Genomic DNA, 448,644 nt, shown 5'->3' with positions numbered 1-448,644 from the left:
CGACTGCGCCTTGATCACCTGACCGGTGGGCAATTCAACGTGATAGGTGCTGAGGTTGCCCAGATAGGCGATGTCCAGAACCTTACCCTGCACTGCGTTTGCCGCATCGGCAGGGCGTTCGGCGCTGATCGCGATTTTCTCGGGGCGGATCGCCAGATGCGCCTTTTGCCCATCGCTGAACGGGCGGGCACTGGTGGCGGTCGCAGGTTCGGTACTGCCCCAGTCGATGGCATAGCTTTCGGGGCCGTTGGCCTTGGCCGTGCCTTCCAGGATGTTCACGTCACCGATGAAATCCGCCACGTAGACACTGTTTGGCGCTTCGTAGATCTTTTCGGGCGTCGCCACCTGAATGATGCGCCCCTCGTCCATCACCGCGACGCGGCTGGCGACGGTCATCGCCTCTTCCTGATCGTGTGTCACGATGACGAATGTGGTGCCGGTGGTTTCCTGAATGTCCATCAGCTCGAACTGCGTGTCCTGCCGCAGCTTTTTGTCCAGCGCGCCCAGCGGTTCGTCCAGCAGCAGCAGCTTGGGCGCCTTGGCCAGCGACCGGGCCAAGGCCACACGCTGACGCTGACCACCGGAAATCTGGTGCGGCTTGCGACGGCCGAACTTGGACAGGCGAGTCAGTTTCAGCATTTCCTCGACGCGGGCGGCGATGGCGTCCTTGGGCATGTCGGACCGGCGCAGGCCGAACGCGATGTTGTCCCAAACGGTCAGGTGCGGGAACAGCGCGTAGGACTGAAACATCATGTTCACCGCGCGTTTGTTCGGCGGCACACCCGCAATGTCCTGCCCCGACAGCAGGATCGACCCCTCGGACGGCGCCTCGAACCCGGCCAGCATCCGCATCATCGTGGTCTTGCCACAGCCCGACGGCCCCAGCAGCGCAAAGAATTCACGCTCGTAAATGTCCTGCGTCAGGTCATCAATGGCCACAAAGTCACCAAATCGCTTGGTCACATTCACGAACTGGATCAACGGCTTTTGCTGCGGATCATCCCAAGGGGCAAATACGGTCTGTGCCAAAATATTTCCTCACAGAAATCACGGGGGAAAAAGACGCGCGACCCCAATGGCCGCGCGCCGGATCAGAGGCTTCAGGTGCCCGATTTGACCTTGGTCCACAGACGCGTCACGACACGCTGCGTTTTCGCGTCATAAGGCGACGTGGTGTACAGTTTTTCCAGCGTTTCGGCGTCGGGATAGATCGCCGTGTCGCCAATCACATCCTCGACCAGAAACTCCTGGCTGGCGAGGTTGCCGTTGGCGTAATAGACATAGTTCGACGCCGCCGCCATGTTCTGCGCGTCCATGATAAAGTTCAGGAACTTGTGCGCCCCGTCAGGGTTCGGTGCGTCCACCGGGATGGCCATGTTGTCGAACCACATCAGCGCGCCCTCTTTCGGCGCATTGAATTCGATGGTCACGCCGTTGTCAGCCTCGGCTGCGCGGTCGCGCGCTTGCAGAATGTCACCGGACCAGCCCACCGCCACACAGATGTCGCCGTTGGCCAATGCGTTGATATATTCCGAACTGTGGAATTTCTGCACATAGGGCGCGATGGCGGTCAGGACCGGCTCGGCCTTCTGGATGGTTTCAGCGTCTTGCGCGTCGGGGTTTTCGCCGATGTAGTTCAGCGCCGCGGGGATAATCTCTGCCGGTGCATCCAGGAAATGAACGCCGCAAGCCGACAGTTTTTCCATGTTGGCAGGGTCAAAAACCAGCGCCAGCGATCCAATGGGGGCATCGTCGCCCAGCACTTCCTTGACCTTGTCGACGTTCACGCCAATGCCGGTGGTGCCCCACATATAGTTGATCGCATATTCGTTGCCGGGGTCATATTTGCCGACCCGTGTGTTGATCACGTCCCACATGTTTTCCAGGTTCGGCAGCTTGGATTTGTCCAGCTTCTGAAAGGCACCGGCGCTGATCTGGCGTTGCAGGAATGTGCCCGACGGCACAACGACGTCATAGCCGGACGATCCGGCCAGCATTTTGGTTTCCAACACTTCGTTGCTGTCAAAAACGTCATAAATCAGGTCAATGCCTGTTTCTTCCTCGAATTTGGTCAGCAGGCTTTCGTCGATATAGTCGGACCAGTTGTAAACGCGCACTTCTTCGGCCATTGCCGATGAGGCGATTACCGCCAGTGCCGCAACTGTGCTAAGCATCGTCTTGGTCATGTTATTCTCCCGTTCATCAGACCGGGTTGATCCCGGCTTGGTTTAATTTGATCAAGTTTTGCCCTTTGCGGCAAGATGATTTATGGTTTCACGGCAGGTTGGCCCGCGCAAGCGGTTCACCATGGAGGTGCCCGGAAGATATGCCCATGTTGAATGCATCGCTGAAAAAAGAGGCGCCCCAGACAGGCGGCGACCGGCAGGATTTGCTGCCCAAGACACCGGCGCATCAGGCCGTCTATGCCAGGATGCGCGACGCCATCCTGTTCGGCGATCTGGCCCCCGGTCAACCGATCACAATTCAGGGTCTGACAACCATGCTGAACGCCGGCATGACCCCCGTCCGCGAGGCGATCCGCAAACTGACAGCCGAAGGCGCGTTGGAAATGCAGGGCAACCGCCGGGCGTCGGTGCCGGTTCTGGACCTGCATACGTTGGAACAGCTTGAATTCATGCGCTTAAATCTGGAACCCGAGCTGGCATTTCGCGCCACCGCGCACATCGACAGCGCCGATATTGACCGGCTGACTCAGATCGACGACAGCCTGAACGACGCCATTGATGCGGGGGATGTCAGCGGGTATTTGCGGCTGAACCACGCCTTTCACATCACCCTTTATGCAGTTGCACAGGCCCCGATTCTGGCCCAATCCGCCGATGCGCTTTGGCTGCGGTTCGGGCCGTCTCTGCGGGTGGTCTGCGGCCGGTTTGGCACGTCGAACCTGCCCGACAAACACGCCGAGCTTCTGGATGCCCTGAAACACGGCAACGCCGACGCCGCCCGCGCCGCCACCGCCGAAGACATTCTTCAGGGCGTGATACAGGTGCGCGCCGCCCTGTCAGAAGAGTCGGCAACACGGTGATTCGGCCCTTGTCTGATTGACAGTTCGGAATTTGATCATATTCTGTGTTGAACTTCATTTCTGATGAAAAGGACACCGTCATGGCCGCCATCACCAACCATTTGCCCACTGCCGAGTTGCAGGCGCTGGACGCCGCGCACCACATGCACCCCTTTACCACCAACAACGAACTGGCGGCCAAAGGTGCACGCATCATCACCCGCGCAGATGGCGTTTACCTGACCGACAGCGAAGGCAACCACATTCTGGACGGGATGGCCGGGCTGTGGTGCGTCAACATCGGCTATGGCCGTGGCGAGCTGGCCGATGTGGCGGCACGGCAAATGCGCGAACTGCCGTTCTACAACACCTTCTTCATGACATCGCATGCGCCGGTCATCGCACTGGCCGCCAAGATCGCTGAACTGGCGCCTGCGCATCTGAACCACGTGTTCTTTGCCGGGTCCGGGTCCGAGGCGAACGACACCAACATTCGCATGGTCCGCACCTATTGGGCGCAAAAGGGCAAGCCGTCAAAATCCATCATCATCAGCCGCAAGAATGCCTACCACGGGTCCTCCGTCGGGTCGGGCAGCCTGGGCGGCATGACCCCGATGCACGAACAGGGCGGCCTGCCGATCCCTGACATTCACCACATCAACCAGCCGAACTGGTGGGCCGAGGGCGGCACATCCACACCCGAAGATTTCGGCCTGCAACGTGCGCAGGAACTGGAACAGGCGATTCTGGAAATGGGCGAAGACCGCGTTGCTGCCTTTATCGCGGAACCGATCCAGGGTGCCGGCGGTGTGATTGTGCCACCGTCGACCTACTGGCCCGAAATCCAGCGGATTTGCGACAAATACGAAATTCTGTTGATCGCCGATGAGGTCATCTGTGGCTTTGGCCGCACCGGCGAATGGTTCGGGTCGACCACCGTGGGGATCAAACCCGACATCATGACCATCGCCAAGGGCTTGTCGTCCGGTTACCAGCCCATCGGCGGGTCGATTGTGTCGGACGAGGTGGCCGAGGTGATGAACGCCTGTGAATTCAATCACGGCTACACCTATTCCGGTCACCCCGTTGCCAGTGCCGTCGCGCTGGAAAACCTGCGGATCATGGAAGACGAAAACATTCTGGACCACGTCCGCAACGTCGCCGCCCCTGCACTTGCCGAGATGTGGCACGGTCTGGGCGATCATCCGATGGTGGGCGAAACCAAGATTGTCGGCATGATGGCGTCGCTGGCGCTGACACCCGACAAGGACAGCCGCGCCAAATTTGCAGCCGACGCAGGCACCGCCGGTTTCATGACGCGCGAGCGTTCCTTTGCGAACAACCTGATCATGCGCCACGTCTACGACCGCATGGTCATCTCGCCGCCGCTGGTCATCACGCCCGAAGAGATCACCGAAATGGGCAAACGTGCCCGCACCGCGCTGGACGAATCCCATGCGCTGATGAAAGACCAAGGGCTGTTCAAAGCCGCGTCGTAAGGCGTCAGGTGCCGCTCATCAGCGGTTCCAGCATCGCCAGACAGGCTTTCATCTGGTCGATCTCGACGAACTCATCCGGTTTGTGGGCCTGGGCAATATGTCCCGGCCCGCACACCACCACATCCATCCCCATTTCCTGAAACAACCCCGCCTCGGTTCCGAAGGGGACCAGTTCGGCGCTGTTGGTGCCCAAAAGGCCCGCCAGCAGATCGCGGGCGGTGTTCACTTCCATGGGTTCCAGCCCCGCGACCTCGCCAATCGTTTCGGTGCGAATGTCGGCCTGCGGATAGATCGCGCGCATCATCGGCAGCATCTCGTCCTCGACAAAGGCCGCGATGCTTTGTTGTACGAAACGGGCGTCATCTTGTACAACAGGGCGCATTTCCCATTCGACCTCGGCCTTGCCCGCGATCACGTTGTGCGCCACGCCACCTGACACACGACCGATGTTGATCGTGGTCCACGGCGGTTCGAACCGGCTGGTCACTGGCGCGCGCGCCATCAGATCGGAGCGCAGTTCCAGCAGGCGATTGACATAGCGCACAGCGTATTCGGCAGCGTTCACACCGCGCCCCGGATCGCTGCCGTGTCCTTCAAGACCGGTAAAGTGGGTGGTGTATTCGCAACAGCCCTTGTGCCCTTCGATCACCCGCATACCCGTGGGTTCCCCGATCACCGCCATAGCGGGCTGCAACCCGCGCGCCTGCAATTCAGGCACCAAAGCCCGCGCACCCAGACAGCCGACCTCTTCGTCATAGGTAAAAGCGAAATGCACCGGCTTTTTCGGCGTCACCTTGCCCGCCATCACCACGGCGGCGGCGATAAACCCCTTCATGTCACAGGTGCCGCGGCCGTAAAGCCGCCCATCGCCCTCGCGCATCTCGAAGGGGTCGGATGACCAGTCCTGATCCGCGACCGGCACAACATCGGTGTGCCCGCTTAGCATCAGACCACCCGGCGCGTCGGGGCCGATGCTGGCCCACAGGTTCGCCTTGGCACCGCAAGGGGACAACAGCACATCGGTGCGTGCGCCCGCGTCTTCCAGACGGGTGGCCAGTTCGGCGATCATCGCCATATTGCTGTCCGCCGACACGGTGGGCATCGCGATCAACTGCCCAAGCAAATCAACGGTTTTGCGCAGACTCATGGTTTGACGAACATCTTGCGGGGACGGTCGCAGAAACATTCCGCCGGACCGTTTTCGGTGATGCGGATGCTTTCGGTGATCTCAAGACCCCAGTCCGCCATCCACAGCCCGGGCATGAAGTGAAAGGTCATGTTCGGTTCCAGCACGGTTTCGTCGCTGACCCGCAGGGAAATCGTGCGCTCGCCCCAGTCGGGCGGATAGCTTAGCCCGATGGGATAGCCGCAGCGTTCGCCGCGTTCGATCCCCGCCGCTTCCAGCGGTGCGGCCAGGGCATTGGCGATGTCACAGGCGCGGTTGCCTGCGCGGGCCGCGTTCAGGCCGGCCTCAAGCCCTTCGACCAATGCCGCCTCGGCCCGTTTCAGGAAATCGGGCGGCGTGCCCAGAAACAGCGAACGGCAGAACGGCGCGTGATAGCGGCGATAGCAGCCCGAGATTTCAAAGAATGTGGCCTCGCCCGTTTCAAAGGGACGGCCATCCCATGTCAGGTGCGGCGCGGCGGCGTCCGATCCCGACGGCAACAGCGGCACAATCGCCGGATAATCGCCCCACGCGCCATCCACACCCCGCACCGCGTCGCGGTAAATCTCGGCCACGACTTCATTCTTGGGCACGCCGGGTTCGACCCGTTCCAGCAGGCCATCAATGATCTTTTCCGAAATCCGGGCGGCATTGCGCATGTATTCAAGCTCGGGCTCGGATTTCACACCGCGTTTCCAGTTTACCATGGCCGTGGCATCGGTGAACTGCGCGTCAGGCAGGCTGGATTGCATCACGGCAAAGGCCTTGGCCGAGAAGTAATAGTTGTCCATCTCGACGCCGATGCGTTCCGCACCCAGATCTTGCAGGATGCCCGCCAGTTCCTGCATCGGATGGCGTTCGGTGGATTGCACGAAATGATCGTCGTATCCGCGCACGTGGTCGTCATCCATCCAGACCGTGCGCCGCGCGCCGGCGGCATCCTGACGCCGCCCCCACCAGATCGGATCGCCTTCGCCGCGCAGGATCACGCCCTGGTGCACATAAAATGACCATCCATCATATCCGGTCAGCCACGCTTGGTTGCTGGGGTCGGTGACAAACAGCGTGTCGATCCCCGCGGCATCCATCGCGCCGCGCACAAGAGCGATGCGCCGATCATATTCGTCAGCGGTAAAAGGCAAGTTTTTTATGATCATGGGCGTGCTCCGTTTTCAGAAACTTGCGTTTTGTCGTCTCGGGACGCAACACCTATCGGTGAGGGGCGATTCCCGATGTCGCAGACGGCATCGCACAGGTCGTGTTAGGCAGGCTATTGTCCTGATATTCGGGATTTAACGAAAAATAAGCCTGTATTGAGGGCACAACCAACTGTTTTTCAGCAATCCGGTTGCAATACTGGACCATGGTCGTTTTACTTAGATCCAACAAGGCGGGTTCACCGTCGTCATAAATTCAGGGAGCCTGATTTGGCTAACACATCGACCGATGCGGCGTTCGTTGAATTCGAACGCGTGCAAAAAAGCTATGACGGCGTAAACCTCGTCGTCAAAGATTTGAACCTTTCCATGCCACGGGGTGAGTTTCTGACGATGCTCGGCCCATCCGGTTCGGGCAAGACAACTTGCCTGATGATGCTGGCAGGATTTGAAACCGCAACCCATGGTGACATCCGTCTGGGCGGAACGTCGATCAACAACATTCCACCGCACAAGCGCGGCATTGGCATGGTGTTCCAGAACTATGCGCTGTTCCCGCATATGACGGTTGCCGAAAACCTGGCCTTTCCGCTGGAAGTCCGCAAAATCGGCAAGTCCGAGCGCGAAGAGAAAATTCACCGCGCCCTTGGCATGGTGCAGATGAACGATTTCGCCGGCCGCCGCCCCACGCAATTGTCGGGTGGCCAACAACAACGGATCGCCCTGGCCCGCGCGCTGGTGTTCGAACCCGAACTGGTTCTGATGGACGAACCGCTGGGCGCGCTGGACAAGCAACTGCGCGAAACCCTGCAATTCGAGATCACCAAGCTGGCACACGATCTGGGCATTACCGTGGTCTACGTGACCCACGACCAGACCGAAGCGCTGACCATGTCCGACCGCGTTGCCGTGTTCGAAAACGGCCGCATTCAGCAATTGGCGCCGCCCGACCAACTGTACGAAAAGCCTGAAAACAGCTTTGTTGCCCAGTTCATCGGTGAAAACAACACGCTGATGGGCGAGATCAAAGAGATCAGCAATGGCACGGCTGTTGTGCAACTGGACGGCGGCGATCTGATCGACGCAGTTCCGGTGAACGTCAGCGAAGTGGGCGAACGCACGCGCGTGTCGATCCGCCCCGAACGGGTCGAGATGAACAAGGGCCGCCTGATGCCCGGCGCACGGACGCTGAAGGCCGAAGTGCTTGAGTTCATCTATATGGGCGATATTTTCCGCACCCGTCTGCGTGTGGCCGGCTCTGATGACTTTGTCATCAAAACCCGGAACGCACCGGATCAGGCGCGCCTGACACCTGGCACCCAGATCGAAATCGGCTGGTTGCCCGAAGATTGCCGCGCCTTGGACGCGTAAAGTCCCGGACACGGCTGGCGCATCCCTGCGGGGAGGCGCCCGATACGAGGCTGTGATCAAGCCCAATCATGGCCTCCAAACCCAAGTGGGCATACAAACGGGAGAACTATCAATGAACTTGATGAAAACGCTACTTGCGTCTTCTGCACTTACAGCCGCTGCTACAGTTGCTTATGCACAAGAAATGTCCAACGAAATGACCATCGTTTCATGGGGCGGCGCATACCAAAACAGCCAGCTCAAAGCATATGTTGAACCCTATGTTGAGATGCACCCCGAAGTGACCGTTGTTTGGGACGAAAGCTCGAACGAAGCGGTCGCCAAACTGCGCGCCATGAACGAAGCCGACAACATCACCTGGGATCTGGTCGACGTTGTGGCCGCTGACGCCATCCGCCTGTGCGACGAAGGTCTGGCGATGGAATATGATCCCGACGAACTGCTGGCCGAAGGCGATGACGGTTCCTCGGCTTCGGATGACTTCGGTGATCTGATCGTGTCCGACTGCTACATTCCGCAGATCGTCTATTCGACAACATTCGGTTACCGCACGGACATGGTGCCCGAAGGTGTCGATGCCCCCAGCAGCATCTGCGACGTGTTCGACCTGGAAACATATCCTGGCAAGCGTGCGCTGGAAAAACGCCCGATCAACAACATGGAATGGGCTTTGCTGTGTGACGGCGTCGCCAAAGACGAAGTCTATGACGTGCTGGCAACCGGCGAAGGCCAGGACCAGGCTCTGGCCAAACTCGACACCATCAAAGACAGCGTTGTCTGGTGGTCGGCTGGTGCGGACACGCCCCAACTGCTGGCAGATGGCGAAATCTTCATGGGTTCGACCTATAACGGTCGCCTGTATTCGGTCATCGAAGAGCAGGACCAGCCCGTTGGCATGATGTGGGACGCTCAGGTGTTCGACCTTGACGGCTGGATCATTCCCGCCGGTCTGCCGGACGACAAACTGGCCCGTGTCAAAGACTTTGTTAAATTCGCAACAGACACACAGCGTCTGGCGGATCAGGCCAAGTACATCTCTTACGGTCCCGCACGTGCGTCTTCCGCACCCAAGGTTCCCGAGGACATGAAACAGCACATGCCGACCGATCCCGCGAACTCCGCGAACACGTTCCTGTACAACTACACGTTCTGGGCGGACTACCGCGACGACATCGACGCGAAATTCCAAGCGTGGCTGGCCCAATAAGCCCCGCTTGATCGCATGACTTCGGTGGGGGCCACATCCGGCCCCCACCACCCCCTCACCACCCTCCAAAGCGAGACCGATGATGAGCAACGTACCAAATCAAAACGCCGAAGACGGCCCGGTTATGGCCGCTGACGGCACACCGCTGAAACGCAGCCTTGCGCGCGCCCTGCGCCGCCAAAAGGGCCGCGCCCTGCTGCTGATTGCGCCGTTGCTGATCTTTGTCCTCGTGACCTTTATCATCCCCATCGGGTCGATGTTGTTCCGGTCGGTTGAAAACGACATCGTCGCCAACACGCTGCCGGACACGGTCCAGCGGCTGGCCAGTTGGGACGCCACGTCGGGCGACCTGCCTGCCGAGGGCGTCTATGAAGCGATGTATTACGACCTGTTCGTCGCCGCCGAAGCCAAGCGCCACACGCGCCTTGGGTCGCGCCTGAACTACGAAGAATCGGGTATATCCTCGCTGTTCCGCCAGTCGGGCCGCAGTGTCGACGATCTGGCCAAGGATGCCACCAAAGCACTGGAAGCGGCCGTGCCCGCCTTCAAAGATGGCGAAGCATGGTACGCCCTGATGAACGCAGGCAATGACGAGGCCAACACCGGCCTGCTGTCGGCCATGCGCGGCCGCGTCGGTCGGCTGAACGATAACAGCGCCGCGGGTGACATGGAATTCGCCCCCAACGCGCAGATGGCCGATGTTCTGCCCCTGACAACGCGCAGCTACACTGAATGGGCCGTCTACGAGGCCACCGAAGAAGAACGCGATCCGGCCACACGCGACCCGTGGGAGCTGGTGCCGCTGGCGCTGCTGCAAGAGTTGAAAACCGCAGACCTGTCCGGCCTGACCGGCACCCGCGCCGACCTGCTGAAACAGGCGCAGGCGGTCAATTTCGACATTCCGCCCTATTCCGAAGTTCTGGCCGACATCGACCCCGAATGGGGCACGGTTCTGCCGTGGGAAACCATCCAGACGCATTCGTCCAAATACACGGCCGGCTACTTCCTGAATGCCGTAGACGCGCAGAAAACGCCCGAAGGCTATGCGTGGCAGCCTGAAGACAAGCAGATCCTGCTGACGCTGTTCGGACGCACCCTGTTCATGTCGATGGTCATCACCTGCTCGTGCATCATGCTGGGCTATCCGGTGGCGTGGCTGCTGGCCAACCTGCCCACGGCCAAGGCCAATCTGCTGATGATCCTGGTGCTGCTGCCCTTCTGGACCTCGTTGTTGGTGCGGACATCGGCATGGAAGGTCATGCTGCAACAACAGGGTGTGATCAACGACGTTCTGGTCTGGCTGGGGCTGGTCGATGACGCCAACCGCCTGATCATGATCAACAACCAGTTCGGCACGATTGTGGCCATGACGCACATCCTGCTGCCGTTCATGATCCTGCCGATGTATTCCGTGATGCAAACCGTGCCACCCACCTATCTGCGTGCGGCCAAATCGCTGGGTGCAACGAACTGGACCGCCTTCTGGCGCGTCTACTTCCCACAGTCCATTCCGGGCATCGGCGCGGGCTCGATTCTGGTCTTCATCCTGTCCATCGGCTACTACATCACCCCCGAAATCGTCGGCGGGACCAAGGGCGTGTTCATCTCGAACCGCATCGCCTACCACATTTCGTCCTCGCTGAACTGGGGCCTCGCGGCTGCACTGGGGTCAATCCTGCTGGCGGTCGTTCTGCTCCTTTACTGGTGCTACGACCGGATCGTCGGCATCGACAACGTGAAACTGGGATAACTGATTATGGGCTTGCCTCCTTATGCAACGACGCCACAGCGGATCTGGTATTATTCCTTCCGCTTCATCTGTGCGCTGATCTTCATCTTTCTGATCACGCCGATCATCGTGGTGATGCCGCTCAGCTTCAACGCCGAGAACTTCTTTACCTTCACGCCGGAAATGCTGCGGCTGGACCCTGACGGTTATTCGCTGAAGCACTATCAGGACTTCTTTACCAACAACGAATGGCAACGCAGCCTGAAAAACTCGTTGATCATCGCGCCCTTTGCCACGTTTATCTCGGTGTCTCTGGGCACGCTGGCGGCCATCGGCCTGTCGCAATCCCACGTGCCGTTCAAGGGCACCATCATGGCGATCCTGATCTCGCCGATGATCGTGCCGCTGATCATCTCGGCCACCGGCATGTTCTTCTTCTACTCGACACTGGGCAACTGGCTGGAAACGACGCTTGGCCTGGACAAGAACTTTGTCGGCTACATCAAGGTGATCCTGGCCCACGCGGTGCTGGGCATTCCGTTCGTCATCATCACAGTCACCGCCACACTTGTCGGTTTCGACAATTCACTGACCCGCGCGGCGGCGAACATGGGTGCAAACCCGGTCACCACCTTCTTCCGCGTGCAAATGCCGCTGATCCTGCCCGGCGTCATCTCGGGCGGCCTGTTCGCCTTTATCACCTCCTTCGACGAAGTCGTCGTGGTCCTGTTCGTGGGTTCCGCCGGCCAGAAAACCCTGCCCTGGCAGATGTTCACCGGCCTGCGCGAACAGATCAGCCCGACGATCCTTGCGGTCGCCACGCTTCTGGTCGGCATCTCGATCATCCTGCTGACCGTGGTCGAACTGCTGCGCCGCCGCTCGGAACGTCTGCGCGGTATCGTCGAAAGCTAAGCTTCTTTTGGCACCAAATATCCCGGGGTCCGGGGCAGGGCCCCGGTCCTGCCCCTACCCACCGCGCAAACGCTCAAGCAACCGCAGCGACGCGTAGCCATCCGGCACCAATCCTTTGGACAATTGAAACCGACGCACCGCATCCACTGTCAGCGGGCCGATCTTGGCGTCGATCTTCTGTGTATCAAACCCCTGCGCCGTCAGCCGTTGCTGCAACTCGATCCGCTCGTCAAAGGTCAGCACCCTGTCGCCTCGTGGCCAGTCGGCGCGGAGTGCAGGGTCGCCACGCAGCCGGTCCGCCAGATAGCCCACACCGATCACATATGCATCAGCGGTGTTATAGGCCTCGATCGCTTCGAAATTGTCGAACACCAGAAACGCGGCCCCTTTGGCCCCCGCAGGCAGCAACACGGCCGCCGGTCCGTGGTCCGGCACCGCACCGCCAACACCGGTCACGCCCATGCCCGCCCAGACGGACGGCAGCTTGGTGATCTCGCGGTTGGCTTGGGTATAGTCGAACCCCTTGGGCAGCGTCACCTCGACGCCCCAGGGCATGCCTGTCTGCCAGCCGTGGTGCTTCAGATAGGCAGCCGTCGAGGCCAGCGCATCTGTGGGGTCGTCCGACCAGATGTCACGCTTGCCATCGCCGGTGAAGTCGACCGCATGGGCCAGAAACGACGTGGGCATAAACTGGGTATGCCCCATCGCGCCCGCCCAACTGCCGTTCATGCGGCTGGCGGACACATCCCCGTTTTCCAGAATCGTCAGCGCCGCCATCAGTTGTTCTTCAAAGAACGCCGACCGTCGTGTGTCATAGGCCAGCGAGGCCAGGCTTTGCACCGTGCTGTTTGACCCGCGAAACCCGCCATAGGCGCTTTCCAGTCCCCAGATCGCCGTGACCACATATTTATCAACACCGTATTTCGCTTCGATCCTGTCCAGCGTCGCGCCGTATTTGCGCATCGCGGCCTGACCGTTGGCGATGCGGGCGTCCGACACGGCGGTGTCCAGATAGTCCCAGATCGTTTTGGTAAACTCTGACTGGTTGCGGTCGCGGCGCACCACGTCGGCGTCAAAGGTCACATCGGCAAAGGCCGCGTCCAGCGTCGCCTGCCGGATGCCTTGCCCCATGGCGCGCGGGTAGAACCCCTTGATCCAGTCCTGAAAGCCCGCGTTTGTCAGCGTTTCAGTCTCTGCCACAGGGGTTTCGCCCACTGTCGTGTCATTGGCCGAGGCCGCCGGTTGCGGGCGCAGGACGGGGCGGATGGATGTTTCAGCCAGCAAATCGCCGCCAAGTCCGACGCCCAGCGCCGCTGCTGCTGTCAGGGAAAGATACCGCATGATGCCTCGATTCTCGCTGGTGTGGTCCGCGTGATTGGACGCAGGTTAGCGGCAAAACCCGGCTGCCGAAAGCGGTCAGGGGCCGTAGGGGTGGTCCTGTTCGGCCCTGATCCGCTCAAGATGCTGGCGCAGCAGTGATACGCGGTGCGGGCGAAAGCTGATGTCGGTGCGTTCCAGCGCGGACATCCGGTCCAGCCGGAACGACCGGAAATCCTGGCGCAGCAGGCACCACGCCAACAGCACGTTGTTCTGATCCAGATAGACAATCCCCAAGGGGCGCACGGTGCGCTGGGTCGCGCGGTTTTCGGCGTCGGAATAGTCGAACCGCACGCAGATTTCTTCCCAGGTCGCCGCGCGCAGGGCGCCGACGTCGATGGCCGGGTCGGTGCGCCTGCGAAACCGTTTGGCGTCCAGAACCGCGTGTTTCAGCCGGTGCGCCTGACGGGGCGGGACGCGGGCCTGTATCTTGACCAGCGCCGATTCCGCGGCCTTGGACAACGCCGGATCACCGATCACCGCCACGTCGCGCAGGCCCAGCACCAGCGCCTCAAGCTCGTCATCCTCGAACCCAAGCGGGGGCAGGGTCGCGTCCTCGATCAGGGTAAAGCCAAAGCCGGCCTCGCCGTCGATCACGGCACCCAAGCCGCGCAGCGCATCCATGTCGCGGTAAACAGTGCGCAACGACACATCCATGTCATCCGCCAACTGCTGTGCCGTGACCGGCGGAGGCAGGCGGCGCAGGTGTTGCATCAGTTGGAACAGGCGGTGGGTGCGACTCATGCTTGCGGTTATAGCACAACTCCTGTCAGATTTTGACAGGAGCCGGTATTAGCTGCGTTTCCGGCTGACCTTGCGTTTGATCTTGTCGGTTTTGCGTTTGCCCTTGGCCGCCTTGCGCCGTGGTGCACGGCCTGCGGGGGAACGGCTGCCGCCCTGGGGCATCTTTTCCCCGTCGATCGACAGCAGTTCCAGCGCCACGCCCCCTGTGACCGGCGTGGCTTCGGTCAGACGCGCGGTGACGCGTTGGCCGATGCTGATGGTCAGGCCGGTGTCGGCCCCCATCAACGTGCCTGCCTCGCGGTCGAAATGGAAAAACTCGCGCCCCAGCGTGCGGATCGGCACCAGACCGTCGGCCCCGCTGTCGTCCAGCTTTACAAACGCGCCGAACTTGGCCACGCCGCTGATGCGTCCGGTGAATTCATCGCCCACGCGTTCCGACAGGTAGGACGCCAGATAACGGTCGGTCGTGTCGCGTTCAGCGACCATCGACCGGCGTTCGGTGTCCGAAATATGCTGGCCTGTCTCTTCCAGCCGCTCGATGTCTTCGGGCTTCAGCCCGTCCTTGCCCCAGCCATGGGCCGTGACCAGTGCGCGGTGCACGATCAGGTCGGCATAGCGGCGAATGGGCGAGGTGAAGTGCGCATAGTTGCGCAGCGCCAGACCAAAGTGGCCAAAGTTCTGCGGCCCGTAATAGGCCTGCATCATCGACCGCAGGGTCGAGATGTTGATCAACTCGGCGTCTTCGGAGCCCGCAGCGGCATTCAACAGGTTGTTCAGGTGCGCGGTTTTCAACACTTGCCCCTTGGCCAGCGGAAACCCTGCCTCGAGCGCGGTTTCACGTAGCGCATTCAGCTTTTCGGGGCTGGGTTCTTCGTGCACGCGGAACAACAACGGCTGTTTCTTGGCGATCAGGGTTTCGGCGGCGGCGACGTTGGCCAGCACCATGAATTCCTCGATCAGACGGTGCGCATCCAGCCGTTCCTTGAAGTTGACCGAGCTGACGGTGCCGTCGTCTTCCAGCACGATCTGGCGTTCCGGCAGGTCCAGTTCCAGCGGCTGACGCAAATGGCGCGCTTTGACCAGCGCGGCATAGGCATCGTAGAGGGGCTGCAAAACAGGCTCTAACAAGGGGCCACAGCGGTCATTGGGATTGCCGTCAATGGCCGCCTGCACTTCTTCATAGTTCAGCGACGCGGGCGACCGCATCAGGCCGCGCACGAATTTGTGGCTTAGCTTTTCGCCCTGCGCGTCGATCTGCATCCGCACGGCGATACAAGCGCGTGGCACGCCCTCGTGCAGGCTGCACAGATCGCCGGACAGACGGTCGGGCAGCATCGGCACCACGCGGTCGGGGAAATAGGTCGAGTTGCCGCGCTTGCGCGCCTCGCGGTCCAGCGCCGAACCGGGGGTGACATAGGCCGCCACATCCGCAATCGCGACCCAGATGATATGTCCGCCTTCGTTCTTGGGGTCGTCGTCCGCATGGGCATAGCAGGCGTCGTCGTGGTCGCGCGCATCCCAGGGGTCGATGGTGACCAGTGGCATGTCGCGCAGGTCTTCGCGGCCTTTCAGGCCCATCGGCTTCATCGCGTCGGCCTCGGCGATCACCTCGTCGGGGAAATCGTCTGGAATGCCGTGCTGGCGGATGGCGATCAGGGACACGGCCTTGGGCGCAGAAGGATCACCCAGACGTTCCACGATGCGCGCGCGCGGCAGGCCCATGCGGGCGGGGCCGGCCAGTTCAGCCTCGACCAGCTCGCCGTCCTTGGCGCCACCCGTGGCATCAGACGGCACCTGCCATTCCTTGTCGGCGCCCTTGTCCACCGGCAGGATACGCCCGCCTTCGGCTGTCTTGCGGAATACGCCAAGGATCTTCTTGGGGTTGGTGCCAACCCGCCGGATCATCCGCGCCTCGTAATTGTGGTCCTCTGCCGTGACCACGGTCAGACGCGCCAGAATACGGTCGCCTTCGCCCAGCGCCGGATCGGACGCGCGGGTGATCATCAGCACCACGGGTTCAACGCCCTCGCCATGCCATTCCAGCGGACGCGCGAACAGGTCGCCGTTGCTGTCGGGGGGCAATACCTGCAAAATGCTGACGGGCGGCAGGCGGTCGGGGTCCTGATAGGTCTTTTTGCGCTTTTCCAGATGACCTTCGTCTTCCAGCTCGCGCAGCAGGCGTTTCAGGTCGATCCGGGCCGCGCCTTTGATCCCGAAGGCCTTGGCGATGTCACGCTTGGCGGTCAGGGTCGGATTGGCGGCAATCCAGTCGAGGATCTCGGGTTTTGAAGGTATACGGCTCATACCTCCGAGGTAGCACGGGCATGGGGCAGCGTCATGGGCTATTTATCATGTCACGAACGGGGCAGATCGGCGGCGGTGTCCACATCGTGCAGGGTCGCGATCCGGGCGATGCGCAGGCCGGACAGCGTGGCGCGGGTGTCGGCCAGCGCGTGCTCGGTCGACCAGCGGACGCCGTGGAACAGCCCACGCGGCAAGGGACGCGCGCGGCGCAGGCCGATCAGCCAGTAGCCGCCATCGTGGGCAGGGCCAAAGACGGCGTCGTGATCGCCCAGCGCCTTGAACGCTTGGGCGATGTGCGCGCGGGTGATGCCCGGCACGTCAGCCCCGATCACACAGACCGGCCCGCCCGCCTGTGCCATCATCCGCGCCATCCGGTCGCCCAGATCACCCTGCCCCTGCGGCCAGCGTGGCAGATGCGCAGGCCAGACGCGGCTGGCCATGCCCGCACGGTCGGGGGCAACGGCCAGAACCGTGGTCCAGCGCGGGTCGTCGATGGTGCGCAGCAGGCGGCGGACCTGATGGCGGAACCACCATGCGGCGGCGGTCATGCCGATGTCGCGGCCAAGCCGGGTTTTCACACGACCCGCCCGCGGCTCTTTGAGCATGACCACCAGAGTCGGCTTCACAAGGTCAGTTCCATGTCGCGGTGACGAATGCCTGCATCCAGGTAGACAGGTCCATAGGCGGAAAAACCCAGCTTTTCATAGAAGGGAATCGCATATTCCTGCGATCCCAGCTTGGCCCGCGTCACGCCCGCCTGATCCCGCGCCACCTCCAGCGCCGCGCGGATCAGCGCGGCCCCAAGGCCCGTACCGCGCTGGTCTTTCAACACGCAGACGCGGCCGATCTTGGCCGTGTCGTCCAACAGGATGATCCGCGCCGACCCGACGGGACGGCCCGCGTCGGTGGCCAGGATGTGCAGAGCGTCGTCGTCCAGATCGTCGATCTCGTCCGCCTCGGGCACCTGCTGTTCCTCGATGAACACCGTGCGCCGCAGCGCATGACAGGCGTCGATGTCGCGGGTCAGCGCAATCTGGACCGTCATGCGAAATAGTCGCGCAGGATGCGGCCATAGATCGCCTTGAGCTGGTGGATATGTTCGACACGCACGTGTTCGTCCACCTGGTGCATCGACTGGCCGACAAGGCCGAATTCGACCACCGGGCAGTGATCTTTCACAAACCGCGCATCGGACGTGCCGCCGGTGGTGGACAAAACGGGTTTCACCCCGGTTTCCGCCTGAACCGCTGTGCTGACCAGCGTTGACAGATCGCCGGGGGGTGTCAGGAACGCCTCGCCCGAGACCTTGATGCGCATGTCGATTTTCACGCCGAACTCTTCGATCACCTGTGCGACGTTCTCTTGCAGCCACAGGCTGAGGCTGTCGCCCGAGTGGATGTCGTTGAACCGGATGTTCACACAGGCCGAACAGGCGGCGGGGATCACGTTGGTGGCGGGGTTGCCCGTGTCCACCGTAACCACGGCCAGCGTCGAGGGGTCGAAATGGTCGGTGCCCTCGTCCAGCGGATAGCTGGCCAGCCGGTCCATCAGCCGCACCATCGCGGGCAGCGGGTTCAGCGCGCGGTGGGGATAGGCAGAGTGGCCCTGTTTGCCGGTCACCTCGAACCAGGCGGTCATCGACCCGCGTCGGCCGATCTTCATCATGTCACCCATGTTTTCGGGGCAGGTCGGTTCGCCCACCAGACAGACGGACATCGCCTCGCCCTGTTTGTCCATATAGTCCAGCAATGCGGTCGTCCCGTCCTCGGCGTCGGCTTCTTCGTCGCCGGTGATCGCCAGAATGATTGCGCCATCGGGGGGCGTGTCCTGCACCAGATCAATCGCGGCCGCGGCAAAGGCGGCGACGCCCGATTTCATGTCCGTGGTGCCGCGCCCGTACATCACGCCATCAACCACATCGGCGGAAAACGGCGGATGGGTCCACGCGGCGGTATCGCCCACAGGCACCACATCGGTGTGACCGTTAAAGCCAAAGGTGCGCGCGTGGCCCTTGTCGCCCCAGCGGGCAAACAGGTTGCGAATGCCGCCGCGATCCGCCCAGGACACGGCAAAACCGGCCTGTGTCAGAGCATCGGACAGCACATCCAGCGCACCGTCGTCCGCAGGTGTGACAGAAGCGCATTTGACCAGATCGGCGGTCAGTCGGGCGGGATCAATGGGGGGCATTTGGTTTCCTTGGGTCAGTTGTGCTGCGCGGCCATCACAGGATTGTGGCGAAATCGGCACGAAACCGCGCTCTTTACATGGCGTTTTTGTTAACAAACTCCAAAAATACATGCTAGGCTTGCCGCAATAACATGACCCGAGGCAGGGCATTCAGCAGTACCGCCATCAACGTATGGCACAAACATGCAAAAATCGCATGGTGTAATGGGCACAGGATAACTGTGCGCTGCTGGCTGATCTGTCTCGTCTAAGGGCAAGAGGCAGACATGGCATCAGCAAGAGAACTTCCCATCCAGACGATGCGCGAAGGCGTCGACGCGACAGATATGGCGAACACCATCTTTGGCGATGGCGTGCAGGTCGTTGACGCAACCTATCACGGGGACCGTGATTCCGCCGGTATCTATACCAATGGCGACAATGTATCGCCGGGCGCCACCCCCAGCGACACCGGCGTGATCCTGTCGACCGGCAACGCAGAGGACTACACCTCGGGAAGCTGGTGGGGGGGCTCGAACACGAACACGTCGGGGGACACTTCGACCAACACGTCGGGCGTGAACAACAACCGCGATTTTAACGATGCTGCCGGCACCAAGACCTATGACGCCGCGTGGCTTGATGTCGATTTCATCCCCACCGGCGACGTGATGACGATGCAATTCGTGTTCTCGTCCGAGGAATACCCCGAATTCCAGAACTCGGTCTATCAGGACTTTGTCGGCGTCTGGATCAACGGACAGTTTGTTGAAATGTCGATTGGCGATGGCGATACCGACCCTGGTAACGTCAATGAAACCAATAACTTCAACATGTATCTGGACAACACCAACGACACCTACAACACCGAGATGGACGGGCTGACCATCACCATGACCCTGACGATCCCGGTGATCTCGGGTGTGATCAACTCGATCCGCATCGGCATCGCGGATGTGTCCGACCAGAATTATGATTCGAACCTGCTGATCGCCGCGGATTCGGTGCAGACACAACTGGTGGCCAACACCGATGACGCGCACGTGGCACCCGATGGCACCAAGGTTGTCGATGTGCTGGCAAACGACGTGAACAATGGCAGCGGCACGCTGACCATCACGCACATCAACAATGTGGCCGTGGTTGCCGGGCAAACGATCACCCTGCCGACCGGCCAGCAGGTGATGCTGAACGCCGATGGCACGCTGACGCTGATCGGCGATGGCGATGCCGAGGATTTCAACTTTACCTACAAGGTCAGCAACGGCGACAACACCGACGTCGGTTACGTCAACGTCAGCTCGATCCCCTGTTTCGTGGCCGGCACGATGATCGCCACGCCCAACGGCGAAGCGCGCGTCGAACAGTTGGTGCCGGGTGATCTGGTGATGACCCAGGACGACGGCCCCCAGCCGCTGCGCTGGATCGGTCAGCGCACCGTGGCGGCGGCGGGAAAGTTCGCACCGATCTGCGTGCGCGCCAACACCTTTGGCAGCCACCGCGAACTGCTGGTGTCGCCCGAACACCGCATCCTGATCCGCGACAGTCTGGCCGAACTGCTGTTCGGCGAGGCCGAAGTGCTGGTTGCCGCCAAGGATCTGGTGAACGACCGTTCCGTGCGCGCCCGTGCAGGGGGCGAGGTGACCTATGTCCACCTGATGTTCGACAAGCATCAGGTGGTGTTTTCGGAAGGGCTTGCGACAGAGTCCTTCCTGCCGGGACCGCAGACCGAGAAGAGCTTTGAAAAAGACATTCTCGATGAGATTTGCGCCCTGTTCCCCGAACTCGACCCGTCAACCGGCGAGGGCTATTCCCCCGCCGCGCGCCGGACATTGAAACATTACGAAGCGGACCTGTGGCGCCGCGCACAGAAGGTGGCCTGAAGAATGGCTTGGATTGCACTGCTTGATACCCGCGAAGGTCGCTTTTGCGCCAACGGGCTTGGACTTGATCACCACGACGCACCCCAATGCGACATGACCGATGGCGCCATGATGGCGCGCGGCAGCCTGATGCTGGAAACCCGGATGTCGCCCGACGGCCGTCCGCAGGAACTGTTCGGCTTTTCCGCAGGGCACCCGTGGCCGCGCAGCCTGACGTTTCAGGCGATTCCCGGTGGCGGGATTTCGATGGTGCACAGCCATGACGGCACGGTTGTGCATGGTGCGATCCGCCGCAAGACATTTGCCCGCACCGACGTGCTGCGCGTGACCTATGCATGGGACACCGCGGCCAACTGGGCGCGGCTGTCGATCGAAGAACCCGAACAGGGCGAAGTATTGGCGGTGCCGATCAAGGACCCCAAACCGTTTCTGGTGTCGGACCTGCGCGACCTGATACTGGGGCAGACCGACCGGGTGCTGGCGCAGGACGTGATCTTTGCCGCTGTCTCCACCCAAGTGGAACCCATCGGCCCGATGCCGTCGCTGGACCCGTCGGTTATGGCGGCCACGCCGCACGGCTATCGCCCTGTCGGTGAATTGCAGCGTGGCGACACGGTGATGACCGGCAAATCGGGCGTTGTGCCCGTGTTGCACCGCATCGACCGCACCGTGCCTGCGCGCGGCAGCTTTTCCCCTGTGCGGTTGCGCGCGCCCTATTTCGACCTGCAACAGGACATCGTTGTGGCCCCCGATCAACGGCTGATGCTCAGCGGGTCGGACGTGGAATATTTGTTCAACCAAGAGGCGGTTCTGGTCCCTGCGCGTCACCTGATGAACGGCCACGCGGCGCATCCCGCGCCCTGCGGGCCGGTGATCACCTATACCCAACTGCTGTTGCCGGGCCATGAAACCTTGCTGACTGCGGGCACCTGGGCCGAAAGCCTGTACATCGGGCGGCTGCGTCGCAAGACCGACCTGCTGGAAAACAGCGCCCTGCGCGATCTGGAACGCAGCGCCCTGCCCGAACACGGGAAACCGGCCTATTCAGTGCTGAAATGGTTCGAAGCGATCACTTTGACCGACCAACGCGCCGCCTGAAGCCATCGCACCCTTGCGAGGTCAACTTCCTTGCGCTACCCCCGTAGGAAACGACGGGGTTGGCGAATGATCCGTAATTTTCTAGCGATCCTTTTCGCCTGCTGCCTCTTGTCAGAGGCAGCGGCACAGGATCTGACCATCGCAACCGTCACGCGTCCGCCTTTTTCCATGGTCGAGAACGGCGATGACACCGGATTTTCCATAGAACTGTGGCACGAGATCGCGGCCAAGCTGAACCGCCCCTATCAGGTTGTGCGCTACGACAGCTTTGGCGACATGTTGGGCAGTGTCAAAGACGGCACCGCCGATGCTGCCATTGCCAACATCTCGATCACCGCGGGGCGCGAGCTGGAGATGGATTTTTCACAGCCGATCTTTGCATCAGGCCTGCAAATCATGGTGCACCCCCAAGGCGGCAGCGCCGGGTCAATCTGGTCTGCGCTGCTGTCATGGGATCTGTTGGTGGCCATCCTGGGCGCTTTTGCGCTGTTGCTGGCCGGTGGGATGCTGATGTGGCATTTTGAAAAACGGTCCCAAGACTATTTCGACCGGCCCCTGCGGCAGGCGATTTTCCCGTCCTTCTGGTGGGCGCTGAACCTGGTGGTGAACGGCGGGTTCGAAGAACGGATGCCACGCAGCGCCTTTGGCCGGGTGTTCGGCGTGCTGCTGGTGATCTCGTCGCTGTTCATCGTGTCGTTGTTCGTGGCCCATATCACCGCGGCCATGACGGTCGAGGCGATCAACGGGTCGGTCGGGTCGATCAACGATCTGTATGGCAAACGCGTCGGCACCATCGAAGGCAGCACAGCGCAGGTGTTCATGGAGGCGCGGGAGCTGCGGTCCGAAGGGTCGCCCGATCTGGCGGCGCTGATCGAGAAATTCGAGACAAACCAACTGGACGCCGTCGTTTTTGACGCGCCGGTGCTGGCCTATTACGTCAACACGGCGGGGGCCGGATTGGCCGAGCTGACCGGATCGGTGTTCAAAGGTGAAAACTATGGCGTCGCGTTGCCCACCAACAGCGAGTTGCGCGAGGACATCAACCAGGTGCTGCTGAGCCTGCGCGAGGACGGCACCTATGCCGAAATTTACCGCAAGTGGTTTGGCGAAAGCCCCTAAAGCTTGTCGTAGAAGGGCGTGACCTGCGCCACGATCACCGCATTTTCGTCCAGCGCCTGCTGCATCAATGCGCGCTCTTCATCGTCGATTTCGTGGCCTTCTTCTTCGCGTTCCGCCAGCGTGCCGTAGCCGGTCACGTCCAGCGGCGCGGTGTCGGCCTGTTTCAGGATCGCCACGGTTTCGCGCACGGCTTCGGCCTCGTCCACGCCGCTGGCAAAACACATCAGCGCGGCACCGGTTGCCTTGTCGGGCAAGCCGTCGCCCTTTTTGCGGCCGATCTGGACCAACAGGGTATAGACCTGCTGGCGCGAGGGTTTCTTGGGTTTTTTGGGTTCAGACATGAAAAAGGCCGCCGCATTAAGATGCGGCAGCCCTATCGTGTTCTTGTCGTCCTGAAAAGGGTTCAGGCGCGGCCGCGGATCAGCCGCGCGATCCAGATCAGCAAACAGGCACCGATGACGCCCACGATCAGTTGACCGATCCAGCTGCCCAGCGTGGCACCGACGATGGCCACCAGCAGAAAGTTGGCGACGATGGCACCCACGATGCCCAGACCGATGTTTGCCAGCAGTCCCATGTTGGAATGCATGATTTTTTCGGCAATCCAACCCGCAAGGGCACCCACGATGATGGCGGCGAACCAACCCAAACCTGTCATGATGTCTCTCCAATTCAATTAAATTTGCTACGTTGAAGAGACAACAGATTTGAGGGGCTTTCGGTTCCCTTAGTCGCGCAGCAGCTCGTTGATCGACGTTTTCGAGCGTGTCTTGGCGTCGACTTTTTTCACGATCACGGCGCAGTACAGGTTCACGTTGTTTTTCGACGGCAAGGAACCCGCCACAACAACCGATCCCGCGGGCACTTCGCCATAGGTGATTTCGCCGGTTTCGCGGTCCACGATCTTGGTCGACTGGCCGATGAAGACGCCCATGCCCAGAACCGAGCCTTCGCGCACGATGCACCCTTCGACAACCTCGGAACGGGCACCGATAAAGCAGTTGTCTTCGATGATGGTCGGACCCGCCTGCATCGGCTCAAGCACGCCGCCGATGCCGACGCCACCCGACAGGTGCACGTTCTTGCCGATTTGTGCGCAGCTTCCAACGGTGGCCCATGCGTCAACCATCGTGCCTTCGTCAACGTAAGCGCCCAGGTTCACAAACGACGGCATCAGCACCACACCGGGCGCGATGAACGCGGATTTGCGCACCACACAGTTCGGTACAGCGCGGAAACCGGCGGCGCGCCACTGGTTGTCGCCCCAGCCTTTGAACTTGCTGTCGACCTTGTCCCACCAGCCGCCGGCCTGCGGGCCGCCGTCGTGTTGTTCCATGTCCTTGATGCGAAAGCCCAGCAGGACCGCTTTTTTGGCCCACTGGTTCACATGCCACGACCCGTCGGCCTGTTTCTCGGCAACGCGCAGCTTGCCACTGTCCAATGCGTTCAGCGTGTCTTCGATCGCCTCGCGGGTTTCGCCGGTGGTTGCCGGGGTGATGCTGTCGCGTTCTTCCCATGCGGCTTCGATGGCGGATTCAAGTTGAGCGTTGGACATGGCGTAAATTCCAGAGTTAGGACGTTTCAGCCCCTTTACCGTCTGAGCCGCTTTCGCGCAATGCACGCGGGCGACGCTTTGGCGGTCAATATCGCGTGGCCAATGCGGGCAAACCCATGCATGTTGCCCCTAACACCACACCGGAGACATTCATGACCGAAACTGCCCGCCACCCGCTGCGCCACGCAGGCGCCGACCGTTCCAAGGCGAAAGAAGTACCCGACACACCGCAAACCCGTTCATCCGCCTATCATCTGGCCTTTACCGATGACGATTTCATGTGCCGCGAAGAACTGCGGCCCGTGCGGTTGCAGCTTGAGCTGATGAAGCCCGCGTTGATGCTGGACGAACAGGGGATCAAATCCACGATCGTCCTGTTCGGCGGCGCACGCATTCCGGCCCCGGCGAAAAAGGACACCGCGCGCACCCAGACGCTGGCCGATCTGTCGCATTTCTATGATGTCGCCCAGGAATTCGCGCACCAGATGACGCTGAAGTCGATGGATGGCAGCGGGCAGGAGAATGTCATCGTCACCGGCGGCGGCCCCGGCGTGATGGAGGCGGGCAACCGTGGCGCGATGGAGGCGGGTGGCAAATCTATCGGTCTGAACATCGTTCTGCCGCACGAGCAGGCCCCCAACGAATACGTCACGCCCGAGCTGTGTTTCAACTTTCACTACTTTGCCATTCGCAAGATGCATTTCCTGATGCGCGCCCGCGCGATCTGTGTGTTTCCCGGTGGCTTTGGCACACTCGACGAGATGTTCGAGGCGCTGACCCTGATCCAGACCGGGCGCATGGAGCGCGTGCCCTTCCTGTTGTTCGGACGGGCGTTCTGGGAAAAGATCATCAACTGGGACGCGCTGGCCGATGCGGGTACGATCTCGGCCGAGGATCTGGACCTGTTCCGCTTTGTCGAAACCGCAGACGAGGCAGTCGAAGTGATCGACAACTGGTCAACCACAAAAGCCCGCGATTCAATTCCCGGACGATAATGGAACCTGCCGATGGGGGGATGCGTTGTACTGATGAAATTAGAATTCAGGAGGCCAATATGGCTAACATCGCATCCACCAAAGACAAAGATTCATCAGACGTTTCCGCACAGCTTGAGCTGATCAAAACGGACATGGCGCAACTGACGTCGCTGCTGGGTCAATTGACTGCCCAGAAGAAAGACGAGGCATCGGCCCGTGTGCGTCAAACCGTGTCCGATCTGAAAAACACGGCATCCGAGCAAGCAACCTATGCCCGTGTGCGTGCTTCCGAGACCGGCGACCACGTTCAGCAACTGGCCGAGGAATATTACGGTCAGGCAGAAGATGCCGTTCGCAAACAGCCTGTCATGGCCGTGGGCATCGCCGCTGGCGTCGGCTTTCTTGTGGGCTTGATGACATCGCGCCGGTCGTAAATCATGTTTTTGGGACTGCGATACCGCATCCACAAGGCCGTCCAGCGCTATGCGTTGGGCGGTTTGGGTGGTTTGATGGCCTTTGTTGGCCTGGGTTTTCTGTGCGCGTCCGGCTTTATGCTGCTGCTGACGGTCACCGATCCCATCACCGCCTGCGCGATCATCGGCTGTGCCTTTCTGGGCATCGGCCTGATACTGCTGTTCGCCGCCCGCAGACCGCGCGTGCCGGTGTCCGAAGCGTCGCTGGCCGCAACGCCGGGCGTTCAGGCAGGCGCACCGGGAACAGCACCGGGCACAAATGTGATGGCGCCGCTGGCTGTCGCTTTCGCACAAGGGATCGCCCAAGGCATGGCTGCGGGGCGTCGCCGCTAAGACCGGGTGGCTTAGGCCACCAGGTCCGCAGGCAGGGTACACACCGGAACGTGGTGCGGCAGGGTTTCGACAATCTGACCGTGCTGCGTGTCACGGACACAATAGCCATAGCCCGCGATGCGATGCTGCCATTCGCGTGTGGACAACGCCTTGGTGCGTTCGCGTGTGATCAAATCGACGACCTGCGCCACAACCGTGGGGTCTGTTTTTACAAATACCGACATTTCAAATCTCCTGTTTGTGCTTAAGTGCACGAACAGGATGCAAATGCTTGATGGCACAAATGGTGCACAATCAGCATTTCTTAAGGGCAACTGTGTCAGTCAGCGACACAATTGCCCGCGAAAGTTTAATTCAAGCCGGTTTCTGCCGCAATTTCACGGCGCGACTTGCGCGCGCGTTCGGTCGCGGATTTCAACTGACCACAGGCCGCCATGATGTCCTCGCCGCGCGGTTTACGCACGGGGCTGGCGTAACCGGCCTTGTAGACGATCTCGGAAAAGGCACGGATGCGGTTGTTGGATGACCGCTTGTAGGGGGCACCGGGCCATTCGTTGAACGGGATCAGGTTGATCTTGGCCGGGATGCCCTTGATCAGGTCGACCAGACGGTGCGCGTCCTCGTCGCTGTCGTTCACCCCGTCCAGCATGACGTATTCAAAGGTGATGCGTTCGGAATTGCTGACCTTGGGATAGGTGCGCAGCACGTCCAGCAGTTCGGCAATGTTCCAGCGTTTGTTGATCGGCACCAGCTTGTTGCGCACCTCGTCCGTGGTCGCGTGGAACGACACGGCCAACTGGCAGCCGATTTCTTCGGCTGTGCGCGCAATCTCTGGCACGACCCCAGACGTGGACAAGGTGATGCGGCGGCGCGACAACTGGATGCCCTCGGGGTCCATGGCGATCTTCATCGCGTCGCGCACGTTTTCAAAGTTGTACAGCGGTTCGCCCATGCCCATCAGAACGATGTTCGACAACAAACGCGCGTCTTCGGTGCGTTTGCCATGTTCGGGCCATTCGTCCAGATCGTCGCGCGCCATCATCACCTGACCGACGATTTCGCCTGCGGTCAGGTTGCGCACCAGCTTTTGCGTGCCGGTGTGGCAGAACGAACAGGTCAGCGTGCAACCGACCTGAGACGAGATGCACAGCGTGCCGCGCCCCTCTTCGGGGATATAGACGACCTCGACCTCGTGACCGCCCGCGATGCGCACCAGCCATTTGCGGGTGCCGTCGGTGCTGACTTGTTTGGACACGACTTCGGGGATTTCGATCACAAACGCGTCGGCCAGTTCGGCGCGGAACGCTTTGCTCAGGTTGGTCATCGCATCGAAATCGCGGACGCCCCATTGGTAAATCCACTGCCAGATCTGCCCGACGCGCATCTTGGCCTGCTTTTCCGGCGTGCCCATGGCGATCAGGGCTGCACGCATGGCGTCCCTCGTCATCCCGACAAGGTTCACGGGCCCTTCGGGCACTTTGCGGGGGATCGTCATAACGTCTTGGGTGATCGGCGCATCGGCTGACATCGGGCAACTCCGGGGTTCGGGTGATGCGCCTCTATATAGGAATGCGGGGCAGGATCAAAAGGATTCGCCCCGCAAACCGGGCGCGGTCAACCGCCGCAGCGGCTTTCGGCTTCTTCCACCGCTGCGGTGAAGCCCAGCAGCGAGAATGTATCTTTGGTCTGTGTGCCACGACCCGACACACCGGTGACGACCGCATCGGCACCACGTTTCATCGCGGTCACGATCTTGGTGTCGTCGGCGGCCGTTGCGGGCCACGCCCATTCACCGTCGGTGAACAGCTCAAACTCGGTGCCGCTGATATTGACGTTAACCGTGCTGCCGCTGGCAAAGGGATAGCCGCCGGTAAAGGCAACCTGCCCCTTGGCTTCGGCGCTGGGACGGTAGAACACCATGAACAGGATCTGGCTGCGGGTTGCGGCCACGACACGCCCGTCACGGGTGTTCACGGTTTCCTTTGGCGTCGACACGCTCCAGCATTCGGTCGGGTTGTCTTCGACAAAGACGCTCCAGTCGGTTTTCGCGGCGACGCGGTTGGTGCTTTGGTCTTGTGCAGCGGCGGTGTTCACGCTCAAAGCCAGTGCCAGTCCGGCCATGCTCAGCAAACCTGCCGTTGTTTTCAGTAATACCATCTGTCCAGCCTCCAGACTGTCCTTAACCTCAATACGCAGGGCATTGCCGGTGGCCCTTTGTTCAGAGCCTTCTCTTGCAACTGCCTGATTTCTTCTCGACAAGAAACATATTAGCGCGAAAGGCGCGACCGGCGAAACCTAAATTGGCAGGTTTTCGCCAAGTTGTGAGGTGAACTATGTCGAATTCCGTTGCATTGGCCGAAGTCTGGCGCGGCCCTTTTATGGAAAGCGTCCATCGCGGCCATGCTGTGGTCTGCGATGACAGCGGTCAGATCGTACACGCATGGGGTGATCCGCATGCCGTGGTGCTGCCGCGATCGTCGTCAAAGATGATCCAGGCGCTTCCGCTGATCGAAAGCGGTGCAGCGGATGCATTTGGCCTTGGGACAGAACAGCTTGCGCTGGCGTGCGCCTCGCACAACGGGGCGGCGATCCACACGGATAGGGTGACCAAATGGCTGGATCATCTGGGCCTGAGCGACGACGATTTCCGCTGCGGCCCGCAGGAACCAGACGACCGCGAGGCGCGCAATGCGCTGATCCGCGCCCATGAATGCCCCTGCCAGATGCACAACAACTGCTCGGGCAAGCACAGCGGTTTTCTGACGTTGAACAAACATCTGGGTGCCGGACCCGACTATGTCGAGCCTGACCATGCCGTGCAACGCGCCTGTCTTGAGGCGTTCGAGCGTGTCACAGGCGAATCAAGCCCCGGTTTCGGCATCGACGGATGCAGCGCGCCCAACTATGCCACCAGCCTGCACGGCATGGCCCGCGCGATGTCGCATTTTGCCGCCGCCCCCACAGGCAGCGCCGAAGAACGGCTGCGCACCGCGATGACCCTGCACCCCGATCTGGTGGCCGGCGAAGGCCGCGCCTGCACCAACCTGATGCGGGCGATGGGCGGCAAGGTGGCGATCAAGACCGGCGCCGAGGCGTTTTTCATCGCCATCATCCCCGAACTGAAAATGGGTGTGGCGCTGAAAATCGAAGACGGCGGCACCCGTGCAGCGGAATGCGCGATTGCCGCGATTCTGGTCAAGCTGGGTGTACTAGAGGCTGATCACCCCGAAACGCTGAAGTATTTGAACGCGCCGATCCGCAACCGGCGCGATCTGATTACGGGCTATGTGCGGGCGGCCCCTGCGCTTATCTAGACGAAGTCGCTGCGCGCGTAGCCCTGGATGAACAACAGCGCCGACAGGTCGCCGTGGTTGATCCGCACATCGCATTCGGCGGCCACCACCGGCTTGGCGTGCAGCGCCACGCCGGTGCCTGCGCGGTGCAACATGCCCAGATCGTTGGCCCCGTCGCCCACGGCAATCACATCCGCCTGCGAAATCCCCAGCCGCGCGGTGATCTGCTCCAGCGCGTCGACCTTGGCCTGTTTGCCAAGAATCGGATCGCCCACCGCGCCCGTCAACTTGCCGTCTTCGACGATCAGCGTGTTGGCGCGGTTCTCGTCAAAGCCCAGATGCGCAGCCACCGCGCCGGTAAAGGCCGTGAACCCGCCCGACACCAATGCCGCGTGGCCGCCGTTTGCCTTCATCGTGGCCAACAGGGTGGCACCGCCGGGCATATAGGTGATGCGCTGCGCCAGAACCTGATCAATCACGGAAGCGTCCAGACCTTTCAGCAAGCCGACACGCTCGCGCAGGGCAGCTTCGAAATCCAGTTCGCCGTTCATCGCGCGCGCGGTGATGTCTTTGACAAAATCCCCCACGCCCGCGGCATCGGCCAGTTCGTCAATGCATTCCTGCTGGATCATGGTGCTGTCCATGTCGGCCAGCAGCATCTTCTTGCGGCGTCCCTCGGCGGGCTGGATCACCAGATCGACGCCCAGCTTTTGCACATCGGCCCAGACATCCCAGCGGTTGTCGGGCATCTGCGTCAGCGTGAAATCCGCCGCCTCGTCCGGTGCCAGCCAGTCCACCGCGCCGCCGCCCCAGGCATTGCGCAGCGCCTCGGCCAGTTCGGGTTGCAGCGCGCCGGGGGCTGCGATCAGCGTACAGATAAAATTGTCCATGTTTCCGATCCGCTCCATTCATGTCGCAAAAAGCTGTTCAAGCGGCGCTATAGTCGCGTTTTCCCCATTGCGCCACCCATTGAAGGGCCGTAGATGCGGCGGTGGGACACCCTTCCCCAACGAAGGGCGATTATCTGTGAGGATACCAGCAATGGCTATTGACCAACCGGCAACGCGGCCGGCCAACCCGCGTTTTTCTTCCGGCCCCTGTGCCAAACCCCCCGTATTCAATCTGAACAACCTGTCCGACGCGCCCTTGGGCCGTTCGCACCGTGCAGCCGTTGGCAAGGCCAAGCTGCTGAAGGCGATCGAGGACACCCGCGAGATCCTTGGCGTGCCTGCTGACTACCGCATCGGCATCGTTCCCGCATCCGACACCGGCGCCTTTGAAATGGCGATGTGGTCGCTGCTGGGTGAACGCCCTGCCGAAATGGTCGCCTGGGAAAGCTTTGGCGCAGGCTGGGTCACAGATGTGGTCAAGCAACTGAAAATCGACGCCACCACCCACACCGCCGAGTATGGCGAGATCGTGGATATGGCCGCGCTGAACTATGACAACGACGTCTGCTTTACCTGGAACGGCACCACCTCGGGCGTGCGTATGCCCAACGGCGACGCCATTCCTGCCGACCGCGCGGGCCTGACCCTGTGCGACGCCACCAGCGCCGCATTTGCGATGGACCTGCCGTGGGACAAGCTGGATGTCACCACGTTCAGCTGGCAAAAAGTGCTGGGCGGCGAAGCGGCCCACGGGATGCTGATCCTGTCACCGCGCGCCGTGGAGCGTCTGGAAAGCTATACGCCCGCTTGGCCCCTGCCAAAGATCTTCCGCATGACCAAGGGCGGCAAGCTGATCGAGGGCATCTTCAAGGGTGAAACCATCAACACCCCGTCGATGCTGTGCGTCGAGGATTACCTGCAAGCGCTGGAGTGGGCACGTTCCGTCGGCGGGCTGAAAGGTCTGATCGCGCGGGCCGATGCCAACACCAAGGCCATCGCCGATTTCGTGGACGCGCACGACTGGATCGAGTTTCTGGCCGCTGACCCTGCCATCCGCTCGAACACATCCGTCTGCCTGAAGTTCAACGATGCGCGCATCACCGACGGCGCCGCCTTTGCCAAGGCCGTGGCCAAACGGCTGGCCGATGCCGACGTGGCGCTGGACATCGGTGCCTATCGTGACGCCCCTGCGGGCCTGCGCATCTGGTGCGGCGGAACCATCGAAACATCGGACATCGAGGCGATGCTGCCGTGGCTTGCATGGGCCTTCGAGACTGAAATCAACGCATAATCCAGACGGGGTGAGCGCCACGCCTAAAGCGCCGCTCGCCCCGTCCCACCCCCCGTTTATTCAATGAAGGACCACTGACATGGCTCCCAAGGTACTTATCTCCGACAGCCTCAGCGACGCGGCTGTTCAAATCTTCAAAGATCGCGGCATCGAAGTCGACTTCCAGCCCAACCTGGGCAAGGACAAGGACAAGCTGGCCGAAGTGATCGGCAAATATGACGGTCTGGCGATCCGCTCGGCCACCAAGGTCACCGAAAAAATCCTGGCCGCTGCCGAAAATCTCAAGGTCGTCGGGCGCGCCGGTATCGGCACCGACAACATCGACAAGGACGCCGCATCGAAAAAGGGCGTGATTGTCATGAACACGCCTTTTGGCAACATGATCACCACCGCCGAACACGCGATTGCGATGATGTTCGCCGTGGCGCGTCAGATCCCCGAGGCCAGCGCATCGACACACGCGGGCAAATGGGAAAAGTCCAAGTTCATGGGCGTCGAGCTGACCGGCAAGACGCTGGGCGTGATCGGCGCGGGCAACATCGGTGGCATCGTCTGTGACCGTGCGCGCGGCCTGAAAATGAAGGTCGTGGCCTACGACCCCTACCTGAGCAACAAAAAAGCCGACCGTATGGGTGTGGAAAAGGTCGAGCTGGACGAACTGCTGGCGCGTGCCGATTTCATCACGCTGCACGTGCCCTACACCGAAACCACCGCCAACATCCTGTCCAAGGAAAACATCGCCAAGACCAAGAAGGGCGTGCGCATTATCAACTGTGCCCGCGGTGGTCTGGTGGACGAAGAAGCGCTGGCCGAAGCCCTGAAATCGGGCCACGTCGCCGGTGCGGCATTTGACGTGTTCAAGGAAGAACCGGCGACCGAGAACCCGCTGTTCAACCTGCCCAACGTGGTTTGCACGCCGCACCTGGGCGCGGCCACCACCGAAGCGCAGGAAAACGTGGCGCTGCAAGTGGCCGAGCAGATGGCAAACTATCTGCTGACCGGTGCCGTTGAAAACGCGCTGAACATGCCGTCGGTCACGGCGGAAGAGGCCAAGGTGATGGGCCCATGGCTGACGCTGGCCGGGCATCTGGGGTCGTTCATCGGCCAGATGACCGACGAGCCGATCCGCGCGATCAACATCCTGTATGACGGCTCTGTCGGGGCGATGAACCTGGATGCGCTGAACTGTGGCGTTGTCGCGGGCATCATGAAACGTGCCAACCCCGATGTGAACATGGTGTCGGCCCCCGTGGTTGCCCGTGAAAAAGGCATTCAGATCAGCACCACCAATCAGGACAAATCGGGCGTCTTTGACGGCTATGTCAAGGTGACCGTGGTAACGGCCAAGCGCGAGCGTTCGGTGGCCGGCACAGTGTTCAGCGACGGCAAGCCGCGCTTTATCCAGATCAAAGGCATCAACATCGACGCCGAGATCGGGCAGCACATGCTGTACACCACCAACAACGACGTTCCGGGCATCATCGGCCTGCTGGGCAACACCATGGGCAAAGGCGGCGTGAACATCGCCAACTTTACCCTTGGCCGCGACGAAGCAGGCGGCGAAGCCATCGCGCTGCTTTATGTCGACGAAGCGATCCCCGCCGATGTCCTGAAGACATTGGAAGGCACCGGCCTGTTCAATCAGGTCAAGCCGCTGGAATTCGTGATCGCCTGACCTGCGTTCAAATCAACTCTGGCGACCTTGGATAACCACGGTCGCCAGAAAGATCAGCATACTGGCCATGCTGACCAATGATCCGGCAATGGCCACACCGGGCGACCCGCCCGCATTTGCCATCGCAATCCCCGGCACCATCAGAACGACACCGACAACGGCGACACCCAGATGGACCCGCGCCAGCGGGCGCGCGCCTGCCTCTGGCACCAGGTGGTAATAGACAGCGAACAGGGCCATCGTGACCCACCCCACAAGGTTCAGGTGCGCATGGGCGCTGCGCATGGCGTGGTTTTCACTGGCGGCCATCTGCATTCCCCAGATCATTCCCAAGCTTACCGAAACCACGGCCACCAACATGAAATAATGTGCAATTCCCCGCATACCGAATTCTCCCTTTGCTAAAATCATTGGCATGTTTGCCTGCCAACCTGACTATATATATGGCCGATCTGGTCCTATTCGTGTCAAGGCCTACGATCCCTTGCACCGATGGGCTGCTGCGCCTATTCCCCCTGTGAACGCATGTCACAGCCATCAGGATTTCCCATGACCAAGCCGATCTACGCCGTAGGCGACATTCACGGACAACTGGGCGAACTGACCCGCATCCTTGCCCTGATCGAAGCTGATGGTGGGCCGGATGCAAGCGTTGTGTTTGTGGGTGACTATATCGACCGGGGCGCAGACAGCTGCGTGGTGCTGGACACGCTGATTGCCGGCCGCGATGCTGGGCGCGACTGGACCTTTTTGCTGGGCAATCACGACCGGATGTTCGATTGGTGGATGCAGGACTATCCCCGTCAGGAATCCTATTTGCCGGTCGAACTGTACTGGCTGCACCCGCGTCTGGGCGGCGACACCACGCTGGCATCCTATGGTATTGAATTCACGGTCAAAAGCCGCCAGATAGACGTGCACGCCGAGGCGCTGAAAACCGTGCCACAGGCGCATATGGATTTCATCGCCCAATGCAAACTTAGCCACGAAACCGACGCGCTGTTCTTTTGCCACGCAGGCATCCGTCCGGGTGTGCCGCTGGACCAGCAGACCGAACATGATCTGATCTGGATCCGGCAAGAGTTTCACGAAGCGACCACACCGCACCCCAAGCTGATCGTGCACGGGCACACGCCGGTGGATGAGGCCACGCATTACGGCAACCGCGTCAATCTGGACACGGGTGCGGGATATGGCAAACCGATGACGGTTGCCGTGTTCGAAGGGCGCGATTGCTGGACGCTGACCGACAAGGGCCGCGTGCCACTGAAACCTGCAAGCTAAGCACAAAGCATCGTGGCAAGGCTGTGTGGGGACAGGCTCCTATGTCCAGTCCAGTACAACCTTGCCGCTTTGCCCTGACTTCATCGCTGCAAATCCTGCCTCGAAATCGTCCACGTGGAACTGGTGGGTGATCACCCGCGACACGTCCAGACCGTTTTCCAGCATCGCAATCATCTTGTACCAGGTCTCGAAAATCTCGCGGCCATAGACGCCCTTGATCGTGATCGCCTTGAACACGATCCGGCTCCAGTCGACGGGGCTTTGGCCCGGGGGGATACCCAGCATCGCAATGCGCCCGCCCATGGTCATCGCCTCGACCATCTGGTCCAGCGCCTGCTGGTTGCCCGACATTTCCATGCCCACGTCGAAACCCTGCTTCATCTTCAGCCGTGCAATCACGTCAGGCAGCGCCTCTTGCGTCACATTCACCGGCACCACATCCGCGACCTGTGCTGCCAGCGCCAGCCGGTCGGGGTTCACATCCGTAATCACCACATGCCGCGCGCCCGCGTGACGGGCGACGGCAGCAGCCATGATGCCAATGGGGCCGGCCCCCGTGACCAACACATCCTCGCCGATCAGATCGAAACTCAGCGCGGTGTGCACCGCGTTGCCCAAGGGATCGAGGATCGCGCCGATGTCGTCGCTGATCTCGTCGGGCAGCGGCACGACGTTGAACGCAGGCAGACGCAGGTATTGGGCAAAGGCGCCCTGTTCATTCACCCCGATGCCCCGCGTCGCGGGATCAAGGTGGAACTTGCCCGCGCGGCTTTGACGGCTTTGGGTGCCGATCAGATGCCCCTCGCCGCTGCACCGCTGGCCCAGTTCCAGCCCTTGCACATCGCGGCCAATCTCGACGATTTCGCCCGCAAACTCGTGGCCGGTGATCATCGGCACCGGCACGGTTTTCTGCGCCCAGTCGTCCCAGTTCCAGATGTGGATGTCGGTGCCGCAAATGCCGGTCTTGTTGATCTTGATCAGCACGTCGTCGGGCCCGATCTCGGGCACCGGCGCGTTGACCATCCACAGCCCCGCGCGGGGGTGCAGTTTGGACAGGGCTTTCATTTCGTTCGTTGTCATCAGATCACCCCACAGGCTTTGCCTGCCTTCTCGAATGCGGCCAGCGCGCGGTCCAGATCGTCGCGGGTCAGGGCGGCGTTCATCTGGGTGCGAATACGCGCCTGACCACGCGGCACCACGGGGAAGAAAAAGCCCGAGACATAGACGCCTTCGTCGTACAGCTTGGTCGCCATATCCTGCGCCAATTGCGCGTCGCCCAGCATCACGGGGATGATCGGGTGTTCGCCCGGAAGCAGGTCAAAACCCAGCGTTTCCAGGCCCTTGCGCCAGTATTTCGCATTTTCGAACAACTGCGAGCGCAGGGCGTCGCCCTGTTCGACCAGCCGCAGCGCCTCGATCCCCGCCGCGACAATCGCGGGAGGCAGGGCGTTCGAGAACAGGTAGGGCCGCGCGCGCTGGCGCAGCAGGTCGATCACCGGCTGCGGGCCTGCGATATAGCCGCCGATGGCCCCGCCCAGCGCCTTGCCCAGCGTGCCGGTCAGAATGTCCACGTCGACGCCGAAATGTGACGGAGTGCCGGCCCCCTTTGGCCCCATAAAGCCAGTGGCGTGGCAATCATCGACCATGACCAGCGCGCCATAAGCTTCGGCCAGCCGGGTGATGTCGGGCAGGTTTGCCAGATACCCATCCATGCTGAACACGCCATCGGTGGCGATCATGATGAACCGGGCACCATCCGCCTGCGCCTGTTTCAACTGCGCTTCAAGGTCACCCATATCACTGTTGGCATAGCGATAGCGTTTGGCCTTGCACAGGCGGATGCCGTCGATGATCGAAGCGTGGTTCAGCGCGTCGGAGATGATTGCGTCCTCGGGGCCGAGCAGCGGCTCGAACAGCCCGCCATTGGCGTCAAAACAGGCGGCAAACAGGATCGAATCGTCCTTGCCCAGAAAGGTGGCCAGCTTTTGCTCCAGCTCGCGGTGCATGTCCTGCGTGCCACAGATGAAGCGGACCGAGGCCATGCCGAACCCCTTCGGGTCCATCGTATCCCGCGCCACGCGGATCAGATCGGGATGATCAGCCAGCCCCAGATAGTTGTTGGCGCACAGGTTGATCATCTCGCGGCCCGCGACACGGATCTTGCCGCCTTGGGGCGAGGTGATCAGGCGTTCGACCTTGGTCAGGCCCTCGGCGTCGATTTCGGCCAGCGTTTCGGTGATATGGGATAGGAATGCTTGGGTCATGACGGCTCCTCTTTGCCGTCACATCTAGCATATCGGAAATGATTCCGGAATAGAGGATTTCCGTATCACGGATTTTTGTCCGATATATCGGATAATCCGGTCAGGCGTTCTGTACCACCAGAAAGGCGCGCGCGGCACTGGTTGCGGTGATGCGGTGCGGCACGTCGGCGGCATAACGGGCGGTGTCGCCCGCGCTGATCGACTGCGTGGCATCGGCGCTGGTCACGTCCAGCGTGCCGTCGATCACTGTCAGATGTTCACGCGCGCCACGGGTGTGCGGCTGGCTGTCCAGCACGCCGCCCTCGGCAAAGCGCAACTCGTAGACCTCGTGGTGGCCCGCCTCTTCGGGCGGGGACAGAATGCGGATGCGGCAACCGCTGCCGCGATTTTCGATGGTGGGCACATCGGCGCTGCGCAACACTTCGATGCGGGCGGTTTCGGCGTCGCCGTCCAGAAGCCCCGCGAAATCGACCTGCAAGGCGCGGGTCAGGTTCCACAGTGTTGCGATGGTCGGGCTGCTTTCGCCGCGCTCGATCTGGCTGACCATCGACCGGCTGACGCCCGACAGTTTCGCCACGGCGTCCAGCGACAGCCCTTGGGCGCGCCGCGCCTCTTTCAGGCGGCTGGGCAGGCGGGTCAATATTGCGTCAGTGTCATCCGTCATGACGGAAGATATGCGCGGCGGGCCGCCCGCTGTCAACTGACGGCACGTTGCGGCTGACATATTGCGCGGCGGGCTTCATAAGTTTGGCAAAACGGAAGGAAGAGCCATGAAAGATATCGTAATCCTTGACGGTGCGCGCACCGCAATCGGCACATTCGGTGGATCGCTGGCAGGCACGCCCCCGATCGAGCTGGGCACCGTGGCAGCCAAGGCTGCGCTGGAGCGTTCTGGCGTAGAAGGCGGCCAGATCGGGCACGTAGCCTTCGGTCACGTGATCAACACCGAACCGCGTGATATGTACCTAAGCCGCGTGGCGGCGATGCAGGCGGGCATTCCCGAATCGACCCCTGCAATGAACGTGAACCGCCTGTGCGGGTCTGGCGTGCAGGCCATCGTGTCGGTGGTGCAATCGCTGATGCTGGGCGATGCCGAGTTCGGTCTGGCGGGCGGCGCCGAGAACATGTCGCGCAGCCCTTACATTTCGCAGGTGACCCGCTGGGGCGCCAAGATGGGCGATGTGAAAACGCTGGACATGATGCTGGGCGCGCTGAGCTGCCCGTTCGGCACCGGCCACATGGGGGTGACGGCGGAAAACGTCGCCTCTGAGCATCAGATCACCCGCGCCGATCAGGATGCCTTTGCCCTGCAATCCCAGGAACGTGCGGCGGCGGCGATTGCGGATGGCCGGTTCGACAGCCAGATCGTGCCGGTCGAGGTCAAGGTCAAGCGGGACACCGTGGCCTTTGACAAGGATGAACACCCCAAGGCCACAAGCCTTGAGGCGCTGGGCGGTTTGCGGCCTGTGTTCCAGAAAGACGGCAGCGTGACAGCAGGCAACGCCAGCGGCATCAACGACGGTGCGGCGGCCATGGTTCTGGCCACGGCAGAGGCGGCGGAAAAGGCCGGGCTGAAACCCAAGGCGCGCATTCTGGGCTATGCCCACGCCGGTGTGCGCCCCGAGGTGATGGGCATTGGCCCGATCCCCGCCGTGCGCAAACTGCTGGAAAAAACCGGACTGTCGGCCTCGGACTTTGACGTGATCGAAAGCAACGAGGCCTTTGCCTCGCAGGCGCTGGCGGTCAGCAAAGATTTGGGTTTCGACCCCGCCCGCGTGAACCCGAACGGCGGCGCGATTGCGCTGGGCCATCCGGTTGGGGCCACGGGTGCGATCATCACCATCAAGGCGCTGCACGAGCTGGAGCGCACAGGCGGCAAGCGCGCGCTGATCACCATGTGTATCGGTGGCGGTCAAGGCATTGCGCTGGCCATCGAACGCATCGCGTGATGTGACCCCGGGGGCTTTGCGCCCCCGGACCCCCGCAGGATTTTTTGAACCAGAGAAAAGGCGTCAGCCCAGATGTTGGGCCAGCGCGAACAGGACACCACCGAACGCCATGCCGCCCAAGCCCGCCAGTATGATCCAGCGCCAGAACGGGCGGTGCGGCGGTGTTTCGTCCTTGGCCTGACGAACCAGCGCGGCTTCGACCAGTGCGGGCAGGCGCGGGCCGAAGCGGGCCAGAACCATTGCGGTTTTGCCCAGATCACGAAGGGCGGCGCGCGGGCCGATGGATGTTTTGATATAGTCGGTGACGATGGGGCTGGCGACTTCCCAGATGTTCATGCGCGGGTTCAGCGACCGCGCCACGCCTTCGACCACGACCATGGTGCGTTGCAGCAGGATCAGCTCGGTGCGGGTTTCCATGCCGAACCGTTCGGTCACCTCGAACAGATAGCTCAGCAGGCGGGCCATCGAAATGCGGGTGGCGTCCATGCCAAAGATCGGCTCGCCCACGGCGCGCAGGGCGCGGGCGAATTCGTCGACATCTTTGTCGGCGGGCACATAGCCTGCCTCGAAATGCACTTCGGCGACGCGTTTGTAATCCTTGCGGATGAACCCGAACAGGATCTCGGCATAGACACGACGGGTGTATTCGTCGATGTGGCCCATGATCCCGAAATCATAGGCGATGATGTCCCCGTTCGCCGCGACCTTCAGGTTGCCCTGATGCATGTCGGCGTGAAAGAACCCATCGCGCAGGGCGTGGTTCAGGAACAGTTGCAACACCCGTTCCGACAGTTCGACCCGGTCCACACCCAGCGCGTCGATGGCGTCATTGTCGCCCATCGACACACCGTCGGCCCAGCTCATGGTCATCACCCGACGCGCGGAATGATCCCATTTGATGTCAGGAAGCCGAAATCCTGCGTCGTCTGCGGTATTGGCTGCAAATTCCGACGCCGACGCGCTTTCCAACCGCAGGTCCAGTTCGCCGCGCACCACGCCGTCGAAATGTTCGATCACGTCCAACGGTTTCAGGCGACGGGCACCGGGGGCAAAGAAATCGACCATGCTGGCGGCAAAATAAAAGGCGTCCACGTCCTTGCGAAAGGCCGCTTCGATGCCCGGGCGCAGCACCTTGACCGCGACCGCTTCACCGGTTTCGCGCAGGGTCGCCTTGTGCACTTGCGCAATGGATGCGGCGGCCACTGGTTCGCTGAAGTCGGAAAAGATCGTGTCGACAGGCTGGCCCAGCTCTTTTTCAACTTCGCGCTTGGCCACGGCGACGTCAAAGGGCGGCAGCTTGTCCTGCAAAACGCGCAGTTGCACGGCCAGGTCGTCGCCCACCACATCGGGGCGCGTTGACAAAACCTGACCGAACTTGATGTAGGCCGGGCCCAGCGCCGTCAGCGCGCGGGTCGCGGGGGGCATGGTCGGGTCGCCGTAATAGCCCAGCCACATGAACGGCTTGCCCAGCAGTTTGGCCACAAAGCGCACCGGTTTGGGCGCATCGAATGCGTCCAGAACCACGTTCATCGCGCCGGTGCGTTCCAGCGTGGCGCCGGTGCGGATCAACCGCCAGATGTTGTGAGGTCCGCGCACGCTAGATCTTCCATCCCGAATGCAGGGCGGCGACGCCCATTGTCATGTTGCGGTATTTGGCATTCTCGAACCCGGCGGCACGCACCATGCCCAGGAACGTGTCCTGATCAGGAAAGTTGCGGATCGATTCAACCAGGTACTGATAGCTGTCGCGGTCGTTTGCGATCATCTTGCCCATCTGCGGGATCACGTTGAACGAATAGAGGTCATAGGCCTTTTGCATCGCGGCATTGGGCAACTGGCTGAACTCCAGAACCATCAGGCGGCCACCGGGGCGCAGCACGCGGAACGCTTCGTTCAGCGCCTGTTGGGGGCGGGTCACGTTACGGATGCCAAAGCTGATTGTGTAGACGTCAAAGGTGTTGTCGGCAAAGGGCAACGCCATCGCATCGCCCACGACCCAGTCCAGACTGTCGTGCATCTGTTCGGCCTCGGCGCGCTTGCGGCCTTCGATCAGCATCGGTTCGGTCAGATCCAGCACCGTGGCGTGACCGCTGCCTGCGCGTTTCAGGAACCGGAACGATATATCGCCAGTGCCGCCGGCCACATCCAGCAGCTTTTGACCGGCCCGCGGCGCCAGCCAGTCCATCATCGCATCCTTCCAGACCCGGTGGATGCCCATGCTCATCACATCGTTCATGATGTCGTATTTGCTGGCGACCGAATTGAACACGCCTTGGACCCGACCGGCCTTGTCGGCCTCGGGGACGGTTTCAAATCCGAAATGGGTGGTCTTGTTGGTATCGTCGGTCATCGTGTCAATGTCGCCTTTGTCAGTCTGCCTTGTTATAGGGCGCTGGGGCCTGCGCACAATGCGCACCTTTTGTCACAGGAAACCATTCGATGCCCGAATTACCAGAGGTCGAGACAGTACGCCGCGGATTGGCCCCGGTGATGGAGGGCGCGGTGATCGCCCAGGCGGACGTGAACCGCCCCGATCTGCGCTGGCCCTTTCCACCCGATATGGCCGCGCGGCTGACAGGTCGGCAGGTGCTGGGTCTGCGACGGCGGTCCAAATACATCCTTGCCGATCTGGACAGTGGCGAGACACTGTTGATCCATCTGGGCATGTCGGGGCGCATGCTGATCTCGGGCGATCCGCTGGGGCAGTTCGTGCACGACCACCCTGCCCCCGAAAAACACGATCACGTGGTGCTGCACATGGACAACGGTGCGCGCGTCACGTTCAACGATCCGCGCCGGTTCGGCGCGATGGACCTGTTGGACACCGCCACGGCCGATCAACACAAGCTGCTGGCGGTGCTGGGCCCCGAGCCACTGGGCAATGCATTCAACGAGGACGTGCTGGTGCAGGCGTTCAAAGGCAAGGCGTCGCCGGTGAAATCGGCGCTGCTGGATCAGCGGATCGTCGCGGGATTGGGCAATATATACGTCTGCGAAGCCCTTTTTCGCGCCGGTGTGTCGCCACGTCGCAAGGCGGGAAATATCTCACAAGCGCGTGTGCGTGCCCTTGTTCCGATCATCCGCGAGGTGCTGAGCGACGCCATTGCCGCGGGTGGATCGTCGCTGCGTGATTTCCGTCAAGCCGATGGAGAACTTGGGTATTTCCAGCACAGCTTTGACGTATATGGCCGCGAGGGGCAGCCCTGTCGCACCCCCGGTTGCACCGGCACCGTGCAAAGAATTGTACAATCGGGGCGGTCATCGTTCTTCTGTGCACTATGTCAAACTTAGCTTGAAACGCGCACCGCCCATGGTAAGGAACGCCCTCAGACGGCAACAAATGAAAGCATTCAAATGGCCTATGAGACGATCATCGTCGACGTAGACGACCACGTCGCCCGCATCACGCTGAACCGCCCGGACGCGCTGAACGCGCTGAGCGACGAGCTGTTGGGCGAACTGGCTGACGCCGTCACCGACGCGCAAAAGGATGACAAGGTGCGCTGCATCGTCATCACCGGATCGGAAAAAGCATTCGCTGCGGGCGCAGACATCGCGATGATGGCCGAAAAGGGCTTTGTCGACACGTTCATGGGCAACCTGTTCACCGATTCGACCGACGCCATCTGCCGCGCGCGCAAGCCGATCATCGCGGCGGTGTCCGGCTATGCGCTGGGCGGGGGCTGCGAACTGGCGATGATGTGCGATTTCATCATCGCATCGGAAAGCGCCAAGTTCGGCCAGCCCGAAGTGAACCTTGGCGTGATGGCCGGGATCGGTGGCACCCAGCGCCTGGCGCGTTTCGTGGGCAAGTCCAAAGCCATGGACATGAACCTGACGGGCCGCTTCATGGACGCAGAAGAGGCCGAGCGGTGCGGGCTGGTCAGCCGGGTCGTTCCGACCAAAAAGCTGATGGAAGAAGCGATGGGCGCGGCCAACAAGATTGCGTCGAAGTCGATGATTTCGGTGATGGCAATCAAGGAATCGGTCAATCAGGCATTCGAAGTGCCGCTGCGCGACGGGTTGCTGTTTGAACGCCGCATGTTCCATTCGCTGTTCGCCACCGAAGACCAATCCGAGGGCATGGCCGCGTTTCTGGAAAAACGCGAACCGCAGTTCCGCGACAAATAAAGAACACGGCTCTTGTGCTGACGCGCAGGGGCCTCACACGACAGGCGTTGACTCGGACGTGCCGCGCGCCTAAAGACGCGGCTTCACCGCAGCATATCGCTGTTTTTACACTACCGCACCAATCATTGGGACGAGATAATCATGGCAAATACGCCTCAGGCCAAGAAACGGGCCCGTCAAAACGAAAAACGTTTCGCAATCAACAAAGCACGCCGTTCGCGGATTCGTACATACCTGCGCAAAGTCGAGGAAGCGATTGCTTCCGGTGACAAGGCCGCAGCCGAATCTGCACTGCGCGTTGCACAGCCCGAACTGATGCGTGGCGTCACCAAAGGTGTCTACCACAAAAACACCGCATCGCGGAAAATGTCACGGTTGTCGTCGCGCGTTAAATCGCTCGGCTAAGGCCAGACACAGAATTATGACGGTTTTGCAACGGCATCGCTCAGGCGGTGCCGTTTCTTTTTTGAGCCTTCAAAATAAGGGCCATAGATTCTTTTCCACAAAAGCCCGAGTCAACATTTAAGTTCTGTTGCCGCGTCGCAGACGAAGTTGCTACCAAGGGTCCAGCGATTCACATCGCCTGGGGGGACAGAACAACCAGACCCGCGTGCTGCCGCACAAAAAAGGGTATGATTGTGGGCCGGACAGTTGCATCGCAACTGAATGGATCAGTGGCATTGCCGTATTTCCGGCGCCACCTGTCGCATCAACATTTGGAATGACGAACGTCGTTCAGGGGGTCCAATCGGGCACTCGCTGACGAGGTGTGTCTTCCGATCAAAAACGACGCAAGTCGCGCCTTGTCCCGTCGGGACACAGGACAGGCCGATTGTTTCGTGGGCAGTAATAGGCGGCCGGGTGCAATTCTTGTATCCGGTGGGGACAGCGGAAAGGCTTGGGGAATACCAGAATGACACAAGAAAAATGGGGACAGCTGAGACAACGGCTGCTCAAAACTGTCGGACAGAACAATTTCACAACCTGGATCGAGCCGCTGGAATTCCAGCAACTTGAAGATGGCATTGCCACCTTCAACGTGCCGACCAATTTCATGGGCAACTACGTCAGCCAGAACTTTGCCGACCTGATTCTGCACGAGCTGCGGTCGGAAAATGCCACCATCAACCGGCTGAACTTTACCGTTGCTGCCAATATGTCGGAAAAGCCGCGCTCGATGCCCGCCAAGCCGTTGGCCGCCCCTGCCAAAGTTGCCCCCTCGTCGGCGTTGAACACCGCATCGCTGGACCGTCGTTTTACCTTTGACAGCTTTGTCGTGGGCAAACCCAACGAACTGGCCCATGCCGCCGCCAAGCGCGTGGCCGAAGGTGGCCCCGTTACCTTCAACCCGCTGTTTCTGTATGGCGGCGTCGGTTTGGGCAAAACCCACCTGATGCACGCCATTGCATGGGAATTGCAGCAGTCGCGCCCCGACCTGTCTGTGCTGTACCTGTCCGCCGAACAGTTCATGTACCGGTTCGTGCAGGCGCTGCGTGACCGCAAGATGATGGATTTCAAGGAAATCTTCCGCAATGTCGACGTGCTGATGGTGGATGACGTGCAATTCATCGCCGGCAAGGATTCGACGCAGGAAGAGTTCTTTCACACCTTCAATGCACTGGTCGATCAGAACCGCCAGATCATCATCTCGGCCGACCGCGCCCCCGGCGAGATCAAGGACCTTGAGGATCGCGTGAAATCGCGCCTGCAATGTGGTCTGGTCGTCGATCTGCACCCCACGGATTACGAACTGCGTCTGGGCATCCTGCAAAGCAAAGTGGAACTGCAAAGCCAGAACTACCCCGGCCTGACCATCGCGCCCGGCGTTCTGGAATTCCTGGCCCACCGTATTTCGACCAACGTGCGTGTGCTTGAAGGGGCGCTGACCCGTCTGTTCGCCTTTGCATCGCTGGTTGGCCGCGAAATCGACATGGACCTGACCCAGGACTGTCTGGCCGATGTGCTGCGCGCGTCCGAACGCAAGATCACCATCGAAGAAATCCAGCGCCGCGTGTCCGAACACTACAACATCCGCCTGTCGGACATGATCGGCCCCAAGCGCCTGCGCAGCTATGCGCGTCCGCGTCAGGTGGCCATGTACCTGTCCAAACACATGACCAGCCGGTCGCTGCCCGAGATTGGCCGCCGTTTCGGGGGCCGTGACCACACCACCGTAATGCACGGTGTCCGTCGCATCGAAGAGCTGAAAGTGCAGGACGGCCAGATCGCCGAAGATCTGGAACTGCTGCGCCGCGCGCTCGAAGCGTAAACCTGCGTCACCTGTACCACACGGCACCCTTTTCGGGTGCCGTTTGCGTTTGCAGGGGGCGCAATCGGTCTGCCGCGCTTGACCCTTCCGTTAATCCAGCCGACAACAGATAAAAAGGTTGAGAATACGCCGGTATAGGGTAGTTTGCCCGTCCCGGTGGTCCGATTGGAGAGGGACAGATGAAAATCAGTATTGAACGGGCCGCGTTGCTCAAAGCCGTGAGCCAGGCACAGTCCGTGGTCGAACGCCGCAACACCATTCCGATCCTCGCCAACGTGCTGATCGAGGCCGAAGGGTCCGACGTGATGTTCCGCGCCACCGATCTGGACATCGAGGTTGTGGACAAGGCCCCCGCACAGGTCGAACGCGCAGGCGCCACCACCGTGTCGGCCACCACGCTGCATGAAATCGTGCGCAAGCTGCCCGACGGCGCGCTGGTCACCCTGACCGCCGACGCCGCAGCGGGCCGCCTGACGGTCGAAGCGGGCCGGTCAAACTTTTCGCTCGCGACCCTGCCCAAGGAAGATTTTCCTGTCATGGCGTCGTCGGAATATGCCTCGAACTTCTCGATCGACGCGGCCAAGCTGCGCCGTCTGTTCGACAAATCGAAATTCGCCATTTCGACCGAAGAAACGCGGTATTACCTGAATGGCGTCTACATGCACGTGTCGACCGGCGAAGACGGCAAGGTGCTGCGCTGTGTGGCCACCGATGGCCACCGTCTGGCGCGGATCGACACAGATCTGCCCGCAGGTGCCGAAGAGATGCCCGGCGTGATCGTGCCCCGCAAGACCGTGGGCGAACTGCGCAAGCTGCTGGACGATGACGAGATGAAGATCGCCGTATCGGTGTCGGAAACCAAGGTGCGCTTTGCCACGCCGGAAATCACGCTGACATCCAAGGTGATCGACGGGACATTCCCCGACTACACCCGCGTTATTCCGCAGGGCAACACCCGCAAACTGGAAGTCGACGCCAGCGACTTTGCCCGCGCCGTGGACCGTGTGGCAACCGTGTCGTCCGAGCGTTCGCGTGCCGTCAAACTGCAACTGGACGAAGACCGGCTGATCTTGTCGGTCAACGCGCCCGACAGCGGCGCCGCCGAGGAAGAGCTGGCCGTGTCGTACAATGACGAACGGCTGGAGATCGGGTTCAACGCCAAATACCTGCTGGAAATCGCCAGTCAGGTGGACCGTGAAAACGCCGTGTTCATGTTCAATTCGTCGGGCGACCCGACCTTGATGCGTGAAGGCAATGACATGTCGGCGGTCTACGTCGTCATGCCGATGCGCGTTTAAGAGTTTTCTTGCCTCCGGCGGGGATATTTAAGGCCAAAAGAAAGGGACAGTTGTGAAGCTGTCCCTTTCTGCATTGACGATTTCGCATTTCAGATCGCACCGGATGGCGCGGATCACTGTCGATCCGCGCCCCGTGGCGCTGTTTGGCCCCAATGGCGCGGGCAAGACCAACATTCTGGAAGCGGTGTCGCTGTTTTCGCCCGGACGCGGTTTGCGCCGGTCCAGCGCCGAGGACATGACCCGCAGGCCCGAGGCGCTGGGGTGGAAGATCAGCGGCGTTCTGACATCGCTGCGGCAGGTGCACGAGATTGATATTGTCTCCGAGGCCGGTGCTGCGCGGCAGGTGCGGATCGACGGCAAGGCGGCAGCACAGGTGGCGCTGGGGCGGGTCGCACGGGTGCTGTGGCTGATCCCCGCGATGGACCGGCTGTGGATCGAGGGCGCGGAAGGCCGGCGGCGGTTCCTGGACCGGATGACGCTGAGCTTCGAGCCCGGCCATGCGGATCTGTCGCTGGCCTATGAAAAGGCAATGCGCGAACGCAACCGGCTGTTGAAGGACATGGTGCGCGATCCGGCGTGGTACGGCGCGCTTGAGGCGCAGATGGCGCAGGCGGGGGCTGGAATTCATGCCAACCGGCTGGCCACGCTGGCCGAACTGCACAGCGCCCAGAAGGACGCGCAGACGGCCTTTCCCACGGCGGATCTGGAGTTGATCCATGCGGATGCGCCCTTGCCCGCCTCCGAGGACGACTTGCGCACCGCGCTGGCCGAAGGGCGCAAACGCGATCTGGCGGCGGGGCGCACGCTGATCGGTCCGCACCGCGCCGATCTGATCGGCACCTATGCGGCCAAGGACGTGCCCGCCCGCGACTGTTCCACCGGCGAGCAAAAGGCGCTGCTGGTGTCGCTGATCCTTGCCAATGCGCGCGCACTGGCCCAGAGCTTTGGCGCGCCGCCGCTGTTGTTGCTGGACGAGGTTGCCGCCCATCTGGACGCCGACCGCCGCGCCGCCCTGTACGACGAGATCGTGGCACTGGGCGCTCAGGCGTGGATGACAGGCACCGACCGCAACCTGTTCGACGCATTGGGCGCGCGGGCGCAATATTTGAACGTGACCGAGGCGAATGGCGTCTCGAAGGTAGAGGCCGTGACATGACGCTGAGCTGGGCCGATCTGATGCTGTACTGCGGCGCGCTGGTGATCCTGTTCCTGACCCCGGGGCCGGTGTGGCTGGCGCTGATGGCGCGCGGGCTGTCGGGCGGGTTTCGTGCCGCGTGGCCGCTGGCCCTGGGCGTGGCGATTGGCGACATCGTCTGGCCGCTGGTCGCGGTGCTGGGGATTTCGTGGATCTTGTCGGTCTTCGACACCTTCATGCTGGTGCTGCGATGGGTGGCCTGCGGTGTGTTCATCGTGATGGGCGCGATGCTGATCCGCCACGCAGGGGCCGCCATCAGCGCCGACAGCCGCCTGACCCGCCCCGGCATGATGGCAGGGTTTCTGGCGGGTATTCTGGCCATTCTGGGCAACCCCAAAGCCGTTCTGTTCTATATGGGCGTGCTGCCCGGCTTTTTCGATTTGCGCACGGTGACGTGGATCGACGTGGCGCTGATCATCGGCGCATCGGTTCTGATCCCGCTGACAGGCAACCTGATCATGGCCGCTTTTGTCGGACGCGTGCGGGCCTTTGTCACCACGTCAGGCGCGCTGCGGCGGATCAATATCGGGGCCGGTGTGCTGCTGATTCTCGTGGGGCTTGTGCTGCCGTTCGTCTAGGGCAGAAACTTGTCTCGATCGCGTGACATCCCCCCGTAAAAACCCTATAAAATAACAAAAAATATAGGGTGAATAGGCATGTCCGAAAACGAGCAGCCGCCACAAGAGTATGGCGCGGATTCCATCAAGGTTCTCAAGGGCTTGGATGCTGTCCGCAAACGGCCTGGCATGTACATCGGTGACACCGACGACGGGTCGGGTCTGCACCATATGGTTTACGAAGTCGTGGACAACGGCATTGACGAGGCGCTGGCCGGTCATGCCGACGCTGTCACCGTCACGATCCACGAGGATTCCTCGGTTTCGGTCAGCGACAACGGGCGCGGGATTCCGGTTGGCATCCACGAAGAAGAAGGCGTATCCGCCGCCGAGGTCATCATGACCCAACTGCACGCGGGCGGTAAATTCGACAGCAACAGCTACAAGGTGTCGGGCGGTTTGCACGGCGTGGGCGTTTCGGTTGTGAACGCACTGAGCGACTGGCTGGAACTGCGCATCTGGCGCGAGGGCAAAGAGCACATCGCACGGTTCGAGCGTGGCGACACCGCCAAGCACCTTGAGGTTGTCGGCCCTTCAAACGGCAAGACCGGCACCGAGGTGCGCTTTCTGGCGTCGACCACGACATTCTCGAACCTCGAATATTCGTTCGAGACGTTGGAAAAACGTCTGCGCGAACTGGCTTTCCTGAACTCGGGCGTGCGGATCATTCTGACCGATGAACGCCCGGCCGAGCATCTGCGATCGGAACTGTTCTACGAGGGCGGCGTCAAGGAATTCGTCAAATACCTCGACCGGTCGAAATCCTCGATCATGGCCGACCCGATTTTCATCACCGGCGAACGGGACGAAATTGGCGTCGAAGTGGCGATGTGGTGGAACGACAGCTATCACGAGAACGTCCTGCCCTTTACCAACAACATCCCTCAGCGCGATGGCGGCACCCACATGGCGGGCTTTCGCGGCGCGCTGACGCGGACCATCAACAACTATGCGCAGTCCAGCGGGATCGCGAAAAAGGAAAAGGTATCGTTCACCGGCGACGACGCGCGCGAGGGTCTGACCTGTGTGCTGTCGGTCAAGGTGCCCGATCCGAAATTCTCGTCCCAGACCAAGGACAAGCTGGTCAGCTCAGAAGTGCGCCCCGCTGTCGAAGGGTTGGTGAACGAAAAGCTGGCCGAGTGGTTCGAGGAAAACCCGCTGCAAGCCAAGATCATCGTCGGCAAGATCATCGAAGCCGCCGTCGCCCGCGAGGCCGCCCGCAAGGCGCGCGACCTGACGCGGCGCAAGACGGCGATGGACGTGAACTTTCTTGCCGGCAAGCTTAAGGATTGCTCGGAAAAAGACCCGTCCAAAACCGAAGTCTTCCTGGTCGAGGGTGACAGCGCCGGCGGCTCGGCCCAGACGGGCCGTGACCGGCAGACACAGGCGATCCTGCCGCTGAAGGGCAAGATCCTGAACGTGGAACGCGCACGGTTCGACCGGATGCTGGGCAGTCAGGAGATTGGCAACCTGGTGATGGCGCTTGGCACCGGCATTGGCCGCGATGAATTCAACATCGACAAGCTGCGCTACCACAAGATCGTCATCATGACCGACGCGGACGTGGACGGGGCGCACATCCGCACCCTGTTGCTGACGTTCTTCTATCGTCAGATGCCCGAGCTGATCGAACGCGGATACCTGTATATCGCGCAGCCGCCGCTGTACAAAGTGTCGCGCGGCAAGTCCGAGGTGTACCTGAAGGATCAGGCCGCCATGGAAGATTACCTGATCAACCAAGGCATCGACGGCGCCATGCTGCGCCAGGGCAACGGCGAGGAAATCAGCGGCGCCGATCTGGCCCGTGTGGTCGATCACGCCCGTCAGTTGCGCCGCGTTCTGGAAGCGTTTCCAACGCATTACCCGCGGCACATCCTGGAACAGGCTGCCATCGCCGGTGCATTTTCCGAAGGCGCGGTTGAACGCGACCTGCAAGGCGTGGCCGATAAGGTGGCCGAACGTCTGAACCTGATTGCGCTGGAATACGAAAAAGGCTGGAGCGGTCGCATCACGCAGGATCACGGCGTGCGACTGGCCCGTATCCTGCGCGGCGTCGAAGAGGTGCGCACGCTGGACGGCCGCATCCTGCGCGGCGGCGAGGCCCGCAAAACCGGCACGTTCACACAGCATTTGCAGGACGTGTACAACATGCCCGCAAAACTGGTGCGCAAGGACCGCAGCCAAATGATCTATGGCCCCATGGACCTGCTGGACGCCATCCTGGGCGAAGGCGAAAAGGGTCTATCGCTGCAACGGTACAAGGGTCTGGGCGAAATGAACCCCGACCAGCTATGGGAAACCACGCTGGACCCCGATGCGCGGACCCTGCTGCAAGTGCGGGTCGAGGATATGGCCGAGGCCGACGACCTGTTCACCAAGCTGATGGGCGACGTGGTCGAACCGCGCCGCGAGTTCATCCAGCAGAACGCGCTGAACGTGGAAAATCTGGATTTCTGATCGCCCCAAGAGCCCGCCATTGAAAGCCCGCCCGACACACAGTGGGCGGGCTTTTTGCTGCGGCGATACCTGCAATCCTTATTGCTCTGTCCGGTCGGTGAAACTGGCAAGAAAACTTGTAGCCGTCAGCGAAACGTGGGCTTCCAATGGCGGACGCAATTCGAACGCGCGTGGGGTGCGGGCGAAATCGTACAGCCGGAACAAGCACCAATCCTCACGGCGCTCCTGTGCCACTTCAAGTTCGTTCTGCGAGATGTGAAAGGGGGTGCGCTCCCAACCGTTTGTCGTCTTAACCTCGATCAGCCGTTCGCGGCCTTCAAGGGTAAAGCTTCTAATATCATAGCCTGCGCCGTCGCCGTCCTCTTTGGACACCCAACGCACTTCTTTCACCAGATCGCTGCGCCCATGCTGGGCCAGATGCGCCCGCTCGTGATGATAAACACGTTCTTCGCCCGCATAGCCCAACGCGCGGTTGCGGGCGTCGCGGCCCACCACATCAAAACGGCGCGCCACGCGTTGCATCTGTTCCAGCTCGTCCGGCGGGGGCGCGTTGCGCAAGGTCGGGGCGATGCCGACGAACAGGGGTTGCGGCTCGGCGATCTCGCGAGGTCGAGAGCGATACAGCGCCTGTTCCCACTCGGGGTGCTGCGCCAACCAGCGCGCGGCGGCCTCGGCCAAGGACATCTGGAAATTGAACCTTGGCTTATAGCCGCGAATTTCGGGCAGCGCCAAACCCTGAACCGCAGCCGAGACATTGCAAAGCTTGAATTCGATCGAACCGCGGCTGCGTCCCGTTCGTTCTTGCAGCAGGCGGTTCTGGGCGGCTTTGTTATAGGCACGGCCCGAAAGTTCGTCGCTGAGCATGGAAAAGTAGGATGCGACAACCGCATCGTTTTCCATATCTGACCAATCGCCCGTGCTCATGTTGCCAAGCTAGGCATCGGCGTTGGGATTGTCATGTCCTACTTCCCCACGATCCCGCGCGCCGATCCTGCGATCAGGCGGGCGGCGTCGGTCAAGGGTCCAACGGGCGGCAGGGCCGAGCGGCAGCAGAAATAGCGCGGTTGCCATGACGGGTCGAACTTGGATTTGAACCGGCGCAATCCTTCAAAGCTGTAGAAACGGTCGCCGTGGCTGTAAACAAGGCTGCCGAACCGCGACCACAGGGTCGCGCCCCGCCGTCCTGCCAGTCCGGCAAAGGGGACCATGCCAAGGCCGAAGCTTTCGCGCCCTTCGGCTTTCAGTTGCAGCATCAACTCGGTGAACAGAAATTCCATCGTCGCGGCGGGCACCTCGGCGCGGTGGCGCATCATGTCGACGGCGCTGCTGCGGGTGGCTTCCATCAGATTGGCAAAGGCGCAAATCTCGCCGTTCAGGGACACCAGCGCGATGCGGGTGCGGTTCAGCCATGCGGCGTCGAACCGCCCGACCGAGAACCGCTTTTCCCGCGCGGCGTGCTGGGCCATCCAGTCGTCTGAAATGCCTTGCAGCGTGGCGATCAGCTCGGGCGTGTGGGGCGGCGACACGATCTGGACGCTCAGCCCGTCGCGTTGGGCGCGGTTCCAACTGGTGCGCAGCTTCTTGCGCTGGGGGCCTTCCAGCGTGAAGGCGGGCAAGGACACAATCGCCTCTTCGCCCATCTTGTGCAGCGTCAGGCCCATGTCGATGGCCTGTTCGGTGAAATCTGCCGAGGTCTCGTAAAACACCGGCCGCGCACCGGCGGCCCGGGCCGCGTCGTGGAACGCCCACGACAGGTCTTCGACATCGGCATCGGCTCCGACTGGCGCGCCCATGACAATCCACGATCCGCCCTTGATCCCGAAGGACAGCACCGATTGCTGCGCGGGTCCGAACATCAGCATCTTGTCACCGGTCAGCGCAATCGCATCCGATCCCTGCCCGTGCGCGTCGATGATCGCCTGCGCCGCCGCGAACGCCGCATCGTCGGGCAGCGGTGCCTTGACCCGTGCGACGCGAAACCCCGAATACAGCAATGCCGCGCTTAGGATCACACCCGCCGACAGGGCCGCCCGCCACGCGGCCACCGCAGGGCCATCGCCCGCCACCTGCCACCACATCAGATCGCGCGCGGCGCTGTCAGTGTGGACCAGATACCACAGCAGCCCCAACGACGTCAGCGTGGACAGGGTGAACACCACCCAGCGGGCGGACAGAACCCCCTGCGTCAGACGGGCGTGACGGTAAAATTCGCGGCGACAGGGCCACAGGATCAGCGCCATCACGGTCAGAATGGCGGCCCGTTCCAGATCCTGCGTTTTGAACGTGGCCACGACGATCCCGACCACCAGCGCCACCAGAACCGCCCAAAAGGCTTGGCGTGAGCGCCGAAACACCGACACGGACAACACCGCCAGCAACGACCCGATGATCGACGACACCAACGGCCCGCCTTCGATCATCGTCAGCGGCAACAATGTCTCAAGCTCTTCGGCACGGCCCGCGGGGTTGGGGATCAGCCCCGCGAACATCATGAACAAGCCCGAGCCCAGCACCAGAACCCCGGTGGCCATCGGAATCAGCGACCGGCCTGCCGATACCATCGGCGCAAGGCCCGGAACGGTTGGCAGCCGCCCACCGGCAGCGCCCCACACCTCGGTCAGGGACAGCACCAGCAGCGCCAGCACAAAGGGCAGCAAAAAGTAGATCAGCCGGAACAACAGCAGCGCCGTCACCGCGTCGTTCACCGGAACCGACGCCGGAAGTGCCGCAATCACCACGCTTTCGAACACGCCGATGCCGCCCGGAACATGGCTGGCCACACCCACCATGGTGGCCACTGCAAAGACCGCCAGCATGTTGGCAAAGGGCAGCGCGCCGGTGGGCAACAACAGGTGCAGAACCAGCGCCGCCATCACCATATCAGCGCCCGTAATCAGCAACTGGCGCACCAGGTCCCTGCCCCGTGGCGCCGACATCTTGAACCGGCCCCATGCAATCGTGCCGCCCCAATGCGACACCGCTGCAAGTGCGACCAATGCCAGCACCAACACGCTGACCGCCGCAAGCCGCAAGATATGCGGCGGGATGGCCACGAATTCCTGCAACGCTGCCGGATGCACCGCCAGTGCGCCCAGCCCGATCAGCGATGAACCAATGCCAAAGGACATCGCAGCAAAGGTGGAAATCGCTGCAACATCATAGGCATCCATCCCCAGCGCCGAATAAATGCGATAGCGCACGGCCCCGCCCGACACGACACTTAGCCCGATGGTGTTGCCCAGCGCATAGCCCAGGAATCCGCCCAGCGCGATTGAACTGGCCGGGGCGGTTTTGCCGATATAGCGCAGCGCCGACCAGTCGTATCCGATCAGCGCGACATAACCCGCCGCCGTCGCAGCCAGCGCGCCAAATATCAGATGCAGCGGTGTGGCGCGCAGTTGCGCCAGCACCACGCGCATGTCCAGCGGGGCCAGCAGATGATACAGCGCATAGACACCCGCGATAAACAGCAGCCCCGTCAGGATCAGCGGCCCGTGCTGGCGCAACACTGCCCGCAGCCGGTTGCCTGTGTCCGGTTCTGTCATGGCGGGCGCGTCGGTTTGCTGGCTCATGGTATGGTCTGCTATTCTGCTCCGGTGTCCGTGACCCGTCTATAGACGCCGGAACGCCGCAGTGCAGGTGTTATCTTTGTAGCGCGCATGCAAATGACGGATGCGCCGCAGCGGGCGGCGGGGAACTTTGTTAAAAATTTTCCTTTGTGGTGGCCCCGATTATCCTTAGTCTTTGCCCCAAGGCCAAGTTTTACGGCCAAGTCCAAACTGGGAGACTGTAATGGGCAAACGTGACGACCTGATCGCGCAATACGCGGACGATCTGAAAAACAAATGTGGTATGACGCCGGATATGGACCTTTTGACAAAGGTGACCATCGGGTGCGGCCCCGCGATTTATAACGCCGATGCGTCGACCGTTGCCGGTTCGCAGCCGTCCGAGCTGGAAACCGTCAAGGAAAACTTCCTGATCAAGAAACTGGGTCTGGCCGATGGCCCGCAGTTGATGGACGCGATCAACAGCGTCATCGAAACCTACGGCAAATCCGAGCGCAACAAATACCGCGCCGTGGTCTATTACATGCTGACCAAACATTTTGGCAAAGACAGCGTTTACGGCTGAATTCGCTTTGTCAGAGACTGTTTCAGGCCCGCATCACGCGGGCCTTTTTCGTTTCAGGCAAACAGGCTCAGGACGCCGCCGATAATCGCGCAGCCAAAGGTGGCATAGCCGCCGTCGATCAACGTCAGTTTGAAAGGTCGTCCCGGATAAGCGTTGTTGATCATGATCCATGGGCTGATGAAAAACAGCCCTACGCCCAGACCAGACACCAACCCCTTGTCCAGCGTATCAATTCCCGACAGGGCAAAGACATGGCGCATCATGCCTGCCACCACGATCATGGCTATGGCCGACAGGATAAATGGAAGCGCCGAGCCATTGCCCTGCGGCTTGCCATCCGGCCCCACCGCGATCTCGGCGGCGGCCATCCACGGTTTTGACAGCGCCATGTACCACACCGCGCCAAAAATCCACGCCGCAGCACCGGCGACAATCACGGAAAGAACACCCATTTCACGCTCCTAGGAGTTTCTGTCCGAAAGTGTAGCAGAAAAATACGAAATCAGGGATCAATTCCACCAAGCCCGCAAACGATCTGCCATTCGGTATCCGTCACCGGCTGCACCGACAGCCGCGAATTGCGCACCAGCATCATGTCGTCCAGACGGCCATCGGCCTTGATCATGTCCAGCGTCACGGGCGTTTTCACCGATTTGACCGCCTTGATGTCCACGCATTCCCAACGGTCGTCGTCTGTGCTGCTGTCTTGGTGCGCCTCGGCAATCACCTCGACCACGCCGACAACCGCCTTTTCCGTCTGCGAATGATAAAAGAACCCAAGATCGCCCTGCTTCATCTCGCGCATGAAATTGCGGGCCTGATAGTTGCGCACGCCATCCCATTCCTCGCCCGCGTCACCCTTGGCCTGCTGGTCGTCCCACCCCCAGGTCGACGGCTCCGATTTGAACAGCCAGTATGCCATCAGCCGATGACCTTTTTCCATTCGATCAGCTTGACGTCGGCAAACAGACCGGCCAGCGCATAGGGATCGTTGTCCGCCCACATTTGCGCATCGGCCATGCTGTCCACCGACAGGATCACCAGCGAACCCGCCATCTCACCATTGCCATCCAGCAGCGGGCCGGCCTGGGCGACAACGCCGGTTTTTTCGATATAGGCCAGATGGTTATCACGGTTGGCCTTGCGCACGTCCAGCGCGCCGTCTTTGTCTGTGGCAATCAAAGCAATCAGCATTTTATTCTTCCTTCAGTGGGCGCGACAACAGGGCCGCCATGGATGTGGGAACGTCGGCCGCACCATCCAACAGGCGGGCAACGGTCTGCGTGATAGGCATATCAACGCCGCTGGTCTGCGTCATCTGCACAATCGCGCGGGCGGTGGCGGCGCCTTCGACCGTGGTGGTGGGGTCAAAACTGTCTCCGGCCCCCAGCGACAGGCCCAGACGGTAATTGCGCGATTGCTCTGACGTGCAGGTCAACACCAGGTCGCCAAAGCCGGACAGGCCGGCCAGCGTCGCGGTTTCCGCGCCCATGTGGCGGGCAAGACGGGTCATTTCCGAAAACCCGCGCGTCATCAGCGCGGCCCGCGCGCTTTGCCCCAGCCCCGCACCGATGGCGACACCGCAGGCGATGGCAATGACGTTCTTCAGCGCCCCGCCCAGCTCGGCCCCTTGGGTGTCCGTGGTCCGATATAGACGCAGATTTGGCGTTGTTAGAGCCTGTTGAAGCATCTCACCCGCCTCCACGTCTGCACAGGCCAGCGTCAGCGCGGTGGGCAGGCCGCGCGCGATGTCAGCGGCAAAGCTGGGTCCGGTCAGGATGGCGGCGGTGGCGTGCGGGGCCGCATCGCGGATCACGCTGACCGGGCCGCGTCCGGTCGACACCTCGAACCCCTTGCAGCAAGCAACCAGATTGGCGGTGCTGTCATGCGGGATGTGATCGGTCACAAACCCCGCAAGCCGCTGCATCGGAACCGCCAGCAGGATGACATCAGCGGCCAAAGCCTGCGCAATATCGCTTGTTAGAGACAGATTTGGCGGCAAATCAACCCCCGGCAGCCGCGTTCCATTGGTGCGGCTTGATTGCATGTCCGCCACATGATCGGGGTTGCGCGCCCATAGCGTCACATTGCCCTTTTGCGCCAAAGAGATCGCCAATGCCGTGCCAAAGGCACCTGCACCCAGGACAGAAACGCTCATGCCTTGGCCCCCTTCTTGCCACTGCCCAGCATCGCCTGGCTGGTCGTGTCCAGCGGCATGCGGGGCCGCGCCGACAGGTCCATGCCGTCAGCGTCGCGGGTTTGCATCTGCTCGATGGCAGCATAGGCGATCATCGCCGCGTTGTCCGTACACAGCGCCAACGGCGGCGCGACGAAGGGGATGTTTGCAGCATCCGAAACAGTCCCTAACGCGGCACGAATGGTTTGATTTGCGGCCACGCCACCGGCCACGCACAGCGCAGTCACCGGACCGCTGGCAGCCAAGGCACGGCGGCATTTCTCTTGCAGCACATCCGCAACGGCGGCCTGAAATCCGGCGGACAGGTCGGCCTGGTCCTGCTCGGTCAGCCCACCCTTGTCCGCAATCACCTTGTCACGAACCCGCAAGGTTGCGGTTTTCAACCCCGAGAACGACATATCGCACCCCTCGCGGTCCAGCAGCGGACGCGGCAGGGCAAAGCGTTTGGGGTTGCCCCGTTTGGCCGCCGCTTCGATGGAGGGGCCACCGGGTTGCGGCAAGCCGATCAGGCGGGCCACTTTGTCGAATGCCTCTCCCGGAGCATCGTCGATGGTGCCGCCAAGTCGGCGAAACGCATCCGGCCCGGACACCAGCAGAAACTGGCAATGCCCGCCCGACACCAGCAGCATCAGGTAAGGATAGGCCACCGCATCGGTCAGGCGCGGCGTCAGCGCGTGTCCGGCAAGGTGGTTCACACCATACAGCGGCACATCCAGCGCCGCCGCCATCCCTTTGGCCAGCATCACACCCGACACCACACCACCGATCAGACCCGGCCCCGCAGTGACGGCAATTGCGTCTATATCGCCCGTGTCAGAGCCTGCTTCAGCCAGCGCCTGCCGCACCACGCCATCCAGCTTTTCCGCATGGGCGCGCGCCGCGATCTCGGGCACGACGCCGCCGAAATCCGCGTGCAGGCTGGTCTGTCCCAGCACCACCGACGACAGCACCTGCCGTCCCCGCAACACCGCCGCTGCCGTGTCGTCGCAACTGCTTTCGATGCCCAGCACCGTCAGTTCGTTTGTCATGATGCGTGTCCGTTGCGCATTGTTCCGCTCCGAGGTAACACCTGAACATCCTTCAAACAACCAGAGCACAGCATGTCACGGCACCGGATCACGCTTTTGATGACCCGCCCTGCGGCCGGATCGCGCGCCTTTGTCGCCGCCCTGCCCGATGCTGTTACGGAACGTTGCGACGTCGTCATATCACCGCTGATCGACATTCAACCGGTTGCGGCGGACCTGCCCGATTGCGATGCGGCAATCTTTACGTCCACCCACGGCGTCGCGCACGGGCCGCAGGCGCTGGGGCGGGTTGCGTTCTGTCTTGGGCAGGCCACCACAAACGCCGCGACCATGGCAGGTTGGAAGGCGCAGCAAATGGGTCAGGACGCCAAAACGCTGGTTGCCGCGCTGACGGCACAGCGCCCCACGGGGCACCTGGTGCATTTTTCAGGCACCCACACGCGCGGCGATGTTGCGGGCCATTTACAGGCCGCCGGATTGGCCGCCAACAGTGTCGCGGTGTACGATCAGGTGCTGTTGCCGCTGTCTGACGTTGCGCAAAACCGGTTAAAAGGGTCCGATCCTGTCATTGTGCCTCTTTTTTCTCCACGCAGCGCGCTACATTTCAGTGAGGATGCACTTTGCAAGGCTCCGCTGTATCTGGGTGCGATCAGCCCTGCTGCCGCTGCAAACTGTGCCGGTGTCGATCATCTGGCCCTGCAAATAGCAGGGAACCCCGACAGGGGTGGGATGATTGAGGTGGTGCAAAAACTGCTTGCGCAGGCGCTATCGGCTTGAAGCACGCCAAGGCTGGCGGCTAAGTTTGAACGGGCGTGCGTGATAACGTTCGAGAATCGGAAGGTAATATTGTGGCGAAACCCAAGTCTCCTAAATCCGGCGGTCCAACGGAAGACGAAGATAAGGTCGCTGTCGATGTGACCCCCGAGGATCAGAGCGCAGAGTTTGATAAAACGCCTCCGGAGCCTGAGTCCGACGAGCTGGTTTTGCCCGAACCTGATGCGAAACCTGACACTCCGATTGCAGACACCCCGCAACCGGACGTGCCGCAAGACGATGACTCGGTTGCGGACAGCTCTGTCGTGGACAGCGACGCGACCGAAATGCCTGCGGCTGAAGATGACCATGCGCAGGAACCGCCGGTAGAAGAAGAGCCGACCGCCCCGGACAACGACAGGTTCGTGCCCGCCGTGCAGCCCCAACAGAACAGCAATCCCTTTTGGCCGCTGGTGCTGGGCGGTGTGGTTGCCGCCTGCCTTGGCTTAGTCGCCGGTAAATCGCAGGTCATCGACCCGATCCTGCCACAAAGCTGGCGCAGCGCCGGGGAAAGCGCGGACACCACCGCCAGCATCGAGGCGATGGGCCAGACCGTCAGCCAGTTGCAGGCAGAGGTTGACACGTTGCGGGGACAGATCCCTGACGCACCTGCGGACAATTCCGAAACACTGAACGCCCTTAACGCATCCGTGGAAGATCTGGTCGCGCGGATCGACGGGTTGGAACAGCGCCCGCAAGCATCGTCTGATGCCAGCTCTGATGCAGATGTGGCAGCGTTGACCCAACAGATGGAAGCGCAGCAGGAACAGATCGACAAGTTGCTGGAAGATGCGCAATTGATGCAGGAAACAGCCACGGCAGCAGCGGGCAATACGTTGGCCCGCGCGGCGGCCACCCGGGTTTTGTCAGCCATCGACAGCGGTGCACCCTTTGCCACGGCGCTGGCCGATGTGGATGCGAACAGTGACATCGAAATTCCCGCCGAACTGCAACGGGTTGCCGACGACGGCGTGACACCGCTGTCCGAGCTGCAACAAACCCTGCCCGATGCCGCCCGTGCCGCGCTGGCTGCGGCGCGGACCAATGCCACAGATGCCGATGGCGGCTTTGGCGGGTTTCTGAAACGCCAGCTTGGCGCGCGGTCGGTCCAGCCCCGCGAGGGCACTGACCCCGACGCCATCCTGTCGCGCGTCGAGAACGCCACGCGGCAGGGCCGCTTGGCCGATGCGCTGGCCGAAGCCGACGCCTTGCCCGAACCGGCCAAGGCCGAACTGCAATCCTGGATGGACGCCGCACAGGCCCGTCTTGAGGCTATGAATGCCGCCGAAACGCTGATCCAGCGTTTGGCCGCGAACTGAGGGGACCCGCATGATCTGGTCACTGGTAAAAATCATTCTGTTCGTCTGCGCCGTTGCAGCCATTGCCTTGGGTGCAGGCTATTTGTTGGAAAGTCAGGGCGGCATTCAGGTTGTTGTCGCAGGCACCGAATTTACGCTGGGGCCGCTTGAATCGGTCATGGCGCTGGTGGTGCTGGTGTTTGCTGTCTGGGTGCTGATCAAGGTGATCGGCGCGCTGATCGCGGTCTGGCATTTCCTGAACGGCGACGAGACAGCGATCACCCGCTATTTCGCCCGCAACCGTCAGGCCAAGGGCTTTGACGCGCTGGCCGAGGGCATGATGGCGCTGGCATCGGGCGAAGGCCGGATGGCGATGACCAAGGCGGCGAAAGCTGAAAAATACCTGAAACGTCCCGAGCTGACCGACCTGCTGACCGCGCAAGCCGCTGAAATGTCAGGCGACCGGCGCAAGGCAGAGCAAAGCTATCGCAAGCTGATCCAGAACGAACAGACCCGATTTGTCGGGGTGCGCGGCATCATGAAACAGAAGCTGGCCGAGGGCGACACGGCCACCGCGATGGAGCTGGCCAAAAAGGCGTTCGCGCTGAAACCGCGCCACACGGAAACCGGCGATGTGTTGCTGAAATTGCAAGCGCAGTCGTCCGATTGGGCCGGTGCGCGCAACACGTTGCACACCAAGTTGAAGGCGGGCGCGTTGCCCAGAGATGTACATAAACGGCGCGATGCTGTACTTGCTTTGTCCGAGGCGAAGCAGGTGTTCGAGGCCGATCAGACCATCGAAGCCCGCGAAGCGGCGATCGAGGCGAACCGTTTGTCGCCCGACCTGATCCCCGCCGCCGTGATGGCCGCGCAAAGCTATATCGAGCAGGGCAACAAGAAATACGCCACCCGCGTGATCAAAAAGGCATGGGAGGCGATGCCGCATCCCGATCTGGCCGCGACCTTTGCCGCGATTGAGCCAGAAGAAGACGCCGCCGCGCGGATGAAACGGTTTCAGACGCTGACCAAACTGCACCGCGACCATGCCGAAACGCGGATGCTGCTGGCTGAACTGCACATCGCCAACGAGGATTTCCCGCAGGCGCGGCGCGATCTGGGTGATCTGTTCGAAACCGATCCGACCGCGCGCGTCGCAACCCTGCTGGCCGCAATCGAACGTGGCGAAGGGGCGCCGGACAACGTGGTCAAGGGTTGGCTGACCCGCGCCCTGACGGTGCCGCGTGGCCCGCAATGGGTCTGCGAGAACTGCCTGCACATTCATGCCAATTGGCAGCCGGTTTGCGAAAACTGCGAAAGCTTTGACACGCTGGCGTGGATCAAACCACCCATGGCCGAGGTTGCGATGCCCGGCAGCATCGGCATGTTGCCGATGATCGTGGGAAATCCCGAACCCCAGCCCGCGCCCGATCTGTCGATGATCGAGGATGCCGAGCTGTTGGACCCGGACGCACCGGATGATCCGACAGAGAACCAGCGCACCTGATTGCAAAGGCCACAGGGGAAACTTTGTGGCCTTTTGTCTGTCCGCAGTTTCATACCATTCCCGCCGTATTCCTGTCGCAGTTTCGCGTCATCTTTAGGATAAGCGCTGGCCACGGCCATCCCTGACAACTTGCGACGGATACTGATTATGACGACTTCAAATAGCTTTCAGGAACGCATTAAGCGGCTAGAAGCAAAGCACGGGCAGACCGTTCGTGCAGCCACACCCAGAAGAACCGCCCCGATGCCTCGACCGGATACAGGTGGAGTACTAAGCCTGACCTCGCCAAAGGCGTTGATGCTCGGCTTTGGCGGGCTGGTGTCACTGGTGGTCTTGGGATCGGTTCTGACCGTTTTGATGACGATGCCGCTGTAAAGACGGACCAAGCCAACGAAAAAAGCCGCCCCATGACAGGGCGGCTTTCGCATTTCCAAAACGGCAGGGCCGGTCAGTAACGGTAATGTTCCGGCTTGAACGGACCCTCGGGCGTGACGCCGATATAGGCGGCTTGCTCGGCGTTCAGTTCGGTCAGTTTGACACCGATTTTTGCCAGATGCAGACGGGCGACTTTTTCGTCCAGATGCTTGGGCAGGATGTAGACATCGTTTTCGTAGTTGTCGCCACGTGTCCACAGTTCGATCTGCGCCAGAACCTGATTGGTAAAGCTGGCGGACATCACGAACGACGGGTGACCGGTGGCGTTGCCAAGGTTCAGCAAGCGGCCCTCGGACAGCAGGATCAGACGGTGCCCGTTGGGCATCTCGATCATGTCCACCTGTTCCTTGATGTTGGTCCACTTGTGGTTTTTCAGGGCAGCGACCTGAATTTCATTGTCAAAGTGGCCGATGTTGCCAACGATGGCCATGTCCTTCATCTCGCGCATGTGCTCGATGCGGATCACGTCCTTGTTGCCGGTGGTGGTGATGAAAATGTCGGCGTCGGCAACCACGTCTTCCAGCAGCACGACCTCGAACCCGTCCATTGCCGCTTGAAGCGCGCAGATCGGATCAACCTCGGTCACCTTCACGCGGGCACCGGCACCGCGCAGCGATGCGGCCGAACCCTTGCCGACGTCGCCATAGCCCATGACGACAGCAACCTTGCCGGCCATCATGGTGTCAGTGGCGCGGCGGATGCCGTCAACCAGCGATTCCTTGCAACCGTATTTGTTGTCGAACTTGGACTTGGTGACCGAGTCGTTCACGTTGATCGCGGGGAAGGGCAGTTGACCCTGCTTTTTCAGATCATACAGACGGTGCACGCCCGTGGTGGTTTCTTCGGAAACGCCAACGATCTGGGTGCGCATCTTGGTGAACCAACCGGGGCTGGCGGCCATGCGTTTCTTGATCTGGGCGAAAATCGCCTCTTCCTCTTCCGATTTCGGAATGGCGATCAACTCGTCCTCGCCCTGTTCGACGCGCGCGCCCAGCAGGATGTACAGCGTGGCGTCGCCGCCATCATCCAGGATCAGGTTGGGGCCGTCTTCGAACATGAACGACTTGTCCAGATAATCCCAATGCTCGACCAGCGACTGGCCCTTGATCGCAAAGACCGGCACGCCGCTGGCCGCGATGGCCGCCGCTGCGTGGTCCTGAGTGGAGAAGATGTTGCACGATGCCCAACGCACGTCAGCGCCCAGCGCCACAAGCGTTTCGATCAGAACAGCGGTCTGGATCGTCATGTGCAGCGACCCGACAATGCGCGAGCCCTTGAGCGGTTTGCTTTCGCCGTATTCCTCGCGCAGGGCTATCAGACCCGGCATTTCGGTTTCAGCAATATCCAGTTCCTTGCGGCCATAATCGGCCAGCGCGATGTCCTTGACGATATAGTCGTTTGCCATGAGGGCCCTCTTGGGTGTTGTGAAATTTGACCAGCGCATAGCAGTCTGACCCTTTCTAAACAATGGATAACCCCGCACATGTAACGCCAATGCGATGGGATCGACCGTCCAGACATGACAAAACCGGCCTGACGGATGTCGGGCCGGTCGGTTTGGGTCCACCGATTTGTAATCAGTCGGTCAGCATGGCCAGCACTTCGCCAGCATCCTTGCCGCCATTCCAATCTTCGCCGGTTTCCAGCACACAACTGTTGCCGTCGGGCAGATATTGAACCAGCGACCATGTTCCGTTGCGCTCGGACGCCCACAATTGGGTGTCTTTGGCTTCTTGACCGGCAACGGGTGTTTCACCGTACCAATCCACCAGCGATGCTTCCATTTCGGCGCTGGACATGCAGACGCTGTCGGCCATTGCGGTCGATGCGGACAAAATCAGTGCTGTGATGGTCAAAACGGGTTTCATGATGTGCTCCTTCAAGGATAGAACACACACAGGGCAAAAATGGTTCCGTTCTTTTGCAAGAGGTTACATGGCACGCGCATCGAAAACCGCACCCAGAGCATGGCAAAGGATGCTGTCGGGGCGGCGATTGGACCTGCTGGACCCGACGCCTGTGGACATCGAGATCGAGGACATTGCGCACGGATTGGCGTTCGTTGCGCGGTGGAACGGACAGACGCGGGGCGACTATGCCTATTCGGTCGCCGAGCATTCCTTGCTGGTCGAAACCATCTATGGTCGCATCGCGCCCAACGCCCCCGCCAAGTGGCGGCTTGCGGCGCTGCTGCATGATGCACCGGAATATGTGATCGGCGATATGATCTCGCCGGTGAAGGCGGCCATCGGGCCAAGCTACGGCGTGCTGGATGAACGGCTGGAGGCGGCGGTGCATCTGCGCTTTGGCCTGCCGGCCAAGGTTCCGGTGGCGGTGAAGAAACAGATCAAGCGGGCCGACACGGTCAGCGCATGGATGGAAGCAACCGAGATTGCGGGGTTTTCCATTGCCGAGGCGGACAAGATTTTCGGCAAGCCCGACGCTGCGCTGATGGACGGCCTGTCGATCGTGTTGCGCCCGCCGGTTGAGACCCGCGCAGACTTTACCGCCCGTCATGCCGCGTTGTTGGGGATGTTGCCATGATCTATGTGCGCCATGCCTCGGCTCTGGATGCATCTTCCATGGCCGAATTGTTGAATGCGATCATCGAAAAGGGCGGGACCACGGCACTGACCCGTCCGGTGACGGCAAGGGACATCAAGGACTGGATGGCCGTCGATCCCGACCGGTCGTCGTGGCAGGTGGCGGTGGACGACGCTGAGAGGGTTGTCGGCTTCCAGTGGATTGCGCCCCATGCGAAACTGCCGCCCGAGGCCTGCGACATCGCCAGTTTCGTGCAACTTGGCCGCACGGGGCTGGGCATCGGGTCGGCGTTGTTTGACGCCACGCGCCGGGCGGCGGCGGATTTGGGCTATGACTGGATCAACGCCACGATCCGCGCCGACAACGCGGGCGGGCTGACGTATTATCAAAGCCGGGGCTTTCGCGACTGGGCGTTTGATCAGGGCGTGACGCTGGACAGCGGTCAGGTGGTCAACAAGATCAGCAAGCGGTTTGACCTGAAATAATCAGCGCGGCGACCGTTTTGCCAGAATGCGCTGCAAGGTCCGGCGGTGCATGTTCAGACGCCGCGCGGTTTCGCTGACATTGCGGTCGCACAGCTCGTACACCCGCTGAATGTGTTCCCAACGCACACGGTCCGCGCTCATCGGGTTTTCGGGGGGCGGGGGCAGGTCGTCGCCGCGCGCCAGCAGGGCATTGGTGATGTCGGTGGCATCCGCAGGTTTCGACAGATAGTCGGTGGCGCCGATCTTGACCGCCGCCACGGCGGTCGCAATCGCACCATAGCCGGTCAGCACCACAACCCGCGCATCGGGGCGGCGTTCGCGCAGCACCTCGACAATGTCCAGACCGTTGCCATCCTCGAGCCGCAGATCGACAACCGCATAGGCAGGCGGTCGGGCGGTTGCAATCGCACGGCCGCCCGCCACGGAATCCGCAGTTTCGACATCAAAGCCGCGCTTTTCCATGGCTTTGGCCAACCGGCGCAGAAACGGCTCGTCGTCGTCCACCAGCAGCAGCGACTTGTCTTCACCGATATCCTCGGGGGTCACCTCGGTCATGCCGTCTCTCCTGCACGAAAATCACTGTCTGCAACTATGTAGTGCTGCGCACGCCGCGTCAAACGCCCGCTAGGAATGATCAACAAAGCATTGGACCCGCTCGGCCATCTGTTCCGGCGTCACCTCGCGGCGGAAAAAGTCGACAAAACCGACCTCTGGCAACACCAGGTAGGTGAATGTCGAATGGTCGACAAGGTACAGGTCATCGTCGGACGGGTGCGCCTTGTAGTAGGTTTTATAGGCCTGGCTTGCCGCCTTGATCTGTTCGGGCGATCCGGTCAGGCCGATCATTTTCTCGTGCATCGCATCGGCATATTCGCCTACGACTTCGGGCGTGTCCCGTTGGGGGTCGACCGAGATAAAGACGCCGGTGGTCGCGGTGCCGTTGTCTTGCAGAATGTCGATGGCGTCGGCGTTGCGCGCCACGTCAAAGGGGCAGACATCGGGGCAGAAGGTATAGCCGAAATAGACCAGCGACGGTTCGGTGATCACATCCGCGTCGGTCACGGTTTCGCCCTTGCTGTTCAGCAACTCGAACGGGCCGCCGATCTGACCTGCGCCGCCGGCAACCGCGCTGCCGCGGCACTGGGCAAACTGGTCGTCATCGCCTGTGCGGGTGAACAGATAGGTGCCACCGACGACGGCAATGGCAACAACAGCGGCAAGAATGGCAACAAGACGGGTCATAACGGCCTCGGGCTAAGGATTGCGCCGGTTGGCGCTGCGTGGAACACTGGTATGCAGCCCTAATGTGAATTTCAATCAACTGCATCGTGACATAATGGCCCAGCCCGACCTTGACCTGATGACACGCGCCCAGCGATCAAGCTGGATACGTCTGCGCACGCTGATCCTGCTGCGCTGGGTGGCCATCATCGGCCAGTTGACGGCGATTACCGTGGCACAGCGGCTGTACGGGCTGCAACTGGAGCTGGGCCTATGTTATCTGGCGATTGGCGTGTCGGTCATAGGCAACCTGATCGCGATCTTTGTCTTTCCCGAGAACAAACGCCTTAGCGAATTCGAAAACCTGATGATGGTCATGTTCGACCTGTTGCAACTGGCGTTTCTGTTGTTTCTGACTGGCGGGCTGAACAATCCTTTTGCTTTGCTGATGCTGGGTCCGGTGACGATTTCCGCCGCCGTGCTGACCGCGCGGTCGGCGATCATGACCGGGGGAACGGCGATTGTTCTGGTCACGGTGCTGTCGGAATACCACTTTCCGCTGCGCACCGATCAGGGGCTGATCCTGCGCATTCCCGACATTTTCGTGTTCGGCCAGTGGACGGCGCTGGTCATCGCTATCGTGTTCATCGGCGCCTATTCGCGGCGGGTGACGTCAGAGATGGATTCGATGTCCGATGCGCTGTCAGCCACGCAGATGGCGCTGTCGCGCGAACAGAAGCTGACCGATCTGGGGGGCGTGGTGGCCGCAGCGGCGCATGAACTGGGCACACCGCTGGCCACCATCAAGCTGGCCAGTGCCGAGTTGATCGAAGAATTGCGCGACGCGCCGGACCTGCGCGAGGATGCCGAGCTGATCCGCGATCAGGCGGACAGGTGCCGCGATATTCTGCGTGACATGGGGCGGGCGGGCAAGGATGACCTGCACCTGCGGCAGGCCCCGCTGATGGCCGTGATTTCCGAGGCCGCCGAACCGCACAGCCATCGCGGCAAGCACATCCATTACACCCACGACCCCGAATCCGGAGACGAGATTGACCAACCGTCGATCCTGCGCAAACCCGAGATCATCCACGGGCTGCGCAACCTGATCCAGAACGCGGTGGATTTCGCCAAGGCGAACGTCTGGGTCGAGGCGCACTGGGACGACAGCACCATATCGCTGCGCATCATGGACGACGGCCCGGGTTATCCACCGCAAATGCTGGGCCGGATCGGCGACCCTTTCGTGACCCGCCGCCGGTCGATCACCGACAAGCAGGTGCGGCCGGCTTATGACGGGATGGGGCTGGGCCTGTTCATTGCCAAAACGCTGCTGGAACGATCCGGGGCCGAACTGAATTTCGAAAACGGATCAGACCCTTATGCGCCGCCAAGCCGTGTGCGCCAAGCCCGTTTGGGGGCCATCGTCGAGGTCGTTTGGGTTCGTCGCAAAATTGAAGCAAGCACAGCCGAGCTGGGGCCGAACCAACGGTTTTCACTGTAAGTTTTCCATCGGTTAACGTTCTGTTAACCTTTTGATGTTTGTTTTGTTCAGGTTCTTTTCGAACTTGGGCGTATCATGCCGTTAATTGACATCATCACATTCGTCATCGTTGCACTGACCTCGGCCGCTGCCGCCTTGGGGTTGTTTGTCTGGCTGGACGTGCTCCAGAAAAACGCCGCTGCCCAATTCGATTCAGAAATCAGCATCCTGTTTGAAGGTAACCTTGCCTTACACTCCAACGCCGCAGCGCTTGTCGCCCTGGATTGCACCCTGGAAACGCTGACCTGGGATTTGCTGTACGAACAGCTGCGCCACCGGTTCAAGTCACTGCCGCCCGACCCCGCGCAATTGTCCGAGGGGATGCATTACATTCAAGCCCATATGGCCGGCGATACCGGCCTGCTGACGCTGGAAAAACGCGGGCCCGTGGTCGAGCTGTGCCTGCCCGGCGTATCGGATCTGAGTTTGGGTCAAAGCGAACGGTTGCTTGCACTGCAATCCAAGATCGAGACGCTGGAACGCTCTTGCGGATCGGCGCCCTATCCGATGTGGCAAAAGGACGAACAGGGCAAGCTGGTCTGGTCAAATGCCGCCTACGAGGAATTGCAACGCCGCATTGGACACGACAGAAACGCGCCAAATGCATTGTTTGATGATGTTATGGGGTCCGCGCCCGCACCGGTTCAGCACCGCGCATCGGTGACCACCCAACCTGACGGACTGGTCCGTTGGTACGACGCATCCCAACAGGTTATCGACGGGCTGGTTGTCGCGCATGCCGTCAACATCGACGCCGTTATCGACGCCGAGGTGGCCCAGCGCAATTTCGTGCAGACGCTGGCCAAAACATTCGCGCAATTGTCCATTGGTCTGGCGATTTTCGACCGCAAGGGCCAGTTGGCGCTGTTCAATCCGGCGCTGATTGATCTGACCCGCCTGCCTGCCGAATTCCTAAGCGCGCGGCCCGACATGCTGTCTTTCTTTGACAGGTTGCGCGAAAGCCGGATGATGCCCGAACCCAAGAACTACGGGTCTTGGCGTCAGGAAATCGCGGACCTGATCAAGGCCGCCGCCGATGGCCGTTACCTTGAAACCTGGACCCTGGAATCGGGGCAGACCTATCGCGTCAGCGGCAAACCACACCCGGATCGCGCCGTGGCCTTCCTGATCGAGGACATCACCACCCAGGTCAACATAACCCGCAATTTCCGCGCCGAGCTGGACATGGGGCAATCCATGATGGACGCCCTGTCCGAGGGGCTTGCCGTGTTTTCGCCGGCGGGGGTTCTGTCGCTGTGCAACCGGGTCTATTCTGACCTGTGGGGTTTTGACCCTGACCGCAGTTTCGCCGACATCACCATCGCCGACTCGGTCGACGTGTGGCAGGCCAGATGCCTGCCAACGACGGCGTGGCGTGACATATCCGATTTCATCAAAACATCTGGCCCGCGCAAGGAATGGAGCGTCGAGGTGCAGACCACCGACGGAAACGCGATCAGGTGCACGATCACACCTGTCACGGGCGGGGCCACGATGGTGCAGTTCCATTTGCTGGATGGCGCGGTTTCCAGGGCACCCGAAACGTTGAAAGTGGCGCGAACCGGCTGATCCTGTGCAGCCATTTTGCTTGCGGCTGGTGCCACGCACGGTAGGTTGCAGCAATGGCCGCACAGCACTTTGACATCCTGTTCCAGACACCCGATGCAACCGCCGCATTCGGCGCGGCACTGGCCGTGCGCCTGTTGCCCGGCGATGTGATCCTGTTGGAAGGTCCGGTGGGTGCAGGCAAAACCCATCTGGCCCGCGCCCTTATCCGCGCCGTACTGTTGCAGGACGAGGACGTGCCATCACCCACCTTCACGCTGGTTCAGACCTATGACACGCAAAACGGCGCGCTTTGGCACAGCGATCTGTACCGGCTGACGTCGACCTTCGAGATCGAGGAGCTGGGGTTGATCGACGCTTTTGACGATGCGATCTGCCTGATCGAATGGCCCGACCGTCTGGGCGAGCTGACCCCCGAAACCGCGCTGCATCTGACGCTGGCGAACACACCGGACGACAGCGCACGTATCCTGCGCGCCACGTGGAGCGATCCCAAATGGCAGGACCGATTGACAGGACTGACCACATGACCGACCGCGCGACCCATCTGGCGCAGTTCATCGCCGCCGCCGGCTGGCAGGATGCTGCCCGCACCACCGTTGCCGGCGATGCGTCGAACCGCCGTTATGACAGGCTGAAGATGCCCGCGGGCGACACCGCGATCCTGATGGATGCGCCCCCCGACAAGGGCGAGGACGTGCGCCCCTTTGTCCGCATCGCCACTTTCCTACGCGCGCAGGGGTTAAGCGCGCCCGCCATTCTGGCGCAGGATGAAACGCACGGGTTTCTGCTGCTGGAAGACTTGGGCGACGACCTGTTCGCCCGCGTCATTCCCCGCGACGCGGCACTGGAATTGCCGCTGTACAAGGCCGCGACCGATGTTCTGGTCACGCTGCACAATGCCACGCCGCCGTCGCTGGCCCCTTATGATGCTGACACCATGACACCGCTGGCTGCGCTGGCCTTTGACTGGTATCAGGCGGGTGCGACAGGGGGCGTTCAGACGGCAGAGAAATCTGCGTTCAGCGCCGCCTTTCACGCCGCTTTAAAGCCGCTCGACGCTACGCCACCTGTGCTGATCCAGCGCGACTATCACGCCGAAAACCTGCTGTGGTTGCCCGACCGCGACGGCATCGCCCGCGTTGGCCTGCTGGATTTTCAAGACGCGATGGCGGGGCATCCGGCCTATGACCTGGTGTCGATCCTGCAAGACGCGCGGCGCGATGTGCCCCCCGCGATCGAGGCGCAGATGATCGCGCGCTATATCGCCGCCAGCCCGCAGGACGCCCCCGAATTCGCCCGCGCCTATGCGCTGCTGGGCCTGCAACGCAACCTGCGCATCCTTGGCGTTTTTGCCCGCCTGTGCATTCGTGACGGCAAGGCGCATTATGTCGATCTGATCCCGCGCGTCTGGGGACATATCCAGACCAACCTGAAGCACCCCGACGTGGCCCCGCTGGCCAACATGCTGGCCGGACTGCCCGCGCCGGATGCTGAAACCCTGAACCGGATCAAAAGCCAATGCGCGACACCGCCGTCATGATCTTTGCGGCCGGGTTCGGGACGCGGATGCGCCACCTGACCCAGGACCGCCCCAAGCCGATGGTGCCCGTCGCGGGGCGTCCGCTGATCGACCATGCGCTGGACATGGTGCAGGCGATTGCACCCGACCGCATTGTCGCCAACCTGCATTACCTGCCGCATGTGTTGCAGGCGCATCTGGCCGATACCGGCGTGCAAACCGTGACCGAGACAGGCGCGATCCTTGAGACAGGCGGCGGGCTGCGCAATGCGCTGCCGCTGCTGGGCGATGGGCCGGTGTTCACCGTGAACCCCGATGCAATCTGGACGGGTGCGAACCCGTTGCAAGCCTTGCGCGCGGCATGGAAGCCCGCGCAGATGGACGCGCTGTTGATGTGTGTGCCCGTGGCGCAGGCTGTCGGCTATGCGGGGCAGGGCGACTTTGCCGTGGGCGACGACGGGCGGCTGCAACGGGGGCAGGGCGCTGTTTATGGCGGGGTTCAGATCATCAAGACCGACAGGCTGACCGAGATTGCGGAAGACAGCTTTTCGCTGAATGTGCTGTGGGACATGATGCTACAAGACAACCGGCTGTTCGGGATCACCCACACGGGCCGCTGGTGCGATGTCGGCCACCCCGAGGGGATCGCATTGGCCGAAGAGATGTTGGCCGCCGATGTTTGAACCATCTGACACCCCGCGCCTGTTCGGCCTGCCGCCCGGCGTGGATTTCCCCGCTGCGTTGATCGACGGGCTGCGCACGCGGTTGCCCGCGACCGATCCTACGGCCATCGCCCGTGTTGATCTGATCGTGAACACCACGCGGATGCAGCGCCGTTTGCGCACGCTGTTTGATGCCGGTCCCGCCGGCCTGTTGCCGCGCGTGCATCTGGTGACGGGGCTGGACGGGCTGCTGACCGGCCCCGTGCCGCCGCCCGCCGTGCCACCGTTGCGCCGCCGGTTGGAGCTGATCCAGTTGGTCTCGGGCTTGTTGGATCGCCAGACCGAGCTGGCCCCGCGTGCGTCGCTGTTCGATCTGTCGGACAGTCTGGCCGCGTTGCTGGACGAGATGCAGGGCGAGGGTGTGCCGATTGACAAGGTCACCGGGCTGGATGTGTCGGACCAGTCGGGCCATTGGGAACGGGCCAAGACCTTTATCCAGATCGCCGAAACCTATCTGGGGCCGCGCACCGACCAGATGGACGGGCAGGCGCGGCACCGTGCGGTTGTGACCGCGCTGATTGACCAATGGGAGCGCGAGCCACCGCAGCACCCGGTGATCGTGGCAGGCTCGACCGGATCGCGCGGCACCGTGCAAATGCTGATGCAGGCTGTGGCGCGGCTCCCGCAGGGGGCTGTGGTGTTGCCCGGCTTCGATTTCGACATGCCGCCCGAGGTGTGGTCGAACCTGTCCGACGGGCTGCTGGCCGAGGATCATCCACAGTACCGGTTCCAAAGCATCGCGCGGGCGCTAGACATGCACGCGACCCAAGTCGCCCGATGGACGCAGACCCCGCCGCCCGATCCCGTGCGCAACAAGCTGGTGTCGCTGGCGCTGCGCCCGGCCCCTGTCACCGACGCGTGGCTGGTCGAGGGGCCAAAGCTGAACGGGCTGGCCGGCGCGCTGGACGGCGTCACCATGGTGAACGCCGAAACCCCGCGCGCCGAGGCGCTGGCGATTGCCATGCGCCTGCGTGAGGCCGCCGAGCGGGGCGAGACGGCGGCGCTGATCACCCCCGACCGGATGCTGGGGCGGCAGGTGACGGCGGCGCTGGACCGGTGGGACATCCTGCCCGACGACAGCGCAGGCGTGCCGCTGCACCTGTCGCCGCCGGGACGGCTGTTGCGGCACACCGCGTCGCTGCTGCGCGACACGCTGGACGCCGAGGCCCTGCTGACCTTGCTGAAACACCCGCTGGTGCACAGCAGTGCCACCCGCAACCTGCACCAACTGAACACGCAACGGCTGGAATTGCAGATCCGCAAGGACGGCTTGCCCTATCCCACACCCGACACGCTGGTCGCCACCGCTGCCCGCGCGGTGCGGGGCGATGACGAGGTGGCGCAGATCACCGCATGGGCCAACTGGCTGGCCGCGACCGTGTGCGACCGTGACACCGGCGAAGATCACGAATTGTCAGATTGGGTCACCTTGCACCGCGCTTTGACCGAGGCGCTGGCAGGCGGGCAAGACGGCGCAGACAGCGGCGGATTGTGGGCGAAAAAGGCCGGTGCCGAAGCACGGCGCATCATGGATGCCCTGGCGGACGAGGCCGCGCTGGGCGGGGCCATGTCGGCGGCGGACTATGCCGACCTGATCGGCGCTCTGTTGGCAGCGGGCGAAGTACGCGACCGCGACGCGCCTTTTGCCGGCGTGATGATCTGGGGCACGCTCGAGGCGCGGGTGCAGGGGGCCGATCTGGTCATTCTGGGCGGCATGAACGACGGCACATGGCCCGAAGCGCCCGCACCCGATCCGTGGCTGAACCGTGTGATGCGTCACAAGGCGGGGCTGCTGCTGCCCGAACGGCGCATCGGGCTGGCCGCGCATGATTTTCAACAGGCCGTGGCCGCGCCCGAGGTGTGGATCACCCGTGCCGTGCGCTCGGACGACGCCGAAACCATCCCGTCGCGCTGGATCAACCGGATGCAGAACCTGCTGCTGGGCTTGCCGGCGCAGGGCGGACCCGAAGCGTTGAAGGCGGCGCAAGACCGCGGCGATGTCTGGTTGGCGCGCGCGGGTGCTTTGGAACAGGCGGCACCCGTGGCCCCCGCACCCCGCCCGTCGCCGCGCCCGCCTGTCGCCGCGCGGCCCCGCACGCTGTATGTGACCGACATTCAGCGGCTGATCCGCGATCCCTATGCGGTGTACGCCAAACATTGCCTGAAACTGCGCCCGCTGAACCCGCTGGTGCAGGACGCCGATGCGCGGCTGCGCGGCATTGTCCTGCACGAGATCATGGAACGGTTCCTGCCGATGACGCTGGCCGATCCGACCACGCTGACCGCGGCCCATCTGGTGCAGACCGCCGACGCGGTTCTGGCCGATGTGGTGCCGTGGCCCACGTTCCGCACCCTGTGGCAGGCGCGCATTGCCCGCGTGGCTGATTGGTTCGTGACGCAGGAACTGGAACGGCGCAAAACCGCGACGCCGCTGGCGCTGGAAAAGGACGCGCAGGGCACACTGATACTGGACGACATCGGCATGACCATCGCCTGCCGTGCTGACCGGATTGATGAAACCTCGGACGGGTCTGCGATTTTGTACGATTACAAAACCGGATCGGCCCCTAAGCCTGCGATGCAAAAGCATTTCGACAAACAATTGCTGATCGAGGCCGCGATACTGGAAGAAGGCGGGTTCAAATCCGTCGGAATGCGCCCCGTGCGCGGTGCCGTGTATATCGGTCTGGGATCAACCCCCGAAGAGGTCGCGGCACCCTTGCTGGACGAGCCGCCCGAGAAAACGCTGGAAGACCTGCGCGCCTTGCTTTCAGCCTATCTGGACCCCGAAAAGGGGTTCACCGCCCGTCGCGCGCCGCGTTCCGAGGCGAGCGAAGAAGACTATGACCAGCTGGCCCGCTACGGCGAATGGGATACCGGCACCAAAGCCACGCCCGAGGATGTGACATGACGGTTCTGGACGAAGCCACCCGCCGCCAGCTTGAGGCGGCGCGGCCCGATGCGTCGACATGGCTGTCGGCCAATGCGGGGTCGGGCAAGACGCGGGTGCTGACCGACCGGGTGGCGCGGCTGTTGCTGGACGGGGTCGAACCGCAGCACATCCTGTGCCTGACCTATACCAAGGCGGCGGCGTCCGAGATGCAGAACCGGCTGTTCAAGCGGCTGGGGGCCTGGGCGATGCTGCCCGACGCGGAACTGGCGCAATCGCTGGTCGATCTGGGCGCGGGCCATGCCACTGCGACCGAGGCACTGCGCCGCGCGCGCACGCTGTTTGCCAGTGCCATCGAAACGCCCGGCGGGCTGAAAATTCAGACGATCCACTCGTTCTGTGCCGCCCTGTTGCGGCGCTTTCCGCTTGAGGCGCAGGTCAGCCCGCAGTTCACCGAGATCGAAGACCGCGCCGCCGACATGCTGCGCGCCGACATCGTGGACCGCATGGCGCTGGGTGGTGAACGCGACATCGTGCGGGCGCTGGCCGCGCAATTCACCGGCGAGGATTTCGGAAACCTGACCCGCCAGATTGTCAGCCAGCAGGCGGGCTTTGCCCCGGCGCTGGACTGGGCCGGTTGTCTGAACCTGTTCGACCTGCCGCCCGATCTGACCGCCGATGCCGTCGCCGCCCGCGTGTTGCTGGGCAACGAGGCGGACATGCTGGCCACGTTGATCCCCCATTTGCTGGCCAAGGGCGGTTTGGACGCCAAGGCAGGATACAAGCTGCAACAGATCGACCGGATGGACCTGTCGGCGCTGGCGGTGATGGAAGATGTGTTTCTGACCGGTGCCAGCGCCAAGGAACCGTTCACCGCCAAGCTGGGCAGTTTCCCCACCAAGCCGACGCAGGCCAAAGTGGCCGACATGATGCCCGCGCTAGAGGACCTGATGCGCCGGGTCGAGGACACGCGGGCGCTGCGCCTTGGCTTTGCCGCCGCGCGCAAGACCCACAGCCTGCACCGGTTTGCGGCACCGTTTCTGGCGCATTATGCGCAGGCCAAACAATTGCGCGGCTGGCTGGACTTTGACGATCTGATCAACAAGGCGCGCAGCCTGCTGTATGACAAGAAGGTCGCGGCCTGGGTGCTGTACCGGATCGACGGCGGCATTGACCATATACTGGTGGACGAGGCGCAGGACACCAGCCCGGCGCAATGGGACGTGGTGCGCAAGCTGACCGAGGAATTCGCCAGCGGCGAAGGCGCGCGCCCCGAGGACAAACGCACGGTGTTCGTGGTGGGCGACACCAAACAGTCGATCTATTCCTTCCAAGGGGCCGATCCGCGCGAATTCCACCGGATGCAGGCGGAATTTCAGCAGCGGATCGAAGGGGCAGGGCAGTTGTTTCAGGAACGCACGCTGGACTTTTCGTTCCGTTCGTCGCCTGCGGTTTTGCGGCTGGTCGATACGTGTTTTTCCGAGGACGCCCAGCCCGGGTTTGCCAAACAGGCACAGCATATCGCGTTCAAATCCGACCTGCCGGGGCGCGTGGACCTGTGGCCGTTCCGCGAAAAGGCCGAGAAACAGGAAGAAAACGTCTGGTACGATCCGGTAGACCGGCTCAGCCCGACGCACCACGATCTGCTGCTGGCGCGCGATGTGGCCGAACACATCAAACATCTGATGGACACCGAGACAATTCCCGACGACGGCGATACCCCCGGCACCTATGTGCGGCGGCGGGTGCAGGCGGGCGATTTCCTGATCCTTGTGCAGCGGCGGTCCACCCTGTTTTCCGAGATCATCCGTGCCTGCAAGGCGCTGGACCTGCCGATTGCGGGGGCCGACCGGCTGAAGGTCGGCGGCGAGCTTGCGGTCAAGGATCTGGCGGCGTTGCTGTCGTTTCTGGCCACGCCCGAGGACAGCCTGTCGCTGGCCACGGTGCTGCGGTCGCCGCTGTTCGGCTGGACCGAGCAGAAGTTGTTCAGTCTGGCCAACGGACGCACTGAAACCCATCTGTGGCCGGCGCTGCGCCAACGGAAAGAAGAATTTCCGCAGACCCACGCCGTGCTGCGCGACCTGCGCGACAACGTCGATTACCTGCGCCCCTATGACCTGATCGAACGGGTGCTGACGCGTCACGACGGGCGGCGCAAGCTGTTGGGGCGGCTGGGGGTCGAGGCCGAGGACGGCATTGACGCGATGCTGTCGCAGGCGCTGGCATACGAGCGCACGGATGTGCCCAGCCTGACCGGATTTCTGGTGTGGATGCGCACCGACCAGTTGGAAATCAAACGCCAGATCGACAGTGCATCGGACCAGATCCGCGTGATGACGGTGCATGGCTCCAAGGGGTTGGAAGCGCCGATTGTGATCCTGCCCGACACCGCCAAACGCGACATCCGCATTCTGGACGAGGTGTTTGATGTGGGCGGTCATCCGGTGTGGAAGCCCAAGGCGGCAGAAATGCCGCAGGCCGTTGCCGATGCGATGGACCAGAAGAAACAAGACATCGCAGAGGAACGCTTGCGCCTGCTGTATGTGGCTCTGACACGGGCGGAAAAGTGGTTGATCATCGCGGGTGCCGGCGAGCCGGGCAAGAATGGCGACAGTTGGTACGAGATCGCGCAGACCGCGCTGGATCAGATGGGTGCGGTCGATACGCTGACCGATCAGGGGACGATCAAACGGTTCAGCCACGGCGATTGGTCAGCACCGCCGTTGAAAGAACAGACGGCGCCCGCAGCTCTCAGGGCCGAGGTTGATCCGATGTTCCACACCCCTGCCCAGCGCCCGCCCGAGCCACCCAAAACGCTGTCGCCGTCCGACCTTGGCGGGGCCAAGGCGCTGCCGGGGGATCTGGGCGCGGATGAGGACACGGCGAAATCCTTTGGCTCGGCGGTGCACCTGCTGCTGGAACGCATGTCGGGGCGTTATGCCGCCCATTGGCCCACGATCATCGACGTGTGCCGCGGCAATTTTGCCGAAATGCCCGACGCGATGTGGGACATGGCGGTGCAAGACGCCCGCGCGGTCCTGCAAGCGCCACATCTGGCACATCTGTTCCACGATCAGGCATTGGCCGAGGTGCCTGTTACCGCCGCCTTTGGTCCTGCGCGACTGCACGGCATCATCGACCGTTTGATCCTCCACGACGATCACGTCCTTGCGATAGATTACAAAACCAACCGTGTCGTGCCGGACACGCCCGAGGCCGTCCCCGACGGGCTGTTGTTGCAGATGGGGGCCTATGCGCAGGCCCTGTCACAGGTGTTTGCGGGCAAGCGCATCGACGTGGCGATCCTGTGGACCACGGACCAGACGTTGATGCCCCTGTCTGAAACATTGGTCACATCTGTCCTGCGACGGGCGGGGTACCTTGACGATCCTATGGGTGCTACATAGGTTCACAGTCCACATTCAAGCTGGCAGGAGACACCCCTATGGCCACCGTTGCAGTTACAGACGCTACCTTTGACGCCGAAGTCAAAAACTCGGACATCCCCGTTGTCGTGGACTTCTGGGCAGAATGGTGCGGCCCGTGCAAGCAGATCGGCCCGTCGCTTGAGGAGCTGTCCGCCGAGATGGAAGGCAAAGTGAAGATCGTCAAAGTGAACGTTGACGAGAACCCGAATTCCCCCGCCCAGATGGGTGTGCGCGGCATTCCTGCCCTGTTCATCTTCAAGAACGGCGAAGTCGTGTCGAACATGGCCGGCGCCAAGCCCAAAGCGGCGCTGCAAAACTGGATCAACGATTCGATCTAAGTCGCATCACCGCCAGTGAACGAAAGGGGCGCCCTGTCGGGGTGCCCTTTTTTATTGCGGAACGGGCCAGCCGAAGCGTGCCAGACGCGCGGCAATTTTCGCCTGGGCCGACGGGTGGCCCGCGTTGATCGACTGGTCTTGCCAGAACCACCAGATGTATCTGGCATAGTCGGGGCGGTGATCGGCAATGCGCTGAAAGCTGGCTGGATCGTCGCCGCGCAGGGCGATGTGGTGAAAGTCGATCTTGGCGAACAGGATGGCAGGTTTGCCAAAGAAATACCCGTTGAACGCCGCCGATGAATTCTGTGTGACCACGCAATCGCAAGCGGGCAGCAATCGCTCCATTTCTCCCATGCGGACCTCTAACAGCGGATCACGGTCGGCGATGGCCTCAAGGGCCGCAATCTCGGCGCTGGAATAGACCTCTTTGGGGTGCAAGGTGACGATGATGCGTTTGTCGGGCCATGCGGCGCGGGTGCGGTGGATCATGTCCAGCGGGCTGCACGTCTGGAACGAACGATGTTCGGTCAGGCGGCCCTGAAGCGGGATATAGACGAAACCGCCCGTACTGGCGGTGGCATCGCCGAACAGCCGTTTTTTCCAGAAGCCGTAGAACCGCTGTGCCTCTTTCGGTGCGATGTCGTCCACCGGAAACGCGCTGCGCGCCACATCCCAGTCCCAGCGCTGGTCGGTCTGGTCGATCTGCCAGAACGGATAGTGATAAACGCGACGGAACGTCAGCCCCTGCGCGCCAACTGGCGGCTTCATGTGCGTCAGCGTCGGCCCGCCCAGCGCCGCACCCGCCAGCCGCGCAGTTTTGGTGCCTTCGAGATAGGCAGCTTCCAGCCCCGCATCGCCCAGCACTGCCGCGATCTTGCCAATGAAATTATGCGCGCCCTTGGCCGCGCTGTCGCGCAAGCCTGCCTCTAGGTAAAACCGGACCGTGTTCGGGGTGCTCATGGGCCATTGCTAGCCGCCTGCATCGGCACAGACAAGCCGCTGCCCTTGTGCGCGGATGCCCCCGCCGCCATATAGGCCATCAAGACACAGGAGCGCGACAATGGATAAATCCGACTTTCCCGGATGGCACGGGACCACGATCATCGGCGTCAAGAAGGACGGCAAAGTGGTGATTGCAGGCGACGGCCAGGTGTCGCTGGGCCAGACCGTCATCAAAGGCACCGCACGCAAGGTGCGCCGCCTGTCGCCCGGCGGGTTTGACGTGGTGGCAGGCTTTGCCGGATCGACCGCCGATGCCTTTGCCCTGCTGGAACGGCTTGAGGCAAAGCTGGAAGCGACGCCGGGGCAACTGGCCCGCGCCAGTGTGGAACTGGCCAAGGACTGGCGCACAGACAAATATCTGCAAAAGCTCGAGGCGATGCTGATCGTGTCGGACGGGTCCGAAATGTTCGTGATCACCGGCGCGGGCGACGTGCTGGAGCCTGAACATGACGTGGCGGCCATCGGGTCGGGCGGCAACTATGCGCTGGCGGCGGCACGCGGCATGATGGACAGCGACCGTGACGCCGAAGCCGTGGCGCGGGCCGCCATGGCGATTGCATCAGACATTTGCGTGTATACCAACGGCAACCTGACGGTCGAAACCATATCGGCCAGCGGCGATGCAAAACCGGCGTCATGACCGAATTTGACCGCAACGACCTGCGCGCCGCTGTTGGCGCCGGCCTGCTGAGCGAAGCGCAGGCGGCATCGCTGCTGGCATTGGCCCAAAGCCGTCGTGGCGCGCGCGAAAGCCTGCCTGCGGGCGATGAACCCTTTGAGCTGTTCAAAGGCTTTAACGAGATTTTCATCGTCATTGGCCTGATCATTCTGTCGGTGGGCTGGGCGGCTGTCACCGGTCTGTCTGTGGCGACATCGCTGGGCGGATTTCAGGGCAAGATCGTTCTGGCCGCTGTCGTCGGTGCGCTGGTCCTGTGGGGCCTGTCCGAATATTTCGTGCGCCGTCGTCGTATGGTGGCGCCGGCGATTGCCCTGTCGATCCTGTGGGCGATGAACGCCAGCGCGGGTCTAAGCGCGCAATTGGCCGAACCGTTCATGGTGGCACAGGCGGATTATTCCAGCCTGCTGCTGCCCATTGGTCTGACCACGGTGGCCATCGCACTGTATTGGCTGCGGTTTCGCGTGCCCTTTGCCATGGCGCTGATTGCGCTGGGTGTTTTCGCCCTGTCGCTGATGATGGGCGCGATCCGCATGGGCACGCCCGCCAACGTCAGCGACTTTTTCCTGCTGTCGGCCAGCGGCCCCTTTGCGTGGATCACGCTGCTGGTGGGGCTGGTGGTGTTCGCCGTCGCCATGTTCTTTGACATGAGCGACCCGCACCGCGTCACCCGCCGGTCGGCGCAAGGGTTCTGGCTGCATGTGGTCGCCGCGCCTGCGCTGGTCAACACGCTTGCGCTGAGCCTGCTGGAAAGCGGCACCGGCAATGCCTATCTGCTGTTGCTGGCGGTGCTGCTATTGTTTGCCGCCGTTGCCATCATCATCGACCGCCGGTCGTTCCTGATTGCCGCCATCGCCTATAGCGTCACGCTGGCCGGCACGGTGTTCGGCGGCGACGGGGCCGCGACAACCGTGCTGGTTCTGGGCATCTTTCTTGTCACACTTGGCGCGTTCTGGACACCGATCCGCGCCGCCCTTCTTTCACCTTTGGCCAGGGTTCTGCCGCTTGACCGGCTGCCACCCTCGCACTGAATACGGGACATCTTATGACCGACCTTACCCCCCGCGAAATCGTTTCCGAACTCGACCGGTTCATCATCGGCCAGAACGACGCCAAGCGCGCCGTGGCTGTCGCCCTGCGCAACCGCTGGCGGCGCAAGCAACTGTCCGATGACCTGCGCGACGAGGTTTACCCCAAGAACATCCTGATGATCGGACCCACCGGTGTCGGCAAAACCGAGATCAGCCGCCGTCTGGCAAAACTGGCCCGCGCGCCGTTCCTGAAGGTCGAGGCGACCAAGTTCACCGAAGTCGGCTATGTCGGCCGCGACGTGGAACAAATCATCCGTGATCTGGTGGATTCTGCCATCGTGATGACCCGCGAACACATGCGCGACGACGTCAAGGCCAAGGCCCGCGCCGCCGCCGAGGAACGTGTGATCGACGCCATCGCCGGCACCGACGCGCGTGACGGCACCCGCGAAATGTTCCGCAAAAAGCTGAAGTCGGGCGAACTGGACGACACCGTGATCGAGCTTGAGGTGGCGGACACCTCGAACCCCCTTGGCGGCATGGAGATTCCCGGCCAGCCCGGCGGGGCCAGCATGATCAATCTGGGTGACATATTCGGCAAGGCCATGGGCGGGCGCACGGTGCGCAAAAAGCTGACCGTCGCCCAAAGCTATGACGTGCTGATCGGCGAAGAGGCCGACAAACTGCTGGACGACGAAACGGTAAACAAGGCCGCGGTGGCGTCGGTGGAAAACAGCGGCATCGTGTTCCTGGACGAAATCGACAAGGTCTGCGCCCGTTCCGATGCACGTGGCGCCGATGTCAGCCGCGAGGGCGTGCAGCGCGACCTGCTGCCGCTGATCGAGGGCACGACCGTCAGCACCAAGCACGGGCCGGTGAAAACCGACCACATCCTGTTCATCGCCTCGGGTGCGTTCCATGTGTCCAAACCGTCGGATCTGTTGCCGGAATTGCAGGGGCGTCTGCCGATCCGCGTGGAACTGCGCGCCCTGACTGAAGGGGATTTTGTCCGTATCCTGACCGAAACCGACAACGCCCTGACACGTCAGTACACCGCGCTGATGGGCACCGAGGATCTGACCGTCAGCTTTACCGAAGACGGCATTGCCGCACTGGCCAAGATCGCCGCCGAAGTGAATGCGTCGGTCGAGAACATCGGCGCGCGGCGGCTGTATACCGTGCTGGAACGTGTTTTCGAGGAACTGTCGTTCACAGCACCTGATCGTGGCGGTGAAGAGGTGGTGGTGAACGCCGAATTCGTCGACAAGAACCTGGGCGAACTCATGGCCTCGCCCGACATCAGCCGTTACGTTCTGTGATCGCCTGATTGCAGCACTTCCCACCCTTTTGGTTTCAGCCTAGGTTGGACCGAAGGGTGGGCATCGGATGCTGCGTTTTCTGATCATTTCCGTATTTCTGCTGTCTGCCTGTGCGGATCGCGTGGCGTCGCCCGTGGTGCCTGCTGCGCTGGACATCGGCACCATCCGCAGCGTCTTTGTCGGCACCACCCGTCTGGAATACCCGCCCGGCACATTCAGCATTGGACGGTCCCCCAACCTGAGCCTGCTTCAGGTCAAAGTGTCGATCCCGCCTGACCACACCTTTGGCGAAATCTCGGACGGTCAGGACAACCCGCAGCCCGAACGGGATTTTGTCATCGCGCAGCGCAACAACTTTGCCACGCCCCATGCCTTTCGCAACGCGCTGAACCTTGAGATTGAAAAGAAGAACGCGCCGGGGCGCGAGGTGACGGTGTTTGTCCACGGGTTCAACAACAGCTTTGCCGACGGGGTGTTTCGTATCGCGCAAATGGCCAACGACCTGAAATTGCCCGGGTCATTCGTGTCCTATGCCTGGCCCAGTCGCGGCAATCCATTGGGCTATCAATACGATTCCGACAGCGCCCTGTTTGCACGCGATGGCCTGCAAGAGTTGCTGTACAACATTCAAGGCGCGGGCACCGATCAGATCATTCTGGTGGCCCATTCGATGGGTGGCATGTTGTTGATGGAAACCCTGCGCCAGATCGAGATTGCCCGGCCCGGCTGGACGTCGAAGAACATCGCAGGTGTTATCCTGATCTCGCCCGATTTGAATGTGGATGTGTTCCGGTCACAGGTGCGCAGCTTTGAAAAACTGCCGCAGCCGTTTCTTATTTTTGTCTCGCAGCGCGACATCGTTTTGAAGCTGTCCGCACAGTTGCGCGGGGAAGCGTCTCAATTGGGCAATATCAGCTCTGCCGCCGATCTGGATGACATGCCGGTACAGGTGATTGACGTAAGCGCCTTTGAAGACCGCAAAAGCGGCGACCACTTTGTCGCTGCGGGATCGCCTGCGTTGGGTGCGCTGTTGGCGAACCTTGCAAGGCTGGACGAGGGGTTCGTGCGCGGACGCAGCGGTGGAGGCATCTTGTTGCCCGGCACGCGGCGGGTTTACGGCAATGCGTCGGAGCTGACGGTGCAAGCCCCGGTGACCCAAGACAGATAAGGTCTGTCGGATTTTTGATGCGTTAAATTCGACCTAACGCCGTTTGCGAAGGTAAACGTAGTAAGCACCCGTGCCGCCATGCCGAATGTTCGCGGGGGTGATTTGCAACACCGCCTGTGCCAGCGGGGCCATCGACAGCCATTGCGGCACCTGATGGCGCAACACACCAAAGCGCACGGGGATCGGGCCGCCTTCGTCGCGGGCCTTGCCTTTGCCGGTGATTACCAGAACCAGCCGTCTGCCCGATGCCTGCGACGACAGGATAAACCGCGTCAGTGCGGGGTGGGCGTGGTCCAGCGTCATGCCGTGCAGGTCGATGCGGCCTTCGGGTTTCAGCTTGCCACGGCGCATCTGGTCGAACGCTTTGCGGTCCATCTGAACCTGCGCCTTTGACAGCCGTTCGGCCACGGGGCGCAGCACATCGCGGGTGATGGTGGGCTGGCCCTTGGACGTCGCAGGTTTGGGTAGCGTTTCAAACCGGGGGACCACACGGGGTTTGGGCGGGTCGACCTGTGTGACCTCAAGAGCCTGTTTCATCGCCGCACCGCTGTCCAGCCTTTCGGCCTTTTCCGTCACCTTGCGCCACAGCTCAAGCTCGTCCGGTCGCAGACGCCGCCGGGTCATATCGCGCTTTCTGGTAGCATCGCATAGGCGCGCTGGATCGGCAGCAGCACATACATGCGCCCCGGATCACGCAGCCTGCCAGCCGCACGGCCCGCCGCATCGCCCGTGCCAAAGAACACGTCGGCCCGCTGTGCGCCCTTGATGGCAGACCCCGTGTCCTGGGCGATCATCAGACGGCGCAGGGGCCCCTTGCCATCTTTTTCAATCCACACCGGCGCGCCCAGTGGCACAAAGGACGGATCGACCGCAATCGACCGCATCGTGGTGATCGACCGGTTCATCGCACCCAACGGGCCGCGGTCGGCGGGCACTTCGCTGACCTCGCGGAAAAACACATAGGACGGATTGTGGTACAGCAGTTCGCGCCCGTCGTCGGGATTGCGGCGCACCCAGTTCTTGATCACATCGGCGCTGACCTGATGGGCGTCGTAGGTTCCGCGCCGCACCAGTTCGGCCCCGATCGACCGGTAATCCTGACCGTTCGACCCTTCGTAGCCGACACGCAGGAACGTGCCATCGGGCAGGCGAATGCGGCCAGACCCCTGAATTTGCAGAAAGAACAGCTCGACCGGGTCATCGACCCAGGCAATTTCCAGCCCCCGCCCGGCCATGGTGTCCCCGTCCAGAATATCGCGACGGCTGAGCCACGGGCGTGTCACCCGCGCCTCGGGCGGCATGGCATAGACAGGATAGCGAAAGCGCGGCGTTTGCTGGCGTGACCCGTCAAGTTCGGGTTCGAAATAGCCGGTGAACAGCCCGTCCTTGCCGTCTTCGATCAGCACGGGCCGGAAGAACAATTCGAAAAACGCACGCGGTTCAGGGTTTTGCGCGGCCAGCGCGCACAAGGCGCGCCAATCCGGGTCGCGCAGATCCTGACAGGTGTTTTTGAACGTGGACAGGGCGGCGGCGTGGTCATCGTTGGCCCAGCCGTCAAGCTGGTCAAAGTTGGCCACCTGCACCCGAGTTTCGGACTGAACCGGCTGCGTCATCGCCGCCCCCATAAGGATCGCGGCGACGGCACGCCGCCAGATCACGCGTCTGTCGAAACCAGCAGCCAATTTGGATCATCCGAACCCATTGTCCGCGCAAAGGCCCACGTGTCCTTCTGGCGTTTGATTTCGGTTGTGCTGCCTTCGACGATATCGCCGCCCTTGTCGCGCACGGCAGAGGTCAGTTCGGCAACAAAGCGCAGGGTCAGTTCGGCCTCGTTCGTGGTGGGATCAAAGGTGGCGTCGGTCAGCTTGATCTCGCTGACGCCGATAAAGTTCACGTCGATGGTCAGGCCCTGATCTTCGCGTGCGGCCACGCCGTCAACAAAGCTTTCGTACACCTCTTCGGACAGGAACGGCTGAATTTGCGCCAACTCGCCTTTGTCGTAGCCCAGAATGATCATTTCATAGGCCCCGCGTGCACCGCCCAAAAAGTCGGACACGTTGAACGACGGCTCGACCCGTTTCATCGCGGCCAATGCCTTGGCGGCTTCGCTGTCTTCGGGGACGTGATCGGTGATGTCCAGATCGGGGCCGCCTTCGATCACTTCGAATTCGGGGCGCGCTGCGCCTGACGGCTCTTTGGTCACGGGGGGCTTTTCAAAGCCTTCGCGCGTGCCCAGAACGCTTTTCAGGCGCAGGATCAGGAAAATGGCGATGCCAGCCAGAACCAACAGTTGGATAAGGGGCGCTTGCATTGAAATAAACCTCATTCAGGCGGAAAAGTGGTAACCCGCGTTGTTGAACATTATGTAGGGGCTGGGGCGCACCAAGTCCACCGCGCCCACAGGAAAGGATCGTTTGTATGTGGTTGTTTTTGGCATTTCTCGCTGTGCCATTGATCGAGATTACACTTTTTATCCAGATCGGTGGTGCCATCGGGTTGGGATGGACGCTGTTCATTGTCATCACCACCGCCATTCTGGGCACATATCTGATGCGTCAGCAGGGGTTGCGGACCATTGAAAAGCTGCGGTCGTCAATGAACGAGCTGACCGACCCGACCGAACCGCTGGTGCACGGGGCGATGATCCTGTTTGCCGGCGCATTGTTGCTGACGCCCGGGTTTTTCACCGACACCATCGGGCTGGCGCTGATGGTCCCGCAGGTGCGGTCGTGGATGTTCCAGACCATGCGCAGCCGGATCAACGTGGCCAGTTTTGCCACCAGCGGCCAGCGGCCGCAGCAGCACCCGCGCCGTCCCGATGTGATCGACGCCGATTATCAGGATGTGACGCCGGAAACGGACGAGCCCCAAGGCCCCTCGGGCTGGACCAAGCCATAAGGCATGGCATTGAGCAGGCCCCGCCAACCTGCTAAAGCGGAAAAAACGCATATCAACAGGAGACTTCAATGGCTGAAACCGACGGTCAGGCACCGCAGCAACAGGTACAACCGCAAATGCGGATTCTGGGCCAGTTCATTCGCGACATTTCGTTCGAAAACATCATGGCGCAAAAAGGCGCACCACAGGATGTGCAGCCCGATGTGCAGGTTCAGGTCAACCTTGATGCCAAAAAGCGCGCCGCTGACAACCAGTACGAGTCAGCGATCAAACTGAACGTCACATCCAAGGTCAAAGACGGCGACGCGACGCTGTTCGTGCTGGAAATCGACTATGTCGGTATTTTCCACATCGAAAACGTGCCCGAAGACCAGATGCATCCGTTTTTGCTGATTGAGTGCCCGCGCATGATCTTCCCGTTCCTGCGCCGTGTTGTCAGCGACATCACCCGCGACGGTGGCTTCCCGCCGCTGAACCTGGAAAACATTGATTTCATTGCCATGTACCGCAACGAAATCGCACGTCGTCAGGCGGAAAACCCGCCCAAAGCCGACGCATGATCTGACGAATGCTGAGGGCCGTCCAGCGGCCTTCAGCCTTTTGCCCACAAGGCGGCGTCGCCCATTTTCTCGACAAATGTGGCGTGGGCCTGGGCCTCTTGCTCTGTGATACGTGACGGCAACGGATTTGGCCGCGGCTTGGGTGTCCAGTCGGGCAGGTCGGTGTCTGTCTTTTGCGAACCCGCGGTCGACAGGCCGAAATCGGGCTGCCGTCCACCGATCAGTTCCAGATAGACCTCGGCCAGAATTTCACTGTCCAGCAAGGCCCCGTGCAACGTCCGCGCGTCATTGTTGATGCCAAACCGGCGGCACAGCGCGTCCAGCGACGCGGGCGAGCCGGGAAAGCGTTTGCGCGCGATCTCCAGCGTGTCGATGGCCCGGTCATAGGGGATTTCCGGCAGGTTCATCCATTTCAGTTCGGCATTCAGAAACTTCATGTCGAAGGCCGCGTTGTGGATCACCAGTTTGGCGTCGCCGATAAAGTCCAGAAATGCCTGACCGACGGCCGCGAACTTGGGTTTGTCGCGCAGGAAATCGTCACCCAACCCGTGCACCTGAAATGCCTCGTCCGGCATCCCGCGTTCGGGGTTGATGTATTGGTGATAGGTTTTTCCCGTCGCCATATGCCCCATCAGCTCGACCGCGCCAATCTCGACGATACGATCGCCGCTGAACGGGTCAAAGCCGGTGGTTTCGGTGTCCAGAACGATCTCACGCATGGGGTAAGCCTGCCTTGATGGTGTTTACGATGGCCTGCACCTGTTCGCGGGCGTGGTCCATCGTGTCGGTGATCACAACATAGTCGGACAGCGCGACCTTGTCATCGTTGGGCATTTGTTTCGCCTTGATCTGCTCGAACTGCTCCAGCGTCATCGTGCCCCGCTCCATCACCCGCTTTTGTTGCAATTCCGCCGGAATAGAGACACATACAACCGCATCCATCCGCGCGTTGCCGCCGGTTTCAAACAGCAGCGGAATGTCGAACACCAGAATGTCCGACTGCGCTGTATCTATAAATTGTTGTCGGTCCTGGCCCACCAGCGGATGCACGATTTTCTCGATCCGCACCAGCAAGGTGGGGTCCTCGGCGATCAATGCACGCAGGGACGGGCGCGACACCGTGTCGTCGATCACCGCACGCGGTTCCAATGCGCGCATCGGTTCGACCGCACTGCCGCCCTTGCTGTAAATCCGGTGCACGGCGGCGTCTGCATCCCACACGTCACAGCCCGCTTCGGCGAACAATTTGGCCGTGGTTGATTTGCCCATGCCAATGGACCCTGTCAGCCCCAGAAGAAAGGTCATCGCAGGGCTGCCGCGCGGGCTGCGCTGTCCACGGTGGGGCGCTGGCCAAACCAGCGTTCAAAGCCCGGAACTGCCTGATGCAACAGCATCCCCAGACCGTCGACCACGACACAGCCCTGTTCTTCGGCGGTTGCCAGAAACCTGGTTTTCAGCGGCGTATACACCAGATCGGTCACCACGGTGCCACGCCGCAATCCGTCCAGGGGAATGCGCATCTCGGGCTTGCCGATCATGCCCAGCGACGATGTGTTCACCGTCAACACCGCATCATCCAGCATATTGCCGGCCTGAACCCAGTCATAAACCTGCACGCGATGGCCAAAGTCTGCGGCCAGTTGATCGGCCCGCACACGGGTGCGGTTGGTCAGCATGATCTCAGGCACACCGGCATCCAGCAGCGACGCCACGACCGCGCGCGACGCACCGCCCGCGCCGATGATGGCTGCGGGGCCAGATTGCGGCACCCAATTCGGCGCGCCGGTTTTCAGGTTTTCCAGAAACCCGTAACCGTCTGTATTATCAGCCTGAATTTTACCATCCTTGCGGAAGATAATGGTGTTTGCCGCCCCGATCAGCGTGGCGCGATCGGTCACCATATCCGCGATCTTTAGCACAGCTTCCTTATGGGGTATCGTGATGTTCACCCCCACAAACCCCATCTGCGGCAGCGTGCGCAGCACCTGCTCAAGATCTTCGGATTCGACATGCATGGGGATGTAGTGCCCCTTTAGCCCCAGCGCTTTCAGCCAATGGTGCTGTAGCTGCGGTGATTTGGAATGGGCAACGGGGGCGCCGATCACGCCCGCCAGTGGTATCTTTGTCTGGGTCACGCCTGCACTACTCCTCGGACGGTCAGAAAGGCCAGAAGCTGCAAAAGTGGCATACCCAGCACGCTAAAGTAATCCCCTTCGATGCTGGCCATCAGCCGCACGCCTTCCTCTTCTATCTTGTACCCGCCAACGCTGTGGCGGATGCTGTCCCAATTGCGGTCGACATAATCCTGAATATAGGCGTCGGATGCATCGCGCATCCGCACGCGGACCTGCCCGATGTGCCGCCAGATCGGTTCGCCGTTTTCGCAAATGACTGCTGCCGACAACAGACTGTGCGTGTCGCCGCGCAGGGCGGTCAGTTGGGTTACCGCATCTTCGGGCGTTTCAGGTTTCGACAGCAACGTGCCGCGATGATCCAGCACCTGATCACAGCCCAGAACAAAGACGCCGGGCATCTTGTCGCTGATCTTGCGCGCCTTGATCTCGGCCAGCGTGTCGGCAATGTCGCGCGGTTTGGCCTGCTCGGCCAGCATCCCCACCTTAACACTTTCTTCATCAACGCGTGGTTTCATCACCTCGAAGGCGATGCCGGCCTGTGTCAGCATATCCGCCCGTATAGACGACCCCGAGGCGAGGATGATGGACTGTGGCATGTGGATAACCTTGTGTGAAAACCATGTGCAGCGCGTTGGTCCTTTTGTGGGAATTCTACGCTGCGGGTTCAATCCCGAATTTCGCCGGCTTTTTGCCCGCCTTCAGGGCGGTTGTACCCCCATGCACAAGGATAAAAAAGCGGCTGTTGATGACGCGGCTGTTCAGAGGATGTCCACAAAGTTATCCACGCCGTTTCACGATTTCTTTGTCTTTAACACTTTGGAATAAATAGGATATTACAGATTACACCCAAACACTGGATTCCGGGTGAAAGGTTGTCCCTATGTGTATAACCCGGTGTACGAACAGATAATCCACAGATTTTGACGACCCTACTTAATCATCATCCTTTCTTTTCTCTTATATATATTATTAGTAAGGGGCCGAGCGCAGGAGGCCCCATGTCCGATATTCTGAGCAACTGGTATCCCTACATCAAAGCGTTGCACATCATGTCGGTGATCGCGTGGATGGCGGGGCTGTTCTATCTGCCGCGCTTGTTCGTCCATCATGTCGAAACAGCGGGCCTGAGCGGGCCAAGCCATGATTTGTTTATCGTCATGGAAGAAAAGCTGCTGCGTGTGATCATGAACCCCGCCATGATCGCGACCTGGCTGTTTGGCATCCTGCTGGTGATGACACCGGGGATTGTCGGCTGGGACATGGTTTGGCCGTGGACCAAGGGGCTGTCGGTGCTGGCAATGACCGGGTTTCACATGTGGCTGTCGCGCCAGCGGCGGAACTTTGTCGCGGGCGAGGGGCTGAAAACCGGCCGCACGTATCGCATGATGAACGAACTGCCGACGCTGCTGATGGTCGTGATCGTGCTGTCGGTGGTGGTGAAGTTCTGATTTTATTGACTCTGGCGGTGCTTTTGCCTATCTGAGCCTAAGCACCCCGTTCGGGGACCGCATCTAGCGATATATTTTGATTTAGGACAGCCAGGTTCGCGCCGGCTGCGACGTGTTTGCATGACAACTGAAACAACCGAAGCACCTGAGACAGTTGAATGTCTGACGCTGGCCGAGCTTAAGGCCAACAGCCCCAAAGACCTGCTTGCCATGGCCGAAGAGCTTGAGATCGAGAACGCCTCGACCATGCGCAAGGGCGAGATGATGTTCCAGATTCTGCGCGAACGCGCGGACGAAGGTTGGGACGTGTCCGGCGACGGCGTGCTGGAAGTGTTGCAAGACGGTTTCGGTTTCCTGCGCTCGCCCGAGGCAAACTATCTGTCCGGCCCCGACGACATCTATGTGTCGCCCGAGATGATCCGCAAATATTCGCTGCGCACCGGTGACACCATCGACGGCGGCATTCGCGCGCCCGACAATGACGAACGCTATTTCGCGCTGACCGATGTGGCGAACATCAACTTTGAAGACCCCGAGAAGGCGCGTCACAAGATCGCCTTTGACAACCTGACGCCGCTGTACCCCGACGAGCGCCTGACCATGGAAACGGACGAGCCCGCGACCAAGGACCGGTCGGCGCGGATCATCGACCTGGTGTCGCCCATCGGCAAGGGCCAGCGGTCGCTGATCGTGGCCCCGCCGCGCACGGGTAAAACCGTTCTGTTGCAGAACATTGCCAACAGCATCGAACGCAACCACCCCGAATGCTACCTGATCGTCCTGCTGATCGACGAGCGGCCCGAAGAGGTCACCGACATGCAGCGGTCGGTCAAGGGCGAGGTCATCAGCTCGACCTTTGACGAGCCGGCAACGCGCCACGTGGCCGTATCGGAAATGGTCATCGAAAAGGCCAAGCGCCTGGTCGAACACAAGCGCGATGTTGTGATCCTGCTGGATTCGATCACCCGTCTGGGCCGTGCGTTCAACACCGTTGTGCCGTCGTCGGGCAAGGTTCTGACCGGTGGTGTGGACGCCAACGCCCTGCAACGCCCCAAACGTTTCTTTGGTGCGGCGCGGAACATCGAAGAGGGCGGCAGCCTGACCATCATCGCAACCGCGCTGATCGACACCGGTAGCCGGATGGACGAGGTGATCTTTGAAGAATTCAAAGGCACCGGTAACTCGGAAATCGTTCTGGATCGCAAAATTGCGGACAAACGCGTGTTCCCGGCCATCGACATCCTGAAATCCGGCACCCGGAAAGAGGAACTGCTGGTCGACAAGAACGATCTGGCCAAAACCTTTGTCCTGCGTCGCATCCTGAACCCGATGGGCACCACCGACGCGATCGAGTTCCTGATTTCCAAATTGAAGCAGACCAAGACAAATTCGGATTTCTTCGATTCCATGAACACCTGACCCTTGGGGGCGTGACCGATGGATACGATTTTCGCCCTTGCGACGGCGCAGGGCCGCGCAGGCGTGGCCGTTGTGCGCGTGTCTGGTCCGTCGTCCCACGCGGCGGGCAGGCTGTTGTGCGGCACGCTGCCTGAACCGGGGTGCTTTGCGGTTCGTGGTTTGCATGCCGACGGTGAATTGTTGGATCGCGCGCTGGTTCTGACCTTTGCCGCGCCGCACAGCTTTACCGGCGAGGACGTGATCGAGCTGCACTTGCACGGCAGCATTGCGATCCTTCAGCGCGTGTTGACGGTATTGGGCCAGATCGACGGGCTGCGATTGGCAGAACCCGGTGAGTTCACCCGCCGTGCCCTGGAAAACGGTAAGATGGATCTTGCGCAGGTTGAAGGGCTGGCCGATCTGATCGACGCCGAAACGGAATTCCAACGCGCCCAAGCGATGCAGACCGTTGAGGGTGCGCTGAGCAAGGTCGTTGAGGATTGGCGCACGCGCCTGATCCACGCCGCGTCTTTGCTGGAAGTCACCATTGATTTTGCCGACGAGGACGTTCCGGTAGATGTGGCGCCAGAGGTGACTGATCTGCTGGATGCGGTGATTTTGCAGGCCACGGACGAGGTTTCGCGGTCCTACGTGGCTGAACGCGTGCGCAGCGGCTTTGAAGTGGCCATTGTGGGTCTGCCAAACGCTGGAAAATCCACTCTTCTCAATGCGTTAGCGGGACGTGACGCGGCCATCACCTCGGAATTTGCAGGAACCACCCGCGATGTGATCGAAGTGCGCATGGATTTGGATGGTTTGCCCGTGACCTTTCTGGATACCGCAGGGTTGCGCGACAGCGATGACCATGTCGAAGCTATTGGCATCGAACGTGCTATCGCGCGGGCCAAAACAGCGGATCTGCGGGTGTTCCTGACCGAGGATGCTTCGGATTTGCCGATCGTGCCGCTGCCACAGGACATCGTCGTGGCGCCCAAGGCTGATTTGCGCACCGATGGGTCAGGTGTTTCGGGCGTCACCGGGGCAGGGGTTAACGACCTGGTCCAGGCGGTGAAAGCCGTGTTTTCCGATCAGGTCGCGCACGCGGGGCTGACCTCGCGCGAACGGCATCGGACCTCGCTACAATCCGCCGTTGACGCGTTGGAACAAGCGCAAGACCTCGTCAAACAGGGGCCAGAGGTTTATGACTTGGCAGCAGAAGAACTGCGCGTCGCGATTCGCAGCCTTGAATTTCTTGTGGGTCGCATTGATGTAGAAAACCTGCTGGACGAAATCTTTTCCAGCTTCTGCTTGGGCAAATGACAGGAGTGTTTCACGTGAAACATTTTGACGTTCTGGTGATCGGTGGTGGCCATGCGGGTGCAGAGGCCGCCCACGCGGCTGCGCGGATGGGCGCGAATACAGCGCTTGTCACGATGACGCTGTCCGGCATTGGCGTGATGTCCTGTAATCCTGCCATTGGCGGATTGGGCAAGGGGCACCTGGTACGCGAAATTGATGCGATGGACGGCGTGATGGGCAAAGTTGCCGACAAGGCCGGCATCCAGTTCCGCTTGCTGAACCGCCGCAAAGGCCCCGCCGTGCAAGGCCCGCGCGCACAGGCAGACCGCGCAATTTACCAGCGCGAGATGTTGGCTGCGACGATGGCCCAAAACAATTTGACAGTGATCGAAGGTGAAGTTGTTGATCTGAAAATGGCCGATCAGCGTGTCACCGGGGTAGAATTGGCGGATGGGTCGCTGATTGATTGTACCACTGTTGTGCTGACCACGGGCACGTTCCTGCGCGGCATTATCCATATTGGCGAAGAAAAGCTGTCAGGCGGGCGGATGGGCGACAAGGCGTCGGTGCGTTTGGCCGAGCGGATCGACAGTTTCGGGCTACCGCTGGGGCGGCTCAAGACGGGAACACCGCCGCGTCTGGACACCCGGACAATCAACTGGTCGATTCTAGAGGAACAGCAGGGCGACGACGAACCGGCGTTCTTTTCGTTTGAAACAACCAAACTGTCCGCGCTGCAGGTGTCCTGCGGCATCACGCACACCAATGAGCGCACGCACGAGATTATTTCGAAAAACCTGTCGCGATCCGCGATGTACGGTGGACATATCGACGGAACCGGCCCGCGCTATTGCCCGTCAATCGAGGATAAAGTCGTGCGCTTTGCCGACAAATCCTCGCATCAAGTGTTTCTTGAGCCGGAAAGTCTGACAGGAAATACGGTTTATCCCAACGGGATTTCAACTTCGCTTCCGGTTGATGTTCAGCACGACTACATCCATTCCATAGTGGGGCTGGAAGAAGCCGTTATTCTGCAACCGGGATATGCGATCGAGTATGACTATGTCGATCCGCGCGCACTGGACGCAACGCTGCAACTGCGCGCAACATCGCATCTGTTCCTGGCGGGGCAGATCAATGGCACCACCGGTTATGAAGAAGCCGCCGCCCAAGGGCTTGTGGCAGGTCTGAATGCGGCTTGCGTCGCTTTGGGCCGCGATACCGTACAATTCGGACGGTCGAACAGCTATATCGGCGTAATGATCGACGATCTGACGACGCGCGGCGTGACAGAGCCCTATCGCATGTTCACTTCGCGCGCCGAATTTCGTTTGTCCCTGCGCGCAGACAACGCTGACCAACGTCTGACGCCGATCGCGATTGAATTGGGGATCGTCTCAGAGCGTCGGCAGAGGGTATTTGATGCCAAACGGAACGCGCTTGAAGCGGGCTATCAAGCCATGACGCGCGAAAAATACTCTCCGAAACAAATTACCGCCGCTGGTATTTCTGTTAAAGAGGATGGCACGCGCCGCACACCATACCAACTTTTGGCGTTTCCGGACGTTCAGTTTGCGGATGTTATGCGTGTTCAACCAGATCTAGACAGCATTGACGCGCCGATTCAAATCCAGCTGGCGCGTGATGCGCTGTACGCAAATTACATTGACCGGCAGCAAAAGGATATTGATCGGCTTCAAAAGGACGAAGCACACATGATTCCTGAAGGGTTTAGTTACCTTGGAATCAGTGGTCTGTCGAACGAGCTGACAAGCAAGCTGGAGAAAACCCGCCCAAGTAATTTGGCGCAGGCGGCCCGGGTTGAGGGGATGACTCCGGCAGCCTTGGCATTGCTGCTGGCCAAACTTCGGCAGCACAAGAAGATGTCAGCATGACGATCGTACCCGATTGGTTGGAGGGTAATGTTTCACGTGAAACATTGCAGGATCTCGAGCGATTTCATGATTTGTTTTTAAAGTGGAACGCCAAGATAAATCTGGTGTCCCGTTCCAGCGCGCCCGAGCTGTGGAACAGGCACATCTGGGATTCGGCGCAGGTCTGGCAATTGGCACCAAAAGCCGCCCATTGGGCTGATTTTGGCAGTGGGGGCGGCTTTCCAGCCTTGATTTGTGCGGTTTTTGCCAAACACGAAGCATCGGAAACGGAATTTACCCTGGTGGAAAGTGATCAGCGCAAGTCGACGTTCTTGCGCACCGCAATTCGTGAATTGGGGTTAAACGCGACCGTTCTGTCGCGCCGGATTGAACAGCTTGAGCCATTGAACGCAGATGTGATTTCCGCGCGGGCCTTGTCGCAGCTTACCGATTTGCTTGCATTTGCCGCGCAACATATGTCTGTCGACGGTCAGGCGCTGTTCCCAAAGGGCGAAATCTGGCAATCAGAGCTTGATGACGCACGAAAAGCGTGGACATTCGAATGTACGGCCCATCCCAGCCAGACCGACGCACAAGCGGCTGTTTTGCAGATCAAGGAGTTGAAACGTGTCTGATCCAACGCGCCCCATCGGACCCAAGATCGTGGCCGTCGCCAACCAGAAGGGTGGGGTTGGAAAAACCACGACGTCGATCAACCTTGCCGCGGCGCTGGCCGAGCAGGGGCGCAAAGTGTTGCTGGTGGATCTTGATCCGCAGGGAAACGCATCAACCGGGCTTGGGATCGAAGTTGATGACCGGATCTTGACCGCATACGAGCTGCTTTTGGAAGATGTTGATCTGAACGAGGCGGTTTTATCCACGGCAGTCGAAAATCTGTTCATCATTCCAGCGACCGTGGATCTGAGCTCTGCTGATCTTGAATTGATTTCCAACGAAAAACGCAGCTTTTTGCTGCACGACGCGTTGCGGCAGGTTCAGATGGACCCGTTTGGTTTTGATTATGTGCTGATCGACTGTCCGCCTTCGCTGAACTTGCTGACCGTAAACGCGATGATTGCCGCGCATTCTGTGCTGGTGCCGTTGCAGTCGGAATTTTTTGCGCTAGAGGGGCTGTCGCAACTGATGCTGACCATTCGCGAAGTGCGTCAGTCCGGGAACAAGGACTTGCGGATCGAAGGTGTTGTGTTGACCATGTATGATCAACGCAACAATTTGAGTTTGCAAGTGGAACAGGACGCACGCGACAATCTGGGCGAGTTGGTGTTCAAGACGGTGATTCCACGCAATGTGCGCGTGTCAGAAGCGCCGTCTTTTGCGATGCCAGTGCTCAGCTACGACCCGGCCTCGCGGGGGGCCAAAGCCTATCGCGATTTGGCGGTGGAATTTATTCGGAACAATGCACGACAGAAAGTAGAGGCCTGATATGGTTCCCAAAGATAAAAAACGTGGTCTGGGCCGTGGGCTTTCAGCGCTGATGGCAGACGTGAACGAGGCCGAGAAGGTCGCGGTGGAAAGTGTTGCATCGGGTGTGCGAAACGTTCCGATTGAACAGGTTAAACCGAACCCGGACCAACCACGTAAACGGTTTACGCAGGATGATCTGGATGATTTGGCTGCGTCGATTGCTGAAAAGGGCGTGATTCAGCCGTTGATCGTGCGTGAAAAGGACGGCGGTTTCGAGATTGTCGCTGGTGAACGCCGTTGGCGTGCCGCGCAGATGGCAAAGCTGCATGAACTGCCCGTGATCGTACGCGACTTTGACGACATCGAAGTGTTGGAAGTCGCGATCATCGAGAACATCCAGCGCGCTGATCTGAACCCAATTGAAGAGGCAGCGGGCTATCGTCAGTTGATGGACAAGTTTGGCCATACTCAGGAAAAGATGGCCGAGGCTTTGGGCAAAAGCCGGAGCCACATTGCGAACCTGCTGCGGTTGCTGCAATTGCCCGACGATGTGGTCGAGATGGTGCGCAAGGGGGATTTGTCGTCCGGTCACGCGCGCGCGCTGATCACCGCGAATGATCCATCAGCCTTGGCGCGCCGCGTTGTGGCCGAGGGGTTGAGCGTGCGTGCGACCGAAGCATTGGTGAAATCCATGCAAGACCGTGGCGACGATGCGACACCAAGAAGCAGCGCGAAGAAATCGAGCGAGGCCAAGGATGCGGACACCAAGGCGCTTGAGGGCGATCTTTCAGCGGCTTTGGGGATGACGGTTCAGTTGTCGCACAAACCAGGGGCCGAGGCGGGTCAGATGTCAATTTCGTATAAAACGTTGGAAGAACTGGACGAATTGTGCCGGATTCTTAGCGGAAGCTAGTCTGCCAGCAATTCGCGTAAAACCCCGTTCAAAACGCTAACGCCTTGTTCTGTAACGGAAATCCTTTGATCTCTCTGATCGAGCAAACCAAGATCAGAGAGGTTTTTCAGCGTATCAGGGGCCACAGGGCGCCCCGAAAGTGCCTGAAAACGCGATAAATCCACGCCTTCGGTCAGACGTAGGCCCATCAAAAGGAACTCGTTGGCCTGATCTTCGCCGGTCAGGGCAACATTTGGCAGTTGCCGCAGCTCTTCCAGCCAGCGTTTCGGATTGCTGGGCGCCTCGGTGGCAAAACGCTGACCGTCAATTGTCAGACGTCCGTGCGCGCCGGGGCCAATGCCGACGTAGTCGCCGTATCGCCAGTAAATCAGATTGTGCCGCGATTGCGCCCCGTCGCGGGCGTGATTGCTGACCTCGTAGGCGGGCATACCAAAGTCGGCGCAGATGTCGCGGGTCAGGGTGAACATATCGGCAGCGCGATCTTCGTCCGGCAGGCCGGCAAGTTTGCCAGCGTTATAGCGATCGCCAAAAGCCGTGCCTTGTTCGATGGTCAACTGATACAGGGAAAGATGGTCTATCGCCATGTTCAGAGCCTGTTTCAGCTCGGCTTCCCATTCCGCCAAAGTCTGTTTCTGCCGGCCGTAAATCAGATCGAAACTGACCCGATCAAAGGTTTTGCGTGCGATGTCAAAGGCCGCGCGTGCTTCGTCGGCCGAATGAATGCGCCCCAACCGGCGCAAATCCGCGTCGTTCAATGCCTGAATGCCCATCGAAATGCGGTTGACGCCGCCAGATCGAAAATCGGCAAACCGCTGTGCCTCGACCGACCCGGGGTTCGCCTCTAGCGTGATTTCCATGTCGTTGGCGGTGGGCCAGTGTTTGCGGATCGCGTCGATGATGTCCGCAACGACCCAAGGTTCCATCAAACTGGGCGTGCCGCCGCCGAAGAACACGGTGTGCACCACGCGCCCCGGTGTTTGTTCCGCAGCTTTGCGGATCTCGTCCAGGTAAGCATCACGCCATGCGGCGTGGTCGATGGAGCGCACAACATGGCTGTTGAAGTCACAATAGGGACATTTGGCAGCGCAAAACGGCCAGTGGATATAAATACCGAACCCGCCGTTTTGCCAATCGTCAGTCAAAGCAGCCGTCGATCAGTTTTTGGAACGCATTGGCGCGGTGGCTAATGGCGTTTTTGGCGTCGGCGGACATTTCGGCAAAGGTTACGTCGTGCCCAAGCGGTTGGAACATCGGGTCATATCCGTGGCCCAATTCACCGCGCAGGGGCCAGACCAATGTGCCCTCGACGGTGCCTTCGAACACTTCGTCGTGCCCGTCGGGCCATGCCAGAACCAGGGTCGAACAGAACCGCGCAGTGCGGGGTTCGGGGGCGTTACGTTCTTCCAGAAGACTGCGGGTTTTGGTCATGGCCATCAGGAAATCGCGGCCATTCGGGGTTTCGGCCCAGTCGGCGGTATAGACGCCGGGCGCGCCATCCAGCGCATCCACCTGAATACCGGAATCGTCGGACAGCGCGGGCAGGCCGGTCGCCTGCGCGGCTGCATGTGCCTTGATCCGGGCATTGCCGACAAAAGTGGTTTCGGTTTCGTCTGGTTCGGCCAGTTTCATCTCGGCTGCGCCGACGACCTGCACGCCCAGCGGCTGAAAAAGCGCAACCATCTCTTGCAGCTTGCCCGCGTTGTGCGTGGCCACCAACAGCCGGTCGCCTGCGAATTTGCGTGTCATGCGGTGGCTGCCTTTTGTGCTGCGACCAGTTCGGACACACCTTTTTCCGCCAGATCCATCAACTGGTTCATCTGATCGCGCGAGAATGTCTGGCCCTCGGCGCTCATCTGCACCTCGATCAGGCGGCCGGTGCCGGTCAGGATAAAGTTGCCGTCAACGCCGGCTTCGCTGTCTTCGGGATAGTCCAGATCCAGAACCGGCTGACCTGCGTAAATGCCGCAACTTACTGCCGAAACAGGGTCTACCAAGGGATCAGAGACGATATCGCCTGCTTTCATCAGCTTGTTGACCGCCAGTTTCAACGCGACCCAGCCGCCGGTGATCGACGCGCATCGGGTGCCGCCGTCGGCTTGCAGCACGTCACAGTCGATGGTGATCTGGCGTTCGCCCAGTGCAGAACGATCCACGCCTGCGCGCAGCGAACGGCCGATCAGGCGCTGAATTTCGACGGTGCGCCCGCCCTGTTTGCCCATCGCGGCCTCGCGGCGCATCCGGGTGTTGGTGGCACGGGGCAGCATACCGTATTCGGCGGTGACCCAGCCCAAACCCGACCCCTTGATAAAGGGCGGCACGCGGTCTTCGATGGTGGCGGTGCACAGCACGTGGGTGTGGCCGATCTTGATCAACGCGGACCCTTCGGCATGTTTGGTAAAGCCGGTTTCGATGGACACGGCGCGCATTTCGTCCAGTTTTCTTCCCGAGGGTCGCATGATACATCCTTTGTGTCTGTTGGGGCGGGGATAACGCCCCACGGGCCTGTGACGCAAGTGCGATTGACCTTTTGTGACCCAGCCCGTCTAGTGGCGACGTCGAGGCAAAATATGACAGATACACCGAATATCCTTGAAGAGTTGAACGACCGGTCGCGCGAAGTGTTTCGCCGCGTGGTCGAAGGTTACCTTGCGAACGGCGATCCGGTGGGGTCGCGCACGCTGACACGGGATTTCAGCGAAAAGGTCAGCGCCGCAACGATCCGCAATGTGATGCAGGATCTTGAGTTTATGGGGTTGCTGGACAGCCCGCATGTGTCTGCGGGTCGTATTCCGACGCAGCGCGGATTGCGGATGTTCGTGGACGGGCTGATGGAAGTGGGCCTGCCGGACAGCGCCGACCGCGAAAAGATCGACGCGACGCGCGGTGCCGGCGAACGCGATGTAGCAGGATTGCTGGACCGCGTCGGGTCTGCGCTGTCCGGTGTGACGCAGGGCGCATCGCTGGTGCTGGCACCCAAGCACGAGGCGCCGATCAAACATATCGAGTTTGTGTCGCTGGGTCATGACCGCGCCTTGGGCGTTCTGGTGCTGGCCGACGGGCATGTGGAAAACCGTCTGTTTACACCGCCGCCCGGTCAAACCCCCAGTTCTATGCGCGAGGCGGCGAATTTTCTGAATGCGCTGATCGAGGGCAAGACGCTAAGCGAAGTGCAGTCGGTGATCGAAACCGAGATCAAGAAACGCCGCCGCGAGATTGACAGCCTGGCCGCCGAACTGGTGCAACAGGGGCTGGCGGTTTGGGACGGGGATGACGACCGCAACCAGCGGCTGATCGTGCGCGGACGGTCGAATCTGCTGGGGGTCGCGGGCGAGGGCGAGGATCTGGACCGCATCCGGTCGCTGTTCGACGACCTGGAACGCAAGCGTGACATCGCCGAATTCCTTGAACTGACCGACGAAGGCCATGGTGTGCGCATTTTTATCGGTTCCGAAAACAAACTTTTTTCACTTTCGGGTTCCTCTCTGGTCGTTTCCCCATATATGAACGCAGATCGAAAGATCATCGGAGCGGTCGGGGTCATCGGGCCCACGCGGCTGAACTATGGACGCATCGTTCCGATTGTGGATTACACGGCGCAGTTGGTGGGCAAATTGCTGACCGATAAAAGTTAGAGGTGAAGAATGGCGGAGCCGAAAGACAACGATTTCCTGGACGATATCGACGCGGCAGAAGCGGACGAATACGCGGATGATATGGCCGAGATTGACGACGAGGCGTTGGAGCTGGACCAGCTTCGCGCCGAACGGGATCAACTGAAAGACCGGTTCATGCGGGCGTTGGCGGATGCGGAAAACGCACGCAAGCGGTCGGACAAGGACCGGCGCGAGGCCGAGAATTACGGCGGGTCCAAGCTGGCCCGCGATATGCTGCCGGTGTACGACAACATGAAGCGCGCGCTTGAGGCCGCAACAGAGGACCAGCGCAGCGTCGCGGGCCCCTTGCTGGAAGGCATCGAGCTGACGATGCGCGAACTGCTGAGCGTGTTCAAGAAACACGGCATCGACATGATCGCGCCCGAAGTGGGCGACAAATTCGATCCGCAGCATCATCAGGCAATGTTCGAGGCACCCGTGCCCGGCACCAAGGCAGGCGAGATCATTCAGGTCGCCGCCGAAGGTTTCATGCTGCATGACCGTTTGCTGCGCCCGGCGCAGGTCGGCGTGTCTTCGATGCCCGCGTCCTAAGGGCAGCTGGATTTAAGTTTTGAGGAGGCGGTCAGGTTTTGGCCGCCTCTTTCAGTTTGTACAGCGCTTCCAGCGCCTGTTTCGGTGTCATTTCGTCTGGATGCAGGTCACCCATCATCTCTAACACAGGGCTTTTTGCAGCTTTTGGCGCGGGCGGGGCGGCTTGCATACTGAACAGCGGCAGATCGTCGATGATCGCCTTTTGCGTGGCACCGCCCTCGCGTTCACCCTTTTCCAACGCTTCCAGAACCGTGCGGGCACGGGCGATGACCGACGCGGGAAGCCCCGCCAATTGCGCGACCTGCACGCCATAGGACCGGTCGGCCGCGCCCTTTTGAACCTCATGCAGGAACACGACTTCGCCGTCGAATTCCTTGACCGCGACGGTGGCGTTGTCGACGTGGTCCAGCTTGCCGGCCAGCGCGGTCAGTTCGTGATAGTGCGTGGCGAACAGCGCACGGCTTTTGTTGCCGTCGTGCAGGTGTTCCAGTGTCGCCCAAGCGATGGACAGGCCGTCATAGGTGGCCGTGCCGCGGCCGATTTCGTCCAGGATCACCAGCGCGCGGTCGTCGGCCTGATTCAGGATCGCCGCGGTTTCGACCATTTCCACCATGAACGTGGACCGTCCGCGTGCCAGATCATCCGCAGCACCGACGCGGCTGAACAACTGGCTGATCACGCCAATCCGCGCCGAAGATGCGGGCACGTAGCTGCCCATTTGCGCCAGCAGGGCGATCAGGGCGTTTTGCCGCAGGAAGGTTGATTTACCGGCCATGTTCGGACCGGTCAGCAGCCAGATGTTAGATCCGTCCTCGGCGGTCAGGTTGCAGTCGTTGGCGATGAACGGCGCACCTGATCCATCGCGCAGGGATTTTTCCACGACCGGATGCCGCCCGCCGACGATGTCAAACGCGCGGCTGTCGTCCACCTGCGGGCGACACCAGTTTTCGGCACGTGCCAGACGGGCAAGGGCGCATGACACATCCAGTTCGGCCAGCGCGGTGGCGGTCTGGAAAATCTCGGCGGCTTTGGTCAAAACAGTCTCGGAAAGCATTTGATAGAGACGCTTTTCCGTCTCGATTGCTCGGTTGCCCGCATTCAGAATTTTCGTTTCCATCTCGGACAGCTCAACCGTGGTGAACCGCACTTGGTTCGCGGTGGTCTGCCGGTGGATGAAGGTTTCGGACAGCGGTGGCGACAGCATCTTTTCGGCGTGGGTGGCCGTGGTTTCGATGAAATAGCCCAGCACGTTGTTGTGCTTGATCTTCAGCGACGAAATTCCGGTGACCTTGGCGAACTCCTGTTGCATCGCGGCAATCACCGACCGGCCCTCGTCCCGCAGGGTGCGGGCTTCGTCCAGGTCGGCGTCATACCCCGGCGCAATGAAACCACCGTCGCGGGCCAAAAGGGGCGGTTCGGCCACCAGCGCGTCGTCCAGCAGGTCAATCAGATCATCCATACCGCCCATGCGGTTCAGCGCATCGACGACACCGTGTGGCGCATCCGGTCCCAGACCGTCCTGCGCGATGGATGCGGCTTGGGTCAGGCCATCGCGGATGGCGGTCAAATCACGGGGACCGCCCCGGTCCAGCGACAGACGCGACAGGGCGCGATCCAGATCGGGCACATGGCGCAGACGCTCGGTTAGTCCTTGCGAGAGACTGTTATCAAGGAAAAAGCCGACCGCATCCAGCCGGTCCTGAATGATCCGCACATTGCGCGAGGGGCTGGACAGACGCCTCTCTAACAAACGCGCGCCGCCTGCGGTCAGGGTTTTATCAATCGTCGCCAATAGCGATCCGGCGCGGCCACCGGACAGGGCGTGGGTCAGCTCCAGATTGCGCCGTGTGGCGGCGTCGATCTGGACCTGTCCCAACTGGTCCTCTTGCTGCGGCGGACGCACCAGCGGCAGTTTGCCCTTTTGCGTAATGTTCAGATATTCGACTATCGCGCCCATTGCGGAAATCTGCGCACGGTCAAAGGTGCCGAAGGCATCCAGCGTCTGCACCGAAAACAATTCGCACAGCCGCTTTTCGCCGCCGGTGCTGTCGAATGTCGCGCGCGACAGGGGTGTCATCGCAATCCCGAAATCAGAGACTAATTCGGCCAATTCAGGCTCGGATGCATCCATAACGATCAATTCCGACGGTGCCAGCCGCGCCAGCTCCGGCCCCAGCCGCATCTGGTCCAGCGGCATCACCCGGAACGCACCCGTGGACATATCCAGCCACGCCAGCGCCGCCGTATCGCGGACCTGGGCAAAGGCGGCCAGATAGTTGTGTTGCCGCGCGTTCAGCAGCGAATCTTCGGTCAGCGTGCCGGGTGTCACCAGCCGCACAACGCCGCGTTTCACCACAGATTTGTTGCCGCGTTTTTTCGCCTCGGCGGGGTTTTCCAACTGTTCGCAAACGGCCACGCGAAACCCCTTGCGGATCAACGTCAGCAGATAACCTTCGGCCGAATGCACGGGCACGCCGCACATGGGGATGTCGTCGCCGTCATGTTTGCCACGTTTGGTCAGGGCAATGTCCAACGCCTCGGCGGCGGCGACCGCGTCGTCAAAGAACATTTCGTAAAAATCGCCCATCCGATAGAACAGCAGCGACCCGGGGTGCGCCTGCTTGATCTCCAGAAATTGCGCCATCATCGGCGTGACCGTCATACCTGCCCCCATGCAAACCAGCGCGACCTTACAAACGCCAGCGGCGGAGCGAAAGCCAAAGCTGATTGAGCGCGGAAGATCGCTCGGTTATGAGGGGTCAACACATTGGAGGAATGTTGCACATGTCGAAGACCAAAGTCACAGCAGAAGAGGCGCTGGCCTTCCATCTTGAGCCCACGCCGGGCAAGTTTGAGATCACTGCAACGGTCCCGATGACCACCCAGCGCGATCTAAGCCTGGCCTATTCGCCGGGCGTTGCCGTGCCGTGCGAGGCGATCGCCGCAAACCCCGAGACGGCCTATGATTATACGAACAAGGGCAACCTTGTGGCGGTGATTTCCAACGGGACGGCGGTTCTGGGCCTGGGCAACCTGGGTGCGCTGGCGTCCAAGCCGGTGATGGAGGGCAAGGCGGTTCTGTTCAAACGCTTTGCCGACGTGAACAGCATCGACATCGAACTGGACACCGAAGACCCCGACGAGTTTTGCCGCGCCGTGCGGCTGATGGGGCCGACGTTTGGTGGGATTAACCTTGAGGACATCAAGGCGCCGGAATGCTTTATCATCGAACAGCGTCTGAAAGAGGAAATGGACATTCCCGTTTTCCACGACGACCAGCACGGCACCGCCGTGATCTGCGCCGCCGGTCTGATCAACGCGCTGCATCTGTCGAACAAGAAAATCGAAGACGTCAAGATTGTGCTGAATGGGGCAGGGGCGGCGGGCATTGCCTGTCTTGAACTGCTGAAATCCATGGGCGCGCGCCATGAAAATTGCATCATGTGCGACACCAAGGGTGTGATTTATCAGGGCCGCACCGAGGGCATGAACCAGTGGAAATCGGCCCACGCCGTCAAAACCGAAACGCGCACGCTGGAAGAGGCGATGGTGGGTTGCGATGTGTTCCTGGGTGTGTCGGCCAAAGGTGCCGTGACACCGCAGATGGTCGCGTCGATGGCGGACAATCCGGTGATTTTCGCCATGGCCAACCCCGACCCCGAGATCACGCCCGAAGAAGCCCACGAGGTTCGCATGGACGCCATCGTGGCCACGGGGCGCAGCGATTACCCCAATCAGGTGAACAACGTGTTGGGCTTTCCCTATCTGTTTCGCGGGGCACTGGACATCAACGCACGCGCCATCAACGACGAGATGAAGATCGCCTGTGCCCACGCGCTGGCGCAACTCGCGCGCGAGGATGTGCCGGACGAGGTGGCGCTGGCCTATGGCAAGAACCTGACATTTGGTCGGGATTATATCATTCCCACGCCCTTTGACCCGCGTCTGATCCACCGCATCCCGACGGCTGTGGCCAAGGCAGGGATGGACACCGGTGCCGCGCGCCGCCCGATCATCGACATGGAAGCTTACGAGCTGTCGCTGAAATCGCGGATGGACCCCACGGCGAACATCCTGCGCGGTATCAACGCGCGGGCCCGTGCGGCGCAGGCGCGGATGATCTTTGCCGAGGGCGACGATCCCCGCGTGTTGCGCGCGGCGGTGATGTATCAACGCTCGGGTCTGGGCAAGGCGCTGGTCGTCGGCCGCGACGTCGACGTCAAGGCCAAGCTTGAGGCGGCAGGTCTGGGCGATGCGGTGCGCGAGATCGAGGTGGTCAATGCGGCCAACACCCAGCATTTGGACACTTACAAAACCTTCCTCTACGACCGTTTGAACCGACGCGGCTTTGACCGGGCGGACATTCACCGTCTGGCGGCACGGGATCGGCACGTGTTTTCGGCGCTGATGCTGGCGCATGGACATGGTGACGGTCTGGTGACCGGCGCCACGCGCAAGTCGGCGCATGTGCTGGAACGGATCAACAAGGTGTTTGACGCCGATGCCGAACACGGGGCGGCGGGGATCACCGCGCTTCTGCATAAGGGGCGTATCGTTCTGATTGCGGACACATTGGTGCACGAATGGCCGGACGAGGAAGACCTGGCCAACATTGCCGAACGCGGGGCCGTCGTGGCGCGGCATCTGGGGATTGAACCGCGTGTCGCTTTTGTCAGCTTTTCGACCTTCGGCTATCCGGTGTCCGAGCGGGCCGAGAAAATGGCGGCAGCACCCAAGGTTCTGGACCGGCGCGGCGTTGATTTCGAATACGAGGGCGAAATGACCGTCGATGTGGCGATGAACGCCAAGTCGCAACAGGCCTATCCGTTCTCGCGGTTGACGGGGCCCGCGAACATTCTGGTGGTGCCGGCGCGGCATTCGGCCAGCATTTCGGTCAAGCTGATGCAGGAAATGGGTGGTGCCACGGTGATCGGGCCGATCCTGTCCGGCGTGGACCGGTCGATTCAGATCTGTTCGACGGTATCAACTGCCAACGACATCCTGAACATGGCTGTTCTGGCCGCCTGCAAGGTCGGCTGATGGCGATCTGGAACCTTGGGTCGATCAACATCGACGTGGTGTACCGAGTGTCGCATTTGCCGGCGCCCGGTGAAACACTCGCCGCGACCGAGGTGACGCGTGGGCTGGGCGGCAAGGGGGCGAATATGTCCGTTGCCGCCGCCCGTGCTGCGGGACGGGTGGTGCATGTTGGCGCGGTCGGGGCCGATGGTGGCTGGACTGTGGACCGGCTGATGGAATACGGCGTCGATGTGCGCCACATCGCGCGGCTGTCGGGTGAAACGGGCCATGCGATCATCGCCGTGGATGGCGCGGGCGAGAACAATATCATTCTCTACACCGGCGCAAACCGTCATCTGGCCAACGATATGATCGGTGCGGCATTGTCGTCGGCGGACCGTGGCGACACGCTGTTGATGCAGAACGAAACCAACGGACAGGCCGAGGCGGCGCAGATGGCCAGCCAGTTGGGACTAAAGGTTGTTTATGCCGCTGCCCCCTTTGACGCCGATGCGGTGCGCAGGGTCATGCCCTATCTGGACATGCTGGTGCTGAACGCGGTCGAGGCGGCGCAGCTGAGCGATGCGCTGGGCGCCGAGCTGGCCGATTTGCACATTTCGCAGATCGTGGTGACACGCGGTGCGGATGGGTGCGACCATTACGACAACATCCGCAAAACCAAACAGCATTACCCGTCGATCAAGGTTGACGCGGTTGACACCACGGGTGCCGGCGACACGTTCACCGGCTATCTGGTGGCGGGGCTGGACCGTGATCTGCCGATTGCTCAGGCGATCGACCTGGCCATGACCGCCGGGGCGATCATGGTCACGCGACACGGCACGGCGGATGTGATCCCCGACCTGAAAGACATCGAAGACTTCAAGCTGCGTTAACTGCCTGGCACAAACGCGGCATCGCTGCCCCAAAGCTGTTTCACCCGCGCATCGCGGCCACAGGCCTTGCGGTAGGCTTTGTAAGCGTTGGCCTTGGATTTCGGGCCAAAGCGGGTCAGGATCAGGCTGGATTGTTTGTAGTAATCCTGATGATATGCGTCAGCGGGGTAAAACTCTGATGCGGGTAGAATGGGCGTGACCACGGGTTTGCCCAATGCGGCCTGTGCTGACGCCTTGGCCTGTTCCGCGGCCTGTTTCTGTGCGGGGTCCGCTGCAAAGATCGCCGTGCGATAGCTGTCGCCCCGATCACAGAACTGTCCGCCCGCGTCCAGCGGATCGACGGACCGGAAGAACAGGTTCAGCAAGGTGTCAGCCTTGACCACATCGGCGTCATAGGTGATCTGCACCGCCTCGTAATGGCCCGTGCCGCCGGCCACGACCTGTTTGTAGGTCGGGTTGGCGACAGTGCCACCGGCAAAGCCTGAAACGGCTTCTTTCACGCCTTTGACCTTTTCAAAATCGGCCTCGACGCACCAGAAACAACCGCCCGCGACGGTCAGTTTTTTCATATCTGCGGCCTGCGCAGTGGTGGACAGGCCGGCACAGGTGGCGGCGATCAAAAACAAACGTTGAATAATCATGACAAACTCCCTTTGGTTCAGCATGTAGGGGAATGGTCGTTTCGCTCAAGCAATTGCGCGACTGGTCACGCCAAGGTGAAGCGGCATCAAAAGGAGCAGCACATGAAAACCAAACGCATCGCAATGTGGTCGGGGCCGCGCAACCTGTCGACGGCGATGATGTACAGCTTTGGCGCGCGGGCCGATTGCAAGGTTGTGGACGAGCCGTTTTATGCGGCCTACCTGAAGGCATCGGGCATCGACCACCCGATGCGTGACGAGATTTTGGCAGCGCAGCCGACGGATGGGCAAAGCGTGGCGGATACACTGATTTCCCCTGTGTCAGAGCCTGTTTTTTACCAAAAACACATGGCCCACCACATGATCGACGGCATTCCGCGCGACTGGATGGATCAGATGACCAACGTGTTTTTAATCCGTCATCCGGCCCGCGTTCTGGCCAGCTATGCGCAAAAGCGCGAGGGGCCAAGTCTGAGTGATATTGGATTTGTTCAGCAGGCGGCGCTGTTCGACGCGGCGGAGGCGCCCGTTGTCATCGATTCCGCCGACATTCGTGACAACCCCGAGGGGATGTTGCGCGCATTGTGCGATGCTGTCGGGATTGATTGGGATGCGGGCATGCTGAACTGGCCTGCCGGTGGCCACGCCGACGACGGCGTGTGGGCGTCGCATTGGTACAACGCGGTGCACCGGTCAACAGGGTTCGCAGGGGCCGAAGGGCCGTTGCCGGATTTGCCGCCCGCGTATCAGGACATCGCCGATGCAGCGATGCCCTATTATACGCGGATGGCAGAGAGAAAGCTTAGCCTTTAAGGCGACGGTCGCGCGCGGCCAGCAGTTTCAGGCGCAGGGCGTTCAACTGAATGAACCCTGCGGCGTCTTTCTGGTCGTAAGCGCCTGCGTCGTCTTCAAAGGTCACATGCGCTTCGGAATACAGCGAATGATCCGACCAACGGCCCACGGTGCGCGCCAGACCCTTATACAGTTTCAGACGCACGGTGCCTGTCACATGTTCCTGGCTGCGGTCAATCAACGCTTGCAGCATCTCGCGCTCGGGCGAGAACCAGAAGCCGTTGTAGATCAGCTCGGCGTATTTCGGCATCAGCTCGTCCTTGAGGTGCGCGGCACCCCGGTCCAGCGTGATCTGTTCAATGCCGCGGTGCGCTTCCAACAGGATGGTGCCTCCGGGCGTTTCATAGATGCCGCGTGATTTCATGCCGACAAAACGGCCCTCGACCAGATCAAGACGACCAATGCCGTGCTTGCCGCCCAGTTCGTTCAGCTTGGTCAGAACGGTCGCAGGCGACATCGCTTCGCCGTTGATAGAGACTGCATCGCCCTTTTCAAACCCGACTTCAATGTATTCGGGCGTGTTGGGCGCATCCTCGGGGGCGACGGTGCGCTGATAGACGTAATCGGGCGCGTCCTGCGCGGGGTCTTCCAGCACCTTGCCCTCGGACGAGGTGTGCAGCAAGTTCGCATCGACCGAGAACGGCGCTTCGCCGCGTTTGTCCTTGGCCACGGGAATCTGGTTCTTTTCGGCAAATTCCAACAGCTTGGTACGGCTGGACAGGTCCCATTCACGCCAGGGCGCGATCACCTTGATGTCGGGGTTCAGCGCATAGGCGGCCAGTTCGAACCGCACCTGATCGTTGCCCTTGCCGGTCGCACCGTGGGCGACGGCATCGGCGCCTTCGATGGCGGCGATTTCCACCAGACGTTTCGAAATCAGTGGGCGCGCGATCGAGGTGCCCAACAGGTACAGCCCCTCGTACAGCGCGTTGGCGCGGAACATTGGGAACACGAAATCGCGCACGAACTCTTCGCGGACATCTTCGATATAGATCGACGACGCGCCCATCATTTCGGCCTTGGCCCGCGCGGGCTCAAGCTCTTCGCCCTGACCCAGGTCAGCGGTAAATGTGACGACTTCGCAACCGTATTCGGTTTGCAGCCATTTCAGGATAATCGAGGTGTCGAGGCCGCCGGAATAGGCCAGCACTACTTTCTTTGGCGCGCTCATTTGTACTTTCCACATTATGGTTTTGCAGGTGGCGATATAAGGTTTCGGCCCTCGGGGCAAGATTGACCCTTGCACACAGGGCGCTTAGGGCTGGATCGACCTGAAAGGACTGCCATGACGTTCAAAGATGATGCACAGGCTGCCACCACCGAAATGCGCAGCGTTTTCCCTGCGACCCCGCTGTTGCGCAACGACCTGCTGTCGGCGCGCTATGACGCCGACATCTGGCTGAAGCGCGAAGACCTGAGCCCCGTGCGGTCCTACAAGTTGCGCGGCGCGTTCAATGCCATGCGCAAGGTCATTCCCGGCCAGTCGGTTTTTGTCTGCGCCTCGGCGGGAAACCACGCGCAGGGCGTGGCGTTCATGTGCCGCCATTTCGGCGTGCGTGGCGTGATTTTCATGCCGGTGACGACGCCGCAGCAAAAGGTGCAGAAAACGCGGATGTTCGGCGGCGATGCGGTCGAGGTGAAGCTGATCGGTGACTATTTCGACAACACGCTGGCGTCGGCTCAGGCGTTTTGTGCCCAAGAGGGTGCGCATTTCCTGTCGCCCTTTGACGACGAGGACGTGATCGAAGGGCAGGCGTCGGTCGCGGTCGAGATTGAACAGCAGTTGGGCCGCGTGCCGGATCGGATCGTGCTGCCTGTGGGCGGCGGCGGGCTGTCGTCGGGTGTCTACAGCTATTTCGGGGGTGCGACGCAGTACACATTTGTCGAACCTTCCGGCGCCAAAAGCCTGGCCGCAGCGGTCGAGGCGGGCCAGCCGACCGAGGTGAAGCCGGTCAACACCTTCGTCGATGGCGCGGCCGTGGCGACCATTGGCGTGCGCACCTTTGACCGTTTGCGCGGGATCGCCCGCCGCGACGTGATCGACCTGTCCGAGGACCGCATTTGCACCACCATTCTGGAAATGCTGAACGTCGAAGGGATTGTTCTGGAACCTGCCGGCGCGCTGAGCATCGAGGCGCTGGGCGATTTGCGCGACGACATCCGGGGCAAGACCGTGGTGTGCGTCGCCTCGGGCGGAAACTTTGATTTCGAACGTTTGCCCGAGGTCAAGGAACGCGCGCTGCGCTATTCCGGGGTCAAAAAGTATTTCATCCTGCGGTTGCCCCAACGGCCCGGTGCGCTGAAGGATTTCCTGTCGTTGCTGGGACCGGAAGACGACATTGCGCGGTTTGAATACCTCAAGAAATCGGCGCGCAACTTTGGTTCGGTCCTGATCGGGATCGAAACCAGCGCGCCCGAGAATTTCACCGGTTTCTTTGCGCGTCTGGATGCGGGCGGATTCGCCTATACGGACATCACCAACAATGAAACCGTCGCGCAATTTGTCATCTAGGGGGAAAGACATGGATTTTCAGGACAAGGTTATCGTCGTCACGGGCGGGGCCAGCGGCATCGGTGCGGCGATGGTGCGCAAGTTTGCGGCTTTGGGCGCGCGGGTCTGCGTGGCCGATCTGAATATGGACGCGGCACAGGGGCTGGCCGATCAGGTGGGCGGCATGGCGATGCGCTGTGACGTGACGAACGAGGGTGACATCGTGGCACTGTGCAACGGCGTCACCGCCACCATGGGGCCGGTGGATGTGTTTGTGTCGAACGCCGGTTTGGGCCGCGGACAGCCCAGCCATGCGGCGTCAGCGTCGAACGACACGTGGTTGCTGAACTGGAACGTGCATGTGATGGCGCATGTCTATGCGGCGCGGGCGTTGTTGCCGCAAATGATCGAACGCGGGTCGGGCTATTTCGTCAACGTGGCATCGGCTGCGGGTCTGCTGAACCAGATTGGCGATGCGGCCTATTCCGCGACCAAACACGCCGCCGTCAGCTTTGCCGAATCGCTGGCGATCAGCCATGGCGGCGACGGCATAGGCGTGTCGGTGCTGTGCCCGCAGTACGTGGCGACGCCGCTGATTGAACTGTCGGATGCCGATGCGGCGGGCCATGCGTCATTGATGACAGCCGACGACGTGGCGCAGGCCACCATCGACGGGATCAACGGCAAACAGTTCCGCATTCTGTCGCATCCCGTGGTTAGCGAATACGTCAAGGTCCGCGCGATCGACCCCGACGGTTGGCTGGAAGGGATGCGCAGGCTGAAAGCCAAGGCCGAGCGCGAGCTGGGTCAGGCAGGGATCAAGGATTTTTACAAGCTGGTCTAGGCCGCCAGCTTTTCGTTCTTTTCCGCCAGAAAGCACTGTTTCGAGATGTCATAGCTGTGCAGCAACAGCGCGACGTCCACTTGGTCGGCCCGGCCTTGCCGCGCCATCACCTCGCCCTGCTGGCACAGGTCCGCGAAATCGGCAAAGCCCAGATTAAGCGCGCAGCTTTTCAGGAAATGCAGGTCGTGTTCCAGATTTTCGGCCTGTGCCGAGTGGCGGATGCGGGCGGTGACCTCTTCCACCTCTTCGATGAACAATTCGATCACTTCGTCCATTTCGCCCGCGCCGACCTGATCGCGCAGCGCGGTCACCTGAGCCCAGTCAATCATTGCAATTCCTTTGGGTTACTCGCCTAAAAGATGTGCCGGAGAAGTAAACATCCGGTGAGTGATCTCAATTTTAGGTATCTTTCGGGGGATGATGACACGTCGTTAATTCTGTTCGTTCACTACATCAGGCAGACTGTTCTGATCTGGATCGAGCCGAATGCACCTGACCGCCCCGAACCCCCTGCCGGAGCGCGCCGATGACGCACCCAAGGGCGCGCGGCGGCGTTTGGCGTTGATCGTGGACGACAGCCGCCTGCAACGGCGCATCCTGTGTAAATCGGTGCGCGCGTGGGGGTTCGACGTGATCGAGGCGGCTTCGGGCGACGCGGCGCTTGAATTGTGCCGCAACGTGACCCCCGATCTGGTGCTAAGCGACTGGATGATGCCGGGGATGAACGGGCTGGAATTTTGCCACGCTTTTCGCCAGCTCGAGGGTGAGGATTATGGCTATTTCATCCTGTTGACCTCGAAGTCGGAGAAAGACGAAGTTGCCCGCGGGCTTGAGGCAGGGGCGGATGATTTTGTCAGCAAGCCGGTGGACCTGAACGAACTGCGTGCGCGGATCACGGCGGGGGACCGCATCTTGCAGATGCAGCGGGATCTGACCGGCAAGAACCACCTGATTTCGCAGACATTGCAAGAGCTTCAGCGCCTGTACGACAGCATCGACAAGGACCTGCTTGAGGCGAAAAAGCTGCAACAATCGCTGGTGCGTGAACGGTCGGTTGTGCTGGACCAGGGGCACGTGTCGCTGTTGTTGCGGCCCAGCGGACATGTGGGTGGTGATCTGGTCGGGTTTTTCCGGTCGGGTGACGGGCACTTGGGGCTGTATGCCATCGACGTGTCGGGCCACGGGATCAGTTCGGCGCTGATGACGGCGCGGCTGGCGGGCTATCTGTCCTCCACCGCACCCGAACAGAACGTGGCGCTGATGCCCAACCCCGATGGCACCTATCGCATCCGCGCGCCGCTGGCTGTGATGGGGGCGATCAACAATCTGGTGCTGAATGAAATGGACACCGAACATTACTTTACGATGATCCTGGCCGATGTGGATCTGAACACCGGCAGGGTCGCGCTGGCACAGGCGGGGCATCCGCATCCGGTGGTGCAGCGCAGCGATGGCCGGATTGAACTGGCCGGTCCGGGCGGCTTTCCCGTGGGGCTGATCCATGACGCCGAGTTTTCGCAGATCGACCTGCAATTGCAGCCCGGCGACCGGCTGCTGTTGTGTTCGGACGGGGTGACCGAATGCCCGAACGGGTCCGGCGAGCTGCTGGACGAGGACGGGTTAGAGACGATCATGCGCGATCTGCACGGGATCACCGGCCCCGCATTTTTTGAAGCACTGGTCTGGAAGCTAAGCGAATTTTCCGGCCATCAGGACTTTCCCGACGATGTGTCGGGCGCGCTGTTCGAATATCAGCCCGTAGCTGACGCATAGCGTTGCAGGAACATCCGGTCGCCATCGTTGCCAAGGCTGTCGATCGCCTGATCCCATGGCAGCACCAGCGTCACGTGGTCGGGTTCAATCGGATCGGCCACGCGCCGCGTCGGGCGGGCGACAAACACCGTGCACAGTTTTTCGGCCCATAGGTCATATTCGGGCATATAGACAAACCGCCGGAACGCGCCCAGCCGCAGCGGTTGCGCGATGGCCCAGCCGGTTTCCTCCAGCACTTCGCGGTGTAACGTCTGCAATGGCGATTCGCCGGGATCAATGCCGCCGCCGGGCAACTGAATGTCCAGCCATTCGCCCTGCTGACCGGTCAAAAGCACACCGCCCGGCACCGGCAAAATCGCATAAGCGCCCGACCGCTGGGTGTATTTCTGACCTTTGACCGGGGGTGTCCCCATGCGACGGATCATGGTTTGCCTCTTTTACTGCGGATTGCGTCACCTATATTGACGCGATATGCCAACGACCGGCGCATAAGGAAACCCCAATGACTCTTGGAAACCAACTCGTGTGGGACGATACGGTCCTGCCTTTTCAGCTTGATGCCTCGGACATTCGTGGCCGCGTGGCGCGGCTTGACGGTGTGTTGGGCGGCATTCTCAAACAGCATGACTATCCCCCGCAGGTCGAAGCACTGGTCGCCGAGATGGCGTTGCTGACCGCCTTGATCGGCCAGACCATTAAACTGCGCTGGAAACTATCGCTGCAAGTGCAATCCAAAGGTCCGGTGCGGATGATCGCGACCGATTACTACGGACCAACGGAAGAGGGCGAACCGGCCCGCATCCGCGCCTATGCCAGCTATGACGCTGACCGGCTGACCGATGGCGCGCCGTTTGAAAACATCGGCGAAGGCTATTTTGCGATCATCATCGACCAGGGTCAGGACATGGCCCCCTATCAGGGTATTTCGCCGCTGGTGGGCCCCACACTGTCCGCCAGCGCCGAGGCGTATTTCGCCCAGTCCGAGCAGTTGCCGACGCGGTTCCAGCTGAGCTTTGGCCAAAGCACCGAAGGCAGTGGTGATGCGCATTGGCGTGCCGGTGGCGTGATGCTGCAACACATGCCCGAGGCGTCGCCGCTGATGGCCAAGGCCCCCGGTGAAGGCGATATTCTGAAGCCGACCGACCTGCTGCACGGGGACAAGCAAGAGAACTGGAACCGGGTGAATATCCTGTTGGACACCGTGGAAGAGCTTGAGCTGATCGGCCCGCATGTGCCGCCGAACGACCTGCTGACACGTCTGTTCCACGAGGAACTGCCGCGCGTCTTCGACCCGCAAGCGGTGCGTTTTGGCTGTACCTGTTCGGAAGATCGCGTGCGTCAAAGTCTGTCGATCTATTCGGCGCGCGATATTGAAACGATGACCACCGACGATGGCCGCGTGACCGCCGACTGCCAGTTCTGCGGCGCGCATTACGATCTGGACCCGAAAACGGTTGGTTTTGACGCAGAACAGGCGCCCAGTGACGATTGATCTGAACGCCATCAAGGCCGCGCTGGACCGTCCGGGGCGGCCGTCGTCCGATTTTGACCTGAACCCCGACGCGGTGCTGCCCGAGGGGCGCAAGCTGCGCCCGGCGGGTGTGCTGGCCGCCGTGGTCGAGGGTAAGACCGAGCTTGAGCTGATCCTGACCACGCGGTCGTCTGCGCTGAAGCATCATCCGGGGCAGATTGCCTTTCCGGGTGGCAAGCAGGAAGAGTCTGACGCCGATGTCACTGCCGCGGCCCTGCGCGAGGCGCACGAGGAGATTGGCCTGCCGCCGGATCTGGTGCAGGTGCTGGGCAATCTGCCGCCGCATGAAACTGGCACCGGTTTTCTGGTCACACCGGTTCTGGCCTATGTCGGTGCGCCATTTCAGGTTCTGCCCGAAACCGGCGAAGTGGCCGAAGTGTTCCAGGTGCCGCTAAGCCACGTTTTGAACCCCGACAACTACATCACCCAATCACGCCGCTGGCGCGGGGTGATGCGCACCTATTACACGGTGCCTTACGGACCCTATTACATCTGGGGCGCAACCGCGCGTATGTTGCGGGCATGGACCGACCGGATGACATGAAACTGCCCGCCGATGTGCCCTGGCTGAACGATGCCGGTGCCTTGGGGCTGTGCGCCGCGCTTGAGCGTGCGGGGTTTCAGGCGTTGTTCGTGGGCGGCTGTGTGCGCAACGCAGTGCTGGGCGTTCAGGCCAGTGACATCGACATTGCCACCGATGCGACACCGGATCAGGTGCAATCCGTGAGCAAGGCGGCAGGGTTCAGGACGATCCCGACGGGTATTGACCACGGCACGCTGACGGTCGTGATCGACGGCGACCCCTACGAGGTCACCACGTTTCGCAACGACGTTGAAACCGATGGCCGTCACGCCGTTGTCGCCTTTTCCACCGATGTGGCCGACGACGCGCGGCGGCGTGATTTTACCATGAATGCGCTTTATGCCCGCGCGGATGGCACAGTGGTCGATCCGCTGGGCGGTTTGCCTGATGCGCTGGCGCGGCGGGTGGTGTTCATCGACGATGCCGCCGCCCGCATCCGCGAGGATTACCTGCGCATCCTGCGGTTCTTCCGGTTTTCCGCGTGGTACGCCGACCCTGCGCACGGATTTGACGCCGATGCGCTGGCCGCCATTGCCACGCATCTGGACGGGCTGGCGCATCTGTCTGCCGAACGGGTTGGCGCCGAAATGACCAAGCTGCTGGGCGCGCCAGATCCCGCGCCTGCTGTGGCGGTGATGGAACGTGTCGGCGTGCTGATGCAATTGTTGAGTGGGGCGCAAGCGCGCTGGCTGGCACCGTTGATCCACGCCGAATCCATGCTTGACCTGTCACCAGATCCGATGCGCCGTCTGGCTGTTCTGGGTGGTGAAGATGTGGCGGACCGGCTGCGTTTGTCCAAGGCGGACGCCCGTTCAGTCGAGTTGCTGCGCGAACAGGCAGGCACGGCTGCTGGTGCCGCCGAACTGGGATACCGCCATGGGCTGAACACTGCGCTGGGCGTGATCGCAATGCGCGCTGCTTTGTTCGAAAGCCCTGTAAACATGGGTGATGCGACCGCCGCCGCACATGGCGCTAAGGCACAATTCCCTGTCGCTGCGCGGGATCTGATGCCTGCGTTAAACGGCCCCGAACTGGGTGCGAAACTGAAAGAGCTTGAGACGCGCTGGATCGCTTCCAACTTTACCCTGACACGGGCGCAGCTTTTGGGCTGACATTCTCCGGCGTTCGGGCTATCTGGTTTACAGACAAGGAGAGTGCGACATGTACCGCGGGATTTGGTTTTCATAACCACAGCTGATTGAACGGTCTGCAAGCGTGCGCAGACCCCAGTTGAATTCCGTCTTTCCTACAGGTCCCACATGTTCAAATATTTCGAAAACCTCGTCGATCCCTATGCGCCTTTTGCTGAAACCAACACACCGCCCACGCGGTTGTGGCCGTTCATGCGCGAGTACGCCAAGCCGTTCAAAACCGTGTTTATTCTGGCGGGCATTCTGTCCATCGTCATCGCCGCGATTGAAATCGGGCTGATCTATTACATGGGGCGGGTTGTTGACCTGCTCCAAGGCACGCCGTCCGAGGTCTGGGCGGCGCACAAGGTCGAGCTGATCGCGGTGGCCATCTTTATCCTGACTTTGCGGCCGCTGATTCAGTTGCTGGACGTGATGCTGCTGAACAACACGATCATCGTGAACTTTGGCACGTTGATCCGCTGGCGGTCGCACAAGCATGTGCTGCGTCAGTCGGTCGGCTGGTTTGAAAACGACTTTGCCGGGCGCATCGCCAACCGCATCATGCAAACACCCCCCGCCGCCGGCGAGGTGGTGTTTCAGGTGTTTGACGCGATTTCCTATTCGCTGGCCTATATGGTTGGTGCGGCCATCCTGCTGTCTACATCTGACCCGCGGCTGCTGCTGCCGTTGCTGATCTGGATGGTGCTGTATGGTCTGCTGATCAACTGGACGACGCGGCGGGTCGGCCCCGCGTCCAAGGCGGCGTCGGATGCGCGCAGCGCGGTCACGGGCCGTGTGGTCGATGCCTATACCAACATTCATTCGGTCAAGATGTTCGCCCATCACGACAGCGAACTGAACTATGCCAAGGATGCGATCGAACACACGCGCAAGACGTTCCAGACCGAAATGCGGATTTTCACCACGATGGATTTCTCGTTGGTGGTGCTGAACGGCCTGCTGATTGTCGGCGTTGTCGGCTGGGCGATTGCGCTGTGGGTTCAGGGGCAGGCGTCGGTCGGCACGGTAGCGGCGGCCACGGCGCTGGCGCTGCGGCTGAACGCGATGACCGGCTGGATCATGTGGGCGCTGACCACGTTCTTCCGCGAACTGGGTGTCGTGGCCGAAGGGATGGAAACGATTGCCCAGCCTGTGACACTGGTAGACGCGCCCAAAGCGAAGCCACTGGCGCTGACCGACGGGCGGATCGAGTTGAAGGCGTTGACGCATCACTATGGCCGCGCTTCGGGTGGGCTTGACGGGATTGATCTGACGATCCAACCCGGCGAAAAGGTCGGCCTGATCGGACGGTCGGGCGCGGGCAAGTCCACGCTGGTCAAGCTGCTGCTGCGGTTCTACGACCCCGAAAGCGGGCGGATCGAGATTGACGGTCAGGACATCACCAAGGTGACGCAGGACAGTCTGCGGCTCAGCGTTGGCATGGTGCAGCAAGAAAGCAGCCTGTTGCACCGGTCGGTGCGCGAAAACATCCTGTACGGTAGACCGGACGCGACCGAGGCCGAAATGATCGCTGCCGCGAGACAGGCCGAGGCGCATGATTTCATCATGACGCTGACCGATCCGGCCGGCAACGTGGGCTATGACGCGCAGGTCGGTGAACGCGGCGTGAAGCTGTCGGGCGGGCAACGCCAGCGGGTGACGCTGGCGCGGGTGATCCTGAAAAACGCGCCGATCCTTTTGCTGGACGAGGCGACAAGCGCGCTGGACAGCGAGGTCGAGGAAGCGATCCAAGGCACGCTGTACAAGATGATGGAGGGCAAAACCGTGATTGCCATCGCGCACCGTTTGTCCACCATTGCCGAAATGGACCGGATTCTGGTGCTGGACGGCGGAAAGATCATCGAAGACGGCAGCCATGACGCGCTTTTGGCCAAGGGCGGCCTATATAGCCAGTTCTGGACCCGCCAGTCGGGCGGATTTCTGAACCCCGAGGATGCGGCATGAACATCGCCAAATGGATACACGCCTTTCGCCCTGCTGACGGGCCGCCGCCGCAAACACTGGCCCCGTTCATGCGCTGGGCGCTGTCGGGGGCCTGGCCTGCGCTGTGGATGGCTGCGGTTTTCTCGGCGGCGGCGGGCACCGTCGAGGCGGGGACCGCGTGGCTGTTGGGCAAGGTGATCGACGCCAGTTCCGCGCTGGGGCCTGATGGGTTTTTCGCGGTCGGGAACCTGGCGCTGATCCTCGGTGCGATTGCATTTTTCCTGCTGGCACGGCCCGTGCTGTTTGGTCTGTCGTCGTCGGCCAACGCGATCATCGTGCAGCCAAACCTGAACCCGCTGGTGCTGTCGCGCCTGCACCGCTGGACGCTGGGCCAGTCGGTGCGGTTCTTTGACAACGATTTCGCAGGCCGCATCGCGCAAAAGCAGATGCAGACTGCGCGCGCGGTGACAGATGTTGTTGTGGAAATGATCAACGTCGTCGCCTTTGCGTTGGCGTCGCTGGCGGGGTCAGTGGTGTTGCTGGTGGCGATTGACTGGAAAATCGGGCTTGGCTTTATGGTCTGGCTGATGGGGTATTTCCTGATGATCCGGTGGTTCTTGCCCCGCATCCGCGCACGCTCGGCGGCGCGGGCAGGCGCGCGGGCGATGGTGTCGGGGCAGATTGTCGATACGATCACCAACATCAAGACGGTCAAGCTGTTCGCCCATGACGACCACGAAGACCGCGCGGCGCTGGGCGCGATGGGCAACTTTCGCCGTACTGCGCTGGACTTTGGCTATTTGGCGGCGGGGTTCCGGTTTTGTCTGATGACGCTGGCGGGGCTGTTGCCGGTGATCCTGTTGGGCTGGACCTTGATCCTGTGGAAACAGGGCATCGCCACGCAAGGGGACATTGTCGCCGCCGGCGCTGTGGCCATCCGCATTGCGCAGATGACCGGTTGGGTCAGTTTTACGCTGATGGCGATCTATTCCAGCATCGGCGAGATCGAGGACGGCATTCACACGCTGACGCCGCGCAACCGGACTGAAAACAACCCCGACGCCCGCGATCTGGACGTGGGACAGGGCGGAATTGTTCTGAAAAATGTGAACTTTGCCTACGGGCGCGATGTGGGCGGGATTTCCGGCGTGAACCTGCACATCGAACCGGGGCAAAAAATCGGCATCGTCGGCGCATCGGGCGCGGGGAAATCGACCCTCGTGGCGTTGCTGTTGCGGCTGTACGAGACCGAAGGCGGCACAATCAGCATTGATGGCACCGACACCAGCACCGTGACACAGGAAAGCCTGCGCCGCAGCATCAGCATGGTCACGCAGGAAACGGCGATGTTCAACCGCTCGGCCATGGACAACATCCGATACGGCCGCCCCGAAGCGACCGACGAAGAGGTGTTTCAAGCCGCCCGCGAGGCCGAGGCGCATACGTTTATTCAGGATCTGGAAGACCACAAGGGCCGCACCGGCTATCACGCCCATCTGGGCGAGCGTGGCGTGAAACTGTCCGGCGGCCAACGCCAACGGATTGCACTGGCCCGCGCCATCCTGAAAAACGCGCCGATCCTGATTTTGGACGAAGCGACCAGCGCGCTGGACAGCGAGGTCGAGGCGGCGATTCAGTCGGCGCTGGACCGAGTGATGGAAGGCAAGACCGTGCTGGCCATCGCCCACCGTCTGTCGACGCTGACCGAAATGGACCGGATTATCGTGATGGATCAGGGTCGCATCGTCGAGGACGGCAGTCACGAAGCCTTGCTGAAAGAGGGCGGATTGTACGCGCAATACTGGCATCTTCAGTCGGGCGGGTTCCTGCGCACCGAAGCGGCGGAATAAGACCCTAAAATGTGAAAAAGCCGCCCGGTGACAGGGCGGCTTTGCTGTTTCTGGCGCTGCTATCAGGCCTGTTTCGGATCCAGTTCGACCGACCACAGCTCGACATCGGCGCTGTCCATCAGGCGCACGGTCATCACGCCGGTGTCGGCGGCAATGTCGACCTTGCCAAAGAACTGCATACCGTCGCTGGGCGGCAGGTTGGCCTGACCCGGCTCGGGGTGCTTGGCAAAGCGGACCTCGGGGCCAAAGGTGTTGTCGTAATCGCTGGGGCCGAAGGTGCCCGCGTGCAGCGGACCCGACACGAATTCCCAGAAGGGGTCAAATTCCTGAAACACGGCGCGGTCGGGTGAATAGTGATGCGCCGCAGTATAGTGCACGTCGGCGGTCAGCCAGACGGTGTTGGTGATTTCAGCGGCCTTGATGAACGACAGAACCGCCGCGATGTCCTTTTCGCGGCCCAGCACCGGACCGTCGCCGTTCGACGAGTTTTCCATGTTGTCGCCGTCGCGCACCATCATACCGATCGGCATGTCGGATGCGATCACCTTCCACGTGGCGGTCGAGTTCACCATTTCCCGTTTCAGCCAGGCCAGTTGGTCGGCCCCAAGGAATGGCGTGCCTTCGGCTTCGGTATTGGCGGTGTTGTCGCCGCGATAGGTGCGCATGTCGATGACAAAGATGTCCAGCAGGGGGCCATAAGACACCTTGCGATAGACGCGCATCGGCTCGGCCAGCGATTGCCGCGTTGGCATCATTTCGTGAAACGCGCGATGCGCCCGCGCCGACAGCGTTTGCATGGATTTGACGGTATAACGGTCGTCTTCGGCCAGAACTTCATCGGGATACCAGTTGTTCGTGACTTCATGGTCGTCCCACTGGGCAATGATCGGAACGGCGGCGTTCAGCGCCTTCACGTTCTTGTCCATGTAATTGTACAGGTGCTGTCCGCGGAATTCGTCCAGCGTTTCGGCCACCTTGGACTTGGCGGGGGTGACGATGTTTTTCCAGATGGTGCCGTCGGCCAGCTCGACCTGTTCTTTCAGCGGACCGTCGGCATAGACGGTGTCGCCCGAATGCAGGAAAAAGTCGGGGTTGTGGTTCAGCATGGTGGCATAGGTGGTCATGCCGCCGCGGTCCTCGTCGATGCCCCACCCTTGGCCAGCGGTGTCACCCGACCAGACAAAGCTGATGTCACGGTTGCCCATGGGCGCGGTGCGGAAGGTGCCGGTGGTGGGTTCCGACAGAGTGCCATCAGCCAGATCGGCCATGGTCACACGGTAAAAAATGTCCTGATCGCTGGGCAGGCCGGTCAGGGCCATCTTGCCCGTGTAGTCGGTGGGCGTGCCCACGGCCAGCGCAGGCACGGCGCGCGCGTCGGCCATGTTTTCGGTGGTGGCCCATTCGACCAGCATCTTGGCCTCGCGGTCGGCGCGGCTCCAGATCACTGCGCCGTCGTGCGCGACATCGCCGGACATCACGCCGTGGGTGATCATCGGGCGCGATTGCGCGCGCGACAGGGACGGCATGGACATGGACACGCCAAGGGCGGCAGTGCCCAGCAGGGTCTGGCGGCGGGTGAAAGTAATGCGTGGCATCGGGAAGCTCCGTGGATGAATAATATCCCGGAGCGATGCGGTGTTTTGGTAACAGGCAGGTGATGGTCAGGCGACAGAAATGCGAAACCTGACCTTTCGGCAAGGGATGTGCTGGCAAATGAAAAGGCGCACCGCTTTCTGGGTCATACCGGAAATCCAACCCTCGGGGTTGGTCCGGCATCACCAAGAAAGCGGTGCGCCTGTCAACTTGACTGCATCGAGATCGCGGGGCTTAGCCAAAGTTGTTCCGCCCGTTGTCGCGCACTTGCCCGAATTTTTCCGACCTGTCGTAGGACGAAGATTGCCGTTCTCCACTGCGCCGACCTGTTGTGGCGTAGATGATAACTGCAACCAAAATAAGGGCAAGAAGTCCGAAAATGAACATGTCCAGACTCATGCTTGGCTCCTTTCATTGGTGTTTCCGATTACGTCGTCTTGTTGACCCAACACCTGGATTTGGGTCGGGTTCCATCGAGGGAACTTTGAATCAGATTCAATCTGTCACAGTTGCGTTAACGCATCGCTAACATGGGCAGTGTCAGACCAATTCTTCAGGTACCGCTGGCAGGTTGCGACCAAAGCGGCGGGCGGGGGCAATGGGAAAGGGCAGCACAAAGCCCGCGCGTTGTTCCGGTTCCAGCTTGGCATTGCGCACGGCCAATTTGCGCCACGCAGACACAGCCGTTTGCAAGTCGTGGTAATCGGGTGTCGCATCCTGGGGCAGCCAGTGGTCAAAACTGCGCTGTTTCAACGTGGCAACTGTCTGCGGATCGGTCAGGTGCATACCCACCTCGGTGTCCCAGCGCATGCTGCGTCCGTTCAGGTTGGCGGATGATATGATGGCGTCGGTGTCGTCAAAGATTGAAACCTTGGCATGCAAATATATCATCGGTGCCTTGAAATGCGCAGCCCGTCCGCTGTCATTGTCCAGCGTGACAGGACGGGCGGGCGACATCACCAGGCAGCGTTTGCCAAAGGCGCGCGTCACTTTTCTCACGGCTTTCGCTTGCAGGTATTCCCCAAAACGCGCGTCGCTCTTGGTTGAATGTTCAAAAGCCACGTCGTCGGGCGCCGCGGGCAGGACCAGGATCAGTTTCAGGTCTGGCTTTTCACGCGCCGCGCGTGCCAGCGCCTTGGCAATCACACGGCTGCGGAAATACTGGCTTTCCAGATAGATCAGATGCTGTGCCTTGGCGATCATGTCCAGATGGGCCACTTCAATCTTGTTCAGCACTGTGTGGGGCGACATATGGAACGCCGCATTGTTGCGTTTGCGCGACAGGGTGCGCAGCATCAGCGGCAGCGATTGCGGCGCTTGGGTTCCGTTGGTCACAGCCAGCATTTCGGTCAGATGCCGCTGCGCCTGTTCCACGATCGGACCCTCGCACATGATCTGGGCGTCGTGCCATGTTTGCGGGCCGTCGCGGCGATGTTCCGGCGTGTCATAGCGGCGTTCGTTCAAATCCAGCCCACCCAGCATCAACCGCGTGCCGTCGGCAATCGCCAGTTTTTGATGGTGCGTGGTCGGGATCAGCGCGGGGAACTGCCGCAGGCTGACTTTCAGGTCGGGGTGGTCACCCGAGATATACTGGCACAGCCCCGGCGCGTGTTTCAGTTGAATGGCCGCTTCCTGTTCGGGCAGTGCGTTCAGCCGTTTCACCTCGGTGCGGATTTCCGAGATGATCTTGGGCCACAGAAAGATGCGCGGCAGCCAGCCGACCCGCGCCGGATGCATGGCGGGCACGATGTCCAGCAGGTGCGGATTGCCCGACGCTTCGGCGGCCAGGATCATCCGGCGTTTCGACAACCATGTGGCGCGGTGCATGTCCGGGCGGATGATCGGGTCAAAATCCGTCAGCAACATCCGAAACCGCACACCGCGCCGCAGAGTGTGTTCGATCAGGTCAAACCAAGTGTCGCCAATGTCGCGCCCCCGGTCGGAATACAGCGGCGTCGCGGGATCAAACACGCGAAAGCCTGCCAAGATCTCTTCCTTGGCATCCAGAAACAGGGTTTCAAGCGCAGGGTAGGCCTCGGATGCCGTCAGGAAAATCCGAGCCTGCGCCGGGATTTGCGCGGTCATGTTTCGGCATCAATGGTCGGCGGGTTCGTGGAACACATCTTCGACATCAAAAGTCACCTCGGTGCGGTACAGACGGTCTGTCGAGGTGGTTTCGACCTTGCCGTTCAATTGCGTTGCAAAGGCCCGGATCAGTTGCGCACCCAACCCAGCTTCGTTGGGTTTCATGTCGTTGATGTCTGCACCGACCGAGTTTTCGCAAACCAAACGCGCAGACCCCGCATCCAGTTGCTTGAGGGATACAAAAAGATGCGGTTTCTCGCCTTCGGGTGCGCCCATGAAGGTCAGGGCGTTGGTCCCCAGCTCGGATGCCAGCAGCGTCAGCGGCACAGCTTGATCGGGGAACAGCTCGACCTCGTCGAAATCGTGGCGATATTCCAGCCCTTGCGGGCCTTCCGCCGCGACAAGCCGTTCAAACAAGTCGGGCAATAAGGTGCCCGCGTTGGTGCGGCTCAGGTTTTCGGTCTGGTAAATGCTTTTGTGGACCGATGACAGGCTCATCACCCTTTCCTGCAAGCGGCGCAGAATATCGCGGGTTTCGGGTTCGGTCGCCTTGCGGATCTGCATGTTCATGATCGACGAGATCAGTTGCAGGTTGTTGCGCACCCGGTGGTGGACTTCCTTCAACAGCACATTCTTTTCGCGCAGGGCGTCTTCCATCTGCGCCTCGTCGTCCAGCAGGTGAAAGGCCATTTCGGCCAGCGCGTCCTCAAGATCCTGCAATTCAGCCGACAGGGAAAACTGGTCGGATGTGGTGGGCAGGCGGCGCGTGCGCGAAAACGCCTGCACCTTGTTGCGCAGGTTTTTCACGTGGCGCACGACCAGCCGGTCAACGGCGTAATAGGCCACCGCAAGGCTGGCCACGAACATCAGGAACGGAAACAGCATCGGCGCACTGGAAAAGCGACCGATGGCGGGTTTGCGATATTCGACAGGCCACGCGGCCAGCGCATAGACCAGCCCCGGCATCACCGGCACCACGGCAAAGGCCTGTTCCTGATCGAACTGGTTTTTCGCAACAAAGGTCTGGGTCCAGTCGCCGTCCAACCGTTCGAATTTGAAATCCTGCGGCAGATAGATTGTCTGGTCCGCCGTGGAGGACACGGTGGTCAGCACGTCGCCACGGTCGTTGTAGGTGGTCAGACTAAGGGGCCTGCGTGTGGTCGATGGCTGCCATGGCACACCAAGGCCGATGCGGGGCAGTGACATTGCGATGTAGCCGCGAAACGTCTCGTCCTGATAGGATGGGTACAGCACGTCGATCGCGCCATTGCTGTCCGCGCTGTCATCCCGAGTGGGGTCGATCCACATGCGTGGGGATTCGAAACGTTGCGTCAGGTTTGACCAGTTGTTTATGTCAAAGTCTGTGCCGCCCGACGAACACACCATATTGCCGTCGGGGTCCAGAAATCCGACAAACGAATAGCTGCCGGTTTGCTTGATATACTGGGCCAGATAGTTGCCGCAGCGTTCCGGTTCGACCAGCATCAGTTGCAGAACGGCCGTCAGCGCCTCGGCAGCGCCAAAGGCGCGCTCGAACACCTGGCGTTCCGATACAGCGGCGGTGTTGGTCAGCGCCAACAGCGCCAGCTCTGACCGGTTGTCCACCTCGCGCGACAGGTCGCGGGTTTGCAAGACACCCATGACACCAATCGGCAACAAGGCCAGCGCAAGAAAAGCCGCGACGCGAATCCGAAGGCCGCGCGAAAGCGCCCGGGTCGACGAGGTGTCGCGTCCCGGGTCTGACATCAGAATGCGGAAGAGCCGTTCGCCGCTACCACTGCGACCGTTGCCCTGTCGGTCATGATCATCGAATCCTCGTCATCAAGGTGCATCAGTTCCGCCAGACGCTTGCGCCCCCGGTTGGCACGGCTTTTGATCGTCCCAACGGCAACGCCGCACATCTCGGCTGCCTCTTCGTAGGAAAATCCTGACGCGCCCACAAGCACAAGTGTCTCGCGCTGCTCATCTGGCAGTTGCGCAAAGGCCTTGCGAAAATCGTTCATCTGCAAGCGGCCGTCGTGGGCGGGCTTTTCGGCCATGTTGCCAGTGTGGATGCCATCAACATCCGCGACCTCGCGTTTCACTTTGCGACGGCTGGAATAATAGGTGTTGCGCAGGATGGTGAACAGCCAGGCACGCATGTTGGTGCCCTGCTGAAATTTGTCGATATTTGTCCATGCTTTGACAACGGTGTCTTGCACCATGTCATCGGCCACGGCCCCATTGCGCGTCAAACTCAGCGCGAACGCCCGCAGTGCCGGCAGATGGTCTACCAGCTCGTTTCTCGGATCTGAATCGCTCATTTTTGGTCACCTGACCCTTTTTGGCTGTCCTTCTCCTGCAATTGCGCCAGCAACTGCTTGAAGCGATCGGGAACCTCTTCCTCGACCTTTTCCTGGAACACGCGCCGCAGGTTGTCGTCGATCTGCTTGCGTGTCCCGGAATTTGGTTCGGTATTTGACATTGTGGATTTCGCCTAATTTCAGAAATGTACTTTTGCGCACTTAGTTGGGAACTAAACACGGGATGCTGCGTTTGGTTCCCAAGAAATTCGAAATTCGGGGAAATAATATGACTTCTGAAAATACTGGCACAGACCGTACCGCTGAAATTGGTTCGGTGTTGCCATACCTGCGCCGCTACGCACGGGCGCTCACCGGCTCGCAGACGGGCGGTGACCGCTATGCTGTTGCGACACTCGAGGCGATTTTGGCCGACGACAGCGCGCTGGACCCGTCCCTGCATATCAAGACAGCCCTGTTCAAGGTGTTGCACGTGATCTGGCAGGCCAGCAAGGTCGACTCGATGGACAGTTCAGATGACATCATGGAAGGCGCCGCGCAGAAACACCTGTCGAAACTGACCGACAACACGCGTGAGGCGCTGTTGCTGCACACCATCGAAGAATTCGACTTTGGCGGGGTGGCCGACATCATGGGCGTGGACCGCGCCGAGGCCGAACATCTGGTCAGCGTGGCGCACCGCGAGATGGCCGACAGTATCGCGGGCCGTGTCCTGATCATCGAGGATGAACCGATCATCGCGATGGACTTGGAAAACCTTGTGGGCGATCTGGGCCACCGTATCACCGGCATCGCGCGCACCCGCGACGAGGCCGTGAAGCTGGGCAGCGCCGACAAGCCCGATCTGATCCTGGCCGACATCCGTCTGGCCGACAACTCGTCCGGTATCGACGCGGTGAACGATCTGCTGAAGCAGTTCGGCAACCTGCCGGTGATCTTCATCACCGCCTACCCCGAACGTCTGCTGACCGGCGAGCGCCCCGAACCGGCGTTCCTGATTTCAAAACCGTACAAGGAAGATCAGGTGAAATCGGCTGTCAGCCAAGCGATGTTCTTTTCGACAACGGCATCGCTTCAGGTCTGATATTCGATCGAAGGCACGCAAGTTGGAATTGGCCCGTCGCAGAAATGCGGCGGGCCTTTGTGTGTCTGACACGTTGAAACACAAGGCAGGGACGCGCATGTTGAACCCATAGAAGGGCGTTCGATATGAAGCACACCGATGTTCTGATCGTCGGAGCCGGTCCGACCGGTTTGGTTCTGGCATTGTGGTTGCAGGCCCAAGGGGTCGCAGTCAGGATTATCGACAAGGCCAGCGGGCCGGGGACCACATCGCGGGCGATGCTGGTTCACGCCCGCACGCTGGAACTGTACCGACAGATGGGCATGGCCGACGCGGTGGCCGCTGCGGGGCACCCCAGCCGTGTCGTCAACATGTGGGCCCGTGGCAAGCGCCGCGCGCAGATCGACGTGCGCGACTTCGGCGCTGACATCACCCCCTATCCCTATCTGCTGATCTTTCCGCAGGACCAGCACGAGGCTTATCTGTGCGACCAGCTTGCTGAACGCGGCCTGACCATTGAACGCGACACCGAATTGCTGGAAGCCGAAGACGCGGGCGATTATGTCACAGCCGTGCTGCGCAGCCCTGACGGCAAGGTGGAAACCTGCACAAGCCGTTTCATGGTCGGGGCCGATGGCGCTGCATCAACAGTGCGCAAGGGTCTGGGCGGCAGCTTCAGGGGCGGGACCTACAGCGCGTTGCTGTATGTGGCCGACGTCGAAGTGGCGCAGGACACGTTCAACGGCAACGTCCACCTGTCCTTTGACGAGTCAGACTTCTTGCTGGTCTTCCCCTATGGCGCCGAGGGCAAGATGCGACTGGTGGGCAGCGTTCGGTCCGAACGGGTGGCATCCAGCGCTGATCTGAACTTTGAGGACGTCGGCCACGAAAGTCTGCACGCCATGGGCATCACGGTGACGCACCTGAACTGGTTTTCGACCTACAAATCACACCACCGCATGACCGATCATTTCCGGCGCGGGAACATCTTTCTGGCCGGGGATGCGGCGCATATTCACAGCCCCGCGGGCGGGCAGGGCATGAACACCGGGATTGGCGATGCGATCAATCTGGCATGGAAGCTGGCCGCGGTGGTGAACGGGCGCGGCAATGACGCGCTGCTGGACAGCTACCACGCCGAACGCGCGGCCTTTGCAAAAACCCTGATCAAGACCACGGATCAGGCGTTCAACCTGGCCTCGCGCAAGGGCAGCGTTTTCGGGTTCATGCGCACCTATGTGGTGCCGAATGTGGCCAAGCTGGCCTTTGGCCTTGCGACAGCCCGTGCGGCGATGTTCCGCGCGATTTCGCAGGTTGCGATCAGCTATTCCAACGGGCCGTTGGGCGCGGGCAGGGCGGGGACCGTTTCGGGCGGGGACCGGTTGCCTTTCGTGCATCTGGAAACGGGCGACAACTATGGCCCGCTGGCGGACATTACGTGGCAGGTGCATGTATACGGACAGCCCGCAGACGCGCTGCGGACGTGGTGCGCAGACAAGGATATTCCGCTGCATGTGTTCGATTGGACCGCAGGCTGCGACGCGGCGGGGTTTGCGCGTGACGCGGCCTATTTGCTGCGCCCCGATACTTACATCGGATGCGCGTCCCCGGCAGGTGATGTGGTTCCGCTTCAGGATTACTTGAAAGGGTTGGGGCTGTAGCGTTCAGTCTTGGTCTATTGGCTTCAGGCCGATGTTGCCCAGCACGCGTTCGATGTCGCCGGTGCTGAACGGCACGGCAACGCGGTAGCCGTCATAAAGAACCTCGGTAAAGCTGGGGTTTTCAACACCAACACGCACAGCCGTAACCGCGCGTTCGGCCAACATGTCCATCAAGGCAGGGTCGGTGCTGCTGGCTGCGGACCCCAACAGAAACACGACATCCTGCGATCCCTCGTGTTGCAACGTGTCAATCGCCTCGGGCACGTCTTTGACACGACGAATGGTCGACGCTGGAATGCAGTCCGACAGAATCTGGGTCAGATCCTCAGTCACCAGTATATCGCCCTGCACCAGCAGGAATTTCGTCGTCATTATCTGTCCCCAGGTTCTTTGACAGAGGGCCAACATGGAACATTTTGAACTGCGGCGCATTAAACTATGACATAGCTTAACAAGGTTTTACGAATTATGGCGACGAAGTGCTCGAACTGTCCATTGCAACGCAGTGATGTGTTCGTTGACCTCACGGAAGATGAAATCCGGTTTATGCAGAAGTTCAAGGTGGGTGAGCTTGAGGTAAATCCCGGCACACCCCTGCTGATGGAAGGGTCGAACAGCCCACAGCTTTATACTGCGCTGCGCGGCATGGGGCTGCGTTACAAGACATTGGAAAACGGCAACCGCCAGGTGATCAATTTCGTCTTTCCGGGCGATTTTATCGGCCTGCAAGCCGGCATTATGGGCGAGATGCAGCATTCGGTCGAGGCCACGTCACCGATGACCCTGTGCGTCTTCGACCGCAGCGAATTCTGGCACTTTTTCAAATCCCACCCCGAGCGCGCCTTTGACCTGACATGGATGGCCGCCGCAGAAGAGCATTTTCTGGGCGAAGCGCTGGCCTCTGTCGGACAGCGCACGGCCTACGAGGCCATTGCATGGGCGTTGTGCAAGATCATGATGCGCGGGCAAGCACTGGGGTTGGCTCGGGACCGGGTGATGCCGCTGCCGTTCCGTCAGCAGGACCTGGCAGATGCGCTGGGCCTGTCGCTGGTCCACACCAACAAGACGCTAAGCAAGCTGCGCACGCGCCAGTTGGCGAACTGGAGCGACGATGCGCTGATTGTGAATGATCTGGGTGCGCTGGCCAAAGCGGCCGGTATGACACTGGAACCGCTGATGAAGCGCCCGATTATGTAAAAACAGTCTGCGATTTGAAAAATAAACACCCTCTGCCGTGAAAGCAGAGGGTGTTTTTGTTACTGCCGCTGTTACTGCCGGTCCATCAGGACGTCATCCTTGACCTGACCCCACGCGATCAGCGCAAAGACTGCCGTGCCGCCGACGATGTTGCCCGCCAGCACCGGAATGAAGAACCCAAAGATGGCCTCGGTCGGACCAAGCAGACCCTGCACCGCCAGATAGGCCATTTCGACCGACCCCGCGACAATGTGGGTAAAGTCACCGGCCGCGATCAGCCATGTGAACGTCAGAATAATGAAAAAGCCGGATTCATCCGCCTGTGGCAGCATCCAGACAATGGCCGCCACCAGAATCCCCGCAGGGATCGCGCGGAAAAAGCTTTCGCCGGCAGGCATGTGGATTGCGTGTTCCGACAGTGACAGCAGCGCGGGCGCAAGGTTGTCGGGGATCGCGGGCGTATAGGCGTACAGCGTCGCAATACAGAATGCACCAATCACGTTGGCGCCCAGAACGATCACCCACAACCGCGCCACGCAGGCAAAATTATGTGCGGACGGTTTGACCATCAGCGGCAGTACCGTGGTAATCGTGTTCTCGGTGAACAATTGCATCCGGCCCATGATCACCAGCAAAAAGCCCAGCGAATATCCGAAATTCTCGATCAGGAACGACCACGGCGCATCCGGCAGATAGGTGCGCAAAATCGCCTCGCCCAGCACCGAAAAGCTGATCATGATGCCCGCCGCCGTACCGGACCAGAACAGCGACCGCTTGGTGCGCGCCAGCTCTTCCTCGCCATCGCGGCGGATGACCTCGTAGATCAGCTTTGACGACAGTTTGGCTGCGGCTTCGACCGACTCGCGTTCTGTCTCTTCTTCCAGCGGCGCTGCGCCGGGGTCGTTTTCGTGGATAGATACCATTGTGTGTTCGTTCCAGTTGGCCATCGGACTTTAACCCCCTGACATCCCGTTTGGTTCCCCGTTATTCTCAGACCATTGCCGTGTTGGGGTTCTGCACCACATTGCAGCCTGACCCTTTGGAGAGATGTATGTTCGGATCGCGCGCCTATATTCTGAAATTCGTACAAGACGTGCGCTCCAGCTATTGGTTCATTCCGTCCACCCTGGTGGTTGTGGCGCTTTTGCTGTCGGAACTGACCCAGTGGATCGACCACAATCCTGACATCCTGCCCATCGCGTTGCCGGACTATTTTCTGAACACGCAGGTTGACGGCGCGCGGCAGACGCTGGCGGTGATTGCGCAGTCGATCATCGGTGTGACGGGGGTGATGTTTTCGATCACCATGGTCGCGGTGTCCTTTGCCTCGGGCAACTTCGGGCCGCGTCTGATCGGTAACTTTATGCGCGACCGGGGCAACCAAATCAGCCTGGGCTTGCTGATTTCGTCCTTTGTCTACACGCTGATGATCCTGCGCGCGGTGCAAAGTTCCGGTGCGGACGGGCTGGAATCCTTCGTGCCGCAATATTCCATGGTCGCGGCGATCCTGTTGACGCTGATGTCGGTGGGCACGTTGATCTATTTCCTGCACCACATTCCCGAAACCATCAACGTGTCGAATATTTCCGCCGCGCTGGGCCGCAGGCTGGCGTCAGCGATCGAGCGGATTATCGAAACCCATGCCGACCGTGAACCGGAACCGGCCACGACGCCGGCCAAGGATGCCGTCGTAACCGAGCTGAGGCTGGGGCGTGCAGGGTACATCCAGCAGCTTGATCTCGACTCGCTGGCCGAAACCGCCGAGGAACACGATTGGGTGTTGGCGGTGCACGTCGAAATCGGCAGCTTTGTCAGCGCCTACGAGACGGTTCTGACGGTCCATTCCGCCAGCGCGCCCACGCCCGAGATCTGTAACAAGGTGTGTTCGAATTTCGCCGTCGGCGAAGAGCAGACCGAGGCGCAGGATGTGACCTTTATGATCGACCAACTGGTCGAAATGGCCGCGCGGGCCCTGTCGCCCGGTGTGAATGACCCGTTCACTGCGCTGAACTGCCTGAACTGGATGCGCAACGGCATCGACACGGCGCTTCAGTACAAAGGGGGGCTGCATCCGGTGCAACGCGCGCGTATCCAGTATCGCAGCCTGACGCTCGAACATCTGCTGAACATCAGTTTCCGCGCATCGGCGCCTTATTGTATGGCCGACAAGATGGCGCGCGATCATTGGATGTTCTGCATGCGCAGCCTGCTGGACGCCGCATCGGGGGACCATAGAAAGACCGTTGCGAAGCTGTTGAAGGACTTTGAAAGCACCTAAGACGGGCATTTGCCAATCGCTTCGACTTGGCTCACAACGGTGCTGAAATCTTCGAAAGGTCCCGTCATGAGCTTTGTGTTTCCCCCGGCCCCGCAAGCCGCTTTGGCCGTTGCAGGCAGTGCCGACCGGTTTCCGGTGCGCCGCGTTTTTTGTGTCGGGCGCAACTACGCCGCCCACGCCCGCGAGTTTGGCAACGACCCCGACCGTGATCCACCGTTCTTTTTCACCAAGCCCGCAGATGCGGTAGTGGACACGCCCTGTACCGTCCCCTATCCGCCGCTGACCGAAGACTTTCATTACGAGATCGAGCTGGTCATTGCCATCGGCAAGGGCGGTGCCGACATCGCGGTTGCCGACGTGCCGGACCACATCTGGGGCGCATCGGTCGGCATCGACCTGACGCGCCGCGACTTGCAGAATGTCGCCAAGAAAATGGGCCGGCCATGGGACTGGAGCAAGGCGTTCGACCAATCCGCCCCGATTGCACCCATCGTGCCGATGGCCGATGTCGCCAGCCTGACGCAAGGGCGCATCTGGCTGGCGGTGAACGGCGAGATCAAGCAAGACGCGGACATTGCCGATCTGATCTGGCCGGTGGCCGACCACATCGCCACACTCAGCCAGTCGATGACACTGGCCCCCGGCGACATCATCATGACCGGCACCCCAGCGGGTGTGGGCGCGGTGACGCCCGGTGACGTGATGACCGGCGGTGTAGACGGCATTGCAACGCTAGAAGTGACAGTGGGCGCGCGCGCGTGACCCTTGTTTTGCACAACTATTTCCGGTCCTCTACCTCGGCCCGGGTGCGGGCGGCGCTGAACCTCAAGGGGTTGGATTATGACTATGTGTCCTATGCGCTGCTCAAGGACGAACAGCGCGGGGCGGCGCATCTGGCGCTGAATCCGCAAGGGCTGGTGCCGACGCTGGTGACCGAAGACGGCGCGCTGCCGCAATCGCTGGCGATCATCGAATGGCTGGACGAGGTTCATCCCGAACCGCCGCTTCTGCCCGCCGATGCATGGGGCCGTGCGCGGGTGCGCAGTCTTGCACATATTATCGCGTTAGATGTACATCCTTTGAACAACCTGCGCATCCTCAAGCACCTTGAAACGGAATACGGCGTTGATGCCGACGGCAAGGCCGCCTGGTTCCGCAAATGGGCGCAGGCGGGCATGGACAGCCTTGAGGCGCGGCTTTCTTCCGAGGCTGAAACAGGCAGTTTCTGCCATGGCGACACCCCCGGTCTGGCCGATCTGTGTCTGTTTGCCCAGGTGCTGAACAACGGACGGTTCGGCGTGGGGCTGGACCCCTATCCGACCATCGCGCGCATCCATGATGCCTGCATGGCGCTGCCCGCGTTCGAACGCGCGGCCCCCGCAAACCAGCCTGACGCCACCTGATGCGACACCATGGCACGCGGCCTTCGTTTGGCTGCGTGCTACCTTGGGGGCAGCCAATCCTGAAGCCAGTTGATCGGAGTGACCCATGAAATCCATGTTCCGCGTTGTTGCCATTCTTGCCCTTGCCACCCCAGCCTTTGCCGACAGCCACGAGGCGGGTGATGCCGATGCAGGGGCCAAGACATTTAACAGATGCAAAAGCTGCCACATGATCGCCAATGGCGACGAAGTGATCGAAAAGGGCGGGCGCACCGGGCCGAACCTGTACGGCGTCATCGGGCGTCAGGCGGGCACCGCCGAAGGCTATAGCTATCAAAATTCCATCGTTGCGGCGGGCGAGGCTGGCCTGGTCTGGGACGAGGAATCGCTGACCAAATATGTCGCCGATCCGCGTGAATTCCTGCGCGAATTTCTGGACGATTCCAAGGCCAAGTCGGGCATGTCGTTCAAGCTGAAAAAAGGCGGCGCTGATGTGGCGGCCTATCTGGCGCGTGTCGGTCCCGAGGTTGCACCGGCTGACGCGGACGCCACCGAAGCACCGGCCGACAGCGACAGCTAAGGATACTAACGGGCGGTGCGGGCCTGTGCCTGTTCCGCCAGTTCCGGCAGGCCGTTGCGGGTATAGACCTCGGCCAGCATCCGGTTCAGCGGCACGCCGTCAGGATCATAGGTGCGCCGCATTTCCAGCACTTGCTGTGCCCGCGCCACGTCGCCGTTTTCCATCAACGCATCCAGATGGATCTGATCGAACAGGTCGCGCTGGGCGTGGCTGCCGCCGCATTCGGCCAGACGGGGCAGGGCGATGCCCAGCAGCCGCGCGGCTTCGGCCCAGTCGCGGTTGGCATGTGCCACGATCCCCTGGGCCGCGGGCAGGGCCACTTCGGCCCATGCGCGGCAATCGTGTCGTGTGGTGTCAGCGGCGCGGTCCTTGATCGCGTCCATCAACACATCCATCGCCGCACGATCATCGGTGCGCCCCAGCCCGTACAGGTATTGCAGCGTCAGGAAGGGGCTGACCGTATCGGCCCCGCGCTGCGCCACATGGGCCACCACATCGGCCCAGCGGTCACCCACGTCGATCCCCGCAAAGTCCAGCCGCGCCAGCAGGGACACCGCCCCGACCTGATCCTGGCTGTAATCCTTGGCCAGCCCCCACACGTGTTCATCATAGGCTTGCAACACATCCTCGTGCCGCCCCTGGCTGATGTAGAACAACGCCAGATGCCACCAGTTGTGACTGCGCATAAAGCTGTTCAGATCACGCCAAGTGTCCGAAACGCTTTCCAGAAAGACGATGCCACCGGTCACGTCGCCACGCGTCAGATAGATATGCGCCAGCGCGTGATGCGCCCACGGATCGTCGTGCCGCAGCCGCATCGACCGGCGCGCGGCGGCTTCGGCCTGTTTCAGCAGGTGGCATTCCTCGTATCCGAACGCCAGCATCCCGTGGGCATAGGCGATGTCATCGGCCCCCGGAAAGGCGCGTGTGGCGATCCGCAGCATCGCGGGAAAATCACCGATGTTGAACGTGTGGTACTGGCCCAGTTTCAGCATCACCATGTCGCGCGGATGGCGGCGGATGGTTTCCTCGCACAGGGCAATCAGTTCGGGGATCTTGCCGTCGTGAAACAGGCGCGCGGCGTGCACGGTCGCCTGCTCGCGGGGCGTGGCATCGGGCGCGGCCGCTTCGGCGGCTTGCAGATAGGGCGCGGCCAGCTGCGGGGCAACGGGGGCTTCCAGCAGCATGTACAGGATCGCGGCATAGGCGTTGACCAGCGCACAGTCAGGTGCTGCCTCGGCGGCCTTCAGCACATTGGCCGCCTTGGTCTGAAAGCTGATGAACCCGTGCACGAAATCGTCGATGCCTTGCAGGGCGGCATCATCGGCACCGGTGACGGGCAGGCCATAAAGGTCGGTCATCTCAGGCATTCAGGTCCCTCCAGCAGGGCAACAGATCGTCCGGTTCAGCCTGCGCCAGATAGACGCCCCGTGCAATGGCGCGCGACAGGCAAACGGCGGCGGCATGGCCGATGATCGACAGGTCGCGGTGATCGTCCTGCATGGGGCGCGCGCCGGTGGACAGGGCAAAGACCAGATCGCCGTCGCCGGGGCTGTGCGCGGGCACACAGGCGCGCCCGATGCCGTCGTGCGCTGCCCATGCAACGCGCTGGCACTGCGCCTTGGTCAGGTTGGCATCGGTGGCGACGATGGCGATGGTGGTGTTGGCGCGTTCGATCACCGCGCTGACCTTGCGGCTGTCCAGCGTGCGGCCCAGCCCGCTGGCGGGGTCGGGACCAAGGCCGCCGAATTCATTGTCTATTTCAAAGGGTGCCGCCCAAAAGTGCCGGTCGCCGGGTGTGGTCACGGCCCCCATCGGGTTCGCCGCCACCAGCGCCGCGACGGTCGTGCCATCTGGCAGCACCAGCGAAGCCGAGCCAAGTCCGCCTTTCATCATCGCCGTCATCGCACCGGTGCCCGCACCGACGCTGCCCAGATCAAAGCCGTCGCTGGCGGCATCCAGCGCCGCACGCCCCAGCTTGCGATAGGGGTTTTCGTCCCAATCCTTGTCACCGCCGGACAGCAGGTCAAAGATGATCGCGCCCGGCACCAGCGGGATCACCGCATCGGCAATCCGGTAACCGCGCCCCATCGCCCGCAGCCCGTCAACCACACCCGAACAGGCATCCAGCCCATAGGCAGAGCCACCCGACAGCACCAGCGCATCGACCGCCGCCACCGATTTGTCCGGTTGCAGCAGATCGGTTTCACGCGTGCCGGGCGCGCCGCCCATGACGGCCACCGAAGCGGTGAACGGCGCATCGGCCGTGACAACGGTCGCCCCCGATTTCAAAGCTTGGTCGGTGGCGTTGCCGACACGCAGGCCGGGCACGTCGGTCAGCAGGTTGCGGGGGCCAGGTGTCATCATGTCAGATCCGTGGTTTCGGGGCGGCTGTGGCCGGATCGCCGGTGTTCGGCACGCCCTTGGGTTCGATCAGCAGCACCTTGCATTCGGCTGCGGCGCGGGGCCGGTGGGTGACGCCGCGCGGGACGATAAACAATTCCCCCGCGCCGACACGGTGCTGGGCATCTTCCAGCTCCATCACCATCTCGCCTTCGAGCACCAGAAAGAAATCATCGGTGTCCTCGTGCAGGTGAAAGGGAAATTCGCCCTGAAATTTGACCACCATCACGTCGTTGTCGTTGTAATCAGCAACCACATGCGGGTCCCAGTGGGTGCTGAATTGCGCCAGTTTCGATGCCAGATTGACCGTTTTCATATGCAGCGGCCCCCGTCCACTTCCATGGCAACGCCGGTGATCATGCTGGCCTCGTCCGAGCATAGGAACAGCGCGGCATTCGCCAGATCTTCGGGTTGGGAAAAGCGGCCCAGCGGGATCGTCGCCAGAAACTTGGCACGCATTTCCGGCGTGTCCTCGCCCATGAACGATTTCAGCAGCGGCGTTTCCCCGGCAACGGGGTTCAGCGCGTTGACGCGCACGCCGCTGGGGGCCAGCTCAACCGCCATGGTGCGGGTCGCGGTGATCATCCAGCCCTTTGATGCGTTGTACCAGTTCAGGTTCGGGCGGGGCGACACGCCTGCGGTGGACGCGATGTTCAGGATCGCGCCGGTGCCGCGTTCTTTCATGTGGGGAACAAGGCTGCGGGCGGTCAGATAGACCGACTTCATGTTGACGTTGAACACGCGGTCAAAGTCGTCTTCGGTCACGTATTCCATCGCCTGCGGCAGGTGGGTGATGCCCGCGTTGTTCACCAGAATATCCACATGGCCCAGCGTTTTCAGCGCCACATCGGCCATGGCCTGCACCGAGGCACCCTTGCCCACGTCGACCTGACAGTATTCCGTGCCCAGATCGGCGGCCACTTTCGCGGCCCCGTCGCCGTTGATGTCGGCCACCAGAACGCGGGCGCCTTCGGCGGCGAACCGGCGCACGATACCTTCGCCAAAGCCAGACGCCGCGCCGGTTACGATCGCTGTTTTTCCGTCCAGTCGCATGTCATTCCTCCCTGTGAATACGCCCTAGCCGTGATGGGCCGCGACGGTTTTGAGCGTGGAAAAGCCGTAGAGCGCTTCGAAGCCTTTTTCGCGGCCATGGCCGGACTTGCCGCTGCCGCCGAACGGCAGTTCGACCCCGCCCCCCGCCCCATAGTTGTTGATGAACACCTGACCGGCGCGCAGTGCCTTGGCCAGACGCATCTGGCGCGCGCCGTTGGCGGTCCAGATGGCGGCGACCAGTCCATAGTCGGTGCTGTTGGCGATCTGCACCGCTTCTTCTTCGGTGTCGAAGGGGATCAACACCTGAACCGGGCCGAAAATCTCGTCGCGGGCCAGTGTGTGATCGGGTGGCACGTCGGCGAACAGCGTCGGCAGCACGTAGGCCCCGTCGTCATGGGCGTTCTGCAACTGTCCGGTGGCGGCGACGGTCAGGTCCGCGCCCTTGTCCAGAAAGCCCTGCACGATGTCGCGCTGGCGGTTGGAAATCACCGGGCCGACGCGCAGGTCGTCCATGGCCGGGCCGACAGTCAGCGCGCGATAGGCTTCGGCCATACGGTCGCGCACGGCGTCGTAGACCCCGCGCTGCACCAGAATGCGCGAGGACGCCGAACAGGTCTGGCCCGCGTTCTGGATGCCCGCGTTGACCAGAAACGGCAGGGCCGCATCCAGATCGGCATCGTCAAACACCAGTTGCGGCGACTTGCCGCCCAGTTCCAGCGTCACGGGCACCACGTTGGCCCCCGCTGCCTGTTGCACCAGCGCGCCGGTGCGCACCGATCCGGTAAAGCTGATGTGGTGAATGCCGGTGTGGCTGGTCAGGGCGGCCCCCGCCTCGACGCCAATGCCGGTCACCACGTTCAGCGCGCCATCGGGCAGGCCCGCGTCCTGACAGATGCGGGCAAAGGCCAGCGCGGTCAGACATGCCTCTTCCGCCGGTTTCAGCACACAGGCGTTGCCCATGGTTAGGGCCGCGCCAACACTGCGCCCGATGATCTGCATCGGATAGTTCCACGGCACGATGTGCCCCGTGACCCCATGCGGTTCGCGCATCGTATAGACGGTGTAGCCGTCCAGATAGGGAATGGTCGCGCCATGCACCTTGTCGGCGGCCCCGCCGTAGAATTCCATGTAACGGGCCAGTGCGACGGCATCGGCGCGCGCCTGTCCCAGCGGTTTGCCCACGTCGCAGGCCTCAAGCTCGGCCAATGCGTCCACGTGGTCCAGCACGCGACGGCCAATCTCGGTCAGGATGCGGCCCCGTTCCAGCGCGGTCATGCGGCCCCATGCGCCGTCCAATGCGGCTTGCGCAGCCGTGACGGCGGCGTCGATATCGGCACCGGTGCCGCGCGCGATCTGCGCCAGTTCGCTGCCGTCCGACGGGTTGACCAGCGGGATCGTTTCACCGCTGGCGCAGGGCTGCCATTGGCCGCCGATCAGAATTTCGGTGGGGTCAAACCAAAGGGGGTTGGGCATGGGTACTGGCCTTGTCTGTAAGGTCGGGCAGCATGGGCGCCGCCGCGAGCAAAGTTTGCGTGTAGGGGTGTTGCGGGTCGGAAAAGACCTGTTCGGTCGGTCCGTGTTCGACAATCTGGCCCGACTGCATCACCATCACACGGTCGGTCACCGTGCGCACCACGCTTAGGTCGTGGCTGATGAACAGATAGGTCAGGTCGTATTGGCGGCACAGGTCGGCCAGCAGATCAAGAATTTGCGCGCGGACAGAGACATCCAGCGCGCTGACCGCCTCGTCAAAGACGATGATTTCGGGGCGGATGATCAGCGCCCGCGCGATGGCGATGCGTTGGCGTTGCCCGCCCGAAAACTGGTGCGGGAATTTGTCGGCATCTGCCGCCGACAGGCCGACAGCTTCCAGCGTTTCGGCGATCAGATCGGTGCGTTCCTGCCCCTTGGGCGGGTTGTCCAACAGAAAGAACGGTTCGGTGATCAGCCGCGATACGCGGTGGCGCGGGTTGAAGCTGCCGTAGGGGTCCTGGAACACCACCTGCATGTTGCGGCGCACGGCAAGGTTTGCCTTGCCCGCTGAAAACACCGGCGCACCGTTCAGGGTGATTGTGCCGCTTTGCACGTCTTCCAGCCCCAGAATCGCCCGTGTCAGGGTCGATTTTCCGCATCCGCTTTCCCCGACCAGCCCAAGGCGTTCACCCTTCTTGATGTCAAAGCTGACGTTGTTCACGGCGCGGAAGGTGCCCGGCGCGCCAAACACGGATTTGCGCGGGGTGCGATAATCACGGCTGACGCCATCGACCCGCAGCAGTGGGGCGTCGGACTTGAGCGGTGGCAGATCCACCTGATGGGTCGAGGCGGCAAACAAAAGTTTGGTATAAGGGTGCTGCATGTTGTGCAGAAGGTGCGCGGTGTCGCCCTGTTCGACGATCCTGCCGTGTTGCATCACCACGATGCGGTCGGCCATTTCGGACACCACCGCCAGATCATGGGTGATCATCAGCAGGCCCATGTCATCCTCGCGCGCCAGTTTGGCCAGCAGTTGCAGGATCTGCGCCTGTGTCGTGACATCCAGCGCCGTCGTCGGTTCGTCCGCGATCAGCAGCGCGGGACGCAGGGCTATGGCCATGGCGATGACCACCCGCTGGCGCTGGCCACCGGACAGTTCATGCGGGAACCGTCCCAGCGGAAAGCGGTCCTGGGGCAGGCCGACGCGGCTCAGGGTGTCGGCGGCGATCTGCATCGCCTCGGCGCGGGTGCCAGCGCCGTGGATCAGGATGGTTTCGGCCACCTGGTCGCCGATGGTTTTCACCGGGTTCAGCGCGGTCATCGGTTCCTGAAACACCATGCCGATGGCATTGCCGCGCAGGGCGCACATCTGCGCCTCGGTCTGCGTCAGCAGGTCGGTGTCCTTCAACATGATCCGGCCCGTGGCGTGCGCCCCGTCAGGGGTCAGGCCCATCACCGAAAAGGCGGTCATCGACTTGCCCGAGCCGCTTTCGCCGGTGATCGCCACGATTTCGCCTTTGGCCACCTCGAAGGTGACATCGTGCAACACGGGGTGGTCGTGAATGCCCATCGACAGGTTCTGAACGCTAAGCAAGCTCATACCCGTGACACCCGCAGTTTCGGGTCCAGCCTGTCGCGCAGCCCGTCGCCCAGCAGGTTCAGACCCAGAACGGTGATGATGATCGCACAGCCCGGGATCAGCGCCATATGCGGCGCAATGCTGACCAGCGTTTGCGCGTCGGCCAGCATCCGGCCCCAGCTTGGCGTGGGCGGTTGCGCGCCCAAGCCCACATAGGACAGCGCGGCCTCGGCCAGAATGCCCAGACTGAACTGAATCGTGGCCTGCACGATCAACAGGTTGGCGACGTTGCCCAGCACGTGTTCAAACGCGATCCGCGCGTCGCCCTTGCCCGAAACGCGGGCGGCCATGATGAATTCGCGCGCCAGAATGGGCAGTGCACCGCCACGGGTGACGCGGGCAAAGACGGGAATGTTGAAGATGCCGATGGCGATGATGGCATTGATCGCACCGGCGCCGAAGATGGCGGTGATCAGGATGGCGATGACAAGGCTGGGAAAGGCAAACACCAGATCATTGCCGCGCATGATCAGCTCGTCGATCCAGCCGCCGTTGCGCGCGGCGGCCCACAGGCCCAGCGGCACACCGATTAGCATACCAACCCCCACCGCGACAAAGGCCACGGCGATGGACGTGCGTGCGCCGACCATGATCAACGACAGAATATCCCGCCCGAAATGGTCGGTGCCCAGCCAGTGCGTGCCATTCGGCGGTTGCAGCTTGTTGGGGATGTCCATCGCGGTGTGCGCGTAGGGCGTCCAGACAAAGCTGAGCAATGCGGCCAGCACCACAAGCGCCGTCAGCAGCCCGCCGATGATCAGGTTGCGGCTCATGTGCGGCTCCTTAGGCGGGGATCGACAAGGGCATAGGCCAGATCGACGGCAAAGTTCACCATGATCACGGTGAACACCAGCAGCATGACCACGCTTTCCACCACGATCAGATCGCGGGCGTTGATCGACTGGAACACCAGCCGCCCCAGACCGGGCAGGTAGAACACCTGTTCGATGATGATGGCGCCGGCCAGAAGGAACGAGAATTGCAGCCCGATGATGGTCAGAACGGGGATCATCGCATTGCGCAGCCCGTGCCGCCACAGCGCCTGTTTGCGTGTCAGCCCCTTGGCGCGTGCGGTGCGCATGAAATCCTCGCCCAGCACGTCCAGCAGGGCCGACCGCATGACCCGCGACAGGATCGCCGCCTGTGGCAACGCCAGCGAAATCGCGGGCAGGGTCAGCGACCACAGCCCCGCGCCCAACCCCTTGTCCCAGCCGACAAAGCCACCGGCGCTGAACCAGCGCAGGTTGATGGCGAACAACAAGACCAGCATCATCGCAAACCAGAAGTTCGGGATTGCCACGCCCAGTTGCGTGGCCCCCATCACGGCGGTGTCACCTGCCTTGCCCCGGCGGGACGCGGCATAGATGCCGGTGGGAAAGGCAATCAGGGTGCTCAGCGTCAGCGCATAGATCGCCAACGGCAAAGACACCCACAACCGTTCGGAAATCATTTGCGCCACAGGGGTGCGATAGGTGTACGAGGTGCCAAAATCACCGGTCAGCAGCCCGCCGACCCAATTCAGGTAGCGCTGCCATTGTGGCACGTCCAGCCCCAGCTCGACCCGCAGGGCGGCGATGGTGTCGGGTTGCGAATTGATCCCCAACATGAAGGTCGCCGGATCGCCCGGAGCGATCTCGATCACGAAGAAAATCACCAGCGAGGCAACGGCCAGGCTGATGGCAAGGGACAGCAGACGTTTGAGGATATATCGCAGCATCGCGCGCACGTTAGGCCCGGATCGCAGCAGGGTCTAGCGCAGACCGCACACAAATGACGCAACGGTGCGAAAATCAGCGGGCGGGTGATTTGGCGGCGGATGGCATTGCGGATCAAAGGTCGAACAGACGCCCGCGGTTCAGGATCGTTTTGGGGTCAAAGCTGCGCTTTAGCTGCCGCATAACGGTCAGTTCCTGCGGGCTGCGCGACAATCCCAGCCACGGCTTCTTGTCCACGCCGATGCCGTGTTCCGCCGAGATTGATCCGCCGTGTTCGGCGGTCAGCGCATAGAGCTTTTCCAATGCCGCGGGCTTGTCTTGGGTGGTAAAGACGTAATGCAGGTTGCCGTCGCCCAGATGGCCGAACATGTAAAACCCCGCATCGGGATCAATCCGGCGCAGCGCGGTCTGGCTGGCCTGGGCAAAGGCCTCGATCCGGTTTATCGGCACGCTGATGTCGCCGTTGGCCACCCCGTCAAGGCCGCGCACAAAGTCGGCAGCGCCGTCACGGATGTCCCACAGGGTGTCGAATTCACGGTTCGATTGGCTCACGATGGCGTCCAGCGCCAGATCATCCTCAAGTGCGCGCATCAGAACATCGGTGAACCGTTCGGCCACTGCGGGGCCTGCGTCCGCAGACTGGCATTCGATCAGCACGTAAAAGGGGGCCTCGGTGCCCAGCGGGGGCTGGCGGTTCTGGTGGGCGCAGATGCCGAAATAGGTGTCTTTCCACATCACCTCGAAGGCGGACAGTACGTCGCCCAGCCCCTGACGCGCGCGCTGAAGCAACGCCAGCGCCGCAGGCAGCGACGGCATCGCCAGCAGCGCGTTCAGTTCGGTTTGCGGGCGGGGGTGCAGGTGCAGCAAGGCGCGGGTGACGACGCCCAGCGTGCCCTCGGCGCCGATGAAAAGCTGGTTCAGGTCATAGCCGGTGTTGTCCTTGGCCAGACCGCGCAGCGATGACAGCACCGTGCCGTCGGCCAGCACGGTTTCCAGCCCGGCGACCTGCGCGCGGAACATGCCATAGCGCAGCACGCGGATGCCGCCTGCATTGGTGGCGATGTTGCCGCCGATGGTCGCGGTCCCGCGCGAACCGATGTCGACGCCAAAGAACAGACCGGCGTCCTGCGCGGCCGTTTGCACCATCTGCAAGGGCGCACCGGCCCCGGCCAGCACGGTGGCGCTGTCCATGTCCACCTTGCCGACGTCGGTCATCCGTTCCAGTGACAGAACGGCCTCGCCATTTGCAATGCGATGGGCACCGGACAGCCCGGTGCGTCCGCCCTGGACCACCAGCGGCTGCCCCGCCTCGTGACACAGCGCCAGCGCGGTTGCGGTCTGGGCGGTGTCGGCAGGGCGCAGAACAAACTGCGGGCGGGCGGAAAACCGGTCGCGCCGGTCCTCCTGATAGCGCGGGCCAATGGCGTCGCCTGTCAGCAAGGCTTCGGGTGGCAGGGCCGATGCCAGACGGTCCACAAGGCCGGTGTCGGGCAGCGTAGGGGTGTCTTGCATCGGTGTCTCCTTTTGCGGGGCGCGCCTAGCCGGCCAGCGCCTGTTCTGCCAACAGCTTGGCGCGTTCACGCAGGACAAACTTTTGCACCTTGCCGGTCGATGTCTTGGGCAATTCGTCGAACACCACTTTTGCGGGGCATTTGAAATGCGCAAGGGTCGCGCGGCAATGGTCAAGCAACGCGCGTTCGCTGGTCGTCTGTCCCGTGCGCAGTTCGACAAAGGCCACAGGCCGTTCGCCCCATTTGGCGTCGGGCATCGCTACGACCGCACACAAGGCAACAGCCGGATGGGCAAAGATCGCGTCCTCGACCTCGATAGACGAGATGTTTTCGCCGCCCGAGATGATGATGTCCTTTGACCGGTCCTTAAGCTGGATATACCCGTCGGGATGGATCACACCCAGATCGCCGGTGTGAAACCAGCCGCCGGCAAAGGCTTCGGATGTGGCGGTGGGGTTTTTCAGGTATCCTTTCATCACGACATTGCCGCGCAACATGACCTCGCCCAGCGTTTCGCCGTCGCGCGGGACCGCTGCCAGCGTTTGCGGGTCGCGCACATCCGCTTGGGACAGCGACAAAAAGCGGACGCCCTGACGTGCCTTGTAAGCGGCCTGATCGGCCAGCGGCAGGTCGTCCCATGTATCCTGCCATGCGTTCATCACCACGGGGCCATAGGTTTCGGTCAGCCCGTACATATGCTGCATCTCGAACCCGGCAGCCTTCATCGCTTCCAGCACCGCAGCGGGCGGGGGTGCGGCGGCGGTGATAAAGGTTGCCGTATGCGCAAAGGGCGTCTTGTCGGCATCGGCGGCGTTCAGCAGCGTCGTCATGACAATCGGCGCGCCGCACAGGTGGGTGACACCGTGGTCGGCAATCATGTCATAGATCGGTTTGGCACGGACCCAGCGCAGGCAGACATGGGTGCCCGCCTGAACCGCGACACTCCACGAAAAGCTCCAGCCGTTGCAGTGGAACAGCGGCAGCGTCCACAGGTAGACAGGGTGCCGCCCCATTTCGCCGTGAATCACCATGTTCAACGCCATCAGCGCCGCACCCCGATGGTGGCAAACGACCCCCTTTGGGTTGCCGGTGGTGCCCGAGGTATAGTTCAGCGAAATCGCATCCCATTCGTCACGCGGGGGCGGCGCTGCATAGTCGGGCGACCCCGTGGCCAGCAGTGCGGCATAATCCATCGTTCCGATCAGCGGTCCCTTGGGATAGGGGGCATCGTCGGGATAGGCCGCGTCGTCATAGTCGATCACGATGGGCCGCGATGGCGATGTCATCAGCGTCAGCGCTTCGGCGGCCAGATCCGAAAACTCGCGGTCGACGATCAGCACCTTGGATTCGGCGTGGTCCAGTTGAAAGGCGATGGCGCGTGCGTCCAGACGGTAGTTCAACGAATGCAGAACCGCGCCATTGGCCATTGAAACGCCATAATGCGCCTCGATCATCGGCGGCGTGTTCGACAACAGCACCGAGACCGTGTCGCCGTGGTCAATCCCCAGCCCCGCAAGCCCCGAGCCCAGCCGTCGGCAGTTTTCCCACAGTTGGCGATAGCTGATCCGGTCCGGCCCGTGGATCACCGCGACGCGGTCGGGATAGGTCAGCGCTGCGCGTTCCAGATAGGAAACCGGCGACATCGGTTGGTGGTTGGCCGGACAGCGGTCCAGGTCGGTGTCATACATGCTCATGCGCGGTGGTCCTTGATCTGGGCGCGCATCAGCGCGCCCGCTTTTGCAGTTCGCCAACGGGGTGGCCGTCGGATTTCCAGCCGCCAAAACCGCCGCGCAGGCTGCGGGCGTCCAGCCCCATGTCCTGCGCCACTTTCGCAGCCAGCAGCGACCGCCAGCCCGAGGCGCAATAGAAGACATAGGTTTTGCCCTCGGCAAAGCGCGGCTTGTGATAGGGGCTGGCCGGATCAATCCAGAACTCTAGCATCCCGCGCGGGGCGTGAAAGGCGTCGGGGATCATGCCTTCGCGTTCCAGTTCACGCGGGTCGCGGATGTCGACCATCACGATGTCCTCCGCGCCCAGGTGTGCGGCCATATCCGCCGCTTCGACCGAAGTCACTTTGGCGTCGGCGTCATCCAGCATCTGTTGGTATCCAATGGCCATGTCCTAGCGCCCCATGTTGTAGAATTCGGCGTTGGGTTTCATGCTGGTCAGGTTCGCCAGCCGGTTGGACATGCCAAAAAACGCGGTGATCGCGCCAATGTCCCAAATGTCTTCCTCGCTGAACCCGTGCGATTTCAGCGTTTCGACATCGCTTTCGTCAACCTCGTAGGCGCGGGCCGAAACCTTCATGGCGAAATCCAGCATGGCGCGCTGGCGCGGGGTGATGTCCGCCTTGCGGTAGTTGATCGCCACCTGATCGGCAATCTGCGGGTCCTTGGCGCGGATGCGCAGGATCGCGCCGTGGGCAACCACGCAATACTGGCACTGGTTGGCGTTCGAGGTGGCCACCACGATCATTTCACGCTCGGCCTTGGTGATGTCGCCGGGCTTGTCCATCAGGGCGTCGTGATAGGCAAAAAAGGCGCGGAATTCTTCCGGTCTGTGGGCCAGCGTCAGAAAAACGTTCGGCACGAAACCCGATTTCTCCTGAACCGCCAGAATGCGGTCGCGCAGGTCTTCGGGCAGGTCCTTGATGTCGGGCACCGGAAAGCGGCTGATGGATGTGTTGGTCATGGAAGTCCTTCCTTAGGTCAAAAGCGCGGTCAGTTGCGCCTGATAGATTTCGATGGCATCGCCCGGATTGTCGTCATGCGGAGCGATCCGAACCAGACAGGTCTGCGCCGAACAGCCCTGCCCGAATTGCGAGGTGCCGACATCCAGTGTCAGCACGTTGGGGTTGCCGGCCAGTTCGGGGCCGTCTGCCTGTTCGGTCAGCCATGCGCCGGTGGGCAGCACCGCGACGCCGGGGCGCTGGTCAGCGGTCAGTCTGGCGGTGGCCAGACAGGCACCGCGATCATTCCACAGGCGCACGGTCTGCCCGTCGGCGATGCCGCGCGCAGCGGCGTCATCGGGGTTCAGGCGCACCTGTTCGCGGCCGTTGCGTTTGTCCTCGCGGCTGGATGGGCCGGTTTCCAACTGGCTGTGCAGCCGCCCTTTGGGTTGATGGGACAGCAGGTGCAGCGCGTCGGTTGCACCAGCGGCCCCCAGCCATTCGGCGGGCGGAATCCACGCGGGATGGGCGCGGCAATCGTCATAGCCAAGCTTTGCCAGCGCGGCGCTGCCCAACACGATCCTGCCGCTTTCCGTGGCCAGCGGCGCGGCCTGCGGATCGGCGCGGAATTCGGCCAGATAGGTGTGATCGCGCTGGACCGGGCAGGCGGCAAATCCCTGATCCCAAAAGGTGTCAAAGTCGGGCATGTCAAAACCCAGCCGCTCCCGCGCATCGCTGCGGCTAAGGTCGTACAAATGCCGCACCCAGCCCATTTCGTCGCGGCCCTCGTCAAAGGCGGCCCTGACGCCCAGCTTGTCCGAAAGCCGTGTGAAAATCTCGAAGTCCGACAGCGCCTGACCCATGGGATCAACGGCCCGGTGCATCGCAAGGATGTAATCCGACCGCCGGTTTCCAGCCAGATCGTTACGCTCGAGCGAGGTCGAGGCTGGCAGGATAATATCAGCACGCCGCGCGGTTGCGGTCATCATCGGGTCTTGAACGATGATGGTTTCGGGACGGGTCCATGCCTTGGTCAGCCGGTTCAAATCCTGATGGTGGTGAAACGGGTTGCCGCCCGCCCAATAGACCAGCCGGACGTCGGGATAGCTGCGGGTTTCGCCCTGATAGGTGAACGGCGTGCCGGGGTTCAGCAGCATGTCCGACACCCGCGCCACGGGGATAAAGCTGCGGATCGCATCCTTACCCCTGTTCATCGCGGGGGATTTGCCGGTCTGGATCGGCGCACCGACCCCGCCAAGCGATCCATAGCCATAGCCGACGCCGCCACCGGGCAGGCCGATCTGGCCGATGATCGCGGCCAGCCCCAGCGCGGCCCAGAACGGTTGCTCGCCATGGTGGGCGCGTTGCAGGCTCCAACTGACGGTCAGCATACTGCGGCTGTTGACCAGTTGTGCAGCAAGGGCGCGGATCGTCGTGGCATCCAGTCCGGTGATCTGGGCGGCCCAGTCGGCGTCTTTGACAACGCCGTCGTCGGCCCCGGTCAGATAAGACAGCAGCGTGTCCGCACCGCTGGTGCAACGGTCCAGAAAGTCGCGGGCGTGCCGTCCGGCGGCGACGATTTCACCCGCCAGCCCCAGCATCAGCGCGGCGTCGGTGTTGGGCCGGATCGGCATCCAGTCGGCGTTCAGCCAGTCGGGCAGGTCGTCGCGCAGGGGTGACACCAGCACGACCCTGACCCCGCGTTCAGCGATCCGGCGCAGGTGGGTTTCCAACTGGTGCGTGCCGATGCCCCCCGCCTCGCTTTGCGAGGTGCGTGGCGACATCGCCCCGAACACGACCAGCGTTTCGGTGTGCTCGGCGATGTTGTCCAGCGTGTTCGAACCACCCCCGCAGGCGCGCTCGTCGCCCAGCGTGTGCCGCAGGATCACCGGGCCTGCGGCAATCGAATAGGTGTCGACGTGGCCGGTATAGCCACCCACCAGATTCAACATGCGCTTGAGCAGGGTCGAGGCATGGTGAAAGCGCCCGCAACTGGTCCAGCCGTATGACCCCGCAAAGATCGACGCGTTGCCATGGTCGCGCGCCACGCGCGAAATCTCGTCCGATACCAGCGTTGTCGCCTCGTCCCAGCTGACCGGCACGAACCGGTCCGATCCGCGCTTGCGCCCGTCACTTGCGCCGCGGTTTTCCAACCAGCCTTGGCGCACCATGGGTTGCAACACGCGCCGGTCGCTTTTGGTCCACTCGGCCACCGAATGGATGATCGGCGACGGGGCAGGGTCGGGGCCGAACGGCTCGACCCCCACGATCCGGTTGTCATCGACAAGGACCGTATAGGCGCCCCAATGGCTGCAATGCGGCACGCGGCGGATGTTGGACATGGCGGCAGGCCCTTTCATATCAAGGCTTCGATCAGGAACGGCCCACGGCGCTGGCAGGCCGCGCGCAGCAGATCGCTGAAGTCTTCGACGGTGCTGGCGCTGGCGGCCTCGACACCCATGCCCCGCGCAAGGCTGACCCAGTCCAGCGCCGGGTTGTCCAGATCCAGCATCCGGCTGGCGTTGCGCCCGGCGGTGCCTGCGCCCACGTCTTTCAGCTCGCCGTGCAGGATCTGGTAGCGGCGGTTGGCAAAGACGATGGTGACCACATCCAGTTCCTCGCGCGCCTGCGTCCACAGCGCCTGCACCGTGTACATGCCGGACCCGTCCGCTTGCAGCGTGATCACCTTGCGGTCCGGGCAGGCGACGGCGGCACCGGTGGCCAGCGGCATACCCACACCGATGGCCCCACCGGTCAGTTGCAGGAAATCATGCGGGGCCGCGCCATAGGTGTGGCGGAAAAAGTCGCGGCCCGAGGTCACGGATTCGTCGCAAACAATGGCATTGTCGGGCATGTGATGCGCCAGTGCGACGGCGATGGCATCCGGCGTCAGCGTGCCGCTGGGCATGTCGGGCTTGGCGCGGGACGCATGGCGCGCGGCGGGGCTGTTCGCCACGCCGAATTCATCCGCAAGCGCGGCGATGGCCGCTGGCAGGTCGCTGCCTGCGTCGGCCATGTCGATCACCTCGCACCCTTCGGGCAGCATCTTGCCGGGCTTTCCGGGGTAGGCAAAAAAGCCGACCGGTGCCTTTGCGCCGATCAGGATGACCTGTTCGGTGTCGGCAAAGGTCGCAAGCGCCTGATCAACCTTGTAAGGCACCCGATCCAAAGCAACGCGCCCCGCGCCGCGCATCATGCGCCCGCTCGATTGCTGCGCCATCAGCCGCGCGCCGCTGCTTTGAGCAATCCTGTCCAGCGTGTCCAGTTCGGCATCGCGCAGGGCCTTGCCCGAGATCAGGATCGTGGTGGTGCGCCCGTTGCGCAGGGCGGCGGCGGCCTGTGTGATCCGCGCGGCATCCGGTGCCGTGGGGTGCGGCGGCGTAATGGCCACCGGATCACCGGCAGGCGCGGCCCCCCACGAGGCATCGGCGGGCAGGATCAGCGTGGCGATCTGGCCCGGTGCGGTACGCGCGGCGGTGATGGCCTGTTCGGCGGTAGAGCCCAGCGTTTCGGGGCTGTCCGCGCGTCCGACCCAATGCGACATCGGCCGCGCCAGGCTTTCGATATCCGAGGTCAGCGGCGCATCAAGCGCCAGATGATAGGTCGCGTGATCGCCGACGACGTTGACCATCGGGCTGCCGGCGCGCCGCGCGTTGTGCAGGTTGGCCAGCCCGTTCGCCAGCCCCGGCCCCAGGTGCAGCAGGGTCGCGGCGGGCTTTTCCGCCATACGGGCGTAACCGTCAGCGGCCCCCGTGACCACACCCTCGAACAGCCCCAGCACGCAGCGCATCGCAGGCTGGCGGTCCAGTGCCGCGACAAAGTGCATTTCAGAGGTGCCCGGATTGGCAAAGCAGGTGTCAATTCCGTTGGCCAGCAGGGTATCGCAAAGCAGGTCGGCGCCGATTTTCATATTGTGTCCTCGTTCAGATGTGCAGCGGCGTCCGCGATGTCGGACAATGCCGCCCAATGGGGTGATGTTGTGTCGACCAGATTGCGGAAGGTTGCAAATTTTGCATCCGCATAGCGCGCGACCGGGCCGGTTTGGGGGGGAATGCTGTCTTCGGGCGGGCCGATCCATTGGGCCGCGATTTCGGCAGGGGAAGCGCCCAGAAGATGTGTTGCCGCAATCGCGGCCAGCCCGCGCGGCCCAGCGTGCGCCGTGGGGCTGCGCACCACCGGTGTGCCAAGGCAGGTGGCCAGAAACCGCGCGAAATCCGTATCCCGCGCCAGCCCGCCACCCAGCGACAATGCGCCCTGGGCGGCACCCATCATCGTGTGGCTGGTGCGCGCGACAAAGGCCAGCGCCTCGCGTCCGGCCCATGCAATCTGCTGCGGCGTGGTGGCGGCACTCAGCCCGAACAGGGCGGCGCTGGCTTGCGGGTCGGTCCAGGGCGCACGTTCGCCGCCCGGCTCGAAAAAGGGATGCATCACCAACCCCGAATAGGCGGGCGGCACGGGCGATGGCAGATCGCGGAACTGCCCGTGCAAATGCTGCAACAGGGTCGCGCCGTTAAAGCAGGGGTGAAAGCACAGGAACCCGTCGCCCAGCACGAATTGCTGCACCATCGCCCCGCGGGGCTTTTGCGGCATCGTGTCGGGGTCGTTCAACAGACAGGCGTGGATCGCACTGGTGCCAAACACCGACGCCCGCGTGACCTCGGGCCGGGTACCAAGCCCCAGACCGATCAGCGTCGCCTGCACATCACCCGGCCCCATCAGCACCGGCAGACCGGCGGGCAGGCCGCAAGACTGCGCTGCGGACGCAGACAATGGCGCGCGGCATTGGCCCACGGGGGCGAATTCGGGCAGAACGTCGAGGCCACGGGTCAGGCCCAGCGCCTGCCCGATCTCTGCCGACATCCGGCCATCGCGCCAGTTGCCCCAGACCGGCAAGGCGGCGCTGGGCTCGGCCAGCAGGGTGCCGGTGAAGGCATAGAACAACCAGTCTTTCAGCCTCAGGATTTTTGCGATCCTCTGGAAACGGTCGGGGTCGTGGCGTTGCAGCCACAGCAATTGCAGGCTTTGCGCGGCGGCGGTGGGGCGCGACCCGGTGATCGCTTCGATCCGGTGCAGCGCATCGCCCAGTTCGCTGACCAGCCCCCGCGCCCGACCGTCCAGCCATGTCATCGCAGGACCAACCGGCCGACCGTCGGCATCCACCGGCCACAGCCCGTCGCCCTGTCCGGTCACGACCAGCCCAAGGGGGGTATGACCGTCCGTACGGGCCGCGCAGTCGCGCAGCGCGCGTATCGCCAGATCAGCCGAGGCCGCCATGTCCTGTTCAACCCGCACGCCCGCACGCATCAGCGCGGTGTTGGGCAGCTCGACATGCGCCAACACCTGCCCCGAGGCATCAAAGGCGGCAGCCTTGACCGCCGTCGTGCCGCTGTCCAGACACAGGATCACAGGGGCAACGCGTTACGACGCATGTTGCAGACCCTTCTGCACGTCGGGGGTTTGCTGGCCGTAAGTCTTGAATTTCTCCAGCACCACCGCGATTTGCGCCTCGGACAGAACTGGCGGTTCACCCATGGGCAGCAGGGCCAGCAATTGCGTCGCCAGCTCTTCCACGGTCACGGCCAGCGCCAGCGCGCGGGCAATGGACACATGTGCCGCGATCACGCCGTGGTGCGCCATCAGGCAGGCGCGGCGGCCCTCAAGCGCCTTGACCACTTCGTGGGCCAGTTCCTGCGTGCCGAACAGCTCATAGGGCGCGCAGCGGATGCTGTCCCCGCCGGCGGCCGCGATCGAATAGTGGATGGCCGGGATGTCACGGCCCAGTACGGACACGCTGGTCGCCTTGGTCGAATGGGTGTGCACCACGGCGTTCAACTCGGGGCGCGCTTGCAGGATGTCGCGGTGAAACCGCCATTCGCTGGACGGCAGCACGTCGCCGGTAAACGAGGCGTCCCAGTTCATCGCCACCACATGCTCGGGGCGCAGCTTGTCATAGGGAATGCCGGTGGGCGAAATCAGAAACCCGTCGCCATGGCGGACGCTGATGTTGCCCGCCGTGCCCTTGTTGATGCCCAGCCCGTTCATCGCGCGGCACGCTTCGATCAGTTCGGTTCGCAAGGTCAGTTCTTGGTCGGTCATGGGTCTATCCTCAGGTGCACAGGTTGTGGGGCGTGTCGCCGGCCAGAAACCGCGCGATGTCTTCGGCGATCACGGTGGCGGCCTTTTTCGCAGAAAGCTTCGAGGCACCGGCGATATGCGGCGACAGGGTGACATTGGGCAGTTGCAGCAACGGCATGTCCGCGGGCGGCGGTTCGGGGGTGAACGTGTCCAGCGCCGCGCCGCGCAAATGTCCCGACACCAACGCATCATACAGTGCGTCATAGTCCAGAACCTGCCCGCGCGTGGTGTTCACGATATAGCCGCCGGGTTTCATCGCCGCGATCCGTGCGCGGCTGATCATGCCGATGGTTTCGGGCGTCACGCGCGGGTGCAGCGTGACCACATCCGCCTCGGCCAGCAGCGCGTCCAGCTCGGCCTTGCGAAAGCCTGCGGCGGTTTCTTCGTCGGTCAGTGGTTTGAACGGATCGTAGATCACAATCTGGCAGCCGAACGGTTGCAACAGCCGCGCCACGCGGGTGCCGATGTCGCCATAACCGACGATGCCAACGGTCAGTTCGCCCAGCTCCGGCCCTGCATTGTCATAGTGATAGTAATCGCGGTTGAACGCCCCGCTTTTCACCGCCAGATGCCCCCGGATCAGGTTGCGCGTTTCCGCCAGCAACGAGGCCACGGTAAATTCCGCCACCGCCGATGCGTTGCGGCCCGGCGTGTTGACCACGCTAAGGCCACGGTCGCGGGCGGCCGGCATTTCGATGTTCACCGGCCCGCCGCGCGACACTGCGATCAGCTTCAGCGCGGGGGCATGGTCCATGCTGTGGGCCGTGATCGGCGCCAGATGGGTCACCAGCACGTCAAGATCGGACAGGAAGTCAAAATAATCCTCGGGCCTGCCGACGAATTCCCCCACGGGCAGATCAGGGTCAACCTTGGTCGATTTGACGTGTAGCGGCCAATCCAGTTCCATTTCGCGGAAGGTGATCCTGCGGTCCCCCAGCCGCGACTCAAGCGCCTTGCGGAACAGGGCGGGCTGCATAAACCCGTCACCGATGATGCCGATGGTCAGGGGCGTTGTGTCATGCGTCGTCATGGGGGTGTCCTACGCTTTCTCGGGTGTGGCCACGGGGTCCAGCCCCGGCAGCACGTCGCGGTAAGTTTCCAGATCCAGCCCGCGTTCTGCCAACACCTCGGCCGTGTGCTGGGCAAATCGGGGGGGTGCGCTGTGATAGCTGACCGGCGTGCGCGACAGTTTGATCGGGCTGCCGGTGCCGCGGTAGGCGCCGATGTCCACGATCATTTCACGGTGGGTGGTGTGCGGGTCGGCCACCACTTCGTCGATGGTGCGCACGGCACCGCAGGGCACGCCCATGCGGATCAGCTTTTCCGACAGGGGGTCGCAGTCGAACGCCGCCATCGCGGTTTCCAGTTCCACCTTGAGCGCATCCGCGTTGTTCAGCCGGTCGGCATTGCTGGCAAAGCGGGGGTCGGTCGCCAGCGCGGGGTTGCCGATGCCTTCGCACAGTTTGGCAAACTGGCGGTTGTTGCCGACGGTCAGGAACAGCGGCGCGGTTTTGGTCTGGTAGGTGTCATAGGGGCAGATGTTGGGATGCGCGTTGCCGGTGGTGCCTGCGACCTTGCCCGACAGGTAATAGTTGGGCAGGTGCGGGTGCAGCAGGGACACGCCGCAATCGTACAGGGTTGTTTCGATGAACTGCCCGCGCCCGCTGGTGGCGCGTTCGTTCAGCGCCATGCACACACCCAGCGCCGCGTTCAGGCCGGTGACCATGTCGACCACAGGCAGACCCACGCGCGTGGCATCGCCGCCGCGTTCGCCGTTCACGCTCATGATGCCACAGACCGCCTGAATGGCTGCGTCATAGCCGGGCAGACCACCTTTCGGGCCATCGGCGCCAAAGCCGGACACGCGGCAGTGGACCAGCTTGGGAAACCGCGCTTGCAGCTCGTCCGTGCCCAGACCCCAGCGTTCCAGCGTGCCGGTTTTGAAGTTCTCAAGAAACACGTCGGCATCGGCCAGCAACTCCAGCAACAGCGTGCGCCCCGCCGGTTGCGAGATGTCCACCGCAATGCCGCGCTTGTTACGGTTCAGACCCTGAAAATAGCTGGCCGCCCCGTCCAGAAAGGGCGGGCCCCAGCCACGGGTTTCGTCGCCTGCGGGCGGTTCCAGCTTGATCACATCCGCACCGTGATCGGCCAGGATCTGGCCGCAATAGGGCCCACCAAGGACTCGGCTGGCGTCGATGACCTTGAGGTTGGAAAGGGAGCCGGTGGGCGTCATGCAGTTCTCCGTTCAATCGGTGATGTGCGGCCCTGTCGGGCCAGTGTTTCAGCAGTGTTGCGTTTGGGCGGCCAGGTCACGGCGCCAGTTTTCGGCAAAGGCGGGATAGGTTTCTTGCAGCTTGTCCAGAACCGGACCGCGCAACAAGGCAAGCGTGGCGGCATCGGGCGCGGGGGTTTGCGGCACCTCGTCGGGGTGGTCAAAGTCAAAGCCGGTCGCGGCGCGGATGGTTTCAAGCGTTTCGCCGGGGTGGACCGATTCCAGCGTAAAACCGGGCCGCGTCTTGTCGAAGGAAAACAACGCCTTGCCCGTCAGCAGCGCCACCGGCCCGCCGGGCCGGTACACATCCGGCGGGCTGACACCGGGGGCCGAGATGAAATCGACCTGCTCGACCATCACACGCGGGCTGTGTTCCTCGCGGAACAGGATCACGCGGGGCACGACGAAATACAAATAGGCCGACCCGAAAGAGCCGGGCCAGCGGACCTTGCTTTGCGGATAGTCCCCCGCGCCGACAAGGTTCACGTTCGCTTGCCCGTCGATCTGCCCGCCGCCCAGGAAAAACGCGTCGATGCGCCCCTGACCTGCGCAATCGAACAATTCGCCCGATCCGTTGGTGAAAAAGTTGTGCGCGACAGAGCCAAGGATCGACAGCCGCACGTGGCGGGTCTGTTCATCCAGCGCCTGCCGCAGCATGGCACCGGCGGCGGGCATCGGCGACGATGCGCCAACCGCCACGTGCCGCACGTCGGCCAGCAGGGCGGCGATGGCGGTGATCAGCGTTTCGCTGGGCAGTGCAGGGGGCTGGGGCGTCATGTGCGGGCCTCGTTCTCGGTGGCGGCCATATACGCGTCAAAGCCTTCTTGCGTGCGGGCGGCGGCGGCATAGCGTTTCAGCGCGTCGGTGTCCGCCGGGTAAACACCCCACAGCCCATAGGGCCACGCACCGTTCGGCACATGCGCGATGCCCGACACGTACAGGGCCGGCAGCACCCCCGCGGCGGTGGTTTCATCCGCCAGCAGGTTGTCGTCCACGATGCGGTCAACGGTGACATAGGTTTCGGTCGCGGCATAGGCCATCGGGGCCAGTTCGCGCCGCCGCCCGATCCATACGTTGCCCGCGCGGTCGGCCATTGGTGCGTGAAAAATGGCAACATCGGGTTTGATGGCCGGGATCAGCACCACAGGGTCGCCAGCGTCGGCAAAGGGGTTGTCGATGACCATCCAGTCGGGGCGGTTGCGCAGCACGTCGGTGCCGATCAGCCCACGCATCGGGAAAAACGGCGATCCTTTCTGCGCGGCAATCAGGCCCGCGTGAACGGCGGGGCAGGTGGCGTCAATCACGCGGATGCGCCCCTCTTTCACCGCCGCGTTGAAACGGGGTGCGCCACCGGCCTCGCCCAGGCTGACGGCGCTGGTTTCAACCGAACGGACGCACCCCGCGCCGATAAGCTGATCGACCTGCAAGCCACCGGTCGGGACACAGACAAGGTCAAGATCACGCAGCCCGCGCGCGATCATCGGGCGGGTAAAGGCCATCGCAACACCGGCATAATCAACGGGCACGGCGATGCGCATTCCGGTCTCAAGCCGGTCCACCAGCTGTTCCACTGTGGTCAACATTTCATTTCGCCGCCATTCATTGGCTATTGTTCCATATTGTAGAACATAGGTTCGCATAACAAGGTATTCGGGCGGGGTCAAAGTTGTCAATTGCCCAAATTTGCCGCAATGCAGCAATATTTCAAGGGTGACGCTAGGGGATTGACAGGTGAATTTTTCGATACAATGATCATATACGGAATAGCGTTCTATAATATGGAACACTAGGGAGGACAAGATGACGTTGAAGCTGGCAGATCCAGTTGTTGTACCCGGCGGTGCTGATGGCCGTCACGATGACGCGCCGCGTGCGGGCATCGGTTCGGGGATCACGATCGAAAACGTGACGAAACGATACGGCGCATTCGTCGCCGCAGACCGCATCAGCCTGGACATCCAGCCGGGCGAATTTGTCACGCTTCTGGGGCCGTCTGGCAGCGGCAAAACGACCTTGCTGAACCTGCTGGCCGGTTTCCAGCGCGTCGATGGCGGTGAAATCCGTGTTGATGGCAAGCCGGTACAAAACGTGCCGGTTCACAAGCGCGGGTTCGGCATGGTGTTTCAAAGCTATGCGTTGTTTCCGAACATGACGGTCGCGCAGAACGTCGGCTTTCCCATGCGCATGGCGGGGATCAACCGCGCAGATACCGACCGGCGCGTGGCGGAAACGCTTGGGATGATGCAGCTTTCGGAGTCAGCGGCCAAGATGCCATCCGAGATGTCGGGCGGTCAGCAACAGCGTGTCGCCATCGCGCGGTCCATCGTCATGCGGCCAAAGGTTGTGCTGATGGACGAACCGCTAAGCGCGCTGGACCGGCGGCTGCGCGAATCGATCCAGATGGAAATACGCGACCTGCACCGGACCATCGGCAGCACGTTCCTGTTTGTCACCCATGACCAAAGCGAGGCGCTGACCATGTCGGACCGCATTGCCGTCATGGACGCCGGGCGCATCATTCAGGTGGATCGCCCCGAAACCATCTATCGCCAGCCCTGCAACCGTTTCGTCGCGGGCTTTGTCGGTGAAAGCAACCTGATCGAAGCCGAGATCGTGCGCCGCGATGGTGCCATGCTGGCCTTGCGCACCAAGACCGGCCATCTGTTCCGCAGTCCTGCACCTGACGAGGTCTCGGGGCGCAATGTCACCGTTCTGGTCCGTCCCGAGCGGCTGCTTTTGTCAGACAAACCCGGTCAGGACACGATTCCGGCGCGCGTCCAGTCGGCGCTGTTCCTGGGTGAAATCCTGCGGATCGAGGTGACGCTGGACAGCGGCGAGACGCTGTTGGTGCGGTGTTCGGACAGCGCCGGTCAGAAGCTGCCCACCCCCGGCAGCACAGTGCACGTCAGTTGGGGCGTGACCGACGGGTGGGTTCTGCCATGACCCAGACGGATGCGCACCAAGGTAACCCGGGGGTTACCCCGACCCGCAGCCTGTCGGACCGGCTGAAAGATCCGGCGCTGCTGCTGATCCCGGCGTTCGCCTTTCTGGGGTTCATGTACCTGTTGCCGCTGGTCGACCTGATGCAGACCAGCGTCGAAGGCGACCCATGGTGGGCCGATCTGAAACGGGTGCTGTCCGTGCCGCTGTATTTCGATTCGCTGGTGCGGACGATGAACATCGCGCTGACGGTTGCCCTGTTGTGCGCGCTGATCGGCTACCCTGCGGCGCTGCTGATCCAGCGCACCAAGGGGATCACGCAGGTGCTGGTGGCGATGGCGATCATCCTGCCGTATTTCATCGCGATCCTGATCCGCACCTATGCCTGGATGGTGCTGTTGGGCCGCAACGGGCCGATCAACAAATTTGCGGTCTGGATCGGGGCATTCGACGAACCCATCGGCCTGTTGTTCAACCGGGGCAGCGTCTTGCTGGGCATGACGGCGGTGCTTTTGCCGATCATGGTGCTGAGCATCTATTCAAGCCTGTCGCGGCTGGACCCGGCGCTGTTGCGTGCGGCGATGGCGAACGGCGCGGGGCCGCTGGCAGCCTTCTGGCGCGTGCTGCTGCCGCTGACCCTGCCCGGTGTTGGTGCCGGTTTCCTTCTGGTCTTTGTTCAGGCGCTGGGGTTCTTCATCACGCCCAGCCTGTTGGGCGGGCCGGGTGACATGATGTTTGCCATGCACATCACCCAACAGGCGGATTCGATCACCGGCGAGGGCTTCTTGCAGGCTTTGGCGGTGGTGCTGCTGGTGCTGACGCTGGTGGTTGTGGCTGTCGCAGGCCGCTTTCTGGGGTTTGAATTCATCTGGGGCGGCGAGCGCAAGGCGCCGATGCCAAAGGCGCGCGAGACCGTGGACCGTCCCAAACCAGCCCGAGGCGGAATCAAGGAAACCCTTGCCGACAGGATCGGCTGGCCAATGCTGCGCGGGCTGGGTGCGCTGAATGCCCGTTGGGGCGAATGGACGGTGCGGGTTCTGGCCATTTGCGTGATTGCCACGCTGGTTCTGCCCATCATCGTCGTCATGATCATCTCGTTCAGCAAGGCCAGCTATCTGACCTTTCCGCCGACCGAATATTCCCTGCGCTGGTACGAAAAGTTCTTTTCCGACCGCAACTGGATGTCGGCATTCTGGAATTCATTGTTCATCGCCATCATGTCCGCCGGCATTTCCGTCACGCTGGGGGCCACGGCGGCGATGGGGATCGTGCGCAGTTCGATCCGGGGCAAGTCCACGCTGATGCTGTTGCTGGTCAGCCCGATCATCGTGCCGCCCGTTGTGCTGGGCCTGTCACTGTACAGCCTGTTTCTGAAATTCGACATGGTGGGCACCTATTGGGGGCTGGCGGCGGCGCATTCCATCGGTGGCATTCCCATCGTTGTGGTGATCGTCGCGGCGGCCCTGCAAGGTGTTGACCGCAGGCTGGAACAAGGGGCCGCCGTGCACGGCGCGTCACCGTTGACGGTGTTTCGCAAGGTGACCCTGCCCGCGATTGCGCCTGGTCTGGGGGCGGCGGTGTTCTTTGCCTTTTTGCATTCCTTTGACGAGCTGGTGCTGACGCTGTTCCTGTCCAGCCCGCGCATGAAGACCCTGCCGCTGATGCTGTGGGGCGACATCAATTATCAACTGAACCCAGTTCTGGCCGTCGTGTCCACGCTCGAGGTTCTGCTGGTCGTTGGTGGCATCATATTGGCGCGTCCGGTCTTTGCCCGGGCCCGCGCCGACACGTGAACGACCCAAAGACAACACAGGAGGAGGAGAAGAAAATGTTTACAACCAAATTCAGAAAAGCGGGCCTGTCGGTGCTTGCCGCCGCAGCCTTGCTCGCAGGGGGCGCGCAACTGGCGTCGGCCGAGGGCGAAGTGATCATGCAAGATCCGGGCGGCAGCTATGGCGATGCCCTGCGGTCGGTGATGTACGACAGCTTCGAGGACGAGACCGGCATTGACGTGATCACCGTGCAAGAGGCCCGGTCCGGCCCCCGGATCAAGGCGCAGGTGGATGCGGGCAAGACCGAATGGGACCTGACGTTCATCTTCGATCAAGAGGTCGGACTGCTGGGCGATTGCTGCCTTGCCGACATCGACTATGGCAAGCTGTCGGACAGCGCCAAGGAAACGCTGGCCACCATGCCCGACAACCTGAAACGCCCCAAAGGCGTCGCCTTGCAGGTGATCGGCGTGGGTTTGGTGTATAACACCGATGTCTACAAGGACGGCAATGTGCCACAAAGCTGGGCGGATTTCTGGGATGTCGAAAAGTTCCCCGGCGAACGCTGCCTGCCTGCATGGCCGCGCTTTACGATGGAGGCTGCTTTGATGGCCGACGGTGTCGCCAAACAGGACCTGTATCCGCTGGACATGGACCGCGCGTTGGCAAAACTGGAAAAGATCAAGCCGCACGTGACCAAGTGGTGGACCACATCCGCGCAGCCGCCGCAGCTTTTGCTGGATGGCGAGGCGGACATGTGCATGGCCTATACCGGTTCAACGTCTTTGCTGGCGCTCGAGGGTGCACCGATCGAAGTCGAGTGGAACCAGGGCTTTGTCTACTATGACTTCTTCTCGATCCCCAAGGATGCGCCGAACTACGACAACGCGCTGAAGCTGCTGTCGTGGCGTCTGGATGCCGATCTGGCGGCAGAGCTGACCTCGGCCTATCCGGTGGCGTTGCCGTCGCCGTTGGTGTTCGAGAAGGCCGATCCCGAGATCAGCAAATATTGGGCGAACAACCCCGACAACGTGGCAAAGGCCATCGAATGGAGCCCTGAATTCTGGGGTGCGCAGGCCGCAGCGGGCAACATGACCAACGAAGAGTACGGTCAAGAGCAACTGAACAGCTTGCTGGCGAAGTAACCGGCAGATGACAGGATCGGCGGCTGCGGGGCTATGTCCTGTGGCTGCCGTTTCGTTGCGGAACGCTGTTGCGCGATGCACTGTTCACAGCGTGATATTCAAGGTAACAGGTCTGTCATGGACAAGGCATTTATCAAGGGGTTGCGCCTGATCGAGGCGCTTGCGCACAGCGAAAAACCGCGCGGCGTTACCGAGCTTGCCGCCGAGCTGGGCCTGACCAAAAGCAACGTGCACCGGCTGTTGGCGACCTTGGTGGCACAGGGCTATGTCCATCAGGACCCGCAATACAGCACCTATGCGCTGGGCACCAAGATCTGGGAACTGGGCAGCCACGTGATCCGGCGGCTGGACCTGACCAAGGTCGCGCGCCCGGCGATGGAACGTCTGGCGGCGCTGACCGGTGAAACGGTGCACCTGTCGGTTCTGGACGACATGGACGTTGTCTATCTGGACAAGATCGAAAGCAGCCACCACATCCGCGCCCACACCCACGTGGGCCAGCGCGCCCCGGCCTATACGATGGCCACCGGCAAGGCGATGTTGGCCCAGATGCCCGACGCCTATCTGGAACGGTATCACAACCGATTTCAAAGCTTTACCCCCGCCACCATCACCACCATGGACCAGCTTCACCGTGCCATCGAACAGGTGCGGGCAATCGGCTTTGCCGTGGTGCCACACGGGGAATGGCGCGCGGGTATCGCGGCCTGTGCCTGTGCAATCCTCGGGCCCAACGGTGATCTGGCCGGCGCGATTGGCGTGTCCGGTCCCGACACCCGCGTCAAACGCGAAGAACTGGACGCCTTCAGCCCGCACCTGGTTGCGGCGGCTTCTGCGATTTCGTCCGCCTTGGGATACACCGGCGAACATTAGACCGGACGTGCGTCCCTTGCCTTTTCAATGATTTTAAACGCGCCATGCGGCCTTGTTGCGTGCGCGTGTTTCTTTTTTAGGCAGATGCGCGGGGATTCTCTGTCGCTTTGAAAAAATCAGAACAAATAGTTTGACCGATTGGTATGAAGATATCTAGGCTGCCTGAAAACAGGGGGGCCTATGACCTTTATCAGTCTGAAAAAGATGTTCCGCACGGTGCCGGCATGAAACGGTATTGGGCCGATCACAGCCAACGCGAATTTGCCGCGCTGGACCACGACCGTCTGATCGCGGTGCTGCCCATCGGGGCGATCGAACAGCACGGGCCGCACTTGCCCATGTCTGTCGACACCTGCACCGTGACCGGCGTGGCGCGCCGTCTGGCCGATGCGCTGCCCGATGACAGTCCGGTCATCTTCCTGCCCGCACAGGCGGTCTGCAAAAGCGATGAACACATCGACTTTCCCGGCACCCTGACCCTGTCGGCGGAAACCCTGATCCGGGTGCTGACCGAAATCGGGGCCAGCGTGGCGCGGGCAGGGGTGCACAAGCTGGTGCTGCTGAACGGGCACGGCGGCAACATTCCGGTGATGGACATCGTCGCGCGGCAATTGCGCATCTCGCATGACATGCTGGCGTTTTCGGTCAACTGGTTCGGCTTTGGAACGCCCGAGGGGATGTATTCCGAAACGGAACGCACCCACGGCATTCACGCGGGCGATATGGAAACATCCGTCATGCTGGCGCTGGACGCGGGCAACGTGGACATGCGCCACGCCCGCGATTTCCGGTCACGCGGGCAGGATCTGTTCGAGGGCACAACCCATCTGGGCCTTGGCCGTGCCGGCAAACCTGCATGGAAAACCCAAGACCTGAGCCCCTCAGGCGCCTGCGGCGAGGCGCATCTGGCCACCGCCGCCAAGGGCGAGGCGACGCTGGATCACGCGGTTGCGCGGCTGGTCGAAGCGATGGCCGAGATTGACGCCATGCCCGCCGACTGGCTGCACAGAAAACCAAAGGTCTGATAGATGGCACACACCCCCGAAACCGCAACGCCGCTGATCGACATGCAAGGTGTCGACAAACAGTTCGGCAATGGCACCGTCGCCGTGCGGGATATGTCGCTGAAAATCCAGCAAGGCGAATTCGTCAGCTTCCTTGGCCCCTCGGGCTGCGGCAAAAGCACGGCGTTGAAGATGATCTCGGGGCTGCTGTCCGTCTCGGCGGGGTCGATCACCGTCAACGGCCACCGTCCGGGCGAAGGCAACGCGGGCAGCGACATCGGCTACGTGTTCCAAGAGGCGACGCTGATGCCGTGGGCCACGGTTTACGAAAACGTCTATCTGCCCCTGAAACTGCAAGGCGTCGGCAAGGTCGAAGGCCGCGCCCGCGTCGAAGAGGCGCTGTCGATGGTGGGGCTGGCGAATTTTGCCAAATCCTATCCGCGCGAACTGTCCGGCGGCATGAAAATGCGCGTCTCCATCGCCCGCGCAATGGTGACCAAACCCAAGCTGTTGCTGATGGACGAACCCTTTGCCGCGCTGGACGAGATGTCGCGCACCAAGCTGAACGACGAGGTGCTGTCGCTGTGGAAGTCGCTGGGGCTGACGGTGATTTTCGTCACCCATTCGGTGTTTGAATCCGTCTACCTGTCCAGCCGTGTCGTGGTCATGGCCGCCCGTCCGGGGCGCGTGGTGCACGATATTGCCCTGACCGGAGGCTATCCGCGCAACGCTGCCTACCGGATGTCACCGGAATACGCCGAAAGCTGCCGCACCGTCAGCAAAGCTTTGGAAGGGACCATGGATCATGTCGAACTTAACCACTGATACCCCCGCCGCCGCGCAGCTAGACCCGCGTGTCATCCGCGAACGCCGCGAGCGCCGGTTGCAGTATATCCTGCCGATTGCCGCCATCGCCTTTGCGCTGGGCCTGTGGGAATTTCTGGTCTGGTACAACGAGGTGCCGCATTACCTGATCCCCGCCCCCAGCCTGATCGCCAAGACCCTGGTGACCGATTGGTCCAGCCTGATGCAAAGCGCGATGTTCACCGTGAAACTGACGCTGATGGCGCTGGCGCTGGCAATCGTCGGGGGCGTGGCCTTGGGCATGTTGTTTGCCCTGTCCCGTCCCATCGAGATGAGCCTGTTTCCCTTTGCCGTCATCCTTCAGGTCACGCCGGTGGTCGCCATCGCGCCGCTGATCCTGATCTATGTCAGCAACACCTTTGCCGCCCTGCTGATCTGTGCGTGGATCGTGGCGTTTTTCCCGATCCTGTCGAACACCGCCATCGGCTTGCGCAGCGCCGACCACAACCTGCGTGACCTGTTCCGCCTGTATCAGGCGACCCCGTGGCAGCGCCTGCGCTATCTGCTGATCCCCTCGGCGTTGCCCTATTTCATGGCGGCGCTGAAAATCGCGGGCGGGCTGGCGCTGATTGGCGCGGTGGTGGCCGAGTTTGTGGCAGGCACCGCAGGGCAGAACACCGGCCTTGCCTCGCGTATCCTCGAGTCCAGCTTTCGCAACGAAATCCCGCGCATGTTTGCGGCACTGTTCCTGGTGTCGGTGCTGGGCGTCGGCATTTTCCTGATCACCGCGTGGTTGTCGCGCGCCGTTCTTGGCCATTGGCACGAGAGCGAGATCAAGCGCGAGAAATAGGCAGATGACGGACAGGATGCACCTAAAAGGGATCACTTTGGCCGGACACAGCGGCTTTTGGGATCTGGAACAGGACGCGGGGCGCATCACCGCGCTGCGCCCCGCGACGACGGGCGGCGGCGGCTACGTGATGCCGCTGCTGGCCGACATCCACACCCATCTGGACAAGACGATGACCGCGCCGCGTATGCCGCACCGCGCGCAGTCGCTGTTCGATGCGATCGAGATGATGGGGCAGGACGCAGCCCGTTGGACCGACGACGACCTGCGCCGCCGCGCGTCGCTGGGTCTGGCCAAGGCCTATCACCACGGCACCGCGCTGATGCGCAGTCATGTGGATTGGTCCTATGCCGATGCGCCGCGCGGCTGGCATGTGCTGACCGAACTGGCGCAGGACTGGCGCGGGCGGGTTGACCTGCAATTGTCGTCACTGACCCGTCTGGACGATCTGGCCCGGATCGGTCCCACCATCGCGCCGGCGCTGCGCCGCGAGGGTGGTATTCTGGGCGCATTCGTCTACCGCAACGACGATCTGGCGGCACATATCGCCACCCTGTTCAACCTGGCCGAGGCGCACGATCTGCCCTTGGATTTCCATGTCGACGAAGGGCTGGACGTAGACGCGCGCGGCATCGACGCGATCATCGACGAAACGGCCAAACGCGGCATGGCCGGCCGTGTGCTGTGCGGGCACGGCTGTTCGCTGTCGGTGCGCGACGTGTCGCAGGTTGAAACCCTTCTGGGCCGCGCTGCCGAGGCAGGCATTGGTCTGACCGTCCTGCCCGGTGCCAACAGCTATCTTCAGGATGCAGGCACGGGCCGCACCCCCCGCTTGCGCGGTCTTGCGCCCCTGCAAGAGGCTGATGCCGCCGGCGTTCCGGTCATGCTGGGATCGGACAATGTGCGCGACGGGTTCTTTCCCTATGGCGACTATGACCTGATCGAGGTTTTGCGCATGGGCGTGCTGATGGGCCATTTGCCGCCCGAGGACTGGCTGGATGCCATCAGCGCACGGCCCGCCGCTTGGATGGGCCATGACCTTAGCCTGCGCACCGGTGGCCCTGCCGACTTTATCCACTTTGACGCAACCGACCTGAACGACGTGATCAGCCGCGCCACTGCGGTGCGACGTGTCTGGCGCAACGGCGCGGTTCTGCCCCCCTTTCAAGGAGACAAATGATGTCCCGTACTTCCGATCTGACCGCATTCAAGGCCGCACTGGGCGACATCCGCTTTCACGATGGCCAAAAGCATCTGGAAGCGCGGTCGCGCGATTATTTCTGGTACAGCCCGATCCTGAACGACCAGCTCAAGGACAAGATCGGCGATGTGCTGGTGATCCCGCAGTCGGTCGACGAGGTGATGCAGGTGGCATCGCTGATTGCAAAGCACAAACTGCCCCTGACCCTGCGCGGCGGTGGCACCGGCAACTATGGTCAGTGCGTGCCGATGGAGGGCGGGGTGATCATGGACCTGACCCGTCTGGACAAGGTGCTGGAGATCACGCCGGGCCACGTGCGCGTGCAGGCCGGTGCGCGGATTTCGCGGCTGGACGATGCGGCGCATGAAACCGGGCAAGAGCTGTTGATGTACCCGTCAACCCGCCAGATGGCGACGATTGGCGGATTCCTGGCCGGGGGCTCGGGCGGCATCGGGTCGCTGCGCCACGGGATGCTGCGCGATCCGGGCAACGTCAGCTACGTCAAGGTTATCACGGTCGAGGAAGAGCCGCAGGTGATCGAACTGCACGGCGACGAGATCCAGAAAGTGCAGCACGCATTCGGCACCAACGGGATCATGGTGGAACTGGGTCTGGCCTTAACGCCCCGGACCGACTGGATTCATACAGCCGCCTTGTTCGACGGCTATGACCACGCCCTGAACTTTGCCACCCAGGCGCAAAAGGACGGGATGGACTGTTATCTGCTGACCGCGGTCGAGCGGCGCTTTGCCCCCTATTACACCAAGTTCGGTGACCTGTTTCCCGCCGACCGCGATGCGATCTTTGCGATGGTCGCACCGGACGAAATGGACCGTTTCACGGCGCAGGCCGAGGCGCAGGGCGGGCGCGTGTCCTTTGCCATGACCAAGGACCAGATCCGCGCGGAAGGTCTGCAACCGGCTTACGAATGCGGCTGGAACCACACCACCTTGCAGGCGCTCAAGGTCGATCCGGGCTGGACGTACCTGCAAGTCGCCTATCCGCGCCCGTTCGATGTTGATCTGGTGATGCGCCAGATGGCGCGCCACGGCGACGATATGTTCTGGCACCACGAAATGGCGCGTCAGGACGGCGACATCCAGATCTTTGCCCTGCCGTTGGTGCGCTATCGTGGCAAGGACGAGATGTACCGTCTGATTGCGGAACTGGAAGAAACAGACGGCTGCACGATTTTCGACCCCCATGTCGTCACCATCGAAGACGGCGGCATGAAGGAAATCGACACCACGCAGATTGATTTCAAAAAACGGGCAGACCCCTACGGCCTGATGAACCCGGGAAAAACACGCGGATGGACCAAGGATATGGTCCGCCGTGACGACCAACACCAACACGGAGAAACAGCATGAAAAAGACACTTACGGCATTCGGCGCAGTCTGCGCCCTGCTTTCCGCGACGACCGCATGGGCCAACGACAAGGTCGTGATGGGCACCAACTGGCTGGCCCAGGGCGGGCACGGCGGGTTCTATCAGGCGCTGGCCGATGGCACCTATGAAGCATACGGGCTGGACGTTGAAATCAGCCCCGGCGGCCCGCAGGTCAACAACCGCCCGATGCTGTCGGCGGGGCGGCTGGACTTTTTGATGGCGGGCAACCTGTTGCTGTCCTTTGACAACGTGCGCAACGGCATCCCCACCACCGTCGTCGCCGCCTTCTACCAAAAAGACCCGCAGGCGTTGATGACCCACAAGGGGCAATACGCCGACTTTGCCGCGCTGTCCGGCGCGCCCACGGTGCTGGTGTCCAAGGACGGGCAATTCAGCTTTTGGGAATGGATGGTGCAGGCGCAAGGGTTCAAGAATGAACAACTGCGCCCCTACGGTTACAACCTGGCCCAGTTTCTGGCCGACGACAAAATGGTCCAACAGGCCTATGGCACCGCCGAGCCGATCTATGCCCGCGAGCAAGGGGCCGATGTGGACGTGTTCCTGTTGGCCGACAACGGCTGGAACACCTATGCCGCCACGCTGGAAACCCGCCAGCAGTTGATCGACGAGAACCCCGAACTGGTACAGCGGTTCGTTGATGCGACCATCGAAGGCTGGGTGAATTTCCTGTATGGCGACCACAAGCCCGCATACGACGCGATCATGGCGGCCAACCCGGAAATGACCGTGGAAAAGCTGGACAAGGAAGTGGCCCAGCTCAAGGCGCTTGAGATCATCGACAGCGGCGACGCGCTGGAGCAGGGGATCGGGGCGATGTCCCAGGAGCGGATCGAAGCGTTTCATGATCTGGCCGTGTCCAGCGGCATCGTTGAAACGGGGTCTGTCGACCTGTCCAAAGTGGCAACCAGCCAGTTCGTCAACCAGGGTCACGGTCTGGACCTGAAGGCCAAGCTGACCGGCCAATAAACCGGTGGGGGCGGCGACGCCCCTTCCGTTCTGGTGCGGGGCGACGCTTGTGCTAATCTTGCAGCGCCGCCCCCTACCGTGACCCATCAAGGACCGCCCATGACCACTGCAAAAATCCGGCGCAGCGCCATAAACGAAGCGATCCGCGACGCGGCCATCCGCGAGTTCGCGCGCAACGGGCTGGCGGGCACCTCGACGCAGGCGATTGCCAGCTCGGCGGGCATCTCCAAGGCACAACTGCATTACTACATCACGTCCAAAGAAGACCTGTATCAGGACGTTCTGGGCTATATCGTCTCGCACTGGCGCGAGCTGTTTTCGCTGTCGTCTTCGCTGGAAGACCCCGCCGAGGCGATCCGCAACTATATCAGGAACAAGATCGAACATGCGCTTGAGCATCCCGACGTGTCGCGCTTTTTCGCCAATGAAATGGCCCGCGGCGCGCCCGAAATGGGGGATTACTGGGAACCGCTGCGCGCCTCTGTGGAAGAGGCAAACGATACCATCCGCGCCTGGATCGACGCGGGCAAAATCGCGCCCGTCGATCCGCTGCTGTTCCAGATCAACATCTGGGCGGTCACCCAACACTATGCCGAATACGAGGCACAGGCCCGCAAGCTGATGGGGGTCACGGACGGCCAGCCGATGGACGCCGAACGCATCATAACAGAGGCCAGCGCGCTGTTTTTGCGCCGCTGCGGTCTGGACGAGGAAGGACACCGCATATGAAGGCGCTGACACCCGATACCTTGCCCGCCCCCTTTGGCGCCTACGCGCATGGCGTTCAGGCCGGGCGGCTGATTGCCACGTCGGGGCAGTTGGGTCTGGCGACCGATGGCAGCATCCCCGCCGGTGTGACCGCGCAGGCCGAACTGTGTTTTGAGAACATCCGCGCCATTCTGGCCGAAGCAGGCGCGGATTTCTCGCATGTGATCCGCTTTACCGGCTACGTCACCCGCCGCGAGGATTTTGCCCCCTATATGGCGGTGCGCGATGCGCTGGTGCGTGATTTTGCGGTGAAACCTGCCTCGACCCTGCTGATCGTCACGGGCTTTACCCGCCCCGAATTTCTGGTCGAGGTCGAAGCCCTGGCCTTAACCCAGCCGCGCCTGCCCTGATTTCACCCGCCGCAACGGGATCGAGCTTTCGATGGACGCGACGCCGGGGATCTTGGTGAAGGTTCCCACCAGAAACCGCTCGAATTCCTCCAGCCCGCTGGTTGCGATGCGCAGCAGGTAGTCGCGGTTTCCGGTCATCAGCCAGCAATCGACCACCTCGGGGTGGCCCGCAATCGCCTGCTCGAACCGCGCCAGCGCATCGTCCACCTGCTTTTCCAGCTTGACCGACAGGAACACAGAAAAGCCAAAGCCAAGGGATGCCTCGTCAATCAGCGCGGAATAGCCTGTGACAATGCCCGCCTCTTCCATAAGGCGCAGCCGGCGCGCCACGGGCGAAGGGCTAAGGCCGACGGTCGCGGCAATGTCTTGAATCGAGGCGCGGCCGTTGACCTGAAGGGCGCGCAGAATGGCCAGATCGAAAGTGTCCAGATTGGTTGAAATCATCATGAATTCCGCCTTTGTTGGCTGATATAGCCAATAATTCAGAAACCAAGGCAAAGAAAGACGAAACTCGCGCCTGTTACCGCGATATACTGCGCCAAACTCAAACGTACTGGAATTTCGATGTCGCACGCCTCCCACCTGAAAACGATTGAGCAACGGCTGCTGTGGCTGTCGCATTGGATGATCCATAACGCCAACCACATCCGTCCCAAGGCGGACGAGATCAAGGTGGGCGGCCATCAGGCGTCGTCTGCGTCGATGGTGTCGATCATGTCGGCCCTGTATTTCAGCGCCCTGCGCCCCGAAGACCGCGTTGCCGTCAAACCCCACGCATCGCCGGTGTTTCACGCGATGCAATATATGATGGGCGAACAGACGCTGGAGAAAATGCAGAACTTTCGCGGGCTGCATGGCGTGCAATCCTATCCGTCGCGGACCAAGGACATCGACGATGTGGATTTTTCGACCGGATCGGTGGGCTTGGGCGTGGCGATCACGTCTTTTGCGTCGTTGGTGCAGGATTACATTCACGCGAAACGCTGGGGCAATGACATACCGCTGGGCCGCATGGTGGCGCTGGTGGGCGATGCGGAACTGGACGAAGGCAACATTTACGAATGCCTGCAAGAGGGCTGGAAAAACGATCTGCGCAATGCGTGGTGGATCATCGACTATAACCGCCAGTCGCTGGACGGCGTCGTGCGCGAGGGACTGTTCCAGCGCGTCGAGAAGATATTCGAAGCCTTCGGCTGGGACGTGGTGCGGGTCAAATACGGCCATTTGCAACGTGCCGCGTTCAAGGAACCGGGCGGCGACACGCTGCGTGACTGGATCGACAACTGTCCCAACCAGCTTTATTCGGCGCTGACCTTCATGGGCGGGGCTGCGTGGCGTGAACGGCTGATGGACAGTCTGGGCGATCAGGGTGACGTGACCCAACTGATCGACAGTCGCAGCGATGACGAGCTGGCCGAACTGATGGAAAATCTGGGCGGCAACTGCGTGCAGACCATGGCAGACACCTTTGCCGCCATCGACCACGACCGCCCCGTCTGTTTTCTGGCCTACACGATCAAGGGCTGGGGCACGCCGATTGCGGGTCACAAGGACAATCACGGCGGTCTGATGAACAAGACCCAGATGGACGCCTGGCAAAAGGTGATGGGCGTGCCGCAAGGGCAGGAATGGGACCCCTTCGCCACGGTCGAGGACCCCGATGGCTTGCGCGATTTCCTGGGGCAGGTCCCGTTCTTTGCCAAGGGGCCGCGCCGCTATACCGATGACGTGCTGGACGTGCCAAAGGTCGAGATCGCGACCGACCGCGAGCTGTCCACGCAGATGGGCTTTGGCAAGATCCTGGACGATCTGTCCAAGGGCGACAGCGATCTGGCATCGCGCATTGTCACCACCTCGCCCGATGTGACGGGCACCACCAACCTTGGCCCGTGGGTGAACCGCCGCAAGCTGTTCGCGCGCACCGAACAGCAAGACACGTTCATCAACGAAAAAATCCCCTCGACCGCGAAATGGGAATTCACGCCCGAAGGGCAGCACATCGAACTGGGCATCGCCGAGATGAACCTGTTTCTGCTGCTGGCGGCGGCGGGCCTGTCGCATTCGCTGTTCGGCAAGCGGCTGATCCCCATCGGCACGGTCTACGACCCCTTTGTCGCGCGTGGTCTGGATGCGTTGAATTACGCCTGCTACCAAGACGCGCGTTTCATGATCGTCGGCACCCCGTCCGGCATCACCCTGTCGCCCGAGGGCGGCGCGCACCAGTCCATCGGCACCCCGTTGATCGGGATGAGCCAGGACGGCCTGGCCGCGTTCGAACCCGCCTTTGTCGACGAGCTGTCGGTGATCATGCAGTGGGCGTTCGAATACCTGCAACGCAGCGGCGACGGCGACCCCGACGAACGCACATGGCTGCGCGACGAAACCGGCGGGTCGGTCTATCTGCGGCTGTCCACCAATCCCATCGAACAGCCCGGCAAGCGCGTCGATGATGATTTCCGTCAAGGCGCGATTGACGGGGCGTACTGGCTGCGCAAACCCGGCCCGAATTGCGAGGTGGTGATCGCCTATCAGGGGGTTGTCGCGCCCGAAGCGATCCGTGCGGCGGGCATCATCGCCGAAGGCCGCCGCGATGTTGCGGTGCTGGCTGTCACCTCGGCCGACCGGCTGAACGCGGGCTGGACAGCGGCGCAGCGGGCGCGGGCACGTGGCAACGGGGCGGCACGGTCGCATATCGAAACCCTGCTGGGCGGGCTGTCGCGCGATTGCAAGATCGTCACGGTGATCGACGGCCATCCCGCCACTCTGGCGTGGCTGGGATCGGTGATCGGGCATCAGACGGTGTCATTGGGGGTCGAACACTTTGGCCAGACCGGCACGATTGCCGATCTGTACCGGCATTTCGGCATCGACGCCGAAGGGATCGTGGAAAAGGTGAACGGCCTGACGCTGGGCCGTCCGGTGACCGCACCGCTTCGGATGTAGCGTGGCGCGTGTGGTTGCGTTTGCGGGCTGATCCTTGCAACTGTGGCGTCGTAAAGGATGCCGAGATGACATTTTGAACGCCCCGCTGCCGTCGCCGCTGTTCATCGGCCACGAGATTTACCGTGCCTCGACCTATGGGCGCTGGCACCCGTTGCGGGTGCCGCGTGTGTCGACGGTGATGGACCTGTCGCGGGCGCTGGGGTGGCTGCCACGGTCGGTTTACCTCACCAGCCCGCGCGCCAAGCCCGCCGCGCTGACCGGATGGCATACGCCGGATTATGTTGCGGCGTTGGTGCAGGCCGAGGCAGAGCAGGCTGTGACCGACGCCGTGCGCGCACGGCACCATCTTGGCACCCCGTCCAACCCCGTGTTCCCCGAAATGTACCGCCGTCCGGCCACGGCAGCGGGCGGGTCGTTGCTGGCGGGTGAGCTGCTGGCGGGGGGCGGTGTGGTCTTTCACCCCGCAGGGGGCACCCATCACGGGATGCCGGATCGCGCCAGCGGGTTTTGCTTTCTCAACGATCCGGTGCTGGCGATCCGGTCGCTGCGGGCCAACGGCGCGGCGCGCATCGCTTATATCGACATCGACGCGCATCATGGCGACGGGGTCGAGCGTGCCTTTGCCGATGATCCCGACACGCTGGTGCTGTCGGTGCACGAATCCGGCCTGTGGCCGCGCACCGGGGCGCTGGAGGACGAAGGCGCGGGCAACGTGTTCAACCTGCCGGTGCCACGGTTGTTGAACGACGATGAAATGGCGCTGATCCGCGACGGGCTGATCCTGCCTGCGGTCGCCGCGTTCCAACCCGATGCGCTTGTGCTGCAATGCGGGGCCGATGCGGTGGCCGATGATCCGCAGTCGCATCTGTCGCTGTCGAACAATGCCCACTGGCAGATCGTGGCGGGGCTGATGGGCATGGCACCGCGCCTGCTGGTGCTGGGTGGCGGTGGCTATAACCCGTGGTCTGCGGGGCGGCTGTGGACGGGCGTCTGGGCCACGCTGAACCGCCACGCGATCCCGCCTGTGTTGCCCGAAGCCGCGCAACAGGTGCTGCGCGGGCTGGTGTTTCAGGGCAACGCGCGCGGGCGCAATCCCGATCCGGCGTGGTTCACCACCCTGCGCGATGCGCCGCGCGGCGGGCCGGTGCGCGACAGCGTGCGGGCCGATGTGGCACGGCTGGCCGCGCGGTTTTAACCTGCGGGCGCGATGGCATAGTCCGCATCACTAACTTGTTCCAGCCAGTCGGCGGCGGTGCCATCCAGCGCCTCTTGCATCGCCATATGCACCATCTCGCTGTCAGGTGCTGCGCCGTGCCAATGTTCCTCGTGCGGGGGGATCCAGACCGTATCGCCGGCCGAAATGACGCGCGGCGGCTGGCCGCGCAGGGCAATGCGCCCTTCGCCCGACATCACGTGCAGGGTCTGGCCCAGCGGATGCGTGTGCCACGCGGTGCGCGCGCCGGCGGCAAAAGTCACGATCAGCGCCCGCAGGCGTGCAGGCTCGGGCGCGGTGACAACCGGATCTTGCCAAACGTCGCCGGTAAAGTAATCCGCCGGTGCCTGCGTGCGGGGCCGTGCGCCCTGTTTGTGGATGTCCATTGGGTGTCTCCTGTGAGCGGAAAAGGAAAAGGGCGACGTAATCGCCGCCCTTTGTCACAGTGTAAGGGTCGCTTAGTCCGCCCAGCTTACGCCGGTCAGATCGGTGGCCTGGGTCGGCGCGTTGGTCCACAGACCTTGCAGACCTGCCTTGGCAACCGACAGCATGGCCAACTGGAACAGGTAGCCGTTCACATAATCCTCGGAAATCATGCGCTGGGCGTCGCCCAACATCTGGGTCCGCATGTCGGGATCGGTGGTGCCGTTCAGCTTGGTCATCAGCGCCTGGAAATCCGGGTTGTTGTATTGGAAATAGTAATCCGGGTTGGCGTAAATGCCGATGTCCATCGGTTCGGTGTGCGAAATGATGGTCAGGCCAAAGTTCTTGCCCTTGAACACGGTTTCCAGCCACTGCGCCCATTCGACGTTGATGATCTCGGCCTTGATGCCGACCTCGGCCAGTTGTGCCGCGACAATCTCGCCGCCGCGACGGGCATAGGACGGGGGCGGCAGGTGCAGCGTGGTTTCAAACCCGTCGGCAAAGCCTGCCTCGGCCAGCAGCGCGCGGGATTTCTCGGGGTCATATTCGCTCAGGCCGGTCAGATCGACATAGGCGGGGTTGTGCGGCGCAAAGAACGTGCCGATGGGCGTGCCATAACCGAACATCGCCCCGTCAATGATCGCCTGCCGGTCGATGGCATGGGCAATCGCCTCGCGGACCTTGACGTTGTCAAAGGGCGGCAGCGCGTTGTTGGTGGACAGGATCGTTTCACCCTCGGTGCTGCCGATCAGCACCTGAAACCGCGGGTCAGCCTCGAATTGGGGCAGGTTTTCGGGGGCGGGGAAACCGGCAAAAGCATCCACATCCTCGGCCATCACAGCGGCAAAGGCGGCGGTCGGGTCCGAGATGAACTTGAACGTCGCCTTGGCCAGCGCGGGCGCGTCCCCCCAATAGGCGTCGTTGCGTTCCAGTTCGATCTTGTCGCCCTGCACCCAGTTCACGAATTTGAACGCGCCGGTGCCGATGGGCGTCTGTTTGATGTTCTCGATGCTTTCGGGTGCCACGATCACAGCGTCGCCCCATGCCAGGTTGAACAGCAGGCTGCCGTTCGGTTCCGACAGGGTCAGCTTGACCGTCAGCGGGTCGATCACCTCGACATCCGCGATGCCGGTGTACAGCGCCTTTTGCGCGTTCACGCTGTCTTCGGCGCGGGCACGGTCCAGGCTGAATTTGACGTCTTCGGCGTCCATCGTGGTGCCGTCATGGAACGTCACGCCGTCGTGCAGCTTGAACGTATATGTCAGGCCGTCGTCGGAAATTTCCCAGCTTTCGGCCAGACCGGGCACGATCGACCCGTCGCCCATAAAGCGCGTCAAACCCTCGAACACGTTGGAATACAGCACCGAATCGATGGCGCCGGCGGCGGCGCTGGTGGGATCAAGGTGCGGTGGCTCAAGCTGCATGGCGACGGTGATGTCGTCCTTGGCCAAGGCCGATCCGGCGATCAGCGCAGCGGACGCGACCCCCAGCAAAAGCGAACGGATGTGAAACATTTTCAGACTCCCGGTTGGTTTTTTTGAAAGGCTAGCCAGTTCCTTTGGCTTTGACCAGCGTCCCCGTGTTGCGCCCGCTGAACCAAGACGCTATGGCGGCGCCTTTCTTCTGTTTTCAGGCGGTGACGACATGGCGACCCTTGGCATCGACTTTGGCACTTCGAACTCGGCGGCGGGCTATGCGGTGGATGGTCAGACGCATCTGGTCGCGCTGGAGCCGGGCGAACAGACCCTGCCCACAGCCGTGTTCTTCGACTTTGACGCGCGCAAGGTGGTGTACGGCCGCCCCGCAAACGATGCCCTGATCGCAGGCGACGAGGGGCGCTATATGCGCGCGCTCAAAAGCCTGCTGGGCACGTCGTTGATGCGCGAAAGCCGGATGCTGCTGAACGAACGTCAGGATTTCATCACCATCGTCGCGCGGTTTCTGGCAACGCTGAAACAGCGGGCCGAAGCGGAAAGCGGGCTGACGTTCAACACCGCGCTGTCGGGGCGTCCGGTGCTGTTTCACAGTGCCAACGCCGAACGCAACGCGCAGGCGCTGGTGGACCTGACGGACTGTTACCACGCGGCGGGGTTTGACGCGGTCAAATTCATGCCCGAACCCGAAGCCGCGGCGCTGGCCAGCCGTGCGGCCTTGCAGGACGGCGATCTGGGGCTGGTGGTCGACATCGGCGGGGGTACGTCGGATTTTACCGTGTTCCGACATGGCGAAAACGCGGGCATTGATATTCTGGCCAGCCACGGCGTGCGTCTGGGCGGCACCGATTTTGATCGGCGGCTGTCGCTGGATCATGTGATGCCGCATCTGGGTCTGGGCAGCGACATTCGCCATGCCTTTGGCGATCAGGTGCACAGCGCCCCGCGCGCCCTGTTTGCCGATCTGGCCACGTGGCAGAAGATCCCGTTTCTGTACTCGCCCGACAGCCGCCGCGCCGCGCAGGATCTGGCGAAACACGCGGTGCAGCCGGAATTGTTGGACCGGTTGGTGCGCGTGCTTGAGGATGAGCTGGGCCACGACCTGGCCTTTGCCGTCGAGGCGGGCAAGATCGCCGCGAACGATCCCGCCGGAACGGCACTGCCCGAGATCAAATTGGGCCTGTTAGAGACGGGTTTGACCGTTCCGCTGCCCGCCGCGATGATGTGGGCGGGGCTGGCTGATATGGCCGATCAGGTCGGCGATGCCGCGTTGCAGGCCGTGGAACAGGCGCAGGTCGCGCCCGAGGCCATCGACCGGCTGATCTTTGTCGGCGGTTCCAGCCTGATGGCGGTGATTCAAGGCGCACTGACACAGCGGTTTCCGCAGGCAGATGTGCATCGCGGTGCGGCACTGACCGGCATCGTCGAAGGTTTGGCGCTGGCGTCGGAAACTGCGTTCTAGCCGCGCGCGCCAAACGCTTTATGTAGATGGCAGGCTGGCACATGCGCACGAAATCAGTCATGCGATCCGTGCATCAAAAAGGCACCCTCTATGTTGAATGCATTTATTGCCCTTGTGACCGTCGGCGCGGGGGCATTGCTGTTGTACCCAAGACTGGCACAGGCCCGTTTGTGGCGGGCGGCGATCACGCCGCTGGCGTCGATCATCGGCAGCGGTTTTCTGGTGCTGGGGCCGATCCTGGATACGTCTTACGGCAAATACGCGCCGCTGGTCATGCTGGTTTTGTGCCTGATGGCCTACTGCTTTGGCGCGGCAATCCGGTTCAACATCGCGCGCCGGTCCGATGACACAACCACGCGCAACGGCACGGAAAACAGCCTTGAAACGGTCGCATCCTGGGCGCTGGCCTTTGCCTATGTGATTTCCGTCGCCTACTATTTGAACCTGCTGGGCGCGTTTGCCGTCAGCATGACACCCTTCGATTCGACCATCGACGCCAAGCTGGTGACCAGTGCCGTTTTCGTGCTGATCCTGGTCATCGGCTGGACCAAAGGGTTCCATGCGCTTGAGCGTGTCGAACAGGTGTCGGTCGGGGTCAAGCTGGCCATCATCGCGGGGCTGCTGTTCGGCCTGGCTTGGTATTTTGTCGAAACCGCTGTCGCCGGCGATCTGGTGGTGATGCCTGCACAGGTGGGCGGGATACATGCGCTGATGATTTTCGCCGGGCTTCTGGTGACCGTTCAGGGGTTTGAAACCTCGCGCTATCTGGGGGCGGACTACAGCGCCAGCGAACGGATACGGTCGATGAAGCTGGCACAATGGCTGGCGACGGCGATTTACATGATCTACATTCTGCTGCTGACCTATTCGATTGAACCCGATGCGCGACACCTAAGCGAAACCGCGATCATTGACCTGATGGCGGTTGTCGCCCCCATCCTGCCGCTGTTGCTGATTGCCGCGGCGATCAGCGCGCAGTTCAGTGCCGCGGTGGCAGACACCGGCGGCTCGGGCGGGCTGATTGCGGAACTGACCGGCGGGCGTGTGTCGACGCGCAAGGGCTATGCCGTTCTGGTGGCCATCGGTCTGGCGCTGACATGGGTCGCCAGCATTTTCGAAATCATCAGCTACGCCTCGCGCGCCTTTGCGCTGTATTACGCGATCCAGTCCGCAATTGCGGCGATTGGCGCATGGCAGAACGCAGGCGGGCGGCCCAAGGCCCTGGGCTTTGCAGCCCTTGCCGTGCTGGGCATCGCCATCGCGATCTTCGGGGTATCGGCCGAAGGTTAGGCCTTGGGCAGCAAAAGCGTCTCTAACGCGGCGCCCATCACCTTGGCGCTGTCCACCATGTCGTCGATTCCGATGTATTCGTCGGGCTTGTGCGCCAGCTCCAGCAGGCCGGGGCCATAGGCAATGCAGTTCTTCAGCTTGCCGATGCGGTCGATGTGTTTTTGGTCGTACGATCCGGGGGATGCCACATAGGTCGGCGGCTTGCCCATGACGTCTTCGATCGCCTTGGCTACGGTTTCGACCACGGGCGCTGTTTTCTCGGTCATCGACGGGATCACGCTGTTCAGCTCGGTCAGTTCGTATTCAAAGTCGGGGCGCGTTTCGCGCAGCCCTTCCAGCAGCGCGGTCACCTCGTCGCGGACCTGATCCAGCGTTTCCTCGACCAGATAGCGCCGGTCGATCACGATGCGGCAACTGTCAGGCACGCAATGCGCGGGCAGGCCGGTGAAATCGTCGGTCTGCTCCTTCTGCCCGCCGTGGATCGAATTGATGTTCATCGTCGATTGCCGCGCGCCTTCGGGCACCACGGGCATTTCGGTGAACCGTGCCGCCATCGCCGGATACAGTTTGGTTTCAAATTCCGACAGCACGGCCCCCATGTGGCGCACGGCGCAATCGCCCAGAAACGGCATCGACCCGTGGGCAATCTCGCCCTTTGTCTCGATCTCGGCCCACCAGCCACCGCGATGGCCCAGACAGATGCGATCCTTTTGCAAAGGTTCGGGGATAATGACGTGTTGCACCTTGTTAGGGTCGAAAAACCCCTGTTCCGCCAGATAGGCAACGCCGCCATAGCCGCCCGATTCCTCGTCCGCCGTGCCCGAGATTTCGATGGCGCCCTGAAAATTCGGATGCTCTTCGATGAACGCTTCAGCCGCGATGATCGACGCGGCCAGCCCGCCTTTCATGTCGCAGGCACCGCGCCCGTAGATCTTGCCGTCGGACACCGCGCCGCCAAAGGGATCAAAGGTCCAGCCCTGTCCCACCTCGACCACATCGGTGTGGCTGTTGAAATGCACGCATTCGCCCGTCTGCGCCCCGTCGCGCCGCGCGACGATGTTCCAGCGGGGGTATTTCTCGCTGTCGCCGGGGGTGCCATGGGCGCGGATCAGTTGTGTCTGGAACCCGTGTTGCGACAGGCGTTTGTCCAGAAAATCGCAGATCTCGCGATAGTTCTCGCCCGGGGGGTTCAGCGTGGGGATGCGGATCAGGTCCTGGGTCAGCCGGATCAGATCATCGCGTTTGTCGGTGATGCGGTGGGAAAGTGTCATGGCGATACCTTCAAAGCTTGGTGGACGAATGGCAAGAGCCTAGGCCCAGGATTTCAGCACATCCGCCACGGTCGTCATGCCGGCATCGCCGTGCGTCGGCGCATCGGACGGGGTGGCGGAAAACCGTGGGGCGGGGCCGGGTTGCACGATGCCGTCGGTCGTCACAAAGGTGCCGCGCGCGACATTGTGGGGGTATTGCGGTGCCTCGGACATGGGCAGCACGGGGGCGAAACAGGCATCGACACGTTCCAGTATGTCCTGCCAGTGGTTGCGGGGTTTGCTGCGAAAAAGCGTCTCTAACACGGCGTGCATCTCATCCTGCGGCCCGTATTGATCGGCAAAGCGCGGATCGTCCGACAGCCCCAGTTGCGCCAGCATTTCCGCATAGAACTGCGGCTCCAACGGGCCAAGGGCGACATAGCCGCCGCAAGCGGTTTCATAGCAGCGATAGCTGGCGACCCCACCGTTCAACGTGTTGCCGCCGCGCAGCTGATCGTTGTGCACACCGGCGGCCATCAGCCCGTATTGCATCACCATCATCAACGCCGCACCGTCAGACATGCAGGCATCGACAACCTGCCCCTGACCGGTGCCGCGTGCGTGCAACACAGCCGCCAGCACACCCGCCAGCAGCATCATGCCGCCGCCCGCCAGATCGGCGATGATGTTCTGCGGCGGGGGCGGGGGCGCGTCGGCCGGACCGATGGACCACAGCGCGCCCGAGATTGCCATATAGTTCAGGTCGTGACCCGCGCGGTCGCGCAGCGGTCCATCCTGCCCCCAGCCGGTCATGCGCCCGAACACCAGTGCAGGGTTCGCGGCCATCATCGGTTCGGGGCCAAGGCCAAGCCGCTCCATCACACCGGGGCGAAACCCTTCGATCACCACTTCGGCGCGGGCAATCAGGGTCTGCGCCTGCGCCAGATCGTCAGGATCGCGCAAATCCAACGTCACGCTTTGGCGCGAGCGGTCGTACAGGTTGTGCTTTTGGTCGATCCCGAACATCGGCTTTTGCCCGGGGCGGGCAATGCGAACCACCTCGGCCCCCATATCGGCCAGCATCATGCAGGCAAAGGGCGCAGGCCCCAGCCCCGCCATTTCGACAACGCGCAGCCCGCGCAGGGGGCCGTTGCGATCAAGCATCGTCAGACATCCTTTTCATGGCGGACAGAAATGCGGTCACTTCGGCCTCGGAATTATAGTGGCACAGCGACACCCGCACCGCAGCGGGCAGGTCCAGTGGGTCCAGCACGTTGCCGGAATAATGGTCGGCCTTGCGCACATGGGTGCGGATGCCTTGGGCGTTCAGACGGGCGACGATGTCGGCAGCGGGCAGGCTGTCCATGGCAAAGCAAACCAGCCCCTCGCGCGCCGGATTGTCGTCGCCGCCAATGATCCGGACGCCGGGCAAATCGGTCAGACCGGGCAGGTTGCCGGTGCCGTTCAGCATGGTGTCGGTCAGGTGTTTCTCGTGGGCGTGGATGGCATGGCCTGCCGCCTCGATCCGCGCGCGGCGGTCGGTGGCGTCGGACACCTGTCCGCCCAGCCAGTCGAAATAGGCCACGACGTCCGAAAACGTCGCATATGCACCTGTGTCGCGCGTGCCCATTTCCCAGTTCTCCGACGGTCCGCCCATCAGCGCCTCAAGCGGCATCTTGCTAAGCCGGTCGGACGCCCAGGCCACGCCGTAGCCATGGCGCGAAAACACCTTGTAGGGGCTGACCACATAGCCGTCGATGCCCGCCGCTGCGATGTCGATGCCGCCGTGGCTGGCGTGCTGGATGCCATCCACGATGATCAGGCAATCGGGCGACACGGCGCGGATCGCCTGCGAAATGGCGTCAATGTCCATGCCCATGCCGGTCACGGGCGAGGTGTGCAGGATCGTGGCCACACGCACATCCGGCGTCATCGCCGCGGCGTAGTCCTGTGCTGTCACCAGCCCGCGCGCGGCGTCATGGGGCACGCTGATATAGTCTGCACCGGCGTTTTTCGCCCAAATCTGCGCGGCACTGCGCGATGCCGGGTGTTCGATGGTGGACCCGATCACCGTGCCCTTGGCCCCCATCACGGCGGTGCGGATCAGGCGGAACAACAGCTCGGTCCCGCTTTCCCCGACAAAGAACTGGCCCGAAGGCGCGTTAAAGAATGTGGCCATATCCGCCTTGGCCGTCCGGATGATGTCCATCAGCGCCTTGGCCGCCGGGTTGTCGCGCCCCTGGTTGTCGGGGATCGCTGCAAACTTTGCCGAGGTCTCCACAGCCGCCTTCAGCGTCAGCGCGCCGCCTGCGTTTTCGAAAAAGATGCGCGGCCCGGCGAACGGGCATTCATCGACATGCGCAAAACGGGCGCGGATGTCTTCCAGCAGGGGGGCAAGCGGTGACGGCATTTTGGTGTCCTTCGGATGTGTTGCATATTCGTCTGCGAAATCCACGACAGGTGCAACTGTTCGATGGGGCTTCTGTGTGGCGACGCTTCGCGCTAAGGAACGCGCTATGACACAACATACAATCATCCGTCTTGGACATCAGGGCGACGGCATTGCCGAAGGCCCGGTTTTTGCCCCCCGCACATTGCCCGGCGAAGTGGTCAGTGGCACGCTGAACGACACGCAACTGACCGACGTGCGCATCGAAGCGCCGTCGGACGACCGCGTGGCAGCGCCCTGCCGCCATTACAAAAGCTGCGGCGGCTGCCAGTTGCAACACGCCAGCGATGCGCTGGTGGCCGATTTCAAGGCGGACGTGGTCAAGGCAGCCCTGTCCGCCCACCGTCTGGAAACCGACGTGCGCCCCACGCTGACCTCCCCCGCACAGTCGCGCAGACGGGCGACGTTTTCGGTGAAACGCACCAAAAAGGGCGCAACCGCAGGGTTTCATGGCCGCGCGTCTGGTACGATTGTCGAGGTGACAGATTGCCTGCTGGTCGACCCCGCGCTGTTGCCCGCGCTTGAGGTGGCCAAGGCGCTGGCGCTGGTCGGCTCCAGCCGCAAGGCCGAGATGTCGGTGGCCGCGACCCTGTCGGGCGAGGGGCTGGATATTTCGGTGCAGGGCGGCAAGCCGCTGGACGGGCCGTTGCGCGTGCAACTGGCGCAGGCGACTGAAACGCACGGGCTGTGCCGTCTGGCGTGGGACGGCGAAGTGATCGCGGCGCGCGGGCAGGCGTTCCAGACCTTTGGCGCGGCGCGGGTCGTGCCGCCGCCGGGCACGTTCTTGCAGGCCACCGTGCACGGCGAACATACCTTGCAGGCGCTGGTGATGGAAATTTGTGCAGGCGCCAGATCGGTGGCCGACCTGTTCGCGGGCTGCGGCACTTTCAGCTTTCCGTTGCTGACCCATGCCGAAGTGCACGCGGTCGAGGGCGATGCCGAAATGACGGCAGCACTGGCTGCTGGCTGGCGCGCTGCGGGCGGATTGCGCCCCCTGACAGCGCAGGCACGCGACCTGTTCCGCCGCCCCCTGTTGCCGGACGAGCTCAAGCGGTTTGACACCGTGGTCATTGACCCGCCGCGCGCAGGCGCTGCCGCTCAGGTCGCGCAGATCATCGAAAGCAACGTGAAAACCGTGGCCTATGTTTCGTGCAATCCGGTGACCTTTGCACGCGACACTGCGCAACTGGTTTCGGCGGGCTTTACGCTGGAATGGGTGCAGCCGGTGGACCAGTTCCGTTGGTCGTCTCACGTTGAACTGGTCGGCAAGTTGACGCGCCTGTGACCGTCTTTCCTGCGATAACGGCTTGGTGAACGCCCGGATTCAGTGTACCGATAAAACGCAGTAAATGGTAGCCTGACAACAGGCACACAAGGCAGGACGATTACGATGAAACGCAGGGCATTGATCCTTGGCGGCGTTGCGGCGGCGATTGTGCCCGCATGTACCCCCAGCAAATTCAAACGCTATAACGGCCCTGCCGTGACCTTTGTCGTGGTGAACAAATCACAACGCCAGATGTTCCTGTTGCACAAGGATCGCGTGCTGAAAGCCTATACCATTGATCTGGGTTTTGCCCCCATCGGCCACAAGTTCTTCGAAGGTGACGGCCGCACGCCCGAGGGCGTGTATCTGATCGACCGGCGCAACCCGAACAGCAAATTCCACCTGTCGGTTGGCATTTCCTATCCCAACGAAGTCGACCGCGCGGCCGCCGCGGCGCTGGGCAAGTCACCGGGCGGCGACATCTTTATTCACGGGAATTCCGAAAAGCGGAAAAAGGGCCAGAACGACTGGACCTGGGGCTGTATCGCGGTGACCGACAAGGAAATCGAAGACATTTACGCGATGGTCGGCGACGGCACGCCGATTCAGATCAACCCGTAAAACGGGCCACAGTGCGGCCGCGACGGGCCGTCAGGCCCGCCGCCGGTTTGGTTGATTATTCGCTGGTTTCCACAATCCCAGCCGCATCGTCAGACGATGCTGTGGTTTGATCCACACGCGCAGGCACGCGACGCGATGCTGCCGGGTTGGCCAGCGGCACGATTGCGGTGCTGTTGGGGTTGGCCATGACCATCGTCCACCAGATCTTGCCGTTGCTTTCCTGATACCAGGAAAATCCCATCTGGCTGGCGTCACGCGACAGGATGGTGCGGCGGGTGTCGGGCTGTTCCATCCAGGCGGCCAGTGTTTCCAGCTCTGATTCGTAGGTTTCCGAGATGTTTTCACCCACAAGACGCCCCGGGTAGCCCACGCGCTGCAAGCGGTCGATGGGCGACGAGCCGTCCGACCCAAAGTGCCAGGGGCGGTTTTGCGCCGACATGTCGCGCGAATGGGTCGCGGCGGCAGCATTCAGTTGCGGGTTCAGTTCGACAGCCGCAGCGCCTTGGGCCTGGCGCAGGGCGTTGACCGAATCAAGCATCCGGTATTGCAGCTTCGATGTGTCGCCCGCGCGGATGCGGTACATTTTCGGTGCCGGACTGCCGTCCGAGGTCAACGTCGGGGTTGACGGCGGAACGGCGCAGGCGCTTAGAACAAGGAAACCTGCCATAAGCAGGGTAAAGATACGGATCATGACAGGCTCCAGTCGATTGGTTTTGTGGTGAGATACAGTGCCACGCGTGGCAATTCAAACGCACATCGGCGTGAGCTTGCCGGATGACAGTTGTTTGAATTGCGACTGCGTCTTTCGCGCCATATATAAAAGGGCAAATGCAGTATCCGCACAACAGGAGGACATATAATGTCCAGCAAGCGTTTTGAATTCAACAACCGTCGCGCCTTTTTGGCAGGCTCTGCCGCGTTGCTTGCGACGCCCGCGCTTGCACAGGTTCCCGCCGGCCAGGCCGAGCGTGACCCGACACAATCGGTGCGCCGCAACATTTCCAGCTTTCGCACGCTGGACTGGCAGCCCTATTTTGACAACCTGAAAAACGGTGCGATTCTGGTCGATATCGACAGCCGCGCCGTGCACTTCTGGAACCAAGACCAATCGGTGTACAAATTGTACCCGTCCAGCGTTCCGCTGACCGATGACCTGACGCGTCGTGGTCGCACCAGTGTCGTGCAAAAAGTTGTCGGGCCAAGCTGGCGTCCGACACCGTCGATGTTGCAGCGCAACCCCGAATGGCCCGACTTTATCGGCCCCGGCCCCGATAACCCCTTGGGAACGCACGCTTTGTACCTGAGCTGGACGTATTACCGTATTCACGGAACGCACGACACGCGCAAAATTGGCCGTCGTTCGTCCAACGGATGCATCGGCCTGTACAACGAACATATTCAGGAATTGTTCGGCATGGCCAATGTGGGCACACAAGTGTTGCTAATTTGACGACATCCGATTGATTAGCGGCCTTTGTGCGGCAATGTGGGTTTGCAATCGACCTTATTTGCTGTTTACAACGGGATACGAGGTAAGTCTTGGGTGCGCGTCCGCACAATTGCTGGCGCGCTTTTTCTGGAGGTTAACATGAAAAAACTCGTTCTCGCCGCCGCTCTGACAGCTGCTGCAACTACCGCATTCGCCGGCGCTCCTGCCGATCCGATCATCGAAGCACCCGTCGTGGTTGAAGAAGCTACTTCTTCTTCTTCCGGCATCCTGCTGCCCCTGCTGCTTCTGGCACTGGTCGCTGCAGCTGTGTCCAACTAAGCGACGCTTCATACCAATAGAAAAGGCGGTGCTTCGGTACCGCCTTTTTTTATGTCCAACGCTATGTCAAAACCGGGATCACCCCCGGGTGGTGCCGGCCGGGCGGCTGACCTTAATCCAGCCAGCCGCGCAGGTTTTCCGCGATCACGTTAGACAGCGCCTGAATGTGCGCAGGCTCGTCATTCAGACATGGGATATAGGTGAAGCTTTCGCCGCCCGCGTGTTCAAAGCTTTCGTTGATCTCTTCGTTGATCTCTTCCAGCGTTTCGATGCAATCCGCCGAAAACGCAGGCGCGCAAACGGCGATGCGTTTCTTGCCCGCTTTGGCCTGCCGTGCGACCTCTTCCACGGTATAGGGTTGCAGCCATTCCTCGGGGCCGAATTTCGACTGGAAGGTGGTCATGATCTGGCTGTCGTCCCAGCCCAGCCGTTCCTTCAGCAGGCGCGTCGTTTTCTGGCATTGGCAGTGATATGGATCGCCTTGCATCAGATAGCGTTGCGGCACCCCGTGATAGGAACACAGCAGAATATCGGGCCGCTGGTCCGCCTGCGCATAGCCGCGTTCGATGGACTGGGCCAGCGCGTCGATGTAATCGGTGCGGTCGAAATAGGGCGGCACCGTGCGCGCGACCGGCTGCCAGGTTTCTTTCTGCAAGGCGCTGAAAAACGCATCGTTGGCGGTGGCCGACGTGGCGCCGGCATAGTGCGGATACAGCGGGAAAAACAGGATCTTGCGACAGCCCGCTTCGATCAACGCGCGCACCTTCGATTCGGTGGACGGATTGCCGTAGCGCATACAGTAATCGACCATGACCGCATCACCGTACCGCGCCTGCATCGCGTCCGCGATCTTGGCCGTCTGCGCCTTGGTGATGGTCAGCAGCGGGCTTTCGTTCGCATCCTCGTTCCAGATGGATTTATAGGCGGCGCCGGACGTGAAGGGCCGTTTTGTCAAAATCACCGTCTGCAACAGCGGTTGCCACAGCCACGGCGAATAGTCGATCACGCGGCGGTCGGACAGGAATTCGCCCAGGTAGCGGCGCATCGACCAATAGTCATAGCCATCCGGCGTGCCCAGATTGGCCAGCAGAATCCCGACACGCTCGGACGGGACGGCCGGGTGATCGGGTGCGGCGTGGGCAGGGCGTTGGGCGTTGGCTTTTGTATCGGGCATGACTGTTTCCGCTGTTCAGGTGTCCGAGACATAGAGGGTTTTGGCCCGAGTTCAATCAGGCAAGGGCCGCTCTGCGACATTGAGCGCATCCGCAAGCCGCTGTTGCGCCGACCCGGGGCGCAGGGCTTTGGGCTGGCTGGCGTCCGGTGCCCATCCGGCCAGAAACACCAGGTCGAATGTTGTACGTATTCGGCCCGTATCTGTACCAAACGCGGATTGATAGCGTGCGACCGCATCCATCATCACCGCCTTGCGGGTGGGTTTGCGCAGCCGTCCGGTCAGCGCGTTGGTTTCGCCCATGGCGCGCAGGTCGTGCATCAGGTGCAGGGGGGATTTATATTCCACCCGTTGCGTCAGCACATCCGCCACCGGCAGGGCAAAGCCTGCGCGTTGCAGCAACGCCCCCAGATCGCGCACCTCGCCCATCGGGGCGATGCGGGGGCTTAGCCCGCCGGTTTGCGCAACTTCGGCCTCGGCCAGACAGGCGCGCAATTCGTTCAGGGTTTGCCCGCCAAAGCACACGCCCAGAAACAGCCCGTCGGGTTTCAGCGCGCGCTGGCATTGGATCAACTGGCCCACCGGATCATTGGCCCAGTGCAGGCCCATCGCGTGAATCACCAGATCATGTGTGGCGGGTTGCAGGTCCAATGTTTCGCTATCGGAAACAATCGTGAGGCCTGGCGCAATGTTGTCCCAGAATTGGGGAAAACCAGTCACCACGGCAGCCTGCGTAAATGTCCTGTTAACCAGTTCCAGCCGATCCTGAATTTCGTCCCGCGCCGTCTGGTGCAGGAACATCGCATCGGCCCGCACGCGTTTGCGGTGTGCGGTCAGGGCGGCGGTGTCGGTCAAAGGAGCATGTGCGTTCATGGAGCTTAGATAGAATGGTTGCGACGCGGTTACAAACGGCCCTTTCCCTGATCTATCCGGCGCGGTGTCTGGGCTGCGGCGTGGTGGTGAATGACGACTTTGGCCTGTGCGGGATCTGCTGGCGGGACACGCCTTTTGTCGGCGGGGCGATCTGCGATTCGTGCGGGGGACCATTGCCGGGGCAACAGGGCGTGGATGTCGCGCATTGTGACGATTGTCTGCGCGATCCACCGCCGTGGGATCAGGGACGCGCGGCGCTGGTCTATCGCGATCGGGCGCGGGTTCTGGTGCTGAGCCTGAAACACGCGGACCGGCAAGAGGTCGTGGTGCCCGCATCGGGGTGGATGGCCCACGCGGTGCGCGACATCGTGACCCCGGATACATTGGTCGCCCCCATCCCGCTGCATTGGACGCGCATGTTGGCGCGGCGGTACAATCAGTCTGCCTTGTTGGCCGATGCGATGGCGAAGCGGTTAGAGCTGTCCTATTGTCCCGACCTTCTGGTTCGGATTCGCCGCACCCGAAGTCTGGACAAGCTGGACCGTACGCAGCGGCGCGCCGTGCTTGATGGGGTTTTGAAGCTTAACCCGAAGCGAGGGCACCGTATCGCGGCAGGTCGGCCGGTGATTTTGGTCGATGACGTGATGACCTCAGGCGCGACACTGGCCGAGGCGACGCGCGCCATTCGTGCGTCTGGTGCAGGGCGGGTGTGCGTGGTGACACTGGCGCGGGTGACCAAAGACACCTAGATATGGGGCAACTGACCCATATCGAGGATGCAACGATGAAACCTGTTGAAATTTACACCACGCCGATCTGCGGCTTTTGCCACCGCGCCAAGCAGTTGTTGAACCAGAAGGGCGTCGATTTTACCGAAGTCGACGTGATGGCCAACCCCGAGCGCAAGGCCGAGATGATGCAGCGTGCCAACGGGGGCCGCACCGTGCCGCAGATTTTTGTCGGCGACATGCATGTGGGTGGCTGTGACGACCTGTATGCGCTGGAGCGTCTGGGCAAGCTGGACGCGTTGCTGGCCGCCTGATGCAGGCCGCGCTGCTGCAACTGAACGTCGGGGATGATCCGGCGGCCAATCTGGCGCAGACCACAGCATTGCTGGGCGATGCTGTGGCTGCGGGCGCGCAGTTTGTGCTGACGCCCGAGGTGACCAACTGCATTTCGACGCGCCGCGCACACCAGCAAGAGGTGCTGCAAGACGAGGCGTCGGACATCACCTTGGCCGGGTTGCAGGCACAGGCGGCGGCGCATGGCATCTGGCTGTTGATCGGATCGCTTGCGGTCAAGACGGATGATGCCGACGGGCGCTTTGCCAACCGGCAGTTTCTGATCGGGCCGGATGGCGGAATTCGCGCGCGCTACGACAAGATCCATATGTTCGATGTGCAGATTGGCGAAGGCGAGACCTATCGCGAATCAGCGGGCTATCGGCCCGGCACGACGGCAGTTGTGGCCGACATGCCCGAATTTCGGCTGGGCATGGCCACCTGTTACGACATGCGCTTTGGCCATCTGTCGCGGGCATTGGTGCAGGCTGGGGCGCAGGTGTTGGTCTATCCGTCGGCATTTTCGCCGGTCACGGGGGCGGCACATTGGCACAGCCTGTTGCGGGCGCGTGCAATTGAAAGCGGCGCGTGGGTTCTGGCCCCTGCGCAGACCGGCACGCATCCGGCGACGTCGGGGCCGCAGCGCAGCACTTATGGGCATTCCCTTGTGATTGACCCGTGGGGCGATGTAGTAGTGGATGCAGGGACGGAGCCGGGTTTTTCGGTGTTCGATCTGGACATTAGCAAGGTCACGGACGCCCGCCGCCGCATTCCGGCGCTGGAAAACGCCCGTGAATTCGACGGACCATGAACAAAATGAACGCATGACCCAGGACAAGGACGCATTGGCCATCGCGCTGTTCAGCGAGGTTCTGGCGGCTGACCAGACGGTGCGCAATCGGCTGGGGCGGGTGCTGCCCAAGGGCATGGAAATTTCGCATTTCTCGGTGCTGAACAATCTGGCGTGGCACCACGGTGAACGCACGCCTGCACAACTGGCCGAGACGTTCAACGTGACGCGCGGGGCCATGACCAACACCCTGCGCAAGCTGCAATGGCAGGGATATGTGCACATCCGTCCCGACTGGGACGACGCACGGCGCAAGCTGGTGGCGATCAGCCCCGCCGGTGCACAGGCCCGCGATGCGGCGGTGTCGGCCATTGCGCCGCTGTTTCGCGATCTGGTCGACAAGGTCGGCGAGGAACAGGTGCGCGCGGCGATCCCGACGCTGCGCGAGTTGCGCAACCAGTTGGCGGATAAGGCTTAACGCGGTTTCAGGCTGGCCGTGACATAGTTCACGCTGAGATCACGATCCGACAGACGCCAGGCCCAGGTCAGCGGATTGAACACGAACCCCTGCCGGTCCACAGGGTCCAGCCCCGCGCGTTTCAGCAGATCGAACAATTCGTCCGGTGTAATGAACTTGGACCACTCATGGGTGCCCTTGGGCAGCCAGCGCATGATGTGTTCGGCCCCGATGATCGCCATCGCAAAGGATTTGGGATTGCGGTTCAGGGTCGAGCAGATGTGCAGCCCGCCCGGTTTCAGCAGTTCGCGGCAGGCGGTCAGATAGGCCAGCGGGTCGGACACGTGTTCGACGACCTCCATGTTCAGCACCGCGTCGAACTGTTCGCCCGCGGCGGCCATATCTTCGGCGGTGGTGTGGCGATAGTCGATGTCCAGCCCCGATTGTTGCGCATGAACCTGTGCCACGGGAATGTTGCCCGCCGCGGCATCGGCGCCCACCACGTCGGCCCCCAGCCGCGCCATCGGTTCGGCCAGCAGCCCACCGCCACAGCCGATGTCCAGAATACGCAGGCCTGCAAAGGCGTCGGGTGCGTTCAGGTCGCGGTCGAATTCGGCGGCGATCTGGCTGGTGATATAGTCCAGACGGCAGGGGTTCAGCATGTGCAGCGGCTTGAATTTGCCCGTCGGGTCCCACCATTCAGCGGCCATCGCCTCGAATTTGGCGACTTCTGCGGGGTCTACGGTGCCCTGATGCGCTTGCATTCTGCTCTCCATATGCTCAATTGTTCCTTGCACCCTATATAGGACGGTCATGGACAAGTACCCGGATCAAAAGCGCGCAGTGCAATATCTTTACCCGCCGGTCGATCCGTTCGACCAGCGGATGATGGATGTGGGCGACGGGCACAAGATTTATGTCGAACAGTGCGGCAATCCGTCAGGGATTCCTGTCGTGGTGCTGCACGGTGGCCCCGGTGGCGGATGCAGTCCCGCGATGCGGCGGTATTTCGATCCTGCGGTGTTCCGCGTGGTGTTGTTTGACCAGCGCGGCTGCGGGCGGTCGCGGCCCCATGCGGTGATCGAGAACAACACGACATGGCATCTGGTCCACGACATCGAGATGATCCGCGAGGCGCTGGGCATCGACGCGTGGATCGCCTTTGGCGGCAGTTGGGGGGCGACGCTGGCGCTGATCTATGCGCAGACCCACCCCGACCGCGTGCGCGAACTGGTGTTGCGTGGCGTGTTCACCATGACCAAGGCCGAGATCGACTGGTTCTATGGCGGAGGTGCCGGCAAGTTCTGGCCCGAGGTCTGGGCGCGTTTTGTCGGCCTGATCCCCGAGGACGAGCGCGGCGATCTGGTGGCGGCCTATCACAAGCGGCTGTTCAGCGGCGACCGGATCGAAGAAACCAAATACGGGCGCGCCTGGGCGTCGTGGGAAAACGCGCTGGCGTCGATCCACAGCAACGGTATGGGTGGCGAAGCACCGGGCGAATATGCGCGGGCGTTCTCGCGGCTTGAGAATCACTATTTCATCAATGGGGGGTTTTTAGAGTTTGACGGGCAGATTCTGGCGAACATGGACCGGATTGCCGATATTCCGGGCACCGTGGTGCAGGGCCGCTATGACATGATCTGCCCGCCCGACAGCGCCTATGCCATTGTGCAACGCTGGCCGCGTGGCACGTTGAAGATGGTACGCAATGCGGGCCATGCGCTGTCTGAACCGGGGATCAGTTCGGAGCTGGTGCGGACGATGGACCGGATCGCCATGACGGAGCAGCGGCGATGAAACGGATGGACCGTCGTGCCTTGTTTGCGTCGGGTGCTGCTGCGGCTTTGCTGGCGGCGACCGGCGTTCAGGCGCAGGTTTTGCCGCGTTCGGGCGGGCGCTTGCGGGCGGCCTTGTCCGGTGCGTCGCGTGACGACGGGTGGGATCTGGCCCCCGGCGGGCTGTTCATGCTGGCGGCCCAGCACACGGTGTTCGAGGCGCTGACCGAAGTGGCCGCCGATGGCAGCCTGCGCGGGGCGTTGGCGACAGGTTGGCAAGGGGCCGATGGTGGCCGCGTCTGGGGTTTCGATCTGCGGGCGGGTGTCCGGTTTCACGATGGCACACCGCTGCGCGCGCAGGATGTTGTGGCCAGTCTGGCCGATCAGGTGGACGGCACGGTGCGGGCCGAAGGTGCGGGGCGCGTTGTTGTGCACCTGAACCACGCGCAGGCCGATCTGCCCTATGTGCTGTCCGGCGCGTTGATCCGCCCCGCTGACCCTGACGCGCGGGCGCAGGGTGTGGGCACCGGCCTGTACCGCGTTCAGAAATTCGACGCGGGTCGCCAGTTTATCGGTGCGCGGGTCAGCGATCATTACAAGAACAACCGTGCCGGTTGGTTCGATACGGTCGAGTTCGTGTCGATCCCGGCGCAAGAGGTCCGCGCCGAGGCATTGCGCGCAGGTCTGGTGGATGCCGCCGACGTGACCAGCCGCGATGCGCTGGCCGATGACCGTGCGTTCATGCACCTGCCCGACGCCGCCCGATGCCAGCAGATCGTGCACCGCGACATCGGCGTTCCGGCGGAAATCGGCACACGGCACGCGCTGGACGATCTGCGTATGGCGGAACGGTGGTGGCGGGTGTAGGCCAAGGGGGCTTGTAGTTGCAGGCCCGTCGGCGTATATGCCCTGTAACAGCGGCGCGCTGGGGTCCAAACCCGACGCTCCACCGAGAAAGAGCAACGGGCCGCGCGCCCGTTTTTTTTGTGTCTGCTAGAATCTGCTTGGAAGTAACCACGTGACTGTAAATGACCTGATTGCCAAAGCCGCCATCGACCGCCGCATGGCCGAGATCATCACTCCGGTGATCGAGGATCTGGGGTTCGAGTTGGTGCGCGTCCGCCTGATGAGCGGCAAGGAATCGATTTTGCAGATCATGGCCGAACGTCCCGATGGCGGGATCGAGGTGGATGATCTGGCCGAAATCTCGACCGCCGTCAGCGCCACGCTGGACGTCGAAGACCCGATTCTGGATGCCTATACGCTGGAAGTGTCCAGCCCCGGCATCGACCGTCCGCTGACCCGTCTTAAGGACTTTGCGACCTTCGAGGGTTACGAGGCGAAGCTGGAAACAGACGAGCTGATCGACGGCCGTCGCCGGTTCAAGGGCGAGCTGGCCGGTGTCGAGGATGACGAGGTGTTGATCAACATCGAAGAGGGCACGATCGGCCTGAAGTTCGAATGGCTCAGCGATGCCAAACTGGTGCTGACCGACGACCTGATCAAAGAGATGCTGCGCCAGCGCAAACAGGCCGGTGTTCTGAACGAAGACGCATTTGACGATATTGAGACCGAAGGGTCCGATGAGGAGAAAGACTGATGGCAATTACATCTGCAAACCAGCTTGAGCTGCTGCAAACCGCCGAGGCTGTTGCGCGCGAAAAGATGATCGACCCCGGTCTGGTGATCGAGGCGATGGAAGAGAGCCTCGCCCGGGCCGCCAAAAGCCGCTATGGCGCAGAGATGGACATTCGTGTCGCCATCGACCGCAAGACCGGTCGCGCCACGTTCACCCGCGTGCGCACCGTGGTTTCCGAGGACGAGCTGGAAAACTATCAGGCCGAGTTCACCGTCGAGCAGGCCAAGCAGTATATGGCCGACCCCAAGATCGGTGACACATTCGTCGAAGAAGTGCCGCCCGTGGAAATGGGCCGGATCGCCGCGCAGTCGGCCAAGCAGGTGATCCTGCAAAAGGTCCGCGAAGCCGAGCGTGACCGCCAGTACGAAGAGTTCAAGGACCGCGCAGGCACGATCATCAACGGTCTGGTCAAGCGCGAGGAATACGGCAACGTCATCGTCGATGTAGGCGCGGGCGAAGCAATTCTGCGTCGCAACGAGAAGATCGGCCGCGAAAGCTATCGCCCGAACGACCGTATCCGCGTTTACATCAAGGACGTGCGCCGCGAACAGCGCGGCCCGCAGATTTTCCTGTCGCGCACAGCGCCGGAATTCATGGCCGAGCTGTTCAAGATGGAAGTGCCCGAGATTTATGACGGCATCATCGAGATCAAGGCCGTGGCCCGTGACCCCGGTTCGCGCGCCAAGATTGCCGTGATCAGCTATGACAACTCGATCGACCCTGTCGGTGCCTGCGTCGGTATGCGCGGCAGCCGGGTTCAGGCCGTCGTGAACGAGCTTCAGGGCGAAAAGATCGACATTATCCCGTGGAACGACGACCAGCCCACGTTCCTGGTGAACGCGCTGCAACCGGCCGAAGTGACCAAGGTTGTTCTGGACGAAGAAGCGGGCAAGATCGAAGTGGTTGTTCCCGAGGAACAACTGTCGCTGGCGATTGGCCGTCGTGGTCAGAACGTGCGTCTGGCGTCGCAGCTGACCGGTCTGGACATCGACATCATGACCGAAGCCGAAGAATCGGCGCGTCGTCAGGCCGAATTCGAAGTCCGCACCAAGCTGTTCATGGACAATCTGGATCTGGACGAATTCTTTGCCCAGCTTCTGGTTGCCGAAGGGTTCACCAGCCTGGAAGAAGTCGCCTATGTCGAGCAGGACGAACTGCTGGTCATCGACGGTGTCGATTCCGATACGGCCAAGGAACTGCAAGCCCGTGCCCAAGACGTGCTGGCCGAGCAGAACAAAGCAGCCCTTGCCGCCGCCCGCGAACTGGGCGTCGAGGACAGCCTGGTTGAATTCGAGGGTCTGACACCCCAAATGATCGAGGCACTGGCCAAGGACGACGTCAAAACGCTGGAAGACTTTGCAACCTGCGCTGACTGGGAACTGGCCGGCGGCTGGACCACGGTGAACGGCGAGCGCGTCAAGGACGACGGCGTGCTGGAGCCCTTCGACATCAGCCTGGAAGAAGCGCAGACCATGATCATGACCGCGCGCGTTCTGCTGGGCTGGGTTGACCCGACCGAGTTGGAAACAGATGAAGATCTGGAAGACGACGAGGACGGCGAAGCGACGGAGGAGGCCGAGGCCTGATCGCGGGCTTCGGGGAACGCTGATGGCACGCGGTGGCGCCACCAAAGACCGGGAAGACGGTCCAGAACGCAAGTGCATTGCCACGGGCGAGGTTCAGCCTAAGTATGGGCTGGTCCGGTTCGTGGTGGGCCCGGACATGCAGATTTTCCCTGATATTGCGGGAAAACTGCCGGGCCGGGGCATTTATGTCGCGGCTGACCGGGATGCGATACAAAAGGCCGTGACCAAAAAGCTGTTTTCGCGTGGTGCGAAGATGCAGGTCACGGTGCAAGAAGATCTGGCAGACGAGGTGGAGCGCCAGTTGGCACGCCGCGTTGTCGACCTGATTGCCCTGTCTCGCAAGTCCGGTCGGGCCGTGGCGGGTTATGAAAAGGTGAAAACCTGGCTTCAGACCGAAGAGGCCGAAGTGTTGATCCAGGCTGTGGACGGATCGGCGCGTGGCAAGACAAAATTGAGCACTCCGCACTACGGCAGCTACATTGGCTGGCTTAGTGCGGATGAATTGGGTTTGGCTTTCGGACGTCAAACTGTGATACATGGGGCGCTCGCCTCTGGTGGACTCACGCAACGTGTTGTAGAGGAAGCCCGAAGGCTGAAGGGTTTGCGCCCAAACGCATAGATGGCAGGGGCCATCTGGAAGGATAGACGAGCTAGATGAGCGATACAGACGGTAAGAAGACATTGGGACTGCGCGGAGGCGCGCGTCCGGGGAATGTGAAACAAAGTTTCAGCCACGGGCGGACCAAGAACGTCGTCGTCGAAACCAAACGCAAACGCGTTGTGGTGCCCAAGACAGGTGCGGCCAAAGGTGGCACCAGCAACCCGTCGCTGGGTGATCCGGCGAAGCGTCCCGCAGGGATTACCGATGCGGAGATGGAACGCCGCCTGAAGGCCGTTCAGGCCGCCCGGTCGCGCGAGGTCGAAGAGGCCGCCGCACGGGAAGCGGAAGAAAAAGCACGCGCCGAAGATCGCGAGCGTCGCCGCGCCGAGCAGGAAGCCAAAGAGCAAGAAGAGCGCGAGCGCGAGGAAAGCCTGAAGGCGAAGGCCGAAGAGGAAGAGCGCAAGGCGAAAGAAGCCGCTGCTGCTGCCGCACAGGCTGCTGCTGCTCCGGCCCCCACGGACGTGGACCAACCACAGCGCGCCGCGCCGTCGCGCCCTGCGCCGCAGGATGCCAACGCCGCCCGCAAAAAAGACCGCGATGCCGACCAGCGCAATGCCCGCAACAAGGGTGCTGACGATGGCCGCCGTTCGGGCAAACTGACGCTGAACCAGGCACTGTCCGGTGGCGAAGGTGGCCGTCAGCGGTCGATGGCAGCGATGAAGCGCAAGCAAGAGCGTGCGCGTCAAAAAGCGATGGGTGGTTCGGTTGAACGTGAAAAGGTCACGCGCACCGTCAACCTGCCCGAAGCGATCGTCGTGTCCGAGCTGGCCAACCGTATGGCCGAGCGCGTGGGCGATGTCGTGAAATCGCTGATGCAAATGGGCATGATGGTGACGCAAAACCAAACCATTGACGCTGACACAGCTGAGCTGATCATCGAAGAATTCGGCCACACCGTGAACCGCGTGTCCGACGCCGACGTCGAACAGGTGATCAACGAGGTCGAAGACAAGCCCGAAGATCTGCAACCGCGTCCTCCGGTCATCACGATCATGGGCCACGTCGACCACGGCAAGACATCGCTGCTGGACGCGATCCGCAACGCCAAGGTTGTCGCGGGCGAGGCCGGTGGCATCACCCAGCACATCGGTGCCTATCAGGTGACGACCGACAGCGGTCAGCTTCTGTCGTTCCTCGACACTCCGGGCCACGCGGCGTTTACGTCGATGCGGTCGCGCGGTGCTCAGGTGACGGACATCGTGGTGCTGGTGGTCGCGGCGGATGACGCCGTGATGCCGCAGACGGTCGAGGCGATCAACCACGCCAAGGCCGCTAAGGTTCCGATGATCGTTGCGATCAACAAGATCGACAAACCGGGTGCAAACCCCGACAAAGTGCGCACCGACCTGTTGCAGCACGAAGTCATCGTCGAGAAAATGTCGGGCGAAGTGCAGGACGTGGAAGTGTCGGCCATCAATGGCGACGGTCTGGACGATCTGCTGGAAGCCATCGCGCTGCAATCCGAATTGCTGGAACTGAAAGCCAACCCAAATCGCGCCGCCCAGGGTGCCGTGATCGAGGCGCAGCTTGACGTGGGCCGCGGCCCCGTGGCCACGGTTCTGATCCAGAACGGCACATTGCGTCAGGGCGACATCTTTGTTGTGGGCGAGCAGTACGGCAAGGTCCGTGCGCTGATCAACGACAAGGGCGAGCGTATCAAGGAAGCCGGTCCTTCGGTTCCGGTCGAGGTTCTGGGCCTGAACGGCACACCCGAAGCGGGCGACGTTCTGAACGTGACATCGACCGAAGCGCAGGCGCGCGAAATCGCTGAGTATCGCGAAAAAGCCGCCAAGGACAAACGCGCTGCTGCCGGTGCCGCCACGACGCTGGAACAGCTGATGGCGAACGCCAAGGAAAACGAAAACGTCAGCGAATTGCCGATTCTGGTCAAAGCCGACGTTCAGGGTTCTGCGGAAGCGATCGTTCAGGCGATGGAAAAAATCGGCAACGACGAGGTGCGCGTGCGCGTGCTGCACTCGGGTGTTGGTGCCATCACCGAAACCGACGTGGGTCTGGCCGAAGCATCGGGCGCGCCCATCATGGGCTTTAACGTTCGTGCCAACGCCTCGGCGCGCAACACTGCCAACCAGAAGGGCGTCGAAATCCGGTATTATTCCGTGATCTACGACCTTGTTGACGACGTGAAAGCGGCCGCATCCGGCCTGCTGAGCAACGAGATCAAAGAGAACTTCATTGGCTATGCCAACATCAAGGAAGTCTTCAAGGTCACGGGCATCGGCAAGGTCGCGGGCTGTCTGGTCACCGAAGGCGTCGCCCGTCGCAGCGCCGGTGTGCGTCTGCTGCGCGACAACGTCGTGGTCCACGAGGGCACGCTGAAAACGCTGAAACGCTTCAAGGACGAAGTGTCGGACGTGCAGTCGGGTCAGGAATGCGGCATGGCGTTCGAGAACTATGATGACATCCGCGAAGGCGATGTGATCGAGATTTTCGAGCGCGAAGAAGTGACACGCACACTGGCGTGATCCTTCAGGTCAAACAAAAAAAGGGACGGCACCGCAAGGCGCCGTCCCTTTTTCTTTTCCGTGAGTTAACGTCAGGCTGCTTTGACGGGTGCGCCTGAATAAATACGACCGTCGAGATTAACACTCATACGACCGTCTGGCAGCATCCGCACAAAAGTGCCCTGTACGAATACGCAACTGCCCAACAAGATTGTTTTTAGCATATTTATCCCTCCCCAAAGACGCTCATGGCTTCATTAAGAGGCATAAATCTGAATCTGTCATGAAAAAATTACAAAACTCGAAAAAAAGGATGATTTTTTCGAAAACGATGACAAGCGCACACGAAAATTACAGCCAATCGCGCAAAATAGGGATCAAAGGCACATCTGCGGCGGGCATGGGATAGGTTTTCAGGTCATTGGGCCTGACCCATTTCAGCGCCTGATTTTCCTTGGACATCGGTGTGCCGCCCCATTTCCGGCAGGCAAACAGCGGCATCAGCAGGTGGAAATCGTCATAGCTGTGGCTGGCAAAGGTCAGCGGGGCCAGACAGCTTTGCCATGTCTCGATCCCCAGTTCCTCGTGCAATTCCCGGATCAGGGCCGCCTCGGGTGTTTCGCCCGGTTCGACCTTGCCGCCGGGAAACTCCCACAGTCCTGCCATCGACTTGCCTTCGGGACGCTGTGCCAGCAACACGCGCCCGTCCACGTCGATCAAGGCGACGGCAGAGACCAGAACAACTTTCATCTTACGACCGGTAGTCGGCGTTGATGTCGATATAGGCGTGGGTCAGGTCGCAGGTCCAGACCGTGGCCACAGCCTCGCCCAGTCCCAGATCAACGGTGATGTTGATCTCGTCACCCTTCATATGTGCGGCGGCGTCTGTTTCGGAATACTGCGGGCTGACCCAACCGTTTTCGGCCACCATCACGTCGCCAAAGCGGATGCTCAGCAGGTCGCGATCGGCAGGCGCGCTGGATTTGCCGATGGCCATGACAACACGGCCCCAGTTGGGGTCTTGTCCGGCGATGGCGGTTTTGACCAGCGGCGAATTGGCGATGGCCATGGCGTGCACCTTGGCGTTGGCGGCGGTGTCAGCGCCCGACACGGTGATTTCGACGAACTTGGTGGCCCCTTCGCCATCCCGCACGACCTGAAACGCCAGATCCTGCATCAGCCGGTGCACGGCGTCGGCAAAGGTGGCGTCGCCGGTCACGTCCACATCAGACGCACCCGTGGCGGCCATCAGCACGCTGTCCGAGGTCGAGGTGTCGCTGTCCACGGTGATGCAGTTGAACGTCAGATCGGCTGCGGTCGATACGATGGCTTGCAGGTTGTCCTGCGCGATGCGCGCGTCGGTAAAGATATAGACCAGCATCGTCGCCATGTCGGGCGCGATCATGCCCGACCCTTTGGCGATGCCGGCGATGGTGATGGTCTTGCCGTTCACCTCGACCGTTTCGACGGCCCCCTTGGGATAGGTGTCGGTCGTCATGATGGCGCGGGCGGCGTCTGCGATGCCGTCATCGCGCAGGGCGTCGTTCAGATCTGGCATTTTGGCCACCACACGATCGTGCGGCAGCGGTTCGCCAATGACGCCTGTGGACGAGGTAAAGACACGTGCCGAGGGCACACCACAGTTGATCGAAACGGCCTCGACGATCTCGTGGACGGATTCGGCCCCCTTTTTGCCGGTAAACGCATTGGCGTTGCCCGAGTTCACCAGGAACGCAGCGCCGCCGGCCTGATCACCGCCCAGCTTGGCCTGACAGTCCAGCACCGGTGCCGCGCGGGTCGACGAGCGTGTGAACACGCCCGCGATGGCCGTGCCCGGCACCAGTTTGGCCAGCATCACATCGGTGCGCCCGGCGTACCGGACGCCGGCGGCGATGGTGGCAAAAGTCACACCGTCCACCACCGGCAGATCGGGAAAGCGTTCGGGCGCCAGCGGGGAGAGTGCGATTTTGCCAGCCATGATTATTCGCCCAGTGTCACAGTGCTGAGCACCGAGGGGTCGATGCCTTCGGCGCCGTCACGGTTTACGTCGGCGTCGGCCACCAGCGCGTCAACGGCGGCGGTCACGGCTTCGGAACGGACTTGCTGCTCAAGCTCTTCGCGCACGTCTTCCAGCGCGGGGGCTTCGGCGTTGCGCACTTCGTTCAGCTTGATCACATGCCAGCCGAACTGGGTTTGCACGGGGTCGGAAATGTCGCCTGCTTCCATTGCCGCAACGGCAGTTTCAAATTCGGGGACCATGGCGCCCGCACCGAACCAACCCAGCGAGCCGCCACCGGGGCCCGACGGGCCTGTGGATTTTTCGCGGGCCGTGGCTGCGAAATCTGCGCCGCCTTTCAGCTCTTCGACGATGGCTTTGGCTTCGTCCTCGGTTTCGACCAGAATGTGGCTGGCGTTGAATTCCTTGGTGGGTTCGGCGTTGGCATAGGTCGCGTCATAGGCGGCCTGTAGCGCTTCGTCGGTCACGGCGGTGGCCAGGATCTTTTCGATGGCCTCACCAGCGATCAGCGAACGACGCTCGTTTTCCATCGACAATTCAACGCGTTTGGGCACATCGCCTTCATAGCTTTTTTCCAGCGCGGTTTGCTGGATCAACTGGTCAAGAATGCCGGGGAACAGCACTTCGTCGGGCAGTTGCTGGTATTGCTGGGGCAGGGTCGCCTTGGCGACCAGCATGTGACCCAGGGTGATTTCGGTGCCGTCAACGGTGGCGACGACAGTGGACAGGTCGGGCGTTTCATCCTGTGCGTGCAGCGGCTGCGACAAGGTCAGGGCAACCGCGACGGCGGGAAGAATGGCAAAGCGTTTCAGCATGGAATGGTCCTGTTCAGTTGTTGGCGCGTCATCTGCGGCCCCTCGTGGCCGGACGCGACATTGACACGGTTTCATGTGACCCTTACATCGCCCTATGGGCGCGGCCAGGATCGGCTTGACCCTGTATCTATGGGCTGCACGTGGCGCCGACAAGCAGATGCTGCGCAACCTGACACAAGATCGGCTGGAGAACGCATGCTCGGTATCGGAACACTTGCCAAAAAGGTCTTTGGGACCCCCAATGATCGACTGATCAAATCGGTGCGACCGCTGGTCGAACAGATCAACGCGCTGGAGCCTGAATTCGAGGCGCTGAGCGACGCGGGCCTGAAGGACAAGACCGAGGAGCTGGCCAAGCGGGCGATGGAAGGCGAAAGCCTGGACGATCTGCTGCCCGAAGCCTTTGCCAACTGCCGAGAGGCCGCCCGCCGTGCGCTGGGTTTGCGGGCATTTGACACCCAGTTGATGGGCGCGATTTTCCTGCATCGGGGCAATATTGCCGAACAAAAGACGGGCGAGGGCAAAACCCTGACCGCCAGTTTCGCCGCCTATCTGAATGCCTTGACCGGCAAGGGTGTGCACGTGGTGACCGTCAACGAATACCTGGCGCGCCGCGATGCCGAATGGATGGGCAAGGTGTTTGCCCACCTTGGTCTGACCAGCGACTGTGCCTGGGGCGGTATGGGCGAAGACAACAAGCGCGCGGCCTATGCCTGTGACGTGACCTATGCCACCAACAACGAGCTTGGGTTCGACTATCTGCGCGACAATATGAAAAGCGAGCTGAGCCAAATGGTGCAGCGCGGTCACAATTTTGCGATTGTGGACGAAGTTGACAGTATTCTGGTCGACGAAGCGCGCACGCCGCTGATTATCTCGGGGCCACTGGATGACCGGTCCGAGCTGTATCAGACCATTGATGCGGTGATTCCGCTGCTGGACGAAACCCACTATTCCGTCGACGAGAAAACCCGCAACGTGTCCTTTACCGAAGAGGGCAACGAGTTTCTGGAACAGCAATTGCTGGCGCGCGGTCTGATCGAAGAGGGCATGACCCTGTACGATCCCGAAAGCACGTCGATCGTGCACCACGTCAACCAGGGTTTGCGGGCGCACACACTGTTCCACAAAGACAAAGACTATATCGTGCGCAACGACGAGGTTGTGCTGATCGACGAATTCACCGGCCGCATGATGGCCGGTCGCCGTCTGTCCGAAGGTCTGCACCAGGCCATCGAGGCCAAGGAAGGCGTCAAGATCCAGCCCGAGAACGTGACGCTGGCCAGCGTGACATTCCAGAACTATTTCCGGCTGTACGACAAGCTGGCGGGCATGACCGGCACGGCATTGACCGAAGCCGAGGAATTCAGCGAAATCTACGGTCTGGGCGTGATCGAAGTGCCCACCAACCGGCCCATCGCCCGCGTTGACGAAGACGACCGCGTTTATCGCACCGCCGCCGAGAAATACGCGGCGATGATCGACGAGATCAAGGAAGCCCACGAAAAAGGCCAGCCTGTGCTGGTCGGCACCACGTCGATTGAAAAATCCGAGATGTTCGCGGCGATCCTGACCGAAAAGGGCATTCCGCATAACGTCCTGAACGCGCGCCAGCACGAACAGGAAGCGCAGATTATCGCGGACGCGGGCAAATTCGGCGCAGTGACCATTGCGACCAACATGGCCGGTCGCGGCACCGACATCCAGTTGGGCGGCAACGTCGATCTGAAGGTCCTTGAGGCGCTGACCGCCGATCCCGATGCCGACCCCGAAGCGATCCGCGCGCGGATCGAGGCCGAGCACGAGGAAGAAAAGCAAAAAGTGCTGGCGGCGGGCGGTCTGTTCGTTCTGGCATCGGAACGCCACGAAAGCCGCCGCATCGACAACCAGCTGCGTGGCCGTTCGGGCCGTCAGGGTGACCCCGGGCGCACGTCGTTCTATCTGTCGCTCGAAGACGACCTGATGCGCATTTTCGGCTCGGACCGTTTGGACAAGGTTCTGAAAACCCTGGGCATGGAAGAGGGCGAGGCGATCATTCACCCGTGGGTGAACAAATCGCTGGAACGCGCGCAGGCCAAGGTCGAAGGCCGCAACTTTGACATGCGCAAGCAGTTGCTGAAATTCGATGACGTGATGAACGACCAGCGTAAGGTTGTGTTCAGCCAGCGCCGCGACATCATGGAAGCCGAGGATCTGTCGGAAATCGCGTCTGACATGCGCGAACAGGTGATCGACGATCTGATCGACCAGTACATGCCCCAAGGGACCTATGCCGATCAGTGGAACACCGAAGGGCTGTATGCCGCTGTGATCGAAAACCTGGGCATCGACGTGCCGGTGATGGCATGGGCCGAAGAGGATGGCGTGGACGACGAACAGGTCCGCGAACGTCTGATCGAAGCCACCGACAAACTGATGGTGGAAAAGGCCGAAGTGTTCGGCCCCGAGAACATGCGGATGATCGAAAAGCAGGTCTTGCTGCAAGCCATCGACGGCAAGTGGCGCGAACACCTGCTGACGCTGGACCACCTGCGGTCGGTCGTTGGGTTCCGCGGCTATGCGCAGCGCGATCCGCTGAACGAATACAAGAACGAAGCCTTCCAGTTGTTCGAGGTGATGCTGGATTCGCTGCGTGAAGACGTGACGCAAAAACTGGCGCAGATCCGTCCCATGACCGAGGAAGAGCGCGCCGAGATGCTGGAACAAGCGGCGGCCCAACAGGCCGAGTTGCAGCAGGCCGCCAAGGATTCGCGCGATGCACAAACGCCCGCGCCATCCGCCGAAGCGGTTGCGACCGGCTTTGACGAAAACGATCCGACCACATGGGGCAACCCGGGCCGGAACGAGGCGTGCCCTTGCGGGTCGGGCAAGAAGTTCAAGCATTGCCACGGCACGCTAAGCTAAAACGCATTGTCGCGCGGCGCGACACAATCGCGCCGCATTGCCCCCAAATAGGGCCATAACTTGGCCCCGTTTATTTGCGATCTTTGATTCTGACCCAATTTTCAGAGGGCAAGGATCAATGGCGTATTACAAACAGATTGCGACGGCTGGCGGCACACTTGTGTGTGCGGTTGGTATCGGATTCATCATGCAAAACAGCGACACCGCCGAAAGCCGTTATGGCGCGGCCAAGGCGGTTCAGGCGCCGGTTGCGGTGCAGGCTCCGGTCGATACCGCGGCCTTGGATGGTCCGGTGCTGGACGTGCACGACATCATTCTGACGTCGGCGCTGGATCAGGATGCGCCGGACGCAGGCCGCCGCGACACGGTGGTGGCCCTGGGGCCTGTTGATACGCTGGTTTCTCCCGATACCTCTGACGTGGCGCCCGGCCAGTCGTGCAGCGTGACGGCCGTGGCAAAGCCATCGGGCCTTGGGCTGGTTGATCTGACAGTCATCGCGCCCTGCTTTGCCAATGAACGCCTGACCGTGCACCACAGCGGCATGCGGTTCACCGAAACCACCGATGCCACCGGCGCGCTGGACCTGTCCATGCCGGTGTTGGCGGACCCTGCGGTGATTGTTGTGGCGTTTGCCAATGGCGACGGGGCCGTGGCGCAAACCGATGTGCCCAGCCTGAACCAGTTTGACCGTGCCGTCCTGCAATGGAAAGGCGACGCCGGTTTCCAGATCCATGCGCGGGAGTTCGGGGCGGACTATGGCACCCAAGGGGACATCTGGGCCGAATCCCCCGGCGATCCGGTGCAGGCCATCAGCGGCGAGGGCGGCTTTCTGATGCGGCTGGGCGACCAGACGGCGTCGGATGCGATGGTGGCCGACATTTACACCTACCCCTCGGGCGCATCCCGCCAAGCGGGCGTGGTTGACCTGAGCGCCGAGATCGAAGTCAGCCTGTTCAACTGCGGTCTGGACATCGAAGCGCAGTCGCTGGAAGTGCGCGATGGCGACATCACCACCCGCAATCTGGACCTGACCATGCCGGGTTGTGACACCATCGGCAGCTTTCTGGTATTGAACAATTTGATCCAAGACCTGAAAGTCGCGCAAAAGTAATTCGCGTCAGGGGTTTCACCATGGTTTTGAAACGTGCGGCGGCTTTCGCCGCACTTTTCCTTTTTGGCTTCACGGTTCCGGCGCTGGCGCAGGATGTCACGCTGACATCGCGCGACGGCGGGATTGAGCTGAGCGGGACGCTGTTGGGATTCGACGGCGAGTTCTACAGGCTTGAAACCGACTATGGCGAGCTGACCGTCGACAGTTCCGGCGTGCTGTGCGACGGACCGGCCTGTCCGAACCTGCAAGACTACGTGGCCGACCTGTCTGTGTCCGGCTCGACGACCATGGGCGCGGTTTTGATGCCCGCGCTGGTCGAGGGGTTTGCCCAACGCGCCGGTTACGAAGCCGTGCGCGAGGCCGTGGACGACACCCGTTTTCGCTATCTTCTGACCAACACCGAAACCGGCAAACTGGCGGCGCGGTTTCATTTCCGGGTGACCACCACGGACGAGGGATTTGCCGACCTTCTGGCCAACGAGGCCGACATCGTTATGGCCCTGCGCGAGATACGACCCGGCGAGCGGCAGCGCGCGCGCGAGGCGGGGATGGGCGATATGACCGGCCTGCACCGCAGCCGCGTTCTGGCGCTGGATGCGGTTGTGCCGGTGGTGGCCCCGGGCAATCCGGTGCGCAGCATTTCGCCGCAGGATCTGGCACGCGTGTTTTCGGGGCAGGTGACGAACTGGCAAGAGCTGGGCGGCGTCGATGCGCCGATTTCTCTGCATCTGCCGCAAGCTGCAACAGGTCTGGGGCAGGCGGTGGCCGATCAGGTGATGCAGCCCGTGCGGCTGGAGATTGCAGAAAGCGTGGTGCGGCATCCGCTGGGCACAGCGCTGTCGGCGGCGGTGATGGACGACCCGTTTGCCATTGGTATCGCCAGCTATGCCGAGGTGGGGAATACGGTGCCGCTGGTGCTGACCGGCGACTGCGGCTTTGCGCTTGAGGCCGGGCGGCGCACGATCAAGACCGAAGATTATCCGCTGACCGCGCCGATGTTCCTGTATCTGCCCGCACGCCGTCTGCCCCAGATTGCGCGTGAGTTTCTGGCCTTTACCCGCGGCCCGACGGCACAGGTGGTGATCCGCCGCGCCGGTTTTGTCGATCAGTCCCCCGAAGAGGTGTCGATTGATATGCAAGGCAACCGTTTTGCCAACGCCATCAGCACCGCAGGCCCCGAGATTTCGCTGGACGAGCTGCAACGCATGGTGCGCACGCTGGACGGTATGGCGCGGCTGACCACGTCGTTCCGGTTCGAGGCAGGGTCGATCCGGCTGGACGCGCAATCGCGCAGCAACGTGCAGCAACTTGCCCGTGCGATGGAGGTCGGCACCTATGACGCGCGCCGTATCCTGTTCGTGGGCTTCAGCGATGGCGACGGCCCGTCAGCGGCCAACCGCAACATCGCCCTGCGTCGCGCAGATGCGGTGCGCCGTGCGATCACCGAGGCGGCCCAGACCGAGGACACCAAACGCGTAACGCTGGACGTAGATGCCTTTGGCGAGGCGCTGCCGATGGCCTGCGACGACAGCGCGTGGGGCAGGCAGGCGAATCGCCGGGTCGAGGTCTGGGTGCGTTAAAGATACCCCTCTGACTTAAAGCTAAGCTCGCGGGATTTGCCCACGATCAGATGGTCGTGCAGCGACAGGCCCAATGCAACGCAGGCTGCCTCGATCTGCTGGGTCATGGAGATGTCCGACTGGCTGGGGGTCGGGTCGCCTGACGGGTGGTTGTGTACCAATATCAGCGCCGAGGCGTTCAGCTCCAGTGCCCGCTTGGCCACCTCGCGCGGGTAAACGGGCACGTGATCCACGGTGCCCTTGGCCTGTTCCTCGTCTGCGATCAGGACGTTCTTGCGATCCAGATACAGCACGCGGAACTGTTCGGTCTCGCGGTGCGCCATTGTGGTGTGGCAGTAATCCACCAGCGCATCCCAGCTTGAAATGGCGTGTTGGTTCAGCACCTTGGCGCGGGCCATCCGGTGCGCTGCCGCCTCGACGATCTTCAACTCGACGATCACCGCATCCCCTACGCCGCTGACCTCGCGCAGGCGGGGTTCGGGGGCGGTGATGACGCGGTTAAAGTCACCGAATTTTTGCAACAGATCATAGGCCAACGGCTTCACGTCGCGGCGCGGGATGGCGCGGAACAGGACCAGTTCCAGCAGTTCGTAATCGGGCATCGCCTGCGCGCCGCCTGCCATGAACCGCGCCCGCAGACGCGCACGGTGGTCGACAATATACGACGGGCGCGGCCCGGCGGGCAGGGACACGGGCGTCGCTTCGTCAAAGTCGAAGGGCAGGGGTTGTTCGGCAAAACTGGACATGCCGCCAGCTTGCGGTGTCGTTGGTTACCACGGGGTTAACGTGTCAGGAGGGACGCTGCCCCGACACCACGATGCTGGGCATTGGCATATGAAATTCGTCGCCGACGCGGAACGCTTGCGCACGGGCGTCGATTTCGGCGCGCACGGTGGCCTGCACCTGTTCGGATTGCCGCTGCATGATCAGCGGAATGCGCACGCCGAATTGCATGAAAAAGTCGTAAAAGCTGTCGGCGCCGGTGCGCAGCACGTTCGGCACGTGGGCCGTGGCGGTATCGGTAAATCCCGCATCCTCCAGCACCGATTTGGCATGGTCGGGCTGCGACAGGTCGAACGCATTGGGCGCGGGGCTGGCCAGTGTCATATCGGCATGGGCGGCGATCACATCATAGATCATCTTGTAGCATTCCGACCGGTCCGGCCCGCACCACTGGCTGAACGCAAACCGCCCGCCGGGGCGCAGCACGCGAAACGCTTCGGCGATGGATTTGCGCGGGTCGGTCACGTGAAACAGCACGATATTGGCCGCCACGATGTCAAAGCTGTGGTCGGGGAAATCCAGCGCCTCGATGTCGCCTGTCTTGAATTCGCTTCCGGGATAGCGCGTGTGCGCGGCGTCGATCATCGCGGGTGCGTTGTCTACGCCCACACAGGACGCCCCCAGCGCCATCGCGGCCCCTGCGGCATAACCGGGGCCACAGCCCGCATCCAGCATGCGCGCACCGGGGTACAGGCGCACAGCGGCCAGCAGGGTGGGGATGGTCTGAACCGTGGCAAGCGCCGTTGCCTTACCATAGCCGCCCGCACGCTGCGACCAGCCGTTGATTTCGTCCTGCCGGAATTCGGAATAGTCCATCTGCGCCCCCGTAAACTTTGTGCGGGTATAACACGCCCCACCAGATGTGCGAGGGCTGCGCGGCGGGGGATCGCCCGCCGCGCAAGTCTTAGCCTTTCATCGAATCCCAGAAGGATTTGACAGACGAGAAAAAGCTGCTGGATTCGGGGTTGTTCTCTTCCGAGAGGTCTTCGAATTCGCGCAGCAGTTCCTTTTGGCGGCTGGTCAGGTTCACCGGCGTTTCCACCGCCAGTTCGATGAACATATCGCCCGGACCACCGCCGCGCAGGGCGGGCATGCCCTTGGCGCGCAGGCGCATCTGGCGGCCCGATTGCGACCCTGCGGGGATCTGCACGCGGCCACGGCCACCGTCGATGGTCGGCACTTCGATGCTGCCACCCAGGGCGGCGGTTCCCATGCTGACCGGCACGCGGCAATACAGGTTGTTGCCGTCGCGTTCGAACAGTTTGTGTTCGGTCACCTCGATAAAGATGTACAGATCGCCGGTTGGCCCGCCGCGCATGCCGGCCTCGCCTTCGCCGGCCAGACGGATGCGGGTGCCGGTTTCGACGCCGGCGGGGATGTTCACCGACAACGCGCGGTCTTTTTCCACGCGGCCGGCGCCCTGACAGGCGCTACAGGGGTTCTTGATGATCTGGCCCAGGCCCGAGCAGGTCGGGCAGGTGCGTTCTACGGTGAAAAAGCCCTGCTGTGCGCGGACCTTGCCCATGCCGGAACAGGTCGGACAGGTCGTGGGTTCGGCGCCGTTTTCGGCACCCGATCCGTTACAGACCGAGCACGAGACCGCGGTGGGCACGTTGATCGTTTTTTGCAGGCCGGCATAGGCGTCTTCCAGCGACACCCGCAGGTTATAGCGCAGGTCCGAGCCGCGCGCGGCACGGCGTCCGCCGCCGCGCTGGCCGCCCATGAAGTCGCCAAACAGATCGTCGAAGACATCGGAGAAAGCCGATCCGAAATCGCCCTGACCGCCGCCGCCAAAGCCGCCGCCGGGTCGTCCGCCGCCGCCCATGCCGCCTTCGAATGCGGCGTGGCCGTAGCGGTCATAGGCCGCTTTTTTGTCGGCGTCCTTAAGCACTTCGTAGGCTTCGTTGGCCTCTTTGAACTGTGCTTCGGCCTTGGGGTTGTCGGCGTTGCGGTCGGGGTGCAGTTCTTTGGCTTTGGTGCGGTAGCCTTTTTTGATCTCGTCTGCTGACGCGCCTTTTGCGACCCCAAGGACCTCGTAATAGTCACGTTTTGCCATGTGTCATGTCCTTGTCTGGAACGTCGAGGGCCGGCCCGGAGATCGGACCGGCCCTCTGAGTGGTTCCGTACGAATGCTTAAGCGCGCTTGTCGTCGTCGAGATCTTCGAACTCGGCGTCAACGATGTCGTCATCGTCGCCGCGTGGCTCGTCGGCGGCGTGCGGTGCATCGTCACCTTGGTCTTGTGCCGCTTTGTAGATCGCTTCGCCCAGTTTCATGGCCGCTTCGGTCACGTTCTGGATGCCCGATTTGATCTTGTCGACGTTGTCTGTTTCCAGCTCGTCTTTCAACGCGGCGATGGCCAGTTCGATCGCTTCGACCGTGGTCGGATCGACCTTGTCCGAATGCTCTTCCACCGACTTCTCGGTCGAGTGGATCAGGCTTTCGGCCTGGTTCTTCGCTTCGATCAGGCTGCGGCGCTCTTTGTCCGCCTCGGCGTTCTCTTCGGCATCCTTGACCATTTTCTCGATGTCGTCATCGGACAGACCGCCCGACGCCTGGATCGTGATCTTCTGCTCTTTGCCGGTGCCCTTGTCCAAGGCGCCAACCGACACGATGCCGTTGGCGTCGATGTCGAAGGTCACTTCGATCTGGGGCATACCGCGCGGAGCAGGCGGGATGTTTTCAAGGTTGAAGGCGCCGAGGATCTTGTTGTCGGCAGCCATTTCACGCTCACCCTGGAACACCCGGATGGTCACGGCGTTCTGGTTGTCTTCGGCGGTCGAGAACACCTGCGACTTTTTCGTCGGGATCGTGGTGTTGCGGTCGATCAGGCGGGTGAACACGCCACCCAGTGTTTCGATACCCAAGCTCAGCGGTGTCACGTCCAGCAGAACCACGTCCTTGACGTCGCCTTGCAGAACACCGGCCTGAATGGCGGCGCCCAGGGCCACGACTTCGTCAGGGTTCACACCCTTGTGCGGCTCTTTGCCAAAGAACTTGGTCACTTCTTCGATGACGCGCGGCATACGGGTCATACCGCCGACCAACACGACTTCGTCGATGTCGGATGCGGACAGGCCCGCGTCTTTCAACGCAGCGGCGCAGGGTTTCATCGACGCCTTGATCAGGTCGCTGACCAGCGATTCCAGCTTGGCACGGGTCAGTTTCATGACCATGTGCAGCGGCTGGCCGTTCGACCCCATCGAGATAAACGGCTGGTTGATCTCGGTTTGCGAGGACGAGGACAGTTCGATCTTGGCTTTTTCGGCAGCTTCTTTCAGACGCTGCAACGCCATCTTGTCCTGTGTCAGGTCGACGTTGTGTTCTTTTTTGAACTCGCCCGCCAGATAGTTGACGATGCGCATGTCAAAGTCTTCACCACCCAGGAAGGTGTCGCCGTTGGTCGATTTCACTTCGAACAGACCGTCGTCGATTTCCAGAATGGTCACGTCGAATGTACCGCCGCCAAGGTCATAGACCGCGATGGTTTGCGTGTTCTCTTTGTCCAGACCATAAGCCAGCGCGGCGGCTGTCGGTTCGTTGATGATCCGCAGCACTTCCAGACCGGCGATCTTGCCTGCGTCCTTAGTGGCCTGACGCTGGGCGTCGTTGAAGTATGCCGGAACGGTGATGACCGCCTGGGTCACTTCCTCACCAAGATAGCTCTCGGCGGTTTCTTTCATCTTGCCCAGAATAAAGGCCGAGATCTGGCTGGGCGAATATTTCTCGCCTTTGGCCTGAACCCATGCGTCGCCGTTGCCGCCGTCGATGACGGTGAACGGCAGGTTCTTTTTGTCCTTGGCCAGATCCGCGTCGTCATTGCGACGGCCGATCAGGCGCTTGACGCCAAAGATTGTGTTGTCGGGGTTGGTCACGGCCTGCCGTTTGGCGGGCTGGCCGACCAGACGCTCGTCGTCTGTGAACGCAACGATGGATGGTGTTGTGCGTGCGCCTTCGGCGTTTTCGATGACGCGCGGTTGGCTGCCATCCATGATGGCGATGCAGCTGTTTGTTGTTCCAAGGTCAATACCAATGACTTTAGCCATATTTTCGATCCCTTTTTCTACTCAAGGCGATGACACGAGACGTGGGCCCGTTTCGGCACCCAAGCCCCGAATGATATGTCACGAAGCGGAGTGCCCCGTGCGGTTCGATGGGTATATAAGGAGGGTAAAAGCACCCTGCAACCGCTGTTGCGGGGGCTTTAAGGCGAATTTTCATGGTTTGATGCGGATATGACCAAATTGATCCTGCGGGATGTCGAAATTCACAAAGATTTTCTGGATCGCGCCGCGCAGGCCGATCTGCTGGAGGCCGTGCGCGGTGTTGCGGCCCAGGCGCCGTTGTTCCGGCCCGACACGCCTTATGGCAAACCGATGTCGGTGCGCATGACCTCGGCGGGGCGCTATGGCTGGTTTTCGGACCGCAGCGGTTACCGTTATGCGGACCGGCATCCGTCCGGGGTGGCATGGCCGCCGGTGCCCGATGCGGTTCTGGCGATCTGGGACAGGCTGACCGGACTGGAACGGCGGCCCGATTGCTGCCTGATCAACTATTACGGCGAAGGCGCGCGGATGGGATTGCATCAGGATCGGGACGAGGCGGACTTTGCCTGGCCCGTCGTATCGGTGTCGCTGGGCGATCCGGGGTTGTTTCGGGTCGGCAACCAAACACGCGGCGGCAAGACCGAATCGGTCTGGCTGGACAGTGGCGACGTTGTGGTGCTGGGCGGGCCGGCGCGGCTGGTGTACCACGGGGTTGACCGGATCAAGTTCGGCGCAGGCACGTTGTTGCCCAAGGGCGGGCGGATCAACCTGACGCTGCGGGTGGTGGATTAAGGGGCGAGCGAACAGCAGCCGGTCAGATAGCGCGGGCCGTCATTTCCGGTCAGCACCAGTCCGATGGACAGGCCATAGGCACGGTCAGACATGCCGTCGGAACAGGCCCGGGCATCTATCGTGGCGACCATCTGGCCGCCGGGGCCATTGCCCAGAACCGCGATGCTGTTGGTCGTGTTGGGTGATGACAGTTCGACCATGTGCCGGTAAGGCTGCGATCCGGTCTCGGGGTCGCGGAACACATGGGTGGCGTCCAGCGACAGGCTCCAGAACGGCTCTGTCCCGCCGCATTCGGCGTGCAACGGGCCGCTTGGCGCACCGCTGCGTTGTAAAAACCGGATTGCGGCCCAGCCCGCGGTTTCACCCACGTTGACCAGACCCCATTTGCCGTCGTCGGACAGGGCCATCACCTCGACGCCCGCTTCGTTGTGCAGAAGCGTACCGATGATGCGGCTTTGCACGGTGGGCTGTGCGCGCACGTTCAGCACATCGTCGTCAGCCACGTCGATCACGTGGTAAAGCGCCGGAAGGTCAAAGGCCCAACTGGCCTGCGCGCCCCAACACAGCAATGCCACTGTTAACAGCGCCCGGATCACCGCCGCGCGCCCCAGCTAAGCGAGGCATGGCGGCGGGTGTAGAATTCGCCCATCAGCCCCAGCATGATCAGTACGATCCCGACATAGATCGGATAGGTGATCGACGAATGGTGCGGCGCATAGTTGATAAAGGCAAAGCCGCGCGCCTGATCGATGCAATGGAACAACGGGTTCCAGTCGAACATCGCCAGCATATAGCCGGGCAGCGTGTTGGCCACGAACATCTTGCCCGAGGCGATCATGTTGGCGCGCTGGTAGATCGTGGTGAAAATGTTCACAAACGTCGGAAACCACGGCTTGATCGACAGCAGCACCAGACCCAGCGACAGGCCGGTGAACCACGCCACCAGCAACATGCCAAAGGCGGCAATCGGGCGGTCGATTTCAAGCGGCACAAAGGCCACGTGGTAGATGAACAGGATCATGAACAGCGAAAGAACCTGAATATACAGCGTCCCCACGGCCGCGGAGGCGATCGAGATGATGGTGTTCATCGGTGCGTGCTGCATCATCGGGCTGGCGGGACCTTCTGATCCCACGACCGCGCCCAGCGTTTTGGTGTGGGTCATGTACAGGAAAATGCCCGACATGATGTAGACCAGAAAATCCCCCCTCAGCGCCGCACCGCGCAGGCCCAGCACCGAAAACATGACATAGAACGCCAACACGAAAATTGCGGCCTGCAGCATGTTCATGCCAATGGCCATAAAGGCATTGTTGTGGGTTTTTCGCACATTGCGCACGACCGAATGATAGACCAGTTCAGCGATCAGGATCGCGGTCCCGATGCCCGATTGTGGCTTGCGCGTTGATTGGAACATGTGCGGTCGTGCCTCTGGTGGTGCGAAAGTCGCAGGGAAATCTTGCCGTTCCGTTACTGCGGCATCATAAGGTGAACCTGCACGCATTTCAATCTAGGCCGAGCAAGGGGATTATTTCATGAATTACGAGACTTTGGTGCCTGTCATGCGCCGTTTGGCGCTGGAAGCCGGGGACAGGATCATGGAGATCTATGACGCCGACGATTTCGAGGTAAAGACCAAGTCAGACGACAGCCCCGTAACCGCCGCCGACGAAGCCGCCGATGCGATCATCTCGGAGGGTCTGCGCGAGGCGTTTCCCGATATGATGCTGGTAACAGAGGAACAATCGGACACGCACGACACCACGGGTGACACGTTCCTGATCGTCGATCCGCTGGATGGCACCAAGGAATTCGTGCACCGTCGCGGCGATTTCACCGTGAACATCGCACTGGTCGAAGGCGGCAAACCGACGCGCGGGGTGGTCTATGCCCCTGCCAAGAACCGCATGTTCTTCACGCAGGCCAACGGTCAGACCGTGGAAGAGGCCGGACCCTTTCAAAAAGATTTGATCGGTTCGCTGACGCCTTTGCAGGTGTCCCAGCCGGACAATGATGCGCTGATGGTGGTCGCGTCGAAATCGCACCGCGATCAGGCGACCGATGATTACATCAATAAATATGCGGTCAAGGATATGACATCCGCCGGGTCGTCGCTGAAATTCTGCCTGATCGCCACCGGCGAGGCGGACCTGTACCCGCGTCTGGGGCGCACGATGGAATGGGACACCGCCGCAGGTCATGCCGTGCTGCTGGGCGCGGGTGGCAAGGTCGTGCGCTTTGATGATCACAGCGATCTGACCTATGGCAAGGACGACTATGCCAACCCGTTCTTCATCGCCTATTCGCCCGATGTGGCGCTGAAGCCCGCCTGATGTCGGTACTGGTTGTCATCCCGGCCCGCTACGCCTCGACCCGCTATCCCGGCAAGCCGTTGGTGGCATTGACCGGGGCCAGCGGTGTGGCGTCGACATTGATCGAACGCAGTTGGCGCGCGGCCATGTCGGTGCAGGGGGTCGACCGTGTGGTTGTGGCCACCGATGACGACCGGATCGCCGATGCAGCGCAGGCGTTCGGGGCCGAGGTTGTGATGACCTCGACCCAATGCGCCAATGGCACCGAACGCTGCGCCGAGGCACATGCGGCGCTGGGCGGGGGGTATGATGTGGTCGTGAACCTGCAAGGCGACGCGCCCTTGACGCCGCCGTGGTTCGTCGAGGCATTGATCGAAGCTATGCAGGCGTCGCAGGATGCCGACATTGCCACGCCGGTGTTGCGCTGTGACGGGGCCACGTTGAACGGCTTTCTGGCCGACCGCAAAGCGGGCCGTGTCGGCGGCACAACGGCGGTCTTTGATGGCAACCGCAAGGCGCTGTATTTCAGCAAGGAAGTGATCCCCTACATCGGCACAACCTATGCGGACGACGTGACCGAGACGCCTGTTTTCCATCATGTCGGGGTCTACGCCTACCGGCCTGCGGCGCTGGCGGCCTATCCCGGTTGGGCCGTGGGTCCGCTGGAACAGCTCGAAGGGCTGGAGCAGTTGCGGTTCATGGAAAGCGGCGGCGCGGTTCTATGTGTCGAGGTGGACGCGCGCGGGCGTCAGTTCTGGGAACTGAACAACCCCGAAGACGTGCCCCGGATCGAGACGATGATGTCCCAGATGGGTCTGGAATGACCCATCCTTCGGTCAGCGTGGTGATTGTCAGCCGCGGTCGACCGGAGGCGTTGAGTGTGTGCCTGACAGGGTGCATGCAACTGCATTATGACCCGTTCGAGATCGTGGTGGTGGCCGACCCGGCGGGTGTCGCCGCGGCCCAGGCGCTGCCCTTTGCCAGGCAGATCAAGATCATCGGGTTCGATGATGCAAACATATCTGCCGCGCGCAACGTCGGGATCAATGCGGCGGCGGGCGAAATCGTGGCCTTTGTTGACGATGACGCGGTGCCGGAACCCACCTGGCTGACCCATCTGACGCAGGCGATGCAGCAGCACAACGTCGTGGTGGCGGGCGGCTATGTGCGGGGCCGCAACGGTATTTCCTATCAGTGGAAAGGGCGCACGCTGGACGCCATGGGCCATGCGGTCGATCTGCCGATATCGGGGTTGGATACGGTCGTGGTTCAGCCCACGCCCGAGCAATGCGCCAAGACCGAAGGCACCAATATGGCGGTGCGCCGCGATGTGTTGGTGGACATCGGCGGGTTTGACCCTGCCTATCACTATTTTCTGGATGAAACCGACCTGAACATGCGGCTGGCCAAGGCCGGATATGCCTGTGCCATCGTGCCCCGCGCGCAGGTGCATCACGGTTTTGCCGCGAACAGGCTGCGCCGCGCCGACCGTGTGCCGACAGACCTGTTCGACATCGGCGCAAGCTGGGCGGTGTTTCAACGCAAGTTCATCCCGCAGGACAAGCGCCGCGACCATTGGCGCGCCATTCGCCGGTCCGAACGCAGACGCGCTGAGCGCCTTATGGTCAGTGGTCACATTGAACCACGTGCGGTGACGGGTCTGATCTCGCGGCTGGATCAGGGGTATGGTCAGGGCATCGCACGCCGAATGGGCGACGGGCATGTCGACAAGACCCCCAATTCGCCCTTTAAAAAGATCGCCCCACTGACCAAAAACGTGGCCTATATGACCGCGCGCCGTGCGGGCGTTGCCAGGGCACGCGCAGAAGCCCGCCGTAGGGTGAAAAATGGCGAGGTCATGACCTTGATCATTCTGTTACCGAATGCTTTGTACCATCAAGCAAGATTCCATCCGGACGGTTATTGGGAGCAACGCGGTGGTCTGTTTGGAAAAAGCAGCCGCAATCAGATGTTGATAAAGTTTTGGCGTTTCGCTGATCGTTTTTGCGCCGAGATACAAAGAATAGCTGTTATTCGCGGCGGATCGGTTTGAAGACCTGGAGTTTTAGGGACAAAGACATTGGAAGAGCGTTTGTATTGGTTCAAATACGTAGCAAGCTGAAAAATGTGCCATCATAATGGCGAAGTTTTTTTGATTATGTCCGCTTAGCAATCGGCAGGCGCGGCAAATAGAATAACAAGGACAAGAATATGCCCAAAAAAGTAACAAAAGCCATTTTTCCGGTGGCGGGTCTGGGAACGCGGTTTTTGCCTGCGACCAAATCGGTGCCGAAAGAGATCATGACCTTGGTCGACCGCCCGTTGATCCAGTACGCCATCGACGAGGCGCGGGCGGCAGGGATCAAGGAATTTATCTTTGTCACCTCGCGCGGCAAAGGTGCGCTTGAGGATTATTTCGACCACGCGCCGCAGCTGGAACAAGAGCTGCGCAAAAAGAACAAGACCGAGCTGTTGGAGGTCCTCAAGGACACCAACATGGACTCGGGCGCGATTGCCTATATCCGTCAGCACAAGGCGCTGGGTCTGGGCCACGCGGTCTGGTGTGCCCGTCGTCTGATCGGCAACGAACCCTTTGCCGTGATCCTGCCGGACGATGTGATTGCCGCAGAAAAGCCGTGCTTGCAGCAGATGGTCGAGGCCTATGCAGAAACCGGCGGCAGCATGGTTGCCGCGATGGAAGTGCCGCCCGAAAAGGCGTCGTCCTACGGTGTTCTGGAAGTCAGCGAAGACATGGGCGATATGGTCAAAGTCAAGAGCATGGTCGAGAAACCCGAACCCGGCACAGCGCCGTCGAACCTTGCTGTGATCGGCCGTTACATCCTGTCGCCCAACGTTCTAAGCAACCTCAACCGCATGAAATCCGGGGCCGGTGGCGAAATCCAGTTGACCGACGCCATTGCCGACGAGATTGCGCAGGACAATCCCGTTTACGGTTACCGCTTTCGCGGTCAGCGTTTTGATTGTGGGTCCAAGTCGGGTTTTCTTCAGGCCACGGTGTCCTTTGGTCTGGCGCGCGAAGAGTTGCGGGACGATCTGGCCGCCTATATCCGTGATATTGTGAATATGGAAAAGGCCGCGGAATAACGCGGACCGGGGGCTGCAAGTGGATAATCATGTATTGGTAACAGGTGGTGCGGGCTATATCGGCGCGCACGCCTGCAAGGCATTGCGCCGCGCGGGCTATGTGCCCGTGACTTTCGACAACCTTGTCACCGGCTGGCAGGACGCGGTGAAATTTGGACCGTTCGAACAGGGCGACCTGATGGACCGGTCCCGACTGGACGAGGTGTTCGCCAAATATGCGCCGGTGGCCGTGATGCATTTCGCGGCGCTCAGCCAGGTTGGGGAAAGCATGTCGCAACCGGGCCGCTACTGGCACAACAACGTCGGCGGATCGCTGAACCTGATCGAGGCGGCGGTTGATGCGGCCTGCATGAACTTTGTGTTCTCGTCCACCTGTGCGACCTATGGCGATCAGGACAATGTGGTGCTGGACGAAAACAGTTCACAGTATCCGATCAACGCCTATGGTGCGTCCAAGCGTGCCATCGAGGACATCCTGCGCGATTTCGAAGCGGCGCACGGGCTGCGCAATGTGATCTTTCGCTATTTCAACGTGGCCGGTGCCGACCCCGAGGCCGAGGTGGGCGAGTTCCACCAGCCCGAGACGCATCTGATCCCGCTGATGCTGGACGCCATCGACGGCAAGCGTGATGCGCTGACCATCTTTGGCACCGACTACGACACACCCGACGGCACCTGTATCCGCGATTACGTGCATGTCTGCGATCTAGTGGACGCGCATGTGTTGGGCCTGAAATGGCTGCAAGACGGCAAGGGCAGCCGTGTGTTCAATCTGGGCACCGGCACCGGTTTTTCCGTGCGGGAGGTCATCGACCAGTCGCGCGCTGTCACCAATCGCGCCGTGCCGTTCAACGAGGGCGCGCGCCGGGCCGGGGACGCAACCAAGCTGGTGTCGGGGTCTACGCGTGCGGTGGCCGAACTGGGCTGGCAGCCGGACCGGTCGAACCTGAACACCATGATCGCTGACGCCTGGAGATGGCACCAAACTGGCCACTTTGACAAATAACCCGCCCGCGCGGCTGTTGGACCTGACGCGGCTTGTGCGTCGGGCTGGCCGCGTTCTGACGGGGGTGGACCGGGTCGAGATGGCCTATTTGCGCAGGCTGGTGGCGGATGATGTGCCCGCCTTTGGTCTTGTACGTACTTCGCTGGGATATGTACTATTTGACCGCGCAGGCATGGGCGCGCTGGCGCAGCGGCTGGATGGCTCTGTGTCGTGGTCCACGCCCGATCTGCGGTCGCGGTTGGCGCGCGGGCAGACGGCGGTGCAGCGGGCGGCGCAGACCGATGTGCGCAAGCTGGCCATCGCCCGGACGCTGCCGCGCGGGCTGGGCGCAATGTTGCGTCGGCACCTGCCGCAAGGCACCACCTATCTGAACACCGGACATTCCAACCTGACCGACCGTGTCTTGCAGGCGGCACAGGGTTTGGGCGGGCGTATCGGCGTGTTTGTCCATGACGTGATCCCGCTGGAGTATCCGCAGTTCCAGCGCCCCGAAACGGTCGAACCGTTTCGCGCCAAGATGCGCCGCGTGCAGGCTTGCGCCGATGTGATCATTTGCAATTCCGCCGACACGCTGGACCGCGCGGGGCGGCTGATGGCGCAGTGGGGGCCGGTGCCCGAGGGGATTGTCGCCCATCTGGGAACAGACCTGAGCATACCACAGCCCGACTTGTTGCCCGATGACCTGCCGCCTGCCGGTCCGTATTTCGTCAGCGTCGGCACCATCGAGCCGCGCAAGAACCACGCGCTGTTGCTGGACGTCTGGGACGCGATGGGCGCAGAGGCCCCGACGCTGGTGATCTGTGGCGCGCGCGGGTGGAACAACGCGGCGGTTTTTGCCCGGCTGGACAGTCGCACCGACACGCGGGTGATCGAACGCGCGGGCCTGTCCGATGGCGCTGTCGCGGCGCTGTTGGCGGGGTCGTGCGGGCTGCTGTTTCCCAGTTTCGCCGAAGGCTATGGCCTGCCCCCGGTCGAGGCGGCGGCGCTGGGCGTGCCCGTGGTTGCGAATGATTTGCCAGTGATACGCGAAATCCTTGGAAATATTCCCGTTTACGTGCCCGCCGATGATCGGTATCTGTGGGAAAAGACGATAAAAGACATGGCAGAAGCAGGGTCACAGGGCCGGGAAAAAAGTCAATTTCAGGCTCCGGGCTGGTCCCAACACTTCAACACCGTGTTAAGGTCGCTTTGATAAGCGCATTGGGGCCGGATATTTTCCGGCGGGGAAGGGGCAAGAAGTTTGGGCGTCTGGCTGTCATACAGACTCAGGTTGCAGCGCAAGCGTTGGCGCATCCGTGCCTTTCGCAAACGTCGTGAACTGACCCGTATTGCCGACCGCACAGGCACGATCCGCCCCAACGATATCCTGTTGTTCTCGACCCAGCGGAACGAGAAAATCCGGCTGCCCTATTTCCTGGATTACTATCGGGAACAAGGTGTTAACCATTTCTTTATCGTGGACAATGACAGCACCGATGGCTCGGCTGATTATCTGGCTGACCAGCCCGATGTCTCGGTCTGGCGCACCAAGGCCAGCTACAAGAAATCCCGCTTTGGCGTCGACTGGCTGAACTGGTTGATGATCAAACACGCCCACGGTCACTGGTGCCTGACGGTCGATCCCGACGAATTTCTGATCTATCCGTTCTGCGACACCCGTCCGCTGCGCGCGCTGACCGACTGGCTGGACGCGTCGTCGATCAAATCGTTCAGCGCGATGTTGCTGGATATGTACCCCAAGGGACGGCTGGATGCGCATCCCTATCAGCAGGGACAGAACCCGATCGAGATTGCAGGCTGGTTTGACAGCGGCAACTATACGATGTCGCGCAACCGTCTGTTTGGAAACCTGTGGATTCAGGGTGGCCCGAGGGCGCGCGTTTTCTTTGCTGACCAGCCCGAGAATGCCCCCGCGCTGAACAAGGTGCCCTTGGTCAAGTGGGACAAAAGATACGCCTACGTCAGTTCGACCCACATGCTGCTGCCGCGCGGGTTGAATCAGGTCTATGACGAATGGGGCGGTGAAAAAGCCAGCGGCGTGTTGCTGCATGCCAAGTTTCTGGACACGTTCACGTCGAAGGCGGCAGAAGAGCTGAGCCGTGGCCAGCACTACAGCGCGTCGGTCGAATACAAGGCCTATGCCGAAAGCCTGAAAGACGATCCCGACCTGTGGTGCAAATGGTCCGAGAAATACATCAACTGGCGGCAGCTTGAGATTCTGGGCCTGATGTCGAAAGGCAACTGGGCGTGACCGTCGGGATCATCATGCTGGTGCACACCGCCCTTGGCCGTGCCGAACAGGCGGCGCGGCACTGGGCGGCGGCGGGCTGTCCGGTGGTGATCCATGTGGACAAGGGCGTGGCGCGCGCCACCTATGAACGGTTCGTGGCGTCGCTGTCCGATGTCAAAAGCGTCGAGTTCAGCAAACGATACCGTTGTGAATGGGGCACCTGGGGCATCGTCGCCGCGTCGCAGTCCGCGTCCGAGCTGATGCTGGAAAGGTTCCGGCAGGTGCGCCATGTCTATCTGGCGTCGGGGTCCTGTCTGCCGCTGCGGCCGGTCGAAGAGCTGATCGAATACCTGGAAGCGCGCCCGCAGACCGATTTCATCGAAAGCGCCACAACCGCCGATGTGCCGTGGACGGTGGGCGGGCTGGACCATGAACGGTTCACCCTGCGGTTCCCGTTTTCGTGGAAGCGCAATCGGTTCCTGTTCGACAAATACGTCGAGTTGCAGCGCAGGCTGCGGCTGCGGCGCAAGATCCCCAACGGGCTGACGCCGCATATGGGGTCGCAATGGTGGTGTTTGACCCGTCAGACCCTGTCGGCGATCCTGCAAGACCCGGATCGCGCCGAATACGACCGCTATTTCCGCCAGGTCTGGATCCCTGACGAAAGCTATTTCCAGACCCTTGCGCGGCAATATGCGATCAAGATCGAAAGCCGGTCGCTGACCCTGTCCAAGTTCGACTTTCAGGGCAAACCGCACATTTTCTACGATGACCACCTGCAATTGCTGCGCCGGTCCGACTGTTTCGTGGCGCGCAAGATCTGGCCCTATGCTGATCGTCTGTACGAGGCGTTTCTGACCGACCCTGCCGGTGCGATGAAACGGACCGAACCCAACCCCGGCAAGATCGACCGTATCTTTGCCAAGGCTGTAGACCGGCGGACTCGCGGGCGGCCGGGCCTGTATATGCAAAGCCGTTTCCCCAACGAGGACTGGGAAAACGGCGTGACGGCTGCGCCCTATTCGGTGTTCTGCGGCTTTTCCGAAGTGTTTGAAAACTTTGATCCGTGGCTGGCCAAGGCCACTGGCGCGCGGGTGCATGGCCACCTGTTTGCACCGGACCGTGCCCATTTTGCCGAAGGCCAGACAACGATCCACGGCGCGCTGAGCGAAGCGCCCAAGTTGCGCGACTATAACGCGGCGGCGTTCTTGACCAACCTGATCTGGAACACACGCGGCGAACGGCAGTGTTTTCAGTTTGGACCGGCGGACAACCAGACGATCAACTGGCGCATGGCCAAAGACCCCAACGCCCAGATTTCGGTGATCAGTGGCGCATGGGCGGTGCCGCTGTTCCGGTCGAACCGCAACTTTCTGGACATCCGCAAAGAGGCGGCGGCGATGCAGAAGATCGAAAGCGATTTTCTGAACGTGCTGCGGTCGCCCTATACCAAGGCGCGGGTGCGTATCTGGATGATGGCCGAATTCATCGAGGCCCCGATGGAGCCGCTTCAGGGCATTCTGGACGAGATCGGGCCAACCCAGCAACGCCGCCTGTCCGAAGTGCCGAAGATGGTTGACCTAAGCGGGTTTGGCCAGTTCTTGCAAAACCTGAAGAATCAGGGAATGCACCCCTATCTGATGGGGGATTTCCCTGTCGAACGCGGCTTTGAAACGCAGGTCGAAGCGCCGCGAAAACCCTATTTGGTAAGATAAACGATGGCGCAGAAATTCGACTGTTTCGTGGTGTTTGCGGAAATGCGCACCGGATCAAACTTTCTGGAAACCAATCTGAATGCCTTTGACGGGATCACCTGCCACGGCGAGGCGTTCAATCCGCATTTCATCGGCTACCCCAACGTGACCGAAATACTGGGCGTGACCCAGGCCACGCGCGACGCGGACCCCGAGGGGTTTTTGAAAGTCATCCGCAAGCAGACCGACGGTTTGGGTGGCTTTCGCTATTTTCACGATCACGACCCGCGCGTGTTCGACACCATCGTGAACGATCCCAAATGCGCCAAGATCGTGCTGACGCGCAATCCGGTGGACAGCTACGTGTCGTGGAAGATCGCGCAGGCGACGGGGCAGTGGAAGCTGACGGACGTCAAGCGCCGCAAGGAGGGGGCCGCTGATTTCGACGCCACCGAATTCGAAGCGCACCTGGAGGCGTTGCAAAGCTTTCAGGTGATGCTGATGAACCGTTTGCAGGTGACGGGGCAAACCGCGTTCTACGTGGCCTACGAGGACCTGCAAAGCGTCGAGGTGATGAACGGGCTTGCGGCCTACCTTGGCGTGGACAGTCGGCTTGAGGCGTTGGACAAAAGCCTGAAAAAGCAGAACCCCAGCCCGATCACCGAAAAGGTGACCAATGCCGACGAAATGGCGCAGGCGCTGAACCGGCTGGATCGTTTCAACCTGACCCGCACGCCCAGCTTCGAGCCGCGCCGTGGGCCGGTTATTCCGACCTATGTGGCCGCCGCCAAGTCCCCGTTGCTGTACCTGCCGATGCGCAGCGGGCCAGAGGATCAGATTTACGACTGGATGGCCGCGTTGGACGGGGTGACGGACGACGCGTTGCTGCGCAAGATGAGCCAGAAGGACCTGCGCCAGTGGAAGCGCCGCAATCGCGGGCACCGCAGCTTTACCGTGCTGCGCCATCCGGCGGCGCGGGCGCATCATGCGTTTTGCCACCGTATCCTGAACCCGGGGCCGGACTGTTATGACGCCCTGCGCCAGACGCTGATCCGCCGCTATGCGCTGCCCATCCCGCAAGAAGCGCCCGACGCCAGCTATGACCGGGCGGCCCACCATCGGGCGTTCACGGCGTTTCTGACGTTTCTCAAGGGCAACCTTGCAGGTCAGACCGCCATTCGTGTCGATCCGGCGTGGTGCACACAGACGCAGGCGGTGCAGGGCTTTGGTGAGTTCGTCTTGCCCGACCGGATCATCCGCGAGGACGATCTACAGACCGAGCTGGGCGAGATTGCCGCGCAGATTGGTGTGAAGAAGGCCCCACAGGTCGCCGCAGTGTCCGAGCCGGGGCCGTTCACGTTGAAAGACATCTACGACGACAGCATCGAATCGCTGGTCAGTGATGTCTACCAGCGCGATTACATGATGTTCGGGTTTTCGCGCTGGGCCTAGCGTCAGGCCGCTTGGGCTGACTGCGCCTCGGACAGGATGGTGTACAGCGTGCTGGCGTCATGGTTGGCCCGCAGCTTGGTGCAGATCGACGTGTCGCGCAGGGTGCGCGATACCAGTGCCAGCGCCTTGAGGTGTTCAACACCCGCATCTTCGGGGGCAAACAGCGCAAAGGCGATGTCGACGGGCAAACGGTCAACCGAGCTGAAGTCGATGGGTTTGTCCAGCACCACAAAGACGCCGATCACTTCGTTCACACCGTCCAGCCGTGCATGGGGCAGGGCCACGCCGCGGCCAACGCCTGTGGGGCCCAGAGCCTCGCGGGCCATCAGTGCCTCGTTCACGTGGCTTGCGTTCAAGCCATAGGCGCTGTGCGCGAGATCAGAGATCTCGTGCAACAGGCGTTTTTTGCTGGAGGCCGAGGTTAACACCTTCACGGCCTCCGGCTTGAGAAGCTTTGCAAATTCCATTGTGGCTCGCACTGCTCTGACGCCTCGGCGCCGTTAAATCCTTATGGATCAATCCAGCCGATATTGCCGTCTTCGCGGCGATACACGACGTTCAACCCATCTTGTCCTTCTTTCCGAAACACAAGAACCGGCGCACCCGCCAACTCCATCTGCATCACGGCCTCGCCAACGCTTAGCGATTGTATCTTGGTTTCCATCTCCGCCACGATGATCGGTTGCAGCGAATCCGGCTCGGGTGATGTGTCATCTACCTCGGAGGCGAGGATATAGGAGGAAGCGCCAAAGAGTTCAACCGGCTGGGGACGTTCCTTGTGATGGTCTTTCAAACGGCGCTTGTAACGGCGCAACTGTTTTTCCATCTTTTCGCAGCAAGCTTCAAAAGCGGCGTAAATTTCAGTGCCGCGTGCCTTGGCTGTGGCAGTCAGTCCGGTGGACAGGTGAACGGTCGCCTCGCAGACAAATTCGTGACCGGATTTCGAGAACACCACCTGTGCATCGGTCGGACGGTCGGCGTATTTTCCAACTGCCGCGCCCAGTTCCGTCTGAACATGTGTTTGCAGTGCTGCGCCGATGTCGATCTGTTTGCCACTGATTTGGTACCGCATTGTCTCTCCTCACGGTTAGGGACCCGGACTGGGGGCGACAGGCCGCAGTGGGCCCGTCACGGGGCCTAGTTCTGGGTCTCGGGAAAAGGCAAAGCCATGAGATGCAGTATCGTCGCTTGATTGCTCAAGGCGCAGGTCACAGCAGTCTCAAAAAGTGCTTTTGCCATGCCCTATTGAGCGCGCAAACAGGTCATGCTGTCAATCAAAAGCACCGTGATGTGGGTCAAGTTTTGCCGACAAGTCATTTTAATCGGCTAAGAAACGCGGAAATTCTCACCCAGGTAGACACGGCGCACATTCTGGTTCTCGACAACTTCAGCGGGTGTGCCGGACATCAGAACCTTGCCCTCGTGCAGGATATAGGCGCGGTCGACAATTTCCAGTGTTTCCCGGACGTTGTGGTCGGTGATCAGCACGCCGATGCCGCGCTTTTTCAGGTCTGCGACCAGATGACGGATGTCGCCCACGCTGATCGGATCAACCCCCGCGAACGGTTCGTCCAGCAGCAGAAACTTGGGGTTTGCGGCCAGACAGCGGGCGATTTCCACGCGGCGGCGTTCGCCCCCCGACAGGGCAAGTGCCGGCGCGCGGCGCAGGTGTTCGATCGAGAATTCGGACAGCAGTTCTTCCAGGCGTTCGCGCCGTTTGTGGCGGTGCTTTTCCGCGATGTCGAGGATGGCCGAAATGTTGTCCTGCACGCTGAGACCGCGAAAAATGCTCATCTCTTGCGGCAGGTATCCGATGCCCATTTGGGCGCGGCGATACATCGGCAGGGTGGTCACGTCGGTGCCGTCCACTTTGACGGTGCCGCCCTCGGGGGTGACAAGGCCTGCGATGGCGTAGAACGTCGTGGTTTTGCCCGAGCCGTTGGGGCCCAGCAGGGCGACGACTTCGCCGCGATCCAGATGCATGGAAAAGTCGCGAATGACGACTTTCTTGCGGTAGGATTTCCGCAAATGCGAGATGTGCAGCCCGTCATTGGCGGCTGCGATGGACAGATCAGGGGCAGACATTTGTTAGTCGTTTCCGGTTTGCAGGATCGTCTTGACCCGGCCCGACATGCGCGCGGTGCCATCACGCAGATTGACGAACATTTTTTCTGCGGTCAGGGCGCTGCTGCCTTGGGTCAGCAACACGTTGCCCGACATTTCGATCTCGCCCGAATCAATGTTGTAGTCTGCGCGCTCGGACTCGGCTGCATCTGCGCCGGTGACAAGGGTCACGCCGCCGGTCGCCTCAAGTTTGGCGATGCCTGCGTTTTGCGATCTGTAGGTGACCAGAACACGGGCCGCCGTCAGACGCATCTCGCCCTGACCGATCATCACATTGCCGGTAAAAACCGCCGTGCCCGAGGATTGATCGACCGCCAGATTGTCGGCGGTCACCTCGACCGGCAGCGACGTGTCTTGGGTGATGGCGCCAAAGGCGACGTTCGTGCCTTGGGCCAGAACAGGCGCGGCACAGCACAGCAACAGGGCGGTCGTCAGAGCACGGAAAGCATTCACGATAAATTACTCATCTGTTTGTTTGGGATCGTATACCAGCTTCACGCCGTTTGTGAAAACCAATTGGGAGGGGCCGCCCGCACGGCTGCCCGACAGTATCATCTGCCCCGCCGTCAGGTCACCAAAGCCGCTTTGGGCCTGCACCTGTCCGGGCGAGGTCAGCGTGGCGGTTTCTAGGTTGGCCATCAGCACATCCGAGGCAATCTTGAATCCGGTCGACGTGGTGATGACCACATTTCCCGACAGGTCCATTTTGGATGCGATCAGGTCCAGACGCGCGGTGTCTGCCACAAGGTCGATATGCGTGCCGCCGACCATATCGACCTTGGCGGTGACATCAGTGGCCTCGTTGCGGTTGTCGGCGCTGGTGGTCAGCTTGGCGGCCGCAAAGGACAGGCTGTCGCCTGCCTCGGTCGCGCCGGAAAAGAACGGGCCGGTGATTTGCTGTTGTTCCATCCGGTCGCGCACGTCTTCCTCGGCAAACGGGATGGTGCTGACCGGGTCAATGGTGCGCGACAGCAGGAACAGCGTCGGCAGCAGGGCCAAAGCGATCAGGGGCAAAAGCACCTTCAGCGTGGCGACCAGTTTTGAATACCAGTCCATCGCCCCGCCTTAACCCAGACCGACGCGCAAACAGTCGTGGATGTGCAGCAGACCCAGCGGCGTCGGCGCGGGCTTTTGATCGGTGACGAACAGGCAGGTGATCTTGCGGCTGTTCATCATGCCCACCGCTTGTTCGGCCAGCGCATCGGGGCCGATGGTGGTGGGGGCTGCGGTCATCACGTCGCGGGCGGTCAGGGACATCAGCCCGTCCAGATGGCGGCGCAGGTCGCCGTCGGTGATGATCCCGACCAGCGCGCCGCTGGCATCGGTCACGCCGACCACGCCAAAGCTTTTCTGGCTGATCTCGATCAGCGCGTCGCCCATGCCTGTGTCTTCGGACACCAACGGCAACGCGTCGCCGCTGTGCATCAGGTCGGCCACGCGGCTGAGTTGTGCGCCCAGCTTGCCGCCGGGGTGAAAGCCGCGGAAATCCTCGGCGGTAAAGGCGCGGTGTTCCATCAGCGCCACAGCCAGTGCATCGCCCACGGCCAGCGTCATGGTGGTGGACGAGGTGGGTACGATGCCGGTGCCGCAGGCCTCTTCGGCGCGGGGCAGGGTGACGATGATGTCGCATTGCTTGCCCAGCGCGCTTTCGGGGCGGCTGGTGATGCCGATCAGTGGGATCGCAAAGCGGCGGGTATAGGCGATCAGGTCGGCCAGTTCCGGTGCCTCGCCCGAGTTCGAGATGGCGATAACCGCGTCGTGGCTGGTGACCATGCCCAGATCGCCGTGGCTGGCCTCGGCGGGGTGGACGAATTGCGCGGGCGTGCCGGTGCTGGCCAAAGTTGCCGCGATCTTGTGGGCGATGTGGCCGGATTTGCCGATGCCGGTGACAATCACCCGGCCGGTGGTTTTCAGCAACTGGTCAACGGCGCGCGCGAAATTGTCGTCCAGCGCGTCGTGCAGCTGGCTGAGCGCCTGCATTTCGATGGCGATGACGCGGCGGCCCGCGTCCAGAAAGGGGGTATCGGTGTTCATAGGTGCGCAAAAATGTCCGTGTCGGGCCAGCCTGCAAGATCCAGTTTGGCGCGTGTTGGCAGAAAGTCGAAGCAAGCCTGGGCGATGTCCATCCGGTCCTCGCGCAGCAGGCGCTTGTTCAGCGCCTCGCGCAGGCGGTGCAGGTACAGCACGTCGGATGCGGCGTAATCCAGTTGCGCGTCGGTCAGCTTGGGCGCGCCCCAGTCGCTGCTTTGCTGGTGCTTCGAGATGTCGACGCCCAGCAGTTCCTGAGCCAGGTTTTTCAGCCCGTGCCGGTCTGTATAGGTGCGCACCAGCTTGCTGGCGATCTTGGTGCAGTACACCGGCGCGGTGACCACGCCAAATGCGTTCAGCATGGCGGCGATGTCGAAACGTCCGAAATGGAACAGTTTCAGAACGTCGGGATTGACCAGCAATGCGCACAGGTTCGGGGCCGTTGTCTGGCCTTTGAGGATCTGCACCATGTGGGCGTTTCCGTCACCGCCAGACAGTTGTACCACGCACAGCCGGTCGCGGTGCGGGTTCAGGCCCATCGTTTCGCAATCAATCGCGACAACGGGACCAAGGTCCAGATCGTCGGGCAGATCCGAGGTGTGCAAATAATTCGTCATGCCAGTGCTATAGCGCGCCATTGGGCGGCGGGAAAGCACATGCCGTGCATTTGCGCCAGATTGCGCTGTGGCCTAGTCGTGCAAGGCAGACAGCGCAGGCCGGGGCAGGCGGGTCAGCAGGCCGGTGACCAGCGCGCGGCAGTCGTGCCCGCGCCATGCGTCGGAATAGACGTCGGGGGGCAGGTCGGGGTGTTTCAGCACCAGCCGCCGCCAGCCATGCACGATCAGCGACCGCAGCACGCCGATCTGGACGGGGTTCAGTGCGGCGGCGTCCAGTTTCAGCGCATCAAGCGCTGCCAGTCGTTCGTACAGGGCGGCGTAATCCTGGCTTAGGTCCTTGGGCTCGAATTGCGCGCCCAGCCAGCGGGGGGCGGCGGTGGCAGGCAGGGCGAGCGTGCCGGCCGGGGCAATCGCAGTGTCCGCGCCGATGTACAGACGTGGCGCCAGCGGGGCAAAGCCCTGCGCCTCCATCTGTTCGCGCGATTCCGATGTGGCGGTTTCCAGCAGCACCAGTTGCCAGCCTTGGGCGGCCTCGGCAGGGGTGCTGTAGATGCGCGCGCTGGCGGCAAGGCTAAGCTTGCGGCCCGTGCGGGTCAGGCTGTGGTGGCTGGTGCGTCCCGACTTGACCGAGGTGATCCAGTCGTCGTTGCGCAGACGGTGCAGGGCGACGCGGGTTGCTTCGGGTTTGATCTGTGCCTCGGCCATCAGGGCGGTCAGCACGGGGCCGTCAATGCCTTCGCCCTCGTGGCGGGCCAGATCGCCGAACACGCTGACCAGCACGGACCACACCCGCTGGGTCGCGGTTGCGGTCAGGATGTTCAGCGCGTCGCTGTAGGGATCAGAAGGCATTCATCGTCAGCAATTCGTATTCGGCCACTTGTTCGTCATCCTGATTGGTCAGGGTCACGTGCCAGCGTACTTCGCCATATTCGTCATTGCGAGGGGTTTTGACCTTGACCGACAAGCGCACCTTGATGCTGTCGCCGGCCTGCACGGGTTTCATGAAACGAAGGTTGTCCAGACCGGTGTTGGCCAGAACGGGGCCGGGGTCGGGTTGCACGAACAGCCCTGCCGCAAAGCTCAGCAGCAGATAGCCATGCGCCACGCGACCGGGGAAGAACGGGTTCGCCTTGGCCGCCGCGTCGTCCATGTGGGCATAGAACGTATCGCCGGTGAAATGCGCAAAGGTTTCGATGTCGTCCAGCGTGATTTCGCGCGTGGGCGAATTGAACGTGTCGCCCATTTCCAGATCGCCATAAACCCGCGTGAAGGGGTGCGGTTTGTCTGCATGTTCGGTCGCACCGGGCACCCAGCGGTTGCCAACGGCAGTCAGGATGTCGGGGCTGCCCTGAATGGCGGTGCGTTGCATATAGTGCATAACGGCGCGGCTGCCGCCCAGTTCCTCGCCGCCGCCCGCGCGGCCCGGTCCGCCGTGCACCATATGGGGCAAGGGTGCGCCGTGGCCTGTGGCTTCGGCCATGCTGTCGCGGTTGTTGAAATACAGCCGACCGTGGAACGCGCCTGCGCCCATCGCCACGGCGCGGGCCACGTCGCCGTCGTGGGTGATGACGGATGCCACAAGCGATCCCTGGCCACGGTTCAGCAGCGCAATCGCGTGGTCCAGATCGCGGTAGCCCATGACGGTGGACACCGGGCCGAACGCCTCGGTGTCGTGCACGCGGGTGGCGGTGTCGGGGTCGGCGCAGTGGAACAGCATCGGCGGCACGAACGCGCCCTTGCTGTCCGACATGGCAAAATCGTCGGGGTCGCCGAACACGCGGGTCGCTTCGGCACCGATGGCGGCGGCCTTGTCCAGCACATCGCGTTTCTGGGCGGCAGAGACGAGCGCGCCCATGCCGGTCGCCGCGTCGCGCGGATCACCGATAGTGACCTTGGCCAATCGGGCCGAGATCGCCTCGATCACTGCTTGTTCGTGGGCTTGCGGGACCATGATGCGGCGGATGGCGGTGCATTTCTGGCCCGCCTTGGCGGTCATCTCGCGTTGGACTTCCTTGACGAACAGGTCGAACTCGGGCGTGCCGGGCACGGCGTCGGGGCCAAGGACGGATGCGTTCAGGCTGTCCTGTTCGGCGGTAAAGCGCACGCTGTTGGACAGGATGTTGGCATTGCCGCGCAGTTTCAGCGCCGTATCGGCAGAGCCGGTAAACGTCACCACGTCCTGACAGCCGACATGGTCCAGCATGTCGCCCAACCCGCCCGACACCAGTTGCAAGGCCCCCGCAGGCAGCAGGCCGCTGTCCAGCATCAGGCGCACGCAGGCCTCGGTGACATAACAGGTGGCGGTGGCGGGTTTGATGATCGCGGGCAGACCGGCCAGCAGGGTCGGGGCCAGTTTTTCCAACATGCCCCAGACGGGGAAGTTGAACGCGTTGATGTGCACCGCGACGCCTTGCAGCGGGGTGCAGATGTGTTGGCCCATAAAGGCACCCGCGCGGCCCAACTGTTCGGGCACACCGTCCAGATAAACATGCGCATCGGGCAGGTCGCGCCGCCCTTTCGACGCATAGACCAGCATCGTGCCAATGCCGCCATCCACGTCGATCTGATGGTCGGACTTTGTTGCGCCAGTGTCATAGCTAAGGTCATAGAGCGCGGTCCGGTGTTCGCGCAGATACAGCGCCAGTGCCTTGATCATCCGCGCACGGTCGTGGAACGTCATCGCGCGCAGCGCGGGGCCACCGACCTCGCGGCCATAGGCCAGCATTGCCTGCACATCCAGCGCGTCGTTGCCCGCGTCCGCGATCACGTCGCCGGTGATGGCCGAGGCAATGGACCGCGCACCGGCCCCCGGTGCGATCCACTGACCGGCGGCAAAAGAATGTACATGTTGCATGGGAAATCCCTGTTTAGTGCTGGTCGTAGTCCACGACCAATGTGTCGCTGAGCGCGTAGCACTGGCAGGTCAGGACAAAGCCTGCCTCGACTTCGTAGTCTTCCAGCGCGTGGTTGGTCAGCATTTCATATTCGCCCTCGGTCACCTTGGCCTTGCAGGTGGAACAGACACCCGCCTTGCACGAAAACGGCGCATCCAGATCGTTGGCCAGCGCGGTTTCCAGCACCGATTGATCCTTGGGCATTTCGAACTGGTGGCCGGTGCCGTCGATGATCACGGTGGTCTTGGTGCCTGCCTGACCCTTGGCGCGTTCCTTGATTTCCTGCTTGGCCAGCTGGCCCTTCTGGCTTTCGCTGAACAGCTCGAACTTGATCTGGCCATCCGCCAGCCCGTGGGTTTTCAGCGCGTCGGCAATGGCCAGCATCATCGGTTCGGGTCCGCAGATGAACGCGGTGTCGATGCTGCCGATGTCGATCCAGCTTTTGAACAGGGCGGCGCATTTGTCCTGATCGACGCGGCCGGTGAACAGGTCGATGTCCTGCCCTGTTTCCAGAACGTGGATCAGGGTCAGGCGACCCATGTAACGGTTTTTCAGGTCTTCCAGTTCCTCGCGGAACATGATCGTGCCGACGGCGCGGTTGGCGTAAATCAGGGTAAAGGTGCTGTCGGGTTCGCGGGTCATCACCGTGCGCAGGATCGACAGCACGGGGGTCACGCCAGAGCCACCCGCAAAGCCAAGGTAGTTCTTCGCCTTGTCCGGTTCGATCGGGGTGTGAAAGCTGCCCGAGGGCGGCATGGCGTGCAGGGTGTCGCCGACCTTTAGTTCGGTGTTGGCAAAGGTTGAAAACGCCCCGCCATCCACACGCTTGATGCCCACTTGCAGTTTGCCATCGTCCAGACCTGCGCAGATCGAATAGTTGCGGCGCAGCTCGGTGCCGTCGAAATCCTGTTTGAACGTCAGATACTGGCCTTGGGTAAAGGCAAAGGCGTCGGGGTCTTGTGGTTGCAGGGTCAGCACCACCGCGTCACGGATTGTGTGATGAATGTCGGTGACAGTCAGGGGAAGGAATTGCGCCATTGGGTCAGCCTAGATACATTTGAAATAGTCGAAGGGTTCAAGACAGTCGGTGCAGCGCCATTGCGCCTTGCACGGGGTCGAGCCGAACTGGCTGATCCGCTCGACCGCCTGCGATTTGCAGTGCGGGCATTGCTGCGGACCACCTGCGGGCTGGGGCGGCGCGATGCCGTAATCTTCCAGCTTGGCGCGGCCCTTGTCGGTCAGCCAATCGGTGGTCCACGCGGGCGAAAGCTGGCGTTTCAGCTCAAGCTTTTCGATGCCGTGGCCGCGCAGGGCGGTTTCGATGTCCAGATTGATGATCGTCGTCGCGGGGCATCCCGAATAGGTCGGTGTGACCGTGACGATCAGCGTGTCGTCCTGCCATGCCACATCGCGGATGATCCCCAGATCCACCAGTGAGATCACCGGAATCTCGGGGTCGGGGACGGCATCCAGCCACTCCCACACATCCGCAACAGAAGGTTGGACAGTTACCATTGTGCGTCCGGGTAGGCGCGCGGCAGGAACTGCATCACCGCCAGCATGTGGCCCAGATGTTCGGTATGGCGCACGCCCGTCTTGCCGCCTTTGTGGGCGAAATCACTGTCGGGGCGGGTCAGGGTTGCCTCGGTCAGAACGGCGTTGATACGGGCATCAAACGCCTCGCGCAGCGGGGCGGGGTCGTACACCGCGCGGTCCACGTCGTCGGACAGGAACATCTCGCCCACATAGGGCCACAGACGGTCCAGCGCCGCTTGCATCCGGGTATGGCTTTCTTCGGTGCCGTCGCCCAGCGCGATTACCGTGTCGGCAGAACGTTCCGCGTGATAGGTCACTTCTTTCAGTGACTTTTCCGCGATGGCAGAGATCTGCTCGTGGTCATGCCCCTTGAGCGCGCTCAGCATTTCGATGTGCCATGCGTCGAACAGGAACTGGCGCATCATCGTATGGCCAAAGTCGCGGTTGGGCTGTTCGACCAGCAGCAGGTTGCGAAAATCCATCACGTCGCGGCGATAGGCCAGTGCGTCGGCGTCACGTCCTGCGCCCTCGACTTCTCCCGCCAGTCCCAGCCACAGTTGCGTCTGACCGATCAGATCAAGCGCGGTGTTGGCAAGGGCAATGTCCTCTTCCAGCACGGGCGCGTGGCCGCACCATTCGGACACGCGGTGGCCCAGAACCAAGGCGTTGTCGCCCATGCGGCACAGCCATTCAAACAGATGCGTGTCGGTGGCCATCACATGGTCCCCACTTCTTCGGGGATGTCGAAGAACGTCGGGTGGCGGTACACTTTGTCATCCGCAGGATCGTACATGTGCCCCTTGTCGTCGGGCGACGACGCGGTGATCTTGCTGGCTTCGACGACCCAGATGCTGACGCCCTCCTTGCGGCGGGTATAGACATCGCGGGCGTTCTGCATGGCGCGTTCCGCGTCGGGGGCGTGCAGCGACCCGACGTGCCGGTGGCTTAGGCCATGCTGGCCACGGATAAAGATTTCAAACAGCGGCCATTCGGTGCGCCGCACTGCGTCGTGCGGGGCCGCTTCGGTTGCCTTGTAGGCACTGGATTCAGGGCTGCTCATATCGGTTACTCCGCTGCGAGTTTGGCTGCGCGTTTCTTGTCGGCGTGGGCCAGCATGGCCTCGCGGACCCAGCGGCCCTCGTCCCAGGCGCGGTTGCGGTCTTCCAACCGCTCAACGGAACAGGGGCCATTGCCCTTGAGCACGTCAAAGAATTCGTCCCAATCGGGTTCGGAAAAGTCGTAGCCGCCCTTTTCCTCGTTCCACTTCAGATTTTCGTCGGGAATGGTCAGGCCCAGATAATCGGCCTGAGGCGCGGTCAGATCGACAAACTTCTGACGCAGCTCGTCGTTCGAGTTCATCTTGATCTTCCACGCCATCGACTGTGCCGAATGGACGCTTTCGGCGTCCGACGGGCCGAACATCATCAGCGAGGGATACCAGAAGCGGTTCAGCGCATCCTGTGCCATGCGTTTCTGTTCGGGCGTGCCGCGTGCCATCTTCATCATGATGTCAAAGCCCTGGCGCTGGTGGAACGATTCCTCTTTGCAGATGCGGACCATTGCGCGGGCATAGGGGCCGTAAGACGTGCGTTGCAGCGGCACCTGGTTCATGATCGCGGCGCCGTCCACCAGCCAGCCCACGGCACCCATGTCGGCCCATGTGATGGTGGGATAGTTGAAGATCGACGAATACTTCATCTTGCCCGACAGCAGGTCGCGGGTCATCTGGTCGCGGGTGACGCCCAGCGTTTCCGCCGCGCAATAGAGGTAGAGGCCGTGGCCGGCCTCGTCCTGTACTTTTGCCAGCAGGATCGCCTTGCGCTCAAGTGTGGGCGCGCGGGTGATCCAGTTGCCCTCGGGCAGCTGACCGACGATTTCAGAGTGGGCGTGTTGCCCGATCTGGCGGACCAGCGTCTTGCGATAGCCGTCCGGCATCCAGTCCTTCGGTTCGATCTTGCCGCCCGCATCAATACGCTCCTGAAAGGCGCGTTCCTGCGGGTCCATCTGGTCGAGAGAGCGGACCCCCTCGCCGGTGGATTTCACCATCTGTGCATACATCGTTCAAACCTTTCGTCGGTCAGAAGGGCGGGGCGTTGTCAGACCCGCTCGAGGATAAGCGCGACACCTTGGCCGACGCCCACGCACATGGTGCACAGCGCATAGCGCCCACCTGTACGTTTCAGTTGATAGGCTGCTGTCATCACCAGACGTGCGCCCGACATGCCCAGCGGGTGGCCGATTGCGATGGCACCGCCCTGAGCATTCACGCGCGGATCGTCGTCGGCCACACCCAGTGCACGCAGGGTCGCCAGACCTTGCGAGGCAAAAGCTTCGTTCAGTTCGATCACGTCCATCTGGTCGATGGTCAGACCGGCCCGTTTCAGCACCTTTTCGCAGGCCGGGATCGGGCCGATGCCCATGACACGGGGCTCAACACCGGCGGCGTTCATCGCCACGACGCGCGCCATCGGTGTCAGGCCGTTCTTGGCCGCCGCCGCTTCGGACGCCAGCAGCAGGGCCGCAGCACCGTCATTCACGCCCGAGGCGTTGCCCGCGGTTACGGTCAGGTCGGGGCCGTTGATGGCCCGCAGCTTGCCGAGTGCGTCCAGCGTGGTGCCGGGGCGGGGGTGTTCGTCTGTGTCGACGACAACCGGATCGCCCTTGCGCTGGGGGATGGTGACGGGGCTGATTTCCTCGGCGAACAAGCCTGCCTCGTGTGCGGCAGCCCAGCGTTCTTGCGACCGGGCGGCGAATGCGTCCTGATCGGCGCGGTTCACATCGTGGTCGGCGGCAACATTGTCGCCGGTTTCCGGCATGGAATCGACGCCATATTGCGCCTTCATCTTCGGGTTCACGAAACGCCAGCCGATGGTGGTGTCGAAAATCTCGGCCGCGCGGCTGAACGCGCTGGTGGCCTTGCCCATGACAAAGGGCGCGCGGCTCATGCTTTCGACGCCGCCGGCGATGGCCATGTCCAGATCGCCCGCCTTGATCCCGCGCGCGGCAAGGCCCACGGCGTCCATGCCCGAGGCACACAGACGGTTGATGGTCGAGCCGGGCACATCCACGGGCAGACCCGCCAACAGCGCCGCCATGCGCGCCACGTTCCGGTTGTCTTCGCCCGCCTGGTTGGCGCAGCCAAAGATCACATCATCGACGCTGGCCCAATCCACATTGGGGTTGCGCGCCATCAGCGCGGCAATCGGAGCCGCCGCCAGATCGTCGGCCCGTACGGACGACAATGCGCCGCCGTACCGCCCGATCGGGGTGCGCTGTGCGTCACAGATGAATGCAGTCATGGAAATCTCCCGTGGTGTTGAATTCACCTTAACCAAATCGGCGATTCGGGGCAATGTAAATGTTACCGAAGTTGCGATAAGGTGGATATTTCCGTAACGTATTTAGGTGTGGCAACGCTGTCAGGTGAAGCAGGGCGCCTGATAAATTGGTTATTTGTGAGGGGGATTGCAGCAAAACGGGGGGAGGGGTGACCTGTCCAACATTCTGAAACGCGCATTGCGCGCAGCGGTTCTGCGTTTGCATCTGGGGAGAATGTCGGGAAAAATGGTGCCCAGAAGAGGACTCGAACCTCCACGGCCTTGCGGCCACTGGCACCTGAAGCCAGCGCGTCTACCATTCCGCCATCTGGGCACGGGTGGTGTCGCGTCGTTTAGGCAAGCTGGCGGTGGGTGTCAAACGGATTCTTGTCAGTTTTTCGCGTTCGGGCCAGAGTATTTGCAAATTTTATCCGATGACGGCGAAACCGCGCCAAATTGCCGTCTTGTCTGGCGCGGGCGCGCCCGTTAGACCCGAATGCAACGAATTGCCCCAAGGAGCTATTGCGATGTCCAAGCTGGTCACTATCTACGGCGGGTCCGGATTTGTCGGGCGCTATGTCGCGCGTCGCATGGCCAAAGCAGGCTGGCGCGTCCGTGTCGCCGTGCGCCGCCCGCACGAGGCGATCTTTGTCAAACCTTACGGTGTTGTCGGTCAGGTCGAACCTGTGCTGTGCAACATCCGCGACGATGCGTCGGTGGCCGAGGTGATGGTGGGGGCCGATGCAGTGATCAACTGCGTGGGCATTCTGGCCGAAAGCGGCAAGAACACCTTTGACAGTGTGCAAACCGAGGGTGCAGCCCGTGTCGCGCGCATTGCCGCGCAGCAGGGTGTAAAGAAACTGGTGCAGATCTCGGCCATCGGTGCCGATGCGGATGCCGACAGCGACTATGCCCGCACAAAGGGCGAAGGCGAGGCTGCCGTACTGGAACATATGCCCAACGCTGTGATCCTGCGCCCGTCGATCGTGTTCGGCCCCGAGGATGAATTCTTTAACCGGTTTGCCGGAATGACACGTATGGCGCCGATCCTGCCCGTAGTAGGGGCCGATACCAAGTTCCAACCGGTCTATGTCGAGGATGTCGCCCGCGCCGCCGAGGCCGCGGTGATCCGTGACGACGTGACGGGTGTGTACGAGCTGGGCGGCCCCGACGTGGATACGTTCCGCGAGCTGATGGCGCAGATGCTGCATGTTATCCGCCGTCGCCGTCTGGTGCTGAACATGCCCTTTGGCATCGCGCGCATTGTGGCGTTCTTTGCCGGTTTGGGGCAGACGCTGACGCTGGGTATCGTTCAGGCGCCGATCACCGCCGATCAGGTCAAGAACCTGCGCCACGACAACGTTGTCGGTGAAGGCGCGCGCGGCTTTGCCGAGCTGGGGATCGAACCTGTGGCGATGGAATCGGTGCTGCCCGACTATCTGTGGCGTTTCCGCCCCTCGGGTCAGTACGACGCGATCAAGGAAAGCGCGAAGAACCTGCGCGCTTAACTATACGCCCACCACAGCAGAAACAGCCCAAAGACGACGCGGTAGATCACGTAAGGTGTGAAATCGACGCTTTTCAGCAGTTTCATCATCAGCTTCAGCGACAGGATCGCCGCGACAAACGCAAAGGCCGCCGCGATGCCGCCGTCGCGGGCCAGCGCCCAATCGGCATGGTCCACGACATCCGCGCCCAGCAGAACGGCGGATGCGAGGATTGTCGGGATCGACATCAGCATCGACAGGGTGGCTGCCGATTCACGGTCATAGCCCAGCTTGCGCGCGGCAGTGATGGTGATGCCCGAGCGCGAGGTGCCGGGGATCAGCGCAATCACCTGCGCCAGCCCCATGGCGACTGCATCTTTCAGCGTCCACTCCTCTTTAGCTTTGATCGTCTCTCCGGTGCGGTCTGCCCAATACAGCACCAGGCCAAAGCCCAGCATGGTCCAGCCGATCACGGCGACGGATCGCATCGCCTCGTCCAGGCCGGTCACTTTGATGACCAGCCCCACGATCATCACAGGAATGGTTGAAATGATCAGCAAAAAGGCAAGGCGGGCGCCCGGCGTGTCGATCCTGCCGCGCGCCAGTCGGCCCAGGCCTGCGATGGCACTGCGCACGTCGGACCAAAAGAAGATGATCACCGCAAGCAAGGTGCCCACATGCACCGCGACATCAATCGCAAGGCCCTGATCCTGTGCGCCTGACAGGGCTGGCAGCAAGATCAGGTGGCCCGAGCTGCTGACGGGAAGGAATTCGGTGATGCCTTGGATGACGGCAGCGATCAGCAGATAATACAATGACATGGTTGCCCCCAAATGGTCCGCTGGGGGTGGTATAAATCCTGCGAATCAAATTGAAAGCGCCAATATAGTTCCGTTCCGGACCTATATTGGGCGTGTTTCTTCCAAATATGAACACGCATTCGTAAAAAAGATATATATAGGTCAGCTATACTGCCTTTTATTGAATGCAGACATCCTTTATGACGCCCGCAGAGGACCCGAAGCAAGGTAGGTAATCCATGGCCAAGCAGCCGATGCTAAAATTCGTAACCGTCGAGCGGGACATGCCCCAAAAGCGTGAAGCCCAACTGCGCCGCGAGGATTTCAATGAAATCTACGCCGAGTTTGCACAGGCCAAGGCCAAGGAGCAATCCAGCCGGTGCAGCCAGTGCGGCGTGCCGTATTGCCAGACCCATTGCCCGTTGCACAACAACATCCCCGACTGGCTGCGTCTGACCGCCGAGGGCCGCCTGCAAGAGGCCTATGAGGTCAGTCAGGCCACCAACACCTTCCCCGAGATTTGCGGTCGCATCTGCCCGCAGGACCGTCTGTGCGAAGGCAACTGTGTGATCGAGCAGTCGGGCCACGGCACCGTGACCATCGGCGCGGTCGAGAAATACATCACCGACACCGCTTGGGAGGAAGGTTGGGTTCTGCCGATCAAGCCGTCGTCCGAGCGTGCCGAAAGCGTTGGCATCATCGGCGCGGGCCCCGGTGGTCTGGCCGCAGCCGACGTGCTGCGCCGGGCCGGCGTGCAGGTGACCGTCTATGACCGTTACGACCGTGCGGGCGGATTGCTGACCTATGGCATCCCCGGTTTCAAACTGGAAAAAGACGTTGTCATGCGCCGGAACGATCAGCTGGCGCAGGGTGGTGTGACGTTCGAACTGAACTGCACCGTCGGTAAGAACATCAGCTTTGCCGACCTGCGCGCGAAACATGACGTGATCATCATCGCCACAGGCGTCTACAAAAGCCGTGACCTGACCGCGCCCAACAGCACGTCCAAGGGCGTGGTGCGTGCGATTGATTTCCTGACCGCCAGCAACCGCAAAAGCTTTGGCGACGATGTGCCCGAGTTTGACAGCGGCGAGCTGAACGCGAATGGCAAGCGGATCGTGGTCATCGGCGGCGGCGATACCGCGATGGACTGCGTGCGCACGTCGATCCGTCAGGGCGCCACATCGGTCAAATGCCTGTACCGCCGCGACCGTGCCAACATGCCGGGCAGCCAGCGCGAAGTGCAAAACGCCGAGGAAGAAGGCGTGGTGTTCGAATGGCTGAGCGCGCCCAAGGGCTTTACCGAAAAAGACGGTGCTGTCAGCGGTGTGATGGTGCAGAAAATGCGTCTGGGCGCGGCTGATGCGACAGGTCGCCAATCGCCCGAGATCATTGAGGGCGCGGATTACGTCGAGGATGCGGACATTGTCATCATGGCGCTGGGTTTCGAACCCGAGGCGCTGCCGACCCTGTGGGACCAACCCGATCTGGAAGTGACCCGTTGGGGCACCGTCATGGCCGAGTTTACGTCGGGCAAGACGGCCATGGATGGCGTCTATGCGGTGGGTGACATCGTGCGCGGCGCGTCGCTGGTGGTTTGGGCCATTCGTGACGGGCGCGACTGCGCCAATGCGATTCTGCAACAGATGACCGCGCCGCAACAAGTCGCGGCAGAGTAGGCACAAGGCCGCCACGACAGGCGGTTTTTACCCAAGCGAGACAGGACATGGATCAGGTTAACTCTGGACAGATCAAGGGGCGGTGCTTGTGCGGCGCGGTGACGGTTGCCGTCACTGGTCCTTTGGGCAATGCTTCGGCTTGCCACTGTTCGGCGTGCACCCGTTGGACTGGGTCGGTTCTGATGGGTCTGGATATTCCGCGCGAACGGGTCACTTATGCCGGTCCGATCAAATCATATGCCTCGTCCAGCTTTTCCGAGCGTGCTTGGTGCGAGAACTGCGGCACTGCGGTCTGGTTTGCCGATACCGAAGGCGAAGGAGCTGCAAATCTGGAGTTGTCGCCGGGCCTGTTCGACGACTTTGGCGGGGCGGCGCTGACGCGCGTTGTCTATGCCGATTGCGCACCGTCGGGTGTGGTGTTGGGCGGTGATCTGCAACGGGTCAGCAAGGCGGATTACGAAGCGACACATCTTCATGTGGAGGATGCGGAGTGAGCCAGCCTATCAACGGCCAATGCCTGTGCGGCGCCGTGACCGTGACCGCCACTGTGACCGATCCCGTGCTGCGGGCCTGCCACTGCGATATGTGCCGCGCCCACACCAGCGGCATGTTCGTGTCGCTGACCACGGACGCGGGCAGCCTGCGGTTTGACGGCCCCGTGACGACCTACAAGTCGTCCGACTGGGCCAACCGTGGCTTTTGCACGACCTGCGGGTCGACACTGTTTTACGAGATTCCCGCCGCCGGCGAACGCAATGTCGCGGCGGGTTTGTTCAAAAATGCAGCGGATGCCCCGCTGACACTGGAATTTTTCGCGGACATGTGTCCGCAGGGCTATGCGCTGGCCGGCGATCATCGTCGACTGAGCACGCCCGAGACAATCGCGATGTTCGCGCCCGTAGAAGGAGACGACCAATGACCAAATATGATGCAGACTGGGTCCGGGCCGAGGAAGCCAAACGCAAATATATGGCCGAAAACGGCCTGTACACCGAGGAAGAAGAGCATTCTTCCTGCGGCGTTGGCCTTGTGGTTAACATCAATGGCTCGAAAAGCCGGGCTGTCGTGGAAAACGGTATCGCCGCGCTGAAAGCGATCTGGCACCGTGGTGCGGTCGACGCCGATGGGAAAACCGGCGACGGTGCGGGCATTCACGTGCAGATCCCCGTGCCGTTCTTCTATGACCAGATCGAGCGCACAGGCCACCGCCCCCGCAAGGACCAGTTGATTGCCGTCGGCCAGGTGTTTCTGCCGCGCACCAACTTTGCCGCGCAGGAAACCTGCCGGACGATCGTCGAATCCGAAGTGCTGCGCATGGGCTACAACATCTATGGCTGGCGCCACGTTCCGGTGAACGTTGCCTGCTTGGGTGAAAAGGCCAACGCGACCCGTCCCGAGATTGAACAGATCCTGATTTCGAACAGCAAGGGCGTGGACGAAGAGACATTCGAACGCGAGCTGTACGTGATCCGTCGGCGCATCGAAAAGGCGGCGCTGGCCGCGCAAGCGCCCCAGTTGTATATCGCGTCGCTGTCGTGCCGCAGCATCATCTATAAGGGCATGATGCTGGCCGAACAGGTTGCGGAATTCTACCCCGACCTGATGGACGAACGGTTCGAAAGCGCCTTTGCGATCTATCACCAGCGGTATTCCACCAACACATTCCCGCAGTGGTGGCTGGCACAGCCGTTCCGCATGCTGGCCCACAACGGCGAGATCAACACGCTGAAGGGCAACCTGAACTGGATGAAAAGCCACGAAATTCGCATGGCCTCCAGCACCTTTGGCGAAATGGCCGAGGACATCAAACCCATCGTCGCCAGCGGATCGTCCGACAGTGCCGCACTGGATGCGGTGTTCGAGGTTCTGGTGCGCGCGGGCCGCAATGCGCCGATGGCGAAAACCATGCTGGTCCCAGAATCCTGGTCCAAGCAGGCGGTCGAGCTGCCGCAGGCGTGGCGCGATATGTATTCCTATTGCAACTCGGTGATCGAACCCTGGGATGGCCCCGCCGCTTTGGCGATGACCGATGGCCGCTGGGTCTGCGCCGGTCTGGACCGCAACGGCCTGCGTCCCATGCGCTATGTCGTGACCAACGACGGTATGGTCATCGCGGGGTCCGAGGCAGGCATGGTGCCGCTGGATGAATCCCGCATCGTGCGCAAGGGCGCGCTGGGGCCGGGTCAGTTGCTGGCCGTGGACATGACCGAGGGCAAGTTGTTCGACGACTCGCAGATCAAGGACCAGCTTGCTGCCTCGCAACCCTTTGGCGACTGGGTCGGCAAGATCAAGGAACTGGGCGACAGCTTTGGTGCTGTGACCGAAAAGGCGCTGTTTTCGGGTGGTGAATTGCGCCGCCGCCAGATCGCGGCCGGTTTCAGCGTCGAGGATCTGGAGCAGGTTCTGGCCCCGATGGCCGAAGACGGCAAAGAGGCGCTGGCGTCGATGGGTGATGACACGCCGTCAGCCGTGCTGTCGAAAATGTACCGCCCGCTGAGCCACTTCTTCCGCCAGAACTTTAGCCAGGTGACCAACCCGCCAATCGACAGCTTGCGCGAATTCCGCGTGATGAGTCTGAAGACACGGTTCGGCAACCTTAAAAACGTGCTGGACGAAGACAGCAGCCAGACCGAGATCCTGACGCTGGACAGCCCCTTTGTCGGCAATGCCCAGTGGGACGAGCTGACCACCCATTTCAACGCCAATCTGGTTGAGATCGACTGTACCTTTGCGCCGGGTGAAAACACCCTGAGCGCCGGACTGGCCCGTATCCGCGCCGAGGCCGAGGACGCCGTGCGTTCGGGCGCCGGTCACATCGTTCTGACCGATCATCACAGCAACGCCGACAAGGTGGCGATGCCGATGATTCTGGCGACATCTGCTGTGCATTCGCATCTGACCCGCAAGGGTCTGCGCACCTTCTGTTCGCTGAACGTGCGGTGCGCCGAATGCATGGACGCGCATTATTTTGCGGTGCTGGTCGGTTGCGGTGCGACCATCGTCAACGCCTATCTGGCCGAAGACTCGATTGCCGACCGCATCGAACGCGGCCTGCTGGACGGCAACCTGACCGATGCCATCGCGCGCTACCGCGAGGCGATTGATCAGGGCTTGCTGAAAATTCTGGCCAAGATGGGCATCAGCGTCGTGTCGTCCTATCGCGGTGGTCTGAACTTTGAAGCCGTCGGCCTGAGCCGTGCCATGTGCGCCGAATACTTCCCCGGCATGACCAGCCGCATCAGCGGCATTGGTGTCACCGGCATTCAGTCCAAAGTCGAAGAGGTGCACGCCCGCGGCTGGCTGAGCGATGCGGTTCTGCCCATCGGCGGTTTCTACAAGGCCCGCAAATCCGGTGAGACCCACGCATGGGAAGCCACGTCCATGCACATGTTGCAAATGGCGTGCAACCGCGCGTCGTTCGAGCTGTGGAAGCAATACAGCGCCAAGATGCGCAGCAACCCGCCCATCCACTTGCGTGACCTGCTGGACATCAAACCGCTGGGCAAGCCCGTGCCGCTGGAAGAGGTCGAAAGCATCACCTCGATCCGCAAACGGTTCGTGACGCCGGGCATGTCGCTGGGGGCCCTGTCGCCCGAGGCGCACAAGACCCTGAACGTTGCAATGAACCGCATTGGCGCGAAATCCGACAGCGGCGAGGGTGGCGAAGATCCGGCACACTTCGTGCCTGAAGCGAACGGTGACAACCCGTCGGCCAAGATCAAACAGGTCGCATCTGGCCGCTTTGGCGTGACCGCCGAATACCTGAACCAGTGCGAAGAACTTGAGATTAAAGTGGCGCAGGGCGCGAAACCCGGCGAAGGCGGCCAGTTGCCCGGCATGAAGGTCACCGACCTGATCGCGCGGCTGCGGCATTCGACCAAAGGGGTCACGCTGATCTCACCGCCGCCGCACCACGACATCTATTCGATCGAGGATCTGGCGCAGCTGATCTATGATCTGAAGCAGATCAACCCGCGTTGCAAAGTCACCGTGAAACTGGTGGCCTCCAGCGGCGTCGGCACGATTGCGGCGGGCGTGGCCAAGGCCAAGGCCGACATCATCCTGATCTCGGGCCACAACGGCGGCACGGGTGCGTCGCCTGCGACGTCGATCAAATACGCGGGCCTGCCGTGGGAAATGGGCCTGACCGAGGCGCATCAGGTTCTGGCAATGAACAACCTGCGCGACCGTGTCACTCTGCGGACCGACGGCGGGCTGCGCACTGGCCGCGACATTGTCATGGCCGCGATGATGGGGGCCGAAGAATACGGCATCGGCACGGCTGCCCTGATCGCAATGGGCTGTATCATGGTGCGTCAGTGCCAGTCGAACACCTGCCCCGTGGGCGTGTGTACCCAGGACGAAGCGTTGCGGGGCAAGTTCACCGGCAACGCGGACAAGGTCGTGAACCTGATCACCTTCTACGCGCAAGAAGTGCGCGAGCTGCTGGCGTCGATTGGCGCGCGCAGCCTGGACGATGTGATCGGGCGTGCGGACCTGCTGGCGCAGGTGTCGCGCGGGTCGGCCCATCTGGACGATCTGGACCTGAACCCGCTGTTGATCACCGTCGATGGCGCGTCGGAAATCGTTTATAACCGCGACAAGCCGCGCAACGCTGTGTTGGACACGCTGGACGCCAAAATTGTGCGTGATGCTGCGCGTTTCCTGGAGGACGGCGAGAAGATGCAGTTGTCTTACGCGGTGCAGAACACGCACCGGACCGTGGGCACCCGCACATCCAGCCACATCGTGCGCAAGTTCGGGATGCGCAATTCGCTGCAACCCGACCACCTGACGGTGAAGCTGACCGGTTCAGCGGGTCAATCGCTGGGCGCCTTCGCGGCGCCGGGGTTGAAGCTGGAAGTGTCGGGCGATGCCAACGACTATGTTGGCAAGGGTCTGTCGGGCGGCACCATCGTTGTGCGTCCGCCGATGTCGTCTGCAATTGTCGCGGCGGAAAACACCATCATCGGCAACACTGTTCTGTATGGTGCGACAGCGGGCTATCTGTTTGCTGCGGGCCGCGCGGGCGAACGGTTTGCCGTGCGCAACTCGGGCGCATCGGTGGTGATCGAAGGCTGTGGCAGCAACGGTTGCGAATATATGACCGGCGGCGTGGCGGTGATCCTGGGCAGCATCGGGGCCAACTTTGGTGCGGGTATGACCGGCGGCATGGCCTATCTGTACGATCCCGAAGGCAAAGCGTCGGCCATGATGAACCGCGAAACGCTGGTGACCTGCCCCGTGACCGTCGACCATTGGCACGACCAGCTTGAAACCTTGCTGGAACGTCACCTTGAGGAAACCGGCAGCCAGAAGGCCGCGGATATTCTTCAGCATTGGGATATCGAGCAGAAGCATTTCATGCAGGTCTGCCCGAAAGAGATGCTTGTGCATCTGCCGGCCCCCTTGTCCATCGAGGAAAAGGCGATCCCGGCGGAGTAAAAAGCGATGGGGCCTTCTGGCCCTATCGTTGCATCATCGCGGCGCGCGCGTTGCGCATGCGCACGGCGTTGTCGCGTGACCCGACATAGGTGTTTTCTGCCAATATGTCGGCCACGCGGCCAACGTTTGTGCCCATCTTGGCCGCGATAACGTTTTCGTCGTTGCCGGACCAGCTGAGCAGCCAGACCGTTGCGGCATCAGAATAGCTGAGCACGGCAGGCTGCGGTGTGGTCGACAGTCCGGCATAGCCGGACGCGCTAAGTGCGGTAATCATCCCGATGTCTCCATGTTGCGTTGCGGGAGTTGCGAAATCGGCAATTCAGCCGTGCAACGACATTAGCATGAAACGCGCCTGCCGCAGTTCCCTTAACAATCTGCTATTTCTTAAATTTTTAGGGATATTCCAGAGCTATCCGCCTTCAGAACTGGGTATTTTGCGGTGCAGGCCCCCATGTCCCCAACATGTGGTGGTGGGTGGCCCCGACCCCGCCTGCTTTTGCGAAAGGCAGCAGGCTTAAATCCATCTGATTTTAGACATTTCACAGTTTCGCCCCGCCGCGCAGCCAGTGATTGCGGGCTTTGGTGGGGACGTTTATAGCTGTTGGATGGCCCGAAAAACGACAAAGAAAACCGCGAAGACAAAGACGACAAAGCGCCTTCGCCCGGGGCGCTGGCTGTTGCGTGCGATCAGCGTCGTGTTCTTGCTGATGGTGTTCGTGGTGCTTTTGTTTTCGGTCGTGAACCCGCCAACCACACTCTACATGGTGCAGGAATCGCGCCGTCTGGGCGGGCTGGACCGTGAATGGGTTCCGCTGGAAAATGTGGCCCCTGTGATGGCCCGGTCGGTCGTGGCCGCCGAGGACGCGAATTTCTGCAATCACTGGGGCTTTGATCTGGTGGCGATCCGCACGGCCATCGAAGAAGGGTCGGGTCGGGGGGCGTCGACCATCAGCCAGCAGGTGGTCAAGAACGTCTATCTCTGGCACGGGCGCAACTGGTCGCGCAAAGCGCTTGAGGCGCTGATGACCCCGCTGGTCGAGGCACTGTGGTCCAAGCGGCGGATCATCGAAGTTTACCTGAACGTGGTTGAGTTCGACGAAGGCGTGTTCGGCATCGAAGCCGCGTCGCAACACTATTTTGGCGTCAGCCCCGCCGCGCTAAGCGATGTTCAGGCCGCGCGCCTTGCCGCGATCTTGCCCCTGCCCAAGGAACGGTCCGCCAGCAACCCCAGCAAATCGGTCCGCAAGCGTGCTGCTGCCGTTCTGGATGGGGCCGCAACAATTGAAGCGGATGGTCGCGCAACCTGTTTCGAGAGTTGAAAAGGGTCGTCAGCCCGTGCAAGGAAGGTGAACGTTTCGTTCCCCTTTTAACGGATGTCCCATGGCCCGAATGTTTCACGTCCCCCTGTCCCCTTTCTGCCGCAAGGTCCGTCTAAGCCTTGCCGAGAAGAAAATCGGGGTTGATCTGGTAGAAGAGAAATATTGGGAGGCCGACGCCGATTTCTTGCGTCGCAACCCCGCCGCCAAGGTGCCAGTTCTGCAACTGGACGGGTTGACGATGTCGGAAAGCGGACCGATCTGCGAATACCTGGAAGAAACACGGCCCGAGCCGTCGTTGCTGCCCAAAGATCCGGTCGCCCGGCTGGAAGTGCGGCGGCTGGTCAACTGGTTTGATGACAAATTTCACAACGAAGTCACATCAAAGCTGCTGTACGAGCGTGTGAACAAAAAGATGATGGGGCAGGGTTATCCCGATTCGAAGAACGTGAAGGCCGGCGCCAAAGCGATCAAATACCACCTGGATTACATGACATGGCTGTTGGATCACCGGCGCTGGCTGGCGGGCGATCAGATGACGCTGGCTGATTTCGCGGCTGCGGCACATTTGTCGTCGCTTGACTATATCTCGGACGTGGACTGGAACCGGTCGGCCGTGGTCAAGGATTGGTACGCCAAGATCAAAAGCCGCCCGGCGTTTCGCAATATTCTGGCCGATCAGGTCCCCGGCTTTCCACCGCCGCGGCACTACAATGACCTGGATTTTTAAGGCAGGCGCGGCGCAGGGGCGCTGCCCCTCGGCCTGCGGCCTCACCCCGGGATTTTTTGAACCAGAGAAGACATGGACCTGAAGCAACAGGTCATCGCCCGCGCGCTGGACGAAGGGTTTGTCATGGCGCGCGTGTGCAGGCCCGATGCGGTGCCGGATGCGGCCGCGCGGTTGGAAGCGTTCGTCGACGCGGGCTATCATGGGCAGATGGGTTGGATGGCCGAGCGGATGCATTGGCGCGGCAATCCCGCTGCCCTGTGGCCCGAGGCCCGGTCGGTGCTGATGCTGGCCGAGAGCTATGCGCCCGAGTATGACCCCTTGCCGTTGTTGGAACAACGCGAGCGCGGGGTGATTTCGGCCTATGCTCAGGGGCGGGATTATCATGACATCGTCAAGAAGCGCCTAAAGCGGTTGGGGCGCTGGTTGATCGAGACAGCAGGCGGCGAGATCAAGGTGTTTGTCGACACCGCCCCCGTGCCGGAAAAGGCGTTGGGACAGGCGGCGGGACTGGGCTGGCAGGGCAAGCACACAAGTCTGCTAAGCCGGGAATGGGGAAATTGGGCCTTTTTAGGCTCTGTTTTCACCACGCTGGAGCTTGAACCGGATGCGCCCGAGGTTGGGCATTGCGGGTCTTGCACCGCCTGTCTGGACATCTGCCCGACCGATGCCTTTCCCGCGCCCTATCAAATGGACGCGCGGCGTTGCATTTCCTATCTGACGATTGAACATGCCGGCCCCGTGGACGAAGATCTGCGGGCCAAGATGGGCAACCGGATTTACGGATGTGACGATTGTCTGGCGGTGTGTCCGTGGAACAAGTTTGCGGTTGCCGCCAGCGATATGCGCTATCACAGGGGCGTTGGAGCGCCGCCCTTGGCGGAACTGGCGGCGCTGGATGATGCCGCGTTTCGGGCGCGGTTCTCTGGCTCTGCGGTCAAGCGGATCGGGCGGGACCGCTTTGTGCGGAATGTCCTGTACGCCATCGGGAATTCGGGTGCGGCGACGCTGCTGCCCGTGGCGCAGGGGTTGTGTGAAGATGCGGATGCGACAGTGGCCGATGCGGCGCGCTGGGCGGTGGCGCGGTTAAAAGGAACGGCCTGATGGCGATCTTGTTGGGTGTGGACACGGGCGGAACCTATACCGACGCAGTGTTGGTGCGGGACGAAAAGACGGTGATCGCCAGCGCCAAGGCGCTGACCACGCGGCAGGATCTTGCGATTGGCGTAGGTGCCGCTGTGCGCGCCGTGCTGACGCAATCCGGCGTGACGGCGGATCAGGTGACGATGGCGTCGCTGTCGACGACGCTGGCCACCAATGCGCTGGTCGAAGGGCAGGGCGGGCGCGTGGCGCTGGTCTATATCGGGTTCCGCGACAAGGATCTGGATGCGCACGGGCTGCGCGAGGCATTGAAGGGCGACCCCTATATCGTGCTTGCCGGCGGGCATGATCATGCCGGTGCGCAGGTCGCGCCTCTGGATGAAGCGGCCCTGATTGCCTTTTTAGAGACACATAAAGCGGATGTCAGCGGCTTTGCCGTCGCGGCGCAGTTTGGCACGCGCAACCCAGGCCACGAGCTGCGGGCGGCTGAACTGGTCACGCAGATCACCGGACGACCCGTGTCTGCGTCGCATCAATTGTCGGCCAAGTTGAACGGACCGAAACGGGCGCTGACCGCCGTACTGAACGCACGGCTGATCGGGTTGACGCTGCGGTTGATCGGGCGGGCCGAGCAGGTGCTGGTCGATCTGGGGGTAACGGCGCCGATGATGGTTGTGCGCGGCGACGGGGCGCTGATGAGTGCCGCACAGGCCCGTGCACGGCCGATCGAGACGATCCTGAGCGGACCCGCCGCGTCGATTGTTGGTGCACGTTGGATGACAGGGGCGGACACTGCGCTGGTCAGTGACATTGGCGGCACCACCACGGACGTGGCGATGCTGAAAAACGGGCGGCCTGCGATTGATCCCGCGGGCGCGCAGGTCGGTCCCTATCGCACGATGGTCGAAGCCGTCGCTATGCGCACCACGGGGTTGGGTGGCGACAGCGAGGTGCATTTTACCGTGGATGGGTTACAAGGCGGCGTGACCTTGGGACCGCGCCGTTTGTTGCCGGTGTCGTTGATTGCGCACGAGGCGCCAGAGGCGGTTCTGCCCGTGTTAGAGCAACAATTGCGCGTCACGACGCCTGGTGAATACGATGCGCGATTTGTCCGGGCGGTGCCGGGGATCGAGGCGCATGGGCTGGCGGAACGGGATGCGGATCTGCTGGGCCGGATTGGCGCAGACGTCTGGCCGCTGGGCAAAGTTCTGAAATCACGTATGGAGGTGGCCGCGCTGAAACGGTTGGTCGAGCGTGGATTGGTGCAGGTTGCAGGCGTGACGCCGTCGGACGCGGCGCATGTTTTGGGCGTTGTGTCTGCCTGGAACTCAGATGCCGCGCGGATGGCGCTGGAACTGTTCGGCAGGCGACGCACCGGTGCGGGTGTTACGCTGGCCCGCGATCCGCAGGTGATGGCGCAGATCATCGTCGACCAGTTGACGCATCAGACCGGTTTGGCGTTGTTAGAGACTGCTTTTGCAGAAGACCCGCAAGAGTTTGGATTGTCGCCCGAGGTTCTGGCCCGTCACGTTCTGATGCAACGCGGGTTGGGCCGACACGCAGGCGTTGTGCGCATTGACGCCGGCCTGAACGTGCCGGTGATCGGTCTGGGCGCATCGGCGGCCAGCTATTATCCGGCTGTCGGTGTGCTGATGGGGTGCGACATGATCCTGCCGGAACATGCGGGTGTCGCCAATGCGATCGGGGCTGTTGTCGGGCGGGTGACGATGCGGCGCAGCGGGACGGTGACATCGCCCAGCGAAGGCCGGTTCCGCGTGCATCTGGACACTGGCCCCGAAGATTTCATGTCTTCGGACGCGGCGTTGACTCGGCTAGAAGCAGCCCTGCACGCAGCGGCTGTGTCCGAGGCCCAAGCCGCCGGTGCGGGGGATATACAGGTCAGGGTCGAGCGGGACATTCGCACCGCCGAAGCCGAAGCGCGGCAGGTGTTCGTCGAGGCGACGCTGACCGTCGAGGCATCTGGCCGCCCGCGGGTCGCGGACGGCTGAATTGCTTTGTTAGGGTCTATTCTGCCGCGCGTCTGGGCAGCACCCAGTCAGGACGGACAAAGTGGCAGGTGTAGCCGTTTGGGATGCGTTCCAGATAGTCCTGATGCTCGGGTTCCGCTTCCCAAAAGTCACCCACCGGCTCGACCTCGGTCACGACTTTGCCGGGCCAGATGCCCGATGCTTCGACATCGGCGATGGTGTCCAGTGCAACCGCTTTCTGGTCTTCGTCGACATAATAGATCGCCGAACGATAGCTTAGGCCGACATCATTGCCCTGACGGTTGGGGGTGGTGGGGTCGTGGATCTGAAAGAAGAACTCAAGCAGCTCGCGGTAGGATACGACTGCTGGGTCATAGATAATCTCGATCCCTTCGGCGTGGGTGCCATGGTTGCGATAGGTCGCGTTGGGCACGTCGCCGCCGGTGTATCCCACGCGGGTCGATTTCACGCCGGGGCGCTTGCGGATCAGATCCTCCATGCCCCAGAAACATCCGCCTGCCAGAACTGCGCGTGCGTCGCTCATGCCACGTCCTCCACCTGATCGAGGTAATCGCCATACCCTTCGGCCTGCATGTCGTCTCGGTGGACAAAACGCAGCGAGGCCGAGTTGATGCAATACCGCAAGCCGCCACGATCGCGCGGACCGTCGGGAAAGACATGGCCCAGATGGCTGTCGCCATGGGTGCTGCGCACCTCGGTGCGGATCATGCCCAGGCTGGCATCGCGCAGTTCATTCACGTGCGCCGGTTCAATGGGTTTGGTGAAACTGGGCCATCCACAGCCGCTTTCGTATTTGTCGGACGAGGCAAACAGCGGCTCGCCCGAGACGATGTCGACGTAGATGCCCGGTTCCTTGTTGTCCAGAAGCGGACCGGTGCCGGGGCGTTCGGTGCCGCTTTGCTGGGTCACGCGATATTCTTCGGGTGACAGGCGCGCGATGGCGTCGGGGTCTTTGGTATAGGTGGCCATTCTTGCCTCCTTCGGTCAGGGTTTCTTTGAGCATAAGATGGGGCTGGCGCGGAAAAATCAAAGGGTTGTTACAGCATGGTCACGCAAAGGAAATGTGATCCGCCGGCGTTTGATCCGCGTATACTCTTACAGTCGCATCAGGAGCTTTGTCATGAAACGCCTTGTCCAAATGTTCGCGGGTCTGTCTGCGGGCCTTATCCTTGCAACATCGGTCTTTGCGGATGTCAGGGGACAGCAGTTTTCGAATATTGACGGCGGGCAATTGGCGATGGACGATTGGGCGGGGCGTCCTGTGCTGGTCGTCAACACCGCGTCGCAATGTGGCTACACCCCGCAATACGCCGAACTTCAGACATTGTACGACCGCTACAAGGCACGCGGGCTGGTGGTGCTGGCGGTGCCGTCGGACGACTTCCGGCAAGAGCTGAGCAGTTCCGCCGAGGTTAAGGAGTTTTGCGAGCTGACGTTCGGGCTGGATTTGCCAATGACCGACATCACTCATGTGCGCGGCCCCGATGCGCATCCGTTCTATGTACAGGTCCGCAAGGATACCGGGTTTGTACCAAAGTGGAATTTTCAAAAGGTGCTGATCGGACCGGATGGTCAGGTCGTGGCAACCTGGCGGTCGGGAACCACACCCTTGTCAGGGGCTGTGACCGGCGCGATCGAGGGTCTGCTGAACTAGGGGCAGCCGCGCTTGGACCGGTGTGCTTGTGCGGGACCTGAAAAATCAGAGCCAAACACAACAGGAAAACCGGACACCTGAACGGCGCCCGGCCTGATTTCTACAGACAGCAAAAGCCGCTTACGGTGTCGACGTAACTGTTGAACCATCGGCCGCAATCAGGAGAACGGTCAATGCTCCGGTAGCAACCACAACACCATTGTTCAGGGCGCCGCCCAGACCTTGGCCCTCAACTTTGGCTTGACCCTGACCACCGGTAACGGTCGAGTTCAGGGGGATCTCATCGGCGAATACAGGCATTGCCATTGCCGCCGACAGGGCGACTGCGGAAAAAAGTTTGAATGGTTTGGCCATGATATGACTCCTTGGAACAGATACTTTTCGAGTACCCCAGAATGTTTTTTGCCACAACATGCCTGGAGTTGATCCAAGCATACTGATGTTATGCTGCGCCATAGCTTAAGACCGTCTTTCAGATCCGTTGGTCGTGGACTATTTTTTCAGCAGGCGCATGTCCAGGTAGCCCACTTTCGGGCCACCCCATTGCCGCGATTTCCAGACCGTGCTGTCGCGGCGGTCCACCCAGTAATGGTTGGTGATTTGTCCGGTTTCGTTGCTGCAATCCTCGCGCAGGTGCACGGTTGGGAAGCTGCGTTCAACAATCTCGAGCGTCTCGGCGCCCATGTTGCGCACTTCGCAGCTTAGCGACATGCGGTCGACGCCATTCACATCATTGCGGATATACATCACACGCTGGCCGCTGCTGCTGCCGCGGCTGCGCACGGCCGCCAGCGCGGGGCTTGCGTCGGCCGAGGCCAGATCATTGCCCAACCCCTTGGTGCCAATCAACACGCCGTCACGCAGCACGAGCTGGCTGTTGCCGCCTGTGCGCCAGACAGTCACGTTGCCGTCGCGATAGGCCTCGGGGATCAAATAGGCGGTCTGCTCGCGTTTGGCGGCCACCACTTCAAGCGAGGCGACCGTCAGACCGTCCAGCAAGGGGCGCGTCAAGGTCGGCAGAACCGGCGGGTTGCGCTTGGCCTTGCGCTGGTTCGACGCCACCGAGACCACTTCGGACAGGGTCGACGATTGTGAACTGGCGGTTTCTGTGCCGCCGCTACACGCAGACAGGATCAGACCGGCACACAAGGCCAGACAAACGGTGCGTGTTCTCATTCCCAGACTCTCCCGAAATCGGCGACAATGTCGTTGCGGTGTCCGTGCCGCACTTGTTCATACAAGCGGCCGGGAACGGCCAGACGGGCGCCGCCGTCCCGTTGGATCGGGCGGATCGTGGTCGATACGGTACGCTTCGACGGTTGTCCGATAAACCAGCTGACCGGAATTTCCAGTTTGATGCCCTTGTCAAACGACCCTTCGCCAAATTCGGCGGCCGACACATTTGTCAGGGTAAAGAAGCCGCCGACGCGCCAGCCATTTGCGAATTCGCGGGTCAGGGTTGCGGTGGCACCCACATCGCCTGCCAGATAGCGGCCTACGTCCAGCTGACCGGTGTAGCCGCCCCCGAATTCGTAATAGGCGGACACATGGCCGGTAGCGACCGAATAGTCCTGAAAGCCGAATTGCTGTTCGAATTCACGCTGTTTGACGTAGTTTGCCTCGATTCCCAGCGCCAGACGGCTGTTCACCGGTTTCCACAGCAGCTCGGCCGACACACCGCCGAACATTTTTTCCAGATAGCCTGCGGTCAGGCGGGCATAGGTGTTGGCACCCGGTTTCCACTGCTTGCTGACATACAGGTTATGCAGTGTGGTGTCGGCAGCCTTGGCATACTCCAGGGCGTCGGTGCGCACGCGTGGCAGTCTTGAGCCCGAGCGTCGGTCGCTGTCGGCGATGGTGCCGGCCAGACGGTGACGCAGCTCGCCCGCCACCACCCAACCCGGCGCAAACCGGTAGCGGAATTCGGCGCTGACGCCCAGGTCGGCGCGCACCGGGCTTTCCGGGTCAAAGTAGCTGGGTGCGACGTAGGGCCCAAGCGAATAGTTCAGCGACGGATACAGATCGGGGTTCTGCACCGCATGGGGCAGATTGGGCGCAGCCTCGCCAAAGCCGGTGACCGCCAGCAGGGCGTTGGTGTTGTCCGGCTGGAACTCCAGCGCCTCAAGATCCGAACGGCGCATTGTGACGGTGCTTAGCGGCAGGTTGTTCTGCACCAGCACAAGGCGGAAAGTTTCGACCGACGGTGGCAGGATCAGCGACATCACCCGTGCCGCGCGCCCGATGGCGGCAGCGTCTGCGGGGTAACGGCGGTTGAGGAATCGCAGTTCGGCGCTGTTGGCGCTGACGGACAGCGCGTCCAGCGTCAGCCCTTCTTTTTCCAATTCGGGGCGCAATGCATCGCGGATGGTGGCGGGGGCCGTGGCGCTGCGGCTCCAGTCTTCGGACCAGGCGGCGGGGTTTGCCGCGCGGGTCGGGCGTTGCTGGATGGTGCGCGGGCCCGACACCATCAACGGCGTGGACGCATTTTTGGGGTTCACCTGCAATTGCGCGGTGATGCCCAGCTCGGACCCGTACATCCAATAAGCGCCAAAGCGCAGGTTTTGCGAATACTGGTATTCGGCACCAAAGTTCAGCCGGCTTTTGCGGGTGAACACCCCGCGCGAGGTTTCGGGCTCATAGGCATCGGGCGAATACTCGGCCTTGAGCGCCCAGCGGTCATTCAGTTGCCATTCGACACCGGCAAAGGGGGACGCGGGACCACGGAACCATTGATCGGTCGCAAAATTGCCGCCCTTGCTGTTGGGGTCGAACCTGGGACGATTGCTGCCAAAAGGTGATCCGATGGACCCGGATGACCCCAGCCGCCCCCAGCCCAGACCTGCCGTCACTTTTACAGCTCCGGGCAGGCTGAGCGGGCGGTCAAAGGTTTTGGTCGCGACCACGTATTCGGCGGCATTGATGCCGGTGCCCGCGAAATCCTGAAGCCCCAGCGTGATCGCGGGCCAATACAGTGACTCACGGCGCAGCAGGAACCGCACATCAAAGTTGCGGTCGCGGTAGGTGTCGAAGCCGTTGTCGTTCCAATCCTGGATGCCAACATAGCGGAAGGTGGCCGAAATGCGGGGCGAAAACTGGAACGTCATCGCGGTGCGGCTGATGCCGCCGAAATAGGAATAGCTGACAACAAATTGCGCGTCAGGCAGCGCGTCGCCCGACGGCATGTCGATCACACCGGGGCTGCCGTACATGTTCAGCGAAGGCTGAACCGGCAGTTTGAAATGGGGCGTGGTTTCATCGCTTTGGGCATAGGTCATGGTGCCCAGCCCAACAAAGGCGGCAGCAAAGGTGGTTTTGCGGAAAATAGCTCGCAGCACGCTGCACCCGATCTGTTGTTCAACTGTTTCGCAGACTAGACCACGGCGCACGGGTGCAGATCAACCGCATTGCCCGGTATCCCAAGGCTTGGCGCGGAACCGCGGCATTCGGGTGACAATCGACGGTTTTGGGGTCACGAAACCGGGGTAAGTTGCGCCGTTTTGTCCGACTGGTCGCGCACGGCAAGCGAATACCCCTCGACCCAACGCATGGCCACTTCCTTGGCCGCCTCTTCGTCGCTGCTGGCCAAGGCTGCGCGCAGGACCCGCAGGGCGCTGGCGATCTCGATTTCCGACAGTGCCACCTCGTCCGCGGAAAAGATTTTCCGGTGGGTCGTGCCAATCAGGTTGCCGGTCAGGGTCAGCTCTTCGGTCATTTTTTCGCCGGGGCGCAGGCCGATGAATTCAATCTCGATATCGCCATCGGGGTTCTTGGCGTCGCGCACCGTGTAGCCTGCGCTTTCGATGACCTGACGTGCCAGCTTTTCGATGTGAACGGGTTTGCCCATATCCAGAACAAAAACCTCGCCACCCTTGGCCATCGCACCCGCCCGCAGCACCAAATGCACGGCCTCCTGGGCGGTCATGAAATAACGCGATACCTCGGGGTGGGTCACCGTCACCGGGCCACCACGGCGCAATTGTTCCTGAAACAGCGGCACGACCGAACCGGATGAACCCAGCACATTGCCAAACCGCACCATGGTGTAGATCGGCGCCTTGTCCGTGGGAACGCGACTGGCCAGATCCTGAATCACAAGCTCGGCCAGACGTTTGGACGCGCCCATGATATTTGTCGGGCGCACGGCCTTGTCCGAACTGATCAGGATGAACCGCTCGACACCCGTCTTGGCCGCTTCGGTGGCCAAGGTATGCGTGCCCAGCACATTGTTGGCCAAACCGGTCAACGGGTTCGTTTCCACCAGCGGCACGTGTTTGTAGGCGGCTGCGTGCAGCACCACCTGAACGTCATGATCCGCCAGTATGCGCCGCACCTGTCGTGCATCGGTGACCGTACCCAGAACCGGCACAATCTCAATTTCCGTGTCTTCAGCGATCTGGCGCAGCTCCATGTCGACTTTGTACAGCGCGACCTCGCTCAGCTCGAACAGCACCATCTTTGCAGGGCTGCATTGCATGACCTGCCGGCACAGCTCTGACCCGATGGACCCGCCAGCGCCCGAGATCAGAACCGTCTTGCCCTGATAGCTGGCGATCGCGCTTGCACCTGTTTCAGTCGACACTTCATCGCGGTTCAGGAACAGTTTGGGTTCCACATCGGTCAGCTTGTCGACCAACGCTTCTTCTCCGACAAGCTGAGAAAAAGAGGGCAGCGCCTGAACTTCAAGCCCCATCTTTTGCAGCCGCCGCGAGATTTGCGCCTGTTTCGGCAGGCTAAGCGATGGCAGCGCCAGCAAGACGCGGTCGATCTTTTTGTCAAAGGCGATTTCGGCGATGCGCACGGGTGAATAGACCGGCAGCCGCGATACGATCAGCCCATGCAGCGACTTGTTGTCGTCCACAAAGGCAACAGGCTCGATATGTTCGTGGCTGCGCAGGGCAGATACCAGTTGGGTGCCTGTGGTGCCCGCCCCATAGATCAGAACGCGACAGCGCACGGATGAACGCCGGTAGATCGCCAGCACGATCTGCAACAGCACGGCGCGGCTGATGATCGAAAAGATGAAAAAGCTGATGCCAAAAATGATCTGCGTCGGGATCGGCACCGGAATGCGTGCTGCCGCCGTCAGCAGAAAGGACACGATGACCAGTGCCACAGAGAACGCACCGGTCAGGCCAATGGCACCGGTTTCGTAGGCATTCAACTGAATGGTCGAAACGCCCAGCAAAACCGACAGGGCACCGCCGATGATCAGCAAAAAGGGAAGAACGGGCAAATACGCCAGCATCATGCCAAAGGCACCGCTGTCGCTGGCGTGCAGAGAAAACGAAAACAGCAGGGCAAGCGGCACCAGCATCGCATCGACAAAAAGCATGATGTTACGCTTCTGCGTGCGCGACAGGGATTTGATAATACTCAGCACTTCGCGCCCCCACAAAAACATTTAACCCATAGGCCGACTGAACCAGAGCAACTCGGACAAAGGCCAATATGAAATAATAAATGCTGCATGTGCAAAATAGTCATCCAAACTATAAAACAGCAGCGTTCCGTTAAATCTCTTAAAAAATTCCTAATGAACCAAACATTACGTCAGTTTTTAGCGATTCGCATCTTATGTCAGCAGCGGCGCGGTTTGGCGGCGGAGGATCGCCTGCGGAACAGGTTGCCGATGGTCTGGAAAACCAGATCAAAGTCGTAGCAGGTTGATTGATTGCGCTGATAGATCAGATCCAGGCGCGCTTTGCGCGGGACGCAGATCCGGGTGTAGATGTCGTCGGTGGCCTCGGGGGTGGTGCAGCGGGCCAATAACCTGTCTTCGTGTTTGTGAAACCGGATGGTCGCCAGCCCCGTCACACCGGGCCGCGATTTCAGGACCTGATCGTAGATATGTGGAAACCGCTCGACATATTCGCGCAACGGCGGGCGGGGGCCGACAAAGCTTAGGTCGCCCTTTAGAATGTTCCAAAGCTGGGGAAATTCGTCCAGCCGCTTGGCCCGCAGTTTCGCCCCCAGCGGCGTGATCCGCGCCTGTTTGTCGCCGCCCGACACCCCTGCGTCTTTATCGACGACCGACATGGTGCGGAACTTCCACAGACCAAAGGGTTGGGTGGGGGTTTTCATGCGCTCGGCCACGTAGAACAGCGGGCGGCCCTGTTTGATCAGGATATAGCAAACCAGCCACAGGATGACCGGACCAAGGATAATCACCAGAAGACTGGCAAAGAACAGATCGAAGATGCGCTTGCGCCAGGTCATTTGGGGTCTCGTGCGTGGTGCCAGTCGGCAACAATGCCTGCGGCCGTGCTGTCTTGTGGTGCAAAGGGGGCCAGCAAGGCAAGCGCATCCGTGTTCAGGCCCACATCCCAGAGGACGGGGCCGGTTGGCGCAGTCGCACGCCACGGCAGGGCGGCGGCATCCAGCAGCGCACCCATTTCGACAATACCGGGTGCCGCGATGTGCAGCACCGGTGGCGGCGCGTCGGCGGTGATCACATGGGCCAGCGTGCGCGCAAGGGCCTGTGGCCCGATGTAACTGCGGCGCGGTGTCCGGCCATCTGGGTCGGTGTCCAGTGCCATCCGGCTGTGCCAGCCGCCCAGAATCGCGTCGGCGCCGGCGACATTGCCGATGCGCAGGCAGGTGACCGGTGCGCCGGTGGCCAATGCTGCCTGTTCCATCGCCAGTTTGGCTTGTCCGTAGGGCGACACGGGCGTCACCGCGTCGGTTTCGCGTAAATTCGCACCGCCTGCGCCATAAACCGCCGCCGACGAGGCCAAAAAGACACGTATGCCATCTGCCGCGGCAATGGCCGCCAGCGCCAGATCGGTGTTGTGTTGCAGGGCCAGGGGGTCGCCTTTGGTCACGCCTGCCAGGCACAGAATGCTGTCGGCGCCAGCACACAGTGCGCTTAGCGCTTTGGGATCATTCAGAATATCGACGCAGTGGAATCCGGCCTTTTGGGTGCGGGCCTGCCAGCGGACAGCATCCGTTGTCCACTGATTGCGCAGGATCGCGCCCAAACGTCCTGTGGCGCCCAGAACCACGAGGCGCTTATTCTTGAAGTCGGGTCGTGTTGGCGTTGACGGCATGACCCCATCAAGTATCTTGCGCAGCAGAAAATTCCAACGTTTCAGCGTCAATCTGCCAGCTGATACGAAAGATAAATAGCTGCCGGGGGGCAAAGACAGCATGACAGGACCAATGCGCATTATCGGGTGGCTGTGTGTCATGGCGTTTATGGCGGCCTGCTCGGAGCTTCCGCGCGGCGCTGCCGTCGACAAAGAGATCCTGAAAACCTCGGGCGAGGCGGAAGCCGACTTTGCGATTTATCCGGTCACACGGGCGTTTTTGCCGTCGATCGAAAGCTGGCCGCGCGTGGGCGATGAACAGTACAACTGGATCGGCGCCACCGCAGGCTATAACTCGCAGGTGATTTCACCGGGCGACACGTTGAACATTCGCATTTGGGATTCGGGCGAGAATTCCTTGCTGACTGGCCCCGGTTCGCCGGTTGCCGACCTGACCGAGGTGCGGGTCACCGGCGCGGGCACCGTGTTTATTCCGTATGTGGGCAAGATCAACGTGGCGGGCCGTACGCCCGACAGTGCGCGGTCGGCCATTCAAAACAGTCTCGAAGCGGTTGTGCCGTCGGCGCAGGTGCAGGTGTCGATGGCCGAGGGGCGGATGAATTCGGTCGATCTGGTGGGCGGCGTGCGCGCGCCCGGTTCCTTCCCGATGCCTGATCAGAACTTTTCGGTTCTGTCGTTGATTGCGGCAGGCGGTGGCGTTGATGGAAGCCTGAAAAATCCGCAGATTCGCCTGATGCGGGGCGGCAAGATGTACGGGACTTCGATCAATCGTCTGTATGAAAACCCCGGCCACGACACGCGGCTGCGCGGTGGTGACAAGGTGATTGTCGAAGCTGACGAACGTTATTTCGTGTCTATGGGGGCTGCGGGGACGCAATCGCTGTACCCGTTCACCAAGGATCAGATTTCGGCCACCGACGCAGTGGCGATTCTGGGCGGTGTGAACGCGGCGCGGGCCAACCCCAAGGGTATCCTGATCCTGCGTGAATATCCCGCCAGCGCGGTGCGCCCCGGTGTGCGCGGGCCGCGTCAGCCGCGCGTTGTGTTCACGTTGGACCTGACCAATGCCGACGGGCTGTTTTCAGCACGCAATTTCAGCATCAACTCGGGCGACGTGGTTCTGGTCACCGAAAGCCCGATCAACGGTGCCCGTACGGTTCTGGGCCTCGTTGGTTCGGTCTTTGGCGTCTTCAACACCGCGAACAACGCCGCAAACTGATGATCTAGGCGGGCAGGGCTATGGCCTTGTCCGCCGGCACCAGCGCGTTGATCTGGCGCAGGTGCTCGGGCAGGCATACGCTTAGGAAATCATAGGTTTTCACCACATGCGCCCGCGCGTTTGGCCCCAGATGCGCATAGGCGTCGGGGCGCGCCAGCACATCGACGACCTGAGCGGCCAGCGCGTCGGGATCAAAGAAATCCACCAGCATCCCGGTTTCACCATGTGTGATCGCCTCGCGCACGGGGGCCACGTCGCTGGCGACAATGGTGGCCTGCATCGACATGGATTCCAGCAGCGACCATGACAGCACGAAGGGCATGGTCAGATAGATGTGGCAGCGGCTGATCTGGATCAGCTTTTGATAGGCGTCATAGGGCACCTGTCCCAGAAAGTGCACACGCGACCAATCCACGCGGTCGCCCACCTCGGCCTCCATCTGGCCGCGCAGGCCTTTGGGGTGCTCGGACTTGCCGCCATAGGATGTGTCGTTGCCGCCCACCACCATCACGCGGGCGTTGGGCCGCCCTTTAAGGATGCCGGGCAGGGCGCGCATGAACTGGTGAAAGCCGCGCGTGGTTTCCAGATTGCGGGCCACATAGGTCACGATTTCATCCGCGCGGGTCAGCGGGTGGTCGATCCGGCCCAGCCGCAGTTCCACGTCGGGGTTCGGCAGCAGCGTGTCGGTGCGGATGCCGTCGTGACATACGTACATCTTGTCATGAAAGGCAGTTGGAAAGCGGTTCTTTTGCCAGTCCGTCGGACATTGCGCCAGATCCACGCGGTCGATGTTGACCAGCGGCACGGTGTTGTGTGCCTGCATGATAAACGGGGCATGGTCGCTGACCGGGCTTTCGGGGTCAAACCCGACAGGGCCGCCGGTGACGCTGTAGTAATATTCGAAAAACCCGATGATCGGCACGTCGGGGTAGATTTCCTTCATAAAGGTCAACTCGCCCCAGCCGACGTGGCCGATGATGATGTCGGGCACCCAGCCTTCCTTGTCGCGCAAGCCTTGGGCCGCCATCGCGCAGCCAAAGCCCGAACCGGCGGCGTTTTCCCACGTTTTGACCAGACCATAGGTGTCATCGGATGCCTGATGGTGTGCCTTGTAGACCAGTTCGCGCACGCCTTTCATCAAGGGTGGTTTGCGGCGTTGGGTCAGAAAGATGATCTCGTGTTCGCGGGTGTCGGCCAGCCACTGGACAAATTCGCGGTACTGACCGGGCATGTTCTGGTGAACAAAAAGCAGCTTCATTAAAATACCTTGGCTCTGTTTCACCAAGGTTTAGCGCGGCTTCACGAAGTCCACAACAAATGGGTGCCGCGCATTTCCTGTCCGGGGCTCAGGCCAAAGTTGCTGCGGTAACACTTTGAGAAATGCGACAGGGACTGGAAACCGCAGGCCACGCAGATGTCTGTCACGCTCATGGAGGTTTGCCGCAACAACCCGCGTGCCTTCTCCAGCCGCAAGCTGAGGTAATGCCGCTTGGGGGACACAGCGAGGTATTTGGCGAACAGCCGTTCCAGTTGGCGGGTGGACAGGTGGACCAGATCGGCGATCTCGTCGGGGCGCAACGGGTCTTCCAGATTATTGGCCATTGCTTGCAGCGCCAGCGCCAGCTTGGGATTGCGCGCCTCGGTCGGGCCACCTGCCGACATGCGCTGGGCGTGTTCCATCTGGCGCGGATGGGTATAGACCATCTGATCGGCCACCCAAGTCGCCAGATCCTGCCCGTATTCATCACGGATGCGGGCCAGCATCATATCCATTGACGCGGCCCCGCCCGCAGTGGTGAACACGCGCCCGTCGATGGTGAACAGACCCTTTTCGATGGTCACATCGGGCAGCAGTTCGCACAGCGCATCGCGGTACTGCCAATGGGTCACAACCCGCTTGCCCGCCAGCAGCCCGGCCAATGCCAACGTATAGGCCCCCGACGACAGCGCGCCGAAGTCAATGCCACGCCGGGTTTCGCGGCGCAGCCAGTTCAGGACGGGTTTGGTGCTGCCTGCGCCCGCCTGTTCGCCGGCACAAACCACCAGCGTATCGTCGTGGTGCAGGTCGGTCAGGGGGCCATCCACCACCGTGGTGATCCCGTTATAGGCAGGCACCGGCGTGCCGTCGGCGCTAAGCACCATCCACGTGTAATAGGTCTGTCCCGAAGGGTGCAGGTTGGCCAGGCTCAGCGCCTCGAGCGCACAGGCAAAGCCAAGCTGGCTGTAACCGGGAATCAGCAGGAACACGTAGCGGCGCGGAACGATTGTCATGACCCGACGCTAGCGCGGGCGTGACGGCGGTGACTGTTCTGAAAACGACCTGCGGTTCAGCGCGCGGCCAACGCGGCGTCCATCAGGCTGCGGATTTTGCCAGCTTCGGGTTCGTTCACCAGACGTGCAACTTCGCTGCCGTTTTTCATCACCAACAGGGTCGACCGCCGCTCGACCTTCAGCCGTTCGGCCATGCGCGAGCGGCCGTAGGTGTCCCAGTTCACGTCGATGAACTGCAATTCGCTGTATTCGGGGTTTGCCGAAATTGCTTCGGCGATCAGTTCCTGTTTGATCTGGCAGGTCAGCGACCAGTTGGTGCGAAAGTTCAGGATCACAACCTGATCGGTGGCGCGCACTTCGTCCCACAGTGCGGGATTGAAGGTGCGGACCTGAAAGGCGGAAGCGACGCCCGGCAAGACAAAGGTGGCAGCAGTGGCGGTCAGAAAGGCGCGGCGGTTCATCAAAGGCTCCGATTGAATACGCAAACAGTTTAACGGCAGCGACGTGCGGGGCTCAATGGTGTGCAATACTGCCGGGTCAGGTTTTTGCGACGCGTGACAGTTGTACCGCAAGAATGCCCAAGCCGATGACAGCGACACCCAGAATATCATGCGCCCCCAGCTTTTCGCCCAGCAGGGCGGCGGCAATCGCCACGCCAAAGAACGGATTGAGAAAGTGAAAGGTTGCCGCCCTGACCGCGCCGATGCGCTGGACCAGCGAAAACCAGATGTAGGTGGCCAGCAGGCCGGGGGCCAGCATGGTGTAGATGAATGCGGCAAAGAATTCGGGCGTGGGATTAAGTCGCAGCGTTTCGGTCAGCGCTGAGGCCACGGCCAGCACGCCCGCGCCCACGAACATTTGCAGCCCGACGACCATCATCAGGTTGCCGCCCGACGACGCGCCGCGCATCGACAGCGTGGCGATAGTCAGCGAGGCAGCCCCGATTATGCACAAGGCGACCCCGCGCATGTCCGCACCGGCGTCCATGCGCGCCGACATGATGATGACCACGCCGACAATGCCCATCAGCAACCCGATCACCCCGAACAGCGGCAGCCGGTCGCGGAACACGATCCAGCCGGTCGCCGCCACCATCAGTGGCATGGTCGACGCGATGATCGACGCCAACGACGCCTGCACGGTCTGCACCGCGTAAAAGTTCAGTCCCAGATAGATGGCGTTCTGGCACAGTCCGAACACAAAGGTTGCCCGCCACTGGTCGCGCGTCAGATTCCAGCTTTGGCCCATCATCCGCGCGATGCACACGCCGATGATGCCTGTCAGAAAGAACCGCAATGACAGCGACGCCAAGGGCGACGCGTCGGCCACGATGATCCGGGCCGAGGTAAAGGCCGAAGACCAGATGAAGGCGAACACGACGCCCATCAGGATTGCTTTGATGTCCATTTCAGGTGTCGCGTCCTGTGGTTGCCCGTTTCGGCGACCTTTTCCCAATTGCAGCCAAGGGGCAAGGCGCAGGCAAAGTTATGCAGTTTGATGCCTTATGCCCCGAAACAACAAAGGGCCGCCCTAGGGCGACCCTTTGCGTAACTCATGTCACAGACAAGGTTAGCCGTTCACGCTGTCTTTCAGCGCTTTGGCGATTGTCATTTTGACAACCTTGTCGGCTTCTTTTTTGAACTGCTCGCCGGTGGCAGGGTTGCGCACCATGCGCTCGGGGCGCTCGCGGCAATAGATTTTGCCAACGCCGGGCAGAGTGACGGCACCGCCGCCGGACACTTCACGTGTGATCAGCGCGCACACTGCGTCAAGCGCTGCGCCTGCGGATTTCTTGTCTGTCCCCATGTCCTCGGCCAGTGCGGCGACGAGTTGGGTCTTTGTCATTGGTTTTGCCATTTTATGGTCTCCTTCGTCCGCCCGAATTATAGGGCCTCACGCCCGTAGAGTAACGGAATGTTGTATATGAACACAACGAATAGCGGTCCAAGACAAGCGGTAATCGCGCATTTTTCGCTTATTTCTGCCGATTTCCCCCGGATTCCGCCGATCAGAGGAACGCGGTCTCGTCAAAAGACCGCAATTTCCGGCTGTGAATACGTTCCAGCGGCATTTTCCGCAACCGTTCCATGGCCCGAATTCCGATCATAAGATGGCGTTGCACCTGTGTTGTATAGAACTCGGACGCCATGCCGGGCAGCTTCAATTCGCCGTGCAGGGGCTTGTCCGACACGCACAAAAGGGTGCCGTAAGGCACGCGGAACCGGTAGCCGTTGGCAGCAATCGTGGCGCTTTCCATGTCCAGCGCCACGGCGCGAGATTGCGACAGGCGGGCGACGGGGCCGGACTGGTCGCGCAGTTCCCAGTTGCGGTTGTCGATGGTGGCCACGGTGCCGGTGCGCATGATCCGTTTCAGGTCGAACCCTTCCAGCGCCGTCACCTCGCCCACCGCCTGTTCCAGCGCAATCTGGATTTCCGCCAGCGCCGGGATCGGGATCCAGACCGGCAGGTCGTCGTCCAATACGTGATCCTCGCGCAGATAGGCATGGGCAAGCACGAAATCACCCAAGGCCTGCGAATTGCGCAGACCGGCACAGTGGCCGACCATCAGCCACGCATGCGGACGCAGCACCGCGATGTGATCGGTCGCGGTCTTGGCGTTGGACGGGCCGATGCCGATGTTCACCAACGTGATGCCGCTGCCGTCCTTGCGTTTCAGGTGGTAGGTCGGCATTTGCGGCATCTTCACCGGCTCTGTCAGCGGCTGGTCACCTGCCGTGATCACCGCGTTGCCGGTCGAGACAAAGGCAGTGTAGCCGCTGTCGGGATCATCCAGTTGCGCGCGGGCAAAGGCCTCGAATTCCGAGACATAGAACTGGTAGTTGGTGAACAGGACAAAGTTCTGGAAATGCTCGGGATCGGTGGCGGTGTAATGGGCCAGCCGCGCCAGCGAATAGTCGATGCGCTGCGCGGTGAACGGGGCCAGCGGGCCGACGCCATCGCTGGGGGTAAAGGTGCCATTCACGATGTCGTCGCTGGTGGTCGACAGGTCCGGCACATCAAAGACATCGCGCAGGGTAAAGCTGGCTGCACCTTGTTGGGGCACCTGAATGGCCGCGTCCGACCCGACCGCGAAGTGTACCGGGATGGGCGTGTCCGACGCCCCGATGTGCACTGGCTGGCCGTGGTGTTCGATCAACAGCCCGATCTGCTGGATCAGATAGTTGCGGAACAGGTCGGGCCGGGTGATCGTCGTGGCATAGGTGCCGGGCGTCGACACATGGCCAAAGCTCAGCCGCGTGTCGATCTGCGCATAGCTTAACGTGGTCACGCGCACTTCGGGATAGAACGCCCGCACACGGGCATCGGGCGCGCCGTCGGACATCGCGTCCAGAAACTGCGCCCGCAGGAACGTGGTGGCGGCGGTATACAGCTCTTGCAGGTAATCCACGGCTTCGGTCGCGTCGGTAAAGCTGCGCGGGTGGCCATCGTCCGGTGTCAGGATACGGGTCATGTATGTGTCTCTATCACGGGCTTGAATTCAAAGGTACGCACATCGACAAGGCCAAGGTCCGAGATGCGCAGTTCGGGGATCACCACCAGCGCCAGCAGCGAATGCTGCATATAAGCGTTGTTCAGCGTGCAGCCGCAGGCGCGCATGGCCTCCATCATCGCCTCGGCCTTGGCGGCGACCTCTTGGGCGGGGTTGTCGGACATCAGGCCCGCAATCGGCAGGTCCACCAGCGCCAGTTCTGCGCCGTCCTTGAACACGGTGATGCCACCGCCGACCGTGCGCAGTCGGTTTGCCGCCAGCGCCATGTTGTCGGCATCGGTGCCGACCACGATCATGTGGTGGCTGTCATGCGCCACGGTTGACGCCATCGCCATCTGCCCGTCGTAACCAAAGCCAGAGACGAAGGCATTGACCACACCGCCCGTCGCCTGATGCCGTTCCACCAGCGCAATCTGGCACACCTCGCCCGTGGCCTGAACGCGGCCTTCGGTGACCGGCAGTTCAAATTGCAAGGCCTTGGTCGGCGCTTGGTTTTCGACCACGCCGATGACATTGGCGGTGACGGCGTTGGCCCCTTTGGGCGCGGCAATGCGAAAGTCGTCAGCACTTAGATCGCGGGCCATGTTCACAGTCTGGCGTGCGCTGTCGGGCCAATCGTAATGCGGACATTCAACGCAGATTTCGCCGTTGACAGAGACTGTTTTTCCCCGCGCAATCACATGTTCAATCGGCAGTGTTTTCAGATCCGAGGTCAGGATCACATCGGCCCGCCGCCCAGGCGTCAGCGAGCCAATCTCGCGTTCCAGGCCAAAGTGTGTCGCAGTGTTGATCGTGGCCATCTGCAAGGCCACCAGCGGATCACAACCACAGTCGATGGCATGGCGCACCACGCGGTTCATGTGCCCGTCATTCACCAGCGTGCCGGAATGGCAATCGTCGGTGCACAGGATCATGTTGCGCGGGTCCAGCCCTTTTTCGGTGAGCGCGGTGATCTGGCTTTGCACATCGTACCACGCGCTGCCCAGCCGGATCATCGACCGCATCCCCTGCCGCATCCGCGCAATCGCGTCCGCCTCGCAGGTGCCCTCGTGATCATCCGCAGGGCCGCCGGCAACATAGCCTGCAAAGGCAGGCCCCAGATCGGGCGAGGCATAGTGCCCGCCCACGGTCTTGCCTGCCCGCTGGGTCGCTGCAATCTCGGCCAGCATCTTGGGGTCGGCGTTGCTGACACCGGGAAAGTTCATCATTTCACCCAAGCCGATGATGCCGGGCCAGCCCATCGCTTCGGCCACGTCCTCGGGCGAGATTTCAAAGCCGGTGGTTTCCATGCCCGGCGCGCTGGGCGCGCAACTGGGCATCTGGGTAAAGATGTTCACGGGCTGCATCAGCGCCTCGTCGTGCATCATCCGCACACCGTCCAGGCCCAGCACGTTGGCAATCTCGTGCGGGTCGGTGAACATGCTGGTGGTGCCGTGCGGAATGACCGCACGGGCGAATTCCGCTGGCGTCAGCATGCCGCTTTCGATGTGCATGTGCGCGTCGCACAGGCCCGGTATCATGTAGCGCCCGTTGGCTTCGATCACTTCGGTGTCGGGGCCGGTGCAATAGCTGGCGTCCGGCACCACACAGGCGATGCGTCCGTGGGTGATGGCGATGTCATGACCGTCCAGCACCTCGCGGGTGTGGACGTTCACCCATTTGCCGCCCTTGATGACGGTCTGCGCAGGGGTGCGGCCCGTGGCCACGGCGATCAGGTCGGCGGCCACATCGGGCCACGAGGGAAAGGGGGTATGTTCCATGCCCCATTTGTTCCAAAGTCGCGGGCGGGTGCAAGGGGAAGTCTGTGCATTCTTGAAAACGTCATGAAACTGCGGCAAGGGCAAAGCATGGACATCGTTATTTTTCACAACCCCGCCTGTGGCACCTCGCGCAATGTGGTGCAGATTGCCCGTGACGCGGGCTATGACCCGACCGTGATTGAATATCTTGATACCGGATGGACCCGCCCGCAATTGCTGGCGCTGTTTGCCGCGGCGGGGCTGACGCCGCGTGCGGCGTTGCGTGTGTCGAAATCTCCGGCGGCTGAAATGGGGCTGCTGGACGAGGGTGTCAGCGATGATGCGCTGCTGGACGCAATGGTCGCCCATCCGATTCTTGTGAACCGCCCCATCGTGGCCTGCGCCAATGGCGTGCGGCTTTGCCGTCCCTCGGGCGAGGTTCTGGATCTGCTGCCCAATTGGCCGCCCGCGCCCTATGCCAAGGAAAACGGCGATCTGCTGATTGACGCCGACGGTGTGCGCCTGCCGGAATGACTTGACGCACCGGCGTGGCTTGGTGACGGTGCGGTATGGATTACGAAACCGTTGACGCCGACACCTTTGGCCGCAGCTTGCGGGGCATGGGCCTGAACCTGCTGGTGCGGGATGTGCGGGCGCATGTAGCCTTTTTAGAGACTGTTTTCGAGATGGCTGCGCACCGCGTGTCGGGTGATTTTGCGATCATGGAATATCACGGTCAGGTGTTCCAACTGCACAGCGACGGCACCTATCATTCCAACCCGTTGCAGGGGCTGCTGCCGGAAAACCCGCCACGCGGGGCGGGGATCGAGATACGCTTGTACGAAACAGACGCCGATCTGGCCGTGCAGCGGGCCGAGGCAGCAGGCGCCACGATCCTGCAACCGCCCACCGACAAACCCCACGGCCTGCGCGAGGCGTATATTCTGTGCGCAGACGGCTATGCCTGGGTGCCGTCCCGTCCAATATCAGAGCCTGACAAAGGATAATCCACGGCCATCTCGGCTTTGATCCAGTCCGCTATGGCGCGGGCCTGCGCGTTGTCCTCGGCCTGTGGAGCAAGTGACAGATAATAGCCCTCGTGCATCTGGACTGCGCCTGCGAAGGGGCGCACCAGACGGCCCTGTGCAATGGCATGGCGTGCGGCGCAATCATGGGTCATCGCCAGCCCTGCGCCAGCCTCGGCGGCGGCCATTGCGGTGGCCAGAACCTGCGCGTGGGTGACGCGTGGGCCCTGGGCCGGGGGCAGCCCGACACCCTCGGCCCAGGCGTCCCAGGTGGTCAGCATGGCGGTACAGTAAAACAGACGGTGCCGGGCAATATCTGCCAGCGACACCTGATAGTCCGGCGCGCAGACCGGATAGAACGTGTCCCAAGTCAACCGTTCGGCCGGGCGGTCGCGGGCGGGGGCCATCAGAAACCGGATTTCGATATCCGCCATGTCGCCCCGTTCCATCGGGTCCCAGATGGCGGTGTTGATCTGCAAATGCAGATCGGGATGGCGCGCATACAGACGCGGCAAACGTGGCGCCAGCCAGCATGTGGCAAAGGTCAGGTTGCATTGCACCTGCACAGCGTCCCGCGCATCGCCATCCACCAACATGCGCGTGCCACGGCTGAGCGTCTGGAAGGCGTCGCGCACCACGGGCAGGTAATTCAGCCCCGTTACCGTCAGTTCCAGCGCCCGTGGGCGACGGTAAAACAGTGGCTGGCCCAGATACCCTTCAAGCGATTTGATCTGCTGGCTGACGGCACTTTGCGTCATGTTCAATTCACCCGCTGCCGTCGTGAACGACAGGTGCCGCGCCGCCGCCTCGAAGGCGCGCAACTGGTTCAGCGGGGGCAGGGCGCGTGTATTCATAATTCAGCCATTAGCATTACTTATGCGGTGACGACAGTTTTTTCGTTGGCCAACCGGCGGCGCCCCCGCCACCATAAGCAAAAGCCACAACCGGAGAGTTCACCGATGTCTGTCACCCAAATGCGCCCCAATATGGACCATATGCAGGAACGCGTGGACCTGGCCGCTGCCTTTCGCTGGACCGCGCGGCTGAACCTGCACGAAGCGGTGGCAAACCATTTTTCGCTGGCGGTGAACGATGACGGGACCAAGTTCCTGATGAACCCCAACCAGATGCATTTTTCGCGCATCAAGGCGTCGGACCTGATCGAGATGGATGCCAACGACCCCGACAGCATGGTCGGCGTTGACGCAGACCCGACCGCCTGGGGTCTGCACGGTGGCATCCACCGCCATTGCCCGCACGCACGCTGCGCCATGCATGTGCATTCGATCCACGCCACGGTGCTGGCATCGCTGGCCGACAGCCGCCTGCCGCCCATCGACCAGAACTGTGCGACCTTCTTCAACCGCTACGTGATCGACGACGGCTATAACGGGCTGGCATTCGAGGACGAAGGCGAACGCTGCGCACGGCTGTTCGATGATCCGAAGAAAAAGGTCATGATCATGGGCAACCATGGCGTGATGATCATTGGCGATACAGTCGCGGAAACCTTTAACAGGCTCTATTATTTCGAACGCGCCGCCGAGACCTATATTCGCGCGCTGCAAACCAGGCAGCCCCTGCGCGTGCTGCCTGACGCCGTTGCGGAAAAGACTGCGCGCGAGGTCGAGGATTACCCCGAGCAGGACGAACGCCACTTGGCAGAGTTGAAAGCCATCCTCGACGAAGAAGGCTCGAACTACGCGAGCTGATAGGGAAACATCACATGATTTACGGTCTGACGGACGAGCAGACGATGATTGCGGACACCGTCCGCAGCTTTGTCGAACACGAGATTTACCCGCACGAGGAACTGGTCGAGCGCACCGGCGAAGTGCCTGCCGAGATCGCGCAGGAGATCAAACAAAAGACGCTGGATCTGGGGTTTTATGCCTGCAACTTCCCCGAAAGCGTCGGCTGCGCGGGGTTGAACCATGTTGAGTTCGCGCTGGTCGAGCGCGAGTTGGGGCGCGGGTCGATGGCGCTGAACCATTTCTTCGGGCGGCCCCAGAATATCCTGATGGCCTGCGAAGGCGAACAGATCGACCGTTACCTGATGCCCGCCGTGCGTGGCGAACGCATGGACGCGCTGGCGATGACCGAGCCGGGGGCCGGATCGGACGTGCGCGGGATGAAGTGCAACGCGGTGCGTGATGGCGGCGACTGGGTGGTGAATGGCACCAAACATTTCATTTCGGGCGCGGACCATGCGGATTTTGTCATTGTGTTCATCGCCACCGGCGAAGATCAGACGCCCAAAGGCCCCAAAAAGCGGATTACGGCCTTTTTGGTCGATCGCGGCACGGCTGGGTTCATCATTCGGGACGGGTACAAATCGGTGTCGCATCGCGGCTACAAGAACATGATCCTTGAGTTCGACGATTGCCGGCTGCCCGACGCGCAGGTGCTGGGCGAGGTGCATGGCGGGTTCGAGGTGATGAACACCTGGTTGTACGCCACCCGGATCACGGTGGCGACCATGTCCGTGGGCCGCGCGCGGCGGGTGTTTGATTACGCGCTGAACTACGCCGCCGAGCGTGAGCAGTTCGGCCAGAAGATCGGCAAGTTTCAGGGCGTCTCGTTCCAGATTGCCGACATGATCACCCAGATTGATGCCGCTGACCTGCTGACGCTGGCCAGTGCCGACCGGCTGGACAAGGGGCTGCCTGCGAACCGCGAGATTGCGTCGGCGAAACTCTATGCCAGCGAAATGCTGGGGCGGGTGACGGATGCGGCGATCCAGATTCACGGCGGTATGGGGTTGATGGATGACTATCCGCTGGAACGGTTCTGGCGCGATGCGCGGGTCGAGCGGATCTGGGATGGCACCAGCGAAATCCAGCGCCATATCATCAGCCGCGAGCTGTTGCGTGCCCTGGGCGCTTAAGCGGGGGCCAGCCCCCCGGCCTGCGGCCTCCCCCCGGGATATTTCTGGCCAAAAGAAGGTGCAGTATGGTGCGTGATTTGTCGCGGTTGTTGCGGCCACGGTCGATTGCCGTGGTGGGTGGCGGCGCATGGTGCGCGCAAGTGGTCAAACAGTCTGTGCTTATGGGGTTTTCGGGTGAAATTCATGTCGTTCACCCCAAGGGAGCGGTGATCGAGGGGATCGTTTCGGTGCCTGCGGTTGAGGATTTGCCACAGGCACCCGACGCGGTTTTTGTGGGTGTGAACCGGCATGTTTCGATTGACGTCGTGGGGCGGCTGGCGCGGATGGGCGCGGGCGGGGCGGTATGCTTTGCCTCGGGCTTTGCCGAGGCGGCTGCCGAGGATGCGGGCGGGACCGATTTGCAGGCGCAGTTGGTGGCTGCGGCGGGCGAAATGCCCGTGTTGGGGCCGAATTGCTATGGGTACATCAATGCGCTGGACGGTGCGTTGTTGTGGCCTGATCAGCATGGATGTGCACGTGTGGACAGCGGTGTGGCGATCCTGACGCAAAGCTCGAACATTGCCATCAACCTGACGATGCAGCAGCGCGGGTTGCCAATTGCCTATGTCGTGGCCTGCGGAAACATGGCGCAGACGACGCAGGCGGAAATTGCGCTGGGGTTGCTGGAAGATCCGCGTGTGACGGCGATCGGGCTGCATATCGAAGGGTTTGGCGATACGGGTGCATGGCACCGGTTGGCGCTGCGGGCGGCCGAACGCGGCGTGCCGCTGATCGCGCTGAAGGTCGGCGCGTCGGAACAGGCGCAGCGGGCGACGGTGTCGCACACTGCATCGTTGGCCGGGGGCGATGCGGGGGCCGGTGCCTTGCTGGCGCGGCTGGGGATCGGGCGGGTGCGGGATTTGCCGACATTTGTCGAGGTTCTGAAACTGCTGCATGTGGCGGGTCCGTTGGATGCGCCGACGCTGTCGTCGGTCAGTTGTTCGGGGGGCGAGGCCAGCCTGGCCGCTGATACGGCGCATGGGCGGGCGGTGACGTTTCCGGCTCTGACACAGGGACAAAGGGGCGCTTTGGCCGAGGCATTGGGTCCGATGGTCGCGCTGTCCAATCCGCTGGATTACAACACCTACATCTGGCGGGATGCGCCCGCGATGACGCGGGCCTGGGCGCCGATGGCGGCGGATCACATCGGGCTGACGCTGTTGATCGTCGACTATCCGCACACGGATGCGACGGATTGGGACTGTGCCACGCAGGCGGCGCTGGGCGTGCGTGCTCTGACGGGGCGGCCCGTGGCGGTGGTTGCGACCTTGCCCGAACTGATGCCGTTTGACATTGCACGTAGACTGATCGCAGGCGGGGTTGTGCCCATGAACGGTCTGACCGAAGCGATTGCGGCTGCCGAGGTTGCCGCGCATATGGGCGCGCCTGTTGCGCTGGCACCATTGCCGCCGGGGGCCGCGCGGGATGGCGAGACGCTGACCGAGGCAGAGGCCAAGGCCGCGTTGACAGCGTTTGGCGTTCAGGTGCCCAAATCAGTCTCTGTTCAAGGGGAATCCAGCCCGGATTTGACCGGAATGGCCGCCCCATTTGCGGTCAAGGGGTTGGGACTGGCGCATAAAACCGAAGCCGGTGCGGTGCGGTTGAATGTGGCCACAGAGCATTTAAGCGCGGCACTGGCAGACCTGCCGGGCACGGGCGCGATCATCGAAGAGATGGTGACCGATGGTGTGGCCGAGGTGCTGGTGGGCGTCACCCGCGATCCGGCGCACGGGTTTGTGCTGACGCTGGGCGCGGGTGGCGTGCTGACCGAGATGCTGGCCGATACCGTTTCCCTGCTGGTGCCTTCGGACGAAGGTGCTGTAAAGCAGGCTCTAACAAAGCTGAAATGTGCCCCGTTGCTGACCGGCTATCGGGGCAGGCCCGCGGCGGACATTGACAGTATCGTGGCCGCCGTGATGGCTGTGCAATCCTATGTGATTGCGCAGGTTGATGTGATCAGCGAGGTTGAGATCAATCCGCTGATCTGCACCCCCACCCGCGCGGTTGCTGCCGACGCGCTGATCCGAATTGCAAAGGACTGACAGATGGACCCGATCAAGACCCGCCGCGAAGGCACAATTTTGCACGTGACGCTGGACCGCCCCAAGGCCAATGCGATTGATCTGGCGACCAGCCGGATCATGGGCGATGTGTTCGCCGGTTTCCGTGATGATCCCGACTTGCGCGTGGCGATCATCACCGGCGGCGGGGACAAGTTCTTTTGCCCCGGCTGGGATCTGAAGGCGGCGGCGGACGGGGATGAAGTGGATGCCGACTATGGCGTCGGCGGCTTTGGAGGCTTGCAAGAGCTGCGCGGACTGAACAAGCCGGTGATTGCTGCCGTGAACGGGATTTGCTGCGGTGGCGGGCTGGAACTGGCGCTGAGCGCTGACATGATCCTGGCAGCGGACCATGCGCAGTTTGCGCTGCCCGAGATCCGGTCTGGTACGGTTGCGGATGCGGCCAGCGTCAAGCTGCCCAAGCGGATTCCTTACCACATCGCCATGGAACTGCTGCTGACCGGGCGCTGGTTCGATGCGGCGGAAGCGCACCGTTGGGGAATTGTGAACGAGGTTTTGCCAGCCGATGCGCTGGCCGACCGCGCGTGGGAACTGGCGCGCCTGCTGGCGTCGGGGCCGCCGCTGGTTTACGCCGCGATCAAGGAAATCGTGCGGGACGCCGAGGATGCGAAGTTTCAGGATGCGATGAACCGGATCACCGGGCGACAGTTGCCGACTGTGGATGCGCTCTATGCCTCGGAAGATCAGCTTGAGGGCGCAAAAGCTTTTGCCGAGAAGCGCGATCCGGTCTGGAAGGGGCGCTAACGCTTGATCCAGCTTGCCACGCGGGCGATGTCGCGCGCGTGATCGCCGGTGGTCTCTGGGCTGTAGATCGGCACGTCTGTCAGGGTCAGATCCTGAATATCAGGCTCTAACAGTGCAAATTTCGCGGCGAAGCCTTGCGCTGCAAAGTGCTGTGCGTTGATCGACAGGGTGATGCGACCGCCGGGGTGGACCACGCGCATGACCTCGTCCAGCGCGTCAGGGCCGACGTGGCCGGTGGTGAAGGTGCCGCTGCTGGTAACGCCGGCATAGGTGCCATCCGGCACATCCAGACCCTGTAGAATGTCGCCTGTGAACAGCTTTCGATACACGTCTTTTGCGTCGGCGACCTCGAGCATTTCGGGCGAAATGTCGGTGCCGTCCACAGGGGCGATGCCCTGTGCCGCCAAGGCAACGCCACACAGGCCCGTGCCCGCGCCCACGTCCAGAACCGGCCCCGTGCCGCCGTGTTCCGTGAACAGTGATGCCACCTGCATGTGCAGGATGTAGCCGGATGCACTGGCGAAAGTGGTGTCATAGGTTTTGGCCCAGCGGGCGTACAGCCGCTGCGAATCCGCGGGGGTTTGCAAGGCATAGGCGGCGTTCAGGTCAGGATCATCGCTCATGTGGGTATGCTGTCGCCTCTGTGCTTTGGGCGCAAGGGGCTTGAACACGGGCGTGTGGCGGGGCACCTATGGCAAATGGACAAGACATTGCTTTCATTCGGACATGGCTATTCGGCGCGGGCTTTGGCCGCGCTGCTGATCCCGCAAGGCTGGCGGGTGATCGGCACGACGCGCAGCACCGAAAAGGCCGACGAGATTGCCGCGACCGGGGTCGAACCGCTGATCTGGCCGGGCAGCGATGTGATGCCCGTGCTGTCGCAGGCCACACATGTGCTGGTATCGGCGGGGCCGTCGGCCGAGGGCGATCCGGTGTTGAACGCGTTGCACGACGCCATTGCCGCCAAGGCGTCCGCATTGGATTGGCTGGGTTACCTGTCGACCACCGGCGTTTACGGCGATCATAACGGCGACTGGGTGGACGAGGATACGCCGCTGAGCCCCACAACCAAACGCGGACAGATGCGCAAGAGTGCGGAAGAAGCATGGCGGGCCATTCCCGACCTGCCGCTGCACATTTTCCGGCTGGCGGGCATCTATGGCCCCGGCCGCGGCCCGTTCGAGAAGGTGCGCCAAGGCACGGCGCGGCGGATCATCAAGCAGGGTCAGGTGTTTTCCCGCACCCATGTCGAGGATATTGCGCAGGTTCTGGCGGCCTCGATTGAACGGCCCGCACCCGGCACCGCCTACAACGTCTGCGATGACGATCCGGCCCCGCCGCAAGAGGTGATTGCCCACGCCGCCACGTTGTTGGGTTTGCCGGTGCCGCCGGCGATACCGATCGAACAGGCGGAAATGACGCCGATGGCGCGTAGTTTTTATGCCGAAAGCAAACGCGTGCGGAACGAACGGATCAAGCAGGCGTTGGGTGTACGGCTGCGTTATCCCACGTATCGCGAAGGATTGGCCGCCCTTTTGAAAGACGGCTGATTTCCGAATGTCTAGGTTCGATGACAAGACACTGACGCATCTGCTGGATGCGATTGACCATGCTGCGGATGGCTCGGTTGTGTCCGTGCGCGAGATTTTGACCGCCATCGGGGACCGTTCCATCATGCCCCTGGTGCTTGCGGTTTCGGTCCTGATCGTCTCGCCTTTGTCAGGGATTCCGACCGTTCCGACGCTGTCGTCGGTGATCTTGCTGATCCTGATGGGGCAGGCGTTCGGGCGGCGCAGGCATTTGTGGCTGCCTGACATCTTGCTGCGGCGCGAACTGGCGTCGGCGCGGGTCACGACGGCGACAGGATGGCTGCGCAAGCCCTGCGCCTGGCTGGATGCAAACTCGCGGCCCCGGTTGCGGGTGCTGACCTCGGGTGTGCTGCGACCGCTGACGCTGGTGGTGTGTATGCTGACGGCTGTGACGTTTCCGTTTCTGGAAATCCTGCCGTTTGTGTCTTCGTTTTGCGCCGGTGCCATCGCGATGATCGCATTCGGTGTCATCACCCGCGACGGCCTGTGGGTGCTGGCAGGCTATGTTCAGGTTGCCGTTCTGGCCAGTATCGCGGTCTGGGCCTGGCCGGGTTAACGCCGGTTCAAGCCCGTTCCGCAGCGATCTGCGACACACCCAGCACGGTCAACACCTTGGCCTCGATGTCTTTGGCGCTCAGCTGTGCGGTGGCGTACATATCGGCCGGGCTGGACTGGTCGATGAAGATGTCGGGCAGCACCATCGACCGGAACTTTAACCCATCGTCGAACACGCCTTCGTCCGACAAAAGCTGTGCCACATGGCTGCCAAAGCCGCCAACGGCACCTTCTTCGATGGTGATCAGCGCCTCGTGATCGGCGGCCAGTTGCAGGATCATGTCGCGGTCCAGTGGCTTGGCGAAACGGGCATCTGCCACGGTGGGGGTGATCCCCTTGGCCATCAGGCTTTCGCAGGCGGCTTCGACCTCGCTTAGGCGTGTGCCAAAGGACAGGATCGCCACACGCGCGCCTTTGCGGATCATGCGGCCCTTGCCGATTTCCAGCGGCGTGCCACGCTCGGGCATTTCGACACCGGTGCCTTCGCCGCGCGGAAAGCGGAACGCGATGGGACCGTCGTCATGGGCAGCGGCGGTGGCGACCATATGCGCCAGCTCGGCCTCGTCCGCGGCGGCCATCACCACGAAACCGGGCAGATTCGCCAGAAATGCCACGTCGAATGCCCCTGCATGGGTGGCCCCGTCGGCACCCACCAGCCCCGCACGGTCAATGGCAAACCGCACCGGCAAACGCTGGATCGCCACGTCGTGCACCACCTGATCGTAACCGCGTTGCAGGAACGTCGAATAGAGCGCGCAGAACGGTTTCATCCCGCCCGCGGCCAGCCCGGCCGAGAAGGTCACACCATGCTGTTCGGCGATGCCCACATCAAAGCAACGGCTGGGATAGCGTTCGGCAAACAGGTTCAGGCCGGTGCCGTCGGGCATGGCGGCGGTCACCGCGCAGATCCGGTCATCGGCGGCGGCCTCTTTCAGCAGATGCTGGGCAAAAACGCTGGTGTAACTGGGCGCGTTGCTGGGTGCTTTTTTCTGTTCGCCGGTGATCACGTCGAACTTGGCGCGGGCGTGCCCCCTGTCTGCGGCCTGTTCGGCGGGGCCGTAGCCCTTGCCCTTCTTGGTCAGCGCGTGGATCAGGATCGGGCCAGTGGCGCGGGCCTTGACTGTGCGCAGCACGGGCAAAAGCTGCTCCAGATCGTGCCCGTCGATGGGGCCGATGTAGGAAAAACCAAGCTGTTCGAACAGCGTGCCGCCCACGGTCATGCCCTTGAGCAGATCCTTGGCCCGGCGCGCGCCTTCGCGGAAGGGGGGCGGCAGCAGGCTGACCGCCCCTTTGGCGGCGGCTTTCAGGTCCTGAAACGGCTCTTCGGCGTAAAGACGGGACAGATAGGACGACATCGCGCCCACGGGCGGGGCGATGGACATTTCGTTGTCGTTCAGGATCACGATCAGACGTTTGCCCAGATCGCCCGCATTGTTCATCGCCTCATAGGCCATGCCCGCGCTCATGCTGCCATCGCCAATCACGGCAATCGCGTCGCCCAGTCCCTCGGGCGTCACGCCACCCAGATCGCGCGCCACGGCAAGGCCAAGGGCGGCGCTGATCGAGGTGCTGGAATGGGCCGCGCCGAACGGGTCATAGGGGGATTCGCTGCGCTTGGTGAAACCCGACAGCCCGTCCTTTTGGCGCAGGGTGCGAATGCGGTCGCGGCGTTCGGTCAGGATCTTGTGCGGATAGCATTGGTGGCCCACGTCCCACACGATCTTGTCGCGCGGCGTGTCGAACACGGCGTGCAGCGCCACGGTCAGTTCAACCACGCCCAGACCCGCGCCCAGATGCCCGCCGGTGACCGACACCGCCGACACGGTTTCACGGCGCAGCTCGTCAGCCAGTTGCAAAAGCTGGCCGTCGCTGAGGTGCTTCATGTCAGCGGGGCGCTGGATGGTGTCCAGCAGGGGGGTATCGGGGCGGTCCGTCATGGGGCGGCCTTCTGTCATTTCTCGCGGCGGATGACAAATGCAGCGGTTTCACGCAGCACGTCGGCATCCGGTCCATATGTATCTAGGGCATCGCAGGCAGATTGCACCAGCTCGGTTGCGCGGCGTTTCGCCCCGTCCAGACCCAGCAGCGACACGAATGTGGCTTTGCCTGCATCGGCGTCCTTGCCGGTGGCCTTGCCCACGGTGGTGGCATCGCCGGTCACGTCCAGCACATCGTCGGCAATCTGGAACGCCAGCCCCATCGCTTGGGCATAGTCGCGCAGCGGAGCGGTATCGGCACCGGCCATGCGCGCACCGGCACAGGCCGACCATTCGATCAGCGCGCCGGTCTTGCCACGTTGCAGGTATTCGATCTGATCCAGTGTCAGCGGCACGTCCGCAGTTTCGGCGGCGATGTCCAGCGCCTGACCCAGCACCATGCCGCGCTGCCCGGCGGCCAGCGCCAGGGTGTGTGCCAGATCGGCACGGGCGGGGCCGACGGTGTCGTGGGTGACCAGCTCAAAGCTGAGCGCGTGCAGCGCGTCACCGGCCAACATTGCCGTCGCCTCGTCCCATTTGACGTGAACGGTGGGCTGGCCACGGCGCAGATCGTCATCGTCCATACAGGGCAGATCGTCGTGCACCAGCGAATAGGCGTGCATCGCCTCGATCCCCGTGGCAGGCCACAAGGCCACCGCCGGGTCCAACCCGTGCAGCCGCGCCGATTCAAGCACCAGAAACCCGCGCAGCCGTTTGCCGCCCATGGTTGCGTGCGCCATCGCGTGCGTGACAGGCACATCGTCCAGACTGCCCAGTACGGCATCGAACTGCGATTGGATTTGCGTGGCGGCCTGTGCCAGCCGGTCGGAAAACATGGGCTTACTGAATGTCGGCGGGCGTGGTGCCGGTGGGGTTGCCCTCGTTGTCCAGCGTGATGGCGGCAACCTTTTCCTCGGCTTCTTTCAGCTTGGCCTCGCAGCGGGCTTTCAGCGCCGCGCCGCGTTCATACAACGTGATCGACTGGTCCAGCGCCACGTCGCCGCGTTCAAGCTGGCCCAGAACCTGTTCCAGTTCGGCCATCGCCTGTTCAAAGCTCATCTCGGTCACGGGTGTGTCGGTCATTGCGGCGCCTCATGTATATTCGACCGGCAGCATAGCGGCCTTCGCGGCCCGATGCCAGACGAACAGGCCGCAGTTTTTGTGCAGAAAACCGCCGTCAGTCAGGGGCCAGCATATAACCGGCGCCGCGCACGGTTTGCAGATAGCGCGGCTGTTTCGGATCGCTTTCGATCTTGCGGCGCAGACGGGTGATTTGCACGTCTACCGCGCGTTCCTGTGCCTGCCCCCGGTCGCGGCCCAGTTCCTCGACCAGCTTGGCGCGGCTGATCGGGTTGCCGGGTTGGGCGGAAAATATCTTCATCAGCAGCATTTCGGTGCCGGTCAGCCGCACGATGTCCTGCCCCTGCCACATCTCGCCGCGCTCAAGGTCATAGCGGATGTCGCCCAGATGCAGGATCTTGGGCATATTGTCCTGCGCCGGTGTGTCGGGCATCCGGCGCAAGACGGCGTTGATGCGCAGCAACAATTCCTTGGGTTCAAAGGGTTTGGGCAGATAATCATCCGCCCCCGCCTCGAACCCTTCGATGCGGGCATCGGTTTCGCCGCGCGCGGTCAGCAGCAGGATCGGCGTGGTTTTGGTTTCGCGCAGCGATCGGCACAGGCTTAGCCCGTCTTCGCCGGGCATCATCACGTCAAGGATGATCATGTCGAAATCCAGCCCCGTCAGGATGCGGCGCGCGTGCTGCGCGTCGCGGGCTGCGGTCACCAGAAAGCCGTTGCGGATCAGAAATTTCTGCAACAGCGTGCGGATGCGTTCGTCGTCATCGACAACCAGCAGGTGCGCGTCGAAATCGCTCATGCGCCATTTTCCTTCAGGCGGGCATAGGCGCGGCGCATTTCGGGGTCCATCATCGCCTCAAGCACACGGCGAAAGCCGCCGACAGCGTCCGGCCCAGCCTCGCGGAAGGCGGTGCGCATACGGGCGCGTTGGGCGTCGGAAAGTTTCTGTTCCAGCGCGTGACCTGCATCGGTCAGGAAAAGATGGCGTTCGCGTTTGTCGGTCTGGCCCACGCGGCTTTCGACCAACCCGTCGGCGATCAGGGTGCGCAACACGCGGTTCAGCGACTGTTTGGTCACGCCCAGAATGTTCAGCAGGTTGTTGACCGTGGTGCCCGGTGCGCGGTTGATAAAGTGCACCGCGCGGTGATGGGCGCGTCCATAGGCCAGGTCTGCCAGAATGCGATCAGGATCGGCTGTAAACCCGCGATAGGCAAAGAACATCGCCTCGATGCCCTGCCGAAGCTGTTCGTCCGTCAGGAACAGCAGGCTTTCGCCGCCCAGTCCCGCACCCATGCCAGTGTCACGCATATCTCGTGGCCTCACTCGTCTTGTGTAATCGGCAGCTTACGTCAGTGTTGTTGACATTCCAAGTGCCAAGGGCTATCGAATCGCATGTTTTGCGCAATAAAATGTCCACATCGGACATGAACACGCAATATTAGGAAAACAGAGAAAAGGATGTGACCGATGTCTGGCGCATATGATGATCGTGACGGCAAAATCTGGATGGACGGTAAACTGGTCGAATGGCGCGACGCAAACGTCCACATTTTGACCCACGCTCTGCACTATGCGTCCTCGGTCTTTGAGGGCGAGCGGTGCTATGATGGCAAGGTGTTCAAAAGCCGCGAGCATTCGCAGCGCCTGCTGAAATCGGGCGAGCTGATGGACATGGCGATCCCTTACACCGTGGACGAGATCGAAGCCGCCAAACGCGCAACGCTGGACGCCAACGGTTTGACCAACGCGTACCTGCGCGTCGTGGCCTTCCGCGGTGCGGGCGAGGATATGGGCGTTGCGGCATCGCGCAACCCGATCCGCATGGCTGTAACCGCATGGGAATGGGGCAACTATTACGGCGACGCCAAGATGAAAGGCGCGAAGCTGGACATCGCCAAGTGGAAGCGTCCCAGCCCCGAAACCATCCCCGTCGCGGCCAAGGCGGCAGGTCTGTATATGATCTGCACCATGTCCAAACACGCCGCCGAGGCCAAGGGGTGTTCGGACGCCATGTTCCTGGATTATCGCGGCTATGTGGCCGAGGCGACCGGCGCGAATATCTTCTTCATCAAGGATGGTGAAGTGCACACGCCGCTGGCGGATTCGATCCTGAACGGGCTGACGCGCCAGACCGTGATCGGCATGTTGAAAGACCGCCAGATCAAGGTGCACGAACGCCATATCATGCCCGAAGAGCTGGAAGGGTTCGAACAGTGTTTCCTGACCGGATCAGCGGCCGAAGTGACGCCCGTGGGCCAGATTGGCGACTACAACTTTGAAGTTGGTGCGCTGACCCGCGAAGTGGCGGAAGGCTACGAAAAACTGGTGCGCGCTTAAGCGTCCAAGGGGGCGCTGCCCCCGGCGCTGCGCGCCTCCCCCGGAGTTTATCCGGCAAGATGAAGATGCGGGCGCGACGGGTCAGACTGTCGCGCCCGTTTTGTTTTAGTACAGGGCGACGGGGTTGATCATCGCCTGAACAGTGCCACGGATGCGGGCCTGTCCCAGCACGAACATGAACTCGTTCACGCCGTCATCCAGGATCGGGCCGGTGTTCATCGTCTCGAGGATGTAGATCCCGTTCTGTTTCAGGAAGACGACGTGCCCATAGAACGTGCCGTCGCCTTCGACGGCGGGCACGGCCTCAAGCCCCCATGTGTCGGCGCCGACAGCCATCGGGTCCAGCGTGGCCACATATTCCGCGCCTTCGTTGGTCAGGCCCGGTTCACCGGACACCCAGGCGGTGGGGTCCTTTTCAAACATGCCTTGGGTCCAGCCGGTGTGGAACATGATGATGTCGCCGGGATTCATCGTGACGTTTTGCGCCTCCATCGCGGCCTTGATGTCTTCGCTGCCAAAGCCCTGGCCTGCTTCCATCACATCGGTGCCAAAGTGTTTGGCCATGTCGACAATCACCGCGCGGGCCACCAGCGGCGGCACGTCATGGGTGCCCAGTTTGGTCAGGCCGGTGATAACGCTGATGTCTTTTTCGTCCAGGCAGTTGTAATACATGCCTTCCTCGCCCAGATGGCCCAGACCGTCGAGCTGCGAGCCGATGCCGATCCATGTGTACAGGATGTCGTCGTTGTAGTTGCCCGGATAGCCGAATGCCTCAAGCTTCACACCGCCCTGCTGGTTCGGCTGGACCACTTGCAGGCTCAGCGAGCGCGGCGAGAAAGCCGGCGTTTTGGCGTCGATGGTGATGCCCAGCGGCATGGATTTGCCCTGTTTGATCAGCTTGGCGGCCTCAAGCGTGCGCTCGGCGCTGACGTGGTTGGCGGCGCCAATGGTGTCTTCTGCGCCCCATTTGGACGGGGCGCAGGTGCTGTGGCTTTCGGCCAGCGCGGTTGTTGCTGTCAGTGCCAGCGCGGCCACAGCGGCAAATGTTGTTTTAAAGTGCATTGTTCGTCCTCCCTGAACCGTCACGAGAATCGTGTGACGCCAGGGAAGCCTACCACAGGTTGCACCTGTTCAAGCGTAACGCGGCGTCAGAAGTCGATGCCGCGCTGTGCCTTGATACCGGATTTGAAGGGGTGCTTGACCTCGGTCATCTCGCTGACCAGATCGGCATAGTCCATCAGTTCAGGCTTGGCGTCGCGGCCGGTCAGGATCACGCTGGTGCGGTCGTCGCGTGCCTTTAGTCCGTCGATCACGGCGTTGATGTCCAGATAATCATAGCGCAAAGCGATGTTGATTTCGTCCAGCAGGATCAGGTCGTAATCACCCGACGCCATCATTTCGCAGGCTTTGGCATAGGCGGCTGTCGCGGCGGCAATGTCGCGGTCGCGGTCCTGGGTGTCCCAGGTGAACCCTTCGCCCATGGTGTGCCATGTCACTTCGGGCAGCTTCTTGAAGAACTGGCGTTCGCCGGTGATCCATTTGCCCTTGATGAACTGGACAACGCCGACGGTCTTGCCCCAACCCAATGCGCGGATCGCAACACCAAAGGCGGATGACGATTTGCCCTTGCCGTCGCCGGTGTGCACCAGGATCAGGCCGCGACCGGGATCTTCGGCCTGGGCAATCTTCTCGCGTTGCTTGGTTTGCAGGTCCTGCATCTTGGATTTGTGGTCGTCTGTCATGTCTTAGCCTTTCGGATCGGTCACAGCGCGGGCACGGCCGCGTTCTAGACCCAGTTGTCGTTCGCGCCAGATGATCAGCACGCCACCGGTTACCACCAGCGTTGCACCGGCCACCGTGGACCATGTGGGAATCTCGCTGAACACCACAAAACCGATCGCGGTGGCAAAGATCAACGAGGCGTAGTCAAAAGGTGCCAGCATCGAAGCAGCCCCGAAGCGAAAGGCGCTGGTCATCAGGATTTGCGCCACACCACCAATCAGGCCCGCGCCCACCAGCAGCGCGATGTTGGCGGGCGACGGCATGACCCAGCCAAATGGGATGGTCAGCAGCGACAGGGCCGTGGCGGTCATTGAAAAGTAGAATACGATGGCAGCGGTGTGTTCGGTCTGCACCAGGCGGCGGATGTGGATCTGCACCAGCCCGCGCACCAGCGATGCGCCCAGAATGGCCAGTACGCCCATCAGGGCTGCGTTGCTCATGTCGCCGGCACCCAACGTCAGGTTTGGCCAGATCACGATCAGCACCCCCACCAACCCCAGACCGACGGCGGTCATGCGGATGGCGCGCACTTTCTCGTTCAGCAGGAAAATCGCAAACAGCACGGTGAACAGCGGCGTGGCATAGCCGATGGCGGTCACTTCGGGCAGGGGCAACAGGCCAAGGCCGGTAAAGGTCAGGGTCATCGCCGCAGTGCCGAACAGGCCGCGCCACACGTGGCCCATCGGATTTTTGGTCACAAGCCCGTGGCGCAGTTCGCCGGTCTGCCAAAGCCAGGCCAGAATGACGGGAATGCAAAAGAAAGAGCGAAAGAAAACCGCCTCGCCCGAGGGCACTTCGCGCACCGCGATCTTGATCATCGCGGACATGACCATGAACAGGAAAACAGACAGCAATTTCAAGGCGACTGCTGTTCCGGGGCGGTGTTCGGTCAAGGGTATCGGCATGCGACACCCTTGATCTGTCAGGGATCAGTTTGCAAGCGTCAGTTTAGCTTTGCGACAGCCAAAGGCGTGTTGTCGGCAGGGTTCCAGATCCAGACCTCATCATAGTCCGAAACGTTGAACGACTGACCGGCGGAATAGTCTTGCGATCCTTCGACCGCTTGCAGCGCGCCCATGTCCGTGGCGGCGTCAAGATTGCCGTTGCGGCCAAATCCCACGTGCGCGCCTTCGGTGCCCTCGACTTTGAAGTCGCGCATCAGCGACACGCCGGCATTTGTCACGACGACAACGCCGCTGGCTGTCACGCCATTGCGCCCCTGAAATGTGCCTTCACGGCCGACGTTGTCCTGCGCGAAAGCAGGCAGCGCCGCGGGCAGCAAGGCGCAAACAACAAGGGCGGTGGTGATAATACGACGGTTCATGATGCATCCTTTCGACACAACTTTGAACATATGTAGTGCACCTTTGGACGATTCCCAGATGCCGCCCACAGTTCGTCCGCACTGTGACATTTCAGCCGATGCGACCGCGGTTTTCGCCGATCTGCCCGCCGACCTGACCGCGATGCAGCAGCATGTGGTCCAGGATAACGCAGGCCATCATCGCCTCGCCCACGGGTACGGCGCGGATGCCGACGCACGGGTCGTGGCGGCCCTTGGTGATAATCTCGGTTTCCGCGCCGGCCTTGGTGATGGTCTTGCGGGTTTTCAGGATGGACGAGGTGGGTTTGACAGCAAAGCGCACGACGATGTCCTGTCCGGTGCTGATCCCACCCAGAATGCCGCCCGCGTGGTTGCTGGAATAGGACGGCTTGCCGTCGTTGCCCATGAAAATCTCGTCGGCGTTCAGCTCACCGGTCAGCATCGCGGCGGACATGCCTTCGCCAATCTCGACCCCTTTGACCGCGTTGATCGACATCATGGCGGCGGCCAGATCGGTATCAAGCTTGCCGTAGACCGGTGCGCCAAGGCCTGCGGGTACGCCGCGCGCCACCACTTCGATGATCGCGCCGACGCTGCTGCCGGATTTGCGCAGATCGTCAAGATAGTCGGCCCAGTCAGCGGCGGTTTGGGCGTCGGGAGACCAGAACGGGTTTTGCTCGATCTGGTCCCAGTCGAACCGGCTGCGGTCGATCTCGTGGGCGCCCATGCGGGTCATGTAGCCGGTGATCTGCACATCGGGGGCAATCGCGCGGATCGCCTCGCGCGCCAGACCGCCCGCCGCCACGCGCGACGCGGTTTCGCGGGCAGACGACCGGCCACCGCCGCGATAGTCGCGGATGCCGTATTTCTGCCAATAGGTGATGTCGGCGTGACCGGGGCGGAACTTGTCCATGATGTCGCCGTAGTCTTTCGACCGCTGGTCGGTGTTCTCGATCATCAGCTGCACCGGCGTGCCTGTGGTCTGCCCCTCGAACACACCGGACAGGATGCGCACCTCGTCGGCCTCGCGGCGCTGGGTGGTGTATTTGTTCTGGCCCGGTTTGCGGCGGTCCAGCCAATGTTGGATCATCGCCTCGTCCACGGGCACGCCCGGAGGGCAGCCGTCAACCGTCGCACCCAACGCGGGTCCGTGGCTTTCACCCCATGTGGTGACGCGGAAGAGGTGGCCAAAGCTGTTGATCGACATTGCGGTCTCCTTTGGCCCAAGGCCATAACGGCACGCGCGCATCGGCTCAAGAGTGATTGACCGGTGCGGTTCAGCCTGTACCGTCTGGCGAGACATAGCAGGAGGTCGCCATGACACAGCCCGTACCCGTGAACGCCCGCATTGCGGGGCTGCGCGATCTTGAACCTGCGGGGCGGCTGGATGCGGTCTGTGTGGCGGCGGGGCTGGATCAGAGCGACCGCGCGTTGCTGGCGGGCGAGGGGGCGTTGCCCTTGGCCACGGCCAACGGGATGATCGAAAATGTGGTGGGCAAGTTCGAGATGCCGATGGGGGTCGCCACCAACTTTTGCGTCAACGGCAAGGATTACCTGATCCCGATGGTGGTCGAGGAACCCTCTGTCGTGGCGGCGGCGTCCTATATGGCGCGGATTGCGCGGGCCGGGGGCGGCTTTCATGCTTCGGCGGATGATCCGGTGATGCGCGCGCAGGTGCAGGTGCTGGGGGTCAGCGACCCTGCGGCGGCGCGGCTGCGGATACTCGAGCACCGCAACGACCTGATGGCTCTGGCCAATTCAAAGGACAAGGTGCTGACCGGTCTGGGTGGCGGCTGCAAGGACATCGAGGTGCATGTGTTTGACGACACGCCGGTGGGGCCGATGGTGGTGCTGCATCTGATCGTGGACGTGCGCGATGCGATGGGGGCGAACACGGTCAACACCATGGCCGAACTGCTGGCCCCCAAGGTCGAGACGATCACGGGCGGCACCGTGCGGCTGCGCATCCTGTCCAACCTGGCTGATCTGCGGCTGGTGCGGGCGCGTGTCGATCTGGAAGCTGCGGCGTTGAATACTGACACGCTTGACGGGCACGAGGTCGCGCAGGGTATCGTCGAAGCCTGTGCGCTGGCCGTGATCGACCCGTACCGCGCAGCGACCCACAACAAGGGGATCATGAACGGCATTGATCCGGTGGTGATCGCCACCGGCAACGACTGGCGCGCGGTCGAGGCCGGGGCACATGCCTATGCCGCGCGCAGGGGGCGCTATACCGCGTTGACGCGCTGGGAACGCACCGCCAGCGGTGGGCTAAGTGGCAGTATCGAATTGCCGATGGCGCTGGGCCTTGTGGGTGGGGCCACACGCACCCATCCGGCGGCGCAGGCGGCGTTGCGGTTGCTGCGCGTCGAGACCGCGACCGAACTGGCGCAGGTTGTCGCGTCGGTCGGGCTGGCGCAAAACATGGCGGCACTGCGCGCCTTGGCGACCGAGGGCATCCAGCGTGGCCACATGGCGCTGCACGCGCGCAACATCGCGATCACGGCCGGCGCGACAGGTGCCGACATTGACCGTGTGGCCCGTTCCATCGTTGCAGCAGGTGACATTACGGTGGACCACGCACGCAGCATTCTGGGCGAAACCTGAATACGGCTTGCCTCGGCAGCCCACACACCCTAGCTATTGCAACACCTCGGGGGGCCATTGTGGCTGAGATGCGAATGATCGCGGACCCGTTGAACCTGAACCGGTTAACACCGGCGGAGGGAAGGTCTGGACATCACTCCACGCTTTGCCCTTTCGCCAGCAAATTGGAGGATGCCATGAAGCCGATCCATCTTGCAGCGGGAGTTCTTGCAGCAACCGTTGCCACCACAGCGCAGGCCGAAACGCCTGTTCTGACCGTCTATACCTACGACAGTTTTGTGTCCGACTGGGGCCCCGGTCCTGTGATCGAAAAAGCGTTTGAAGAGGTGTGCGACTGCGATTTGCAGTTCGTGGGCACGGGCGACGGCGCTGCGCTGTTGGCGCGGGTCAAGCTGGAAGGCGCGCGCTCTGACGCTGACGTGGTGCTGGGGCTGGACACCAACCTGACCGCTGCCGCCACCGCGACGGGCCTGTTCGCCCCGCATTCGGTCGATGTCGCTTATGACGTGCCGATGGAGTGGACAGACGCGAATTTCGTGCCCTTCGACTGGGGCTATTTCGCCTTTGTCTATAACGACGGCATCACACCGCCCAAGAACTTCCGCGAACTGGCAGACAGCGACCTGAAGATCGTCATTCAGGACCCCCGGTCGTCAACGCCCGGTCTGGGCCTGCTGATGTGGGTCAAGGCAGCCTATGGCGACGAGGCACCGGCGATCTGGGCCGATCTGGCCGACAACATCGTGACAGTAACCAAGGGCTGGTCCGAATCCTACGGCCTGTTCCTTGAGGGCGAGGCCGACATGGCACTGTCCTACACCACATCGCCCGCCTATCACCTGATCGCGGAAGAGGACGCCACCAAACACGCGGCACCATTTTCCGAGGGGCATTATTTGCAAGTCGAAGTGGCGGGCAAGCTGGCCAACAGCGACCAGCCCGAGCTGGCGGACAAGTTTCTGGATTTCATGGTGACAGATGCCTTCCAGTCGGCCATTCCGACAACCAACTGGATGTACCCGGCCGTGACGCCCAAGGGCGGCCTGCCCGAAGGGTTCGAAACGTTGATCACCCCCGAAACGGCGCTGTTGGTGCCATCGGATGAGGCGCCCGCCCTGCGGGACGAAGCGTTGCAGGAATGGCTGCAAGCCCTGTCCAGATAAGCCGCGTAGGCGGCATTGGCGCTGCGACATTGGTCGTGGCGCTGATCGCTGCCGCGCTGGGCGCGGTGGCGTGGCGGGCCGAGGGGGGATTTTCCCTTGGGCCTGCCGATTGGGCTGCGGTGCGTTTCACCCTGTGGCAGGCGTTTCTGTCGGCGGTGATCTCGGTGGCGCTGGCGGTGCCGGTGGCGCGCGCGCTGGCGCGGCGGCGGTTTGCTGGGCGTGGCGTGCTGATTGCCCTGTTGGGTGCGCCGTTCATCCTGCCGGTGATTGTCGCGGTGCTGGGTATTCTGGCGGTCTTTGGTCGCGGCGGTTGGGTGAATCTACTGCTGGGGCATTGGGGTTTCGCGCCGCTGTCGATCTACGGATTGGGCGGTGTGCTTCTGGCCCATGTGTTTTTCAACCTGCCGCTGGCGACGCGGCTGATCCTGCAAGGTTGGCAAGGCATTCCGGCAGAACGCTTCCGGCTGGCGGCGCAACTGGGGCTGACCCCGCGCATGGTGTTTCGCGTGCTGGAATGGCCTGTACTGTTGCGCGTGGTGCCGGGCGCGCTGGCGTTGATCTTCGTGATCTGTCTGGCCAGCTTTGCCGTGGCGCTGACGCTGGGCGGGGGGCCACGGGCGACCACCATTGAGCTGGCGATTTATCAGGCGTTTCTGTTCGATTTCGATCTGGGCCGCGCCGCGGTGCTGTCGTTGATGCAACTGGGCATGGCGGGCGGCGCTGCTGTGCTTGCGCTGTGGCTGGTGCCACAAGTGTCGCTGACGGGTGGCATGGGGCGCACCGTGCGCCGCTGGGACGCGCCAACCGGCGCGCTGCGTTGGGTCGATGCGGCGCTGATCGGGCTGGCGGCGGTGTTCCTGCTGGTGCCGCTGGTCTCTGTCGTACTGTCCGGTTTGCCCGGCCTTGGCGCATTGCCCGCAAGCGTGTTCCGCGCGGCGTGGTCTTCGATCTGGGTGTCCTGCGTCAGCGTTTGCGTGCTTCTGGCGCTGGCCCTGCCGATGGCGGGCTGGATCGGCACCAGCCGTCGCGGCGGGGTCGAAGCGGCGGGGCTGTTGGGGTTTGCCGCGTCGCCGCTGATGATCGGGACGGGATGGTTTATCCTGATCTATCCCTTTGCCCCACCGTCGTCGCTGGCCTTGCCGGTGACGGCACTGGTCAACGCGCTGATGGCGCTGCCTTTTGCCCTGCGCATTCTGGTGCCGGGGGTGCGTGACGTTGTGGCGGCCCAAGGGCGGCTGAGCGCGGCGCTGGGCCTGCGCGGCTGGCGGCTGTGGCTGTGGGTGATCCTGCCGGGGGTGCGCCCGCAAGTGGGCTTTGCCGCCGGGCTGGCGGCGGCGCTGTCGATGGGGGATCTGGGCGTGATTGCCTTGTTTGCCGATCAGGACCACGCGACGCTGCCCTTGCAGATGTACCGTCTGATGGGGGCCTATCAGATGCAGGCGGCGGCGGGGGCGGCGCTGTTGTTGATATTGCTCGCCTTCGGGGCGTTCTGGATGTGTGATGCTTGGGGGCGACGTGGTGCTGTATCTGAATGATGTGTTGATCGAACTGGGCGATTTCAGCCTGCGTGTCGATCTGTCGGTGCCTGCGGGGCGCAAGGTGGCGATCATCGGGCCGTCGGGCGCAGGCAAGTCGACGCTGGTGGGGGCGGTGGCGGGGTTCGTGCCGCTGGCCCGAGGTACGGTGACGATGCAGGGGAAGGACATTACGCATGCAGCCCCCGACAAACGTGGCATGGCGATGTTGTTTCAGGACGGCAACCTGTTCCCGCATCTGACGGCGGCGCAGAACGTCGGGCTGGGCCTGCGCCCCGCGCTGCGCCTGACGGCGGAGGAGCAGGGGCAGGTGCGTGATGCATTGGCGCGGGTCGGGCTGGCGGGGTTCGAGGATCGCACGCCCGCCAACCTGTCCGGGGGTCAGCAAAGCCGCGCGGCGCTGGCGCGGATGCTGGTGCAGGGTAAGCCGCTGATGCTGCTGGACGAACCGTTCGCGGCACTCGGGCCTGCGTTGCGGGATGAAATGTTGGATCTGGTCGGCACGGTGGCCGCAGACACGGGCGCTGCGGTGATGATGGTCACCCACGCACCACAAGACGTGCGTCGCTTTGCCGACGATGTGATCTTTGTCGAAGGGGGCATGGCCCATGCACCACAGGCGGCGGGGGCGTTGATGGACAACCCGCCGCCTGCTTTGAAAGCCTATCTCGGCTAAGCTGCCGCGACGCTGCGCAAGCTGCTGCGCGCCTGAAGGATGCCCAAAGCGGCGTGCGCGGCCTCGCGGCCTTTGGACACGAAGTGATCGGCGTAGATCGCCTTGTGATGATCGGTTTCCTGAAAGTGGTGCGGCGTCAGCGACACCGACAGCACGGGCACGCCGGTGTCCATGCCTGCACGCATCAGCCCGTCGACCACGGCGCTGGCGACAAAGTCGTGACGATATATACCACCGTCCACCACCAGCGCGGCACAGACGACGGCATCATAGCGGCCCGTCGCTGCCAGATCGCGCGCCATCAGCGGCATTTCAAACGCGCCCGGCACGTCGATCACGTCGATCTGGGCGCGGGGAATAATTTCGGAAAACCCGTCCAGCGCGCGGTCGACGATATCGGCGTGCCAGCGGGCCTGGACGTAAGCAATGCGGGTGTGTGTCATATGTAATCTCCTATCGTAACAGACACGTCACCCAAGGCGATTACATGCCGCAGCCCCGCCGGATGGCGTGGACATGGCACGTTCTCTTTCATCCGGACTATGACCGTCGGCTCCGGCATCTCACCGGATCTGCTGACACGCCTGCAATACAAGCGCCGCTCGCGGGCTTACGGGTCATGCCCGCATACCGCCGGTGGGGAATTGCGCCCCGCCCTGAGAACATCGCCAGATTGTCAAAAGTCGGCAAAGGCTGCAATAGGAACCATGGCTTTTGAACGGGACGTTATTCATGCACCCTAATCCGGTTTTTCACGACGCTGACGCGGCACGCAATCTGGCCTTTGCCCGTGACCGTGGTTTTGGCGTGCTGGCGATGAATGCACCCGACGGGCCGCTGATCAGCCACGTGCCTTTTGTGTTGTCCGATGACGGGGCCAGCGTGGCACTGCATCTGGTGCGCTCCAATCCCATCGCGCGGCTGCTGGCCAGCCCGCAGCCGGTGCGTTTGGCGGTCAGTGGTGGTGACAGCTATGTGTCGCCCGACTGGTACGAGGTGCCCGATCAGGTGCCGACGTGGAACTATGTCGCGGTACATCTGACCGGCACGCTGGAACTGCGTCCGCAGGACGAACTGCGCGCCTTGCTGGACATGCAATCGGCCCGCTTCGAGGACCGTCTGCGCCCCAAGACGCCGTGGACCGCCGACAAGATGGACGCCGCAGCGCTTGACCGGATGATGCGCCAGATTGTGCCCTGCCGGATGACGGTGACCGGCGTCGACGGCACATGGAAGCTCAGCCAGAACAAACCCGACGACGTGCGCCTGCGCGCGGCCGACGGGGTCGAGGCATTTGGCGTGGGCAGTGATCTGGCGGTTCTGGCGGCCTTGATGCGCGGCGCTGGCGCTGGCGGGTAGCTGCGCGTTTGACTGTTGCGCGGCCCGCGTTACTGTGGCGCAACATTCAAGGGAGAGAGCTGAATGAAGCTGTTGATGTCAGGGGCTTCGCCCTTTGTCCGCAAAGTTCTGGTGGTGTTGCGCGAAACGCAGCAACTGGATGATGTCGAGATCGTAAATGTAACCACCGCGCCCGGCGCCACGCCGGCCGAGCTTGCTGCGGCGAACCCCATTGGCAAGATCCCGGCGCTGGTGCGCAACGGCGGCGCCACGCTGTACGACAGCCGCGTGATCACGCGGTTTCTGGACGACAGGGCGCAGGCGGGCCTGTACCCCGCGACCAACCCCTGGGAAACGCTGACGCTGGAAGCCACCGGCGACGCGATCATGGAAGCAGCGGTCAGCATGGTTTACGAACGCCGCCTGCGCGAGGCGGCGCAGCAGTCGGACACATGGGTCGAAAACCAGTGGGAAAAGGTGTCGCGCGGACTGGATGCGCTGGACAACCGCTGGATGGCGCATCTTCACGGGCCGCTGGACATTGGACACGTCGCGGTGGGCTGTGCGCTGGGCTATCTGGATTTCCGGCACGAGGACCGCAACTGGCGCAATGGCCGCGATGCTTTGGCCGCCTGGGCCGTCAAATTCAACGCACGCGATTCGATGCAAGCAACTGTGCCCTAAGGCGGATGGGGTGATTCTTGCATTTCAGTGCGTCACAGGCTGATAAAGTTCCCACATGTGGCAACGTGCGACATCAATGATGCTGGACTGGACAGGTTCACCCCGTTAGATACCCCCCGAGGAAGGCCGCGCTTTGTTGCGTGGCCCCATTGGCGAATGACCCCCGAGGGTCAAGAGAGTTGGAGAAAACCCCGTGTCCCACACAGATGAACACGACGGCAACCGGCGCGACTTCCTGTACTACGCAACGGCGGGTGCAGGTGCTGTTGCAGTAGGTGCTGCCGTCTGGCCGCTGGTCAATCAGATGAACCCCTCGGCGGATGTTAAGGCGCAGTCGTCGATTCGCGTGGACGTGTCAGGCATAGCGCCGGGCACACAGTTGACCGTGAAATGGCTGGGCAAGCCCGTGTTCATCCGTCTTCGCACCGAGGCCGAAGTGGCCGCAGCGAACGAAGTTGATCCGGCAAGCCTGCCCGATCCGATGGCACGCAACGCAAACATCGCGGCTGATGCGCCCGCCACCGACCCGAACCGGTCGCTGGTTCCGGTCGGCGGCGACGCAGATTCCGACAGCGAATGGCTGGTGATGATGGGCGTCTGTACGCACCTGGGCTGCGTGCCCTTGGGCGACGCGGGCGACTTTGGCGGCTGGTTCTGCCCCTGCCACGGTTCGCACTACGACACGGCGGGCCGTATCCGCAAAGGGCCAGCACCGCAGAACCTTCCGGTTCCTGTGGCTGAATTCGTGGACGCAACCACGATTAAACTGGGTTAAGGGAAGGGAACGCAATGTCTGGAATTCCTCACGACCATTACGAACCGAAAACCGGTGCTGAAAAATGGCTGCACAGCCGTCTGCCCGTTGTTGGTTTGCTGTACGACACATTGATGATCCCCACGCCCAAGAACCTGAACTGGATGTGGATCTGGGGCATCGTTCTGGTGTTCTGCCTGGTCTTGCAAATCGTCACCGGCATCGTTCTGGTGATGCACTATACGCCGCACGTCGACATGGCGTTTGCCAGCGTCGAACACATCATGCGTGACGTGAACGGCGGCTATATGCTGCGCTATATGCACGCAAACGGCGCTTCGCTGTTCTTTGTGGCTGTCTATGCCCACATCTTCCGCGGTCTGTACTACGGGTCCTACAAGGCCCCGCGCGAGATCACGTGGATCATCGGCATGCTGATCTATCTTCTGATGATGGCGACCGGCTTTATGGGCTATGTTCTGCCTTGGGGTCAGATGTCGTTCTGGGGCGCCACGGTTATTACCGGTCTGTTCGGCGCGATCCCGTTCATTGGTGAGGGTCTGCAAACCTTCCTGTTGGGCGGGCCAGCCGTGGACAACGCCACGCTGAACCGTTTCTTCAGCCTGCACTACCTGCTGCCGTTCCTGATCGCGGGTCTGGTGATCGTGCACGTCTGGGCCTTCCACTCGACCGGCAACAACAACCCCACGGGCGTTGATGTGCGCAAAGGATCGAAAGAAGAAGCCGAGAAAGACACGCTGCCCTTCTGGCCGTATTTCGTGATCAAGGACCTGTTCGCGCTGGCCGTGATCCTGGTGGTGTTCTTTGCGATTGTCGGTTTCATGCCGAACTATCTGGGCCACCCGGACAACTACCTGGAAGCCAACCCGCTTTCGACACCTGCACACATCGTCCCGGAATGGTACTTCCTGCCGTTCTACGCGATCCTGCGGGCCTTTACCTCGGAAGTGTGGGTCGTGCAGATCGCGTCCTTCGTGACCGGCGGCATCATCGACGCCAAGTTCTTTGGCGTTTTGGCGATGTTCGGTGCGATTGCCGTGATGGCGCTGGTGCCGTGGCTGGATACATCTTCGGTACGTTCGGGCCGTTATCGCCCGATGTTCAAGATGTGGTTCGCGCTGCTGGTCATCGACTTCATGGCCCTGATGTGGCTGGGGTCGATGCCTGCGGAAGAACCCTACGCCAGCTTCTCGCTGATCGCGTCGGCCTATTGGTTCGCCTATTTCCTGATCATCCTGCCGCTGCTGGGTGTGATTGAAAAACCCGATGCACAGCCCGCGACAATCGAAGACGACTTTGCCGCAAAAGTGGCCAAGACCGGTTCGGCCAAGGCCGACGCCGTGTCGCAGCCTGCGGAATAAGAGGATGAGCACCATGTTCAAGAATATCGCACTTGGCGCTGCTGTGGCCTTTGGTCTGGCAGGAGGCGCTTATGCCGCTGGCGGCGGAGGGCACGTCGAGAACTTCGATTTCCCGTTCGACGGTCCGTTTGGCACCTACGACACCAACCAGCTACAGCGCGGCCTTCAGATCTACACCGAGGTTTGCTCGGCCTGTCACGGTCTGAAGTTCGTGCCGCTGCGCACCCTTGCGGATGAGGGCGGGCCTCATCTGCCCGAAGATCAGATGCGCGCCTATTCCGAACAGTTCGAGGTTTTTGATCCCGAACTGGACGACATGCGCCCTGGCAAGCCGGTGGATCACTTCCCCCATTCGGCGCTGGAGAACGCGCCCGACCTGAGCCTGATGGCCAAGGCGCGTGCGGGTTTTCACGGTCCCTATAACCTGGGGATCAACCAGTTGATGAACGGCATCGGTGGCCCTGAATATATAGCCACCCTGCTGATCAGCTACGAAGACGCGCCCAGCTGCGCCCCTGCGGATTTCCCCGGACACTATAATACCGCATTTACGGCGGGTGGTTACCCGGAACAGTGCAAGGACGAGGACGGGCACCACATGTACCCCGGTAGCTGGATCGCCATGACCCAACCGCTGAGCGGCGAGGATGTCGAGTTTGCCGATGGCCACTCGAACGAACTGCACCACGAAGCGCAGGACGTTGCGGCGTTCCTGATGTGGACCGCTGAACCCAAGCTGTCGCAGCGCAAACAGGCTGGCTTTGTCGGCGTTGTGTTCCTGACGCTGTTGTCGGTTCTGCTGTACCTGACCAACAAGCGCATCTGGGCGCCGGTCAAGAAAAAGTACAAGCGCAAGGATTAATCCCGACGCCTTGGACGACATGACAAACCCCCGCGCTGGCAACAGGGCGGGGGTTTTTCGTTGTCTGGTGGGCTGGGGCTGGACTCATTCCGGCGCTGTATATTTGGCGCCAATGAGTCCAGAGTGCGGTATCAGGCCAGCAGGTGACCGTCTGAATGACCTGTGATCGTGGCCGGCACGATGCTGCCTTCGGTCTGGGGCGCGTCAAAATGCACTTCGGTGAATTGCGCCGTGCGGCCCATATGCGGGCTTTCCATGAGGATCTGGTGGGTACGGCCCACCTGTGCGCTCAAGTGGCGCTGAACCTGCGCTGCGCCCGCCGCACGCAGCCGTGCGGCGCGTTCCTTGATCGCGCGGCCGTTCACTTGCGGCATGCGCGCCGCAGGGGTGCCAGGACGGGGCGAATAGGGAAAGACGTGCAGCCACGTCAGGTCGCATTCTTCGACCAGCGCCAGCGCGTTTTCAAAATGCGCTTCCGTCTCGGTCGGGAAGCCTGCGATGATGTCGGCCCCGAACGTCATATCGGGCCGCAGCGCGCGCGCCTCTTGGGCAAACCGGATGGCGTCACCGCGCAGGTGCCGCCGCTTCATCCGTTTCAGGATCAGGTCGTCGCCGTGTTGCAGCGACAGATGCAGGTGCGGCATCAACCGCTGTTCCGTGGCAATCGCCTGCATCAGTGCCTCGTCCACCTCGATCGAATCGATCGAGCTGATTCGCAGGCGGGGCAGGTCGGGGACCAGCTTGAGAATACGCATCACCAGATCGCCCAGACGCGGCGCGGCAGGCAGGTCGGCGCCCCAGGACGTCAGATCGACGCCGGTCAGCACCACCTCGTTATAGCCACGGTCCACCAGTCGCTTGATCTGGTCCACCACGACACCGGCAGGGACCGACCGCGAATTGCCGCGACCGTAGGGAATGATGCAGAAGGTACAGCGGTGGTCACAGCCGTTCTGGACCTGCACATAGGCGCGGCTACGGGTGCCAAAGCCGTCGATCAGGTGGCCGGCGGTTTCGGTCACCGACATGATGTCATCAACCTGCACAGGCTCGGTGCCAAAGTTGCCTGCTAGGCCCGACCATGTGTTCGCCTGCATCTTTTCGGTGTTGCCGATCACCGCGTCGACTTCGGCCATGTTGGCAAAGGTGTCGGGTTCGGTCTGGGCCGCACAGCCGGTCACGATCAGCCGGGCGTTCGGGTTGGCCTTGCGCAGCTTGCGGATGTCCTGACGGGCCTTGCGCACCGCCTCGGCGGTGACGGCGCAGGTGTTGACCACCACGGCGTCTTGCAGCCCTGCACCCTCGGCCAGTTCCTTCATCGCCTCAAGCTCGTAAGCGTTCAGGCGGCAGCCGTGATTCGAGAATATCGGGGCGCTCATGTCAGGCTGTCCAGAAACGCCTGCGTCAGTTCGCCCGAAAAGACATGCATCGTGGCGCCGGTCATCCAGACGCCATCGTCGCGCCATTCCACACGCAACTGCCCGCCGTCCAGATCAATGACCACGTCGCGCCCCGTCAGGCCACGCCGCGCGGCGGCAACAGCGGTGGCGCAGGAAGACGAGCCAGAGGCCAGCGTCAGCCCCACGCCACGTTCCCACACGCGCATACGAATGCGGTCGGGGCCGGTGATCTGCGCGACCTGCACGTTGGTGCGCTGCGGGTACAGGGGGTGGTGTTCAATGCGGGGCCCAAGCGCGGACAGGTCGACAGCCTCGGCATCCTCTACGAAAAACGTGCAATGCGGATTGCCCATGCCGGTAGCCGTGGGCGCGCCGTCAATCGGCAGCTCCAGCGTGTCCATCTCATGCGCCAGCGGAATTTCATCCCAGTTCAGTTGTGGATGGCCCATGTTGACCGAGGTGATTCCCCGACCCATGTCCTTTGCCGCCAGATCACCGCGATCCGTGGTCAGATGCAGCGTCTTGGCCCCGGATTCGTCCATCAGATAGCGCGCGATGCAGCGGGTCGCATTGCCGCAGGCGGCCGACAGCGATCCGTCCGAATTGTAAAAGGTCAGGTGCGCGTCACCGGCCCCGTTGCCGATCACGGCCAACTGGTCGAATCCCACGCCACGGTGCCTGTCACCCAAGGCTTGCGCCAGTGCAGGCGTGATCGCCACGTCATGTGCGCGTGCATCCACAACGACAAAGTCGTTGCCCAGCCCGTGCATCTTCATGAAGGGCAAATTTGTCCAAGAATCCTGTGTCATTTCGCGCATATAACCCCGCGCCTGAAATGAATCCAGTACTCGGCAAATAAAGTTGCTGAATAGGGCTTGACCCCCCCGCCAAGTCTTTCTAGTTAGGCCGCCTAGTGGGCCGTTAGCTCAGTTGGTAGAGCAACTGACTTTTAATCAGTAGGTCGTTGGTTCGAACCCAACACGGCTCACCACTAGATCAAAAGGCCCGGTCGATAAGACCGGGCTTTTTTGCTTTCTGGATCAGTGTGTTTCGTGACGTGAGGTGCTGCTTTTGTCGGTGCTGCGGCTGGTGCATCCTGCACGGCGACAGTCACCAACAGAAAGCCGCCCGATGGATCAGACAGACGCCCCGACGCTTGGTGCATTGATTGCAGGGATGCGCAGCGGTCCAGATGGCCATATTGGCCACATTCCCGAAACGTGGATGCAGGGGCGCACGGCCTTTGGCGGCATCACCGCCGCGCTGGCGCTTGAGGCGGCGCGCCAGACCTTGCCCGACCTTCCACGGCTGCGGGCGGCGCAGCTTACCTATCTGCGTCCGATCACGGAGCAGGTGCGATTCGACGTGACCTTGGTGCGCGCCGGCCGGACCAGCAGCTTTGTCAAAGTCGACTGCTACAGCGAGGGTGCCTTGGGCGTTGTCGCCATGTTCACCTTTGGCGGCGCGCGTGACAGCAAGCACACCCATGATTTTCACCCGGTTCCGGTTATCCCGGCGCGTGCGGACAGCGTTGCAATGACGCGGGGGCGGGCGACAGGGTTCTGGAACAACTTTGACATGCTGCTGGCGCAGGGCGACGGATTGATCTCGGGCTCGGACCAGCCTGAGTTTACCATCTGGACCCGATTAAAGGACGCCACAGGTGTGGCACCCGACGTGGCGCTGATGTGTCTGGGCGACAGCCTGCCCCCTGCGGCCATGGTCGGCTTTGACGCCCCTGCGCCGATCAGCACGATCACATGGGCGATGGATTTCGCCCGCGTGCCCGATGCGGTCGACTGGGTGTCGGTCAAGGCCACCAGCCTGCAAGCGGCGGACGGCTATTCAGTGCAGCAGATGGAAATGCGCGACGACGCGGGCCAGTTGCTGGGCAATGCGCAGCAACTGGTTGCGTTGTTCGACTGACGTTCAGGCAGTGCGCCCGGCAAACTGGGTGACGGTGATCTTGGCGTCTTCCAGCGCGCTGCGCACTTCGGCAGCGATTTGCACCGCCGTGGGCGTGTCGCCGTGCAGGCAGATCGTGTCGATGGGGGTTTCGATGTGTTTGCCCGAATCGGTGATGATCGCCTGCGCCTTGACCATATCCACCATGCGCTGCCCCGCGACCTTGGGGTCGTGGATCACCGCACCGGGGATCGACCGGTCAACCAGCGTCGCGTCGTCGTTATAGGCGCGGTCGGCGAAAATCTCGCAGGCGAACTTGCAGCCCAGACTGCGCACCGCGCGTTCCTGAGCGGTCGCGGCCAGCACCATCACAATCAGGTTTTCATCCACCGAAAGCGCCGCTTCGTAACAGGCGCGGGCCATGTCTTCGTCTTCGGATGTCATGTTGCCCAGGGCGCCGTGCAGCTTCACATGGCGCACTTTCGCGCCCAGTGCGGCGGCCATACCCAGCGACGCGCCAACCTGACAGCGGATCGAGTTTTGCAGCGATCCGGTGGGCATCTGGATACGCCGGCGGCCAAAGCCCTGAAGGTCGGGCAGACCGGGGTGCGACCCGATACCAACGCCGTTTTGCAACGCGATGCCCATGGTGGTGGCCATCACGTCGGGGTCACCCGCATGCGCCCCGCAGGCGATGTTGGCCGATGTCACGGTGGTCAGCAGGCTGGCGTCGTCGCCCATTTTCCAAGGGCCAAAGCTTTCGCCCATATCGGCGTTCAGATCCACTTGCATGGCGGTGTTCCTTTATTCAAACGGGTCGGCTTGCGCCGAGATGGCCCCGCTGACCAGTTGGTAGGACAGCAGGTCGGATATGTCGTTGATGTCGCGCACCAGCGGTTGCGCCTTGGCGGCCAGACCGGCGCGGGCCTTGGCGTCTTGCTGCTGGATGGCGACGGCTTCGTCCAGCGTAATGAACTGGAACGTGATCTGTCCGCCGGCAGGGGTCTGCGCCATACGGGGCAGGTCGGCGGGGATGACGGTGCCGATGCGGGGATAGCCGCCAGTGGTCTGGCTTTCGCACATCAGCACAAAGGGGGTGCCGTCGCCGGTGATCTGAATGTCGCCCTGCACGATGACCTCGGACACGATGGTGCGCATCCCCTGGGCGGCAAAGCCGTCGCCGTCGTGTTCCATACGGATGCCCTGACGGTTGGCACGCGGGTCGCGTTTGAATGCGGTGGCTTCGAACCGGGCGCGTTCTTCGGGGGGGAAATGGTTGGTCTGCACCGATGGCACGATGCGCACGGTGCCACCGTCGAACCGCTTGTCGCGGGGCAGGAAAAAGCCGGTGCGCGTGCCGGTATCAGGCAAGGCGGGCAGCGTGTCGCCCTTGGCGATCAGTTTGCCCAGACCGGCGGACATATGGCCACCACGTGCGCCCATGCGCACCGGTGCGTTAAACCCGCCGCCGATGTGCAGATAGCCATAGCTGCCTGATCGCGCCGCCCCAATGGTCAGCCGTTGGCCGGCCTGCATCTGATGCGCTGCGTTCCATGCGGCGCTGGCGTCGTCAATACGGGCGGTCATATCGGCACCCGTCAGGGCAATGCGCAGGGGGGCCGTGGCCTCGAACACACCGCCGACGCTGGCGATTTCCAGAACCGCGCAGTCGGGGGATTGCTTCAGCAAGGCAGCCCCTTCGTGCACCGCCAGCGTGTCGATCGCACCGCCCCGGGTCAGCCCCGTGGCAATATAGCCGGGGCGGCCCAGATCCTGATAGGCGGCGGCAGGACCGATCTGGATGACGTTCAGGGCGGCGGTCATGGCAAGGCCTCCCATGTGGCACCGCCCGCGCCGTCGGCGTTGTTGGCGGCGATGGTCTTGTAATCGGCGGGGGTCGTGGCGTGAAACAGCAGCTCGTCCCCCGGCGACAGCGGGAACGGCGTGTCGGACGTGGGCCGGAAGGTGTGGAACGCGGTTTGCCCCACATGACGCCAGCCGGTCGGCGTGTCGTTGGAAAACAGGCACAACTGGCGCACGGCGGCGACCAGCGCACCGCGCGGGATGTTGGGGCTGAGCGTGCCCAGTCGCGGGATGTTCCAATGTTCGCCCAGCGTGCCCAGATAGGGCTGACCGGGGGCGAACCCGATGGTGATCACGCGCATACGGGTGCTGGTCAGCTCGGCGATGGCGTCCTCGGGCGACAGGCCGGCCGCTTCGGCGGCCTCGTCCAGTTGCGGGGCCAGATCGCCGCCGAACACCGCCGGAATATGCCACAGCTTGCGCCCCTCGGGCAGGGGGGCCGCGAACCAGTCGCGGGTGGCCAGCAGGTCGGTCAACTGCTCGGTGATCCCTGCTGCGGAATGCTGGGCCAGGTCAGTGCGAAAAAAGGCCGAGATCAGCGAGGTGGCGCTTTCCTGCACCCAGTCCCAGCCTTGGGCATCGACAGCCGCGCGAAAGGCCAGGGCGGCGCGGTTGGCGGTGTCATCCAGTGCCTCGGCAAAGGTGACGAGGACGCCTGACAGGCCGACCGTGTGAATCGTTGGATAGGTATTGGACATGCTCGGACACTACCTTTTCTTCCGGCGGGTGCAATCGTTGTCGTGGCGTGGGGGCCAGCCCCCCGGCCTGCGGCCGTCCCCCGGAGTTTATCTAAGCACTTCTCGAAATACCTGAGACATATCTTATCACCTAACGCGTTGAAATCTATGATTTCAGACAGCGTTAGGGGGTTCTTGTTTTTTTCGAAAGTGCTATTGGCAAGATGAAGGGTCAAAGCGGTGTGCGCAGCCAGTCGGGGGCAAAGTCGATCTCGCTGACGCCGGCGAGGTTCAGGATGCGGGTCAGTTCCGCCATTAGGGCCCCTGTGCGGCCCTTGCCCCAGCGGATGCCGCGTTCGGGCCACAGCGCGTGGACTTTCAGCGTGTCTTCGGCGCGAAAGGCCTTCATGTCGATGCGCCCCACCAGCCGGTCGCCTTCCATAATCGGGAAGACGTAGTAGCCATATATGCGCTTTGGCTCGGGCACAAAGACCTCGATCCGGTAGTAAAAGCCGAACAGTTGCTCGGCGCGTTTGCGGTCGCGCAGGGCGGGATCAAACGGGCTGAGGATGCGCAGGCGTGGACTGGGCGGGGACTGTATCGCCGGATCGTCCAGCAGGTCGGGACGGGCATAGGCGGCGCGCAGGCTGCCGTCGGCGTTCTGGATGTCGACGGGGATGATGGTGCCGCGGGCCAGTGCCTGATTGACCCAGACCTGCGCTTCGGCGGGGCGGATGTGGCCCCAGAACGCAGCCAGTTCACTGTGCGAGGCAAATCCAAGGCGGTCCAGCGCCTGAGTACAGCACCAGTCGATGGTTTGCCCGGTGTCCGGCGCGTTCGCAGGATCGGCCAGCGCCGTGTCGATCACCCGTTCGGTCAGGTCATAGCGTTTCTGGAACCCGCTGCGTCCGGTGACAGCCAGCGCGCCAGACCGCCACAGGTATTCCAGCGCGGTCTTGGACGGGTGCCAGTCCCACCAGCCGCCCGAGCCTTTCTTTTCGTCGGTGCCGACATCAGAGGACGAACAGGCGCCGTGGTCGCGGATGTGGTCCAAAACCGTCTGGTACTGCGCCTCGAACCCGGCGCGGCGGTCTTTGCTCCACGCCTTTTTCAGCCTTTCGGCATCGCGGGTGCGGCGCATGTGCCAGTGGGGGTAGAATTCCATCGGGATCACGGCAGCGTCGTGCGTCCAGTGTTCGAACAGGGCGCGGTCGCGGGTGTAGAGCCTTTCCAGCGCCTTGGGTCGATAGCGGGGGCGTCGGGCAAACAGGATCAGATCATGTGCACGGGCAACCGTGTTGATACTGTCAAGTTGCACAAATCCCAGACGAAAGATCAGCGTTTTCAGCGCGTCGCCATGCCCGGCGCCCTGAGGCGGTTCAAGCAGGGCGTGTCGGTCAAGAAAAACCCGACGCGCGCCGGTGTTGTCCAGAACGGGCCGCGTCACACGCGGCGGCGGCGCAACGTATCGCCAAGGCTGATCTTGGGCGTCAGCGTGATCTTTTGCGGCTCGGTCGATGCGCCTTCCTGGCCGTGGTCGCGGATGATCTCGGCCGCGGCGCGACCAATCTCAAGACGGCAGGCGTCCATCGTTGCCAATTGACGGGGCAGACCTTGCAACAGCTCAACGCCGTTGAAGCCCGCCAACCCGATCTGTCCGGGCACGTCGATGCCCTGATCCAAAAGGTACAACAGCCCGCCCGCGCCGATCATGTCGTTGGAATAATACAGGAAATCAAGGTCGGGGCTGCGGTCCAGCATCGCCTTGGTCATCTCGCGCCCCTTTGCCAGGGCCGAACCGCCCGAGTAAAATTCGCGGTCCTCAATCTCGACACCCGCCTTGGCAAGATGTTCGGTAAACCCTTCGAACCGTTTGCGTGCGCGGTGGTCCAGCGGCATCTTGGTGCCCATGAATCCGATGTGCTGATACCCTTGTTTCAGGATCGCACGCGCCATTTCCGCACCGGCGCGGCGGTGGGAAATGCCCACCATCGAATCAACGCAGCGCCCGTCGGTGTCCATGATCTCGACCACCGGAATGCCTGCGTTGGTCATCATGGCGCGCGCCGCGTCGGTGTGTTCCAGCCCTGCGATGATCACGCCCGACGGACGCCACGACAGCATCTCGTACAGCACCCGCTCTTCCTTTTCGGGCAGGTAGTCGGTGACACCTACGACCGCTTGCAATGGCGTGTCGTCAAGGATCTGGTTGATGCCGGTCAGCACCTCGGGGAACACCATGTTGCCCAGCGAAGGGATGATCACGGCCACCAGATTGACCCGCTTCGACGCCAGCGACCCGGCGATCTGGTTGGGCACGTAGCCCAGTGTCGTGGCGGCTTCGAGCACCTTTTTACGCGTGGCATCGGACACATCGCCGCGATTGCGCAGCACGCGACTGACGGTCATTTCGGACACCCCCGACGCTTCGGAAACGTCACGCAGGGTGAGGGGGCGTTGGGGGCGGTCGGTCACAAAAGCCATCCTGTTGTTATTATAGGATCAGTAAGCCTCAGCCGCACAAAAGGTGCAAGGCTGTGCTGTCGTTTGGTGACAAAGCAAACCAGAGGCGCTATGCGTCGGCGCGGCGGCCCCGTGGCTCAACTGGATAGAGCAGCCCCCTCCTAAGGGGCAGGTTGCAGGTTCGAATCCTGCCGGGGTCACCAGATGTGTTCACAAGCTGAATGCCAATCTGCGTCCAAGCTATCGCGGAACAAAGGATGGGGCAGGCCGGAGTCTTGTACAAAATCCCCGGGCATTCGTACAACTCAGGCCCCGGTTCAGTCCTTCAGCGTGTAGCTGGGCAATTGCAGGAACGCGTCTTTCAACGCATCACCCCAACCGTTCGAGATGGCCTGATAGACGCTGTCAGTGGCGTCGATGCGGGTCAGGCGCATGGGGTTCAGGCTGTCGCGGTCGTAGATCATCAGATCGAAGGGCAGTCCGACGCTGAGGTTCGATTTGACCGTCGAGTCGAAGGACACCAGCAGCAGTTTCACCGCGTCCTCAAAGCTCATCTCGCGGTCGTAGGTCCGCACCAGAATGGGCTTGCCGTATTTCGTTTCGCCAATCTGGAAAAACGGCGTGTCGTCGGTGATCTCGATAAAGTTGCCTTCGGGGTAGATCAGGAAGATCGTCGGTTTGCCGGTGCCGATCTGGCCGCCCAGAATGACCGAAGCGCGGAACTGGTCCGCTGCGCCCTGTCCGTTGGGGGACGAGTTTACGATCACTTCGTTCAGGGTTTCACCGACCAGACGGGCGACCTGGAACATGGTCGACTGGCGCAGGATCGACGGGTCGCGTTCTTCGGCGGTTTTGGACCGTTCTTCCAGCAGGCTGATCATTGCCTGCGTGGTGGCAAGGTTGCCCGCGGTCATCAGGACGATGGACCGTTCCCCCGGCACTTCAAAGCTGAACATTTTGCGGGTGACGGCAAAGTTGTCCACGCCGGCACTTGTGCGCGTGTCGGCCATAAAGACCAAGCCTTTATCAAGCCGCATCCCAACGCAGTAAGTCATTTTGCAAAATCCAAAGAAGGTTTGATGACAGTGATTACTGCTGGACTTGCAAAGACACAATCATCGATTCGTCCGCAGACCCCATTCGCATCCCTTCGATGGGAGATGCTTCTTTTGCGTCACGGCCCACGGCGAGGCGGATATAGCGTTCGTCTGGCGAAATGCCGTTCGATACGTCGAAACCAACCCAGCCCAACGTGTCCAGATGCACCTCGGCCCAGGCGTGGCTGGCATCCTGATCGACCTGATCGTCCATCATCAGATAGCCCGAGACATAGCGCGCAGGCAGGCCCGCCAGACGGGCGGCCGCGATGAAGATTTGCGCGTGGTCCTGACACACGCCCTTGCCGCCGGCCAGCGCCTGTTCGGCGGTGGTGGTGGCGTCGGTGTGGCCGGATTCGTATGGCACGGCTTTCAGGATCGCCTCGGACAGCGCGTGCAGGCCGGTCAGCAGATCGTCGTGTTTGTCCAGCGTGCGGGCAAATGCGCGGATCTTGGGGCCGGCTTCGGTTGTTGGGGTGGGCATCCGCAGCAGGTACAGCGGGACGCGCCCGTAAACCTTGCCAAAGACGCCGTGGGTATTTTCGGTGTTGATGGTGCCACGGGCGGTGATCTCGACCGCATCACCCTCGGGCGTGATCGACACCAGGTCGGTCTGGTTGCCGTGGTGGTCGGTGTACGAACACTCGATCTTGCCGCCGGTGACGGTCAGGGTCCAGTCGGTGACCGATTGCATATGCGACGCGATCGGCCGCAGCCGGATCTTTTGCAGGCCGTAAATGACAGGTGCGTCATAGGCATAGCGGGTCGTGTGCGTGACATGCAGTTGCAACTGGGGTGTCCTGTCTGTGTTTAATAGTTGAAACGATAGTCTTTTTCGATCTGCGCGCCCAGTGCACCGACATCCGAAATGATCGTGCCCAGAACGTCGTGCAGGCCTTCTTCGATGATCGAATGAATGTCGCGGCCCTTTAGTCGTGCGGCCAGTCGGTCGGCCATGTCATGTGACGGGCGGCGGTCGCTGTATTCTTCGGACAGGTAGTCAAGGTTTTCGACAATCTGTCCTGCGCAGAAGGCCAGTGATCGCGGCATACGCCGGTCCAGCACAAGGAAGTTCGCGATGTTGGTGGCGGTATAGTCGTCTTCCACGGCCCAACGGTACGAGCGGTGCGCCGAAACCGACCGCAACAGCGTTTCCCACTGCACGTTGTCCATGCGGCTGCCCACCAGCGACGGCGACGGGAGCAACGTGTAATATTTTACGTCGATGATCCGCGCGGTGCTGTCCATGCGTTCGATAAAGGTGCCCAGACGGCAGAAATCATAGATGTCGTTGCGCAGCATGGTGCCGTGCAGCGCACCACGCACCAGCGCCGATTGCTGGCGGATGATCGACAGCACCTCGGGCAGGTCGGTGTCTGGCACCGGGTTTTTCAGCAGTTCGGTGATCAGCATCCATGTTTCGTTGACCGCCGACCACACTTCGGTGGTCAGCGCGGTGCGCACCATCCGTGCGTTGTCGCGGGCCTGTTTGACCACGGACAGAACCGACGACGGGTTGTCGGTGTCGCGCAGCAGATAGTCGATCACGTTGGTGCTGTTGAATTCGGTGTGTTTGGCGGTAAACCCCTGTTGGGCCGCCGAGGTCACAATGACCGATTTCCATTCGGTTGCGGTGTTTGTCGAGCGTGTCAGGGCGATGCGAAATCCGGCCTCGATCAAACGGGCGTTGTTTTCCGCCCGTTCCAGACCCCGGAACATCCAGTACAGACCGCCTGCGGTTTTTCCCAGCATATCAGTCTTCCAATACCCATGTGTCTTTGGTGCCGCCGCCCTGGCTTGAGTTCACCACGAGCGACCCTTCTTTCAATGCGACCCGCGTCAGCCCGCCCGGTGTGATGTTCACACCCTCGGGCGAGACCAGCGCAAAGGGGCGCAGGTCGACGTGGCGCGGGGCCAGTCCGGCGTCGGTAAAGATCGGAACGGTGGACAGCGACAGCGTTGGTTGGGCGATATAGTTGGACGGGCGCGCTTTGAGCTTGGCGGCGAAATCCTCAAGCTCTTGTTTGCTGGCGGCGGGGCCGACCAACATGCCGTAGCCGCCCGAACCGTGCACTTCCTTGACCACCAGGTCGGCCAGGTTATCAAGCACGTATTTCAACGAGTCCGCCTCGGAACAGCGGTAGGTTTCGACGTTTTTCAGGATCGCCCGTTCGCCGGTGTAGAATTCGACGATCTCGGGCATGTAGCTGTAGATCGCCTTGTCGTCGGCGACGCCGGTGCCCGGTGCGTTGGCGATGGTGATGTTGCCCGCGCGGTAGACATCCATGATCCCCGGAACGCCCAGCAACGAGTCGGGATTGAAGGTCAGCGGATCAAGATATTCGTCGTCTATCCGGCGATAGATCACGTCGATGACCTTGTGCCCTTGGGTCGTGCGCATGGCGATCTTGCCATCGACGATTCGCAAATCGTGGCCTTCGACCAGCTCGACGCCCATCTGGTCGGCCAGAAAGGAATGTTCGTAATAGGCCGAGTTGTGGATGCCCGGTGTCAGCACCGCCACGGTGGGGCGGCCTTCGCAACTGGAGGGCGCACAGGCTGCCAGCGACCGGCGCAGGTTCTTGGGGTAATCGCTGACCGGCTGCACCTTGATCTGGCTGAACAGCTCGGGGAACATCTGCAACATCGTTTCGCGGTTTTCCAGCATATAGCTGACACCGGACGGCGTGCGCGCGTTGTCTTCGAGAACGTAAAACTCGCCCTCGCCGGTGCAGACGATGTCGGTGCCGACGATGTGGGTGTAAACATCGCCCGGCGGGGTGAATCCGATCATTTGCGGCAGAAAAGCGTCGTTGTTCTGGATCAGCTCGACCGGAACGACACCCGCGCGCAGGATTTCCTGACGGTTGTAGATGTCATGAAGGAAGGCGTTGACCGCACGCACCCGCTGGTCGATTCCGCGGCTGAGTTTGGTCCACTCCGCCGAGGTCAGGATGCGCGGCACCAGGTCGAAGGGGATCAACCGTTCTTCGGCGTCGGACTGTCCGTAGACGTTGAACGTGATGCCCGTGCGGCGGAAAAAGGCCTCGGCTTCTTGGGCTTTGCGGGACAGTCGCGCGGTGTCTTGCCGCGAGAACCATGCGTTATAATCGACATAGGGCGTGCGGACGCTGTCCTGCCCCATCATCTCGCTGAAATGCTGGCTTTGTGATGTCATGGCCCAAGACTACAGCTTTGCGGTCAATGCGCAACTGGCCCATTGTTTCGACCCCTCTAAGTCCTCTGAATTGCTTAATTTTAAGGCACTTCCAAAGTGGAACGGGGGCAGGAACCAGACGCTTCCGTAGGGTCAATCCGGGACCGTTTTGCGGGGTTCGGTGCCGGGTGGTTCGGCCAAGGCTGCACTTTTTCGGCACTGCCTGTTTCACAGACCCTTGGCAAGGAACCGTCAAGCGTGTTGTGGTCCGCTGAAACTCTGATGGATCAGGATCAAACCGATGACTGCCCCCAATTTTGCCCCACCACACCGCGACAGCTATGACGTTATCCTGATCGGCGGCGCGATGTATGGATCTTCGGTGGCGTGGTGGCTGACGCATCTGGGTTTTGACGGCCGTATCCTGGTGATCGAACGCGATCCCAGCTATGCGATGTGTTCGACCGCGCACACCAACAGTTGCATCCGCCAGCAGTTCAGCAACGAGGTCAACGTCCGCATTTCGCAGTTCGGGGCGGATTTTGTCCAGAATATGCGCGACCATATGGGTGACCCACAGGTGCCGAACCTGCCGATCCAGTCGTTTGGCTATATGTATATGGCCGAGACCGAAGCGCAGGCGGAAAATTTGAAGCAGGCGCAGGTGGTGCAGGCTGCGTGTGGGGCAGGGACGCGCCACATGACCGCCGCCGAGATCAAGGCAGCCTATCCGTTCTACAACACCGATGACATCATCGCGGGCAACCACAACCTGATCGACGAAGGCTACTTTGACGGCGGCACCGTGTTCGACTGGTTCCGCAAAGGCGCGCGGGCCGGTGGCGTGGAATATGTGGCGAACGAGGTGACGGGGCTGACCCTGAATGCGGCAGGCACGCAAGTGACAGGCGTGACGCTGGCCACGGGGCAGGTGATTGCCTGTGGCACTGTCGTGAACGCTGCGGGGCCGCGTGCGGCCAGAGTGGCCGCGATGGCGGGCATTCCGCTGCCGGTGGAGCCGCGCAAGCGGTTCACGTTCGTCTTTGCCGCAGCACAGCGGCTGGACCGTGACCTGCCGCTGACCATCGACCCCAGCGGTGTGCACATGCGCAGCGATGGATTGTATTACATGGCGGGCTGCCCACCCGATGACGACGCCGCTGTCGATGCCGACGATTTTGCACCCGATTACAGCATCTGGGAAAACAAGGTCTGGCCGGTTCTGGCCCACCGCGTGCCCCAGTTCGAGCAGATCAAGCTGGTGAATGAATGGGTCGGCCACTATGCCTTTAACACGCTGGACCAGAATGCTATTCTGGGACCGCATCCAGAGGTTTCGAACTTCATCTTCGTGAACGGGTTCTCGGGCCACGGCCTGCAACAGGCCCCCGCAATCGGACGCGGCACCGCCGAGATGATCATACACGGGGCGTATCGGTCGCTTGACCTGACCTCATTCCACTTTGACCGGATCGCACAGGGCGCAGGCTTTGTCGAAAAGGCCATCATCTAAAGGACTAATACATGCTGAACAAAATCGTACTGACAGGCGCGGCCGGCGCGTTGGGCCATGCCCTGCGCGAGCAGATGTCGAAAATGGCCAAAGAGCTGGTGTCGACAGACATCGGTGAAGCGCAAGGCGATCTGTTGCCAAACGAAACCTGGGTCACCGCCGATCTGGGCGATTTCGACCCCATTCTGAAGATGATGGAAGGCGCCAGCATGGTCGTCCATTTCGGCGCCATCGCCAACGAATCCGATTTCGATTCGATCCTGCATTCGAACTTTCGCGGCACCTATAACATCTGGGAGGCCGCGCGGCGGCACGGGGTGCAGCGGGTTGTCTATGCGTCGTCGATCCATGCGGTCGGAATGTATCCCAAGAACCAGCATATCGGCGTCGACACGCCGCACCGTCCCGACACGTTCTACGGTCTGGCGAAATGCTTTGGCGAAAACCTGGGCCGCATGATGTGGGAGAAAAACGGGATCGAGGCCGTTTGCCTGCGCATCCTGTCCGCCGCCCCCGTGCGCAGCACGCGCGCCTTGGGCACGTGGCTGTCGATGCCCGATCTGGTGCATCTGGTGACCCGCGCGATTGACACGCCGACCACCGAATTCACGATTGTTTACGGCGTGTCCAACAACGACCGCTGCCCCGTGGACAATTCGGGTGCGGCATTCTTGGGGTATAAACCGCAGGACAATGCCGAGCAGTTTGCCGAGGAAATCTTTGCCCAAGCGGCCCCTGCCGATCCGTCTGACCCCGCACAGACCCGCCATGCCGGCCCGTTCGCCACGATCCCGTTCGGGCAGGGCGTGGACCTAAGCAAGATGGGCGGCAGTCAGAAGACCGACGATTGAAGCAAAGGGCGGCGTTTGTGCGCCGCCCCGTTGCCGTCAGATGTCGAAAAAGATCGTCTCGTCCGGCCCTTGCAGGTGGATGTCGAACAGATAGGTGCCATCGTCCTGCGGTTGCCCCATCAGGGTCGGCACGCGCACCTGATGTTCAATCCGCTTAAGCACCGGGTCGGCGGCGTTGGCCTCGGATTCGTCGGCGAAATACATCCGCGTATGAAGCCCAAGGTTGATGCCGCGCGCCACGATCCAGAAGGTGATGTGCGGGGCCATCGGCGTGCCGTCGCGGTTTTGTACGGCTCCGGGTTTGATCGTCTCGAACCGGAACGTGCCGTCGTCCATATCCGTGGGGCAGCGGCCCCAGCCGTAAACGTCCGCGTCCGCACCATCCTGACCGGGATAGATGCCGCTGGCGTCGGCATGCCAGATTTCCAGCAGCGCATCGCGCAGGGGCGTGCCTGTGCCGTCCAGCACACGGCCCTTGATCGTGATCCGGTCGCCCTTTGGCGCGTTGCCCAGCATTGTCGTGCCCAGATCGGCATCGTAAACGCCTGTAATTCCGCTGAAATTCGGTGTCAGGCCGATGTGAACATAGGGGCCGGCCGTTTGTGACGGGCTTTCCTTGAGGTTGTCCAGCTTCTGTACCATCACAGCCCCTCCATCCGGTTTTCGAACATGGTCTGACGAACGCCACGCAGGACGATGTCAAATTTATAGGCGCGTGCGTCCATCGGCACGGTGCGGCGCATGTCCAGCGCGGCCACCAGCGTTTCAATTGCTTCGCGCGACGGGATCGTGCCGACGATGGGGCACTGCCAGATCATCGGGTCGCCTTCGAAATACATCTGGGTGATCAGACGCTGGCCAAACGATTGGCCGAAGATCGAAAAGTGGATGTGCGCGGGCCGCCAGTCGTTCGGGCCGTTGGGCCACGGATATGGGCCGGGCTGAATGGTGCGGAATTCGTAGTTGCCCTGTTCATCGGTGATCACACGCCCGCACCCGCCAAAGTTGGGGTCCAGCGGGGCAAGATAGCTTTCTTTTTTGTGACGGTAGCGGCCACCGGCGTTGGCCTGCCAGACCTCGACCAGCGCATTCGGCACACCGCGCCCGTTCTCGTCCAGAACGCGGCCATAGACGATGATGCGCGGACCGATGGCGGACTGGCCGTCAGTGGCAAAGTTGTGGATCAGGTCGGCGTCTTGGAGGCCCAGAATGTCGCGCGTGAACACGGGGCCGGTGTCTTCGCTTAGCGTCGAGGGCATCGAAATGGGCGCGGCGGCAGGCGAGCGTTTGATGCTGGTTTTATAGGGTGGCGTCAGCGCGGCAGGGTGCCAGGTGCGGTCGCGGTGGAACAGGCCGGAAGGTTTTTGTGTCACTGGGTTTCCTCCATTTCGGCATAGGTCGCCTTGGCCAAGGCTATCGCGTGGTTGGCTTTGGGAACACCCGCATAAATCGCAACGTGCTGGAACGCCTCGATCACGTCCTGTTTGGTTGCCCCTGTGCGGGCGGTGGCGCGGATGTGCATGGGGATTTCCGAAAAGTTGCCGGTCGCCGCCAGCAGGGCCAGCGTCAGCATCGACCGCTCGCGGCGGCTGATGGCGTCACTGGCCCAGACGGTGCCCCAGGCGGCTTCGGTGATCAGCCCCTGAAACGGTTGGTCAAAGTCGGTCTTGTTGGCCTCGGCGCGGTCCACGTGGGCGTCGCCCAGAACCTCGCGGCGCACTTTCATGCCGATGTCTGTCTTGTCGTTCATTGGAAAATCCTCAGTAGGGCAGGCCGACGTAGTTTTGGGCCATTGCGGCCTGGGCGGCAGGGCTTTGGCGCAGGAAGGCCAGTTCGGCCAGTTGCATTTTCTTATCGAAATCCGACTGTCCGGGATAGGTGTGCATCAGGTTCGAGAACCACCAACTGAACCGCTCGGCCTTCCAGACGCGGGCAAGGGCGCGTTCGGAATAATGGTCGATGCCGTCGCTGTCGTGGTCCAGATAGAACTGTTTCAGCCCGTTATACAGGTAATGCACATCGGAGGCGGCGGTGTTCAGCCCCTTGGCCCCTGTCGGCGGGACAATATGCGCGGCGTCACCGCACAGGAACAGCCGCCCCCAGCGCATCGGCTCGGTCACAAAGGACCGCAGCGGCGCGATGGATTTCTCGATGCTGGGTCCGGTGACGATGGTGTCGGCGGCGCTTTGCGGAATGCGGCGTTTCAGCTCGTCCCAGAATGCGTCGTCGGACCATGCGTCAACGCTGTCGGTGACGGGGCACTGGATGTAGTAACGGCTGAGATGATCGTTGCGCATACTGCACAGCGCAAAGCCGCGTTCCGAATTGGAATAGATCAGCTCGTCGTCGACGGGGGGCGTTTCCGACAGGATGCCGAGCCAGCCAAAGGGGTAAACCTTTTCGTATTCGCGGCGCTGCGTCTCGGGGATGGTTTTGCGGCTGACGCCGTGGAACCCGTCGCATCCGGCGACAAAGTCGCAGTCGATGCGGCTGGGCTGTCCGCCCTTGGTGTAGGTGACGTAGGGCGCATCGGTCTTGGCGTCGTGGATCACCACGTCTTCGACCTCGTAGATGGTTTGCAGCCCTGCCTTGTCGCGGGCCTGGTACAGGTCGCGGGTCACTTCGGTCTGGCCGTAAACCATGACCGAACTGCCGGTGTGTTCGGCAAAGTCGATGCGGAACATATCGCCGTCATAACCGACCATGGTGCCGTCGTGAATGTAGCCTTCGGCATGCATCCGTTCGGACACGCCCGCCTGTTCCATCAACCCGACCAGCCCGCGTTCCAGCACACCGGCACGGATGCGTGACAGCACGTAGGCTTGGGTTTTGCGTTCCAGAACAATCGCGTCGATGCCTTGGGTGTGCAGGAGTTGGCCCAAGAGCAGGCCGGACGGTCCACCACCGATAATGACAACTTGAGTGCGCATATAGATTTCCTTCTCCTGCCGAAGAACTTACTGCTGTTTCTGTGCAGGTAAATTGATATGTTAGGCATTAAACTTATCAGTTTTGGTAACTGCCCATGAATCCACGCATCAAATTCCGCCACATCCAGTGCTTTGTCGAAATTGTGCGGCAGGGCAGTCTGAAGGGGGCCTCGGAATGGTTGAGCCTGACCCAACCCGCAGTGTCACGCACGCTGAAAGAGCTTGAGGAAACGCTGGGGGCCACATTGCTAGAGCGCGACAGGGGCGGCGTGACCCTGACGCCGCAGGGCGAGGTGTTCTGGCATTTTGCACAAACGTCGCTGGCCGCCTTGCAACAGGGACTGGACGGTGTGGACCAGATGATGCGCGGCGGGCGCACCGTGGTGGCGGTGGGGGCGCTGCCGTCGGTCGCGGCCAGCCTGATGCCGCAGGTGGTGGCGCACCTGGCGGATGCGGCGCCGCTTTTGCAGATGCATATCGTCGAGGGCGCGCATGGCGATCTGGTGGGGCGGCTGCGCGCGGGGGCCTTGGACATGGTGATCGGACGGCTGGGGGCGGTCGAGACGATGCAGGGTCTGTCGTTCACCCAGCTATATACCGAAGTGGTCGACATGGTCGTGCGCCCGGATCATCCGCTGCTGCGTGCGCCGAACCTTGCCGGGTTGCGCGACTGGCCGGTGATCTATCCGCCCCGCGACAGTGCGATCTATGGGCTGGTCGAGACGTTCATGCTGGCCAATGGCATCGGTGATCTGCCGAACAAGCTTGAGACGGTTTCGGGTGCCTTTGCCCATGTCTACACGCCTGCGTCGGACGCGGTCTGGATCATTTCGCACGGGGTTGTCGCCCCGGCGCTGGCCGCGGGTCGGTTGGTGCGGTTGCCGTTCGACACATCGCCAACGCGCGGTCCGATTGGTGTGATGACCCGCGCGGGGCAGACGCCTGCGGCGGCGTCGGACACTGTGCTGATGGCCACGCGCAGGGTGCTGGCAGTCCGCAACTGACCCGCGCGGATCCATGTGCGATGGCATCGGCGGCGCGGCGGTCCGCTTGGGGACTGTGCCGCGCCGCCTGCTTTCGTTTAGTCCGAGATCGACCCTTCGTCGTCGCCGCGCTCGTGCATCTTGGCCTTGACCTTGCGGCCCACGATCAGGGGCAGGATGAACCCGATGATCGCAACCAGCCACAGACCTATCGCCAGCGGGCTGTCGATCAGCGTAAACCAGTCACCGTTGTCGATGGTGATGGCGCGGCGCAGGTTGTTTTCCATCGCGTTGCCCAGAAGCGTGCCCAGGATGATCGGCACCAGCGGCACGTCCAGTTTGCGCAAGACCCAGCCCATCAGGCCAAAGCCGATCATGACCAACAGGTCGAACGACGACCCCGAGATGCCGTAGATGCCGACAAAGGACACCATTGCCACCACGGGCATCAGGATGCGCGGCGGCACCATCAGCACACGGGTGAACAGGCCCACCATCGGGATGTTCATCGCCAGCAGCATAAAGTTGGCGATGAACAGCGCCGCGATCAGACCCCAGACCACGTCGGGGTTCTGGGTGAACAGCAGCGGTCCGGGTGTGATGTTCAGCGACAGCAGAACCGCCAGCAGAACTGCGGTGGTCCCAGACCCCGGAACACCCAGCGCCAGCATCGGCACCAGCGCGCCACCGGCGGCGGCGTTGTTGCCGGCCTCGGGTGCGGCCACGCCGCGCGGGTCGCCTTTGCCGAAAGTTTTTCCCTCTTTGTCAACCAGGCGCTTTTCGAAGGAATACGAGATGAACGACCCCAGCGAGGCCCCTGCACCGGGCAGAACGCCCGCGATAAAGCCCAGAATGGTCGAGCGGATCATCGTCGGTGTGGTTTGCTTGAGCATAGACATGGGCGGTGTCAGGCGGCCCACCTTGATCTTGGCGGCAGAGGCGTTGGCGTCGCCGTGGCGGTTTTCAAGGAAGATGAAAACCTCGGACAGGGCAAACAGACCCACGATCGCCACAAGGAAATCCAGACCGTCGTACAGGTGCACTTCGCCAAAGGTAAAGCGCGGCACGCCGGTTTGGGTGTCCACGCCAATCATCGCCAGACCCAGACCCAGTGCTGCGGCAAAGGCCGATTTCGCCTGATTGGTCGACGACACGCCGCCCAATGTCATGAAGGCCAGCGCGAACAGGGCGAAGTATTCGGCAGGGCCGAACAGCAGCGCGATCTTGACCAGTTGCGGCGCCAGAAAGATCAGACCCCATGTGGCAAAGAACGCACCGACGAAAGATGCGATACCCGAAAGGGACAAGGCCTGACCGGCCATGCCTTTTTTCGCCATCGGGTAGCCGTCAAGACAGGTCATCATTGCCGGTTCGTCACCGGGGATGTTCAGCAAAATCGACGAGATCCGCCCGCCGTACATGGCACCGTAGTAGACCGAGGTCAGCAGGATCAGTGACGCGGTCGGCCCAAGGCCAAGGGTAAAGGCCAGCGGGATCAGGATCGCCACGCCGTTCGATGGTCCAAGGCCGGGCAATGCGCCCATGATGGTGCCCAGAAAACAGCCCAGCAGGGCCAGAAGGATGTTCTGCCACGTCAACGCGATGGCAAAACCGTCAGCAAGAGATGCGAAGGTTTCCATAAGTCGGCCTCCTTAAAATCCGAGGGGACCACGCGCGAGCGACAGGCCCAGCACGAGGTGAAAAATGACATAGATGCCCACAGACGTGCCCACACCCGTCGCAACCGAGGCCAGCAGCCCCGAGCCCAGACGCCAGGTCAGGTATGCGGCGGCAAAGCAGGTGGCGATGATGAAACCCAGCTCAGGAAGCAGTTCGGCATAAAGCACCATGACCACCGCCGCCGCGAGGATTTCGGCCAGACGGCCAAGGCTGGGCCATTCGGGGGATGCGTCGGGCTTTAGCACAATCGCAAGCGAGCTGAGGCCAAGGATGGTGGCGATGATCAGGGGAAAGGCCTTGGGGCCCACGGCGTCGGACAAAAAGCTTTCTTCGATCGCGAATGCGGCAAATGCAAAGCCGATTGCGAGAAGGATGCCGACGACGCCAAAAATACGATCCGTCATGGGATGATCCTTTGCTGGAATGTCGAGGGGATGATGCACGCGGGGCGCCGCAATGTGTTGCAGCGCCCCTTGGGATAAGCGGCCTGGGGGCGGCTTACTTGATGATACCGATTTCGCGCGAGATGGCGGCGATTTCGGCAACGTTGTCAGCGACGAAAGCTTCGAAGTCCGCGCCTTGCAGGTCCAGCGGGGCCAGACCGTTGTTGGCCATAACCTCTTTCCACTGGTCGCTGGCGTACAGATCACCGATTTTCGAAACCCATGCGTCATAGGCTTCGTCGCTCATGCCGCCGGGGGCGTAGAAACCGCGCCAGTTGGCGCCGATGGCATCAACGCCCTGTTCCTTGGCTGTGGGGAAGCTGGCGAAATCGCCTTCCAGACGCTCGGGCGACAGAACCGCGATAACGCGGATGTCACCGCTGTCCACGAACCCTTTGGCTTCGGATGCGTCGCCGGTAAAGGCCTGAACCGAACCGGCCAGCAGTTGTGTCACAGCCTCGCCGCCGCCGTCAAAGGCGATGTATTTGACCGTGCGCACATCGTCGATGCCGTACGCATTGGCCGCGATCAGAACCTTCAGGTGGTCCCAGCCGCCAACAGCCGAACCGCCCGCGACCGAAATGCTGGTGGGATCGGTTTTGATCTTTTCAAGCAGCTCGGGCAGGTCCTTGATTTCGCTGTCTGCGGCCACGGCGATGACACCGTAGTCAGCGCCAACCGACGCGAGCCAACGGACCTGATCCATGGTGTTGCCCGGATAGGCACCCTGCGCCAGACGTGTGGCGGTGGCGGAGGATGCCGCGACGATCAGGTCGTTGCTGTCGTTGCGTTTGTTGACCACTTCGGCATAGGCCACGCCACCGCCACCACCGGCCAGATTGACGACCTGCATGGTCTTTTCGATCAGCCCTTCGTCTTGCAGCATCTTGCCGACCTGACGGCAGGTGAAATCCCAACCGCCGCCGGGGTTGGCGGGGGCGATGCATTCGGGGCTTTCGGGGGTAAAGCCCTGGGCCTGAGCGCCTGCGGCGAATGTCGCCACAAAGGCTGCGGCGATGGTCAGGCGGCTTGCCTTGGTGATCATGCTGATCATGGGTGGTCCTCCACTTTTATATCTGTCGGGCTGTCGCGTTGCCCGAATTCCGTGCCAACGCACTGCAATTTGCAGTCTCCTCGCGTTTGGCTGATAAGACTTTAGGCGACAAAGCTGTCGTGAACCTGTCATGTGGACGCAGGGCAGTCAGGGGAGGGGCTGATGCGGGTATTGATCGTGGAGGATGCCACGGATGTCGCCGAAGCCGTGGCCATTCGCCTGCGCAAGTCCGGCATGGCCTGCGATGTGGCCGACTGCGTCGAGACCGCCGAGGATTTTCTGGCGGTGCAGAGTTATCAGGCGATTGTTCTGGACATCAACCTGCCTGATCGCAACGGCACCGCGCTGTTGCAGGACATGCGCGCGCGGGGTGACCGCACGCCGGTTCTGATGCTGACTGCGCAGTTTTCCGTGGACGACCGCATTTCGGCGCTGAACCTCGGGGCCGACGATTACCTTGTGAAACCCTTTGACCAGCGCGAACTGGATGCGCGGCTGCGCGCCCTGATGCGCCGCGAGGCCGCGCAGAAATCAGACGAGGTCGCGCTGGGTCCGTTGCGGTTTTCGGCGGCTGCCCTGACCGCGACGCTGGATCAAAAACCGCTGGACCTGACCCGCCGCGAGGCGACGCTTTTGGGGATGCTGATGCGTCACCAGGGGCAGGTTGTCAGCAAACAGCGTCTCTATGACGGGCTGTTTGCCTTTGACGACGCCGATGTCGGGCTGAACGCGATCGAGCTTTATATCGCGCGGCTGCGCAAGAAACTGGCCCCGTCAACGGTGCGGATCGAGACGCAGCGGGGCCTGGGCTACCGGATTTTTCAGGATGACTAGCGCCCTGCGCGGCGGGCCGCGGACGCTGCTGGCGCGGGTGATGATCGGGGTCTTGTCGCTGCTGGCGCTGGGCGGTGTGGTGGTGGCGATTGCCACGTTCGAATACGGGCGCAGTGCGGCGCGGCAATCGTTTGACCGGTTGCTGGTGGGCGCGGCGCAGGACATTGCGGAATCGATCAGCATTTCAGACGGCGCGCCGCTGGTCGATCTGCCGGTGTCCGCGTTCAGCCTGTTGTCGCTGGCGGCGGACGACCGCATTTTCTACGCGGTGCACGAATCCGATGGCCGTTTGCTGACCGGCTATGACGGGTTCGACCTGAGCGCGGTTGTGAAACAGGATTTGGCCCGCCCGGTGTTCTATGACGGAAACATGCAGCAAGAGGCTGCCCGCTTCGTGACCGTGGCCCGCCCATTTGCCGAACGCGCCTATTCGGGGCGGATATTCGTGACCGTCGGCCAGACCCTGCGGGCGCGCAGTGCGCTGGCGCTGGACCTGACCACGCGCGCGCTGATGCTGACGGGGGCGGTGGGGGTCGTGCTGCTGGTCAGTGCGTTTTTAGTGATCCGGTCGGCCATGCGCCCGCTTGAGGGGCTGACGGCCGAACTGTCGCGCCGCGATCCTTACGACCTGACGCCGATGCCCACGGGCGGTCCTGCGGAAATGGCTGTGATGGTGCAGGCGATGAACCGTTTCATGTTCCGGCTGGACCGGCAGGTGGGCGCGATGAAGAACCTGATTTCGGACACCGCGCACCAGTTGCGCACGCCAGTGGCCGCGATCCGCGCACAGGCGGAGCTGGCGCTGGAAGACGATGAGGATAACCGCGCACAGCGGTTGCAGCGGATGGTGCGGCGCACGCGGTCGCTGGGCACGCTGCTGGACCAGATGCTGTCGCGCGCGCTGGTGATCCACCGCACGGAAAACGCGGCGCCCACGCCGGTGGATTTGCGGGACATCGCGCTGAGCGTTCTGGAAGGGGTCGACCACGACCCAGACACCGAGGTGCACCTGAGCATCGGGGACGCGCCGGTGATGGTGCTGGCGGACGAGATTTCGATGGGCGAGGCGGTCAAGAACATGCTGGCCAATGCGCTGCGCCACGGGGTGGCCCCCGTGGTGATCGGCGTTTCGGGGGGTGACACGCGCAACCAGATCTGGGTGCAGGACGCAGGGCGCGGACCTGCCGCGGATGTGCTGGCCACCATGGGGCAACGGTTTGAACGGTCCGCCGCGTCGAAGGGAAACAGCGCGGGTTTGGGGCTGTCCATCGTCCGCGCGGTGGCCGAAGCGTTTGACGGCCAGATGCAGATGGGCCGCGTTGCGGACGGGTTTCGGGTGACGCTGACCTTTCCGGCCAGCGCCGAAGGGGGCGCCCCGTGATCCGCCGTATGTTCCAGCGACTTATCTTTGCCAGCTTTGGCCTTGCGATGTGCCCGGCCCCCACCACGGCGCAAGAAGCCGTCGCGCAGTTCATCGCACCCGGAGCAGCACCCGACACCGAACTGACCCTGCGATCAACCACGGATATCGCGGTCCTTAGCCCGGCCTTGCAGGCCTTTGTGGCGCTTTATCCTGAGGTTCGCCTGAATTACGAACAATGGGGGTCGAACGCGCTTTATGCAGAAAGCCTTGCGGTTTGCGCGGGCGATGCTGCCGCTGTGGACGCTGTGTTTTCGTCCGGCATTCACCAGATGGTCGATCTGGTAAACCGCGCCTGCGCCAGCCCCTACAGTTCGGTCACGACCGCCGCCTTGCCCGCCGCACGCCGCTGGCGGGACGAGCTGTGGGGGGTGACCAAGGAAGCGGCGGTGGTGATCTATAACACCGATCTGGTGCCATTGGACGAGGCTCCGCGCACACGGTTCGACCTGTTGGACCTGATGCGGCGCAAGCCCGCGACCTACAGCGGCAAGATCGCAACCTATGACATCGAGGCATCGGGGCTGGGCTATCTGTTCGCCTTCATGGACAGCCAGCAGGCGACCACATTCGGTGGCTTGCTGGAAGGGTTCTCGCGCGTGGATGCCGTGGCCACGTGCTGTTCCGCCGAGATCATTTCAGGCGTGAACAGCGGGCAGTATCTGCTGGCCTATAACGTGCTGGGGTCCTACCTGGATTTTGCGTCATTTGCCAATGTGGGCGTGATCTATCCGCAGGATTACACCCTGTTCCTGTCGCGGGCCTACATGATTCCGAAAACGGCACAGCATCCGCAGAACGCCGCCCTGTTGCTGGATTTCCTGCTGTCTGCGCAGGGGCAGGCGATTCTGGCGGACAGCAATCTGGTGCAACGTGACAGTGCCGACGAGACGGGGTTAGAGCAAAGCATCCAGCGGTATATCTCCATAGACCCCACGCTTTTGGTGGCGATGGACCGCCAGCGCCGCACGCTGTTCGAGGACAACTGGCGCACCACGTTCGACAGGGCGGCGCTGCCCTGAGGTCAGTCCGCCGTGCGCGGTGGCGGGGTTCGGTAGGGGCCGGTCGCCTCGAACGCGCAGGCGATGGACAGCAAGTTGTTGTCGTCATAGGCGCGTCCGGCGAATGTCAGCCCGACGGGCATGCCGATGTCGGCCATCGTGCCCATCGGCACGGATACTGTCGGAATGCCCAGGTGCCGGATCGCCAGATTGCCATTGGCGACCCAAACCCCGTTGCGCCACGCCAGATCGGCCGAGGCGGGGTTTGTGTCGGCATCGGCGGGCCCCACGTCGGCGACGGTCGGAAAGATCACCGCATCAAGGCCAAGACCGTCCATCCAGTCCTCAAGGTCGATGCGCCGGGTGTCTTCCAGTCCTTGTAGGCCGTCGGGAAGCGTGGGGATTTTGGTGAAATCCGTAACGGGATGCGCGCGGGCGTGGGCGGGATAGTGGGCGATGTCGTCGTCAAATCCGGTGTAGCGGTCGGGCAGGCTGCCGTTGGGCGCGGGAAAGATCTGTGCGCCGTCCACATCGGCAAGGCGGTTCAGGGACGGATCGTCGTTGGCCCGTAGAAAGTCGTCCCAGCCCCAGACGGACAGATCGACAATCTCGCGTTTCAGATACTCTGCCGACACCAGCCCGCGCGTGTTAATCTTTGGCGCGCCGGGGCGGTCGCCCTCGTAGTTGGTGATGACGGGGAAATCGACCACGACGACTTCTGCCCCCGCCAGTTCCAGTGCTTTGCGCGCCTGTTGCCATAGCGCAATGACCGACGCGCGTGTTTCGATCCGCTGGCCGGTGGGGCCGCCGATGCCCGCATCCTGCGCCGTGCCGACATCGCGGTCGGCATTGATATACATCGCAGGCACGCCAAAGCGTTTGCCGCGCAGGGTGCCCCCGGCCAGCGCCGGATAGGACGCGGGACGCACGTCTGAGGCGCGGGGCAGCGTCAGCCACGGCTGCGCACGCCAGAAATCGCCGCGGGTCTCGGGGTCGTCGTCCACGATCACATCCAGCACTTCAAGCAAATCGGCCATGCTGCGGGTGTGCGGCACCACCACGTCCATCGTCGGCACCAAGGGCCAGTTTCCCCGCACCGAGATCACGCCGCGGCTGGGTGTGTAGGCACACAGCGCATTGTTCGACGCAGGCGCCCGCCCGCTGGACCATGTTTCCTCGCCCAGACCGAAGGCGGCAAAGCTGGCGGCGGTGGCGGTGCCCGAGCCGTTCGACGAACCCGATGCAAAGGCAGCCGTCAGATAGTCCGCGTTATAGGGCGATTCCGCGCGGCCATAGACGCCGCGCTGCATCCCGCCGTTGGCCATGGGGGGCATGTTGGTCAGCCCGATCAACACCGCCCCCGCCTTGCACAACTGCGCGATGGCAAAGGCGTCGTCGGTGGCCATCAGATCGGCAAAGGCGGGTGATCCCGCGGCGACGGTCAGCCCCTTGGCCTTGTAGCTGTCCTTGGCCGTGTAGGGGATGCCGTCCAGCGGGCCGCGCACCTGTCCCGCCGCCCTGCGTGCATCCGAGGCGCGGGCGTCGGCCAGTGCGTCGGGGTTCAGCACGGGTACCGCGTTCAGGCAGGGGCCACTGCTGTCATAGCGCGCGATGCGATCAAGATAGGTTTCGACCAGTGCGACGCTGGTGGTTTCCCCTGTCTCTAACGCGGCCCGAAGGTCGGCGATTGACGCTTCAACAACGTTCATTGGGCGCGCGGTTTCGGCTGCTGCTGGGTGATGCAATGCACGCCGCCGCCGCGCGCGAACAGTTCGGTTGCATCGACGCCCACGACCTGACGGCCCGGATAGGCTGCGGCCAGGATCTCTTGGGCCTGCGCATCGGCGCGGGGTTCGTTGAAGGCGCAGGCGATGACCGCGTCGTTGATCACCAGATGGTTCACATAGCTCCAGTCGACGGGGCCGTGGTCGTCGGTTTGCGTCTCGGGCGCGGGCAGGTCGATGATCTGGAAGCTGCGGCCCTGGGCGTCGGTTTCCTGCGCCAGTTGCGCGCGGATGTCTTGCATCACGGCATGATCGGGGTGCGACGGGTCGCGTTGATCATGCAGCAGGATCACGCCGGGTGACGGCAGACAGGCCACGATGTCCACATGTCCGCGCGTGCCAAAGGTCTCATAGTCCCGCGTCAGTCCGCGCGGCAGCCAGATTGCTTTGCTGGCCCCCAGCGTGCGGGCCATTTCCTCGGCCACGCGCGTGCGGTCAAGGTTGGGGTTGCGCCCCGGGTCCAGTTGCACGGTTTCTGTCAGCAGTATGGTACCCTGACCGTCCACATGAATCCCGCCACCTTCGTTCACCAGCAACGAGGGGACGACGGGCACGTCTTCCAGATCGGCAATAAAGCGGGCCAGATCGCGGTCGTTGCCGCTGGCTGTCCAGTCGCCGCCGCCCCAGCCGTTGAAAATCCAGTCTACCGCCGCCAGTTTGCCATCGGCGTCGTGCACAAAGGTCGGGCCGGGGTCGCGCATCCAGAAATCGTCGATGGTGCGTTCATGGATGGTGATCCCGGCCGACAGCATCCGTTTGGCACGCGTCCTTTCGGTGGGGTCGACGATGATCGACACCGGTTGGAATTCGGCAATGGTGTTGGCCACATGCGCCCAGGCGGCGTATCCCGCCTCGCGCTGTACGCTGGTGTCGCCCAGCGTTTGACCCTCGCGCGGGAAGGCCATCCAGATGCGATCCTGTGGGGCGGTTTCTGCGGGCATATGCCAGGACATGTGGCGTCTCCTGTAAGTGGCTTGGCGTCTGTGGCAGGGTCTATAAGACGCCCGAGGTTAGACGGATTTCATACGAAGGTGTAAAGTCCCTTTGCATCATAGGTGATCAAGCCGGCCGATCATGGAACAGCCCGTTCCCTTTTGTCGCGCGGCGTGGTTCTGTCCGCGCGGAAACGGAAAGAGGTCAGTCAGATGACAAAAGTCGGAATTATCGGCGTCGGGCTTATGGGGCACGGCATTGCAAAGAACATCCTGCAAAAGGGCTGGGACTTGGGCTTTCTCGATCATCCGGGCAATCAGCCCACCGATGATCTGGTGGCGCTGGGCGGCACCGCGTGGGGCAGTGCGGCCAAGCTGGCGGAAACCTGTGATATTCTGCTGGTCTGCGTGACCGGCACACCGCAGGTCGAGGATGTGCTGATTGGCAACGGTGCCGCACTGGCCGCGTTGCGGGCGGGGGCGGTTGTTGTGGACTGTTCCACCGCGATCCCCAGCTCGACCCGTGCGCTGGCCGCGCAGGTGCGTGACAAGGGCTGTGATTTCGTCGACGCCGCGATGACCCGCACGCCGAAAGAGGCGGAAGAAGGGCGGCTGAACCTGCTGGTCGGCGGCGCGGCCGCGACAATCGAGCGGGTGCGTCCATTGTTCGATTGCTTTGCCGAAAATATCTTTGTCGCAGGCGGCGTCGGAAGCGGTCACCAGTTGAAGCTGACGCATAACATCATCTCGCTGGGCACGGCGACGCTGATTGCTGAAGTTGCCGCCTGTGCCATTCAGGACGGTATGGACCCCGAGGCCATGGTCGATTGCCTGCGCAAGGGGGGTGCCGGTGGTGTGGCGTTGGAACGTGTCGCGCCGTATATTCTTGAGGGCAGCACCGACGCGCTGCGGTTTTCGATCCAGAACGCGTTCAAGGATGCGGGGTATTATACCCAGATGGCCACCGAACTGGGCGCGTCCCGTTTGATGGCGCAGGCTGTGAATGACACGCTGGCCGGGCTGGTCGAACGGGGCAAGGGCGAGGCGTTTGTGCCCGAGCAGGTGACGTTGCTGCAAAAGCAGTAACGGCAGAGAACCGACCGGACAGAGGGACCAAGATGGACATTGACCATTTGCGCCGCTGGATCGGCCGCACCGAGACGCAATCCGAATGGGTCACGCCGTCGCTGGTGCAGCGGTTCAACGCGACCTTTGACCGCGAGGGCGACACCAGCCCGGGCAGTGCGGCGCCGTTGCTGGTGCATCTGTGCCTGGCACCGCCAGCCGCCCCGACATCGCAGTTGGGGCCGGACGGACATCCGGCGCGCGGTGGCTTTTTGCCGCCCGTGCCGTTGCCGCGCCGGATGTGGGCAGGCGGGGCGTTTGCCTTTCACGGCGTGATCCGCGTGGGCGAGACCGTTACCCGTCGCTCGTTGATTAAGGATGTGGTCGTGAAAGAGGGGCGCAGCGGGACGTTGTGCTTTGTCACGGTTCTGCACGAGATCGACAGCGACGGGCGGTCGGTGCTGACCGAACGGCAGGATATCGTCTATCGCGGTGCGGACACGCCGGGGGCGGCGGACAAAGTGTTGCCCCCAGCCCCGCACGGCGCGCACCGGGTGCAGGTTGATCCCTCGGCCGCGCTGCTGTTTCGCTATTCGGCGCTGACGTTCAACGGTCACCGCATTCACTATGACGCGCCATACGTGCGGGGCGAGGAAGGGTATCCGGGGTTGATCGTGCACGGGCCGATGCAGGCGACAATGCTGGCGCAGTTCGCGGAAACCATCAAGGGCGCGCCACCCGCTCAGTTCGATTTCCGCAGCCTGTCCCCGCTGTTCGATGACGCCGATTTCACGTTGAACGCGACCGAGGAGGGTGCGGGCCTAAGGCTGTGGACAGCCTATGTTGACGGTCCTGTGGCGATGGAGGCGACAGCGACGTGGTAAGGGGGGGTCATTTCACATCTTGCCATAGGTGACAGCCCAAGGGGCGAAGCCATCTGGCGCTGCGTTTGGTGAAACTGGTCGGGCTGAGAGGATTCGAACCTCCGACCCCCTGCTCCCGAAGCAGGTGCGCTACCAGGCTGCGCTACAGCCCGACCGTGAGGCCGCGAGGTAGCCCCTTTGCCCATATTTGGCAAGTCTGAATCGCCATGGCCCCCTGAAATCAGGGGCGGCGGGCGGCGATGGGGGGTGTGATTGCAGCGCCGGGTTTGGCCCCCGCTTCGCGGAAAACGATGTACAACCCCGAGCCGATGATCAGCGCAGCACCCAACAGTGTCTGCCCTTTGGGGTATTCGGAGAAGAACAGGATGCCGAACAGGGTGCCCCAGATCAGTTGCGAATATTGCATCGGGGCGACCAGCGCCGCCTCGCCGCGTTTGAAGGCCTCGATCATGCACAGCATGGCCACGAAAGAAAACAGCGCAACGATCGCCAGCCCGCCAAAGGCTGGCCCGCTGACCGGTTCAAAGGTGAACGGCATGACTGCACCCAGCAGCACGATGATGCCCAGCATCGGGTACAGGATCATCAGCGGCAGCCGTTCCGAGCCGCCGATGCGGCGGGATGAGATGTGGACCATCGCGTTGCCGATGGCCGAGGCCAGCGCCGCCGCATGGCCAATGTTCAGCGTGTTGGTGTCGGGGCGCAGCACCACCAGCACGCCGGCCAGTCCCACCAGCACCGCCGTGGCACGCCGCCAGCGCAGCACCTCGCCCAGCAGCGGGACCGCCAGCAGGGTGACCAGCAGGGGGGCCGCAAACAGGATCGTATACGCCTCGGCCAGCCGCAGAACCAGAAACGCATAGAAAGCGCCCAGCGTTGCCACCATCACCGCCACGACGCGGATCGCCATCCACAGCGGGTTGGCGGGACGCAGGGTGCCGGGGGTGGTGTCGCGGATCAGCAGCAGGATGACATAAGGCAGGCCCAGCAGATAGGCAAAGAACGCGATCTGCACGGCGGGCAGCGTGGCGCCCAGCGATTTGATGATCGCATCATGGGCGGAATAGATCAGACAGCCCAGCAGGGCGATCAGGATGCCTTGGATATTGCGCGACATGGGATGACCTCTTGGAACCTGCGTTCGGCTTGGCCGGAATTTGAAAGGGCTTCAAGGGGTCGTATGTGTGCCCGCGCCGCATAGGGCGGGCACACGGTGGTTTCAGGTCACAGCGACGCGTCAAGTGCGGCCAGAATCGCGTCGCCCATGCCGGTGGTGGAAACAGGTGTCACACCTTCTTCGCCCAGCAGATCGGCGGTGCGCACACCGTCGGCCAGCACTTTTTCAACAGCGGCTTCCAGACGGGCAGCCTCGTCGCCCTGGTCAAAGCTGTAGCGCAGCGCCATGGCGAAGCTGAGGATACAGGCAATCGGGTTCGCCTTGCCCTGACCCGCGATGTCGGGGGCCGAGCCGTGTACCGGTTCGTACAGCGCCTTGGGGCGGCCGTCGGCGTTGGGTGCGCCCAAGCTGGCCGAGGGCAACATGCCAAGGCTGCCGGTCAGCATCGCGGCGCAGTCGGACAGGATGTCACCGAACAGGTTGTCGGTGACAATCACGTCGAACTGTTTGGGCGCGCGCACCAGCTGCATCGCACCGTTGTCGGCGTACATGTGCGTCAGCTCGACATCGGGGTAATCGGTATCGCGCACTTTTTGCACGACTTCGCGCCACAAGATGCCGCTTTCCATCACGTTGGCTTTTTCCATCGAGCAGACTTTGTTGCCACGGCGGCGCGCCAGTTCAAAGGCCGAGCGTGCAACGCGGTCAATCTCGGATTCGGTGTAGCGTTGGGTGTTGATGCCCACACGCTCGTTGCCTTCTTCGAAGATGCCACGGGGTTCGCCAAAGTAAACGCCCGAAGTCAGCTCGCGCACGATCATGATGTCCAGACCGGCCACGATGTCCTTTTTCAACGACGAGAAGTCGGCCAGCGCGTCAAAGCATTGCGCCGGGCGCAGGTTGGAAAACAGGTCCATTTCCTTGCGCAGGCGCAGCAGGCCGCGCTCGGGTTTTACGCTGAAATCAAGGTTGTCATATTTTGGCCCGCCCACGGCACCCAGCAAAACGGCGTCGACTTGCAGGGCCTTGGCCATCGTGTCGTCGTGCAGCGGTGTGCCGTGTTTGTCATAGGCGGCACCGCCCACAAGGTCCTCTTCCACGTCAAAGGCCAGGTCACGCTTGGCACCGAACCAATCGATGATGCGTTTCACTTCGGTCATGACCTCGGGGCCAATGCCGTCCCCGGGAAGGATCAACAGGGAAGGGTTCGACATGGGCTTTTCTCCTCGGAAAATTGGGTTGCAAGGGGCGTAGCGCGGCGGGTTGGAAGCGTCAAGTTGTCACCGTGTCAGGTCGACCCAGACAAGCCGGTGGCGGCTGGCCGTGGCAACGGTTTCTGCCAGCGGATCGGTCGGATCGGGCCAAAGGACGCCGCTGCCGATGATCGTCCAGTCGGCCGAGGGCAGGGCATAGTCGGCGCGCAGGTTGCCGGGTGTGGGGTCGTCCCAATCTGCGGTGTCGGTGGCATCGCCAGCGGCAGCGGCACCGGCGCTGGTGGGGGCTGTGTCGGTCAGGCGCGGGTCGCCCAGCAGTTGGCGCATGGTCGCGCGGCGGCCGTCGCCTGCATCGGGGTCCAGATTGGCATCGCCCAGCAGCACAAAACGGTCGGTGGGGGCAGGACCGAATGCGCCGTCCAGATAGACCTGCCAGAACCGTGTCTCGTCCGCATTGCGCAGGCCGTTGCGATCCTCGGGGCTATCAAAGACGGGCGGTGTGGCGTGATAGGTCAGCAAGGTGATGCGGCCCATGTCCGGGATGTCTATTGGCACAACCCAGTGGCCGGTGGTGGACAGCCTTTGTGCGGCTTGGGCCTGTGCGCTGGGAAAGGGTCCGGCGTCGCTGCGGGGCAGGGTGGCCCCCGGCAGGTCGGCCCACAGCAGTCCCGAGAAATCACGCACCGCTTCGCGGGCCACCGGATAACGCGAAAGGATCGCCATACCGCCCTGCCCCGAGAAGGTGCCGTACCCTTGGGCGTCGCGCGGCCCGCCCAGACGCCCGTCGCCGTCCATATCCAGGCCCGTGGGCATACCCGTATTGGGCCGCAACGCGAACTGGTGGGGGTAGGTCAGGCCCTTCGCCCCGAGCGCCTTGGCAAAGGCCGTCAGCGCCGCGCCCGTCAGGTCATAGTCGAACCCTTGCAGAACCACGATGTCGGCTTGGGCGTGAACCAGCACAGCCAGCACCGCATCAACCTGCGCGTCCTTGCCGCCAGTGATGTCACGCAGCAGCAGGCCGGGGCCCTTGCGGGCCAGTTCGGTGTTGTAGGTGGCAATGCGCAGGCTGTCCGCCAGCGCGGGTTGGGTCAATAGCGCCAGCGCGCAGACCCACAGGATCAGGCGATTTGGTAATCGCTTTCCGCTTCGCGGGCATAGCTGCGGCGGCGTTTTTCCTGGATCATGTCGGCGACCTTGCCCATCGCGATCCCGCGCATCAACAGGCTGGCAGGTAAAAAGGCCCATAGGGTCATCGTCCAGATCAGGGTTTGCGGTTCTTGCAATGTGATAGGACCTATCACTTCCGAGGCCAGCTTGGCCACGGCGGGCAGCACGAAGGGCAGCAAAATCCCCAGCACCATGTTGATCCGCGCATCACGTTGCAGCCGTGTCAGGGCGTCGCCGCCTGCGGTCGGGTCGAACAGCGGCAGGTTGATCCATACGTTGAATGCACCGTTGCGCGACGACGGCCAGCCGAACAAGCGCACCATCAGAACGAAGATGGCGCATGTGATCAGCGCAATCAGATAGCTGATACCGGCGGCGGCGCGCACGAGGCGCAGGGACGTTTCGGGCAATTCCGGGGGCAGGGCCAGAACCACAAGGCGCACCGGCGAAAACGGGAAGTCGAGAATTTTTCCGACCAGACGCGCCACCGATGTCATGGCGCCGGTCATCAGCGTTGGTTCGGTCAGGCCCGAACAGATCACGGTCAGCAGAAACACGGTCACGAAAGCCCCACAGAACCGCAAACGGTTCAGGGGCGGCGCATTGCGGAATTCGATGATGGAGGGAAAGTTCGAGTTGTATTCGATAAAAACGAGAAAGCTGGCCAGCAAGGCGACAAGCAGAATGATCTGCGTGGTGTCAGCGGATACCCCCGGCAGCATCAGCGCCGGAGTGGCAATCATCAATGCCACCAAGAGACCGCGCATGGCGGCACCTGTCAGTCGTGCTATCACTTCTCGTTCCCTTCAAACTGGCCAGACGCGATACGTTGCCGCGAACTTGTTCCAACTTGATTCCACCGTTTGTGGCGGCTTGCCTCATTCTTGCCCAATTTGTGCCTTCTTTCGCCGGCGGGCTCAAGTTCGCGTTAAAGCAAACGCAATTGTTAAGGCATTTTGTGGGAACGGGTGGTGCCATCTTGCATCAGAAATAAGGCACAATCTGGGCATTGTGGCACATCTTGTGTCCAATCTGCCGCGCAGACATAAAAGGGGCCACAAGCATGGCTTGCAGCCCCAAAATTTCGTGCAGCGCGCGTTGCCGGGCCTCAGACCCAGGGACGCTCGGCGCTTGACTTGGCTTCAAAGCTTGCGATGTCGTCCGCTTTGGCCATGGTCAGGCCGATGTCGTCCAGACCTTCCAGCAGGCAATGTTTCTTGAACGGGTCCACGTCAAAGGTAATGACTTCGCCGTCCGAGGTGGTGATCGTTTGCGCGTCAAGATCGACAGTCATCCGCGCGTTCGAGCCCTTTTCGGCGTCTTTCATCAGCAGATCGACCTGCTCTTGCGGCAGGGCGATGGGCAGAATGCCGTTTTTGAAGCAGTTGTTGAAAAAGATGTCGGCAAAGCTGGGCGCGATGACGCAGCGAATGCCAAAGTCCTTGATCGCCCACGGCGCGTGCTCGCGGCTGGACCCGCAGCCAAAGTTGGCGCCGGTGACCAGTACCTCGGTGTTGCGGTAGGCTTCCTGGTTCAGCACGAAGCCGGGGATCTCGTTGCGGTCGTCGTCATAGCGCATCTCGTCGAACAGGTTTACGCCCAGACCCGACCGCTTGATGGTTTTCAGGAAGTTTTTGGGGATGATCATGTCGGTGTCGATGTTGATCATCGGCATCGGGGCCGCGACCCCTGTGATGGTTTCGAACTTGTCCATATCTGGTGTCCTTATATCTTTCGAAAGGGTTGGCCGCCAAAGTCATGTTTGACCTGTGCGGCGATGTTGGCAATGAAAGAGCCCTCGAAGGGGATGCCGCGCCGGTGGGTTGCGCGGATGCGGCTGGAATACAGATGGATGCACTGCGTGTCCTCGCGCAGCCATCCGTCCACGCCGCCGTGGGGGTTGAAGTAGATGTCTGCCATCGACCAATGCACCGGGTTCAGCACATGGCGCGGCAGAGCGTGTTCGATTTCGCCGGTTTCGTTCAGCGCCCATGTCAGCGCCTGCGGGCCGAAAACAGGTGGTACCAGTTTCGCCGCAGCCAGCAATTGCGCGCCTTCGGGCAGGTCTTGCAGCTTTCTGCGGTGCGCCCGTTTCAGCCATGGCGGGACAAAGCCGGGGTCGTTCAGCCGGTCCAGCAGCAGGGTCAACGCGGCGCTGTCCTTGGGCAGGCGCACCACCGCGTTGTTGACCGTGGTGGGGGATTCGTAACCCACCAGATAGCCGTCTTTTGGAGTAAAAGGCCGATGGCAAATGCAATCGGTGTCCACCCAGGTCAGGTCGGTGGCCTGCACCATATGCAGGCGGAACAGGTCGGCAAAGACCGTGGGCGTGACCCCGTCCAGCAATTCGTCGGAGTAGTGATAAACCTCGGAGGCGTGGCGCAACGTGACACCGTCGATCTGCGGGTCGGGCAGATCGTGGGTGTGGAACAGGGTCACGGGATGCCCGTGATAGGCAAAGCTGCGCAAGGCCAGAATATCCAGCCAGCGCAGTTCCGTGCCGACCCAAAGCGAGCCGATAGGGGTATCGGCGGCGCTCATGTGCGGGCGGTGTTCTGTTCTGGGTGAAGGCGGGGCATCACGCGGGGCATCCTTTGGCGGTGGTGCTGCGGCCCGTTGTTCACCGGACCGCAACACACGGGCTTACATCAGGTCGCGCACGTCGGTCAGGTGGCCGGTGATCGCTGCGGCCGCTGCCATAGCAGGCGACATCAGGTGGGTGCGTCCGCCCCGGCCCTGACGGCCTTCGAAGTTGCGGTTCGACGTGGCCGCACAGCGTTCGCCGGGGCTAAGCTGGTCGGGGTTCATCGCCAGACACATCGAGCAACCGGCCAGACGCCATTCAAAACCCGCATCCTTGAAGATGTCGGCCAGACCTTCCTCCTCGGCCTGGGCGCGCACCAGACCGGAGCCGGGCACGATCATCGCGCGCATACCGTCCTTGATCTTCTTGCCCTTCAGGATCGCGGCGGCGGCACGCAGATCTTCGATGCGGCCGTTGGTGCAGGACCCGATAAAGACGGTGTCGATTTCGACCTCGCTCAGCGGTGTGCCCGGTGTCAGGCCCATATAGTCCAGCGACCGCTGTGCCGCGTCGACCTTGCCGCCGGTGAAATCGCTGGCCGCGGGAACGTTGGCCGTGATCGGCAGCACGTCCTCGGGCGAGGTGCCCCAAGTGACGACGGGGGCAATGTCTTCGGCCTTCAGCGTGATGACCTTGTCCCACTGGGCGTCATCGTCCGAGAACAGGGTTTTCCACCATGCGACGGCTGCTTCCCACTCTGCGCCCTTGGGCGCGTGGGGGCGGCCCATGCAGTATTCAAAGGTTTTCTCGTCCGGCGCGATGATGCCTGCGCGTGCGCCGCCTTCGATCGCCATGTTGCAGACGGTCATGCGGCCTTCCATCGACAGATCGCGGATCGCTTCGCCGCAATATTCGATGACATAGCCGGTGCCGCCAGCGGTGCCAGTCACGCCGATGACGGACAGGGTGATGTCCTTGGCCGTGACACCGGGGCGCAGTTTGCCGGTGATCTCGACCTTCATGTTCTTGGATTTCTTCTGAATCAGCGTTTGCGTCGCCAGAACGTGTTCGACCTCGGATGTGCCGATGCCGTGGGCCAGCGCACCGAATGCGCCGTGGGTTGCCGTGTGGCTGTCACCGCAGACCACGGTCATGCCGGGCAGGGTCCAGCCTTGTTCCGGGCCAACGATGTGCACGATGCCCTGACGCACGTCGGACACGGGGTAATAGTGAATGCCAAAGTCCTTGGCGTTCTTGTCCAGTGCTTCGACCTGAATGCGGCTTTCTTCGTTCATGCCGCCGTTGGCGCGGTCCAGCGTGGTGGGCACGTTGTGGTCGGGCACGGCAATGGTCTGCTGGGGCTTGCGCACGGTGCGGTTGGTCATGCGCAGACCTTCGAACGCCTGCGGGCTGGTCACTTCGTGAACCAGGTGGCGGTCGATATAAAGCAGGCAGGTGCCGTCGTCGGCCTCGTGGGCGACGTGGGCATCCCAGATCTTGTCATAAAGCGTTTTTGCGGATTTCGTGGGGGACATGAGGGACCTCTCCCGTATTTTGGATGCAGAAATGGCGTGGGGTTCGGATGCGTGCGACCTTATAGTCGCGCCAGCACCGCGTGGGTCGCCCCGAAGAAGCGTTCGCGCAGCCGTGCGCGGTCGTCGATGTTAAAAAGACGTTTCATGGGCGAAGAGATACGCGCATGTCCCTTGCGGTGCAAGGTGGACAAGCAAAATCTGCGCGAGGGCCCTGAATGCCGCGTTTTGCGTCGAAACCTACCTGCAACAGGGCGCATCACGTCATTTCGTTTGGCTTGCGCCGCATTGCGTCTAAGTGCAACCTGAACGCCAAAGCTGGGAGCGCGCATGGAGAACACCACCGAGACGGGAGCCAAGTTCGGTCTGGATTTGCTGGACGCCATTCGAACCTCGGCGGGCACGATCCAGTCTTTTCTTGTCAGTCTGCTGCAACCCGGCTGGCGGCTTTATCAGGTTCTGATCATTATCGGTCTGGCGGTCCTGTGCTATGGTTTGCACAAGTTTTCGGGGCATCTTCTGCAAAACTGGGTGCGCTCGCGCGAGGGTTGGAAGGCGTGGCAGTTGCGCATGGTTGTGCAGATCCGGCGCAGGTTGGGGTTGCTGTGGTATGCGCTGCTGGGCTGGTCGATCTGGCTGGTGATGCAAGAGGTCACCTGGCCGTCGCGGTCCTATCTGATCGGGTTGGCGGCGACGCTGGCGACCGCCTGGGCGTTCATCGGGTTTTCCGCCCGGCTGGTGCGCAACCGGTTTCTGCGGCGGGTGGTGACCTGGGGGCTGTGGATTTACGTCACGCTGTTCTACCTGAACATTTCGGACGAGGTGTCGGTGTTTCTGGACCGGCTGGCGATTTCGGTCGGTGATTTCCGGCTGTCGATTCTGACGCTGATCGTTGCCGCCGTGGTGATCGGTGTGCTGTTCACGCTGGCGCGGCTGGTCAGCAACACAACCGCCGCGACCATTCGCAAAAACGAAGACATCAGCCCGTCGATGCAGGTTCTTGCGGTCAAGGGGGTGCAGATCGGCCTGTACGGCTTTGCCTTTTTCGCGGGGATCAAGGCGGTGGGCATCGACCTGACCGGCCTTGCGGTCCTGACCGGTGCCATCGGTGTGGGTCTGGGTTTTGGTCTGCAAAAGGTGATTTCGAACCTTGTGTCGGGTGTGATCATCTTGTTGGACAAGTCGATCAAGCCCGGTGACGTTATCAGTCTGGGCGATACCTTTGGCTGGATCCAGACGCTGGGCGCGCGCTATGCCTCGGTCGTTACACGGGATGGCAAGGAATACCTGATCCCGAACGAAGACCTGATCACGGGGCAGGTGGTGAACTGGTCGCATTCCAACGACTTCGTGCGGTTGGACATCTATTTTGGCACCTCTTACGAGGATGATCCGCATCAGGTGCGCAGGCTGGCCATCGAGGCCGCCAAAAGCGCCGACCGCGTGCTAAGCCACCGACCGCCGGTCTGTCACGTGGTCGGCTTTGGCGACAGCAGCGTGGACTATATCCTGCGATTCTGGATCAAGGACCCGACCGGCGGGCTGACCAACATTCGCGGCAACGTCTATCTGGCGCTGTGGGACATCTTTAAGGAAAACAACATTTCAATTCCCTTCCCGCAGCGCGAGGTTCGGATGTTGGGCGGCACGACCAAGCAACACTTTGGCGACGAAGCCGCAGCGCCCGGCACCACACCCGAAGCGCCGGCAGCCACGGACGATACGGCGCCGAGCACGTCGTTTGGTTAATCCAGCTTAAGTGCGTCCAGGGCGGTTTGGTTGCCGCCTTTGGCTGCCAGCTTGAGATATTTCAGATAGGCCCTGGGATCGGCGGGCAGGCCGCTGTCGCCAACGTAAAGCTGCGCCAGCGCAAGGGCCGCGTCCGCGTCGCCTGTGGCTGCGGCTTTTTCCAGAAAGCTTTTGGCGCGTTCGGGGTCACCCGCAGCCAGCGTGCCATCCACCAACCATTGCCCATAGACGCGTTGGGCGGGGGGATAGCCTGCCTCGGCAGCTTCCAGCAGCAACGTGCGACCACGGTCTATGTCATCTGTCGCACCCTTGCCCTGTTCGATCAGCATCCGGCCCAAGGAATATGTGCTGACAGGATCATCCGATTCGACACCCTTTTCCAGCAGATCGCGGGCGGTGGCGATGTTGCGTGTTGTATAGGTGCCTGTGCCATAGAGGGTCGCAAGGGCATTGTAGGCGATCGGATAGTGGTCGTCGCGGGCGGCTTTGGTCAGCAGCTCCAGCGCACGGGAATCGCCCGCCTTGTCATAGGCGCGGCCCAGTTCGTAGCGGATGCGCGGCGGCACTTCACCTGCGGCATAGGCGTTCAGACAGGCGGGGGTGGCGACGTCTGGGTCCATATCATCCCACGCCACACCGGGCACGGGCGATTCGCTGTCATAAGGGTGCGCGGCTGCGGCGTCGCAGGCGGCGATCCATTCGGCGCGCACCTCTGGCCCGGCCGCGCTGATTTTCTGCGCCTCGCGCGCAGCGTCCACCGCGACCCGCGAGCCTGCCAGGGGGAACGTCGCACTTTGGTCGCCGGCTTGCAGGGTCCAGTCACGGGCGGCCTGGAACAATTCGACATCCTCATCCGAAAGGAAGAAGCTATAGGAGACCATGCCCGGTGCCTTGGGCCGTTCACGGCGCAACTGGTCGCCGGTGATGGTCAGCGTGCGGGCCGAACCGTCGGTCATGGTCAGGGTCGATTTGACGCTGTCCTGAAAGTCGGTTCCGGGGATAACGGCCCCGATGGCCGTGTTTTTCCCTTCGGCATCCAGCACCATGATGGCAAAGCTGTAATCTTCCAGGATCACGCCTGCGGTGTGAACACCCTCGTCAAACAGCAGGTCGCCGGGCTGGTGGTAATGCCATTCCTCGAACACAACCTGTTGGGCCGACCCGGCGCGGACGGCAGAGCACAGCGCCAGAACGGCACAGAGAACACGTATGAGTTGCGTCACCAGATCGGTCCTTGTTGCAGCGTCGGGTCAGTCTAGCGACCGTGGGTACGTGCACGCAAGTTCAGCAGCATTCGGCCCGTCGCTGCGATCATGTCAGCCATGCGTTGAAATCCGCCCCTAGGCTTGCTACCTTACATGCATATCCCAGCGCCGGGGATCAGACGGCGCGTATCTAGGAGGGCAATGTCCTGTCAATCCACACAACGTCGGCACCGGCTGCCGACCACACGGGCGCACTGATGAGCGCCGCAGCACCCGAAGCAGGCAGCGATGCGCAGCTCGCTTTGATCCTTTCTTCCCTTTCCGATGACAAAGCCGAAGATGTCGTGCAGATCAACCTGCAAGGCAAGACCGCCTTTGGCGACTATATGGTCGTGTGTTCCGGCAGGTCCTCGCGTCAGGTGTCCGCCATCGCTGAAAAGCTGTTGGTGCGCCTGAAAGAGGCATTCGGCCGCCCCGCGCGGATCGAAGGCAAGGACACGGGCGACTGGGTTCTGGTCGATACGGGCGACGTGATCGTGCACGTGTTCCGTCCCGAAGTGCGCGAGTTCTACCAGCTTGAAAAGATGTGGTTGGGCACAGGCGAAACACCCGCCGCCGTCTGACGCATCTATGAAGGTTCACATCATTGCCGTGGGGCGCCTGCGTGGCGGCCCCGAGGCTGACCTTATATCCGACTACCTGACACGATTCGACCGCACCGGACGGGCCCTGAGCCTGGGTCCGGCGCAGATCGTTGAAGTGGACGACCGCAAGGGGGGCGGCATGGCCGCCGAGGCCGAGCTGCTGCGCCGTGCAATTCCCAAGGGCGCGCTGCTGGCGGTGATGGACGAACGCGGCCGGGTGGAATCGTCGCCGAAGTTTGCCCAGCGTCTGGCCGGATGGCGCGATGGCGGGCGGTCCGATCTGGCGCTGGTGATTGGCGGAGCCGACGGGATCGACCCCACGCTGCGCGCCGAGGCGGATTTTGCGTTGTCTTTCGGGGCGATGGTCTGGCCGCACATGCTGGTCCGGGTGATGCTGGCCGAACAATTGTACCGGGCCGCGTCCATTCTGGCCGGTGCGCCTTATCATCGGGATTAATCCGGGGCTCTGCCCCCGCCCTGCGGGCGTCCCCGGGATTTTTTGAACCAGAGAAATGGGACGCCGTCGGCTATTCTGACGATGCCGTGCCCATCAGGATCTTGCGCGAATGCGAGGCAAACTCGCGCCGCCAGATCACCGCAAGGGTAAAGGCCGTGGCGATCATCAGCGGGACGGGTCCAAGCAGCCAAGCGGCCATTGCGATTCCGAAATAGACGGCGCGCAAGCCGCGGTTGAAGCTGCGGGCGGCGGTGATGTTGATCTCGGCCGACTGGTTGGCGCGGGGCAGGGCGATGGGGTCGTTGGGATCGTTGGGCACCGAGGCCATGACCACGGCGGCATAGCCGAACAGGCGGTTGGACCAGACAAACTTCAAAAAGGCGTTGGTCAGGAACAGGCTGATAATCAGCAGCTTGGCCTCCCAGACAAAGGTGGGTTCCGAGACGAGGATCAGGTCGTTGGCGATGTCGGTGATATGTTCGGCGTTGCCGATCATTGCCAGCGCACCGCCGATGGCGATGGCCGAGGTCGAGGCGAAGAACGCCGTGCTTTGGCGCAGGCTGCCAAGGACGTGTGCGTCAAAGATGCGCGGGTTGCGTGTGATCATCTGGACCATCCATTCGCGGCGGTAGCCGGACATGATGCGTGCGGTCGACGGGGTCTTGGACGTGGTGCTTTCGACGCGCCAGCCGATCAGCAGCCATGCCGCAATCAGCAAGCCCAGAGCGACGTAATCCAGCGTCGTAAACAGGGTGAGGCGGTTGGTCCAGGTCATGGTAGAGTGATAGGGTGTCAGCGTATCCCTTGTCACGCGCTGAAATTGGTAATAATATTTTACCAATAGGAGGAACTGCCGTGGAAATGCCGATTCCGAACCCCGCCGTTCTGGCCCGCAAGGACCGCGTTGTCGCGCGTTTGCTGAAGGTATTGCCAGCCGACGCCGTGATCAGCGACGTGGCCGAGACGCGCGCTTATGAATGCGACGCGCTGACGGCCTATAAATGCGCGCCGATGGTGGCTGTGCTGCCGTCGTCGACGCAAGAGGTGTCGGATGTGCTGCGCATTTGCCACGAGGAATGTGTGCCCGTTGTTCCGCGCGGGTCCGGCACGTCGCTGGCCGGTGGCGCGCTGCCGACGGCGGATTGCGTTATTCTGGGTGTGGCGCGGATGAATGACGTGATCGAGACGGATTACGCCAACCGGATCATTCGCGTGCAGACAGGCCGCACCAACCTGAGCGTCACGGGCGCTGTCGAGGAAGACGGATTTTTCTATGCGCCCGACCCGTCCAGCCAGTTGGCCTGTGCCATTGCGGGCAACATCGCGATGAACAGCGGCGGGGCGCATTGTTTGAAATACGGAGTCACGACCAACAACCTGATGGGCGTGACGCTGGTGCAGATGGACGGCACCGTGATCGAGATCGGTGGCGGTTATCTGGATGCGGGCGGGCTGGACCTGTTGGGGGTAATCTGCGGGTCCGAAGGTCAGTTGGGGGTGGTCACCGAGGCGACCTTGCGCATCCTGCACAAGCCCGAGGGCGCGCGGCCCGTGCTGATGGGATTTGACGACAACGAAGTCGCGGGGGCCTGCGTGTCGGACATCATCAAGGCGGGTGTCCTGCCGGTGGCGATCGAGTTTATGGACCGTCCCTGCATCGAGGCGACCGAAGCCTTTGCCGGGGCCGGATACCCGGACTGCGAGGCGCTGCTGATCGTCGAGGTTGAAGGGGCGGCCGCCGAAATTGACGACCAACTGGCGCGCATCATGGAGATTGCGCGGCGGCACAATCCGGTCGAGTTGCGCGAAAGCAAGTCGCCCGAGGAAAGTGCGCGCATCTGGTTGGGGCGCAAAAGCGCTTTTGGCGCGATGGGGCAGATCAACGATTACATGTGCCTGGATGGGACGATTCCGGTGTCGTCCTTGCCGTTTGTGCTGCGGCGCATCGGCGAGATGTCGGCGGAATACGGGCTGCGGGTTGGCAATGTCTTTCACGCAGGCGACGGCAATATGCACCCGCTGATCCTGTTCGATGCCAACAAGCCGGGTGATCTGGAACTGTGCGAGGCCTTTGGTGCCGAGGTGCTAAAGCTGTGCGTCGAGGTTGGCGGCTGTCTGACCGGCGAGCATGGTGTCGGCATTGAAAAACGCGACCTGATGCATGTGCAGTACACGACAGACGACCTTGAGGCGCAGATGGCGGTGAAGGATGTGTTTGATCCGCAATGGTTGCTGAACCCCGCGAAGGTGTTTCCGTTGGACGCATCGGACACGCGGCGCACGGTTGCCATGGCGGCGCAATAGGGGACCAGCCCCCTGACCCCCCCCGGGATATTTGGAGCCAAAAGAAGATGATGACACCGCAGAGTGAAGAAGAGCTGGCCGGGATGATTGCAGATGCCACGACGCCGCTGGCGGTGCAGGGCGGTGGCACCCGCGGCTTTGTGGCGGCCGGGGATGTGCTGTGTTCGGCTGGACTGGCCGGGATTCGGTTGTACGAGCCGGGGGCGCTGACGCTGGTGGCGGGGGCCGGAACGCCGGTGGCCGAGATCGAGGCGGCGCTGGCTGCGGAAAACCAGCGGCTGGCGTTCGAGCCAATGGATCACCGGGCGCTGCTGGGCACGTCGGGCGCGCCGACCATTGGCGGGGTGATGGCGGCGAATATCAGCGGACCACGGCGGATTGCGGTGGGTGCGGCGCGGGATTTTGCGCTGGGCGTGCGGTTTGTCGATGGCGCGGGACGGATCGTCAAGAACGGCGGGCGGGTGATGAAGAACGTCACCGGTTATGATCTGGTCAAGCTGATGTGCGGATCGTTCGGCACGTTGGGCGTGCTGAGCGAAATTTCGATGAAGGTGCTGCCCGCGCCCGAGACAGAAGCCACGCTTGTGATTGGCACAGGTGTGGCGGAACAGGCTGTGGCGGCATTGTCGCGCGGGCTGGGGTCGCCGTTCGAGGTGACCGGAGCTGCGTTCTTGCCGGATCGTGGAGCAGTGGTGCGGATCGAAGGGTTTGAAACCTCTGTGGCCTATCGGTTGGAAGCGCTTGAGGGGGTGCTGGGCAGTTTTGGCGCGGTTGAGCGGCTGGATGCGCAGGCGTCGCAAGCCTTGTGGCGCGATGTGCGCGATGTGCAGCCTTTTGTCGGGCGTTCGGGCGATGTGTGGCGGGTGTCGGTCAAGCCCAGCGACGCGCCCTGCATTGTGAATGGTCTGCCGGACGGGGCAGAGTACATGCTGGATTGGGGCGGTGGGCTGATCTGGGTGCTGTGCGCCGCCGGGACCGATCTGCGCGCCAGGATTGCGCCGTTTGCAGGACATGCGACCCTTGTGCGGGCCGACGCGGATGTGCGTGCGCGGCTGGGGGTGTTCCAGCCCGAAGCACCGGCGCTGGCGGCGTTGACGGACGGGGTGCGGGCGCGGTTTGACCCGCGTGGCGTGTTGACGGGGCGCGGGATGAAAGCGGCGTGACCGTGCTGTGGCCTGCCTTGTTCGTGGTGGTTTTCGGTTTCGGTCCGTGGGTGTTCTTGCGCCTGATGCGCTTGACCCCATCGTCGACCGTTTTTGCACGGTTGGTTGCTTTCATGGTGATGGCGGCGGCCGCAAGCATGTGGTTGCGGTTTCTGGCGCCGGTGCCGTGGGGGGCGAACATCTGGGCCACGGGTGTCGGCATGGGCCTGATCTGGGCCGCGTGGATTGCGGTGCTGGCGCTTGCCGCCCTGGCCTTGCGGCAGGCGGATCAGGGGCCTGCGATGCGCCGTTGGACCGGTGTGATCGGCGCAATGGGCACCACGGTGCCGTGGTTCGGTCTGGCCTCGGCCCGGCTGATGAGCAGTTGAAAGAGAGACGATGCAAACGACATTCACGCCTGAACAGATGCGCGACCCCAAGATCCAGCGTGCCAACCAGATTTTGCGATCCTGTGTGCATTGCGGATTTTGCACCGCCACCTGCCCGACTTACCAGGTGTTGGGTGACGAATTGGACAGCCCGCGCGGGCGCATTTACCTGATCAAGGACATGCTGGAAAACGAACGGGTGCCGGATGCCAAGACGGTGGGGCACATCGACCGCTGCCTGTCCTGTCTGGCGTGCATGACCACCTGTCCGTCGGGCGTGCATTACATGCATCTGGTGGATCAGGCGCGGGAATATATCGAGGACCATTACAAGCGCCCCATGAGCGACCGTGCTTTGCGCTGGGTTCTGGCGCGGGTTTTGCCCTATCCCACGCGGTTCCGGGTGGCCTTGCTGGGGGCCAAGATGGCGCGTCCCTTTGCGCGGTTGCTGCCCGATCCGCGTTTGCGTGCGATGATCGCGATGGCACCGAAACAGGTGCCGCCCGTCAGCCGCAATGACGATCCGCAAAACTTTGCCCCGGTGGTGCCCCGGATCAAGCGCGTGGCGCTGATGACCGGTTGCGCGCAAAAGGCACTCAACACCGACATCAACGACGCGACGATCCGTCTGCTGACGCGGCTGGGGTGCGAGGTGGTGGTAGCCAAGGGCGCGGGCTGCTGTGGGGCGCTGACGCACCACATGGGCAAAAGCGACGAAAGCCACGCAGCGGCGGCGCGGAACATCACCGTATGGGCGGCCGAGATGGACGGCGACGGGCTGGATGCGATTGTGATCAACACCTCGGGCTGTGGCACCACGGTGAAAGATTACGGGCATATGTTTGCGCGCACCGACCTTGAAGTCGATGCAAAACGTGTGGCGGAAAAGGCAGTGGATATCAGCGAGTTGCTGGTGAACATCATGACGCCCGAGCATATCGCGCGCAGTCCGAACATGGCGGCGATGGGCATTGCCGGCACCGATGCAACACAGCCGACCGACAGCGACCGCACGGTGACGGTTGCCTATCACGCCGCCTGTTCGCTGCAACATGGCCAGCAGATCAAGACACACCCCAAGACCCTGCTGAAGATGGCCGGGTTCGGCGTGGTCGAGCCTGCCGACAGCCATTTGTGCTGCGGTTCGGCAGGCACCTACAACCTGATGCAGCCCGAGATTTCGGCGCAGTTGAAGGCGCGCAAGGTGCGCACGCTTGAGGCAAAGGCCCCAGACATCATCGCGGCAGGCAATATCGGTTGCATGATGCAGATCGGCAGTGCGACGGGTATTCCTGTGGTGCACACGGTCGAGCTTTTGGATTGGGCAACCGGGGGACCGCGTCCACCCGCTTTGGACCGCAGCCTGACAAAGGCAGCACCGGTGCCGATTTTGCGCTGATCTTCAACTTTGCCATAATGTCGCCGTATGGCGCACGTAGGCGATTGCCGAACCCTTTAGGAGAAGTCGATGCGGCGCTGGATGTCACTGTCTTTGATGGCCATTGTGGTCACGTCCGCGGCTTTTGCGCAGGACGCGCAGTTGCGTCGTCTTGAGACAACCAACGCCGGGCGCGCATGGGAAGCGGTCGGGCGTCTGGACATGGACGGTATCGGATTTTGCACCGGTGCGCTGATTGCGCCCAATCTGGTGCTGACGGCGGCGCATTGCCTGTTCGACAAGCGCACCAAGCAGCCCATTGACCATGCAAAGATCGAATTCCTTGCCGGATGGCGCAACGGGCGCGCATCGGCCTATCGCAATGTGCGGCGCGCGGTGGTGCATCCCGCCTATGTCTACGACGGCGATGTGTCGTCTGAACGGGTGCGCAACGATCTGGCGTTGCTGGAACTGAGCCAGCCCATTCGCAACACCAGCATCCGCCCATTTGGCACCGCTGTGCGGCCCGCAACCGGTGACAGCGTGGGCGTGGTCAGCTATGCCAAGTCGCGGTCCGAAGTGCCGTCGTTGCAAGAGGTTTGCACCGTGCTGTCGCGCCAGGAAGGTGTATTGGTCACCTCGTGTAATGTCGATTTCGGATCGTCCGGCGCACCGATCTTCAGCTTTGACGGCGGTGAAGCGAACATCGTGTCCGTGGTGTCGGCCAAGGCAGAGCTGGACGGCAAGAACGTGTCGCTGGGCACCTCGCTGGCCGAGCCGCTGGAAGAGCTGCGGGCCGAACTGCTGGCCGGTGGCGGGTTCCAGCAGGGGGCGTCGCCCGCTGCCAGCCGCGTCCGCGTGGGTGTGCGCAACGACACCGGCGCGAAATTCGTCAAGCCCTGAGGGGCATCGTAGAACGCGGTTTCGGCAGGTCTTGAAACCGCGAAATCCATCCCCACATCTGTCCTGACCGAACGCCTATACAGGGTTCTGTCTTTTTGCAAAACGGGTCCGTCCACGGATGGAGGGCCTGACATGAAATCGCTCACTCTAAGAGGATGACACATATGCGTACTTTTGATTTTGCACCGCTTTACCGCCAGACTGTCGGCTTTGACCAGATCGCTGACATGATGGACCGCGTTCTGACCAACGAGCATGCACAGAACAGCTATCCCCCTTATAACATCGAGAAAACCGACGACGATGCCTATCGCATCTCGATTGCCGTTGCGGGTTTCTCGGATCAGGACCTGTCCGTCGAAGTGCGTGAAAAGGCGTTGATCGTTTCCGCCCGCAAGGCGGACGAGGACGGCCAGCGCAGCTATTTGCACCGTGGCATCGCCACCCGTGCCTTTGAGCGCCGCTTCCATCTGGCGGACCATGTGGTTGTGACCGGTGCGTCCCATGCCGACGGTATGCTGCACATCGACCTGCAACGCGAAGTGCCCGAAGCACTGAAGCCCCGCCAGATCGAGATTACGGCAGGCACCAAGTCGATTGGCAAGGATGTCGTGGACGCCAAATCGGTCAACTGATCCGGCCTCGTATTACAACAGACTGACAGCATCAGGCCCGTGCGCATCCGCGTGCGGGCCTTTTTTCAATAAGAGAAATCACACCTTGCTTGTATCATGCACGCGCTTGGACAGACGGATTATTTATCAAACCCTTGAATGAAATCGCGGTGGAGAACGGACAGGCTTTTACGATTGTGACGGCTGACCGCACAGGCGCGACTGCCTGATATTCACTGGTAACTGACGATGATCTTTTGATTGTCGAGTACGTGACTGCGTCTTGTGAAATCAAAAGGGCGGACCATCAGGCCCGCCCTTTCATCTGTGCGTCGGATCAGACCGACATGCAGATGTATTTCATCTCTTGGTAGTCTTCCATGCCGTGGTGGCTGCCTTCGCGGCCCAGACCTGACTGTTTGACGCCGCCAAACGGGGCCAGTTCGGTGCTGATGATGCCGGTGTTGATGCCGACAATGCCGTACTCAAGGGCTTCGGCCACCTTGTACACGCGGCTCAGGTCCTTGGCGTAGAAATAGGACGCCAGACCAAAGATCGTGTCGTTGGCCATCGCGATCACTTCGTCTTCGTCCTCGAACTTGAACAGTGGCGCCAGCGGGCCAAAGGTTTCTTCGGTCGCCACGGCCATATCCGGCGTCACGCCGGTGATGATGGTGGGGGCAAAGAAGTTGCCGGTCATCGTGTCCTGCGCGTCGCCCAGAATGACGGTGGCGCCTTTGGCTTTGGCGTCCTTGATGTGTTCGATCACCTTGTCGCCGGCCTCGGGGTTGATCAGCGGTCCCAGGTCCACGCCCGCCTCAAGGCCGTCACCGACTTTCATCTTCGACACACGGTCTTTCAGCTTTTCGGCAAAGGCATCGTAGACACCGGCCTGCACATAGATGCGGTTGGCGCATACGCAGGTCTGGCCGTTGTTGCGGAATTTGCACATGATCGCGCCTTCGACGGCGGCGTCCAGGTCGGCGTCGTCAAAGACGATGAACGGCGCGTTGCCGCCCAGTTCCATCGAGCATTTCATGACCTGTTCCGAGGCTTGCTTCAAAAGGATGCGGCCGACTTCGGTCGACCCTGTAAAGGTCAGCTTGCGCACCTTGGGGTTCTCGCAAAACTCTTTGCCCACGGCAGAGGACGACGACGACGGCACCACGTTGAACACGCCCGCAGGGATGCCCGCGCGTTCGGCCAGCACACCCATGACGATTGCGCTCAGCGGGGTTTCGGCGGCGGGGCGCGCAACGAATGCGCAACCGGCGGCCAGCGCAGGGCCGGCCTTGCGGGTGATCATCGCGTTGGGAAAGTTCCACGGCGTGATCGACGCGGCCACACCGATGGGCTGCTTGATCACGGTGATGCGTTTGTCGCGCTGGTGGCCGGGGATGGTTTCGCCGTAATTGCGTTTGGCTTCTTCGCCGAAGAATTCGATGAAGCTGGCGCCATAGGCGATCTCGCCTTTGGCTTCGGCCAGTGGTTTGCCCTGTTCCGCGGTCAGGATGATGCCCAGGTCGTCCTGATTTTCCATCATCAGGTCGAACCACTTGCGCAGAACGGCGGCGCGTTCCTTGCCTGTCCAGCTTGCCCATTCCTTTTGTGCGGCTTCGGCAGCGTCAATGGCCTGACCCACTTGCGCGCGCGACAGGTCAGCCACCTGGGCGATCACATCGCCGCGCGCGGGGTTGGTCACGTCAAAGGTCCCGTCGTCGCCGTCGATCCACTTGCCGTTTACATAGGCACGTGTTTCCAGCAACGATGGGTCTTTCAGCAGGCTTTTCAGGTCGGTCTTTGCACTAGGCATCGCATCTCTCCAGATTAGGTCTCGTGCAGCAAAACCAACTCCTGCTAAGAATGTCCAGTTCCAGACGCAAGGGAAGCGATATGCCAGTTAACGACGATGCTTATGCCAACGGTGCCCATATTCCCGACGGGGCCAGCTATCCGGCCCGCTGGGCGCGCGATGCGGCGGCCTTTCGCAACAGTCTGGGCCAACGTGCCCAGATGGGATTACGCTATGGTCCCAGCCCGCGCCAAACCTTTGATCTGTTCCAGCCCGAAGGCACGCCCAAAGGCACGCTGATCTTTGTGCATGGCGGGTTCTGGCGGATGTTTTCGCCCAGCGATTGGTCGCATCTGGCGGCAGGGGCGGTGGCGCGCGGATGGTCGGTGGCCTTGCCGGGGTACGAACTGTGCCCAGATGTGCGCATCGCAGGCATCACCCGGTCGATTGCGCAGGCGGTGCAGGTGATCGCCGGTCAGACCACGGGGCCACTGGCACTGGCCGGCCACAGCGCAGGCGGGCATCTTGTGGCGCGGATGTGTGCGGCTGGCATGTTGCCCGCCGATGTGGTGGCGCGGGTGGACCATGTCATGCCCATTTCGCCCCTGTCTGATCTTGAGCCGCTGTTGCTGACCACGATGAACGATGATTTCCAGATGGACGCCGCCATGGCCCGTGCAGAAAGCCCGGTACACCAACCGGCCCCAGACTGCGACGTGACCGTCTGGGTTGGCGGCGCAGAACGGCCCGCGTTTCTGGATCAGGCGCAATGGCTGGCGGATGCATGGGGCTGTGGTCACCACGTGGCGCAGGACAAACATCACTTTGACGTGGTTGATGCGCTGGCAGAGCCGGACAGCGCCATGGTGCGCCGGTTGCTGGGATAATGATCCGTTTGCGACACCCTTTTGGTCTGTTGGGGCCTTTCAGGGTGTCGCTGACCGGGCTATAAGAAAAACAGCCGCGCGATGGCGTCGCCGGTGTCTTTCCCCAAAAAATGTCCTGAACGCCGGGATCTTTCTGCAAAGGAGGGTCTGACATGACCATTCAAAACCCCATTTCAACAGTCACGCGCCCTGATTTTCATCCTGTGCACAATGGCACCAAAGCGCCGTTGCAATTCGCGGGTGCCGAATACGATGCCCGCATCGCCGGATTGCGCGGGATCATGGCCGACACGGGCGTCGCGGCTGCGGTGCTGACGTCGATGCACAACGTGTCGTATTATTCCGGCTTCACCTATTGTGCGTTCGGCCGCCCCTACGCGCTGGTCGTGACCGCGTCCGAGGTTGTGACGATCTCGGCGGGCATCGACGCGGGGCAGCCGTGGCGGCGCAGCCATGGCGATGCGATCACCTATACCGACTGGACGCGTGACAACTTTTGGCGGGCGGTGACGCATGTGGCGGGAACCGGCGGTGTGGTCGGGTTTGAAGGCGATCACATGACGCTGGACCAGCACCGCAAGATGCTGGCCTTTCTGTCGCCTGTACAGGTGATCGACCTGGCCCCCGCCACGATGCGCCAGCGGATGCACAAAAGCGCCGCCGAACTGGAGCTGATCCGCGCCGGTGCCGCCGTGGCCGATGTGGGCGGTTACGCCATCCGCGACGCGGTGCGCGCAGGCACCCGCGAAATTGACGTGGCCATGGCTGGCCGCGACGCGATGGAGTTGGAGATTGCCCGCCGCTTTCCCGATGCCGAGTACCGCGACACCTGGGTCTGGTTTCAGTCGGGCCTGAACACCGACGGCGCACATAACCCCGTCACCGCGCGGGTGTTGGAACACGGTGACATCCTGTCACTGAACACCTTTCCGATGATTTCGGGCTATTACACCGCATTGGAACGCACGATGTTTGTGGGCGAGGTTGACGATGCGTCGCTGAAGATCTGGGAGGCGAATGTCGCGGCCCACGAATACGGCATGAGCCTGCTGAAGCCGGGGGCCACCTGTGCCGAGGTCACCCATGCGATCAACGATTTCTTCGAAGCGCGCAACCTGCTGCAATACCGCACCTTTGGCTATGGTCATTCCTTCGGCGTGCTGTCGCATTACTATGGCCGCGAGGCGGGACTGGAACTGCGCGAAGACGTCGATACGGTGATCGAGGCGGGCATGGTGATCTCGATGGAGCCGATGCTGACCTTGCCCCAAGGCGCGCCGGGGGCAGGGGGCTACCGCGAGCATGATATTCTGATCATCACGGACGACGGGGCCGAAGATATTACCAAATACCCCTATGGTCCCGACTTTAACGTGGTCGGCTAGGTCAACATCTGCCCGTAAACCAACGCAAGGCCGCCCTTGGCCTTGCGTTTTGCCGCGCGCCGCAACGCTTGGTTCTTTCCTTTGATCGCCGGATTTGCGAGAGTTTTTGCAAAATCGGAGCTTTGCCCGATGTAAATGCAAGTAACATTGCCTATATTGATGGCAACACATTGATACGAGGGAGAATTTGATGTCCAACTTTGACGCACAGGTGCGCGAGTCCCAAAGCCAGGTGGCCGAAGCACAGGCCAAGATCAGCGAACTGACCAGCCGTATCGAAACCGCGCGCGCCAAGTTGAAGGCGGGCGACGACGCGATGATCGACATCGAGAACGCCACGCTGGAAGACGTCCACGCCCACACCGACGTGATGAACGCCAATATCGCCGAGCTGATCATGGGTCTGGACGATGTGACCTCGGCCTTCTCCAAAGACTTTGACGAGATGCGCAATAAAACCGGCTGGGAAAGTTTTGTCGGCATCTTCTCGCGCGGGAAATCCGACAGTATGCGGCAGGAACGGGTGCGCACGGCGTCGATTGATGACAAGCTGCAAGACCTGATTTCCAAATCGGACATCATCGTGCAACTGCTGCAAGGGCAGTTGACCATGCTGGAAGAGCAAAAGGTCAAGGTCGAGGGCAACCTGACCGAAACGCTGGACGAGCGTGAATTCACGGTGCAGGAACTGACCGCGCTGCAAAACGACATCAAGGCAATGGACCCGAAAATCATCGGTCTGGAAAACCAGATCGCGTCGGAAACCGATGCCGCAAAGCGCACCAAGCTGGAAACCGAACTGGCCGATCTGAACAGCCAGTATAACCAGATGGTACAGACCGAACAGGTCAAGCTGGCCAAAAGCCAGACGCTGGAACGCTATATCGAAAAGGGCAAAACCTGGATCGACTCGTTGCAAAACCAGGCGGCGACGCAGATGGTGCTGATCAACAAGCTGCAAACAGACACCAAACAGCGTGTGGTTCTGTATGACGCGCTGACCAAATCGCTGAAGACGGCGCAACAGCAGGACGTGGCCCACCGCATCAACGAAATCGGCGTGAAAACCGACCAAGAGGCACAAACCGCCATGGCCGGCATCGGTGCCGCCACCAACGCGCGCATGGCCGACATGCTGGAAGCGCACGAGGACCACATGGTTTTCGCCCGTGACGTGCTGGAGCAAAAGGCCAAGGCCGACGAACGCTTTGCCCGCCGGTTCGAGGCCATCGTGAAAAAGCACGACAGCAATGCGTATGGCGGGTGAGCGGGCGAAAAGGACAGCCTGAGCAATGACCGCCCTGAATGACACCGTCGGCCTGACCGACCTTTTCGCCTCGCGCCGCTATTTCCGCAAGTTCGAGGCGATCATGGCCCACATGACCCGCGTCGCGGGCGTGATGGAGGCCGAAGGCACGCTGACCCGTGACGAAGTGAACATCCTTGTCGGCTATGCCGCGGCCCTGAACTATACGTTCAAGGCGCTCAGCCTGAAATACCTGCTGGTCGGGCGCGACACGGGGCGGTTCTTTGGATCGCTGGCCATCGACGCCACCGAAAGCGGGTTTCCGGCGGCGGACGAGCTGATCACTATGGCGTCGGACGCGCAGCAGGCGGAAAAACATCTGCTGGGGATGCCATCGGTGGACGAACTGAAGGCGCAGATGGTGCAGGTGATTTTGGGCGACCGCACGGTGCCGACCAAGCTGCAATTCGCCCTGTCGCAACGTCTGTATTACGAGGAACTGCTCAAGGGCAAACTGTTCTGGCCGCGCAATGATCCGGCGATCGACTGGTTGGGCAACACCGGCGAACGGCGGCGGTTTCGGATGCATTGGGCGGTCTACGACAGTCAGGTCAACCTGCCGGTGATCTACATGATGGAGCTTGAGGACACGGGCCGCACCGCGCTGCCCAAGGATCAGCGCCGCTGGCCCGAAGTGCAGGCACACCTGATGGCGCAGTCGCTGGGTGGGCTGAAGCTGATGACCATCGCCAAGGGTTTTGACGAGGATTTCAACGACCTGCACCCCAAACGCCTGCGGCGGTTTCACGTGGGGCCAATGTATTCGGATGCGTTCACCAAACAGTCGGGGCCGATTGGCGACGTGCTGTCACAGGCGCGCGCGCCGGACGGCCAGGACTGGGCGTTGGTCTGGACCGAGGAGGACTTGCAATCGGATCGCGTGGTAGAAGAGCGCGCAGGCTGGTTTTCGTCCGTCGAGCGCGAGATATTCAAGCTGGACCCCTTTGCCGGGCGCGGCGCCGATACGGGCACCACGCGGATGGAGCGCAGCATCATCCTGCCGCAGCGGCCCTATCAGGTGTTGGAAGAACTGAACCCGCCGGGGTTCCGGTCGGTGGCCAAGTTCGTGGTCAGCGATGCGGGGCGGGTGCTGCGGTACTAAGCGGGGCGCTTTTGGCGGTTCGGCCCTCCGGGGGGAGTTTATTTTGCAAGATGAAGATTGAGGGAAGAAGATGAGCCAGACAGCCGACCAGATGGAGCTGCGCGAGCAAGAGATCACCGCGCATTACGCGATGGCCTTGGCGATGTTGCAGGGCTTTGACCACGCGCCGCGGATCGGCAAGGGGGTTGAGGCCCCGCAGCAAGAGGCATCCGCGGGCATCGGCACACGGCGGCGGTTTCGCACCACGACGCCGGGTCTGGTGACACGGCGCAGCACGGTGACGGGTGCCGTGCAGTTGATCGCGCGGGTCGAAGGGGAGGACGACGCGCTGATGTCGCCCTTGCAGGCAACGGTACTGAACGGGCTGCGGCGGGCGATTTCCATCGCCCTGGCGGTGGCCGAGAATTACGCCGATGTGTCGGGGCTGGGTGATTTGAAGCGTGCGAACCTTGAGGGCAATTTGCCCGACGCCCGCAAGGTCGAGTTTTCGGAACTGCTGGCGGGCGAGGCGTTGGTCACGCTTTATGTGTTTGGCAATGCCACCGCGTACCTCATGTCCTCGCACCAGTCGGAAGTGACCGTCGAAGTGGGCGATGTACAGGAAATGCTGACGGACAACGGCCAGACTGCCCTGCACGGCGCGCTGTGGGAACTGGATCAGGACATCGCCGCCCACGCCACCGACGACGCGCGGCTGGTGGCGACCGTCGCCGCCTTTGCCGAGGCGCTGATGGAAAAGGTCGCCCTGCGCGCGCAAGAGGCACCGCGCCTGTCCGGTTTCACCAACGCCGTCTGGCGGGTCGAGGCGGATGATTTCACCATCGCGGGCTTTACCCCCGCGACCAAGGCGAAGTCGACCAAGCTGACGATGACCTTCAAGAAACCCAACGAGGTCGTGGGCAACCATATCGCCAAATATCAGGCGATGAAGCTGGCCAAGATGCTGATGGCCTATGACTTTGACCGCAAGCTGAACCCCTTTGCCGAACTGGGCGGGTTCATCTTTACCTTTATGGGCGATGGCAAGCCGGGCACGGGCAAGACCACGCTGATCCAGATGATGGCGGGGCTGATCAACGATTATTGCGCGGTGGCGGGCTATCCGTTCCGCTATCAGAACCTCAGCACCGACAACATCGACAGCTATCAGGGCAAGTCGGGCCAGAACGCCAAGGCGTTTATCAACACGATCATTGATCCCAATGCCATCGGTTTCGGCACCATCGACGACATCGACCAGCTTGCCGGCAAACGCGGCGACCGGCAGTCCAGCGCGGGGCAGCTGGAGATCACGGCGGTGCTGATGGAAAGCTTTGCCGGGGCCAATACGGTCGTGCGGGGCAACTGCACCTTTGGCATGTTCTCGAACTACCCCGAAAACGTGGACGACGCCCTGCGCCAGCGCGCGGGGGCGCGGTTTCTGGTGGACGGGCCGCAAACGCGCGAGGATTACATCGACATCCTGTACCTGCTGATGGGCAAGAACCACGACATTCCCGTGGGCGCGCATCAGGTGTTTTCGGCGCAGGAAATCAAATCGGCTGTCGCCGCATCCTTCGAAAGCCACAGCCGCCCGCACGAGGCGGGGCTGATGCAGGTGTTTGACAGGGTGCACGACCAGATCGGCGAATTGGACACGATTGCCAAGCTGGGGACCTACCTGAAAGGCATTCAAGAGGCGGACGCGCGGTTCACGGGCCGTGCGATCAAGAACATCACCGACGCGGTCAAGGTGCGGGCGATGGATTTCGAGCTGCCGGATGAGTGGATGGAGAACCCCGAGCTGTTCCTGTTCAAAAGCTATGACGCCAAGAAGGACATGATCGCCGAGCTGCGCCAGCCGATTACGGTGGAGATGGTGATACAAGAAATCAACCGCTATGCGGATTCCGAGTTCCGGTACGCGGACAAGTCGGACGAGGTGGCGATTGACGCGATGGTGCGGGACTTTGGGCGGCAGGAAGCGGCGAAGAAGCGGCATTTGGAGGGTAAGCGATGAAACAGGAAGGCTCCAGCGGGGCCTTTCCGTCGCGAACGGGCGGAGCTCCGGTGGCGCAGAGATTCACGGGTATGTTCAGTCAGAGTGATAGGATAACCCAATGAACCGCCTCATCCGCCTCGGCCTCATGTTCGGCAACCTCTACCCCGTCACCAGCCCCGCGCTGGTGGAACGCTATAACCGCGCGCTGGAGCATCTGACCGGCAAGCGCACCACGCTCACCGATTTCTACATCGACCTGTCCGGCTTTTCCCCCGAAGTGGGCGCCGATCTGGGTGATCCGCTGTACCTGAACAAGGGCGGCGTGAACCGGCAGTTTATCCTGCTCAGCACCGACCAGAAACGCGCGCCGCTGCTGGATGCGAAATTCTCGACCTCGCGCACCATCCTGCGGCGGTTCATCGAGGACAACGAGGCGGCGCTGTTTGCGCTGACCGCGCGGGATGCGGTGGCGGGCGAGCTGGTGAATTCGGTCTATGACGTGTCCAACCCGCAGCGCCTGTTCGACATTCGCGCGATCACCATTGATGCGGACACCACCGCAGGCACCGTGCGCAATGCCGAAAAGCTGGCGGGCAAGGTGGACCGGTTTCTCGAAGCCGAGGACGCATGGTTTGACGATGTGCTGATCGCCGAGATGATCGGTCTGGCCGCGCAAACCGGTGACGTGACCCGCAACCCCGTGAAGCTGAAGAAAACGCGGTTCGAGCAGGGCAATTTCTGGACGGCGCATTTCGGCGGTCTTTATGTGTTCCAGAAGGTCGAGCATCCGGCGGTGATTGCCGGCGGGGATGCCTCAGCACTGGGTGAATTGCCCATCAAGCATGTGTTCGAGACAACCCAGCGCAACCAGATCGCGCGGTTTCTGGAGCTGAACGGGCTGGCCGAACCCATCGTGGCGGCGCGGGGCATCGATTCGGCTGCGATCCTGCGGCAAAAGATGGATTTCATTCTGGTGGACGCGGTCACCTCGGCGGGCGTTGATCTTTCGGGGACCACCCGCGCCGACATGCGGCGGTTGGCGCGCAATCATGCCCAGCACCTGCCCGAGGAATTCCACGCGCTTGCGTCGCTGGTCAACTGGGCCGAGAACGGCGGCGCGTGGCCGCGCATCACCTCGGACCATCCGGCCTATTTCTACACGCTGCGGGCGGCGGCCCATGCCGATGCCGATCTGGTCAATATGCTGCTGGCCGAACTGACGCCCAAGGACGTGCGCCAGTTGTTCATCTGTCACAAGCAGATGTTCTATGACACCTATGCCCGCTGGCCCGATGCCAAGAAAGAATATGTCGCGCAATATCTGGCGGCAGAGTATCAGGCGGACAAGGTCGGCACGCGCGACGCGCTGTTCGGCCATGACGCCCCGATGGAAGAGCCGCCCGCAGCCACCACCCGTGCCAAGCCGCAGACGTTGGACGACCTTGTCGCCCGTGTCGGCCCCTGGGGCGCAGTCAGGAGATAGCCATGTTTGCATTGCTGCGTTTGATCGGTGTCGGCTTTGTCGTGCTGACGATCATCTACATCGCCCTGTCGCTGTATTCGCGCAGCGTGCGCAAGGGCAAGCTGCGGGCGGAATGGCGCGAACAAGCGCAGGCCGGTGTCGCCGAGCAATCGGAAGAGGCGTTTGTAGATATTGGTATGATCGAATACGACAACTCTTTGCGGCGCAAGCTGATCCTTGGCGTCTATGTGGTGCCTACGGTTCTGGTGGGCGCCATCATCTATCTGACCAATTTCGCCTGAACGGAGGCCCCCTATGCGCTATCTCAAATGGTTTTTCATCATCGTGTTCTGGGTCCTTGTGGCGGCAATCTTCCACTATACCCTGCCGCAGAAGGACATCGTGCGGATCACTGATACCTACGAAAAGCGAATCGACTTCGGTGAAAACTCGATCTTCTGGGCGCAGGCGGATGTGGGCACGGATGGCACTGCGTCCAATCGCGATGTGTTCTTTATCCAGACGCGGCTGGCCAACTCCGACCGGGTGATGGTGTACCGCAACGAAGACACCGGCTGGGGCTGGCCGCCGTATTTCAAATTCGACACCTCGAACCTTCAGGCCGAGGCCGGGGATCTGAAGTCGACCGCTGCCAACCCGCGTTATGTGATCATCAAACATTACGGCTGGCGCTTGGTATTTGGTACGGTTTTTCCCAACGCCATCTCGGTAACGCCAGTTGACGGCCCCGATGCGTCCAAGGGCATTCCGTTCCTGAACATCTTTATCCTGACGCTGTTCTTCATGGTGGTCTATTTCATCTGGGTGCGCTGGCGCCGGTTCCGTCAGGCGCGGATCGACCCGCGGCTTGAGGAAATGCAGGACAACTGGGAAGCCGCAGGCGACGCGATGGCTGACCGTCGCAGCCGGTTCTCGCGCTGGCTGGACACGTGGAAAACGAAATAGGCCCATTTGCCCAATCATCGGCCCAATCATCTGGATGTGATCGCGCCAAGGGTGGACTTGGCGCGGCGCATCGGCCATTTCCGATAGTATGACGGTTTTGCGTTCATTTTTACTGGCTTTGATGGTCTTCGTGGCAATGCCATGGGGGGCGTTTTCGGCTGTCTATCCGGCGCTGGCCCGGCCTGCCCACGCGGCCGCATCGGATGCATCACAGGTTGCCGCTGTGCCGGCATCGGTCGAACGCCCGCGCAAACGCTGCCGCACGGCCACCTTGCCGGGGTCGCCCTGTGCGCAGGACATGCGCCTGCACGACGCTGTTACGCTGGACGCGCCGGCCCGTGATGCGGACATGCCGGTGCCGCAGGACAGGGTGTTGCGCAGCAGCGTGACCAAGCCGCCCCCGCAAGGACCACCACGCCTGATCTGACCGGACCCACCGGCGCGTGCTCCGCGTCATTCCCGATCAGATCAAAGGATACCCCAAAATGTTGACCAGACGTATGTTCGTCGCCTGCGGCGCCGCTGCGACCTTGGGCGCCTGTGCCCGCCCTGAACCCACGCCGGTGGCTGCCCCCCCGGCGCCGGTGATCCCGCCACTGCCTGCGTTCTATCAGGCAATCCCTGATGAGCCGTACCCCGTACCCGCGGTGCCCGAGGGCATTCTGAAGCCGGAATATTGGCGGCAAGAGGTCACCAACCTGTGGCCGCAACACGCCCGTGGCACCATTGTCGTCGATCCCGACGATGCCATGCTGTATTTCATCGAAAGCCCCGAAACAGCGACCCGCTATGGCGTCAGCGTCGGTGCCGCAGGCTTTGCCTGGGACGGCACGGCGCGCTTGCAGTTCCGCCGCGAATGGCCGGTGTGGAAAGTGCCCGCCACGATGATCGCCCGTAAACCGGAACTGGCGCCGTATTCCGTGGACAAGGGCGGCATGCCGCCCGGCCCCGGTAACCCGATGGGGGCGCGGGCGCTGTACCTGTTCGAAAACGGTGTCGATACGCTGTACCGCATCCACGGCGACGCCGACCCGCGCGAGCTGGGGCGGAACGTGTCGTCGGGCTGCATAAGGATGCTGAATCAGGACGTGATCCACCTGTATGGCCGCGCATTGCACGGGGCGGATGTGATCGTATTGCCGTCGATGAAGTCCTCGGGCACAGCAGGCGTTTATTGAATTGATACGCGGTGCGTGCAGGGATCGCCTGCCCGCACCGCGTCAGTCTGCGAACAGGTAGTCGGCGCTTGCGATTTCGTGGGCCTTGTCCTCGCCGATGCTTAGAAAGTTTGACAGGGCGCGGGTGTTTTCCTCGACCGTGGCCCCCTCGCGCATACGGCTCATGTTCTCGAACTCGGCGTCGCGGATGCGGTCGCTTTCAAAGACCATGTCGTTGCGAATGGTCGGCAACAGCCGTTCCAGCGTTTCCGAACTGGTCTGCTCGCCCGCCAGACCGACGCGCATGGCGTGGCCGATCAGGTAGTTGTCAGTGAACTTGCACTGGATTTCCAGCATCCGGGTTATCGACCGGTCGCCTGCAAAATCCTGCAACAGGTCCAATTCGCCCGGGTCCATGCACACGATCAGCCGGTCGGTTTCGTAATAGTCGAACAGCATGCGCATCAGCGCCCGCCGGTGCCGCGTGCGTTTGCCCAGCGTTTTCTGGATGCCGCCCAGATCCGGCAGCGGTGTGTTTTCTTCGTTAAACAGGTATTCGATGGCGGGCACATTGGTGACCTGCCGGATACGCTCCAGCACTCGTTTGGCCACGTGCCATTTCTTGCAGATCACGATCATCAGCTCGCGTTCACGGCCCAACGTCGATTCGGTTTCCCAGAACCGCGTGGCAAAGCGGCGTCCAATGCGCCCGCGCCCGCTGAGGAATTTGAACAGGCTGCGTCCTTCGTTCGAGATCTGGAAATGCACCCCTTCTGCCGCATACAGCAGCCCAAGGCGACGTTTCAGATCGCGCGCCTCGGGGCTGATCTTGCGGGCGAACAGGAAATCCTGACTTAGCAACAGGTCGTAGTGATCGTCGTAGAACACCACGGGCATCCCATAGTCGGTGAACATCAGGAAGGTCAGCGTGCGCGTGCGGATTTCATTTTCAGGCACCACATGGCGCACGATGGTCTGAAAGAACGTCTCGTCGGGAATCCAGGTGGTGCGGAAGAACCGCATGACGTCGCGGCGCTTCTTGGTGAACTCCAGCACCCATTCGACCGTGCGACGGCGCAGGCACCACCACTGGCTGCCGATCTGCACCTGAATGTCGCTGGGAATCTCGCGGGTCAGGCCAAAGCGTTGTTGCAGATGGTAGCTGGTGTAGAACCGCCATTTTTGCGTGCGTTCGTTGAAGAAGTGGCGGTAAATCAGCCGCTCTTCCTTCATGCCGGTCTTGATCCAGTCGCTTTCGAAATAGTCGAAGCTTTCGATAAAGTCGGCGTCGTTGTCGTCCAGGAACTGGTGCGTGTACTCGGCAGATTTGATCGCCATACAGTCGCCGGACAGCATGTAGAAATGCGTCGCACGCGGGAACGCTTTGGCGGCGGATTCGACCGCGTACAGCGTCGCCTGCACCAGCGACCATTCCCCCCAGCCGCATTTGATGCGCTTGTGGGCAAAGGTCACGTTGGGGTTGTCGTCCAGTGCTGCGCGGATCGCCTTGAAATGTTCGGATTTGGCCGAGGCGTCAAAATGGATCGACATATAGTCGCCGGCCGCAGTCAAACGTTCGGCCTGCTTGATGATGGCGTCCGGGTCTTTGTGACACAGCAATATGTAGGCGATTTTTGCCATACGAAAAACTTACGGACCCTTTACCTGTTGTTGTTTACCTAGATAGAGATGAAGGGTGATTGAATAAACAGCATTTATTTGCTTTTTTGCTGCGACAGACAACTGCTGCCCGTTGAAGCAGCAGGGAATCAGAGGAATACAGGTATGGGTTTCCCCGGAACGTGGATGACGGAAAGCGAAAGCGTGGTGTACCGCGTGGTGCCCAAATGCGCCTGCTCGACCATTGGCCAGATCATGTATTACTCCGATCACGGCGCATTTTTCGATGGCGACATTCACGACGCCAAGGGCGGGATGCACAAGTGGGCGCTGGAAGACAGTCAGGCGCCGATCACGGCAAATGTGCAAAACCACAGTTCTTATGCGTTCACCTGCGTGCGCAACCCCTACACCCGCATCCTGTCGTCATTCTTCGACAAGATCTGCGGCATCCAGCGCAACGGTAAACGCTATCGCGGCAATCTGGTGCCGCTGCTGATCCAGAAATACGGGATCGAAGTGGGCGGTGACGACGGCAAGCAAGAGTTTGACCAGATCGCCAGCTTTCGCCGGTTCTTGCTGTTCACCCGTGACACCATCCGTTGGCGCAAGCCGATGGAGCCGGACATTCACTGGTCGGCCATGTCAGGCCATGTGTCGACCTATATTGTGAACGGCGGCAAATACGACAAAATCATCTGGACCGAAAAGTTCAATGAGGGGATGCAAGAGGTGCTGGACGCCATCGAGACCCCGAAAAAGGTCAACATCGCCGAAATCCCACGCTTTAACGAAAGCGAAGGGCACGGGCCCAAGCGGTTGCATCCGGTCGAGGACTATTTTGACGATCTGTCGATGCATCTGGTTTACGAAATCTATAAGCGCGATTTCGAAGTGTTCAAATACGATTTTGAAAATCCGGCCAACAAGATGCCCATCGCCGAGATTGATCTGGACGAAGTGCACAAGAAGCTGGGCGATTAATCGCCCGCTTGCTTGATGATCGTTGCAACGCGTTTGCCGGCTGCTGCTGCCCCTTTGTAACTGGGGTGGACCATGTCGGCTGCGTGAAACGACCGGTCCCCGTAAGGCACCAGATCGGCCATCGGAACGAACCACACGCCGGTGTCACGCTGCGCCATCTGGGTGACGCGCGCATCCAGCTCGTCGCCCTCGTCGCGGCAGTGCTCGATCGGCGATCCGCGGCCCGGGCTGCGCAGGTAGCCGACATAGACCACACGCGCACCCGTGCTGCGCATCTTGGCCACCAGTTCAGGAATTTCGCCACGCGTGCCATCCTGGGAAATCAGCTTGGTCATCTTGCGGTCGCAGCGGTTGCAGTTGCAGCCCAGCCACAGATCGTTGCCGCCACCGTTCATGATGACCCAGCTCCAGGGGCCGGGGCGATACTGGCGGGCGATGTTGAACCCCAGCGCGCCGGTCAGCGGTAACTTGTAGATCATCCGCGCGCCCATCACGGACCGGTTCGTTACTCGCTGGCCCAACTCTTGCTCGACAACGTCGGGAATCGACTGGTTGGCGCTGGAATTGACCGCGAAAAACGAATCTCCGATGGCCAGAATGCGCGCAGGATCTGCCCCCGCAGGCGTGGACAACATCATCAAGACCATCAACAGAATCGGTTTCATCAGGATTCCCTTTGCCAAAAACATACCGCTTCCTTGCATCACAGTTGCCGTAAATTGTGAAAGTGGTGCGGCGATATTGTGAAATGCGCCTCTTCACCCTACATCCCATTGCTATGGCACAGGTAAAGAACGCAGACCCGAATTACAAAGTGATCGCTGAAAACCGGCGGGCACGGTTTGACTATGCGATCGAGGAAGATCTGGAATGCGGGATCATCCTGGAAGGGTCCGAGGTCAAGTCGATGCGTCAGGGCGGATCGAACATCGCTGAAAGCTATGCCGCCGTCGAGGATGGTGAGCTGTGGCTGGTGAACAGCTATGTCGCGCCCTACGATCAGGCCAAGACGTTCCGCCACGAGGAACGCCGCCGCCGCAAGCTGCTGGTCAGCCGCAAGCAGATGTCCCACCTGTGGAATGAAACCCAGCGCAAGGGCATGACGCTGGTGCCGCTGGTGTTGTATTTCAACCATCGCGGCATGGCCAAGATCAAGATCGGCATCGCCAAGGGCAAAAAGAACCACGACAAGCGCGAAACCAGCGCCAAGCGGGACTGGAGCCGTCAAAAGGCGCGGTTGCTCAAGGATCACGGCTGATCGGGACGCGAACGGCGATCTATCTTGCGAAGGCGGCGCAGCAGGGTTAGGGAAAACACGTTTATTCACGCACGGAGGCCACCCATGTCCGATGATCCCAAAACGCTTGTCTCGACCGATTGGCTGGCCAAACACATCAAAGACCCCGATTTGCGGATTCTGGATGCGTCCTGGTACCTGCCCGACGCCAACCGCGACCCCAAGGCCGAATATGACGCGGCCCACATTCCCGGTGCGCGGTTCTTTGACATCGACGATATTTCCGACGCGCGGTCGGACCTGCCGCACATGGCGCCCCCGGTTGAAAAGTTCATGTCGCGGATGCGGGCGATGGGCGTGGGCGACGGCCATCAGGTTGTGGTTTATGACGGTGCCGGCATCATGTCCGCGCCGCGCGTGTGGTGGCTGTTCCGCCTGATGGGCCATGAAAACGTGGCCGTTCTGGACGGCGGTTTCCCCAAATGGCAGGCCGAGGGCCGCGCCGTCGAGGACATGCCGCCCGTGGTCAAGGACCGCCACCTGACCGTGCGGTTCCAGAACCATCTGGTGCGCGATGTCACGCAGGTGTCGCAGGCGTCGAAACTGGGCGATGCGCAAATCATCGACGCCCGCGCCGCCGCCCGTTTCCGTGGCGAAGCGCCCGAGCCGCGCGAAGGACTGCGTGCCGGTCACATCCCCGGATCGCGCAACGTGCCGTTCAACACATTGTTGAACGATGACAAAACCCTGAAATCCCCCGCCGAGGCGCGCGCGGTCTTCGAGGCCGCAGGCGTTGACCTGTCGCGCCCGATGATCACCACCTGCGGGTCCGGCATCACCGCGTCGGTTCTGGCGCTGGCGCTTGAACGGATCGGGGTGGATGCTTGGTCGCTTTACGATGGATCCTGGGCCGAATGGGGGATGTTCCCCACCGTGCCCGTCGCAACCGGAGACGCATGATGTTCGAAACTCTCAAGCCGCAGGCACCCGATAAAATCCTGTCGCTGATGGCGCAATACAAAGAAGACCCGCGCACCACCAAGGTCGACCTTGGTGTGGGCGTCTACAAGGACGCATCGGGCCTGACGCCGGTGATGCGCGCGGTCAAGGCAGCCGAACACAAGCTGTGGCAAGAGCAGGACAGCAAATCCTACACCGGGCTGACCGGCGATCCTGCGTTTTCGGATGCGATGATCAAGCTGGTTCTGGGCGATGCAGTGCCGCGCAACACGGTTGCGGCGGCCGCGACCCCCGGCGGTACAGGCGCGGTGCGTCAGGCGTTTGAACTGGTCCAGATGGCCAACCCCAAGGCGCGGGTGTTCGTGTCAGATCCGACATGGCCGAACCATTTGTCGATCCTGCAATATCTGGGCATCGAGATGGTGCCTTATCGCTATTTCGACAGCGAAACGCGCAGCGTGTCGTTCGACGCGATGATCGAAGACCTGAAAACCGCGACCAAAGACGACGTGGTTCTGCTGCACGGCTGCTGCCACAACCCGACCGGCGCCAACCTGACGATGGACCAGTGGGCCGAGGTGATTAAGGTTCTGCAAGACACCGGTGCCACGCCGATGATCGACATCGCCTATCAGGGCTTTGGCGACGGTCTGGACGCGGATGCGGCGGGCACCCGTGCGGTGGCTGCGGCTGTGCCGGAATGTCTGATTGCGGCAAGCTGCTCGAAGAACTTTGGCATCTACCGCGAGCGGACCGGCATTCTGATGCTGGTGTCGTCTGATGCGGGCGCACAGGCGCTGAATCAGGGCACTCTGGCGTTTCTCAACCGCCAGAACTTCAGCTTCCCGCCTGACCACGGGGCGCGGCTGGTGACGATGATCCTGACCGACGACGAATTGCGCGCCGACTGGCAGGCGGAGCTGGAAGAGGTCCGTTTGGGCATGTTGAGCCTGCGCAAGCAACTGGCCGGCGAACTCAAACGTCTGTCGAATTCGGACCGGTTCGATTTTCTGGCAGAACATCGCGGCATGTTCTCGCGTCTGGGCACCACGCCCGAGATGGTCGAAAAGCTGCGGGTCGATCACGGCATTTACATGGTGGGCGACAGCCGCATGAACATTGCGGGCCTGAACGAACAGACCATTCCGGTGCTGGCGCACGCGATCATCGACGCCGGCATCTGATCCACCTCTGTTGCGTTGGAATTGAAAGGGCGGTCCTTCGGGGCCGCCTTTTTTGTTGCCGCTCTGACACGTCTGGAAACGAAAAAACCGGGCGCATCGCTGCGCCCGGCTTGTTTTCTCAAGGCTTTAAGTCGGGAGGAAGGAGACCTTAGCCCTTGGAGAATTCGGGATAGGCTTCCATGCCCATTTCGGACATGTCCAAACCGTTGATCTCGTCCTCTTCGGTGACGCGGATGCCCACGGTCGCTTTCAGGATGAACCAGACGATGCCCGAAGCGATGACGGTGAACAGACCCACCACAACGATCGAATAAAGCTGTGTGGCCAGCGACGCGTCGGGGTTGGTCAGGACAACCGCGATCGTGCCCCAGATGCCGCAGAACAGGTGAACCGGGATCGCACCGACAACGTCGTCGATCTTCAGCTTGTCCAGGAACGGAACCGCGAAGACCACGATGATACCGCCAACGGCACCGATCAGCGTTGCCGCACCCAGCGAGGGGGTCAGCGGTTCGGCTGTGATCGACACCAGACCGGCCAGTGCGCCGTTCAGAACCATGGTCAGGTCAGGCTTCTTGTACAGGACCTGTGTCAGGATCAGCGCGGCAATCGCACCACCGGCAGCCGCCGTGTTGGTGTTTGCAAAGATGCGGCTGATGTCTGCCACGTCGCCCACGGTGCCCATCGCCAGTTGCGAGCCACCGTTAAAGCCGAACCAACCCAGCCACAGGATGAAAGTACCCAGTGTTGCCAGCGTCAGGTTCGAACCCGGCATCGGAATGGTGCGACCCTCTTTGTATTTGCCGATACGCGGCCCCAGGATCAGCGCGCCGACCAAAGCAGCCCAGCCACCGACCGAGTGCACGACCGTCGAGCCGGCGAAGTCGAGGAAGCCCATTGCGTCCAGGAAGCCGCCGCCCCATTTCCACGACGCCTGAACCGGATAGATCACGGCTGTGAGGGCGATGGTGAAGACCAGGAAGGGCCACAGCTTGATGCGCTCGGCCAAGGTGCCCGAAACGATCGACGCGGTTGTCGCGCAGAACATCAGCTGGAAGAAAAAGTCGGAACCGGTCGACGCATAGTCATAGGCGTCTGCAGCGTCGGAACTTACGCCAACAGGCTCAAGCCCTGCGGTGCCGAATGCGCCCAGAATGCCGTCGATGCTCCAGCCGTCGCCCGGGTACATCAGGTTGTAGCCCAGCAGGTAGTAAAAGATGGCCGCCAGCGAGAACAGCGCGATGTTCTTGGTCATCTGCATGGTCACGTTCTTCGAGCGGACAAGGCCGCCTTCGAGCATGGCGAATCCTGCGGCCATCCAGAACACCAGGAAGCCGCCCACAAGGAACAGCAACGAGTTCAGGATATATACAGTGTCAGTCGACGCATTTACGCCGGCCGCCGGGCCTGCGTCCTGGGCAAAGCCCAGCGTCGGCAGCAGTGCGACAGACGCCGCGGCTGCAAGGGTAAAGGTTGTGGTACGTTTCATTGTCAGAATGTCCCCGGTTGCGTCGCGTTAAAGCGCGTCTTGGTTGGTTTCGCCGGTGCGCACACGCACGGCCTGTTCGACATCGAGCACGAAAATCTTGCCATCACCGATTTTGCCGGTGTGGGCGGTTTTCTTGATCGTCTCGACCACCTGATCGGCAGCGGCGGAATCGACCACGATTTCCAGCTTGATTTTCGGAACGAAGTTCACGGCGTATTCTGCACCGCGATAAATTTCGGTATGGCCGGACTGAGAGCCAAAGCCCTTGATCTCGGTCACCATCATGCCGCGGACGCCTGCTTCGGTCAGAGCCTGACGGACATCCTCCAGCTTGAATGGTTTGATCGTTGCAATGATCAGTTTCACGCATTTTCCCCTTGTCGTTTGGCCGCATTTCCAGCCGTTTTCCTGATGGCAACAGACGGAACCCAAGGCCGTTGGGGAAGGTCGGGCGCACATTTGCGCCAGAGGAATCCGCAATATGTGCGTAAAAAATGCGCAAACTTTGGAAATTGATGAAATTTTAATCGAAAAAATGATGGGCGTTGCCGAACAGTTCCCCGTGTATCTCGGGCCGCAGACAGGTATTGTGCTTTGAAACAAACAAGGCCGAGCAGGGGTCTAGATGAAGAACACGACACGCGGCAAGCGTCCTTTGGTGGCAGACAAACGGTCTGGCTCCACATCCGCCAAGAAACCGACCACACCACGCAAGCGCCCGGTGAAACGTCGCAAGCCTACGCCGCCCCGGCGTGGCGGGATCATCGGGTTCTTCCTGATGATCTTGCGATTCTTTGTGCGCCTGTTCTGGGCCGTGACGTGGCGCGGCACGCTGGCGGTGGTGGTCGTGATCGGCCTGTGGGTTGGCTATACGGCCACGACCCTGCCCGATCTTGAGGAATTGCTGGACGGTCGCGCACGCGGATCGGTGACGCTCAAGGACTACCAGGGGGCCACATTTGCGTGGCGCGGTGACCAGTTCGGCGGGGTCGTGACGGCCCAAACCGTGTCGCCCAACCTGTTGCACGCGATTGTGGCCACCGAGGACAAGCGGTTCTACAAGCATATCGGCGTCAGCCCGCGCGGCATCGCCAGCGCCATTCGCATCAACCTGCGCGAAGGGCGCGGCCCGCTGGACGGGCACGGCGGTTCGACCATCACGCAGCAGGTGGCGAAACTGTTGTGTCTGGGCACTCCCTATGATCCGACAACAGGCCAGACCGAGAAGGAATACGAACAGGAATGCCGTCGCGGAACCTTGCAGCGCAAGATCTACGAGGCCGTCTATGCCATGGCGATGGAAGCCAAGTATTCCAAGGAAGGCATCCTGACGATTTACATGAATCGCGCCTTTCTGGGCGCCGGTGCCCGTGGGTTCGAGGCAGCAAGCCAACGGTATTTCGGCAAGTCGGCGGCGTCTGTGACGCCGGCCGAGGCGGCGATGCTGGCCGGTTTGCTGGTGGCGCCCACACGGTTTGCCCCGACAAACGATCTGGCACGGTCGCAGAACCGTGCCGCGACGATCATTCGGCTGATGAACGAACAGGGCTATCTGACCAATGCCGAAGCCGCCGAGGCGCAGGCCCATCCCGCCGAGCTAAGCCAGGCGGCAGCCGCACGCGCGGGGGGCTATTTTGCAGACTGGGTCATGTCGTCAGGCCCCGAATTCTTTACCCGCAAGACCACCGAGGATGTGATAATTCGCACCACGCTCGACCAGCGCATTCAACGCGCGGCCGAGGAAGGGCTGCGGACCATCTTCGAGGACAAGGTCCGCGAAGGGTCCAAGGCGCAGGCGGCCATCGTCGTGATGGATGCAGATGGTGCCGTGCGCGCGATGGTGGGGGGGCGTGACAACCAGGTCGCCGGTGCCTTTAACCGCGCGACACAGGCGCTGCGTCAGACCGGTTCGGCGTTCAAACCGTTCGTTTATGCCACGGCGCTGGACCTGGGCTATTCGCCTTTGGACACTGTCGAGGATGCGCCATTGACGATCAACATTCCCGGCTCCGGCCCGTGGTCGCCCAAAAACTACACCAACCGCTATCTGGGCACTGTGACGCTGGCCAAGGCGCTGGAAGAATCGCTGAACATTCCCGCGGTGAAGGTGTCCGAGAGCGTGGGCCGCGAGCTGGTGCGCAACGTTGCCAGTGGCTTTGGCATCGAAAGCGATCTGGCCGCGGGGCCTGCGCTGGCGCTGGGCGCGTCGGAAAGCACGCTGATCGAGATGACGGGGGCTTATGCGGGGTTCCTGAACGGCGGCTCGTCGGTCACGCCCTACGGTCTGACCGAGCTGCGCCTGCTGGGCGATAACGAGCCGCTGATGGGCACCGGCGGCGGCATTGGCGAGCGGGTGATTCAGGAAGAAGCAGCACGGCAACTGGTCTGGATGATGGAAAAGGTCGTCAGCGAAGGCACCGGCGCGCGGGCGCAGTTCGGTGGACGCCAGATCGCGGGCAAGACCGGCACCACACAGGCGGCGCGCGATGCGTGGTTCATCGGGTTCACGGGCAATTATGTGGCCGGTGTCTGGATGGGCTACGACGACAACACACCGCTGACAGGGGTGACAGGCGGCGGACTGCCCGCAGAGATCTGGCGCGAGGTTATGGTGCGTGTGCACGAAGGCGTGCCCGACACACCGCTGCCGATGGACGCGCCGCGCGGGGCGCAGCATGTCGTGGATACGCCGGTTGAACAGCCGCGGCCAACAACGACCGAGGGCATCATCAACAACCTGTTGCGTGATATTCTGGGGGGTGGTGGTGGAAATTCATCGCCACCATCGCAGCCGAAGATCAACGGCGGCGAGCGGTAGCGCCCTCGCAAAAGGGCGCTGCCGGTCTGCGCAACCTCAGCCCATGCGGCTGAGGTCTGCGATCATCTTGTCGATATTGCCGCCATTGCGGTCCAGCAGCGCGCCGATTTCGCTGCGTTCTGTCAACAGCAGGTTCACGCCTTCGATGAACATGTTGTAAAACAGGTTCCGGCCCGATTTGTCTGACACAAGGAAGGTCACTTCGAACGGTGCCTCGCCGCGCAAGAACGCGGTTGTCTTGATCTCGTAGCCGGCCTTGATCTGGCGCGCCGATTTCACTTCGATCCGGCCGCCGATGAACTCGCGGAACCGCTTGCCGTATTTGCGCGAGATATAGCTGGCAAAGACATCACCGAACTTGCGTTTCTGCGCCGCCGATGCGCTGCGCCCGTCCACGCCCAAGGCATATTGCGCCATGATCGGGACATCGCCGTATTTCGCAAAGATGTTCTTAAAGTCGCCGATCATCGCGGATTCAGACTTGCCCGAGCCGATGACCCGGTTGATCTCAGCCACAAGCCCATCAATCAGCGAACGGGCCTGCGCCTCGCTCAGCGCCCAGACCGGACCGGCCACAAGGGCGCCGCCGGAAGCTGCAAGAAAGGTGCGTCGGGTCAGGTTATTGAGCATATGGGTCCTCGTAAATGTCAGAGTACGGGTCATCAGAGTAGGGATCGGCAGCATCGCCGCCGACACTCGACCCCAGTTCAAAGCGCCGGTTCTGAAGATAAATCAGGCGCGCTTGCGAATAGCTGTCGGCACTTTCGTACAAAATCGAATCGACTGTCTCGGAATACCGGCCGCGGTCACCCAGACGTGATGCCAGCTTGGCACCGGTGCTATAGTATTTCTCGGGGCTGGGCAGGCTGTAGGTCAACGGGTTGGTAAACATATCAACGACACGCCCCACCGCATCGCGGCGGGTGGCCGGGCCAACAACCGGCAGTTCGACATAGGGCCCTTCGGCGGCACCCCAGACATACAGGGTCTCGCCAAAATCTGTGTTGTGTTGGGGCACCTGGAATTCGGTGGCCGCATCTACAAACCCGCCAAAGCCCAGAACGGTGTTGGTCAGAAACCGCACCGTCGACAGGCCCGCACCGCGGAAATCACCCTGCAACAGCGAATTCACCATCATGCTGGGCTGGGCAAGGTTGGTGGCAAAGTTGTTGATGCTGTCCTCGAACTCGTCCGGGACCGCTTTGGAATATCCCTGCCCGGCCGGCCGCAGAATGGCCTTGTCCAGCTTGATGTTGAACGCGTGAACCTTGCGGTTGCGGGCTTCGTTCGGGTCATTGATGCCGTCACGGCTGACCACGTCGGGGTTGGACGCGGCACAGGCCGAGACAAGTGCCAAAGCCAGTATTACAATCGGCAGGCGCGCCACAGGGTGCTGGAAGCGATAAACTGACAATGGAAATCTCCGTTTTTTAAGCTTAGACCGTACCTAATACTTTCATGGGCATTGCCCAGACGTGTAGTATGCGAATTATGTCTCTGTGGCAGTTCAGCGACAGAGAGTCTAAAGTCTTTACGCCCGAAAGGGCATAGCAGTCGCCGTATTTCAGGCGAAAAGGTGCCGATGCAAAACCGGGTCCAGAAACGAGGGGTTGCCGAACTGCGGCGTGCCCGTTCCGAAAGCCGTAGCCTGTATTGGCTGGTGGGGGTGTTCAGCCTGTTCGCCAACCTGCTGATGCTGACGGGGCCGCTGTATATGCTGTCGGTCTACGACCGCGTGCTGGGCAGCCGGTCCGAGGCGACGCTGCTCGCGCTGTCGCTGTTGGTTTTGTTCCTATACGGCGTGATGGGCATTCTGGACTACACCCGCAGCCGGATCATGGCCCGCGTCGGGGCACGGTTCCAGATGCGGCTGGACCGCCGCGTGTTCGACGCGGTTGTGCGCAAATCTGCTGTGGCGCCTGACCTGCAAACCCAATCCGGCCTTGCCGATCTGGAATCGGTGCAGCGGTTTCTGACCTCGCCGGTGTTGATCGCCTTTTTCGACCTGCCATGGACGCCGATCTTTATGGCCGGAATTTTCATGTTCCACCCGATGCTGGGCTGGCTGGCGGTGGGCGGCGGCGTGGTCTTGATCGCCATCGCATTCCTGAACCAGTGGCTGTCGCGCGAACCGCAGTTGCGCGCAGGCATCGCAGGCCAGCAGGCCGGTTCGATGTCCGACCAGATCCGCATCGAGGCCGAGATGGTGCAGGCCATGGGGATGCGCGACGCGGCCTTTACCCGCTGGTCGAAAACCCGCAGCCGCGCGCTGAAAGATCAGATTGCGGCAACCGACGTGGGCGGCACGTTCACCTCGATGACCAAGACGCTGCGGTTGTTCCTGCAAAGCGCCATGCTGGGCCTGGGGGCCTATCTGGTGCTGCAAAACGAAATGACGGCGGGTGCCATGATTGCCGGTTCGATCCTTCTGGGGCGGGCACTGGCCCCGATCGAGATGATGTTGAACCAATGGCCACTGGTGCAACGCGCGTCAAAAGGCTGGGACAACATGGCCGAGCTTTTGGGCACGGTGCAACCGGAACAGCCGCGCACAGCACTGCCCAAGCCCAAGGCGCGGCTGGTGGCCAAATCGCTGACCGTGGTGCCGCCGGGCGAAAAACAGGCATCATTGCGCGGCCTGAACTTCGAGCTGAAACCGGGCGAGGCGCTGGGCGTGATCGGACCATCGGGTGCCGGTAAATCGACGCTGGCGCGCTGCGTGACGGGCGTGTGGCGGCCTGCGGGCGGGTCGATCCGTTTGGACAGCGCAGCACTGGATCAATACGATCCCGACGTTCTGGGCCAACACATCGGCTATCTGCCGCAGCGGGTGCAGTTGTTTGACGGCACCATCGCTGAAAATATCGCACGTCTGGCCGAGGTGCCCGATGATGCCGCCGTGGTGGCCGCTGCCAAAAAGGCGGACGCCCACGAGATGATCCTGGAATTTCCAGAAGGCTACGACACGCGCATCAATTCGGGCCAGCAGCGCCTGTCGGGCGGGCAGATCCAGCGTATCGGGCTGGCCCGCGCGCTTTATGCCGATCCGGTGATCATGGTGCTGGACGAACCCAACTCGAACCTCGACAACGACGGCACCGAGGCGCTGAACCGTGCAATTCGCGCGATGAAGGCAGACGGGCGGTCGATCATGATCATGGCGCATCGGCCCTCGGCGATCGAAGAATGCGAAATGCTGCTGATCCTGGATCAGGGGATGCGGGTGGCATTCGGTCCCAAGGACGAAGTGTTGAAGTCGAACGTGCAGAACCACCAGCAGATCACGCAGGCCCCGCGCCGCGCCGGAGGCATCTCATGACCGATACGACAGAAAAAGCATGGAGCGCACGGGCGCCGGTCCTGTTTGGCCTTTTTGGCCTGATCGTGCTGTTCGGCGGCTTTGCCCTGTGGGCGACGCAATCCAACATCGCGGGGGCGATCATCGCGTCGGGCCGGATCGAGGTCGACCGCAACCGCCAGGTCGTGCAACACCCGACGGGCGGCGTGGTGTCGGAAATCGCGGTGCAAGAGGGCGACACCGTCAAAGCGGGCGATTTGCTGCTGGCGCTGGACGACCGGCAGGCGCAGTCGCAACTGGCGATCATCGAAGGCCAGCTTTACGAACTGATGGCGCGGCGCGGGCGGCTCGAGGCCGAGCGCGACCAGACCGACGAGGTCGTCTTTGAAGACGAATTGATGCAGGCCGGCGCAGGCAACCCCGATCTGGAAGAACTGATCAGCGGCCAGCGCAACCTGTTCTTTGCCCGCCGCGACAGCGTGGCCGGTGAAACCGAGCAACTGCAAAAACGTCAGGGCCAGATCCAGAACCAGATCGACGGCATCGAAGCACAGGAAAAGGCGCTGGCGCTGCAATTGGGCTTTATCGAAGAAGAGCTGACCAATCAGAAGGCCCTGCTTGAAAAAGGTCTGGCACAGGCCACGCGGGTTCTGGCGCTGCAACGTCAACAAGCCAGCCTGGACGGGCAATTGGGTGAACTGGCCGCAAACAAGGCACAGGCCGAAGGGCGCATCACCGAAATTGACCTTGAGGTGCTCAAGCTGGCGTCGGCGCGGCGCGAAGAGGCGATCACCCGTCTGCGCGATCTGCGCTACCGCGAACTGGAACTGGTCGAACAGCGGGCATCCTTGTTGCAGGACATCGACAAGCTGCAAATTCGCGCGCCGGTGTCGGGCATTGTCTATGCGATGCGCGTTCAAACGCCGCGCTCGGTCATTCGCGGGGCGGACCCGGTGCTGTTCCTGATCCCCCAAGACCGCCCCTTGGTGATCGTGGCCCAAGTGGACCCGATCCACATTGACGAGGTGCACGTGGGCCAGCAGGTGAACCTGCGGCTCAGCGCGCTGGACCAACGCAGCACGCCCGAACTGGTGGGCGGGGTGACGTTGATTTCCGCTGATGCCTTCGAGGATGAAACGTTGGGGCGGACCTATTACCGCGCCGAGATCACCTTGAACCCCGGCGAGCTGGACAAGTTGAAAGCGGGCGAGGTGTTGATTCCCGGTATGCCAGTCGAGGCATTCATTCGCACCGCCGACCGCACTCCGATGGCCTATCTGATCAAGCCGTTTGCCGATTATTTCAAACGGGCGTTCCGCGAGACCTGAGCGTTGGACGGGGGCCAGCCACCCGTCGCTGCGCGCCGTCCCCCGGAGTTTATCGGGCAAGATGAAGCTTTGGGCCTTTTGATTCCGCGGGCGAGGGACTAGCGTCGCGGCGAAATTCAGCATTGGAGAACGCGATGAGCTTTGCAAAGAAACTGGCAGACCTGGGTGTGGAACTGCCGAATGCACCGGCCCCTGCGGCGAATTATGTGCCCTTCGTTCAGGTGGGCGACATGGTTTACGTGTCGGGTCAGATTTCCAACGGCCCTGACGGCTTCATCACCGGCAAGCTGGGCGCGGATATGGACGTGGCGGCGGGCGCTGCTGCGGCGCGGACCTGTGCGATCAGCCTGTTGGCGCAGGTCAAGGCGGCGTGCGACGGCGACATCGACCGTCTGGTGCGGGTGGTCAAGCTGACCGCTTTTGTCAACTCGACGCCAGAGTTCACCGAACAGCCCAAGGTCGTCAACGGCGCGTCTGATTTTCTGGTCGAAGCGCTGGGCGATGCCGGACGGCATTCGCGTTCGGCGGTTTCGGCGGCGTCCTTGCCCTTGGGCGTGGCGGTCGAGATCGAAGGCATCTTTCAGGTCAAATGATCATGCGGCTGCCGCAGGTCTTTCTGGACATGCCGCTGGCGCATCGGGCGTTGCATGATGTGGCCGATGGCCGGCCCGAAAACAGCCGCGCGGCGATCCGCGCGGCGATTGAACGCGGCTACGGGATCGAGATCGACCTGCAACTAAGCGCCGATGGCCGCGCGATGGTGTTCCACGACTATGCGCTGGACCGGCTGGCCAAGGGCAGCGGTCCGGTGCGCCTGTGCGACGCGGCGACGCTGTCGCGGACGGTGCTGCGCGGCTCGGACGAGGGCATCCCGGAACTGGCCGAAGTGCTGGAACTGGTCGCGGGGCGCGTGCCGCTGCTGGTCGAGATCAAGGATCAGGACGGCGCGATGGGCCCCGATGTCGGCCCGCTGGAGCATGCGGCAGCCAAGGTGTTGCGCGACTATCGCGGACCGGTCGCCGTGATGTCGTTCAACCCCCATTCGGTGGCGCGCATGGCCGAAGTGTTGCCGGACGTGCCCCGTGGGCTGGTGACCAGCGCCTATACCCCCGAGGACTGGCCGCTAAGCGAAGCGGTTTGCGCACGTCTGCGCGACATACCCGATTACGCCCGCGTCGGTGCCAGCTTCATCAGCCACGAGGCCGAGGATCTGGACCGCCCCCGCGTGGCCGAGCTGAAGGCTGCCGGTGCGGATGTTCTGTGCTGGACCATTCGCAGCCCCGAGGCCGAGGCTGACGCCCGTCGCGTGGCGCAGAACGTCACTTTTGAGCAGTATCTGCCATCGCTCAAAGGTTGATCCGACGCCGCTGCGCCACACATAAAGACCGTGGCCGAACCCCACCAAGGCATGAACAAAAGTTAGGCGGACATGAGCGGGCAAGAGGTAGAGATCAGGGTTGTGCCCACGCTGGCACAGATCGACGCAGCGGCGTGGGACGCGTGCGCTTGCCCCGAGGCTGCGGAGGGTGCCCGCCCGAACGATCCGTTCACCACATACCGCTTTTTGCGGGCACTTGAGGACAGTGGTTCGGTTGGCACCGGCACCGGCTGGCAGCCGCAGTATCTGGTGGCGTCGATTGGCGATCAGGTGATTGGCTGCGCCCCGATGTACGTCAAATCGCACAGCCAGGGCGAATACATCTTTGACCACAACTGGGCCCATGCCTACGAGCGGGCAGGCGGGCGCTATTACCCCAAGCTTCAGATTGCAGTGCCGCACACGCCCGCGACGGGGCGGCGGTTTCTGGTGCATCCAGACTTTGCCGAGGCGGGGTTTGCAGCACTTGTGCAAGGTGCCGTGCAACTGGCGCAAAACAACGGCATCTCGACTCTGCACGCCACATTCTGCACCGAATCCGAGGCTGAACTTGGCGTCGAAATGGGGTTGATGCGCCGGACCACGCAGCAATTTCACTGGCACAATGACGGCTACGCGAATTTCGACGATTTCCTTGCCACCCTGTCCAGCCGCAAGCGCAAGAACATCCGCAAGGAACGCGCGCAGGCGCAGGATTTTGGCGGCCAGATCGAAGTGCTGACCGGCGACGCGATCCAGCCGCACCATTGGGATGCCTTCTGGGAATTCTATCAGGACACAGGCGCGCGCAAATGGGGCACACCCTACCTGACGCGGGATTTTTTCAACCAGGCGCAGGCGCACCTGCGCGACGACATCTATCTGGTGCTGGCGCGGCGCGACGGGGAATATGTGGCCGGTGCGTTGAATTTCATCGGCGCACACGCGCTTTATGGCCGCTATTGGGGTTGCACCGAACACCACCCCTGCCTGCATTTCGAATTGTGCTATTATCAGGCCATCGACATCGCCATCGCCCAGGGGCTGAACGCGGTCGAGGCCGGCGCGCAGGGCGAACACAAGCTGGCGCGGGGGTATCTGCCCACTCAGACCCATTCGTTGCATTGGGTGGGTGATCCGGGTTTCTCTGACGCGATTGCGTCCTATCTAAAGGCCGAAGGCGAAGCCGTGGCCGAAGAGATCGAGATTCTGACGGATTACGGCCCCTTCAAGAAAATACAAATCGAGGAACAGGAATGACTGAAAAACTAAGCACCGAGACGCGCAAGACGTTGCTTGCGCCGTTGAAGGAGAACGGATGGGACATGGTCGATGGCCGCGATGCCATCGCCAAGACATTCAAGTTCAACGATTTCGCGGATGCCTTTGGCTGGATGACCCGCGCCGCGTTCTGGGCGGAAAAATGGGATCACCACCCCGAATGGGATAACACGTACAATACTGTTAATGTGGTGCTGACCACGCATGACGTTGACGGCCTTAGCACTCTGGACGTCAAACTGGCGCGTAAAATGGACAGCCTCGCAGGATAGAATATGTTTCAAGACTTAATGAATACCGAGATTTTTGGCGGCAACACGATTGCCGATTTCCTGACCCTGAACATGCTGGCGTCCATCGCCGGATCGGTTGTCGGCGCGATTGTGATTGTTGTTGTCGGCTGGATCATCGCCGCATGGCTGGGCAGCCGTGTGCGCAAGATCGGCACGGCGCACGCGCATCTGGACAACACGCTGTTCAACTTCCTTGGCTCGATCGTGCAATACGTCATCATCGGCTTTACGATGCTGATCGTGCTGAACACATTCGGCATCCAGACCACGTCGATCGTCGCGGCCGTGGGTGCGGCCGGTCTGGCGATTGGTCTGGCCTTGCAAGGGACGCTGTCGAACGTTGCGGCGGGGGTGATGCTGATCCTGTTCCGCCCGCTGAAAATCGGTGATTTCGTCGATGTGGCCGGGCAGATGGGCACGGTCAAGGATGTGACGCTGAATTACACCGAACTGGCCAGCCTGTCGAACACCCAGGTGATCATCCCCAACAAGGAAGTCTGGGGCAACGTGATCGAGAATTATTCGGTCTACCCCACCCGCCGTGCCGAATGGTATTTCGGTGTGGGGTATGGTGCCAACCTGAAAGATGCCGAGGACACGATCCGCGACACCATCATGGCCGACCCGCGTGCGCACAAAGACCCCGAACCGTTCATTCAGGTCGGCAATCTGGGCGACAGCTCGGTCGATTTCCGGGTGCGGGTGTGGTGCAATGCGTCTGACTACTTTGCCTTTACCAACGACATGAACCGCAAGGTCAAGGAAGCGTTGGATGCCAAGGGCGTCGATATTCCGTTCCCCACGCGCACCATTTATCAGGCTGCGGCGGAGTAAGTTTCGCAGTCCAGACATGAAAAAAGGCCCCCGTTGCGCGGGGGCCTTTTGTATTCAGGGTAACCCATGGGTGACCTGCGCCGAGGGTAACCCGTGGGAGACCTTTACATGCTGTCCAGCAGACCTTCGCCGCCGGACACGTCACAGACGCCAGAGTTTTCTTCGGCCTGAAACAGGGTCACCTTGCCGTCATCGACCAGCATCGCATAGCGTTTGGACCGTGCGATCAGACCGGCGGGCGGCGCGTCAAAATCCATGCCGATGGCTTTGGTGAACTCGCTGTGGGCATCCGACAGCATGGTGATGCCTGCCTCGGTGGCGCCGGTGGCTTCGCCCCAGGCTTTCATCACGAAAGGATCGTTGACCGACACGCACATGATCTCGTCCACGCCTTTTGCGTCGAACTGGTCCTTGGTGCGGATGAACGACGGCACGTGGGCCGAATGGCATGTGGGGGTGAATGCGCCCGGAACAGCAAAGATCACGACTTTGCGGCCTTTGGTCTTGTCGGCCAGGTTGACCGGTGCGGGGCCTTCGGCGCCCATTTCCACCAGCGTTGCGTCGGGCAGTGTGTCACCTTGAGAGAGTGCCATTGTCGGCTCCTTTCGGGAATTGTGTTATCGTCGCTTCCCGATATAGGGTCCAACAGGGATTTGGGCCATCAAATTCGCCCGAAATATCAGGGAAGGTACGCAAAATGCACGTGATTGTTATCGGAGCCGGTCAAGCCGGATCATCCTGCGTGGCCAAGCTGCGCAATGGCGGGTTTGACGGTCAGGTGACATTGATTGGCGCGGAAAGCGTGCCGCCCTATCAGCGTCCGCCGCTGTCCAAAGGGTATCTGCTGGGCGAGATGGCGTTGGAGCGGATGTATCTGCGTCCCGAAAGCTTTTACAGCGACAACAATATTGATCTGCGCATGGGGGTAAAGGTCGAGGCGATTGATCCCGTGGCACGGACCGTCACCGTGCCGGGCGAGGTGCTGCATTATGACCAGCTTGTTCTGGCCACCGGGTCGGACCCGCGCCGTTTGCCAGCGGCCATTGGCGGCACGCTGGACGGTGTGTGCACCGTGCGCGATCTGATGGACGTGGACAGCATGGCGCCACGGTTTACCGCAGGCGCACGGGTGCTGATTGTCGGCGGCGGCTATATCGGGCTTGAGGCGGCGGCGGTGGCGTCCAAGCTGGGGCTGAAGGTGACCCTGGTCGAGATGGCCGACCGGATCTTGCAACGGGTGGCCTCGCCCGAGACCAGCGCATATTTCCGCAACCTGCATTCCGGTCATGGCGTCGACATCCGCGAAGGCGTCGGGCTGGACCGTTTGCTGGGCGAGGGCGCGGTGCGTGGTGCGCGGTTGACCGATGGCAGCGAGCTGGAGGTTGATTTCGTGATCGTGGGTGTTGGCATCGCGCCAGCGTCGGCTTTGGCCGAAGCGGCAGGGGTGGCGATGGACAACGGCATCAAGGTTGATGCCCACGGTCGCACGTCAGACCCCCACATCTGGGCGGCGGGCGACTGCGCGTCCTTCCCCTATCGCGGCAACCGTATCCGGCTGGAGAGCGTGCCAAACGCGATTGATCAGGCCGAAGTGGTGGCCGAAAACATCATGGGCGCCGACAAGGAATACGTGGCCAAACCGTGGTTCTGGTCGGATCAATACGACGTGAAACTGCAAATCGCCGGGCTGAACGTGGGGTACGACCGGGTTGTAACGCGCAGCAGCGGCGCTGCGGTGTCGTTCTGGTATTATCTGGGCGACCAGTTGCTGGCGGTGGATGCGGCCAACGATCCGCGCGCCTATATGATCGGCAAGCGGCTGATCGAGGCGGGCAAGACGGCCGACCCTGCCATCGTCGCCGACCCCGACGCCGACTTGAAACCGCTGTTGCAAGCGTGAGGATCATCGCCGGCACATGGCGCGGCACGGCGCTGGCCCATGTGGGCAAGGGGGATGCGGGTGCGCATCTGCGCCCCACGTCGGACCGCGTGCGCGAAAGCCTGTTTTCGATCCTGACCAGCCGGGGCGCGATCGACGGCGCGCGGGTGCTGGACCTGTTTGCAGGCACCGGTGCCCTGGCGCTTGAGGCCTTGTCGCGCGGCGCTGTGCAGGCGGTGCTGGTTGAGAATGGCCGTGTCGGTCAACAACTGATCACCGAGAACATCAAGAAACTGCACGCCGAAGACTCCACCACGCTGATGCGCAATGATGCCACGCGGCTGGGCGCATGGATTGCCGCCCCCTTTGATCTGGTGTTTCTTGATCCGCCCTATGGCAAGGGCATGGGCGACAGCGCGCTGCGGTCGGCCGTGGCCGGTGGCTGGATCGCCAAGGGGGCCTGCGTGGTCTGGGAAGAGAACGCCCCGATGCCCCCGCCGCCGGGGTTTTTTCAGGTGGACGGACGCCGTTTTGGCGACACCCACGTGACGCTTCTGGAAAAGGGATGAACGCCCGGACTTGCGCGGTGACTGGAATTCATGCTGCATAAGGGCACCGATCAACACCGACTGGCCCTTGCAGGAGCCACCCAAGGGGGTTAGCCCCCGACCTTCCAGAATCCTCGCTCAAGGAACGTTGCCGCATGATCCGACTACTCGCCGCGCTGGCTTTGGTGCTGACGGCCTGTGCCGTGCAGGCCGAAACCTTGAAGCTGGCGGTGACCACGTCGTTTGCGACGTCGGGTCTGCCCGATGTCCTGCTGCCTGCGCTGAAGCTGGGCACGGGCATCGACGTTGAGATGTTGGTGGGCGACACGGCAAACGCGCTGGCGCTGGGCGAGACGGGGCAGGTGGACGCGATCTTGCTGGACAGCCGCAGGGATGAGGAAACCTTTATCGCCGACGGATTTGGTACACATTGTCGTGCAATTATGTACGATGATTTTGTGCTGCTTGGTCCGGTGGACGACTATGCGGGCATCGCGCAATCCGTGTCGGTGACCGAAGCCTTGCAACGCATTGCCAAAAGCGAACGTCAGTTTGTCAGCCTGGGCGACGACAGCCCGCTGCACAAAAAGGAACAGGCGCTGTGGGCCGACGCGGGGCTGACACCGCAGCAATTTCCCAACTGGTACACGGTGGCCGGGGCCGGTGCCAATTCCAGCCTGACAACCGCCGTCGATTTACAGGGCTACATCCTGATGGACCGCCAAAGCTGGCTGCATTTCGGTGACAAGACCGGGCTGGCGGTTTTGTTTTCGGATGATCCGGTTCTGTTCAATCAATACAGCTTTGTCCCGGTAAGCGCGGCGCGCCACCCGCATGTGGCCCGCGATCTGGCACGGCAGGTCGAACGCTGGCTGACGGGTCCGCAGGCCGAAGAGCTGATCAACGGCTATACCATTGAAGGTCAGCCGCTGTTCATCTTCAACGCCGAGTGACCGCTGTTGATCGCGGACGTTCAGATCGGACAGGTCGAGCGTATATTGTGTGGGACTTTGCTGCCGTTCCCAAAGCCGCGCGTCGACGGGCCGAGGTGCGGCGATGCAACTTCAATGTCTGCCACTTAATGGCAGCCAAACACATCCCAGCTATCGGTCACGCTCCACAGCAACCAAATCGCCGTACCGTGGGGCGGCCCGGCGATGCGCGGCGGCCTGAGGCCTTGTTCCGCGCGAGGGGAGTTGAATTGGGCTCAAACCGGACCTGAGCTGCGAGGCGCAGGAATGTCCGCTCTGCCGGTTGAGCTTGGTAAACCCTGCTGGTTCAGGTGCAAGCCTAATAGGTCGGGTGGAACGTGCCCGCTTCGGACAAGGTAAAGATTTCCACGCCTGTTTCGGTCACACCCACCGAATGTTCAAACTGCGCCGACAGGGATTTGTCGCGCGTCACGGCGGTCCAGTCGTCGGCCAGCGTTTTCGTCTCGGCACGGCCCAGGTTCACCATGGGTTCAATCGTAAAGAACATGCCCGGTTCCAACCGCGCGCCGGTGCCCGGGCGGCCATAGTGCAGCACGTTGGGCGGTGCGTGGAACACGCGGCCCAGCCCGTGACCGCAGAAATCGCGCACGACGGACATGCGGTGCGCTTCGACAAAGCTTTGGATGGCGTGGCCGATGTCGCCAAAGGTGTTGCCCGGCTTCACCGCGTCAATCCCGCGCATCAGGGCGTCGTGGGTGACCTGGATCAGACGCTCGGCCTTGCGGGGCAGTTTTCCGGCCACGTACATGCGGCTGGTGTCGCCGAACCAGCCGTCGACGATCACGGTCACGTCGATGTTCAGGATGTCGCCATCCTTCAGCGTCTTGTCACCGGGGATGCCGTGGCACACCACGTGGTTCACGCTGATACAGCTTGCGTGCTCGTAGCCCTTGTAACCGATGGTGGCCGATTTGGCGCCGGCCGCGTCGACCATGTCGGTGATGATCCGGTCAATCTGGGCCGTGGTCTGGCCGGGAAAGACGTGTTCGGACATCGCGTCAAGAATGCGTGACGCCAGTGCGCCGGCGGCATACATGCCAGCGGAATCAGACGGATCGTAGATGCGTATGCCGTCCTTGGTCAGACGGCCCCGGTTCTCTTGTTTCAACAGAAGTCTCCGTTGGCCTTGGTTGTTTCCACAATTATAATGCACGTGCAGCAAAATTGCCAGTGTTGCTTACACGTCCAAAGCTAAAGGTTGAGCAATCCTGATGGCTTGAGGTGTAACATGGGTACCAATGCACAGGGTTTCCACCCCTGCGCGACGTGCGGTGGCGTAGGCTGCCGCATAAGCAGGGTCGATGTCACCGGCCAGTGCAAAGCGGGTGCAGTCGGTGCGCTGCACCAGATACAGCATGATTGCGCGGTGGCCGTCCTGTACCATGCGGGTCAGTTCGGCCAGATGTTTGGCCCCCCGTGCGGTCACGCTGTCGGGGAATTCGGCCAGCCCGGGCTGGCGGTTCAGGGTCACTGATTTCACTTCGACATAGGCATCGGGCAGGCCCGGTTCGGTCAGCAAAAAGTCGATGCGGCTGTTGGTGCCGTATTTCACCTCGGGGCGGCAGGTGGTGTAGTCCGCCAGCGGCGCAATGGCTTGCGTTTCAAGCGCCGTGCGCAGGGCGCGGTTCGGGACCGAAGTGTCGACGCCGGTGAAATGCCCGTTCTCGTGATCGACCAGCCGCCAGCCGTAGTTCAGCTTTTTCTTCGGATCGTCGTTCGGTTCCAGCCAGATTTTCATGCCCGGTTCGGCCAGTCCCATCATCGAGCCGGGGTTGGCGCAATGGGCGGTCACTTCGGTGCCGTCTTCCAGCGTACAATCGGCAAGAAACCGTTTATAGCGCCGGATCAGGCGGGCAGGGACAAGTTGGGTTTGAAAGCGCATGTGGGCGGGCCTATACCTTGGACAACAAACGCTTAGGGGAACGGTCCAGATGACACAACCAACCGCAGCCATGCTGGTGATCGGCGACGAGATCCTGTCAGGGCGCACCCGTGACAGCAATATGTACCATCTGGCCGGACAGCTTACGGAACGCGGCATCGACCTGCGCGAGGTGCGTGTTGTCAGCGATGACGCCGACGCGATCACCGATGCGGTCAAGGCGCTGTCGGGTGCCTATGATCACGTGTTCACCAGCGGCGGCATTGGCCCGACCCATGATGATATCACCGCCGACTGTATCGCCGCGGCCTTTGGCGTGCACATCGACGTGCGCGACGATGCGCGGGCGTTGTTGCAGGCGCATTACGACCGGCAGGGAAGCGAATTCAACACTGCACGTCAGCGTATGGCGCGCATTCCCGATGGTGCGACGCTGATCGAAAATCCGGTGTCGGTGGCGCCGGGCTTTACCATGGAAAACGTGCATGTGATGGCGGGCGTACCGGCGGTGTTTCAGGCGATGGTGGAAAGCATCCTGCCGACCCTGACCGGCGGTGCCCCCCTGATCAGCCGCACGCGGCGCATTGATCGCGGCGAGGGCGACATTGCAGGCCCCTTGGGCGAACTGGCGCAGGCCTATCCGGCGCTATCGATCGGGTCCTATCCGTTTCAGAAAGACGGGCGTTATGGCGCGAACATCGTGCTGCGCGGCACCGATGCGGCGCTGCTGGACGAGGCGCTGGCCAAGCTTGATGCGGCGTTTCCGGCATGACGACCGTGCAGCAGCTTTATGACGTATGCGATGCCACATGGCCCGCGGCGCGGTTCATCTCTCAGGGTCCGTGGACCCTGCGCGAGGGGCAGGGCGGGGGCAAGCGTGTTTCGGCGGCATCGGCCAACGGTCCGGTGACCGAGGCGGACATTGACGCGGCCATTGCGGGGCTGGCCGCGCTGGACCAGAAACCGCTGTTTCAGGTGCGCGATGGCGATGATGCGCTGGACGCGATGCTAAAGGCGCGCGGCTTTGTCGTGATCGACCCTGTTGTGCTGTATGTCACGCCCGTCGAGACGCTGACCGACAGGCCGATCCCCAAGGTTACCGCCTTTTCCATATGGGAGCCGCTGGCGATCATGGAGGAAATCTGGGCCAAGGGCGGCATCGGCCCCGCCCGGCTGGCCGTGATGGCGCGGGCCAAGCTGAAAACCGCGATCCTGTCGCGCTGGAACGAACAGCCCGGCGGTGTGGCCTTTGCTGCCATCCACGACGGTGTGTGCATGGTTCATGCGGTCGAGGTGCTGGAACACCAGCGCCGTCAGGGCGTTGCCGACTGGATGATGCGCAAGGCGGCGTTCTGGGCGCAGGAAAACGGCGCGCACAGCCTGTCGGTGCTGTGTGTGGCCACCAACGTGGCGGCCAACGCGCTGTATCAAAAAAGCGGCTTTGTCGAAGTCGGGCGCTATCATTACCGACATCTGGAGGATGCATCATGAGTGACAAGACACAACCCACAGCGCTGAACCTGCCGATGGTCGACCCGCTGCCCGCCGCGACGCAAAAGTATTTTGATGTGTGTCAGGACAAGCTGGGCATGATCCCCAACGTGTTGCAGGCCTATGCCTTTGACATCGACAAGCTGAACAGCTTCACCGCGCTGTATAACGACCTGATGCTGGGGGATTCCGGTCTGACCAAGCTCGAGCGCGAGATGATCGCGGTTGTCGTCAGTTCGGTGAACAAATGTTATTATTGCCTGACCGCCCACGGGGCTGCGGTGCGTCAACTGTCGGGTGACCCGATGCTGGGCGAGCAGATGGTGATGAACTGGCGCGCCGCCGATCTGGAACCCCGCGTCGCTGCGATGCTGGAATTTTCCGAAAACCTGACCGTCGCCAGCGCCAAGACGACCGAGGCTGACCGTCAAACCTTGCGCGATCACGGGTTCAGCGACCGCGACATCTGGGACATCGCGTCGGTTGCGGCGTTTTTCAACATGACGAACCGCGTGGCCAGCGCCACCGACATGCGCCCCAACGACGCTTATCACAGCCAGTTTCGGTGAAGCACCGGCTTGCGATCATAGCCTTGGCCGCCTGCGGTCTGGCCGCGCCCGCCTGCGCGCTTGAGCTGACGCTGCCCTCGAATGCCCGCGAAACGGTAGAGCGGAACACGCCGCTGGACCGCTATCTGGCGCCGACGGGGGCGTTTCAATACGGCGCAGGCGTGCCGACGTTGCCCATCGAAGGCGAGGTGCGCCGACAGGCCTGGCGGATCGCATCTCCGGGGCTGACGACCTTGCAGGTGTTGGTGCCACTGCGGACCCAACTGAAAGCGGCGGGATATGACATTGTCGTGGACTGCGACCAGTCCAGTTGCGGCGGGTTCGATTTCCGGTTCAACACCGAGGTGCTGCCCGCGCCGAACATGCGGGTCAATATGCGGGCCTACCGTTTTGTCACGGCCATCGACGGGCCGGCAGATGCCCCTGACAGTGTGATCACGCTGATGGTGTCCACGACGGCAACGGCGGCCTTTGTGCAGATCATCGAAGCCGGTGCGCTTGCCCCGGACCAGGGCGGTGTCACCCCCGACGACCCGATCCAGACGCCGTTGACCGACACCGACACCACGACGGATTTCGGGGCGCAGTTGGTCGCGGACGGTCATATCGTGCTGCAAGGGCTGGAGTTTGACACCGGCACATCGGCGCTGGGCAAGGGGCCGTTTGCCTCGGTGCAGTCTTTGGCGGATTTCCTGCTGTCGCACCCCGAGATCAGCGTCGCGGTGGTGGGGCACACCGACAGTGTCGGCAGTCAGGACATCAACATTGGGCTGTCACGTCAGCGGGCGTCAGCGGTGCGGCAACGATTGATCGACGCTTATGATGTGGACCCCGCGCAGGTGCAGGCCGAAGGCATGGGGTATCTCGCACCGGTTGCGTCCAACCTGAGCGCCGAGGGCCGCGAATTAAATCGTCGCGTCGAGGCGGTGCTGCTGTCGCAACGCTGAACGCTGAAAACCCCGCGCGCGGGCGGGGCTTTCTGCGAATGATGTCTTGGGTGCGGGCCGGGTTACCAGTCCGACGGACCCTTGTCGGCAAATTCGTGCACCAGAAAGTCGATGAACGCGCGCACTTTGGGCTGGGTGAAGCGACCCGGAGGATAGACTGCATAGATCCCTTGGGTGTCCATCGGCAGTTCGGGCATGGCGTCCTCGACCAGACCTTTCTCCATAGCGTCCGAATACAGGAACGACGGCAGATAAGCGATGCCAAGCCCCGAGATAGCGGCGTTCAGCAGCGATTGCCCGTCGTTCACCGACAGCCAGCCCGCCGTGCGCACCTGACGTTTCTCGCCCGAGGGCGCGGTCAGTTTCCACACGTTGCCGGACGACTGGTTGGAATAATGCAGCAGCTTGTGGTTGTTCAGGTCGTCGATCTTCTCGGGCTTGCCGTATTTTTCGAAATAGGCAGGCGAGGCGATCATGCGTTTGGTGGTTTCGGTCAGCTTGCGGGCGCGCAATGTGCTGTCTTCCAGCTCGCCGATGCGCACGGCCATGTCGAACCCTTCCGAGATCAGTTCGACATAGCGGTTGTTCAGCACCATGTTCACGGTGATGTCGGGGAAATCTTCCAGAAACGACGACAGCGCGGGCGACAGATGGTTGACGCCAAAGTCGGTTGCCACGCTGATCCGCAACAGGCCGGACGGCGCGGATTGCATCGACGTGACCAGCGCATCAGCTTCGCCTGCATCATTCAGCACACGGCGGGCGCGGTCGTAATAGGCCAGCCCGATTTCGGTTGGCGACACGCGTCGCGTGGTGCGGTTCAGCAGGCGCGCGCCAAGGCGGGCTTCCAGCGACGAGACGTGTTTGGACACCGCCGATTTGGAAATGCCCATCTTCTTGGCCGCGTCTGTAAATCCACCTTGATCCACGACAGTGGCAAAAGCTTCCATTTCTGTAAGGCGGTCCATGCCGTCCCCTTCTCTCGGTATTCGGTTTCTGAAGACGGGTATCGCGCCCAAACACGGCAAGATCGGGGCAGGGTTGGGATAATGTTGAGGTAATTCGAGCATCGTTGCAGGCGAGGAAACAGGGGAACGCTGTGTTTCCGGCGCTGGAAAATTCATTAATATACTGATATATATAAAGAAAATTTCAAATTTACATTTGGGGCAAATTTCTGCTCATGCGATATCGCCACAATTTTAATTCACGATAAAGTTGAAACAATCCGATGTGCCGCTGGGCTGTCAAATCCATTTCAGCCAGCGCATCACGACCAGCGACGCCAGCGTGATGACCGCCATCGAGACGCACAGAATGGTAAAGGCCGCGGGATTGTCCACGCCCGGCATTCCGCCCACGTTGACGCCGAACAGCCCCGTGATGAACCCCAACGGCAAAAAGATCGCGGCGACGATGCTTAGGATATAGCTGTTGCGATTCTGCGCCTCGGCGGCCTGGGCGCTGTGGTGGTCGTTGATCGCAGTCAGCCGCCCCTGAAGCGAATCCAGCTCTTCCACGGTCAGCATCGCAAGGTTGGCCAGTTCGCGCCGGTGCAGGGGGCTGTTGCCTGCGGGTGTGTCGGTGGCGGCCAGCGCCATCAACGCGTCGCGTTGCGGACCCAGATAGCGACGCAGGCGGATGGCTGTGCGGCGCAGTTCGGCCAGATTGTCGGGCAGCGGCGCATTGTCGTCTTCGTGAATGGCGTCTTCCAGGTCGTCGACCTGATCGGCCAGATCGAACACGGTGTTTTGCACCCGCTCGGTCAGGCGGCTGGCCAGCGCCTCGACAAAGGCGGCGCTGCTGTCGGGGCCCGTGCCATTTTCCAGCGCCTTGCGAATGTCCTCGATGGCAAAGACGCGGCGCATCCGCACGGTGACCACGGTTTGATCGGTCACCCACATGCGCACCGCGACCATCTGGTCGGCGGGGCCATCCACGTTCAGGTTGACGCCGCGCAGGTTCAACATCAGCCCGCCGTCGTGCACATCGCAGCGCGGCCGGGTCTCGGTTTGCAACAGGGCGCCTGCGGGGATCGGGTGCAGGTGGGTGTTGGCCCAGTCCGGCAGTGCGTGGTCTTTCAGGTCAAAGTGGAACCAGCGATAGCCGCTTGCGCCCGTGGGCGAGGTGTCGGTCGTGGGCGTGGCGGTTCCGTCGGACAGGATGTCATAGGTATAGAGCGGCATGGGTCAGTCCTGTTTCGCAAATGTGGCGTCAAAGGCGGCGCGGCCCTTGGGGGTAAAGCGGATGATGCGGGTGTCGGGCACGCGGGCGGCCCAGCCAACCGTTTCGAAATGGGTCAGCAGGGCGCGCCCCAACTTGCCCGCCAGATGCGAGCGTCGCGCGCTCCAGTCCAGACATTCGCGGCACATGGGCGCGCGGGATTTGGCAAGGGTTTCCAGCGGCAGGCCAAGGCGCTGCATCAGCGCCTCGCCCTTGGCGGTCAGGTCCAGCCCGTTCGCAGCCGTGGCGATGTGGCCACCCGTGATCAGTGCGCGAAACATTTGCACGCCGGTGTCGCCGGCCAGGTGGTTGTAGCACACGCGGGCCGTGCGCAATTCGATGTCTTTCGGTCCCTGACGGGTGCGCAGGTGGCCATGGTTCGCGGCAAGGCCCATCATCGCCTCGATGGTGTGCGCGACGTCGTCGCTGGCCAGCGCGAAATAGCGATGCCGCCCCTGTTTGCGGCGCAGCAGCAGCCCGCCCTGTTCCAGCTTTGCCAGATGCGACGAGGCCGTGGCCGCGGTCACGCCCGCCTCGGCCGCCAGTTCGGACGCGGTCAGCGCACGGCCCGACATCAGCGCCGTCAGGATGTTGGCACGCGCGGGGTCGCCCATCAGCATGGCGATCTGGGTGAAATCGGGGCCTTCTTTCATGCTTCGATGCTAGTCGAAGCATTCGCGCGCGGCAATCGGCTATCACGGCGTCAGCAAGAAGGAGATCAACATGCTGACCTGTGTCATCCGCTATCACATCGACCCGAACCAACAGGGTGCTTTTGCACAATATGCGCGCAATTGGGGGCAGGCGATCCCCCGTTGTGGTGCCGATTTGGTGGGCTATTTCGCCCCGCACGAGGGGTCATCGACGCTGGCCTATGGCATTTACCACGTGAAATCGCTGGCCGACTACGAGGCCTATCGGGCACGATTGGCCGATGACCCGCTGGGGCGGGAGAATTACGAATTCGCGCAGTCGCAGAAGTTTCTGCTGCGCGAGGACAGGACGTGGTTGAGAAAGGTATCGGGATGATTGCTGTTATTTTCGAAGTTGAGCCGGCAGAGGGCAAACGCACCGCCTATCTGGACATCGCCGCGGCGATGCGTCCGCTGGTGGACGAGGTCGAGGGGTTTCTGGGTGTCGAGCGGTTCGAGAGCCTGACGACACCGGGCAAGCTGTTGTCGCTGTCGTTCTTCGAGGACGAGGCGGCGGTGGAACGCTGGCGGACCTTGACCGCGCATCGCGGGGCACAGAGCAAGGGGCGGGGCGGTGTCTTTGCCGATTACCGCCTGCGCGTGGCGCATGTGATCCGGGATTACGGGATGTTTGACCGCACGGATGCGCCCGAAGACAGCCGCGCCGCGCATGGTGGATCGGGGTAGAGCGCCTGACGGCGCACGCGATGTTTTGCGCCTTGCGGCGGTTTCTTTTGTTTGCGCCTTGCGGCGCGGCGAGGGGGCTGTCGGCCCCCTCACACTCCCCCGAGGATATTTGCAGCCAAAAGAAGGGGCTTAGAGTGTCGCGGCCAGGCGCGTGCCTTGGTCGATGGCGCGTTTGGCGTCCAGTTCGGCGGCCACATCGGCCCCGCCAATGACGTGGCATTTGGTGCCCTGTTGTTCCAGCGCGTCGGCCAGGCTGCGGTCGGGGATTTGCCCGGCGCACAGAACGATGGTGTCGGCGGCAATCGTCTGCGGGTTTTCGCGGGCTTCGCCGAACGAGACATGCAGGCCGTCGGCGTCGATGCGTTCATAATTCACACCGCCGACAAAATTGACCTCTTTCATCTTCAGGGCGGCCCGGTGAATCCAGCCGGTGGTCTTGCCCAGACGTTTGCCGTGCTTTTCCGCCTTGCGTTGCAGCAAGGTGATGGCGCGGGCGGGGTGGCCGGGTTTGGGGCCGTCGGGGTTCAGACCGCCGCGGTGCTCTGCGGGGTCGGCCACGCCCCATTCGCGCATCCATTCCGGCAGGTGTTCGGTGGTGCTGTGGCCGTCTTCTTCGGAGAGGAATTCGGACACGTCAAAGCCGATGCCGCCCGCGCCGACAACGGCGACCGATTTGCCAACAGGTTTCTTGTGGCGCAGCACGTCGATGTAATCCATCACGTTGGCGCCCTCCTGACCGGGGATCGCCGGATCGCGCGGCAGGACGCCGGTGGCGATGATAACCTCGTCAAACCCTTTCAGCATGTCCGGCGTGGCGGTGGTGCCCAGTTTCGTGGTGATGCCCAGCGTGTCGACCATGGTGCGATACCAGTCGACCAGCCCCCAGAACTCTTCCTTGCCGGGGATTTGTTTGGCCATGTTCAACTGCCCGCCGACCTCGTCCGATTTGTCGAACAGCGTCACGCTGTGCCCGCGTTGGGCGGCGGTGATGGCGGTGGACAGGCCGGCGGGACCTGCGCCGACGATTGCGATGGATTTGGGGGTGTCGGTCGGCGTGATCGGCAGTTCGGTTTCATAGCAGGCCAGCGGGTTCACCAGGCACGAGCTGATCTTGCCGCCAAAGGTGTGGTCCAGGCAGGCCTGATTGCACGCGATACACGGCGCGATCTGCGCGGCCTTGTCTGCGGCGGCCTTGGCCACGAAATGCGGATCGGCCAGCATGGGGCGGGCCATCGACACCATGTCGGCGCAGCCTGTCGACAGGACCTCTTCGGCGACGTCGGGGGTGTTGATGCGGTTCGACGTGATGATGGGAATGTTCACCTGCCCCATCAGTTTCTTGGTGACCCATGCAAAGGCGGCACGCGGGACCGATGTGGCGATGGTGGGAATGCGTGCCTCGTGCCAGCCGATGCCGGTGTTGATGATGGTGGCCCCCGCTTTTTCGATTTCCTTGGCCAGTTGCACGACCTCTTCAAAGGTTGATCCATCGGGCACAAGGTCGATCATCGACAGGCGGTAGATGATGATAAAGTCATCGCCCACGGCTTCGCGCGTGCGGCGGACCACTTCGATCGGCAGGCGCATGCGGTTTTCATACGATCCGCCCCAGCGGTCGGTGCGCTTGTTGGTGTGGGTGACAAGGAACTGGTTCAGGAAATACCCTTCGGACCCCATGATTTCGACGCCATCATATCCAGCCTCGCGGGCACGGGCCGCGGTGGCCACGATGTCGCTGATCTGTTTTTCGATACCTTCTTCGTCCAGCTCGTTCGGCGGGAAGGGCGAGATCGGGGATTTGACCGGGCTGGGGGCCACACAATGCGGGCTGAACGCATAGCGGCCCGCGTGCAGAATCTGCATGGCGATCTTGCCGCCTGCTTCGTGGACGCGGTCGGTGACGACGCTGTGGTTCTTGATGTCCTCATCGGTGGCCAGCATGGCGGCACCGGGGGCCACCGACCCTTCCATGTTGGGGCCGATGCCGCCTGTCACCATCAGGCCCACGTCGCCGCGCGCCCGTTCGGCGTAGAATTCCGCGACGCGGTTCCAATCCTTGGTTTCCTCAAGGCCGGTGTGCATGGAGCCCATCAGCACGCGGTTCTTCAAAGTGGTAAAGCCAAGGTCGAGCGGGGCGAGCATGTGGCGGTAAGCTGTCATGGAATCCTCCGGCGGTGTGATTTTGCGCTATTTCGCCCCAGTTAGCCAGGAATGTCATGTGCAACGCGGCGTAAGGCAATATATCACGGGCTTAATATTTTACGGGCCCGGGCCACAGGAGACGAAGATGACACCAGAAGAGATTAGCGCGCTGCCGTACCGGCGCAATGTGGGCGTGATGCTGGTGAATGCGGCGGGGCAGGTCTGGGTCGGGCAGCGTCAAGACCGGTTCCGCGAATTCTGGCAGATGCCGCAGGGTGGCGTGGACAAGGGCGAGGATGCGCGCGCCGCGGCCCTGCGCGAGCTGGAAGAAGAGACCGGCATCCCGTCGTCATTGGTCGAGGTCGAGGCCGAGACCGATGGCTGGTTGCCCTATGATCTGCCGCACGAGGTGGTGCCGGACATCTGGGGCGGCAAATATCGCGGGCAAGAGCAGAAGTGGTTCCTGCTGCGGTTCAAAGGGGCGGATGAGGATGTGAACATCGCCACCGAGCATCCGGAGTTTGTCGCATGGAAGTGGGTCGCGCCCGAAATCGTTGTAGACGGGATCGTGCCGTTCAAGCGGGATGTTTATGCGGCGGTTCTGACGGAATTCGAAACCTATCTGTGACGCTTAGGCCGCAAAGATCGGCACATGCGGTGCAAGAGCGTTATCAAAACCCTTGGCCACACGCGGATCGTCGTCGATTTCGATCTGTTGGCGGATGGGCGTGAAGCCCGCACGGCGGTAGAATCCCAGCGCCTGCGGGCTGTCCAGCGTGCAGGTGTGGACGTGAAAACGGCTGATGTCGCGCGCCCATGCCTGATCAATCGCCACATCCATCAGGAAACGCCCTGCGCCAAGGCCGATCAGGTCCGAGGTGACGCCAAAGAACGCCAGTTCGCATTCCCCGGCCTGGCGGAAATCCAGTTCCAGAAGGGCGGCGTCGGTGTCGCCCTTGGTCAAGGTCCAGATGGCAACATTGTCGTCGTGAATGATCGCGGCCAGTGCATCGTCGGACAGGCCACGCCGCGAGAACCACAGCCAGTCTTCGCCCACCGCCTGAAAGATGCGGCGATACCAGTCCAGATCGGGCGATACGACGCGGCGCAGGGTCCAGCCGTCGGGGGCGGTGCGGCCCGAAATCTCGGCGCGGGTGCGCATTTCCAGATGGGTGACGACCGTGGCGACCTTGCCCGGTGGCACGTCATGCATGCCATCGGCCAGCATCAGACCAGACCTTCGTTGCGGAATATCTCCATCATGTCTGCTTCGGGACGGGGGCCGATGTGGCTGATCACCTCGGCGGCGCAGGCGTTGCCCATGCGTCCGCATGTGGCCAGATCGCGGCTGGTGGCCAGACCGTACAGGAAGCCCGCGGCGAACTGGTCGCCTGCCCCTGTGGCATCGACCGGCACAACCTTGGTCACCGGCACGTCCACGCGTTCGCTGTTGCGGATCAGGGTCACGCCGTCGCCCGAGCGGGTGCAGACCACGGTGGGGCACATGGCGGCGGTTTTGGTCAGCGCCGCCTCAAGGTCGTCTGTCTCGAACAGGGATTTGATCTCGGCGGCGTTGCCGATGACATAGTCCAGTTCCTCGCCGATCATCCGCAGGAAGTCGGCGCGGTGGCGGTCAACGCAGAACGGGTCGGAGATGGCGATGCCGGCCATGCCGCCCGCCGCGCGGGTCAGGCGCGAGGCTTGCAGGAACGCCTGTTTGCCTTCGTCCTTGTCGAACAGGTATCCTTCGAGAAACATGATCTTGGCGGCCGAGGCGACGGCGTCGGGCACGTCGGCAGGCCCCAGATCGGTCGAGATGCCCAGATAGGTGTTCATCGACCGCTCGCCATCGGGCGACACAAAGATCATCGACCGCGACGTGGGCAGGTCACCACCCGCCACGGGGGCGTTGACGAAATCGGTGCCCACATCGGTCATCGCGTCGGCGTAAAACCGGCCCAGCGTGTCATCATTTACACGCCCGATAAACGCGGTTTTCAGTCCCAGTGCGCCGACACCCGCAACGGTGTTGGCCACTGACCCGCCGGGGGTCTGCAACCGGTCTTTCATCGCGCCGTACAGGACCTCGGCGCGTTCGCGTTCGATCAGCTGCATGATGCCTTTTTCGATGCCCATGTTGCCCAGAAACTGGTCGTCGGCATGGGAAATCACATCGACAACGGCGTTGCCGATGCCAACAAGTTCGTATTGCGTCATTGGGTCTTGTCCTCGAATTGGCAGAGATCGCGGATGATACAGGTGGGGCACTGCGGCTTGCGCGCCTTGCAGTGATAGCGTCCGTGCAGGATCATCCAGTGGTGGGCATGGTGCTGGAATTCAGCGGGAATGTTGTCTTCGATGGCGCGTTCGACCGCGTCCACGGTTTTGCCCGGGGCGATGCCGCTGCGGTTGCCCAGACGGAAGATGTGGGTGTCGACCGCCTGCGCGGGATAGTTCCACCACATGTTCAGCACCACATTGGCGGTTTTGCGCCCCACGCCGGGCAAGGATTGCAGGGCCGCGCGCGACGACGGCACGATGCCGTCATAGTCGTCCACCAGAATCTGGCTCAGCTTCATCACGTTCTTCGCCTTCTGGCGGAACAGGCCGATGGTCTTGATATGCTCGGTCAGCGCCTCAAGCCCCAGATCCAGCATTTTTTGCGGTGTGTCTGCGACGGGGAACAGCGATTTGGTCGCCTTGTTCACACCGGCATCGGTGGCCTGCGCGCTCAGCGCCACGGCGACCACCAGCGTATAGGCATTGGTGTGATCCAGCTCGCCCTTGGGTTCGGGCTCTGCGTCACGGAAGCGGTCAAAGATCTGATAGATCGTCTGATAATCAAGCTGTTTTGCCATCATTCCCCTATGCGGGTTTTGCAGCCTGCGGGCAAGTGCGCAAGCTTTGAATACGAACAATCCTATCGACCGCGTGTCCCTTTGGTCAGGCCCCGTTAAGTTTTGGGCGATATGCCTTCTTGCGCTGCATAGAACGGGGGACACCGCACAGATGGACAGGACGACACGACCGCAGACAGACCGGACCGACGTGTTGCGCGCGGCGGCGGTGCTGACCAGTTTCGGCCCCGGCACCATATTGCAAACTGACGAGGGCGAGGTGCCGGTGGAATGGCTGGACACGCAACACAAGCTGGTCACGCGCGATCACGGGGCGCAGCCGATTTTGCGGATCAACCGCACGCGGCTGTTGCGGTCCGATTTTCAGATGCACCCCGAGTTTGCGCCGGTGGTGATGCCGCCGGATGCTTTTGGCCCGTCGATCCCCGGCCATCACGTGCGCCTGTCGCCCAATTCGCTGGTGTTGTACCGGTCGTGGCGGGCCGAGCTGCACTATGGCACCAACGAAGTGCTGGTGCCCGGTGCCGTTCTGGGCGACACGATGCCGCTGCGCCGTCCGGGGGATTCGACCTTTGTCTACACGCAGATCCTGATGCAACGGCACGAACTGCTGTACGTCGAAGGGATGTGGGTCGGGTCGCTCTTTGTCGCTGATTTCAACCTGACCAATTCCGACGAGGATCGGGCGATTGCTGCCGCTTTGGGCGATCAGCCGGTTCAGGCCGCGCGACCGGTGCTGACCCAGGCCGAGGCGCGGGTGCTGGTGGATCAGGATCTGGGCAAGGACCAGCCCGACCTGTTGCGCGATGCGCCACCGCAAAGTCCGTGAATGCGCAGCTTTCGGGTCGCGGGGTGGTGTGCGGCGCGCTAGATTGGCGTTATGGAACAGCACACAGACACACAAACCGGTTACCACTATCAGATCGTGCGGCGTGCGATTGAACTGGTGGATGACAAGGGCGGCACCCTGACGCTGGACGATCTGGCCGGCGAAATGGGCATGAGCCCTGCGCATTTTCAGCGGGTGTTCAGCCGTTGGGTCGGAGTGTCGCCCAAACGGTATCAGCAATACCTGGCGCTGGGCCACGCCAAGGCGCTGCTGGCCAACCGCTTTACCACGCTGGAAACCGCGCACGCCGCAGGGCTGTCGGGGGGCGGGCGCCTGCACGATCTGTTCCTGCGCTGGGAGGCGATGAGCCCCGGCGACTATGCCAAGGGTGGCGCAGGACTGACAATTTTCTGGGGCTGGTTCGAAAGCCCCTTTGGCCCCACGGTTGTGATGGGCACGGAAAAGGGCATTTGCGGCATGGGCTTTGCCGCCGAAACCGGCGCGGCGGCCGCCCTTGAGGATCTGATCGCGCGTTGGCCTGCGGCGCGTTTCGTCGAGGACCCGATGCGGCTGCGGCCCTGGGTGCTGGCTGCCTTTGGTGCGGCGGATGCCAGGCTGGAGACGGCGCCGCTGTACCTGATCGGGGCGCCGTTCCAGATCAAGGTGTGGGAGGCGCTGCTGCGCATCCCGTCGGGCCATGTCACAACCTATTCCGAGATCGCGCAGAGCATCGGCAACCCCCGTGCGGTGCGCGCGGTGGGCACGGCGGTGGGGCGCAATCCGGTCAGTTGGTTGATCCCCTGCCACCGCGCCCTGCGCAAATCGGGGGGATTGGGTGGCTATCACTGGGGCTTGCCGGTGAAGCGGGCGATGCTGGCCTATGAATCGGCCCGCGTCGAAGCCTGATCCGCGCCTGTTGTCAGCGATTCAGGGGGCCAGCCCCCCGGCGCGTGGCGCCGTCCCCCGGGATTTTTTGAACCAGAGAAGCAAGCGGGTTATTGCCGAGTGGCGACGTCTCTTATTTTTGGCGGGAACCAAGCTATATAATAAGACGTACATCACAAGATGCCCTGCCCGAACGGGGCCCAACCTAGGCAGTATGATATGAACGTTTCGAAAATTTCCATTGCAGCGGTCCTGATGGGCAGCATGGCGCTGACAGCCTGTACCGCTCCGGGCCAATTGGGCGGCAACCCCAACGACCCCAAACGCAACACAAAAACCGGCGCGCTGGCCGGGGCTGTGTCCGGCGCATTGCTGGGCGCGGCTGTCAGTGACGATGGCGACCGTGGTGACGGTGCGCTGATCGGTGCCGTTCTGGGCGGTGCCGCAGGTGCTGGCATCGGGTATAGCCTGGACAAGCAAGAGGCCGAGCTGCGCCGCTCGATGGACAGCAATGTGCAGATCACCAACACCGGTGACCGGCTGATCGTGACGCTGCCGCAGGACATCCTGTTTGCGACCGACAGCTTTGCCGTGCGCCAGAGCCTGCGCGACGATCTGGCTTCTGTGGCCCAGAGCCTTCAGCGTTACCCCGGCAGCACCGTTCAGGTGATCGGTCACACCGACAGCGACGGCGATGCCGCGTACAACCAGCAACTGAGCGAACGCCGTGCGACGGCTGTATCCGAGGTGCTGTTGCAGAACGGCGTGCCATATTCGCGCATTCAGTCGTTTGGCCGCGGCGAATCGCAGCCTGTGGCGACCAACCTGAACGCCGCTGGCAAGGCGCAGAACCGTCGCGTTGAAATCGTGATTTTGCCAAACGCCTGATCGCTACAGATCGGGGTCGATTATCAGGGGGCGTGGCACTGCTGCGCCCCCTTGCTTTTGCGGGCCTCAGCTACACCCTTAGCCTGACAGATCGAAAAGGAGCCGACATGGCCACGCTAAAACTATTCGGAATTTCAGGGTCGCTGCGCGCGGACTCTTGCAACAGCAAACTCATCCGCGAGGCGGCCCGCCTGTTTGGCGACTGCCACTTTGCCGAGGCCGATGTGCGGTTTTCGCTGTATGACAGCGACGAAGAGGCGGCCAGCGGTGTGCCGGAGAACGTCAAAGCGGTTGAACGCCAGATTGCCGAAGCGGACGCGGTGGTGATTTCGACCACCGAGTACAACAAGGGGCCGTCGGGCGTGCTGAAAAATGCACTGGACTGGATCAGCCGCTGCGAAGGCAACTGTTGGGCGGGCAAGCCGGTTGCCGTGATGTCGGCCGCCGCAGGGCGTGCGGGCGGCGAGCGGGCGCAGTTGATCCTGCGCAGTTTCATGGTGCCGTTCCGTCCGCGCATCTTGCAGGGGCCGGAAATTCACGTGGCAAATTGCACCAACGAATTTGACGAACAGGGTCAGCTCAAGGGCGAGATGTACGTCAAGGAGCTGGGCCAGTTGATGCAGCAGTTGCGGGCCGAAACGGGCCGTTAGACGCGTGTGCTGACTTCAAGCAGGTTGCCATCTGGATCGCGGATATACAGCGACATCAGCGGACCCGTGGCACCTGTGCGTTCGACTGGGCCTTCTTCGATCGGCACATCGTTGTCCTCGAAATGGGTTTGCCAGACATCCAGCGGCGTGTCGGACAGCAGGCACATATCGGCGGTGCCGGGGCCGGGATACGCGGCCTTGGGGTCGTATTCGGCACCCCAGCGGTGAACATTGATCTTCTGGCTTCCGAACCGCAGCGCGTGGCGTTTTGATCCGTCCGCGCCGGTGAACCGTTCGACCTTCATGCCTAGGATGTCCGAGTAGAAGGCCAGCGTTGCTTCAAGATCGCCTACAGTCAGAACGAGGTGGTCGAGGCTGGCTATTTCAGGGTGTTTCATCAAGGGGGCTTTCGTACCGTGAGTGGGCAGAGGTTGAAACAGATGGCGCGCATGTGCAAGTGGAGCTGTTGAAAACGGGTCGCATGGGGTGAATTCCTGTGGCGTGGTCTGTGATCGCGCCGCTTTGGATCGGCTGTTTCTTGCCACTATGGGGGCGGCGTGTACGTCGATCTCAGGCCGATGCCGCGACTTCAAAGCCCGGCGGAACCGTATTTTCCCCCTCAAGGATCAGCGCGGCCATCGTCTCGGCCACCTTCGGGGCCATGCCGAACCCGATCTTGAAGCCGCCGTTGGCGATGAAATGGCCGGGGCGGTCGGGCCATGCGCCCAGCATCGGGGCACGGGACCGCGCGCGCGGACGCACACCGGCCCAGCGTTGGATCACCGGCGCATGGGTCAGTGCCGGCACGGCGGCGCGGGCGCGGGCGATGATGTCGTCCAGTTGGTCGTCGGGTTGCAGGTGGTCGTACTGGTTTTCCGATGTGGAGCCGATGGCGGTTGTGCCGTCCGCATGGGGGATGACGTGCAGCCCGTCCGCATAAAGCTGCGGCGCACCGGCCATGTCGTATTGCAGCAAGGCGGCCTGACCTTTGACCCCGGCCCCCATCGGGCGGGCGGCGGTCTGGTTCAGCTCTTGCAGGCCGACAATGCCGGTCGCCCACAACGTCGGGCCATCTGACGTGGCCTCTGACGGACCGTCTGTTTCCACGGTGATTCCTTTTGCGTCCAACGCGCCGACCAATGCAGCGCAAGCCTGTGCCGGGTGCAACAGCGCGCTGAGGTCGTCATAGATCAACTGGCCGGTGGGGCTGTCCGGTGCCCACGGGCTGCCGGATGCGGGGCGCAGGGTCCACTCGGCCTGACCGTGCCACAGGTCGCGTGCCGTTTCGACCCGCGCCTGCGCCAATGCCAACGCATGATCGTCGGCCACCGGTTGCAGCCGCCCCGACCGGACATAGCCCGAATGCCGCCCGCCTGCATCCGACACGCCGCGCCAAAAGCTTTCGGCCATCAGCAGGCTTTCCAGTTGGAACTGTTTCTTGGGGTTCCAGTTTTCCGGCACATGCGGGGCCAGTGCGCCGACGATGCCCCCCGACGCGCCCGAGGCGGGGCCGTTTGGGTCGATGATGCGCACGGTGGCGCCCTTTTGGGCGCAGGCCCACGCGGTCGCCAGGCCAAAGATACCCGCGCCGCGGATCGTGATGTCGGGCATTGCCAAGGGTGGGGCCTTTCGTCATGGATGCAGGAACGATCCTTACAGGGTGACGGGATGCAGGACCAGCGCGCAGACTTGGAATGGCGGGACGGCGACGTGCCGGTCAGCACGCGGTTTGACGACCCTTATTTCAGCCTTGAGAACGGATTGGATGAAACGCGCCATGTGTTTCTGGCGGGCAACGGCCTGCCTGCGCGGTTTCGGGACGGCTTTCACATCGCTGAACTGGGGTTCGGCACCGGATTGAATTTCATGGTGACGCTGGCCGCATGGCGGGCAGCAGGTATCGACGGCGTGCTGCATTTCACCAGTTTCGAGGCCTACCCGATGTCGGTGGACGAAATGGCGCGTGCGCTTGCCGCCTTTGGCATCGGGGACGAACTGGTGGCGGTGTGGAACGGGCGCGGCGGGCGGTTTGAATTTGGCGATGCGCTGCTTGAGGTGATCACGGGCGACGCACGCACCACCTTGCCCGAGTGGCAGGGCAAGGCCGACGCGTGGTTTCTGGACGGGTTTTCGCCTGCCAAGAACCCCGAATTGTGGGATGAAACGCTGATGCAGGCCGTGGCCGACCATACGGCTGCGCAGGGCACGCTTGCCACCTACACCGCCGCAGGCTTTGTCCGGCGCGGGCTGGACGCGGCGGGTTTCGAGGTCAGCCGGGTTTCGGGCTATGGCCGCAAACGCCATATGACGGTGGGAGCATTGCGATGAGTGCGGGCAACAACACGCGGCTGGGCGTTGGCCTGATGGTGCTGACCACATTCGTGTTCGCCATGCAGGACGGCATCTCGCGGCATCTGGCGTCGGAATACAACGTGCTGATGGTGGTGATGATCCGTTATTGGTTCTTCGCCGCCTTTGTTGTGGCCATCGCACGGGCCAAGGCGGGCGGTGTGCGCGCCGCCGCGCGGTCGGAACAGATGGGCGTGCAGATCTTTCGCGGGTTGCTGCTGGCGGCCGAGATTTGCGTGATGGTGCTGGCCTTTACCATTCTGGGGCTGGTCGAAAGCCTGGCGGTGTTCACCTGCTATCCGCTCTTGGTGGCGGCCCTCAGCGGTCCGATCCTGGGCGAAAGCGTGGGCTGGCGGCGCTGGGCGGCCATCGGGGTTGGCTTTGTCGGCGTGCTGATCATTCTGCAGCCGGGTATTGGCGTGTTCAATCCGGCCGCGGTGATCCCGTTGATCGCTGCGATCATGTTTGCGCTGTACGCACTGCTGACCCGCTATGTCGCCCGCAAGGACACCTCGGCCACCAGCTTTTTCTGGACCGGCGTCGCGGGGGCCGTGGCGATGACGTGCGTCGGTATCTGGTTCTGGGAGCCGATGGCCCCGACCGATTGGGCGTGGATGGCGACGCTGTGCGTGACCGGCGCGTTCGGCCACTGGCTGTTGATCCGCGTCTACGAGGTGGCCGAGGCCAGCGCGGTTCAACCCTTTGCGTACATGCAGCTGGTGTTCGGGTCGATGCTGGGCGTGACCGTCTTTGGCGAAATCATCGCCTGGAACGTGGCGACCGGTGCGGGGATTGTCGTGGCTGCGGGCCTATTCACCCTTTGGCGCGAACGACAAAAGCGTTGATCCGGTCAGTTCCTGTGAGAACGGTATCGGCAACGGCTCTTGCCCCAGCCGCGCGCGGTAAACCGGCAGGCTTTCGGTGACGCGCATCACATAGTTGCGGGTTTCGCGGAAGGGGATGTTTTCGATCCAGTCGACCACGTCGATGTTGTCCTTGCGCGGATCGCCATACATTTGCATCCAGCGGATCGGACGGGATGGCCCGGCGTTATAGGCCGCTGACATCATCACCACATTGCCGTCGAACCGCCCCGCCAGCGTGGACAAAAACGACGACCCAAGCTGCGCGTTATAGGCCGGATCGCTGGTCAACCGACCGGTCGAATGCGCATCGGCCAGCCCCAGCTTGCCTGCGACTTCCTTGGCTGTGGCTGGCATCAACTGCATCAACCCGCGCGCGCCAACGCCGGATTGCACGACGGGGTCGAATTCGGATTCGCGCCGCGCGATGGACAGGGCCATTTCTGGCGCAATGGCCAGGTTCTGCTGTGTCAGCGGGTGCAGCGGGTAATACGGCTCGGCCAGCGTGATCCCGCGATAGGCGACGGTTTTGCCGATCATCACCGCCAGATGCGGCTGGTTCAGGTCGATGGCAACCTGTCCCAGCAGCGCCGCCTGCTTTTCGTCCAGTTGGTCGGCCAGATGAGTCCAGAACCGTTCGGCCACGCTCAGCTCGCCCGAGGCTTGCAGCAACATGCCTGCCTCGAAAAGAGGGGAATAGACCAGCGGGCTGGTGCGCCAGTCCGGCGTTTCGTCCTGTGGTTTCAGGCCGACGTTAAAGGGCTGTCCTGCCTTTTCAGCGGCCAACAAGCCATAGAACGACGTCTGAAACTGCGCCCCGTCGGCAAAGGCCTGATCAGCAGCGGCCACATCGCCCAAGGCCTGATAGGCCAGGCCGGTCCAGTATCCTGCACGCCCGCGTGAAATCGGGCTTTCCACGGCGTTGCGGTGATTCTGGAAATGTTTCAGCGCGATGGCCGGATCGTTCAGCTTGCGCAGGGCGACATAGCCCGCGATCCATTCCAGATCGGCATAGTCGGACCCCGAGGTCAGGAAATGCCGCGATGCCAGTTGATAGGCGCGTTTCGGGTCGCCGTCGCGCATTTCGTCGCGGGCCAGCGCGCGGCGCTGGTTCGACCATGCATCGGGCCGGCCAAGGGACGCGGCACTGATCGACCGTTCCAGCATCAGCGCCTTGGCGTCGGCGCTGCGGCCCTTGCGGATGCGCCAGACAAAGCGGGCGTATTGCAGACCGGGGTCCGATTGCAGCGCGGCCGGCACGGCGGCAATCCTGGCATCCACATCGTCGCTGCGTTTGGCCAGGGCTATGCGGGCGTCCAGCAGCGCCTGATGGCCTGCGTCCAGCAACGGGCGCAGGCTCTGCGCCTCGTTCAGCTCGCCCAGCCACAGCATCGTGTCGGCGCGTGCCGCGTGGTGCGGCTTTAACAGGGCGCTGTGGCGGGACAGGAACAGCGCCTGTTCGTCGGTGTCCATTGGCAGGCTGGTCCAGGCCAGAACCACGCTGGCTTGCGCTTCGCCTGTCTGGCCCTGCTCGGTCTGCGCCTCGGCATAGGCCAGAACACCGCGCGGGGTTTGCGGCCCGGTTTCGGCGAAATAGGCGCGCACCGCGGCGGGCCCTGCTTCAATCGCGGCCTCTTCGCCCTGTCGGCGCAGGTAATCCATGCCGGGCCAGTCATAGCGCCGGTTCAGGAAATCCATATACTCGGTATAGCTGCCCCGCCCCGCCCGCAGGCGGTGCCATTCGATCACATCCGACGCGACCAATCCGTCGCGCGCCGCGATCCGTTGGGCGGTGTCCCAATTGCCCGCGCGCATGGCATCCATCGCCCAGCCCAACGGGCGCGGACGCTCGGGCTGCGCGGTCGCAGTGGTGGCAAAAAGGCACAGCAAAAGCGCTGCCAGACGTGTGATCACTTGCATTTCCTGTCGCGGCAAGGGTAGTGCGTTGCAGCATATGGTCTTGGCGCAACTGTGCAACTCACGTCTGCATCAGGTCCCTATCATCCGGCCAATTCCGGCCAGCAATTTGAAAAAGGAGCGTGAAAATGTTCAAGGGTTCTATGCCTGCACTCGTCACGCCGTTCCAGGACGGCGCACTGGATCTGGACACGCTCAAGAAGCTGGTGGACTGGCAGATCGAACAAGGCTCGTCTGGGCTGGTGCCCGTGGGCACAACCGGCGAAAGCCCGACGCTGACCCATGGCGAACACGACAAGGTTGTCGATGAGGTGGTCAAGGCCGCCGCTGGCCGCGTCAAGGTGATTGCGGGCGCCGGGTCGAACAATACGGTCGAGTCCGTGCGTCTGGCCAAACACGCCGAAGCATCCGGCGCCGATGCGGTGCTGGTGGTGACGCCCTATTACAACAAACCGACGCAGGCCGGCGTGATCGCGCATTTCGCCGCGGTCCACGATTCGTGCAAATTACCGATCATTGTGTACAACATTCCGGGCCGCTCGGTTGTCGACATCACGAACGCGACCATGGCCGAGCTGGCCAAGATGGAGCGGATCGTGGGCGTCAAGGATGCCACCGGTGACCTGCAACGGGTCAACGACCAGCGTTTGATGTGTGGGCCGGATTTCATCCAGCTTTCGGGCGAAGACGGCACCGCGCACGGGTTCAACGCTCAGGGTGGCGTGGGCTGTATTTCGGTCACCGCGAACGTGGCGCCCAAGCTGTGCGCCGAAGTCCAGGCGGCCTGTGCTGCCGGTGACTATGCCAAGGCGCTGGAATTGCAGGACAGGCTGATGCCGCTGCACAAGGCGATCTTTACCGAGCCGGGGCTGGTGGGTGTGAAATACGCCATGTCGCGTCTGGGCCTGTGCAGCGACGAGGTGCGCCTGCCGCATGTGCCGCTGACCGACGCCACGCGCAAGCTGGTGGACAAGGGGCTGGCGCACGCGGGTTTGCTGTAAGCGTTCAGGGTTAAAACACCGAGAAATTCAAACAAGGGGCTGCAATCTGCGGCCCCTTTATCGTTTCCCGTAGTACAGCCCGACCACATGCTCGGCCTGCGCAAAGAACAACCAGCGCGCCACCAGCACCCCCGCCACATGGCTCAGCACCGCGACCAGCGCCAGCCAGTGCGAAAACGGCACCAGCAGCAGGATCACCGGCAGGACTATCGCCAGCACAAAGGCGATGATGCGTAGTTTCATCCCGTGCTTGCGCCCGACGACGAAAACAAACTCGCGCAGCAGATAGTTGGTGCCGGTGTGCGGCGGTTCAAACGCGCGGGGCGTGCCGATGGTGCCCAGCCCTGTTGCCGTGGCCAGCGTCGTGCCCGACCGCGCGAACGCGCCGTCGCCGTGCACCCACGTAGCAACAAGCGCGCCCCCTGCCAGCAACAGCAAGATCACCGCCGCAGTGGTCTGCCCCGCCAGCAACGCCCCGCCAGCCACGGCCATCGCCAGAAACATCACCGGCGTCAGCGGCGTGTGCCAGCGCGGCACGGTTTTCAGTTGGGTGTAGATCATCGACGTTGTGAACACCGTCAGCAGCGACAAGACCGCCCCCAAGGCCCCGACCAACGGCAGGGCCGTGGCGAAAAAGATCGTGCCGATGGCATAGACGCCCATCACCAGAAGTGCGGCCACCGACATCACCGCCTCGCGGCTCAGCCAGCTGGTGCGCCATTGCGTGAACGCTTTCAGCGCACGTTCAGGCCGACCCAGGTGAAAGGCCGAGGCCATCAGCCCGCCCACCGCGCAGACATAGGCGATGGTGAAAAACACAAAGGCGGTCAGACCCGTGACCGCCGGAAAGCCCAAGCCAAGCCATGCCAACAGGCCAAAGCCCAGCCCCGAGAAGGTGGTGAAGAGAATGACAGACGGTGCCGGATGCATCTCAGAGCTTCTCCAACGTCTTGTCGAGCCAGCCCAGAAAACCGCCCGGAGCGTCGTCGACAGGGGCAAGGTAGGGGGCCAGCACGTCAATCTCGGGCAGGGCATCCTTGGGCCGTGGGGGCAGATATTTGTTGACCGGCCTGGTGCCCATTTCCGGCATCAGGTCCATGCCGCCCCGTTCCGCCGTCAGCCGCGACACATGGCTGTCGGGATCGGCAAAGTCGCCAAAGTGGCGCGCGCCTGACGGGCAGGTGCGCACGCAGGTCGGGATGCGGTCCACCTCTTCAAGGTTCTCGTTATAGATGCGGTCGACACACAGGGTGCATTTCTTCATCACGCCCTCGGCCTCGTCCTTTTCACGCGCGCCGTAAGGGCAGGCCCAGGCGCACAGGCCACAACCGATGCAGTCGCTTTCGTTGACCAGAACGATGCCATCCTCGACCCGCTTGTAGCTGGCGCCGGTGGGGCAGACGGTGACGCAGGGCGCGTCCTCGCAGTGCAGGCAGGATTTGGGAAAGTGGATCAGTTGCGCGGGCGGCTGGACCTTGGCCGAGGTGGCCAGCGGCTGCACCTCGTAGCTGTGCACGCGGTTCAGGAAGGTGCCGGAGGGGGCCGCGCCATAGGGGTCCTGATCGGACAGGGGCGCGCCGTAGTTTTCGGTGTTCCAGCCCTTGCACGAGATCACGCAGGCATGGCAGCCGACGCAGGTATCAAGGTCGATCACAAGTCCCAGTTTGCGTTCGGTTTTTTCGGGAAGTTGCGTCATTTGCCCACCTTCCATGCCAATCTGTCCGGCCCCTGACCCACGGGCGATTTGATCGGGTCCATGACCGGTTTCGACTGATCCTGCGGCGCGGCCTTGGCGATGCGCACCTTCAGGTCGAACCACGCGGCCTGTCCAGTCACAGGGTCGGAGTTGGCCCAGCGCAACCCGTCGCCCTTGGGCGGCAGCAGCTCGTGGATCAGGTGGTTCAGCAGGAACCCCTTGGTTGCCTCGGGTGCGTCCTTGTCCAGCGCCCATGCGCCCTTGCGCTTGCCGATGGCGTTCCACGTCCAGACCGTGTTGGGGTTCAGCGCCGCCATTTCCAGCACCGGCACGGTAATCTCGCCGTGGGGCGAGGTGACAGTGGCCCAGTCGCCATCCTTCAGGTCGTGGTCGCGCATCAGGTTGGTCGGCAGGTACAGCGGGTTGTGCCCGTGCAACTGCCGCAGCCAAGCGTTCTGACTGCCCCAGGAATGATACATCGCCATCGGGCGCTGGGTCAGGGCGGTGATCGGATATGCGTCGGCGCGGTTGTCGCCCGAGGGGTCGTACCAGATCGGCAGCGGGTCCATCGTGCGGCGGATGCGGTCGCGCAGGTGGTCGGGCGGCTGGCGGTCGCCGTGGCCTTCGGCGGCCAGTTGGAACCGGCGCAGCGGCTCGACATAGAGCGAGAACAGATAGGGCTGCGGCGCGTCGAACAGGCCCATGCCCACGGCCCAGTTCTGATAGGCCATGTTCCACGGTTTGTAGTAGTTCGCCCCCTGCGGGATGTGTTCGACAAAAAAGCCGCCGTTTTCGATATAGGTGTCGATCTGGCTGGCATTTGGCGCGCCGCGCCCTGCGGTCAGACCGTTTTCACCCACGCGCCAGCCTGCCAGCGGGCCGATGCCGGGGCGGCGTTCGTGGTTGGTTATATAGTCGGCGTAATCGGCGTATTTCTGTGCGCCGTCTTCGGTGACAAAGCCGGGCAGGTTCAGCCGCGCGCCCAGATCGCACAGCACCGACTGGAACCCGCGCACGTCGCGGTCGGGTTCGACCACGGGCCAGCGGATCGCATCGGCGGCGGCATCCGCCTCGCAGATCGGACGGTCCAGCAAGGAGATACAGTCGTGGCGTTCCAGATAGGTGGTGTCGGGCAGGATCAGATCGGCATAGGCGACCATCTCGGAACTGTACGCATCCGAATAGATGATGCGCGGGATCACGTAATCGCCGTTGGCATCCGTGTCGGTCAGCATGTCGATCACACCGCGTGTGTTCATCGACGAATTCCACGCCATGTTGGCCATGTACAGGAACAGCGTGTCGATCTTGTACGGGTCACCCGCATGGGCGTTCGAGATTACCATGTGCATTAGCCCGTGCGCCGACATCGGGTTGTCCCATGTGAACGCCTTGTCGATGCGCGCGGCGGTGCCGTCGGGCTTCAGGGCCAGATCGTCAGGCCCTTGGACAAAGCCCAGGTGCGGGCCGTCCAGCGGGCCGTTGCAGGTGGTTTTGCAATGCGGTTTCGGGTGGGCCGTGGCCGGTTTGGGATAGGGTGGTTTGAACCGGAAGCCGCCCGGCACCTCGACCGTGCCAAGGATGATCTGCAACACATGCAGCGCGCGACAGGTCTGGAACCCGTTGGCGTGGGCGCTGATCCCGCGCATGGCATGAAAGCTGACGGGGCGGCCTGTCATTTTTGTGTGGGTCTCACCACGGAAGTCGGTCCATGCGTGGTCCAGCTCGAACGCCTCGTCAAAGGCGACGCGGGCCAGTTCGGATGCAATGGCGCGGATGCGCGGCGCGGGAATGCCGGTGCGGTCGGCCACGGCCTCGGGGGCGTAGTCGTCGGACAGGTAGCGTTCGGCCATCAGGTGCATGACAGGCCGGTGGGTGACCCCCGCCGCGCGGTGGGTGGCGGCCAGATCAGGGCGCACGCCCTTTTGGTCAAAGGGGGCCGGCTTGCCGGTAGTGCGGTCGATCACCAGTTCCTTGCCGTTTTCGTCGCGCAGCAGCAGGCCGAATTCGGGTGACTTTTCATCGCTGTTCACAAGGCAGGGCGCGTTGGTGAACTGCGCCAGATAGTCCAGATCAATCTTGCCCGCCTTCATCAGGCAATGGATCAGCGCCATGATGAACAACCCGTCGGTGCCCGGGGTGATGCCAACCCAGTCATCGGCCACGGCGTTGTAGCCGGTGCGGATCGGGTTCACCCCGATCACCCGCGCGCCGCGTGCCTTGATCTTGCCTATGCCCATCTTGATCGGGTTGCTGTCGTGGTCTTCGGCGACGCCGAACAGCATGAACAACTTGGTGTGGTCCCAGTCGGGCTGACCGAATTCCCAGAACGCGCCGCCCATGGTGTAGATGCCGGCCGCCGCCATGTTGACCGAACAGAACCCGCCGTGCGCCGCATAGTTGGGCGTGCCAAAGTTCTGCGCCCAGAAGGAGGTGAACGATTGCGACTGGTCGCGCCCGGTGAAGAACGCCAGCTTTTCGGGATTGTCGCGGCGGATCGGTGCCAGCCAGCCGCTGGCGATCTCCAGCGCCTCGTCCCAGCTGATTTCCTCGAATTCGCCCGATCCGCGCGGGCCGATGCGTTTCAACGGGGCGCGCAGGCGGGCGGGGGCGTTGTGCTGCATGATGCCGGCCGAGCCTTTGGCGCACAGCACGCCCTTGTTCACCGGATGGTCGCGGTTGCCTTCGATATAGGCGACCCGTTTCTTGCCGTCCTCGCCTGTCTTCATGTGCACATTGATGCCGCAGCGGCAGGCGCACATGTAGCAGGTGGTTTTGCGGACCTCGTCCGAGACCTTGGGCGACAGGTCCAGCGCGGGCTGCTTATGGGGCATTCTTGTGGTCCTTCAGCAACGTGATGGCGTCGCGGGCGATCTGTTGTTCTTCGGCGGCGGGGATCACCCAAGCGGGAATATTTCCCAACCACGATAGCTGTGCAAGAACATTATTCCTGATAGCGGCGTCGTTCTCGCCGATGCCGCCGGTAAAGGCGATGCCGTCGATGCCTTGCATTGCGGCAATCATCGCACCAGCCTGTCGCGCGATCCAATAGCAGAAGTGGTCGCGGGCAAATTGCGCCTGTGGCGAAGTGCTTTGTTCCAGCGTGCGCATGTCGGCGCTAAGGCCGGACAGACCCAGCAGCCCGCTGTCGTGATAGAGCATGTGCGTCGCGGCATCTGCGCCCAGCGTGTTCACCAGATGCAACACCGCGCCTGCGTCGATCTCGCCCGCGCGGGTGCCCATGGTCAGGCCGCTGAGGGGCGAAAAGCCCATGGTGGTGGCCACGGATTGTCCGTCGCGTATGGCGCACAGCGATGCGCCGTTGCCCAGGTGCAGGGCCAGCAGACGGTGCGGCAATGGCGTGCCGGTGGCCTGTTCGAACCCGTGAACCAGTGCGGCATAGCTGGTGCCGTGAAAGCCATAGCGTTGCAGGTTCGCCGTGGCGGGCACATCGGGCAGCGCATAGCGGCGTGCGACGGCGGGGTTGGTCGCGTGAAAGGCCGTGTCAAAGGTGGCGAATTGCGGCAGGCCGGGCACAAGCGCCTGCACCGCGTCGATGGCGGACAGGTGGTGCGGGTTGTGCAGCGGGGCCAGCGGCACGGCGTCCGAAATGGCGGCGCGGATCGCGGGCGTGATCCGCGCCGAGGCTGTCAGCCCGGCGCCGCCATGCACCACGCGGTGCGCCGCCGCGCGCAAGGTCTGGGGCTGTATTCCGGCACCGGACAGCGCGTCGAAAATCGCGGCAAGGGCGGCGGTGTGATCGGGCAAGGCCAGATCGTGCCGTGTCCCGTCGCCGACGCGAATGCTGCCCTGCGTGCCGATGCCCGCGGCCTCGATCCGCAGGGTTTCGCGCAGATTTGCATCAAACAGGGCCGTCTTGATCGAAGACGACCCTGCGTTGATCACAAGGACTTGCGCGTCGGACATGCCTTAGACCGATTGCGGGCGCATGTCGGCCTTGGACACACCGGCGACCGACACCGGTTTTTTCATCGCATCGCGGCGGAAGGGTTCGCCCAGTTCCTGATTGATCATCGCCTCGATCAGGGTGGTCTTGCCGTTCATCTGGTCTTCGACGGCTTTGGTCAGGGCGGCGGTCAATTCTTCCATCGTGCGCGCCACGACACCTTGCAACCCGCAGGCCTGCGCAATGCCTGCATAGGACACGTCGGTGTCCAGTTCGGTGCCGACAAAGTTGTCGTCGAACCACAGGGTCGAGTTCCGCTTTTCCGCGCCCCATTGATAGTTGCGGAACACCACTTGGGTGATCGCGGGCCATTCGCCCCGGCCGATCGCGGTCAGCTCGTTCACTGCGATGCCGAACGCACCGTCGCCGGAAAAGCCCACGACCGGCACATCGGGCTGGCCGATCTTGGCGCCGACGATGGCGGGCAGGCCATAGCCGCAGGGGCCGAACAGACCGGGGGCCAGGTATTTGCGCCCGTCGTCAAAGTCGGGATAGGCGTTGCCGATGGCGCAGTTGTTGCCGATGTCCGAGCTGATGATCGCGTTGCGCGGCAGGGCGGACTGGATCGCGCGCCACGCCATGCGCGGGCTCATCCAATCGGGCTTGTCGGCGCGGGCGCGCTGGTTCCATGTGGTGCCTTCGTCGTCGTCTTCGTGGTCCATGCTGGACAGTTGCTGTGCCCAGGTGGATTTGGCCTGTGAAATGCGCGCCTTGCGGTCGGCGCGGCCTGCATCGCCTGCGTCATCGGACAGTTGCGACAGGATGCCCTTGGCCACCTTGGCCGCGTCCCCGATGATGCCCACGGTGACCTTTTTGGTCAGACCGATGCGGTCGGGGTTGATGTCGACCTGAATGATTTTGGCGTTCGTGGGCCAATAGTCCATGCCATAGCCCGGCAAGGTGGAAAACGGGTTCAGCCGTGTGCCCAGGCACAGCACCACGTCGGCGTCCTTGATCAGTTCCATCCCCGCCTTGGACCCGTTGTACCCCAGCGGCCCCGCAAACAACGGGTGCGATCCGGGAAAGGCGTCGTTGTGCTGGTAGCCGACGCAGACCGGCGCATCCAGCCGCTCGGCCAGCTCTTTGGACGCGGCGATCCCGCCCTTGGACAGGACCACGCCGGCGCCGTTCAGGATTACGGGGTTCTTGGCGCCCGACAACAGTGCAGCGGCGGCGGCCACTGAATTTTCGCCGCCCGAGGATTGTTCGAACTCGATGGGTTCGGGAATGTCGATGTCGATCACCTGCGTCCAGAAATCGCGCGGAATGTTCAACTGCGCAGGGCCGGACAAACGCTTGGCCTTGGCGATGACGCGGGTCAGCACCTCGGCCACGCGGGACGGGTCGCGGACCTCTTCCTGATAGGCGACCATGTCTTCGAACAGTTTCATCTGCTCGACTTCCTGAAAGCCGCCCTGACCGATGGTCTTGTTCGCGGCCTGCGGAGTGACCAGCAACAGCGGCGTGTGGTTCCAGTATGCGGTTTTCACGGCGGTGACAAAGTTGGTGATGCCGGGGCCGTTCTGCGCGATCATCATCGACATCTTGCCGGTGGCGCGGGTGTAGCCGTCGGACATCATGCCGGCCGACCCTTCGTGCGCGCAGTCCCAGAAGGTGATGCCTGCCTGCGGGAACAGGTCCGAGATCGGCATCATGGCCGAGCCGATGATGCCAAAGGCGTGTTCGATGCCGTGCGCTTGCAGTGTTTTTACAAATGCTTCTTCGGTCGTCATTTTCATGGCAAGGGGCTCCGGCAGGTTAAGGGAATGATTCCGCGTTTCGTCGCAGAGTACGATTGCACGTCAGGTGCGGTTAGGGCCAGTTGCGACAGGCGGATCAGGCCAGATGCGCCAGCGTGTTCGCAACCCGGTACACGCCCTCGGTGATCCGGCTGGACGGGATCGAGGAATAGGCCAGCCGGTAGAAATTGCGCGGGCGGTCGGGGCCCGAGAAAAAGGATTCACCCGGTTCGATCAGCACGCTTTGCGCTTTCAGCAAATGCGCCAGTTGCGTGGTGTCCACCGACGCCGGCGCGCGCATCCAGAAGGACGAGCCACCTGACACCCCCTGACCTGCGATGGTCAGGCCGGTGTCGTCGATGGCCTGTTGCATCACGTCGCGGCGTTTGTGCAGGGTCATGCTCATCTTGCGGACCAGCGCGTCGTAGTGGCCCAGCGACAGGAAATAGGCGACGGTGCGCTGGATGTGCCCGGGCGGGTGACGCAGGACCGACGCGCGCAGCGCGCGGGCCTCGCGGATGAACGGCTCGGACCCGACAAGATAACCCAGCCGCAGCCCCGGAAACAGCGATTTGGAAAAGCTGCCCACATAGATCACCCGTCCGTCCGCATCCATCGACTTCAGTGACGGCGAGGGTGCCTTGAGGAAGGACATCTCGAATTCATAGTCATCTTCGACAATCAGCGCGTCCATTTCGGCGGCGCGGTCCAGCAGGGCGCGGCGGCGGTCCATCGGCATGGTGGCGGTTGTGGGGCACTGGTGGCTGGGCGTGGTAAAGATCACATCGGTGCCGGGCGGGATCGCGTCGGGCGGCAGGCCGTGTTGATCGACGCGCACATGGGACAGATTGCAGCGCGACTGGTTCAGGATATCGTGCAGGGCGTGATAGCAGGGTTCTTCCAATGCCGCATGGCGGCGCTGGGTCAGCAGCACCTGTGTTGTCAGCCACAGCGCGTTTTGCGCGCCCAGCGTGATCAGCACCTGTTCGGGGCGGGCGGTGATGCCCCGGCGGGGCAACGAATGGCGCACGATGAATTCGATCAGCTTGGGATCGTCCTGATCGAAGTAATCCGTGGTCATCGGCCCAAAGTCGCGTTGCCCCAGCGCTTGCATCGCGCACAGCCGCCAGTTGGCGTGGTCGAACAGGGTCGGATCGGCCTGACCATAGATGAACGGATAGCGGTAGTGCGCCCAATCCTGCGGCTTCGTGGGCGTCTGTCCGCCCGAGAACCGCTGGCCGATGGCGCGGGACCAGTCCACCGCGTCCGGCGTGTCGGGCAAGGCGTCAAAAACCGGCGGGACCGGTGCCGTTTCAGACACGAAATAGCCCGACCGCCCGCGTGATGTCAGGTAGTCGTTGGCCAGAAGCTCGGTATAGCTGAGGGTGACGGTGATCCGGCTGATGCCAAGGTGTTGCGCCAGTTTGCGGGTCGAGGGCAGCTTTTCTCCGGGCTGAAAGCGGCCCGACAGGATGCCTTGGGCAATCATCTGCTGGATCTGGCTTTGCAGCGTCCCCTCGGCGTCGGGGTGCAGGAAAAATGTTTCGACCGGAACTGTCATGCCACAGGATTACACTGGACTTACGTGCGCGGCAATGTGGCGCTATCGCTGAAACGCAAAAGACCCCGGTCGAAACCGGGGCCTTTGCTTGGACATGTGAAGTGTCACTCGGGTGCTTTAAGCTTTTGGAAAGCTTACGGGCACGACGCGTAGTAACGCGAGCCGTCTGCACGTTGGTACACACACTGGCCGTTTTGCGTTTTGCCGATGTAGTTGCCAGCGACACCGCCAACTGCTGCGCCGATCAGCGCGCCTTTGACCTTGTCGTTGCCGCCCGAAACAGTCGCGCCGATTGCAGCACCGGTCAGGGCGCCGGCGGCAGTTGTGTTCGACGTGGTGGATTCGCAAGCAGCCAGCGATGCGATCAGCGGAATGGCGATCAGAAGCTTTTTCATTATGGTCTTCCCTTGTTGAATTCTAAAACGAGAACGCAGTTACCGAAGAAACGGTTCCCACATTTTTTCGATACGGTGAAAAAAGGCTTTGGGGCGCAAGATACCACCGGTCCTGTTCGGGCAAGACATGATGAGACGTAGCGAATTGTTGCACGGCGTCAAGCGGCGCACCGGATGCGCAGGCGAAGAAGCGCCGAGCAGGGCAGGGGTATGAAACGCGAAACGGGCAAAGGTTTCCCTTCGCCCGTTTGGTCCAAATCATTGGTATGTCGTCAGGCGAACACGTCGCCCAAGGCTTTGTCGACGGCCGCGATGATCTGGTTGATGTCGTCCTTGGTCGCGATCAGCGCAGGCGAGAAGCACAGGCTGTTGTTCTTGCCCGGCAGCGACCGGTTGGTGGCCCCGATGATCACGCCCTGCGCCATGCAGTTGCCGACGACGGCCTGAACCTTGGCCTCGTCCGCAGGCGCACGGCTGTTGCGGTCGGACACCAGTTCCGCCCCCAGGAACAGACCCTTGCCGCGCACATCGCCGATCACGACGTGTTTGTCGGCCAGCGCGTGCAACTGGTCCAGCATATAGGCGCCCATCTGCGTGGTGTTCTCCAGCAGGTTTTCGTCCTCGATGATGCGCATGTTCTCGATCGCCGCAGCGGGGCCTGCGGTGCAGCCGCCAAAGGTCGAGATGTCGCGGAAATAGTTCAGCTTGTCCGACGGGTCGTCCTTGAACATGTCAAAGACCGCTTCGGTGGTCACTAGGCAGGCAATCGCCGCATAACCCGAGGCCACGCCTTTGGCCATTGTCACCATGTCGGGCTGAATGCCGTAGTGCTGGTAGCCGAACCATGTGCCGGTGCGGCCCAAGCCACAGACCACTTCGTCGATGTGCAGCAGGATGTCGTATTTTTTGCAAATCTCCTGCACGCGGTCCCAATAGCCGTCGGGCGGGGTGATCACGCCGCCACCTGCGGTCACGGGTTCAAGGCACAGCGCGCCCACGGTGTCGGGCCCTTCGGCCAGGATAACCTTTTCGATCTGGTCCGCAGCCCAGACGCCGTAGTTTTCCTGCGGTGCGCCGTCCTGTTCAAAGGCGCGGTATTCCAGGCAATGCGGCACGCGCACGAAACCGGGCACGAAGGGGCCGTATTGCGCGTTGCGCTCGTCCTGACCACCCGCCGACAGGCAGGCGATGGTGGTGCCGTGGTAGTCGCGGTCGCGGTACAGAACCTTGTGTTTCTTGCCGCCGTATTTCTTGTGCGCGATCTGGCGGACCATCTTGAACGCCTTCTCGTTCGCCTCGGACCCCGAGTTGCAATAGTACATGCGGTCAAGGCCGGGCATTTTATCCAGCAGCTTTTCGGCAAACAATGCGCCGGGGATCGACCCGGCAGAGCCTGCGAAATAGTTCAGTTTCACCAACTGGTCGCGCACGGCGTCCGCGATGCTTTCGCGGCCATAGCCCACGTTGACGGTCCAGACGCCGCCCGACACCGCATCAAGGTGCTCTTTGCCCTTTTGGTCCCAGACCTTCATGCCCTTGCCCTCGACGATGATGCGCGGGTCGATCGCGCTTTCAAAAGGCTGGTGCTGGATCAGGTGGTGCCAGACGTTTTTGCGGTCGGCTTCGACCACACGGCTTAGGTCGTTTTCGTTAAAGGTTCCGTCCATTGTCTGGCCTTTCGGAATGCATAAGGAGGGGATGGGGTGACGTAAGACATAGTGCACCCGTTGACGATGAAGAAAACAGCAGAAACGCACGCCACGATAGGGCCAGTGGCGGTGCACAGATGATTCCAGTTTGCCAGTGCTGACAGGGCACACCCGTCCTGGTGGAAATAGGAATGCCGCAATTTCAGGGGGTTCTGACACATCTGCGATTTCGGACCGCCATCTGCTGTGTGCCAAGCGCCCTTGGAAAAAACATTGATCGGCGCGGGATATTGCAGTGGGATTGGGCAGCGCCGGATGATGCTTGATGCAACAACCGGACCAAGCGGCGGCCGGACCGCCGGGACAACGCGAAGCGCCGTGCAAAATGGTGCGCAACGGGAGACGACAATGACATTTAAATCCAAATTGATGAGTGCCACCGCCGCAATCGCCATGCTGACGGGTGCGCAAACCGCCACGGCCGCAGGGCATGGCGAAATTACCGTGGCCTATTTCCTGGAATGGCCGATGCCGTTTCAATACGCCAAAGAAACCGGCATGTACGAAGACGCCATGGGCACCAAGATCAACTGGGTCAGCTTTGATACCGGCACCGCGATGAGTGCGGCGATGGCCTCGGGCGATGTGCAGCTTTCGGTCAGTCAGGGTGTGCCGCCCTTTGTCGTGGCCACTTCGGCCGGCCAGGATTTGCAGATCGTCGATGTGGCCGTGTCCTATTCGGACAACGACAACTGCGTCGTGGCCTCGGGGCTGGAAATCGACAAGGACAGCGCGGGCGAACTGGCGGGCAAGAAAGTTGCCGTGCCGCTGGGCACCGCGGCGCATTACGGGTTTCTCAGCCAGATGAACCACTTTGGCGTTGATATTGCGTCGATGGAGATCGTCGACATGGCCCCCGCCGAAGGGGCCGCCGCATTGGCCCAGGGGTCGTTGGACATGGCCTGCGGTTGGGGCGGTGCGCTGCGCCGGATGAAAGAGCATGGCAATGTGCTGCTGACCGGTGCGGAAAAGGAAGAGCTGGGCATTCTGGTGTTCGACGCCACGACCGCCCCCGCAACTTATGTCGCCGAGAACGGCGATATGGTGGCCAAGTTTCTGGCGGTAACGGCCAAGGCCAACGCCATGTGGGCGGACGAGGCAAACCATGCCACGATGCTGCCGGTGATCGCCAAGGATGCGGGCATGAGCGAGGAAGACACGATGTCGACCCTGTCGACCTTCAAGTTCCCCACCGTGGATGAACAGCTGAGCGACAAGTGGCTGGAAGGCCGCGCACAGGCATTCATGAAGGGTGTCGCGGGCGTGTTTGTCGAGGCGGGGTCTATTCCGTCGGCGCTGGACAGCTATGCCGGCACGGTGAACATCGGGCCGCTGCAATCCGCGAAAGACATGTAAGGCACGGGCCGCCGCGCGCCCGATGTGGCGTGCGGCGGCTGACAGTCGAGGCGGGGCAAACCCCGCCCATGGGGCCGAAATAGGCAACAGGAACACCAACACGGGGGCGACCATGACCATGACGGGACTTGTGATCGACAAGCTGTCCATGCGGTTTGATCTGCCGGGCGGCGGCGCGGTGCAAGCGCTGCAGGATGTCAGTCTGGATCTGAAACAGGGCGAACTGCTAAGCGTGCTGGGGCCGTCGGGCTGTGGCAAGACCACGCTTTTGAACATCGTGGCGGGGTTTCTGGCCCAGACCGAAGGCGAGGTGCGGCTGAACGGTGTGCCGGTGCACGGCCCCGATGCGCAACGCGGCATGGTGTTTCAGCAAGGCGCGCTGTTCGAGTGGATGAGCGTGCGCGAGAATGTCAGCTTTGGCCCGGATATGAAGGGCACGCCCAAGGCCGAAAGCCGCAAGACGGTTGAACACTTGCTGAACGTCGTGGGCCTGCACGATTTCAAGGACAAGATGGTGTATGAACTGTCGGGCGGGATGCAGCAGCGTGTGGCGTTGGCCCGCTGTCTGGCCAATGACCCTGATGTGATCCTGATGGACGAACCGCTGGGCGCGCTGGACGCGCTGACCCGCGAGAAGATGCAAAGCCTTGTGCTGAAGCTGTGGAAGGAAACCGGCAAGACCATCATCCTGATCACCCATTCGGTCGAAGAGGCGCTGTTGCTGGGCGAGCGTCTGGTGGTGATGGCGCCGCGTCCGGGGCGCATTCACAAGGAATACCGTCTGCCTTTTGCCGATCTGGGTGTGGGCGCCGACCTGCGCGAGGTCAAGAAACATCCCGACTATGCGCCCACCCGCGAGGAGATTCTGAACATGATCTGGAACATGGAAGAAGAGATCATGGGCCGCAGCGAGGAGAGCGCCTGACATGCTGCAAATTTTTCAAGACCTTGGCGGCGAGCTGGCGCAGTTGTTCCTGTCGGTTCTGGGCGCTTTGCCTTTCATTCTGGGCTATCTGGCGCTGATCCTGCTTTCGATGGTCATCTGGACATTCATCCGCGCCCAGATGGGCCGCGTGCGTGACTACCGGTCGTTGAAAACGGTGACGTTTGGCGATGAAAGTGCCGTTGTCTCGGACAAGGCGGCGTCGGTGATTTCCATCGTGCTGATTTTTGTGATCTGGGGCGCGTTCACCGGATCGGGGTGGCTGCCCGGTCCGTTGCACGCGCCGGGGCCGTTCGTGGGGCAGGACAGGTTCACCTATACAATCGAAGGTCCGGACGGGGCCAAGGCCGATGCGACCGTTTTCGTGTCCGTCTACCGGCAGGGCGAAGAGCCCGCACCGTTAGAGTTCGACGCAGGCACCGGCCCGGTGCAGAACGACAGTGTCGAGGTGCAGGCGTACCGGTCAAAGTTGATCAGTTGGGATGCCAATGACGCGGTCACCCGCAAGGACGGCGCAAAGGTTGTCGCGGTGGACGGTCGGGCGATTGACGCCAATACGGATGTCGACGTGGGCTTTGGCCGCGTGGCACTGACCGACAAGGGCACGCTGAACTTCGAGCCGGGGCAGGGTTGGCAGATGGAGAACATCTGGTTGCCGGCCCCCGACAGCGTCTGGCGGCGATTGGTGTCGGTCAGCGCGGATGGTTATCAGAACGTGACGCTGGCCGAACACCTGAGCTATTCGCTGTTTCGGGTCATCGTCGGCTTTGCGCTGGGCGCGCTGGTGGGGATTCCGCTGGGCTATGCGATGGGCCTGTCGAACTGGTTTCGCGGCTGGTTCGATCCGATTGTCGAATTCATGCGCCCGGTGCCGCCGCTGGCGTTGATCCCGCTGGTGATCATCTGGGCGGGCATTGGTGAACAGGGCAAGATCATCCTGCTGTTCCTGGCCGCGCTGTGGATCATGGCCATCGGTGCACGGTCGGGCGTGTCTGGGGTAAAGATCACCAAGGTGCACGCGGCCTATTCGCTGGGGGCCAGCAAGTGGCAGATCCTGCGCCATGTGATCATCCCCAACTCGTTGCCCGAGATTTTCACCGCCGCGCGCGTGGCGATGGGCGTGTGCTGGGGCACCGTTGTGGCCGCCGAACTGGTGGCGGCGGAAAAGGGCGTGGGCAAGATGATCGTGGCGGCGTCCAAGTTTCAGGACACCGACATCGTGCTGATGGGGATCATCCTGATCGGCATCATCGGCTTTGGCATCGACATGCTGATGCGCTGGGCCGAACGGATTCTGGTGCCGTGGAAGGGCAAGGGCTGAGGCCCTGTCTGCGCGGGGGAATTTGCGGGCAACTTGATGTGGATCATGGCAGGGCGGCGCAAGGCAGGCGAGATTGAGCAGAACATTAAGGTGAGGACCCCATGCGCAGTTTTCTATCAATCACGTCCGCTTTCGCACTGATGGCGGCAGGGCTTGTGGCCTGCACCGATCCTGTCATGCCCGACCGGACGGACGGCGCGGCGTTCTTTGCCGACAACTGTGTGGCCTGTCACGGCACGCGGGGGCGGGGCAACGGGGCCTTTGCCGACGGGCTGCAAGCCAGGCCTGCCGATCTGACCACGCTAAGCCGTCGCAACGGCGGCACGTTCCCGTCCGCGCGAGCGCTGAGCTATATCTATGGCGACCCCGAGCAGTCCCACCTTGCGCGCGTCATGCCGCAATTCGGCGGCGCGATGGCGCAGGATCTGGTGCCGGTGGAGATTGACGGCGTGCTGACCCCGACACCGCGCGTGCTGGCGGGGCTGCTGGTCTATCTGGAAAGCATTCAGGAATAGCGAGGAGCGTCGCAAAGCCAACGGGACGACGCGCGGTGCGTTCAGGCTTGCCTGCGCCGCCCATAGGTGTGTTTTTTGATACCGACAGAGCGGATCATGCGGGGCCAAATCGCTGTATCTAGCGGGGTAGGTCCAAAGGACGACCACCAGTTGATGCCGAAAGGCTGGGAATGTGCTGGAAAACCTCTCGAACGGTGAGAGGGGATGGTGGAGCATAGCGGGATCGAACCGCTGACCTCCTGCATGCCATGCAGGCGCTCTCCCAGCTGAGCTAATGCCCCATCCTTTGTGACCCTGTTGGGTCCGTGCGCCGCTGATTAGGCGGTTTGGCAGGCGGGATCAAGCGAAAAGATCACGCCTGCCGAAAGCTTTATGTATCGTCGTCATCCGACGCCACATCGGCGATTTCGTCCAGCGGAACGGTATCGTCGTCGTCATCGTCTTCCAGCAGATCATCGTCCAGGTCGACATCAACATCGCTGTCGTCATCGTCCAATACGACGTCATCGTCGTCGTTGTCCGCGGCTTTCGCCTTGGCTGTTACCGCGTCTTCCGCATCTGCGGCGATCATGCGGGATTTGCTGGCGTCCAGTTCGACCACTTCACCCGTATAGGGGCTGACGATCGGGTTCTTGTTCAGGTCGTAAAACCGCTTGCCGGTGGTCGGGCAAAGGCGTTTCGTACCCCATTCTTCCTTGGGCATGATGTCCCCTTTGAAATCTCTGTTGCATCTAGGCGATTCAGGGCAAGTGCCATATGGTGTGCCCGGAGTCAAAGCCTACGTGATAAGTGGGTAAAGGAGCAGATAGGATGGCGATGCATCTGTTGCAAGAAGGACCGCCCGTCGAGGTGGTTTTGCGCCGGTCTGCGCGGGCGCGGCGGATTTCGCTGCGGGTGTCTGCTTTGGACGGTCGCGTCACGCTGACCTTGCCCAAGGGGGTGGCCGAGCGCGAGGCGATGGCCTTTGCCCGGTCCAAGGAAGATTGGATACGCGGACACCTTCAGGCGCGGCTGGACAATATTGATGTCGGGCACGGGGCCGAGGTGCCGCTGGGCGGACAAGCGTTGCGGGTGGTGCCGGGGGCCGGGCGACGGGTGGTTGTGGGCGATCAGACGATTGCAGTGCCCGGTGCGCCCGAACAGGTCGCCGCACGGTTGCAGGCGCATCTGAAGGCGCTGGCGCGCGCGCGACTGGCTGCGGCGTCTGATCTGTATGCCGAACGATTGGGGCGGCCATACCAGCGGATCAGCATCCGCGATACCCGGTCGCGGTGGGGGTCGTGTTCGTCGCGCGGGAGGTTGATGTATTCGTGGCGGCTGGTGCTGATGCCGCAGGCGGTGCTGGAGTATGTTACAGCGCACGAGGTGGCGCATCTGGAACAGATGAACCATTCGCAGGCTTTTTGGGACACGGTGACGCGCATTCACGGCCCCTATGACACCGCACGAAGCTGGTTGCGGCGGCACGGGTCGGACTATCACCGGTATCGCTTTGGCGATTGACCGTTGCCGAATTTGTGATCACAAGGCGATATGACCACACCCGCACGCGCCACCGAAGTCACCCCAGCCGCCCATGATCGGGTGTATCGTCAGTTGCGCACGCGCATCATGCATGGCGATATTCCCCCCGGTCAGGCGCTGACCCTGCGCGGGGTCGCCAGGGACTATGAGGTCAGCATGACCCCCGTGCGCGAGGCGGTGCGCCGTCTGGTGGCCGAAGGGGCGCTGACCATGTCGTCATCGGGGCGTATGGGCACGCCCGAACTGTCTGCGGAACGGATCGAGGAGCTGGCGGCGTTGCGGGCGTTGATCGAGGTTGAGCTGGCCAGCCGCGCCTTGCCGCGCGCGCATATGGCGCTGATCGAGCGGTTGCAGACCATCAATGGCGCGGTGTCCGAGGCCGTGGCCCACCGCGATGCGGTCAGCTATATCCGCACCAACCTGGAATTTCACCGGACGTTGTATTTGCGCGCACAAGCCCCCGCCATGCTGGCCATGGCCGAAACCGTCTGGTTGCAGATGGGGCCGACGATGCGGGCGCTGTACGGGCGGTTGCGCCGGACCGAGCCGCCGCATTACCACAAGCTGATTATCGCGGCCTTGCGGGCCGGGGACGAGCCGGGTTTGCGGCTGGCCGTGCGCACCGACGTGACCCAAGGTCTGCGGATGCTGGCGCGCTGAACAGGCCCGCGCGCCTCTGTCGAGACTGGCGGCTTATGCAGCCAGCCCCTTGTTGCCCAAATCCAGAAACTTGCGACGGCGGTCCTGGATCAGTGCCTTGGCATCCATGCCCTTGAGGTCTTTCAGCATCTCGGAAATCGCCTTGCCCACCGCATCAATTGCATCGTTTGCGTGGCGGTGCGCGCCGCCCATCGGCTCGGGGATGATCTTGTCGATCACGCCCAGTTGCTTGAGGTCCTGCGCCGTCAGGCGCAAGGCCTCGGCCGCTTCGCGCATTTTCTCGGCGTCTTTCCACAGGATCGACGCGCAGCCCTCGGGACTGATGACCGAATAAACGGCATGTTCCAGCATCGCAACGCGGTTCGCGGTGGCAAAGGCCACGGCACCGCCAGATCCGCCCTCGCCGATCACCACGGACACGACCGGCGTGCCGATCTGCAAGGATTTCTCGGTGGCGCGTGCAATCGCTTCGGACTGGCCGCGTTCTTCGGCGCCTTTGCCGGGATAGGCGCCGGGTGTGTCCACCAGCGTGATCACCGGCAGGCCAAAGCGGCCGGCAAGGTCCATCAGGCGAATCGCCTTGCGATAGCCTTCGGGGCGGGCCATGCCAAAGTTGCGTTCGATCCGCGATTTGGTGTCGTTGCCCTTTTCATGGCCGATCACCATCACCGGCGTGTCGTTGAAGCGCGCCAGCCCGCCCATCACGGCGTGATCGTCGGCAAAGTTCCGGTCGCCCGCCAGCGGGGTGTAATCGGAGAACAGACGTTTCACATAGTCGATGCAATGGGGGCGTTCGGGGTGCCGTGCCACCAGACATTTGCGCCAGGGTGTCAGCGACGAATACAGGTCCTGCATCATCGCCTTGCCCTTGGCGTCCAGCGCGGTCGCCTCGGCGCTGGTGTCCGTTTCGGGGTTGTTGCGGGCCATGGCACGCAGTTCTTCGGCTTTGCCTTCGATTTCAGCCAGTGGCTTTTCGAAATCCATATACTGGGTCATCTGCTCGCTCCGCTTCGACTTTGGTCGATATATGGCGTTGGTGGGCGGCAAATGCAATCTTAGGGAAACAGCACCGGGTAAAGCGAGGCGATCAACAGCGCAGCCATTGTCCAGTTAAAGACAGCCAGCCGCGTCGGGTTTGTCAGCACCCGCGCCATTTGCTGGCCCATGATTGTCCACAGGCTGACCGATGGCAGGTTGATGGCGCCAAACACCACGGCAACCAGCGCGATGCCTGCAACCGTGGTGTCGGGCGTATAGGCCGATATAGCCGTCAGGGCCATCGCCCAGGCCTTTGGGTTGACCCACTGGAAGGCGGCGGCTTGCAGGAATGTCATTGGCGTGCCCACGGCATCGCCGCGTTTGATCGGCGCGGCGGTGGCGATTTTCCATGCCAGATACGTCAGATAGAGGATCGAGATGACTTTGAGCGCCGTGTAGCTGACAGGATAGGCGTTGAACACCTGCGCGAGCCCAGCCCCCACCACCAGGACCATAAAGACGAACCCAAGCCCGACCCCCAGCATATGCGGGACCGTGCGCAGAAAGCCAAAGTTCGCGCCCGATGCCATCAGCATCAGGTTGTTCGGCCCCGGCGTGATCGAACTGACAAAGGCAAAGGCCGCAAGGGCAAGGAGAATATCAAGTGTCATGCGCAATGAATGACGTTGAATTGGCGGTTTGAAATTGCAAACTTGGTGCTGGGGCAAGGAGTTTTGCAATATATGGCGAAGCTGGATCAAATAAACGAACGAATATTGCAAGAGCTGGGCCGCAATGGTCGGATCAGCAATCTGGAACTGGCCGAGCGGGTGGGGATGTCCCCGTCGGCCTGTTTGCGGCGGGTGCAGGACATGGAGCGCAGCGGGTTGATCAAAGGGTATCGCGCTGTGCTGGACCGCGCAGCGTTGGGGGCCGGTTTCGTGGCTTATGTCGGTGTCGGGCTGCGCGATCACACCAAAGCCGCGCAAGAGGCGTTCGAGCGTGCCATCGCCCGCGCACCCGAGGTGCGTGAATGTCATAACACAACCGGAACCATCGAATACATGCTGCGTGTCGAATGCGCTGATTTGCAAAGCTACAAGGCGTTTCACACCGACATGCTGGGGGCCTTGCCGCAGGTCAACGCGATCACGTCTTACGTCGTCATGGGATCGCCCAAGGATGAACGGGCGTAACGGCGATCAGTTGGCGGCTTGCGCTGCGATGGCGGCAAATGTCGCGTCCAGTTCTGTTGCAACAGGGGTCAGGTCGCTGCTGTAGGGCGCATAGATCGCCGAGGGCAGTTTGTAGCTAAGCGTGGCCGTGCCGTCCGCATTCTCGGTGACATAGACACGAATCGGCGCTTCGATCATCGCGTGGGTGTCGATGTTCAGGATTTGGACCGCCAGCGCATTGTTGAACAATCCGATGACGCGGTTGCCGGGAATGGTGATGCCGCGTGTGGCGGCGGCACCCGTGGGCCCGGCTTCGGTGACAATGCCCATCTGGTGCGCTTTGGCGGCTGTTTTCACATCCGCAACCAGTTGGTCATAGGGTTTGCCGGTGGGCACCACGGCCCAGCCGTCGCGCGCGGTGATGTCCGCGACCTCGGCAAAGGCGGGCAGGGACAGCATCAGCAGGGCAATCAGAAAACGCATGGGGCCTCTCACGGTATGTGGAGGCCCCATTGAGGCACGAAAGTGCCCCGCACATCCAGTCACGAGCGCGTCAGCCGGTGATCATCTCGTATTGTTTGACGACGACCTCGGCCTGTTTGATCGACGCGATGTCGACCAGACGGCCCTTGTAGACGGTGGCACCCTCGCCGTTGGCCTTGGCCTGTTCCATCGCGGCCAGAATCTCGCGGGCTTCGGCAACGGCCTCTTCCGAGGGGGTGAACACTTCGTTGGCCAGCGCGATCTGCTTGGGGTGGATCGCCCATTTGCCGACCATGCCCAGCGTCGCCGACCGCAGCGCCTGCGCGCGGAAGCCGTCATCATCCGAAAAGTCGCCAAAGGGACCATCGACCGGCAACACGCCGTGCGTGCGGCAGGCGGCGACGATGGCGGCTTGGGCCCAGTGCCACGGATCGGACCAATGCTTGGCCCCGTCGCGCAGCATGTAATAGTTTTCCTGTGTTCCACCGATGCCTGTGGTCTGCATCCCCATCGACGCGGCAAAGTCGGCGGCGCCCAGGCTCATCGCGACCAGACGCGGCGAAGATGCGGCGATTTCTTCCACGTGGGCGATGCCAGCGGCAGATTCGATGATGACCTCGAAATTGATTTTCTTCGTGCGCCCCTTGGCGGTTTCAATCGCGGTGACCAGCGCATCAACCGCATAGATGTCGGCGGCGCAGCCCACCTTGGGGATCATGATCTGGTCCAGACGCTCGCCTGACTGCTCCAGCAGATCGACGACGTCACGATACCAATAGGGCGTGTCCAGACCGTTGATGCGCACCGACAGGGTCTTGTTGCCCCAGTCGTGTTCGGAAATCGCCTGAATGATATTGGCGCGCGCGGTGTCCTTGTCCGACGGGGCGACGCTGTCTTCGAGATCCATGTTGATCACGTCGGCTTCGGAGGCGGCCATTTTGGCGAACAGCTTGGTGTTCGAGCCGGGACCGAAAAGCTGGCAGCGGTTCGGGCGTGCGGGGGGCGTGGGCTGAAGGCGGAAGCTCATCTGCGGACCTTTCGAGGTAATATTATTGCGTCATCATTGGGTCTAGCAGGTATTAAATTGCGCTGCGTTCCGCAAGGTTGATTTTGCAGGCGCAGCAATTCCAGGCGTCGCGCTGCGGCGGCTTGGTGGGCGATTCTTCGAAAATATCAGCAGTCTTTCGAAGAAATATGCTGATTGTGCGTGTCGTGCGCTGGGTTTCGAACCAACTTGTGCCAGAATTCGCTCAATATCAGGGCAAAGCGGCGCAAGCCGAGGACACGCATGACCAAAAGGACTGCCACAATGATCAAGACACCCTATTTGCTTTTCCTGGGCGACGCTCCCGACCAACTGGCCGCCAAAGTGGCCCAAGGCATCAAGGATTGGCGCCCCGACAATGCGGTCGGCCAATACCGTATGGACGGCTGCGGGGCGGACCTGAAGCTGACCGATATGACGTTGCAAGAGGGTCTGGACGCGGGCGCCAAGACATTGGTCATCGGCGTGGCGAACCGGGGCGGCATCATTTCCAAGGCCTGGAAAGAAGTGCTGCTGGCCGCGCTTGAGGCGGGCTATGATCTGGCCAGCGGCCTGCACAACCTGCTGGAAGACGAACCCGAACTGGTCGCCGCCGCCGCCAAATACGGCCGCGAAATGCACGACGTGCGCGTGGCCTCTGTCGATTACCCCATCGCCAACGGCGAAAAGCGCACCGGCAAGCGCGTGCTGGCCGTCGGCACCGACTGTTCGGTTGGCAAGATGTACACAGCGCTGGCGCTGGACGAGGCCCTGCGCGCCAAGGGCGTGAAAAGCACATTCCGCGCCACCGGCCAGACCGGCATTTTGATCACCGGCGAAGGTGTGCCGCTGGACGCGGTCGTGGCCGACTTTATGGCCGGGTCGATCGAATACCTGACGCCTGACAACGATGCCGACCATTGGGACATCATCGAAGGGCAGGGCAGCCTGTTCCACGTCAGCTATTCCGGCGTGACGCTGGCGCTGATCCACGGCGGCCAGCCCGACGCGCTGATCATCTGCCACGAGCCGACCCGCAAACACATGCGCGGCCTGCCCAGCTATACGCCGCCCAGCATCGGTCAGGTCAGCGAGCTGGCTCTGGCGCTGGCGAAAGTGGCAAATGCGGATTGCAAGGTCGTGGGCATTTCGGTGAACACACAACACATGGGCGACGACGAGGCCCGCGCCTATCTGGCCGAGCTTGAGGCCGAATACGGCATGCCTGCGGTTGACCCGTTCCGCCACGGGGCCGAACGGCTGGCGGATGCGATTGCAGCTTTGTAAGCTGCGCCTGTTGCCGGGGGCGGATGCCTCCGGCGGGAGTTTTTCTGGCAAGATAAAGGTGATGTATGCGCATTGATGTGACGCGGGATGTGTTCCAGTTGGCACAAGTTTTTACCATTGCGCGCGGGTCCCGGACCGAGGCGCAGGTGCTGACGGTTCGGGTGACGGATGGAGACGTGACGGGCGTGGGCGAATGTGTGCCCTATGCCCGCTATGGCGAAACGCTGGACAGCGTGACGGATCAGATCAACGGGCTGCCTGCGGATATTTCGCGGATGGGTCTGTATGATCTGCTGCCGGCCGGTGCGGCGCGCAACGCCGTTGACTGTGCGCTGTGGGATCTGGAAGCGAAACGCGCGGGCAAGCGGGTGTGGGAGCTGGCCGGTCTGGTCAAGCCCGGCCCCGAAATCACCGCCTATACCCTGTCGCTGGACAGCCCCGAGGCGATGCAGGCGCAGGCGGCCAAGAACGCCTTTCGTCCGCTGCTGAAGATCAAGCTGGGCACGCCCGACGATATGCCCCGGCTTGAGGCCGTGCGCGCGGGTGCGCCCGAGGCGCGGATCATCGTGGACGCCAACGAAGGCTGGTCCGCTGAGGTTTACGCCGATCTGGCGCCGCATCTGGTGCGTCTGGGTGTGCAACTGGTCGAACAGCCGTTGCCCGCGGGCGAGGATGACGCGCTGATCGGCATGGACCGCCCCGTGCCGGTCTGCGCCGATGAAAGCTGCCATGACCGCGCGTCGTTGCCGCATCTGAAAGGCAAATACGACGTGGTCAACATCAAGCTGGACAAGACCGGCGGCCTGACCGAGGCGCTGGCGCTGCGCGACGAAGCGCTGGCGCAAGGTTACCGCGTGATGGTTGGCTGCATGGTCGGATCGTCGCTGGCGATGGCGCCCGCGACGCTGGTGGCGCAAGGGGCCGAGGTTGTAGACCTTGACGGGCCGCTTCTGTTGGCCGAAGACCGCGACGAACCTTTGATCTTTGACGCCGCTGGGGTGCATCCCCCCAGTGCGAAACTATGGGGATGATGCACATGCGTACTGTTTATGTGAACGGCGACTACCTGCCCGAGACCGAAGCGAAAGTGTCGATCTTTGATCGCGGCTTTCTGATGGCCGACGGTGTCTATGAGGTGACCAGCGTGCTGGACGGCAAGCTGATCGACTTTGACGGCCACGCGGTGCGTCTGCAACGCTCGCTGGACGAGCTGGACATGAAGAACCCGATCACCAAGGACGACCTGCTGGAAGTCCACCGCGAATTGGTGCGTCTGAATGACATCAACGAGGGCATGATCTATCTGCAAATCACCCGTGGCGCGCCCGATGACCGCGACTTTGCCTTCCCTGATCCCGAAACCGTGCCGTGCACTGTGGTTCTGTTCACCCAGAACAAGCCGGGCCTTGCCGCCAATCCGGTGGCGCAAAAGGGCATCAAGGTGATCAGCATCGAAGACATCCGCTGGGGCCGCCGCGACATCAAGACGGTGCAGTTGCTGTATCCGTCGATGGGCAAGATGATGGCCAAGGCGGCAGGCGTCGATGACGCGTGGATGGTGCAGGACGGTTTCGTGACCGAGGGCACCAGCAACAACGCCTATATCGTCAAGGACGGCAAGATCATCACCCGTCCCAAGACCAACGACATCCTGCACGGCATCACCCGCGCCGCCGTGCTGCGCTTTGCCGAAGAGGCGCAGATGACCGTGGAAGAGCGCAACTTTACCATCGAAGAAGCGCAGGACGCGGACGAGGCGTTCATCACCTCGGCCAGCACCTTTGTCATGCCGGTGGTCGAGATCGACGGCGCGCAAATCGGTGACGGCAAACCGGGTTCGGTGGCACCCCGCCTGCGCGAGATCTATCTGGAAGAAAGCCGCAAGGTCGCGATCTAAGTCGCGGCTTTAGCGCCTGCCGCTATGCGACCCTTCGGGGAGAGTTTACCTGGCAAGATGAAGGCAGTCCGCTGCGCTTCTCAGGTTCAAAAAATCCTCCCCGAAGGGTCGGCCGGCCAAGGGCGCGGGGGTGTCAGTCTGCCGGCGCCGATATGGCTTCGGGCGGCTCAAGGCTGAGCACACCCAGCGCGTCCAGTCCGCCCATGATGGAATCCACAGCGATGGTGGCCAGGATGATGCCCATCACGCGGCTGATGACGCTGGCGCCGGTGTTGCCGATCAGCTTGTGGATGACGGTGGCGGCCAGCAGCAGCGCCAGCGTGATGCCCAGCACCAGCACCAGCACCCCGGCGGTGATAAGCTGTTCGGTCACGGTCTGGCTGTGGTTGTCGGTCAGCACCACGATGGCCAGCATCGCGCCGGGCGATGCGATGGAGGGCATCGCCAGTGGAAACACCGCGCCGGCCATCGGATCCCGCCCTGCGGCGGAAATCTCGTTGTCGGATTTGGAATCGCCAAAGATCATCGACAGGGCGAACAGGAACAGCACGATCCCGCCCGCGATCTGGAACGACCCGAAGCGCAGGCCCAGACCTTCCAGCAGAAACTGGCCACCGACCAGAAAGGCCAGCAGCACAAGCCCCGCGATCAGCGTGGCGCGCAGGGCAATCCGGCGGTGCAGGTGCCGCGGCGCGCGGGCAGCGGCATACAGAAACACCGGAATGGTGCCGACGGGGTCGATGACCACGAACAAAGTGACGAATTCGCGTGCGAGGCTGGTGAAGTCCAAGGGCTGGGCTTTCGGTTGGCGTTAAAGGGGTCTGTTTGGATATACCCGTGATTTCCGCACAATAGAAGGTCGGCAGGCAGGAATTTAGGGGCAGATCGCCGCCAATCGGGCGATCTGCCGCCTGTTGTGGCGCACCGGCCTAGATCTGGGCGCTGGGGCGTGCCTTGATGGCCGCGTACCACCGCAGCAGGTTCGGGGTTTCGTCCGTCACGCCCATCTTGATCACACGGGCAAAGTCGCTGAACACAAAGGCCGAGATGTCGGCAAAGGTGAACGCGTCTCCGGCCAGATAGGCGCTGGTGCCCAAATGCTGGTCCAGCATCTGTTTGAACAGCGTCACCCGCGCGCGCCCGCGCTCCGCCAGTTGCGGGATCTGTTCAAAGTTCGCAGGCCCGGGAATGGCGCGGTCTTTCATGTGCGGGTTGGAATTGCGCAACACTTCGGCGACGGCCATCGCCCCCTGGCTTTCGCAGATGGCATTCCATTGCAGGATGTTCGCACGCTCGTCCGGCGTGGTGCCGATCAGGGGCGGTTCGGGGTGCGTGTCCTCAAGATACATCGCGATGGCCAGATTTTCCGTCAATGTGGTGCCCGCGTCGGTGATCAGCACAGGCAGCGTCGCGCGCGGGTTCACCGCGCGAAAGGCCGCGCCCAACTGTTCGCCCTTGGCGATCGAGATGTCGTGGGTTTCGGGGGTCAGCCCCTTTTCTGCCAGAAACATCCGCGCGCGGCGCGGGCTGGGGGCGGTGGAGCAATCGTAGAAGATCATGAGTCAGCCCTTGCGGTTGATGGTTTCGGTGCCGTTGTGGACCAGACGGGTCGACCACGGGATCGGGTTGCGCAGGGCAAAATGTGCCATGCAGGCGCCTTCGGCCTCGTCCAGCAGTTCCTGAATGCGCTCTTGCGGTTCGGGGCTGTCGATCAACACATGGGTTTCGACCATCTCGGTTTCGCCTTCGGTGGTGTGGCCCATGTCGCGCATTGTGCTGAGGTTGGTCTTGAACCGCACGCGCTGTTCCAGACGCAGTGACGTGATGTCGATTTTGCGGGCGGTGTAGATGTCCGTCAGGTGCGTCATCAGGCAAAAGCCGATGCCGGCACAGAAATAGGCCAGCGGCGGCGGCGCGGTGTCGTCGCCCACGGGCGTCTGCTCATCACAATACAGGCGCAGCGGGGAAAACCCCGGAATGTTCACCTGTACCGTGCCGGTTTTCTTCTGGCGGCCGGTGGCTTCGGCCACAAGGTTCACCTCGAAATGCAGCGGTTCGGGCGGGCGGCCTTTTTTGAACGGGCTGGGGGTGTATTGGCTGGGCGCGGGCGGCGCATCGGCGCGGGTCCCCACGTGGTAACGGCTTGATTGGGTCATTGGTGTCCTCCCCTGACGTGCGGGAAGGGTGTCTTGGCGGTGCGCGCTTGTCCAGTCACGATGGTGCAGTCCGCCGTGACGGAAGATGCATCAGCTTTTGTCGGTGACGTTCTGGGCAAAGGCCTGTTTGAAATCCGACTGTTGGGTGCTGGAGGCGTCGGTTTGATGGTTCGCTTTCCATTCGTCCATGGTCATCCCGTAGAATGCCTCGCGGCCTTCGTCCTTGGTCATGTCGATGCCGCGTTCGTTTGCGGCCTCTTGATACCAGCGCGACAGGCAGTTGCGGCAGAAACCGGCCAGGTTCATCATGTCGATGTTTTGCACGTCGGTGCGGTCTTGCATCAGGTGTTGCTGCAAGCGGCGAAAGGCGGCGGCTTCCAGTTCGATTTGTGTTTGTGCGTCCATGGGGCGGGGTCCTTTGTGCAAGTGTTCAGCTTCAAGATTGGCCTTGTTGTGGGCGGCTTCAAGGTCCAGCGCAAGCGGGCCTTGGGCAAATGGTGCGCAGGTGCGCTGTCATTTTGTTGCAGCGGCGTTCATCAGGTCGTCATTCTTTGGTTCTAGGTGCAGGTCAGTTGTTATTGCGCGCAAACTGGGTGATAACGGTTTGAAATAGCGTGCGGTTGCCGCACGAACGCCCTGAGAGAGAAGGTTAGCGCTAAATGAGACGTAATCGGAACGTAAAGATTGTCGCCACACTTGGGCCAGCCTCTGATACCTACGACATGATCCGCGCGCTGCACGAGGCCGGGGCAGACGTGTTCCGTCTGAACATGAGCCACGGCAGCCACGACGAGATTGCGATCAAGCACAAGATCATCCGTCAGGTCGAGCAGGACCTTGGCAGCACCATCGCCATTCTGGCCGATCTTCAGGGACCCAAGCTGCGCGTCGGCGTGTTTGCGGGCGACAGCGAGATGCTGGAAGAAGGTGCGTCGTTCCGTCTGGATCTGGACAAGGCCGAGGGCGACGCCGCCCGCGTGTGCCTGCCCCACCCCGAGATTTTCGCGGCGCTGAAACCGGGCGCGTCGTTGCTGGTCAATGACGGAAAGATCCGCCTGAAGGTCGAAGATTGCGGCGCGGATTTTGCCAATTGCACGGTGATTGCGGGCGGTGTGATTTCCAACCGCAAGGGCGTGAACGTGCCGGATGTAGAGCTGCCGCTGGCCGCGCTAAGCGACAAGGACCGCGCCGATCTTGAGTTTGTCTGCGAATTGGGTGTCGATTGGCTGGCGCTGAGTTTTGTGCAGCGGGCGGGCGACGTGGAAGAGGCGCGGGGGCTGGCCAAGGGCCGTGCCGCGATCCTGTCCAAGATCGAAAAACCCAGCGCGGTCGAACGGTTTGCCGAAATTCTGGCCGTCAGCGATGGCATTATGGTCGCCCGTGGCGATCTGGGTGTGGAGCTGCCGGTGCAGAATGTGCCGCCGATCCAGAAACGACTGGTGCGCAAGTGCCGCAGTGCGGCCAAGCCGGTGATCGTGGCCACGCAGATGCTGGAAAGCATGATCGAAAGCCCGATGCCGACCCGCGCCGAAGTGTCGGACGTGGCCACCGCGATCTATGAAGGCGCGGATGCCGTTATGCTAAGCGCGGAAAGCGCCGCAGGCAGCTATCCGGTCGAGGCGGTGCGCACCATGGACAATGTCGCCACCGAGGTCGAGCGTGACCCGACCTATACCCAGATCATCGAAAGCAGCCGCGACGCCAAGCGCAACAGCGTGGCTGACGGTATTGTCGCTGCCGCCCGCGAGATTGCCGAAACGACGGATATCAAGGCGATCTGCTGTTTCACCCAAAGCGGCACCACCGCCCTGTTGACCGCCCGCGAACGGCCCCGCGTGCCGATCATCGCGTTGACCCCGCTGGTGGGCACCGCGCGGCGTCTGGCGCTAAGCTGGGGGTGCAACTGTGTGATCACCGAGGCGATGGACCGGTTCAAGATGGCGGTCGTCGGCGCGGCCAAGGCGGCGCGGTCCGAAGGGTTTGCCGACGAGAACGACCAGATCGTCGTGACCGCCGGTGTGCCTTTCAACGTGCCGGGAACCACCAATATTCTGCGGGTGGCCCCGTGCGATGAACGTTTGATTTTCAGCACCGATCCGGAATAGCGTCATCGGTGCATGGATAAGCTGTCGAAATATCTGGATTCGGACCTGGCGTTGGTCCTGGGGGTCATCATCGGCCTGATGTCGATTCCGTCGATTCTGTCGGCCATGACCGACGGGCGCGCACCACGCGCGTCGGCGTTGACGATCCTGATTGCGGGTCTGTTGATCATCTTTGCGATCCAGACCCATCCCGGCGGTTACCAGATCAGCGATGTGCCCCATGCGTTTGTCGTCGTCGTCGCGCGGTTCATGCCCTGAACCTGTCGATGCGGCGCGGCGCGAAATAGCGCTTGCCTCATGGGGCGATGCCTCCTATATGCACATCTCGTTCTGCGCGTCCGGCCCACAGTGGCATGCCGAGTCGCGCGTCTACCGAACTCAAGAAGGAGACGGAAATGCCCAAGATGAAGACCAAGTCGAGCGCCAAAAAGCGCTTTAAGGTGAGTGCCACAGGCAAAGTCATCGGCGGCCAGGCTGGTAAGCAGCACGGCATGATCAAGCGGACCAAAAAATTCATTCGCAACGCACGCGGTACGACAGCATTGTCGGCGCCCGATGCCAAGATCATCAAGGGCTTTATGCCCTACGACCGATAAGAAGGAGCCTGAACAATGTCACGCACCAAAGGCGGAACAGTCACCCACGCACGTCACCGTAAGATCGTCAAAGCCGCCAAAGGCTATTACGGACGTCGCAAGGCAGTATTCAAAGTTGCAACGCAGGCCGTCGACAAGGCGAACCAGTACGCAACACGCGACCGGAAAAACCGCAAGCGCAACTTCCGCGCCCTGTGGATCCAGCGCATCAACGCCGGCGTTCGCGCCCATGACGAATCGCTGACATACAGCCGGTTCATCAATGGTCTGAACCTGGCAGGCATCGAAGTTGACCGTAAGGTTCTGGCCGATCTGGCCGTGAACGAACCGGCGGCCTTCGCAGCCATCGTCGACCAAGCCAAAGGCGCGCTGACCGCGTAACCTTTGACGGTTGAACAGATTTGAAAGGCCCTGCCAAATGGCGGGGCCTTTTGCGTTTGCAGGGTCAGGTCCCCGCAGTGCCCAGGCCGCGTACCGTGTTCAGCCAGGTGTCTGTGCGACCTGTTTTGGGATGGCTGGCGCCGCCGAAATAGCTGACGCGGGTGGGGGTGATGCCCACGAATTTCAGAATATGGTCGCGCAGTTGCCGGATCATCGCGCCATGGAATGACAGCGACAGAAACCATCGTGGTGTGTCCGATGTAATGACCAGCCGCGCCGTGCGCCCCAGAAGCATGGGGCGGGGCATTCCCGTGATCTTGGGGTTGCGCGTGTCAAAACTGCGCCCCGGCAGCAGCGCACGGTCGAACATGCCCTTCAGCTTGGCGGGCAGGCCGCCCCACCACATCGGGGTCGTGATCACCACATGCTGCGCCCATTCGATGTCCGCAAGCAGCGTTTCCAGATCCGGTTCCAGCGGTTTGGAGTAGGCATAGCCGTTAAAGCCATAGTCAGGATCAAAATCCATGTCGCGCAGATGGGTCAGACGCACGTCATGGCCCGCCGTGCGCGCGGCGGCGGCATAGGCTTCGGCCAATGCGCGGTTCAGCGAGGTTTCGGCGGGGTGTCCGTTCAGGATGAAAATACGTTTTGGCATGGGTTGGGTCTCATTAAATTGACTATGGTCAAAATCGGTAAAGTCAAAAGTGACCGTGGTCAATATCAAATTTGACCACGGTCAGCAAACGTGGCAAACACATCAGGATGAAACAGCCCGTTCAACAACGCACACTGAAAACCCGTGCTCGCCTTTTGGCGGCGGCAGAACAGGTGATTGCAGCGCAGGGGTTCGAAGCCTTGCGCGTCGATCAGGTGGTCGCCATTGCAGGTGTCGCCAAGGGAACGTTTTTTGCCCACTTCACCGACAAGGACGCGCTGATGGCGCAACTGATCGGCGCGCGGATCAACACGGCCCTCGACACGATTGAAGAGCAGCCGACCCCGAGCGATGTTGACGAGATTGTGCAGGCGCTTGCCCCGTTGATGGCGTTGATGACCTGCGAACGCTATGTGTTCGACGTGATCCTGCGCCATTCCGGCGCGGCCCTGGCCGAAGAAATCGGCCCGATTGCCGAAACCTTTGGCCGGTTCCAGACGGTGCTGGAGGGGTGGCTGAAAGATGCGCCCGTGCGCCGCGATGTGCCGGTGGCGATGCTGGCCGAAGGTGTCGGGGCATTTTTCATTCAGGTGATCGCGCTGCATTTCTGCGCTTTGCACAGCGATGTCGATATGCCCGCACGGTTGGCCCCATGGCTGCGTGCGTGGCTGTTGCCACCCGCCTGAGGGCCTTGCCTCCCTTGTAATCAGCCGCGTTTCTGCTAGCACGTCTGCGACATATGACAGGACGGTTGACGATGGACGATCTCAAGCAAAAATATCTCGGACAGATTGCCAATGCTGCCGATGAATCCACGCTGGAAGACATTCGCGTTTCGGCCGTGGGCAAAAAGGGCGAAGTCGCGCTGAAAATGCGTGAACTGGGCAAGATGACCCCCGAGGAACGGCAGGTTGCCGGCCCCGCGCTGAATGCGCTCAAGGACGAGATCAACAGCGCGCTGGCGGCGAAGAAAGCCGCCCTTGGCGATGCTGCACTGGACGAACGGCTGCGGTCCGAATGGCTGGACGTGTCGCTGCCGGGGCGTGGTCGTCGCGTGGGCACGATCCACCCGATCAGCCAGGTCACCGAGGAAGTCACCGCCATCTTTGGCGAGATGGGCTTTGCCAGCGCCGAAGGGCCGCGCATCGACACCGATTGGTACAACTTCGACGCGCTGAACATCCCCGGCCACCACCCCGCACGGGCCGAGATGGACACGTTCTATATGCACCGCGCCGACGGTGACGACCGCGCGCCCAACGTGCTGCGCACCCACACCAGCCCCGTGCAGATCCGCACGATGGAGGCACAGGGCGCGCCGCTGCGCATCATCTGCCCCGGCGGCGTGTACCGTGCCGATTACGACCAGACCCACACGCCGATGTTCCACCAGATCGAAGGTCTGGCGATCGACAAGGACATCTCGATGGCCAACCTGAAATGGGTGCTGGAAGAATTCTTTGCCGCCTTCTTCGAGGTCGACACGATCAAGACCCGCTTCCGCGCGTCACACTTCCCCTTCACCGAACCGTCGGCCGAAGTGGACATTCAGTGTTCGTGGGAAAACGGCACCGTCAAAGTGGGCGAAGGCGACGACTGGCTGGAGGTGCTGGGCAGCGGCATGGTGCACCCCAAGGTTCTGCAAGCGGGCGGGATCGACCCGAACGAATGGCAGGGCTTTGCCTTTGGCATGGGGATCGACCGGATCGCCATGCTGAAATACGGCATCCCCGATTTGCGGGCGTTCTTTGATAGCGATCTGCGCTGGCTGCGGCATTACGGGTTTGCGTCGTTGGATGTGCCGACGTTGCATGGTGGTTTGTCGCGCTAACTCATAAACGCAAGGGCGGTTCACATGCTTTTCAGACCCGACCAGCACACCTATAGCGAAGACGACCTGCGCCGGTATGCGGCGTTTGAGATCGTCTATACGCTGATCGACTTTGCCGCGGCGGGGCTGTTCCTGATCGGGTCGATCATGTTCCTGTCCGAGGCGTGGCAGACCCCCGGCACATGGCTGTTCATCGCCGGATCGGTGCTGTTTGCCACCAAACCCACCCTGCGCCTGATCCGCGAATTGCGGCTGGCGGCGGCGGGGGACGCCAAGGATCTGGGCGCGCGGTTCAAAAACGACTGAGGTGCAATGCACGCGGCCCGTCCTGTGAACCGGCCACCGGGCCACGCAGGTGTTGCACCCACCCGTATTTCTTGTCATTGCAGGGCGGCATATTCCGCAGGGGTAAAAGACCATGAAATTCACGCTGTCCTGGCTCAAGTCGCATCTGGAAACCGATGCCACACTGGATGAGATCACATATGCGCTGACCGACCTCGGGCTTGAGGTCGAAGGCGTCGAAGATCGCGGGGCGGCGCTGGCGGCGTTTACCATCGGTTACGTGGAGAGCGCGGAAAAACATCCCGATGCGGACCGTTTGCGCGTCTGTCAGGTGCAGACCGACGAGGGCGTCAAACAGATCATCTGCGGCGCCCCCAACGCGCGGCAGGGCATCACCGTGGTCGTGGCCAAGCCGGGCGTTTACGTGCCGGGCATCGACACCACCATCGGCGTCGGCACGATCCGGGGCATCGAAAGCTATGGCATGATGGCATCCGAGCGCGAGCTTGAGCTGTCGGAGGAACACGACGGGATTATCGAGCTGGCATCGGGCGAGGTCGGGCAAACCTTCACCGACTGGCTGGCCGCGAATGATCCCGCCAAGGTCGATCCTGTGATCGAGATTGCGATCACCCCCAACCGTCCCGACGCCTTGGGCGTGCGCGGCATTGCCCGCGATCTGGCGGCGCGCGGTCTGGGCACGGTGAAACCCAGCGCGGTGGACGTGGTCGAGGGCACCTTTGCCAGCGACATCAAGGTCAGCATCGACGACGACACGCTGGACGGCTGCCCGCTGTTCTGTGGCCGTGTGATTAGGGGCGTGAAAAACGGCCCCAGCCCGCAGTGGTTGCAAGACCGCCTGCGTGCCATCGGCCTGCGTCCGATCAGCTTCCTGGTCGATGTGACCAACTTTTTCACCTATGACCTGAACCGCCCCCTGCACGTCTTTGACGCGGACAAGGTGGCCGGAAACCTGCGCGTGCACCGCGCGGCGGGGGGTGAGGTGATCACTGCGCTGGACGACAAGGACTATACCCTGCAAGCGGGCCAGATGGTGATTTCCGACGACAATGGCGTCGAAAGCATCGCGGGCATCATGGGCGGCGCGGCGTCGGGCTGTACCGACGAGACGGTGAATGTCTTTGTCGAAAGCGCCTATTGGGACCCGGTGCAGATCGCCTATGCGGGCCGCGCGCTGAAAATCAACTCGGACGCGCGCTATCGCTTTGAGCGCGGAGTTGATCCTGCGTTCACACCCGAAGGGTTGGAACATGCGGTACGGATGATCGTGGAGCATGCAGGCGGCGCAGCATCCGAGCCGGTCTATGCCGGTGCCGTCCCCGACACCGCGCGCGCCTACAAACTGGACGCAGCACGGGTGCAATCGCTGGTCGGCATGGAAATCCCCGAAAGCCAGCAGCGCCAGACGCTGACGGCGCTGGGCTTCCGGCTTGAGGGCGACATGGCCCACGTGCCCAGCTGGCGCCCCGATGTGCAGGGCGAGGCCGATCTGGTCGAAGAGGTTGCGCGCATCGCGTCGCTGACCAAGCTGGAAGGCAAGCCGCTGCCGCGTCTGACCGCCGGCGTGCCGCGCCCCGTGATGACCCCAAGCCAGCGTCGCGAACAGATTGCACGGCGCACCACGGCGGCGCTGGGGTATAACGAACTGGTCACCTACAGCTTTATTGATCAGGCCAGTGCCGCGCTGTTCGGTGGCGGGGATGACCTGACGCGGCTGGAAAACCCGATTTCCACCGACATGAGCCACATGCGCCCCGCGCTGCTGCCCGGTCTGCTGGCTGCGGCGGCCCGCAACCAGGCGCGCGGCTTTGCCGATCTGGCGTTCTTCGAGGTTGGACCCGCGTTCCATGGCGGCGAGCCGGGCGAACAGCACACGCTGGTCAGCGGCCTGCTGGTCGGGCGCACCGGTCCAAAGGACGTGCACGGTGCGTCGCGCCCTGTCGATGTCTATGACGTCAAGGCCGACGCAGAGGCGGTTCTGGCCGCCATGGGCGCGCCTGCCAAGGTGCAGATCATGCGCGGTGCGTCGGATTGGTGGCACCCGGGCCGTCACGGCAAGATCTGCCTTGGTCCGAAAAAGGTGCTGGGCGTCTTTGGCGAGGTGCATCCGCGCGTTCTGGCAGCCATGGACGTCAAGGGGCCCGCAATGGCCTTTACCCTGTGGCCCGACGAAGTTCCGATGCCGCGCAAATCCGGTGCCAGCAAGGGCGCGCTGACCATCAGCGACCTGCAAGCGGTCGAACGTGACTTTGCCTTTGTGGTCGACGCCGAGGTCGAGGCGCTGACGCTGGTCAATGCCGCCCAGGGTGCCGACAAGGCGCTGATCGAAGACGTGCGCGTGTTCGACGAGTTCATCGGCGGCAGCCTGGGCGAGGGCAAGAAATCACTGGCCATCACCGTGCGCCTGCAACCCACGGACAAGACGCTGAAAGAGGCCGACATCGAAGCGGTCAGCGCCAAGGTGGTCGACAAGGTGACAAAGGCGACCGGCGGGGTCCTGCGGGGATAATCTGCGAAAGGAATTGTGATGACACTCAAGGTATATCTTTCCGGCGAAATCCACACCGACTGGCGTGACCAGATCATTCAGGGTGCGCAAGGTCTGGACGTGTCCTTTGACAGCCCGGTCACCGATCATGCTGCCAGTGACGATTGCGGTGTGAACATCCTTGGGGCCGAGCCGGACAAGTTCTGGCACGACCGCAAGGGGGCTTTGGTCAACGCCATCCGCACCCGCAAGGGCATAGCCGACGCCGACGTTGTGGTGGTGCGCTTTGGCGACCAGTACAAGCAGTGGAACGCCGCCTTTGACGCGGGGCAGGCCGCCGCCTTGGGCAAATCGCTGATTGTCCTGCATGGCTCCGACCATGCCCACGCGCTGAAAGAGGTCGATGCCGCAGCTTTGGCCGTGGCGCAAGAGCCGCATCAGGTGGTCGATATCCTGCGCTATGTGCTGACCGGAAAACTGCCCGGCTGAGCCGGCCCCGATTGTTTCCAGCCTGCGCTCATCCACTGGCAAGGCCCTTGAAAAGGCCTGCCCAGATGGAAAAAGCTGTGCTAGATCGAATAGGTCGGCGCATCAAAAGCGATAACGCGCGCCACCATTGACGAGGGATCAGTTATGCTAAACGAATTCAAGGCTTTCATCGCCAAGGGCAATGTCATGGACATGGCCGTTGGTATCATCGTGGGCGCTGCCTTCACGGCCATCGTCAGCTCGATGGTGGCGGATCTGATCAATCCGATCATCGGCTTGTTCACCGGTGGTGTCGATTTCACCAACAACTACGCCGTTCTGTCCGGTGACGTGCCTGCCGGTGCATCACTGGAAGCTGCCCGTGAAGCGGGCGCATCGGTCTTTGCCTATGGATCGTTCCTGATGGCGGTCATCAACTTCCTGATCATCGCATTTGTGGTGTTCATGCTGGTCAAGATGGTCAACCGCATCAAATCCGCCGCCGAAAAGCCCAAGGATGTCGCGCCCGAGGTGCCCGCAGGCCCGTCCGAGCTGGACGTGCTGCTGGAAATCCGCGACCAGCTGGCCAAGCGTTAAGCAGGCAAAGGCCCGCGCAGATCGCTCCGCGCGGGCCTTTTCGCTTCATCTTGCCGGATAAACTCCGGGGGAAGGCGCGCATGCGCCGAGGGGCAGAGCCCCTATTGCCTATAGTTTCAGCGCGTCCTCGGGCGTGGTCACATCCAGCCCCAGCGCCTCGCCCACGGCCGCATATGTCAGCTTGCCCGCGTGCACGTTCAGCCCGGCCAGCAGGTGCGGATCGTCGGCACAGGCCTGTTTCCAACCCTTGTCGGCCAAGGCCAGCATAAACGGCATCGTCGCATTGCCCAGTGCAATGGTGGATGTCCGCGCAACAGCCCCCGGCATGTTGGCCACGCAGTAATGCATGATCCCGTCCACGTCATAGATCGGGTCCTGGTGCGTGGTGGCTTTGGATGTCTCGAAGCACCCGCCCTGATCAATCGCCACATCCACCAGCGCCGCGCCCGGTTTCAGCTCGGACAGTTGTGCGCGTGACAGCAGCTTGGGCGCGGCAGCGCCCGGCACCAGCACCGCGCCGATGATCATGTCGGCGGATCGCGCCAGTTCGATGGTATTGCCCGCGCTGGCATAGCTGGTCTTGAACACACCGGCAAAGGTATCGTCCAGATAGCGCATACGCGGCAGTGAACGGTCCAGCACGGTCACATCCGCGCCCATGCCTGCCGCGACACGCGCCGCATGGGTGCCGACCACACCGCCGCCGATCACCACGACACGGGCGGGGCTGACACCGGGCACACCGCCCAGCAGCACGCCGCGCCCGCCATTGGCCTTTTGCAGCGTCCACGCACCGACCTGTGGTGCCAGCCGGCCCGCGACCTCGGACATCGGGGCCAGCAGCGGCAAGCCACCCATGCGGTCTGTAACAGTCTCATAGGCAATGCAGGTGGCCCCCGACGCAAGCAGGTCATGCGTCTGCTCAGGGTCCGGTGCCAGATGCAGGTAGGTGAACAGAACCTGCCCCTCGCGCAGCATCTTGCGCTCGACAGCCTGGGGTTCCTTGACCTTGACGATCATGTCAGCGGCGGCAAACACGTCTTCGGCCGAGCCGACAATCTGCGCACCCGCAGCCGTGTAATCCGCATCTTCAAACCCTGCGCCAACGCCTGCACCCGCCTGTATCAGGACGGTGTGACCGTGCCCCACGGCCTCTTGTGCGGCGTTAGGTGTGATCCCGACGCGGAATTCCTGTGGTTTTATCTCTGTTAGACATCCGATTTTCATCTGCCATTCCCTGTATTGCAGTATGACGCACAGTTTATCGGGGTTTCGTCGCAAGAACCCACGAAAGGCCCCTCGCTATTTGCCTCTTTCTTCGAATAGTCTGGCGTAGAAATGGCATATCTTCGAAGGAACGTGCGTAAATGTCAGTAGACGCGACCGATCGGCGTATTCTCGAGGCGCTTCAGCGCAAGGGGCGGATGTCGAATGCGGACCTGTCGGAACAGGTCAACCTTAGCGCTTCGGCCTGTCACCGGCGTGTGCAGCGGCTCGAGACCGAGGGATACATCAAAGATTACGTTGCCTTGCTGGATGCGCGCAAGATGGGCGTGTCGACCACCGTGTTCGTCGAGATCACGCTGCAAGGCCAGGCCGACGAGGTTCTGGATGCGTTCGAGAAGGCCGTGCGGCGCATTCCTGACGTGTTGGAGTGTCACCTGATGGCCGGCACCGCCGATTATATTCTAAAGGTGGTCGCCGAAAACACCGAGGATTTTGCACGCATCCACCGCCAACACCTGGCCCGTTTGCCCGGTGTGGCACAGATGCAGTCCAGCTTTGCCTTGCGGACGGTGTTCAAAACGACGGCTTTGCCGGTCTGGGGGGAGAAATGAGCGATTGGGACTATATCGTTGTCGGCGCAGGCAGCGCCGGCTGTGTGGTGTCCAAGCGGCTGAGTGATGCAGGCCACCGCGTGCTGTTGCTGGAAGCGGGCGGTAAGGACAATTACCATTGGGTGCATATCCCGATGGGATACCTTTATTGCATCGGCAACCCGCGCACCGACTGGATGTACCGCACAGCACCTGTGGACGGGTTGAACGGGCGGTCGCTGTTGTACCCACGGGGCAAGGTGTTGGGCGGCTGTTCGTCGATCAACGGCATGTTGTACCTGCGCGGGCAGGCGGCGGATTATGACGGCTGGCGGCAGATGGGGCTGACCGGCTGGGGCTGGGACGATGTGCTGCCCTATTTCAAGAAATCCGAAGATTACGTTGACGGGCCTTCGGACATGCACGGCACCGGCGGCGAATGGCGGGTTGAAAACCAGCGCCTGCACTGGGACCTGCTGGACGACTGGATGGAGGCGGCTGCGGCCTGGGGCTTGCCCAAGGTCACCGATTTCAACACCGGCGACAACGAAGGCGTCGGGTATTTCCGCGTCAATCAGCGCAATGGCTGGCGCATGAACACGGCCAAGGCGTTTCTGCGCACCGCCACGGGCAAGACGCTGAAGGTCGAAACCCAGGCGCACACCCGGCGCATCCTGATTGAGGACGGGCGCGCCGTGGGCGTGGAATACGACCGCGCCGGCGTGACCCGTCAGGCGCGGGCCGGGGCCGAGGTGATCCTGTGCGCGGGCGCGGTCAACAGCCCGCAAATCCTGCAACTTTCGGGCATCGGTCCGGGCGCGTTGCTGCAACAGCACGGCATCGCCGTTCAGCACGAGGCGCCGCAGGTGGGCGCCAACCTGCAAGACCACTTGCAACTGCGCTGCGCGTGGCGGCTGACACAGGCCAAGACGCTGAACACGATGGCCAACAGCCTGTGGGGCAAGGCGATGATCGGCATGGAATACGCCATGCGCCGCAGCGGCCCGATGTCGATGGCCCCCAGCCAGTTGGGCGCGTTCAGCAAATCGCGCCCCGATCTGGCGACTGCCGATCTGGAATATCACGTGCAGCCGCTGTCGCTTGAGGCGTTTGGCCAGCCGTTGCACAATTTCCCCGCCATCACCGCCAGCGTTTGCAACCTGCGCCCCGAAAGCCGTGGCACGGTGCAGATCGCATCGGCGGACCCGCACGATGCGCCGGTCATCGCGCCCAACTACCTGTCGACCGAAGGCGACCGTCAGGTGGCGCGGGATGCCATCCGGCAGGTGCGTGCGATCATGTCCCAGACGCCGATGCAGCGTTATGCGCCGGAAGAATTGAAGCCCGGCGCGCAGGCGCAGACCGATGCCGAGCTGGCTCAGGCGGCGGGGGATGTGGGCACGACGATCTTTCATCCCACCTGCACGGTGCGCATGGGTGGCGATGGTGCGCCGCTGGATGACCAGATGCGTCTGCGCGGGATCGGCGGGTTGCGCGTGGTCGATGCCAGCGCCATGCCGGCAATCCCCAGCGGCAACACCAATGCGCCGACGATCATGATGGCGGAAAAAGCCAGCGATATGATCCTGGCCGCCGCGCGGGCCTGACCCGATTCGTGTGGCCCAGAAAACAACAAACCCCCGCAGGCACTGCCATGCGGGGGTCCGTAATCTTAAAGCAGCTTTCGCCGGGAATGACTTACATCATACCTTCGCGTTGAGCCTTTTTGCGTGCCAACTTACGGGCACGGCGGATCGCTTCGGCTTTCTCGCGTGCTTTTTTCTCGGAGGGTTTCTCGAAATGCTGCTTAAGCTTCATTTCACGGAACACACCTTCGCGCTGAAGTTTTTTCTTCAGGGCGCGCAGCGCTTGATCGACGTTGTTGTCGCGAACACTAACCTGCATGTGGTTTTCACCACCTTTCTAAGTTGAGTTGCAAGGATTTGCAGGAAGTGGGCATATAGCAACTGTGCCCTAGATTGTCCAGTGCCCGGACGCAGCCGCACACAGGAGGTATCGAGATGAACGCCAACTATACCGAAACCAAAGAGGCGCTGTTGCAAGCGGCGCTAAGCCATGTGGCATTTGACGGCTGGACCGACGCCACCTTTCAGGCGGCCGTGCGCGACGCGGATGTGCCCCCTGCCGTGGCGCGGGCCGTGTGCCCCCGTGGCGCGGTCGATCTGGCGCTGGCCTATCATGCCGCCGGTGATCAGGCGATGATCGCGCGGTTGCAGGCCGAAGACCTGAGCGCCATGCGCTTTCGCGACCGTATCGCCGCCGCCGTGCGCTACCGGCTTGAGGCGGTCGAGGACAAAGAGGCGGTGCGCCGTGGCACCACGCTGTTTGCGCTGCCGACCCATGCCGCCGACGGGGCCAAGGCGATCTGGGGCACCGCCGATGCCATCTGGACCGCGCTGGGAGACACGTCGGACGATGTGAACTGGTACACCAAGCGGGCGACGCTGTCGGGCGTCTACAGCGCGACCGTGTTATATTGGCTGGGCGATGACAGCACCGACCATCAGGCGACCTGGGCCTTTCTGGATCGCCGCATCGACAACGTCATGCAAATCGAAAAGCTGAAGTCGCAGGTGCGTGAAAACCCGGTGTTGTCCAGGCTGATGGCAGGCCCGAACAAGCTGATGGAGGCGATCAAGCGTCCCTCGGACACGGGCGGGTTTCCGGGCCGCTGGAGCAAGCCCCGCAACTGACGCGACGTGCCGACGGGGGCCGGGGGCTGCGGTATTGGTTCCGTCGCCGCCTGCGCCCTGTTAGGCATGTCGAAATGGCATTCAGGAGGCTCTATGACACAGACCATGCGCGCGATCGAAATCACCAAGCCCGGCGGGCCCGAGGTGTTGCAACCCACAGACCGCCCCATGCCGCAGGCCGGTCATGGTCAGGTTGTGATCAAGGTGGCCTTTGCCGGGGTGAACCGCCCCGACGCGCTGCAACGCGCGGGCATGTACAATCCGCCCAAAACCGCCAGCGACCTGCCGGGTCTGGAAGCGTCCGGTGTGATTTCCGAAGTCGGCGCAGGGGTCACCGACTGGGTCGTGGGCGACAAGGTCTGCGCCCTGTTGCCCGGCGGCGGCTATGCCGAATATGTGGCGACGCCCGCCGCACATTGTCTGCCGGTGCCCGACGGCATGGACATGAAACAGGCCGCCTGCCTGCCTGAAACATTCTTTACCGTCTGGTCCAACGTGTTCACCCGTGGCGGGTTGAAGGGCGGCGAGCGGTTCCTGATCCACGGCGGGTCCAGCGGCATCGGGACGACCGCGATCCAACTGGCCAACCACTTTGGCGCACGGGTGTTCGTCACTGCCGGATCGGCCGAGAAATGCGCCGCCTGCGTCGAACTGGGCGCTGAACGGGCGATCAACTACAAGGACGAGGATTTTGTCGCCGTCATGAAAGAGGCAGGCGGCGCCGATCTGATTCTCGACATGGTGGGCGGCGACTATATCCCGCGCAACTTTGATGCTCTGGCCGATGACGGGCGGCTGGTGCAGATCGCGTTCCTGCAAGGGCCCAAGGTCGACATGAACTTTGTTCAGTTGATGACCCGCCGTCTGACCATGACCGGCAGCACCCTGCGCCCGCAAAGCGATCTGGCCAAGGCGCGCATCGCTCAGGACCTGCGCGAAGCGGTCTGGCCGCTGCTGGCGGCAGGCAAGATCGCCCCGGTGATGGACAGCACTTTTGCCTTCGAGCAAGCCTGCGACGCGCATGCGCGTATGGAAACCAGCACACATATCGGCAAGATTGTTCTGGAAATCGGCGGCGCATAGGGGGGGCCACGGACATGGCACTGACGGCACTTATCAAGGAACACGGCGGGCCCGAGAATTTTGTTCTCGAGGACCGACCGGTCGGCAACCCCGGCGCAGGCGAGGTGCGCATCGCGCACAAGGCCGTGGGGTTGAACTTTATCGACGTGTATCAGCGTACCGGGCTTTACCCGATGGACCTGCCCCATGCGCTGGGCATGGAAGCTGCAGGTATCATCGAAGCGGTGGGCGAGGGTGTGACCCACCTCAAGGCAGGCGACCGTGCCGCCTATGCGGCCCAGCCGCCCGGTGCCTATTGCGAGGCGCGGGTGATGCCGGCTGCACAGGTCTGTCCGCTGCCCGACGACATCAGCTTTGAACAAGGTGCGGCGATGATGTTGAAGGGCATGACAGCGCAATACCTGCTGCACCGCACCACGCCGCTGCAAATGAACGACACCGTGCTGTTTCATGCCGCTGCTGGCGGTGTGGGGCTGATCGCTTGCCAATGGGCGCGCTCGGAAGGCATCAAGCTGATCGGCACAGCCGGCACCGATGAGAAATGCGCCCTGGCGCTTGAGCATGGCGCGACCCATTGCATCAATTACCGCACCGAAGACTGGGCGGCACGGGTGCGCGACCTGACCGACGGCAAGGGCGTTGATGCGGTTATGGATGCGGTGGGCAAGGACACCTTTGACGGCTCGCTCGACAGTCTGAAACCGTTGGGTATGATGATCTCGTTCGGCAATGCATCCGGCCCCGTGCCACCGTTCAATCTGGGTATCCTGGGGCCCAAGGGCTCTTTGAAAATCACCCGGCCGTCGATCTTTACCCATATCGCCGACCACAACACCTGTCAGCAAATGGCGCAGCATCTGTTCGACAAGGTGCTGTCGGGCGATGTGGACATTCGCATCGACCAGCGGTTTGCCCTGAAAGACGTGGCAGACGCCCATCGCGCGCTGGAAGCCCGCAAGACGACAGGCAGCACAATTCTGACGCTGTAGCGCGTGCCGCCCCTGCGGGAGCCTCCGGCGGGGACTTTTGAGAACCAGAGAAGTGGGGCGGGCATCACCGGTGTCCGCCCCTTCGCGTGCAATCAGCCTGTTTCTTTTGGCCCGAAATATCCCCGCCGGAGGCTCCTGCCCTTGCCGCTAGCGCACAGGATCGAAAAGGGCGTCTTTCATCCGGCAATCGCGCACCACGTCTTGCCCGCACGGCACCGGTTTCAGGTCGCGCGACAGGCAAATGCGCGCTTCCTGGATCATTCCGTTCTGGCAGGTGATGGTGATACCGTCGCGTTCAAATCCGGGATTGGCTTGCAAGAACGCCTCTTCGATCACCGACGCGGGCAGCTTCATGCGTTTGGTGATTTTGCGAAACACCGGCGGGCGCACGACAGTGGCATATGCCTCGCGGGACAGGGCGTAATAGCCGGCGGCGCTGAGGCCGGTGCAGGTGCCGTGTTTTTTCCACTGGTGCCATGCCAGGCCGGATGTCCCCATGATATCAGCCATTTGCGCGGTCATGCCCCGCGACGGCGGGCGCTCGGCAGTGTTGCAATAGGACGGATAGCCGCGATGGTACTGTGGCCACAGGCCATGCAGGATCCAGCCGTGATCCTGGCTGTCATCGCATTGCGGCGACCGGCGTGCATCGCCTTCCAATGCGCACCAGTTGGGCGACCACGACAGCGACATCACGTAGTAATCGAACACGCCTGCGCGGTCGTTTTCTGCCCAGACGGGCAGGGCCATACATAGCCAGATCAGTGCTGCGCGCATTCGCCTCTTTCCTTATGCCCCGTTGGCCAGTATATAGCGCCCAAGTTCCCCGACAATGGAAACCGTTCTGCCCCGCAGGACAGCCCTTTCAGGCGACGGGAAAGTTATGCTTAAAGGAGCGAGACAATGGCAAAACCGATCATGGCCAAGGCGACAGCCGTCTGGCTGGTGGACAACACGACAATCAGCTTCAAGCAGATTGCCGATTTTGTTGAAATGCATGAACTGGAAGTGCAGGGCATCGCTGATGGCGATGTGGCCGCAGGCGTCAAGGGTTTTGACCCCGTTGCCAACAACCAGCTTACGCAGGACGAAATCGACGCCGCCGAGAAATCGCCGTCGCACAAGCTGAAGCTGAAATTCAACGCCGCCGCCCAAGGCGAGGAAAAACGCCGTGGTCCCCGCTATACGCCGCTGTCGAAACGCCAGGACCGTCCGGCTGCGATCTACTGGCTGGTCAAGTTCCACCCCGAGCTGGCAGACAGCCAGATTTCGAAGCTGGTGGGCACGACCAAGCCGACCATTCAGGCGATTCGCGAGCGCACGCACTGGAACATTGCCAACATCCAGCCCGTCGATCCGGTCGCGCTGGGCCTGACCAAACAGTCCGAACTGGACGCTGCCGTGCAAAAGGCCGCCGCCAAGAAAGCCGCCGAAGGTGCCGTGATGACCGACGACGAGCGTCGCAAGCTGGTCAGCACCGAGCAAAGCCTGGGCATGGACGCCGAGCCCAAGATCCCCACAGCGATCGAAGGTCTGGAAACGTTCAGCCTGTCGGGCCGTGACGACGAAGACGAAGACGAAGACAAGAAAAGCGCGCACCTGGATGCGGGCAACCTGTTCAACCTGCCCGAAGGCGGTGACGACGACGAAGACGACGACGCCTGATTGTCCGAAATCAGACGTCACAAAGGGCGGTAGGGGCGACCTTGCCGCCCTTTTTCATGGGGTGTCGGCAGTCAGACCCGTCGTGCGACAGTGCAGATGTGCTTTACGAAAGGCGCCCAATGATGTTGCCTGTGGGTCTACGTGCCGGAGACAAGGTGTTGATTCGCAACTGTGGGGCCTATAGCACCACTTATGCGACCATCGGGTTCAACGGATTTCCGCCGCTGGATGTGATCGTTCTCTGAACGATAGATCGCGCGGAATAGGGTCGTCTGCTTTGGGAGGAGCAGGCGACCTTTTTTATTGTATCCCCTGGGGTCAGACCGGCTTTCGGGCGCGCAGGGCGGCCGTGATGGTGCCGTCGTCCAGATAATCCAGCTCGCCGCCGATGGGCACGCCCTGGGCCAATGTGGTCAGTGTCACGCTGCCCTCAAGCTGGTCCGCGATATAGTGCGCGGTGGTCTGGCCGTCGATGGTGGCGTTCAGCGCAAGGATGACCTCGCGCACGTCCTCGGCCTCGATCCGGTCGATCAGACGCGGAATCCGCAGTTCTTCGGGGCCGACGGCATCCAGCGCCGACAGCGTGCCGCCCAGCACATGGTAGCGCCCCTTGAACATGCCCGAGCGTTCCATGGCCCACAGGTCAGCCACGTCCTCGACCACGCACAGCTCGCCGTTCTGGCGCTTGTTCGACGTGCAGATATCGCAGACATCGGTGGTGCCGACGTTGCCGCAGTTCAGACATTCGCGCGCGGTGGCGGCGACGGTTTGCATCACGTCGGCCAACGGCGTCAGCAGCAGGGCGCGCTTGCGGATCAGATGCAGCACCGCGCGACGCGCCGACCGGGGGCCAAGGCCCGGCAGCTTTGCCATCATCTCGATCAGGGCGTCGATGTCTTCGGTTGAACTCACGCGGGGTCCTGGGGGTGCAGTGCCGCCCGGTGGGGGTCTGCGGCAGACCGGCCCTCCGGGGGGAGTTTAAGGGGCAAGATGAAGCCTGTTCAGAACGGCAGCTTCATGCCTGCGGGCAGGCCGAGGCCTTCGGTCATCTTGGTCATTTCTTCTTGCGATTTCGCGGCGGCCTTGGCCTGGGCGTCCTTGATCGCGGCAAGGATCAGATCCTCGACCACTTCCTTGTCGTCGCTGTTGAAGATGCTGGGGTCGATGTCCAATGCGGTCAGATCGCCCTTGGCGGTGGCGGTGGCCTTGACCAGCCCTGCGCCGGATTCACCGGTGACCGTGACGTTTTGCAGGTCGTCCTGCATCTGCGCCATCTTGTCCTGCATTTCCTTGGCTTTTTTCATCATGCCGGCCATGTCGCCCAGCCCGCCCAGTCCTTTAAGCATTGTCGTCTCCTTGGGTGTATGTTTGATCTTGTTATGTGATGTCGCGTGCCTGTCAGGGCAAGGGTCAGTCTTCCTCGAAAGGGTCCCATTCGTCTTCGACCTCGGGCAGGGCCTCGACCTGGGCCGAGGCTGCGATGTCTTCGGGGGTGCGAATGGCGGTGATCCGCGC

The 448,644-nt window shown here is 62.0% G+C and carries 439 protein-coding genes, 5 tRNA genes, 5 pseudogenes and 2 riboswitches (2 of these 451 cut by a window edge); of the genes and pseudogenes, 231 read left to right on the top strand and 218 right to left on the bottom strand.

Going from position 1 to position 448,644, the window contains the following annotated elements:
* Both AAC077_RS10180 and AAC077_RS10175 read right to left on the bottom strand, forming a co-directional pair.
* Window positions 1–1,029: the 5' portion of an ABC transporter ATP-binding protein gene (locus AAC077_RS10180; protein WP_339769132.1), read on the bottom strand. 96 nt of this gene lie to the left of the window's left edge; the window shows 1,029 of its 1,125 coding nt (coding positions 1–1,029); it begins with the start codon at window positions 1,027–1,029; the stop codon falls past the left edge of the window.
* Window positions 1,030–1,100: 71 nt separating this feature from the next.
* Window positions 1,101–2,186: a polyamine ABC transporter substrate-binding protein gene (locus AAC077_RS10175; protein WP_339769130.1), complete on the bottom strand. Its 1,086-nt coding sequence runs from the start codon at window positions 2,184–2,186 to the stop codon at window positions 1,101–1,103.
* Window positions 2,187–2,332: 146 nt separating this feature from the next.
* Between AAC077_RS10175 and AAC077_RS10170 the strand changes: the two genes are divergently transcribed.
* Both AAC077_RS10170 and AAC077_RS10165 read left to right on the top strand, forming a co-directional pair.
* The gene (locus AAC077_RS10170; RefSeq protein ID WP_339769128.1) at window positions 2,333–3,046 is read left to right on the top strand and encodes a GntR family transcriptional regulator; all 714 of its coding nucleotides are present in this window, start codon (window positions 2,333–2,335) and stop codon (window positions 3,044–3,046) included.
* Between the two features lie 80 nt (window positions 3,047–3,126).
* Window positions 3,127–4,524 (top strand): aspartate aminotransferase family protein, encoded by a 1,398-nt coding sequence (locus AAC077_RS10165; protein ID WP_339769126.1) that lies wholly within the window; start codon window positions 3,127–3,129, stop codon window positions 4,522–4,524.
* Between the two features lie 4 nt (window positions 4,525–4,528).
* Here AAC077_RS10165 and argE read toward each other — a convergent pair whose 3' ends face one another.
* Both argE and AAC077_RS10155 read right to left on the bottom strand, forming a co-directional pair.
* Entirely contained in the window at window positions 4,529–5,671 is a 1,143-nt protein-coding gene (gene argE, locus AAC077_RS10160) for an acetylornithine deacetylase (protein WP_339769124.1), read from the bottom strand.
* Window positions 5,668–6,846 (bottom strand): M24 family metallopeptidase, encoded by a 1,179-nt coding sequence (locus AAC077_RS10155; RefSeq protein WP_339769122.1) that lies wholly within the window; start codon window positions 6,844–6,846, stop codon window positions 5,668–5,670. The genes argE and AAC077_RS10155 overlap by 4 nt, the downstream gene beginning before the upstream one ends.
* A gap of 270 nt (window positions 6,847–7,116) precedes the next feature.
* Here AAC077_RS10155 and AAC077_RS10150 point away from each other — a divergent pair, with 270 nt between their 5' ends.
* The 4 genes and pseudogenes from AAC077_RS10150 to AAC077_RS10135 all read left to right on the top strand — a co-directional run.
* Window positions 7,117–8,217: an ABC transporter ATP-binding protein gene (locus tag AAC077_RS10150; protein ID WP_339769121.1), complete on the top strand. Its 1,101-nt coding sequence runs from the start codon at window positions 7,117–7,119 to the stop codon at window positions 8,215–8,217.
* A 112-nt stretch (window positions 8,218–8,329) separates the two neighbouring features.
* Window positions 8,330–9,424, top strand: coding sequence for an extracellular solute-binding protein (locus tag AAC077_RS10145; protein ID WP_339769119.1), 1,095 nt, complete (start codon window positions 8,330–8,332; stop codon window positions 9,422–9,424).
* Between the two features lie 82 nt (window positions 9,425–9,506).
* Window positions 9,507–11,174 carry an ABC transporter permease gene (locus AAC077_RS10140; RefSeq protein WP_339769117.1) on the top strand — a complete coding sequence of 556 codons (1,668 nt, stop codon included), beginning with the start codon at window positions 9,507–9,509 and terminating at the stop codon, window positions 11,172–11,174.
* A 42-nt stretch (window positions 11,175–11,216) separates the two neighbouring features.
* Window positions 11,217–12,065: pseudogene (locus tag AAC077_RS10135) on the top strand (ABC transporter permease); the annotation flags it as partial.
* A gap of 54 nt (window positions 12,066–12,119) precedes the next feature.
* Here the strand turns inward: AAC077_RS10135 and AAC077_RS10130 are convergent.
* The 6 genes from AAC077_RS10130 to dapE form a co-directional block, all read right to left on the bottom strand.
* Entirely contained in the window at window positions 12,120–13,406 is a 1,287-nt protein-coding gene (locus AAC077_RS10130) for a lytic murein transglycosylase (protein ID WP_339769115.1), read from the bottom strand.
* Window positions 13,407–13,481: 75 nt separating this feature from the next.
* Entirely contained in the window at window positions 13,482–14,186 is a 705-nt protein-coding gene (locus AAC077_RS10125) for a YafY family protein (RefSeq protein WP_339769112.1), read from the bottom strand.
* Between the two features lie 48 nt (window positions 14,187–14,234).
* Window positions 14,235–16,490, bottom strand: a complete 2,256-nt coding sequence (gene rnr, locus AAC077_RS10120) for a ribonuclease R (protein WP_339769110.1) — start codon at window positions 16,488–16,490, stop codon at window positions 14,235–14,237.
* A gap of 50 nt (window positions 16,491–16,540) precedes the next feature.
* Window positions 16,541–17,116 (bottom strand): TIGR04282 family arsenosugar biosynthesis glycosyltransferase, encoded by a 576-nt coding sequence (locus AAC077_RS10115; protein WP_339769108.1) that lies wholly within the window; start codon window positions 17,114–17,116, stop codon window positions 16,541–16,543.
* Complete coding sequence (locus tag AAC077_RS10110) at window positions 17,113–17,535, bottom strand: GNAT family N-acetyltransferase (protein WP_339769106.1); 423 nt, start codon at window positions 17,533–17,535, stop codon at window positions 17,113–17,115. Before AAC077_RS10110 ends, AAC077_RS10115 begins: the two co-directional genes overlap by 4 nt.
* Entirely contained in the window at window positions 17,532–18,677 is a 1,146-nt protein-coding gene (gene dapE, locus AAC077_RS10105; RefSeq protein WP_339769104.1) for a succinyl-diaminopimelate desuccinylase, read from the bottom strand. The genes AAC077_RS10110 and dapE overlap by 4 nt, the downstream gene beginning before the upstream one ends.
* Before the next feature lie 266 nt (window positions 18,678–18,943).
* On the opposite strand from dapE, the gene AAC077_RS10100 reads away from it, so the two are divergent.
* The 3 genes from AAC077_RS10100 (at window position 18,944) to AAC077_RS10090 (ending at window position 22,756) form a co-directional block, all read left to right on the top strand.
* Window positions 18,944–20,539, top strand: a complete 1,596-nt coding sequence (locus AAC077_RS10100) for a Hint domain-containing protein (protein WP_339769102.1) — start codon at window positions 18,944–18,946, stop codon at window positions 20,537–20,539.
* A 3-nt stretch (window positions 20,540–20,542) separates the two neighbouring features.
* Window positions 20,543–21,637: a Hint domain-containing protein gene (locus AAC077_RS10095; RefSeq protein ID WP_339769100.1), complete on the top strand. Its 1,095-nt coding sequence runs from the start codon at window positions 20,543–20,545 to the stop codon at window positions 21,635–21,637.
* A gap of 66 nt (window positions 21,638–21,703) precedes the next feature.
* The gene (locus AAC077_RS10090; protein ID WP_339769098.1) at window positions 21,704–22,756 is read left to right on the top strand and encodes a transporter substrate-binding domain-containing protein; all 1,053 of its coding nucleotides are present in this window, start codon (window positions 21,704–21,706) and stop codon (window positions 22,754–22,756) included.
* Here AAC077_RS10090 and AAC077_RS10085 read toward each other — a convergent pair.
* From AAC077_RS10085 to dapD, 3 genes are all read right to left on the bottom strand, one after another.
* The gene (locus tag AAC077_RS10085; protein ID WP_339769096.1) at window positions 22,753–23,097 is read right to left on the bottom strand and encodes a hypothetical protein; all 345 of its coding nucleotides are present in this window, start codon (window positions 23,095–23,097) and stop codon (window positions 22,753–22,755) included. The two genes, AAC077_RS10090 and AAC077_RS10085, sit on opposite strands and share 4 nt — an antisense overlap.
* A 62-nt stretch (window positions 23,098–23,159) precedes the next feature.
* Complete coding sequence (locus AAC077_RS10080) at window positions 23,160–23,414, bottom strand: GlsB/YeaQ/YmgE family stress response membrane protein (protein ID WP_339769094.1); 255 nt, start codon at window positions 23,412–23,414, stop codon at window positions 23,160–23,162.
* Between the two features lie 69 nt (window positions 23,415–23,483).
* Window positions 23,484–24,311, bottom strand: coding sequence for a 2,3,4,5-tetrahydropyridine-2,6-dicarboxylate N-succinyltransferase (dapD, locus tag AAC077_RS10075; RefSeq protein WP_339769092.1), 828 nt, complete (start codon window positions 24,309–24,311; stop codon window positions 23,484–23,486).
* A 152-nt stretch (window positions 24,312–24,463) separates the two neighbouring features.
* Here dapD and AAC077_RS10070 point away from each other — a divergent pair, with 152 nt between their 5' ends.
* From AAC077_RS10070 to AAC077_RS10060, 3 genes are read left to right on the top strand one after another with little or no spacing between them, the layout of a single operon-like run.
* Window positions 24,464–25,306 carry a TIGR00730 family Rossman fold protein gene (locus AAC077_RS10070; protein ID WP_339769090.1) on the top strand — a complete coding sequence of 281 codons (843 nt, stop codon included), beginning with the start codon at window positions 24,464–24,466 and terminating at the stop codon, window positions 25,304–25,306.
* A gap of 59 nt (window positions 25,307–25,365) precedes the next feature.
* Window positions 25,366–25,722 (top strand): hypothetical protein, encoded by a 357-nt coding sequence (locus AAC077_RS10065; protein ID WP_339769088.1) that lies wholly within the window; start codon window positions 25,366–25,368, stop codon window positions 25,720–25,722.
* A 3-nt stretch (window positions 25,723–25,725) separates the two neighbouring features.
* Window positions 25,726–26,094: a hypothetical protein gene (locus tag AAC077_RS10060; RefSeq protein ID WP_339769087.1), complete on the top strand. Its 369-nt coding sequence runs from the start codon at window positions 25,726–25,728 to the stop codon at window positions 26,092–26,094.
* Between the two features lie 11 nt (window positions 26,095–26,105).
* Here AAC077_RS10060 and AAC077_RS10055 read toward each other — a convergent pair whose 3' ends face one another.
* From AAC077_RS10055 to AAC077_RS10045, 3 genes are all read right to left on the bottom strand, one after another.
* A complete protein-coding gene (locus tag AAC077_RS10055) occupies window positions 26,106–26,318 on the bottom strand; it encodes a hypothetical protein (protein WP_339769085.1) in 213 nt (70 codons plus the stop codon).
* Window positions 26,319–26,443: 125 nt separating this feature from the next.
* Window positions 26,444–27,622 carry a 23S rRNA (adenine(2503)-C(2))-methyltransferase RlmN gene (rlmN, locus tag AAC077_RS10050; protein WP_339769083.1) on the bottom strand — a complete coding sequence of 393 codons (1,179 nt, stop codon included), beginning with the start codon at window positions 27,620–27,622 and terminating at the stop codon, window positions 26,444–26,446.
* Between the two features lie 86 nt (window positions 27,623–27,708).
* Complete coding sequence (locus AAC077_RS10045) at window positions 27,709–28,215, bottom strand: invasion associated locus B family protein (protein WP_339769081.1); 507 nt, start codon at window positions 28,213–28,215, stop codon at window positions 27,709–27,711.
* Between the two features lie 212 nt (window positions 28,216–28,427).
* On the opposite strand from AAC077_RS10045, the gene AAC077_RS10040 reads away from it, so the two are divergent.
* Window positions 28,428–29,408: an asparaginase gene (locus AAC077_RS10040; protein ID WP_339769079.1), complete on the top strand. Its 981-nt coding sequence runs from the start codon at window positions 28,428–28,430 to the stop codon at window positions 29,406–29,408.
* On the opposite strand, the gene serB is transcribed toward AAC077_RS10040, so the two are convergent.
* Window positions 29,405–30,277 carry a phosphoserine phosphatase SerB gene (gene serB, locus AAC077_RS10035; RefSeq protein ID WP_339769077.1) on the bottom strand — a complete coding sequence of 291 codons (873 nt, stop codon included), beginning with the start codon at window positions 30,275–30,277 and terminating at the stop codon, window positions 29,405–29,407. The genes AAC077_RS10040 and serB overlap by 4 nt on opposite strands.
* 151 nt (window positions 30,278–30,428) lie before the next feature.
* On the opposite strand from serB, the gene AAC077_RS10030 reads away from it, so the two are divergent.
* Window positions 30,429–31,568, top strand: a complete 1,140-nt coding sequence (locus AAC077_RS10030) for a phosphoserine transaminase (protein WP_339769075.1) — start codon at window positions 30,429–30,431, stop codon at window positions 31,566–31,568.
* 79 nt (window positions 31,569–31,647) lie between these two features.
* Entirely contained in the window at window positions 31,648–33,243 is a 1,596-nt protein-coding gene (serA, locus tag AAC077_RS10025) for a phosphoglycerate dehydrogenase (RefSeq protein ID WP_339769074.1), read from the top strand.
* A 12-nt stretch (window positions 33,244–33,255) separates the two neighbouring features.
* On the opposite strand, the gene AAC077_RS10020 is transcribed toward serA, so the two are convergent.
* Complete coding sequence (locus AAC077_RS10020; RefSeq protein ID WP_339769072.1) at window positions 33,256–33,627, bottom strand: hypothetical protein; 372 nt, start codon at window positions 33,625–33,627, stop codon at window positions 33,256–33,258.
* 165 nt (window positions 33,628–33,792) lie between these two features.
* On the opposite strand from AAC077_RS10020, the gene AAC077_RS10015 reads away from it, so the two are divergent.
* The gene (locus tag AAC077_RS10015; RefSeq protein ID WP_339769070.1) at window positions 33,793–34,527 is read left to right on the top strand and encodes a metallophosphoesterase family protein; all 735 of its coding nucleotides are present in this window, start codon (window positions 33,793–33,795) and stop codon (window positions 34,525–34,527) included.
* A 39-nt stretch (window positions 34,528–34,566) separates the two neighbouring features.
* Here AAC077_RS10015 and tdh read toward each other — a convergent pair whose 3' ends face one another.
* The 3 genes from tdh to AAC077_RS10000 form a co-directional block, all read right to left on the bottom strand.
* On the bottom strand, window positions 34,567–35,607 hold the full coding sequence (gene tdh, locus AAC077_RS10010; RefSeq protein WP_339769068.1) for an L-threonine 3-dehydrogenase: 1,041 nt from the start codon (window positions 35,605–35,607) through the stop codon (window positions 34,567–34,569).
* Window positions 35,607–36,791 (bottom strand): glycine C-acetyltransferase, encoded by a 1,185-nt coding sequence (locus tag AAC077_RS10005; protein WP_339769066.1) that lies wholly within the window; start codon window positions 36,789–36,791, stop codon window positions 35,607–35,609. The genes tdh and AAC077_RS10005 overlap by 1 nt, the downstream gene beginning before the upstream one ends.
* 100 nt (window positions 36,792–36,891) lie before the next feature.
* Entirely contained in the window at window positions 36,892–37,455 is a 564-nt protein-coding gene (locus AAC077_RS10000) for an XRE family transcriptional regulator (RefSeq protein WP_339769064.1), read from the bottom strand.
* A gap of 106 nt (window positions 37,456–37,561) precedes the next feature.
* On the opposite strand from AAC077_RS10000, the gene AAC077_RS09995 reads away from it, so the two are divergent.
* The gene (locus tag AAC077_RS09995) at window positions 37,562–38,740 is read left to right on the top strand and encodes an acetyl-CoA C-acyltransferase family protein (RefSeq protein WP_339769062.1); all 1,179 of its coding nucleotides are present in this window, start codon (window positions 37,562–37,564) and stop codon (window positions 38,738–38,740) included.
* 63 nt (window positions 38,741–38,803) lie between these two features.
* On the opposite strand, the gene ubiB is transcribed toward AAC077_RS09995, so the two are convergent.
* Both ubiB and ubiE read right to left on the bottom strand, forming a co-directional pair.
* Window positions 38,804–40,336 carry a 2-polyprenylphenol 6-hydroxylase gene (gene ubiB / locus AAC077_RS09990; protein ID WP_339769061.1) on the bottom strand — a complete coding sequence of 511 codons (1,533 nt, stop codon included), beginning with the start codon at window positions 40,334–40,336 and terminating at the stop codon, window positions 38,804–38,806.
* 1 nt (window position 40,337) lies between these two features.
* Complete coding sequence (gene ubiE / locus AAC077_RS09985) at window positions 40,338–41,090, bottom strand: bifunctional demethylmenaquinone methyltransferase/2-methoxy-6-polyprenyl-1,4-benzoquinol methylase UbiE (protein WP_339769059.1); 753 nt, start codon at window positions 41,088–41,090, stop codon at window positions 40,338–40,340.
* An 89-nt stretch (window positions 41,091–41,179) separates the two neighbouring features.
* On the opposite strand from ubiE, the gene mutM reads away from it, so the two are divergent.
* The 8 genes from mutM to gyrB all read left to right on the top strand — a co-directional run bounded on the left by mutM (window position 41,180) and on the right by gyrB (window position 50,707).
* Complete coding sequence (mutM, locus tag AAC077_RS09980; RefSeq protein WP_339769057.1) at window positions 41,180–42,031, top strand: bifunctional DNA-formamidopyrimidine glycosylase/DNA-(apurinic or apyrimidinic site) lyase; 852 nt, start codon at window positions 41,180–41,182, stop codon at window positions 42,029–42,031.
* 63 nt (window positions 42,032–42,094) lie between these two features.
* On the top strand, window positions 42,095–42,871 hold the full coding sequence (locus AAC077_RS09975; protein WP_339769055.1) for an enoyl-CoA hydratase: 777 nt from the start codon (window positions 42,095–42,097) through the stop codon (window positions 42,869–42,871).
* A gap of 141 nt (window positions 42,872–43,012) precedes the next feature.
* Complete coding sequence (gene rpsT, locus AAC077_RS09970) at window positions 43,013–43,276, top strand: 30S ribosomal protein S20 (protein ID WP_258293069.1); 264 nt, start codon at window positions 43,013–43,015, stop codon at window positions 43,274–43,276.
* A gap of 508 nt (window positions 43,277–43,784) precedes the next feature.
* On the top strand, window positions 43,785–45,140 hold the full coding sequence (gene dnaA, locus AAC077_RS09965; RefSeq protein WP_339769050.1) for a chromosomal replication initiator protein DnaA: 1,356 nt from the start codon (window positions 43,785–43,787) through the stop codon (window positions 45,138–45,140).
* A gap of 179 nt (window positions 45,141–45,319) precedes the next feature.
* Entirely contained in the window at window positions 45,320–46,438 is a 1,119-nt protein-coding gene (dnaN, locus tag AAC077_RS09960; RefSeq protein ID WP_339769048.1) for a DNA polymerase III subunit beta, read from the top strand.
* 52 nt (window positions 46,439–46,490) lie between these two features.
* Window positions 46,491–47,594, top strand: a complete 1,104-nt coding sequence (gene recF, locus AAC077_RS09955) for a DNA replication/repair protein RecF (protein WP_339769046.1) — start codon at window positions 46,491–46,493, stop codon at window positions 47,592–47,594.
* On the top strand, window positions 47,591–48,211 hold the full coding sequence (locus tag AAC077_RS09950) for a LysE family translocator (RefSeq protein WP_339769044.1): 621 nt from the start codon (window positions 47,591–47,593) through the stop codon (window positions 48,209–48,211). Before recF ends, AAC077_RS09950 begins: the two co-directional genes overlap by 4 nt.
* Before the next feature lie 78 nt (window positions 48,212–48,289).
* Window positions 48,290–50,707: a DNA topoisomerase (ATP-hydrolyzing) subunit B gene (gene gyrB, locus AAC077_RS09945; protein ID WP_339769042.1), complete on the top strand. Its 2,418-nt coding sequence runs from the start codon at window positions 48,290–48,292 to the stop codon at window positions 50,705–50,707.
* A gap of 78 nt (window positions 50,708–50,785) precedes the next feature.
* Here gyrB and AAC077_RS09940 read toward each other — a convergent pair whose 3' ends face one another.
* Window positions 50,786–51,631 carry a DUF3883 domain-containing protein gene (locus AAC077_RS09940; RefSeq protein WP_339769040.1) on the bottom strand — a complete coding sequence of 282 codons (846 nt, stop codon included), beginning with the start codon at window positions 51,629–51,631 and terminating at the stop codon, window positions 50,786–50,788.
* 38 nt (window positions 51,632–51,669) lie between these two features.
* A complete protein-coding gene (gene mprF / locus AAC077_RS09935) occupies window positions 51,670–54,279 on the bottom strand; it encodes a bifunctional lysylphosphatidylglycerol flippase/synthetase MprF (RefSeq protein ID WP_339769038.1) in 2,610 nt (869 codons plus the stop codon).
* 220 nt (window positions 54,280–54,499) lie between these two features.
* On the opposite strand from mprF, the gene AAC077_RS09930 reads away from it, so the two are divergent.
* Window positions 54,500–54,841 (top strand): DUF2853 family protein, encoded by a 342-nt coding sequence (locus tag AAC077_RS09930; RefSeq protein WP_339769037.1) that lies wholly within the window; start codon window positions 54,500–54,502, stop codon window positions 54,839–54,841.
* Between the two features lie 53 nt (window positions 54,842–54,894).
* Here AAC077_RS09930 and AAC077_RS09925 read toward each other — a convergent pair whose 3' ends face one another.
* Genes AAC077_RS09925 through tsaD form a run of 5 tightly spaced genes read right to left on the bottom strand, consistent with a single transcriptional unit; the run spans window position 54,895 to window position 58,066 of the window.
* Window positions 54,895–55,293: a DUF1761 domain-containing protein gene (locus AAC077_RS09925; RefSeq protein WP_339769036.1), complete on the bottom strand. Its 399-nt coding sequence runs from the start codon at window positions 55,291–55,293 to the stop codon at window positions 54,895–54,897.
* Window positions 55,294–55,343: 50 nt separating this feature from the next.
* Window positions 55,344–55,763, bottom strand: a complete 420-nt coding sequence (locus AAC077_RS09920) for an EVE domain-containing protein (RefSeq protein ID WP_339769034.1) — start codon at window positions 55,761–55,763, stop codon at window positions 55,344–55,346.
* Window positions 55,763–56,035: a YciI family protein gene (locus AAC077_RS09915; protein ID WP_028955542.1), complete on the bottom strand. Its 273-nt coding sequence runs from the start codon at window positions 56,033–56,035 to the stop codon at window positions 55,763–55,765. Before AAC077_RS09915 ends, AAC077_RS09920 begins: the two co-directional genes overlap by 1 nt.
* A 1-nt stretch (window position 56,036) precedes the next feature.
* Window positions 56,037–56,999 (bottom strand): NAD(P)H-dependent glycerol-3-phosphate dehydrogenase, encoded by a 963-nt coding sequence (locus AAC077_RS09910; protein ID WP_339769024.1) that lies wholly within the window; start codon window positions 56,997–56,999, stop codon window positions 56,037–56,039.
* Entirely contained in the window at window positions 56,996–58,066 is a 1,071-nt protein-coding gene (gene tsaD / locus AAC077_RS09905; RefSeq protein ID WP_339769022.1) for a tRNA (adenosine(37)-N6)-threonylcarbamoyltransferase complex transferase subunit TsaD, read from the bottom strand. The genes AAC077_RS09910 and tsaD overlap by 4 nt, the downstream gene beginning before the upstream one ends.
* A 72-nt stretch (window positions 58,067–58,138) precedes the next feature.
* Between tsaD and AAC077_RS09900 the strand changes: the two genes are divergently transcribed.
* The 4 genes from AAC077_RS09900 to AAC077_RS09885 all read left to right on the top strand — a co-directional run bounded on the left by AAC077_RS09900 (window position 58,139) and on the right by AAC077_RS09885 (window position 62,056).
* A complete protein-coding gene (locus AAC077_RS09900) occupies window positions 58,139–58,843 on the top strand; it encodes a uroporphyrinogen-III synthase (RefSeq protein ID WP_339769020.1) in 705 nt (234 codons plus the stop codon).
* Window positions 58,844–58,914: 71 nt separating this feature from the next.
* On the top strand, window positions 58,915–60,198 hold the full coding sequence (locus AAC077_RS09895) for a hypothetical protein (RefSeq protein WP_339769019.1): 1,284 nt from the start codon (window positions 58,915–58,917) through the stop codon (window positions 60,196–60,198).
* 10 nt (window positions 60,199–60,208) lie between these two features.
* Complete coding sequence (locus tag AAC077_RS09890; RefSeq protein ID WP_339769018.1) at window positions 60,209–61,681, top strand: heme biosynthesis HemY N-terminal domain-containing protein; 1,473 nt, start codon at window positions 60,209–60,211, stop codon at window positions 61,679–61,681.
* 243 nt (window positions 61,682–61,924) lie between these two features.
* The gene (locus tag AAC077_RS09885) at window positions 61,925–62,056 is read left to right on the top strand and encodes a hypothetical protein (RefSeq protein ID WP_339769016.1); all 132 of its coding nucleotides are present in this window, start codon (window positions 61,925–61,927) and stop codon (window positions 62,054–62,056) included.
* A gap of 73 nt (window positions 62,057–62,129) precedes the next feature.
* On the opposite strand, the gene ahcY is transcribed toward AAC077_RS09885, so the two are convergent.
* Both ahcY and AAC077_RS09875 read right to left on the bottom strand, forming a co-directional pair.
* Window positions 62,130–63,521, bottom strand: a complete 1,392-nt coding sequence (ahcY, locus tag AAC077_RS09880) for an adenosylhomocysteinase (RefSeq protein WP_339769015.1) — start codon at window positions 63,519–63,521, stop codon at window positions 62,130–62,132.
* A 172-nt stretch (window positions 63,522–63,693) separates the two neighbouring features.
* Window positions 63,694–63,984 (bottom strand): S-adenosyl-L-homocysteine hydrolase, encoded by a 291-nt coding sequence (locus AAC077_RS09875; RefSeq protein WP_339769014.1) that lies wholly within the window; start codon window positions 63,982–63,984, stop codon window positions 63,694–63,696.
* 67 nt (window positions 63,985–64,051) lie between these two features.
* On the opposite strand from AAC077_RS09875, the gene AAC077_RS09870 reads away from it, so the two are divergent.
* The gene (locus AAC077_RS09870) at window positions 64,052–64,660 is read left to right on the top strand and encodes an HD family hydrolase (protein ID WP_339769012.1); all 609 of its coding nucleotides are present in this window, start codon (window positions 64,052–64,054) and stop codon (window positions 64,658–64,660) included.
* Entirely contained in the window at window positions 64,657–65,145 is a 489-nt protein-coding gene (locus AAC077_RS09865; RefSeq protein WP_339769010.1) for a GNAT family N-acetyltransferase, read from the top strand. Before AAC077_RS09870 ends, AAC077_RS09865 begins: the two co-directional genes overlap by 4 nt.
* On the opposite strand, the gene AAC077_RS09860 is transcribed toward AAC077_RS09865, so the two are convergent.
* Together AAC077_RS09860 and AAC077_RS09855 are read right to left on the bottom strand one after the other, a co-directional pair.
* Window positions 65,146–65,700 carry an ActR/PrrA/RegA family redox response regulator transcription factor gene (locus AAC077_RS09860; RefSeq protein WP_339769008.1) on the bottom strand — a complete coding sequence of 185 codons (555 nt, stop codon included), beginning with the start codon at window positions 65,698–65,700 and terminating at the stop codon, window positions 65,146–65,148.
* A gap of 69 nt (window positions 65,701–65,769) precedes the next feature.
* On the bottom strand, window positions 65,770–66,387 hold the full coding sequence (locus AAC077_RS09855) for an SCO family protein (protein ID WP_339769007.1): 618 nt from the start codon (window positions 66,385–66,387) through the stop codon (window positions 65,770–65,772).
* Between the two features lie 94 nt (window positions 66,388–66,481).
* Here AAC077_RS09855 and AAC077_RS09850 point away from each other — a divergent pair, with 94 nt between their 5' ends.
* From AAC077_RS09850 to trxA, 8 genes are all read left to right on the top strand, one after another.
* Complete coding sequence (locus AAC077_RS09850) at window positions 66,482–67,870, top strand: ActS/PrrB/RegB family redox-sensitive histidine kinase (RefSeq protein ID WP_339769005.1); 1,389 nt, start codon at window positions 66,482–66,484, stop codon at window positions 67,868–67,870.
* Between the two features lie 75 nt (window positions 67,871–67,945).
* Window positions 67,946–69,478: a PAS-domain containing protein gene (locus AAC077_RS09845; RefSeq protein WP_339769004.1), complete on the top strand. Its 1,533-nt coding sequence runs from the start codon at window positions 67,946–67,948 to the stop codon at window positions 69,476–69,478.
* A 53-nt stretch (window positions 69,479–69,531) separates the two neighbouring features.
* Entirely contained in the window at window positions 69,532–70,005 is a 474-nt protein-coding gene (gene tsaE, locus AAC077_RS09840) for a tRNA (adenosine(37)-N6)-threonylcarbamoyltransferase complex ATPase subunit type 1 TsaE (RefSeq protein WP_339769002.1), read from the top strand.
* Window positions 70,002–71,018 carry a phosphotransferase gene (locus AAC077_RS09835; protein ID WP_339768999.1) on the top strand — a complete coding sequence of 339 codons (1,017 nt, stop codon included), beginning with the start codon at window positions 70,002–70,004 and terminating at the stop codon, window positions 71,016–71,018. Before tsaE ends, AAC077_RS09835 begins: the two co-directional genes overlap by 4 nt.
* Entirely contained in the window at window positions 70,997–71,680 is a 684-nt protein-coding gene (locus AAC077_RS09830) for a nucleotidyltransferase family protein (protein ID WP_339768997.1), read from the top strand. Before AAC077_RS09835 ends, AAC077_RS09830 begins: the two co-directional genes overlap by 22 nt.
* On the top strand, window positions 71,673–74,630 hold the full coding sequence (gene addB, locus AAC077_RS09825) for a double-strand break repair protein AddB (protein WP_339768995.1): 2,958 nt from the start codon (window positions 71,673–71,675) through the stop codon (window positions 74,628–74,630). Before AAC077_RS09830 ends, addB begins: the two co-directional genes overlap by 8 nt.
* Complete coding sequence (gene addA / locus AAC077_RS09820) at window positions 74,627–78,016, top strand: double-strand break repair helicase AddA (protein ID WP_339768993.1); 3,390 nt, start codon at window positions 74,627–74,629, stop codon at window positions 78,014–78,016. The genes addB and addA overlap by 4 nt, the downstream gene beginning before the upstream one ends.
* A 38-nt stretch (window positions 78,017–78,054) precedes the next feature.
* The gene (trxA, locus tag AAC077_RS09815) at window positions 78,055–78,375 is read left to right on the top strand and encodes a thioredoxin (RefSeq protein WP_114291824.1); all 321 of its coding nucleotides are present in this window, start codon (window positions 78,055–78,057) and stop codon (window positions 78,373–78,375) included.
* Between the two features lie 51 nt (window positions 78,376–78,426).
* On the opposite strand, the gene AAC077_RS09810 is transcribed toward trxA, so the two are convergent.
* Entirely contained in the window at window positions 78,427–79,335 is a 909-nt protein-coding gene (locus AAC077_RS09810; RefSeq protein WP_339768989.1) for a hypothetical protein, read from the bottom strand.
* Window positions 79,336–79,435: 100 nt separating this feature from the next.
* Between AAC077_RS09810 and hslV the strand changes: the two genes are divergently transcribed.
* From hslV to AAC077_RS09790, 4 genes are all read left to right on the top strand, one after another.
* Complete coding sequence (hslV, locus tag AAC077_RS09805; protein WP_339768987.1) at window positions 79,436–80,017, top strand: ATP-dependent protease subunit HslV; 582 nt, start codon at window positions 79,436–79,438, stop codon at window positions 80,015–80,017.
* Window positions 80,014–81,084: a hypothetical protein gene (locus AAC077_RS09800; RefSeq protein WP_339768986.1), complete on the top strand. Its 1,071-nt coding sequence runs from the start codon at window positions 80,014–80,016 to the stop codon at window positions 81,082–81,084. Before hslV ends, AAC077_RS09800 begins: the two co-directional genes overlap by 4 nt.
* A 14-nt stretch (window positions 81,085–81,098) precedes the next feature.
* Complete coding sequence (gene hslU, locus AAC077_RS09795; protein ID WP_339768984.1) at window positions 81,099–82,403, top strand: ATP-dependent protease ATPase subunit HslU; 1,305 nt, start codon at window positions 81,099–81,101, stop codon at window positions 82,401–82,403.
* A gap of 67 nt (window positions 82,404–82,470) precedes the next feature.
* Window positions 82,471–83,571, top strand: a complete 1,101-nt coding sequence (locus AAC077_RS09790; RefSeq protein WP_339768983.1) for an alpha/beta fold hydrolase — start codon at window positions 82,471–82,473, stop codon at window positions 83,569–83,571.
* 33 nt (window positions 83,572–83,604) lie between these two features.
* On the opposite strand, the gene AAC077_RS09785 is transcribed toward AAC077_RS09790, so the two are convergent.
* From AAC077_RS09785 to AAC077_RS09775, 3 genes are read right to left on the bottom strand one after another with little or no spacing between them, the layout of a single operon-like run.
* Window positions 83,605–84,195 (bottom strand): Smr/MutS family protein, encoded by a 591-nt coding sequence (locus tag AAC077_RS09785; RefSeq protein WP_339768981.1) that lies wholly within the window; start codon window positions 84,193–84,195, stop codon window positions 83,605–83,607.
* A complete protein-coding gene (locus AAC077_RS09780) occupies window positions 84,192–85,196 on the bottom strand; it encodes an MltA domain-containing protein (protein ID WP_339769499.1) in 1,005 nt (334 codons plus the stop codon). The genes AAC077_RS09785 and AAC077_RS09780 overlap by 4 nt, the downstream gene beginning before the upstream one ends.
* Window positions 85,197–85,225: 29 nt before the next feature.
* Window positions 85,226–85,882 carry a Tim44/TimA family putative adaptor protein gene (locus AAC077_RS09775; RefSeq protein WP_339768979.1) on the bottom strand — a complete coding sequence of 219 codons (657 nt, stop codon included), beginning with the start codon at window positions 85,880–85,882 and terminating at the stop codon, window positions 85,226–85,228.
* Between the two features lie 107 nt (window positions 85,883–85,989).
* Between AAC077_RS09775 and AAC077_RS09770 the strand changes: the two genes are divergently transcribed.
* Together AAC077_RS09770 and secB are read left to right on the top strand one after the other, a co-directional pair.
* A complete protein-coding gene (locus tag AAC077_RS09770) occupies window positions 85,990–86,469 on the top strand; it encodes an FxsA family protein (protein ID WP_339768977.1) in 480 nt (159 codons plus the stop codon).
* A 68-nt stretch (window positions 86,470–86,537) separates the two neighbouring features.
* Window positions 86,538–87,029 carry a protein-export chaperone SecB gene (gene secB / locus AAC077_RS09765; protein WP_339768975.1) on the top strand — a complete coding sequence of 164 codons (492 nt, stop codon included), beginning with the start codon at window positions 86,538–86,540 and terminating at the stop codon, window positions 87,027–87,029.
* 32 nt (window positions 87,030–87,061) lie between these two features.
* Here the strand turns inward: secB and dnaQ are convergent, their stop codons facing one another.
* From dnaQ to AAC077_RS09745, 4 genes are read right to left on the bottom strand one after another with little or no spacing between them, the layout of a single operon-like run.
* Complete coding sequence (dnaQ, locus tag AAC077_RS09760; RefSeq protein WP_339768973.1) at window positions 87,062–87,748, bottom strand: DNA polymerase III subunit epsilon; 687 nt, start codon at window positions 87,746–87,748, stop codon at window positions 87,062–87,064.
* Entirely contained in the window at window positions 87,741–88,334 is a 594-nt protein-coding gene (gene coaE, locus AAC077_RS09755; protein WP_339768972.1) for a dephospho-CoA kinase, read from the bottom strand. The genes dnaQ and coaE overlap by 8 nt, the downstream gene beginning before the upstream one ends.
* Entirely contained in the window at window positions 88,331–89,164 is an 834-nt protein-coding gene (locus AAC077_RS09750) for a shikimate dehydrogenase (RefSeq protein ID WP_339768970.1), read from the bottom strand. Before AAC077_RS09750 ends, coaE begins: the two co-directional genes overlap by 4 nt.
* Complete coding sequence (locus tag AAC077_RS09745; RefSeq protein ID WP_339768968.1) at window positions 89,161–89,760, bottom strand: nucleoside triphosphate pyrophosphatase; 600 nt, start codon at window positions 89,758–89,760, stop codon at window positions 89,161–89,163. Before AAC077_RS09745 ends, AAC077_RS09750 begins: the two co-directional genes overlap by 4 nt.
* 402 nt (window positions 89,761–90,162) lie before the next feature.
* Here AAC077_RS09745 and AAC077_RS09740 point away from each other — a divergent pair, with 402 nt between their 5' ends.
* The 7 genes from AAC077_RS09740 (at window position 90,163) to AAC077_RS09710 (ending at window position 97,521) form a co-directional block, all read left to right on the top strand.
* A complete protein-coding gene (locus AAC077_RS09740; protein WP_339768966.1) occupies window positions 90,163–90,612 on the top strand; it encodes a CopD family protein in 450 nt (149 codons plus the stop codon).
* Window positions 90,613–90,732: 120 nt separating this feature from the next.
* Complete coding sequence (gene rho, locus AAC077_RS09735) at window positions 90,733–92,031, top strand: transcription termination factor Rho (protein WP_339768964.1); 1,299 nt, start codon at window positions 90,733–90,735, stop codon at window positions 92,029–92,031.
* Between the two features lie 18 nt (window positions 92,032–92,049).
* Window positions 92,050–93,330 (top strand): tRNA uridine-5-carboxymethylaminomethyl(34) synthesis GTPase MnmE, encoded by a 1,281-nt coding sequence (gene mnmE / locus AAC077_RS09730; RefSeq protein ID WP_339768962.1) that lies wholly within the window; start codon window positions 92,050–92,052, stop codon window positions 93,328–93,330.
* Between the two features lie 14 nt (window positions 93,331–93,344).
* Window positions 93,345–95,204 (top strand): tRNA uridine-5-carboxymethylaminomethyl(34) synthesis enzyme MnmG, encoded by a 1,860-nt coding sequence (gene mnmG / locus AAC077_RS09725; RefSeq protein ID WP_339768960.1) that lies wholly within the window; start codon window positions 93,345–93,347, stop codon window positions 95,202–95,204.
* Complete coding sequence (gene rsmG, locus AAC077_RS09720) at window positions 95,201–95,818, top strand: 16S rRNA (guanine(527)-N(7))-methyltransferase RsmG (RefSeq protein WP_339768958.1); 618 nt, start codon at window positions 95,201–95,203, stop codon at window positions 95,816–95,818. Before mnmG ends, rsmG begins: the two co-directional genes overlap by 4 nt.
* A complete protein-coding gene (locus AAC077_RS09715; protein WP_339768956.1) occupies window positions 95,811–96,626 on the top strand; it encodes an AAA family ATPase in 816 nt (271 codons plus the stop codon). The genes rsmG and AAC077_RS09715 overlap by 8 nt, the downstream gene beginning before the upstream one ends.
* A gap of 1 nt (window position 96,627) precedes the next feature.
* A complete protein-coding gene (locus AAC077_RS09710) occupies window positions 96,628–97,521 on the top strand; it encodes a ParB/RepB/Spo0J family partition protein (RefSeq protein WP_339768954.1) in 894 nt (297 codons plus the stop codon).
* Here AAC077_RS09710 and hemW read toward each other — a convergent pair.
* From hemW to rph, 3 genes are read right to left on the bottom strand one after another with little or no spacing between them, the layout of a single operon-like run.
* A complete protein-coding gene (hemW, locus tag AAC077_RS09705; protein ID WP_339768952.1) occupies window positions 97,518–98,663 on the bottom strand; it encodes a radical SAM family heme chaperone HemW in 1,146 nt (381 codons plus the stop codon). The genes AAC077_RS09710 and hemW overlap by 4 nt on opposite strands.
* On the bottom strand, window positions 98,656–99,267 hold the full coding sequence (gene rdgB, locus AAC077_RS09700; RefSeq protein ID WP_339768950.1) for an RdgB/HAM1 family non-canonical purine NTP pyrophosphatase: 612 nt from the start codon (window positions 99,265–99,267) through the stop codon (window positions 98,656–98,658). The genes hemW and rdgB overlap by 8 nt, the downstream gene beginning before the upstream one ends.
* Window positions 99,264–99,977: a ribonuclease PH gene (rph, locus tag AAC077_RS09695; protein ID WP_339768948.1), complete on the bottom strand. Its 714-nt coding sequence runs from the start codon at window positions 99,975–99,977 to the stop codon at window positions 99,264–99,266. The genes rdgB and rph overlap by 4 nt, the downstream gene beginning before the upstream one ends.
* Window positions 99,978–100,088: 111 nt before the next feature.
* On the opposite strand from rph, the gene hrcA reads away from it, so the two are divergent.
* Both hrcA and AAC077_RS09685 read left to right on the top strand, forming a co-directional pair.
* Complete coding sequence (hrcA, locus tag AAC077_RS09690; RefSeq protein WP_339768946.1) at window positions 100,089–101,153, top strand: heat-inducible transcriptional repressor HrcA; 1,065 nt, start codon at window positions 100,089–100,091, stop codon at window positions 101,151–101,153.
* 9 nt (window positions 101,154–101,162) lie between these two features.
* Complete coding sequence (locus AAC077_RS09685; protein WP_339768944.1) at window positions 101,163–101,726, top strand: nucleotide exchange factor GrpE; 564 nt, start codon at window positions 101,163–101,165, stop codon at window positions 101,724–101,726.
* A 31-nt stretch (window positions 101,727–101,757) separates the two neighbouring features.
* Here the strand turns inward: AAC077_RS09685 and mutS are convergent, their stop codons facing one another.
* Window positions 101,758–104,388 (bottom strand): DNA mismatch repair protein MutS, encoded by a 2,631-nt coding sequence (mutS, locus tag AAC077_RS09680; RefSeq protein WP_339768943.1) that lies wholly within the window; start codon window positions 104,386–104,388, stop codon window positions 101,758–101,760.
* A gap of 122 nt (window positions 104,389–104,510) precedes the next feature.
* On the opposite strand from mutS, the gene AAC077_RS09675 reads away from it, so the two are divergent.
* Together AAC077_RS09675 and AAC077_RS09670 are read left to right on the top strand one after the other, a co-directional pair.
* Window positions 104,511–106,766 (top strand): NADP-dependent malic enzyme, encoded by a 2,256-nt coding sequence (locus AAC077_RS09675; protein WP_339768941.1) that lies wholly within the window; start codon window positions 104,511–104,513, stop codon window positions 106,764–106,766.
* Window positions 106,766–107,641 carry a ribokinase gene (locus AAC077_RS09670; protein WP_339768939.1) on the top strand — a complete coding sequence of 292 codons (876 nt, stop codon included), beginning with the start codon at window positions 106,766–106,768 and terminating at the stop codon, window positions 107,639–107,641. The genes AAC077_RS09675 and AAC077_RS09670 overlap by 1 nt, the downstream gene beginning before the upstream one ends.
* Here AAC077_RS09670 and msrA (AAC077_RS09665) read toward each other — a convergent pair.
* A complete protein-coding gene (gene msrA, locus AAC077_RS09665) occupies window positions 107,638–108,282 on the bottom strand; it encodes a peptide-methionine (S)-S-oxide reductase MsrA (RefSeq protein WP_339768937.1) in 645 nt (214 codons plus the stop codon). The genes AAC077_RS09670 and msrA (AAC077_RS09665) overlap by 4 nt on opposite strands.
* 123 nt (window positions 108,283–108,405) lie before the next feature.
* On the opposite strand from msrA (AAC077_RS09665), the gene AAC077_RS09660 reads away from it, so the two are divergent.
* Complete coding sequence (locus AAC077_RS09660) at window positions 108,406–109,095, top strand: HAD family hydrolase (RefSeq protein WP_339769497.1); 690 nt, start codon at window positions 108,406–108,408, stop codon at window positions 109,093–109,095.
* Here the strand turns inward: AAC077_RS09660 and AAC077_RS09655 are convergent.
* Window positions 109,085–110,305 carry an argininosuccinate synthase gene (locus tag AAC077_RS09655; protein WP_339768935.1) on the bottom strand — a complete coding sequence of 407 codons (1,221 nt, stop codon included), beginning with the start codon at window positions 110,303–110,305 and terminating at the stop codon, window positions 109,085–109,087. The two genes, AAC077_RS09660 and AAC077_RS09655, sit on opposite strands and share 11 nt — an antisense overlap.
* Window positions 110,306–110,419: 114 nt before the next feature.
* On the opposite strand from AAC077_RS09655, the gene ilvA reads away from it, so the two are divergent.
* Entirely contained in the window at window positions 110,420–111,646 is a 1,227-nt protein-coding gene (gene ilvA / locus AAC077_RS09650) for a threonine ammonia-lyase IlvA (protein WP_339768934.1), read from the top strand.
* A 10-nt stretch (window positions 111,647–111,656) separates the two neighbouring features.
* Window positions 111,657–112,469: an SDR family oxidoreductase gene (locus AAC077_RS09645; protein ID WP_339768933.1), complete on the top strand. Its 813-nt coding sequence runs from the start codon at window positions 111,657–111,659 to the stop codon at window positions 112,467–112,469.
* Here the strand turns inward: AAC077_RS09645 and AAC077_RS09640 are convergent.
* A complete protein-coding gene (locus AAC077_RS09640) occupies window positions 112,466–112,798 on the bottom strand; it encodes an Hpt domain-containing protein (protein WP_339768931.1) in 333 nt (110 codons plus the stop codon). The genes AAC077_RS09645 and AAC077_RS09640 overlap by 4 nt on opposite strands.
* 157 nt (window positions 112,799–112,955) lie before the next feature.
* Here AAC077_RS09640 and AAC077_RS09635 point away from each other — a divergent pair, with 157 nt between their 5' ends.
* Entirely contained in the window at window positions 112,956–114,242 is a 1,287-nt protein-coding gene (locus tag AAC077_RS09635) for a SpoIIE family protein phosphatase (RefSeq protein WP_339768929.1), read from the top strand.
* On the opposite strand, the gene AAC077_RS09630 is transcribed toward AAC077_RS09635, so the two are convergent.
* Window positions 114,221–114,667, bottom strand: a complete 447-nt coding sequence (locus AAC077_RS09630) for an NUDIX hydrolase (protein ID WP_339768927.1) — start codon at window positions 114,665–114,667, stop codon at window positions 114,221–114,223. The genes AAC077_RS09635 and AAC077_RS09630 overlap by 22 nt on opposite strands.
* A gap of 77 nt (window positions 114,668–114,744) precedes the next feature.
* On the opposite strand from AAC077_RS09630, the gene AAC077_RS09625 reads away from it, so the two are divergent.
* The 5 genes from AAC077_RS09625 to AAC077_RS09605 all read left to right on the top strand — a co-directional run bounded on the left by AAC077_RS09625 (window position 114,745) and on the right by AAC077_RS09605 (window position 121,283).
* The gene (locus tag AAC077_RS09625) at window positions 114,745–115,734 is read left to right on the top strand and encodes an Hsp33 family molecular chaperone HslO (RefSeq protein WP_339768925.1); all 990 of its coding nucleotides are present in this window, start codon (window positions 114,745–114,747) and stop codon (window positions 115,732–115,734) included.
* Window positions 115,724–116,317 carry a CoA pyrophosphatase gene (locus AAC077_RS09620; RefSeq protein ID WP_339768924.1) on the top strand — a complete coding sequence of 198 codons (594 nt, stop codon included), beginning with the start codon at window positions 115,724–115,726 and terminating at the stop codon, window positions 116,315–116,317. Before AAC077_RS09625 ends, AAC077_RS09620 begins: the two co-directional genes overlap by 11 nt.
* Window positions 116,314–117,468, top strand: a complete 1,155-nt coding sequence (locus AAC077_RS09615) for a CCA tRNA nucleotidyltransferase (RefSeq protein WP_339769495.1) — start codon at window positions 116,314–116,316, stop codon at window positions 117,466–117,468. Before AAC077_RS09620 ends, AAC077_RS09615 begins: the two co-directional genes overlap by 4 nt.
* 147 nt (window positions 117,469–117,615) lie before the next feature.
* A complete protein-coding gene (locus tag AAC077_RS09610; RefSeq protein WP_339768922.1) occupies window positions 117,616–119,454 on the top strand; it encodes an ABC transporter ATP-binding protein in 1,839 nt (612 codons plus the stop codon).
* Window positions 119,451–121,283, top strand: a complete 1,833-nt coding sequence (locus AAC077_RS09605) for an ABC transporter ATP-binding protein (protein WP_339768921.1) — start codon at window positions 119,451–119,453, stop codon at window positions 121,281–121,283. The genes AAC077_RS09610 and AAC077_RS09605 overlap by 4 nt, the downstream gene beginning before the upstream one ends.
* Window positions 121,284–121,345: 62 nt before the next feature.
* Here AAC077_RS09605 and AAC077_RS09600 read toward each other — a convergent pair whose 3' ends face one another.
* The 6 genes from AAC077_RS09600 to AAC077_RS09575 form a co-directional block, all read right to left on the bottom strand.
* Window positions 121,346–122,878, bottom strand: coding sequence for an alkaline phosphatase D family protein (locus tag AAC077_RS09600; protein ID WP_339768919.1), 1,533 nt, complete (start codon window positions 122,876–122,878; stop codon window positions 121,346–121,348).
* Window positions 122,879–123,110: 232 nt separating this feature from the next.
* Window positions 123,111–123,275 carry a hypothetical protein gene (locus tag AAC077_RS09595; RefSeq protein WP_339768917.1) on the bottom strand — a complete coding sequence of 55 codons (165 nt, stop codon included), beginning with the start codon at window positions 123,273–123,275 and terminating at the stop codon, window positions 123,111–123,113.
* 141 nt (window positions 123,276–123,416) lie between these two features.
* Entirely contained in the window at window positions 123,417–124,961 is a 1,545-nt protein-coding gene (locus tag AAC077_RS09590) for a phospholipase D-like domain-containing protein (protein WP_339768915.1), read from the bottom strand.
* 9 nt (window positions 124,962–124,970) lie between these two features.
* Window positions 124,971–126,707 (bottom strand): histidine kinase dimerization/phosphoacceptor domain -containing protein, encoded by a 1,737-nt coding sequence (locus AAC077_RS09585; RefSeq protein ID WP_339768913.1) that lies wholly within the window; start codon window positions 126,705–126,707, stop codon window positions 124,971–124,973.
* Window positions 126,707–127,264 carry an RNA polymerase sigma factor gene (locus tag AAC077_RS09580; RefSeq protein ID WP_339768911.1) on the bottom strand — a complete coding sequence of 186 codons (558 nt, stop codon included), beginning with the start codon at window positions 127,262–127,264 and terminating at the stop codon, window positions 126,707–126,709. The genes AAC077_RS09585 and AAC077_RS09580 overlap by 1 nt, the downstream gene beginning before the upstream one ends.
* Window positions 127,261–127,425 (bottom strand): NepR family anti-sigma factor, encoded by a 165-nt coding sequence (locus AAC077_RS09575; RefSeq protein ID WP_339768909.1) that lies wholly within the window; start codon window positions 127,423–127,425, stop codon window positions 127,261–127,263. The genes AAC077_RS09580 and AAC077_RS09575 overlap by 4 nt, the downstream gene beginning before the upstream one ends.
* Window positions 127,426–127,532: 107 nt before the next feature.
* Between AAC077_RS09575 and AAC077_RS09570 the strand changes: the two genes are divergently transcribed.
* Window positions 127,533–128,348, top strand: coding sequence for a response regulator (locus tag AAC077_RS09570; RefSeq protein ID WP_339768907.1), 816 nt, complete (start codon window positions 127,533–127,535; stop codon window positions 128,346–128,348).
* Window positions 128,349–128,473: 125 nt separating this feature from the next.
* Complete coding sequence (locus AAC077_RS09565) at window positions 128,474–129,988, top strand: FAD-dependent oxidoreductase (RefSeq protein WP_339768905.1); 1,515 nt, start codon at window positions 128,474–128,476, stop codon at window positions 129,986–129,988.
* A gap of 3 nt (window positions 129,989–129,991) precedes the next feature.
* Here AAC077_RS09565 and AAC077_RS09560 read toward each other — a convergent pair whose 3' ends face one another.
* Window positions 129,992–130,360, bottom strand: a complete 369-nt coding sequence (locus AAC077_RS09560; protein ID WP_339768903.1) for a hypothetical protein — start codon at window positions 130,358–130,360, stop codon at window positions 129,992–129,994.
* Between the two features lie 96 nt (window positions 130,361–130,456).
* On the opposite strand from AAC077_RS09560, the gene AAC077_RS09555 reads away from it, so the two are divergent.
* The gene (locus AAC077_RS09555) at window positions 130,457–131,185 is read left to right on the top strand and encodes a Crp/Fnr family transcriptional regulator (protein ID WP_339768901.1); all 729 of its coding nucleotides are present in this window, start codon (window positions 130,457–130,459) and stop codon (window positions 131,183–131,185) included.
* A 71-nt stretch (window positions 131,186–131,256) separates the two neighbouring features.
* Here the strand turns inward: AAC077_RS09555 and AAC077_RS09550 are convergent, their stop codons facing one another.
* Window positions 131,257–132,108, bottom strand: coding sequence for a formate/nitrite transporter family protein (locus AAC077_RS09550; protein ID WP_339768899.1), 852 nt, complete (start codon window positions 132,106–132,108; stop codon window positions 131,257–131,259).
* A 128-nt stretch (window positions 132,109–132,236) separates the two neighbouring features.
* On the opposite strand from AAC077_RS09550, the gene AAC077_RS09545 reads away from it, so the two are divergent.
* The 4 genes from AAC077_RS09545 (at window position 132,237) to AAC077_RS09530 (ending at window position 135,425) form a co-directional block, all read left to right on the top strand.
* Entirely contained in the window at window positions 132,237–133,463 is a 1,227-nt protein-coding gene (locus AAC077_RS09545; RefSeq protein WP_339768898.1) for a DUF2254 domain-containing protein, read from the top strand.
* 66 nt (window positions 133,464–133,529) lie between these two features.
* Window positions 133,530–134,225 carry a fumarylacetoacetate hydrolase family protein gene (locus tag AAC077_RS09540; RefSeq protein ID WP_339768896.1) on the top strand — a complete coding sequence of 232 codons (696 nt, stop codon included), beginning with the start codon at window positions 133,530–133,532 and terminating at the stop codon, window positions 134,223–134,225.
* The gene (gene maiA / locus AAC077_RS09535; RefSeq protein ID WP_339768894.1) at window positions 134,222–134,866 is read left to right on the top strand and encodes a maleylacetoacetate isomerase; all 645 of its coding nucleotides are present in this window, start codon (window positions 134,222–134,224) and stop codon (window positions 134,864–134,866) included. The genes AAC077_RS09540 and maiA overlap by 4 nt, the downstream gene beginning before the upstream one ends.
* An 85-nt stretch (window positions 134,867–134,951) precedes the next feature.
* Window positions 134,952–135,425 (top strand): c-type cytochrome, encoded by a 474-nt coding sequence (locus AAC077_RS09530; protein WP_339768892.1) that lies wholly within the window; start codon window positions 134,952–134,954, stop codon window positions 135,423–135,425.
* A 5-nt stretch (window positions 135,426–135,430) separates the two neighbouring features.
* Here AAC077_RS09530 and AAC077_RS09525 read toward each other — a convergent pair whose 3' ends face one another.
* From AAC077_RS09525 to AAC077_RS09430, 20 genes are all read right to left on the bottom strand, one after another.
* Complete coding sequence (locus AAC077_RS09525; RefSeq protein WP_339768890.1) at window positions 135,431–136,795, bottom strand: tetratricopeptide repeat protein; 1,365 nt, start codon at window positions 136,793–136,795, stop codon at window positions 135,431–135,433.
* Window positions 136,788–137,789, bottom strand: coding sequence for a P1 family peptidase (locus AAC077_RS09520; protein WP_339769494.1), 1,002 nt, complete (start codon window positions 137,787–137,789; stop codon window positions 136,788–136,790). Before AAC077_RS09520 ends, AAC077_RS09525 begins: the two co-directional genes overlap by 8 nt.
* Before the next feature lie 4 nt (window positions 137,790–137,793).
* Entirely contained in the window at window positions 137,794–138,144 is a 351-nt protein-coding gene (locus tag AAC077_RS09515) for a cupin domain-containing protein (protein WP_339768887.1), read from the bottom strand.
* Complete coding sequence (locus tag AAC077_RS09510; protein ID WP_339768885.1) at window positions 138,141–138,881, bottom strand: SDR family oxidoreductase; 741 nt, start codon at window positions 138,879–138,881, stop codon at window positions 138,141–138,143. The genes AAC077_RS09515 and AAC077_RS09510 overlap by 4 nt, the downstream gene beginning before the upstream one ends.
* Window positions 138,882–138,905: 24 nt before the next feature.
* Entirely contained in the window at window positions 138,906–140,354 is a 1,449-nt protein-coding gene (locus AAC077_RS09505; protein ID WP_339768883.1) for an aldehyde dehydrogenase family protein, read from the bottom strand.
* Window positions 140,332–141,954, bottom strand: coding sequence for an ABC transporter ATP-binding protein (locus AAC077_RS09500; protein ID WP_339768881.1), 1,623 nt, complete (start codon window positions 141,952–141,954; stop codon window positions 140,332–140,334). The genes AAC077_RS09505 and AAC077_RS09500 overlap by 23 nt, the downstream gene beginning before the upstream one ends.
* Window positions 141,951–142,766: an ABC transporter permease gene (locus AAC077_RS09495; protein ID WP_339768879.1), complete on the bottom strand. Its 816-nt coding sequence runs from the start codon at window positions 142,764–142,766 to the stop codon at window positions 141,951–141,953. The genes AAC077_RS09500 and AAC077_RS09495 overlap by 4 nt, the downstream gene beginning before the upstream one ends.
* Window positions 142,763–143,710 carry an ABC transporter permease gene (locus AAC077_RS09490; RefSeq protein WP_339768877.1) on the bottom strand — a complete coding sequence of 316 codons (948 nt, stop codon included), beginning with the start codon at window positions 143,708–143,710 and terminating at the stop codon, window positions 142,763–142,765. Before AAC077_RS09490 ends, AAC077_RS09495 begins: the two co-directional genes overlap by 4 nt.
* Window positions 143,711–143,822: 112 nt before the next feature.
* A complete protein-coding gene (locus tag AAC077_RS09485) occupies window positions 143,823–145,220 on the bottom strand; it encodes an FAD-binding oxidoreductase (protein ID WP_339768874.1) in 1,398 nt (465 codons plus the stop codon).
* Window positions 145,221–145,245: 25 nt separating this feature from the next.
* The gene (locus AAC077_RS09480; protein ID WP_339768872.1) at window positions 145,246–146,913 is read right to left on the bottom strand and encodes an acyl-CoA synthetase; all 1,668 of its coding nucleotides are present in this window, start codon (window positions 146,911–146,913) and stop codon (window positions 145,246–145,248) included.
* 28 nt (window positions 146,914–146,941) lie between these two features.
* On the bottom strand, window positions 146,942–147,337 hold the full coding sequence (locus tag AAC077_RS09475) for a rhodanese-like domain-containing protein (protein WP_339768871.1): 396 nt from the start codon (window positions 147,335–147,337) through the stop codon (window positions 146,942–146,944).
* A gap of 3 nt (window positions 147,338–147,340) precedes the next feature.
* A complete protein-coding gene (locus tag AAC077_RS09470) occupies window positions 147,341–147,910 on the bottom strand; it encodes a peroxidase-related enzyme (protein WP_224554064.1) in 570 nt (189 codons plus the stop codon).
* 12 nt (window positions 147,911–147,922) lie between these two features.
* Window positions 147,923–150,247: a molybdopterin-dependent oxidoreductase gene (locus AAC077_RS09465; protein ID WP_339768862.1), complete on the bottom strand. Its 2,325-nt coding sequence runs from the start codon at window positions 150,245–150,247 to the stop codon at window positions 147,923–147,925.
* The gene (locus AAC077_RS09460; protein WP_339768860.1) at window positions 150,244–151,797 is read right to left on the bottom strand and encodes an acetolactate synthase large subunit; all 1,554 of its coding nucleotides are present in this window, start codon (window positions 151,795–151,797) and stop codon (window positions 150,244–150,246) included. The genes AAC077_RS09465 and AAC077_RS09460 overlap by 4 nt, the downstream gene beginning before the upstream one ends.
* A complete protein-coding gene (locus AAC077_RS09455) occupies window positions 151,794–153,293 on the bottom strand; it encodes an FGGY family carbohydrate kinase (RefSeq protein WP_339768858.1) in 1,500 nt (499 codons plus the stop codon). The genes AAC077_RS09460 and AAC077_RS09455 overlap by 4 nt, the downstream gene beginning before the upstream one ends.
* A gap of 12 nt (window positions 153,294–153,305) precedes the next feature.
* Window positions 153,306–153,983 carry a class II aldolase/adducin family protein gene (locus AAC077_RS09450; RefSeq protein WP_339768856.1) on the bottom strand — a complete coding sequence of 226 codons (678 nt, stop codon included), beginning with the start codon at window positions 153,981–153,983 and terminating at the stop codon, window positions 153,306–153,308.
* A gap of 10 nt (window positions 153,984–153,993) precedes the next feature.
* Window positions 153,994–155,052 (bottom strand): 2-hydroxyacid dehydrogenase, encoded by a 1,059-nt coding sequence (locus AAC077_RS09445; RefSeq protein WP_339768854.1) that lies wholly within the window; start codon window positions 155,050–155,052, stop codon window positions 153,994–153,996.
* A gap of 9 nt (window positions 155,053–155,061) precedes the next feature.
* Window positions 155,062–156,258, bottom strand: coding sequence for a CoA transferase (locus AAC077_RS09440; protein WP_339768852.1), 1,197 nt, complete (start codon window positions 156,256–156,258; stop codon window positions 155,062–155,064).
* Window positions 156,259–156,306: 48 nt separating this feature from the next.
* Entirely contained in the window at window positions 156,307–157,074 is a 768-nt protein-coding gene (locus tag AAC077_RS09435; protein WP_339768850.1) for a CoA transferase, read from the bottom strand.
* Entirely contained in the window at window positions 157,071–157,880 is an 810-nt protein-coding gene (locus AAC077_RS09430; protein WP_339768848.1) for a CoA-transferase, read from the bottom strand. Before AAC077_RS09430 ends, AAC077_RS09435 begins: the two co-directional genes overlap by 4 nt.
* 217 nt (window positions 157,881–158,097) lie before the next feature.
* On the opposite strand from AAC077_RS09430, the gene AAC077_RS09425 reads away from it, so the two are divergent.
* The 12 genes from AAC077_RS09425 to AAC077_RS09370 all read left to right on the top strand — a co-directional run bounded on the left by AAC077_RS09425 (window position 158,098) and on the right by AAC077_RS09370 (window position 170,381).
* The gene (locus AAC077_RS09425; RefSeq protein WP_339768845.1) at window positions 158,098–159,240 is read left to right on the top strand and encodes an ABC transporter ATP-binding protein; all 1,143 of its coding nucleotides are present in this window, start codon (window positions 158,098–158,100) and stop codon (window positions 159,238–159,240) included.
* Window positions 159,237–161,030 carry an ABC transporter permease subunit gene (locus tag AAC077_RS09420; protein WP_339768843.1) on the top strand — a complete coding sequence of 598 codons (1,794 nt, stop codon included), beginning with the start codon at window positions 159,237–159,239 and terminating at the stop codon, window positions 161,028–161,030. The genes AAC077_RS09425 and AAC077_RS09420 overlap by 4 nt, the downstream gene beginning before the upstream one ends.
* 35 nt (window positions 161,031–161,065) lie before the next feature.
* The gene (locus AAC077_RS09415; RefSeq protein WP_339768841.1) at window positions 161,066–162,154 is read left to right on the top strand and encodes an extracellular solute-binding protein; all 1,089 of its coding nucleotides are present in this window, start codon (window positions 161,066–161,068) and stop codon (window positions 162,152–162,154) included.
* Between the two features lie 117 nt (window positions 162,155–162,271).
* Window positions 162,272–163,027 carry an IclR family transcriptional regulator gene (locus tag AAC077_RS09410; RefSeq protein WP_339768839.1) on the top strand — a complete coding sequence of 252 codons (756 nt, stop codon included), beginning with the start codon at window positions 162,272–162,274 and terminating at the stop codon, window positions 163,025–163,027.
* A 224-nt stretch (window positions 163,028–163,251) separates the two neighbouring features.
* Window positions 163,252–164,052, top strand: coding sequence for a creatininase family protein (locus AAC077_RS09405; RefSeq protein WP_339768837.1), 801 nt, complete (start codon window positions 163,252–163,254; stop codon window positions 164,050–164,052).
* Window positions 164,053–164,055: 3 nt separating this feature from the next.
* Window positions 164,056–164,856, top strand: a complete 801-nt coding sequence (locus AAC077_RS09400) for an ABC transporter ATP-binding protein (protein WP_339768835.1) — start codon at window positions 164,056–164,058, stop codon at window positions 164,854–164,856.
* Entirely contained in the window at window positions 164,837–165,685 is an 849-nt protein-coding gene (locus AAC077_RS09395; protein WP_339768833.1) for an ABC transporter permease, read from the top strand. The genes AAC077_RS09400 and AAC077_RS09395 overlap by 20 nt, the downstream gene beginning before the upstream one ends.
* Before the next feature lie 37 nt (window positions 165,686–165,722).
* Complete coding sequence (locus AAC077_RS09390) at window positions 165,723–166,865, top strand: amidohydrolase family protein (protein WP_339768831.1); 1,143 nt, start codon at window positions 165,723–165,725, stop codon at window positions 166,863–166,865.
* Window positions 166,865–168,256, top strand: coding sequence for an FAD-binding oxidoreductase (locus AAC077_RS09385; protein WP_339768829.1), 1,392 nt, complete (start codon window positions 166,865–166,867; stop codon window positions 168,254–168,256). Before AAC077_RS09390 ends, AAC077_RS09385 begins: the two co-directional genes overlap by 1 nt.
* Window positions 168,253–169,263, top strand: coding sequence for an ABC transporter substrate-binding protein (locus tag AAC077_RS09380; protein WP_339768827.1), 1,011 nt, complete (start codon window positions 168,253–168,255; stop codon window positions 169,261–169,263). Before AAC077_RS09385 ends, AAC077_RS09380 begins: the two co-directional genes overlap by 4 nt.
* Before the next feature lie 99 nt (window positions 169,264–169,362).
* On the top strand, window positions 169,363–169,992 hold the full coding sequence (locus tag AAC077_RS09375; protein WP_339768825.1) for a TetR family transcriptional regulator C-terminal domain-containing protein: 630 nt from the start codon (window positions 169,363–169,365) through the stop codon (window positions 169,990–169,992).
* The gene (locus tag AAC077_RS09370; RefSeq protein WP_339768822.1) at window positions 169,989–170,381 is read left to right on the top strand and encodes a RidA family protein; all 393 of its coding nucleotides are present in this window, start codon (window positions 169,989–169,991) and stop codon (window positions 170,379–170,381) included. The genes AAC077_RS09375 and AAC077_RS09370 overlap by 4 nt, the downstream gene beginning before the upstream one ends.
* Here the strand turns inward: AAC077_RS09370 and AAC077_RS09365 are convergent.
* Window positions 170,358–170,828, bottom strand: a complete 471-nt coding sequence (locus AAC077_RS09365; protein ID WP_339768821.1) for an Lrp/AsnC family transcriptional regulator — start codon at window positions 170,826–170,828, stop codon at window positions 170,358–170,360. The genes AAC077_RS09370 and AAC077_RS09365 overlap by 24 nt on opposite strands.
* A 117-nt stretch (window positions 170,829–170,945) precedes the next feature.
* Here AAC077_RS09365 and AAC077_RS09360 point away from each other — a divergent pair, with 117 nt between their 5' ends.
* Both AAC077_RS09360 and AAC077_RS09355 read left to right on the top strand, forming a co-directional pair.
* Complete coding sequence (locus AAC077_RS09360) at window positions 170,946–173,324, top strand: transketolase (protein WP_339768819.1); 2,379 nt, start codon at window positions 170,946–170,948, stop codon at window positions 173,322–173,324.
* A gap of 73 nt (window positions 173,325–173,397) precedes the next feature.
* Window positions 173,398–174,519, top strand: coding sequence for an acetoin utilization protein AcuC (locus tag AAC077_RS09355; protein WP_339768817.1), 1,122 nt, complete (start codon window positions 173,398–173,400; stop codon window positions 174,517–174,519).
* Here the strand turns inward: AAC077_RS09355 and AAC077_RS09350 are convergent.
* A complete protein-coding gene (locus tag AAC077_RS09350) occupies window positions 174,516–174,923 on the bottom strand; it encodes a cupin domain-containing protein (RefSeq protein WP_339768815.1) in 408 nt (135 codons plus the stop codon). The genes AAC077_RS09355 and AAC077_RS09350 overlap by 4 nt on opposite strands.
* Window positions 174,924–174,995: 72 nt before the next feature.
* Window positions 174,996–176,474 (bottom strand): ABC transporter substrate-binding protein, encoded by a 1,479-nt coding sequence (locus tag AAC077_RS09345; RefSeq protein WP_339768813.1) that lies wholly within the window; start codon window positions 176,472–176,474, stop codon window positions 174,996–174,998.
* Between the two features lie 130 nt (window positions 176,475–176,604).
* Between AAC077_RS09345 and AAC077_RS09340 the strand changes: the two genes are divergently transcribed.
* Entirely contained in the window at window positions 176,605–177,855 is a 1,251-nt protein-coding gene (locus AAC077_RS09340) for an Hsp70 family protein (protein WP_339768811.1), read from the top strand.
* A 90-nt stretch (window positions 177,856–177,945) separates the two neighbouring features.
* Window positions 177,946–179,145, top strand: coding sequence for a hypothetical protein (locus tag AAC077_RS09335; RefSeq protein ID WP_339768809.1), 1,200 nt, complete (start codon window positions 177,946–177,948; stop codon window positions 179,143–179,145).
* On the opposite strand, the gene AAC077_RS09330 is transcribed toward AAC077_RS09335, so the two are convergent.
* The 3 genes from AAC077_RS09330 to AAC077_RS09320 are packed head-to-tail and all read right to left on the bottom strand — an operon-like array spanning window position 179,142 to window position 182,805.
* Entirely contained in the window at window positions 179,142–180,416 is a 1,275-nt protein-coding gene (locus AAC077_RS09330; protein ID WP_339768807.1) for an acetylornithine deacetylase/succinyl-diaminopimelate desuccinylase family protein, read from the bottom strand. The two genes, AAC077_RS09335 and AAC077_RS09330, sit on opposite strands and share 4 nt — an antisense overlap.
* Window positions 180,417–180,455: 39 nt before the next feature.
* Complete coding sequence (locus tag AAC077_RS09325) at window positions 180,456–181,559, bottom strand: CaiB/BaiF CoA-transferase family protein (RefSeq protein WP_339768805.1); 1,104 nt, start codon at window positions 181,557–181,559, stop codon at window positions 180,456–180,458.
* Window positions 181,552–182,805, bottom strand: coding sequence for an aminotransferase class V-fold PLP-dependent enzyme (locus AAC077_RS09320; protein WP_339768803.1), 1,254 nt, complete (start codon window positions 182,803–182,805; stop codon window positions 181,552–181,554). Before AAC077_RS09320 ends, AAC077_RS09325 begins: the two co-directional genes overlap by 8 nt.
* 106 nt (window positions 182,806–182,911) lie before the next feature.
* Here AAC077_RS09320 and AAC077_RS09315 point away from each other — a divergent pair, with 106 nt between their 5' ends.
* Together AAC077_RS09315 and AAC077_RS09310 are read left to right on the top strand one after the other, a co-directional pair.
* Window positions 182,912–184,129 (top strand): class I SAM-dependent RNA methyltransferase, encoded by a 1,218-nt coding sequence (locus tag AAC077_RS09315; protein WP_339768801.1) that lies wholly within the window; start codon window positions 182,912–182,914, stop codon window positions 184,127–184,129.
* Window positions 184,130–184,234: 105 nt separating this feature from the next.
* Window positions 184,235–184,732, top strand: coding sequence for a L,D-transpeptidase family protein (locus AAC077_RS09310; protein ID WP_339768799.1), 498 nt, complete (start codon window positions 184,235–184,237; stop codon window positions 184,730–184,732).
* Window positions 184,733–184,916: 184 nt separating this feature from the next.
* On the opposite strand, the pseudogene AAC077_RS09305 reads toward AAC077_RS09310, so the two are convergent.
* Window positions 184,917–185,423, bottom strand: a pseudogene (locus AAC077_RS09305) (CAP domain-containing protein); the annotation flags it as partial.
* Between the two features lie 168 nt (window positions 185,424–185,591).
* Between AAC077_RS09305 and AAC077_RS09300 the strand changes: the two are divergent.
* Window positions 185,592–186,182: a L,D-transpeptidase gene (locus AAC077_RS09300; RefSeq protein ID WP_339768797.1), complete on the top strand. Its 591-nt coding sequence runs from the start codon at window positions 185,592–185,594 to the stop codon at window positions 186,180–186,182.
* A 138-nt stretch (window positions 186,183–186,320) separates the two neighbouring features.
* The gene (locus AAC077_RS09295) at window positions 186,321–186,500 is read left to right on the top strand and encodes a hypothetical protein (protein ID WP_339768795.1); all 180 of its coding nucleotides are present in this window, start codon (window positions 186,321–186,323) and stop codon (window positions 186,498–186,500) included.
* A 112-nt stretch (window positions 186,501–186,612) separates the two neighbouring features.
* On the opposite strand, the gene hemH is transcribed toward AAC077_RS09295, so the two are convergent.
* Both hemH and AAC077_RS09285 read right to left on the bottom strand, forming a co-directional pair.
* The gene (gene hemH / locus AAC077_RS09290; protein ID WP_339768793.1) at window positions 186,613–187,674 is read right to left on the bottom strand and encodes a ferrochelatase; all 1,062 of its coding nucleotides are present in this window, start codon (window positions 187,672–187,674) and stop codon (window positions 186,613–186,615) included.
* Window positions 187,675–187,725: 51 nt separating this feature from the next.
* The gene (locus tag AAC077_RS09285) at window positions 187,726–188,544 is read right to left on the bottom strand and encodes a methyltransferase domain-containing protein (protein ID WP_339768791.1); all 819 of its coding nucleotides are present in this window, start codon (window positions 188,542–188,544) and stop codon (window positions 187,726–187,728) included.
* A 14-nt stretch (window positions 188,545–188,558) separates the two neighbouring features.
* On the opposite strand from AAC077_RS09285, the gene AAC077_RS09280 reads away from it, so the two are divergent.
* From AAC077_RS09280 to AAC077_RS09265, 4 genes are read left to right on the top strand one after another with little or no spacing between them, the layout of a single operon-like run.
* Window positions 188,559–189,293: a ComF family protein gene (locus tag AAC077_RS09280; RefSeq protein WP_339768789.1), complete on the top strand. Its 735-nt coding sequence runs from the start codon at window positions 188,559–188,561 to the stop codon at window positions 189,291–189,293.
* Window positions 189,294–189,328: 35 nt separating this feature from the next.
* Window positions 189,329–189,586 carry a glutaredoxin 3 gene (grxC, locus tag AAC077_RS09275; RefSeq protein WP_339768788.1) on the top strand — a complete coding sequence of 86 codons (258 nt, stop codon included), beginning with the start codon at window positions 189,329–189,331 and terminating at the stop codon, window positions 189,584–189,586.
* On the top strand, window positions 189,586–190,416 hold the full coding sequence (locus AAC077_RS09270) for a carbon-nitrogen hydrolase family protein (protein WP_339768787.1): 831 nt from the start codon (window positions 189,586–189,588) through the stop codon (window positions 190,414–190,416). The genes grxC and AAC077_RS09270 overlap by 1 nt, the downstream gene beginning before the upstream one ends.
* A 13-nt stretch (window positions 190,417–190,429) precedes the next feature.
* The gene (locus AAC077_RS09265; RefSeq protein WP_339768785.1) at window positions 190,430–190,873 is read left to right on the top strand and encodes a MarR family transcriptional regulator; all 444 of its coding nucleotides are present in this window, start codon (window positions 190,430–190,432) and stop codon (window positions 190,871–190,873) included.
* Here AAC077_RS09265 and ubiG read toward each other — a convergent pair.
* Entirely contained in the window at window positions 190,870–191,616 is a 747-nt protein-coding gene (gene ubiG, locus AAC077_RS09260) for a bifunctional 2-polyprenyl-6-hydroxyphenol methylase/3-demethylubiquinol 3-O-methyltransferase UbiG (RefSeq protein ID WP_339768783.1), read from the bottom strand. The genes AAC077_RS09265 and ubiG overlap by 4 nt on opposite strands.
* 49 nt (window positions 191,617–191,665) lie before the next feature.
* Here ubiG and pip point away from each other — a divergent pair, with 49 nt between their 5' ends.
* The 6 genes and pseudogenes from pip (at window position 191,666) to infB (ending at window position 198,996) form a co-directional block, all read left to right on the top strand.
* Complete coding sequence (gene pip / locus AAC077_RS09255) at window positions 191,666–192,649, top strand: prolyl aminopeptidase (RefSeq protein ID WP_339768781.1); 984 nt, start codon at window positions 191,666–191,668, stop codon at window positions 192,647–192,649.
* Window positions 192,646–193,494 (top strand): ABC transporter substrate-binding protein, encoded by an 849-nt coding sequence (locus AAC077_RS09250; RefSeq protein ID WP_339768780.1) that lies wholly within the window; start codon window positions 192,646–192,648, stop codon window positions 193,492–193,494. The genes pip and AAC077_RS09250 overlap by 4 nt, the downstream gene beginning before the upstream one ends.
* 151 nt (window positions 193,495–193,645) lie before the next feature.
* On the top strand, window positions 193,646–194,227 hold the full coding sequence (gene rimP, locus AAC077_RS09245) for a ribosome maturation factor RimP (protein WP_339768778.1): 582 nt from the start codon (window positions 193,646–193,648) through the stop codon (window positions 194,225–194,227).
* A complete protein-coding gene (nusA, locus tag AAC077_RS09240; protein ID WP_339768777.1) occupies window positions 194,227–195,852 on the top strand; it encodes a transcription termination factor NusA in 1,626 nt (541 codons plus the stop codon). The genes rimP and nusA overlap by 1 nt, the downstream gene beginning before the upstream one ends.
* Before the next feature lie 22 nt (window positions 195,853–195,874).
* Window positions 195,875–196,497, top strand: a pseudogene (locus AAC077_RS09235) (RNA-binding protein).
* Window positions 196,498–196,506: 9 nt separating this feature from the next.
* Window positions 196,507–198,996 (top strand): translation initiation factor IF-2, encoded by a 2,490-nt coding sequence (infB, locus tag AAC077_RS09230; protein WP_339768775.1) that lies wholly within the window; start codon window positions 196,507–196,509, stop codon window positions 198,994–198,996.
* A gap of 330 nt (window positions 198,997–199,326) precedes the next feature.
* Here the strand turns inward: infB and AAC077_RS09225 are convergent, their stop codons facing one another.
* The 3 genes from AAC077_RS09225 to AAC077_RS09215 are packed head-to-tail and all read right to left on the bottom strand — an operon-like array spanning window position 199,327 to window position 201,807.
* Entirely contained in the window at window positions 199,327–199,725 is a 399-nt protein-coding gene (locus tag AAC077_RS09225; RefSeq protein WP_037922473.1) for a (deoxy)nucleoside triphosphate pyrophosphohydrolase, read from the bottom strand.
* Between the two features lies 1 nt (window position 199,726).
* Window positions 199,727–200,953, bottom strand: coding sequence for a bifunctional glutamate N-acetyltransferase/amino-acid acetyltransferase ArgJ (argJ, locus tag AAC077_RS09220; RefSeq protein WP_339768772.1), 1,227 nt, complete (start codon window positions 200,951–200,953; stop codon window positions 199,727–199,729).
* A 2-nt stretch (window positions 200,954–200,955) separates the two neighbouring features.
* Window positions 200,956–201,807 (bottom strand): peptidylprolyl isomerase, encoded by an 852-nt coding sequence (locus AAC077_RS09215; RefSeq protein WP_339768770.1) that lies wholly within the window; start codon window positions 201,805–201,807, stop codon window positions 200,956–200,958.
* A gap of 195 nt (window positions 201,808–202,002) precedes the next feature.
* Between AAC077_RS09215 and secA the strand changes: the two genes are divergently transcribed.
* The 3 genes from secA (at window position 202,003) to AAC077_RS09200 (ending at window position 207,402) form a co-directional block, all read left to right on the top strand.
* Complete coding sequence (secA, locus tag AAC077_RS09210; protein WP_339768768.1) at window positions 202,003–204,711, top strand: preprotein translocase subunit SecA; 2,709 nt, start codon at window positions 202,003–202,005, stop codon at window positions 204,709–204,711.
* A 118-nt stretch (window positions 204,712–204,829) separates the two neighbouring features.
* Window positions 204,830–205,822, top strand: a complete 993-nt coding sequence (locus tag AAC077_RS09205) for a hypothetical protein (protein ID WP_339768766.1) — start codon at window positions 204,830–204,832, stop codon at window positions 205,820–205,822.
* 20 nt (window positions 205,823–205,842) lie between these two features.
* Complete coding sequence (locus tag AAC077_RS09200; RefSeq protein ID WP_339768764.1) at window positions 205,843–207,402, top strand: phosphate ABC transporter substrate-binding/OmpA family protein; 1,560 nt, start codon at window positions 205,843–205,845, stop codon at window positions 207,400–207,402.
* Here AAC077_RS09200 and radC read toward each other — a convergent pair.
* From radC to dnaK, 4 genes are all read right to left on the bottom strand, one after another.
* Complete coding sequence (gene radC, locus AAC077_RS09195) at window positions 207,399–208,148, bottom strand: DNA repair protein RadC (RefSeq protein ID WP_339768762.1); 750 nt, start codon at window positions 208,146–208,148, stop codon at window positions 207,399–207,401. The two genes, AAC077_RS09200 and radC, sit on opposite strands and share 4 nt — an antisense overlap.
* A 43-nt stretch (window positions 208,149–208,191) precedes the next feature.
* The gene (locus AAC077_RS09190) at window positions 208,192–209,001 is read right to left on the bottom strand and encodes a class I SAM-dependent methyltransferase (RefSeq protein WP_339768761.1); all 810 of its coding nucleotides are present in this window, start codon (window positions 208,999–209,001) and stop codon (window positions 208,192–208,194) included.
* Between the two features lie 88 nt (window positions 209,002–209,089).
* On the bottom strand, window positions 209,090–210,241 hold the full coding sequence (gene dnaJ, locus AAC077_RS09185) for a molecular chaperone DnaJ (RefSeq protein WP_339768759.1): 1,152 nt from the start codon (window positions 210,239–210,241) through the stop codon (window positions 209,090–209,092).
* A 77-nt stretch (window positions 210,242–210,318) separates the two neighbouring features.
* A complete protein-coding gene (gene dnaK / locus AAC077_RS09180; protein WP_339768757.1) occupies window positions 210,319–212,229 on the bottom strand; it encodes a molecular chaperone DnaK in 1,911 nt (636 codons plus the stop codon).
* A gap of 189 nt (window positions 212,230–212,418) precedes the next feature.
* On the opposite strand from dnaK, the gene AAC077_RS09175 reads away from it, so the two are divergent.
* Entirely contained in the window at window positions 212,419–213,021 is a 603-nt protein-coding gene (locus AAC077_RS09175; RefSeq protein ID WP_339768755.1) for an alpha-ketoglutarate-dependent dioxygenase AlkB, read from the top strand.
* On the opposite strand, the gene AAC077_RS09170 is transcribed toward AAC077_RS09175, so the two are convergent.
* Entirely contained in the window at window positions 213,018–213,596 is a 579-nt protein-coding gene (locus AAC077_RS09170) for an SH3 domain-containing protein (RefSeq protein ID WP_339768754.1), read from the bottom strand. The genes AAC077_RS09175 and AAC077_RS09170 overlap by 4 nt on opposite strands.
* A 17-nt stretch (window positions 213,597–213,613) precedes the next feature.
* On the bottom strand, window positions 213,614–214,438 hold the full coding sequence (locus AAC077_RS09165) for an ABC transporter permease (RefSeq protein ID WP_339768753.1): 825 nt from the start codon (window positions 214,436–214,438) through the stop codon (window positions 213,614–213,616).
* Between the two features lie 118 nt (window positions 214,439–214,556).
* Here AAC077_RS09165 and cysQ point away from each other — a divergent pair, with 118 nt between their 5' ends.
* The 9 genes from cysQ to AAC077_RS09120 all read left to right on the top strand — a co-directional run bounded on the left by cysQ (window position 214,557) and on the right by AAC077_RS09120 (window position 224,820).
* Window positions 214,557–215,354 (top strand): 3'(2'),5'-bisphosphate nucleotidase CysQ, encoded by a 798-nt coding sequence (gene cysQ, locus AAC077_RS09160; RefSeq protein ID WP_339768751.1) that lies wholly within the window; start codon window positions 214,557–214,559, stop codon window positions 215,352–215,354.
* Window positions 215,354–216,157 carry a manno-octulosonate cytidylyltransferase gene (locus AAC077_RS09155; RefSeq protein WP_339768750.1) on the top strand — a complete coding sequence of 268 codons (804 nt, stop codon included), beginning with the start codon at window positions 215,354–215,356 and terminating at the stop codon, window positions 216,155–216,157. The genes cysQ and AAC077_RS09155 overlap by 1 nt, the downstream gene beginning before the upstream one ends.
* Window positions 216,154–217,386 carry a glycosyltransferase gene (locus AAC077_RS09150; protein WP_339768749.1) on the top strand — a complete coding sequence of 411 codons (1,233 nt, stop codon included), beginning with the start codon at window positions 216,154–216,156 and terminating at the stop codon, window positions 217,384–217,386. Before AAC077_RS09155 ends, AAC077_RS09150 begins: the two co-directional genes overlap by 4 nt.
* A gap of 158 nt (window positions 217,387–217,544) precedes the next feature.
* Window positions 217,545–218,438, top strand: coding sequence for a UTP--glucose-1-phosphate uridylyltransferase GalU (gene galU / locus AAC077_RS09145; RefSeq protein ID WP_339768748.1), 894 nt, complete (start codon window positions 217,545–217,547; stop codon window positions 218,436–218,438).
* 19 nt (window positions 218,439–218,457) lie between these two features.
* Window positions 218,458–219,444: a UDP-glucose 4-epimerase GalE gene (gene galE, locus AAC077_RS09140; RefSeq protein ID WP_339768746.1), complete on the top strand. Its 987-nt coding sequence runs from the start codon at window positions 218,458–218,460 to the stop codon at window positions 219,442–219,444.
* A complete protein-coding gene (locus AAC077_RS09135; RefSeq protein WP_339768744.1) occupies window positions 219,434–220,636 on the top strand; it encodes a glycosyltransferase family 1 protein in 1,203 nt (400 codons plus the stop codon). The genes galE and AAC077_RS09135 overlap by 11 nt, the downstream gene beginning before the upstream one ends.
* 48 nt (window positions 220,637–220,684) lie before the next feature.
* Complete coding sequence (locus AAC077_RS09130) at window positions 220,685–221,695, top strand: glycosyltransferase family 2 protein (RefSeq protein WP_339768742.1); 1,011 nt, start codon at window positions 220,685–220,687, stop codon at window positions 221,693–221,695.
* Window positions 221,692–223,389 carry a beta-1,6-N-acetylglucosaminyltransferase gene (locus AAC077_RS09125; RefSeq protein WP_339768740.1) on the top strand — a complete coding sequence of 566 codons (1,698 nt, stop codon included), beginning with the start codon at window positions 221,692–221,694 and terminating at the stop codon, window positions 223,387–223,389. Before AAC077_RS09130 ends, AAC077_RS09125 begins: the two co-directional genes overlap by 4 nt.
* 3 nt (window positions 223,390–223,392) lie before the next feature.
* Entirely contained in the window at window positions 223,393–224,820 is a 1,428-nt protein-coding gene (locus tag AAC077_RS09120) for a nodulation protein NodH (protein WP_339768738.1), read from the top strand.
* A 2-nt stretch (window positions 224,821–224,822) separates the two neighbouring features.
* Here the strand turns inward: AAC077_RS09120 and AAC077_RS09115 are convergent, their stop codons facing one another.
* The 16 genes from AAC077_RS09115 to AAC077_RS09040 form a co-directional block, all read right to left on the bottom strand.
* The gene (locus AAC077_RS09115) at window positions 224,823–225,287 is read right to left on the bottom strand and encodes a PTS sugar transporter subunit IIA (RefSeq protein WP_339768736.1); all 465 of its coding nucleotides are present in this window, start codon (window positions 225,285–225,287) and stop codon (window positions 224,823–224,825) included.
* A 41-nt stretch (window positions 225,288–225,328) separates the two neighbouring features.
* Window positions 225,329–225,892 carry a ribosome-associated translation inhibitor RaiA gene (gene raiA, locus AAC077_RS09110; protein WP_339768734.1) on the bottom strand — a complete coding sequence of 188 codons (564 nt, stop codon included), beginning with the start codon at window positions 225,890–225,892 and terminating at the stop codon, window positions 225,329–225,331.
* Window positions 225,893–226,146: 254 nt separating this feature from the next.
* Window positions 226,147–226,905: an LPS export ABC transporter ATP-binding protein gene (lptB, locus tag AAC077_RS09105; RefSeq protein ID WP_339768732.1), complete on the bottom strand. Its 759-nt coding sequence runs from the start codon at window positions 226,903–226,905 to the stop codon at window positions 226,147–226,149.
* A 3-nt stretch (window positions 226,906–226,908) separates the two neighbouring features.
* Window positions 226,909–227,397, bottom strand: coding sequence for a lipopolysaccharide transport periplasmic protein LptA (gene lptA / locus AAC077_RS09100; protein WP_339768730.1), 489 nt, complete (start codon window positions 227,395–227,397; stop codon window positions 226,909–226,911).
* A 6-nt stretch (window positions 227,398–227,403) separates the two neighbouring features.
* Window positions 227,404–228,000, bottom strand: a complete 597-nt coding sequence (locus AAC077_RS09095) for a hypothetical protein (protein WP_339768728.1) — start codon at window positions 227,998–228,000, stop codon at window positions 227,404–227,406.
* A gap of 9 nt (window positions 228,001–228,009) precedes the next feature.
* Window positions 228,010–228,978 (bottom strand): KpsF/GutQ family sugar-phosphate isomerase, encoded by a 969-nt coding sequence (locus AAC077_RS09090; protein WP_339768726.1) that lies wholly within the window; start codon window positions 228,976–228,978, stop codon window positions 228,010–228,012.
* The gene (locus tag AAC077_RS09085; protein WP_339768724.1) at window positions 228,975–229,589 is read right to left on the bottom strand and encodes a ribonuclease D; all 615 of its coding nucleotides are present in this window, start codon (window positions 229,587–229,589) and stop codon (window positions 228,975–228,977) included. Before AAC077_RS09085 ends, AAC077_RS09090 begins: the two co-directional genes overlap by 4 nt.
* Before the next feature lie 72 nt (window positions 229,590–229,661).
* Complete coding sequence (locus tag AAC077_RS09080; RefSeq protein WP_339768722.1) at window positions 229,662–230,438, bottom strand: PaaX family transcriptional regulator C-terminal domain-containing protein; 777 nt, start codon at window positions 230,436–230,438, stop codon at window positions 229,662–229,664.
* On the bottom strand, window positions 230,428–232,443 hold the full coding sequence (paaZ, locus tag AAC077_RS09075) for a phenylacetic acid degradation bifunctional protein PaaZ (protein WP_339768721.1): 2,016 nt from the start codon (window positions 232,441–232,443) through the stop codon (window positions 230,428–230,430). Before paaZ ends, AAC077_RS09080 begins: the two co-directional genes overlap by 11 nt.
* A gap of 13 nt (window positions 232,444–232,456) precedes the next feature.
* The gene (locus tag AAC077_RS09070; RefSeq protein WP_339768719.1) at window positions 232,457–233,521 is read right to left on the bottom strand and encodes a 2Fe-2S iron-sulfur cluster-binding protein; all 1,065 of its coding nucleotides are present in this window, start codon (window positions 233,519–233,521) and stop codon (window positions 232,457–232,459) included.
* 9 nt (window positions 233,522–233,530) lie between these two features.
* Window positions 233,531–233,998 (bottom strand): 1,2-phenylacetyl-CoA epoxidase subunit PaaD, encoded by a 468-nt coding sequence (gene paaD / locus AAC077_RS09065; protein WP_339768717.1) that lies wholly within the window; start codon window positions 233,996–233,998, stop codon window positions 233,531–233,533.
* Entirely contained in the window at window positions 233,992–234,735 is a 744-nt protein-coding gene (gene paaC, locus AAC077_RS09060) for a 1,2-phenylacetyl-CoA epoxidase subunit PaaC (RefSeq protein WP_339768715.1), read from the bottom strand. The genes paaD and paaC overlap by 7 nt, the downstream gene beginning before the upstream one ends.
* Window positions 234,735–235,079 carry a 1,2-phenylacetyl-CoA epoxidase subunit PaaB gene (paaB, locus tag AAC077_RS09055; protein ID WP_339768713.1) on the bottom strand — a complete coding sequence of 115 codons (345 nt, stop codon included), beginning with the start codon at window positions 235,077–235,079 and terminating at the stop codon, window positions 234,735–234,737. The genes paaC and paaB overlap by 1 nt, the downstream gene beginning before the upstream one ends.
* A gap of 5 nt (window positions 235,080–235,084) precedes the next feature.
* Complete coding sequence (gene paaA, locus AAC077_RS09050) at window positions 235,085–236,077, bottom strand: 1,2-phenylacetyl-CoA epoxidase subunit PaaA (protein WP_339768711.1); 993 nt, start codon at window positions 236,075–236,077, stop codon at window positions 235,085–235,087.
* 38 nt (window positions 236,078–236,115) lie between these two features.
* Window positions 236,116–237,318 (bottom strand): 3-oxoadipyl-CoA thiolase, encoded by a 1,203-nt coding sequence (gene pcaF / locus AAC077_RS09045; RefSeq protein WP_339768709.1) that lies wholly within the window; start codon window positions 237,316–237,318, stop codon window positions 236,116–236,118.
* A 266-nt stretch (window positions 237,319–237,584) separates the two neighbouring features.
* Window positions 237,585–237,670 (bottom strand) — tRNA-Leu (locus AAC077_RS09040).
* A 193-nt stretch (window positions 237,671–237,863) separates the two neighbouring features.
* Here AAC077_RS09040 and AAC077_RS09035 point away from each other — a divergent pair.
* On the top strand, window positions 237,864–238,844 hold the full coding sequence (locus AAC077_RS09035; RefSeq protein ID WP_339768707.1) for a complex I NDUFA9 subunit family protein: 981 nt from the start codon (window positions 237,864–237,866) through the stop codon (window positions 238,842–238,844).
* On the opposite strand, the gene AAC077_RS09030 is transcribed toward AAC077_RS09035, so the two are convergent.
* A complete protein-coding gene (locus tag AAC077_RS09030) occupies window positions 238,841–239,644 on the bottom strand; it encodes an undecaprenyl-diphosphate phosphatase (protein ID WP_339768705.1) in 804 nt (267 codons plus the stop codon). The two genes, AAC077_RS09035 and AAC077_RS09030, sit on opposite strands and share 4 nt — an antisense overlap.
* Window positions 239,645–239,862: 218 nt before the next feature.
* Here AAC077_RS09030 and AAC077_RS09025 point away from each other — a divergent pair, with 218 nt between their 5' ends.
* Genes AAC077_RS09025 through gltB form a run of 4 tightly spaced genes read left to right on the top strand, consistent with a single transcriptional unit; the run spans window position 239,863 to window position 246,747 of the window.
* On the top strand, window positions 239,863–241,302 hold the full coding sequence (locus AAC077_RS09025) for an NAD(P)-dependent oxidoreductase (RefSeq protein ID WP_339768703.1): 1,440 nt from the start codon (window positions 239,863–239,865) through the stop codon (window positions 241,300–241,302).
* A 47-nt stretch (window positions 241,303–241,349) separates the two neighbouring features.
* The gene (locus AAC077_RS09020; protein ID WP_339768701.1) at window positions 241,350–241,796 is read left to right on the top strand and encodes a GFA family protein; all 447 of its coding nucleotides are present in this window, start codon (window positions 241,350–241,352) and stop codon (window positions 241,794–241,796) included.
* The gene (locus tag AAC077_RS09015) at window positions 241,793–242,221 is read left to right on the top strand and encodes a GFA family protein (protein WP_339768700.1); all 429 of its coding nucleotides are present in this window, start codon (window positions 241,793–241,795) and stop codon (window positions 242,219–242,221) included. The genes AAC077_RS09020 and AAC077_RS09015 overlap by 4 nt, the downstream gene beginning before the upstream one ends.
* Window positions 242,218–246,747 carry a glutamate synthase large subunit gene (gene gltB / locus AAC077_RS09010; protein ID WP_339768698.1) on the top strand — a complete coding sequence of 1,510 codons (4,530 nt, stop codon included), beginning with the start codon at window positions 242,218–242,220 and terminating at the stop codon, window positions 246,745–246,747. The genes AAC077_RS09015 and gltB overlap by 4 nt, the downstream gene beginning before the upstream one ends.
* A 22-nt stretch (window positions 246,748–246,769) precedes the next feature.
* Here the strand turns inward: gltB and AAC077_RS09005 are convergent, their stop codons facing one another.
* Entirely contained in the window at window positions 246,770–247,021 is a 252-nt protein-coding gene (locus AAC077_RS09005) for a hypothetical protein (protein ID WP_339768696.1), read from the bottom strand.
* A gap of 331 nt (window positions 247,022–247,352) precedes the next feature.
* Between AAC077_RS09005 and mtgA the strand changes: the two genes are divergently transcribed.
* The 4 genes from mtgA (at window position 247,353) to AAC077_RS08985 (ending at window position 251,900) form a co-directional block, all read left to right on the top strand.
* Window positions 247,353–248,066 (top strand): monofunctional biosynthetic peptidoglycan transglycosylase, encoded by a 714-nt coding sequence (gene mtgA, locus AAC077_RS09000; RefSeq protein WP_339768694.1) that lies wholly within the window; start codon window positions 247,353–247,355, stop codon window positions 248,064–248,066.
* Window positions 248,067–248,127: 61 nt separating this feature from the next.
* Window positions 248,128–248,793 carry a glutathione S-transferase family protein gene (locus AAC077_RS08995; protein WP_339768692.1) on the top strand — a complete coding sequence of 222 codons (666 nt, stop codon included), beginning with the start codon at window positions 248,128–248,130 and terminating at the stop codon, window positions 248,791–248,793.
* 72 nt (window positions 248,794–248,865) lie between these two features.
* On the top strand, window positions 248,866–249,894 hold the full coding sequence (gene queG / locus AAC077_RS08990; protein ID WP_339768690.1) for a tRNA epoxyqueuosine(34) reductase QueG: 1,029 nt from the start codon (window positions 248,866–248,868) through the stop codon (window positions 249,892–249,894).
* A complete protein-coding gene (locus AAC077_RS08985; protein WP_339768688.1) occupies window positions 249,894–251,900 on the top strand; it encodes a hydantoinase/oxoprolinase family protein in 2,007 nt (668 codons plus the stop codon). Before queG ends, AAC077_RS08985 begins: the two co-directional genes overlap by 1 nt.
* A 16-nt stretch (window positions 251,901–251,916) precedes the next feature.
* Here AAC077_RS08985 and msrA (AAC077_RS08980) read toward each other — a convergent pair whose 3' ends face one another.
* Together msrA (AAC077_RS08980) and msrB are read right to left on the bottom strand one after the other, a co-directional pair.
* Window positions 251,917–252,423 (bottom strand): peptide-methionine (S)-S-oxide reductase MsrA, encoded by a 507-nt coding sequence (gene msrA, locus AAC077_RS08980; RefSeq protein WP_339768687.1) that lies wholly within the window; start codon window positions 252,421–252,423, stop codon window positions 251,917–251,919.
* On the bottom strand, window positions 252,420–252,869 hold the full coding sequence (gene msrB / locus AAC077_RS08975) for a peptide-methionine (R)-S-oxide reductase MsrB (RefSeq protein WP_339768685.1): 450 nt from the start codon (window positions 252,867–252,869) through the stop codon (window positions 252,420–252,422). The genes msrA (AAC077_RS08980) and msrB overlap by 4 nt, the downstream gene beginning before the upstream one ends.
* A gap of 151 nt (window positions 252,870–253,020) precedes the next feature.
* Between msrB and AAC077_RS08970 the strand changes: the two genes are divergently transcribed.
* Window positions 253,021–253,554, top strand: a complete 534-nt coding sequence (locus AAC077_RS08970) for a glutathione peroxidase (protein WP_339768683.1) — start codon at window positions 253,021–253,023, stop codon at window positions 253,552–253,554.
* A gap of 120 nt (window positions 253,555–253,674) precedes the next feature.
* Here the strand turns inward: AAC077_RS08970 and AAC077_RS08965 are convergent, their stop codons facing one another.
* From AAC077_RS08965 to AAC077_RS08940, 6 genes are all read right to left on the bottom strand, one after another.
* Window positions 253,675–253,908, bottom strand: a complete 234-nt coding sequence (locus AAC077_RS08965; RefSeq protein ID WP_339768681.1) for a hypothetical protein — start codon at window positions 253,906–253,908, stop codon at window positions 253,675–253,677.
* 138 nt (window positions 253,909–254,046) lie between these two features.
* On the bottom strand, window positions 254,047–254,730 hold the full coding sequence (locus tag AAC077_RS08960) for a YjbF family lipoprotein (protein WP_339768679.1): 684 nt from the start codon (window positions 254,728–254,730) through the stop codon (window positions 254,047–254,049).
* A complete protein-coding gene (locus AAC077_RS08955; protein WP_339768677.1) occupies window positions 254,727–256,889 on the bottom strand; it encodes a YjbH domain-containing protein in 2,163 nt (720 codons plus the stop codon). Before AAC077_RS08955 ends, AAC077_RS08960 begins: the two co-directional genes overlap by 4 nt.
* Before the next feature lie 134 nt (window positions 256,890–257,023).
* Window positions 257,024–258,934: a nucleoside-diphosphate sugar epimerase/dehydratase gene (locus AAC077_RS08950; protein ID WP_339768675.1), complete on the bottom strand. Its 1,911-nt coding sequence runs from the start codon at window positions 258,932–258,934 to the stop codon at window positions 257,024–257,026.
* 197 nt (window positions 258,935–259,131) lie between these two features.
* The gene (locus AAC077_RS08945; RefSeq protein WP_339768674.1) at window positions 259,132–259,770 is read right to left on the bottom strand and encodes a sugar transferase; all 639 of its coding nucleotides are present in this window, start codon (window positions 259,768–259,770) and stop codon (window positions 259,132–259,134) included.
* Window positions 259,767–260,600, bottom strand: a complete 834-nt coding sequence (locus tag AAC077_RS08940) for an NAD-dependent epimerase/dehydratase family protein (protein WP_339768672.1) — start codon at window positions 260,598–260,600, stop codon at window positions 259,767–259,769. Before AAC077_RS08940 ends, AAC077_RS08945 begins: the two co-directional genes overlap by 4 nt.
* 112 nt (window positions 260,601–260,712) lie before the next feature.
* On the opposite strand from AAC077_RS08940, the gene AAC077_RS08935 reads away from it, so the two are divergent.
* Entirely contained in the window at window positions 260,713–261,819 is a 1,107-nt protein-coding gene (locus AAC077_RS08935; RefSeq protein WP_339768670.1) for a polysaccharide biosynthesis/export family protein, read from the top strand.
* Window positions 261,820–261,823: 4 nt separating this feature from the next.
* On the opposite strand, the gene AAC077_RS08930 is transcribed toward AAC077_RS08935, so the two are convergent.
* From AAC077_RS08930 to ade, 7 genes are all read right to left on the bottom strand, one after another.
* Window positions 261,824–263,077, bottom strand: coding sequence for a glycosyltransferase family 4 protein (locus AAC077_RS08930; RefSeq protein ID WP_339768668.1), 1,254 nt, complete (start codon window positions 263,075–263,077; stop codon window positions 261,824–261,826).
* A gap of 41 nt (window positions 263,078–263,118) precedes the next feature.
* Window positions 263,119–264,090 (bottom strand): GlxA family transcriptional regulator, encoded by a 972-nt coding sequence (locus AAC077_RS08925; RefSeq protein WP_339768666.1) that lies wholly within the window; start codon window positions 264,088–264,090, stop codon window positions 263,119–263,121.
* A 56-nt stretch (window positions 264,091–264,146) separates the two neighbouring features.
* The gene (locus AAC077_RS08920; protein ID WP_339768664.1) at window positions 264,147–264,551 is read right to left on the bottom strand and encodes a thioredoxin family protein; all 405 of its coding nucleotides are present in this window, start codon (window positions 264,549–264,551) and stop codon (window positions 264,147–264,149) included.
* A 76-nt stretch (window positions 264,552–264,627) separates the two neighbouring features.
* Window positions 264,628–265,497 carry a DMT family transporter gene (locus AAC077_RS08915; protein WP_339768662.1) on the bottom strand — a complete coding sequence of 290 codons (870 nt, stop codon included), beginning with the start codon at window positions 265,495–265,497 and terminating at the stop codon, window positions 264,628–264,630.
* A 162-nt stretch (window positions 265,498–265,659) separates the two neighbouring features.
* A complete protein-coding gene (locus AAC077_RS08910; RefSeq protein ID WP_028955749.1) occupies window positions 265,660–265,947 on the bottom strand; it encodes an HU family DNA-binding protein in 288 nt (95 codons plus the stop codon).
* A 151-nt stretch (window positions 265,948–266,098) separates the two neighbouring features.
* Entirely contained in the window at window positions 266,099–267,562 is a 1,464-nt protein-coding gene (locus AAC077_RS08905) for an AMP nucleosidase (RefSeq protein ID WP_339768635.1), read from the bottom strand.
* Entirely contained in the window at window positions 267,559–269,361 is a 1,803-nt protein-coding gene (gene ade / locus AAC077_RS08900) for an adenine deaminase (RefSeq protein WP_339768633.1), read from the bottom strand. Before ade ends, AAC077_RS08905 begins: the two co-directional genes overlap by 4 nt.
* Before the next feature lie 87 nt (window positions 269,362–269,448).
* Between ade and arsC the strand changes: the two genes are divergently transcribed.
* Window positions 269,449–269,874: an arsenate reductase (glutaredoxin) gene (arsC, locus tag AAC077_RS08895; RefSeq protein WP_339768631.1), complete on the top strand. Its 426-nt coding sequence runs from the start codon at window positions 269,449–269,451 to the stop codon at window positions 269,872–269,874.
* Window positions 269,875–269,909: 35 nt separating this feature from the next.
* Entirely contained in the window at window positions 269,910–270,347 is a 438-nt protein-coding gene (locus AAC077_RS08890) for a VOC family protein (protein WP_339768629.1), read from the top strand.
* Here the strand turns inward: AAC077_RS08890 and AAC077_RS08885 are convergent.
* Window positions 270,299–271,219, bottom strand: coding sequence for a LysR substrate-binding domain-containing protein (locus AAC077_RS08885; RefSeq protein ID WP_339768628.1), 921 nt, complete (start codon window positions 271,217–271,219; stop codon window positions 270,299–270,301). The genes AAC077_RS08890 and AAC077_RS08885 overlap by 49 nt on opposite strands.
* A 105-nt stretch (window positions 271,220–271,324) precedes the next feature.
* Here AAC077_RS08885 and AAC077_RS08880 point away from each other — a divergent pair, with 105 nt between their 5' ends.
* The 4 genes from AAC077_RS08880 to AAC077_RS08865 all read left to right on the top strand — a co-directional run bounded on the left by AAC077_RS08880 (window position 271,325) and on the right by AAC077_RS08865 (window position 276,116).
* Window positions 271,325–272,077: a class II aldolase and adducin N-terminal domain-containing protein gene (locus AAC077_RS08880; protein ID WP_339768627.1), complete on the top strand. Its 753-nt coding sequence runs from the start codon at window positions 271,325–271,327 to the stop codon at window positions 272,075–272,077.
* 14 nt (window positions 272,078–272,091) lie between these two features.
* A complete protein-coding gene (locus AAC077_RS08875) occupies window positions 272,092–273,252 on the top strand; it encodes an acyl-CoA dehydrogenase family protein (RefSeq protein WP_339768625.1) in 1,161 nt (386 codons plus the stop codon).
* 65 nt (window positions 273,253–273,317) lie between these two features.
* Complete coding sequence (locus AAC077_RS08870; RefSeq protein WP_339768624.1) at window positions 273,318–275,333, top strand: acetate--CoA ligase family protein; 2,016 nt, start codon at window positions 273,318–273,320, stop codon at window positions 275,331–275,333.
* Window positions 275,334–275,336: 3 nt separating this feature from the next.
* Window positions 275,337–276,116, top strand: a complete 780-nt coding sequence (locus tag AAC077_RS08865) for a carnitinyl-CoA dehydratase (RefSeq protein WP_339768622.1) — start codon at window positions 275,337–275,339, stop codon at window positions 276,114–276,116.
* Here AAC077_RS08865 and AAC077_RS08860 read toward each other — a convergent pair.
* Window positions 276,113–276,739, bottom strand: coding sequence for a class I SAM-dependent methyltransferase (locus tag AAC077_RS08860; protein WP_339768620.1), 627 nt, complete (start codon window positions 276,737–276,739; stop codon window positions 276,113–276,115). The genes AAC077_RS08865 and AAC077_RS08860 overlap by 4 nt on opposite strands.
* 75 nt (window positions 276,740–276,814) lie before the next feature.
* Between AAC077_RS08860 and AAC077_RS08855 the strand changes: the two genes are divergently transcribed.
* Together AAC077_RS08855 and AAC077_RS08850 are read left to right on the top strand one after the other, a co-directional pair.
* The gene (locus AAC077_RS08855) at window positions 276,815–277,666 is read left to right on the top strand and encodes an SDR family oxidoreductase (protein WP_339768618.1); all 852 of its coding nucleotides are present in this window, start codon (window positions 276,815–276,817) and stop codon (window positions 277,664–277,666) included.
* 7 nt (window positions 277,667–277,673) lie between these two features.
* On the top strand, window positions 277,674–278,261 hold the full coding sequence (locus AAC077_RS08850) for an exopolysaccharide biosynthesis protein (RefSeq protein WP_339768616.1): 588 nt from the start codon (window positions 277,674–277,676) through the stop codon (window positions 278,259–278,261).
* Window positions 278,262–278,268: 7 nt separating this feature from the next.
* Here the strand turns inward: AAC077_RS08850 and dxs are convergent, their stop codons facing one another.
* From dxs to AAC077_RS08825, 5 genes are all read right to left on the bottom strand, one after another.
* Complete coding sequence (gene dxs, locus AAC077_RS08845; RefSeq protein WP_339768614.1) at window positions 278,269–280,197, bottom strand: 1-deoxy-D-xylulose-5-phosphate synthase; 1,929 nt, start codon at window positions 280,195–280,197, stop codon at window positions 278,269–278,271.
* A gap of 14 nt (window positions 280,198–280,211) precedes the next feature.
* Window positions 280,212–281,072, bottom strand: a complete 861-nt coding sequence (locus tag AAC077_RS08840) for a polyprenyl synthetase family protein (protein ID WP_339768612.1) — start codon at window positions 281,070–281,072, stop codon at window positions 280,212–280,214.
* 4 nt (window positions 281,073–281,076) lie between these two features.
* Window positions 281,077–281,319: an exodeoxyribonuclease VII small subunit gene (locus tag AAC077_RS08835; RefSeq protein WP_339768610.1), complete on the bottom strand. Its 243-nt coding sequence runs from the start codon at window positions 281,317–281,319 to the stop codon at window positions 281,077–281,079.
* Between the two features lie 94 nt (window positions 281,320–281,413).
* Entirely contained in the window at window positions 281,414–282,115 is a 702-nt protein-coding gene (locus AAC077_RS08830; RefSeq protein ID WP_339768608.1) for a response regulator, read from the bottom strand.
* A complete protein-coding gene (locus AAC077_RS08825) occupies window positions 282,112–282,624 on the bottom strand; it encodes a MarR family transcriptional regulator (protein WP_339768606.1) in 513 nt (170 codons plus the stop codon). The genes AAC077_RS08830 and AAC077_RS08825 overlap by 4 nt, the downstream gene beginning before the upstream one ends.
* A gap of 159 nt (window positions 282,625–282,783) precedes the next feature.
* Here AAC077_RS08825 and AAC077_RS08820 point away from each other — a divergent pair, with 159 nt between their 5' ends.
* A complete protein-coding gene (locus AAC077_RS08820; RefSeq protein WP_339768604.1) occupies window positions 282,784–283,653 on the top strand; it encodes a branched-chain amino acid aminotransferase in 870 nt (289 codons plus the stop codon).
* Window positions 283,654–283,758: 105 nt separating this feature from the next.
* Here AAC077_RS08820 and AAC077_RS08815 read toward each other — a convergent pair whose 3' ends face one another.
* The 5 genes from AAC077_RS08815 to aroC form a co-directional block, all read right to left on the bottom strand.
* A complete protein-coding gene (locus tag AAC077_RS08815; RefSeq protein ID WP_339768603.1) occupies window positions 283,759–284,715 on the bottom strand; it encodes a cyclase family protein in 957 nt (318 codons plus the stop codon).
* Window positions 284,716–284,801: 86 nt separating this feature from the next.
* Window positions 284,802–285,395 (bottom strand): cob(I)yrinic acid a,c-diamide adenosyltransferase, encoded by a 594-nt coding sequence (gene cobO / locus AAC077_RS08810; protein ID WP_339768601.1) that lies wholly within the window; start codon window positions 285,393–285,395, stop codon window positions 284,802–284,804.
* Window positions 285,396–285,398: 3 nt separating this feature from the next.
* Window positions 285,399–286,340: a DMT family transporter gene (locus AAC077_RS08805; protein WP_339768600.1), complete on the bottom strand. Its 942-nt coding sequence runs from the start codon at window positions 286,338–286,340 to the stop codon at window positions 285,399–285,401.
* A gap of 38 nt (window positions 286,341–286,378) precedes the next feature.
* Window positions 286,379–286,759 carry a hypothetical protein gene (locus AAC077_RS08800; protein WP_339768598.1) on the bottom strand — a complete coding sequence of 127 codons (381 nt, stop codon included), beginning with the start codon at window positions 286,757–286,759 and terminating at the stop codon, window positions 286,379–286,381.
* A 91-nt stretch (window positions 286,760–286,850) separates the two neighbouring features.
* Complete coding sequence (aroC, locus tag AAC077_RS08795; protein WP_339768597.1) at window positions 286,851–287,966, bottom strand: chorismate synthase; 1,116 nt, start codon at window positions 287,964–287,966, stop codon at window positions 286,851–286,853.
* A 110-nt stretch (window positions 287,967–288,076) separates the two neighbouring features.
* Between aroC and AAC077_RS08790 the strand changes: the two genes are divergently transcribed.
* The 4 genes from AAC077_RS08790 (at window position 288,077) to AAC077_RS08775 (ending at window position 292,740) form a co-directional block, all read left to right on the top strand.
* A complete protein-coding gene (locus AAC077_RS08790) occupies window positions 288,077–289,366 on the top strand; it encodes a hydroxymethylglutaryl-CoA reductase, degradative (protein ID WP_339768595.1) in 1,290 nt (429 codons plus the stop codon).
* A gap of 37 nt (window positions 289,367–289,403) precedes the next feature.
* A riboswitch (TPP riboswitch) is annotated at window positions 289,404–289,505 on the top strand.
* Between the two features lie 37 nt (window positions 289,506–289,542).
* Entirely contained in the window at window positions 289,543–290,529 is a 987-nt protein-coding gene (thiB, locus tag AAC077_RS08785; protein ID WP_339768593.1) for a thiamine ABC transporter substrate binding subunit, read from the top strand.
* Entirely contained in the window at window positions 290,505–292,064 is a 1,560-nt protein-coding gene (locus tag AAC077_RS08780) for a thiamine/thiamine pyrophosphate ABC transporter permease ThiP (protein WP_339768591.1), read from the top strand. The genes thiB and AAC077_RS08780 overlap by 25 nt, the downstream gene beginning before the upstream one ends.
* Window positions 292,030–292,740, top strand: a complete 711-nt coding sequence (locus AAC077_RS08775; RefSeq protein ID WP_339768589.1) for an ATP-binding cassette domain-containing protein — start codon at window positions 292,030–292,032, stop codon at window positions 292,738–292,740. Before AAC077_RS08780 ends, AAC077_RS08775 begins: the two co-directional genes overlap by 35 nt.
* Here AAC077_RS08775 and AAC077_RS08770 read toward each other — a convergent pair.
* A complete protein-coding gene (locus tag AAC077_RS08770) occupies window positions 292,737–293,183 on the bottom strand; it encodes a 6,7-dimethyl-8-ribityllumazine synthase (protein ID WP_339768587.1) in 447 nt (148 codons plus the stop codon). The genes AAC077_RS08775 and AAC077_RS08770 overlap by 4 nt on opposite strands.
* A gap of 76 nt (window positions 293,184–293,259) precedes the next feature.
* Window positions 293,260–293,408: riboswitch (FMN riboswitch) on the bottom strand.
* Window positions 293,409–293,472: 64 nt separating this feature from the next.
* On the opposite strand from AAC077_RS08770, the gene AAC077_RS08765 reads away from it, so the two are divergent.
* The 5 genes from AAC077_RS08765 to AAC077_RS08745 all read left to right on the top strand — a co-directional run bounded on the left by AAC077_RS08765 (window position 293,473) and on the right by AAC077_RS08745 (window position 297,760).
* Window positions 293,473–294,099, top strand: coding sequence for an FMN-binding negative transcriptional regulator (locus AAC077_RS08765; RefSeq protein WP_339768586.1), 627 nt, complete (start codon window positions 293,473–293,475; stop codon window positions 294,097–294,099).
* Window positions 294,100–294,162: 63 nt separating this feature from the next.
* The gene (locus AAC077_RS08760) at window positions 294,163–294,762 is read left to right on the top strand and encodes a glutathione S-transferase (RefSeq protein ID WP_339768585.1); all 600 of its coding nucleotides are present in this window, start codon (window positions 294,163–294,165) and stop codon (window positions 294,760–294,762) included.
* 193 nt (window positions 294,763–294,955) lie between these two features.
* Complete coding sequence (gene petA, locus AAC077_RS08755; protein ID WP_339768584.1) at window positions 294,956–295,537, top strand: ubiquinol-cytochrome c reductase iron-sulfur subunit; 582 nt, start codon at window positions 294,956–294,958, stop codon at window positions 295,535–295,537.
* Window positions 295,538–295,551: 14 nt separating this feature from the next.
* Window positions 295,552–296,898 (top strand): cytochrome b, encoded by a 1,347-nt coding sequence (petB, locus tag AAC077_RS08750; RefSeq protein WP_339768582.1) that lies wholly within the window; start codon window positions 295,552–295,554, stop codon window positions 296,896–296,898.
* 13 nt (window positions 296,899–296,911) lie between these two features.
* Entirely contained in the window at window positions 296,912–297,760 is an 849-nt protein-coding gene (locus tag AAC077_RS08745; protein WP_339768580.1) for a cytochrome c1, read from the top strand.
* Between the two features lie 131 nt (window positions 297,761–297,891).
* On the opposite strand, the gene mtaB is transcribed toward AAC077_RS08745, so the two are convergent.
* Both mtaB and dapF read right to left on the bottom strand, forming a co-directional pair.
* Window positions 297,892–299,139, bottom strand: coding sequence for a tRNA (N(6)-L-threonylcarbamoyladenosine(37)-C(2))-methylthiotransferase MtaB (mtaB, locus tag AAC077_RS08740; RefSeq protein WP_339768578.1), 1,248 nt, complete (start codon window positions 299,137–299,139; stop codon window positions 297,892–297,894).
* Complete coding sequence (gene dapF, locus AAC077_RS08735; protein ID WP_339768576.1) at window positions 299,136–299,978, bottom strand: diaminopimelate epimerase; 843 nt, start codon at window positions 299,976–299,978, stop codon at window positions 299,136–299,138. The genes mtaB and dapF overlap by 4 nt, the downstream gene beginning before the upstream one ends.
* Window positions 299,979–300,075: 97 nt before the next feature.
* On the opposite strand from dapF, the gene AAC077_RS08730 reads away from it, so the two are divergent.
* Window positions 300,076–300,151 (top strand) — tRNA-Lys (locus AAC077_RS08730).
* A 140-nt stretch (window positions 300,152–300,291) separates the two neighbouring features.
* Complete coding sequence (locus AAC077_RS08725) at window positions 300,292–301,086, top strand: thioesterase family protein (protein ID WP_339768574.1); 795 nt, start codon at window positions 300,292–300,294, stop codon at window positions 301,084–301,086.
* Between the two features lie 3 nt (window positions 301,087–301,089).
* Here AAC077_RS08725 and AAC077_RS08720 read toward each other — a convergent pair whose 3' ends face one another.
* The 5 genes from AAC077_RS08720 to AAC077_RS08700 form a co-directional block, all read right to left on the bottom strand.
* Entirely contained in the window at window positions 301,090–301,857 is a 768-nt protein-coding gene (locus AAC077_RS08720; protein WP_339768573.1) for a 5-oxoprolinase subunit PxpA, read from the bottom strand.
* 12 nt (window positions 301,858–301,869) lie between these two features.
* Window positions 301,870–302,889 carry an urea amidolyase gene (locus AAC077_RS08715; RefSeq protein WP_339768571.1) on the bottom strand — a complete coding sequence of 340 codons (1,020 nt, stop codon included), beginning with the start codon at window positions 302,887–302,889 and terminating at the stop codon, window positions 301,870–301,872.
* The gene (locus AAC077_RS08710; protein ID WP_339768569.1) at window positions 302,886–303,626 is read right to left on the bottom strand and encodes a carboxyltransferase domain-containing protein; all 741 of its coding nucleotides are present in this window, start codon (window positions 303,624–303,626) and stop codon (window positions 302,886–302,888) included. The genes AAC077_RS08715 and AAC077_RS08710 overlap by 4 nt, the downstream gene beginning before the upstream one ends.
* A 211-nt stretch (window positions 303,627–303,837) precedes the next feature.
* Window positions 303,838–305,052 (bottom strand): crosslink repair DNA glycosylase YcaQ family protein, encoded by a 1,215-nt coding sequence (locus tag AAC077_RS08705; protein WP_339768567.1) that lies wholly within the window; start codon window positions 305,050–305,052, stop codon window positions 303,838–303,840.
* Window positions 305,049–306,080: a LacI family DNA-binding transcriptional regulator gene (locus tag AAC077_RS08700; RefSeq protein WP_339768565.1), complete on the bottom strand. Its 1,032-nt coding sequence runs from the start codon at window positions 306,078–306,080 to the stop codon at window positions 305,049–305,051. The genes AAC077_RS08705 and AAC077_RS08700 overlap by 4 nt, the downstream gene beginning before the upstream one ends.
* A 114-nt stretch (window positions 306,081–306,194) precedes the next feature.
* Here AAC077_RS08700 and AAC077_RS08695 point away from each other — a divergent pair.
* Window positions 306,195–306,271: transfer RNA gene (locus tag AAC077_RS08695), tRNA-Arg, on the top strand.
* Between the two features lie 114 nt (window positions 306,272–306,385).
* On the opposite strand, the gene AAC077_RS08690 is transcribed toward AAC077_RS08695, so the two are convergent.
* Genes AAC077_RS08690 through AAC077_RS08675 form a run of 4 tightly spaced genes read right to left on the bottom strand, consistent with a single transcriptional unit; the run spans window position 306,386 to window position 310,343 of the window.
* The gene (locus AAC077_RS08690) at window positions 306,386–307,123 is read right to left on the bottom strand and encodes a peptidase (RefSeq protein WP_339768563.1); all 738 of its coding nucleotides are present in this window, start codon (window positions 307,121–307,123) and stop codon (window positions 306,386–306,388) included.
* 34 nt (window positions 307,124–307,157) lie between these two features.
* Complete coding sequence (locus tag AAC077_RS08685; RefSeq protein ID WP_339768561.1) at window positions 307,158–307,955, bottom strand: transglutaminase family protein; 798 nt, start codon at window positions 307,953–307,955, stop codon at window positions 307,158–307,160.
* A 20-nt stretch (window positions 307,956–307,975) separates the two neighbouring features.
* Window positions 307,976–308,917 carry an alpha-E domain-containing protein gene (locus AAC077_RS08680; RefSeq protein WP_339768559.1) on the bottom strand — a complete coding sequence of 314 codons (942 nt, stop codon included), beginning with the start codon at window positions 308,915–308,917 and terminating at the stop codon, window positions 307,976–307,978.
* 1 nt (window position 308,918) lies between these two features.
* A complete protein-coding gene (locus tag AAC077_RS08675; protein ID WP_339768557.1) occupies window positions 308,919–310,343 on the bottom strand; it encodes a circularly permuted type 2 ATP-grasp protein in 1,425 nt (474 codons plus the stop codon).
* 280 nt (window positions 310,344–310,623) lie between these two features.
* Here AAC077_RS08675 and AAC077_RS08670 point away from each other — a divergent pair, with 280 nt between their 5' ends.
* Together AAC077_RS08670 and AAC077_RS08665 are read left to right on the top strand one after the other, a co-directional pair.
* The gene (locus AAC077_RS08670; protein WP_339768555.1) at window positions 310,624–311,835 is read left to right on the top strand and encodes an FAD-binding oxidoreductase; all 1,212 of its coding nucleotides are present in this window, start codon (window positions 310,624–310,626) and stop codon (window positions 311,833–311,835) included.
* Between the two features lie 11 nt (window positions 311,836–311,846).
* Window positions 311,847–312,686: an NAD(P)-dependent oxidoreductase gene (locus AAC077_RS08665; RefSeq protein WP_339768553.1), complete on the top strand. Its 840-nt coding sequence runs from the start codon at window positions 311,847–311,849 to the stop codon at window positions 312,684–312,686.
* A gap of 36 nt (window positions 312,687–312,722) precedes the next feature.
* Here AAC077_RS08665 and pcaG read toward each other — a convergent pair whose 3' ends face one another.
* The 4 genes from pcaG to pobA are packed head-to-tail and all read right to left on the bottom strand — an operon-like array spanning window position 312,723 to window position 315,616.
* Window positions 312,723–313,328: a protocatechuate 3,4-dioxygenase subunit alpha gene (gene pcaG / locus AAC077_RS08660; RefSeq protein WP_339768551.1), complete on the bottom strand. Its 606-nt coding sequence runs from the start codon at window positions 313,326–313,328 to the stop codon at window positions 312,723–312,725.
* The gene (gene pcaH / locus AAC077_RS08655) at window positions 313,328–314,059 is read right to left on the bottom strand and encodes a protocatechuate 3,4-dioxygenase subunit beta (RefSeq protein ID WP_339768549.1); all 732 of its coding nucleotides are present in this window, start codon (window positions 314,057–314,059) and stop codon (window positions 313,328–313,330) included. The genes pcaG and pcaH overlap by 1 nt, the downstream gene beginning before the upstream one ends.
* Window positions 314,056–314,436, bottom strand: coding sequence for a 4-carboxymuconolactone decarboxylase (gene pcaC / locus AAC077_RS08650; protein WP_339768547.1), 381 nt, complete (start codon window positions 314,434–314,436; stop codon window positions 314,056–314,058). Before pcaC ends, pcaH begins: the two co-directional genes overlap by 4 nt.
* A gap of 10 nt (window positions 314,437–314,446) precedes the next feature.
* On the bottom strand, window positions 314,447–315,616 hold the full coding sequence (gene pobA, locus AAC077_RS08645; protein ID WP_339768545.1) for a 4-hydroxybenzoate 3-monooxygenase: 1,170 nt from the start codon (window positions 315,614–315,616) through the stop codon (window positions 314,447–314,449).
* 95 nt (window positions 315,617–315,711) lie between these two features.
* Between pobA and pcaQ the strand changes: the two genes are divergently transcribed.
* Entirely contained in the window at window positions 315,712–316,620 is a 909-nt protein-coding gene (gene pcaQ / locus AAC077_RS08640) for a pca operon transcription factor PcaQ (RefSeq protein WP_339768542.1), read from the top strand.
* Between the two features lie 77 nt (window positions 316,621–316,697).
* Here the strand turns inward: pcaQ and AAC077_RS08635 are convergent, their stop codons facing one another.
* The 3 genes from AAC077_RS08635 to AAC077_RS08625 all read right to left on the bottom strand — a co-directional run bounded on the left by AAC077_RS08635 (window position 316,698) and on the right by AAC077_RS08625 (window position 319,767).
* Window positions 316,698–318,239 (bottom strand): tripartite tricarboxylate transporter permease, encoded by a 1,542-nt coding sequence (locus tag AAC077_RS08635; protein WP_339768540.1) that lies wholly within the window; start codon window positions 318,237–318,239, stop codon window positions 316,698–316,700.
* Window positions 318,240–318,251: 12 nt separating this feature from the next.
* Window positions 318,252–318,683, bottom strand: a complete 432-nt coding sequence (locus AAC077_RS08630) for a tripartite tricarboxylate transporter TctB family protein (RefSeq protein WP_339768538.1) — start codon at window positions 318,681–318,683, stop codon at window positions 318,252–318,254.
* A gap of 94 nt (window positions 318,684–318,777) precedes the next feature.
* Window positions 318,778–319,767 (bottom strand): tripartite tricarboxylate transporter substrate-binding protein, encoded by a 990-nt coding sequence (locus tag AAC077_RS08625; protein WP_339769492.1) that lies wholly within the window; start codon window positions 319,765–319,767, stop codon window positions 318,778–318,780.
* A gap of 171 nt (window positions 319,768–319,938) precedes the next feature.
* On the opposite strand from AAC077_RS08625, the gene AAC077_RS08620 reads away from it, so the two are divergent.
* From AAC077_RS08620 to AAC077_RS08610, 3 genes are read left to right on the top strand one after another with little or no spacing between them, the layout of a single operon-like run.
* On the top strand, window positions 319,939–320,610 hold the full coding sequence (locus AAC077_RS08620; protein ID WP_339768536.1) for a response regulator transcription factor: 672 nt from the start codon (window positions 319,939–319,941) through the stop codon (window positions 320,608–320,610).
* The gene (locus AAC077_RS08615) at window positions 320,603–321,991 is read left to right on the top strand and encodes a sensor histidine kinase (protein ID WP_339768534.1); all 1,389 of its coding nucleotides are present in this window, start codon (window positions 320,603–320,605) and stop codon (window positions 321,989–321,991) included. Before AAC077_RS08620 ends, AAC077_RS08615 begins: the two co-directional genes overlap by 8 nt.
* Entirely contained in the window at window positions 321,988–323,052 is a 1,065-nt protein-coding gene (locus tag AAC077_RS08610; protein WP_339768532.1) for an extracellular solute-binding protein, read from the top strand. The genes AAC077_RS08615 and AAC077_RS08610 overlap by 4 nt, the downstream gene beginning before the upstream one ends.
* Window positions 323,053–323,054: 2 nt before the next feature.
* On the opposite strand, the gene AAC077_RS08605 is transcribed toward AAC077_RS08610, so the two are convergent.
* Both AAC077_RS08605 and AAC077_RS08600 read right to left on the bottom strand, forming a co-directional pair.
* Window positions 323,055–324,740: an amidase gene (locus AAC077_RS08605; RefSeq protein WP_339768530.1), complete on the bottom strand. Its 1,686-nt coding sequence runs from the start codon at window positions 324,738–324,740 to the stop codon at window positions 323,055–323,057.
* Complete coding sequence (locus AAC077_RS08600; protein ID WP_339768528.1) at window positions 324,737–325,768, bottom strand: agmatine deiminase family protein; 1,032 nt, start codon at window positions 325,766–325,768, stop codon at window positions 324,737–324,739. The genes AAC077_RS08605 and AAC077_RS08600 overlap by 4 nt, the downstream gene beginning before the upstream one ends.
* A 192-nt stretch (window positions 325,769–325,960) precedes the next feature.
* On the opposite strand from AAC077_RS08600, the gene AAC077_RS08595 reads away from it, so the two are divergent.
* Both AAC077_RS08595 and AAC077_RS08590 read left to right on the top strand, forming a co-directional pair.
* A complete protein-coding gene (locus AAC077_RS08595; protein ID WP_339768526.1) occupies window positions 325,961–326,833 on the top strand; it encodes an NAD(P)-dependent oxidoreductase in 873 nt (290 codons plus the stop codon).
* 32 nt (window positions 326,834–326,865) lie between these two features.
* On the top strand, window positions 326,866–327,696 hold the full coding sequence (locus tag AAC077_RS08590; RefSeq protein WP_339768524.1) for a MaoC family dehydratase N-terminal domain-containing protein: 831 nt from the start codon (window positions 326,866–326,868) through the stop codon (window positions 327,694–327,696).
* Window positions 327,697–327,771: 75 nt separating this feature from the next.
* Here the strand turns inward: AAC077_RS08590 and AAC077_RS08585 are convergent.
* The 8 genes from AAC077_RS08585 to leuC all read right to left on the bottom strand — a co-directional run bounded on the left by AAC077_RS08585 (window position 327,772) and on the right by leuC (window position 335,253).
* Window positions 327,772–327,848, bottom strand: a tRNA-Pro gene (locus tag AAC077_RS08585).
* A gap of 68 nt (window positions 327,849–327,916) precedes the next feature.
* Entirely contained in the window at window positions 327,917–328,813 is an 897-nt protein-coding gene (locus AAC077_RS08580) for a DMT family transporter (RefSeq protein WP_339768522.1), read from the bottom strand.
* A gap of 107 nt (window positions 328,814–328,920) precedes the next feature.
* Window positions 328,921–330,027, bottom strand: a complete 1,107-nt coding sequence (leuB, locus tag AAC077_RS08575; protein ID WP_339768520.1) for a 3-isopropylmalate dehydrogenase — start codon at window positions 330,025–330,027, stop codon at window positions 328,921–328,923.
* A gap of 66 nt (window positions 330,028–330,093) precedes the next feature.
* A complete protein-coding gene (locus tag AAC077_RS08570; RefSeq protein WP_339769490.1) occupies window positions 330,094–331,104 on the bottom strand; it encodes an endonuclease/exonuclease/phosphatase family protein in 1,011 nt (336 codons plus the stop codon).
* Between the two features lie 41 nt (window positions 331,105–331,145).
* A complete protein-coding gene (locus AAC077_RS08565) occupies window positions 331,146–331,961 on the bottom strand; it encodes a hypothetical protein (protein ID WP_339768518.1) in 816 nt (271 codons plus the stop codon).
* Between the two features lie 341 nt (window positions 331,962–332,302).
* Window positions 332,303–332,908, bottom strand: a complete 606-nt coding sequence (gene leuD / locus AAC077_RS08560; RefSeq protein WP_339768517.1) for a 3-isopropylmalate dehydratase small subunit — start codon at window positions 332,906–332,908, stop codon at window positions 332,303–332,305.
* 11 nt (window positions 332,909–332,919) lie between these two features.
* A complete protein-coding gene (locus tag AAC077_RS08555) occupies window positions 332,920–333,735 on the bottom strand; it encodes a hypothetical protein (protein WP_339768515.1) in 816 nt (271 codons plus the stop codon).
* Between the two features lie 102 nt (window positions 333,736–333,837).
* Window positions 333,838–335,253: a 3-isopropylmalate dehydratase large subunit gene (gene leuC / locus AAC077_RS08550; RefSeq protein WP_339768514.1), complete on the bottom strand. Its 1,416-nt coding sequence runs from the start codon at window positions 335,251–335,253 to the stop codon at window positions 333,838–333,840.
* A gap of 327 nt (window positions 335,254–335,580) precedes the next feature.
* On the opposite strand from leuC, the gene AAC077_RS08545 reads away from it, so the two are divergent.
* Complete coding sequence (locus AAC077_RS08545; RefSeq protein WP_339768512.1) at window positions 335,581–336,999, top strand: mechanosensitive ion channel domain-containing protein; 1,419 nt, start codon at window positions 335,581–335,583, stop codon at window positions 336,997–336,999.
* Here the strand turns inward: AAC077_RS08545 and AAC077_RS08540 are convergent.
* Window positions 336,996–338,222, bottom strand: a complete 1,227-nt coding sequence (locus tag AAC077_RS08540; RefSeq protein ID WP_339768510.1) for a hypothetical protein — start codon at window positions 338,220–338,222, stop codon at window positions 336,996–336,998. The genes AAC077_RS08545 and AAC077_RS08540 overlap by 4 nt on opposite strands.
* 239 nt (window positions 338,223–338,461) lie before the next feature.
* Here AAC077_RS08540 and rsfS point away from each other — a divergent pair, with 239 nt between their 5' ends.
* Entirely contained in the window at window positions 338,462–338,827 is a 366-nt protein-coding gene (rsfS, locus tag AAC077_RS08535) for a ribosome silencing factor (protein ID WP_339768509.1), read from the top strand.
* A gap of 7 nt (window positions 338,828–338,834) precedes the next feature.
* Complete coding sequence (gene rlmH, locus AAC077_RS08530) at window positions 338,835–339,305, top strand: 23S rRNA (pseudouridine(1915)-N(3))-methyltransferase RlmH (protein ID WP_339768507.1); 471 nt, start codon at window positions 338,835–338,837, stop codon at window positions 339,303–339,305.
* 70 nt (window positions 339,306–339,375) lie between these two features.
* On the opposite strand, the gene AAC077_RS08525 is transcribed toward rlmH, so the two are convergent.
* Window positions 339,376–340,080 (bottom strand): DUF599 domain-containing protein, encoded by a 705-nt coding sequence (locus tag AAC077_RS08525; protein ID WP_339768505.1) that lies wholly within the window; start codon window positions 340,078–340,080, stop codon window positions 339,376–339,378.
* Between the two features lie 80 nt (window positions 340,081–340,160).
* Between AAC077_RS08525 and AAC077_RS08520 the strand changes: the two genes are divergently transcribed.
* The 6 genes from AAC077_RS08520 (at window position 340,161) to AAC077_RS08495 (ending at window position 346,056) form a co-directional block, all read left to right on the top strand.
* Window positions 340,161–341,609, top strand: coding sequence for an FAD-linked oxidase C-terminal domain-containing protein (locus AAC077_RS08520; protein WP_339768504.1), 1,449 nt, complete (start codon window positions 340,161–340,163; stop codon window positions 341,607–341,609).
* 50 nt (window positions 341,610–341,659) lie between these two features.
* A complete protein-coding gene (locus AAC077_RS08515; RefSeq protein ID WP_339769488.1) occupies window positions 341,660–342,772 on the top strand; it encodes an FAD-binding protein in 1,113 nt (370 codons plus the stop codon).
* Window positions 342,769–343,140 (top strand): hypothetical protein, encoded by a 372-nt coding sequence (locus AAC077_RS08510; protein WP_339768502.1) that lies wholly within the window; start codon window positions 342,769–342,771, stop codon window positions 343,138–343,140. Before AAC077_RS08515 ends, AAC077_RS08510 begins: the two co-directional genes overlap by 4 nt.
* Before the next feature lie 10 nt (window positions 343,141–343,150).
* Window positions 343,151–344,539 carry a glycolate oxidase subunit GlcF gene (gene glcF / locus AAC077_RS08505; RefSeq protein ID WP_339768500.1) on the top strand — a complete coding sequence of 463 codons (1,389 nt, stop codon included), beginning with the start codon at window positions 343,151–343,153 and terminating at the stop codon, window positions 344,537–344,539.
* A gap of 69 nt (window positions 344,540–344,608) precedes the next feature.
* On the top strand, window positions 344,609–345,421 hold the full coding sequence (locus AAC077_RS08500; RefSeq protein ID WP_339768498.1) for a trypsin-like serine protease: 813 nt from the start codon (window positions 344,609–344,611) through the stop codon (window positions 345,419–345,421).
* A gap of 164 nt (window positions 345,422–345,585) precedes the next feature.
* Window positions 345,586–346,056: an Hsp20 family protein gene (locus tag AAC077_RS08495; protein WP_339768496.1), complete on the top strand. Its 471-nt coding sequence runs from the start codon at window positions 345,586–345,588 to the stop codon at window positions 346,054–346,056.
* 316 nt (window positions 346,057–346,372) lie between these two features.
* Here AAC077_RS08495 and AAC077_RS08490 read toward each other — a convergent pair whose 3' ends face one another.
* The gene (locus tag AAC077_RS08490; RefSeq protein ID WP_339768494.1) at window positions 346,373–347,848 is read right to left on the bottom strand and encodes an NAD-dependent succinate-semialdehyde dehydrogenase; all 1,476 of its coding nucleotides are present in this window, start codon (window positions 347,846–347,848) and stop codon (window positions 346,373–346,375) included.
* An 80-nt stretch (window positions 347,849–347,928) separates the two neighbouring features.
* Between AAC077_RS08490 and AAC077_RS08485 the strand changes: the two genes are divergently transcribed.
* From AAC077_RS08485 to AAC077_RS08440, 10 genes are all read left to right on the top strand, one after another.
* Complete coding sequence (locus AAC077_RS08485) at window positions 347,929–348,714, top strand: alpha/beta hydrolase (protein ID WP_339768492.1); 786 nt, start codon at window positions 347,929–347,931, stop codon at window positions 348,712–348,714.
* A gap of 152 nt (window positions 348,715–348,866) precedes the next feature.
* Window positions 348,867–350,099 (top strand): aminopeptidase P family protein, encoded by a 1,233-nt coding sequence (locus tag AAC077_RS08480; RefSeq protein ID WP_339768490.1) that lies wholly within the window; start codon window positions 348,867–348,869, stop codon window positions 350,097–350,099.
* Window positions 350,100–350,289: 190 nt separating this feature from the next.
* Window positions 350,290–351,366: a hypothetical protein gene (locus AAC077_RS08475; RefSeq protein WP_339768488.1), complete on the top strand. Its 1,077-nt coding sequence runs from the start codon at window positions 350,290–350,292 to the stop codon at window positions 351,364–351,366.
* A 25-nt stretch (window positions 351,367–351,391) separates the two neighbouring features.
* A complete protein-coding gene (locus AAC077_RS08470; protein ID WP_339768486.1) occupies window positions 351,392–352,507 on the top strand; it encodes a hypothetical protein in 1,116 nt (371 codons plus the stop codon).
* A 70-nt stretch (window positions 352,508–352,577) separates the two neighbouring features.
* On the top strand, window positions 352,578–354,506 hold the full coding sequence (locus AAC077_RS08465; protein WP_339768484.1) for an ATP-binding protein: 1,929 nt from the start codon (window positions 352,578–352,580) through the stop codon (window positions 354,504–354,506).
* Between the two features lie 100 nt (window positions 354,507–354,606).
* Window positions 354,607–355,971, top strand: a complete 1,365-nt coding sequence (locus AAC077_RS08460) for a DUF6638 family protein (RefSeq protein WP_339768482.1) — start codon at window positions 354,607–354,609, stop codon at window positions 355,969–355,971.
* Window positions 355,972–355,973: 2 nt separating this feature from the next.
* On the top strand, window positions 355,974–356,252 hold the full coding sequence (locus AAC077_RS08455; protein ID WP_339768480.1) for a hypothetical protein: 279 nt from the start codon (window positions 355,974–355,976) through the stop codon (window positions 356,250–356,252).
* A gap of 13 nt (window positions 356,253–356,265) precedes the next feature.
* The gene (locus AAC077_RS08450) at window positions 356,266–356,916 is read left to right on the top strand and encodes a DUF1523 family protein (protein WP_339768478.1); all 651 of its coding nucleotides are present in this window, start codon (window positions 356,266–356,268) and stop codon (window positions 356,914–356,916) included.
* A gap of 130 nt (window positions 356,917–357,046) precedes the next feature.
* On the top strand, window positions 357,047–357,343 hold the full coding sequence (locus AAC077_RS08445) for a hypothetical protein (protein ID WP_339768476.1): 297 nt from the start codon (window positions 357,047–357,049) through the stop codon (window positions 357,341–357,343).
* 58 nt (window positions 357,344–357,401) lie between these two features.
* On the top strand, window positions 357,402–358,094 hold the full coding sequence (locus AAC077_RS08440) for a L,D-transpeptidase (RefSeq protein WP_339768474.1): 693 nt from the start codon (window positions 357,402–357,404) through the stop codon (window positions 358,092–358,094).
* Window positions 358,095–358,136: 42 nt separating this feature from the next.
* Here AAC077_RS08440 and AAC077_RS08435 read toward each other — a convergent pair whose 3' ends face one another.
* Entirely contained in the window at window positions 358,137–359,714 is a 1,578-nt protein-coding gene (locus AAC077_RS08435; RefSeq protein WP_339768472.1) for a DUF5928 domain-containing protein, read from the bottom strand.
* 144 nt (window positions 359,715–359,858) lie between these two features.
* On the opposite strand from AAC077_RS08435, the gene AAC077_RS08430 reads away from it, so the two are divergent.
* On the top strand, window positions 359,859–360,677 hold the full coding sequence (locus AAC077_RS08430; protein ID WP_339768470.1) for a sulfotransferase family protein: 819 nt from the start codon (window positions 359,859–359,861) through the stop codon (window positions 360,675–360,677).
* On the opposite strand, the gene AAC077_RS08425 is transcribed toward AAC077_RS08430, so the two are convergent.
* Window positions 360,674–361,342 (bottom strand): SGNH/GDSL hydrolase family protein, encoded by a 669-nt coding sequence (locus tag AAC077_RS08425; RefSeq protein ID WP_339768469.1) that lies wholly within the window; start codon window positions 361,340–361,342, stop codon window positions 360,674–360,676. The two genes, AAC077_RS08430 and AAC077_RS08425, sit on opposite strands and share 4 nt — an antisense overlap.
* A 113-nt stretch (window positions 361,343–361,455) precedes the next feature.
* Between AAC077_RS08425 and smpB the strand changes: the two genes are divergently transcribed.
* The 3 genes from smpB to AAC077_RS08410 all read left to right on the top strand — a co-directional run bounded on the left by smpB (window position 361,456) and on the right by AAC077_RS08410 (window position 364,058).
* Window positions 361,456–361,935 (top strand): SsrA-binding protein SmpB, encoded by a 480-nt coding sequence (gene smpB / locus AAC077_RS08420; protein WP_028957004.1) that lies wholly within the window; start codon window positions 361,456–361,458, stop codon window positions 361,933–361,935.
* Between the two features lie 84 nt (window positions 361,936–362,019).
* On the top strand, window positions 362,020–362,874 hold the full coding sequence (gene sseA / locus AAC077_RS08415) for a 3-mercaptopyruvate sulfurtransferase (protein WP_339768466.1): 855 nt from the start codon (window positions 362,020–362,022) through the stop codon (window positions 362,872–362,874).
* A complete protein-coding gene (locus tag AAC077_RS08410; protein ID WP_339769486.1) occupies window positions 362,874–364,058 on the top strand; it encodes an amino acid aminotransferase in 1,185 nt (394 codons plus the stop codon). Before sseA ends, AAC077_RS08410 begins: the two co-directional genes overlap by 1 nt.
* Window positions 364,059–364,206: 148 nt before the next feature.
* On the opposite strand, the gene AAC077_RS08405 is transcribed toward AAC077_RS08410, so the two are convergent.
* Window positions 364,207–365,547: an ammonium transporter gene (locus AAC077_RS08405; protein ID WP_339768464.1), complete on the bottom strand. Its 1,341-nt coding sequence runs from the start codon at window positions 365,545–365,547 to the stop codon at window positions 364,207–364,209.
* Window positions 365,548–365,574: 27 nt separating this feature from the next.
* Window positions 365,575–365,913, bottom strand: coding sequence for a P-II family nitrogen regulator (locus AAC077_RS08400; protein ID WP_114292791.1), 339 nt, complete (start codon window positions 365,911–365,913; stop codon window positions 365,575–365,577).
* Between the two features lie 259 nt (window positions 365,914–366,172).
* On the opposite strand from AAC077_RS08400, the gene AAC077_RS08395 reads away from it, so the two are divergent.
* On the top strand, window positions 366,173–368,365 hold the full coding sequence (locus AAC077_RS08395; RefSeq protein WP_339768458.1) for a PBP1A family penicillin-binding protein: 2,193 nt from the start codon (window positions 366,173–366,175) through the stop codon (window positions 368,363–368,365).
* 36 nt (window positions 368,366–368,401) lie between these two features.
* On the opposite strand, the gene AAC077_RS08390 is transcribed toward AAC077_RS08395, so the two are convergent.
* Both AAC077_RS08390 and AAC077_RS08385 read right to left on the bottom strand, forming a co-directional pair.
* Window positions 368,402–368,995, bottom strand: a complete 594-nt coding sequence (locus AAC077_RS08390; RefSeq protein WP_339768457.1) for an ABC transporter substrate-binding protein — start codon at window positions 368,993–368,995, stop codon at window positions 368,402–368,404.
* On the bottom strand, window positions 368,985–369,779 hold the full coding sequence (locus AAC077_RS08385) for a VacJ family lipoprotein (protein ID WP_339768455.1): 795 nt from the start codon (window positions 369,777–369,779) through the stop codon (window positions 368,985–368,987). Before AAC077_RS08385 ends, AAC077_RS08390 begins: the two co-directional genes overlap by 11 nt.
* Before the next feature lie 168 nt (window positions 369,780–369,947).
* Here AAC077_RS08385 and AAC077_RS08380 point away from each other — a divergent pair, with 168 nt between their 5' ends.
* The 7 genes from AAC077_RS08380 to AAC077_RS08350 all read left to right on the top strand — a co-directional run bounded on the left by AAC077_RS08380 (window position 369,948) and on the right by AAC077_RS08350 (window position 376,756).
* Complete coding sequence (locus tag AAC077_RS08380) at window positions 369,948–371,684, top strand: type I secretion system permease/ATPase (protein ID WP_339768453.1); 1,737 nt, start codon at window positions 369,948–369,950, stop codon at window positions 371,682–371,684.
* Window positions 371,681–372,991 (top strand): HlyD family type I secretion periplasmic adaptor subunit, encoded by a 1,311-nt coding sequence (locus AAC077_RS08375; protein WP_339768451.1) that lies wholly within the window; start codon window positions 371,681–371,683, stop codon window positions 372,989–372,991. The genes AAC077_RS08380 and AAC077_RS08375 overlap by 4 nt, the downstream gene beginning before the upstream one ends.
* A gap of 134 nt (window positions 372,992–373,125) precedes the next feature.
* Window positions 373,126–373,584, top strand: coding sequence for a RidA family protein (locus AAC077_RS08370; RefSeq protein ID WP_028957014.1), 459 nt, complete (start codon window positions 373,126–373,128; stop codon window positions 373,582–373,584).
* Complete coding sequence (locus tag AAC077_RS08365; protein WP_339768447.1) at window positions 373,581–374,348, top strand: glycerophosphodiester phosphodiesterase family protein; 768 nt, start codon at window positions 373,581–373,583, stop codon at window positions 374,346–374,348. The genes AAC077_RS08370 and AAC077_RS08365 overlap by 4 nt, the downstream gene beginning before the upstream one ends.
* 72 nt (window positions 374,349–374,420) lie before the next feature.
* Window positions 374,421–375,608, top strand: a complete 1,188-nt coding sequence (locus AAC077_RS08360) for a GNAT family N-acetyltransferase (RefSeq protein ID WP_339768445.1) — start codon at window positions 374,421–374,423, stop codon at window positions 375,606–375,608.
* On the top strand, window positions 375,605–375,901 hold the full coding sequence (locus AAC077_RS08355) for a 4a-hydroxytetrahydrobiopterin dehydratase (RefSeq protein ID WP_339768443.1): 297 nt from the start codon (window positions 375,605–375,607) through the stop codon (window positions 375,899–375,901). Before AAC077_RS08360 ends, AAC077_RS08355 begins: the two co-directional genes overlap by 4 nt.
* 18 nt (window positions 375,902–375,919) lie before the next feature.
* On the top strand, window positions 375,920–376,756 hold the full coding sequence (locus AAC077_RS08350; RefSeq protein WP_339768441.1) for a mechanosensitive ion channel family protein: 837 nt from the start codon (window positions 375,920–375,922) through the stop codon (window positions 376,754–376,756).
* 104 nt (window positions 376,757–376,860) lie between these two features.
* On the opposite strand, the gene AAC077_RS08345 is transcribed toward AAC077_RS08350, so the two are convergent.
* Window positions 376,861–377,349 carry a peroxiredoxin gene (locus AAC077_RS08345; RefSeq protein WP_339768438.1) on the bottom strand — a complete coding sequence of 163 codons (489 nt, stop codon included), beginning with the start codon at window positions 377,347–377,349 and terminating at the stop codon, window positions 376,861–376,863.
* Window positions 377,350–377,453: 104 nt separating this feature from the next.
* On the opposite strand from AAC077_RS08345, the gene AAC077_RS08340 reads away from it, so the two are divergent.
* From AAC077_RS08340 to AAC077_RS08330, 3 genes are all read left to right on the top strand, one after another.
* Window positions 377,454–378,656 (top strand): FAD-dependent oxidoreductase, encoded by a 1,203-nt coding sequence (locus tag AAC077_RS08340; protein ID WP_339768437.1) that lies wholly within the window; start codon window positions 377,454–377,456, stop codon window positions 378,654–378,656.
* Window positions 378,653–379,204 (top strand): 16S rRNA (guanine(966)-N(2))-methyltransferase RsmD, encoded by a 552-nt coding sequence (gene rsmD, locus AAC077_RS08335; protein ID WP_339768436.1) that lies wholly within the window; start codon window positions 378,653–378,655, stop codon window positions 379,202–379,204. The genes AAC077_RS08340 and rsmD overlap by 4 nt, the downstream gene beginning before the upstream one ends.
* A gap of 134 nt (window positions 379,205–379,338) precedes the next feature.
* Entirely contained in the window at window positions 379,339–380,136 is a 798-nt protein-coding gene (locus AAC077_RS08330; RefSeq protein WP_339768434.1) for a substrate-binding domain-containing protein, read from the top strand.
* A 337-nt stretch (window positions 380,137–380,473) separates the two neighbouring features.
* On the opposite strand, the gene map is transcribed toward AAC077_RS08330, so the two are convergent.
* Both map and sfsA read right to left on the bottom strand, forming a co-directional pair.
* Window positions 380,474–381,283: a type I methionyl aminopeptidase gene (gene map / locus AAC077_RS08325; protein WP_339768432.1), complete on the bottom strand. Its 810-nt coding sequence runs from the start codon at window positions 381,281–381,283 to the stop codon at window positions 380,474–380,476.
* A gap of 69 nt (window positions 381,284–381,352) precedes the next feature.
* A complete protein-coding gene (gene sfsA, locus AAC077_RS08320; protein WP_339768429.1) occupies window positions 381,353–382,057 on the bottom strand; it encodes a DNA/RNA nuclease SfsA in 705 nt (234 codons plus the stop codon).
* Between the two features lie 49 nt (window positions 382,058–382,106).
* Between sfsA and AAC077_RS08315 the strand changes: the two genes are divergently transcribed.
* Genes AAC077_RS08315 through AAC077_RS08300 form a run of 4 tightly spaced genes read left to right on the top strand, consistent with a single transcriptional unit; the run spans window position 382,107 to window position 385,064 of the window.
* Window positions 382,107–382,829 (top strand): molybdopterin-binding protein, encoded by a 723-nt coding sequence (locus tag AAC077_RS08315; protein WP_339768427.1) that lies wholly within the window; start codon window positions 382,107–382,109, stop codon window positions 382,827–382,829.
* Window positions 382,826–383,548: a GNAT family N-acetyltransferase gene (locus tag AAC077_RS08310; RefSeq protein WP_339768426.1), complete on the top strand. Its 723-nt coding sequence runs from the start codon at window positions 382,826–382,828 to the stop codon at window positions 383,546–383,548. The genes AAC077_RS08315 and AAC077_RS08310 overlap by 4 nt, the downstream gene beginning before the upstream one ends.
* Entirely contained in the window at window positions 383,545–384,117 is a 573-nt protein-coding gene (locus tag AAC077_RS08305) for a peroxidase-related enzyme (RefSeq protein ID WP_339768424.1), read from the top strand. The genes AAC077_RS08310 and AAC077_RS08305 overlap by 4 nt, the downstream gene beginning before the upstream one ends.
* A complete protein-coding gene (locus AAC077_RS08300) occupies window positions 384,114–385,064 on the top strand; it encodes an OmpA family protein (protein WP_339768422.1) in 951 nt (316 codons plus the stop codon). Before AAC077_RS08305 ends, AAC077_RS08300 begins: the two co-directional genes overlap by 4 nt.
* 62 nt (window positions 385,065–385,126) lie before the next feature.
* Here AAC077_RS08300 and AAC077_RS08295 read toward each other — a convergent pair whose 3' ends face one another.
* The 3 genes from AAC077_RS08295 to AAC077_RS08285 all read right to left on the bottom strand — a co-directional run bounded on the left by AAC077_RS08295 (window position 385,127) and on the right by AAC077_RS08285 (window position 387,940).
* Complete coding sequence (locus AAC077_RS08295) at window positions 385,127–386,032, bottom strand: LysR family transcriptional regulator (RefSeq protein WP_339768421.1); 906 nt, start codon at window positions 386,030–386,032, stop codon at window positions 385,127–385,129.
* A 279-nt stretch (window positions 386,033–386,311) separates the two neighbouring features.
* Entirely contained in the window at window positions 386,312–387,250 is a 939-nt protein-coding gene (locus tag AAC077_RS08290; RefSeq protein WP_339768420.1) for a zinc transporter ZntB, read from the bottom strand.
* A gap of 3 nt (window positions 387,251–387,253) precedes the next feature.
* On the bottom strand, window positions 387,254–387,940 hold the full coding sequence (locus AAC077_RS08285; RefSeq protein WP_339768418.1) for a winged helix-turn-helix domain-containing protein: 687 nt from the start codon (window positions 387,938–387,940) through the stop codon (window positions 387,254–387,256).
* Window positions 387,941–388,010: 70 nt separating this feature from the next.
* Between AAC077_RS08285 and AAC077_RS08280 the strand changes: the two genes are divergently transcribed.
* Entirely contained in the window at window positions 388,011–388,316 is a 306-nt protein-coding gene (locus tag AAC077_RS08280; protein ID WP_339768417.1) for an NIPSNAP family protein, read from the top strand.
* On the top strand, window positions 388,313–388,666 hold the full coding sequence (locus tag AAC077_RS08275; protein ID WP_339768416.1) for an antibiotic biosynthesis monooxygenase: 354 nt from the start codon (window positions 388,313–388,315) through the stop codon (window positions 388,664–388,666). Before AAC077_RS08280 ends, AAC077_RS08275 begins: the two co-directional genes overlap by 4 nt.
* 129 nt (window positions 388,667–388,795) lie before the next feature.
* Here the strand turns inward: AAC077_RS08275 and AAC077_RS08270 are convergent, their stop codons facing one another.
* Entirely contained in the window at window positions 388,796–390,826 is a 2,031-nt protein-coding gene (locus AAC077_RS08270) for an NADPH-dependent 2,4-dienoyl-CoA reductase (protein ID WP_339768414.1), read from the bottom strand.
* 127 nt (window positions 390,827–390,953) lie between these two features.
* On the opposite strand from AAC077_RS08270, the gene AAC077_RS08265 reads away from it, so the two are divergent.
* Window positions 390,954–391,436 carry an RNA pyrophosphohydrolase gene (locus tag AAC077_RS08265; RefSeq protein ID WP_339768412.1) on the top strand — a complete coding sequence of 161 codons (483 nt, stop codon included), beginning with the start codon at window positions 390,954–390,956 and terminating at the stop codon, window positions 391,434–391,436.
* A gap of 3 nt (window positions 391,437–391,439) precedes the next feature.
* On the opposite strand, the gene AAC077_RS08260 is transcribed toward AAC077_RS08265, so the two are convergent.
* The 3 genes from AAC077_RS08260 to nth are packed head-to-tail and all read right to left on the bottom strand — an operon-like array spanning window position 391,440 to window position 393,666.
* Window positions 391,440–392,036: a GNAT family N-acetyltransferase gene (locus AAC077_RS08260; RefSeq protein ID WP_339768410.1), complete on the bottom strand. Its 597-nt coding sequence runs from the start codon at window positions 392,034–392,036 to the stop codon at window positions 391,440–391,442.
* Entirely contained in the window at window positions 392,036–393,025 is a 990-nt protein-coding gene (locus AAC077_RS08255; RefSeq protein ID WP_339768408.1) for an adenosine kinase, read from the bottom strand. Before AAC077_RS08255 ends, AAC077_RS08260 begins: the two co-directional genes overlap by 1 nt.
* Window positions 393,022–393,666 carry an endonuclease III gene (gene nth / locus AAC077_RS08250; RefSeq protein ID WP_339768406.1) on the bottom strand — a complete coding sequence of 215 codons (645 nt, stop codon included), beginning with the start codon at window positions 393,664–393,666 and terminating at the stop codon, window positions 393,022–393,024. Before nth ends, AAC077_RS08255 begins: the two co-directional genes overlap by 4 nt.
* 151 nt (window positions 393,667–393,817) lie before the next feature.
* On the opposite strand from nth, the gene AAC077_RS08245 reads away from it, so the two are divergent.
* The 4 genes from AAC077_RS08245 (at window position 393,818) to AAC077_RS08230 (ending at window position 396,918) form a co-directional block, all read left to right on the top strand.
* On the top strand, window positions 393,818–394,495 hold the full coding sequence (locus AAC077_RS08245; RefSeq protein WP_339768404.1) for a Hint domain-containing protein: 678 nt from the start codon (window positions 393,818–393,820) through the stop codon (window positions 394,493–394,495).
* Window positions 394,496–394,546: 51 nt separating this feature from the next.
* On the top strand, window positions 394,547–395,401 hold the full coding sequence (locus AAC077_RS08240; RefSeq protein ID WP_339768402.1) for a bifunctional helix-turn-helix domain-containing protein/methylated-DNA--[protein]-cysteine S-methyltransferase: 855 nt from the start codon (window positions 394,547–394,549) through the stop codon (window positions 395,399–395,401).
* A 198-nt stretch (window positions 395,402–395,599) separates the two neighbouring features.
* Window positions 395,600–396,268, top strand: coding sequence for an OmpA family protein (locus AAC077_RS08235; RefSeq protein ID WP_339768400.1), 669 nt, complete (start codon window positions 395,600–395,602; stop codon window positions 396,266–396,268).
* A 107-nt stretch (window positions 396,269–396,375) separates the two neighbouring features.
* On the top strand, window positions 396,376–396,918 hold the full coding sequence (locus AAC077_RS08230) for an NAD(P)H-dependent oxidoreductase (RefSeq protein ID WP_339768398.1): 543 nt from the start codon (window positions 396,376–396,378) through the stop codon (window positions 396,916–396,918).
* Here the strand turns inward: AAC077_RS08230 and AAC077_RS08225 are convergent.
* On the bottom strand, window positions 396,915–397,316 hold the full coding sequence (locus AAC077_RS08225; RefSeq protein ID WP_339768396.1) for a VOC family protein: 402 nt from the start codon (window positions 397,314–397,316) through the stop codon (window positions 396,915–396,917). The two genes, AAC077_RS08230 and AAC077_RS08225, sit on opposite strands and share 4 nt — an antisense overlap.
* 172 nt (window positions 397,317–397,488) lie before the next feature.
* The gene (locus AAC077_RS08220) at window positions 397,489–398,529 is read right to left on the bottom strand and encodes an FAD-dependent oxidoreductase (RefSeq protein WP_339768394.1); all 1,041 of its coding nucleotides are present in this window, start codon (window positions 398,527–398,529) and stop codon (window positions 397,489–397,491) included.
* Between the two features lie 57 nt (window positions 398,530–398,586).
* On the opposite strand from AAC077_RS08220, the gene mnmD reads away from it, so the two are divergent.
* Both mnmD and AAC077_RS08210 read left to right on the top strand, forming a co-directional pair.
* The gene (mnmD, locus tag AAC077_RS08215) at window positions 398,587–399,246 is read left to right on the top strand and encodes a tRNA (5-methylaminomethyl-2-thiouridine)(34)-methyltransferase MnmD (protein WP_339769484.1); all 660 of its coding nucleotides are present in this window, start codon (window positions 398,587–398,589) and stop codon (window positions 399,244–399,246) included.
* Window positions 399,243–400,112: a DMT family transporter gene (locus AAC077_RS08210; protein WP_339768392.1), complete on the top strand. Its 870-nt coding sequence runs from the start codon at window positions 399,243–399,245 to the stop codon at window positions 400,110–400,112. Before mnmD ends, AAC077_RS08210 begins: the two co-directional genes overlap by 4 nt.
* Here AAC077_RS08210 and AAC077_RS08205 read toward each other — a convergent pair.
* Entirely contained in the window at window positions 400,077–402,050 is a 1,974-nt protein-coding gene (locus AAC077_RS08205) for a transglycosylase SLT domain-containing protein (RefSeq protein ID WP_339768391.1), read from the bottom strand. The genes AAC077_RS08210 and AAC077_RS08205 overlap by 36 nt on opposite strands.
* Window positions 402,051–402,175: 125 nt before the next feature.
* Between AAC077_RS08205 and dapA the strand changes: the two genes are divergently transcribed.
* Window positions 402,176–403,048: a 4-hydroxy-tetrahydrodipicolinate synthase gene (gene dapA / locus AAC077_RS08200; RefSeq protein ID WP_339768390.1), complete on the top strand. Its 873-nt coding sequence runs from the start codon at window positions 402,176–402,178 to the stop codon at window positions 403,046–403,048.
* A gap of 57 nt (window positions 403,049–403,105) precedes the next feature.
* On the opposite strand, the gene AAC077_RS08195 is transcribed toward dapA, so the two are convergent.
* The 8 genes from AAC077_RS08195 to AAC077_RS08160 form a co-directional block, all read right to left on the bottom strand.
* Entirely contained in the window at window positions 403,106–403,978 is an 873-nt protein-coding gene (locus AAC077_RS08195) for a DmsC/YnfH family molybdoenzyme membrane anchor subunit (RefSeq protein WP_339768388.1), read from the bottom strand.
* Between the two features lies 1 nt (window position 403,979).
* Entirely contained in the window at window positions 403,980–404,744 is a 765-nt protein-coding gene (locus AAC077_RS08190) for a 4Fe-4S dicluster domain-containing protein (RefSeq protein WP_339768387.1), read from the bottom strand.
* Window positions 404,741–407,578, bottom strand: a complete 2,838-nt coding sequence (locus tag AAC077_RS08185) for a molybdopterin oxidoreductase family protein (protein ID WP_339768386.1) — start codon at window positions 407,576–407,578, stop codon at window positions 404,741–404,743. Before AAC077_RS08185 ends, AAC077_RS08190 begins: the two co-directional genes overlap by 4 nt.
* A complete protein-coding gene (locus tag AAC077_RS08180) occupies window positions 407,568–408,671 on the bottom strand; it encodes an acetate/propionate family kinase (protein WP_339768384.1) in 1,104 nt (367 codons plus the stop codon). Before AAC077_RS08180 ends, AAC077_RS08185 begins: the two co-directional genes overlap by 11 nt.
* A gap of 3 nt (window positions 408,672–408,674) precedes the next feature.
* Entirely contained in the window at window positions 408,675–410,450 is a 1,776-nt protein-coding gene (xsc, locus tag AAC077_RS08175) for a sulfoacetaldehyde acetyltransferase (protein ID WP_339768382.1), read from the bottom strand.
* Window positions 410,451–410,547: 97 nt separating this feature from the next.
* Complete coding sequence (locus tag AAC077_RS08170; RefSeq protein ID WP_339768380.1) at window positions 410,548–412,011, bottom strand: PLP-dependent aminotransferase family protein; 1,464 nt, start codon at window positions 412,009–412,011, stop codon at window positions 410,548–410,550.
* A 134-nt stretch (window positions 412,012–412,145) separates the two neighbouring features.
* Entirely contained in the window at window positions 412,146–412,406 is a 261-nt protein-coding gene (locus AAC077_RS08165; protein WP_028957055.1) for a glycine zipper 2TM domain-containing protein, read from the bottom strand.
* Window positions 412,407–412,678: 272 nt separating this feature from the next.
* Window positions 412,679–414,073 (bottom strand): aminotransferase class III-fold pyridoxal phosphate-dependent enzyme, encoded by a 1,395-nt coding sequence (locus AAC077_RS08160; RefSeq protein WP_339768377.1) that lies wholly within the window; start codon window positions 414,071–414,073, stop codon window positions 412,679–412,681.
* 390 nt (window positions 414,074–414,463) lie between these two features.
* On the opposite strand from AAC077_RS08160, the gene AAC077_RS08155 reads away from it, so the two are divergent.
* The 4 genes from AAC077_RS08155 to AAC077_RS08140 all read left to right on the top strand — a co-directional run bounded on the left by AAC077_RS08155 (window position 414,464) and on the right by AAC077_RS08140 (window position 418,250).
* Entirely contained in the window at window positions 414,464–415,471 is a 1,008-nt protein-coding gene (locus tag AAC077_RS08155; RefSeq protein WP_339768375.1) for an ABC transporter substrate-binding protein, read from the top strand.
* Between the two features lie 118 nt (window positions 415,472–415,589).
* The gene (locus AAC077_RS08150) at window positions 415,590–416,396 is read left to right on the top strand and encodes an ABC transporter ATP-binding protein (protein ID WP_339769482.1); all 807 of its coding nucleotides are present in this window, start codon (window positions 415,590–415,592) and stop codon (window positions 416,394–416,396) included.
* 109 nt (window positions 416,397–416,505) lie between these two features.
* On the top strand, window positions 416,506–417,735 hold the full coding sequence (locus tag AAC077_RS08145; protein ID WP_339769480.1) for an ABC transporter permease: 1,230 nt from the start codon (window positions 416,506–416,508) through the stop codon (window positions 417,733–417,735).
* Between the two features lie 101 nt (window positions 417,736–417,836).
* Window positions 417,837–418,250 carry a c-type cytochrome gene (locus tag AAC077_RS08140; protein WP_339768374.1) on the top strand — a complete coding sequence of 138 codons (414 nt, stop codon included), beginning with the start codon at window positions 417,837–417,839 and terminating at the stop codon, window positions 418,248–418,250.
* A gap of 205 nt (window positions 418,251–418,455) precedes the next feature.
* Here the strand turns inward: AAC077_RS08140 and AAC077_RS08135 are convergent.
* Together AAC077_RS08135 and AAC077_RS08130 are read right to left on the bottom strand one after the other, a co-directional pair.
* Window positions 418,456–418,531, bottom strand: a tRNA-Ala gene (locus tag AAC077_RS08135).
* 89 nt (window positions 418,532–418,620) lie between these two features.
* Window positions 418,621–418,953: a TIGR02300 family protein gene (locus AAC077_RS08130; protein WP_339768372.1), complete on the bottom strand. Its 333-nt coding sequence runs from the start codon at window positions 418,951–418,953 to the stop codon at window positions 418,621–418,623.
* A gap of 107 nt (window positions 418,954–419,060) precedes the next feature.
* Here AAC077_RS08130 and AAC077_RS08125 point away from each other — a divergent pair, with 107 nt between their 5' ends.
* Window positions 419,061–419,753, top strand: a complete 693-nt coding sequence (locus AAC077_RS08125; protein ID WP_339768370.1) for a SprT family zinc-dependent metalloprotease — start codon at window positions 419,061–419,063, stop codon at window positions 419,751–419,753.
* Window positions 419,754–419,783: 30 nt separating this feature from the next.
* Window positions 419,784–420,434, top strand: coding sequence for a GntR family transcriptional regulator (locus AAC077_RS08120; protein ID WP_339768368.1), 651 nt, complete (start codon window positions 419,784–419,786; stop codon window positions 420,432–420,434).
* Between the two features lie 33 nt (window positions 420,435–420,467).
* Here AAC077_RS08120 and AAC077_RS08115 read toward each other — a convergent pair whose 3' ends face one another.
* Both AAC077_RS08115 and AAC077_RS08110 read right to left on the bottom strand, forming a co-directional pair.
* The gene (locus tag AAC077_RS08115) at window positions 420,468–421,430 is read right to left on the bottom strand and encodes an acetyl-CoA carboxylase carboxyltransferase subunit alpha (RefSeq protein WP_339768366.1); all 963 of its coding nucleotides are present in this window, start codon (window positions 421,428–421,430) and stop codon (window positions 420,468–420,470) included.
* A gap of 59 nt (window positions 421,431–421,489) precedes the next feature.
* A complete protein-coding gene (locus AAC077_RS08110) occupies window positions 421,490–422,083 on the bottom strand; it encodes a LysE family translocator (protein WP_339768364.1) in 594 nt (197 codons plus the stop codon).
* A 72-nt stretch (window positions 422,084–422,155) separates the two neighbouring features.
* On the opposite strand from AAC077_RS08110, the gene AAC077_RS08105 reads away from it, so the two are divergent.
* A complete protein-coding gene (locus AAC077_RS08105; protein ID WP_339768362.1) occupies window positions 422,156–422,608 on the top strand; it encodes an Lrp/AsnC family transcriptional regulator in 453 nt (150 codons plus the stop codon).
* A gap of 6 nt (window positions 422,609–422,614) precedes the next feature.
* Here AAC077_RS08105 and AAC077_RS08100 read toward each other — a convergent pair whose 3' ends face one another.
* Together AAC077_RS08100 and AAC077_RS08095 are read right to left on the bottom strand one after the other, a co-directional pair.
* Window positions 422,615–423,070, bottom strand: coding sequence for a DUF302 domain-containing protein (locus tag AAC077_RS08100; protein WP_339768361.1), 456 nt, complete (start codon window positions 423,068–423,070; stop codon window positions 422,615–422,617).
* A gap of 70 nt (window positions 423,071–423,140) precedes the next feature.
* A complete protein-coding gene (locus AAC077_RS08095) occupies window positions 423,141–424,097 on the bottom strand; it encodes an L-malyl-CoA/beta-methylmalyl-CoA lyase (RefSeq protein ID WP_339768360.1) in 957 nt (318 codons plus the stop codon).
* Window positions 424,098–424,379: 282 nt separating this feature from the next.
* On the opposite strand from AAC077_RS08095, the gene dgcN reads away from it, so the two are divergent.
* From dgcN to AAC077_RS08080, 3 genes are all read left to right on the top strand, one after another.
* The gene (dgcN, locus tag AAC077_RS08090) at window positions 424,380–425,381 is read left to right on the top strand and encodes an N-acetyltransferase DgcN (RefSeq protein ID WP_339768358.1); all 1,002 of its coding nucleotides are present in this window, start codon (window positions 424,380–424,382) and stop codon (window positions 425,379–425,381) included.
* A 65-nt stretch (window positions 425,382–425,446) separates the two neighbouring features.
* Window positions 425,447–426,412, top strand: coding sequence for an N-acetyl-D-Glu racemase DgcA (gene dgcA / locus AAC077_RS08085; protein WP_339768356.1), 966 nt, complete (start codon window positions 425,447–425,449; stop codon window positions 426,410–426,412).
* A gap of 5 nt (window positions 426,413–426,417) precedes the next feature.
* On the top strand, window positions 426,418–427,278 hold the full coding sequence (locus AAC077_RS08080; protein ID WP_339768354.1) for a D-amino-acid transaminase: 861 nt from the start codon (window positions 426,418–426,420) through the stop codon (window positions 427,276–427,278).
* Window positions 427,279–427,411: 133 nt separating this feature from the next.
* Here AAC077_RS08080 and AAC077_RS08075 read toward each other — a convergent pair whose 3' ends face one another.
* The 4 genes from AAC077_RS08075 to AAC077_RS08060 form a co-directional block, all read right to left on the bottom strand.
* On the bottom strand, window positions 427,412–428,068 hold the full coding sequence (locus tag AAC077_RS08075; protein ID WP_339768352.1) for a MarC family protein: 657 nt from the start codon (window positions 428,066–428,068) through the stop codon (window positions 427,412–427,414).
* Between the two features lie 139 nt (window positions 428,069–428,207).
* Window positions 428,208–428,837, bottom strand: coding sequence for a glutathione S-transferase family protein (locus tag AAC077_RS08070; RefSeq protein ID WP_339768350.1), 630 nt, complete (start codon window positions 428,835–428,837; stop codon window positions 428,208–428,210).
* Window positions 428,838–428,840: 3 nt separating this feature from the next.
* The gene (locus tag AAC077_RS08065; RefSeq protein ID WP_339768348.1) at window positions 428,841–429,434 is read right to left on the bottom strand and encodes an OsmC family protein; all 594 of its coding nucleotides are present in this window, start codon (window positions 429,432–429,434) and stop codon (window positions 428,841–428,843) included.
* Between the two features lie 90 nt (window positions 429,435–429,524).
* Window positions 429,525–429,839 (bottom strand): DUF1244 domain-containing protein, encoded by a 315-nt coding sequence (locus AAC077_RS08060; RefSeq protein ID WP_339768346.1) that lies wholly within the window; start codon window positions 429,837–429,839, stop codon window positions 429,525–429,527.
* 254 nt (window positions 429,840–430,093) lie between these two features.
* On the opposite strand from AAC077_RS08060, the gene pyk reads away from it, so the two are divergent.
* The 4 genes from pyk (at window position 430,094) to rplT (ending at window position 432,516) form a co-directional block, all read left to right on the top strand.
* Window positions 430,094–431,539: a pyruvate kinase gene (pyk, locus tag AAC077_RS08055; protein ID WP_339768344.1), complete on the top strand. Its 1,446-nt coding sequence runs from the start codon at window positions 430,094–430,096 to the stop codon at window positions 431,537–431,539.
* A 12-nt stretch (window positions 431,540–431,551) separates the two neighbouring features.
* Window positions 431,552–431,797: a hypothetical protein gene (locus AAC077_RS08050; protein WP_339768342.1), complete on the top strand. Its 246-nt coding sequence runs from the start codon at window positions 431,552–431,554 to the stop codon at window positions 431,795–431,797.
* A 137-nt stretch (window positions 431,798–431,934) separates the two neighbouring features.
* Entirely contained in the window at window positions 431,935–432,135 is a 201-nt protein-coding gene (gene rpmI / locus AAC077_RS08045; protein WP_259998915.1) for a 50S ribosomal protein L35, read from the top strand.
* 15 nt (window positions 432,136–432,150) lie between these two features.
* Window positions 432,151–432,516: a 50S ribosomal protein L20 gene (gene rplT / locus AAC077_RS08040; RefSeq protein WP_339768338.1), complete on the top strand. Its 366-nt coding sequence runs from the start codon at window positions 432,151–432,153 to the stop codon at window positions 432,514–432,516.
* Between the two features lie 64 nt (window positions 432,517–432,580).
* On the opposite strand, the gene AAC077_RS08035 is transcribed toward rplT, so the two are convergent.
* On the bottom strand, window positions 432,581–433,171 hold the full coding sequence (locus AAC077_RS08035) for an NAD(P)H-dependent oxidoreductase (RefSeq protein WP_339768336.1): 591 nt from the start codon (window positions 433,169–433,171) through the stop codon (window positions 432,581–432,583).
* A gap of 107 nt (window positions 433,172–433,278) precedes the next feature.
* Here AAC077_RS08035 and AAC077_RS08030 point away from each other — a divergent pair, with 107 nt between their 5' ends.
* The 6 genes from AAC077_RS08030 to mscL all read left to right on the top strand — a co-directional run bounded on the left by AAC077_RS08030 (window position 433,279) and on the right by mscL (window position 438,861).
* Complete coding sequence (locus AAC077_RS08030) at window positions 433,279–433,857, top strand: TetR/AcrR family transcriptional regulator (RefSeq protein ID WP_339768334.1); 579 nt, start codon at window positions 433,279–433,281, stop codon at window positions 433,855–433,857.
* A 71-nt stretch (window positions 433,858–433,928) separates the two neighbouring features.
* Complete coding sequence (pheS, locus tag AAC077_RS08025; RefSeq protein ID WP_339768332.1) at window positions 433,929–435,002, top strand: phenylalanine--tRNA ligase subunit alpha; 1,074 nt, start codon at window positions 433,929–433,931, stop codon at window positions 435,000–435,002.
* A 24-nt stretch (window positions 435,003–435,026) separates the two neighbouring features.
* Window positions 435,027–435,308 (top strand): YrhK family protein, encoded by a 282-nt coding sequence (locus AAC077_RS08020; protein ID WP_339768330.1) that lies wholly within the window; start codon window positions 435,027–435,029, stop codon window positions 435,306–435,308.
* A gap of 112 nt (window positions 435,309–435,420) precedes the next feature.
* The gene (gene pheT / locus AAC077_RS08015; RefSeq protein ID WP_339768328.1) at window positions 435,421–437,817 is read left to right on the top strand and encodes a phenylalanine--tRNA ligase subunit beta; all 2,397 of its coding nucleotides are present in this window, start codon (window positions 435,421–435,423) and stop codon (window positions 437,815–437,817) included.
* Between the two features lie 18 nt (window positions 437,818–437,835).
* Window positions 437,836–438,285 carry a YtoQ family protein gene (locus tag AAC077_RS08010; RefSeq protein ID WP_339768326.1) on the top strand — a complete coding sequence of 150 codons (450 nt, stop codon included), beginning with the start codon at window positions 437,836–437,838 and terminating at the stop codon, window positions 438,283–438,285.
* A 144-nt stretch (window positions 438,286–438,429) separates the two neighbouring features.
* The gene (gene mscL / locus AAC077_RS08005; RefSeq protein ID WP_028957087.1) at window positions 438,430–438,861 is read left to right on the top strand and encodes a large conductance mechanosensitive channel protein MscL; all 432 of its coding nucleotides are present in this window, start codon (window positions 438,430–438,432) and stop codon (window positions 438,859–438,861) included.
* 108 nt (window positions 438,862–438,969) lie between these two features.
* Here the strand turns inward: mscL and ald are convergent, their stop codons facing one another.
* Window positions 438,970–440,088, bottom strand: coding sequence for an alanine dehydrogenase (gene ald / locus AAC077_RS08000; protein ID WP_339768323.1), 1,119 nt, complete (start codon window positions 440,086–440,088; stop codon window positions 438,970–438,972).
* 140 nt (window positions 440,089–440,228) lie between these two features.
* Between ald and AAC077_RS07995 the strand changes: the two genes are divergently transcribed.
* Both AAC077_RS07995 and AAC077_RS07990 read left to right on the top strand, forming a co-directional pair.
* On the top strand, window positions 440,229–440,699 hold the full coding sequence (locus AAC077_RS07995) for an Lrp/AsnC family transcriptional regulator (RefSeq protein WP_261368082.1): 471 nt from the start codon (window positions 440,229–440,231) through the stop codon (window positions 440,697–440,699).
* On the top strand, window positions 440,696–442,285 hold the full coding sequence (locus AAC077_RS07990) for a GMC family oxidoreductase N-terminal domain-containing protein (RefSeq protein WP_339768321.1): 1,590 nt from the start codon (window positions 440,696–440,698) through the stop codon (window positions 442,283–442,285). Before AAC077_RS07995 ends, AAC077_RS07990 begins: the two co-directional genes overlap by 4 nt.
* 91 nt (window positions 442,286–442,376) lie before the next feature.
* On the opposite strand, the gene rpsU is transcribed toward AAC077_RS07990, so the two are convergent.
* Window positions 442,377–442,583 carry a 30S ribosomal protein S21 gene (rpsU, locus tag AAC077_RS07985; RefSeq protein ID WP_007118112.1) on the bottom strand — a complete coding sequence of 69 codons (207 nt, stop codon included), beginning with the start codon at window positions 442,581–442,583 and terminating at the stop codon, window positions 442,377–442,379.
* A 116-nt stretch (window positions 442,584–442,699) separates the two neighbouring features.
* On the opposite strand from rpsU, the gene AAC077_RS07980 reads away from it, so the two are divergent.
* The 3 genes from AAC077_RS07980 to AAC077_RS07970 all read left to right on the top strand — a co-directional run bounded on the left by AAC077_RS07980 (window position 442,700) and on the right by AAC077_RS07970 (window position 445,464).
* Window positions 442,700–443,392, top strand: coding sequence for a COQ9 family protein (locus tag AAC077_RS07980; protein WP_339768319.1), 693 nt, complete (start codon window positions 442,700–442,702; stop codon window positions 443,390–443,392).
* Between the two features lie 93 nt (window positions 443,393–443,485).
* Entirely contained in the window at window positions 443,486–444,475 is a 990-nt protein-coding gene (locus AAC077_RS07975) for an NAD(P)H-quinone oxidoreductase (RefSeq protein WP_339768317.1), read from the top strand.
* Window positions 444,476–444,489: 14 nt separating this feature from the next.
* Complete coding sequence (locus tag AAC077_RS07970; RefSeq protein ID WP_339768315.1) at window positions 444,490–445,464, top strand: quinone oxidoreductase; 975 nt, start codon at window positions 444,490–444,492, stop codon at window positions 445,462–445,464.
* A 147-nt stretch (window positions 445,465–445,611) separates the two neighbouring features.
* On the opposite strand, the gene AAC077_RS07965 is transcribed toward AAC077_RS07970, so the two are convergent.
* A complete protein-coding gene (locus AAC077_RS07965) occupies window positions 445,612–446,241 on the bottom strand; it encodes a ribonuclease T2 (protein ID WP_339768313.1) in 630 nt (209 codons plus the stop codon).
* Between the two features lie 126 nt (window positions 446,242–446,367).
* On the opposite strand from AAC077_RS07965, the gene AAC077_RS07960 reads away from it, so the two are divergent.
* Both AAC077_RS07960 and AAC077_RS07955 read left to right on the top strand, forming a co-directional pair.
* Window positions 446,368–447,129, top strand: coding sequence for a DUF1013 domain-containing protein (locus AAC077_RS07960; RefSeq protein ID WP_339768311.1), 762 nt, complete (start codon window positions 446,368–446,370; stop codon window positions 447,127–447,129).
* A 77-nt stretch (window positions 447,130–447,206) separates the two neighbouring features.
* Window positions 447,207–447,374 (top strand): annotated as a pseudogene (locus tag AAC077_RS07955) (type III PLP-dependent enzyme); the annotation flags it as partial.
* A 73-nt stretch (window positions 447,375–447,447) separates the two neighbouring features.
* Here the strand turns inward: AAC077_RS07955 and recR are convergent.
* From recR to AAC077_RS07940, 3 genes and pseudogenes are all read right to left on the bottom strand, one after another.
* A complete protein-coding gene (gene recR / locus AAC077_RS07950; RefSeq protein ID WP_339768309.1) occupies window positions 447,448–448,041 on the bottom strand; it encodes a recombination mediator RecR in 594 nt (197 codons plus the stop codon).
* Between the two features lie 89 nt (window positions 448,042–448,130).
* On the bottom strand, window positions 448,131–448,475 hold the full coding sequence (locus AAC077_RS07945) for a YbaB/EbfC family nucleoid-associated protein (RefSeq protein ID WP_339768308.1): 345 nt from the start codon (window positions 448,473–448,475) through the stop codon (window positions 448,131–448,133).
* Between the two features lie 64 nt (window positions 448,476–448,539).
* Window positions 448,540–448,644, bottom strand: a pseudogene (locus tag AAC077_RS07940) (DNA polymerase III subunit gamma/tau); its annotated part runs 1,647 nt beyond the window's last position; the annotation flags it as partial.

It is taken from the genome of uncultured Pseudosulfitobacter sp. (genome assembly GCF_963976325.1).
Lineage (GTDB): Bacteria > Pseudomonadota > Alphaproteobacteria > Rhodobacterales > Rhodobacteraceae > Pseudosulfitobacter.
Note: the sequence above shows the minus strand (reverse complement) of the source record. Positions and strands in the feature narration are given on the sequence as shown.

Coding starts and splice junctions, on each gene's coding strand:
- sseA (WP_339768466.1), top strand. CDS start 362,020: ATGTCCGATGATCCCAAAACGCTTGTCTCGACCGATTGGCTGGCCAAA.
- AAC077_RS07975 (WP_339768317.1), top strand. CDS start 443,486: ATGACACAGACCATGCGCGCGATCGAAATCACCAAGCCCGGCGGGCCC.
- dgcN (WP_339768358.1), top strand. CDS start 424,380: ATGATCAAGACACCCTATTTGCTTTTCCTGGGCGACGCTCCCGACCAA.
- AAC077_RS08620 (WP_339768536.1), top strand. CDS start 319,939: ATGCGGGTATTGATCGTGGAGGATGCCACGGATGTCGCCGAAGCCGTG.
- AAC077_RS09915 (WP_028955542.1), bottom strand. CDS start 56,035: ATGCTGATTGCTTTGATTGCCACAGACAAAGACGGCGCGCTGGACGTG.
- AAC077_RS08125 (WP_339768370.1), top strand. CDS start 419,061: ATGGCGATGCATCTGTTGCAAGAAGGACCGCCCGTCGAGGTGGTTTTG.
- AAC077_RS09560 (WP_339768903.1), bottom strand. CDS start 130,360: ATGACGACGAAATTCCTGCTGGTGCAGGGCGATATACTGGTGACTGAG.
- nth (WP_339768406.1), bottom strand. CDS start 393,666: ATGGCAAAACAGCTTGATTATCAGACGATCTATCAGATCTTTGACCGC.
- AAC077_RS09525 (WP_339768890.1), bottom strand. CDS start 136,795: ATGCCTGAGATGACCGACCTTTATGGCCTGCCCGTCACCGGTGCCGAT.
- AAC077_RS08035 (WP_339768336.1), bottom strand. CDS start 433,171: ATGCCAAAACGTATTTTCATCCTGAACGGACACCCCGCCGAAACCTCG.
- AAC077_RS08295 (WP_339768421.1), bottom strand. CDS start 386,032: ATGGACCGCCTTACAGAAATGGAAGCTTTTGCCACTGTCGTGGATCAA.
- leuC (WP_339768514.1), bottom strand. CDS start 335,253: ATGTCCCCCACGAAATCCGCAAAAACGCTTTATGACAAGATCTGGGAT.
- AAC077_RS09485 (WP_339768874.1), bottom strand. CDS start 145,220: ATGCAAGACACCCCTACGCTGCCCGACACCGGCCTTGTGGACCGTCTG.
- AAC077_RS08670 (WP_339768555.1), top strand. CDS start 310,624: ATGACTGCCCCCAATTTTGCCCCACCACACCGCGACAGCTATGACGTT.
- AAC077_RS09865 (WP_339769010.1), top strand. CDS start 64,657: ATGATCTATGTGCGCCATGCCTCGGCTCTGGATGCATCTTCCATGGCC.
- AAC077_RS08330 (WP_339768434.1), top strand. CDS start 379,339: ATGATCCGACTACTCGCCGCGCTGGCTTTGGTGCTGACGGCCTGTGCC.
- AAC077_RS08180 (WP_339768384.1), bottom strand. CDS start 408,671: ATGTCCGACGCGCAAGTCCTTGTGATCAACGCAGGGTCGTCTTCGATC.
- AAC077_RS07945 (WP_339768308.1), bottom strand. CDS start 448,475: ATGCTTAAAGGACTGGGCGGGCTGGGCGACATGGCCGGCATGATGAAA.
- AAC077_RS08635 (WP_339768540.1), bottom strand. CDS start 318,239: ATGGAAACCTTCGCATCTCTTGCTGACGGTTTTGCCATCGCGTTGACG.
- AAC077_RS09570 (WP_339768907.1), top strand. CDS start 127,533: ATGACTTCTGAAAATACTGGCACAGACCGTACCGCTGAAATTGGTTCG.
- AAC077_RS09035 (WP_339768707.1), top strand. CDS start 237,864: ATGTCCAAGCTGGTCACTATCTACGGCGGGTCCGGATTTGTCGGGCGC.
- AAC077_RS09095 (WP_339768728.1), bottom strand. CDS start 228,000: ATGGACTGGTATTCAAAACTGGTCGCCACGCTGAAGGTGCTTTTGCCC.
- AAC077_RS08260 (WP_339768410.1), bottom strand. CDS start 392,036: ATGCTGGCCGATGGCATGCATGACGTGCCACCGGGCAAGGTCGCCACG.
- AAC077_RS09610 (WP_339768922.1), top strand. CDS start 117,616: ATGTTCAAATATTTCGAAAACCTCGTCGATCCCTATGCGCCTTTTGCT.
- AAC077_RS08925 (WP_339768666.1), bottom strand. CDS start 264,090: ATGACAATCGTTCCGCGCCGCTACGTGTTCCTGCTGATTCCCGGTTAC.
- AAC077_RS09630 (WP_339768927.1), bottom strand. CDS start 114,667: ATGATCCGTCGCATGGGGACACCCCCGGTCAAAGGTCAGAAATACACC.
- AAC077_RS08775 (WP_339768589.1), top strand. CDS start 292,030: ATGCTTGGGGGCGACGTGGTGCTGTATCTGAATGATGTGTTGATCGAA.
- AAC077_RS08870 (WP_339768624.1), top strand. CDS start 273,318: ATGGTGCGTGATTTGTCGCGGTTGTTGCGGCCACGGTCGATTGCCGTG.
- galU (WP_339768748.1), top strand. CDS start 217,545: ATGCCCAAAAAAGTAACAAAAGCCATTTTTCCGGTGGCGGGTCTGGGA.
- pyk (WP_339768344.1), top strand. CDS start 430,094: ATGAGACGTAATCGGAACGTAAAGATTGTCGCCACACTTGGGCCAGCC.
- AAC077_RS09460 (WP_339768860.1), bottom strand. CDS start 151,797: ATGAAAATCGGCGCCGACCTGCTTTGCGATACCCTGCTGGCCAACGGA.
- AAC077_RS09375 (WP_339768825.1), top strand. CDS start 169,363: ATGACCACTGCAAAAATCCGGCGCAGCGCCATAAACGAAGCGATCCGC.
- tsaD (WP_339769022.1), bottom strand. CDS start 58,066: ATGACAAACGAACTGACGGTGCTGGGCATCGAAAGCAGTTGCGACGAC.
- AAC077_RS08885 (WP_339768628.1), bottom strand. CDS start 271,219: ATGAATACACGCGCCCTGCCCCCGCTGAACCAGTTGCGCGCCTTCGAG.
- AAC077_RS10140 (WP_339769117.1), top strand. CDS start 9,507: ATGAGCAACGTACCAAATCAAAACGCCGAAGACGGCCCGGTTATGGCC.
- AAC077_RS08970 (WP_339768683.1), top strand. CDS start 253,021: ATGAAACGCCTTGTCCAAATGTTCGCGGGTCTGTCTGCGGGCCTTATC.
- AAC077_RS08150 (WP_339769482.1), top strand. CDS start 415,590: ATGACGGGACTTGTGATCGACAAGCTGTCCATGCGGTTTGATCTGCCG.
- AAC077_RS09215 (WP_339768770.1), bottom strand. CDS start 201,807: ATGCTGAAACGCTTTGCCATTCTTCCCGCCGTCGCGGTTGCCCTGACC.
- AAC077_RS08525 (WP_339768505.1), bottom strand. CDS start 340,080: ATGACCTGGACCAACCGCCTCACCCTGTTTACGACGCTGGATTACGTC.
- AAC077_RS09420 (WP_339768843.1), top strand. CDS start 159,237: ATGACCCAGACGGATGCGCACCAAGGTAACCCGGGGGTTACCCCGACC.
- AAC077_RS10100 (WP_339769102.1), top strand. CDS start 18,944: ATGGCATCAGCAAGAGAACTTCCCATCCAGACGATGCGCGAAGGCGTC.
- AAC077_RS08930 (WP_339768668.1), bottom strand. CDS start 263,077: ATGAAGCTGCTTTTTGTTCACCAGAACATGCCCGGTCAGTACCGCGAA.
- AAC077_RS09545 (WP_339768898.1), top strand. CDS start 132,237: ATGTTCGGATCGCGCGCCTATATTCTGAAATTCGTACAAGACGTGCGC.
- AAC077_RS09380 (WP_339768827.1), top strand. CDS start 168,253: ATGAAAAAGACACTTACGGCATTCGGCGCAGTCTGCGCCCTGCTTTCC.
- AAC077_RS08145 (WP_339769480.1), top strand. CDS start 416,506: ATGGTCATCTGGACATTCATCCGCGCCCAGATGGGCCGCGTGCGTGAC.
- AAC077_RS09565 (WP_339768905.1), top strand. CDS start 128,474: ATGAAGCACACCGATGTTCTGATCGTCGGAGCCGGTCCGACCGGTTTG.
- AAC077_RS08915 (WP_339768662.1), bottom strand. CDS start 265,497: ATGGACATCAAAGCAATCCTGATGGGCGTCGTGTTCGCCTTCATCTGG.
- AAC077_RS08115 (WP_339768366.1), bottom strand. CDS start 421,430: ATGACCCAGTATATGGATTTCGAAAAGCCACTGGCTGAAATCGAAGGC.
- AAC077_RS09370 (WP_339768822.1), top strand. CDS start 169,989: ATGAAGGCGCTGACACCCGATACCTTGCCCGCCCCCTTTGGCGCCTAC.
- AAC077_RS09315 (WP_339768801.1), top strand. CDS start 182,912: ATGACACAACATACAATCATCCGTCTTGGACATCAGGGCGACGGCATT.
- AAC077_RS09930 (WP_339769037.1), top strand. CDS start 54,500: ATGGGCAAACGTGACGACCTGATCGCGCAATACGCGGACGATCTGAAA.
- AAC077_RS08110 (WP_339768364.1), bottom strand. CDS start 422,083: ATGACACTTGATATTCTCCTTGCCCTTGCGGCCTTTGCCTTTGTCAGT.
- AAC077_RS10005 (WP_339769066.1), bottom strand. CDS start 36,791: ATGACCCAAGCATTCCTATCCCATATCACCGAAACGCTGGCCGAAATC.
- AAC077_RS09950 (WP_339769044.1), top strand. CDS start 47,591: ATGACGCTGAGCTGGGCCGATCTGATGCTGTACTGCGGCGCGCTGGTG.
- pobA (WP_339768545.1), bottom strand. CDS start 315,616: ATGCGCACTCAAGTTGTCATTATCGGTGGTGGACCGTCCGGCCTGCTC.
- AAC077_RS09885 (WP_339769016.1), top strand. CDS start 61,925: ATGCCTCGACCGGATACAGGTGGAGTACTAAGCCTGACCTCGCCAAAG.
- thiB (WP_339768593.1), top strand. CDS start 289,543: ATGAAGCCGATCCATCTTGCAGCGGGAGTTCTTGCAGCAACCGTTGCC.
- AAC077_RS08675 (WP_339768557.1), bottom strand. CDS start 310,343: ATGACATCACAAAGCCAGCATTTCAGCGAGATGATGGGGCAGGACAGC.
- AAC077_RS09080 (WP_339768722.1), bottom strand. CDS start 230,438: ATGCCTTCTGATCCCTACAGCGACGCGCTGAACATCCTGACCGCAACC.
- rlmN (WP_339769083.1), bottom strand. CDS start 27,622: ATGTCAGCCGATGCGCCGATCACCCAAGACGTTATGACGATCCCCCGC.
- rpmI (WP_259998915.1), top strand. CDS start 431,935: ATGCCCAAGATGAAGACCAAGTCGAGCGCCAAAAAGCGCTTTAAGGTG.
- AAC077_RS09685 (WP_339768944.1), top strand. CDS start 101,163: ATGGCGGAGCCGAAAGACAACGATTTCCTGGACGATATCGACGCGGCA.
- AAC077_RS08770 (WP_339768587.1), bottom strand. CDS start 293,183: ATGACACACACCCGCATTGCTTACGTCCAGGCCCGCTGGCACGCCGAT.
- AAC077_RS08515 (WP_339769488.1), top strand. CDS start 341,660: ATGACACCGCAGAGTGAAGAAGAGCTGGCCGGGATGATTGCAGATGCC.
- AAC077_RS10110 (WP_339769106.1), bottom strand. CDS start 17,535: ATGACGGTCCAGATTGCGCTGACCCGCGACATCGACGCCTGTCATGCG.
- mtgA (WP_339768694.1), top strand. CDS start 247,353: ATGGCCCGAAAAACGACAAAGAAAACCGCGAAGACAAAGACGACAAAG.
- AAC077_RS07965 (WP_339768313.1), bottom strand. CDS start 446,241: ATGCGCGCAGCACTGATCTGGCTATGTATGGCCCTGCCCGTCTGGGCA.
- AAC077_RS09710 (WP_339768954.1), top strand. CDS start 96,628: ATGGTTCCCAAAGATAAAAAACGTGGTCTGGGCCGTGGGCTTTCAGCG.
- AAC077_RS09540 (WP_339768896.1), top strand. CDS start 133,530: ATGAGCTTTGTGTTTCCCCCGGCCCCGCAAGCCGCTTTGGCCGTTGCA.
- AAC077_RS10065 (WP_339769088.1), top strand. CDS start 25,366: ATGGCTAACATCGCATCCACCAAAGACAAAGATTCATCAGACGTTTCC.
- AAC077_RS08820 (WP_339768604.1), top strand. CDS start 282,784: ATGTCTGGCGCATATGATGATCGTGACGGCAAAATCTGGATGGACGGT.
- AAC077_RS09480 (WP_339768872.1), bottom strand. CDS start 146,913: ATGAGCATGTATGACACCGACCTGGACCGCTGTCCGGCCAACCACCAA.
- AAC077_RS10030 (WP_339769075.1), top strand. CDS start 30,429: ATGGCTATTGACCAACCGGCAACGCGGCCGGCCAACCCGCGTTTTTCT.
- AAC077_RS08690 (WP_339768563.1), bottom strand. CDS start 307,123: ATGACTTACTGCGTTGGGATGCGGCTTGATAAAGGCTTGGTCTTTATG.
- AAC077_RS08815 (WP_339768603.1), bottom strand. CDS start 284,715: ATGCACTTTAAAACAACATTTGCCGCTGTGGCCGCGCTGGCACTGACA.
- AAC077_RS09445 (WP_339768854.1), bottom strand. CDS start 155,052: ATGACGACGCATGACACAACGCCCCTGACCATCGGCATCATCGGTGAC.
- AAC077_RS08580 (WP_339768522.1), bottom strand. CDS start 328,813: ATGTCGCGCAATATCCAAGGCATCCTGATCGCCCTGCTGGGCTGTCTG.
- AAC077_RS08185 (WP_339768386.1), bottom strand. CDS start 407,578: ATGCCCCATAAGCAGCCCGCGCTGGACCTGTCGCCCAAGGTCTCGGAC.
- AAC077_RS08890 (WP_339768629.1), top strand. CDS start 269,910: ATGGATTACGAAACCGTTGACGCCGACACCTTTGGCCGCAGCTTGCGG.
- AAC077_RS09615 (WP_339769495.1), top strand. CDS start 116,314: ATGAAACTGCCCGCCGATGTGCCCTGGCTGAACGATGCCGGTGCCTTG.
- AAC077_RS10040 (WP_339769079.1), top strand. CDS start 28,428: ATGTCGAATTCCGTTGCATTGGCCGAAGTCTGGCGCGGCCCTTTTATG.
- addA (WP_339768993.1), top strand. CDS start 74,627: ATGACGGTTCTGGACGAAGCCACCCGCCGCCAGCTTGAGGCGGCGCGG.
- AAC077_RS09800 (WP_339768986.1), top strand. CDS start 80,014: ATGACCGAATTTGACCGCAACGACCTGCGCGCCGCTGTTGGCGCCGGC.
- AAC077_RS09395 (WP_339768833.1), top strand. CDS start 164,837: ATGTCGAACTTAACCACTGATACCCCCGCCGCCGCGCAGCTAGACCCG.
- AAC077_RS08475 (WP_339768488.1), top strand. CDS start 350,290: ATGTCCAACTTTGACGCACAGGTGCGCGAGTCCCAAAGCCAGGTGGCC.
- hslV (WP_339768987.1), top strand. CDS start 79,436: ATGGATAAATCCGACTTTCCCGGATGGCACGGGACCACGATCATCGGC.
- AAC077_RS08270 (WP_339768414.1), bottom strand. CDS start 390,826: ATGACAGCTTACCGCCACATGCTCGCCCCGCTCGACCTTGGCTTTACC.
- paaD (WP_339768717.1), bottom strand. CDS start 233,998: ATGGTAACTGTCCAACCTTCTGTTGCGGATGTGTGGGAGTGGCTGGAT.
- AAC077_RS09120 (WP_339768738.1), top strand. CDS start 223,393: ATGGCGCAGAAATTCGACTGTTTCGTGGTGTTTGCGGAAATGCGCACC.
- AAC077_RS09600 (WP_339768919.1), bottom strand. CDS start 122,878: ATGCCACGCATTACTTTCACCCGCCGCCAGACCCTGCTGGGCACTGCC.
- AAC077_RS09475 (WP_339768871.1), bottom strand. CDS start 147,337: ATGGCCATTGGATACCAACAGATGCTGGATGACGCCGACGCCAAAGTG.
- AAC077_RS08220 (WP_339768394.1), bottom strand. CDS start 398,529: ATGCCCGACATCACGATCCGCGGCGCGGGTATCTTTGGCCTGGCGACC.
- AAC077_RS08945 (WP_339768674.1), bottom strand. CDS start 259,770: ATGACCTGGCGCAAGCGCATCTTCGATCTGTTCTTTGCCAGTCTTCTG.
- AAC077_RS08470 (WP_339768486.1), top strand. CDS start 351,392: ATGACCGCCCTGAATGACACCGTCGGCCTGACCGACCTTTTCGCCTCG.
- AAC077_RS08010 (WP_339768326.1), top strand. CDS start 437,836: ATGACACTCAAGGTATATCTTTCCGGCGAAATCCACACCGACTGGCGT.
- mscL (WP_028957087.1), top strand. CDS start 438,430: ATGCTAAACGAATTCAAGGCTTTCATCGCCAAGGGCAATGTCATGGAC.
- AAC077_RS09410 (WP_339768839.1), top strand. CDS start 162,272: ATGGACAAGGCATTTATCAAGGGGTTGCGCCTGATCGAGGCGCTTGCG.
- secA (WP_339768768.1), top strand. CDS start 202,003: ATGCTCGGTATCGGAACACTTGCCAAAAAGGTCTTTGGGACCCCCAAT.
- AAC077_RS09385 (WP_339768829.1), top strand. CDS start 166,865: ATGTCCCGTACTTCCGATCTGACCGCATTCAAGGCCGCACTGGGCGAC.
- AAC077_RS08995 (WP_339768692.1), top strand. CDS start 248,128: ATGGCCCGAATGTTTCACGTCCCCCTGTCCCCTTTCTGCCGCAAGGTC.
- AAC077_RS08500 (WP_339768498.1), top strand. CDS start 344,609: ATGCGGCGCTGGATGTCACTGTCTTTGATGGCCATTGTGGTCACGTCC.
- AAC077_RS10125 (WP_339769112.1), bottom strand. CDS start 14,186: ATGAGTCGCACCCACCGCCTGTTCCAACTGATGCAACACCTGCGCCGC.
- AAC077_RS08275 (WP_339768416.1), top strand. CDS start 388,313: ATGATTGCTGTTATTTTCGAAGTTGAGCCGGCAGAGGGCAAACGCACC.
- AAC077_RS08565 (WP_339768518.1), bottom strand. CDS start 331,961: ATGCGCGGTCTCTTGGTGGCATTGATGATTGCCACTCCGGCGCTGATG.
- AAC077_RS08060 (WP_339768346.1), bottom strand. CDS start 429,839: ATGGACGCACAAACACAAATCGAACTGGAAGCCGCCGCCTTTCGCCGC.
- AAC077_RS09470 (WP_224554064.1), bottom strand. CDS start 147,910: ATGACCAACACATCCATCAGCCGCTTTCCGGTGCCCGACATCAAGGAC.
- dnaN (WP_339769048.1), top strand. CDS start 45,320: ATGAAAATCAGTATTGAACGGGCCGCGTTGCTCAAAGCCGTGAGCCAG.
- leuD (WP_339768517.1), bottom strand. CDS start 332,908: ATGGACAAGTTCGAAACCATCACAGGGGTCGCGGCCCCGATGCCGATG.
- AAC077_RS08715 (WP_339768571.1), bottom strand. CDS start 302,889: ATGACCGCCGCCCTGAACGTCATCCAGATCGGTCCTGCCGCCGCCTAT.
- dnaK (WP_339768757.1), bottom strand. CDS start 212,229: ATGGCTAAAGTCATTGGTATTGACCTTGGAACAACAAACAGCTGCATC.
- AAC077_RS09450 (WP_339768856.1), bottom strand. CDS start 153,983: ATGACCGACCAAGAACTGACCTTGCGAACCGAACTGATCGAAGCGTGC.
- AAC077_RS09590 (WP_339768915.1), bottom strand. CDS start 124,961: ATGACCGCGCAAATCCCGGCGCAGGCTCGGATTTTCCTGACGGCATCC.
- infB (WP_339768775.1), top strand. CDS start 196,507: ATGAGCGATACAGACGGTAAGAAGACATTGGGACTGCGCGGAGGCGCG.
- AAC077_RS09070 (WP_339768719.1), bottom strand. CDS start 233,521: ATGGCGCAATTCCTTCCCCTGACTGTCACCGACATTCATCACACAATC.
- AAC077_RS08455 (WP_339768480.1), top strand. CDS start 355,974: ATGTTTGCATTGCTGCGTTTGATCGGTGTCGGCTTTGTCGTGCTGACG.
- AAC077_RS08390 (WP_339768457.1), bottom strand. CDS start 368,995: ATGCTCAATAACCTGACCCGACGCACCTTTCTTGCAGCTTCCGGCGGC.
- AAC077_RS09510 (WP_339768885.1), bottom strand. CDS start 138,881: ATGCGACTGGACGGAAAAACAGCGATCGTAACCGGCGCGGCGTCTGGC.
- AAC077_RS07995 (WP_261368082.1), top strand. CDS start 440,229: ATGTCAGTAGACGCGACCGATCGGCGTATTCTCGAGGCGCTTCAGCGC.
- AAC077_RS08800 (WP_339768598.1), bottom strand. CDS start 286,759: ATGAACCGTCGTATTATCACCACCGCCCTTGTTGTTTGCGCCTTGCTG.
- AAC077_RS08030 (WP_339768334.1), top strand. CDS start 433,279: ATGAAACAGCCCGTTCAACAACGCACACTGAAAACCCGTGCTCGCCTT.
- secB (WP_339768975.1), top strand. CDS start 86,538: ATGGCTGAAACCGACGGTCAGGCACCGCAGCAACAGGTACAACCGCAA.
- AAC077_RS10090 (WP_339769098.1), top strand. CDS start 21,704: ATGATCCGTAATTTTCTAGCGATCCTTTTCGCCTGCTGCCTCTTGTCA.
- AAC077_RS09335 (WP_339768809.1), top strand. CDS start 177,946: ATGTTGAATGCATTTATTGCCCTTGTGACCGTCGGCGCGGGGGCATTG.
- AAC077_RS10130 (WP_339769115.1), bottom strand. CDS start 13,406: ATGCGGTATCTTTCCCTGACAGCAGCAGCGGCGCTGGGCGTCGGACTT.
- AAC077_RS08860 (WP_339768620.1), bottom strand. CDS start 276,739: ATGAGCGATGATCCTGACCTGAACGCCGCCTATGCCTTGCAAACCCCC.
- AAC077_RS08165 (WP_028957055.1), bottom strand. CDS start 412,406: ATGAAAAAGCTTCTGATCGCCATTCCGCTGATCGCATCGCTGGCTGCT.
- AAC077_RS09435 (WP_339768850.1), bottom strand. CDS start 157,074: ATGACGCCCCAGCCCCCTGCACTGCCCAGCGAAACGCTGATCACCGCC.
- AAC077_RS09995 (WP_339769062.1), top strand. CDS start 37,562: ATGAAAGATATCGTAATCCTTGACGGTGCGCGCACCGCAATCGGCACA.
- AAC077_RS09415 (WP_339768841.1), top strand. CDS start 161,066: ATGTTTACAACCAAATTCAGAAAAGCGGGCCTGTCGGTGCTTGCCGCC.
- AAC077_RS09490 (WP_339768877.1), bottom strand. CDS start 143,710: ATGCTGCGATATATCCTCAAACGTCTGCTGTCCCTTGCCATCAGCCTG.
- dnaJ (WP_339768759.1), bottom strand. CDS start 210,241: ATGGCAAAACGTGACTATTACGAGGTCCTTGGGGTCGCAAAAGGCGCG.
- rpsU (WP_007118112.1), bottom strand. CDS start 442,583: ATGCAGGTTAGTGTTCGCGACAACAACGTCGATCAAGCGCTGCGCGCC.
- AAC077_RS08370 (WP_028957014.1), top strand. CDS start 373,126: ATGAGCTTTGCAAAGAAACTGGCAGACCTGGGTGTGGAACTGCCGAAT.
- AAC077_RS08835 (WP_339768610.1), bottom strand. CDS start 281,319: ATGACCGACACACCCGTGACCGAGATGAGCTTTGAACAGGCGATGGCC.
- pcaQ (WP_339768542.1), top strand. CDS start 315,712: ATGAATCCACGCATCAAATTCCGCCACATCCAGTGCTTTGTCGAAATT.
- glcF (WP_339768500.1), top strand. CDS start 343,151: ATGCAAACGACATTCACGCCTGAACAGATGCGCGACCCCAAGATCCAG.
- AAC077_RS09320 (WP_339768803.1), bottom strand. CDS start 182,805: ATGCCGTCACCGCTTGCCCCCCTGCTGGAAGACATCCGCGCCCGTTTT.
- dxs (WP_339768614.1), bottom strand. CDS start 280,197: ATGACGGACCGCCCCGATACCCCCCTGCTGGACACCATCCAGCGCCCC.
- pcaG (WP_339768551.1), bottom strand. CDS start 313,328: ATGGTACAGAAGCTGGACAACCTCAAGGAAAGCCCGTCACAAACGGCC.
- AAC077_RS09640 (WP_339768931.1), bottom strand. CDS start 112,798: ATGATTGACTGGGCTCAGGTGACCGCGCTGCGCGATCAGGTCGGCGCG.
- AAC077_RS08760 (WP_339768585.1), top strand. CDS start 294,163: ATGAAGCTGTTGATGTCAGGGGCTTCGCCCTTTGTCCGCAAAGTTCTG.
- AAC077_RS09350 (WP_339768815.1), bottom strand. CDS start 174,923: ATGGACATCCACAAACAGGGCGCACGGCCCCGCACGCAGGCACCGGCG.
- serA (WP_339769074.1), top strand. CDS start 31,648: ATGGCTCCCAAGGTACTTATCTCCGACAGCCTCAGCGACGCGGCTGTT.
- AAC077_RS08365 (WP_339768447.1), top strand. CDS start 373,581: ATGATCATGCGGCTGCCGCAGGTCTTTCTGGACATGCCGCTGGCGCAT.
- AAC077_RS08480 (WP_339768490.1), top strand. CDS start 348,867: ATGACCATTCAAAACCCCATTTCAACAGTCACGCGCCCTGATTTTCAT.
- argJ (WP_339768772.1), bottom strand. CDS start 200,953: ATGGCTGGCAAAATCGCACTCTCCCCGCTGGCGCCCGAACGCTTTCCC.
- AAC077_RS09200 (WP_339768764.1), top strand. CDS start 205,843: ATGGTTTTGAAACGTGCGGCGGCTTTCGCCGCACTTTTCCTTTTTGGC.
- AAC077_RS09975 (WP_339769055.1), top strand. CDS start 42,095: ATGGCCTATGAGACGATCATCGTCGACGTAGACGACCACGTCGCCCGC.
- AAC077_RS09115 (WP_339768736.1), bottom strand. CDS start 225,287: ATGGAATTTGCAAAGCTTCTCAAGCCGGAGGCCGTGAAGGTGTTAACC.
- AAC077_RS08230 (WP_339768398.1), top strand. CDS start 396,376: ATGGCCACGCTAAAACTATTCGGAATTTCAGGGTCGCTGCGCGCGGAC.
- AAC077_RS08940 (WP_339768672.1), bottom strand. CDS start 260,600: ATGCCGTCAACGCCAACACGACCCGACTTCAAGAATAAGCGCCTCGTG.
- AAC077_RS08665 (WP_339768553.1), top strand. CDS start 311,847: ATGCTGAACAAAATCGTACTGACAGGCGCGGCCGGCGCGTTGGGCCAT.
- AAC077_RS09920 (WP_339769034.1), bottom strand. CDS start 55,763: ATGGCATACTGGCTGTTCAAATCGGAGCCGTCGACCTGGGGGTGGGAC.
- AAC077_RS08805 (WP_339768600.1), bottom strand. CDS start 286,340: ATGCCGATACCCTTGACCGAACACCGCCCCGGAACAGCAGTCGCCTTG.
- AAC077_RS09595 (WP_339768917.1), bottom strand. CDS start 123,275: ATGAGTCTGGACATGTTCATTTTCGGACTTCTTGCCCTTATTTTGGTT.
- AAC077_RS08905 (WP_339768635.1), bottom strand. CDS start 267,562: ATGACCCGTATCCTGACACCGGACGATGGCCACCCGCGCAGCTTTACC.
- AAC077_RS08160 (WP_339768377.1), bottom strand. CDS start 414,073: ATGGACGGAACCTTTAACGAAAACGACCTAAGCCGTGTGGTCGAAGCC.
- AAC077_RS08280 (WP_339768417.1), top strand. CDS start 388,011: ATGCTGACCTGTGTCATCCGCTATCACATCGACCCGAACCAACAGGGT.
- AAC077_RS09850 (WP_339769005.1), top strand. CDS start 66,482: ATGGCCCAGCCCGACCTTGACCTGATGACACGCGCCCAGCGATCAAGC.
- AAC077_RS09775 (WP_339768979.1), bottom strand. CDS start 85,882: ATGCAAGCGCCCCTTATCCAACTGTTGGTTCTGGCTGGCATCGCCATT.
- AAC077_RS08490 (WP_339768494.1), bottom strand. CDS start 347,848: ATGCCTAGTGCAAAGACCGACCTGAAAAGCCTGCTGAAAGACCCATCG.
- AAC077_RS09005 (WP_339768696.1), bottom strand. CDS start 247,021: ATGATTACCGCACTTAGCGCGTCCGGCTATGCCGGACTGTCGACCACA.
- AAC077_RS08875 (WP_339768625.1), top strand. CDS start 272,092: ATGATTTACGGTCTGACGGACGAGCAGACGATGATTGCGGACACCGTC.
- AAC077_RS08410 (WP_339769486.1), top strand. CDS start 362,874: ATGTTCGAAACTCTCAAGCCGCAGGCACCCGATAAAATCCTGTCGCTG.
- AAC077_RS08315 (WP_339768427.1), top strand. CDS start 382,107: ATGACACAACCAACCGCAGCCATGCTGGTGATCGGCGACGAGATCCTG.
- AAC077_RS09625 (WP_339768925.1), top strand. CDS start 114,745: ATGACTCTTGGAAACCAACTCGTGTGGGACGATACGGTCCTGCCTTTT.
- ilvA (WP_339768934.1), top strand. CDS start 110,420: ATGACGTTCAAAGATGATGCACAGGCTGCCACCACCGAAATGCGCAGC.
- cobO (WP_339768601.1), bottom strand. CDS start 285,395: ATGACAGACGACCACAAATCCAAGATGCAGGACCTGCAAACCAAGCAA.
- AAC077_RS09465 (WP_339768862.1), bottom strand. CDS start 150,247: ATGAAAGGGCCTGCCGCCATGTCCAACATCCGCCGCGTGCCGCATTGC.
- mprF (WP_339769038.1), bottom strand. CDS start 54,279: ATGAGCCAGCAAACCGACGCGCCCGCCATGACAGAACCGGACACAGGC.
- AAC077_RS07980 (WP_339768319.1), top strand. CDS start 442,700: ATGAACGCCAACTATACCGAAACCAAAGAGGCGCTGTTGCAAGCGGCG.
- hemH (WP_339768793.1), bottom strand. CDS start 187,674: ATGCCCGATACAAAAGCCAACGCCCAACGCCCTGCCCACGCCGCACCC.
- rsfS (WP_339768509.1), top strand. CDS start 338,462: ATGAGCGCCGCAGCACCCGAAGCAGGCAGCGATGCGCAGCTCGCTTTG.
- gltB (WP_339768698.1), top strand. CDS start 242,218: ATGACCAAATATGATGCAGACTGGGTCCGGGCCGAGGAAGCCAAACGC.
- AAC077_RS09280 (WP_339768789.1), top strand. CDS start 188,559: ATGGTTGCGACGCGGTTACAAACGGCCCTTTCCCTGATCTATCCGGCG.
- AAC077_RS09745 (WP_339768968.1), bottom strand. CDS start 89,760: ATGCCACAGTCCATCATCCTCGCCTCGGGGTCGTCTATACGGGCGGAT.
- AAC077_RS09890 (WP_339769018.1), top strand. CDS start 60,209: ATGATCTGGTCACTGGTAAAAATCATTCTGTTCGTCTGCGCCGTTGCA.
- AAC077_RS08430 (WP_339768470.1), top strand. CDS start 359,859: ATGGGTTTCCCCGGAACGTGGATGACGGAAAGCGAAAGCGTGGTGTAC.
- AAC077_RS08825 (WP_339768606.1), bottom strand. CDS start 282,624: ATGCGTGACACTGGCATGGGTGCGGGACTGGGCGGCGAAAGCCTGCTG.
- addB (WP_339768995.1), top strand. CDS start 71,673: ATGTTTGAACCATCTGACACCCCGCGCCTGTTCGGCCTGCCGCCCGGC.
- AAC077_RS08235 (WP_339768400.1), top strand. CDS start 395,600: ATGAACGTTTCGAAAATTTCCATTGCAGCGGTCCTGATGGGCAGCATG.
- AAC077_RS08765 (WP_339768586.1), top strand. CDS start 293,473: ATGCACCCTAATCCGGTTTTTCACGACGCTGACGCGGCACGCAATCTG.
- AAC077_RS09675 (WP_339768941.1), top strand. CDS start 104,511: ATGTCGAAGACCAAAGTCACAGCAGAAGAGGCGCTGGCCTTCCATCTT.
- AAC077_RS09500 (WP_339768881.1), bottom strand. CDS start 141,954: ATGAGCTTGCTTAGCGTTCAGAACCTGTCGATGGGCATTCACGACCAC.
- AAC077_RS10175 (WP_339769130.1), bottom strand. CDS start 2,186: ATGACCAAGACGATGCTTAGCACAGTTGCGGCACTGGCGGTAATCGCC.
- AAC077_RS09520 (WP_339769494.1), bottom strand. CDS start 137,789: ATGACACCTGGCCCCCGCAACCTGCTGACCGACGTGCCCGGCCTGCGT.
- AAC077_RS09495 (WP_339768879.1), bottom strand. CDS start 142,766: ATGAGCCGCAACCTGATCATCGGCGGGCTGCTGACGGCGCTTGTGGTG.
- dgcA (WP_339768356.1), top strand. CDS start 425,447: ATGCGCATTGATGTGACGCGGGATGTGTTCCAGTTGGCACAAGTTTTT.
- mutM (WP_339769057.1), top strand. CDS start 41,180: ATGCCCGAATTACCAGAGGTCGAGACAGTACGCCGCGGATTGGCCCCG.
- AAC077_RS10000 (WP_339769064.1), bottom strand. CDS start 37,455: ATGACGGATGACACTGACGCAATATTGACCCGCCTGCCCAGCCGCCTG.
- AAC077_RS09205 (WP_339768766.1), top strand. CDS start 204,830: ATGGCGTATTACAAACAGATTGCGACGGCTGGCGGCACACTTGTGTGT.
- AAC077_RS09020 (WP_339768701.1), top strand. CDS start 241,350: ATGGATCAGGTTAACTCTGGACAGATCAAGGGGCGGTGCTTGTGCGGC.
- AAC077_RS08495 (WP_339768496.1), top strand. CDS start 345,586: ATGCGTACTTTTGATTTTGCACCGCTTTACCGCCAGACTGTCGGCTTT.
- AAC077_RS08460 (WP_339768482.1), top strand. CDS start 354,607: ATGAACCGCCTCATCCGCCTCGGCCTCATGTTCGGCAACCTCTACCCC.
- AAC077_RS08395 (WP_339768458.1), top strand. CDS start 366,173: ATGAAGAACACGACACGCGGCAAGCGTCCTTTGGTGGCAGACAAACGG.
- mnmD (WP_339769484.1), top strand. CDS start 398,587: ATGCAGGACCAGCGCGCAGACTTGGAATGGCGGGACGGCGACGTGCCG.
- AAC077_RS09265 (WP_339768785.1), top strand. CDS start 190,430: ATGACCCAGGACAAGGACGCATTGGCCATCGCGCTGTTCAGCGAGGTT.
- argE (WP_339769124.1), bottom strand. CDS start 5,671: ATGAGTCTGCGCAAAACCGTTGATTTGCTTGGGCAGTTGATCGCGATG.
- AAC077_RS09585 (WP_339768913.1), bottom strand. CDS start 126,707: ATGTCAGACCCGGGACGCGACACCTCGTCGACCCGGGCGCTTTCGCGC.
- AAC077_RS09645 (WP_339768933.1), top strand. CDS start 111,657: ATGGATTTTCAGGACAAGGTTATCGTCGTCACGGGCGGGGCCAGCGGC.
- AAC077_RS09660 (WP_339769497.1), top strand. CDS start 108,406: ATGTGGTCGGGGCCGCGCAACCTGTCGACGGCGATGATGTACAGCTTT.
- AAC077_RS09225 (WP_037922473.1), bottom strand. CDS start 199,725: ATGAAAGTTGTTCTGGTCTCTGCCGTCGCCTTGATCGACGTGGACGGG.
- petB (WP_339768582.1), top strand. CDS start 295,552: ATGTCTGGAATTCCTCACGACCATTACGAACCGAAAACCGGTGCTGAA.
- AAC077_RS08465 (WP_339768484.1), top strand. CDS start 352,578: ATGAGCCAGACAGCCGACCAGATGGAGCTGCGCGAGCAAGAGATCACC.
- AAC077_RS10020 (WP_339769072.1), bottom strand. CDS start 33,627: ATGCGGGGAATTGCACATTATTTCATGTTGGTGGCCGTGGTTTCGGTA.
- AAC077_RS08245 (WP_339768404.1), top strand. CDS start 393,818: ATGGACAGGACGACACGACCGCAGACAGACCGGACCGACGTGTTGCGC.
- AAC077_RS09925 (WP_339769036.1), bottom strand. CDS start 55,293: ATGGGTGTTCTTTCCGTGATTGTCGCCGGTGCTGCGGCGTGGATTTTT.
- dnaA (WP_339769050.1), top strand. CDS start 43,785: ATGACACAAGAAAAATGGGGACAGCTGAGACAACGGCTGCTCAAAACT.
- AAC077_RS08130 (WP_339768372.1), bottom strand. CDS start 418,953: ATGCCCAAGGAAGAATGGGGTACGAAACGCCTTTGCCCGACCACCGGC.
- pcaC (WP_339768547.1), bottom strand. CDS start 314,436: ATGAACGACAAGACAGACATCGGCATGAAAGTGCGCCGCGAGGTTCTG.
- AAC077_RS09605 (WP_339768921.1), top strand. CDS start 119,451: ATGAACATCGCCAAATGGATACACGCCTTTCGCCCTGCTGACGGGCCG.
- AAC077_RS08630 (WP_339768538.1), bottom strand. CDS start 318,683: ATGACGGATCGTATTTTTGGCGTCGTCGGCATCCTTCTCGCAATCGGC.
- AAC077_RS09670 (WP_339768939.1), top strand. CDS start 106,766: ATGGCGATCTGGAACCTTGGGTCGATCAACATCGACGTGGTGTACCGA.
- AAC077_RS09550 (WP_339768899.1), bottom strand. CDS start 132,108: ATGGTATCTATCCACGAAAACGACCCCGGCGCAGCGCCGCTGGAAGAA.
- dapE (WP_339769104.1), bottom strand. CDS start 18,677: ATGCCCCCCATTGATCCCGCCCGACTGACCGCCGATCTGGTCAAATGC.
- AAC077_RS08355 (WP_339768443.1), top strand. CDS start 375,605: ATGACTGAAAAACTAAGCACCGAGACGCGCAAGACGTTGCTTGCGCCG.
- AAC077_RS08710 (WP_339768569.1), bottom strand. CDS start 303,626: ATGTCCAATACCTATCCAACGATTCACACGGTCGGCCTGTCAGGCGTC.
- AAC077_RS08935 (WP_339768670.1), top strand. CDS start 260,713: ATGCGCATTATCGGGTGGCTGTGTGTCATGGCGTTTATGGCGGCCTGC.
- queG (WP_339768690.1), top strand. CDS start 248,866: ATGGACCTGAAGCAACAGGTCATCGCCCGCGCGCTGGACGAAGGGTTT.
- AAC077_RS10070 (WP_339769090.1), top strand. CDS start 24,464: ATGACCGAAACTGCCCGCCACCCGCTGCGCCACGCAGGCGCCGACCGT.
- AAC077_RS09085 (WP_339768724.1), bottom strand. CDS start 229,589: ATGACGAATTATTTGCACACCTCGGATCTGCCCGACGATCTGGACCTT.
- mtaB (WP_339768578.1), bottom strand. CDS start 299,139: ATGAGCGCCCCGATATTCTCGAATCACGGCTGCCGCCTGAACGCTTAC.
- AAC077_RS07960 (WP_339768311.1), top strand. CDS start 446,368: ATGGCAAAACCGATCATGGCCAAGGCGACAGCCGTCTGGCTGGTGGAC.
- AAC077_RS09855 (WP_339769007.1), bottom strand. CDS start 66,387: ATGACCCGTCTTGTTGCCATTCTTGCCGCTGTTGTTGCCATTGCCGTC.
- raiA (WP_339768734.1), bottom strand. CDS start 225,892: ATGCGGTACCAAATCAGTGGCAAACAGATCGACATCGGCGCAGCACTG.
- AAC077_RS09155 (WP_339768750.1), top strand. CDS start 215,354: ATGTCGGTACTGGTTGTCATCCCGGCCCGCTACGCCTCGACCCGCTAT.
- AAC077_RS08255 (WP_339768408.1), bottom strand. CDS start 393,025: ATGACGCAATACGAACTTGTTGGCATCGGCAACGCCGTTGTCGATGTG.
- AAC077_RS08880 (WP_339768627.1), top strand. CDS start 271,325: ATGTCTGTCACCCAAATGCGCCCCAATATGGACCATATGCAGGAACGC.
- AAC077_RS09780 (WP_339769499.1), bottom strand. CDS start 85,196: ATGGGGGCGGCGATGACGCAGCCGGTTCAGTCCGAAACTCGGGTGCAG.
- AAC077_RS09790 (WP_339768983.1), top strand. CDS start 82,471: ATGCTGCGTTTTCTGATCATTTCCGTATTTCTGCTGTCTGCCTGTGCG.
- msrA (WP_339768687.1), bottom strand. CDS start 252,423: ATGAGCGACGCACGCGCAGTTCTGGCAGGCGGATGTTTCTGGGGCATG.
- pip (WP_339768781.1), top strand. CDS start 191,666: ATGGACAAGTACCCGGATCAAAAGCGCGCAGTGCAATATCTTTACCCG.
- AAC077_RS09150 (WP_339768749.1), top strand. CDS start 216,154: ATGACCCATCCTTCGGTCAGCGTGGTGATTGTCAGCCGCGGTCGACCG.
- paaC (WP_339768715.1), bottom strand. CDS start 234,735: ATGGCCACCGACACGCATCTGTTTGAATGGCTGTGCCGCATGGGCGAC.
- AAC077_RS08380 (WP_339768453.1), top strand. CDS start 369,948: ATGCAAAACCGGGTCCAGAAACGAGGGGTTGCCGAACTGCGGCGTGCC.
- AAC077_RS09310 (WP_339768799.1), top strand. CDS start 184,235: ATGAAACGCAGGGCATTGATCCTTGGCGGCGTTGCGGCGGCGATTGTG.
- AAC077_RS08840 (WP_339768612.1), bottom strand. CDS start 281,072: ATGTTTTCCGACCGGCTGGCACAGGCCGCCACGCAAATCCAATCGCAG.
- ahcY (WP_339769015.1), bottom strand. CDS start 63,521: ATGGCAAACGACTATATCGTCAAGGACATCGCGCTGGCCGATTATGGC.
- AAC077_RS08555 (WP_339768515.1), bottom strand. CDS start 333,735: ATGAGCGCCGCCGATACCCCTATCGGCTCGCTTTGGGTCGGCACGGAA.
- AAC077_RS08310 (WP_339768426.1), top strand. CDS start 382,826: ATGACGACCGTGCAGCAGCTTTATGACGTATGCGATGCCACATGGCCC.
- AAC077_RS10085 (WP_339769096.1), bottom strand. CDS start 23,097: ATGTCTGAACCCAAAAAACCCAAGAAACCCTCGCGCCAGCAGGTCTAT.
- rnr (WP_339769110.1), bottom strand. CDS start 16,490: ATGAGCCGTATACCTTCAAAACCCGAGATCCTCGACTGGATTGCCGCC.
- AAC077_RS08450 (WP_339768478.1), top strand. CDS start 356,266: ATGCGCTATCTCAAATGGTTTTTCATCATCGTGTTCTGGGTCCTTGTG.
- AAC077_RS09740 (WP_339768966.1), top strand. CDS start 90,163: ATGTCCGATATTCTGAGCAACTGGTATCCCTACATCAAAGCGTTGCAC.
- dapD (WP_339769092.1), bottom strand. CDS start 24,311: ATGTCCAACGCTCAACTTGAATCCGCCATCGAAGCCGCATGGGAAGAA.
- AAC077_RS08625 (WP_339769492.1), bottom strand. CDS start 319,767: ATGATCACCAAGGCAAGCCGCCTGACCATCGCCGCAGCCTTTGTGGCG.
- tdh (WP_339769068.1), bottom strand. CDS start 35,607: ATGACAACGAACGAAATGAAAGCCCTGTCCAAACTGCACCCCCGCGCG.
- AAC077_RS08285 (WP_339768418.1), bottom strand. CDS start 387,940: ATGAAAGAAGGCCCCGATTTCACCCAGATCGCCATGCTGATGGGCGAC.
- grxC (WP_339768788.1), top strand. CDS start 189,329: ATGAAACCTGTTGAAATTTACACCACGCCGATCTGCGGCTTTTGCCAC.
- trxA (WP_114291824.1), top strand. CDS start 78,055: ATGGCCACCGTTGCAGTTACAGACGCTACCTTTGACGCCGAAGTCAAA.
- AAC077_RS08595 (WP_339768526.1), top strand. CDS start 325,961: ATGACAAAAGTCGGAATTATCGGCGTCGGGCTTATGGGGCACGGCATT.
- hslU (WP_339768984.1), top strand. CDS start 81,099: ATGACCGACCTTACCCCCCGCGAAATCGTTTCCGAACTCGACCGGTTC.
- radC (WP_339768762.1), bottom strand. CDS start 208,148: ATGTCCAGTTTTGCCGAACAACCCCTGCCCTTCGACTTTGACGAAGCG.
- AAC077_RS09530 (WP_339768892.1), top strand. CDS start 134,952: ATGAAATCCATGTTCCGCGTTGTTGCCATTCTTGCCCTTGCCACCCCA.
- AAC077_RS09250 (WP_339768780.1), top strand. CDS start 192,646: ATGAAACGGATGGACCGTCGTGCCTTGTTTGCGTCGGGTGCTGCTGCG.
- AAC077_RS07990 (WP_339768321.1), top strand. CDS start 440,696: ATGAGCGATTGGGACTATATCGTTGTCGGCGCAGGCAGCGCCGGCTGT.
- AAC077_RS08205 (WP_339768391.1), bottom strand. CDS start 402,050: ATGCAAGTGATCACACGTCTGGCAGCGCTTTTGCTGTGCCTTTTTGCC.
- AAC077_RS08095 (WP_339768360.1), bottom strand. CDS start 424,097: ATGAGCTTCCGCCTTCAGCCCACGCCCCCCGCACGCCCGAACCGCTGC.
- AAC077_RS08720 (WP_339768573.1), bottom strand. CDS start 301,857: ATGCAAGTGGATCTGAACGCCGATATGGGCGAAAGCTTTGGCCCTTGG.
- AAC077_RS10060 (WP_339769087.1), top strand. CDS start 25,726: ATGTTTTTGGGACTGCGATACCGCATCCACAAGGCCGTCCAGCGCTAT.
- dnaQ (WP_339768973.1), bottom strand. CDS start 87,748: ATGCGTGAGATCGTTCTGGACACCGAAACCACCGGCTTTGACCCGTTC.
- dapA (WP_339768390.1), top strand. CDS start 402,176: ATGTTCAAGGGTTCTATGCCTGCACTCGTCACGCCGTTCCAGGACGGC.
- AAC077_RS09910 (WP_339769024.1), bottom strand. CDS start 56,999: ATGAGCGTTTCTGTCCTGGGTGCAGGTGCCTTTGGCACGGCATTGGCG.
- AAC077_RS08360 (WP_339768445.1), top strand. CDS start 374,421: ATGAGCGGGCAAGAGGTAGAGATCAGGGTTGTGCCCACGCTGGCACAG.
- AAC077_RS09555 (WP_339768901.1), top strand. CDS start 130,457: ATGGCGACGAAGTGCTCGAACTGTCCATTGCAACGCAGTGATGTGTTC.
- tsaE (WP_339769002.1), top strand. CDS start 69,532: ATGGCCGCACAGCACTTTGACATCCTGTTCCAGACACCCGATGCAACC.
- gyrB (WP_339769042.1), top strand. CDS start 48,290: ATGTCCGAAAACGAGCAGCCGCCACAAGAGTATGGCGCGGATTCCATC.
- AAC077_RS09400 (WP_339768835.1), top strand. CDS start 164,056: ATGGCACACACCCCCGAAACCGCAACGCCGCTGATCGACATGCAAGGT.
- AAC077_RS08020 (WP_339768330.1), top strand. CDS start 435,027: ATGCTTTTCAGACCCGACCAGCACACCTATAGCGAAGACGACCTGCGC.
- AAC077_RS08140 (WP_339768374.1), top strand. CDS start 417,837: ATGCGCAGTTTTCTATCAATCACGTCCGCTTTCGCACTGATGGCGGCA.
- AAC077_RS08985 (WP_339768688.1), top strand. CDS start 249,894: ATGGCGATCTTGTTGGGTGTGGACACGGGCGGAACCTATACCGACGCA.
- AAC077_RS08965 (WP_339768681.1), bottom strand. CDS start 253,908: ATGGCCAAACCATTCAAACTTTTTTCCGCAGTCGCCCTGTCGGCGGCA.
- cysQ (WP_339768751.1), top strand. CDS start 214,557: ATGAATTACGAGACTTTGGTGCCTGTCATGCGCCGTTTGGCGCTGGAA.
- AAC077_RS08680 (WP_339768559.1), bottom strand. CDS start 308,917: ATGCTGGGAAAAACCGCAGGCGGTCTGTACTGGATGTTCCGGGGTCTG.
- rdgB (WP_339768950.1), bottom strand. CDS start 99,267: ATGACACGCAAATTCGCAGGCGACCGGCTGTTGGTGGCCACGCACAAC.
- AAC077_RS08265 (WP_339768412.1), top strand. CDS start 390,954: ATGACACCAGAAGAGATTAGCGCGCTGCCGTACCGGCGCAATGTGGGC.
- AAC077_RS09175 (WP_339768755.1), top strand. CDS start 212,419: ATGACCAAATTGATCCTGCGGGATGTCGAAATTCACAAAGATTTTCTG.
- AAC077_RS09345 (WP_339768813.1), bottom strand. CDS start 176,474: ATGTTTCACATCCGTTCGCTTTTGCTGGGGGTCGCGTCCGCTGCGCTG.
- AAC077_RS09365 (WP_339768821.1), bottom strand. CDS start 170,828: ATGATGATTTCAACCAATCTGGACACTTTCGATCTGGCCATTCTGCGC.
- rph (WP_339768948.1), bottom strand. CDS start 99,977: ATGCGACCCTCGGGAAGAAAACTGGACGAAATGCGCGCCGTGTCCATC.
- leuB (WP_339768520.1), bottom strand. CDS start 330,027: ATGTCGAACCCTTCCCTGTTGATCCTTCCCGGGGACGGCATTGGCCCC.
- rpsT (WP_258293069.1), top strand. CDS start 43,013: ATGGCAAATACGCCTCAGGCCAAGAAACGGGCCCGTCAAAACGAAAAA.
- nusA (WP_339768777.1), top strand. CDS start 194,227: ATGGCAATTACATCTGCAAACCAGCTTGAGCTGCTGCAAACCGCCGAG.
- AAC077_RS08405 (WP_339768464.1), bottom strand. CDS start 365,547: ATGAAACGTACCACAACCTTTACCCTTGCAGCCGCGGCGTCTGTCGCA.
- AAC077_RS09655 (WP_339768935.1), bottom strand. CDS start 110,305: ATGAGCGCGCCAAAGAAAGTAGTGCTGGCCTATTCCGGCGGCCTCGAC.
- AAC077_RS09835 (WP_339768999.1), top strand. CDS start 70,002: ATGACCGACCGCGCGACCCATCTGGCGCAGTTCATCGCCGCCGCCGGC.
- AAC077_RS08850 (WP_339768616.1), top strand. CDS start 277,674: ATGTCTAGGTTCGATGACAAGACACTGACGCATCTGCTGGATGCGATT.
- ubiE (WP_339769059.1), bottom strand. CDS start 41,090: ATGACCGACGATACCAACAAGACCACCCATTTCGGATTTGAAACCGTC.
- AAC077_RS09030 (WP_339768705.1), bottom strand. CDS start 239,644: ATGTCATTGTATTATCTGCTGATCGCTGCCGTCATCCAAGGCATCACC.
- AAC077_RS08070 (WP_339768350.1), bottom strand. CDS start 428,837: ATGATCTTCTACGATTGCTCCACCGCCCCCAGCCCGCGCCGCGCGCGG.
- AAC077_RS09440 (WP_339768852.1), bottom strand. CDS start 156,258: ATGACGCCCACCGGCTCCCTTTCCAACCTCAAGGTCATCGACGCCAGC.
- AAC077_RS08375 (WP_339768451.1), top strand. CDS start 371,681: ATGACCGATACGACAGAAAAAGCATGGAGCGCACGGGCGCCGGTCCTG.
- AAC077_RS08340 (WP_339768437.1), top strand. CDS start 377,454: ATGCACGTGATTGTTATCGGAGCCGGTCAAGCCGGATCATCCTGCGTG.
- AAC077_RS08960 (WP_339768679.1), bottom strand. CDS start 254,730: ATGAGAACACGCACCGTTTGTCTGGCCTTGTGTGCCGGTCTGATCCTG.
- AAC077_RS09580 (WP_339768911.1), bottom strand. CDS start 127,264: ATGAGCGATTCAGATCCGAGAAACGAGCTGGTAGACCATCTGCCGGCA.
- AAC077_RS09165 (WP_339768753.1), bottom strand. CDS start 214,438: ATGTTCCAATCAACGCGCAAGCCACAATCGGGCATCGGGACCGCGATC.
- paaZ (WP_339768721.1), bottom strand. CDS start 232,443: ATGCAACATGTACATTCTTTTGCCGCCGGTCAGTGGATCGCACCGGGG.
- AAC077_RS10145 (WP_339769119.1), top strand. CDS start 8,330: ATGAACTTGATGAAAACGCTACTTGCGTCTTCTGCACTTACAGCCGCT.
- AAC077_RS08080 (WP_339768354.1), top strand. CDS start 426,418: ATGCGTACTGTTTATGTGAACGGCGACTACCTGCCCGAGACCGAAGCG.
- AAC077_RS08745 (WP_339768580.1), top strand. CDS start 296,912: ATGTTCAAGAATATCGCACTTGGCGCTGCTGTGGCCTTTGGTCTGGCA.
- AAC077_RS09425 (WP_339768845.1), top strand. CDS start 158,098: ATGACGTTGAAGCTGGCAGATCCAGTTGTTGTACCCGGCGGTGCTGAT.
- AAC077_RS09940 (WP_339769040.1), bottom strand. CDS start 51,631: ATGAGCACGGGCGATTGGTCAGATATGGAAAACGATGCGGTTGTCGCA.
- AAC077_RS08600 (WP_339768528.1), bottom strand. CDS start 325,768: ATGTCCTGGCATATGCCCGCAGAAACCGCCCCACAGGATCGCATCTGG.
- AAC077_RS10170 (WP_339769128.1), top strand. CDS start 2,333: ATGTTGAATGCATCGCTGAAAAAAGAGGCGCCCCAGACAGGCGGCGAC.
- sfsA (WP_339768429.1), bottom strand. CDS start 382,057: ATGCGCTTTCAAACCCAACTTGTCCCTGCCCGCCTGATCCGGCGCTAT.
- AAC077_RS07970 (WP_339768315.1), top strand. CDS start 444,490: ATGGCACTGACGGCACTTATCAAGGAACACGGCGGGCCCGAGAATTTT.
- paaB (WP_339768713.1), bottom strand. CDS start 235,079: ATGAGCAGCCCTGAATCCAGTGCCTACAAGGCAACCGAAGCGGCCCCG.
- AAC077_RS09860 (WP_339769008.1), bottom strand. CDS start 65,700: ATGACCGAGGTGACCCCCGAGGATATCGGTGAAGACAAGTCGCTGCTG.
- AAC077_RS08225 (WP_339768396.1), bottom strand. CDS start 397,316: ATGAAACACCCTGAAATAGCCAGCCTCGACCACCTCGTTCTGACTGTA.
- AAC077_RS10165 (WP_339769126.1), top strand. CDS start 3,127: ATGGCCGCCATCACCAACCATTTGCCCACTGCCGAGTTGCAGGCGCTG.
- AAC077_RS08100 (WP_339768361.1), bottom strand. CDS start 423,070: ATGCGTTTTCTGATTGCCCTGCTGATGCTGTCCCTGCCCGCCTTTGCC.
- AAC077_RS08425 (WP_339768469.1), bottom strand. CDS start 361,342: ATGAAACCGATTCTGTTGATGGTCTTGATGATGTTGTCCACGCCTGCG.
- AAC077_RS08290 (WP_339768420.1), bottom strand. CDS start 387,250: ATGCCGCTCTATACCTATGACATCCTGTCCGACGGAACCGCCACGCCC.
- serB (WP_339769077.1), bottom strand. CDS start 30,277: ATGGACAATTTTATCTGTACGCTGATCGCAGCCCCCGGCGCGCTGCAA.
- AAC077_RS09785 (WP_339768981.1), bottom strand. CDS start 84,195: ATGACCCGGCGGCGTCTGCGACCGGACGAGCTTGAGCTGTGGCGCAAG.
- AAC077_RS10155 (WP_339769122.1), bottom strand. CDS start 6,846: ATGATCATAAAAAACTTGCCTTTTACCGCTGACGAATATGATCGGCGC.
- AAC077_RS08195 (WP_339768388.1), bottom strand. CDS start 403,978: ATGCATCCGGCACCGTCTGTCATTCTCTTCACCACCTTCTCGGGGCTG.
- pheS (WP_339768332.1), top strand. CDS start 433,929: ATGGACGATCTCAAGCAAAAATATCTCGGACAGATTGCCAATGCTGCC.
- AAC077_RS08485 (WP_339768492.1), top strand. CDS start 347,929: ATGCCAGTTAACGACGATGCTTATGCCAACGGTGCCCATATTCCCGAC.
- rplT (WP_339768338.1), top strand. CDS start 432,151: ATGTCACGCACCAAAGGCGGAACAGTCACCCACGCACGTCACCGTAAG.
- AAC077_RS09360 (WP_339768819.1), top strand. CDS start 170,946: ATGTCGCACGCCTCCCACCTGAAAACGATTGAGCAACGGCTGCTGTGG.
- AAC077_RS09900 (WP_339769020.1), top strand. CDS start 58,139: ATGTCACGGCACCGGATCACGCTTTTGATGACCCGCCCTGCGGCCGGA.
- AAC077_RS08545 (WP_339768512.1), top strand. CDS start 335,581: ATGGAGAACACCACCGAGACGGGAGCCAAGTTCGGTCTGGATTTGCTG.
- rlmH (WP_339768507.1), top strand. CDS start 338,835: ATGAAGGTTCACATCATTGCCGTGGGGCGCCTGCGTGGCGGCCCCGAG.
- msrB (WP_339768685.1), bottom strand. CDS start 252,869: ATGGCCACCTATACCAAAGACCCCGACGCCATCGCGCGCCTGTCACCC.
- AAC077_RS09505 (WP_339768883.1), bottom strand. CDS start 140,354: ATGCCCAACCCCCTTTGGTTTGACCCCACCGAAATTCTGATCGGCGGC.
- mnmE (WP_339768962.1), top strand. CDS start 92,050: ATGGATACGATTTTCGCCCTTGCGACGGCGCAGGGCCGCGCAGGCGTG.
- AAC077_RS09430 (WP_339768848.1), bottom strand. CDS start 157,880: ATGTTGACCACAGTGGAACAGCTGGTGGACCGGCTTGAGACCGGAATG.
- AAC077_RS08440 (WP_339768474.1), top strand. CDS start 357,402: ATGTTGACCAGACGTATGTTCGTCGCCTGCGGCGCCGCTGCGACCTTG.
- ubiG (WP_339768783.1), bottom strand. CDS start 191,616: ATGCAAGCGCATCAGGGCACCGTAGACCCCGCAGAAGTCGCCAAATTC.
- AAC077_RS09515 (WP_339768887.1), bottom strand. CDS start 138,144: ATGAAAACGGTCAATCTGGCATCGAAACTGGCGCAATTCAGCACCCAC.
- AAC077_RS08345 (WP_339768438.1), bottom strand. CDS start 377,349: ATGGCACTCTCTCAAGGTGACACACTGCCCGACGCAACGCTGGTGGAA.
- AAC077_RS09190 (WP_339768761.1), bottom strand. CDS start 209,001: ATGGACTATTCCGAATTCCGGCAGGACGAAATCAACGGCTGGTCGCAG.
- AAC077_RS09810 (WP_339768989.1), bottom strand. CDS start 79,335: ATGAGCACCCCGAACACGGTCCGGTTTTACCTAGAGGCAGGCTTGCGC.
- AAC077_RS08210 (WP_339768392.1), top strand. CDS start 399,243: ATGAGTGCGGGCAACAACACGCGGCTGGGCGTTGGCCTGATGGTGCTG.
- lptB (WP_339768732.1), bottom strand. CDS start 226,905: ATGTCTGCCCCTGATCTGTCCATCGCAGCCGCCAATGACGGGCTGCAC.
- AAC077_RS08350 (WP_339768441.1), top strand. CDS start 375,920: ATGAATACCGAGATTTTTGGCGGCAACACGATTGCCGATTTCCTGACC.
- paaA (WP_339768711.1), bottom strand. CDS start 236,077: ATGTATGCACAGATGGTGAAATCCACCGGCGAGGGGGTCCGCTCTCTC.
- AAC077_RS08855 (WP_339768618.1), top strand. CDS start 276,815: ATGGACAAGACATTGCTTTCATTCGGACATGGCTATTCGGCGCGGGCT.
- xsc (WP_339768382.1), bottom strand. CDS start 410,450: ATGAAAATGACGACCGAAGAAGCATTTGTAAAAACACTGCAAGCGCAC.
- AAC077_RS09845 (WP_339769004.1), top strand. CDS start 67,946: ATGCCGTTAATTGACATCATCACATTCGTCATCGTTGCACTGACCTCG.
- AAC077_RS08190 (WP_339768387.1), bottom strand. CDS start 404,744: ATGACGCAACTTCCCGAAAAAACCGAACGCAAACTGGGACTTGTGATC.
- AAC077_RS09770 (WP_339768977.1), top strand. CDS start 85,990: ATGTGGTTGTTTTTGGCATTTCTCGCTGTGCCATTGATCGAGATTACA.
- AAC077_RS08065 (WP_339768348.1), bottom strand. CDS start 429,434: ATGACCCAATCAAGCCGTTACCACGTGGGGACCCGCGCCGATGCGCCG.
- ald (WP_339768323.1), bottom strand. CDS start 440,088: ATGAAAATCGGATGTCTAACAGAGATAAAACCACAGGAATTCCGCGTC.
- AAC077_RS09270 (WP_339768787.1), top strand. CDS start 189,586: ATGCAGGCCGCGCTGCTGCAACTGAACGTCGGGGATGATCCGGCGGCC.
- AAC077_RS08120 (WP_339768368.1), top strand. CDS start 419,784: ATGACCACACCCGCACGCGCCACCGAAGTCACCCCAGCCGCCCATGAT.
- dapF (WP_339768576.1), bottom strand. CDS start 299,978: ATGCGCGAAATGACACAGGATTCTTGGACAAATTTGCCCTTCATGAAG.
- AAC077_RS08305 (WP_339768424.1), top strand. CDS start 383,545: ATGAGTGACAAGACACAACCCACAGCGCTGAACCTGCCGATGGTCGAC.
- AAC077_RS10045 (WP_339769081.1), bottom strand. CDS start 28,215: ATGGCCGGACTGGCACTGGCTTTGAGCGTGAACACCGCCGCTGCACAA.
- AAC077_RS09635 (WP_339768929.1), top strand. CDS start 112,956: ATGCACCTGACCGCCCCGAACCCCCTGCCGGAGCGCGCCGATGACGCA.
- pheT (WP_339768328.1), top strand. CDS start 435,421: ATGAAATTCACGCTGTCCTGGCTCAAGTCGCATCTGGAAACCGATGCC.
- msrA (WP_339768937.1), bottom strand. CDS start 108,282: ATGATTATTCAACGTTTGTTTTTGATCGCCGCCACCTGTGCCGGCCTG.
- ade (WP_339768633.1), bottom strand. CDS start 269,361: ATGGAACATACCCCCTTTCCCTCGTGGCCCGATGTGGCCGCCGACCTG.
- AAC077_RS09025 (WP_339768703.1), top strand. CDS start 239,863: ATGGCCAAGCAGCCGATGCTAAAATTCGTAACCGTCGAGCGGGACATG.
- AAC077_RS08050 (WP_339768342.1), top strand. CDS start 431,552: ATGGATAAGCTGTCGAAATATCTGGATTCGGACCTGGCGTTGGTCCTG.
- AAC077_RS08605 (WP_339768530.1), bottom strand. CDS start 324,740: ATGAACGTTGTTGAAGCGTCAATCGCCGACCTTCGGGCCGCGTTAGAG.
- AAC077_RS09285 (WP_339768791.1), bottom strand. CDS start 188,544: ATGAACGCACATGCTCCTTTGACCGACACCGCCGCCCTGACCGCACAC.
- AAC077_RS08170 (WP_339768380.1), bottom strand. CDS start 412,011: ATGACAGTTCCGGTCGAAACATTTTTCCTGCACCCCGACGCCGAGGGG.
- AAC077_RS09830 (WP_339768997.1), top strand. CDS start 70,997: ATGCGCGACACCGCCGTCATGATCTTTGCGGCCGGGTTCGGGACGCGG.
- AAC077_RS09090 (WP_339768726.1), bottom strand. CDS start 228,978: ATGAACACCGATACCCCCTTTCTGGACGCGGGCCGCCGCGTCATCGCC.
- AAC077_RS08155 (WP_339768375.1), top strand. CDS start 414,464: ATGACATTTAAATCCAAATTGATGAGTGCCACCGCCGCAATCGCCATG.
- rsmG (WP_339768958.1), top strand. CDS start 95,201: ATGACGATCGTACCCGATTGGTTGGAGGGTAATGTTTCACGTGAAACA.
- hrcA (WP_339768946.1), top strand. CDS start 100,089: ATGACAGATACACCGAATATCCTTGAAGAGTTGAACGACCGGTCGCGC.
- AAC077_RS08590 (WP_339768524.1), top strand. CDS start 326,866: ATGGACATTGACCATTTGCGCCGCTGGATCGGCCGCACCGAGACGCAA.
- AAC077_RS08910 (WP_028955749.1), bottom strand. CDS start 265,947: ATGGCAAAACCAATGACAAAGACCCAACTCGTCGCCGCACTGGCCGAG.
- AAC077_RS08920 (WP_339768664.1), bottom strand. CDS start 264,551: ATGAACCGCCGCGCCTTTCTGACCGCCACTGCTGCCACCTTTGTCTTG.
- AAC077_RS09325 (WP_339768805.1), bottom strand. CDS start 181,559: ATGCTTGATCGCAACGGCCCCCTGCGCGGGCTGCGCGTTGTCGAAATG.
- AAC077_RS10055 (WP_339769085.1), bottom strand. CDS start 26,318: ATGTCGGTATTTGTAAAAACAGACCCCACGGTTGTGGCGCAGGTCGTC.
- AAC077_RS09300 (WP_339768797.1), top strand. CDS start 185,592: ATGTCCAGCAAGCGTTTTGAATTCAACAACCGTCGCGCCTTTTTGGCA.
- coaE (WP_339768972.1), bottom strand. CDS start 88,334: ATGACCTTTCTTCTGGGGCTGACAGGGTCCATTGGCATGGGCAAATCA.
- AAC077_RS09330 (WP_339768807.1), bottom strand. CDS start 180,416: ATGACACTTTCCCACCGCATCACCGACAAACGCGATGATCTGATCCGG.
- pcaF (WP_339768709.1), bottom strand. CDS start 237,318: ATGACTGCATTCATCTGTGACGCACAGCGCACCCCGATCGGGCGGTAC.
- AAC077_RS08865 (WP_339768622.1), top strand. CDS start 275,337: ATGGACCCGATCAAGACCCGCCGCGAAGGCACAATTTTGCACGTGACG.
- AAC077_RS09870 (WP_339769012.1), top strand. CDS start 64,052: ATGGCACGCGCATCGAAAACCGCACCCAGAGCATGGCAAAGGATGCTG.
- AAC077_RS08780 (WP_339768591.1), top strand. CDS start 290,505: ATGGCTGCAAGCCCTGTCCAGATAAGCCGCGTAGGCGGCATTGGCGCT.
- AAC077_RS09295 (WP_339768795.1), top strand. CDS start 186,321: ATGAAAAAACTCGTTCTCGCCGCCGCTCTGACAGCTGCTGCAACTACC.
- AAC077_RS08790 (WP_339768595.1), top strand. CDS start 288,077: ATGACACAGCCCGTACCCGTGAACGCCCGCATTGCGGGGCTGCGCGAT.
- arsC (WP_339768631.1), top strand. CDS start 269,449: ATGGACATCGTTATTTTTCACAACCCCGCCTGTGGCACCTCGCGCAAT.
- AAC077_RS09875 (WP_339769014.1), bottom strand. CDS start 63,984: ATGAAACCCGTTTTGACCATCACAGCACTGATTTTGTCCGCATCGACC.
- AAC077_RS10095 (WP_339769100.1), top strand. CDS start 20,543: ATGGCTTGGATTGCACTGCTTGATACCCGCGAAGGTCGCTTTTGCGCC.
- AAC077_RS08725 (WP_339768574.1), top strand. CDS start 300,292: ATGGATCAGACAGACGCCCCGACGCTTGGTGCATTGATTGCAGGGATG.
- aroC (WP_339768597.1), bottom strand. CDS start 287,966: ATGTCGATCAACAGCTTTGGCCACCTCTTCCGCGTCACCACATGGGGT.
- AAC077_RS08830 (WP_339768608.1), bottom strand. CDS start 282,115: ATGAGCGATTTCGACGCGCACCTGCTGGTTGTCGATGACGACGAACGC.
- AAC077_RS10080 (WP_339769094.1), bottom strand. CDS start 23,414: ATGACAGGTTTGGGTTGGTTCGCCGCCATCATCGTGGGTGCCCTTGCG.
- smpB (WP_028957004.1), top strand. CDS start 361,456: ATGGCACAGGTAAAGAACGCAGACCCGAATTACAAAGTGATCGCTGAA.
- AAC077_RS09575 (WP_339768909.1), bottom strand. CDS start 127,425: ATGTCAAATACCGAACCAAATTCCGGGACACGCAAGCAGATCGACGAC.
- AAC077_RS08435 (WP_339768472.1), bottom strand. CDS start 359,714: ATGGCAAAAATCGCCTACATATTGCTGTGTCACAAAGACCCGGACGCC.
- AAC077_RS09405 (WP_339768837.1), top strand. CDS start 163,252: ATGAAACGGTATTGGGCCGATCACAGCCAACGCGAATTTGCCGCGCTG.
- AAC077_RS10015 (WP_339769070.1), top strand. CDS start 33,793: ATGACCAAGCCGATCTACGCCGTAGGCGACATTCACGGACAACTGGGC.
- rho (WP_339768964.1), top strand. CDS start 90,733: ATGACAACTGAAACAACCGAAGCACCTGAGACAGTTGAATGTCTGACG.
- AAC077_RS08615 (WP_339768534.1), top strand. CDS start 320,603: ATGACTAGCGCCCTGCGCGGCGGGCCGCGGACGCTGCTGGCGCGGGTG.
- mutS (WP_339768943.1), bottom strand. CDS start 104,388: ATGACGGTCACGCCGATGATGGCGCAATTTCTGGAGATCAAGCAGGCG.
- AAC077_RS08105 (WP_339768362.1), top strand. CDS start 422,156: ATGGCGAAGCTGGATCAAATAAACGAACGAATATTGCAAGAGCTGGGC.
- AAC077_RS08240 (WP_339768402.1), top strand. CDS start 394,547: ATGGAACAGCACACAGACACACAAACCGGTTACCACTATCAGATCGTG.
- AAC077_RS09340 (WP_339768811.1), top strand. CDS start 176,605: ATGGCGACCCTTGGCATCGACTTTGGCACTTCGAACTCGGCGGCGGGC.